At 46.4% G+C, this 461373-nt stretch carries 459 protein-coding genes, 4 tRNA genes, 5 pseudogenes, 1 riboswitch and 2 other annotated features (2 of these 471 only partly in view); of the genes and pseudogenes, 399 read left to right on the top strand and 69 right to left on the bottom strand.

Annotated features, from left to right (window positions below):
- From sigG to ileS, 9 genes are all read left to right on the top strand, one after another.
- Positions 1–236: the final stretch of an RNA polymerase sporulation sigma factor SigG gene (gene sigG / locus ABRS97_RS02770; protein WP_367811360.1), read on the top strand. It extends 547 nt beyond the left edge of the window; 236 of the gene's 783 nt are visible here — the last part of the coding sequence; the start codon falls outside the window, past its left edge; its stop codon occupies positions 234–236.
- A gap of 141 nt (positions 237–377) precedes the next feature.
- Complete coding sequence (locus ABRS97_RS02765; protein WP_367811359.1) at positions 378–677, top strand: YlmC/YmxH family sporulation protein; 300 nt, start codon at positions 378–380, stop codon at positions 675–677.
- A gap of 118 nt (positions 678–795) precedes the next feature.
- Positions 796–1641 (top strand): peptidoglycan editing factor PgeF, encoded by an 846-nt coding sequence (gene pgeF / locus ABRS97_RS02760; protein WP_367811358.1) that lies wholly within the window; start codon positions 796–798, stop codon positions 1639–1641.
- A 45-nt stretch (positions 1642–1686) separates the two neighbouring features.
- On the top strand, positions 1687–2373 hold the full coding sequence (locus ABRS97_RS02755; RefSeq protein ID WP_367811357.1) for a YggS family pyridoxal phosphate-dependent enzyme: 687 nt from the start codon (positions 1687–1689) through the stop codon (positions 2371–2373).
- A gap of 42 nt (positions 2374–2415) precedes the next feature.
- On the top strand, positions 2416–2838 hold the full coding sequence (locus ABRS97_RS02750) for a cell division protein SepF (RefSeq protein WP_367811356.1): 423 nt from the start codon (positions 2416–2418) through the stop codon (positions 2836–2838).
- Between the two features lie 65 nt (positions 2839–2903).
- Positions 2904–3143, top strand: coding sequence for a YggT family protein (locus tag ABRS97_RS02745; protein ID WP_483312407.1), 240 nt, complete (start codon positions 2904–2906; stop codon positions 3141–3143).
- Positions 3144–3145: 2 nt separating this feature from the next.
- Entirely contained in the window at positions 3146–3928 is a 783-nt protein-coding gene (locus tag ABRS97_RS02740; RefSeq protein ID WP_367811354.1) for a YlmH family RNA-binding protein, read from the top strand.
- A 184-nt stretch (positions 3929–4112) separates the two neighbouring features.
- Positions 4113–4589: a DivIVA domain-containing protein gene (locus tag ABRS97_RS02735; RefSeq protein WP_367811353.1), complete on the top strand. Its 477-nt coding sequence runs from the start codon at positions 4113–4115 to the stop codon at positions 4587–4589.
- A 73-nt stretch (positions 4590–4662) separates the two neighbouring features.
- Positions 4663–4907 (top strand) — a binding site (T-box leader).
- Between the two features lie 51 nt (positions 4908–4958).
- Positions 4959–7727: an isoleucine--tRNA ligase gene (gene ileS / locus ABRS97_RS02730; RefSeq protein ID WP_367811352.1), complete on the top strand. Its 2769-nt coding sequence runs from the start codon at positions 4959–4961 to the stop codon at positions 7725–7727.
- Between the two features lie 81 nt (positions 7728–7808).
- Here the strand turns inward: ileS and ABRS97_RS02725 are convergent, their stop codons facing one another.
- Positions 7809–8540 carry a TraR/DksA C4-type zinc finger protein gene (locus tag ABRS97_RS02725; RefSeq protein WP_367811351.1) on the bottom strand — a complete coding sequence of 244 codons (732 nt, stop codon included), beginning with the start codon at positions 8538–8540 and terminating at the stop codon, positions 7809–7811.
- Between the two features lie 112 nt (positions 8541–8652).
- Here ABRS97_RS02725 and lspA point away from each other — a divergent pair, with 112 nt between their 5' ends.
- From lspA to ABRS97_RS02710, 3 genes are all read left to right on the top strand, one after another.
- On the top strand, positions 8653–9171 hold the full coding sequence (lspA, locus tag ABRS97_RS02720; protein ID WP_367811350.1) for a signal peptidase II: 519 nt from the start codon (positions 8653–8655) through the stop codon (positions 9169–9171).
- Entirely contained in the window at positions 9146–10096 is a 951-nt protein-coding gene (locus ABRS97_RS02715) for an RluA family pseudouridine synthase (RefSeq protein WP_367811349.1), read from the top strand. The genes lspA and ABRS97_RS02715 overlap by 26 nt, the downstream gene beginning before the upstream one ends.
- Positions 10097–10229: 133 nt before the next feature.
- Positions 10230–11465 (top strand): LL-diaminopimelate aminotransferase, encoded by a 1236-nt coding sequence (locus ABRS97_RS02710; RefSeq protein WP_367811348.1) that lies wholly within the window; start codon positions 10230–10232, stop codon positions 11463–11465.
- Between the two features lie 84 nt (positions 11466–11549).
- Here ABRS97_RS02710 and ABRS97_RS02705 read toward each other — a convergent pair whose 3' ends face one another.
- Together ABRS97_RS02705 and ABRS97_RS02700 are read right to left on the bottom strand one after the other, a co-directional pair.
- Entirely contained in the window at positions 11550–13442 is a 1893-nt protein-coding gene (locus ABRS97_RS02705; protein WP_367811347.1) for an ABC transporter ATP-binding protein, read from the bottom strand.
- Positions 13439–15163, bottom strand: a complete 1725-nt coding sequence (locus ABRS97_RS02700) for an ABC transporter ATP-binding protein (protein ID WP_367811346.1) — start codon at positions 15161–15163, stop codon at positions 13439–13441. Before ABRS97_RS02700 ends, ABRS97_RS02705 begins: the two co-directional genes overlap by 4 nt.
- A 195-nt stretch (positions 15164–15358) precedes the next feature.
- On the opposite strand from ABRS97_RS02700, the gene ABRS97_RS02695 reads away from it, so the two are divergent.
- The 9 genes from ABRS97_RS02695 (at position 15359) to ABRS97_RS02655 (ending at position 25579) form a co-directional block, all read left to right on the top strand.
- Positions 15359–15862 carry a MarR family winged helix-turn-helix transcriptional regulator gene (locus ABRS97_RS02695; RefSeq protein WP_367811345.1) on the top strand — a complete coding sequence of 168 codons (504 nt, stop codon included), beginning with the start codon at positions 15359–15361 and terminating at the stop codon, positions 15860–15862.
- 350 nt (positions 15863–16212) lie between these two features.
- Entirely contained in the window at positions 16213–16770 is a 558-nt protein-coding gene (gene pyrR / locus ABRS97_RS02690; protein ID WP_367811344.1) for a bifunctional pyr operon transcriptional regulator/uracil phosphoribosyltransferase PyrR, read from the top strand.
- A 5-nt stretch (positions 16771–16775) separates the two neighbouring features.
- Positions 16776–17675 (top strand): aspartate carbamoyltransferase catalytic subunit, encoded by a 900-nt coding sequence (locus tag ABRS97_RS02685; protein WP_367811343.1) that lies wholly within the window; start codon positions 16776–16778, stop codon positions 17673–17675.
- Positions 17676–17695: 20 nt separating this feature from the next.
- A complete protein-coding gene (locus ABRS97_RS02680; RefSeq protein WP_367811342.1) occupies positions 17696–18979 on the top strand; it encodes a dihydroorotase in 1284 nt (427 codons plus the stop codon).
- A 139-nt stretch (positions 18980–19118) separates the two neighbouring features.
- Positions 19119–20291: a glutamine-hydrolyzing carbamoyl-phosphate synthase small subunit gene (gene carA / locus ABRS97_RS02675; RefSeq protein WP_367811341.1), complete on the top strand. Its 1173-nt coding sequence runs from the start codon at positions 19119–19121 to the stop codon at positions 20289–20291.
- Positions 20278–23487 carry a carbamoyl-phosphate synthase large subunit gene (carB, locus tag ABRS97_RS02670; protein WP_367811340.1) on the top strand — a complete coding sequence of 1070 codons (3210 nt, stop codon included), beginning with the start codon at positions 20278–20280 and terminating at the stop codon, positions 23485–23487. The genes carA and carB overlap by 14 nt, the downstream gene beginning before the upstream one ends.
- Before the next feature lie 15 nt (positions 23488–23502).
- Positions 23503–24231, top strand: a complete 729-nt coding sequence (gene pyrF / locus ABRS97_RS02665; protein WP_367811339.1) for an orotidine-5'-phosphate decarboxylase — start codon at positions 23503–23505, stop codon at positions 24229–24231.
- 309 nt (positions 24232–24540) lie between these two features.
- The gene (pyrE, locus tag ABRS97_RS02660; protein ID WP_367811338.1) at positions 24541–25182 is read left to right on the top strand and encodes an orotate phosphoribosyltransferase; all 642 of its coding nucleotides are present in this window, start codon (positions 24541–24543) and stop codon (positions 25180–25182) included.
- Positions 25183–25262: 80 nt separating this feature from the next.
- A riboswitch (cyclic di-GMP riboswitch) is annotated at positions 25263–25349 on the top strand.
- Between the two features lie 20 nt (positions 25350–25369).
- Positions 25370–25579 (top strand): YjfB family protein, encoded by a 210-nt coding sequence (locus ABRS97_RS02655; protein WP_367811337.1) that lies wholly within the window; start codon positions 25370–25372, stop codon positions 25577–25579.
- A 746-nt stretch (positions 25580–26325) separates the two neighbouring features.
- On the opposite strand, the gene ABRS97_RS02650 is transcribed toward ABRS97_RS02655, so the two are convergent.
- Positions 26326–27213: a LysR family transcriptional regulator gene (locus ABRS97_RS02650; RefSeq protein ID WP_367811336.1), complete on the bottom strand. Its 888-nt coding sequence runs from the start codon at positions 27211–27213 to the stop codon at positions 26326–26328.
- A gap of 115 nt (positions 27214–27328) precedes the next feature.
- On the opposite strand from ABRS97_RS02650, the gene dapA (ABRS97_RS02645) reads away from it, so the two are divergent.
- Positions 27329–28207, top strand: a complete 879-nt coding sequence (dapA, locus tag ABRS97_RS02645) for a 4-hydroxy-tetrahydrodipicolinate synthase (RefSeq protein WP_367811335.1) — start codon at positions 27329–27331, stop codon at positions 28205–28207.
- Positions 28208–28266: 59 nt separating this feature from the next.
- Entirely contained in the window at positions 28267–28656 is a 390-nt protein-coding gene (locus tag ABRS97_RS02640) for a RidA family protein (protein WP_367811408.1), read from the top strand.
- Positions 28657–28771: 115 nt separating this feature from the next.
- Here the strand turns inward: ABRS97_RS02640 and ABRS97_RS02635 are convergent, their stop codons facing one another.
- Together ABRS97_RS02635 and ABRS97_RS02630 are read right to left on the bottom strand one after the other, a co-directional pair.
- Entirely contained in the window at positions 28772–29278 is a 507-nt protein-coding gene (locus ABRS97_RS02635) for a GNAT family N-acetyltransferase (protein WP_367811334.1), read from the bottom strand.
- The gene (locus ABRS97_RS02630) at positions 29275–30663 is read right to left on the bottom strand and encodes a dipeptidase (protein ID WP_367811333.1); all 1389 of its coding nucleotides are present in this window, start codon (positions 30661–30663) and stop codon (positions 29275–29277) included. The genes ABRS97_RS02635 and ABRS97_RS02630 overlap by 4 nt, the downstream gene beginning before the upstream one ends.
- A gap of 376 nt (positions 30664–31039) precedes the next feature.
- On the opposite strand from ABRS97_RS02630, the gene ABRS97_RS02625 reads away from it, so the two are divergent.
- The 6 genes from ABRS97_RS02625 to ABRS97_RS02600 all read left to right on the top strand — a co-directional run bounded on the left by ABRS97_RS02625 (position 31040) and on the right by ABRS97_RS02600 (position 40540).
- The gene (locus ABRS97_RS02625) at positions 31040–31816 is read left to right on the top strand and encodes an ABC transporter ATP-binding protein (protein ID WP_483312401.1); all 777 of its coding nucleotides are present in this window, start codon (positions 31040–31042) and stop codon (positions 31814–31816) included.
- Positions 31779–32882 (top strand): efflux RND transporter periplasmic adaptor subunit, encoded by a 1104-nt coding sequence (locus ABRS97_RS02620; protein WP_367811332.1) that lies wholly within the window; start codon positions 31779–31781, stop codon positions 32880–32882. Before ABRS97_RS02625 ends, ABRS97_RS02620 begins: the two co-directional genes overlap by 38 nt.
- Positions 32883–32887: 5 nt before the next feature.
- Positions 32888–35812, top strand: coding sequence for an ABC transporter permease (locus tag ABRS97_RS02615; protein ID WP_367811406.1), 2925 nt, complete (start codon positions 32888–32890; stop codon positions 35810–35812).
- A gap of 3 nt (positions 35813–35815) precedes the next feature.
- Positions 35816–36748, top strand: coding sequence for an ABC transporter ATP-binding protein (locus tag ABRS97_RS02610; protein ID WP_367811331.1), 933 nt, complete (start codon positions 35816–35818; stop codon positions 36746–36748).
- The gene (locus ABRS97_RS02605) at positions 36745–38223 is read left to right on the top strand and encodes an ABC transporter substrate-binding protein (RefSeq protein WP_367811330.1); all 1479 of its coding nucleotides are present in this window, start codon (positions 36745–36747) and stop codon (positions 38221–38223) included. Before ABRS97_RS02610 ends, ABRS97_RS02605 begins: the two co-directional genes overlap by 4 nt.
- Before the next feature lie 151 nt (positions 38224–38374).
- Positions 38375–40540, top strand: coding sequence for a hypothetical protein (locus ABRS97_RS02600; protein ID WP_367811329.1), 2166 nt, complete (start codon positions 38375–38377; stop codon positions 40538–40540).
- A 99-nt stretch (positions 40541–40639) separates the two neighbouring features.
- On the opposite strand, the gene ABRS97_RS02595 is transcribed toward ABRS97_RS02600, so the two are convergent.
- Genes ABRS97_RS02595 through ABRS97_RS02585 form a run of 3 tightly spaced genes read right to left on the bottom strand, consistent with a single transcriptional unit; the run spans position 40640 to position 43628 of the window.
- Positions 40640–41842, bottom strand: a complete 1203-nt coding sequence (locus tag ABRS97_RS02595; protein ID WP_367811328.1) for a macrolide family glycosyltransferase — start codon at positions 41840–41842, stop codon at positions 40640–40642.
- A gap of 26 nt (positions 41843–41868) precedes the next feature.
- A complete protein-coding gene (locus ABRS97_RS02590) occupies positions 41869–43116 on the bottom strand; it encodes an MFS transporter (RefSeq protein WP_367811327.1) in 1248 nt (415 codons plus the stop codon).
- Entirely contained in the window at positions 43113–43628 is a 516-nt protein-coding gene (locus tag ABRS97_RS02585) for a hypothetical protein (RefSeq protein WP_367811326.1), read from the bottom strand. The genes ABRS97_RS02590 and ABRS97_RS02585 overlap by 4 nt, the downstream gene beginning before the upstream one ends.
- A 239-nt stretch (positions 43629–43867) precedes the next feature.
- Here ABRS97_RS02585 and ABRS97_RS02580 point away from each other — a divergent pair, with 239 nt between their 5' ends.
- From ABRS97_RS02580 to ABRS97_RS02500, 17 genes are all read left to right on the top strand, one after another.
- Positions 43868–44554 (top strand): thioesterase II family protein, encoded by a 687-nt coding sequence (locus tag ABRS97_RS02580; RefSeq protein ID WP_367811325.1) that lies wholly within the window; start codon positions 43868–43870, stop codon positions 44552–44554.
- Between the two features lie 167 nt (positions 44555–44721).
- Positions 44722–53607 carry an amino acid adenylation domain-containing protein gene (locus ABRS97_RS02575; RefSeq protein ID WP_367811324.1) on the top strand — a complete coding sequence of 2962 codons (8886 nt, stop codon included), beginning with the start codon at positions 44722–44724 and terminating at the stop codon, positions 53605–53607.
- 16 nt (positions 53608–53623) lie between these two features.
- Positions 53624–64414 carry a non-ribosomal peptide synthetase gene (locus ABRS97_RS02570; protein ID WP_367811323.1) on the top strand — a complete coding sequence of 3597 codons (10791 nt, stop codon included), beginning with the start codon at positions 53624–53626 and terminating at the stop codon, positions 64412–64414.
- 58 nt (positions 64415–64472) lie between these two features.
- Positions 64473–67538: a non-ribosomal peptide synthetase gene (locus ABRS97_RS02565; RefSeq protein WP_367811322.1), complete on the top strand. Its 3066-nt coding sequence runs from the start codon at positions 64473–64475 to the stop codon at positions 67536–67538.
- Positions 67531–68814, top strand: a complete 1284-nt coding sequence (gene fabD / locus ABRS97_RS02560; protein WP_367811321.1) for an ACP S-malonyltransferase — start codon at positions 67531–67533, stop codon at positions 68812–68814. The genes ABRS97_RS02565 and fabD (ABRS97_RS02560) overlap by 8 nt, the downstream gene beginning before the upstream one ends.
- 21 nt (positions 68815–68835) lie before the next feature.
- The gene (locus ABRS97_RS02555) at positions 68836–73548 is read left to right on the top strand and encodes an SDR family NAD(P)-dependent oxidoreductase (protein ID WP_367811320.1); all 4713 of its coding nucleotides are present in this window, start codon (positions 68836–68838) and stop codon (positions 73546–73548) included.
- A gap of 56 nt (positions 73549–73604) precedes the next feature.
- Positions 73605–78356 (top strand): SDR family oxidoreductase, encoded by a 4752-nt coding sequence (locus ABRS97_RS02550; RefSeq protein WP_367811319.1) that lies wholly within the window; start codon positions 73605–73607, stop codon positions 78354–78356.
- A gap of 122 nt (positions 78357–78478) precedes the next feature.
- Positions 78479–79075, top strand: a complete 597-nt coding sequence (locus ABRS97_RS02545; protein ID WP_367811318.1) for a hypothetical protein — start codon at positions 78479–78481, stop codon at positions 79073–79075.
- A 40-nt stretch (positions 79076–79115) separates the two neighbouring features.
- Entirely contained in the window at positions 79116–79787 is a 672-nt protein-coding gene (locus ABRS97_RS02540; RefSeq protein ID WP_367811317.1) for a response regulator, read from the top strand.
- Positions 79788–80027: 240 nt separating this feature from the next.
- Positions 80028–80198, top strand: a complete 171-nt coding sequence (locus ABRS97_RS02535; RefSeq protein ID WP_367811316.1) for an FDLD family class I lanthipeptide — start codon at positions 80028–80030, stop codon at positions 80196–80198.
- A 104-nt stretch (positions 80199–80302) separates the two neighbouring features.
- The gene (locus ABRS97_RS02530; RefSeq protein WP_367811315.1) at positions 80303–80443 is read left to right on the top strand and encodes an FDLD family class I lanthipeptide; all 141 of its coding nucleotides are present in this window, start codon (positions 80303–80305) and stop codon (positions 80441–80443) included.
- 92 nt (positions 80444–80535) lie between these two features.
- Positions 80536–83739, top strand: coding sequence for a lantibiotic dehydratase (locus tag ABRS97_RS02525; RefSeq protein ID WP_367811314.1), 3204 nt, complete (start codon positions 80536–80538; stop codon positions 83737–83739).
- Complete coding sequence (locus tag ABRS97_RS02520; RefSeq protein WP_367811313.1) at positions 83736–85625, top strand: ABC transporter ATP-binding protein; 1890 nt, start codon at positions 83736–83738, stop codon at positions 85623–85625. The genes ABRS97_RS02525 and ABRS97_RS02520 overlap by 4 nt, the downstream gene beginning before the upstream one ends.
- On the top strand, positions 85626–87005 hold the full coding sequence (locus ABRS97_RS02515) for a lanthionine synthetase C family protein (RefSeq protein WP_367811312.1): 1380 nt from the start codon (positions 85626–85628) through the stop codon (positions 87003–87005).
- Positions 87006–87440: 435 nt separating this feature from the next.
- Positions 87441–90551, top strand: coding sequence for an efflux RND transporter permease subunit (locus ABRS97_RS02510; protein ID WP_367811405.1), 3111 nt, complete (start codon positions 87441–87443; stop codon positions 90549–90551).
- A gap of 59 nt (positions 90552–90610) precedes the next feature.
- Positions 90611–91867 (top strand): efflux RND transporter periplasmic adaptor subunit, encoded by a 1257-nt coding sequence (locus ABRS97_RS02505; RefSeq protein ID WP_367811311.1) that lies wholly within the window; start codon positions 90611–90613, stop codon positions 91865–91867.
- A gap of 29 nt (positions 91868–91896) precedes the next feature.
- Entirely contained in the window at positions 91897–93627 is a 1731-nt protein-coding gene (locus ABRS97_RS02500) for a hypothetical protein (protein ID WP_367811310.1), read from the top strand.
- 49 nt (positions 93628–93676) lie between these two features.
- Here the strand turns inward: ABRS97_RS02500 and ABRS97_RS02495 are convergent, their stop codons facing one another.
- A complete protein-coding gene (locus tag ABRS97_RS02495) occupies positions 93677–94189 on the bottom strand; it encodes a 2'-5' RNA ligase family protein (RefSeq protein ID WP_367811309.1) in 513 nt (170 codons plus the stop codon).
- 185 nt (positions 94190–94374) lie between these two features.
- Here ABRS97_RS02495 and ABRS97_RS02490 point away from each other — a divergent pair, with 185 nt between their 5' ends.
- The 4 genes from ABRS97_RS02490 (at position 94375) to ABRS97_RS02475 (ending at position 95781) form a co-directional block, all read left to right on the top strand.
- Positions 94375–94539 (top strand): hypothetical protein, encoded by a 165-nt coding sequence (locus ABRS97_RS02490; protein ID WP_367811308.1) that lies wholly within the window; start codon positions 94375–94377, stop codon positions 94537–94539.
- Between the two features lie 90 nt (positions 94540–94629).
- Positions 94630–94706: transfer RNA gene (locus ABRS97_RS02485), tRNA-Met, on the top strand.
- A gap of 14 nt (positions 94707–94720) precedes the next feature.
- Positions 94721–94794, top strand: a tRNA-Ile gene (locus tag ABRS97_RS02480).
- A gap of 246 nt (positions 94795–95040) precedes the next feature.
- On the top strand, positions 95041–95781 hold the full coding sequence (locus ABRS97_RS02475) for a DUF1906 domain-containing protein (RefSeq protein WP_367811307.1): 741 nt from the start codon (positions 95041–95043) through the stop codon (positions 95779–95781).
- Positions 95782–95838: 57 nt separating this feature from the next.
- Here the strand turns inward: ABRS97_RS02475 and ABRS97_RS02470 are convergent, their stop codons facing one another.
- Together ABRS97_RS02470 and ABRS97_RS02465 are read right to left on the bottom strand one after the other, a co-directional pair.
- Positions 95839–96978 carry a hypothetical protein gene (locus ABRS97_RS02470; protein ID WP_367811306.1) on the bottom strand — a complete coding sequence of 380 codons (1140 nt, stop codon included), beginning with the start codon at positions 96976–96978 and terminating at the stop codon, positions 95839–95841.
- Positions 96979–97117: 139 nt separating this feature from the next.
- Entirely contained in the window at positions 97118–98029 is a 912-nt protein-coding gene (locus ABRS97_RS02465; protein ID WP_367811305.1) for an S-layer homology domain-containing protein, read from the bottom strand.
- 138 nt (positions 98030–98167) lie between these two features.
- Here ABRS97_RS02465 and ABRS97_RS02460 point away from each other — a divergent pair, with 138 nt between their 5' ends.
- The 15 genes from ABRS97_RS02460 (at position 98168) to ABRS97_RS02390 (ending at position 106331) form a co-directional block, all read left to right on the top strand.
- The gene (locus tag ABRS97_RS02460) at positions 98168–99004 is read left to right on the top strand and encodes an alpha/beta hydrolase family protein (protein ID WP_367811304.1); all 837 of its coding nucleotides are present in this window, start codon (positions 98168–98170) and stop codon (positions 99002–99004) included.
- 134 nt (positions 99005–99138) lie between these two features.
- Positions 99139–99501, top strand: coding sequence for a DUF1304 domain-containing protein (locus ABRS97_RS02455; RefSeq protein WP_367811303.1), 363 nt, complete (start codon positions 99139–99141; stop codon positions 99499–99501).
- Between the two features lie 245 nt (positions 99502–99746).
- Positions 99747–99819, top strand: a tRNA-Val gene (locus tag ABRS97_RS02450).
- A gap of 140 nt (positions 99820–99959) precedes the next feature.
- Positions 99960–101012: a tyrosine-type recombinase/integrase gene (locus ABRS97_RS02445; protein ID WP_367811302.1), complete on the top strand. Its 1053-nt coding sequence runs from the start codon at positions 99960–99962 to the stop codon at positions 101010–101012.
- A 129-nt stretch (positions 101013–101141) separates the two neighbouring features.
- Positions 101142–101990, top strand: a complete 849-nt coding sequence (locus ABRS97_RS02440) for a DUF3102 domain-containing protein (RefSeq protein ID WP_367811301.1) — start codon at positions 101142–101144, stop codon at positions 101988–101990.
- 23 nt (positions 101991–102013) lie between these two features.
- On the top strand, positions 102014–102604 hold the full coding sequence (locus tag ABRS97_RS02435) for a hypothetical protein (protein ID WP_367811300.1): 591 nt from the start codon (positions 102014–102016) through the stop codon (positions 102602–102604).
- 690 nt (positions 102605–103294) lie between these two features.
- The gene (locus ABRS97_RS02430; protein WP_367811299.1) at positions 103295–103483 is read left to right on the top strand and encodes a hypothetical protein; all 189 of its coding nucleotides are present in this window, start codon (positions 103295–103297) and stop codon (positions 103481–103483) included.
- A complete protein-coding gene (locus ABRS97_RS02425) occupies positions 103484–103822 on the top strand; it encodes a hypothetical protein (RefSeq protein ID WP_367811298.1) in 339 nt (112 codons plus the stop codon).
- On the top strand, positions 103809–104138 hold the full coding sequence (locus ABRS97_RS02420) for a hypothetical protein (protein ID WP_367811297.1): 330 nt from the start codon (positions 103809–103811) through the stop codon (positions 104136–104138). The genes ABRS97_RS02425 and ABRS97_RS02420 overlap by 14 nt, the downstream gene beginning before the upstream one ends.
- Complete coding sequence (locus ABRS97_RS02415) at positions 104135–104323, top strand: hypothetical protein (protein WP_367811296.1); 189 nt, start codon at positions 104135–104137, stop codon at positions 104321–104323. The genes ABRS97_RS02420 and ABRS97_RS02415 overlap by 4 nt, the downstream gene beginning before the upstream one ends.
- A complete protein-coding gene (locus ABRS97_RS02410; RefSeq protein WP_367811295.1) occupies positions 104323–104508 on the top strand; it encodes a hypothetical protein in 186 nt (61 codons plus the stop codon). Before ABRS97_RS02415 ends, ABRS97_RS02410 begins: the two co-directional genes overlap by 1 nt.
- Complete coding sequence (locus ABRS97_RS02405; RefSeq protein ID WP_367811294.1) at positions 104505–104909, top strand: hypothetical protein; 405 nt, start codon at positions 104505–104507, stop codon at positions 104907–104909. The genes ABRS97_RS02410 and ABRS97_RS02405 overlap by 4 nt, the downstream gene beginning before the upstream one ends.
- Complete coding sequence (locus ABRS97_RS02400) at positions 104906–105226, top strand: DUF4326 domain-containing protein (RefSeq protein WP_367811293.1); 321 nt, start codon at positions 104906–104908, stop codon at positions 105224–105226. The genes ABRS97_RS02405 and ABRS97_RS02400 overlap by 4 nt, the downstream gene beginning before the upstream one ends.
- 173 nt (positions 105227–105399) lie before the next feature.
- A complete protein-coding gene (locus tag ABRS97_RS02395; protein ID WP_367811292.1) occupies positions 105400–105924 on the top strand; it encodes a hypothetical protein in 525 nt (174 codons plus the stop codon).
- Between the two features lie 5 nt (positions 105925–105929).
- Positions 105930–106331, top strand: a complete 402-nt coding sequence (locus ABRS97_RS02390) for a hypothetical protein (RefSeq protein WP_367811291.1) — start codon at positions 105930–105932, stop codon at positions 106329–106331.
- A gap of 23 nt (positions 106332–106354) precedes the next feature.
- Here ABRS97_RS02390 and ABRS97_RS02385 read toward each other — a convergent pair whose 3' ends face one another.
- Positions 106355–106828: a helix-turn-helix domain-containing protein gene (locus ABRS97_RS02385; protein WP_367811290.1), complete on the bottom strand. Its 474-nt coding sequence runs from the start codon at positions 106826–106828 to the stop codon at positions 106355–106357.
- 14 nt (positions 106829–106842) lie between these two features.
- Complete coding sequence (locus ABRS97_RS02380; RefSeq protein WP_367811289.1) at positions 106843–107127, bottom strand: hypothetical protein; 285 nt, start codon at positions 107125–107127, stop codon at positions 106843–106845.
- Between the two features lie 126 nt (positions 107128–107253).
- On the opposite strand from ABRS97_RS02380, the gene ABRS97_RS02375 reads away from it, so the two are divergent.
- Together ABRS97_RS02375 and ABRS97_RS02370 are read left to right on the top strand one after the other, a co-directional pair.
- Entirely contained in the window at positions 107254–108159 is a 906-nt protein-coding gene (locus tag ABRS97_RS02375; RefSeq protein WP_367811288.1) for a hypothetical protein, read from the top strand.
- Between the two features lie 28 nt (positions 108160–108187).
- Entirely contained in the window at positions 108188–108556 is a 369-nt protein-coding gene (locus tag ABRS97_RS02370) for a hypothetical protein (RefSeq protein ID WP_367811287.1), read from the top strand.
- Positions 108557–108762: 206 nt separating this feature from the next.
- On the opposite strand, the gene ABRS97_RS02365 is transcribed toward ABRS97_RS02370, so the two are convergent.
- Positions 108763–109035 carry a hypothetical protein gene (locus ABRS97_RS02365; RefSeq protein WP_367811286.1) on the bottom strand — a complete coding sequence of 91 codons (273 nt, stop codon included), beginning with the start codon at positions 109033–109035 and terminating at the stop codon, positions 108763–108765.
- Positions 109036–109068: 33 nt separating this feature from the next.
- On the opposite strand from ABRS97_RS02365, the gene ABRS97_RS02360 reads away from it, so the two are divergent.
- From ABRS97_RS02360 to ABRS97_RS02325, 8 genes are all read left to right on the top strand, one after another.
- Complete coding sequence (locus tag ABRS97_RS02360; RefSeq protein ID WP_367811285.1) at positions 109069–109440, top strand: P-loop NTPase family protein; 372 nt, start codon at positions 109069–109071, stop codon at positions 109438–109440.
- Positions 109441–109767: 327 nt separating this feature from the next.
- Positions 109768–111120, top strand: coding sequence for an AAA family ATPase (locus ABRS97_RS02355; protein ID WP_367811284.1), 1353 nt, complete (start codon positions 109768–109770; stop codon positions 111118–111120).
- 83 nt (positions 111121–111203) lie between these two features.
- Positions 111204–111518 (top strand): hypothetical protein, encoded by a 315-nt coding sequence (locus ABRS97_RS02350; RefSeq protein WP_367811283.1) that lies wholly within the window; start codon positions 111204–111206, stop codon positions 111516–111518.
- 18 nt (positions 111519–111536) lie between these two features.
- Positions 111537–112535, top strand: coding sequence for a toprim domain-containing protein (locus tag ABRS97_RS02345; RefSeq protein ID WP_367811282.1), 999 nt, complete (start codon positions 111537–111539; stop codon positions 112533–112535).
- Positions 112536–112553: 18 nt separating this feature from the next.
- A complete protein-coding gene (locus ABRS97_RS02340) occupies positions 112554–113222 on the top strand; it encodes a hypothetical protein (protein WP_367811281.1) in 669 nt (222 codons plus the stop codon).
- Positions 113219–113755 (top strand): accessory gene regulator B family protein, encoded by a 537-nt coding sequence (locus ABRS97_RS02335; protein WP_367811280.1) that lies wholly within the window; start codon positions 113219–113221, stop codon positions 113753–113755. The genes ABRS97_RS02340 and ABRS97_RS02335 overlap by 4 nt, the downstream gene beginning before the upstream one ends.
- Positions 113752–113877: a hypothetical protein gene (locus tag ABRS97_RS02330; RefSeq protein WP_367811279.1), complete on the top strand. Its 126-nt coding sequence runs from the start codon at positions 113752–113754 to the stop codon at positions 113875–113877. Before ABRS97_RS02335 ends, ABRS97_RS02330 begins: the two co-directional genes overlap by 4 nt.
- Positions 113878–113892: 15 nt before the next feature.
- Positions 113893–114285, top strand: coding sequence for a LytTR family transcriptional regulator DNA-binding domain-containing protein (locus ABRS97_RS02325; RefSeq protein WP_367811278.1), 393 nt, complete (start codon positions 113893–113895; stop codon positions 114283–114285).
- A 212-nt stretch (positions 114286–114497) separates the two neighbouring features.
- On the opposite strand, the gene ABRS97_RS02320 is transcribed toward ABRS97_RS02325, so the two are convergent.
- Entirely contained in the window at positions 114498–114734 is a 237-nt protein-coding gene (locus ABRS97_RS02320; protein WP_367811277.1) for a hypothetical protein, read from the bottom strand.
- A gap of 161 nt (positions 114735–114895) precedes the next feature.
- Here ABRS97_RS02320 and ABRS97_RS02315 point away from each other — a divergent pair, with 161 nt between their 5' ends.
- The 27 genes from ABRS97_RS02315 to ABRS97_RS02185 all read left to right on the top strand — a co-directional run bounded on the left by ABRS97_RS02315 (position 114896) and on the right by ABRS97_RS02185 (position 134640).
- Positions 114896–115543 (top strand): hypothetical protein, encoded by a 648-nt coding sequence (locus ABRS97_RS02315; protein ID WP_367811276.1) that lies wholly within the window; start codon positions 114896–114898, stop codon positions 115541–115543.
- A 247-nt stretch (positions 115544–115790) separates the two neighbouring features.
- Positions 115791–115946 (top strand): hypothetical protein, encoded by a 156-nt coding sequence (locus ABRS97_RS02310; protein ID WP_367811275.1) that lies wholly within the window; start codon positions 115791–115793, stop codon positions 115944–115946.
- The gene (locus tag ABRS97_RS02305; protein WP_367811274.1) at positions 115943–116467 is read left to right on the top strand and encodes a hypothetical protein; all 525 of its coding nucleotides are present in this window, start codon (positions 115943–115945) and stop codon (positions 116465–116467) included. The genes ABRS97_RS02310 and ABRS97_RS02305 overlap by 4 nt, the downstream gene beginning before the upstream one ends.
- A 218-nt stretch (positions 116468–116685) precedes the next feature.
- A complete protein-coding gene (locus ABRS97_RS02300) occupies positions 116686–117483 on the top strand; it encodes a hypothetical protein (protein WP_367811273.1) in 798 nt (265 codons plus the stop codon).
- 50 nt (positions 117484–117533) lie between these two features.
- Positions 117534–117713: a hypothetical protein gene (locus tag ABRS97_RS02295; protein WP_367811272.1), complete on the top strand. Its 180-nt coding sequence runs from the start codon at positions 117534–117536 to the stop codon at positions 117711–117713.
- Between the two features lie 262 nt (positions 117714–117975).
- Positions 117976–118278: a hypothetical protein gene (locus ABRS97_RS02290; RefSeq protein WP_367811271.1), complete on the top strand. Its 303-nt coding sequence runs from the start codon at positions 117976–117978 to the stop codon at positions 118276–118278.
- A complete protein-coding gene (locus ABRS97_RS02285; protein ID WP_367811270.1) occupies positions 118263–118487 on the top strand; it encodes a hypothetical protein in 225 nt (74 codons plus the stop codon). Before ABRS97_RS02290 ends, ABRS97_RS02285 begins: the two co-directional genes overlap by 16 nt.
- Before the next feature lie 51 nt (positions 118488–118538).
- On the top strand, positions 118539–120794 hold the full coding sequence (locus ABRS97_RS02280; RefSeq protein ID WP_367811269.1) for a hypothetical protein: 2256 nt from the start codon (positions 118539–118541) through the stop codon (positions 120792–120794).
- On the top strand, positions 120794–122590 hold the full coding sequence (locus ABRS97_RS02275; RefSeq protein ID WP_367811268.1) for a DNA polymerase: 1797 nt from the start codon (positions 120794–120796) through the stop codon (positions 122588–122590). Before ABRS97_RS02280 ends, ABRS97_RS02275 begins: the two co-directional genes overlap by 1 nt.
- Positions 122591–122753: 163 nt before the next feature.
- Positions 122754–123122: an HNH endonuclease gene (locus tag ABRS97_RS02270; protein WP_367811404.1), complete on the top strand. Its 369-nt coding sequence runs from the start codon at positions 122754–122756 to the stop codon at positions 123120–123122.
- Entirely contained in the window at positions 123119–124204 is a 1086-nt protein-coding gene (locus tag ABRS97_RS02265) for a DNA polymerase (RefSeq protein WP_367811267.1), read from the top strand. Before ABRS97_RS02270 ends, ABRS97_RS02265 begins: the two co-directional genes overlap by 4 nt.
- 50 nt (positions 124205–124254) lie before the next feature.
- Positions 124255–124566, top strand: coding sequence for a hypothetical protein (locus tag ABRS97_RS02260; RefSeq protein ID WP_367811266.1), 312 nt, complete (start codon positions 124255–124257; stop codon positions 124564–124566).
- Positions 124563–124859, top strand: coding sequence for a hypothetical protein (locus ABRS97_RS02255; protein WP_367811265.1), 297 nt, complete (start codon positions 124563–124565; stop codon positions 124857–124859). The genes ABRS97_RS02260 and ABRS97_RS02255 overlap by 4 nt, the downstream gene beginning before the upstream one ends.
- Positions 124841–125914, top strand: coding sequence for a hypothetical protein (locus tag ABRS97_RS02250; RefSeq protein WP_367811264.1), 1074 nt, complete (start codon positions 124841–124843; stop codon positions 125912–125914). The genes ABRS97_RS02255 and ABRS97_RS02250 overlap by 19 nt, the downstream gene beginning before the upstream one ends.
- Positions 125911–126168 (top strand): hypothetical protein, encoded by a 258-nt coding sequence (locus tag ABRS97_RS02245; protein WP_367811263.1) that lies wholly within the window; start codon positions 125911–125913, stop codon positions 126166–126168. Before ABRS97_RS02250 ends, ABRS97_RS02245 begins: the two co-directional genes overlap by 4 nt.
- Positions 126155–126685: a crossover junction endodeoxyribonuclease RuvC gene (locus ABRS97_RS02240; protein ID WP_367811403.1), complete on the top strand. Its 531-nt coding sequence runs from the start codon at positions 126155–126157 to the stop codon at positions 126683–126685. The genes ABRS97_RS02245 and ABRS97_RS02240 overlap by 14 nt, the downstream gene beginning before the upstream one ends.
- A complete protein-coding gene (locus ABRS97_RS02235; protein ID WP_367811262.1) occupies positions 126682–127008 on the top strand; it encodes a hypothetical protein in 327 nt (108 codons plus the stop codon). Before ABRS97_RS02240 ends, ABRS97_RS02235 begins: the two co-directional genes overlap by 4 nt.
- On the top strand, positions 127005–127160 hold the full coding sequence (locus ABRS97_RS02230) for a hypothetical protein (protein ID WP_367811261.1): 156 nt from the start codon (positions 127005–127007) through the stop codon (positions 127158–127160). Before ABRS97_RS02235 ends, ABRS97_RS02230 begins: the two co-directional genes overlap by 4 nt.
- Positions 127154–127516: a class Ib ribonucleoside-diphosphate reductase assembly flavoprotein NrdI gene (gene nrdI, locus ABRS97_RS02225; RefSeq protein WP_367811260.1), complete on the top strand. Its 363-nt coding sequence runs from the start codon at positions 127154–127156 to the stop codon at positions 127514–127516. The genes ABRS97_RS02230 and nrdI overlap by 7 nt, the downstream gene beginning before the upstream one ends.
- Positions 127517–127527: 11 nt before the next feature.
- Positions 127528–129579 carry a class 1b ribonucleoside-diphosphate reductase subunit alpha gene (gene nrdE, locus ABRS97_RS02220; protein ID WP_367811258.1) on the top strand — a complete coding sequence of 684 codons (2052 nt, stop codon included), beginning with the start codon at positions 127528–127530 and terminating at the stop codon, positions 129577–129579.
- A 19-nt stretch (positions 129580–129598) separates the two neighbouring features.
- Positions 129599–130570 (top strand): class 1b ribonucleoside-diphosphate reductase subunit beta, encoded by a 972-nt coding sequence (nrdF, locus tag ABRS97_RS02215; RefSeq protein WP_367811257.1) that lies wholly within the window; start codon positions 129599–129601, stop codon positions 130568–130570.
- A gap of 224 nt (positions 130571–130794) precedes the next feature.
- Positions 130795–131319 (top strand): dUTP diphosphatase, encoded by a 525-nt coding sequence (locus ABRS97_RS02210; protein ID WP_367811256.1) that lies wholly within the window; start codon positions 130795–130797, stop codon positions 131317–131319.
- Between the two features lie 211 nt (positions 131320–131530).
- Positions 131531–132253, top strand: coding sequence for an FAD-dependent thymidylate synthase (gene thyX, locus ABRS97_RS02205; protein WP_367811255.1), 723 nt, complete (start codon positions 131531–131533; stop codon positions 132251–132253).
- Positions 132229–132669 (top strand): 3D domain-containing protein, encoded by a 441-nt coding sequence (locus ABRS97_RS02200; protein ID WP_367811254.1) that lies wholly within the window; start codon positions 132229–132231, stop codon positions 132667–132669. Before thyX ends, ABRS97_RS02200 begins: the two co-directional genes overlap by 25 nt.
- Entirely contained in the window at positions 132670–133887 is a 1218-nt protein-coding gene (locus ABRS97_RS02195; protein WP_367811253.1) for a hypothetical protein, read from the top strand. It begins immediately after the preceding gene.
- On the top strand, positions 133887–134474 hold the full coding sequence (locus tag ABRS97_RS02190) for a nucleoside/nucleotide kinase family protein (RefSeq protein ID WP_367811252.1): 588 nt from the start codon (positions 133887–133889) through the stop codon (positions 134472–134474). Before ABRS97_RS02195 ends, ABRS97_RS02190 begins: the two co-directional genes overlap by 1 nt.
- Entirely contained in the window at positions 134467–134640 is a 174-nt protein-coding gene (locus tag ABRS97_RS02185; RefSeq protein ID WP_367811251.1) for a hypothetical protein, read from the top strand. Before ABRS97_RS02190 ends, ABRS97_RS02185 begins: the two co-directional genes overlap by 8 nt.
- Before the next feature lie 11 nt (positions 134641–134651).
- On the opposite strand, the gene ABRS97_RS02180 is transcribed toward ABRS97_RS02185, so the two are convergent.
- The gene (locus ABRS97_RS02180; protein ID WP_367811250.1) at positions 134652–135041 is read right to left on the bottom strand and encodes a hypothetical protein; all 390 of its coding nucleotides are present in this window, start codon (positions 135039–135041) and stop codon (positions 134652–134654) included.
- 84 nt (positions 135042–135125) lie between these two features.
- On the opposite strand from ABRS97_RS02180, the gene ABRS97_RS02175 reads away from it, so the two are divergent.
- From ABRS97_RS02175 to ABRS97_RS02155, 5 genes and pseudogenes are all read left to right on the top strand, one after another.
- Entirely contained in the window at positions 135126–135317 is a 192-nt protein-coding gene (locus ABRS97_RS02175) for a DNA cytosine methyltransferase (protein ID WP_367811249.1), read from the top strand.
- Positions 135314–136150: pseudogene (locus ABRS97_RS02170) on the top strand (LAGLIDADG family homing endonuclease); the annotation flags it as partial. The gene ABRS97_RS02175 and the pseudogene ABRS97_RS02170, both read left to right, overlap by 4 nt.
- A gap of 249 nt (positions 136151–136399) precedes the next feature.
- A pseudogene (gene dcm / locus ABRS97_RS02165) lies at positions 136400–137689 on the top strand (DNA (cytosine-5-)-methyltransferase); the annotation flags it as partial.
- Positions 137689–138099, top strand: coding sequence for a sigma factor-like helix-turn-helix DNA-binding protein (locus ABRS97_RS02160; protein WP_367811248.1), 411 nt, complete (start codon positions 137689–137691; stop codon positions 138097–138099). The pseudogene dcm and the gene ABRS97_RS02160, both read left to right, overlap by 1 nt.
- Positions 138092–138646 (top strand): hypothetical protein, encoded by a 555-nt coding sequence (locus tag ABRS97_RS02155; RefSeq protein ID WP_367811247.1) that lies wholly within the window; start codon positions 138092–138094, stop codon positions 138644–138646. Before ABRS97_RS02160 ends, ABRS97_RS02155 begins: the two co-directional genes overlap by 8 nt.
- Here ABRS97_RS02155 and ABRS97_RS02150 read toward each other — a convergent pair.
- Positions 138629–138835: a helix-turn-helix domain-containing protein gene (locus ABRS97_RS02150; protein WP_367811246.1), complete on the bottom strand. Its 207-nt coding sequence runs from the start codon at positions 138833–138835 to the stop codon at positions 138629–138631. The two genes, ABRS97_RS02155 and ABRS97_RS02150, sit on opposite strands and share 18 nt — an antisense overlap.
- Before the next feature lie 112 nt (positions 138836–138947).
- Here ABRS97_RS02150 and ABRS97_RS02145 point away from each other — a divergent pair, with 112 nt between their 5' ends.
- The 4 genes from ABRS97_RS02145 (at position 138948) to ABRS97_RS02130 (ending at position 140089) form a co-directional block, all read left to right on the top strand.
- Positions 138948–139073: a hypothetical protein gene (locus tag ABRS97_RS02145; protein ID WP_367811245.1), complete on the top strand. Its 126-nt coding sequence runs from the start codon at positions 138948–138950 to the stop codon at positions 139071–139073.
- 203 nt (positions 139074–139276) lie between these two features.
- Positions 139277–139477: a hypothetical protein gene (locus ABRS97_RS02140; RefSeq protein ID WP_367811244.1), complete on the top strand. Its 201-nt coding sequence runs from the start codon at positions 139277–139279 to the stop codon at positions 139475–139477.
- 29 nt (positions 139478–139506) lie between these two features.
- The gene (locus ABRS97_RS02135) at positions 139507–139638 is read left to right on the top strand and encodes a hypothetical protein (protein ID WP_367811243.1); all 132 of its coding nucleotides are present in this window, start codon (positions 139507–139509) and stop codon (positions 139636–139638) included.
- 313 nt (positions 139639–139951) lie between these two features.
- Entirely contained in the window at positions 139952–140089 is a 138-nt protein-coding gene (locus tag ABRS97_RS02130; protein ID WP_367811242.1) for a hypothetical protein, read from the top strand.
- 13 nt (positions 140090–140102) lie between these two features.
- Here the strand turns inward: ABRS97_RS02130 and ABRS97_RS02125 are convergent, their stop codons facing one another.
- Entirely contained in the window at positions 140103–140297 is a 195-nt protein-coding gene (locus ABRS97_RS02125; RefSeq protein ID WP_367811241.1) for a hypothetical protein, read from the bottom strand.
- A gap of 179 nt (positions 140298–140476) precedes the next feature.
- Between ABRS97_RS02125 and ABRS97_RS02120 the strand changes: the two genes are divergently transcribed.
- The 33 genes from ABRS97_RS02120 (at position 140477) to ABRS97_RS01960 (ending at position 164803) form a co-directional block, all read left to right on the top strand.
- Positions 140477–141313, top strand: a complete 837-nt coding sequence (locus ABRS97_RS02120) for a hypothetical protein (RefSeq protein ID WP_367811240.1) — start codon at positions 140477–140479, stop codon at positions 141311–141313.
- A 312-nt stretch (positions 141314–141625) separates the two neighbouring features.
- Positions 141626–142012, top strand: a complete 387-nt coding sequence (locus tag ABRS97_RS02115; RefSeq protein WP_483312400.1) for a phBC6A51 family helix-turn-helix protein — start codon at positions 141626–141628, stop codon at positions 142010–142012.
- Positions 142013–142682: 670 nt separating this feature from the next.
- Positions 142683–144341: a phage terminase large subunit gene (gene terL / locus ABRS97_RS02110; protein WP_367811239.1), complete on the top strand. Its 1659-nt coding sequence runs from the start codon at positions 142683–142685 to the stop codon at positions 144339–144341.
- Between the two features lie 15 nt (positions 144342–144356).
- Positions 144357–144641, top strand: coding sequence for a hypothetical protein (locus tag ABRS97_RS02105; RefSeq protein ID WP_367811238.1), 285 nt, complete (start codon positions 144357–144359; stop codon positions 144639–144641).
- A 3-nt stretch (positions 144642–144644) separates the two neighbouring features.
- Complete coding sequence (locus tag ABRS97_RS02100; RefSeq protein WP_367811237.1) at positions 144645–146009, top strand: polysaccharide deacetylase family protein; 1365 nt, start codon at positions 144645–144647, stop codon at positions 146007–146009.
- Between the two features lie 21 nt (positions 146010–146030).
- Positions 146031–147596, top strand: a complete 1566-nt coding sequence (locus ABRS97_RS02095; protein ID WP_367811236.1) for a phage portal protein — start codon at positions 146031–146033, stop codon at positions 147594–147596.
- Positions 147596–148444, top strand: coding sequence for a phage minor capsid protein (locus ABRS97_RS02090; protein WP_367811235.1), 849 nt, complete (start codon positions 147596–147598; stop codon positions 148442–148444). The genes ABRS97_RS02095 and ABRS97_RS02090 overlap by 1 nt, the downstream gene beginning before the upstream one ends.
- The gene (locus ABRS97_RS02085; protein ID WP_367811234.1) at positions 148444–148689 is read left to right on the top strand and encodes a hypothetical protein; all 246 of its coding nucleotides are present in this window, start codon (positions 148444–148446) and stop codon (positions 148687–148689) included. Before ABRS97_RS02090 ends, ABRS97_RS02085 begins: the two co-directional genes overlap by 1 nt.
- Complete coding sequence (locus ABRS97_RS02080) at positions 148689–149165, top strand: hypothetical protein (protein ID WP_367811233.1); 477 nt, start codon at positions 148689–148691, stop codon at positions 149163–149165. Before ABRS97_RS02085 ends, ABRS97_RS02080 begins: the two co-directional genes overlap by 1 nt.
- A 15-nt stretch (positions 149166–149180) precedes the next feature.
- Complete coding sequence (locus tag ABRS97_RS02075; RefSeq protein ID WP_367811232.1) at positions 149181–149786, top strand: SGNH/GDSL hydrolase family protein; 606 nt, start codon at positions 149181–149183, stop codon at positions 149784–149786.
- 84 nt (positions 149787–149870) lie between these two features.
- Positions 149871–150584, top strand: a complete 714-nt coding sequence (locus tag ABRS97_RS02070; RefSeq protein WP_367811231.1) for a phage scaffolding protein — start codon at positions 149871–149873, stop codon at positions 150582–150584.
- Positions 150585–150670: 86 nt separating this feature from the next.
- Positions 150671–151768, top strand: coding sequence for an SU10 major capsid protein (locus tag ABRS97_RS02065; RefSeq protein ID WP_367811230.1), 1098 nt, complete (start codon positions 150671–150673; stop codon positions 151766–151768).
- A gap of 66 nt (positions 151769–151834) precedes the next feature.
- The gene (locus ABRS97_RS02060; protein WP_367811229.1) at positions 151835–152047 is read left to right on the top strand and encodes a hypothetical protein; all 213 of its coding nucleotides are present in this window, start codon (positions 151835–151837) and stop codon (positions 152045–152047) included.
- Between the two features lie 15 nt (positions 152048–152062).
- Positions 152063–152464, top strand: a complete 402-nt coding sequence (locus tag ABRS97_RS02055) for a hypothetical protein (protein ID WP_367811228.1) — start codon at positions 152063–152065, stop codon at positions 152462–152464.
- Positions 152464–152781: a hypothetical protein gene (locus ABRS97_RS02050; protein WP_367811227.1), complete on the top strand. Its 318-nt coding sequence runs from the start codon at positions 152464–152466 to the stop codon at positions 152779–152781. Before ABRS97_RS02055 ends, ABRS97_RS02050 begins: the two co-directional genes overlap by 1 nt.
- Positions 152781–153218: an HK97 gp10 family phage protein gene (locus ABRS97_RS02045; RefSeq protein ID WP_367811226.1), complete on the top strand. Its 438-nt coding sequence runs from the start codon at positions 152781–152783 to the stop codon at positions 153216–153218. Before ABRS97_RS02050 ends, ABRS97_RS02045 begins: the two co-directional genes overlap by 1 nt.
- Position 153219: 1 nt before the next feature.
- On the top strand, positions 153220–153660 hold the full coding sequence (locus ABRS97_RS02040) for a hypothetical protein (protein WP_367811225.1): 441 nt from the start codon (positions 153220–153222) through the stop codon (positions 153658–153660).
- 12 nt (positions 153661–153672) lie between these two features.
- Complete coding sequence (locus ABRS97_RS02035; RefSeq protein WP_367811224.1) at positions 153673–154728, top strand: phage tail sheath subtilisin-like domain-containing protein; 1056 nt, start codon at positions 153673–153675, stop codon at positions 154726–154728.
- A gap of 16 nt (positions 154729–154744) precedes the next feature.
- Positions 154745–155179, top strand: coding sequence for a phage tail tube protein (locus ABRS97_RS02030; RefSeq protein WP_367811223.1), 435 nt, complete (start codon positions 154745–154747; stop codon positions 155177–155179).
- Positions 155180–155236: 57 nt separating this feature from the next.
- Complete coding sequence (locus ABRS97_RS02025) at positions 155237–155629, top strand: phage tail assembly chaperone (protein WP_367811222.1); 393 nt, start codon at positions 155237–155239, stop codon at positions 155627–155629.
- Positions 155630–155924: 295 nt separating this feature from the next.
- Positions 155925–157592, top strand: coding sequence for a tape measure protein (locus ABRS97_RS02020; RefSeq protein WP_367811221.1), 1668 nt, complete (start codon positions 155925–155927; stop codon positions 157590–157592).
- Positions 157585–158283, top strand: a complete 699-nt coding sequence (locus ABRS97_RS02015; protein WP_367811220.1) for a LysM peptidoglycan-binding domain-containing protein — start codon at positions 157585–157587, stop codon at positions 158281–158283. The genes ABRS97_RS02020 and ABRS97_RS02015 overlap by 8 nt, the downstream gene beginning before the upstream one ends.
- Before the next feature lies 1 nt (position 158284).
- Positions 158285–159364 (top strand): XkdQ/YqbQ family protein, encoded by a 1080-nt coding sequence (locus ABRS97_RS02010; RefSeq protein ID WP_367811219.1) that lies wholly within the window; start codon positions 158285–158287, stop codon positions 159362–159364.
- Positions 159365–159368: 4 nt separating this feature from the next.
- A complete protein-coding gene (locus ABRS97_RS02005; protein WP_367811218.1) occupies positions 159369–159692 on the top strand; it encodes a DUF2577 family protein in 324 nt (107 codons plus the stop codon).
- A gap of 44 nt (positions 159693–159736) precedes the next feature.
- Positions 159737–160102 (top strand): DUF2634 domain-containing protein, encoded by a 366-nt coding sequence (locus ABRS97_RS02000; protein ID WP_367811217.1) that lies wholly within the window; start codon positions 159737–159739, stop codon positions 160100–160102.
- A gap of 1 nt (position 160103) precedes the next feature.
- The gene (locus tag ABRS97_RS01995; protein WP_367811216.1) at positions 160104–161156 is read left to right on the top strand and encodes a baseplate J/gp47 family protein; all 1053 of its coding nucleotides are present in this window, start codon (positions 160104–160106) and stop codon (positions 161154–161156) included.
- Complete coding sequence (locus ABRS97_RS01990) at positions 161153–161710, top strand: putative phage tail protein (RefSeq protein WP_367811215.1); 558 nt, start codon at positions 161153–161155, stop codon at positions 161708–161710. The genes ABRS97_RS01995 and ABRS97_RS01990 overlap by 4 nt, the downstream gene beginning before the upstream one ends.
- 9 nt (positions 161711–161719) lie before the next feature.
- Positions 161720–162367, top strand: coding sequence for a hypothetical protein (locus ABRS97_RS01985; RefSeq protein WP_367811214.1), 648 nt, complete (start codon positions 161720–161722; stop codon positions 162365–162367).
- Between the two features lie 4 nt (positions 162368–162371).
- On the top strand, positions 162372–163127 hold the full coding sequence (locus ABRS97_RS01980) for a hypothetical protein (RefSeq protein ID WP_367811213.1): 756 nt from the start codon (positions 162372–162374) through the stop codon (positions 163125–163127).
- A gap of 32 nt (positions 163128–163159) precedes the next feature.
- Positions 163160–163366, top strand: a complete 207-nt coding sequence (locus ABRS97_RS01975; protein WP_367811212.1) for a BhlA/UviB family holin-like peptide — start codon at positions 163160–163162, stop codon at positions 163364–163366.
- 1 nt (position 163367) lies between these two features.
- The gene (locus tag ABRS97_RS01970) at positions 163368–163616 is read left to right on the top strand and encodes a hypothetical protein (protein ID WP_367811211.1); all 249 of its coding nucleotides are present in this window, start codon (positions 163368–163370) and stop codon (positions 163614–163616) included.
- Entirely contained in the window at positions 163616–164257 is a 642-nt protein-coding gene (locus ABRS97_RS01965; protein ID WP_367811210.1) for a glycoside hydrolase family 73 protein, read from the top strand. The genes ABRS97_RS01970 and ABRS97_RS01965 overlap by 1 nt, the downstream gene beginning before the upstream one ends.
- A 135-nt stretch (positions 164258–164392) precedes the next feature.
- On the top strand, positions 164393–164803 hold the full coding sequence (locus ABRS97_RS01960; protein ID WP_367811209.1) for a hypothetical protein: 411 nt from the start codon (positions 164393–164395) through the stop codon (positions 164801–164803).
- Positions 164804–164822: 19 nt separating this feature from the next.
- On the opposite strand, the gene ABRS97_RS01955 is transcribed toward ABRS97_RS01960, so the two are convergent.
- Entirely contained in the window at positions 164823–165221 is a 399-nt protein-coding gene (locus ABRS97_RS01955; protein WP_367811208.1) for a YhjD family protein, read from the bottom strand.
- Positions 165222–166129: 908 nt separating this feature from the next.
- Here ABRS97_RS01955 and ABRS97_RS01950 point away from each other — a divergent pair.
- Complete coding sequence (locus tag ABRS97_RS01950; protein ID WP_367811207.1) at positions 166130–166378, top strand: hypothetical protein; 249 nt, start codon at positions 166130–166132, stop codon at positions 166376–166378.
- 52 nt (positions 166379–166430) lie between these two features.
- Here the strand turns inward: ABRS97_RS01950 and ABRS97_RS01945 are convergent, their stop codons facing one another.
- The gene (locus ABRS97_RS01945) at positions 166431–166874 is read right to left on the bottom strand and encodes an OsmC family protein (protein WP_367811400.1); all 444 of its coding nucleotides are present in this window, start codon (positions 166872–166874) and stop codon (positions 166431–166433) included.
- A gap of 426 nt (positions 166875–167300) precedes the next feature.
- Between ABRS97_RS01945 and ABRS97_RS01940 the strand changes: the two genes are divergently transcribed.
- Positions 167301–167504, top strand: coding sequence for a hypothetical protein (locus ABRS97_RS01940; protein WP_367811206.1), 204 nt, complete (start codon positions 167301–167303; stop codon positions 167502–167504).
- A 605-nt stretch (positions 167505–168109) separates the two neighbouring features.
- Here the strand turns inward: ABRS97_RS01940 and ABRS97_RS01935 are convergent.
- Positions 168110–168196 carry a putative holin-like toxin gene (locus tag ABRS97_RS01935; RefSeq protein WP_367811399.1) on the bottom strand — a complete coding sequence of 29 codons (87 nt, stop codon included), beginning with the start codon at positions 168194–168196 and terminating at the stop codon, positions 168110–168112.
- Positions 168197–168459: 263 nt separating this feature from the next.
- Between ABRS97_RS01935 and ABRS97_RS01930 the strand changes: the two genes are divergently transcribed.
- Both ABRS97_RS01930 and ABRS97_RS01925 read left to right on the top strand, forming a co-directional pair.
- The gene (locus tag ABRS97_RS01930; protein WP_367811205.1) at positions 168460–170463 is read left to right on the top strand and encodes a hypothetical protein; all 2004 of its coding nucleotides are present in this window, start codon (positions 168460–168462) and stop codon (positions 170461–170463) included.
- Between the two features lie 317 nt (positions 170464–170780).
- On the top strand, positions 170781–170984 hold the full coding sequence (locus ABRS97_RS01925; protein ID WP_367811204.1) for a hypothetical protein: 204 nt from the start codon (positions 170781–170783) through the stop codon (positions 170982–170984).
- A gap of 44 nt (positions 170985–171028) precedes the next feature.
- Here ABRS97_RS01925 and ABRS97_RS01920 read toward each other — a convergent pair whose 3' ends face one another.
- From ABRS97_RS01920 to ABRS97_RS01910, 3 genes are all read right to left on the bottom strand, one after another.
- Positions 171029–171319, bottom strand: a complete 291-nt coding sequence (locus tag ABRS97_RS01920; protein WP_367811203.1) for a hypothetical protein — start codon at positions 171317–171319, stop codon at positions 171029–171031.
- Between the two features lie 201 nt (positions 171320–171520).
- Complete coding sequence (locus tag ABRS97_RS01915; RefSeq protein ID WP_163941969.1) at positions 171521–171727, bottom strand: alpha/beta-type small acid-soluble spore protein; 207 nt, start codon at positions 171725–171727, stop codon at positions 171521–171523.
- Positions 171728–171900: 173 nt separating this feature from the next.
- The gene (locus ABRS97_RS01910; RefSeq protein ID WP_367811202.1) at positions 171901–172050 is read right to left on the bottom strand and encodes a hypothetical protein; all 150 of its coding nucleotides are present in this window, start codon (positions 172048–172050) and stop codon (positions 171901–171903) included.
- 358 nt (positions 172051–172408) lie between these two features.
- On the opposite strand from ABRS97_RS01910, the gene ABRS97_RS01905 reads away from it, so the two are divergent.
- The 8 genes from ABRS97_RS01905 to ABRS97_RS01870 all read left to right on the top strand — a co-directional run bounded on the left by ABRS97_RS01905 (position 172409) and on the right by ABRS97_RS01870 (position 177473).
- Positions 172409–172735 (top strand): hypothetical protein, encoded by a 327-nt coding sequence (locus tag ABRS97_RS01905; protein WP_367811201.1) that lies wholly within the window; start codon positions 172409–172411, stop codon positions 172733–172735.
- Positions 172736–172907: 172 nt separating this feature from the next.
- The gene (locus ABRS97_RS01900) at positions 172908–173456 is read left to right on the top strand and encodes a superoxide dismutase family protein (RefSeq protein ID WP_367811200.1); all 549 of its coding nucleotides are present in this window, start codon (positions 172908–172910) and stop codon (positions 173454–173456) included.
- A gap of 22 nt (positions 173457–173478) precedes the next feature.
- The gene (locus tag ABRS97_RS01895; protein WP_367811199.1) at positions 173479–174030 is read left to right on the top strand and encodes a hypothetical protein; all 552 of its coding nucleotides are present in this window, start codon (positions 173479–173481) and stop codon (positions 174028–174030) included.
- A gap of 212 nt (positions 174031–174242) precedes the next feature.
- The gene (locus tag ABRS97_RS01890; protein ID WP_367859101.1) at positions 174243–174422 is read left to right on the top strand and encodes a hypothetical protein; all 180 of its coding nucleotides are present in this window, start codon (positions 174243–174245) and stop codon (positions 174420–174422) included.
- Between the two features lie 395 nt (positions 174423–174817).
- Positions 174818–175516 carry a glycosyltransferase family 2 protein gene (locus tag ABRS97_RS01885; RefSeq protein ID WP_483312406.1) on the top strand — a complete coding sequence of 233 codons (699 nt, stop codon included), beginning with the start codon at positions 174818–174820 and terminating at the stop codon, positions 175514–175516.
- Between the two features lie 5 nt (positions 175517–175521).
- Complete coding sequence (locus ABRS97_RS01880) at positions 175522–175866, top strand: DUF2304 domain-containing protein (RefSeq protein ID WP_367811197.1); 345 nt, start codon at positions 175522–175524, stop codon at positions 175864–175866.
- Entirely contained in the window at positions 175863–176222 is a 360-nt protein-coding gene (locus ABRS97_RS01875) for an EamA family transporter (protein ID WP_367811196.1), read from the top strand. The genes ABRS97_RS01880 and ABRS97_RS01875 overlap by 4 nt, the downstream gene beginning before the upstream one ends.
- Positions 176223–176261: 39 nt before the next feature.
- The gene (locus ABRS97_RS01870) at positions 176262–177473 is read left to right on the top strand and encodes an ArnT family glycosyltransferase (protein ID WP_367811195.1); all 1212 of its coding nucleotides are present in this window, start codon (positions 176262–176264) and stop codon (positions 177471–177473) included.
- On the opposite strand, the gene ABRS97_RS01865 is transcribed toward ABRS97_RS01870, so the two are convergent.
- The gene (locus ABRS97_RS01865; RefSeq protein ID WP_367811194.1) at positions 177442–177873 is read right to left on the bottom strand and encodes a CBS domain-containing protein; all 432 of its coding nucleotides are present in this window, start codon (positions 177871–177873) and stop codon (positions 177442–177444) included. The two genes, ABRS97_RS01870 and ABRS97_RS01865, sit on opposite strands and share 32 nt — an antisense overlap.
- A gap of 112 nt (positions 177874–177985) precedes the next feature.
- Here ABRS97_RS01865 and ABRS97_RS01860 point away from each other — a divergent pair, with 112 nt between their 5' ends.
- Both ABRS97_RS01860 and ABRS97_RS01855 read left to right on the top strand, forming a co-directional pair.
- The gene (locus tag ABRS97_RS01860; RefSeq protein WP_367811193.1) at positions 177986–178447 is read left to right on the top strand and encodes a divergent PAP2 family protein; all 462 of its coding nucleotides are present in this window, start codon (positions 177986–177988) and stop codon (positions 178445–178447) included.
- A 77-nt stretch (positions 178448–178524) separates the two neighbouring features.
- Positions 178525–178962, top strand: coding sequence for a GNAT family N-acetyltransferase (locus ABRS97_RS01855; protein WP_367811192.1), 438 nt, complete (start codon positions 178525–178527; stop codon positions 178960–178962).
- Positions 178963–178974: 12 nt separating this feature from the next.
- Here ABRS97_RS01855 and ABRS97_RS01850 read toward each other — a convergent pair whose 3' ends face one another.
- From ABRS97_RS01850 to ABRS97_RS01840, 3 genes are all read right to left on the bottom strand, one after another.
- Positions 178975–180576 carry an ATP-binding protein gene (locus tag ABRS97_RS01850; protein ID WP_367811191.1) on the bottom strand — a complete coding sequence of 534 codons (1602 nt, stop codon included), beginning with the start codon at positions 180574–180576 and terminating at the stop codon, positions 178975–178977.
- 170 nt (positions 180577–180746) lie between these two features.
- Positions 180747–181022: a DUF3892 domain-containing protein gene (locus ABRS97_RS01845; protein ID WP_367811190.1), complete on the bottom strand. Its 276-nt coding sequence runs from the start codon at positions 181020–181022 to the stop codon at positions 180747–180749.
- Between the two features lie 44 nt (positions 181023–181066).
- Positions 181067–181816 carry an MBL fold metallo-hydrolase gene (locus ABRS97_RS01840; protein ID WP_367811189.1) on the bottom strand — a complete coding sequence of 250 codons (750 nt, stop codon included), beginning with the start codon at positions 181814–181816 and terminating at the stop codon, positions 181067–181069.
- Positions 181817–182002: 186 nt separating this feature from the next.
- Here ABRS97_RS01840 and ABRS97_RS01835 point away from each other — a divergent pair, with 186 nt between their 5' ends.
- From ABRS97_RS01835 to ABRS97_RS01820, 4 genes are all read left to right on the top strand, one after another.
- The gene (locus tag ABRS97_RS01835) at positions 182003–182494 is read left to right on the top strand and encodes a CcdC family protein (RefSeq protein WP_367811188.1); all 492 of its coding nucleotides are present in this window, start codon (positions 182003–182005) and stop codon (positions 182492–182494) included.
- Positions 182495–182525: 31 nt separating this feature from the next.
- Positions 182526–183407 carry an alpha/beta hydrolase gene (locus ABRS97_RS01830; RefSeq protein ID WP_367811187.1) on the top strand — a complete coding sequence of 294 codons (882 nt, stop codon included), beginning with the start codon at positions 182526–182528 and terminating at the stop codon, positions 183405–183407.
- Positions 183408–183487: 80 nt separating this feature from the next.
- Positions 183488–184105 carry a stalk domain-containing protein gene (locus ABRS97_RS01825; protein WP_367811186.1) on the top strand — a complete coding sequence of 206 codons (618 nt, stop codon included), beginning with the start codon at positions 183488–183490 and terminating at the stop codon, positions 184103–184105.
- A gap of 92 nt (positions 184106–184197) precedes the next feature.
- Positions 184198–184512: a DUF1292 domain-containing protein gene (locus ABRS97_RS01820; RefSeq protein WP_367811185.1), complete on the top strand. Its 315-nt coding sequence runs from the start codon at positions 184198–184200 to the stop codon at positions 184510–184512.
- A gap of 65 nt (positions 184513–184577) precedes the next feature.
- Here the strand turns inward: ABRS97_RS01820 and ABRS97_RS01815 are convergent, their stop codons facing one another.
- Both ABRS97_RS01815 and ABRS97_RS01810 read right to left on the bottom strand, forming a co-directional pair.
- Positions 184578–184997 carry a DUF1885 family protein gene (locus ABRS97_RS01815; protein ID WP_367811398.1) on the bottom strand — a complete coding sequence of 140 codons (420 nt, stop codon included), beginning with the start codon at positions 184995–184997 and terminating at the stop codon, positions 184578–184580.
- A gap of 130 nt (positions 184998–185127) precedes the next feature.
- Positions 185128–186597 carry an aminotransferase class I/II-fold pyridoxal phosphate-dependent enzyme gene (locus ABRS97_RS01810; protein WP_367811184.1) on the bottom strand — a complete coding sequence of 490 codons (1470 nt, stop codon included), beginning with the start codon at positions 186595–186597 and terminating at the stop codon, positions 185128–185130.
- Positions 186598–186768: 171 nt separating this feature from the next.
- On the opposite strand from ABRS97_RS01810, the gene ABRS97_RS01805 reads away from it, so the two are divergent.
- Together ABRS97_RS01805 and ABRS97_RS01800 are read left to right on the top strand one after the other, a co-directional pair.
- Positions 186769–188031 (top strand): MFS transporter, encoded by a 1263-nt coding sequence (locus ABRS97_RS01805; RefSeq protein WP_367811183.1) that lies wholly within the window; start codon positions 186769–186771, stop codon positions 188029–188031.
- 34 nt (positions 188032–188065) lie between these two features.
- A complete protein-coding gene (locus tag ABRS97_RS01800; RefSeq protein ID WP_367811182.1) occupies positions 188066–189235 on the top strand; it encodes an MFS transporter in 1170 nt (389 codons plus the stop codon).
- Between the two features lie 80 nt (positions 189236–189315).
- Here the strand turns inward: ABRS97_RS01800 and ABRS97_RS01795 are convergent, their stop codons facing one another.
- Positions 189316–190008 (bottom strand): hypothetical protein, encoded by a 693-nt coding sequence (locus ABRS97_RS01795; protein WP_367811181.1) that lies wholly within the window; start codon positions 190006–190008, stop codon positions 189316–189318.
- Between the two features lie 116 nt (positions 190009–190124).
- The gene (locus ABRS97_RS01790) at positions 190125–190757 is read right to left on the bottom strand and encodes a DUF1054 domain-containing protein (RefSeq protein ID WP_367811180.1); all 633 of its coding nucleotides are present in this window, start codon (positions 190755–190757) and stop codon (positions 190125–190127) included.
- Between the two features lie 198 nt (positions 190758–190955).
- On the opposite strand from ABRS97_RS01790, the gene ABRS97_RS01785 reads away from it, so the two are divergent.
- Positions 190956–191804, top strand: a complete 849-nt coding sequence (locus tag ABRS97_RS01785) for a stalk domain-containing protein (protein WP_367811179.1) — start codon at positions 190956–190958, stop codon at positions 191802–191804.
- 2 nt (positions 191805–191806) lie between these two features.
- Here the strand turns inward: ABRS97_RS01785 and ABRS97_RS01780 are convergent, their stop codons facing one another.
- Together ABRS97_RS01780 and ABRS97_RS01775 are read right to left on the bottom strand one after the other, a co-directional pair.
- Positions 191807–192469, bottom strand: a complete 663-nt coding sequence (locus tag ABRS97_RS01780) for a response regulator transcription factor (RefSeq protein ID WP_367811178.1) — start codon at positions 192467–192469, stop codon at positions 191807–191809.
- Between the two features lie 17 nt (positions 192470–192486).
- Positions 192487–193635 (bottom strand): sensor histidine kinase, encoded by a 1149-nt coding sequence (locus ABRS97_RS01775; protein WP_367811177.1) that lies wholly within the window; start codon positions 193633–193635, stop codon positions 192487–192489.
- Between the two features lie 200 nt (positions 193636–193835).
- On the opposite strand from ABRS97_RS01775, the gene ABRS97_RS01770 reads away from it, so the two are divergent.
- Genes ABRS97_RS01770 through ABRS97_RS01760 form a run of 3 tightly spaced genes read left to right on the top strand, consistent with a single transcriptional unit; the run spans position 193836 to position 197115 of the window.
- A complete protein-coding gene (locus ABRS97_RS01770; RefSeq protein ID WP_367811176.1) occupies positions 193836–194771 on the top strand; it encodes an ABC transporter ATP-binding protein in 936 nt (311 codons plus the stop codon).
- 9 nt (positions 194772–194780) lie between these two features.
- Positions 194781–195971: an ABC transporter permease gene (locus ABRS97_RS01765; protein WP_367811175.1), complete on the top strand. Its 1191-nt coding sequence runs from the start codon at positions 194781–194783 to the stop codon at positions 195969–195971.
- On the top strand, positions 195964–197115 hold the full coding sequence (locus ABRS97_RS01760; protein WP_367811174.1) for an ABC transporter permease: 1152 nt from the start codon (positions 195964–195966) through the stop codon (positions 197113–197115). The genes ABRS97_RS01765 and ABRS97_RS01760 overlap by 8 nt, the downstream gene beginning before the upstream one ends.
- A gap of 57 nt (positions 197116–197172) precedes the next feature.
- Here ABRS97_RS01760 and ABRS97_RS01755 read toward each other — a convergent pair whose 3' ends face one another.
- The gene (locus tag ABRS97_RS01755; protein ID WP_367811173.1) at positions 197173–197280 is read right to left on the bottom strand and encodes a YjcZ family sporulation protein; all 108 of its coding nucleotides are present in this window, start codon (positions 197278–197280) and stop codon (positions 197173–197175) included.
- Positions 197281–197485: 205 nt separating this feature from the next.
- Between ABRS97_RS01755 and ABRS97_RS01750 the strand changes: the two genes are divergently transcribed.
- From ABRS97_RS01750 to gndA, 10 genes are all read left to right on the top strand, one after another.
- Positions 197486–197722 (top strand): DUF6953 family protein, encoded by a 237-nt coding sequence (locus tag ABRS97_RS01750; RefSeq protein WP_367811172.1) that lies wholly within the window; start codon positions 197486–197488, stop codon positions 197720–197722.
- Between the two features lie 443 nt (positions 197723–198165).
- Complete coding sequence (locus ABRS97_RS01745) at positions 198166–198762, top strand: hypothetical protein (protein ID WP_367811171.1); 597 nt, start codon at positions 198166–198168, stop codon at positions 198760–198762.
- A 345-nt stretch (positions 198763–199107) separates the two neighbouring features.
- A complete protein-coding gene (locus tag ABRS97_RS01740; protein ID WP_367811170.1) occupies positions 199108–200130 on the top strand; it encodes a LacI family DNA-binding transcriptional regulator in 1023 nt (340 codons plus the stop codon).
- 2 nt (positions 200131–200132) lie between these two features.
- Entirely contained in the window at positions 200133–201113 is a 981-nt protein-coding gene (locus tag ABRS97_RS01735) for an N-acetylglucosamine kinase (protein ID WP_367811169.1), read from the top strand.
- A 23-nt stretch (positions 201114–201136) separates the two neighbouring features.
- Positions 201137–202441 carry a 6-phospho-beta-glucosidase gene (locus ABRS97_RS01730; protein WP_367811168.1) on the top strand — a complete coding sequence of 435 codons (1305 nt, stop codon included), beginning with the start codon at positions 201137–201139 and terminating at the stop codon, positions 202439–202441.
- A 745-nt stretch (positions 202442–203186) separates the two neighbouring features.
- The gene (locus ABRS97_RS01725; protein ID WP_367811167.1) at positions 203187–204194 is read left to right on the top strand and encodes a LacI family DNA-binding transcriptional regulator; all 1008 of its coding nucleotides are present in this window, start codon (positions 203187–203189) and stop codon (positions 204192–204194) included.
- Between the two features lie 16 nt (positions 204195–204210).
- Positions 204211–205482, top strand: coding sequence for a nickel pincer cofactor-dependent isomerase, group 22 (locus ABRS97_RS01720; RefSeq protein WP_367811166.1), 1272 nt, complete (start codon positions 204211–204213; stop codon positions 205480–205482).
- Positions 205479–207050, top strand: a complete 1572-nt coding sequence (gene gntK / locus ABRS97_RS01715; RefSeq protein WP_367811165.1) for a gluconokinase — start codon at positions 205479–205481, stop codon at positions 207048–207050. The genes ABRS97_RS01720 and gntK overlap by 4 nt, the downstream gene beginning before the upstream one ends.
- Before the next feature lie 31 nt (positions 207051–207081).
- Positions 207082–207849: an SDR family oxidoreductase gene (locus ABRS97_RS01710; RefSeq protein ID WP_367811164.1), complete on the top strand. Its 768-nt coding sequence runs from the start codon at positions 207082–207084 to the stop codon at positions 207847–207849.
- A 42-nt stretch (positions 207850–207891) separates the two neighbouring features.
- Positions 207892–209304 (top strand): NADP-dependent phosphogluconate dehydrogenase, encoded by a 1413-nt coding sequence (gene gndA, locus ABRS97_RS01705; RefSeq protein ID WP_367811163.1) that lies wholly within the window; start codon positions 207892–207894, stop codon positions 209302–209304.
- Between the two features lie 35 nt (positions 209305–209339).
- Here gndA and ABRS97_RS01700 read toward each other — a convergent pair whose 3' ends face one another.
- On the bottom strand, positions 209340–209666 hold the full coding sequence (locus ABRS97_RS01700; RefSeq protein WP_483312508.1) for a hypothetical protein: 327 nt from the start codon (positions 209664–209666) through the stop codon (positions 209340–209342).
- Positions 209667–209812: 146 nt separating this feature from the next.
- On the opposite strand from ABRS97_RS01700, the gene ABRS97_RS01695 reads away from it, so the two are divergent.
- The gene (locus ABRS97_RS01695; RefSeq protein ID WP_367811161.1) at positions 209813–210334 is read left to right on the top strand and encodes a shikimate kinase; all 522 of its coding nucleotides are present in this window, start codon (positions 209813–209815) and stop codon (positions 210332–210334) included.
- Positions 210335–210338: 4 nt separating this feature from the next.
- Here the strand turns inward: ABRS97_RS01695 and ABRS97_RS01690 are convergent, their stop codons facing one another.
- Positions 210339–210629, bottom strand: a complete 291-nt coding sequence (locus ABRS97_RS01690; RefSeq protein ID WP_367811160.1) for a rhodanese-like domain-containing protein — start codon at positions 210627–210629, stop codon at positions 210339–210341.
- Between the two features lie 505 nt (positions 210630–211134).
- Here ABRS97_RS01690 and aroA point away from each other — a divergent pair.
- Genes aroA through ABRS97_RS01675 form a run of 3 tightly spaced genes read left to right on the top strand, consistent with a single transcriptional unit; the run spans position 211135 to position 213712 of the window.
- A complete protein-coding gene (aroA, locus tag ABRS97_RS01685; protein ID WP_367811159.1) occupies positions 211135–212430 on the top strand; it encodes a 3-phosphoshikimate 1-carboxyvinyltransferase in 1296 nt (431 codons plus the stop codon).
- 32 nt (positions 212431–212462) lie between these two features.
- Positions 212463–213275, top strand: coding sequence for a C39 family peptidase (locus ABRS97_RS01680; RefSeq protein ID WP_367811158.1), 813 nt, complete (start codon positions 212463–212465; stop codon positions 213273–213275).
- A gap of 11 nt (positions 213276–213286) precedes the next feature.
- Complete coding sequence (locus ABRS97_RS01675) at positions 213287–213712, top strand: CoA-binding protein (RefSeq protein ID WP_367811157.1); 426 nt, start codon at positions 213287–213289, stop codon at positions 213710–213712.
- A gap of 70 nt (positions 213713–213782) precedes the next feature.
- Here ABRS97_RS01675 and ABRS97_RS01670 read toward each other — a convergent pair whose 3' ends face one another.
- Complete coding sequence (locus ABRS97_RS01670; protein WP_367811156.1) at positions 213783–214352, bottom strand: NAD(P)/FAD-dependent oxidoreductase; 570 nt, start codon at positions 214350–214352, stop codon at positions 213783–213785.
- 282 nt (positions 214353–214634) lie between these two features.
- Between ABRS97_RS01670 and ABRS97_RS01665 the strand changes: the two genes are divergently transcribed.
- The 7 genes from ABRS97_RS01665 to ABRS97_RS01635 all read left to right on the top strand — a co-directional run bounded on the left by ABRS97_RS01665 (position 214635) and on the right by ABRS97_RS01635 (position 222113).
- The gene (locus ABRS97_RS01665; RefSeq protein WP_367811155.1) at positions 214635–215204 is read left to right on the top strand and encodes a hypothetical protein; all 570 of its coding nucleotides are present in this window, start codon (positions 214635–214637) and stop codon (positions 215202–215204) included.
- 153 nt (positions 215205–215357) lie between these two features.
- Positions 215358–217247, top strand: a complete 1890-nt coding sequence (locus tag ABRS97_RS01660; RefSeq protein WP_367811154.1) for a glucose PTS transporter subunit IIA — start codon at positions 215358–215360, stop codon at positions 217245–217247.
- Complete coding sequence (gene ptsP / locus ABRS97_RS01655) at positions 217244–219049, top strand: phosphoenolpyruvate--protein phosphotransferase (protein ID WP_367811153.1); 1806 nt, start codon at positions 217244–217246, stop codon at positions 219047–219049. Before ABRS97_RS01660 ends, ptsP begins: the two co-directional genes overlap by 4 nt.
- Positions 219033–219575: a type 1 glutamine amidotransferase domain-containing protein gene (locus ABRS97_RS01650; protein WP_367811152.1), complete on the top strand. Its 543-nt coding sequence runs from the start codon at positions 219033–219035 to the stop codon at positions 219573–219575. The genes ptsP and ABRS97_RS01650 overlap by 17 nt, the downstream gene beginning before the upstream one ends.
- Before the next feature lie 124 nt (positions 219576–219699).
- Positions 219700–220107 (top strand): hypothetical protein, encoded by a 408-nt coding sequence (locus ABRS97_RS01645; RefSeq protein ID WP_367811151.1) that lies wholly within the window; start codon positions 219700–219702, stop codon positions 220105–220107.
- A gap of 191 nt (positions 220108–220298) precedes the next feature.
- A complete protein-coding gene (gene ccpA, locus ABRS97_RS01640) occupies positions 220299–221303 on the top strand; it encodes a catabolite control protein A (protein WP_367811150.1) in 1005 nt (334 codons plus the stop codon).
- Between the two features lie 108 nt (positions 221304–221411).
- The gene (locus tag ABRS97_RS01635; protein WP_367811397.1) at positions 221412–222113 is read left to right on the top strand and encodes a 5'-methylthioadenosine/adenosylhomocysteine nucleosidase; all 702 of its coding nucleotides are present in this window, start codon (positions 221412–221414) and stop codon (positions 222111–222113) included.
- Between the two features lie 130 nt (positions 222114–222243).
- Here the strand turns inward: ABRS97_RS01635 and ABRS97_RS01630 are convergent, their stop codons facing one another.
- On the bottom strand, positions 222244–223431 hold the full coding sequence (locus ABRS97_RS01630; protein WP_367811149.1) for an acetoin utilization protein AcuC: 1188 nt from the start codon (positions 223429–223431) through the stop codon (positions 222244–222246).
- Positions 223432–223491: 60 nt separating this feature from the next.
- Positions 223492–224130 (bottom strand): GNAT family N-acetyltransferase, encoded by a 639-nt coding sequence (locus ABRS97_RS01625; RefSeq protein ID WP_367811148.1) that lies wholly within the window; start codon positions 224128–224130, stop codon positions 223492–223494.
- Between the two features lie 253 nt (positions 224131–224383).
- Between ABRS97_RS01625 and acsA the strand changes: the two genes are divergently transcribed.
- Positions 224384–226108, top strand: coding sequence for an acetate--CoA ligase (acsA, locus tag ABRS97_RS01620; protein ID WP_367811147.1), 1725 nt, complete (start codon positions 224384–224386; stop codon positions 226106–226108).
- A gap of 100 nt (positions 226109–226208) precedes the next feature.
- Here the strand turns inward: acsA and ABRS97_RS01615 are convergent, their stop codons facing one another.
- Positions 226209–229373: a transglycosylase domain-containing protein gene (locus tag ABRS97_RS01615; protein WP_367811146.1), complete on the bottom strand. Its 3165-nt coding sequence runs from the start codon at positions 229371–229373 to the stop codon at positions 226209–226211.
- Between the two features lie 124 nt (positions 229374–229497).
- Positions 229498–229776 (top strand) — a binding site (T-box leader).
- Positions 229777–229826: 50 nt separating this feature from the next.
- On the opposite strand from ABRS97_RS01615, the gene tyrS reads away from it, so the two are divergent.
- Positions 229827–231089 (top strand): tyrosine--tRNA ligase, encoded by a 1263-nt coding sequence (tyrS, locus tag ABRS97_RS01610; protein ID WP_367811145.1) that lies wholly within the window; start codon positions 229827–229829, stop codon positions 231087–231089.
- Positions 231090–231142: 53 nt separating this feature from the next.
- On the opposite strand, the gene rpsD is transcribed toward tyrS, so the two are convergent.
- The gene (gene rpsD / locus ABRS97_RS01605; RefSeq protein WP_367811144.1) at positions 231143–231742 is read right to left on the bottom strand and encodes a 30S ribosomal protein S4; all 600 of its coding nucleotides are present in this window, start codon (positions 231740–231742) and stop codon (positions 231143–231145) included.
- 356 nt (positions 231743–232098) lie between these two features.
- Between rpsD and ABRS97_RS01600 the strand changes: the two genes are divergently transcribed.
- From ABRS97_RS01600 to ABRS97_RS01585, 4 genes are all read left to right on the top strand, one after another.
- A complete protein-coding gene (locus tag ABRS97_RS01600) occupies positions 232099–234087 on the top strand; it encodes a sensor domain-containing diguanylate cyclase (RefSeq protein ID WP_367811143.1) in 1989 nt (662 codons plus the stop codon).
- A gap of 207 nt (positions 234088–234294) precedes the next feature.
- The gene (locus ABRS97_RS01595; RefSeq protein WP_483312405.1) at positions 234295–234960 is read left to right on the top strand and encodes a TVP38/TMEM64 family protein; all 666 of its coding nucleotides are present in this window, start codon (positions 234295–234297) and stop codon (positions 234958–234960) included.
- 111 nt (positions 234961–235071) lie between these two features.
- Entirely contained in the window at positions 235072–235320 is a 249-nt protein-coding gene (locus ABRS97_RS01590) for an HPr family phosphocarrier protein (RefSeq protein WP_367811141.1), read from the top strand.
- A gap of 122 nt (positions 235321–235442) precedes the next feature.
- Positions 235443–235730: an Fpa/YlaN family protein gene (locus ABRS97_RS01585; protein WP_367811140.1), complete on the top strand. Its 288-nt coding sequence runs from the start codon at positions 235443–235445 to the stop codon at positions 235728–235730.
- Positions 235731–235750: 20 nt separating this feature from the next.
- Here the strand turns inward: ABRS97_RS01585 and ABRS97_RS01580 are convergent, their stop codons facing one another.
- Together ABRS97_RS01580 and ABRS97_RS01575 are read right to left on the bottom strand one after the other, a co-directional pair.
- A complete protein-coding gene (locus tag ABRS97_RS01580) occupies positions 235751–236461 on the bottom strand; it encodes a DUF2642 domain-containing protein (RefSeq protein WP_367811139.1) in 711 nt (236 codons plus the stop codon).
- A 391-nt stretch (positions 236462–236852) separates the two neighbouring features.
- Positions 236853–237545 carry a DUF6897 domain-containing protein gene (locus ABRS97_RS01575; protein WP_367811138.1) on the bottom strand — a complete coding sequence of 231 codons (693 nt, stop codon included), beginning with the start codon at positions 237543–237545 and terminating at the stop codon, positions 236853–236855.
- A gap of 327 nt (positions 237546–237872) precedes the next feature.
- On the opposite strand from ABRS97_RS01575, the gene ABRS97_RS01570 reads away from it, so the two are divergent.
- Both ABRS97_RS01570 and ABRS97_RS01565 read left to right on the top strand, forming a co-directional pair.
- Positions 237873–238256: a hypothetical protein gene (locus tag ABRS97_RS01570; RefSeq protein WP_367811137.1), complete on the top strand. Its 384-nt coding sequence runs from the start codon at positions 237873–237875 to the stop codon at positions 238254–238256.
- Positions 238257–238380: 124 nt separating this feature from the next.
- A complete protein-coding gene (locus tag ABRS97_RS01565; RefSeq protein WP_367811136.1) occupies positions 238381–239433 on the top strand; it encodes a CotH kinase family protein in 1053 nt (350 codons plus the stop codon).
- A gap of 38 nt (positions 239434–239471) precedes the next feature.
- On the opposite strand, the gene cax is transcribed toward ABRS97_RS01565, so the two are convergent.
- Entirely contained in the window at positions 239472–240518 is a 1047-nt protein-coding gene (gene cax / locus ABRS97_RS01560; RefSeq protein WP_367811135.1) for a calcium/proton exchanger, read from the bottom strand.
- 166 nt (positions 240519–240684) lie between these two features.
- Here cax and ABRS97_RS01555 point away from each other — a divergent pair, with 166 nt between their 5' ends.
- Positions 240685–241062, top strand: a complete 378-nt coding sequence (locus ABRS97_RS01555; protein ID WP_367811134.1) for an Asp23/Gls24 family envelope stress response protein — start codon at positions 240685–240687, stop codon at positions 241060–241062.
- 28 nt (positions 241063–241090) lie between these two features.
- Here ABRS97_RS01555 and ftsW read toward each other — a convergent pair whose 3' ends face one another.
- Both ftsW and ABRS97_RS01545 read right to left on the bottom strand, forming a co-directional pair.
- Positions 241091–242260, bottom strand: a complete 1170-nt coding sequence (ftsW, locus tag ABRS97_RS01550; RefSeq protein ID WP_367811133.1) for a putative lipid II flippase FtsW — start codon at positions 242258–242260, stop codon at positions 241091–241093.
- A gap of 13 nt (positions 242261–242273) precedes the next feature.
- On the bottom strand, positions 242274–242621 hold the full coding sequence (locus tag ABRS97_RS01545) for a YugN family protein (protein WP_367811132.1): 348 nt from the start codon (positions 242619–242621) through the stop codon (positions 242274–242276).
- Between the two features lie 203 nt (positions 242622–242824).
- Here ABRS97_RS01545 and ABRS97_RS01540 point away from each other — a divergent pair, with 203 nt between their 5' ends.
- From ABRS97_RS01540 to ABRS97_RS01525, 4 genes are all read left to right on the top strand, one after another.
- Positions 242825–243994, top strand: a complete 1170-nt coding sequence (locus ABRS97_RS01540) for a M20 family metallopeptidase (protein ID WP_367811131.1) — start codon at positions 242825–242827, stop codon at positions 243992–243994.
- Positions 243995–244092: 98 nt separating this feature from the next.
- Positions 244093–244536 (top strand): CBS domain-containing protein, encoded by a 444-nt coding sequence (locus ABRS97_RS01535; protein ID WP_367811130.1) that lies wholly within the window; start codon positions 244093–244095, stop codon positions 244534–244536.
- A gap of 177 nt (positions 244537–244713) precedes the next feature.
- Positions 244714–245862, top strand: a complete 1149-nt coding sequence (locus ABRS97_RS01530) for a Gfo/Idh/MocA family protein (protein ID WP_367811129.1) — start codon at positions 244714–244716, stop codon at positions 245860–245862.
- A gap of 55 nt (positions 245863–245917) precedes the next feature.
- Positions 245918–246991: a Gfo/Idh/MocA family protein gene (locus ABRS97_RS01525; protein WP_367811128.1), complete on the top strand. Its 1074-nt coding sequence runs from the start codon at positions 245918–245920 to the stop codon at positions 246989–246991.
- A 123-nt stretch (positions 246992–247114) separates the two neighbouring features.
- On the opposite strand, the gene ABRS97_RS01520 is transcribed toward ABRS97_RS01525, so the two are convergent.
- On the bottom strand, positions 247115–247624 hold the full coding sequence (locus tag ABRS97_RS01520) for a thermonuclease family protein (RefSeq protein WP_367811127.1): 510 nt from the start codon (positions 247622–247624) through the stop codon (positions 247115–247117).
- 127 nt (positions 247625–247751) lie between these two features.
- On the opposite strand from ABRS97_RS01520, the gene ABRS97_RS01515 reads away from it, so the two are divergent.
- The 3 genes from ABRS97_RS01515 to ABRS97_RS01505 are packed head-to-tail and all read left to right on the top strand — an operon-like array spanning position 247752 to position 251999.
- Positions 247752–249464: a DNA repair helicase XPB gene (locus tag ABRS97_RS01515; RefSeq protein ID WP_367811126.1), complete on the top strand. Its 1713-nt coding sequence runs from the start codon at positions 247752–247754 to the stop codon at positions 249462–249464.
- Positions 249461–251488, top strand: coding sequence for a helicase-associated domain-containing protein (locus ABRS97_RS01510; RefSeq protein ID WP_367811125.1), 2028 nt, complete (start codon positions 249461–249463; stop codon positions 251486–251488). Before ABRS97_RS01515 ends, ABRS97_RS01510 begins: the two co-directional genes overlap by 4 nt.
- A 58-nt stretch (positions 251489–251546) precedes the next feature.
- A complete protein-coding gene (locus ABRS97_RS01505) occupies positions 251547–251999 on the top strand; it encodes a YlbF/YmcA family competence regulator (protein WP_367811124.1) in 453 nt (150 codons plus the stop codon).
- Between the two features lie 39 nt (positions 252000–252038).
- Here ABRS97_RS01505 and ABRS97_RS01500 read toward each other — a convergent pair whose 3' ends face one another.
- A complete protein-coding gene (locus ABRS97_RS01500; protein ID WP_367811123.1) occupies positions 252039–253043 on the bottom strand; it encodes an asparaginase in 1005 nt (334 codons plus the stop codon).
- Positions 253044–253092: 49 nt separating this feature from the next.
- On the opposite strand from ABRS97_RS01500, the gene ABRS97_RS01495 reads away from it, so the two are divergent.
- The 5 genes from ABRS97_RS01495 to galU all read left to right on the top strand — a co-directional run bounded on the left by ABRS97_RS01495 (position 253093) and on the right by galU (position 256859).
- Complete coding sequence (locus tag ABRS97_RS01495) at positions 253093–253356, top strand: YlbG family protein (protein ID WP_367811122.1); 264 nt, start codon at positions 253093–253095, stop codon at positions 253354–253356.
- A 210-nt stretch (positions 253357–253566) separates the two neighbouring features.
- Positions 253567–254004, top strand: a complete 438-nt coding sequence (locus ABRS97_RS01490) for a hypothetical protein (RefSeq protein WP_367811121.1) — start codon at positions 253567–253569, stop codon at positions 254002–254004.
- Positions 254005–254136: 132 nt separating this feature from the next.
- Positions 254137–255048: a selenium metabolism-associated LysR family transcriptional regulator gene (locus tag ABRS97_RS01485; RefSeq protein ID WP_367811120.1), complete on the top strand. Its 912-nt coding sequence runs from the start codon at positions 254137–254139 to the stop codon at positions 255046–255048.
- Positions 255049–255123: 75 nt separating this feature from the next.
- Positions 255124–255981 carry a PHP domain-containing protein gene (locus tag ABRS97_RS01480; protein ID WP_367811119.1) on the top strand — a complete coding sequence of 286 codons (858 nt, stop codon included), beginning with the start codon at positions 255124–255126 and terminating at the stop codon, positions 255979–255981.
- Entirely contained in the window at positions 255978–256859 is an 882-nt protein-coding gene (gene galU, locus ABRS97_RS01475; RefSeq protein WP_367811118.1) for a UTP--glucose-1-phosphate uridylyltransferase GalU, read from the top strand. The genes ABRS97_RS01480 and galU overlap by 4 nt, the downstream gene beginning before the upstream one ends.
- A gap of 77 nt (positions 256860–256936) precedes the next feature.
- Here galU and ABRS97_RS01470 read toward each other — a convergent pair whose 3' ends face one another.
- The gene (locus tag ABRS97_RS01470; RefSeq protein WP_367811117.1) at positions 256937–258688 is read right to left on the bottom strand and encodes an Rqc2 family fibronectin-binding protein; all 1752 of its coding nucleotides are present in this window, start codon (positions 258686–258688) and stop codon (positions 256937–256939) included.
- A 183-nt stretch (positions 258689–258871) separates the two neighbouring features.
- On the opposite strand from ABRS97_RS01470, the gene ABRS97_RS01465 reads away from it, so the two are divergent.
- The gene (locus tag ABRS97_RS01465; protein WP_367811116.1) at positions 258872–261670 is read left to right on the top strand and encodes a calcium-translocating P-type ATPase, SERCA-type; all 2799 of its coding nucleotides are present in this window, start codon (positions 258872–258874) and stop codon (positions 261668–261670) included.
- Positions 261671–261794: 124 nt separating this feature from the next.
- On the opposite strand, the gene ABRS97_RS01460 is transcribed toward ABRS97_RS01465, so the two are convergent.
- Positions 261795–261965, bottom strand: a complete 171-nt coding sequence (locus tag ABRS97_RS01460) for a hypothetical protein (RefSeq protein ID WP_367811115.1) — start codon at positions 261963–261965, stop codon at positions 261795–261797.
- A gap of 231 nt (positions 261966–262196) precedes the next feature.
- On the opposite strand from ABRS97_RS01460, the gene dapF reads away from it, so the two are divergent.
- The 18 genes from dapF to spoVM all read left to right on the top strand — a co-directional run bounded on the left by dapF (position 262197) and on the right by spoVM (position 280499).
- Entirely contained in the window at positions 262197–263039 is an 843-nt protein-coding gene (dapF, locus tag ABRS97_RS01455) for a diaminopimelate epimerase (protein WP_367811114.1), read from the top strand.
- A gap of 80 nt (positions 263040–263119) precedes the next feature.
- Positions 263120–264997 carry a bifunctional homocysteine S-methyltransferase/methylenetetrahydrofolate reductase gene (locus ABRS97_RS01450; protein ID WP_367811113.1) on the top strand — a complete coding sequence of 626 codons (1878 nt, stop codon included), beginning with the start codon at positions 263120–263122 and terminating at the stop codon, positions 264995–264997.
- 30 nt (positions 264998–265027) lie between these two features.
- Positions 265028–265912 (top strand): YicC/YloC family endoribonuclease, encoded by an 885-nt coding sequence (locus ABRS97_RS01445; RefSeq protein ID WP_367811112.1) that lies wholly within the window; start codon positions 265028–265030, stop codon positions 265910–265912.
- Between the two features lie 35 nt (positions 265913–265947).
- Positions 265948–266208 carry an extracellular matrix/biofilm regulator RemA gene (gene remA / locus ABRS97_RS01440; protein ID WP_009672664.1) on the top strand — a complete coding sequence of 87 codons (261 nt, stop codon included), beginning with the start codon at positions 265948–265950 and terminating at the stop codon, positions 266206–266208.
- Positions 266198–266836, top strand: coding sequence for a guanylate kinase (gmk, locus tag ABRS97_RS01435; protein WP_367811111.1), 639 nt, complete (start codon positions 266198–266200; stop codon positions 266834–266836). The genes remA and gmk overlap by 11 nt, the downstream gene beginning before the upstream one ends.
- The gene (gene rpoZ, locus ABRS97_RS01430; RefSeq protein WP_367811110.1) at positions 266837–267052 is read left to right on the top strand and encodes a DNA-directed RNA polymerase subunit omega; all 216 of its coding nucleotides are present in this window, start codon (positions 266837–266839) and stop codon (positions 267050–267052) included.
- A gap of 160 nt (positions 267053–267212) precedes the next feature.
- Positions 267213–268436: a bifunctional phosphopantothenoylcysteine decarboxylase/phosphopantothenate--cysteine ligase CoaBC gene (gene coaBC / locus ABRS97_RS01425; RefSeq protein WP_367811109.1), complete on the top strand. Its 1224-nt coding sequence runs from the start codon at positions 267213–267215 to the stop codon at positions 268434–268436.
- 251 nt (positions 268437–268687) lie between these two features.
- Positions 268688–271201, top strand: a complete 2514-nt coding sequence (gene priA / locus ABRS97_RS01420; RefSeq protein ID WP_367811108.1) for a primosomal protein N' — start codon at positions 268688–268690, stop codon at positions 271199–271201.
- Positions 271202–271242: 41 nt separating this feature from the next.
- Complete coding sequence (def, locus tag ABRS97_RS01415) at positions 271243–271725, top strand: peptide deformylase (protein WP_367811107.1); 483 nt, start codon at positions 271243–271245, stop codon at positions 271723–271725.
- Positions 271722–272690 (top strand): methionyl-tRNA formyltransferase, encoded by a 969-nt coding sequence (gene fmt / locus ABRS97_RS01410; protein ID WP_367811106.1) that lies wholly within the window; start codon positions 271722–271724, stop codon positions 272688–272690. Before def ends, fmt begins: the two co-directional genes overlap by 4 nt.
- A gap of 32 nt (positions 272691–272722) precedes the next feature.
- Positions 272723–274183: a 16S rRNA (cytosine(967)-C(5))-methyltransferase RsmB gene (gene rsmB, locus ABRS97_RS01405; RefSeq protein WP_367811105.1), complete on the top strand. Its 1461-nt coding sequence runs from the start codon at positions 272723–272725 to the stop codon at positions 274181–274183.
- 224 nt (positions 274184–274407) lie between these two features.
- Positions 274408–275475: a dual-specificity RNA methyltransferase RlmN gene (gene rlmN, locus ABRS97_RS01400; protein WP_367811104.1), complete on the top strand. Its 1068-nt coding sequence runs from the start codon at positions 274408–274410 to the stop codon at positions 275473–275475.
- Between the two features lie 15 nt (positions 275476–275490).
- A complete protein-coding gene (locus ABRS97_RS01395; RefSeq protein WP_367811103.1) occupies positions 275491–276246 on the top strand; it encodes a Stp1/IreP family PP2C-type Ser/Thr phosphatase in 756 nt (251 codons plus the stop codon).
- A gap of 6 nt (positions 276247–276252) precedes the next feature.
- On the top strand, positions 276253–278364 hold the full coding sequence (gene pknB, locus ABRS97_RS01390) for a Stk1 family PASTA domain-containing Ser/Thr kinase (RefSeq protein WP_367811102.1): 2112 nt from the start codon (positions 276253–276255) through the stop codon (positions 278362–278364).
- Positions 278364–279290, top strand: a complete 927-nt coding sequence (gene rsgA / locus ABRS97_RS01385; protein WP_367811101.1) for a ribosome small subunit-dependent GTPase A — start codon at positions 278364–278366, stop codon at positions 279288–279290. Before pknB ends, rsgA begins: the two co-directional genes overlap by 1 nt.
- 5 nt (positions 279291–279295) lie before the next feature.
- Complete coding sequence (gene rpe / locus ABRS97_RS01380; protein WP_367811100.1) at positions 279296–279946, top strand: ribulose-phosphate 3-epimerase; 651 nt, start codon at positions 279296–279298, stop codon at positions 279944–279946.
- A 19-nt stretch (positions 279947–279965) separates the two neighbouring features.
- Entirely contained in the window at positions 279966–280208 is a 243-nt protein-coding gene (locus ABRS97_RS01375; RefSeq protein ID WP_367811099.1) for a hypothetical protein, read from the top strand.
- A 210-nt stretch (positions 280209–280418) separates the two neighbouring features.
- Positions 280419–280499: a stage V sporulation protein SpoVM gene (gene spoVM, locus ABRS97_RS01370; protein ID WP_036634233.1), complete on the top strand. Its 81-nt coding sequence runs from the start codon at positions 280419–280421 to the stop codon at positions 280497–280499.
- A 78-nt stretch (positions 280500–280577) separates the two neighbouring features.
- On the opposite strand, the gene rpmB is transcribed toward spoVM, so the two are convergent.
- Positions 280578–280766, bottom strand: coding sequence for a 50S ribosomal protein L28 (gene rpmB / locus ABRS97_RS01365; protein ID WP_235121848.1), 189 nt, complete (start codon positions 280764–280766; stop codon positions 280578–280580).
- Between the two features lie 306 nt (positions 280767–281072).
- Here rpmB and ABRS97_RS01360 point away from each other — a divergent pair, with 306 nt between their 5' ends.
- The 8 genes from ABRS97_RS01360 to ABRS97_RS01325 all read left to right on the top strand — a co-directional run bounded on the left by ABRS97_RS01360 (position 281073) and on the right by ABRS97_RS01325 (position 289118).
- On the top strand, positions 281073–281432 hold the full coding sequence (locus ABRS97_RS01360) for an Asp23/Gls24 family envelope stress response protein (protein ID WP_367811098.1): 360 nt from the start codon (positions 281073–281075) through the stop codon (positions 281430–281432).
- 30 nt (positions 281433–281462) lie between these two features.
- Positions 281463–283205 (top strand): DAK2 domain-containing protein, encoded by a 1743-nt coding sequence (locus ABRS97_RS01355; protein WP_367811097.1) that lies wholly within the window; start codon positions 281463–281465, stop codon positions 283203–283205.
- Positions 283206–283227: 22 nt separating this feature from the next.
- Positions 283228–284085 (top strand): DegV family protein, encoded by an 858-nt coding sequence (locus ABRS97_RS01350; protein ID WP_367811096.1) that lies wholly within the window; start codon positions 283228–283230, stop codon positions 284083–284085.
- A 4-nt stretch (positions 284086–284089) separates the two neighbouring features.
- Positions 284090–286135, top strand: a complete 2046-nt coding sequence (gene recG, locus ABRS97_RS01345) for an ATP-dependent DNA helicase RecG (protein ID WP_367811095.1) — start codon at positions 284090–284092, stop codon at positions 286133–286135.
- An 857-nt stretch (positions 286136–286992) separates the two neighbouring features.
- On the top strand, positions 286993–287805 hold the full coding sequence (locus ABRS97_RS01340) for a ligand-binding sensor domain-containing protein (RefSeq protein WP_367811094.1): 813 nt from the start codon (positions 286993–286995) through the stop codon (positions 287803–287805).
- A gap of 108 nt (positions 287806–287913) precedes the next feature.
- Positions 287914–288180, top strand: a complete 267-nt coding sequence (locus ABRS97_RS01335) for a DUF1294 domain-containing protein (protein ID WP_367811093.1) — start codon at positions 287914–287916, stop codon at positions 288178–288180.
- Positions 288181–288307: 127 nt separating this feature from the next.
- A complete protein-coding gene (locus tag ABRS97_RS01330; protein ID WP_367811092.1) occupies positions 288308–288595 on the top strand; it encodes a stage VI sporulation protein F in 288 nt (95 codons plus the stop codon).
- A 148-nt stretch (positions 288596–288743) separates the two neighbouring features.
- Positions 288744–289118 carry a YhjD family protein gene (locus ABRS97_RS01325; RefSeq protein WP_367811091.1) on the top strand — a complete coding sequence of 125 codons (375 nt, stop codon included), beginning with the start codon at positions 288744–288746 and terminating at the stop codon, positions 289116–289118.
- 142 nt (positions 289119–289260) lie between these two features.
- On the opposite strand, the gene ABRS97_RS01320 is transcribed toward ABRS97_RS01325, so the two are convergent.
- The 3 genes from ABRS97_RS01320 to ABRS97_RS01310 are packed head-to-tail and all read right to left on the bottom strand — an operon-like array spanning position 289261 to position 291168.
- Entirely contained in the window at positions 289261–289731 is a 471-nt protein-coding gene (locus tag ABRS97_RS01320) for a YhjD family protein (RefSeq protein WP_367811090.1), read from the bottom strand.
- A complete protein-coding gene (locus ABRS97_RS01315) occupies positions 289728–290984 on the bottom strand; it encodes a DNA polymerase IV (RefSeq protein WP_367811089.1) in 1257 nt (418 codons plus the stop codon). Before ABRS97_RS01315 ends, ABRS97_RS01320 begins: the two co-directional genes overlap by 4 nt.
- Positions 290977–291168, bottom strand: a complete 192-nt coding sequence (locus tag ABRS97_RS01310) for a WYL domain-containing protein (RefSeq protein WP_367811088.1) — start codon at positions 291166–291168, stop codon at positions 290977–290979. The genes ABRS97_RS01315 and ABRS97_RS01310 overlap by 8 nt, the downstream gene beginning before the upstream one ends.
- A 209-nt stretch (positions 291169–291377) precedes the next feature.
- Between ABRS97_RS01310 and ABRS97_RS01305 the strand changes: the two are divergent.
- The 10 genes and pseudogenes from ABRS97_RS01305 to ABRS97_RS01260 form a co-directional block, all read left to right on the top strand.
- Positions 291378–291473: pseudogene (locus ABRS97_RS01305) on the top strand (transcriptional regulator); the annotation flags it as partial.
- Positions 291470–291891 (top strand): annotated as a pseudogene (locus tag ABRS97_RS01300) (SRPBCC family protein). The pseudogenes ABRS97_RS01305 and ABRS97_RS01300, both read left to right, overlap by 4 nt.
- A gap of 235 nt (positions 291892–292126) precedes the next feature.
- On the top strand, positions 292127–294382 hold the full coding sequence (locus ABRS97_RS01295) for an ATP-binding cassette domain-containing protein (RefSeq protein ID WP_367811087.1): 2256 nt from the start codon (positions 292127–292129) through the stop codon (positions 294380–294382).
- A gap of 203 nt (positions 294383–294585) precedes the next feature.
- Complete coding sequence (locus ABRS97_RS01290) at positions 294586–295266, top strand: SOS response-associated peptidase (RefSeq protein ID WP_367811086.1); 681 nt, start codon at positions 294586–294588, stop codon at positions 295264–295266.
- Positions 295267–295304: 38 nt separating this feature from the next.
- Positions 295305–296450, top strand: coding sequence for a metallophosphoesterase (locus tag ABRS97_RS01285; protein WP_367811085.1), 1146 nt, complete (start codon positions 295305–295307; stop codon positions 296448–296450).
- A gap of 20 nt (positions 296451–296470) precedes the next feature.
- A complete protein-coding gene (locus tag ABRS97_RS01280; protein WP_367811084.1) occupies positions 296471–297019 on the top strand; it encodes a hypothetical protein in 549 nt (182 codons plus the stop codon).
- Positions 297020–297217: 198 nt separating this feature from the next.
- Positions 297218–298225, top strand: coding sequence for a CobW family GTP-binding protein (locus tag ABRS97_RS01275; protein WP_367811083.1), 1008 nt, complete (start codon positions 297218–297220; stop codon positions 298223–298225).
- Positions 298226–298366: 141 nt separating this feature from the next.
- Positions 298367–299074 (top strand): metal ABC transporter ATP-binding protein, encoded by a 708-nt coding sequence (locus tag ABRS97_RS01270; RefSeq protein WP_367811082.1) that lies wholly within the window; start codon positions 298367–298369, stop codon positions 299072–299074.
- Entirely contained in the window at positions 299020–299919 is a 900-nt protein-coding gene (locus tag ABRS97_RS01265; RefSeq protein ID WP_367811081.1) for a metal ABC transporter permease, read from the top strand. Before ABRS97_RS01270 ends, ABRS97_RS01265 begins: the two co-directional genes overlap by 55 nt.
- The gene (locus ABRS97_RS01260) at positions 299916–300893 is read left to right on the top strand and encodes a metal ABC transporter substrate-binding protein (RefSeq protein ID WP_367811080.1); all 978 of its coding nucleotides are present in this window, start codon (positions 299916–299918) and stop codon (positions 300891–300893) included. The genes ABRS97_RS01265 and ABRS97_RS01260 overlap by 4 nt, the downstream gene beginning before the upstream one ends.
- Before the next feature lie 67 nt (positions 300894–300960).
- Here the strand turns inward: ABRS97_RS01260 and ABRS97_RS01255 are convergent, their stop codons facing one another.
- Positions 300961–302019: a TIGR03943 family putative permease subunit gene (locus ABRS97_RS01255; RefSeq protein ID WP_367811079.1), complete on the bottom strand. Its 1059-nt coding sequence runs from the start codon at positions 302017–302019 to the stop codon at positions 300961–300963.
- Positions 302016–303017, bottom strand: a complete 1002-nt coding sequence (locus ABRS97_RS01250) for a permease (RefSeq protein ID WP_367811078.1) — start codon at positions 303015–303017, stop codon at positions 302016–302018. Before ABRS97_RS01250 ends, ABRS97_RS01255 begins: the two co-directional genes overlap by 4 nt.
- Before the next feature lie 921 nt (positions 303018–303938).
- Between ABRS97_RS01250 and ABRS97_RS01245 the strand changes: the two genes are divergently transcribed.
- The 6 genes from ABRS97_RS01245 to ABRS97_RS01220 all read left to right on the top strand — a co-directional run bounded on the left by ABRS97_RS01245 (position 303939) and on the right by ABRS97_RS01220 (position 307760).
- On the top strand, positions 303939–304361 hold the full coding sequence (locus ABRS97_RS01245; RefSeq protein ID WP_367811396.1) for a Fur family transcriptional regulator: 423 nt from the start codon (positions 303939–303941) through the stop codon (positions 304359–304361).
- Positions 304362–304455: 94 nt separating this feature from the next.
- Entirely contained in the window at positions 304456–304641 is a 186-nt protein-coding gene (locus tag ABRS97_RS01240) for a hypothetical protein (RefSeq protein ID WP_367811077.1), read from the top strand.
- A gap of 311 nt (positions 304642–304952) precedes the next feature.
- Positions 304953–305024: transfer RNA gene (locus tag ABRS97_RS01235), tRNA-Lys, on the top strand.
- Positions 305025–305247: 223 nt separating this feature from the next.
- Positions 305248–306468, top strand: coding sequence for a GTP-binding protein (locus ABRS97_RS01230; protein ID WP_367811076.1), 1221 nt, complete (start codon positions 305248–305250; stop codon positions 306466–306468).
- 18 nt (positions 306469–306486) lie between these two features.
- Positions 306487–306636 (top strand): 50S ribosomal protein L33, encoded by a 150-nt coding sequence (rpmG, locus tag ABRS97_RS01225; RefSeq protein WP_367811075.1) that lies wholly within the window; start codon positions 306487–306489, stop codon positions 306634–306636.
- Between the two features lie 116 nt (positions 306637–306752).
- Positions 306753–307760, top strand: coding sequence for an HD-GYP domain-containing protein (locus tag ABRS97_RS01220; RefSeq protein WP_367811074.1), 1008 nt, complete (start codon positions 306753–306755; stop codon positions 307758–307760).
- Positions 307761–307823: 63 nt separating this feature from the next.
- Here the strand turns inward: ABRS97_RS01220 and ABRS97_RS01215 are convergent, their stop codons facing one another.
- Positions 307824–308834: a CobW family GTP-binding protein gene (locus ABRS97_RS01215; protein ID WP_367811073.1), complete on the bottom strand. Its 1011-nt coding sequence runs from the start codon at positions 308832–308834 to the stop codon at positions 307824–307826.
- 405 nt (positions 308835–309239) lie between these two features.
- On the opposite strand from ABRS97_RS01215, the gene abc-f reads away from it, so the two are divergent.
- Complete coding sequence (gene abc-f / locus ABRS97_RS01210) at positions 309240–311090, top strand: ribosomal protection-like ABC-F family protein (protein ID WP_367811072.1); 1851 nt, start codon at positions 309240–309242, stop codon at positions 311088–311090.
- A 65-nt stretch (positions 311091–311155) separates the two neighbouring features.
- Here the strand turns inward: abc-f and ABRS97_RS01205 are convergent, their stop codons facing one another.
- Positions 311156–312202 carry a polysaccharide deacetylase family protein gene (locus ABRS97_RS01205; RefSeq protein WP_367811071.1) on the bottom strand — a complete coding sequence of 349 codons (1047 nt, stop codon included), beginning with the start codon at positions 312200–312202 and terminating at the stop codon, positions 311156–311158.
- Positions 312203–312366: 164 nt separating this feature from the next.
- Here ABRS97_RS01205 and ABRS97_RS01200 point away from each other — a divergent pair, with 164 nt between their 5' ends.
- A complete protein-coding gene (locus ABRS97_RS01200; protein WP_367811070.1) occupies positions 312367–314445 on the top strand; it encodes a YCF48-related protein in 2079 nt (692 codons plus the stop codon).
- Here the strand turns inward: ABRS97_RS01200 and ABRS97_RS01195 are convergent.
- Positions 314435–314932, bottom strand: coding sequence for a GNAT family N-acetyltransferase (locus ABRS97_RS01195; RefSeq protein WP_367811069.1), 498 nt, complete (start codon positions 314930–314932; stop codon positions 314435–314437). The two genes, ABRS97_RS01200 and ABRS97_RS01195, sit on opposite strands and share 11 nt — an antisense overlap.
- A gap of 161 nt (positions 314933–315093) precedes the next feature.
- Between ABRS97_RS01195 and ABRS97_RS01190 the strand changes: the two genes are divergently transcribed.
- Complete coding sequence (locus ABRS97_RS01190; RefSeq protein WP_367811068.1) at positions 315094–315378, top strand: hypothetical protein; 285 nt, start codon at positions 315094–315096, stop codon at positions 315376–315378.
- Between the two features lie 340 nt (positions 315379–315718).
- Here the strand turns inward: ABRS97_RS01190 and ABRS97_RS01185 are convergent, their stop codons facing one another.
- The 3 genes from ABRS97_RS01185 to ABRS97_RS01175 all read right to left on the bottom strand — a co-directional run bounded on the left by ABRS97_RS01185 (position 315719) and on the right by ABRS97_RS01175 (position 318126).
- Complete coding sequence (locus ABRS97_RS01185; protein ID WP_367811067.1) at positions 315719–316228, bottom strand: stalk domain-containing protein; 510 nt, start codon at positions 316226–316228, stop codon at positions 315719–315721.
- A gap of 306 nt (positions 316229–316534) precedes the next feature.
- Positions 316535–317257, bottom strand: coding sequence for an RDD family protein (locus ABRS97_RS01180; RefSeq protein WP_367811066.1), 723 nt, complete (start codon positions 317255–317257; stop codon positions 316535–316537).
- Positions 317258–317580: 323 nt separating this feature from the next.
- The gene (locus ABRS97_RS01175; RefSeq protein ID WP_367811065.1) at positions 317581–318126 is read right to left on the bottom strand and encodes a hypothetical protein; all 546 of its coding nucleotides are present in this window, start codon (positions 318124–318126) and stop codon (positions 317581–317583) included.
- 220 nt (positions 318127–318346) lie between these two features.
- Here ABRS97_RS01175 and ABRS97_RS01170 point away from each other — a divergent pair.
- Positions 318347–318484 (top strand): annotated as a pseudogene (locus tag ABRS97_RS01170) (PLP-dependent transferase); the annotation flags it as partial.
- A gap of 180 nt (positions 318485–318664) precedes the next feature.
- Here the strand turns inward: ABRS97_RS01170 and ABRS97_RS01165 are convergent.
- Positions 318665–319219 carry a hypothetical protein gene (locus ABRS97_RS01165; RefSeq protein ID WP_367811064.1) on the bottom strand — a complete coding sequence of 185 codons (555 nt, stop codon included), beginning with the start codon at positions 319217–319219 and terminating at the stop codon, positions 318665–318667.
- 377 nt (positions 319220–319596) lie between these two features.
- Between ABRS97_RS01165 and ABRS97_RS01160 the strand changes: the two genes are divergently transcribed.
- From ABRS97_RS01160 to coaD, 9 genes are all read left to right on the top strand, one after another.
- Entirely contained in the window at positions 319597–319773 is a 177-nt protein-coding gene (locus tag ABRS97_RS01160; RefSeq protein ID WP_483312399.1) for a stalk domain-containing protein, read from the top strand.
- Complete coding sequence (locus ABRS97_RS01155; RefSeq protein ID WP_367811063.1) at positions 319742–320161, top strand: YfbM family protein; 420 nt, start codon at positions 319742–319744, stop codon at positions 320159–320161. Before ABRS97_RS01160 ends, ABRS97_RS01155 begins: the two co-directional genes overlap by 32 nt.
- 36 nt (positions 320162–320197) lie before the next feature.
- On the top strand, positions 320198–321412 hold the full coding sequence (locus ABRS97_RS01150; protein ID WP_367811062.1) for a hypothetical protein: 1215 nt from the start codon (positions 320198–320200) through the stop codon (positions 321410–321412).
- Positions 321413–321705: 293 nt separating this feature from the next.
- Positions 321706–322149, top strand: a complete 444-nt coding sequence (locus tag ABRS97_RS01145) for a hypothetical protein (protein WP_367811061.1) — start codon at positions 321706–321708, stop codon at positions 322147–322149.
- Between the two features lie 198 nt (positions 322150–322347).
- Positions 322348–322650 carry a ParB N-terminal domain-containing protein gene (locus ABRS97_RS01140; RefSeq protein ID WP_367811060.1) on the top strand — a complete coding sequence of 101 codons (303 nt, stop codon included), beginning with the start codon at positions 322348–322350 and terminating at the stop codon, positions 322648–322650.
- A 105-nt stretch (positions 322651–322755) separates the two neighbouring features.
- The gene (locus ABRS97_RS01135; RefSeq protein ID WP_367811059.1) at positions 322756–323550 is read left to right on the top strand and encodes a stalk domain-containing protein; all 795 of its coding nucleotides are present in this window, start codon (positions 322756–322758) and stop codon (positions 323548–323550) included.
- Between the two features lie 174 nt (positions 323551–323724).
- The gene (locus tag ABRS97_RS01130; protein WP_367811058.1) at positions 323725–323991 is read left to right on the top strand and encodes a hypothetical protein; all 267 of its coding nucleotides are present in this window, start codon (positions 323725–323727) and stop codon (positions 323989–323991) included.
- A 698-nt stretch (positions 323992–324689) separates the two neighbouring features.
- Positions 324690–325253 (top strand): 16S rRNA (guanine(966)-N(2))-methyltransferase RsmD, encoded by a 564-nt coding sequence (gene rsmD / locus ABRS97_RS01125; protein ID WP_367811057.1) that lies wholly within the window; start codon positions 324690–324692, stop codon positions 325251–325253.
- 42 nt (positions 325254–325295) lie between these two features.
- Positions 325296–325802: a pantetheine-phosphate adenylyltransferase gene (gene coaD / locus ABRS97_RS01120; RefSeq protein ID WP_367811056.1), complete on the top strand. Its 507-nt coding sequence runs from the start codon at positions 325296–325298 to the stop codon at positions 325800–325802.
- 22 nt (positions 325803–325824) lie between these two features.
- Here the strand turns inward: coaD and ABRS97_RS01115 are convergent, their stop codons facing one another.
- Complete coding sequence (locus tag ABRS97_RS01115; RefSeq protein WP_367811055.1) at positions 325825–327108, bottom strand: nucleoside recognition domain-containing protein; 1284 nt, start codon at positions 327106–327108, stop codon at positions 325825–325827.
- Between the two features lie 108 nt (positions 327109–327216).
- On the opposite strand from ABRS97_RS01115, the gene ABRS97_RS01110 reads away from it, so the two are divergent.
- The 26 genes from ABRS97_RS01110 (at position 327217) to ABRS97_RS00985 (ending at position 350291) form a co-directional block, all read left to right on the top strand.
- Positions 327217–328335 carry a SepM family pheromone-processing serine protease gene (locus ABRS97_RS01110; protein WP_367811054.1) on the top strand — a complete coding sequence of 373 codons (1119 nt, stop codon included), beginning with the start codon at positions 327217–327219 and terminating at the stop codon, positions 328333–328335.
- Between the two features lie 86 nt (positions 328336–328421).
- Positions 328422–328928, top strand: a complete 507-nt coding sequence (locus tag ABRS97_RS01105) for a YceD family protein (RefSeq protein WP_367811053.1) — start codon at positions 328422–328424, stop codon at positions 328926–328928.
- 38 nt (positions 328929–328966) lie between these two features.
- Positions 328967–329140: a 50S ribosomal protein L32 gene (rpmF, locus tag ABRS97_RS01100; protein WP_188174201.1), complete on the top strand. Its 174-nt coding sequence runs from the start codon at positions 328967–328969 to the stop codon at positions 329138–329140.
- A 119-nt stretch (positions 329141–329259) separates the two neighbouring features.
- Positions 329260–329874, top strand: coding sequence for a transcription factor FapR (fapR, locus tag ABRS97_RS01095; protein ID WP_367811052.1), 615 nt, complete (start codon positions 329260–329262; stop codon positions 329872–329874).
- On the top strand, positions 329858–330847 hold the full coding sequence (plsX, locus tag ABRS97_RS01090) for a phosphate acyltransferase PlsX (RefSeq protein ID WP_367811051.1): 990 nt from the start codon (positions 329858–329860) through the stop codon (positions 330845–330847). Before fapR ends, plsX begins: the two co-directional genes overlap by 17 nt.
- A 9-nt stretch (positions 330848–330856) precedes the next feature.
- Positions 330857–331843, top strand: coding sequence for a beta-ketoacyl-ACP synthase III (locus ABRS97_RS01085; protein WP_367811050.1), 987 nt, complete (start codon positions 330857–330859; stop codon positions 331841–331843).
- Between the two features lie 120 nt (positions 331844–331963).
- Positions 331964–332917 carry an ACP S-malonyltransferase gene (fabD, locus tag ABRS97_RS01080; RefSeq protein ID WP_367811394.1) on the top strand — a complete coding sequence of 318 codons (954 nt, stop codon included), beginning with the start codon at positions 331964–331966 and terminating at the stop codon, positions 332915–332917.
- Entirely contained in the window at positions 332904–333644 is a 741-nt protein-coding gene (gene fabG, locus ABRS97_RS01075; protein ID WP_367811049.1) for a 3-oxoacyl-[acyl-carrier-protein] reductase, read from the top strand. Before fabD (ABRS97_RS01080) ends, fabG begins: the two co-directional genes overlap by 14 nt.
- A gap of 84 nt (positions 333645–333728) precedes the next feature.
- A complete protein-coding gene (acpP, locus tag ABRS97_RS01070; protein ID WP_028558238.1) occupies positions 333729–333962 on the top strand; it encodes an acyl carrier protein in 234 nt (77 codons plus the stop codon).
- Positions 333963–334051: 89 nt separating this feature from the next.
- On the top strand, positions 334052–335287 hold the full coding sequence (gene fabF, locus ABRS97_RS01065) for a beta-ketoacyl-ACP synthase II (RefSeq protein ID WP_367811048.1): 1236 nt from the start codon (positions 334052–334054) through the stop codon (positions 335285–335287).
- Positions 335288–335348: 61 nt separating this feature from the next.
- A complete protein-coding gene (gene rnc / locus ABRS97_RS01060; protein ID WP_367811047.1) occupies positions 335349–336050 on the top strand; it encodes a ribonuclease III in 702 nt (233 codons plus the stop codon).
- A 146-nt stretch (positions 336051–336196) separates the two neighbouring features.
- A complete protein-coding gene (gene smc / locus ABRS97_RS01055; RefSeq protein WP_367811046.1) occupies positions 336197–339769 on the top strand; it encodes a chromosome segregation protein SMC in 3573 nt (1190 codons plus the stop codon).
- 59 nt (positions 339770–339828) lie between these two features.
- The gene (gene ftsY / locus ABRS97_RS01050; protein WP_367811045.1) at positions 339829–340824 is read left to right on the top strand and encodes a signal recognition particle-docking protein FtsY; all 996 of its coding nucleotides are present in this window, start codon (positions 339829–339831) and stop codon (positions 340822–340824) included.
- A 164-nt stretch (positions 340825–340988) separates the two neighbouring features.
- Complete coding sequence (locus ABRS97_RS01045; RefSeq protein ID WP_483312398.1) at positions 340989–341351, top strand: putative DNA-binding protein; 363 nt, start codon at positions 340989–340991, stop codon at positions 341349–341351.
- Between the two features lie 49 nt (positions 341352–341400).
- Positions 341401–342759, top strand: a complete 1359-nt coding sequence (ffh, locus tag ABRS97_RS01040) for a signal recognition particle protein (RefSeq protein ID WP_367811044.1) — start codon at positions 341401–341403, stop codon at positions 342757–342759.
- Positions 342760–342794: 35 nt separating this feature from the next.
- Entirely contained in the window at positions 342795–343067 is a 273-nt protein-coding gene (gene rpsP / locus ABRS97_RS01035) for a 30S ribosomal protein S16 (protein ID WP_163942410.1), read from the top strand.
- A gap of 26 nt (positions 343068–343093) precedes the next feature.
- A complete protein-coding gene (locus tag ABRS97_RS01030; RefSeq protein ID WP_270878580.1) occupies positions 343094–343324 on the top strand; it encodes a KH domain-containing protein in 231 nt (76 codons plus the stop codon).
- Positions 343325–343549: 225 nt separating this feature from the next.
- On the top strand, positions 343550–344065 hold the full coding sequence (rimM, locus tag ABRS97_RS01025; protein WP_367811043.1) for a ribosome maturation factor RimM: 516 nt from the start codon (positions 343550–343552) through the stop codon (positions 344063–344065).
- Positions 344062–344823, top strand: coding sequence for a tRNA (guanosine(37)-N1)-methyltransferase TrmD (gene trmD / locus ABRS97_RS01020; protein ID WP_367811042.1), 762 nt, complete (start codon positions 344062–344064; stop codon positions 344821–344823). The genes rimM and trmD overlap by 4 nt, the downstream gene beginning before the upstream one ends.
- Before the next feature lie 164 nt (positions 344824–344987).
- Complete coding sequence (rplS, locus tag ABRS97_RS01015; protein ID WP_367811041.1) at positions 344988–345329, top strand: 50S ribosomal protein L19; 342 nt, start codon at positions 344988–344990, stop codon at positions 345327–345329.
- A gap of 100 nt (positions 345330–345429) precedes the next feature.
- Positions 345430–346044, top strand: coding sequence for a signal peptidase I (lepB, locus tag ABRS97_RS01010; protein ID WP_367811040.1), 615 nt, complete (start codon positions 345430–345432; stop codon positions 346042–346044).
- Positions 346045–346053: 9 nt separating this feature from the next.
- Complete coding sequence (gene ylqF, locus ABRS97_RS01005) at positions 346054–346923, top strand: ribosome biogenesis GTPase YlqF (RefSeq protein ID WP_367811039.1); 870 nt, start codon at positions 346054–346056, stop codon at positions 346921–346923.
- Between the two features lie 144 nt (positions 346924–347067).
- Positions 347068–347709: a ribonuclease HII gene (locus ABRS97_RS01000; RefSeq protein WP_367811038.1), complete on the top strand. Its 642-nt coding sequence runs from the start codon at positions 347068–347070 to the stop codon at positions 347707–347709.
- Between the two features lie 70 nt (positions 347710–347779).
- The gene (locus tag ABRS97_RS00995) at positions 347780–349603 is read left to right on the top strand and encodes a hypothetical protein (protein ID WP_367811037.1); all 1824 of its coding nucleotides are present in this window, start codon (positions 347780–347782) and stop codon (positions 349601–349603) included.
- The gene (locus ABRS97_RS00990) at positions 349600–349917 is read left to right on the top strand and encodes an EscU/YscU/HrcU family type III secretion system export apparatus switch protein (RefSeq protein ID WP_367811036.1); all 318 of its coding nucleotides are present in this window, start codon (positions 349600–349602) and stop codon (positions 349915–349917) included. The genes ABRS97_RS00995 and ABRS97_RS00990 overlap by 4 nt, the downstream gene beginning before the upstream one ends.
- Entirely contained in the window at positions 349914–350291 is a 378-nt protein-coding gene (locus ABRS97_RS00985; protein WP_367811035.1) for a YraN family protein, read from the top strand. Before ABRS97_RS00990 ends, ABRS97_RS00985 begins: the two co-directional genes overlap by 4 nt.
- Before the next feature lie 59 nt (positions 350292–350350).
- On the opposite strand, the gene ABRS97_RS00980 is transcribed toward ABRS97_RS00985, so the two are convergent.
- On the bottom strand, positions 350351–351916 hold the full coding sequence (locus ABRS97_RS00980; protein WP_367811034.1) for a YifB family Mg chelatase-like AAA ATPase: 1566 nt from the start codon (positions 351914–351916) through the stop codon (positions 350351–350353).
- Between the two features lie 197 nt (positions 351917–352113).
- On the opposite strand from ABRS97_RS00980, the gene ABRS97_RS00975 reads away from it, so the two are divergent.
- The 104 genes from ABRS97_RS00975 (at position 352114) to ABRS97_RS00460 (ending at position 457350) form a co-directional block, all read left to right on the top strand.
- Positions 352114–352371, top strand: coding sequence for a hypothetical protein (locus ABRS97_RS00975; RefSeq protein WP_367811033.1), 258 nt, complete (start codon positions 352114–352116; stop codon positions 352369–352371).
- 278 nt (positions 352372–352649) lie between these two features.
- Positions 352650–353810, top strand: a complete 1161-nt coding sequence (sucC, locus tag ABRS97_RS00970; protein ID WP_367811032.1) for an ADP-forming succinate--CoA ligase subunit beta — start codon at positions 352650–352652, stop codon at positions 353808–353810.
- Positions 353811–353859: 49 nt separating this feature from the next.
- Positions 353860–354792: a succinate--CoA ligase subunit alpha gene (gene sucD, locus ABRS97_RS00965; RefSeq protein WP_367811031.1), complete on the top strand. Its 933-nt coding sequence runs from the start codon at positions 353860–353862 to the stop codon at positions 354790–354792.
- Positions 354793–354916: 124 nt separating this feature from the next.
- Positions 354917–356008 carry a DNA-processing protein DprA gene (gene dprA / locus ABRS97_RS00960; protein ID WP_367811030.1) on the top strand — a complete coding sequence of 364 codons (1092 nt, stop codon included), beginning with the start codon at positions 354917–354919 and terminating at the stop codon, positions 356006–356008.
- Between the two features lie 70 nt (positions 356009–356078).
- Positions 356079–358181 carry a type I DNA topoisomerase gene (gene topA, locus ABRS97_RS00955; RefSeq protein WP_367811029.1) on the top strand — a complete coding sequence of 701 codons (2103 nt, stop codon included), beginning with the start codon at positions 356079–356081 and terminating at the stop codon, positions 358179–358181.
- Positions 358182–358194: 13 nt separating this feature from the next.
- Positions 358195–359523: an FADH(2)-oxidizing methylenetetrahydrofolate--tRNA-(uracil(54)-C(5))-methyltransferase TrmFO gene (gene trmFO / locus ABRS97_RS00950; RefSeq protein ID WP_367811028.1), complete on the top strand. Its 1329-nt coding sequence runs from the start codon at positions 358195–358197 to the stop codon at positions 359521–359523.
- A gap of 206 nt (positions 359524–359729) precedes the next feature.
- Positions 359730–360284: an ATP-dependent protease subunit HslV gene (hslV, locus tag ABRS97_RS00945; protein WP_367811027.1), complete on the top strand. Its 555-nt coding sequence runs from the start codon at positions 359730–359732 to the stop codon at positions 360282–360284.
- Between the two features lie 127 nt (positions 360285–360411).
- The gene (hslU, locus tag ABRS97_RS00940; RefSeq protein ID WP_367811026.1) at positions 360412–361809 is read left to right on the top strand and encodes an ATP-dependent protease ATPase subunit HslU; all 1398 of its coding nucleotides are present in this window, start codon (positions 360412–360414) and stop codon (positions 361807–361809) included.
- Positions 361810–361843: 34 nt separating this feature from the next.
- Positions 361844–362629 carry a GTP-sensing pleiotropic transcriptional regulator CodY gene (gene codY / locus ABRS97_RS00935; protein ID WP_367811025.1) on the top strand — a complete coding sequence of 262 codons (786 nt, stop codon included), beginning with the start codon at positions 361844–361846 and terminating at the stop codon, positions 362627–362629.
- A gap of 238 nt (positions 362630–362867) precedes the next feature.
- A complete protein-coding gene (gene flgB, locus ABRS97_RS00930; RefSeq protein ID WP_367811024.1) occupies positions 362868–363275 on the top strand; it encodes a flagellar basal body rod protein FlgB in 408 nt (135 codons plus the stop codon).
- A 6-nt stretch (positions 363276–363281) separates the two neighbouring features.
- A complete protein-coding gene (gene flgC / locus ABRS97_RS00925; RefSeq protein ID WP_367811023.1) occupies positions 363282–363731 on the top strand; it encodes a flagellar basal body rod protein FlgC in 450 nt (149 codons plus the stop codon).
- Between the two features lie 19 nt (positions 363732–363750).
- Positions 363751–364059 carry a flagellar hook-basal body complex protein FliE gene (gene fliE / locus ABRS97_RS00920; RefSeq protein WP_367811022.1) on the top strand — a complete coding sequence of 103 codons (309 nt, stop codon included), beginning with the start codon at positions 363751–363753 and terminating at the stop codon, positions 364057–364059.
- A 40-nt stretch (positions 364060–364099) separates the two neighbouring features.
- Positions 364100–365683, top strand: a complete 1584-nt coding sequence (gene fliF, locus ABRS97_RS00915; protein ID WP_367811021.1) for a flagellar basal-body MS-ring/collar protein FliF — start codon at positions 364100–364102, stop codon at positions 365681–365683.
- Between the two features lie 12 nt (positions 365684–365695).
- Positions 365696–366712 carry a flagellar motor switch protein FliG gene (gene fliG / locus ABRS97_RS00910; protein WP_367811020.1) on the top strand — a complete coding sequence of 339 codons (1017 nt, stop codon included), beginning with the start codon at positions 365696–365698 and terminating at the stop codon, positions 366710–366712.
- Complete coding sequence (locus ABRS97_RS00905; protein WP_483312397.1) at positions 366696–367547, top strand: FliH/SctL family protein; 852 nt, start codon at positions 366696–366698, stop codon at positions 367545–367547. The genes fliG and ABRS97_RS00905 overlap by 17 nt, the downstream gene beginning before the upstream one ends.
- A complete protein-coding gene (gene fliI / locus ABRS97_RS00900) occupies positions 367544–368869 on the top strand; it encodes a flagellar protein export ATPase FliI (protein WP_367811018.1) in 1326 nt (441 codons plus the stop codon). The genes ABRS97_RS00905 and fliI overlap by 4 nt, the downstream gene beginning before the upstream one ends.
- A 9-nt stretch (positions 368870–368878) precedes the next feature.
- Entirely contained in the window at positions 368879–369322 is a 444-nt protein-coding gene (gene fliJ / locus ABRS97_RS00895; RefSeq protein WP_367811017.1) for a flagellar export protein FliJ, read from the top strand.
- A gap of 22 nt (positions 369323–369344) precedes the next feature.
- Positions 369345–370262, top strand: a complete 918-nt coding sequence (locus tag ABRS97_RS00890; protein ID WP_367811016.1) for a MotE family protein — start codon at positions 369345–369347, stop codon at positions 370260–370262.
- 21 nt (positions 370263–370283) lie between these two features.
- On the top strand, positions 370284–371750 hold the full coding sequence (locus ABRS97_RS00885; RefSeq protein ID WP_367811015.1) for a flagellar hook-length control protein FliK: 1467 nt from the start codon (positions 370284–370286) through the stop codon (positions 371748–371750).
- Between the two features lie 35 nt (positions 371751–371785).
- Positions 371786–372229 carry a flagellar hook capping FlgD N-terminal domain-containing protein gene (locus tag ABRS97_RS00880; protein ID WP_367811014.1) on the top strand — a complete coding sequence of 148 codons (444 nt, stop codon included), beginning with the start codon at positions 371786–371788 and terminating at the stop codon, positions 372227–372229.
- Positions 372226–372612 carry a TIGR02530 family flagellar biosynthesis protein gene (locus tag ABRS97_RS00875; protein ID WP_367811013.1) on the top strand — a complete coding sequence of 129 codons (387 nt, stop codon included), beginning with the start codon at positions 372226–372228 and terminating at the stop codon, positions 372610–372612. Before ABRS97_RS00880 ends, ABRS97_RS00875 begins: the two co-directional genes overlap by 4 nt.
- Before the next feature lie 88 nt (positions 372613–372700).
- Positions 372701–373519: a flagellar basal body rod protein FlgG gene (gene flgG / locus ABRS97_RS00870; protein ID WP_367811012.1), complete on the top strand. Its 819-nt coding sequence runs from the start codon at positions 372701–372703 to the stop codon at positions 373517–373519.
- Positions 373520–373580: 61 nt separating this feature from the next.
- The gene (locus ABRS97_RS00865) at positions 373581–373802 is read left to right on the top strand and encodes a flagellar FlbD family protein (RefSeq protein ID WP_367811011.1); all 222 of its coding nucleotides are present in this window, start codon (positions 373581–373583) and stop codon (positions 373800–373802) included.
- Positions 373803–374285 (top strand): flagellar basal body-associated FliL family protein, encoded by a 483-nt coding sequence (locus tag ABRS97_RS00860; RefSeq protein ID WP_367811010.1) that lies wholly within the window; start codon positions 373803–373805, stop codon positions 374283–374285.
- A 35-nt stretch (positions 374286–374320) separates the two neighbouring features.
- Positions 374321–375319, top strand: coding sequence for a flagellar motor switch protein FliM (fliM, locus tag ABRS97_RS00855; RefSeq protein ID WP_367811009.1), 999 nt, complete (start codon positions 374321–374323; stop codon positions 375317–375319).
- On the top strand, positions 375309–376547 hold the full coding sequence (gene fliY, locus ABRS97_RS00850) for a flagellar motor switch phosphatase FliY (RefSeq protein WP_367811008.1): 1239 nt from the start codon (positions 375309–375311) through the stop codon (positions 376545–376547). The genes fliM and fliY overlap by 11 nt, the downstream gene beginning before the upstream one ends.
- Positions 376548–376572: 25 nt before the next feature.
- On the top strand, positions 376573–376935 hold the full coding sequence (locus tag ABRS97_RS00845; RefSeq protein ID WP_367811007.1) for a response regulator: 363 nt from the start codon (positions 376573–376575) through the stop codon (positions 376933–376935).
- Positions 376936–376982: 47 nt separating this feature from the next.
- Positions 376983–377609, top strand: a complete 627-nt coding sequence (locus ABRS97_RS00840; protein WP_367811006.1) for a flagellar biosynthetic protein FliO — start codon at positions 376983–376985, stop codon at positions 377607–377609.
- Positions 377606–378379 (top strand): flagellar type III secretion system pore protein FliP, encoded by a 774-nt coding sequence (gene fliP / locus ABRS97_RS00835; protein ID WP_367811005.1) that lies wholly within the window; start codon positions 377606–377608, stop codon positions 378377–378379. Before ABRS97_RS00840 ends, fliP begins: the two co-directional genes overlap by 4 nt.
- 24 nt (positions 378380–378403) lie before the next feature.
- Positions 378404–378673: a flagellar biosynthesis protein FliQ gene (fliQ, locus tag ABRS97_RS00830; RefSeq protein ID WP_367811004.1), complete on the top strand. Its 270-nt coding sequence runs from the start codon at positions 378404–378406 to the stop codon at positions 378671–378673.
- A 12-nt stretch (positions 378674–378685) separates the two neighbouring features.
- The gene (gene fliR / locus ABRS97_RS00825) at positions 378686–379483 is read left to right on the top strand and encodes a flagellar biosynthetic protein FliR (RefSeq protein WP_367811003.1); all 798 of its coding nucleotides are present in this window, start codon (positions 378686–378688) and stop codon (positions 379481–379483) included.
- Between the two features lie 16 nt (positions 379484–379499).
- The gene (gene flhB / locus ABRS97_RS00820; protein WP_367811002.1) at positions 379500–380594 is read left to right on the top strand and encodes a flagellar biosynthesis protein FlhB; all 1095 of its coding nucleotides are present in this window, start codon (positions 379500–379502) and stop codon (positions 380592–380594) included.
- A gap of 64 nt (positions 380595–380658) precedes the next feature.
- Positions 380659–382692 (top strand): flagellar biosynthesis protein FlhA, encoded by a 2034-nt coding sequence (flhA, locus tag ABRS97_RS00815; protein WP_367811001.1) that lies wholly within the window; start codon positions 380659–380661, stop codon positions 382690–382692.
- Positions 382689–383999, top strand: coding sequence for a flagellar biosynthesis GTPase FlhF (flhF, locus tag ABRS97_RS00810; RefSeq protein ID WP_367811000.1), 1311 nt, complete (start codon positions 382689–382691; stop codon positions 383997–383999). Before flhA ends, flhF begins: the two co-directional genes overlap by 4 nt.
- Positions 383996–384865, top strand: coding sequence for a MinD/ParA family protein (locus ABRS97_RS00805; RefSeq protein ID WP_367810999.1), 870 nt, complete (start codon positions 383996–383998; stop codon positions 384863–384865). The genes flhF and ABRS97_RS00805 overlap by 4 nt, the downstream gene beginning before the upstream one ends.
- Before the next feature lie 49 nt (positions 384866–384914).
- A complete protein-coding gene (locus ABRS97_RS00800) occupies positions 384915–386015 on the top strand; it encodes a protein-glutamate methylesterase/protein-glutamine glutaminase (RefSeq protein ID WP_367810998.1) in 1101 nt (366 codons plus the stop codon).
- 51 nt (positions 386016–386066) lie between these two features.
- Positions 386067–388139 (top strand): chemotaxis protein CheW, encoded by a 2073-nt coding sequence (locus tag ABRS97_RS00795; protein WP_367810997.1) that lies wholly within the window; start codon positions 386067–386069, stop codon positions 388137–388139.
- 89 nt (positions 388140–388228) lie between these two features.
- Positions 388229–388690, top strand: a complete 462-nt coding sequence (locus tag ABRS97_RS00790) for a chemotaxis protein CheW (protein WP_367810996.1) — start codon at positions 388229–388231, stop codon at positions 388688–388690.
- A 36-nt stretch (positions 388691–388726) separates the two neighbouring features.
- Positions 388727–389314, top strand: coding sequence for a chemotaxis protein CheC (locus ABRS97_RS00785; protein WP_483312404.1), 588 nt, complete (start codon positions 388727–388729; stop codon positions 389312–389314).
- The gene (locus ABRS97_RS00780; protein WP_367810994.1) at positions 389311–389805 is read left to right on the top strand and encodes a chemotaxis protein CheD; all 495 of its coding nucleotides are present in this window, start codon (positions 389311–389313) and stop codon (positions 389803–389805) included. Before ABRS97_RS00785 ends, ABRS97_RS00780 begins: the two co-directional genes overlap by 4 nt.
- Complete coding sequence (locus ABRS97_RS00775; RefSeq protein ID WP_367810993.1) at positions 389806–390240, top strand: hypothetical protein; 435 nt, start codon at positions 389806–389808, stop codon at positions 390238–390240.
- A gap of 19 nt (positions 390241–390259) precedes the next feature.
- Positions 390260–391048, top strand: a complete 789-nt coding sequence (locus tag ABRS97_RS00770; RefSeq protein WP_367810992.1) for a FliA/WhiG family RNA polymerase sigma factor — start codon at positions 390260–390262, stop codon at positions 391046–391048.
- A 36-nt stretch (positions 391049–391084) separates the two neighbouring features.
- Positions 391085–392494: a flagellar assembly protein A gene (locus ABRS97_RS00765; RefSeq protein WP_367810991.1), complete on the top strand. Its 1410-nt coding sequence runs from the start codon at positions 391085–391087 to the stop codon at positions 392492–392494.
- 19 nt (positions 392495–392513) lie between these two features.
- Entirely contained in the window at positions 392514–392837 is a 324-nt protein-coding gene (locus ABRS97_RS00760; RefSeq protein ID WP_367810990.1) for a hypothetical protein, read from the top strand.
- Positions 392838–392869: 32 nt separating this feature from the next.
- The gene (locus ABRS97_RS00755) at positions 392870–393478 is read left to right on the top strand and encodes a hypothetical protein (RefSeq protein ID WP_367810989.1); all 609 of its coding nucleotides are present in this window, start codon (positions 392870–392872) and stop codon (positions 393476–393478) included.
- Positions 393471–393983, top strand: coding sequence for a hypothetical protein (locus ABRS97_RS00750; RefSeq protein WP_367810988.1), 513 nt, complete (start codon positions 393471–393473; stop codon positions 393981–393983). Before ABRS97_RS00755 ends, ABRS97_RS00750 begins: the two co-directional genes overlap by 8 nt.
- Positions 393984–394243: 260 nt before the next feature.
- The gene (gene rpsB, locus ABRS97_RS00745; RefSeq protein WP_367810987.1) at positions 394244–394942 is read left to right on the top strand and encodes a 30S ribosomal protein S2; all 699 of its coding nucleotides are present in this window, start codon (positions 394244–394246) and stop codon (positions 394940–394942) included.
- 106 nt (positions 394943–395048) lie between these two features.
- The gene (gene tsf, locus ABRS97_RS00740) at positions 395049–395699 is read left to right on the top strand and encodes a translation elongation factor Ts (protein ID WP_367810986.1); all 651 of its coding nucleotides are present in this window, start codon (positions 395049–395051) and stop codon (positions 395697–395699) included.
- Between the two features lie 90 nt (positions 395700–395789).
- The gene (gene pyrH, locus ABRS97_RS00735) at positions 395790–396515 is read left to right on the top strand and encodes a UMP kinase (protein WP_367810985.1); all 726 of its coding nucleotides are present in this window, start codon (positions 395790–395792) and stop codon (positions 396513–396515) included.
- A gap of 2 nt (positions 396516–396517) precedes the next feature.
- Positions 396518–397072, top strand: coding sequence for a ribosome recycling factor (frr, locus tag ABRS97_RS00730; protein ID WP_367810984.1), 555 nt, complete (start codon positions 396518–396520; stop codon positions 397070–397072).
- Positions 397073–397137: 65 nt separating this feature from the next.
- Positions 397138–397905 (top strand): undecaprenyl pyrophosphate synthase, encoded by a 768-nt coding sequence (locus ABRS97_RS00725; protein ID WP_367810983.1) that lies wholly within the window; start codon positions 397138–397140, stop codon positions 397903–397905.
- 85 nt (positions 397906–397990) lie between these two features.
- A complete protein-coding gene (locus tag ABRS97_RS00720; protein WP_367810982.1) occupies positions 397991–398785 on the top strand; it encodes a phosphatidate cytidylyltransferase in 795 nt (264 codons plus the stop codon).
- A 21-nt stretch (positions 398786–398806) separates the two neighbouring features.
- Entirely contained in the window at positions 398807–399955 is a 1149-nt protein-coding gene (locus tag ABRS97_RS00715) for a 1-deoxy-D-xylulose-5-phosphate reductoisomerase (protein ID WP_367810981.1), read from the top strand.
- Positions 399956–400271: 316 nt separating this feature from the next.
- Positions 400272–401531 (top strand): RIP metalloprotease RseP, encoded by a 1260-nt coding sequence (gene rseP, locus ABRS97_RS00710; RefSeq protein WP_367810980.1) that lies wholly within the window; start codon positions 400272–400274, stop codon positions 401529–401531.
- A gap of 48 nt (positions 401532–401579) precedes the next feature.
- Entirely contained in the window at positions 401580–403028 is a 1449-nt protein-coding gene (proS, locus tag ABRS97_RS00705; RefSeq protein ID WP_367810979.1) for a proline--tRNA ligase, read from the top strand.
- A gap of 68 nt (positions 403029–403096) precedes the next feature.
- Positions 403097–407407, top strand: a complete 4311-nt coding sequence (locus ABRS97_RS00700; RefSeq protein ID WP_367810978.1) for a PolC-type DNA polymerase III — start codon at positions 403097–403099, stop codon at positions 407405–407407.
- Between the two features lie 266 nt (positions 407408–407673).
- Positions 407674–408138, top strand: coding sequence for a ribosome maturation factor RimP (gene rimP / locus ABRS97_RS00695; RefSeq protein WP_367810977.1), 465 nt, complete (start codon positions 407674–407676; stop codon positions 408136–408138).
- A gap of 36 nt (positions 408139–408174) precedes the next feature.
- The gene (gene nusA / locus ABRS97_RS00690) at positions 408175–409272 is read left to right on the top strand and encodes a transcription termination factor NusA (protein ID WP_367810976.1); all 1098 of its coding nucleotides are present in this window, start codon (positions 408175–408177) and stop codon (positions 409270–409272) included.
- Between the two features lie 33 nt (positions 409273–409305).
- Entirely contained in the window at positions 409306–409620 is a 315-nt protein-coding gene (rnpM, locus tag ABRS97_RS00685; RefSeq protein ID WP_367810975.1) for an RNase P modulator RnpM, read from the top strand.
- The gene (locus tag ABRS97_RS00680) at positions 409613–409936 is read left to right on the top strand and encodes a YlxQ family RNA-binding protein (RefSeq protein ID WP_367810974.1); all 324 of its coding nucleotides are present in this window, start codon (positions 409613–409615) and stop codon (positions 409934–409936) included. Before rnpM ends, ABRS97_RS00680 begins: the two co-directional genes overlap by 8 nt.
- Positions 409929–412871, top strand: coding sequence for a translation initiation factor IF-2 (gene infB, locus ABRS97_RS00675; RefSeq protein ID WP_367810973.1), 2943 nt, complete (start codon positions 409929–409931; stop codon positions 412869–412871). Before ABRS97_RS00680 ends, infB begins: the two co-directional genes overlap by 8 nt.
- 6 nt (positions 412872–412877) lie before the next feature.
- A complete protein-coding gene (gene rbfA / locus ABRS97_RS00670; protein WP_367810972.1) occupies positions 412878–413237 on the top strand; it encodes a 30S ribosome-binding factor RbfA in 360 nt (119 codons plus the stop codon).
- Positions 413234–414235, top strand: coding sequence for a DHH family phosphoesterase (locus tag ABRS97_RS00665; RefSeq protein ID WP_367810971.1), 1002 nt, complete (start codon positions 413234–413236; stop codon positions 414233–414235). The genes rbfA and ABRS97_RS00665 overlap by 4 nt, the downstream gene beginning before the upstream one ends.
- Entirely contained in the window at positions 414232–415146 is a 915-nt protein-coding gene (truB, locus tag ABRS97_RS00660; protein ID WP_367810970.1) for a tRNA pseudouridine(55) synthase TruB, read from the top strand. The genes ABRS97_RS00665 and truB overlap by 4 nt, the downstream gene beginning before the upstream one ends.
- Positions 415147–415219: 73 nt before the next feature.
- Positions 415220–416155, top strand: a complete 936-nt coding sequence (locus ABRS97_RS00655) for a bifunctional riboflavin kinase/FAD synthetase (protein WP_367810969.1) — start codon at positions 415220–415222, stop codon at positions 416153–416155.
- A 170-nt stretch (positions 416156–416325) separates the two neighbouring features.
- Positions 416326–416595 carry a 30S ribosomal protein S15 gene (gene rpsO / locus ABRS97_RS00650; RefSeq protein WP_367810968.1) on the top strand — a complete coding sequence of 90 codons (270 nt, stop codon included), beginning with the start codon at positions 416326–416328 and terminating at the stop codon, positions 416593–416595.
- A gap of 203 nt (positions 416596–416798) precedes the next feature.
- Entirely contained in the window at positions 416799–418901 is a 2103-nt protein-coding gene (gene pnp / locus ABRS97_RS00645; RefSeq protein WP_367810967.1) for a polyribonucleotide nucleotidyltransferase, read from the top strand.
- 171 nt (positions 418902–419072) lie between these two features.
- Positions 419073–420119 carry a polysaccharide deacetylase family protein gene (locus ABRS97_RS00640; RefSeq protein WP_367810966.1) on the top strand — a complete coding sequence of 349 codons (1047 nt, stop codon included), beginning with the start codon at positions 419073–419075 and terminating at the stop codon, positions 420117–420119.
- An 86-nt stretch (positions 420120–420205) separates the two neighbouring features.
- Complete coding sequence (locus ABRS97_RS00635; RefSeq protein WP_367810965.1) at positions 420206–421462, top strand: M16 family metallopeptidase; 1257 nt, start codon at positions 420206–420208, stop codon at positions 421460–421462.
- A complete protein-coding gene (gene dut / locus ABRS97_RS00630; RefSeq protein WP_367810964.1) occupies positions 421449–421904 on the top strand; it encodes a dUTP diphosphatase in 456 nt (151 codons plus the stop codon). The genes ABRS97_RS00635 and dut overlap by 14 nt, the downstream gene beginning before the upstream one ends.
- A gap of 152 nt (positions 421905–422056) precedes the next feature.
- Positions 422057–422956, top strand: a complete 900-nt coding sequence (gene dpsA / locus ABRS97_RS00625; RefSeq protein ID WP_367810963.1) for a dipicolinate synthase subunit DpsA — start codon at positions 422057–422059, stop codon at positions 422954–422956.
- Complete coding sequence (locus ABRS97_RS00620; RefSeq protein ID WP_367810962.1) at positions 422953–423546, top strand: dipicolinate synthase subunit B; 594 nt, start codon at positions 422953–422955, stop codon at positions 423544–423546. Before dpsA ends, ABRS97_RS00620 begins: the two co-directional genes overlap by 4 nt.
- A gap of 36 nt (positions 423547–423582) precedes the next feature.
- Entirely contained in the window at positions 423583–424620 is a 1038-nt protein-coding gene (locus ABRS97_RS00615; RefSeq protein WP_367810961.1) for an aspartate-semialdehyde dehydrogenase, read from the top strand.
- Positions 424621–424668: 48 nt separating this feature from the next.
- Positions 424669–425886, top strand: coding sequence for an aspartate kinase (dapG, locus tag ABRS97_RS00610; RefSeq protein ID WP_367810960.1), 1218 nt, complete (start codon positions 424669–424671; stop codon positions 425884–425886).
- A 26-nt stretch (positions 425887–425912) separates the two neighbouring features.
- The gene (dapA, locus tag ABRS97_RS00605; RefSeq protein ID WP_367810959.1) at positions 425913–426776 is read left to right on the top strand and encodes a 4-hydroxy-tetrahydrodipicolinate synthase; all 864 of its coding nucleotides are present in this window, start codon (positions 425913–425915) and stop codon (positions 426774–426776) included.
- A gap of 217 nt (positions 426777–426993) precedes the next feature.
- The gene (locus ABRS97_RS00600) at positions 426994–428670 is read left to right on the top strand and encodes a ribonuclease J (protein WP_367810958.1); all 1677 of its coding nucleotides are present in this window, start codon (positions 426994–426996) and stop codon (positions 428668–428670) included.
- 191 nt (positions 428671–428861) lie between these two features.
- Entirely contained in the window at positions 428862–429593 is a 732-nt protein-coding gene (locus tag ABRS97_RS00595; protein WP_367810957.1) for a ClpP family protease, read from the top strand.
- Positions 429590–429826, top strand: a complete 237-nt coding sequence (locus ABRS97_RS00590; RefSeq protein ID WP_367810956.1) for a YlzJ-like family protein — start codon at positions 429590–429592, stop codon at positions 429824–429826. The genes ABRS97_RS00595 and ABRS97_RS00590 overlap by 4 nt, the downstream gene beginning before the upstream one ends.
- Positions 429827–429890: 64 nt before the next feature.
- Positions 429891–432440: an FtsK/SpoIIIE family DNA translocase gene (locus ABRS97_RS00585; protein ID WP_367810955.1), complete on the top strand. Its 2550-nt coding sequence runs from the start codon at positions 429891–429893 to the stop codon at positions 432438–432440.
- A gap of 124 nt (positions 432441–432564) precedes the next feature.
- A complete protein-coding gene (gene sleB, locus ABRS97_RS00580; protein ID WP_367810954.1) occupies positions 432565–433356 on the top strand; it encodes a spore cortex-lytic enzyme in 792 nt (263 codons plus the stop codon).
- 103 nt (positions 433357–433459) lie between these two features.
- A complete protein-coding gene (gene yfmF / locus ABRS97_RS00575; protein WP_367810953.1) occupies positions 433460–434740 on the top strand; it encodes an EF-P 5-aminopentanol modification-associated protein YfmF in 1281 nt (426 codons plus the stop codon).
- Between the two features lie 3 nt (positions 434741–434743).
- A complete protein-coding gene (yfmH, locus tag ABRS97_RS00570; protein WP_367810952.1) occupies positions 434744–436030 on the top strand; it encodes an EF-P 5-aminopentanol modification-associated protein YfmH in 1287 nt (428 codons plus the stop codon).
- Positions 436030–436785 carry an elongation factor P 5-aminopentanone reductase gene (ymfI, locus tag ABRS97_RS00565; RefSeq protein WP_367810951.1) on the top strand — a complete coding sequence of 252 codons (756 nt, stop codon included), beginning with the start codon at positions 436030–436032 and terminating at the stop codon, positions 436783–436785. The genes yfmH and ymfI overlap by 1 nt, the downstream gene beginning before the upstream one ends.
- 119 nt (positions 436786–436904) lie before the next feature.
- Positions 436905–437156, top strand: a complete 252-nt coding sequence (locus ABRS97_RS00560; protein WP_367810950.1) for a DUF3243 domain-containing protein — start codon at positions 436905–436907, stop codon at positions 437154–437156.
- A 206-nt stretch (positions 437157–437362) separates the two neighbouring features.
- A complete protein-coding gene (locus ABRS97_RS00555; protein WP_367810949.1) occupies positions 437363–438214 on the top strand; it encodes a hypothetical protein in 852 nt (283 codons plus the stop codon).
- Positions 438215–438340: 126 nt separating this feature from the next.
- Positions 438341–439084, top strand: coding sequence for a DUF3388 domain-containing protein (locus ABRS97_RS00550; RefSeq protein ID WP_483312403.1), 744 nt, complete (start codon positions 438341–438343; stop codon positions 439082–439084).
- Positions 439085–439132: 48 nt separating this feature from the next.
- Positions 439133–440017, top strand: coding sequence for a helix-turn-helix domain-containing protein (locus tag ABRS97_RS00545; RefSeq protein WP_367810947.1), 885 nt, complete (start codon positions 439133–439135; stop codon positions 440015–440017).
- Positions 440018–440156: 139 nt separating this feature from the next.
- Positions 440157–440648, top strand: a complete 492-nt coding sequence (locus ABRS97_RS00540) for a YajQ family cyclic di-GMP-binding protein (protein ID WP_367810946.1) — start codon at positions 440157–440159, stop codon at positions 440646–440648.
- A 122-nt stretch (positions 440649–440770) separates the two neighbouring features.
- On the top strand, positions 440771–442099 hold the full coding sequence (gene rimO / locus ABRS97_RS00535; RefSeq protein WP_367810945.1) for a 30S ribosomal protein S12 methylthiotransferase RimO: 1329 nt from the start codon (positions 440771–440773) through the stop codon (positions 442097–442099).
- A complete protein-coding gene (gene pgsA / locus ABRS97_RS00530) occupies positions 442096–442683 on the top strand; it encodes a CDP-diacylglycerol--glycerol-3-phosphate 3-phosphatidyltransferase (protein WP_367810944.1) in 588 nt (195 codons plus the stop codon). Before rimO ends, pgsA begins: the two co-directional genes overlap by 4 nt.
- A 63-nt stretch (positions 442684–442746) precedes the next feature.
- On the top strand, positions 442747–443997 hold the full coding sequence (locus ABRS97_RS00525; RefSeq protein WP_367810943.1) for a competence/damage-inducible protein A: 1251 nt from the start codon (positions 442747–442749) through the stop codon (positions 443995–443997).
- Positions 443998–444170: 173 nt separating this feature from the next.
- Positions 444171–445220: a recombinase RecA gene (gene recA, locus ABRS97_RS00520; RefSeq protein WP_367810942.1), complete on the top strand. Its 1050-nt coding sequence runs from the start codon at positions 444171–444173 to the stop codon at positions 445218–445220.
- Between the two features lie 70 nt (positions 445221–445290).
- Positions 445291–445980: a RecX family transcriptional regulator gene (locus ABRS97_RS00515; RefSeq protein WP_367810941.1), complete on the top strand. Its 690-nt coding sequence runs from the start codon at positions 445291–445293 to the stop codon at positions 445978–445980.
- A 364-nt stretch (positions 445981–446344) separates the two neighbouring features.
- On the top strand, positions 446345–447883 hold the full coding sequence (gene rny / locus ABRS97_RS00510; protein WP_367810940.1) for a ribonuclease Y: 1539 nt from the start codon (positions 446345–446347) through the stop codon (positions 447881–447883).
- A 77-nt stretch (positions 447884–447960) separates the two neighbouring features.
- The gene (locus ABRS97_RS00505; RefSeq protein WP_367810939.1) at positions 447961–448755 is read left to right on the top strand and encodes a TIGR00282 family metallophosphoesterase; all 795 of its coding nucleotides are present in this window, start codon (positions 447961–447963) and stop codon (positions 448753–448755) included.
- Between the two features lie 117 nt (positions 448756–448872).
- Positions 448873–449133, top strand: a complete 261-nt coding sequence (locus ABRS97_RS00500; RefSeq protein ID WP_005550495.1) for a stage V sporulation protein S — start codon at positions 448873–448875, stop codon at positions 449131–449133.
- A gap of 114 nt (positions 449134–449247) precedes the next feature.
- Positions 449248–450186, top strand: a complete 939-nt coding sequence (locus tag ABRS97_RS00495; RefSeq protein WP_367810938.1) for a dipeptidase — start codon at positions 449248–449250, stop codon at positions 450184–450186.
- Positions 450187–450387: 201 nt separating this feature from the next.
- Positions 450388–452136, top strand: coding sequence for a 2-oxoacid:acceptor oxidoreductase subunit alpha (locus ABRS97_RS00490; protein ID WP_367810937.1), 1749 nt, complete (start codon positions 450388–450390; stop codon positions 452134–452136).
- Positions 452124–452990: a 2-oxoacid:ferredoxin oxidoreductase subunit beta gene (locus tag ABRS97_RS00485; RefSeq protein WP_367810936.1), complete on the top strand. Its 867-nt coding sequence runs from the start codon at positions 452124–452126 to the stop codon at positions 452988–452990. The genes ABRS97_RS00490 and ABRS97_RS00485 overlap by 13 nt, the downstream gene beginning before the upstream one ends.
- A gap of 58 nt (positions 452991–453048) precedes the next feature.
- Entirely contained in the window at positions 453049–453618 is a 570-nt protein-coding gene (gene pduL, locus ABRS97_RS00480) for a phosphate propanoyltransferase (protein WP_367810935.1), read from the top strand.
- Between the two features lie 130 nt (positions 453619–453748).
- A complete protein-coding gene (locus ABRS97_RS00475; RefSeq protein ID WP_367810934.1) occupies positions 453749–454222 on the top strand; it encodes a MarR family winged helix-turn-helix transcriptional regulator in 474 nt (157 codons plus the stop codon).
- Between the two features lie 164 nt (positions 454223–454386).
- Positions 454387–455973 (top strand): tRNA (N6-isopentenyl adenosine(37)-C2)-methylthiotransferase MiaB, encoded by a 1587-nt coding sequence (gene miaB / locus ABRS97_RS00470; protein ID WP_367810933.1) that lies wholly within the window; start codon positions 454387–454389, stop codon positions 455971–455973.
- Between the two features lie 74 nt (positions 455974–456047).
- Positions 456048–456461, top strand: coding sequence for a YlbF/YmcA family competence regulator (locus ABRS97_RS00465; protein WP_367811392.1), 414 nt, complete (start codon positions 456048–456050; stop codon positions 456459–456461).
- 154 nt (positions 456462–456615) lie between these two features.
- Positions 456616–457350, top strand: coding sequence for a phosphonate ABC transporter ATP-binding protein (locus ABRS97_RS00460; protein ID WP_367810932.1), 735 nt, complete (start codon positions 456616–456618; stop codon positions 457348–457350).
- A gap of 82 nt (positions 457351–457432) precedes the next feature.
- On the opposite strand, the gene ABRS97_RS00455 is transcribed toward ABRS97_RS00460, so the two are convergent.
- Positions 457433–457831 (bottom strand): hypothetical protein, encoded by a 399-nt coding sequence (locus ABRS97_RS00455; protein WP_367810931.1) that lies wholly within the window; start codon positions 457829–457831, stop codon positions 457433–457435.
- A gap of 91 nt (positions 457832–457922) precedes the next feature.
- Positions 457923–459170, bottom strand: coding sequence for an ATP-binding protein (locus tag ABRS97_RS00450; protein ID WP_367810930.1), 1248 nt, complete (start codon positions 459168–459170; stop codon positions 457923–457925).
- 210 nt (positions 459171–459380) lie between these two features.
- Between ABRS97_RS00450 and ABRS97_RS00445 the strand changes: the two genes are divergently transcribed.
- The 3 genes from ABRS97_RS00445 to ABRS97_RS00435 all read left to right on the top strand — a co-directional run.
- On the top strand, positions 459381–459554 hold the full coding sequence (locus ABRS97_RS00445) for a hypothetical protein (RefSeq protein ID WP_367810929.1): 174 nt from the start codon (positions 459381–459383) through the stop codon (positions 459552–459554).
- A 113-nt stretch (positions 459555–459667) separates the two neighbouring features.
- A complete protein-coding gene (locus ABRS97_RS00440) occupies positions 459668–460678 on the top strand; it encodes a 2-oxoacid:acceptor oxidoreductase family protein (protein ID WP_367810928.1) in 1011 nt (336 codons plus the stop codon).
- Between the two features lie 38 nt (positions 460679–460716).
- On the top strand, positions 460717–461373 hold the beginning of the coding sequence (locus ABRS97_RS00435) for a thiamine pyrophosphate-dependent enzyme (protein WP_367810927.1). Its footprint extends 1647 nt past the window's final position; the window shows 657 of its 2304 coding nt (coding positions 1–657); its start codon is at positions 460717–460719; its stop codon lies off the right edge, out of view.

Genomic DNA, 461373 nt, shown 5'->3' with positions numbered 1-461373 from the left:
ATGTCATGGACCAGATCAGTGATGAGCGCAACAAGGACATGTCGTGGATCGAGGGGATTGCTCTCCGTGAAGCGATGCGTAAATTGAATGCGAGAGAGAAAATGATTCTTTCGATGCGGTTCTTTGAAGGCAAGACGCAGATGGAAGTCGCCGATGAGATTGGCATCTCTCAAGCACAGGTGTCAAGGCTGGAGAAGTCAGCTATCTCTCAAATGCAGAAGCACGTTAAAACGTAAGCCACACATAGGAAGACCTGATCGGCTGGTGGACAAGCCGTGAAGGTCTTTTTTTAGTGTTTCAGGACATTTTGCCCACGTCCTACATATACTAGTACAAAGCAAGCTAAAATCCTTTGAAGATTCGTGGTGAGCAACTTCATGAAAATATCGGATTTCCAGACGAAGGATGTCATTAATATTGTGGATGGCAAGAAACTTGGACAGATCAGCGATCTGGAGCTTGACTTGCGTCAAGGACGTATCGAATCGATCGTTGTTCCCAATCAAAGCCGTTTCTTTGGTCTGTTTGGTACAGGGACGGATGTTATTATTCCATGGAAACATATTGTGAAAATTGGTGCGGATGTCGTTCTCGTCAAACTTGATGATGCAAGGCCCTATCGTCAAAATGAGGATAATGAGCAGGTTTACGAAATAAACCGTCAATTTCGAAACTGACAAAAGGCACACGAGCGAGAGCCAGCCGGTAGGGAAGGCGGGTTAAGCAAGTATCGTGTGTCTTTTTGTTTTGTGCTAAAGTAAGAGAAGAGAACGATGCTTAGGGGAGAGACATGAATTGGAACCATTTGTAAAACAAGAGAAAGATGGACAGCCCACCCTATTTACAATACAAAGTTGGATGGATCAGTATCCGGAAGTGACGGCAGGGTTTACTTCACGTCATGGGGGTGTTAGTAAGGCTCCGTATTCATCGCTGAATTGCGGTCTTCATGTAAACGATATTGCGGAGGATGTCATTCGGAATCGTCAGTTGTTAGCGGAGGCGCTTGGTCAGCCGTTTGAATCCTTCACATACGCGGAACAAGTGCACAGCAATGAAGTTATTGCAGTTTCCAGGCAAGAACGAGGAATGGGGAGAAGCACAAGAAATAGTGCTATTCAAGCGAAAGACGCCTTCATGACGAATGAGCCAGGCATCTTTCTTTGCGCGCAGTTTGCAGATTGTGTGCCGCTGTTTTTCTATGACCCCGTTCGCCAGGTCGTTGCTTTGGCGCATGCGGGGTGGAAAGGGACTGTGTTAAACATTTCCATGGCTACAATATCCGCAATGACACATACTTTTGGTAGCCAGCCTGAGCATATTCGCGCTGCTATCGGACCCTCTATTGGCGCTTGTTGTTATGAAGTGGATGAAACGGTAGCTGGACGCGTGCGGGAAGTGATTCCGAATGCAGAAGCGATGTCCGCAAAACGCTGGAATGTGCTTCAGGAAAAAGGAAACGGAAAGTTTATGCTGAATTTACAAGAATTAAACCGAATTTTGATGGAACAAGCAGGAATTTTGTCGTCCCATATCGAAGTAACTCAGTTATGTACAAGTTGCAAGTCGGACGTATTCTTCTCTCATCGGAAAGAGGGCGGAATGACAGGACGGATGATTGCTTGGATCGCACTGTCCTAAGGGAGTGACCGACAGCAAGGTGTTGAATCGAGGTGGCCAAATAAAGTGAGTTTACGTGAACGCATACATGAGGTTCAGGCGCGAGTTGTAGAGGCGTGCAAGCGAGCTGGACGAGTTGTAGAAGAAGTGAAAGTGATTGCTGTTACGAAATATGTTTCTTTGGAGACAACCCAATCTGTATTGGACGAAGGCCTTTTCCACATCGGAGAGAACCGGTGGCAGGATGTGAAGCCCAAATGGGAAGCGCTGCATGAGCGCGGCACTTGGCATTTTATCGGACATCTGCAAACGAATAAAGTGAAAGATGTTATCGGGAAATTCGCTTACATCCACTCTCTGGACCGAATGTCGCTGGCCAAAGAATTGGACAAGCAGGCCGCTGTTCTAGGCATTACAGTGCAATGCTTCTTGCAAGTAAATGTATCTGGAGAAGAGTCCAAATACGGCATGGCGCCGGACAACCTCTTCGAGTTCGCAGAAGAAATAAGCAAAATGAAGCATATACATATCGCCGGCTTAATGACCATGGCTCCTTACGAATTGGAGGCGGATGCGACCAGACCCGTTTTTCGAAGGCTAAGAGAGCTTAGGGACCAATTGAATGAGCGGAAGATCTTGCCTTTCGAAATAAAAGAGCTTTCGATGGGGATGTCAGGGGATTTCGAGGTAGCGATTGAAGAGGGCGCAACATGGGTCAGGCTCGGTACCGTTTTGGTAGGAAAAGAACTTTAAAGGTTGCGGAATCGTGCATGATCAGATAAGGAGGGAAAGACATTGGGCGTAATGAATAAATTTATGAATTTTCTTGGCTTACAGGAAGAGGAGGAAATTGTAGAGCGGGAACGAATTGTAGAAGCAACGGAAGAACCTGAAACCAATCCGTATGAAACTCGTAGTAAAAATAAAGCGAACGTCGTCAGCATTCATTCGCAGAAAAATGCGCGCGTTGTGCTGAGTGAACCTCGTACCTACGAAGAAACGCAGGACATTGCCGACCATCTTCGATCGCGAAGAGCGGTTGTGGTTAATTTGCAACGAGTACGTGGGGATCAAGCCGTCCGTATAGTGGATTTCTTAAGCGGAACGGTATATGCTTTAAATGGGTCTATCTCCAAGCTTGGGCCGAATATCTTCTTGTGTACGCCAGACTCTGTCGATATTCATGGTCACATCTCCGAAATGATGGGTGAGGAATAGACGCATATCCTGACATAGAGGTGTATGCATACGTGGGTTACGTTTACAATTATCTTGGCATTTTGATGGAAATTTATTATTTCATGATTATTGGGTATTTGATTCTCTCTTGGTTTCCTAATGCGCGCGACAGTTTTGTCGGCGGGCTATTGGGGAAATTGGTTGAACCGTATCTGCGTCCGTTCCGCAAAATTATTCCGAGCATCGGGTTTATCGATCTCTCGCCGATAGTTGCGCTAATCGCTCTGCGATTTGTCGTGCTGGGAATCGGAGCGGTGATCGATTTCTTCGTAAGGATGTTTTAACATTGTCAAAAGAGCTGTATGGTCATTTTCATCCGGATGAACATCATTTTGTCGACAAGGCTTTGGAGTGGGTGGAGCGTGCGGCAGTGCAGCACGCAGTGAAACGGACGGACTTTCTGGACCCGCGACAAGCGTTTATTTTGACAACACTAGTGAATCGCCATCCGGATGTGCATTGTCGCTTAGAAGGCGGTCACCCTGGCGCAGAACGCAAAAGAGCGGTCATCGCGCCGGATTATCGGTCGCTTGAGGATGAAGATTTGGGAATTGCCGTTTTATCGGTATCGTCGGGAGACGGTAAATTTCTAACATTAGAACATGGAGATTACATGGGCGCCATTCTTGGACTCGGCATGAAGCGAGACAAGGTTGGCGATATTCATGTTATAGAGGGTGGCTGCCACTGTCTTGTCACTGAAGAAGCTGCGAGTTACTTGCACATGAATCTGTCGCAGGTTCACAAGGTGCATGTCCAGACAGAGCTGCTGCCAGTTCATGAGCTGGAGGTTGCCAAAGTGCAACTGGACGAGCTTACACTGTCCGTCGCTTCCATGCGAATGGATGGGATTGTAAGCGATGTCTATCGATTAAGCCGGGCCAAGATTCTCATTCCCATTCAAGCAGGTCGCTGCCGGGTCAATTGGAAGCTGGAGGAAGATCCCAGTAAGCCGCTCAAAGAAGGCGATCTGGTATCGCTGCAAGGATTCGGCCGATTCAAAGTGCTTGAAGTGGAAGGAATTTCAAAAAAAGGCCGGATTCGTGTGAGGATTGGCAAATATACATAATTGCATAGAAATTACCCTCGAACGTTGCAGGAATTTATTGGTTTCTGTCGAAATGATCAAGTAACGAAATCTGTTTTCCTTTGGAGAACACAGCAATTGCGGGTGGGACGGTTGTGCTAGAACTGGAACATAAGCAAACACTGATGAAGCAAGTTTTCTATGAAAACTCTGAGGAGGGGCACCAATGGCATTAACACCGCTTGACATACATAACAAGGAATTTTCTCGCTCTTTCCGCGGTTATGATGAAGATCAAGTGAACGAATTTCTGGATCAAGTCATTAAGGATTATGAGGCACTTATCCGTGAGAATAAAGACTTGCAGAATCAAGCTGCTTCGCTGAAAGAGCGCTTGGACCATTTCTCGAATATCGAGGAGACACTCAGCAAAACAATTATCGTTGCTCAAGAAGCAGCTGATGAAGTGAAGCACAACGCGAAAAAGGAAGCACAGCTGATTCTGAAGGAAGCGGAGAAAAATGCGGATCGTATTATCAATGAATCTTTGGCAAGATCCCGCAAAGTCGCTTTGGAGATCGAAGAGCTGAAGAAACAGGCTTCCATTTATCGCACGCGTTTCCGGACGCTGCTCGAAGCTCAATTGGAGCTTTTGAACACCGAAGGCTGGCAAAGCATGCAGATGGATAATCAAGAAGAATAGGGTGACGATGTCCGGGCTTTTGATATATTGACTATGCCTAATGAATTCGTTATACTCCTGTTAAATGTATTGCAGCAAAGCGATGACTGGAACGAGTAGGGCGTAAATGCAGTGTCAGCGAGTTAGGAGTGTGGTGTGAGCCTAATCTCTGCAGCGTGCCGAATATCCCCCAGGAGCGTCTCTTGAATCAAGTAGAGAGAATCGGGTCATGCCGTTATCCATGATCGAGTGAAAAAGCTCTGAACTTGCACGTTGGCGTGCGATTTTTTATGCTTTTTAACGAGGGTGGTACCGCGAGATGAGCTTCTCGTCCCTTTTGGGATGAGAGGCTTTTTTTATTAGCTGAATGGCAGGAATGGAGTGGTGAATATGGATTATGGAAAAACATTAAATTTATTGCAAACGGAGTTCCCGATGAGAGGCAATTTGCCGCAAGCGGAACCGAAAATTCAAGAACAATGGCAGGCAGATGATATTTATGCCAAGGTGCAGGCGAGCCGCAAAGGTCGGGAGAAGTTTATTCTTCATGACGGGCCTCCATATGCCAATGGTGATATTCATATCGGTCATGCGCTCAATAAGGTTTTGAAAGATATCATCGTTCGATTCAAAACGCTGCAAGGCTATGATGCGCCATATGTGCCGGGCTGGGATACCCATGGCCTTCCGATTGAGCAAGTGATTACAAACAGCGGGAAAGTGGATCGCAAGAAAATGAGTGTGCCTGAATTCCGTGAATACTGCAAAGAGTATGCTTTGCAATCGGTGGAAAAGCAGAAGGCTCAATTCCAAAGACTAGGCATTCGTGGCGACTGGAAAAATCCTTATATTACGCTTCAGCCTGAATATGAAGCTTGGCAAATTCGCGTTTTTGGGCAAATGGTGCAAAAGGGGTATATTTACAAGGGATTAAAGCCTGTCTATTGGTCTCCTTCTTCAGAAAGCGCACTAGCTGAGGCGGAAATTGAGTATAAAGAGAAGACGTCGTTCTCGATTTACGTAGCATTTCCAGTCAAAGATGGTAAAGGAAAGCTGCCGCAGGACGCTTCGATTGTGATTTGGACAACGACGCCGTGGACGCTGCCTGCAAACCTTGGCATTTCCGTACATCCTGAATTTGACTATGCGGTTGTGCAAGTTTCCGGCAAGAAATATGTGCTGGCCCAAGGATTATTGGAGGCCGCTGCCAAAGAAATCGGCTGGACAGATTATGAAGTGCTATCAACCGTAAAAGGCAGCGAGCTTGAATTCGTAACCTGCCAGCATCCATTCTATGATCGGGAATCGCTAGTCATGGTTGGCGAGCACGTCACGCTGGAAGCCGGTACAGGCTGCGTACATACGGCGCCTGGGCACGGTGAAGACGACTTCGCAATCGGTCAGCGTTATCAGATCGGCGTGCTTTGTCCAGTGGACGATCAAGGGCATTTTACTGTAGAAGCGCCTGGTTTCGAAGGGTTGTTTTACGAAAAAGGCGGGAAGCTCGTCATCGAGAAACTGCAGGAATCCGGGCTTTTGCTGAAAGTGGGCGAAATTCAGCATCAGTACGCGCACGATTGGCGGACGAAGAAGCCTGTTATTTATCGCGCAACAGAGCAATGGTTTGCATCGATCGATAAATTCAGAAACGAGATGCTGGAAGAAATTAAGAAAGTGAACTGGACGCCAACATGGGGCGAGGTTCGCTTGCATAACATGATCGCGGAACGTGGTGACTGGTGCATTTCCAGACAGCGTGCTTGGGGCGTGCCGATTCCGATCTTTTACTGCCGCAGCTGTAACGAGCCTCTGGTAAACGAGCAAACGATCGAGCATGTAGCTGAGCTTTTTGCCAAAGAAGGTTCGAACGCTTGGTTTATCAAAGACGAGAAAGAGCTGCTGCCGCACGGTACCACTTGTTCCAAATGCGGACATGGCGAATTCCGTAAGGAAACCGACATTATGGACGTTTGGTTCGATTCAGGTTCCAGCCATGTAGCTGTTCTTGAAGCTCGTCCAGAGCTTCAGTGGCCAGCTGATTTATATTTGGAAGGTTCCGACCAATATCGCGGTTGGTTTAATTCTTCCCTAATTACGGGGGTTGCGGTCAGAGAGCAGTCGCCATATAAAGGGATTCTCAGCCATGGCTTTACGCTTGATGGCGAGGGCCGTAAAATGTCCAAGTCGATCGGGAATACGATTGATCCGACACAAGTAGCCGGAAAGCTTGGAGCTGATATTCTTCGTCTATGGGTATCTTCTGTCGATTATCAATCGGATCACCGCATCTCGGATAATATTTTGAACCAAACGACCGAAGTGTATCGTAAAATTCGAAACACACTGCGTTTCTTGCTTGGGAATTTAAGCCATTTTAATCCGGCAACGGATCGAGTAGCGGCCGATAACCTGTCTGAACTTGATCGATACGCATGGATTCGTCTTAATCGAATGATCGAGAAAGTCGTGAAAGCTTACGAAAACTATGAATTTCACGTGGTGTATCAAACGATTCATCATTTCTGTGCGGTGGAAATGAGTTCGTTCTACCTCGATGTGATTAAGGATCGTTTGTATGCAGGGGCCCCTCATGATGCGGCGCGCAAAGCATCACAAACTGTGTTGTATGAGGTGCTTACAGCAATAACGAAGCTGATCTCTCCGATTTTGCCGCATACGGCGGACGAAGTCTGGAAATACATCCCGGGTGTTGAGTTAAGCACCGTACAGGTTGCTGAGCTGCCTGAAGTTCAAACGAGCTTGTATAACGAAGATTTGGAAAATAAATGGAATAACTTCCTTGGGTTAAGAGATGAAGTGCTGAAAGCGTTGGAAGAAGCCCGTAAAGACAAGGTCATCGGCAATTCCTTGGGTGCTGCTGTGCACCTTTATCCTAGCGAACAGGTTTATAGCTTGTTAAATCAATTTGAGCAATTGGATCAATTGTTCATCGTGTCCGCTGTTCACGTGCATCAACCTGGAACAACTGCACCGGAAGGCGCCTATCAGGCGAAAGAAACAGCGATTGCAATTGCTGTAGCCGAGGGCGAGAAGTGCGAACGCTGCTGGATAGTCACACCGGAAGTTGGACAAAGTAAAGAGCATCCAACACTATGTGTGCGATGCAATGAGGTTGTCTCCGCTCATTATCACGAGTAGATGATGTAACCATGAAACAAACGAGCTTTCGTTTATTACGAAGCTCGTTTGTCCTGTTTGTTCCGGGAGCACATGGGGGAGTTAGTCTTCCTTGTCAGGGTTTTCAAACTCTAGCAAAGGATCTCCTTCGCCGCTTTCTAAGTAATCCCTGTAGGATTTACTCCGGACGATTGTAACGTGTTCGCCATAGAGGTCAGTTGCAATGAAACTTTCGAAGGATTCGACATAACCTTCTTGCTCGTCGGCTTCAATGTACATTTCATTGTAGTTTTCGACATTCGGGTTTTCGGCAAAAGCAGGTGAATTGGACGTTCCCCAGCTCTCTACAATTTGCCATGCATCTTCACCGTCGAATTCGGTTTCGTCATCTCGCTCATCCATGCTGGTTCTGCCGAAAGGCGGGAATAGGACTTGTTCTTCGACAGGTCTTCGCTCCGAAGTCTCCGGATCAGGGACATGTTCGAAGCAGTAAAGTGTCGTTGGGATGGCTTGCAGCCGCTCGAAAGGGATAGGCGCTTTGCAGAAAATGCAAATACCGTAATCGCCTTGATTCAAATGAGCCAAAGCCTCATTAACCTGATTCAAATGAAATTCGGCATGTTCATTCAGCGAGATATCTTTTTCTCGTTCATAGATTTCAGTTGCAATATCGCCGGGGTGATTATCGTACATCGATAGCTCACCGGTGCTGTCTATAAAAGAATGGGACAAACCGTAATTGTCATTCGTCCCGAAATGCCGTTCGAGATCAAGCTTTTCCTCCAATAGCTGTAGATTGATTTCTTTTAATTGCTGTTCAGTCAAATGGTTCATTGTCAGCACAGCTCCCTTCTTGCAGAATGATCCATACCGTTATAGTGCCGAATGGAAGCTTTTTTTAATGAGGTAATTCCTTGAATATAAGGTTCAGTTTAGGAGGAAGCATATGAAATATTATTTTTACGCGCTAATCGTATTTATTTTGGATCAAGCCGCCAAATGGATGATTGTGAAACGAATTCCACTCGGTGAGGAGCGCCCCGTTATCGGGGAATTCTTCATGATTACTTCGCATCGCAATCGTGGTGCAGCTTTCGGCATCTTACAGGATCAACGATGGTTTTTTATTGTGATTACAACGATCGTAGTTATCGGAATTGTGTGGTACATCCGCCGGACGATCCGTGAAGGGAAAGGATTGCTGTCTTTTGCGCTTAGTTTGCTCTTAGGAGGGGCACTTGGCAATTTCCTGGATCGCGCTTTATTTGGAGAAGTGGTTGATTTCTTGCAAGTTACCTTTGATTTTAATTTGTTCGGAAAAACCATTTATTATGGTTACCCTATTTTTAATTTTGCTGATTCCGCTATTGTTATCGGGGTAATTCTCATTTTCTTGGACTCACTGCTCGTTTGGAGAAAAGAGAAAAAAGGAGCTGCACATGAACATAAACCAGACCTCTCCTGAGTCTGCTTCGAATGAAGCTGTGGAATGGACGGTTGAACAACAGTTTGCGGGTGAACGTATCGATAAATTTATTACCGATGCTTTGGAAGAAGATATTTCTCGAACGCAAGTGCAGCAATGGGTCAAAGATGGGCATGTTAAGGTGAACGGAAACGGAATCAAGTCCAATTACAAGCTCTCGGAAAATGACGTGATCACCCTGAGCATTCCTGAGCCTACGGGAGTGGAACTCCTTGCGGAGGATATCCCTTTGAATGTAGTGTTCGAAGATTCGGATGTTATCGTCATTAACAAGATGAGAGGTCTTGTTGTTCATCCTGCTCCTGGCCATTACTCGGGAACATTAGTGAACGCTTTGATGTTTCATTGTCATGATTTGTCTGGCATTAATGGCGAGCTTCGTCCCGGTATCGTCCACCGGATCGATAAGGATACGTCTGGTTTGATCATGGCTGCCAAGAATGATAAAGCACACACGAGTTTAGCCGAACAATTGAAGGCTCATTCGGTTAACCGGAAATATATCGCACTTGTTCATGGCAACATTCAGCATGACCAAGGTACGATAGATGCCCCTATCGGGCGCGACTCACATGACCGCAAGATGTATACAGTGACAGAGAAAAATAGCAAGCATGCTGTGACGCATTTTATTGTTTTAGAGCGTTTCGGCGATTTTACGCTTGTCGAGCTTAAGCTGGAGACAGGCAGAACGCACCAGATTCGCGTGCATATGAAGTTCATTGGTCACCCGCTGGTCGGCGATCCTATGTACGGTAAAAGCAAAGGCAATCTGATGAATGGGCAAGCGCTGCATGCAGCGGTTCTTGGATTTATTCATCCCCGTTCCGGAGAGCATTTGCAATTCGAAGCGCCGCTTCCGGATGATATGAATCATCTGTTAAATACGATCCGGATACGTTGAAAAGTGCAAAAGAAAGGACGAATAGTCCATTCAGCATTTTGATAAAAAGAGATATGTTTGGTAGTGGACACCATGAATTTCCATAGATTGTGTCGAAATCGGCAAAAAAATTATACGTAAACAGGTGAAAATAATGGCGAAAATTAATCAGAATTATTTGCAGCTGCAAGGCAGCTATTTGTTCTCCGAAGTGGCAAGAAGAAGAAATAAATTTATCGCTGAGAATCCGAATGCAGCCATTATCTCCTTAGGCATTGGCGATGTTACCCGCGCATTGCCAGGCTCGGTTATTTCATCCCTTCATTCAGCAGTTGATGAAATGGCAAGTGAATCTACGTTCCGCGGCTATGGTCCAGAACAAGGATATGATTTCTTAATCAATGAAATTATTAAGAATGACTATGAGTCCCGCGGCATTACGCTGGGCACGAATGAAGTATTCGTGAGCGACGGCTCCAAATGTGACGTTGGGAACATTCAGGAGATTTTTAGCCAAGATAGCATCATTGCTGTACAAGATCCTGTATACCCTGTATATGTAGATACGAACGTAATGGCAGGCCGCTCCGGCAAGTTCAATCCGGAAAAAGGTCAATACGAGAACATCGTCTACCTGCCATGCAACGCGGAAAATAACTTCAAGCCTGAGCTTCCTAAGCAAAAGGTAGATATTATTTATCTTTGCTACCCGAATAACCCAACAGGAATGACACTTACGAAGGACGAACTTAAAGTATGGGTTGATTATGCGCGTGAAAACAACTGTATCCTGTTGTTCGATTCCGCTTATGAAGCTTATATTCAAGAGAAGGACGTACCTCGCTCCATCTATGAAATTGAAGGCGCGAAAGAAGTTGCGATTGAGTTCCGCAGCTTGTCCAAAACAGCTGGCTTCACAGGAACGCGTTGTGCCTATACAGTTGTTCCTCGTGAGCTGATTGCTCGTGACGAAGACGGGAACGAGGTTGTTGTCAATGACCTGTGGAACCGCAGACAAACAACCAAATTCAATGGTGTATCCTATATTACACAAAGAGGCGCGGCGGCAATCTTCTCCGAAGAGGGCAAAGCGCAAATCGCCAAATTGGTTGACTACTACATGACGAATGCGAAAATCATTCGCGAGGGCATTTCCTCCCTCGGCATTCAAGTATACGGCGGCGTAAATGCTCCGTACATTTGGTTGAAAACTCCACAAGGTCTGAGCTCATGGGATTTCTTCGATAAATTGCTCGCTGAAGCGAATATCGTAGGAACACCTGGCGTGGGTTTCGGTCAAAACGGTCAAGGCTATTTCCGCCTTACTGCTTTCGGCAGCCGCGAGAATACGGAGAAAGCCGTTGAAAGATTCAAAGGCTTGAGCCTCTAAAACGAAGAAAAAAGGGACTGCGAGGAGTCGATATGACTCCTTAGGCAGTCCCTTTTTGTTCGTATAAACAGTCTTGCCTTCTAACTATCCGGCATCTCGCGTTACCGTCTCATTCACGAACTGGCTATTATACAGATCAGCATAGAACTTGCCCTGTTCAAGAAGCTGTTCATGTGTGCCTTGCTCGATGACCGTGCCATGGTTCATCACGAGAATCAAATCCGCATCGCGTATCGTTGACAGGCGATGCGCAATGACAAAGCTGGTACGCCCCTTCATCAGGTTGCTCATAGCACGCTGTATCGATACCTCGGTTCGCGTATCTACGCTGCTCGTCGCCTCATCGAGAATCAAGATGGCTGGATCGGCGAGAATCGCGCGAGCAATGGTCAGGAGCTGCTTTTGCCCGTGTGAGATGTTCGACGCCTCTTCGTTAAGTACGGTATCATAGCCATGAGGAAGTGTTCTGATAAAATGATCGGCATACGCGGCACGTGCAGCCTGAACGATATCCGACTCAGTGGCGCCCTCCCGGCCGTATGCGATGTTATCGCGAATCGTCCCGTTGAAGAGCCATGTGTCTTGCAGCACCATGCCAAACAATCCCCGAAGATCCGCGCGAGTCATATCGCGTGAATCAATATCGTCAATGATGATGGCTCCACTTCTTAGCTCGTAGAAGCGCATGAGCAGATTGACGATCGTTGTTTTACCTGCGCCTGTTGGTCCGACAATAGCTACCGTCTGTCCTGATTGCACTTCTATATTCATATCGTTGATTAACGGAGTATCCTCCTTGTAAGAGAATGCAACATGATTAAATTTCACATGTCCATTAACTTTTGCAGGTGCTAACCCGTCTGCCCGTTCTTGAATTTCCTCCGGCTCATCCAGGAGTTCGAAGATGCGTTCAGCAGCAGCGATTGTTGACTGAATGACGTTCGCAATATTTGCTACCTGAGTGATGGGCATTCCGAATTGCCCGGAATATTGGATGAACGCTAGGATATCGCCAATTTTAATAGAGCCATTCGTAACCATGATGCCGCCGATAATGCTGACGAGAACATATCCGATATTTCCGATAAACGACATGAGAGGAAAGATCAATCCAGAAATGAATTGTGCTTTCCAACCGGAATGATAAAGACGATCATTAATTTCATTGAATCGATCAACTGCTTTTCTTTCGCGGCCAAAAGCCTTGACAATCGTGTGTCCTGTATACATTTCTTCCACATGCCCATTCAGTTCTCCAAGCATTTTTTGCTGCCCTTTAAAATACTTCTGAGAGCGGGATGCAATCATTTTGGTTCCTAAAATGCTGAGTGGTAAAGTAACAATGGTTGCTAAAGTAAGTAGCGGGCTTATCGTTAACATCATGATGATGATTCCCAGCAGGGTGACCAGCGAAGTAATCAATTGCGTTAAGCTTTGCTGCATGGTGGAACTGAGGGTGTCCACATCATTCGTCGCCCGACTCATTGTATCGCCATGACTGCGCGAATCGAAGAAAGAAAGAGGGACACGTGAAAGCTTCTCGCTGATTTTTTCCCGCAGATTGAAGACTACTTTTTGGGTGACGCCCACCATAATCCACTGCTGGATATAAGTAAGTACGGCGCTGAGGATGTACAGGGCAGCAAGAGTGAGGGCTATTTGTAAAATAGCATTGAAGTCAATTTTTGCGCCAGCAACACCTTTTAATTTGGCCATCGAGCCTTCGAATAGTTTGGTTGTTGCGTTACCCATCAGTTTCGGGGCAACAATGCTGAAAACGGTGCTGAGTACTGAAGCAATTAAGACAAGCGTTATGGAAATGCGGAAGGGGAGCAGGTAACTGAATAAACGCCTTAAAGTACCCTTGAAGTCTTTTGCTTTCTGAACGGGCATCCCCATAGCGCCCATGCCGCCTCGGCCAAAATGAGCGGGACCCATACCGGCGGGTGGCTGTCCACTCTTAGGTTTCTCACTCATGCAATTTCCTCCTCTGATAGTTGAGAAGCAACAATTTCTTGATATACGTTACATGTTTTCATTAGTTCAGCATGAGTACCTGTCCCCGAGACGCTGCCATCTTCCAAGACGATAATCCGATCCGCGTCCATAATGGTGCTAACACGCTGGGCTACAATAATCATCGTTGCCTCTTTCGTTTCTGCTTTTAATGCTGCACGCAGTTTGGCGTCAGTTTTGAAATCCAGCGCAGAGAAGCTATCATCGAACACATAGATGCCAGGCTTGCGAGCTAAAGCGCGAGCAATGGCTAAGCGCTGTTTCTGGCCGCCGGATAAATTCGTTCCACCTTGCGCTAGCACGGACTGAAAGCCATCCTTCATTTCCGAGATGAAATCGGAAGCTTGAGCAGTCCGCGCTGCGTGCTCAATATCTGATTCCGTTGCATCCTCACGTCCGAAACGGATATTGTCGGCGACGGTTCCAGAGAAGAGGAGTGCTTTTTGCGGGACATAGCCGATTTGTTCTCTTAAGCTTTCTAACTCAAGGTCGGGTATGTTTTGCCCACCGATCTCAATACGACCGCTATGCACATCATAGAAGCGCAACAGCAAATTAATAAGTGTCGTTTTGCCCGAACCTGTTCCGCCGATAATAGCCGTCACTTCTCCCGGCTCTGCCCGGAATGATATATTGCGAAGAGCGGGCTGCTCAGCGCCCGGATAGCTGAAAGAAACATGTTGGAATTCGACGGCAGCCTGGTTGGCGCGAAGAGGTTTAGCCGAAACTGAGCTGTGGATGACGGATTTGGTATCTAACACTTCATTAATGCGCACAGCTGAAGCGGAAGCGCGCGGGATCATAACGAAAATCATCGTCATCAAAAACATTGAAAACATGATCTGCATGGCGTATTGGATAAAAGCCATCAAATCACCGATTTGCATTTGGTTATAATCGATGCGTTTGCCGCCGTACCAAAGGATGACAACAATTCCGAGGTTGAACACCAGCATCATAAGGGGCATCATCGTAGACATGAGGATGTTTACCTTCACGGCGGTTTGTGTGTAATCAACATTGGCTTTTTCAAATTTACGCTTTTCATGCTCAGATCGATTGAATGCCCGGATGACCCGGATGCCCGTTAAATTTTCTCTTAGAACAAGGTTGATCTGATCGATTTTTACTTGAAGAGCTTTAAATAGTGGGATCCCTTTGCGCATGATGCCTATGATAGCAAGGGTGAGGACAGGAATAATAGCAATCAGAACGAGTGCAAGCTTGGTGTCTTTGTACACAGCCATGATGACCCCACCGATGAGCATAGTCGGAGCTCCAATAAACATCCGCATCATCACAACGACTTGCTGAACTTGGGCAATGTCATTGGTCGTTCTCGTAATGAGGGAAGAGGTGCCCAGTTTATCGAACTCGCCAAGAGAGAAGCTCTCTACATGATTGAAAACGGTACGTCGAAGATCTCTGCCAAAACCTGTAGCGGATCGTGCCAGCAAGTAGCTGGCAATTACAACGCAAACCGTAGCGCCCAGGGCAACGAACAGCATGTAAGCGCCATATTTGATAATGTAAGGAATATCTCCATTCACAACTCCCACATCAACAATGTCTGCGAGCAGGGTAGGGAGATACAGTTGAGCAAGTGATTGCAGGAGCATGAATACGACTACAGCAACGACTTGAACGCTGTACGGTTTTAAAAGCCGGAACAGTTTGAACATAATTTCCTCCTTCGAATGTTCGAATCGATTGTGTGAACATGCTTAGTAATAGTTATTGACTCTAGCCAGTTTACTGCTTTGCAAAAAATGAAAAATTAGGGTAAAATAATTACAAAGGAACCATAAAGTAAGTAACCTTAGTTATTTCCTTTAGTTTACTCAATCACTTTTCAATCGTCAAGGAGGAAATGAATCATGGAACCGCAAACGACTCCTGGTGAGGCAGTTCCTAGTGCTGCTGAGGTTGTTCAAGCCATAATCCGTACTGCACATTATATGCGACAGGGGTTCGAAATGGGTGCTTCGGAGCTAGGCATACCCTCTTATTTGACCGGGCCGAGGCTGCGTATGCTTGGTGCTGTGTCTGAATTTGGACCCATTCGAATGAATGATTTGGCAGTGAAAATGGGTATCAAAGCGATTACTGTCACCCAGTTTGTAGATGCGCTTGAGAAAGAAAATATGCTTGTGCGTCTTCAGGATCCGACGGATCGGCGCGCGACGCTTATCCAGCTGACAGATTCGGCGCGTCCCTTACTTAAAAAAGCGGGAGAGGCATCCAGACAAGTTACAGAGAAAATGATGGAGCCCTTGTCAATAGAGAAGCGCACCCAGTTGCTTGATATTCTTTCCCTGATAGGCGATTACAAGCAAGTGTGCCAATTTGGTGATAGACATATCAGATCAACGGATGAATGAATACAAATGTATGAATAGATATTGACTTATCATGTCGAAAGTGGGATAATTCTTTTAATTAAATATGTGCCTTTAAAAACAGTCCAGAGAGGCTGGCAAGGTAGTCGATGAGAGAAGACGGAATATACCGAATCGTGAATTTGGTGTATGAACGAGTCTAGGAATGTGCGCATTCTTATACCCCGGTCTGTATCTTTATGCGCTCGTAACTCCTTGCCAATAAGATGGCAAGGAGTTTTTTGGTTTCGCACAGAGAACAAGCAATGCTTACGACGATAGTTTTGCTAAAGCAAAACTAAGCCAATGCTTACGACGCAAGTTTTCCTACGGAAAACTTTTAGGAGGCGAAAATGATGACCGAGACTGCGGAACACAGCATTATGGATGAAATGGGCATTCGCAGAGCATTGACGCGGATTGCGCACGAGATACTGGAAAAGAATAAAGGGGTAGAGAATTGCACCTTAATCGGGATACGCACCCGAGGCATCTACTTAGCGACACGCGTGGCCGAGCGGATTCTCGAGATTGAAGGGATTCCGATCCCAGTGGGGGAAATCGACATTACCTCTTATCGTGACGACCGGGTTAAAGTGAAATCGGTAGACAATGCGCAAGAAGGCGGCAAGCTGCAAATTCAAGATCGCAAAATCATCCTCTTTGACGATGTGCTTTATACAGGGCGGACGGTGAGAGCAGCTATGGATGCATTGATTGACCTCGGCAGGCCGCAAATGATTCAGCTTGCCGTGCTTATAGATAGGGGGCATCGCGAACTGCCGATTCGCCCCGACTACGTAGGAAAGAACGTACCTACCTCCAAAAGCGAGAGTATTGAAGTTCAGCTAACTGAGATCGACAGCAAGGATGGCGTCATTATACTTCAACAAAGGGGGAAACAGGAGTGAGCATAATGAGTGTACATACAACTAAACATTTTCTTGGTTTGAAAGGACTTAGCGCGGGAGAAATTACTAGCATCCTGGATCGTGCAGCATACTGGGAACAATATCCGACGAAAGTAACGAATCAATTGCACGGAAAATTCGTGTCTAATCTTTTTTTTGAAAATAGTACAAGAACCCGGTTTTCGTTTGAACTGGCGCAAAAGCGGCTAGGTGCGGACGTGCTCAACTTCTCTGCGGCGGAGTCTTCCGTACAAAAAGGAGAGTCGATCTATGACACCGTAAAAACGTTGGAGTCCATGGGTATCGATGCGGGGGTTATACGCTTGAAACCAGTTGGCGTTCTCGCTGAACTGGCTGAGAAAATCAAAGTCCCGCTTATCAATGCGGGGGACGGCAACAACGAGCATCCGACGCAAGCGCTGCTTGATTTCTATACGATGCGCAAGCAGTTTGGCACAATCAAAGGATTGACGGTTTCCATTGTCGGAGACATTCTGCACAGCCGCGTCGCTCGCTCCAACTTGTGGGGACTTATCGCTCTGGGTGCGAAAGTGCAGTTCTGCGCGCCGGATAATATGCAGGCTCCTGACCTGGCTGAATTCGCGCCGTATGTCTCTTTCGAAGAAGCGCTGAAAGCGGATGTCGTTATGATGCTGCGGGTACAGCTCGAACGTCATGACAAAGGGATCATCCGCTCGGCAGAGGAATACCGCGCGCAGTATGGGCTAACCGTGGAGCGGGCAAGCCGTATGGCACCGCACGCGATCATCATGCACCCGGCTCCGGTAAACCGCAACGTAGAGCTGGATGACGAACTGGTCGAACACGAGAAATCAAAAATATTTACGCAAATCGCTCACGGTGTGCCGATTCGCATGGCAGTCATCGAGAGAGCTTTATCATAGAACAGGGGGCTATACCGACAATGGGCATTTGGATTTTGAACGGACTGACTGTGGATGCGAACAACGAGCAAACGAAGCAACATATTTTGGTTGAAAACAACATCATTTCACAAGTCATTGATGCAAGCGGCGGTTCAACGCCTAGCACGGAAGGACATGAAGTGATTGACGCAGCAGGCAAGCTGGTTGCACCGGGCTTCATCGATATGCACGTTCACCTGCGCGAGCCGGGCTTTGAGCATAAAGAAAACATCGCGACTGGCACGCGTTCTGCAGCGAGAGGAGGCTTCACGACAATCGCTTGCATGCCAAATACGAGACCGGTTATCGATACTGTTGAAACGGTTAGTTACATATTGGACAAAGCGGCTACAGAAGGCTCCGTACGCGTACTGCCGTACGGCTGCATCACGAAAAACGAGCTCGGCCGCGAGTTGACGGATTTTGCTGCGCTGAAGGAAGCGGGCGTCATCGGTTACACCGATGATGGCGTGGGTGTCCAAAGCGCGCAAATGATGAAAGATGCGATGGCGTTAGCCGCATCGCTCGGTATGCCGATCATCGCGCACTGCGAGGATAACACCTTGGTTGAAGGCGCGCCGGTCAGCGAAGGCGCCTTCGCTAAGAAGCACGGACTCAAGGGGATTCCGAATGAGTCCGAAGCGATTCATGTAGGCCGCGATGTGCTGCTGGCCGAAGCGACAGGCGTTCACTACCACGTGTGCCACGTCAGCACCGAGCAATCGGTCCGTTTGATCCGGCACGCGAAGCAGTTCGGAATCAAGGTAACCGCTGAGGTGTGTCCGCATCACCTTGTGCTCTCGGATGAGGATATTCCAGGGCTGGACGCTAACTGGAAAATGAACCCGCCACTGCGCACGCCACGCGACGTGCAAGCGGTCATTGAGGGGCTTGAGGATGGCACGATTGACATCATCGTGACCGATCATGCCCCGCACAGCGAGGAAGAGAAAGAAAAAGGCATGCAACTTGCGCCCTTCGGTATTCTCGGCTTCGAGACTGCGTTTCCGCTGCTATACTCCAAGTTTGTTGTGACAGGCAAGTGGACATTGGGCTTCCTGATCGATCGCATGACGGCAAAACCTGCTGATGTGTTCGGCCTTCCGTACGGTACATTAAAGGTAGGCAGCGTGGCTGACATTACGATTGTTGATCTCGATACCGAACGTGAAGTCTTGAAAGAAGAGATTGTATCCCGCAGCAAAAACACACCGTTTATCGGTTGGAAGCTGCAAGGGTGGCCCGTTGTTACAATCGCGTCGGGCAAGGTAGTTTGGTCATAAGACCGCTATAACCCCTATACGGCGAACGGAAAGTCGTGTATATTTATACAAAAAGATAATTTTTTATGCATTACAATAGTCACGACATCTGCGGTTCAAGGAACGAACCGTTTGACAATAGCGAAGGAGTTGAAAGAACATGCAGGCAAGATTGTTGCTGGAAGACGGCACTCTTTTTACAGGAAAATCGTTCGGTAGTGAGGGTGACTCCGTCGGCGAGGTTGTATTCAATACAGGTATTACAGGTTATCAGGAGGTGCTTTCCGACCCTTCTTATTGCGGTCAAATCGTAACGATGACTTACCCCCTTATCGGGAACTATGGTGTTATTCGCGACGATTTCGAATCTGTGCGTCCATTCATTCACGGGTTCGTGGTACGGGAGCATGAAGAAATTCCAAGTAACTGGAGAGCGCAATATACGCTCGGAAGCCTGCTGAAAGAATACGGCATCATCGGTATCAGCGGCATCGACACACGCATGCTGACTCGTAAAATCCGCCATCACGGTGTGATGAAGGGCTTATTGACGACTTCGAATCAATCGATTGCTGAACTGAGCGAGATGCTCGGCGTTTCTAAACTTATGACGGATCAAGTGGCGCGCGTTTCGACGAAAAGCGTATATGGAGCCCCTGGACATAAAGAGCGTGTAGTTCTCGTTGATTTCGGGGCAAAAAGCGGAATTATCCGCGATTTGAGCAAGCGCGACTGTGATGTCGTGGTCGTGCCGCAAGATGCGACTGCCGAACAAATTCGCCGCCTTGCGCCAGATGGCGTTCTGCTGTCTAACGGCCCTGGGGACCCGAAAGACGTGCCTCATGCTGTGCAAATGGTGAAAGATCTACTCGGCGAATTCCCGATCTTCGGTATTTGCCTTGGGCACCAGTTGTTTGCCCTGGCTTGCGGAGCTGACACGGATAAGTTGAAATTCGGTCACCGCGGCGGCAACCATCCGGTCAAAGATTTGATCTCCGGACGCTGCTACATCACTTCCCAGAACCATGGCTATACCGTGAAAGAAGAGTCTGTGGCGGGAACAGAACTGGAAGTTACGCATATTAACAATAACGATCGTTCAATCGAAGGCTTGAGACATAAAAAATACCCTGTTTTCTCGGTTCAATATCATCCGGAAGCAGCGCCGGGTCCTTTTGACTCCAGCTACTTGTTTGATGATTTCATCGACATGATCCGTCAGCATAAGCTGAACAACCCAGAGCAGCCGCGCCAAGCGCAAATGCTTGCTCAATGGAAAGCATCCGTGGTGTCGACAACGGTGAAGGAGGAACTTCAGTATGCCAAAAAATAATACACTCAAAAAGATTCTCGTGATTGGCTCCGGTCCCATCGTGATCGGTCAAGCGGCGGAATTCGACTATGCAGGTACGCAAGCATGCCAAGCGCTTAAAGAAGAAGGCATGGAAGTTATTTTGATCAACAGCAACCCGGCTACCATCATGACAGACACGAACATGGCCGACAAAGTGTATATCGAACCCATCACATTGGAATTCGTCACACAAATCATTCGCCAAGAGCGTCCAGACGGCTTGCTTCCTACACTAGGCGGTCAAACAGGTTTGAACATGGCCGTTGAACTGGCGCGTGCCGGTGTGCTTGAAAGCGAGAACGTAAAGCTTCTGGGAACCCAGCTATCTGCGATTGAAAAAGCGGAAGACCGCGATTTGTTCAGAGATTTGATGAGAGAACTGGAACAACCGGTTCCAGACAGCGTGATCGTAACGACTGTTGCGCAAGCTGTGGATTTTGCTAATGAGATTGGCTTCCCGATCATCATTCGTCCTGCCTATACCTTAGGCGGTACAGGCGGTGGTATCTGTAACACGATGGATGAACTGACGGATATCGTGGCCTCCGGACTTCGTTACAGCCCGATTGGCCAATGTCTCGTAGAGAGAAGTATCGCAGGCATGAAGGAAGTCGAGTACGAGGTTATGCGTGACGCGAACGACAACTGTATCGTCGTGTGTAACATGGAAAACTTCGATCCAGTTGGCGTACATACCGGCGACAGTATCGTTGTGGCGCCAAGCCAAACATTGTCTGACCGCGAGTACCAAATGCTGCGTTCCGCTTCACTGAAAATTATTCGTGCGCTCAACATCGAAGGCGGCTGTAATGTTCAGTACGCGCTCGATCCGCACAGCTTCCAGTACTACGTGATTGAAGTAAATCCGCGTGTAAGCCGCTCTTCGGCGCTGGCTTCCAAGGCTACGGGCTATCCAATCGCCAAAATGGCAGCGAAAATCGCGATTGGTTACACGTTGGATGAGCTGGTTAACCCTGTAACTGGTCAGACATACGCATGTTTTGAGCCGGCACTGGATTATATCGTTTCCAAAATTCCACGCTGGCCATTCGATAAATTTACAGCAGCTAACCGCAAATTAGGCACGCAAATGAAAGCGACTGGCGAAGTTATGGCGATTGGCCGTACGTTCGAGGAGTCGATTCATAAAGCGATCCGCTCGCTCGAAATCGGTGTGCACCGTCTCTTCTTGAAAGAAACGGATTTGCTGGATCAAGAAACGTTAGAACTGCGTTTGCAGAAACCGGACGATGAGCGTCTGTTCTTGCTGGCTGAAGCTTATCGCAGAGGCTATACAGTTGAACAACTGCAGCATATTACGAAGATTGACTGGTGGTTCTTGAACAAGCTGGACAGATTGATTAAATTCGAGAAAGAGATTGCTGCCGGGGATTTGACACCGGAGTTGCTGTATGAAACGAAGCGTAAAGGCTTTACAGATCGCGCAATCGCAGAAATTCGCACGCTGGCAGGTTCACCTTCCTACACGAAAGAAACAGAAGTGCGCAGTTACCGTTTGCAGCAAGACATCAAGCCGGTTTATAAAATGGTTGATACTTGCGCAGCCGAGTTCGAAGCTTCGACGCCTTACTATTACTCGACGTATGAGCAAGAAGATGAAGTGACAGAAACGACGAAGGAGAAAGTGGTCGTTCTGGGCTCGGGTCCGATTCGTATCGGTCAAGGCATTGAGTTTGACTACTCCACTGTACACGCTGTTTGGGCGATCCAGGCTGCCGGTTATGAAGCAGTTATTATCAACAACAACCCGGAGACGGTTTCCACAGACTTTAATACATCTGATCGCCTGTACTTCGAGCCTTTGTTCTTCGAAGATGTGATGAATGTCATCGAACGCGAAAAGCCGATCGGCGTTATCGTTCAATTTGGCGGACAAACGGCGATTAACCTGGCTGCACCGCTTTCCAAAGCAGGCGTGCGCATCCTCGGCTCTGATCTGGAAAGCATCGACACAGCGGAAGATCGCAAAAAATTCGAAGCTTTGCTCAGCAAGCTCTCCATTGCACAGCCGCCTGGCGGCACTGTCACATCGGTCGATCAAGCGGTAGGCACAGCAGCACAGTTTGGCTACCCGGTTATCGTTCGTCCTTCGTACGTCCTTGGCGGCCGCGCGATGGAGATCGTTTACTCCGATCAAGAACTGCTGAACTATATGGAATATGCGGTCAAAATTAACCCTGAGCATCCGGTTCTGATTGACCGTTACATGCTGGGGAAAGAGGTAGAAGTGGACGCGATCTGCGATAAGGAAACGGTTCTGATTCCAGGCATCATGGAACACGTTGAGCGCGCAGGGGTTCACTCCGGTGACTCGATCGCTGTCTATCCGCCGCAAACGATCTCTGACAAAATAAAGCAACAAATCATCGAGATTACAACGAAAATCGGCCTGGAGCTCAAGGTAGTCGGACTTGTGAACATCCAGTTCGTTATTCACAACGATGAAGTCTATGTGATTGAAGTTAACCCGCGTTCCTCCAGAACGGTGCCATTCTTAAGTAAAGTAACGAACATCCCAATGGCAAACGTAGCAACACGCGTGATCATGGGACAAAAGCTGGTAGATATGGGCTACCAAAATGGTCTATGGCCGGAAGATAAATATGTTTCCGTCAAAGTGCCTGTGTTCTCCTTCGCTAAGCTTCGCCGTGTTGACACGACGCTGGGACCTGAAATGAAGTCAACGGGTGAGGTTATGGGCCGCGACACCAATTTTGCCAAGGCACTCTACAAAGGCTTAATCGGGGCCGGAATGAAAATTCCTCCAGCTGGTTCTGTTGTCGTTACGGTATCGGATAAGGATAAGGAAGAAGCGATTGAAATCATGAAGGGCTTCTACCGTCTTGGCTACAAAATTATCGCTACAGGCGGTACGGCAGTAGCGCTTCAAGAAGCTGGTCTGCCTGTGAATACAGTGAACAAGCTGAGTGAAGGGTCCCCGAACATCCTGGATCTGATCCGCAGCGGAGAGGCGCAATTCGTTGTCAATACACTGACTAAAGGCAAAACACCAGAGCGTGACGGCTTCCGTATTCGTCGTGAAGCGGTTGAGAATGGCGTTGTTTGTATGACATCACTGGACACTGTGAGAGCGCTGGTCAATATGCTTGAAGCGATCAACTTCTCTTCACGCGCAATGCCGATTCATGCCTAAAGGATGGTGACGAACATGAGTGTTCTAACCCGTACGGATGTTACAGGACGCATTATGGTCGCTTTGGATTATGCAAGCGCAGAAGGAGCTGAGGGGCTGCTCAAGCAGCTCGAAGGCATCCCTTGTTATATGAAAGTGGGCATGCAGTTGTTCTACGCTGCAGGCCCTGGTTTTGTAGCCAGTCTGAAAGACCGCGGCTACAAAGTGTTCTTGGATGTCAAAATGCATGACATCCCGAACACGGTCAAAGGAGGCTCCGAGAGTGTTACACGTCTAGGAGTCGATCTGTTCAACATCCATGCAGCCGGTGGCAAGCTGATGATGGAAGCAGCCTTGGAGGGCGTCGACAAGGCGCTCGCCCCAGGAGCAAGACGCCCGATCGTGATCGGCGTCACGCAGTTGACCAGCACCAGCCAGCAGGTGCTGAATGACGAGATCGGCCTGACCGGTTCGGTCGAACAGGCCGTCATTCAGTACGCCCGCTTGGCGCATGCCGCAGGGCTGCAGGGCGTTGTGGCGTCACCGCTTGAGGTGACGAAGATTAAGGCGGCGTGCGGTGACGGATTTGTCACCGTGACGCCGGGCATTCGCCCTGCGGGAGCTGAGATCGGCGACCAGTCGCGCGTCATGACACCGCCAGAGGCGTTTGCGCAGGGCACGGACTATGTGGTGATCGGACGCCCGATTACAGGGTCAGCCGATCCGCGATCTGCTATTGAAGCGATTATTGATTCAATCGTGTAGGTCAAGCCAGATTTTTGAACCTTTCTTGGACTAGGTTGTTATGACTGATTAGAAGGGAATCTCTATCTAATCTGGCCTTTCCATTCGTATCCGTTACATTTCATGGAAATACTCCTGCTAATAGGTTCTTTATCGTGGATTTCAAAGACTAAGGTCACGATTAGCAGGAGAAATTCCGGTTATATTCGCTGACTTCCTGGAAAACCTACCTTTAACGCTAGGCTTTCCAGGTTTTATTGTACATAGAACCTTTTATTTGCAGTCCATCATACTGGAATTTTCTAATTGAGGAAGGAATGGTAAATAATCATGAGCCAACTTGAAACAATAGCAGGGCACATTGCTTCGTCATTACTGGATATTGAGGCGGTTTCGCTGCGCCCGCATCAGCCGTTTACTTGGACTTCAGGCCTCAAATCGCCGATTTATTGTGATAACCGCCTAACGCTGTCTTATCCGGCTATTCGCGAAGCGATCGCGGACGGATTTGCCGCTTTAATCAAGGAGAAATTCCCGGAAGTTGAGGTTGTTGCCGGAACGGCTACGGCGGGCATCCCGCATGCAGCTTGGGTTGCGCAAAAGTTGGGACTTCCGATGATTTACATTCGCGATAAAGCCAAAGGGCACGGGAAAGAGAATTTGATCGAAGGCTCTATCAAGCCGGGGCAGAAGGTTATCGTTATCGAGGATCTAATCTCAACGGGCGGAAGCTCGTTAAAAGCAGCAATCGCTGTGAAAGAAGCTGGAGCTGTGGCGCTGGGCGTTCTTGCGATTTTTTCTTACCAGCTCGATAAAGCAACGGATGCTTTTCAAGCGGCGGGCATGCCGCTCCATACGCTTTCCAACTTCTCGAATCTGCTCGAAGTGGCACTAGAGAAAGGCAAGATTAAAGAAGAGGACATAGCGCTTCTTCAATCTTGGAGAGCGAATCCGGCTGCATTTGGCGTTTAGGATTTGCTGTATTCGCCGCGAAGATTGACGAAATAGGCTTATCGACCTATACTGAGAAAGTGCGTAGGCACTGCCTAACATCTGCGAAAAGGCAAATGACGCGAAAGCGGCAGACGCAAAGCTATAGGGGCTAATCGGCTTCGGTCGAATGCTTGCCAGCTATCGAACGGTGAAAGGAGGAGATCTCGTGAATGTGAATAGTGTACTTTCTGCCATAAACGGTGGCGGATCCTTGCAGCAAGCAGTCGGACTGCAGCTGTTAAGCAACTCAAAAGACATTCAAAAGGAAGCCGCAGCGACATTGTTGCAAGATTTCGTCAATACGCAGCAACAAGTTCAAGCGGCCGCAGCATCGGCTACGCCGCATTTAGGTAAACATATAGACATCCGCGCATAGCGGATACAAAGAAAGAAGCTCGACCTTTACGAAAAGGAGAGCTTCTTTTTTTACGTCAGGATGTATAAATCTTTTACGGAACTAAGCTTTAGGGATACTCATCCTAACAGATAAGCGTATGTTGTCAGGTATGTGTTTGTGGCGAGCTCGGCGGAGCGGAGAGATTCCGCACACATCGTGCGGTACGCGCATTTGACAGGATGGACGTAGAAGATCCGGAAGTGCCACAGCGGTTTGGCGTATTGAATTACCGGCTCGATCTGCGTGAGATCGTCTTTTCGCACGGGCGAGCGGAACGTAGGTGCGTTATGCGGCGGTATTTTCGGTCGTAGGGACATTTCGCGGAACTACCGTACCTTATGAGCAAGAAATGCTGGGTTGTAGGCACCATTTCGCTCATTTAACGCACCCTAGTTCCGCTTCAGGGGGAGAAAAGGGACGTTGCCTTGGAATAAGGCTTCGTAGTTCCGTCGATGTTGCTGTGCATGAGGTATTGGCGGTTCGGTAGTATCTCCTCGGTTTTTTTGCGAAGCTTGCGGAGAAACGCGCACCCGGGATTCGCGCGTGTTGGGAAGGCGAAATGTACTCGGAATCTTACAGTGGTGTTCATGGGTATGAATACCGGAGGAAGACAGGTTAGTTAAATGAGAAGTGATAGGCAGCACAAAGTAGCACAGAAAAGGGAATCAGTATGGGGTGGAAATGCGATAGCGGTTGGAACTCCATACCCAATTCCCTCCCCATACTCAAACGTATGGGTTTTTCTTATCAAATAACATATCTACGAAAGCTTGTAAGGGCTGAGACATCCATTTTTTGGGGTGGAGCAGGAGTTGCAAATCAAACCGGAGTTCGGGATGTGAAAAGGGAATAACCGCAAGCTTATTCATGGCTAGTTCGTTCTCGACGGCAATTCGAGGAAGGAGAGCGATGCCAAGACCAGTCTTGACACAGTGTTTAATGGTTTCCAGATTACCGAGTTCGAAGCCGATGTGGAAGGGAATGCCATGATCTTTTAACAATTTCTCGAGCATACCCCGGTAGATGCAGCTTTCTTCGGTTACGATGAATTCGGTGTTCTGTAAATCATTGATCAGTACGCGGTCGGCTTCAAGAAGGGGATGCTGATTGGGCGCAACTAGCACCAGGGGCTCTTCCCTGACACGGATACAGTTTAAGTGATTGTCCGCCGGATAACGATCGAGCATGAGTCCAATATCATAGTCGCCTTCTTTGATTTTAGTAATTAAGGACGATTCGTCGTCAGGAAGCAGTTGAATGTTTAAATCAGGGAATTGCTGCTTAAGCTGCTGCAAATAGGGAGGGAGGTAATAAGCCGCTAATGAATCAATGGTACCGATCGTTAAGGTTCCGCTTACTTGATTAGCGATCATCTCTTTGGACTGGTCGTAAAGTTCCAGTATTTGCAAGACGAGTTTGTGCAGGCTTTCTCCTGGCGGCGTAAGTCGCAATTGGCGGCCATAGCGTTCGAAAAGAGGGACTCCGTACTCTCGTTCTAATTTCTGAATTTGCATCGTTACACTTGACTGCGCATAGCCTAATTCTTCGGCTGCGCGGGTGAAGCTTTTTCTCCGGGCAACTTCCCGAAAGGTTCGGAAGTACGTTAGATCCATTTCACTACCTCTTATTATCAAAATTATTGATGAGCTCCATCATTTATTATAGCTAACTGTGATGCAATGATCCATGCTAAAGTGATTGTAAGGACAAATTTGGAGGGAGTTGGTTATGATGTTGACTGAAAAAGAGCTGCAAGGGGTTTATGTACCCATCATTACGCCATTTGATGAAGAATCTGAGGTGGATGTGGCCTCTTTCTATAACCATGCGTACAATTTGATTCAAGACGAAGTGGACGGACTTGTCATTAACGGAACGACTGGAGAATCACCGACGATTTCTACGGAGGAGCTGGATATCCTGTTCGCAGCCGCGCAGGCCGCCAGGCAAGCTGCTCATGTAGAAGTGCCGCTGATCGTCGGCACAGGCACGAATGATACGCGTTCAACGGTTAAAAAAACCGAGCTTGCCGGCAAACTGGGCGCGGAAGCTGTTCTCGTTGTTGTGCCCTACTATAATAAGCCGAGCCAACAAGGGATTATTGAACATTTTCGCAGTGCGGCGAGTGTTGGCGTGCCGGTCATCCTCTATGAAGTTCCCCACCGCACGGGCGTGACGCTGGAGTTTGATACAGTTCGGACGATCCTTGACATCGATGGTGTTATTGGGATGAAGGACAGTACCCCTAGTACACAGCTGGTATCGGAGCTTACGCGTGTAGGTTCAAAGCCTGTGCTCTGCGGGGAAGACTCGTTGCTGTACGCGGCGTTGTGCGCAGGGGCGAAGGGTGTTATGAGTGCTTCGGCGAACGTGGAAACAGAACGGTTTGTAGCGTTTTATCGCAGTTTTATAGAAGGGCAACGCCTGAAGAGTAAAGAGCAATTCGATGAATTAGTACCGCTCATCCGGCTCATATTCCAGGAGCCTAATCCAGCTGCACTGAAATGGCTGCTAGAGAAGCAGGGAATCATTGCCGCGGGCACACTTCGGTTGCCCTTGTTGTCTGCTTCAGAAAGCTTGCAAGAAAAACTTGCCGCGTATCTATAAGAGATATATCACTAGCATGAGAATGGTCATCGAGTAGAGTGCTGAGGAGGGAATCAATGATGGAAAGAGAAAAAGTATTTACAGGTTCTCCATGGGAGCCGCTAGTTGGCTACTGCCGAGCTATTCGGATTGGGAACCGGATCGAAGTCGCCGGGACAACGGCGATGAAGGACGGAGCGGTCGTTGGCGTAGATAATCCCTATGAGCAAGCACGTTACATTTTGCAAACGATTGAGAAAGCTCTTCAAGAACTTGGCGCTCAAATGTCGGACGTCGTACGAACGAGAATGTTTGTAACCGATATTTCGAAATGGCTGGAGATCGGCAAAGCTCATGGTGAATTTTTTCGTGATGTGCAGCCAGTGGCTACGATGGTTGAGGTGAAGGCGCTTATTGATCCTCAACTAATGGTTGAAATCGAAGTGGAAGCTGTTATAGATGAGAAATGAGCAGTTTGCTCGTTCCCTAAGTATGAAAAGTGAAATGGTGTCACTAACATAAAAATGAAGCGTGTTTGCGTCATCGTTCATTGACACAAGCAGGCTTCATTTTTAGTAGTTCCTGTTACCCGACGCGCTTTCCAATAATAATGAGGTCGCGCTCTATGCCGTCCAGCTCGGCAATACCGGGCAGGTGCGCCCAATTCTCAAAGCCGAAGCTGCGAAATAGTTTCAGGCTAGGTTCGTTATGCCCGAAAATAAAGCCGAGCAGTGTCCGGAGTCCAAGCCGCGGACAAGCATCGATAGCGTGCTGAAGCAAGTATCGCCCGATACCTTGACCGCGAAAAGCTTCGTCGATGTAGATACTAACTTCGGCCGTTGCGTTGTAGGCTGGGCGTCCGTAAAAAGATTGGAAGCTGAGCCAGCCGCTTATCTGCGCATTGCTTTCCAAGATCCATAAAGGCCGGAAATCAGCAGAGTGCTCATGAAACCACCCTTCACGGCTGGCTACAGTAACCGGTTCGGTATCTGCGGTAACCATGCGTCCAGCGACAGTTGAATTATAAATGCGCACGATCTGAGCTAAATCCTCCAGATTCGCATCGCGAATCGTTAATTTAGTTGTATTCATTCCGTGATGTCCCCCGTAACATCTCTTAATTTCAACCAAAATCGGCTGATTGTTTCTAATCCCTTGTCCCAGTTCTCCAAGTGGAAATGCTCGTTGGGCGCATGCAGGTTTTCACCGGGCAGCCCGAATCCCAGCAGTACAACGGGGGCATCAAGGATTCGCCCAAGCACTTCGATAATCGGGATGGATCCGCCGCTGCGCGTATAGACCGGCCATTGACCGTAAGTATCTTCATAGGCTTGGGCAGCAGCTACCATGACGGGTTCATCGATGGGAGTAATGAACGGATTCCCGCGCAATTGACGATCTAGGCTGATTTTGACGCCAGAAGGCGTATTTGCGTGAATATGAGCTTCAATAGCATCCATGACTTTGTCTGGCACTTGTGCGGCAACGAGCCGGCAAGCAATTTTGGCAATGGCGCGATTCGGGATGATCGGTTTGATGCCTTCGCCTTGAAAACCGCCGCTAATCGTAGTAATTTCAAGTGTCGGCCTAGAGGTCGTCTGTTCGTAGAACGAGAATCCTTTTTCCCCGTATAAAGCGTCTAGCTGGAGATCCCTGAGAACCTTGTTCTCATCGGGCTCTACTAGCTTGAACGCTTCGCGTTCTTTCTCCGAGAGCTCGATGACGTTATCGTAAAAGCCTTCTACGGCAACATGTCCATTGTCATCATGGAACGTACTGAGCAATTTCGATAAAGCATGAAGCGGATTTTGCACGGCGCCGCCAAACAGGCCGGAGTGAAGATCGCTGTTAGCGCCCTCAACGATAATTTCGAAGCCGGCAAGACCCCGAAGCCCATACATAAGAGCTGGTTTGCCAGGTCCTTGCATTTGCGTATCGGAGAGTGCAATGAAGTCCGCTTGCAGTTTGTCCTTGAATGTATCTACGAAAGGCGGCAAATGTTTGCTGGCAATCTCTTCTTCGCCCTCGATGCAAAATTTCACGTTGATCGGCAAGCTTCCTTTCGTCCGCAGGAAACCCTCTACGGCTTTTACATAAAGCAGAAGCTGGCCTTTATCATCGGTGCTGCCACGGCCAAACAATTTGCCCTCGCGGATAACCGGTTCAAATGGGGGCGTTGTCCAGAGTTCGAGCGGCTCAGCAGGCTGTACATCATAATGCCCGTAAATGAGAACTGTCGGTTGACCTGGCGCATGCAGCCAATCGGCGTAAACTACAGGATGTCCACCCGTCGGCATGATCTCGATGTTCTCAAGACCAGCCTGCTTCAACGAAGCTGCCGCCCATTCTGCGCAGCGAATCATGTCCGGTTGGTGTTCGGCAACAGCGCTAATACTTGGAATGCGCAAAAATTGCATCAATTCCTCTATGTGATGGTCCCGTTGTTGTTCGTAATACGACTTTAAAGTTTCGATCATGTGCCTATCTCCTTCTTGAAAGCAAAAAATGATGGTGCCTTTGTTAAAGTTCCCTAAAAATGAGAAAAATCCTGCCACTGGTTAATTAAACCTTGCCAATTGTGTCCGAATTTTGCATAACGCGGTTATGGAGGCATAGCCATGAAGAAAACCGTCCGATTGTCGGGCGGTTTTTTGTCGATTTATGGAAATAGTAGGTGAAAGGGATTGATAGATTATCCATTTAATAGTATAAATTAGTATATGCAGCCAATTCTATCAAGCTTTCATGTTATGGTTAGCTTATTTTCAGCAAATTTTCAGTTTCGTGGAACCTTTTCGAATGCTGCTCCGTCTATTTTAGCATACAGTTTGGAAATGAAAGGGAGGTTTATACGTGGCCAGCTGGTTTCGTAAAAAAAGTATGAGTACTTTGGAAGCTACTGTAAAGGAAGACGATCTACATCAAGATCCTCCTCCCTCTCAGCTCATCCTATCCACAGATCCCTTGTTGACGGTCCGCGGTGTGCAGCGCTCCTTCCATGTTGGCAATCAAAAGCTCGATGTGTTGAAGGGTATCGAAATGGAACTGCTTCCCACGCAGCTTGTGATGCTGAAGGGCCGTTCAGGTTCAGGCAAAACGACACTGCTCAACTTGATTGGCGGATTGGATCAGCCGAATGAAGGCGAAATCGTGTTTCAAGGTTACCCCTTCCACCGCTGCAGCGATAATGAGCGAACGCATATTCGGCGGAAGGAGATTGGATTTATTTTTCAATCTTTTGCTTTAATGCCGCTTTTGTCCGCATGGGAAAATGTGGAGCTGGCTTTACGTATGGCGGGTACGCCTCGCTCTCAATGGAAGCCGCGCGTAACGCATTGCCTGGAGCTTGTCGGTCTCGGAAAAAGGATGCATCATCGTCCCTTCGAGCTATCCGGCGGTGAGCAGCAGCGTGTTGCGATCGCTAAGGCGATCGCTCATAGGCCTTCGCTTATTTTGGCGGATGAGCCGACTGCGGAATTGGATTCGCAGATGGGCGCACAGATTATGTCTGTGTTCCGAAATATTATCGAGACAGAACAAGTAACGATTTGTATGACGACCCATGACCCTACGATTTTGGAGGTTGCTGATCATGTTTACGAAATGGTGGACGGAAGATTCGTCTCGTAGTAGAACGATGAAGCCTTTAGCTGCACTTATTGTATGTTCTACGCTGATTTTCTCCTCTGGGTGCTCTTTGCTGCCCAAGGAACAGGAGGAAGAGGCGCTTCCGACGATTAACCCGCCGAAACTTTCCAAAAAGCCTGAATATGTGGTGAAAACCGACACGTTGGAAACGAAAGTGCGGGGTACTGGACGTTTGATGGCTTTACAGGAGGAAAAGCTGTTTTTCTCCGAAGACATGACGGGTAAACGGATCAGTGCGCTGCTCGTAAAAAATGGCGATGCGGTGGAAGCTGGACAGCCGATTGCAGAGCTTGATGTTTCCGATATGGATAGCGATCTCAAACGTAAACGATTGCAAACCCGCAAGGATGAGCTGACGATGATCGAGACGCTGCGTAAAGCGGATGAAATGACGCCGGATCAAATTGAACAAGCGAAAATTGATTTCGAATTGAAGCGGGAAGAGTTAAGTAAACTGGAGACGGGTGTTAGTAAAGCAAAGCTATTGGCTCCCTTCAGCGGAACGATTGTAAGTATGACCGCCAAGAAAGGCGATACGGTGAAGTCGAATGAGTCCGTGGGGACTCTGGCTGATTTAAATCAATTGACCGTTGCTGCCAGTATTACCGCTGATGACGCGAAAAAAGTGGCTGTTGGCATGGAGGTCGTCGTGGATATTAACTCTGCCGGCCAACACAAAGGCAAAGTAAAGCTGTTGCCTAATCCGCAAGCGAACACGAATAATGGGAATGGGGGCTTTAATCAGGGGGACGGCCAAGGAGGGCAGCAAGATTCCATTGACAACTATCTTGTTGTTCAATTAGACGAATTTCCGCAAAGCTTGAATCGGGGAACACCGCTCAGCATCACGATCATTACGCAAAGAAAAGAAAACGCGACGATCATTCCGCTTGCTGCTCTTCGTTCCTATTCCGGACGCAATTATGTGCAAGTCATTGATAATCAAGGCAACAAGAAGGAAGTGGACGTGGAAATCGGCCAGCAGACTTCGACGGATGTCGAGATTGTCAAAGGGTTGACGGCGGGACAGAAAGTAGTGGGTCGATAATGTCCATGCCGATGCTGCGGTTTTTATTTCGGAAAATGTGGAATACCCGCTGGCTGACGCTCAGCACGCTGCTGGGGCTAGTGATGGCCGTCGCCTTCACAACCAGCATACCGATGTACGCAGACGGATCGCTCAAGCGGGTCGTAGCCAAATCGCTTGAAGAGAAAAGCAGCGGATTGCCAGCAGGTTCCCTGCTTATCCGGTATCAAGCTGTTGGTTCGGATCGCGCAGGGTTAGATGAACTGAACGACGTCAATGTGTATATCCAGGATCAGATTCCGAAGGATATCGGGTTCCCGCAAGATGCTTACGCTAAAACATATACGATTAAAGGGTCTCAGTTAACTCCGGTTGATTCGTCAAAAGTGGATCCAAGCAAACGGCGGCAGATGACCCTCTCTTCCTTAAGCGGACTTTCGGATCATGTGGAATGGTCCATGGGGCAGATGGCCTCAGACAAGACTGAGGGCGGCGTCATAGAAGCTGCTGTGCTGGAAGAAGCGATGTATCGGAACGATTTGCATGTGGGAGATGTATTCAGTTATTCAACTTCCGGAGCAAGCGGGAGTCAACTGCTGAAAGTAAAGATTGTCGGTTCTTTCAAGCCAAAGAATGAAAATGATCCCTACTGGTTTCAAGGGTTAGAGGGCTTGGTCAATTCGCTCATTGTCAGTGATGAGCTGTTTACCAGAACGTTGTTGACGGAGAAAAAACTTCCGCTCCAGCTTGCGAATTGGTATTACGCTTTCGATTTGCGGGAAATCCAGACGAGCCAGCTCTCGGGGCTGGGGAATCGGCTTGAACGATTGGATATCAATTTGTTCCAAAAGCTGAAAAATACAAAGGTAGACGTGTCCTTTCAGCCAATTTTAAACGATTTCAAAGCGCAAAGCATCCAAATGCAGATTCTGCTGTTTACTTTGGCGGCGCCAATGATTGCGATGGTTTTCTATTATATCGTCATGAATGCCAGACAATCACTTGATCGTCAGCGAAGTGTGATCGCCGTCCTGCGAAGCCGTGGCGGTAGTACGAAACAGATTGTAGGCATTTACTTCCTTGAAGGCGTAGTTTTAGGCATGATTGCTTTAATTATCGGTCCATTCATCGGGTGGTTCATGGCCAAAAGCATCGGTTCTTCGAGCGGGTTCCTGACGTTCGTAGATCGGAAAGCCATACCTGTCGGCTTCACGTCAGAAGCGATGCTGTATGGCGGACTTGCAATTGTCATCGCGATTCTGGCGAGTGTGATTCCAGCAGTCGTCTTCGCGAGATCATCGATCGTGAACTACAAGCAGCAGCTTGCGCGATCAGATCGTGCGCCGATGTGGCAGCGTTGGTTTCTGGATATTGTGCTGCTGGGTGTAGTTGGTTACGGCTACTATTTATTTGATCAACGCCAGCTGCTCTCCGTGCAGACCGGAATGACAACGGACCAGCTTCAGGTGCATCCGCTGCTGTTCTTTGTTCCGGCGCTTTCGATATTTGCGCTGGGCCTTTTCTTCCTGCGGATCTTCCCGTGGCTGCTGCGTCTGTTTGGCTGGCTCGGGCGCAGATTCCTGCCCGTCCCGCTCTATCTGACGCTTGCGCAGCTGTCCCGATCCGCCAAGGCATATTATCCGCTCATGCTGCTGCTCGTTCTCACGCTGGGCCTCGGTGTTTATAATTCCTCGGCAGCCCGTACGATCGATCTGAATTCGACGGAGCGGACGCTGTATCAATACGGCACCGACGTCGTGCTGCAGACGGTATGGGAAGGCTTCTCCGATGATCTGCCGAAAGATCCAAACGCTGGCGGCAAAGGTGCAGGGCAGGGAGGTCAAGGCGGTGGAACCGGCGGCGGTTCCGGATCAGGAGGAAACAGCGGTTCTGGTGCTGGAGGCGGGCAAGGCGGCGGCGGTGCTAAGCCTGGTGAAGAGACGCCGACCAAGATTCGCTACGTGGAGCCTCCCTTCCAGATGTTCCGCGATTTAGAAGGCGTTGAGGCAGCAGCGCGTGTGCTGCAAACTAAAGGAAACGTCGTTGTTTCGGGCAAATCTACCGGCCAAGGCATGGTGATGGGCATCGACAATGTCGACTTTGCCAAAGTGGCCTGGTTTCGGCCGGATCTGTTTCCGGCGCATCCGAATCAGTTTTTGAACTTGCTGGGCACCTATGAGCAGGCCGTCATCATTCCTTCAAATTACGCAAGCAAGTATGCGCTGAAAGAAGGCGATCTTCTTTCCATTACGATTCAGCAACAGCCTGTGGAATTCGTCATTGTTGGCATTTTGCCTTATTGGCCGAGCCAATATCCGGACCAGACGCCATTTTTCATAACGAATTTAGAATATTTATTCGATCAGGCGCCCATTGCCCCATATGAAGTTTGGCTGAAAATGAAGCCAGAGGCCAAGGTCACGCCAATTGTTAACGCGCTGCAAGCCAAAGGTATTGAAATCGCTTCTGTCAAAGATGTTCGCAATGAATTGATTACACAGAAGAAACATCCAGCTCGTGGTGGCGTGTTCGGAATTCTAAGCTTAGGGTTTCTCGTTTCGGTTATTGTGTCATTGATAGGTTACATGTTGTATTGGTTTTTTAATTTATCCAGCAGAGTCGTACAGTTCGGCGTTCTTCGTGCGATGGGCCTATCCCGCAAACAGCTGACTGGCATGCTGCTTCTCGAGCAGGGCTTTACCGCGGGGCTCTCGATTGCTTTAGGTATCGGGATCGGTAAACTGACGAGCTATTTCTTTCTTCCGTTTTTGCAAACTTCAGAAAATGTGAAGACGCAAGTACCGCCATTCCGTGTCGTTTTCGACTCCAAAGACACGTATCAGCTCTACTTCGTCGTCGCTTTCATGATGCTGACCGGCGCTACGCTTTTGTTCCTTCACATCCGCCGATTGCGCGTTCATCAAGCTGTGAAGCTAGGAGAGGAGAAATAGCCCATGATCACATGCGATGGCTTAGTGAAAATCTACAAAACCGACGATATCGAAGTCGTAGCTCTGCAAGGGCTTAATATTCACATCGATTCTGGCGAGTTAATGGCGATCATCGGAAACAGCGGCAGCGGGAAGTCCACTCTGCTTAATATTTTAGGCGGACTGGATCGTCCATCAGCGGGTCAAGTCAGGGTCGGCGATTGGGATTTGCTCAAAATTACCGATAAGCAGCTCGTAGAATACAAGCGTAATACGGTAGGCTTTATATGGCAAAATAACGCGCGCAACCTGGTCTCTTACTTGACCGCGCTTGAAAATGTGGAAATGCCAATGATGCTAAGCGGCAAGTACGATCGTCCATACGCGAAACAGCTGCTCGAATGGGTCGGGCTCGGCCACCGGATGAACAACAAGCTCCAAGAACTTTCTGGCGGTGAGCAGCAGCGGGTGGCGATTGCCATATCGCTCTCAAACCGACCGCGCCTGCTGCTAGCCGATGAGCCGACGGGTTCGGTCGATACGAAGACGGCGGATCTCATTCTTTCTATTTTCCAACGGTTGAATAAGGAACTTGGCGTCACCATTGTCATTGTCACGCATGATTTGTCGATTGCCGGCAAAGTAGGACGCGTTGTGGCCATCCGCGACGGTATGACCAGTTCCGAGTTTATTGCCCGCAATCCATTAATCGCTTCTTGGGATGGAATGGGCTCTGCACATACGGGCTTAACCACTCATGCGCATGAGGAATTTGTGGTGCTAGATCGCGTCGGTCGGCTTCAGGTGCCTAAAGAGTATTTGGCCGCTTTGCAAATTAATGGAAAAGCAAGTATGGAGTTTGATGGCGAGAAGATTATGATTAAAGCGCCTAAAACATTAGATAAAAACGAAGACAGTGGACTACAATCTCAAATTGTTGGAGGAAAAGCCAAATGAAATCATTGAATCGTAAAATTCTTACAGTTTCTCTTACCTTGGCCATGGTCGCACCACTCGCTGTTGCATGCAGCAAAGGGGAGAAGGCCGACGATAAAAAAGAGCGCGTGCTCAAAATCGCAACGACGATGGGTTTTGGCGACAATGACGAATATTTCCGTCAACAATTTACGGAAATATTTGAATTCGCCAACCCGAACATCAAGATAGAAATCATTCCGACCATGGATGATAAATATCGGTATGGCGGTACTCAGCCAGGCGAGAAGATGCCGGACCCGCTTGAAAAATTGAAGGAAGTTATGCAGGGTGACAACCCGCCGGATTTGGTTATGCTCGGATTTGAGCAGCTGCCTGAAATGATTGAAGCCAATCTGCTTACGCAGCTTGACCCGTTAATTACGAAGGATAAATTCGATACGGCTGGTATGGTTCCTGCTGTCATTGATGGCATTAAAAATGCCGGGGGCGGTAAACTGTATGCCCTGGCTCCAACATTCAGCTCGTCCGCGCTGATCTACAATAAGAAAATTTTTGCCGATGCCGGAGCCGATCTTCCTAAGGACGGTATGTCATGGGATGAAGTATTTGATCTGGCCAAACGTGTTACGAAAGGGGAAGGCGAGAATAAAGTAAGCGGCTTTTCCTTCTCCACACAGGCGCAAGGCGATCTCTTTTATGGGATGCAAACTTATACGGCTCCGCTACAATTGAAAATGTTCGATGACGCCGGCGAGAAAATGACGGTCGATACAGACCAATGGGAGAAAATATGGACGAAAATGGCTGAGCTGCAGAAGCAGAATGTATTCCCAGACCTATTTGATCCTCAGAAGCCGATGAATCGCCAATTCGATCAACAGAATCCGTTTGCTTACGATGATTTTATGTCAAGTCGTTTGGGGATGAGCATCATTAATTACGGTCAAATTCAGCAGTTAACCAATGCCAATAAAAATGCGGCCAGTTTTAAAGGCTACACACCTGTTGAATGGGATGTTGTGTCAATGCCCTCTCATCCTGAAGCAAAGGGCGTCGGTGGCTCTATTTTTATGAACGGGATTATGGGGATCAACGTGAAGGCGCAGAATTTGCCTGATGCTTGGAAATTTATCCAATTTATTAATGGCGATGACTGGGCAAAATTGAAGTCCCATAGTTCTTATAATCTGGTTTCGCGTTCCAAGTATTTGAAGCCGAAGGACGGTCAAGAGTTCCATATGGAAGCCTTCTATAACGTGACGCCGGCACCGATGGAAAACAATAACAAGATTTACCGGGAAAAGCCGCAGATTTACCAGGTTCAAGACATTGGACGCCAACAATTCGATCTTGTCATGAAGGGCAAGAAGACAGCAAGAGAAGCGCTTAAGGAATGGCAAACGCAAGGAGATGCCATGCTGAAGCAAATGAAGGAAAATCCGAACCAGCCGATTCAACAGGCTGTGCCGTTGATGAGCGGAGTGGCTGGATAAGTAAAGTCAGGAAATGGTTTCACGCGTGGCTGGGTTTTGCTTAGGCAGGACTCAGCTGTCGCTTATGTAGAAAGTTTTGCTAAAGCAAAACTCAGTATCGCTTACGAAGAAAGTTTTCTTACGAAAACTCTAAGGAGGGTCATCAAGCGAAATGAACATCAAGTTCCGAAAAACACGGTTAGCTGCAATTGCTTTATCTGCAACGCTTGCGCTTGGTGCGGTGTCGTCGCCAGTATGGGCGGATGGCAGTTCAACGGCAGTCGCTGCCTCGGTGGGTAAAGTTGACATTACTGGAAGCAGCTATTTTGAACTGAAACAGATTCATGTACTGCCTGATCAAAGCGGAAAGCTCGCGACGTTTACCGTCACAATCCATAATGAAGGCAGCAATGAGCTCCAATTTATTGACTATTGGGTGAGATTGAAAAGTAAGTCAGGCAATCAATTTTCAGCGCGTCTGCTCCCTGCGGATAAGGATAAAAACCGGGTTGCTCCGGATTCGACCACAGATTTGACTTTTTATGCAACCGTCAACAGCACGACGAACCTGCAAGATCTCGTTGTCCAATTCATTAAATGGGACTTTAGCCAGCCTAATTTTGAACGCGTGTTGGGCGAAGTAGCTGTTCCGGATTCCTACACGGATGTAACGCCTGCTGACAGCGCAGCGCTGCTTTCTATAGGCGGGACTGACGTGAAAGCCAATATTAAGAAATTTGTGAGCAATAAGAATGAGAAATATCATGTGCCAACGGTTTATTTGACACTGGAAAACGTAGGGAGTCAAGCGGTAACGATTCCTTCCTATCTGTTCTCTATCCGTACGACGGAAGGATTGCTTTATCCGCTTGAAGTTAAAGGGATCAAAGATTTGAAGATTAATCCTATGGAGAGTAAAGAAATTCAGCTTTCCGGTTCCATCCCGGTCGCCGTAGAAGCCGATAGCTGGCAGTTGACAGTGGCGGAAACGATCGCAGATCTTAAGCGGAACGTTTCTGTTGCCGCCTTTCAATTACCAGCCGTAAGCCAGGGAGATGGCGGCTCGGTAGGGAAGGAATACTCGTTCACGAGCAAATCTGGCGTGTACACGACGCAATTGAATGGTCTGCACCGGCTTCCTTGGGAAGATCAGGATATCTTATCGGCCGATTTAACGCTGAGCAACAAAGGCGACGAGTCGCTTCCGATCCCGAAGTTATCAGGCTACTTCCTTCTTGATGATGCGGTGAAAATCGATGCCAAGCTGGTTCAGACGTCTAAAGTTATTGGGCTTGGCGCTGGTTCCAGCGTTAATCTCCAGCTTGCAGGTAAAGTGCCCTATACGTATGAGTTCTCTCAAATTAAGCTTGTGCTGCAAGAGAAGGATGAAGAAACAACATCAACATCAACGTCTACAGGAACCGAATCAAGCAGTGCCACAGCAGCAGATGTACTTGAATTTTCTACGCAAGCCGAGCTTCAAGCCATTCCGTACATTGGCATGGGTCAAGCCTACACATCGAATGATGTAGGGCGCAAAGCGAAATTCGTCGTACGCAACGTTTCCACTTACGAGGATAAAACAAACATCATGTATTCAGCGATGGTTGAAGCAACGAACTTGGAGAAAAGGTTCACGAACGTGAGCAAATTAGTTGCCAATTTCCGCTCGTCGGATGGAACGGTTTTCCCTGCGACGGTTGCCGAAGTGAAAAATAAAATTAGTCCTTCAGGCAAAGGGCTGTTGAATATTTGGGCTTCCGTGCCGAAAGGATATTCAACGGCGAACTTGAGTCTATTGCTAGGCGAAGCGGTGACCGAAGGCAAGCTCTCCGAAGGCGACAAAGCGGTAGCAGACTCCTATGTAAACCCGGTTTCCTTTTGGCTGCCGGAAGAGAAGAAAGACGTGAAGCCAAAGCTGACGAATATCGAGTTGTTTCCGTATACGATCAGTATGAATAAGATCGTGACCTCGGTCGAAAACAGCACGTTCACTTTGAAATTCAATTATGAACTAACGAAGGAAAAGCTCACGGAAATCAACACCGAAGGGCATAACCTGCTGCTTGTGTTTGAGGATGGGGGCGGTATTAAGCGGTTTGAGAAGAAATTTGATTTTAAAGATTTTGACGCGATCAACGGAGAATCCACAGCGGATGAAGATACGAAGATACGTCTCGGGAAGCGAGAGAATTTCAAAATATCGCTGACCGATGAGGGTCTCATTTTCAAAACGCAATTCCTCAAACAATACACGCTGAGCATTTATGATGAGTTTCAAGGTCAACGAAAGCTGCTTGCGTCTCAGAAGATAGACTGGTTTGTTACAACGGACTGATTGATAATCTTTTATTTAATACTAATAAGCGGAGGCCTGGGGCCTTCGCTTATTAGGCTTGAAGGATAACTGTGTGAGGCAGAAGATGACAGTAATCACTTACTTATGAGAAACGAGAGATTGCGTATATGTCATAATTTCATCGACAGCTTTTAGGTACCCTCCGGTTTGAGTCATGGAATCTCCAAGGTTTCTACTATTCGTGGAATAAGACTGATCATTTAGCAATTTCTCTACAGCACTTCGTAACAAGTCAGATGTTATAGTGTCTTTCTCAAAACAGATGCCAGCACCGAATTCTACAACTCTTTTAGAAACAATAGGTTGGTCAGCGCCCTGGGGAATCATGAGTAAAGGCACACCGTTGACTAAGGCCTCTTGCACGCTATTCATACCTCCATGAGTGATGAATACGTTTGTATATTTTAATATTTCAAGCTGAGCTACTTTTTTTTCTAAACTAACATTTGGAGGGATCTCACTGAATTCTTCTAAATCGATTTGCGAACCTACAGAAATAATGATCCGCGCATTTATGTCTTTTAAGGCATGAATACATAATTTGTAAAATTCAGGCAAATTGTTGTAGATAGTTCCCATTGAGATATAGATTACTTTGCTATTGCGTACCGATTCTAAGTCGAATTCGTTTTTATCGCTTCTATGGAAGAGAGAAGGGCCAATGAATTTATAAGAATTGTCAAAGTGATCCCCGTAGGGCTGGAATTGTTTGCTTGTATACACGATCGTCAGGGCCGCGGGATTAAAAAAGATTTCGTAATTAGACTGAATCCGGATTCCGTATCTCCGTTCAATTTCTTTCATTAATTGAAGACATCTTGCGTAGATTAGGGTTCCCGCCTTTTCATCGGCATTATGCAGAAATCCCTTTTCTAAATGAAGATATTGCGTCTTGGTTAAGGCAAATGTGGTGCATGAATTAATTGAAGGCAATCTCATCGCTTTAGCGAGTAGTCGTCCACACCCGAACATAGAATCATGAATGATATAATCGAATTGGATTCCCTGCAGCTTGTCCAATACCAGGGGGAGTAAAAGCCTTCCTGAATTGAGAATAAGCTCCACTCTCTCGTAGAAATGAGTTGCCTGTTGGTTTAGAAAACTTTCTAGAAAATTGTGGTAGGTGTACACCCTGGCTCCGGTTTGTTCCACTTTCTCTTTATAATTATCCGAAGTAAAATAAATGACTTCTTCGCCGCGATTGATGAGTTCACGAACAATACCAAGGGTTGGATTAATGTGTCCCTCCGCTGGTGCGCTGATAAATAGAGCTCTTCCCATTATGCTGCTTCCTCCAAGTGTTATTTTTAAGGAGTGGATGAGGTGGGTTGGTTAATTCCATGATTACTCGGTTTTCGTAGTAAGGGTACAACTACGGTAGCGCCAATTATGCAAAAAAGAGCAGACAACGAAAAGATGATGACTAAAGAAAATACATGCATGAACCATCCGGATACACTCATTGTAATCATCATAGAGCCCATATACATCGAAGTAAGTAGCCCATTAACCCTGCCGATGTAGGTTTCTTCGGTATTTTGAAGAGTCATCGTATTTATTGATATTTGGATACAGGGGAGGACTAGCCCGCAGATGACTTGAAAAAGTAAAGTTAACCATAACTGTGTGGAGATGCCAAAGCCAAGTAAGGCAACCGAGATACAAATCATGCCGACAAGCAGCTGCTGTTGAGGGGAAACCTTTCTGGACAACCCCATTGCAAGTACCGTACCAATGATCATAGCTACACCATCAGCAGTCATTAGCCATTTCAAATACTCTTTAGGCAGCTGAAGACGGTCGGTTACGAGAAATATAAGTAAAGGTTGGATGAGACCCAGAGCGAGGCCAGTCACCATAAAGCATCCGCCAATCGTTCTTAGTGTTTTATTAGAAATTACATATTGTATACCTTGTTTCATATCTTTCCATACAGTGGTTAAAGCTTTCTCTTCAACAAATTCTCGTTTTACTGGCAACAAAGTGAGTATTCCCGCTGACAGCAAAAATGTAAAGCAAATGATGCCAACTGCTACATAAATGCCAAATTGTTGGTAGATGAATGTGCCTAATATAGGACCAAATACGACAAACATGGCATTAATGGATTGATACAGGGACATTCCCGATTGGAGCAATTGCTCCGAAACATGTGTTTTAAACAGCTTCATTCCAGCGGGTGCCGAAAATTGGGATAATATAGATGACATAAGGGTCACAATGAATATGGTTTTCCATGAACCGAATAACATAGATATCAGCACTGCAAATATAGATAGTGCACTTAGAAAATCTGACCCTATCAGCGTACGTTTAGGTTCCCAACGATCAGAAAAAGTTCCTGCTAAGATGGAAAACGCAAAGATAGGGGCAAACTCAGCCACTGAGATTAGGGATACGGCTATGGGGTTTCCATTGGTTTTCTCCATGACGAACAGCAGCACGGCAAAGTTTCTTATCCAAATGCCAAGTTGAATAAGTACATTAGAGGCAATGATGATTTGAACGAATCTGTTACTCAATAAAGAACGTATTGGATTGGTTGAATCAGTCATAATTCCCAACTTCCCGATGCGCTTAACATTTGAATTCCTGCTTTTGGAATCATATGAATAGAAGAAATAGCTGGGATGACGTGATCGCCTTTATACATGAATGGCTTGGAGGTAGCGACGATAGGGAATTTCATATGATTCTTTAAAAAATGAAAGAAAGAGGGTTCAGTTAACCCAATATATTTTTCCACATGATTGGTTTGTGAATAACGAATTAGAAGATCCATGAGTTTCATTAAATTTTCTTGAGAGCGATAATTTTTAAGTATAGACACTTTATCCAGTTCAACGGTATTCTGCGGCAACAGGAAGGGGAAATAATTTAAAATTTCAGAAGTCATGGTAACAGGTTTAAATTCTATTGTTCCTATAGGAATGTCAGCGTCATAAATGATAAAACAGTCTGATTCCAAAGATCCATATTCAACTTCGTATCCCTTTTCTCTCCAAGTTTCCTCTACAATTTGATTAAAGAGTTGCAATTCCACTTCTGTTTGAACTTGTTTCGACAAAGTTATCACTCCCCAATTTTTGTAAGACAAAACATACACTTAATGATATTATGATACTATTCGTATCAAAATATTGTTGATATTAGATGATTTTTATTGTAATATCCGTTATTGAAAGGAAAATATGGGTCGATTGTGTCCTCAGAAACCATAATATCCAAAAATAGTCGTGATTACAATGCATCTATGAAATAAAAATACAATAAAGTTTGGAATGATACATTTTGGAGAGAACTAGATTGTTTTGTATTCCATACGCGGGCGGGTCATCGGAGATCTATAGCCGTTGGAAGTCATACTTACCTGAGCATATCGAGATTCATCCTATTGAATTATCAGGAAGAGGTGCAAAAATACGCTTCCCGTTAATTGATAACATGAGTGACTGCGTCGAAAATCTGTTCTCTTATATGAAAGATTATCTGGACAAGCCATACGCTATTTTCGGTCATAGCATGGGCAGTCTGATCGCGTTCGAGCTATGTAGATATATTCAGAATTCCGGTTATCCCAGCCCCGTACATATTTTTTTTTCTGGCCGCAAAGCGCCTTCGAATGATAAAGTTTCAAAACCCATCAGTTCGCTTCCCGAACAAGAATTTATTGAGGAAGTGTGTAAATATAGCGGGAAGACAAGGAGAGCTTTGGAAAACCCTGTGTTAGCAAGCCTGTTTATTCCGGTGTTAAGAGCCGATTTCAAGCTCTGCGAAACGTACCGTTTTAAGAAAGAAAATTCGAATCTGTATTGCCCAATAAGCATTTTGTATGGCGAGGAAGATGATAGCACAGATTCGGAGGCGCTGAAGCCGTGGCAGCATTTTTCGGATTCAGGTTGCGAATATGTGCCGTTTCCCGGGGGGCACTTTTTTATAAACGATTATACAGATGAGGTTGTAAACTATGTGCTCCGAACGATGAATAGATAACCTATTGCGAAAATTTACGATAAGGGGAATGGCTTTTTTTTGGCCACAGCTCATGAGAACATCTATAAAAAAATTAAAATGCCATGAGGATGTAAGATCAATTGTAAGGGTTTGCAAAACATTAATTCTTTGATAATAGGATTCCATTTACGAGGAGGAATTATATAGTGTCAGTAGAGACTATCGGCCAACCGAAGCTTTACAAAATGTTCGAAGATAAGGTGGATCAGCAACCGGATGCAATAGCTATTTGTTGTAATGGCGTGAAGATCACTTATCGTCAGCTAAATGACCAGGCAAATCAAATCGCAATGTATTTGCTTAGCCAGTCTCTTGTACCTGACTACGCCGTTGGGATTCTAGCAGAAGAAAGCATCATGAAGGCTGCTGCCATTTTGGGCGTTTTAAAATCAGGCCATTCTTACATGCTCATTGATCCATCTATCCATGAAGCAGATCTAGAAAATCTGATTTTTGATGAAAACATAGAACATATGCTTACTAGTCACAAATATGTGAATACGCTCAACCGTCTGCAATGGGCATGCCCTACTCTTAGTGCTTACCTATGCATAGACACTGATCTTATTCATGATGAAGAAGCATCCTATCAGGACTTGGAAGTTAATGCGGTATGGGAGTATCTTGCTGAACAAGCCAGTGATGAAAATGCTGGATGGACGAACAGTTATACCGGAGAAACTCTAAGCAAACAAGAGATAAATGAATTTGCAGATAATATCTATCAAAAAATAAAGCCTTACTTAAACGATCAGGCCAAAGTTCTGGAAATCGGGTGTGCAACAGGGCTTACCATGTTTCATGTTGCGGAATCAGTAGGATTATATCATGGTACCGATGTGTCAGCTGCTATGATAGAGAAAAACAGAAAAAAACTGGCCGAAACAAGCATTGGTAATGTTAATTTGAGCCATATTCCAGCTCACCGAATCGACTCGTTAGATGATAAAAATTATGATCTTGTGATTCTAAACAGCGTAGTACAATATTTTCCAAGCCATAATTACTTAAGACAAGTTTTAGCAAAAGCTATTGAAATCATGAATGGCACTGGAATTATTTTCATAGGCGATATTTTAAACCAAGACCTTAAACAAGATATGTTGTCGTCCCTTAATGAATATAAACAAATAAACGTTCAACATAGAACGAAAACAGACTGGTCTAACGAATTATTTCTCTCTGAGCGGTATTGGAGTGATCTGGCTGCTGATTTCAACTGCATTCAGAGCATTCAAGTTTCCAAGAAAATTCATACAATTGAAAATGAATTAACCACGTATCGTTATGATACTATTCTAGAAATTAATAAACACGTCTCGAATGGGAGAACGGAAAAACATAAGTCCAAACGCCAGCACGTTAAATCCTTCCTTCTAGAGGAGAGAGATTTCTACCCTTCACCTTTCCCGTATCGCCAACAGGGTTGGGTGCTTAGGAAAGACGTTTCAGGCAAACCAGTTAAGATTTCTATTTCTGCCGAAGAGACGATGCATGATGTCAAGTCGATGAAAGAACAAGTTCCTTTTCTTAGCAGGGATGAACTTCAGGTTCAAGTAAGGGAATTCGATCATATATATTCACTTTTTCCACTTTTGTTAGGCAAAACTATATATGTAGCAGACAATGACCTCTGCCATAATGAATCATCGTTCAAGCCTGATATCGTATTGAATGTATATATGGATCATTGCAATTCTCATTTATTTACTCATCTTCATGACGACATGGACGCAATGCTGCGGGTTACTCTGATCAAACAACGAGCAGAACCAGCATCCTTGTTGTTAGAAACCTATTATTTGTTATCCGGCAAGCGATCCAAGCACCATCTGGCAGAAGCATACACGCGACTGCTCCAAGGAATGGATCGGCCCTCTATACAAATCTCATATCAAGTCCCTCTTAACCAATATGATTTACTTTTGGATCCGGAAGTTGTAGAAAAAGGAACCCGGCACTTTGTAGATGAATGGTCTGGAGAAATCCCTTTATTGGAGCTTCTTGCCGATTATGCCAGACCCCCGATCCATACGTTTGCGAGAGGCAGGCAATCATTTATTCTGGATAGCAGCCTATCGCAACAGGTAAAAGAGGTTGCACGGAGCTTGGGCGCAGAGCCGAAAACACTAGTAATGTCATTTTTTCACCTATTACTGTCCAAATATGCTGATCAGGAAGAGGTAATTGTCGGTACCATTCAAAATCTGAATGAGCCCAATATTAGTCGCATTGCCGGCCCATTTGATCATACGATCGCTATCAGAAGCCATCCCGTGGGCGATATAACGTTTTATGATTTCATGAGGGAAGTGGAGGCTGCATCTCATCGGGTTCTCGAATTTGATCGATATCCAGTGAACGAGTGGTTGGGTAATTCCAATCAAAATTTAAGTAGGCACCCGTTATTTAGCGCAGTATTCATGTATACGGATATAGAAAACGAAAATTTTGCTCCGGTATTTAGCGTTCGAATGTCTGATTTGTTACTTGAAGTCAGAGAGACCAAGGATAACTTTTTATGCAGCGTTGATTATTATAAACAAATATTTGATCCTGCAACTATCGATAGATTAGCGGGACACTATATTCAAATTGCACGGGATGCTATGAATAATCCGTTTATGCCTTTGGCACAGATCTCTCTATTAACCTCGTCTGAGCATAAGCAGATAATGGCTGAATTTAATGATACGAGCAGTCCGTATAACTTGGCCAAGACGATTGTAGAATTGTTCGAGGAGCAGGCAGCCAAGACTCCCAATGCGATTGCCGTCTTATTTGAAAATGAGCAGTGCACATATCGACAGCTTAATGAAAAAGCCAATCGAATAGCTCATTATTTAGCGATGAAAGATGTCCAGCGGGAACAAATTGTAGGGATTGCTGCCAACCGCTCGATGGAAATGATCATTGGGATATGGGGTGTGTGGAAAGCAGGTGGTGTTTTCCTGCCTATTGATCCTCAATATCCAAACGATCGCATTAGGTTCATGTTGGATGATAGCCAAGTTTCGTTGCTGCTTACACATAAAAGCTTAGAGAAGCAATTTACTTTTACTGGTGAGCTGCTTTGTTTCGAAGACATAGAGGTCTCCGGGGAAAATGTTGCTAATCCATCGATGAGAGCTCAACCCTATGATGCGGCATATGTGATCTATACCTCAGGTACAACAGGTAAGCCTAAGGGGGTGGTCATTGAACATAGAAGCATCTCGAACACGCTCCAGTGGAGGAAAGAAGTGTACGAAATGAAGTCCGGCGATAAGATTCTTCCGCTTAACCCGTTTGTTTTTGATGCCTTTATCGCTGGGATGGCAACTCCTCTATTGTCTGGAGCTACCTTATGTATGTTGTCGGATATATACTCCACTGATCCTGGAGCAGTTGCCCAGCAAGTGTTGGTCCATCAAATCGCGTATTTGGTTACGACACCAAGCATGTATAGTGCAATATTGGAGTGTTTGCCGCCCGGTTATACTCATCAATTACGGGTCGTAACTGTAGGTGGTGAGAAAATTAATCAGTCTATGGTGAGGAAAAGTCAAGAGAAGTTTCCAATTGCCCAAATTATGAATGAGTACGGCCCGACTGAAAATAGCATCATTACTTCGGCGTTACGTATTACCGATGCAGAGCAGAAATTAACAATCGGCAAACCAATCGCAAATACGGACATTTTGATTTTTGACAGGCATGGACAATTGCTGCCTATTGGAGTTCCAGGCGAGCTGTGTGTCGCTGGAGCAGGCATAGCAAGGGGATATTTGCATGATCCAGAGGGGAAAGAAGAGAAATTTGTCCGAAATCCGATCAAACCAGAAGAAAGAATGTACCGAACCGGTGACATGGCAAGATGGTTGCCCGATGGCAGTGTTGAATATCTAGGTCGAATTGACGATCAAGTAAAGGTTAGAGGCTTTCGTATAGAACCCGGTGAAATCGAATCTTGTCTGCTTGAGCAGAATGGTGTAAAGGAAGCCGTTGTCATCGTTAGAAAGAACGCGCTGGAAGAACCCTTTTTGTGCGCTTATGTGGTGCTTGAGAAGGATGTGGAAATTTCAGGGATAAAATCTTATTTGTCGATGAAATTGCCAGTGTACATGATCCCATCGCATATTGTCATTCTGAACCAAATGCCGCTAACCTCAAACGGGAAAATTGACAAAAGAGCACTTCCAGATCCTGAAATCATGTTCGAGGCCTCACCTGAGGAGGACAAGCCAAGCAGTGAAGTCGAAGTTCGGTTAATGTTGATTTGGCAAGAATTGTTGAGTGTGAACTTGATGAGTCCCAAGATGAATTTTTTCGACTTGGGTGGACATTCTCTTAAAGCAAGTCTTTTATTGTACAAAATTCAAAAAGAATTTTCTGTTGATATCAATATTAAGGATATTTTCGAATGCCCAACGGTTTCTGAACAGGCTGATTTGATTAAGCGCGCTGTGCAAAAAAGGTTTATTTCTCTGGGGCCCATTGAGGAACGTGAGCTCTACCCGGAATCGTCCGGTTCTGATACTTATGTGATGCCAATTATACCGCGTGCAGCTTCAGCAAACTTCTTTCCTGTATCCAACGAGCAGAAAAGGATGTTTGCGCTCAGTATGCGGGATCCGGAAGGAATACAATACAACACGCCAGCAGCTTTGAGATTATACGGTAATCTAAACCTTGACAAATTTAAAGAGGCCGTTTTCCTTTTTATTGAGCGGCATGAATCTCTCCGCAGCAGCTTTTCTATTGTAGAAGATGAAGTTGTTCAAACCATTCATCAAGACATTTATACGGAATGGGAATTCGAAGAACTGGGAGACTCCGATCTCGATCGAGCCATTGAAGAATTTATTCGGCCTTTTCATCTACAGGAAGGTCCGCTGATGAGGGTGAAACTTCTCCGCCTGAACGAGGCCAACTGGGTTTTTCTCATAGATGTGCATCATATTGTATTCGATGCTCTATCATTTGGAATATTTCTCAAAGAAATAGGTGACTTGTATGAAGGTCGGCCTGTAAACAATCTCCCCCTGCAATACAAGGATTATGCGCTATGGCAGAAGAACCAAGCAGCAACGGGAGCTTATGAACAAGATGAGAAGTTTTGGATGGAATTATATGCCGAAGGTGTTCCTGTTTTGAATCTCCCTACCGATTACCTACGCCCTTCGATGATCGATTTTAAAGGGAGTCAAATACGCATACAATTCGATAGCAAACGGCGCAGCGAGCTCGAACAAGCGGCCAAAGCTTGTGGCTGTACGTTGTATATGTACTTAATGGCCGGATTTCAAGTCTTGTTATCGAAATATTCAGGTCAGGATCATGTAGTTCTGGGTGCGGTTGCCTCGGGACGCATTCATCCTGATATTCAACAACTAATCGGAATGTTCGTTAATACAATTGCCGTGTATGGAAAACCAGAAGGTGCGAAAACGGTCAATCATTTTTTGTCCGATATCAAGCGTGAAATCGTTTCCATCTTGGAACATCAAGCATTGCCATTCGATGAAGTAATGAATAAATTGGACATCCGCCGTGATAACGGTCGGAATCCCTTCTTCGATGTTTTGTTTTCGATGGAAGACTGGAGGGATATTTCATGTCAGATCGGCGACATTCAAGTTGAGCCTTACGCGATAAATGCTAAATCAGTCAAATTCGATCTGGCGTTACTGATAGAGGATCATGGCGATCAGTTGGTTTGTCGATGGGAATACAGAGAGAGCCTCTTTGAAGCAGATACAATAAATCGGATGGGTAACCATTATTTGCGTATCCTCGAAACGATGGTTCAGCAACCGGACGTATTCATCAGGAATATAGACATGCTTCATAAGGAAGAGAAAGACCTTATTCTCCATACATTCAATCGATCTGATCGTACGATGATCTCCGATGGAACGGTTATAGACGCATTCGAATGGCAAGTACGGCAAAATCCCGAGAAAACAGCCGTTGTATTCGGAGCAGAACGGATTTCATACGCTGAATTAAATGATCGGTCCAATCAATTGGCATCTTTCTTCATCCATTCGGGTGTAAAAAGAGAAGAAATCATAGCAATAATGGTGAACCATTCGGTAGAGATGATTGTTGCCATGTTAGGCGTGTTGAAAAGCGGGGCATCTTACTTGCCGATAGATCCCCATTATCCTAAAGAGCGGATTCAACATATTTTGACGGATAGCCGAGCAAAGGTTATGTTGACGGAGCCAGAGGCGATGGGATCCATTCAATTTAGTGGTAGTGTTCTTCATATTCATGAGCTCCTGCAAACAGGGGAGCATGTGCCACCGGTCCAAAGGAAAGCTGCAGAATCTGAAGATTTGGCTTATGTCATTTATACTTCCGGTTCCTCGGGCAAGCCAAAGGGGGTAATGATTGAGCACAAATCCTTAATGAACCTGTGTATTTGGCATAAGAATCAATATGAGTTAACGCCATTCGATCAGACAACAAAATTGGCAAGTTTTGGGTTTGACGCGTCAGTCTGGGAGGTATTTCCGACACTTATCAGTGGTGCTTGTCTACATATTATCGACGAGTTCACGCGGAAAGATATGAATTTGTTAAATCAATATTTTAATAACCAGGGTATTACAGTTTCTTTTTTACCGACTCAACTTTGCGAACAATTCATTCAGTTGAACAATGAATCTTTACGTCTGCTGCTGACTGGAGGTGACAAGCTTAAGTCTTATCAACTCCAGAAATATGCGATCGCCAATAATTATGGTCCAACTGAAAATACTGTCGTTACGACAAGTTGCTTCTTGCATGCATCGTCAGAGCATCTGCCGATTGGAAGTCCGATTCTAAATACGAAGGTCTACATCCTAAATTCAAACGATCAGCTTCAGCCTGTTGGCTTGGAGGGCGAGTTGTGCATAGCAGGTGTCGGATTGGCTAGAGGTTATCTCCATAACGAAACGATGACAAATGAGAAATTTATAGACGGGCTCGTTCATCCTGGAGAAAGAATTTATCGTACTGGCGATCTAGTCAAGTGGCTCCCTGATGGAAACATTCGTTTTATTGGACGCAAAGACCGTCAGGTCAAAATTAGGGGAAATCGAGTAGAGATTGGGGAAATCGAGTATCATCTTCTCCAACACGAATCCATTAAGGAAGCTGTCGTAGCTGCGATTGAAGACAGTGGAGGAAGCGTGTACTTATGCGCATATGTTGTCTTTTTCAACGGTTTGGGATCCATTGACGAGGTTAGAATATATCTGGCCAACTGTTTGCCAGACTATATGGTGCCTTCACAGATGATCGAAATGGATGCACTTCCGCTTACTGAAAATGGAAAAGTAAATATGGTGGCATTATCGACCTCAAGATCCAACGAACGCAGCTCAATTTCCAGAGTAATTGTCAAACCAAGAAATGAAGTTGAAGAGACGCTGCTGGATGTATGGCGAGGAACACTTTTCCTAAATGACATTTGTATACATGACCGTTTCTATCATATCGGCGGAGATTCGATCAAAGCTATCCAACTGTCTTCTCGTTTGCAACATATGGGACTCCGGGCAAGTGTGAAGGATATTCTTGAACATCCGACTATAGCTGAACTTGGTAAGGTCATAAAAAAAATCAATATTCGCCCAGAGCAAATGGATGCTTCGGGTCAGGTGAGATTAACTCCAATTCAACGATGGTTGTTTGAATTTCCGGATGAAATACGGAATTATTTCAACCAATCTACTCTTTTACACAGCAAGAAGGGTTTCAATCCAGATTTGGTTACACGTATATTTTCTGAATTATGCAGACATCATGAAAATTTAAGGACTGTATTTAGTCGAGCGGATGATCAAGACGCATACACAGCAAACATTCTGAGTGCAGATGCCCAAACATTTGATTTCCATATATTCACCATCGATGATCCGACCTTACTTACAAATTTCATCCAATTGAAAGGCGGAGTTCTTCAAAGCAGCATGAATCCGATGGATGGTCCCTTAATCCAATTAGGATTGTTTCAGTCATCTTACGGCGATTATCTCCTTATTGTTATTCATCATCTTATTATAGACGGTGTTTCATGGCGGATATTGCTTCAAGATTTTGTGGCAGGCTACGAACAGTTGCTTGCAAATAACAGCGCTCACCTTTCTTTTGAAAAGACAGCTTCCTTTCAAAGATGGGCAGAGAAGCTTGAAGCCTACTCGAACAGTAAGGAAGTAAGGAATGAGTTTGAATACTGGAACAAAATTGAAAACGGGAGCTTTATGGCGCTGCCGAAGAATGATGAATCATCCGTGCAAGCGACTCGCCAATGCTATCGAAAGATGAATATTTCTTATAGCAAAGAAGTCACTTCTTCCCTGTTAAGAGAAACCAATCGTGCTTACAACACGGAAATCAATGAAATATTGCTTTCAGCGTTGGCAACCTCCATTCGGGAATGGGCGAGTATCGAAGATATTCGAATTGATCTGGAGAGTCATGGAAGGGAATCTGTTGTTGATGCTGATGTGTCAAGAACGATAGGCTGGTTCACCAGCGTTTATCCAATACTGTTAAGTATTCCAGCAATAAACGATATCGGACAATCGATTAAGTTGGTTAAAGAAAGTGTTCGATCCATTCCCCACAAGGGAATTGGTTTCGGGTTGCTTTCACAATCAGGCAATCCTGATCTTCATATTGGACGCAATCGGATAAATAAACCTGAGATTTGTTTTAACTATCTTGGCCAGTTTGACGGACTTGGAAGCGAGTTGTTTGATATTAGTGATTTGCAGAGAGGAGAAGAAATTCACCCCGATTTCCCGATGGGATATTCCTTTGTAATCGAAGGAATGGTTATACGAGGGAGACTAGAGATTGATATTTACTATAATTCCCTTCAATACAGCGAAAATACGGTGAGGGATTTAGCAGAGCTGTTCCGAAACAAGCTTATGGAGATTATCCAACATTGCATTGAACGAGAAACATCCGAATTAACCCCTAGCGACTGCTCTTCGGATGGGATTGATTTTGATACGCTTGAAGCTGTTTTCGGCGAAATTGGTTCATAGGAAGGACGAATTCGTTATGTATACCAAAGCGGATATTAAAGATGTCTATTTGCTCAGCTCCATGCAGGAAAGCATGTTGTTTCATTATAAAATGAGGGAAAACGATCCCACGTACTTTGAACAGTTTCATTTCTCGCTGGAAGGTGATAGCAACGTCGATCTCTTCCAACGAACCATACAAATTCTTGTGGACAGACACGAGATTCTGCGAACGGTTTTTGTGCACCGAAATGTAAAAAGACCTGTGCAAGTGGTACTTAGACATCGTAAACAAGAAATCAGTTACGAAGATTTGAGCGGCCTGGATGCCTCTGCCCAAAGTGCTAGTATCGATCGTTTAAAGCAAAGCGACAGAGAAAAGGGGTTCGATCTAACAACAGATACTCCTTTGAGATTCTATATGCTCAAGCTGGATGAGAATCGCCATGAGGTCATCTGGAGCTTCCACCATATCATCCTGGATGGCTGGAGCATTGGTCTTCTGTTCAAACAATTTCGTAGAATATACGGTCGTTTAAAAAGGAATAAGGACATACGGCCCGCTTTTTCATTACAGTTTAATGGGTATATCAAATGGCTCGAGAAGCAGGAGAAAGATGCAGCCATTAATTATTGGCTGGAGTATCTGGAGGGGTATGACTCGAAATCGGGGATACCGCTTTCCTATGTATCGAATACGATAGACGCCACATTCACTTTGGGAACAGTAGATGTCGTCATTGAAAAGACAATTACCAGGCAGCTCAAGCAGTTGTCAAAGCAAAATCAAGTTTCAATGAATACAATTTTCAATGTACTGTGGGGAATAATTCTTCAAAAATATAATAACACCAATGATGTTGTATTCGCCTCTGTGGTATCAGGCCGACCAGCAGAATTGGAAGGGATTGAGCATATTGTAGGCATGTTTATCAACTCCATTCCAGTTCGGATAAAAAGTGAGGAAAAAGACACCTTCTCAGAACTGCTGTGCAGAGTTCGGGCACAGATCACCAGAACCTCTGACTATGATTTTGCGCCATTATCAGAAATTCAGTCACAAACCATGCAAAAAAAGGATTTGATTGACCATGTAGTCGTTTTTGAGAATTACCCATTGGATGCATTGACGCAATCAGTGGATCCGGTTACTGGGCTTTCAGTTCGGGACCTGCAAGTTTTTGAGCAAATTAACTACAACTTGAATATCGTCGTGATTCCGGCAGAGGAGCTGAACATTCGCATTGCGTACAACAGTGAGGTCTACAGCGAGGCCTTAATGGAGCGTATAAGCAATCAGATTACTCGATTGGCGAATCTGGTTGCCAGTGGGACAGACTTCGCACTGGCAGACTTTTCATTGCTAAGTCAGGAGGATGCGGATGCGTATAGCGCTGTTTATAACAATACCGGCACCGAACTTCCATCCTATTCCACGATTCAAGCGCAGTTCGAGGAACAAGCCAGGAGAACGCCTGATCTACCGGCAATTGTTACGGACAAGGGACAATGGACATATGAAGAGTTGAATAACAAGGCCAATCTCCTTGCTTGTTATCTGCGTTCGAAACATGTACGTACAGGGGATATTATTGCTTTAATTGCCGAGCCATCACTTGAAATGATGGTAGGTTTGCTAGGGATAATCAAAGCAGGTGCGGCTTATTTGCCCATTGACCCGGAATTTGCCCCTAACAGGATCGAGCATATGCTTCAAGATAGTCACGCCAAACTGATTCTTTGCCAAACGGTGACTAAAGAAGAATTTTCATTTTATCAAGAGACCGTGCTGCTAGACGAATTTGCAATGGATGATCAACCATGTCCCAATCCTGTCCATGTCAATCATACATTTGACCCCTTGTATGTGATCTACACATCTGGTACTACGGGAAAACCGAAAGGTGTAGTTGTTACTCATCAAAATTTGCTGAACTACTCACAATGGTTTCAAGGGGAAACGCAATTAAATAGCAGCGATGCAACTGCATTGACTTCTTCTTTTGCTTTTGATCTTGGTTATACAGCACTTTTTCCTTCCATCACATCAGGAGCATGTTTACATTTGATTGCAAAGGAAGTTTATTGGGCTCCCATACAGTTGCTGCACTATATTCGGCACCATGGGCTTACTTACTTCAAAATGACGCCAACTTTGTATACAACGCTGATTAATTACCCCGAACAATCACAGATATGGTTTGAAAAGGTTCGTTTCATCGTTCTAGGCGGGGAACCTATAAACGTTAATGATGTGGAAAAAACGATGCATCAATATCCACATATCCGAATTATGAATCATTATGGGCCGACTGAAACAACGGTTGGCTGTGTTGCAGGATGGCTAACTCAGAGCAGCCTTCAAGCGTTCATGAAGCGTCCGACTATTGGAACTCCCATTAACAACATGAGCGTTTACATTTTGGATCGAAATGGTAATCCTCTCCCGGTTGACGTAACAGGGGAATTAGCAATTGCAGGTAGGGGTGTATCCAAACATTATCTTGGTAATGAAGCGTTAACGCAAAAGAAGTATGTCACCCGTTTAATCGGAACGAGGAAAGAACTCGTTTACTTGACAGGTGATTTGGGGAAAAGGCTGCCGAACGGAACTATCGAATTACTGGGGCGGGCCGATAACCAAATAAAAATTCGTGGATATCGTGTGGAACCAGGTGAGGTGAAGCACTCCATTCTTATGCAGGAGCATGTGATTGATACCTATGTATTGCCTAAGAAAAACCAACTTGGGGAGTATGAATTACACGCATATGTGGTTAGCCTTACCCCTCAGACTTCGATGGAGTGGAGAAGCCGTTTGCTTAAATGGCTTCCTGAGTATATGATCCCAACGTCTTTTACTTACATTGATCGTCTGCCTGTAACAAAGAACGGCAAGATTGATGTGAGCATGCTGCCCGACCCAGTGAAAACCAGCGTAAGCCTGCATTATCAAGCGCCAACGACGAAAACCGAACATGGATTATCGAACATATGGAAGGAATTGCTTGATAAAGATGAGGTCGGCATCCACGACAATTTCTTTGATTTAGGGGGACATTCCCTTAAAGCCATGATGCTGGTTTCAAGGATTATGTTTGAATTCAAAGCAGAAGTAACGTTGAAACAAATGTTCGAAGGGCCAACCATACGTGAGTTGTCCCACATCATTGAACATGTCCGTAAACCCGAGTGGCAGGAAGTTAGGCCTCTTCCGGTTCAACTTCATTACCAGACATCGTCATCTCAAAAACGCATATATGCGCTAACCGAGTTAGGGGTAAACAGCACCAGTTACAATATGCCTACACTCTTGAGAGTAGAGGGGAAGCTGAATAAAACAAGGCTGGTTCATGCTTTTCGCGATCTAATTGCTAGGCATGAAGCGTTGCGAACCTCCTTTCACCTGACTGATGGGGAGATCGTTCAGCGTATCCATGACGAAATTCAATTTTTCGTCAATGAAACGGAAGTGAACGAGGAAGATTTGCAAGAAACCATAGATGGGTTCATCTATCCTTTTCAAGTAGATTGTGCGCCTCTGTTCAGAGTAAATCTCATTCATGTGAATAATGGGAGTACATTCCTGTTAATGGATACCCATCATCTGATTTCGGACGGCGTCTCCTTCGGTCATATTCTGAAGGATCTTGCCGCATTGTATGGAGCAGTTCGCTTACAGGACATCACGCTGCATTATAAAGAGTTTGCAACTTGGCAGCAGCACTGGCTTCAAACGGAAGCGTGCCGAAGGCAAGAAATATATTGGTTGAAACAATTCGATGGTGAGATTCCTTACTTAAACCTGTTGACGGACTTTGAACGTCCAAGACTGCAGAGCTTTAAGGGAGACAGTGTTGATTTTCAACTGGACGCTTCCTTGACTCAACATTTATGTGAGACTGGTCGCGAAACAGGAACTACGTTGTTTATGATTCTCATGGCAGCCTATCAAATATTTTTATCGAAGTATACTTCACAAGAGGATATTATCGTCGGCACTGTTTCTGCGGGGCGGTTAAATCCGAATTTCCATCATACTGTCGGGATGTTTGCTAACACGCTTCCAATCAGAACGTTTCCGGAAGGCCACAAGTCTGTTCGGCAATACTTGCAAGAGATGAAAATGACCTCATTGGATGCCTTCGATCATCAGGATTATCCATTTGATTTGTTAATAGAACGTTTGGGCGTTCAGAGAGATGTTAGTCACAATCCTTTATTTGATACCGTATTTGTTATGGAAAACCTAGATACATCCAGCGGTTCTTATGCAGAGATTCGTTTTCATCCAGAAACATTCGATTACAATATTGCTAAATTTGACATGACCCTGTTTGCTGAGGAGCATGAAGGAACCATTCGATTCAGATGGGAATATTGTACAGATTTGTTTCAAAAGACTGCGATCGAACGAATGGTAACGCACTTCAATCACGTATTGAAACAATTGAAAGCGGGCTTAGATGAACCTATTTCTTCTTTGGATATCGTGACAGATGAAGAAAAAAGTATGATTTTGAACAGCTTTAACCCTCTGCCGACGCCGTACCCAAGAGATCGGACGATCACCGCCTTGTTTGAGGAACAGGTCATGTTTCATCCCAATAAAACGGCCTTGATCGAAGGCAGCCATCGAGTGACCTACAGGGAGCTGAATCAACTAGCCAACCGCTGTGCTTATCAATTACTGAAGGAAAATGTAAGTAAAGGAATGCCCGTTGCCGTCTTAACTTCACCAAGTATTGGTGCGATTGCCGCTATGCTAGGTGTTCTAAAAGCGGGTGGAACGTATGTTCCAATAGATGTTTCTTCTGCACAAGAACGTACCCGTCTGATTCTTAAGGACTCGGGAGCCACGATCATTATGGCTGAGAAACATATATGTGAATCGATCTCTTCCGAAATAAACGAATTCGAACCAGCGAAACTGTTGATCGTAAGCAGCGATCTTGATGAGGATGTAAAGGGATACGATGACAACCTCAATCCGTGCGAGGTGACCGATTCCCAAGCGATTGCCTACCTGATGTATACGTCAGGATCAACTGGCAAACCGAAAGGCAATTTAACGTCTCATAAAAGTATCGTTCGAGTAGTAAGGGAAACGAACTATATCCGGATATCGGAAATGGATGTGTTAGTCAGTTTTTCGAACTTTGCCTTTGACGGTTCCACTTTTGATATTTATGGAGCACTTCTGAATGGAGCCGCCTTGGTTCTGATCGACAAAGCTGCCATGAGTGACATGGATGTAATGTCGGAAACGATAGAACGAGAAAAGGTTACACTATTCTTCTTGACGACAGCCTTGTTTAATACGTTCGTTGACCTTCGCGTGGAATGCTTGAAAAACATTAGGCATGTCTTATTTGGCGGGGAGCGGGTATCCGTTAAGCATGTTAAGAGAGCATTCGATTATTTAGGGCCTGGCAGATTAATTCATGTATACGGCCCGACAGAGTCGACTGTATTTGCCACCTACTACCCATTGGATCGGATTTCGGAGCGTCTCATACCGATTGGCAGTCCCATATCGAATACACAAGTGTACATTTTAAGCGAGAGCGGTCGGGTTCAGCCCGTTGGCGTAAAGGGTGAGATTTGCATCGCTGGTGATGGTTTAGCCAAAGGCTATCTGCATCGAACGGAATTAAACGATTTGAAGTTCGTGGAGAACCCTTATGCGCCAGGTACCAAAATGTATAGAACAGGGGACTTGGGAAGATGGCTGCCAAATGGCAATATCGATTATTTAGGTAGAGCAGATTCGCAAGTGAAGATCCGCGGCTTTCGAATAGAAATGGGTGAAATAGAGGCCAAATTGTTAGAAATTCCAGGCATTAAGGAAGCAATCGTGACGATGAAGGAAACGGAAATGGGAATTACGCATCTGATAGCTTACTTCGTCTCGGATATCGGCGTTTCGCGGTCATCAATCAGGGTCGCACTAGCCCGTTCTTTGCCGGATTTCATGATCCCAACGCTCTTCGTACCACTGGAATCGCTTCCTCTTACTCAAAATGGAAAGATTAATCAAAAGGTTTTACCGGAACCGGATTGGAATTTGCTTGCTAATGCCGAGTATACAGCCCCTGAAACCGAAGTGGAACATCATTTGTTAACGATGTGGTCCGAACTGTTAGGTGTGGAAAAGATCGGGACGACTGACAACTTCTTTCACGTGGGGGGGCAATCGCTTAAAGCTATGGCTTTTCTCGCGGGAGTTCGTTCAGCTTATGGCGTTCATGTACCTTTAAAGGAAATGTTTTTATCTCCGACAGTCAAAGAGTTGGCGGTTTACATTTCGAAAGCTATTCGTTCAGATGTATACAGAATTGAGAAAGCAGAAAACAGGGAGTACTATCCAGTCTCATCAGCTCAAAAACGCATATTTGCTGCAGCAAGCTTGGATTCGGCACAAACACACTACAATATCCCCTACTTTATCCGGATGACAGGTTCCCTAGCTGTAGAAAAACTGGAGCTAGCCTTGCAACAGTTGCTTGAACGCCATGAAGCTCTAAGAACTATTTTCGATTATGTGGAGGGTGATGTCGTCCAAAGAATTGTCCCTTGTTCTGTTTTTCAATTGGAAATGAAAGAGATAGATGCCACCAGGATTGATGAAGCCATCCACTCATTTGTAAAGCCTTTCGATTTATTTAAGGGACCCTTATACCGGTTTCAATTAGTAAAAGTTGCTGCTCAGGAATATATTTTCTTGTCGGATATACACCACATTATTTCGGATGGCCATTCGATCGGTGTCATTCATCGAGACTTGACTGAGCTGTATCAAGGAAACACCTTAAACGGAGTGCAGCTCCAACATAAAGATTATGCAACCTGGGAGAACACCTCTCATGTAAGGGAACAATTGAAGTTCCAGGAATCCTATTGGTTAGATGAGTACAAGCTGGGATATTCAATGCTAAATCTGCCAACCGACTACCCTCGACCTAGAAGGCAAACTTTTGAAGGTAAGATGATTGGTTTCTCATTGGGCACCTTTTTATCGCAACGGATTAAGGAAACGTCACGAAATTGGGATGTTACTGTTTATACGTTCTTGTTAAGTGCATTTCAAATTTTGATGGCCAAATACAGCAACCAAGACGATCTTGTAATAGGAACGGTTACGTCTGGCAGAATAACGGCTGAACTTCGTGACTTAGTCGGCATGTTTGCCAATACGTTGGCTATTAAAGGGGAGCCCAAAGGGTTCCAATCATCCGAACAATATGTAAGAAATATGCAAAATAAAGTTCTAGAGGCATTTGAAAACCAAAACTATCCATTGGAGCAGTTGATACAGGCTGTTTGTTCCAATCGTGACGCCTCTCGTCACCCGTTATACGACGTCATGTTCTTAATGGAAAACGAACAGACTAACGAGCTTTCATTGGATGGAGTCAAATGTGAGATGTTAGAGGTGGGAAGCGCCTCGGCCAAAGCGGATATTACGCTCATCGCTCTGGATACAATGGATGGAATTAAAGTGCAGTGGAGCTATTATTCCCGATTGTATAAGGATGAGACCATTCAAAGAATGCATAATCACTTACTCCAAATTGTAACTAACATGGTCGAACGAAGCGATGAAAGCCTGGGACAAATGGAGTGGGCAACTTCTGAGGAGCGAAGGATGTTTCTTCATGACATTCATGAGGTATGCGCCACAAGTAAACAAAATCAAACAATAGTTGAATTATTTGACCTTCAGGCTGAAAAAACGCCGGACTTACCTGCCTTGATCATTGGCGACAAAAGTATGACGTATCGTCAACTTCAAGAGCGCTCCGTTTATATCGCGCAGCTTCTGCAAGATAAACAAATCAACGTGGGTGACCGGATAGCGTTGTATATGCAGCGTTCATTGGATATGGTGGCGGCCCTATTAGGATGTTGGCGGATCGGATCGTCTTATGTACCGATTGACCCTGCTTATCCCAAGGAACGGATACACTTCATGGTGAAGGACAGTGCGGCCAAGCTATTCGTGACAAATGTACCCAGCGCTGAACAGATGTTGGATCTTGAACAAGGGATCGTCGTGCAACTCGATGGCCACGAGAGAACTCCACATGCAGGAATTATTCAAGAAGGTTTCGATGTGAAGAAAGTTTGGAACAAATCTACAGTTGACCAACTTGCTTACATTATCTATACCTCTGGTACAACGGGCAACCCGAAGGGAGTGGCTGTTGAGCAGGGCAGTATAGCCAATACGATTCAATGGCGCAAGAAGGAGTATGGATTGGGAGATCAAGATACGGTCCTTCAACTTTTCTCATATGCGTTTGATGGTTTTCTGACGAGTCTATTCACACCTCTGATCTCGGGAAGCCGAACTGTACTTTTACCCGAGTCAAGTGCGAAGGATCCAATCACTATGCTAGCTCTGATCCGCGAGCACCGCGTGACCCATTTTATCAGTGTGCCGAGTTTGTACCACGCACTGCTGGAATGCGCGGATCCTTCTGATCTCAGCACAGTAACGAAAGTGACATTAGCGGGAGAGAAAGTGTCAAGCCACGTTGTCAAGTTAAGTAAAGAGCGTGTCCCTTCATTGGAGTTAATTAACGAATACGGACCTACAGAAAATAGTGTGGCAACTACGATTTACCGTAATGTTGAACCAACAGGAATTATACCGATCGGCAAGCCAATTGCGGGCTCACAAGTTACCATTTTATCCAAGGAACATAAGTTGGTTCCCATTGGTGTCGAGGGCGAGCTGTGCATTTCGGGTCCTGGGCTTGCCAGAGAATACTTGAATCGTCCAGATTTATCCTCGGAAAAATTTATTGAGCATCCGTATCGCAAAGGTTTACGCATGTACAAATCAGGAGATTCCGCAAGATGGTTGCCGGATGGCAATATTGAATATTTGGGTCGAATAGACCGTCAGATCAAAGTTCGGGGCTATCGCATTGAACCAGCAGAAATTGAGCAATTGTTGCTTCTCCTTGACGATGTTACCGATGCTGTCCTCACAGACAGATCCGACGATTCGAGCGGCAGTTATTTATGCGCTTATTTTGTAGCTTCGAGACCGATCGGGATTCAAGAAGTACGACAATGGTTTTTGGATAAAGTACCGGATTATTTGATTCCAACACGGGTCATGCAGTTGACGCACATTCCGGTAACAGCAAATGGAAAAGTCGACTACAAGGCACTGCCTCAGCCTTTGATGTCTGGAGCAAAAGAAGGCCAGTCAGCGATACCGGTTACAGCCACCGAAGCAAAGCTAGCCGATGTTTGCAAAGAAATCTTTGGTATATCCACCATAGATGCAGAAGAGTCGTTTTTACGTTTGGGAGTGGATTCGTTACAAGTGATTCGGTTGGTTGCGGAGCTTCATAAACGCTACGAGTGGGGAATTTCCTTCTCAGATGTATTTGCCGCTCAAACCATTCGAGAATTGGCTGCCTTGGTCGATCAAAGAGGATCATCAAATTCGACGCTCATTGCCAAAGCGGATGAACGATCAGCCTATCCCGCTTCCTCTGAGCAGACTCGACTGTATGTCATGCAAAAAATGAATGGCAATAGCACTCTGTACAATGTACCTATTATTTTGGACATCCGTGGAGTACTCGACATTATGCGTGCAGAACAAGCTTGTAAACGACTCATAGATAGGCACGAGCCTCTTCGGACTTCGTTTAAGCTCGAGCAGTCTGCTTTAGTGCAAATCATACACGACCAACCTCGTTTTCAACTGGAGGTAACTGATATTCTGAAAGATCACTTGGATGAAGCGCTTGCGGCATCGATTCGCCCCTTTCAATTAGATGGTGCACCTTTATTCAGAGCGGCTGTCTATCGATTGGAAGACGATCATCATATTCTGTTTATGGATATGCACCACATCGTTGTCGATGGTATCTCCACAGGCATTCTGCTTAAAGATTGGTGGGCATTCTATGAAGGGGAACTCCTTTCGAATCTGCCTATCCAGTATAAAGACTTTTCCATTTGGCAGCAGGAAGGAAGCGGGAAAGCGAGGATGCTCGAGCAGGAAACATACTGGTTGGAATTATTTGAAAACCCTTTGCCTCCTCTGGTATTGCCCGGTCGTAAAGAAACAAACCGTTTAATGGGGCAAAAAGGCGATAGCGTCATTGTCGAGACCGACTCCCTCTTGTTCGCTAAATTAAAAGAACGATTGCAAGAACAAGGCACGACCCCGTTTATGTTCTTTCTGGCTTGTCATCAAGTTTGGTTGCATAAATGGTCGGGTAATGAGGATTTGGCGGTAGGATGTGCGGTTTCCGGAAGAAATATGGCTGAACTTGATCGCATGGTAGGCATGTTTATAAAAACATTGGCACTACGTACTACACTCGCTCCTAGTCTTCCGTTTACCCACCTGTGGAAGGATGTTAAAAATCAAGTGTTGCTTGCGATCGAACACCAAGAGTATCCCTTCGAGATGCTTGTCGACAAGCTGAAGATACCGAGAATTCAAGGGAAAATCCCGTTGTTTGACGTCTTATTCGAATGGCAGCCAACGGATGAATTGGTTATGACGCCCACTACATCTGATCTGGAACTAAGCAGGATAGAATTAAATGTGCAAATGGCCAAATTTGACCTGTCTTTACTTGCTTCTGAAAACAACGGCAAATTCAGATTCTGTTTTAATTACAATTCTTACTTATTCCAAAAGGAGAGAATAGAGTACCTGGCAGAACAATTTGTGAGTTTAGTTCGGCACGTGGCCGAAGCGCCAGATACGATCATTAACGAGCTTCTTCCGGAATGGGATCATTCCAAATTGTTGACGAAAGAAAAAACCTTTATTTTCCAAATGTAAGTAAATCATAGCATGGTTGCATGTTCAAAATGCCGAAAATAAGGGGAAGTGATGGGCGATGGCAGTTGATCATCTCACAACGAAGACGGCTCAGTTAGAGGCTGAGGCTTATTGGAAGACTCAGCTTTTTAGGGGGGAACTAACCGGATTTCCAGCAAATAAGGCTAGTAAGGAATCTAGGGGACCTGTAGCAAAAGTAAGGTTCTTACTTCCTCAGGAACTCTCAGAACGAATCCAGGAGGTAACGCAGGGATCTTCTTACAGCATTTTGATCATGCTCCTATCCGGGATAGCAGCTGTGCTGCATCGTTATACAGGAACTTCTGAAATACTGATTGGAACACCGGTACTGAACGTCGATTGGAGGGAGGGAGTAGCGCCCCTTCTTCCCATAGGTTGTCGTTTATCCGATAAGGAGCCATTTAGTTCCTTGTTAGAAGCGACCCATACAAGTTTGGAACAAGGCAGCCGATATCTGCTGTCTCGTGAGCAGCACGAACAATTCATGAACCAGTTGTTTGGAAGAGAGGCTTGTCTGCGAACAGTTGTAAGTATGGAAGGTATTCAGGGTGCTGAAGAAGCTGCGGTCGGAGACATGGATATCTTATTTCAATGTTTCACATCGGGACATAGGATAGAACTGAATGCACATTATGATAGCGCAAAATATTCGGAAGAAAATGTGGAACGCATACTCCACCATCTGTCACAATTTTTGAATGGTGCGTTATCCGCAGCACAATTGCCATGCGCCTCGATATCCTTAATAACCGACGAGGAAAAACATACCTTATTACATGAGTTCAACAAGACGTCCACCGATTATCCAAGAGAGCTGACATTCGTTGATCGCTTTAAACAAACCGTAGGCCAAATGGGTAACAGACGAGCGATCCTTTGGGGCGATGATGAGCTGACATACGATGAATTGGAACGCAAATCCAATCGCATAGCCCAATATTTAATAGATAGAGGGGTCACTAGAGAAACTATCGTTGGCATCGTTGTGAAACCGTCCTTCGAGATGATCATCGGGTTAGTAGGGATACTAAAAAGCGGTGGAGCTTTCGTACCAATTGACCCGGATTACCCTAAGGATCGGATTGCATACATCCTGAATAACAGTAACGCACGGATTCTACTTACAGAAGAAGGACTTGCCGATTCGTTATCCTTTCCTCATTCGGTCAACATCAGTTCATTACTTCAAGAAGAGTACCATGGCGAATTGCCACTTGAAGCAAGGAGTCGTCCGCAAGATACAGCTTATGTAGTTTATACCTCGGGTACCACGGGGGAACCCAAGGGGGTGATGATTTCACATCAAGCCCTGCATAACTTATGTGCGTGGCACATTCGCCATTTTCAGGTGACTCCCGATGATCGGGGGACCAAGTATGCCGGGTTTGGTTTTGATGCGTCGGTTTGGGAGATATTCCCATACCTCTTGACAGGGGCTTCGCTGTGTATCATTCCAGAGGAAATACGGCTCAATTTGATGAAATTACATCAATTTTATAAGGAAAAACAAATTACGATCAGTTTTTTGCCAACACCACTATTTGAAAAATTTGTGGAGTTGCCCCAACTGCCGCTACGCAAGCTTTTAACGGGTGGCGATACTTTACGCATATCTCCCTCAACCTTATACGAGACAGTCAACAATTATGGACCAAGTGAGAATACGGTCGTTTCAACGACCTTTACTTTGGAAGGTACACGTGATCCTGTGCCGATTGGCAGACCTATTGACAACACACGCATATTTATCCTCGATGCCAGCGATGGTTTGCAGCCTATAGGAGTTCCAGGGGAATTATGTATTTCTGGGGAAGGTCTCTCGAAGGGTTATATAAACAACGAGGAACTGAGCCAGTTAAAATTCGTACCAAATCCTTATCTTCCTGGTTCAAACATGTATCGGACTGGTGATCGAGCTCGTTGGCATTCAGACGGGACGATTGAATTCATGGGCAGGTTGGACGATCAGCTGAAAATTCGCGGTGTTCGCATTGAACCGAAGGAAATTGAGAAGCAATTCCTAAGCCATCCGCAAATTTCGGATTGCTGTATTTTGGGCATAGCTGCTTCGAGTGAGGGGATGCGATTGGTGGCATTTTATGAATGTAAAGATGCGCTCAATCCGAATGAATTAAAGGTATTTCTATCGACACGGCTTCCGGAAGTGATGGTGCCATCGATTTTTATCCGATTGGATCGAATTCCGATGACCCCTAATGGCAAAGTGGATAAAAAAACGCTGATGCAGCTTCACAGCGAGCAGGAGGATGAACGAAAGGCGGCCGTTTCACAAGCTGGGATGCCGGGCTTAACGGATACCGAGTCATTTTTGCTAGCTATTTGGAAGGCAATTCTGGGTACAAGTCATTTGACCATTCATGATAATTTTTTTGAAGCGGGCGGAAATTCTCTGCTTTTGGTCGACATGCATACCCAACTGGAATCCCGATTCCCTGATCGAGTGGATGTAGCGGATTTGTTCTCATACCCTTCGATTTATCAATTGGCTTTATACATTGAAAAGAAAAATGAAGGTCATGCACATTCTGAATATTTGGAATGGAGAATTGCTAAGGAACTCAAACTTAGCCTGCAAGAGGCAGCAGAAAACGCAAAGGGCAGTTTGCCCGCTTTAGCGCTCGCTATTTATTTGTACATTCTGTTCGAATGTTTGGATCAAAGGGATATGAAAGTAAATGTTTCAGCATTTTCTCGTGAATTTAGCTTTCTTTTCGACTTTAATGGCATAGATGATTTCGGCATTTTAATTCGAAAAGCAAATGAGGAATGGATGCTAGCTGAGGAGCGGAATGGAAAGAGGTTTACACAACCAACCGGTAATCTAGCACAAGGGACTGCAAGTGAAGATGGGTCGGTATTTCATGTAAGCTTCGACTACTGTAAACAGGAAGAGGGAATTCCAGTTTGGAATGGAAACGGCAATGTATATCTGGGAATTACCGAACATAACGATGCATTCGAATGTCGGTTGGAATGCCGAAGACAACTGGGCAAAGGTAGAGTCAAGGAACTGCAGGAAAGATACATTCAGCTTCTGGAATTGCTAATCGAATTGAATAGGAAGGGGAATGAAAATGAGTAAATTTGCTATGTTATTTTCGGGTCAGGGTTCGCAGTATGTTGGGATGGGGAAAGCGCTATATCAGCGCTATGAAGTCGCCAAGCAAATTTTCAATGAGGCGAGTGAGACCCTTTCGATGGATTTGGCTTCCCTTTGTTTTAACGGGGGGATTGAGGAATTAACGAAAACCGAAAACACGCAACCTGCCATACTGACGGTCAGTGTTGCCGCTTATCAAGCTTACATGGAAGAGGTAGGTATTGCCCCTGACTTTATGGCTGGCCATAGTTTGGGCGAAATTAGCGCGTTAACTTGCGCTGGAGCGTTGAAATTTGCGGATGCTGTTCGTATCGCCAGAGCCCGGGGAACGTTCATGACACTGACAACGAAGGATTCTCAAGGGGGAATGGCTGCCGTTACTGGGCTGGAGTTGGAGGCGATTCAAAGCCTATGCGATCAAATATCAAGCGATGCTCAATTCGTCGTAGTTTCGAATCTAAATGCTTTGTCTCAATATGTGATTTCTGGACATAAATCTAAGGTTGCATCCGCCTGTGAGGAGTTGAAGCAGATGGGCGCTCAAGTGACCCCCTTACAAGTCAGTGCGGCATTCCACAGCCCATTGATGCAGCCTGCGGCAGACCTGTTCCGCGATGAATTGGGGTATTACCATCTTGAGGAAGGCCAAGCGGCAATTCGTGTATTATCCAATGTAACCGGCTTGCCTTACGAAAGCAAAGAGGAAATTGTAGATTTACTGACAACTCAAATTGTTGCTCCTGTTCGATGGTCTGCGTGTATGGCTTATTTGGAAAGTCATGACGTTGCGTACGCTCTTGAAATTGGACCTGGGCATACGTTGCGGAATCTTGTTTCCAAAAATACAGTCGGCATGAAGTCGCACTCTTTTGATCGAGACGATATCGTTGCGATAAAGAAATCTGCCGCTGCCTTCAGGAAAGTGGCAAAAGCCGTTCCACCATTTCTTTCGAGATGCCTGGGAATTGCCGTTAGCACCCGGAATTCAAACTGGGATCAAGAAGAGTATCAAAGGGGAGTTATAGTTCCCTATAAACAAATACAACAATTAAAAGAACATTTGGAAACGAACGGGGTCGATCCTAGTAAAGAGCAGATGATCGAGGGTATGACGCTCTTGAAAACTATTTTTGAAACTAAGAAGCTTCCGAAATTGGAACAAATCGAACGGTTTCATCAACTTCTGTCCGAAACGGGAACAATGTCGTTGCTACAGGAAGTTGTTGACTCTTTGGAAGAGAGGATTTTGATTCATTGAAACTAAATTGGAGGGATTCTTTTGAGCGGCTTTCAATTGAAATTTAGCGACGTTCGACAATCCTTTAATAAAGCTCCTCACCTTAAAGGAGATCATGATGAGAAAACTCATGTGAAAACGCCCCTAGCTATCATTGGTTTATCGTGCCGATTCGGTGATTCAAACGATAAAGATGAATTTTGGGACATGCTGAAGGAAGGCAAAGATCAAATACGGCCTTTTCCGGACAGCAGAAAGCAAGCGATAAAGGACTATTTATACAGCCAAATGCCAGTAGAGATGGTGAATAGTCTTCAGTTTCATCAGAAGTCTTATTTGTCTGATATTGATCAATTCGATCCCCATCTATTTGCTCTTTCTCCCACAGAAGCCAGCCTAATGGATCCCAATCAACGAATTTTTGTGGAAACTGCGTGGCAGGCCATTGAGGACGCGGGATATGGCGGCAAAAAAATGTTGGGCACACGAACAGGCGTTTATGTGGGTTATTGCAATCTGGCGCTGGATACCTATTTAAAATTCATTGAAGCGATAGATCCCTCTCTTTTTACAATTTCAGTTCCTGGAAATATTAAGTCGATTATAGCCAGCCGAATCAGTTATCTGTTGGACTTGAAGGGACCAGCCCTAGTGCTGGACACAGCTTGCTCTTCCTCGTTGACTGCCGTTCATATTGCTTGCCAATCTCTGTGGAATGGCGAGTGTGAAATGGCTCTGGCCGGAGGTGTGAAGATCAATTTGCTTCCAGGCTTTCAGAATGAAGATGAGGATATTGGCATAAGTTCCTCTGACGGCAGAACACGCAGTTTTGATGATAGTTCCGACGGAACCGGAGGAGGAGAAGGTGCGGCTGCTATTTTACTTAAACCCTACGATCAAGCGATTCGAGATGGAGATAGTATCTATGCGGTAATCAAGGGGACGGCTACGAATCAAGACGGACGATCGATTGGCATCACGGCTCCGAATGCAGCGGCCCAAGAAGATGTATTGGTGCAAGCCTGGGAAAACGCAGGCATCGATCCGGAAACCTTGTCCTACATCGAAGCCCATGGGACGGGTACAAGACTTGGAGATCCCGTAGAAATCGGAGGATTGGAAAAGGCATTCCGGCGATATACGGACAAACGCCAATTTTGTGCGCTTGGTTCTGTAAAGTCTAACATCGGACATTTGGATGGCGCAGCTGGGATGGCTGGTCTGATCAAGGTAATTTTGGCTTTAAAGCAACGTCAAATACCGCCCAGCATCCATTTTCAGACGCCCAACAGAAAAATCAATTTTATAGACTCGCCAATTTATCTCAATGACAAGTTAAAGGACTGGACGACTGAGGGATATCCATTACGATGCGGAGTTAGTTCTTTTGGGCTTAGTGGCACCAATGCTCATCTGGTGCTTGAGGAAGCTCCTCCTATAGAGGGCACAACATCATCGAAGGAGCTGGGGAGACCTCTGAATATGTTGACGCTCTCAGCAAAAAGCAAGGATGGCTTGCTTCGGCTTGTGCAATCTTATGTAGATTTCTTATCAACTAAAAGAAACGCGCCACTTGACAGCATCTGTTATACCGCTAATACAGGTAGAGGCCATTATAATTATCGGCTTGCCATCATTGCAGAAGATGTGGATCAGTTCGTGATGCGATTAAAGGAAATCCTTGTAAATGGAACGGACAGTGCGGATGAGACTTGGATCCATTATGGGGAAAGCAAATTAGTGCTTGATATCAAGACGGCAAAAGGAGAAGGGGAACTGACCGAGGAGCAGAAGCGCCGGCTCAGCTCGGAATCCGTTCCAATCCTTAGGCGGCTTGTGGCTGTCAGAGAGGTATACGATTTAACAAAACTTGCTGATCTTTATACGCGAGGAGCAGAAATTGATTGGGAAGGGATGTATGAAGGAACAACCATCCCCAAATCTCATGTGCCCGGATACCCGTTTTCTCGAATTCCATGTTGGTTGGAATCCAAACAGCGGAATAAGCAAGCAAGGGAACAATTTCTTGCGGAATCTGTCATGCACCCCCTTCTTCACCGGTGCTTGGCCAAATCCATGGATATGGACGTATATAGTACACAGGTTAGTACGGATACACATTGGGAACTGCGGGAACATGTACTTGGCGGGTTGGCCGTGCTGCCGGGAACCTGCTATGTGGAAATGGCACTGGAAGCAGGACGGCTTCATTTTGGCACGGAGCATCTGGAGCTTCTAGATCTTCTATTTCTTTCACCCTTGGTATTAAGCTTTGGGGAAGTCGCCGAAGTCCATGTGGTTATCAAAAAAACGGGCAGTTATGTGGAATTTTCCGTTGCGAGTTTGATCAAACAAAACGGTAACTGGACGAAACACGCAGAAGGGAAACTACAGTCTGCTGCGTCACTCGGACCTGATATAAAAATGTTGGAAGTGGATGAAATCAAGCTCCGATGTATCGAAAAGTTGGAAATCGATAATCGGTTATTAGAAAATGCGAATGTGAAAACAGGCTCCAGGTGGAAAAATATTCATGTTATTCATGTGGGCAATGAAGAAGTATTAGCGGAGCTAGCATTCCCAAATGAACTTTTACATGAATTGGAAGCATACCGGGTCTTTCCCTCCTTATTGGACGGAGCCGTTAATGCAGCTAACGTAAGTATGGCAGACGGATTATTCTTGCCGCTCCATTATGAAAAAGCTCGATTTTATAAAAAGCTTCCCCATCGTTTTTACAGTTATTTAAGAAAACGGGAGAAATTCGTACAGAATCGGGAATTAGCTTCGTTCGATATCGTCCTAACCGATGACGATGGAAGCATTATTGCTGAAATTGAAGGGTATACGATTAAAAGGATGGAAGACTTTGAGAATAAACTTCGCTCTATAGCAAGCCGTAATCAGCTTTTCCATCAAAGTGTTTGGATACCGCAGCACCTTACAACGCAGCAAAAAAGAGCTAATCATCAAAGCGTGCTTCTACTTGGCAGCAATGACAGGAGAAGTAAGCAAATCAAGGAGTCATTGGCCACCGCAGGGGTGGACGTACTCGAAATTACCGAAGACTGTAAGATTGACTATGCAGAAATGGCGGAACAAGTGCGGTCCAGACAAATCACGCAAGTGATTCATGCGCAGTGTCTAATGAGTCAGGAAGATTACAGCTCTATTGTTGCATTTGACCAAGCTCTCCATAGGGGATTCTATAGTCTGTTCTTGTTGACAAAGGAATTGGTGAATAAGCAATTGCACCGGGACTTGGACATCATCTTGATCGGTCAGAACGGGGTTTCGGCTGCTGAACAATTGGAGGATATGGAGCCCGTTCATGCGTGTTTATATGGTTTGGGTAAAGTAATCCGGTACGAATATGCCAATTTCCATGTTAGATGTGTGGACGTTGATTCCGATACGTTGGTGGAAACTATCCTGCAGGAAATATCGAACGCGGATGCTGGATATATGGTCAGCTACCGTTCTGGAAATCGCTACATGGAGGAATTTAGAGAAGCGCCGCTTGAATTATTTGAAGAGGATCCTCTGACTATTTATGAACGGGGGGTATATGTGGTAACCGGCGGGTCCAGTGGAATTGGGTTAGAGATTAGCAAGTATATCGCTTCCCGGCAACATGTGAGATTGGCATGGTTCGGACGTACACCGATCCCGCCTAGAGAAGAATGGGAAATTCTTTTACATGACGGAGTTTATGATCGAGCAAGCCGTATTGTTACCAATATCCTTGAACTGGAGAAAAGCGGTTCCGTGATTGATTATTACTGCACGGATGTTTCGGATGAGCGTTCTCTGGCCGATGCATTTCAAACCATTCGGGCTCGTGGCGAATCGATACGGGGAGTCATCCATAGTGCGGGGAACAGCGGTGATGGCTTTATCGTACGAAAGGATGAAAGAACGGTTGAAAACGTACTGAAGCCCAAAGTGCAAGGGACTTGGTTGCTGCATAAAATGACGGTACAAGATAATCTGGATTTCTTTGTTATGTGCTCATCATTGACCTCTGTTTTTGGAGCTCCCGGACAGTCGGATTATACAGCGGCCAATGCTTATCAGGATGCATTCGCAGCTTACCGAAGTCAATTAGGTCAACGGACACTAACTGTAAATTGGTCAGGTTGGAATGAGGTAGGCATGGCTGTAGATCATAATGTCCATACAAATAGAAGTATGTTTATTCCCTTAAGTAACGCACAGGGGATTGAGGCATTGGACAAAGTGCTGAATAAAAGGTTGTCCAGAATGATGATTGGCGCCATCGATCATGAAGTGTTCGCTTCCTCCGTATCCTACCTCCCAGTTTCAGTATCTCCTGCCATCGAGGCGCATTTGCATTCCGTTACTTCCGGGTATCGTGAGGCTGCGTCTGCCGGTTCGAGTGAGGCAATGAATGTCCTGGGCAAAGCTTTGTCTCAATTGACAACAACGGAAATCTTGGTTGCCGGATTATGGGGCGAAGTGCTCGGATTAAGGGAACTGGATATCTATGATAAATTTTTCGAGATTGGCGGAGATTCTTTGCTGGCTTCACGACTATTGAAGGAGTTGGACAAGAAGTATCCGAATGTGATGGACATCACGGATGTGTTTATTTATTCTACAGTGACTGAAATGGCGTCCTTCATCGATTCCAAATTAACGACGTTTCAATCTGAATCCAAGACGGGAAGTGACATTGAGGACGATATCGATGCTTTATTGAAAAAAGTCGCCTCTGGTGAAATCACTTTATAACATTGATTTTTAAAGGCCTTCATCAGTAACCATTCGAGAATTCAGGAGCTGAAACTATGGAAAAGATCAAACAGTTTATATTGAACCAATTTGCAGCACAACAATTGACACATGAGAGTGCCAAAGCGCTTTTGTTAGAATTGCACGAAAAAGAGAAGCATGTAGCGGATAGCGATATTGCTGTTATCGGGATGTCCTGCAAATATGCGGATACGGACTCCCCGCAAGGATTTTGGGACAATCTGGAACAAGGGAAAGTTTGTTTTGTGGATTATCCCAAAGAACGGTTCAAGTTTTTCGAACCGCTGACCAAAAATCCCCATTACGCGGAGTTTTTGGGCCACTCCGTCGATGAAAATGACGGTGGAGATGATGAATCCTCCATTCAAGCGGGGTATTTGAAGGACATTGAAATGTTCGATGCCAATTTCTTTGGTATCACACCACGTGAGGCTTCTTCCATAGATCCTGCGCACCGTTTAATTCTCGAGCTTTCGTGGAGTGCTATCGAGGATGCAGGCTATAGTGAAGAGATGATCCGCAATACGAACACGGGGGTGTATATCGGTCGTGATTGCACATCGGGCGGTACATTTTACCGGTATATCACAGAGTCGACCGATTTAACATTAACAGGTACTTGGCATGGATTAATGGCCAGTAGGCTTAACTATCTATTCAATTTGCGCGGTCCAAGTATGGTTGTGGATACGGCTTGCTCTTCGGGGCTCGTAGCCGTGCATGAGGCAGTCCAAGCATTAAGAGCCAAAGAGTGTGATATGGCGATTGCAGGAGGCATTTCATTGGGTTCTTCTGCTCAAGGCAAGAGCCAAGATGATGATGATAGTGTACTTAACTCTGTATCCTCTTCTGATAACCTGGTACGAACCTTTGATAAGAAATCCACAGGAACCGTTTTCGGTGAAGGTGTAGCCGTATTATTTTTAAAGCCCTTAAGCAAAGCATTGGAGGATCGTGATCATATTTATGCGGTAATCAAAGGAAGTGCAACCAATAATGACGGTGCATCTAATGGCATTACCTCGCCAAATCCCATCGCCCAAGAAGAAGTTATTGCAAAGGCCTGGGAACAATCAGGGATTTCACCAGAAACAATTGGTTACATTGAAGCACACGGGACAGGAACTTTACTAGGAGATCCACTAGAAATAAAAGGGCTAACCAATGCATTTCGCCGGTATACGAATAAAAGACAGTTCTGTGGCATCGGCTCAGCCAAAACTAATATGGGGCATCTGGTTGGAGCTTCTGGCGTGGTTGGCATTATGAAAACGGTTCTTTCCTTACAGAACAAAAAAATTCCCGCCAGCTTGCATTTCGAAGAGCCTAATCACCACATCAATTTCGTTGAATCACCGTTATACATTACCGATCAGTTGAAAGATTGGCAAACGGAGGATGGAGTGCCTAGACGTGCTGGGGTTAGTGCATTCGGGTTTAGTGGGACAAACTGCCATATCCTTTTGGAGGAAGCTCCTGCCATACCTGTCACTGAACCTACAGATCAGCCTCAAATCTTTACTTTGTCTGGAAAGAGCTTCAGTGTACTATCCGAGCTTATTCATAAATATTATGTGTATACGCAGAATGCAAAGCTGGAGGATTTTGAACATATCGCTTATACAATGAATACAGGCAGAGGGCACTATGAATACAGATTAGCTATAATCGCAAGTTCATTAGAAGAATTAAGGAGCCAATTGGCTAAAATTCACAACAAACCTTTTGAAGAAATATCAGGTGACGGCATATATATCGGGAAACATAAGGTCGTCTCCGACAAAAAAAAGAGTAAAGAACGTGACGAAATATCTGATATGGAGAAACGTGAGCTTTCCAATGAGGCTAAAGAGGCCATTCTGCAATTCGTTTCCGGGAACAATGGTGTCTCTAAGGCACTTGACAAGGTAGGTCTTCTCTACTCAAAGGGGGGTTCAGTCGTCTGGAAAGATCTGTACGTGAGTAAACAGTTGAAACGCGTAAGCCTTCCTGTTTATCCATTCGAGAGAATCCCGCATTGGGCTGAGATCAAAACGGGGAAAGTGAAGGCAGCGACGCCTAGTTCGTTGAAAATGGCACATCCAATGGTTGATCAATGTGTGGTTAAATCAATGTATCAAGATATCTATTCCGTTAAGCTTAATAATCGCAAACAATGGATCCTAACGGATCATGTCCTGTTCGGCGTGTCCATTGTTCCTGGAACGGCCCATATTGAATTTGCCAGAGAATTGGCTTCCTATTACTATCCGGGGGAATCTATCGAGTTTAACGATATTCGATTCCTTTCTCCAATCGTAGTAAAGGACGGAGAAGAGAAGGAAATTCAATTTATTATTCAAAAAGAGTCCGGACATCTAATATTCTCCACAATCAGTCAGGCTGTAGATGAGGATGGAGGTCTGAAGGACGAATGGAATCTGCACGCACAAATAAAAGTGAGTCCATTGCAGACTAAAAACTTGAACTTCTATCCGATCTGGGAAAAGAGAAATAATCCGGGAATGCGAGAAATTCATGTTGATGTCGATGCTTTGACGAATAAGAATGGACGAGTTACTTTTGGCGCGAGATGGCTGAATGTGGATTATGTGGCACGCGATGATAAAGAGGTTTTCGCGGAATTGCGTCTCCCCGCTTCTTGTCAAGGAGACTTGGATAGTTACAAGCTGCATCCGGGGATGTTAGACAACGCGGTAAATGCAGCAACGCAAAGCTTTGGGGAAGGCATGTATTTGCCGCTATCATACAAATCGTTCAAGTTATATGCTTCAATGCCAGAACATTTCTACACATGGATTAGGAAGAAAGAGAAGGATACGAAGAATAACGAGACCTTGGTGTTCGATATTTTATTGATTGATGAACATGGACGGACGTTTGTTGAAATCGAAGATTACATCATAAAAAGAGTTCAAGCCCAGGCGCTTAAAGAACTAAATCAATATCATTTTTATGAAACAAAATGGGTGCCTCAGAAGCTTCCATTTACGGAAACAATACAGAATCGGGAAGGTGCCGCGGTCATTTTCAAAGATGTTCATAGTGTTGCGGAACGTATCATTTCTGAGTGTAAGGGCTTAGAAAATAGGATAGAGGTTTCCTTGGGTACCGAATTCTGTAAAGTGGATGAGAGGAGCTATCGAACGGATACTTCCGAGCACGGTTTATTCCGCTTAATTGAAGCTATTGGTGTCGATGATATCGGAAAAATCCTATATCTATTCCCCATTACCGGAAATCGGTTATTAGATACAGATCCATTTAAAGAGCAGTTGGATAATGGACTGAATGGGATGTTTAATCTTTGTCGTGCGCTTGCCAAATCGAAACACAAAAACCGGATCGACATGCTTGTAGTTACGGATCATGCACACGCAATTACTAACGATGAGGATCAGATTCATGCCCATCATGCAGCTCTTCTTGGTTTGATCAAAGTAATTGCACAAGAGTTCCCTACTATTAATTGCAGATGCCTAGACTTGGATGAACAAACATCACTTCAAGCCGTTGATTTGGAACTGAGTTCATCTTCACCGGCATTCAGAACCGCTTACCGTAAAAATGAACGGTATATCGAACAATTTCAACGTGTCAATATGAATGTACAGAATCCGCAAGGTGGCGTCTTAAAAGAAGCGGGTGTGTACGTGCTCACGGGTGGGACTGGTGGAATCGGCTTAACCATGGCTGAACATTTGGTATCCCATTCCCCTATGAAAATATGCTTGTTAAATCGAACTGCTTTGCCGGACAAAGAGCGATGGGAACAAATTATGAGTCAGAATGAAAACCCGGGTTTGGTCAGCAAATTGAAACAAATAAAAACAATGGAGGCTGCGGGTTCCGAAATCATCAGTTACGCCTGTGACCTTGCCGACGAAGTCTCGTTAGCGCAAACCCTGCATAACATTCGAAGTCGGTTTGGTAAAATTGACGGATTGCTTCATTGTGCCGGAGTCGCAGGTGATGGACTCCTGATTCTGAAAGACCAGAAGGTATTTGACGATGTTATTCGCCCTAAAGTCATTGGAACTTGGTTGCTTGATCGGTTGACCAGAGAAGATCAGCTCGACTTTTTCGTATGCTTCTCTTCAATCTCCACGCTGTTCGGAGCCCGGGGACAAGGTGATTACACAGCGGCAAATTCGTATTTGGACACGTTTTCTCAGTATCGGAATGCGCTGGGACTTCGCACACATACGATCAATTGGCCTGCGTGGTCGGAAGTAGGCATGGCTGTCGATTACCAAGTGTCGGATGATGTAACCTTATTCAAATCGGTAACTAATGCATTGGCGCTGCATTTTTTTGATGAAATAATGAGATTGAATTTGAATAATGTAATTCCCGGCCAACTAAACTTAATGTTGATGTCCAGCATTGAAGATCAAGTTACACTCAAGATCTCCGATCCTATCAAGAACGAGCTTGCGGCATATCGCGGACAAACGGAACATCAAATCTCAACAAGAGGCGCCAAGCGCATCATTCAAGAAGTCACTCTGCTTGGCAAGGGAGAAGATGAGTACAGTGAAACGGAACGTAAAATAGGGTTTATTTATGGAGTGGGCTTAGGCTTGGAAGTTGTTGACATTTATGATAACTTTAATGCATTAGGCGGTGATTCCATACTTGCTACGGAATTAGTAACGGTAATTGGTAAGGAATTCCCTGGAATCGTTGATATTTCCGATATGTTCGCGTATGCCAGCATTGCTGAAATGTCAGATTATATCGACGCCAAAATTGAAGGAAAGTTAGTTGCAGAATCCTCTCTCTAACCAACAAAGGGATGCTCGTTTTGAGCATCCCGATCTCTTGCTTTTACGTAACAAAGAGGGACGGATTCGCTATGCGTTAGGGGGGGAATCTGATCGATTTTTTTATTGAAAACAGGTGGGTATTGTTATTAACCGCTGAGGCTGCATTTTGGATTCTTGCTATTTCCTTTCTGCTCCTTAGATATTGGTATAACAACACAAGGATCAGCCAGTTATTAATTACGCTGTTGCTAGCCAATGAAGGATGGATTATCTTTTTAGGCGTGATGGATTTTAAGCTTACAAGGATCCTATCTCCTTATCAACTTATCATCGCAGTGATTTTTCTCTATGCATTATTTTTCGGCCGTTCGGATTTACGGAAATTGGATCAGTATATGATGAAGAAAGTAAGGGCTTGGAAGGGGGAACCGCTTCCGGAAGCGGCGGGAAGCACAAACACCCCGCGAGTTTGGAATACGAGGGCTGGCATCGTAGGCTTTTTTAAACATTTGATCTTATATCTCGCGCTTCACGCAGCGGCAATGATCTATATAGGAGTTCTCAACAAACACATATTCAGTGAAGGATTGACCTTGGTTGAGCAATTCGTGCGGATCGAACAACTATTCTCATCCAATCGAATCATGAATACAGCAAGCGGGATTTGGACGACAGTGTTGATGGTAGAAATTATTTATGTGCTATTTTGTACGTTCACCCACAAAAATAAGGTATAGATAGGAGCAGCAAAGATACTTTGATTTCTCATGGAGAGAGGTGTCGGATATAACTAACAAGATTAAAGTTTTTTTAATCGAGGACGATCCGGACTGGATTAAAGGTATTCGGTGGCTGATCGATGAGGCGGAAGATATTGTCATTATTGGAACTGTTAACCATAAGTGCGATGCGCTCCCGGTACTTAAACACTTAGAAGTTGATATCGTATTGCTGGATGTAGTCCTGCGAAATAAGTCATGTGGCATAAGCTTAATTCAAAACATTCATGAAGTCCAACCCAATGCAAAAATTATTATGATAGGTGCAATGAATGACGGAAAGGTTGTTTGGGATTGTTTTTTGCAAGGCGCCATTAATTATATTGTGAAATCATCCGAGAGTAAGGAGATTCTCAAAGCCATAAGAGAGGCATATTTGAATAAGTCCTCTATTCATCCCTCGTCAGCCGCGGTAATTAGAAGCGAGTTTTGTAGCATGCGTAGAAATATGTTCAGCAAAATGTTAACAAATCAAGAAAAGCGAATCCTTGCACTTGTATTTCAAGGAAAGAAAACGACAGATATCCAGGAGTATCTTGGCATAGAGATTCATACGATTGAGAATTACATTGTTGGCATTAATAAAAAACTGCAGACGAAGAATCGGAAGGAAGCAGCTAGAGCTGCAAAGAAATTGGGAGTTTTAGAGGAATTCCTCCAAGTTTTATAGGAAGTAGAGTGAAAACCCCTGTGTGAAGATCAGGGGTTTTTTCTTTATACTCATCTCACACAGAGGTGTTTTTTTTAGAAACTACCAACAGAAAGACAGGCTTACCATTTCTATGTTTTTGAAATATATTTTACTTAAGATACAGATACTGTAGATCTGTATGCAACTGCTCTATTTGTCTGCCGGCCGGCGTTCAAATATATAGGTTACAAATAATAGATCCCTTAGGAGGAATATTAAATGGCAAATCAATTTGATCTGGATGTTCAGGTTAAAAAGACGAGTGGAGCATCACAAGCGGATTTTTGGACAAATTCTTGTTTCTGCTCTATTAGCTGTAATGCGACTTGCGGATGCCAACTTACAATTGGCTGTGTAACCAATAAAGCTACTTGGTGTGGGTGTGCTTAATTGAGTCATCTGATCAATCAATAGATGCTCGATTAAAGATGCAATCGTTTTATATGCATATCCTTATTTTGATAATATCGCTATTTAAATAGGAGGAAAATATAATGGTCAATGAATTTGATTTGGACGTTCAAGTTAACAAAACGAGTGGTATCGTATTAGCAAGTTTCCCAACAACAGGCTGTACCAATACATGCGTTTTTTGCAATCCCAGCAATCACCCATGGACATGGTTTAATTGTTAATCCTGCAACGATAGCATTGTTCTGAACAAACATGAAGGTGCTAGCCAGTCGAAAGATTGGCTAGCACTCATTCACATTGTAGGAGGAAATGAATGAGCCCAGTAATTGATGCGCCAGAAAAAATAGGGATAGAACCCAACGTTCTTTTTCGGACGCTGGATTTTTTTATGCTCAGAGCTCCTTTGCTTTCTTTAAACGACTACACCAAATACTTCCCGGCACAATGGACCGGACAAGAATCTCTTAGGAAAGAGACTTTGAACAATCTGATAGACCTCTCGCATGATCCGGTAATCCGGGAAGCTATTGCGGTGTCCAGTCCATCTTTGCTGGAATCTCTGCCAAATCTGGCTAACGATCAAAATCCTCGGAAGCAAAGCCAGGCAGTTAAAGGATTTATGCGGTATCTCTTACGAATGATGACACGTTCAACGCCGTTTGGATTATTTTCAGGTGTAGCTTTTGGGCGTTTCGATGAGCATAACAATCTTTTGGTTAAAGAAGCCGGATCTTTTCAGAAGCGTTCCAGGCCGGATATGGAATGGTTGCTTAAGATTATCGAGATGGCGGAAAGTAGAGAAGATGTAGTTTTCCAATTGCTCGTGCAGCGCAACCCGCTTAGTTATCGCCAGGGGGATCGTGCTAAGATTCCATATGCGGCCAGATATGGGAAACTGGGGGTAGGAGAAAACGATAGTGTTTCTGTTCGCGCCTCGGAAGTTTACGATCGGGTCATGGAGGAAAGCGCTGTTCCTATTCGCGTTTCGGATCTGATTGATCGAATTAAACTTCGATACGAAGGAGCAGAATTAGATACGATTCGTGCCTACGTGTGGCAGCTGTTCCAGCAGGAATTTCTGATTTCCGAGCTGCGTCCATCTACGACCTCAACAGATCCATTTTCTCATGTTTTGTCGGTTCTGGATGCAGTTGAGGGTCTGGATGAACTTCAAGCATCGTTGAAACGAATTGATAAGGAGATTCGCTTCTACGACTCGCTTCCTCTTGGTGTTGGAGAAGCTCATTTAACGCAACTACAGAACTCGATGAAGGAATTGGCGGACGTCAAATCTCCTTTGCAAATTGATTTATCTTTAAACACGGATTCAATCACATTGCCAAGTCGTGTCCGTCAAGACGTCGAACGGGCGGCTGATCTAATTTGGAGATTGTCCGCAGGCAAGCATAGTCATAGGCACTTAGAAGAATATATGAATGAATTTATGGAAAAATACGGTCAATATAGAGAAATTCCATTGTTAGAACTGTTGGATGAGGAGCTAGGAATGGGGGCGCCGGCCTCTTATCTAAATCCGCCTAGTTCCAGAGAGATTAAAAGACCTCTTCCTCCATTTAGCACAAAACGTGAATCTCTATTGCTCCAATGGCTAGTATCTGCCTTGCATAAGGGTGACACGGAAATTGCATTAACGAATGAAAGGATACAACAGCTTGCAGATGTTGAAAGCGGTACATCGAACGATTCCCTCGCTATGCCTTCTATGGAATTGTATTTCTCACTAGTAACAGACGCATCCGAGACCGTAGATGAAGGCGGCTATACGCTCATTTTGGGACCCAATCCAGGATCGGATGGGGCAGGGAAAACGTTCGGGCGTTTTATTGACTTGATGGACGAATCGTCGAAGATGATGTTCCCCGTGATCCAGTCGGAAGAACAACGCCAGGAACCGGATAAAATATTTGCAGAAATTTCTTATTTGCCCAGCGCGGGAAGAGCGACGAACGTAATATTAACCGAAAATTATCGTGAATATGAAATAGGTGTTGGCACGAATGTCAAATTATCGAAAGAGCGTACGATCAATGTATCTGATCTAGTCGTAGGTGTAGCCAATAACCACTTTTATATAAAGTCCAGTAAGCATGACGCCGAGATTATTCCAACGGCCGGACATATGCTCAATATTCAACGGACACCCAATGTATATCGTTTTTTAAGAGAAATCAGCCAACATCGTTATCATCAATGGGGGTTATTGGATTGGGGGCCGATGGCACAGTCGCCCTTCATACCGAGAATTCGCTATGAGAACATCGTGCTGACGCCGGCAACTTGGAAAGTGAAAGACGAATCTCCGGATTCGGACAATGAGCAAATAAAAGAGCAGTATGTGCAGCAATTTCGTAAAGAGTGGGACGTTCCACGATATGTATACCTGATCCAATTTGATAATCGGATCCTGCTCGACTTGGACAATCCTTTTCATATCGAAGTGTTGTGCAAAGATTTAAGAACATTTGGCGAAATCACACTAATTGAGCATTTTGGGGGCTTTGAGCAATCGCCCGTTCATCGTAGAGATGGACAACTGTTAGCTGAGTTCGTGTTTCCCTTGGTAAAAAGGTCCGTCAGAGAAGAAGATAAGGCTGTCCAACTACAACGAAATAAATCTGCCGATCTTCCGGCTATTCGTGCGACAGAGCGCATACATTTGCCAGGCAGCACATGGTTATATGGCAAACTCTACGGTTTGGATAGCAGACAAGATGAATTCATCGGCCGCAGTTGGATCGATTTTTGTCAAAGTTGCCGGCAATTGGAGCTTGTTGATAAGGTGTATTTTATTCGTTATGCCGATCCCAACAAACATTTGCGCATAAGGTTCCACATGGATTCAGAGGAGGCTCAAGCCACTTTTTTACCTAGGTTTCATGAGTGGTTAAACACATTGTACAAGGACGGATTCGTTTCTAAAGTTGTGCTGGATACCTATGAACCAGAGATTGAACGTTATGGCGGTCCTTCACTGATGATATTAGCTGAGCAGATGTTCACTTATGATAGCGATGTAACCGCCCACTTGATTCGTATCGTTCGGTTTACTCAACTATCGCTCAGTCTGGAAACTATAGCGGTCATGAGTGTGTTGGCACTGATGCGTCAGTTTGGATTAAATGAGGCAGAGATCAATGCCCTATTGAATAAAAATTTTGGGGCAAAAGATTATTTGGATGAATTCCGCGAACAGAGGCGGATGTTTTTAATATTGCTTGATCCAGAGCAACTGCAACTGGAATCCTCCTCGCCAGAAGCTTTAACGATTTATCAGATTTTGCAGCATCGTGAAAATGCCGTTAGGCAGTATGCATCGGAAGTAACTCGTCTAGAGGCAGAAGGACACTTAACGAATACAAAAGAAGACATTTTGTTCAGCACCATACATATGCATCTAAACCGCCTGCTAGGCATTAATCAGGAGAAAGAACGTAAAGTGATGATTCTCGCTCGACACTCGTTCGATAGCTGGATTCAATACCGGAGGAAACGATGATGACCGGGCAGCACGACGCGAATGCCCCTGGTTTGTCATCCATCAAGATGTCCTTCAAGCATGGCTTTCAATTCTTGAGCTTGCTCTTCCGCATGAATAAAAAGTACTTAAGTATAATTGCTATACTTTATGCCATTCAAGGATTTATGCCAATAGCGGTGCTGTTGGCAACGAAAAATTTGCTGAATAGCATTGCTATCTCTTGGGAAAAAGGTTTCCAATGGGCCATTATCCAACTAGCCATTTTTATTTTCGTTTATGTTGTGAAAAATATAATAACTTCAATCCAGACTTATGTAGAGAGTTTATTTCAGAACCTGTTGACTAATGAAATTAATGGAATGATTTGCGAAAAGTCCACTCAACTTGGCCTGGCCGATTTTGAAAATTCGCAAATTCAAGACCAGCTTAATCGTGCACAGCAGGAGGCTAATTACCGGCCTTATCAAATGTTTTCTCAGATGATGTCGATTTGTTCGGGAGTCATTACGATGGTCGCATCGGCCGTCATGCTCATATTCTGGGAGTGGTGGGTAGTATTCGCACTGCTATTCGTTTCATGTGCTTCTTTTTACTTTGTATTGAAATTAAATCGCGAACAGTTTCAAATGTACCTGGAGAGAACGCCGCAATATAGAGAGTCTTGGTACATTACTTATATTTTGTCCAACAATCAGGCTTTCAAAGAAGTGAAGATGTTTCAATTAGGCTCCTATTTGCTTCACCGGTACCGTTCTATCATTCAAGTTTTTTTTGAAAAAGACAAGCAATTAATGAAGAAAAGATTACGTGTCACTTTCATTTTCGACATGCTGGAATTGGCCGTGTTATTCGGAATTATCAGTCTGGCTCTTAGGGATGCTTATTTGCAAGTGCTGCTGATCGGCAGTCTATTCGCCTATATTCAAGCCATTACATTAGTGCAAAGCCAATCGCAGAGTGTTGTACAGTTAATTTTGCAGTTTTCTCAGAACAACCTGTATATCGAACAGTTACTGCTGTTTTTGCGAATTCGTTCTTCGGATCCTTCATTTCGCCAAATGGAGTCTCACACGAGACCTGTTTCATCAGCAAACTGCGATTTTCGAATCGAGCAGATTTCGTTTGAAAATGTTTCATTCAGCTATCCGGACAAAGACAAGAGAGTTATCGATCAAATTTCCTTGACGCTTCAACGGGGTAAAACGACTGCTATTGTAGGCAGAAATGGTTCTGGTAAATCGACGCTGATCAAATTACTCATGCAGCTATATGGCGATTATGAAGGGACCATCAAGATTAACGAACGCAACATCCAAAGCTTTAATTTAAATGAAGTGCAGCAAAAAATCGGAATCGTCTTCCAGGATTTTGTTCAATATGAGATGCCTGTTCGGCAAAATATAGGTTTCGGGTCTATAGATGATTTAAATAACGATAAGAAAATTTACGAGGCCAGTTCCTATGCCGGCATACAAGATCTTATTCAATCACTGCCGCAAAGTTTGGATACGCAATTAGGCAAATGGATGGAGGGCGGCTATCAGTTGTCGGGCGGGCAATGGCAGCGAATAGCGATTGCGCGTGCGTTCATGCGAAATGCGGATGTATATCTGTTCGATGAGCCGAGTTCATTTCTAGATCCGATGGCGGAGCGGGATTTGTTTGCGTTGTTCCGTCAACTGATGAAAGACAGAATTGGTGTTTTCATTACGCATCGTTATGCCTCAGCCCGGTTCGCAGACCAAATTATTGTGATGGAAGAAGGCCGCATGATTGAAGCAGGGACACATCGTGAATTGATGGTCCGGAATGGTGTTTATGCCGAGATGTACAATTTGCAAGCGAATTCGTTTCTTGACGAGGAAGAGTCTGAACCTATGGTGCATAAAGGAGTCGGTACTTAAATGAATACAGAATATTGTATAGACAGGCATTGGAAATCGGTATCACCGCAAGCACGCACGAAAATAATTCCGGTGATTATGAATATTGCCGAGAGGTATAAAGATCCTGAGCATGTTCGTACACTTATGCTGCAAGAACATCAAGAAGAATTGGATGGGAAACACATCAGCTCATGGGAAGATTTAAATCTTGCGATGGGTTTTTCCGGTATTTGCTTGCTGCTCGGTCAGATGGACCGACTTTACCCCGAAGGCGGTTGGGATTACGTCGGGCATCGTTATTTGCAGCTTATTCAGAAAACATTAGAAGAAAAAGGCGTCTACTCCATGTCTGTTTGGAGCGGTCTTTCCGGTATATTAGTAGCTATTCGCTCCCTCTCCAGAAACGGTACACGCTATCAAACCATGACGGATACGCTAACCAACTTAATGGCGGACTCGCTACAGGTCACTTTCGATCAAATGCGAGGCCGATGGCTGGATGATTTGCAAATGAGCCAATATGATGTAATGGAAGGGCTGGCCGGTATTGGCCGCGCCGTATTGCTGTTTCCTGACAATGCGAGGATGAAGTCGGTTTGGCAAGAAATTGCCGAGTTTTTTCATCAAATGTCCGGGACGATAGATTTGAATGGCCAAAAGGTTCCAGCGTGGTATGTGTCTTCGAAAAACCAATTTCTTTCGCACGAAAAAGTCATATATCCTAACGGGAATTTTAATGTAGGCATGTCCCACGGGATTACCGGGCCTCTGTCATTTTTGAGTCTGTCGAAGCTTCATGGTATGGAATATCCATCTATGGAAGAAGATATTCGGCGATTGGCGGATTGGGTCTGTGAATGGAAATCAACAGATTCATACGGGTTGATTTGGCCGAAACGGCTTCCTTATGAAGTTTGGGCTTCGGGTAGTCTTGATGCTAATTCAGTAGGCGAAAATCAGGAATCGTGGTGTTATGGAACCCCGGGTGTTGCACGGTCATTATGGTTAGCCGGTAAAGCGGTACAAAATGATACCTATGCGCAAGTTGCCGTTGACGGATACTTGGGTATTTCCAATCGGCCGAGAGAAAAATGGGGCCTGTATTCAGGGACGTTTTGCCATGGGTTGAGCGGATTGCTTCATACCGTACAAAGGATGTACTCGGATACTGGCGTCGATGAATTTGGAAATTTGAGAGATCGTCTTGTTGATGAAGTGTTGAAACTGTATGAACCAGATTCGATGTTTGGATATTATGACTATGATCAGTCCAAAGGATATCTTCGTAAAACGAATCAAGCCGGCTTATTAAATGGCGCAGCCGGGACTGCATTGGTTCTGGCATCATTATTGGGAAATGAAGAACCTGATTGGGATGCCGTTTTTCTTATTCGATAACAAACCAAAGGTATTTACAAACACGTTGGCCTATTTGCTTTGGTTAAATCCGTAACAGACCGGGATGCTTCCGGATACTGGTGCGGATTTCATTTTTTTATATGACAATTGCCATTCGTATTAAAACTGCCAGTTGATTTTGCGTGAAGTCACATGAAGTCACAGCCATAAGAGAAAAGGCATGACTGAATATATGACTAGAAATATGACTTAATTCACCTGTTTTTGAAGAATTGCGCATATATAATGAAGCCAGGATGATATTGGAAATTCCAAAGTAAGGAGTGTGGATGGGAAAGAGAGTCAAGAGAGAACTAGAAAAAACATAAAAATTTCGTTTTTAGTTTATGTTTTGTTAAGAAATAACGTTTATGATGAATAAGTACGAATCAGGGATTTACTGGAAACGAAGCTGGTGATAGGGGAGAAGTGATGATGAAACAATTTACGAATTTTTCGATGAAAAACATAGCTGCAGTATTCATTATTATGCTGTTGCTAGTCGTTGGTGGTACTTTCTCAGCGACATCACTCAAGGTAGAAAGTATGCCGGATATTACATTTCCGGTCGTTGCGATCAGCACTACGTACATTGCACCTCCGAAGGATGTGCTTGATGACGTAACGAAGCCATTGGAGAAAGCTGTAGCTGGTCTGGATGGATTGAAGACGCTGAAATCTGACTCGCAGGACAATCACTCTCAGGTTATTCTAGTATTAAACCAAGACAAGAAGCCTGAAGATGTAAAAAAAGACGTGGAGAGTCTGATCTCCAACGTTAAGCTTCCAGAAGGTGTAGAGAAGCCAAAAGTATTAACAGATGGATTTGCTTCCTCTCCGGTCTATTTTCTGGCCGTATATGGCGATGAAGGCATGAATCAAGTAGAGCTTGATAAATCTTACAAGGACACGATTCTGCCTGGTTTCAACAGTTTGAAAGGTATTGACCATGTAGATTCAGTAGGTAATCAGGAAGCAACGCTGACAATTAAGTTGGATGCGCCGGCACTTAGCAACTACAATTTATCGCCAGGGGAAGTAACGGATCTCATTAAATCCTCCCTCGTATCAAGCCCTGCCGGCAATGTGGATTTTAACGGAAACACACAAATGGTTCGGATAAAAGGTGAGTTCAACACTATTTACAACTTGGAAAATTTGACGATTACAACGAAAACAGGCGTTACACTTCAGCTAAAACAAATTGCTAAAGTAGAGGCAATCAGCGAGTCAAAGTTTATAGCTAGACTTGATGGCAAGCCGGCAATCGGTGTTCTTCTATATAAAACGAAAGCGGCTAATGCTGTAGAATTTGCTGATGCAGCCGATAAGCTTATGAATGACTGGGGAAAAACGCTAAGAGGCGTGAAATTCCAGATTGTTTACAACAGCGCAGTTGATATTAAACAATCCATTCACGGTATGGTGCAAGAAGGTGGGTTGGGTGCTGTTCTTGCTTCCTTAATGATACTGATCTTCTTAAGAAATATACGGATGACGTTAATCGTACTCGTGTCTATTCCTTTATCCATTCTAGTAACGCTATTGGTTATGGGGCCGCTGGGCATCTCTCTTAACATCATGACACTCGGAGGGATGGCCATTGCAGTCGGTCGGGTTGTGGACGATAGTATCGTTGTTATTGAGAATATTTACAGTCAACTGCAAAAAGCCCAAGAACGGAATGAATCCGTTATTAAATTAGCTACCGAGCAAGTATCCAGTGCAATTACGTCTTCAACCATTACAACTGTAGGCGTATTCGGACCAATTGGATTTGTCAGCGGGATTATTGGCGAAGTATTCCGTCCGTTCGCCATCACACTTGTCGTGGCGTTAATGTCTTCCTTAATAGTAGCCTTAACTGTAATACCAATGCTTGCCAAGCTCCTGGTTCTTAGCGGCAAGAAGGCCACACAACATGATGAGAATCATGTAGGTCCTATGGGGATGCGGTATAAGAAAGCACTTGTGTGGTCACTTAATAATCGAATCAAAACATTATTGATAGCAGGTGGCGTGCTCCTGCTTTCCATCGGTGTAACAATTCCTAATCTTGCCGTATCTTTAATGCCTGATAGTGAAACGGTTCTGCAAGGGAGTATTGGCATTAAAATGCCAAGGGAAACGTCCATGGATATGATGAGTGAAAAAGTAAAGGAAATTGAAGGGATTCTAAAATCCTATAAAGACAAAACGGGCCAACCTTCGTTCAAATACGTTGAATCACTGGTTGGATATAATCAAAGTGAGGATAGATATGCCTATAGAGCGTCATTGTTCTTTGAGTTAAGTAAGGCGACGAATTCGAAAGAAGCGATCAAAACATACAAAGCAGACATGTTGCAGCAGCTTCCAAAAGGTTCGGATGTAGAAATCGAATTGTTTACCGGCGGTCCTCCAGATTCCGGCGGCTCGGATTTCTCTTATTCACTGAAAGGAGACGACCAACTCTTTCTCCAGCAGGCAGCTTTAATGATTAAAGAAAAGTTAAAAGAATTTCCCGAACTGAGCGATGTTAAAGACAGCTTGAGCGATTCCAAGACTGAAGTCGAAATCATTGTCGATCAGAACAAAGCAAGGTTGTACGGGTTGTCGGCAGGCCAAATTCTGCAAACCGTCAATAGCTGGATTGCAGAAGAAAAGCTGGGCGATTTGAAATTTGATAACGTAACCTATGTCACGAAAGTGATGCTGAATCCAGTTTACAAAAATTCTGTGGATAAAATGGGTCAATTCTTGGTAAAGACACCTTCGGGGCAGACGGTTCAATTAAACGAAGTAGCCAAAGTGAATCAAATCGAAGCACCAAACACCATTTCACGTGAAGACCAATCACAAGTGCTAAACGTTAGCGCGAAAATCGATAGTCCGGATAAGGGCGGCGTCAGTGCAAAAGTGTCTGCCGAACTAGCCAAACTGGAGCTCCCATCAGGGATTACACGTGAAGTAAAAGGTGTGTCCGACGATATTAAAAAGAGCTTTAATGAAATGTTCTTAGCCATCATTGCTTCGGTATTCATTGTGTACATGGTCATGGTTATTGCTTTCGGAAATGCCAAAGCGCCATTAGCGATTCTGTTCTCCCTGCCTCTGGCCGCGATAGGAGGGCTCTTGGGATTAATATTGACTGGTGAATCTGTGAATATCACTTCTCTGATCGGTTTCCTCATGTTGATTGGTATTGTCGTAACGAATGCTATCGTACTTGTAGACCGCGTACAGCAGCTTAGAGAGCATAATTACTCGATTCGCGATGCGCTTGTGGAAGCAGGAATGACAAGGATCAGACCTATTATCATGACTGCAGGAGCTACGATTATTGCACTATTGCCCTTAGGTCTTGGATTATCGAAAGGTACGGTCATCTCCAAAGGCTTGGCTGTTGTCGTTATTGGCGGTCTTACGACTTCAACGCTGTTAACGCTCGTTATTGTCCCAATCATGTATGAAATCTTATTCAAGAAAAGCGAAGCCCGTTTATCCAAGTTAAAAGGAAAATCGGACGTCAGTCCATCGGAGCCAACAGCAACAGCTACTCACTGAGGGTGAAATCCAGTACCAAGAAAACTCTAAGCTGAACAGGGGAAAAGGAGAAATCGAACATGAAACGTCAGTTGCTTACGGTTAAACAAAGTGTCAAATTATTCGGTATCGTCGCGTTGAGCGCGGCGATCGCCGCTGGTTGTTCCGCAGCTCCCGCTGCAAGTCCTACGGGCACGCCATCAGCTGCACAGCAGCAAGAAAAAACGGTAAAATCAGCTCCAATCAAGAAATTGAAAATTGGTGAGCCGATTGAGCAAGTCGGAGATGTTGTGTCTTCCGTACAGCTAGATGTTGTAACCAAAAGCAGCGGAGAAGTCATCGAAATCGTGAAAAAACGCGGCGAGAAGGTAGAGAAGGGCGATGTTCTCTTCCGTTTGGATCCAACGGATACGTTGATCCAGAAAGATTTGAATGCAGTAAGTTTAAAAGGGGCGCAAGAGGGTCTCTCGTCTGCTAAACAAAATGTGGCAAATGGGATCGCGGATGCTAAAGACGGCGTGTCTAAATTGGAGACGGCAGTAAGTGATCTAGAGAAGATATATAATAAAGCTCGCAATGATTACGATCAAGGCCTTGTTACCAAAAGTCAGCTCGAACAAGCCGAAACAAATTTGAACAATACAAAGAAGGATTTGGATAGCGCACGCAGAAAACTTAAAGCAATGCAAGATACCAACTCCCTTTCTCAAGCAGAGACAGCTTATGAATCCGCACAAGTCAGCAGCCGCAGTATTGAAAGAACACTTAGCAATCTTGAAGTGAAAGCTCCGGCATCAGGCATTTTAACGGATCTGACGATCGAAGCGGGACAGACGGTTGCCCCAGGCGTTAGAGTCGGTGAGGTCCAGCAAACCAATCTAATAAAAATTAAATCCCAGCTCACGGAAACAGCAGCTAATCTTGTCAGAGGCAAAACTGAACTCATTTTCTATATTCCTGGAGTAACGGAAAAAGCCTCGGCAAAAATCGCGTATCTTTCCGATGTCATCAATGGAAAAACCAATGCCTATGATTTGGAATTATCGGTTGATAATCCGGATGGCAAACTCAAACCGGGTTCTAAAGCTCAAATCCAATTAACGAAAGAAGATGAGCAAGTTGTTCCTGTTGTTCCTTCGTTAAGCATCGTCCGTGAGGGTGGCGATTCCTACGTGTATATTCTGAATGGCGATACGGCACAGAAACGCAAGGTAGAATTAGGCCGCCTCAATGAAACGAGTCAGGAAATTATTTCCGGGGTTAAAGAAGGCGAAATCCTTGTTATTTCCGGTCAACATCAACTCAAAGATCAAGATAAGGTGAAGATAGCTAACTAAAGCGCAGTAAATCTTAGGAGGAGAACCACGTGAACAAGACTATGAAAAAGACGTTAACGACGATCGCACTAACCGCTGCGCTTTTTACGACAGCATCTTTGCCGGCTTGGGCCGCTGAAGTACCCAGCACGGTGAGTACCGCAGCTGCGGTTGCCAGCTACAATTTGAAGGATGCGATTGATGTAGAGATCAAAAGCATTCTGAATGAACATGACTCGGATAAAACAAAGCTCGGCGCCGTCATCCGAATCAAAAATACGAGCGGTAAAGTAACGAGGGTGCCCGATTATGAACTGCGTGTTCGCATGGCAGACGGTGTAGAGTACACCCTGGAGCCAAGCAGCAAAAATCCAAAGTCGATTCAACCCAAAAGCCAACAAGAGCTGAGCTACCTGTCCACCGTTGATCGTAGCGATGATGCAGCTCTCTCAGAAATTAGTTTTGTTGATGTGGATTTGGAAGTATATCCGAAAAAAGAAACAACATTGCTGACCGTTGCAGCGGATTCTAGCATGGTTTGGAATGGAAGCAACAGCACAATTACGAATCAGTCGTCCATATTGAAGTGGGGTGAGCCTTTCGCGCTGCCATCTCTGCATTCCCCGATTCAGTTTGTTCCCGTAGATATTCATAAGGAAATCACAGCAAAAGGGGTATCGACGGTCGTACAGATTCAAGCGCTAAATCCAACTACAGAACGCCAAACTGTTCCTAGCTTCGGTATCGACGGAAAAACTGAGAGTTCCGTATATTCCGGCAACCGCGCAGAAGCATCTGTCACACTGGATCCAGGCGAGAAAAAATTTGTGCACGTTGTAATTCCTTCTGATCTGGACACTGAATTCTCAAGTCTGAATGTCGTTACACCGGAAAAATTCGCTACAGCGAATGGGGAAGATGCGTATCGGGTTGGCCGGGTCAACATCCTGCTCCCTACTGGCGCAGTGACGCTGGGCGTGATTCCTGCTCCAGACTATAAGCTTGGAACACCAGTGAAACTGGATTCTACGAATAAATACGTGCCGACAAACGTGGATATTTCGCTGGAGGAACTGCACATTACGTCGAACGAAGATGACGGCTTCAACACGGCAGTAGCTAAGTTCAAAATGACGAACAACAGCGACAGGCCGATTCCTATACCTGCTATTCAAACTGAGCTTATTAGTAAGGATGGATACGCTTATGCGGGAAGCAGACAGGCGAAAACCGCGATCAGCGTCGTTCCTAAAGCTTCCTATGTAGTTAGCTATGCTTATGCGTTGCCTTCCTCGGAAACAGGAGAGGGCTTGAAAATGAATCTATACAGCAATCAGGCTAGTGGAGACACTGCTTATAAATCTCTGCTGGCAACAGCGAAAGTGCCTGTTCAGAAAAATGAGCCTACCAGCGATGCTCTCAAGCTCTACCCGTACGACATCAAGATCAAAGATTGGTCGATTTCAGCTCTCATCCAAGCCAATATGTCATATAACTACAAGCTCAAGCTGAATCTTGACATTGCTCCTGATAAACAAGTAACGGCAGACGCCTTTAACAACAAGATGCTTATCGAGCTGTTCGATAAACAAAATAATCCGGTTGGGAACACGAAGGTATCGTTGTCAGGCGAAGGTCGGATATACAGCGGAACCAATACGATCGATTTGAATGCAAACTCCTCACAACTGGATTACCCGCTCACCATAAAAATATATGAAACATTCCCAGGGGAAAACGGAGAAACGGTTAAACGTCTGTTGACTACTTTGAAGCAATAATAGGTAAGCCGCATGAAACGCTCGTGAAGAGCCATCATGCGGCTTTTTTTCACCCTCTAAGCAGGAACGTTTGATAGGCGGTCCATGCGCCATTTTCCGTCTGATATAAGAGGTGAAGCCGGTCTACTAGGGAACGGAAATTGACAGTGGTTAATTTAAGTGGGGACAAAATGTCATGGAGCTCGTCATCGCCTAATTTTTGGCCGATTGTCAAATGCGGATAGTAGGAATAGGGTTTCGCAGCTTCCGCTAATTCTTCAGAGCAAATAGCCTTCTGCAACTTCAGCATGGCATCCGTATCTGCAAGAGCTAAATAAATAACATTGGTTACAGGGAAAAATGAAGAAAAACGATTAAACACGATCTCGAAAGGCGCATAAAATCTCGTAATTTCCTCCAACCGTTCTACAGCGGATGCGAGCCGTCGGTTATCCCATTGATCATTTTCTCTGATTGTAAGGTGTGGTTGAATGAAATGATAGTGAGGGTCATAACGTTTTCTATACGTATTCGCAGCATCTTGAACTTCTTTGGATGGAAATATGGCGATTCCGCAGTTCATCGAATTCCTCCTATTATTTTCGTAACATTGCCAACTCAATAGGGAATTGCAGCACTTGGTTATCCTTAGTATGCCGCTTTCCTGCTTTTTCTAAAACGGCGGCATTCGATTATCATTACCCTCATAAGCGTGGTCATTTTTGGGTATGATAGTAATAACGATGACAAAAAAACGGAGTGAGTGACATGCATTGGATTTATTGGGCTAAACTTTACGATTCCAAATTTCAAGCTGGCTGTTTAGCGAAACGGATGGAAGAAGATTGGTGGATTTACGGATATGAATGCCCGCAAGAAGTGGAAGTATATAAGTCCAAAAAAGGCCGGTTCGGTGTGCGTTTTAACACCTGATTTTACCTGAACTGCCATAAAATTAACGCTTGACTTTACAATCGTTATTAGTGTATATTTAATTTTGTCGCTGTAATCGGCAACCAATGACGCGGGGTGGAGCAGCTCGGTAGCTCGTCGGGCTCATAACCCGAAGGCCGCAGGTTCAAATCCTGCCCCCGCAACCAAATGATTTGTATTTGGGCCTATAGCTCAGTTGGTTAGAGCGGTCGGCTCATAACCGATTGGTCGGGGGTTCGAGTCCCTCTGGGCCCATACACTGAAAACCCTGATAAATAAGGGTTTTTTTTTCTAGGGAGTAAACAAGCCTCTTGGTTTCATCTGAAAATGATGAGATCAAGGGGCTTATTTACCTTGTAGGCCCACACCACTCTGTTTAGTATTTCCTATCTTTGGTACGGTATTCCTGCACGTTTTGAAGTAATTGAGCTCAATGACGGTAACGTTGGCCAGTTTGTACGCATAACTTATATGAGACAAGTAAAGGTGGGGTGATGCTAGATGGTGGTCAACGGATTCGACTGCTCGACGCCTTTAACTGCCAATACGGCTGCTGCTTTCAGTAAGGATGGTTACAGCTTTGTTGGGAGGTATTTGGTTCCTAGCGGGGCCAAGGCATTAACAAAACAGGAGGCTGAACTTATTTCCGACGCAGGTCTGCAGATATTATCGGTCTACGAAACAACGGCTAATCGCGCACTTGGAGGAAGAAGTGCAGGACTGGCCGATGGAGCTGCAGCGTTGCAGGTTGCTGCTGCTGTGGGGCAACCGCCAGGCAGTTGTATTTATTTCGCAGTCGACTTTGATGCAACGAGTGCCCAGTTGCCTACGGTTATTGCCTACATCCAAGCAGCGAGTGAAGCTACACCTGGCTATACGACAGGAGTTTATGGCTCCTATCAGGTCATGGAAGCTGTACACGCGGCAGCCGCTTGTTCACGTTTTTGGCAGACATATGCTTGGAGTCGCGGGGATAAGTCAACATTTCTGCATGTGTATCAATTCCAAAATGATGAAACGATTCACGGCATAGGCGTTGATTATAACGAAGCCTATGGTAATGAGGGCTTTTGGAACACGTTTGACGTGCCCGTGTCTCCTCCGCTTAGTCCTGAGGATGCCAACAAAATCATCCCCTTTCTTGCTGCTGCGCATGAAGCTACCATTTCAGCTGCTGCCCGGGAAGAGTTTCACCGGTTGGCCAATGAGCTGCGCAAAGCTTCCGGTCAGCCGGAGGAGTGAAGCCAATGAAAGCCCGTAATCTCACCCGTGTTTGCGAGGGAGGGATTACGGGCTTTTTCACTGAATGACGGCGCTGCGAATGTACCAGCGCGAAGTTACCGAGCCTCTTTCAAGATGAAAGAGGACTCGCCTTGTTTTTGCCGCGTTCGAGCCCTCCGGCGTAGCCGTGACGTCGACCGCGGTGTCAAGTTCCAGGAGCTGGGACGTGTCCCGCTCCTGGAACTTCGACAGTCTGCGCATCGTTCGCATATGCACAGCCTGTTCTTGCCCTGTGGTGACCTGCAGCAGCTGCAGGTCACCTTGGTTCGCGGCGCTGATCCAGACGTCGATGAGCGCCCAAGGCGTAAGCTTGCTGATATACGCTGTCAGCAAGCCTGCGGCACGGTGCACCATAACTTGGTGCGCTGGATCGAAGGAGCGGGAGCCGTGCGTCACGCTCCCGAGGAAATGGATGCAGAAATGACCGTTGAAGTCATTTCCGGGAATGCCGTCCCCGCCATGCGGCATGCCATGCATGGAGCCGGCTAACGTGCGGCCGTCCAGCCTCACGAGGACTGCTTTGCGGTCCCAGCTCCATGCGCCGCCGTATATCTTTTTGAGCGTCGCGGAATCTTGCTTGGTTAGCGGCTGCACATCCGCATGACTGGAGCCCGCCCGGCGCTGTCCTTCAAAGCTAAGACCACTCTCCACGTCGATGATCGTGAACTTGCTGTATTTGGGCAATACTTCGCTTGCTTGCTCCCAAGGAAGGATTTCGCCGTAATGCTGTGCACGTAGCGCTTGAACTTGTCCGGCGAGCAGTTCCTGAACACGGGAAGATAAATTCAGCTTCAACTTTCTAGTGAGGTCCACTACTTCACCTTCCGGGGTGACTCCGTAGCTCAAATTACGCCCGGCCTTTTCATATGAAAGCGTCACGTCGGGAGGCAGCGCTCCGTCGTAGGGATCTCCTGGAACTGCATCTTCTAGTTCCTTAAGCATTTTTTTGTCAGTTAGAGAAGCCTCCGTTTCATAGGAAGCGCCAGGAGACACTCTAACAATGAGTTGAAATGAAGGCGTTGCTGCCATCTTTTGCCCATTCTCAGCGGAGCTTTGTGCAACGGTATGGATTGGGAACATCGGTATTGCCAAACTTAATGATAGAACGCCTGCACAGACCAGCTTTCGGAGCAAACTGATTGCTAGAACTCGATGCATAAGGGGGCTTCCTCCCTGGTTTTTGTTAAATTGGTGAATAATCCAATTGCGCCTAGCCGCTATAGTCAAGTTTTTACTATTCAGCGGGAATTTATGATAGCAAAAAAGCAGACCCACAATGGTCTGCTCTCGGAAAAATTTATTCTTCTTTCAATGTGACTTTGTAAATCGACGCTACATAGGTTTCCGCTTTAGGTTCTGTTATTATGGCAGCATAAGCCATATCAGGGAGCGGATCCGACAGTTTGTAGCGGACAACAGCCTGCCCTTGTTCGGGGAAGTCGATACCGGTGATGGTGATTTGGTATCCAGGGTTTGGTTTACTTCCTCTAGAGAGAGTGATTGTATTCACATCTGCATTCACTGGTGTAACAGTCATCGTGACTTCGGAGTGCGGAGAGTCTTGAGCGGGTTGATCTTGTTGATGTGATTTCACGAAAGCAATCGCGTTAAAAATCATTTCCGCAGCTTCGGAACGTGTGACTTCGTCTTTAGGGCGGAACTTTCCGTCTACAAGAGAAACCACCTTGTATTTAATCAAATCCTGTACAGCCGATATCGTTCCTTCGGAGAATTCCGGCGCATCCTTGACAACCAGCCACATTTTATTCGTTATATAGCTGCCGGTGCCCTGAATGGCTTGGTACAAGCTGGTGGCGAATTGCTCGCGCGTCATGGCTGTTTGAGGCTGGAGATCTCTTTTCAGCTTTATGCCATTGTGAGAAGCGATAATTAAAGATGACGCGTACCATGCATCATTGGGTACATAATCGAAATAATCGCTGGCTTTCGGCTCCTTGATGAAACGAATACGATCCAAATTTAAATGCAATCCTTTGACAATCAAATGCGTTCCCTGAGCGAATGTGACGGTTCCTTTCGGATCAAAAGTGTCCTCATTAACTCCATTGATAATACCATCTCGCTGTAATGCCTCGATTTTGGCTTGAGCAGGGTCGCCTTGAATGTCCGTGAAAGCGAGTGCGCTTTGAGAGAACGTCAGGACGAACACAAGCAATAAGCCTAGCGCTAAACGCCATTTTTTTATCATTATTAATCACCTCTATCCTTTTGAACGAACAAAATCAGGAAATGTTGCACATGCTCTTAAAAATAGAGTGTGCTAAAATAACAGAAGAATACAAGAACGCGGAAACGCTGCACACGTAAGGGAGGGGAAGGGAATCATATGGAGCATAGCGTGCATAGAGCGTTTGAAATCAAAATAGAACATGAACGAGTCGTTAGAGGCGATTTCTACGCTTCGGCAACACAGCCTTCGAAAGGGACATTGCTTCTTTGCCACGGGTATAAAGGCTTTAAGGATTGGGGCATGTTCCCACACGTAGCAAGTGCGCTGAACGAGGATGTAGATGTCGTTTCGATTAATTTATCCCATAATGGGGTGGGAGAAGATCTTCTAAACTTTACGGAACTGGATAAATTTGCGCGAGCTACTTATTCGAAGGACGTGGAAGATGTAGAAGCTGTTGTGAACTTTATTCATTCTCATCTATCTGCCGGAGAACCAAGGAAACCCATCTTTCTTTTAGGTCATAGCCGAGGGGCAGGAGTTTTCTTGATTTATGCACTGGATCATCCGGAACAGGTTTCTGGTGTGATCAGTTGGAATGGAATATCTGACGTTGATTTGCTGACCGAAGAAAATAAAGCGGAAATGCGAGAAAGGGGCAGAAGCTACACGCTAAACGGTCGTACTAAGCAGCAAATGCCGCTTGATCTGGTTATTTTGGAGGACATGGAACAGAATGCGGACCGGTATGATTTAATAGGCCGAGTTAAGGAAGCAGTGTTTCCTATTACGCTTATTCAAGGCACCGAAGACAGTACTAGATGGATTGCGGGTTCAGCTTCATTGGTAGAGAGCAACCCGGAGATTCAGTGGTTTCGAATTGCGGAGGGGAATCATACATTTGGGACAGTCCATCCGTATCAAGGGGCAACCAAAGCTTTGCAAGAAGCTATAGCTGTGACCAAAAAGACAATCAGCAGTTGGCTCCAATAATTGGGCGTAAACGGGCGGATACAACGAATTGCACGCGCTGGCATTGCACAATTAATAAATGCGTATAGCAAGAGAAAACTTGAAGTGGATATAGAATGAACGTTCACATCCGTTAACAAAGGAGCAGGGAGAGAATGCATATGATTAGTAAAGTTTTAATTGCTATTGTAGCTCTAGAACATTTATATATCTTATATTTGGAAATGTTTTTATGGGCGAAACCTAAAGGATTAAAAGCCTTTGGAACAAAAAAAGAATTTGCTGAAGCTACAAAAGCACTAGCTGCAAACCAAGGCTTATATAATGGATTTCTAGCCGCTGGATTGATTTGGAGTCTGTTTTATTTTGACGCGGTGGTTTCTCGACATCTTCAAATATTTTTTCTAGCCTGTGTCCTTATCGCAGCAATCTTTGGAGGATTGACTGCTAAAAAATCAATTATTGTAGTTCAAGGACTTCCTGCGTTAATAGCTTTATTGTTTGTTATGTTTTCGTAAGTATTGAATATGCTACACCTGCCGATAACCGCTGAATAGAGGAGTACAATGTGTTTACATATTTTTTTCAACTGTTATGTGGAGTTGAAGAATACTGAAGTGGCGGGCTCGGCAGGTTGTGTAGTATTCAGCGCTAAAGTTTTTTTCAGTGCCAAGGTGACTGAACGGAAAATAGTGAGATAATTCAAAAGAAGATATTGACATTGTGTTTCATCCTTGGTATATTTTAAATTGTCTTCAAAAACGACTTGTTAGCTCAGCTGGGAGAGCACTATCTTGACAGGGTAGGGGTCAGTGGTTCGAGCCCACTACAGGTCATCCCGCTATAAACCGCGCTATTACAACGTTTGACTTTACGATGGACACACGCAGGGTACCGCTCGTATTTTAAAACAGGGTAGCGCTCGTCACAAGAACGTCTCTTATTCGGTAATTATCCGATAGGAGGCGTTTTTGTTTTGTCTACGAATCCCGATCCGCGAGCCAAGCGTAAAGTAAAGAACACGAGGACTGCGCTACTAGCCGCGCATGATCTAGACGCACTATTTGAACGTTTTTATAGCGCTAAGAGTTCGGAAAATCTATCCGCTAAGACGCTCCAAAGTTACCGTGATCTCTACACGTACTTTTGCCGTTTCCTTGAAATTCGTAAAATTTATCGAGATGTTCGCAATATCACTCCCGATGTGCTGCGCGATTATATGTCGTTTATGTTGCGGGAAAAGGTTCGCTATGAGGAATGCGGGATATTTGCGCCAACCAGCGCGAAGACTACAGGACTTTCCGCTACGACGGTAAATATCCGCATGAAACCTATTAGAACGATGTTCCGTTTTCTAAAAAGTGAAGAGTTAATCGAGTATGATCCGACGGAAAATGTTAAACGTGCCGCGGAAGAGGATAAGCAAATCGATATTCTTAATGTAGAGCAGATTCGTATATTGCTTCAAGCGCCGAATCAGCGAACATTTGCAGGATTTCGCGATTATGTGCTTATGAACGTTCTTCTGGACACCTTCGGCAGGATATCGGAAACACTATCGATTAAGAAGTCTCAAATCGATTTTAACCTCGGCATGATTTATTTCCCTGCGCTTGACACGAAAGGTAAACGAGATAATAACGTTCCGGTTACTGCGAATACATTGCGTCTAATAAAAGAATTATTGAAGGAAAACGAAGACTTGGACTCGGAGTACCTCTTCCTCGCGAACTATGGCGAGCCTCTAACGGACAATAATTTCCGTCATCGTCTAAATCAGCACGCGAAGAAATCGAAATTAAATATTCGCATCCATCCGCACTTGTTTCGGCATACCGCGGCCACGCTTTTTTTAGAGAATGGCGGAGACATCCGTCATCTTGTGAAGATATTGAACCATAAAGACTTACGGATTGTAACGCGCTATACGCATTTGTCCAAAACGTCAATTAAACGTCAACATGAGCAGTATTCGCCGATGAACGATATTATAGGGAAGTTGAGCCGCGGACGGAAAATAAAGCGGTAAGATAACGCCGCTCTAACGCTAGTCAGCGATGGGGTGGCGTTTTTTTTTTTTTTGCTCGGAAGTGTGCGAAACTCCTTCGGCTGTACATTAGTTAAGTATAGGACGAGAGGGTGGGGAGGTAACGACAGTGTGTCTACTATAGCAAAGGCGGAAATGTTGTCATCAAGTATATTGGTTATTACTGCGGAGATTAACTCGTACAAGCAAGTTGCAGGTCATGCGCTATTTGAGATAGGGCGGCGTCTGAAATATGTTCATGATCTAAAATTAGCAGATAAATACGGTGGGTGGGTTGCCTGGCTGCGTGAAGTTGATATTGATCGGACCACAGCGTTTAGGCTAATTGAGGGATTTACTCAATTCGGAGAGGTTGCGACATCGCAACAGCTACCTGTCGGCAAAATATTCGAAATGCTCTCACTCCCTGCCGATATCGACCGGGCCGAATTCATCTCAACGCCGCACACGATTCCTTCAACGGGCGGGACCAAAACGGTCGATGAAATGACCGTGCGCGAACTGCGCGAAGTTAAGAAAGCGCTAAAAACCGCGGAAATGGAACGCGATCAAGCGAAAAAACGCGCAGCATCTGCGCAAGCGACCGCGGAAACCCTAACGAATACGATCGAATCGATGCGCGAATCCCCACCTAAAGTCGTCGCTGACCCTGTAATTAGTGAACGCTTAAAACGATATGAAGCCAAGTACGGGGATATTGAAAACGAGGTCACTCAGAGAATCTCAAACCATATCGAAGTAGACGGAGCATCGGAGCATTTTTCAGACGATGTACAGACTCTGCTACTTAATTATGCACACTTAAGTACTTACCGCTCTGCTTACTTAAATATTTCTGACAAAGCGTATACTGAGTATATTTCGACAGTGGAGGCGTTAAAGGAGTTCATTAACGGCATGGAACGCGCACTTAGTTGTTCAAAGCAAGGTAACAACGAAATAATCGACATTATAATATAAAACAAAAAACGGAGGTTTGTGAAATGTTAGAGGCAAATATGGAGATTGGAAAGCTAGTTATAACGGAAGGCGGGAAAATCACTATTGAAATGCTGCCGAACATTGAGGTATTTAGATGGTTATTCACAACACTAGTAGCTCCCTCTGACCTGAAAAATGGCACTAAAGCTCCTGCTTTGCCTACATCATCTGAGCTGCGCAGTAGTAAAAGGGGGAGGCCGACCAAAACTGCAATGTTGGAAACAGGCGGCAGCAGCATAGACAAAAAGAGGGTTAAGAAATCACAAACTAGATTACCGATATTTCGACCAGGCCCAGCGCAACAGCGCAAGATCGAGAGCATTCTGTACGATATTAAAGAATCAGTTGATCACTATTGGAGACTAGACACAACTTCAAGAAAACCAGAATCACTCAGTAATACTTATAAACAATTAATCGAAGCGTATTACCACACAACGCCCTATCGCGCGAGTAGGAAAGCGACTTTAGGAAAAATAGATGCTAAACAGACTATTGTTAATATGATGATTCGCGACGGCGTAGGGGAAAATTTTCTATCGTTCGTACGATCGCAGGTACGCATTCTCAGCGCGGAGGTGATTCGTGTATGAAAGTAATCGACTTCACCGCGTGCCAGCCACGCATATTCCTCGAATTGGCGGAAATGTCACGCGGTAACGAACGTGTCCGCCGCGTCTGGTTACGCCGCTACCTGAGTTTCACGGTATGAAACGATATGGACGTTTGTAGTTTTTTCGTGAAATTACGTCCGCCAATCGCCAAAAATACCGCTCTTGCAGATCCCCGTGAAATTTACGTGAAATTAGCGCGTTAAACCTTTCGGACGATAAAACGTCCCAACTCGATGCCAAAGTGACTAATTTCCCGGCTAAAATCGCTCAGATTCGGGCGGACGACGGAGGGCAACGGGTGCGGGGCGCGAAAATGGGCGGCCGACCCGTCCGGCGCTATCTTTTCTCTTTGTTTTAGACCCTTTCGCGGAAAAGTATATGTTTAACCTGTTCGGAACGAATGTGACGATACGATATGAACGTAGTGAATATCGTTATATCTTTAAGATCTTTTATTAATATCTTTAAAGATCTTTATATAACGCTCTTATAACGTTATTACTACGGAATTACTAACGTTATACTCTACGCGGGCTTCACGTTAGACTCCCGCCAGGCTCCCGCATGGACGAACGTGATCGGTGGCGCGATATGGACAAATGTAGTTTTTTCGTAGAGTGTGCGAAATTAGATGTGCCGTACATAAACGGTAAAAGGAGGACGTTAACTATGGCGAGGATATCGCAACGAAAGATCCGCCAGTTTTATGGCGCGATCGAGGCGCATGATACGATTATCGCGTGCAAATTGGCGGCCGGTAAAATAACGCCAGCCAAAGCGGGATTTCTTTACGAAAAATTGGGCGAGTGGGAAATCGAATTCGCTATCAAATTTAACCGAACGGAGGTGAACGCTTAAATGAAAACGTGGGAAATGATCCGCAGTATCCGCGAAGGGGAGACGTACGAAACGGTTACTGATGCGTGTTATTTCGTTACGAAAAGAGACGGTCACTTATGTTTCCGGGACGATTTAGTCGCGCAAATGACAGCGCAGCTTCTCAGTAAGGAGTGGCGCAAACGTCAGCCACCCGTTGACTTTATGGAGGCGTTCGCCGCGTACGAAGAGGGCGCGCGGATTACCTCGCAAGTGACGGGCGAATCGTTTAAGCTCCGAGATGAGGGCGATTTATTCGAGGATTGTGAGATCCGCGGAAAATGGACGATCGTAAAGGAGGCGCAATATGACGAAAACTAACGTAATTAACCTAACGCCGGACTATCGCCTAACCACGGACGGCGACCGCAACTTTATCTTAGAGCGCCACCACACGGTCGACCCGGCGAAGGCTCCCGGTTACAAAGCGCAAGAGGGCGCAGCTCCGCCACCTGTCCGCGATGAATGGCGACCGGACGCCTATTACGGATTTACCGCGGTCGGATTAGCGGCGGCAATATCGACGGTTTCCGTGCGGTCGGCGTGGGGAAATACAGAGACAATCGCAGACTATATCGAAGCAATCGCGGAGGAACGGCGGCGGTTGACGGAACTGACAAGCGGGGTGATCGCGTGAACTGGGACTTATTTTTCGCGACACTAACGTGGGCGCTTACGGGGGTAAGCGGACTAATCGCCGCGGTCTCGTTGTTCACGTGGCTGGACGACAATATCGGAATCGCCGGTAAATTATTCGTTATTTTCGCGGTCATAACGATCATCGGCGTGGCAACTATTGGTGGAATGGGGTGGACGGCGTAATGACGTTCTTTGACGCAGTTAACCGCGCAAAAGACGGCGCGACAACGACGATCGTATCGTACGCAGGTAACCGTTATACGTCCGCAGACCCCGCGCCAATCCAGTGCGGGCGGAACTGGGCGATAATCGCGTCGACTAGTGGGATGACGGAGAAGGAACGGAAGGGAGCGTGGGCTGCGGAATGAGTAACGGGGACTTGACGCTAGAAGAATTATACACGGAAGCAACCGCAATGTGCCGCAAGCACTGGGACGTCGATTTCACCGGAACGATCGAATTGGTCAATCGTAAATGGACGCGATATAACGGCATGTTCTGCGTCCGCACGTCGGAAGAACGCTTCTTCATTCGTTTGAGTTGCAAAACTAACGCCGAACGGACGCGCTCCGAAGTCCTGGGTACGCTGCTTCACGAGCTCGTTCACTGGCGGTTGTACACGACAGGACAGCCGTTTCGCGACGTGGCGGAGCCGTTTATCGCGGAATGCTTGCGAGTAGGTGCGCCAATATCCGGCGCAAGCGCAGCCCAGCGGGCTTACCGTAACTATCTCGCAAGACGAAAATTTCACGAGGAGGCATCCGCATGAGCGCAAAAACAACTGTCATTAACAAGCACCACAAACAACCTTATGACGTTTACATCGGGCGCGGAAGTAAGTGGGGGAATCCGTTTTCACATATGGAAGGTACGAAAGCGCTGTTTAAAGTAGCTACACGCGAGGAGGCTATCACAAGCTACCGCGAATGGATTCTAAGGCAGCCACAATTGTTGCGCGATCTACACGGACTAAAGGGGAAAGTTCTTTGTTGTTATTGTAAACCGAGATCATGTCACGGCGATATTCTAGCGGAAATGGCCGATAAAGTTGACGAGGAGGAGGTGAAATGTACAACCGTAGATTGAACGCAACCGTTGACGAACAAGTCGCAACGTTCGTAATTGGCTGGCGCAGAATTCCGTGGCCTGGCGTCAATAATACAGTTGGCTTTAACGTGACTTAAAAGTCAATACATCTGTTTACTTCTGCTATGAAGAAAAGTAACTATTGCAAATATATTGCGAGGAGGCGTATAATTTTGGATGAAAGACGTGATCTCACCGTTGATTTAGCGCTATGTGATGCGGCGTTTACGGATTGCGGTAACTGTAACATAGTAGGAGTAGAGGGTGATGACTATTTTCAATACGCCGTGGATGTGGCTACTGACTACGGAATGGAACCCGTTGCATATACACGAATTGAAATATACGCCCGTTTCATCGCCGAGGCACGCACCGGATGGCCGCACGCGGTCAGGCGGGCAGTGGCGGCGGAAGCAGAAGTCAAGCGCCTAAACGGGCTTATTCGCGAATACGTGGGAGCGGACTATAAGTACTTCTTCGTACATGAAGACCACGAGACGTATCTTAAGTATCGCGCCGCAGAAAATGCGCTAGTTGACCACGCAGAGGACTTGCGCGACAGTGAAGGGTTACGTTTTTGCGATGAGTGCGGTGAAGAGTACGTGAAGGAATCGTCAGTGTACCAAGACTGCTGCAAATCATGCGCGGATAAACAAGACATGATTGATAACGGATGGGAAGATAGCGAGGAGGACTGATTGGGATGGCACGAAGCAAATTGACCGCGGAGCAGCGCAAAGATTGGCGCAATATTACGCCTGAGAAATGGAACGCGCGGACGGTGCAAACGATGTGCATCGATCTCAATCGCGAACTCTACGGAATCGAGCAATACGTGCCGTATCGTAACTGGGCCGCGGAGCAGGCGATTATTAAACGTAATTTGACGCAATATGGCGCAGATGTCCTCCGCGAAGTCTTTGACGAGGCGTTCCGCGAGTACCGGCCAACGCGCGAGTATCCGCAGTTAACGGCAGGCTTCGTATTGTCGTACGTGGCGAGCCGAATATTACCACGGGTTTTAGCTGATAAGGAAGCGAGGGAAAGGCGGGCAGCGGCAGAAGAGGGCGCTCCGAGTGCGGGCGAAGTGACTGCGTGGTTATGACGTAGTGAACGTTAAAAAGACTCTCATTCGTGAGAGTCGGGTTGTTTAGGATTCGGCTGATTGCGGTCTATTACCCACGTTTTACCTATCTTGGTCGCCTTTACTTTACCTTCTGCGCACATGTTCTTGACTGTCCCGGGATTAGAGTATCCCCATAGCTCGGCCGCATCTTCTACGCCCATAATATTATGTAAAGTGTGCTGCTGAGAATGGAAGCTATGAAGGTAAACTTCATTAAGTGGCTCATTGTTGAATTCGGAAAAATCAATATTTGAAATGATCTCGTCGAACATGTTAAAAAGGTGCCACTCGTGTTCGCCAAACTTATGCGTATATTGGATCAATTCATTATGTATTTTTCCGAATACCTCCATCGGCTTACGATGATAGCGTTCCATGTATTTAACGGTGACTTCTTGTTTATCTTTTTCAAAAACCCGTTCGCATAGGACATTCGCTATTGCAAGAAGACGTCCGAATTTTTCATCTCGTGTCAAATTAAACAGCTCCTTTACAGTTCGAAAAAGTCATCTGACTGTTGGTGGACTTCCTCTTTCTCAGGCTGCCATTTAAAGTCAAGCGAAACAATTGTATCAAGAGTCTTTTCTTCTCCAGGGCACATCACGTAAATACTACTAAATGGAGTAGAAGAAGCTTGGGGCAATAAGTCAAATGCTTCGTTAGCCTCTTCTAATGTTTGATGAGAACTAAGTACAGTCCTTAAACTGCCTACAATTAGAAACTTAGTGGAAGTATTTTTAAAACTCAACCGATAGTCAACGTATTCCTTTTTCATTGTAACTCCTCCTATTTATGCGTTATCGCATCTCTTGTTAATAATATAGCATATGCGTTATCGCATGTAAAGGGAAATTTAAAATTAGAAGACGTACCACGCAAATTACTATAAGGAGGCGCTAATATGACGGATAAAATTATCGTAATGGAGAAAGACGGATTCAGCTACGTTAAGCTCAGCGAATACAGTTCGCACGTTTTCGGCAACACTCATGTAATCAACGGAGTCGACGCGATTCCAGCACCCGGAGACAATCGGTACGCGATCGTTGAGGGCACGGTTAACACAATCGAACGTAAGCGTAAGACAAGTCGACGCGTTATCGGCTATGAACTGTATGAGCGCTATAAGGAGATTACGCAATTACCGCATGAGGTACCGGTGGATTCTTTTACGTATGATGACGACGGCGATCTTTGCGGCGAAACCGCGGAATTCTACCGCGCCAAGTATGACGATCCGAAGCCGTATCTCGAACCGGTTGAATTCGAGGTCATCGACCGTAACTGTGCGCCCGTTCAAATTCCGTCATACGTGACGATCGAGTTTCCGAATAATATCGCCAAGTTTCCGGAGACGCAGCATAAGTATCCGTGCAGGATTAGCGCAGAGACCGTATTCAACCTCGTTTATGACCGCGTGAAGGAACGCGTTGATGGATCGGACGATAAATATTACATCGATAACTTGCGTAATATCCAAATGCTTCGCGTAGATGAGCGAATTGCGATTCCGTACCATGAAACAAGATCGCGTTCCTACTATCCCTCCGTACGCTCACGTAAACCTAAAACAGTAACGGAGCAAGTCCGCTGGAAGATGGCGCGCGTGTTCGAGTTGAAGGGTCCGAAATACGGCAGTGGAGCGGATAACGTACTCTTGGCGCAGACGGTTCGCGGGAATAATTACGCGGAGTTGCAGACGAATCTCGAAGCGTATATCCGGACGTTTTTAACACAATTAGATGAAGGGAAACGCCAAGTATGCGCACATTGCCGCGGAGAGGGTATCGTCGAGGTGACCAAGTGATTACAAAAACAAACGGAGGTGCGGCGTTATGTTATTAATATTATTAGGATCGGTTATCGCCGTGATTGCAGGGGTCGCCTTGGCGAACTCTTTGCCATGGGAGCACGTAGCATACGGAGATTTTATGACTCTCGTCGGAGGCGTCCTTACGCTAGCTATCCTGATCGTATGGCCTGTACATTATTACAGCTACTTAGACGCCGAAGCACGGTATTACGCGACAAATCTAACGATTATGGAATCACGTAAAACTGATAAATCAGAAGTTGAACGCGCCGCACTGACAACCGAAATTATCACGGCCAATCGTGAATTAGCTTCGGCTAAATACTGGAATCAGACGATATTCGGCGACATAATACCGGACAGTTTCGCGAGTCTCGAATATTTAAAATAATGTAAACCTACTAGGATTACCGTAGAAGTAGAAAATATACCTATCGATGATTATCTTTTTGCGAAATGGTACATAATTACATGAGGCGGTGATAAACGTTGTCCCAAAGTCACGCTAGCAAATGCATCTTACGCGAACCATGCACGTACGCCAATACGGACGCATGTAACGCGCTGTGCGGATCATTCGTCGCCATGCACGGGTTTTCAGGCGCGGGCGGACGGATCGCAGCCGCTAACTTGCCCGCGGAATACCGTCTGCTCACGCTTAAGACCGCTCCAAGTCGTGATTCCCTCGTTCGTATAGGCAGCGATTCGATGGCGCTCGGGAGTTTTATCGGTACTTACGCGGAGACATTTACGCGACAGTTTGATGACGGCGGTCCGCGGATTAAATCGTTGTACCTCTATTCCGCGGAGCCTGGCACCGGCAAGACGACGACGGCGGCCGCCCTCCTTAACGAGTACCTCAGCGTCCATTACATCGGATCGATACGGAGGGGCGCGTCCCCGTTGGTTAGACCGGCGTACTTCCTCGACGTGAACGAGTGGCAGACGGATTTCAATACGTTCAATCGGCCGCGTGTACCCGAGGAAACCGCAGCGCCCGCCGCCGCTCGCTACTACAAAGCGCAGGGGATCGCGCAGTCCGTACCATTTCTCGTTATGGATGACGTAGGTGTACGCGATGCTAGCGAAGCTTTCCGCGCCGATCTGCACGCAATCATTAACGCAAGGACAACGGCGGGGCTTCCGACTATTTACACGTCAAATTTACCAATGGCGGAATTGATGCGATTATATGACGCGCGCCTTGCCGATCGCGTACGGGATATGTGTGTCGAGATATCGTTTCAGGGCGCAAGTAATCGTGGAATGCGCTAAATGTGTCTTAATGTGTCGAAAACGCTAAAGTTTTGAATAAGTCGTTGAGACTAAAGGGCTAGTGCCCTACAATAGTGAAAACGTACGAAAACGGAAGATATAACGAGTTTAAGTTTCTTGGACAGCGTTCACAGCGATCTCAAAATATGGTAAATCACGTTATTAACAAGTAACGGAAAAGACTAGAGAGTACTAAAAAGAAATAAAATAACTATATCGGAAGACCTATGCGGATTCCTGTGCGACATGCTAACCGCCGAAAATGCGCTAATATGACGTTTTACCGGCGAATATAACCTGTCCTATAATCGGAGGTGTTGAGACGCGATGGCAAATTATGGTGAGCAGACGCTATCAAAAATATGCGATGAGAACGACGTTGGCGCACTGACGCGGTATTCAATCGCAGAAACCGATTTCGCCACGGAATGCGAACAGATTGCGTATCGCTATATCCGTTCGTACGCGGATGCGAACAAAGGGAACGCGCCCTCATACGCGACACTTGTCGGCGAAATCGACGGTTTTACGTACATTCCCGCCGTTACGGACTCGTACGACTTCCTCGCGAAACGCTTGAAAGACGCGGCCGGACGCCGCCAATTCGCGGAATGGTTTGAGTCCGGAGATATCACGCAGAAGTTTTCGACAAGTTCCGCGGAGGACTTCGGAAATTACTTGCGTGAGGTGTCGGATCGTATTACAATGGGAACACAAGTTCGCGTTATGGCTGGAAAAACGATGGAAACTCTCCGCCACGATTTCCGCGCGGAGTACGAGAAACGGAAGGCGGGCACGTCATTTAAACTGTGGCGGACGCCATTCGACTCGCTGAACGCGGAGATTGGCGGCCTCTATTCCGGTGATATTTACGGTGTCATGGCGGAATCCGGCCGCGGCAAATCGTATCTTATCGCGTGCCTAGTCGACGAGCTACTCCGTCAGGGTGCGAAGGTGCTCGTAAAATCTTACGAGTTAAAGGCGTATTTATGGCTTGCGCGGCTTATATCGATACTGACGGCGCGCGAGGGTGCGGTCGATCACGCTGATTTCGCACAAAAAGTCGGACTCCCGAACAAAGCGATCCTGTCCGGAAAGCTCGACGGCGACATCGAAACGTATTTCCTTGACGTCGTCGATCGGTTAAATGCGTACTATCCAGGCACGTTATATCTTCAAGCGAAGGGCGACCGTGACTTAACGCGAACACTGGCGGACTTAGACCGCGAGCTACAGCAAAATCCGGACATCGACGTATGCGTAGTAGACCCATTTTACGGACTTGCCGATATCTACGGGTCAAATGCGAACAAGACGGCGGGTGGTGCGGCCGAGCAAGCTGCGCGTAAATTCGAACAGATAATCGGCGCAAATGATGTCGTCGGCATATTCGCGATACAGGCGTCATCTACGGAGAAATCGGACGCGGACGATGAGGGGCGGCGCGAACTTAAGCTACCGCGGCGCGACCAAGTTAAAACGACGAAGGCCGTTCTCGAAATCGCGACAAATCTGTTCGCGTTCGATGCTGTCGACGGTAACGGAAGGCTTGGCGTAGAAAAGGGGCGTAATGGCGGCGAGGGGTTCGCGATCGATTTGCTCGCGCTCATGGATTACGGGGTATTGCGGGAGCTTCCGAAGGGTGACGCGGCGGCTGCGCAGTTTGCGGCGAGTTTCTAGATTAAGAGAATCCAGGTATTTACATGCATCAAATTTGGTGTTATTATTCATGCATGGGAAAACTTCAAAGAGAGGTGCAATTAATGAGTGAATTTTTAAACACAAAAATTGACGAGATGATAAAGAAATCTAAAAATGAATCAGAAACAGACGATGTGCGTTTCTCACTGACGTTTAGTAAGTTTAACAACCGAAGAATTGAATTTATTAGGCGAAAACTAAAGCTTTCTAAACAAGAGTTACTGTCAAGCATCATACTAGCGGCCATATCAGATATTGAAATTAAATTAGGCTTACTAAAGTCCGACGAACATACGAGTGAGTACGTACTTACGCGGGATTACGAAAAAATAATTAATTCAAGTAGGACTATTTCTAGCTACTTTAAGGGTGACTAAATTCGGAGGTGACCGCACTTGTCCGCCACACTTACGATAAACGGTCGCCGAGTCACCGTTGATGTCACACGCGAGCTGCGCGAATTCGAATGGTACCGCGCGGTATGGCAGGCGGATAAGTTGATCGCCGTAAGTCCGTTCCGATACGATAAAAGCCCGTCGTTTTACGTTTACCTAACGGACACTACCACCGCTCGCGCCGGAAATTGGGGCGACCTAGGCGCGGAAGATCCGGAATGGCAACGTGGTGGACTCGTCAAGCTCCTCGCCTTTTTACGAAATGAAACCGAGTGGGAGACGCGTGAATACCTTTTAGTGGAATACGGTGGCGAACCCGCCGACCCCAGCGCGGAAGATTACGTCCTTGAAGTACCGGAGCTGACGATAGAGGAGCGCCGCCGCCCGCTAGATAAGCGGATTTTATCGGAATTAGCATATAGGCATCCGTACCTAGAAGGCCGCGGAATTCCGGAAGAAATACAGCGATTATACGGCGTGGGGTACGATAGGCGCAGGAAAGCCGTTACATTTCCGTGGTTTTCAGCGGCTGGCGACCTCGCTAACGTAAAATATAGGCGCGTAGACACGAAGGTCTTTTGGTACGCACCGAATGCGCGTCCTATCCGCGAATTAGTGTACGGAATAGATATCGCTTACAAACGGAATATAAAGCGCGCGGTTATTGTAGAGGCGGAAGTTGACGCGATGACAATTGCGGCGGCGGGCGTATTCGGAATCGCAACGGGCGGCAGCGCCTTTAACGATACGAAACGCGATATCATTCTGCGGTCGCCGATCGAACAGCTTATCGTAATGGCGGATCATGACGCGGCCGGTCAGAATCTTAAGCGCCAGATTATCGCGGCCTTCCGCGGCAAGATCGACGTTAGGGTGGCGGGCTATCCGAAGCGGTGGAAAGATCCGAACGAGCTGGCGGTGAGCTGCGGGTTGGGTGCGGTGAGGGCACGCGTGGAGGACGCGCGGTCAGTCCGAAGTAAAATTCCGAAATTATTATAGAAGAAGACGGTGCAGCCGATGGCGGATTCTTTATTGAACGTATTTTTCGGCACCTTAGACTCACTAGCAACGTTAGCCCTTATTTATAAAATATTCCGATGGCCGTTTTGGCGCGACTTCAACAAACTGCTCGTCATCGCGGTAACAATATCGATCATTTCATTCATTAATAGGACGGTACTTAACATTACGGAGTGCGACATGGCGATTCAAATTATTCTCTACGTACTCGCGTTAAGATTTGTTATCCGAGCAAGCGCGTTTTATGCATTCCCGCTAACATCGATCGGGTATATCACGTTTCTACTGATTCAATTTATTGTTTATCCGATATTGCTATGGACCGGTCTAGTGACCGTATCCGACGCGGGTGCTGTATTTGGGATCGGGACGTACATAATTCAGGCAGGAACGGAGATTGCGTGCTTCGCGGTAGCTTACTTACTTTATCTTTTCGGACTAGGCTATACCTACGTGGATTTACCGCCCCATGATCCGTATATCATTGAGCGGAAAACTAAACTCGACACATTCGCGAATGTATTAGGAACAATTGCTATTTCGACGTTCATGTATTGGATACTTACGTTTCAGTCAATTACGCACATTTTAATTATTATCCCTCTACTTCTAGTATCGCTCGCTGTTCTACTTTATTTATCTCTGCGAAAGGATATCGGCCGATGAACGTTACCACACATATGTCACGCTTGCTCGCTGATTTTACGTTAAAGCATGACCCGGACGAGAGGCGCGGTCACGAAAACCTCGTCTACCAATACGCGGTGACAATAAATTTCGTATCCATCGTAGTGCTGACGCTCATTTTCGGGTGGCTTACCGGTAGGTTATCCGATACGTTGATCGCAGGCGCGGCGTTTACAGTGTTACGCGTGTCCAGCGGAGGCTTCCATTTTAAATCGCTCGACCTCTGCGCGATCGTTACCGCAGTCATTTACGCGGCGATTCCGTTCATTCCGATTAGCCTGTCGTATGTACCGATTTTGAACGTAGCGAGCGTTGTCCTTGTTGCGTTTCTCGCGCCAACCAACCTACGCAATACAGCGTGGACGGACAGCGCGCGGGCGAAGCTAACGTTTAAAATCGTGGCTATAGCGATCGTTTCCGTAAACTTTGCGATTGAGTCACCGATTATTGCGGGTGCGTTCCTGGCGCAGGCATTAACGTTGATTCCACGAAGGGAGGTGAAACCACTATGAAAATGAAAAATATCGCGAAATTTATGTCCGTAGCTTCTTACGGAGTAGCGTTTTTATTCTTTGTGATCGCTAAAGGCGGCATAGGCGAGATCGAAGCGCCAAAAAACTTCTTGAAGAAATAGAAAGGAACCCATCCTATGATACACAAACTTAGATTGTCGTGTAGCTCATTAGTAGATGGCAAAATACTTAAGGCACATATAAAAATTCCACTTGACGAAATCATTTTAATCGATTCCATCGAGTTATCGAAGAACGACCGGCGGCTTAGAGTTCGGGCTTTAGACGGTGACTACGCGTTTAATTTAAACGGGGCACTCAGTGCTGTCGAGGATATGCTTAGTGATTTCGGCTTCTGGCGCGCGGATAACTCGAATCTAATCAACATGGCAAACGTCGATAAGGTAGTTGATTCGATGTTTAAACCGGAAGTGGTTTTCGCTAATTCTGACATACGGGGAGAAATTGCCGCGATCAAAGTTAAGGCTTTAAGGAGGCTGTTCCCCGAGGTTTCTATAGTGAAAGGGTGAACAACACAAACCTAAAGCCTTGTCAATAGAAGTGTTTACCCCCAAACACTTGCGTTTCAACAAGATGGAAAACATGGTAAACTTTAGTATATAGGAAATGCCGCAACATAAACGGGGAGGCATCGTCAACGGCAGCGCAGCAGCACGTTTTCCACGATCGTGGAATCGGCGTCGTGAGAAACGGTATAATAACCGAAACTCTCACACGCTGCCTACTCCTCGACTTCAACGATTTCCCATAAGTACAGCTCCTCCGTCTTCACTCCGAGAACATGCGCTATCAATAACGCGTTTCTGAGTGGTATGCTCGGACGGACCTCCGTACAATATGACGAAACGGTGGACGTACTTAATGACGTGCGGTTGACGATATCCATCTGTATCCAGCCGCGCGCCGTAAGTAAGTCCGGAATTAGACAGCGTCCCATAACGATTTCGACTCGTTTCAAGGACGTAGCCTCCGCCTATTGGCATTTTGTTACAACGTAATAATAGCAGAGATGCGCGCAGGAAAAAAGTTCTAAAAAAGTTTTCGCGAATGTGTGCGAAAGTAAATCGAGCGTACATGAACGTAATGTAAGACGAAAATTCACGATGAGGTGAGCGATGAGTGACGAAGCTACAACTGAATAACTTAATTATCGCGTACAAAACGACGAGATGCCAGGGCACGTTCCGCGCCATTTTCGACGAGTTCGAACCGCAGTGGAAACGTAGTGTTAGATTCGACGCCAAACGAACTTGCACAGACGAGGCCGAAATGATCGCACTATATCACGACTCGTTATGGAAGGCGATCGAAAAATGGGACTCCGCGCGGGGGGATTTCGCTAATTATCTTTCGCGCTGGATTAACCGGGCGCGATCAAATTTACAGCGAACGAACCTACGCCGACTAAGTAAATGTATTAACCGGACAGTCCGGAAGGAAGATGACGACGAGGACGCGCCAACGTCCGTAACCATCGACCTCATGACTGACGGAATTTCCGCCGAAGATCTCGCAATAGAACGAATGCACAAAAAGAAAGAAGCCGACCAGATTTCTCTAATCGACTTCCTCTCGGATCGCGCTAACGATCCAGTAACGACGCTAATCGTTACAGAAACACGGACTGATAAAGGTAAGTCGTCCATCACGGTGCTCGCTAAAGCGCTAGGACATCACCACGAAACTGTTAGACGTAAGTTGACTGCATTATCACGCCATTACGACGCCAATCGTTTTGGGGATGTACGCGATTACTTAGCCGTCTAACGAGGAAACCGGAGTCCGGCGAATAGGCATTACGTCGGAATACCGCTTTCTCCTTACATTATAGCATATAGCGTCAAGTTGTCATTACCAAAAGTATGGGCGAAAACAACGCGCGCCATACGTACTTGAAAAATTTAACAATTCTCACGTTCACATTTCGTATTTTATCGAAAAAATTCGACTGTGTCAACGCTTATTTAGCTATGCGTCACGAAATATTACGCAAAATAACGGAGGTTTTAACGATATGTACGATATTATACGTAAACAAAACGCAATGGTTTCATCTTCCGCGGTATTTCGCCACAATCCAACGCTTCATTATAACGGAGCCGCCAAGTTATATGAAGACCCCGCCGACTACTTGCCGCGGAAATCGCTAAAAGGCGTGGTGATCGCATGATGAAATGGGACGCAACGGAACACGCTCGCAGACGCGTCGTTGAGCGTTTCGGCGTAAAGGAGGAATCTTCCGCTATTCTCTGGATTAATCAGCGCATGGAGGGTGCCGCGTATGTTACAAATGCGCCGGACTCCTCCGGTAATATGCGCCGCGTCTTTCTCGGAAGGGGCGTCGTATTTCACGCAAGCCTAACGGACGATGTTATTTACACTGTCATTCCCGCACAAAAGAGAGCGGAATGGACGGAAACTTTACGCAAAGTAGCCGAAAGGGAATTGCGGAAATTTAACGCAAAAGCCGTGGCGGAGGAACGTTCGTTAATCGAGCAAAGGAATGCGCTAGAACTCGAAATAATCGACGTAAAATGCGCGTTGCTGTCCGCTCGATCGGCGGTAAAGAGGGATGCGCTACAAGTGCGCTTCAATGACATGAGCGCCAGTCTGAAGGAGATTGACCGCTTGCTGGCGGAGAGCCGACGCAGCGTCGTAAGGATGGCGGAAAGTTTTTCGGTGGCCCTTTAAAGTGTGCGAAACAAGAACGGTCGTACATTAACATAATGTGACCGGTTGAGGCCGATGTTCCTGCGTCGGCCACACGATATCTAACGCAGACGGTGGTAGCCGGTGATCCATCCGACGGTAAGCCGTTAGGTATCGTGTGTCGGACGCGGGAAAGTCATCCGAAATCCGGCGTAGCGTCAACGTAATATGACGTAAATTAACGAGGGGAACGTGATCGAATGAGTTTGTTCACAAAACGCGGTGCCGACGCGGTTAATTCCGCAGTTACTAACGACGGAGGCGCGAAGGACAGTCCGATTGTATCGCTCAAATCCGGCACATCGTACAAGGTCGGCGTAAAATCTGTTGCGGATGTGGCGGAGTATTACGGGTATTCGATCTTCAAGAAGGTCAATACGTTCGTGCCGAAGAACCCCGCCAGCCGTAACGCTAAAGGCTTCGTAACCGGTAACGCGACCGTATGGGATCGCGCAGCCGAGTCGCTTTATACCGAAGCTGACGCGGCAAAAGATGCGGGCGCATCAGAAGCGGACGTTAAGAAGCTGACGGACGAAGCTTACTTATATCGCGGAAAACCTCGGTTCCTGCGCGCCTTCTACGATTTGGATTCCGGTAAGGATATCGTAGTCGATCTGTCGCCCAAGCAGGAGAAGACGATTAAGGCGGTCATCCAGAAATATGCGAACAAGCTCGGCAAGATTGCGTTCGAACTGTCGAAAACGGGCGAATCCACAAGCGCCGTCGTCGCGCTAAGTCCGATTATCGATATGGACGAAGACTTGACGGATAAGCAGCGCGAGAATTACGCGAAACTTGGCGCGTCCCCGTTCGATATGGAATCGTTGGAAACGTGCCTGTACGTTGCGGACGAAGCGGAGCAAATCAAGAACTTAGTAATCGCGGGCTTCGATATCGGCCGCCTCGGCCTGACTTACGGCGGCGACAGCGCGCCCAAAGCGGACGCCGATGTTAAGCCGATCGATTCGGACGCGCCACCATCAACGCTGAACTTTTAGCGCGTCGGTCGCGCTGAGATAACGGAAATTATCGTAAAGGAGCGGATTGTATGCGTGACATTATAGGCGCAATTCTCATGTTTATTATCGTAGGCGCGGTAGTCATCGGATTTATATCCGTCCTCGCGCTTGGAATCGCGGTGCTGACCGGGCTTCCGTTCTGGTTCGGATTCTTCATCGGATCATTTCTCATATTCGCTTACACTACGACGTTAGGCGACGGTATATAAGCGGTGCGGAAGGAGGAGGAGGACGCAGAGTGAACGCAATATTAGAACGTCCGCTAGTTGGCGGAAGTGGTAGAAAGCCGCCGGTTCGCGTATTGGTCGCGGCGGCAGGCAGTTACGGAAGGGGACGGTAGACATCGCTCATATTAGTGAAATCGTAGGCAAGTACTCCGAGTTAGCCGCGCGCCTTGCGCTACTCGGAAACGGATGGACTCCGCATAAGTCCGAGACTGACGAGTCGTACGATATTCTCGCGGAAGATCCGTTGACAGGCGAGTATAAACGGATTCAAGTGAAAACGATCCGACTCCGCGGTGATCGCGCTAACGAAATGGTCGTATACGCTAAGAAAGGAAGCGGCGATATTTACCGCAAGGCCGACGCTGACTATTTCGCTGGCGTCCTGGTGAACGAAGGTGAAACGCCGCGCGTATGGCTGTTCGAGAATCGGGAGATCGGCGAGTACTGGTGCGGTCTCGAACGAGCCGCCGACCGTTGGGTTGAGCTTCCAATAACGCTGAATCGCGGAATATACGAAGAGGCTGGCGCAGCATGTACCGCGCATTAGATCGCTTCCAACCGCCTGGCGAACCGCTGACGGTAGCTCATTGCGAATGGTGCGGACGCGAGATTTACGCCGGCGACGAAGTTAAACGGATCGACGACAACGGCGGCTTTGTACACGGCGATGACGATATGGAATGCGCGAAGGAACTCGCCTATGAACGGGTGTATGACGCGGAAGGTACGATCACGGCGAAGTTAGACGTAGAGTAGCGTAGGCGAAAAATATAACGCGGCAGAGTCCGCTTAAGGAGAAACGATATAATGGCGAAATTAAACGGTGTAACAATTGTGTCCGAACGAATCTCTTACAACGGCGCAGAATACGTAAAATCCGATGAGTCTGCGGTAAAAGGCGACATCCTCCGTTGGGATAACGACGAATACAGTTCGCTAGTAGAGGGCGCGTTTTACGAAGTTGACCGCATTGACACTTGCGATGATGCGCAGATTATCGACGAAGACGGCGACGAATTTGATACTTCCGGCGACGATTTCACCGTATTCAAGCGCGTAGAGTCCGCTGAGGCTCCGTCCAATATCGTCACGTACGAGGGCGCGCAGTATCGGAGATTGACGCGGAAAGCGGTCGAGGGCGACTTGATTATCGCAATTAAACCGGACCATGAGTGCGACGATTACGGAGTCGGCTTTATCGCGAGATTATTTATGGACGGAGAACTGCGCTTCAATGACGCGGTTGGGGATTCGCGCGATTTCTTCAAATATCACGAAGATAATTTCGTCGTACTCGAACCGATCGCTCCCGCACAGCCGGCAGCTTCGCCAACGACTACCCTTCCGGACACTTACGTCATTCACGACGGCAAAGTTTACCGTAAGGAGGCGCGCATGGCTAACGTAGGCGAGCTCGCTTATCGTACGCTGGACTTACGTGGGCGGAAGGCGGGATCAGTAACACGGGCTAAGCGTATGGGATCTTTTGCCCCGATTGCAGAAGATGGGACTTCGTTATTCGACGATATCCACGTCGTACTCATTCCGACCGATTCCGTTACATTCGAGGTTAATGGCGTAGCGGCGGAGTATACGTTGGAGAAACGCGGCGCGAATTACGAGGAAACGATCCTTTGCGTAGAATCCTCGGACGACGGTCGTTACGAATTCGGCGATATCGGTAAGGTAACGGATGACTGTCCGGGGCTCCCGAATGTGACGTGGCGCAATGGTAAGGAGACCGCTATCAGCTCGTCTAGATTCGTTGTACTCGTTCCGAAAGCAGCCGCCCAGCCTGCGCCAAAGCCAGCGGCCGTCGGCGATAGAATCCGCATCGTAAACGCACGTGGGACGAGTGGAAAATACGATAATGGCGACGAGTTTATCGTAAAGTCCGTATACGAGGGGGGCACGGTATTCGTCGCGGAACACAGCCGTCCTATCGCGCAAGATGAGTACGAGATTATTTCGCAACAACCGCAGTCGACCGTAAGGGAGGTCAAACGTAAAGCCAACGTAGGCGAGCGCATTCGCATTGTGGCTGCGGAAGCTACTAGTGGACTGTACGTGAACGGCGACGAGTTCGAAGCTACGCGAATTACTGGGGCGGGCGGAGCGTGTTTCACGACGGAAGAAGGAGAAGCGTACGCATGCCTACGTGAGTACGTCGTTCTAGTGCCGAAGGCATATGAGCCGCAGCCTGGCGATAAGGTGCGCGGAAAATCATCCGGTAGCGTCTATACGCTGACTGAGCGTAAGCCCGAGTTTGACGAACGCGGTTGGGGTAAAGCGTGGGGCACTGGCAGCGGCAGAGGCGGCTATATTGGCGAGGACCAATTCGAACTCATCGAACGCGCTGCTGACGTTAAGGAACCGGAGCCGGATCGCTTGAAAATCGGTGACTATGCGAAGGTTATCGCTAATAAGGCGTGCCACACATACGATATCGGGTCGATCGTTAAACTCGTAAAAGTTGGCGGATACCGAAGCGACGGATTTATCGCGGAAAAACTGGACGGCACGTTGGGTAACGTCCTCCGAGAAGGAGACGGCGAAATTGTCCGAGCCACTGACGCAGAGGTTGCGGAGGCGCAGCGTAAAGTGACGTCATATAACGTCAGCGTAGGGGATTACGTAAGGGTCGTCAAACCTGGCGGCGGTCACGACTATACCGTTGGCGATATCGTAAAGGTGACGAGTATAGTTGAGGTTAGCGAAGAGGGTACACTATTCCACGCTGAATCCATTACAACCGGCATCCGCGGCAACTGCTTATCGACCAAGCAGACGGAGCTGCTGACGCAAGCCGAAGCGGAAGAGAAGGCGCAACAGGCCGCTGAAACTGCGAAATGGGCCGCGATCGGACGTAAGGTCGGCGAGTATAAACGTGGTGATATCGTTAGCGCGGATTATGACGGTAGATCTTTACGTCGACTGACCGGAAAAGTCGAAGATATCGGTGATACGCTTATTGGTCTGCGATTATTTGACGAAAGTTACCGTGCTGTTCGTCAGAAAGGTGCGGAACTCGTAGCGCCAGTAGAATCGCTGTTCAACCGCTGATGAATACGCCGAAGCTGACGTTAGCAGTCAAGCCGCCAACCGACGCAAAGGAGCGCGTTGCCAGCGCCGCTAAACGGAAGGCAGCCGCGGTACCAGAAACGTCCGCCGAGGCGTTCGACCGAATAGGCGCGATGTCGCTGACGGATAAGGAACGCGCACAGTTTAGCGCGGCAAAACAAGCGTACAATTCCGGATCACTAGGCACGATCCGGAGTGACGGCGCTAAATGGACGAAAGGTGACGTTCTCTCAGCGGGTTCCCTCCTCTTGCGCCAACAGGCGGAGGGGCTCCGCGAGGAACGAATCCGCGAAGTATTGGCGAGTAAGCCAACGAATTACCACATTTTAACGGACGACAGCGAGCTGCCCGCATTCATCGAACGTTTACGCGAAGAATGCCGCCGCCAAATGGCGGAATGGTGCGATCGCTTCCGGATACTGAACGTGGACACGATGACAGCGGGCGACTTCGAGGGAACCGGTGTTGATACGTATATCGACTTATCGATCGGATTCAGCGCATGGCTTCCGTTATTAAGCGAAGGTTACTACTTACCATACGGACACGTTAGTGGATTCGACGTTCAGAACGCGTTTAAATCTGGCGATCCGCAATTGACACGTTCAAAAGTAATCGCGGCAATTTCCCCGTATCTTACGCGTCCGAATCACGGCAAAACGTTCCATATGGGGAGCGCGAGGTACGATTTACACGTTGCGATTAAGGACGGTTACGATATCGGCGGCTGCGTTTGGGATACACTCGATGCCATGCGCCATCTTAACGAACACGAACCGCAATATGGTTTGAAACCGCTCGTTGCGAAATACGGATCGCTATTCGGCATTCCGGGACCTATTTACACTTTTGAAGACCTTTTCGGTAACGGATCGCCAGCTCCGTTTAATACCGAGCTAGTCGGTATCTACGCGATCAAGGACGTTTTGTACGGATGGAAACTGTTCGAGTGGCAGTTTGAAGCGATGAAGAACGCCGCGTCCGCGAATGGGACCGGTCGCTTGCTCGAATGTTACGCGCAAATTGACTCGAAGCTACCGGAAACTGACGTCTTTATGGCGCGGTGCGGATTCGAAATCGATATCGACGGACTCAAAGCGTTAGAGGACGAGTTCAAGCCGCTATTAGATAGGGCGCGCCAGGACGTTATCGACTCTTACGGAATCGACGCGTCATTCGTTCGCAAAATGGACCGCGTTTTGAACGCGAAGAAGGTCGACGAGTGGATCGCGAAGCAACAACGCGCCATCGATCGGCGAGCGGAATCTATCACGAAGCAACGCGCAATCATTACGGAATGTGAATCGTCGGGCAAAACGAAGCTTAAGCGCTATACGGACGCTATTGCGAAACTCGCGGAATTAGAGGCGGAGACGTTACCGGATGCTGACGAAGAACATGCGCCAATATTCGTGGAAGACGGAGCCTTCTCGATCACGAACGGAAACCATCTCGCGTATCTGATTTACGATCATATCGGAATTGAGGACGCAACGCCGCGGATTAAGCGCGGAAAAGTACGGTCGACGGCGGCCGACGTGATGGACGTTTACTACGAGGAAGAACCGGCGCTTGAACCGTTAGCGACCGTTGCGGCTTATGAGAAGCTGCTAAATACGTACGTGACGAAGATTCCGCAGGCTCTCGAAGGTGACGGTCGTTTGCACAGCGACTTTAAGAGCGGAGGAACGTCTACAGGCAGGTACAGTAGCTCAGGCTACAGCGGTCGTCCTATAAATATCCTAGACGAGTTTAAAGGCGGTGATTTGCCTGTTTAGGAATGAGTATCGATTCGAAGGTGAATTTACGGTGATTCTTATCAAAAGACGAAACGGAGATGTCTACGAAGTAAGACTAGACACGGGTGTCTTTAATAAGAAGATTCGTAGTTTAGACGCGATATTATACTTAGTGCCCTCCCATCAAACGCAATTCTACGCGATGTTGCTGATTCGCTTAGGACTTGGAAAGTTCGAGAGAGTCCTAATACATCGATATATAACTGACACTCCTAGAGAAGATCTAGTAGACCATATTAACAGAAACACTCTGGATAACAGACTCAGCAACTTAAGACTTCTTAGTCACGCGGAAAATATGCAAAACAGAAATTTACAGAAGAACAACAGCACTGGCGTAAGGGGAGTAACTATTAGACCTAACGGTAAGTATTTCGCTAGGGTTCGACTAAAAAGAAAGGTAGTATTCTACGAGCAATTCGACACGATCGAAGAAGCGACGATTGCCGTCGGTACTGCAAGAAGAAAATTCCTTCCTTTCTCAAACGAATGCGAGGCGAATTTACAGTGAGCATTAACGTAAACGACGCCAATTACCACGCAATCATTCGTAAACTAATCGCCGACGAACGCAAGGTGCCGAAGGGGACGAATCTCCAGAACATGCCGTCGAAAGGCGCCGGTACTCGCGTCCGTAACTGCTTCGTTCCCCGAGCTGGCTTTACGTTCGTCGGCGCGGATCTCGGCCAGATCGAGCCGCGCGTAATGAGCGCGATCATGTGGGACCACTACGGCGACAATTCGCTGCGGCAGATTTTCCTCGACGGTGTCGACTTGTACACGACAATGGCGATGATGACGTTCGGCCTGGCGGAGGAGCATTGCGTCGACAAGGCGTATGACCCGACCGGTACGTTTAAGCCGCGGTCCATGATGAAGACGGGCGTCCTCGCGGTTTCCTACGATCAGTCGCCGCGTTCCTTCGCGAAGAAAATGAACGTGACCGACGAGGTGGCTGCGTTCTTCTTCGAGAATTTCGACCGCACGTTCCCGTCGTTCAAAACGATGGTCGCCGACATTCGCGAGGGCATGCGTAGCAACGGTTACGTCGAGACTCTATACGGACGAAAGCGGCGGTTTCCGGATTATGCTTCAGTAGCCGCGGCCGCGTCCAAGAACGAGCAGCGCCTCATCCGGCTTTATACAGAGCGCAAGCAACTTCGCGCCAAACAGACGCCGACTCAACGTGATATGCAACGGTTGGTCGCGGTTCAGGACGAGATTGATATCCTCGCGGAAAAGCGCGGCCTCATCGGGTATTGGGAGCGCGCCGCATTTAACGCGGTGATCCAGGGAACTGGCGCCGACATTCTGAAGATGATCGGCAACCGCAACGCCAGCGAATGTAAGGCGCGCGGCTGGGAATTTAATGCTAGTATTCACGACGAAATTAAAAACTCGGTTCCGAACGAGCAGCTAACGGAAGAAACGATTGCGCTAATTAACGATATCATGACGCAGACGGCGACGCTTTCTGTTCCGTTGGTGACCGACATTGTGATCGAACCGCGCTGGATGTGCGAGTTTAAGCCGTCCGAATGGGACTTCGCTGCTTGTCGTCCGAAAGCTGAGTTTGCGAATAAATACGCGTAACCTGTGCGAAATAGCTGGCGCGGTACATTATCATAGCGGAGGTGACGACGATGGAGTCAGCCACACAACGATGTCCGAAATGCCGCCGCACATTCCGCGTACTTGCGGATGAGGTCGGCGACCACGATTGCCCATACGGATGCAACGTATTCGTTTGGGACAAGGCGGAAGTCGAGCGCAGTCTCCGCGGTTGGTTATGGCGGCGCGTAGCTACAGCGACATGTACGCAATCAATCGGATTCTACGTCCGGAGATTTGAGTCGATGTGGACGGACGAGTTCGGAACGGATACACCAATTCCGCAGGATTTGAAGGATGACGTAAATTCACGTATTAAAACGTTAAAGGAGGCGCGAATATGAACGTTAAACTCACGAGTAAACAACTCATCGAACTCTGGCGCGAGGATGAGCTCGTTGTAAACGGCGTCAGGTTTACGGTCGCCGAAACAGACGACTGGGACGGCGCTGGGGAAAAGTACCAGACACTCGGCGTAATTTTTACAGATGGCGAGTGCTTCTATCGCAGCTACATCTCGCGTTCAGGCTCGTACTTTACTGATTGGAATTACGACGATTGGGGCGACGCCGATATTACGGAAGTTAGCAAAGTTACGCGAACAATTGTACGCGAAGTTTGGGAGGCGGTCCATTGAGCGTCTTTACACGTACCGGTTCCGCAGCAGTAGCGGACGACCCGCAAGATATCGCCAATCGCATCGCCTCCGATTTTGAGTCGTTCCTAGACGCGTGGCATTCCGCGGACGAGGTGTACGATAACGAACTCGACGCGCAGATTCACGATTGGTACACGAAGGCCCTGCGCGGCAAGCCCGTATTCCCACCGCGGGACATTCCGTATTTCTCACCGTCTTCTGCGAACAGCGATCCTCGCGAGCTCTACGAGAAAATCCGCGGCGCCAAACGCGATAAGGTCGGTCGCCCACCGCACCAGGGACGCTGGACCCGTATCGGGACTGCAATCGGAGATGTAATTCAGCGCGACATTCTCTACGCGGAGAAGCACGGTGGAGAGGGCAGACGCTTTTCATTCGAACGTAATCCGGACGGGACTCCCGTTTTCGAGGACTTCGCGAAGAAAGCGGCGCGATTTAAGGTTCGCGGCAAGGAGTTCGCGCTGTTCGGCACATGTGACGGCATCATGCGTTATGTTTCTGAAGATGGCGAAATAATCCGCATCGGCCTCGAAGTCAAATCGAAGCAAACAACGTACGCTCAAACGTCGGACTACTCGACGCGTAACGGCCCAAAGGAAGATCACGTTAAGCAGACCGTTTGCTACTCGCTTATGTACGGTACGGCCGCCGAGCCAATCGATTACTACATTATTCTCTATGTCAACGCGTCCAAAAAATCCTGGATCATGACAACGGAAGAATATGCGAAATCCCGCGATATTAAAGCGTTCGGAGTCGCGATTACAGAAGAGATGCGGGTGTCTGTGCTTGAATCGCTGGCCGACGTTTTGGTCGCGGTCGATAACGGCGAGCCACCCGCGCTAGATCTCGACAAGTGGACATTTAACAACTATAAACAAGCGTCGGCTCTATCGTTATCGGATGCGGAAATGGCGGCCCTTGAGCGTCAAGTGGCCGGATTACAAGCGTCACAGCTTCCGGATTGGAAGAAGCGCGGCTATGCTGAATCTCTTGCGGATATTAAACGGATTCGAACGGAGGCGGCTGCATGATTTACGTTATCGATTCAATCCGCCACCGTGACGGCACGCCACATGAACGCGAAGCACGCCGCAAAGGGCACCGCGTAGAAATCGTTAATTGCCGCGTCGGGCAATCGATGGTTTACGGATATGTCGATGAAGGAACGGCCGTTCATACATCGCTTGTCCAGGACGTTATTACCGGCGAAGGTGAGCTCGTTGTATGGACGGACAACTCGGAGTATACGTTTAAAGCGGAGGTGATCGCGCCTGCCACCGAATAAAACGGAAATTTCGCGTTATATTGGCCTCGACTTATCGATCACCTCACCAGGATTCGCGATCATTGACGTGAAATCACGCAAACCAACGCTAGTTGCCCATACACATTATAAAACGGAATCGAGCGACACTCAGACGCTGCGCTACGAGTTAATCGAATCGTTTGCGCTCGTCTGGCTGCGCGATCGCTTACGAAAAGGTCCGCCCGTCGCCGCCGTCGTCCGCGAGATATGGCCGCCAGCACGTAATTACGAGCAGAACGATAAGATCCACGGAGCATGGTCGGCCGTCGATCGCGCATTAAGCCGCGTCGGTCTTTCGGTAGTAGCGAACATTTCGCCAACATCCGTAAAGAAGACGGTCGCGGGTAGCGGTAAGGCGGAGAAGGCGGAACTTGCTTTGATCGTTCGGAGAATCTGCGGACTTCCGGAGGATTACGCATTTGCTACTGATGACGAGTCGGATGCGGCCGCCGTTGTTCTCGCTCATCTTATAACGGAAGGACTGATTGACGTATGAGGATACCGGGTAAAGTGAAGGTCGGTGCGATGACGTACGACGTGAAGATCGTTGACCGCCCGATTACCGTTAAGGGTCGCGAATGCGTCGGCTCAATAGCGTACGATAAGCAACTAATTGAAATTCGTGACGAATCCGTCCTCTCGAAACAGAGCGCCGTCCAGACGTTTTGGCACGAAGTTTTTCACGCGTTTACGAATGAGCGCGGCCTTGAATGGGGCGATAACGACGAGCTTTATACGGATGAGCTCGCGAAAGCTATGCACGCGTTTTGCGTTGATAACGGGCTCGACTTCGTTCGCAAGGCGGAGGAACCGTTTTGAGTGCGTATGTTCAGCGGTTGCGCGAATGGACAGTGGTTCGGATCGCGGAAATAGACGCGGCCCTCCTCCGTAACGCTGCGGAAAAAGAGCGCCTGATAGCGCTTCGGGATAAGCTTGTGCGCGATTTAACGCAAGCAGGCCACGAATGCTAATCGTTTACTATTCGCTAACCGGTAACGTCCGGCGCTTCGTAGAGCGGACAGGCTTGCGCTCTCATACCGCAGACAAGCCGCCAGGCGAGCCGTTTGTTATCGTGACGCCAACAGTCGGCTTCGGCGCAGTACCGGCGTCAGTTGAGCGTTACTTGGCTAAGTATGGCGGCCTTCTACGTGGAGTCGCTGCGTCCGGAAATCGTAACTGGGGCGCCAACTACGGAGCCGCTGCTGACATGATCGCGCAAGAATACAGGGTGCCGATTATTCACAAGTTTGAACTCGCGGGCACCGCCGAAGACATACGCAAATTTAACGAGGGAGTTGACGCTTTATCTCACGCCACATTGAGCTAAATAACGAAATCATGCAACGCGGAGAGGACGGTTTCTACCGCTTAGAAAAGGACGGAGAAGCTGCCGCCGAGTTTATGCGCGAGGTTGCCGGGCGGTCGATGACGTTCGGCTCCGTGATTGAGCGCCTTCGTTATCTCGTCGAAAACGATTATTACTACGATGTTTTCACGCAATACGACGATACCCAACTCGCGGACATTCACGCAATCACGGCTGCCTACGACTTCCGTTTCGCTTCGTACATGGCTGCGTCCAAGTTTTATAAGGACTACGCACTCCAGACGAACAACAAGACGCTGTACCTCGAAGACTACGCGCAGCACGTCTCCATCGTCGCGCTGTATCTCGGCCAGGGCGATTACCCGCGGGCCGTCCGCTTGGCGCGTTCCATGATGGAGCAACGTTACCAGCCTGCCACGCCGACGTTCCTTAACGCAGGCCGTGCGCGTCGTGGCGAAATGGTATCGTGCTTCCTGCTTGAGGCGGACGACTCGCTAAACTCTATTAACTATACGGAGAGCACCGCGAAGCAACTGTCCAAGATCGGCGGCGGCGTAGCGATTAACCTATCGAAAATCCGCGGTCGTGGCGAGGCAATTAAGGGTATCGACGGTATCGCAAAGGGCGTCGTGCCGGTCGCGAAGCAACTCGAACTCGGATTCGCCTACGCGGACCAGCTCGGCCAACGACCGGGAGCCGGTGCTGTCTATTACAACGTGTTCGGCTGGGACGTGCTTGAATTTTTGGATACGAAGAAGATCAACGCGGAGGAGGATATCCGCCTTAACCGTATCTCCATCGGACTAATCGCGCCGTCGAAGTTCTTCGAATTAGCAAGCGCCGGTCTTCCGTTTTATATGTTTGCTCCTCACACGGTTCACCGTACATATGGTGTCCATTTAGATGATATGAATATGGCGGAAATGTATGATCTTCTCGTAGCGAATCCGCATGTAAAGAAGCGGTCAATGGACGCGCGCGATATGCTTACGTTGATTGCGTCGACACAGTTACAGAGCGGCTATCCGTATCTCTTCTTTAAAGACAACGCAAATCGAGTCCATCCGCTGAAGGCGCTCGGCAGCGTAAAGATGACGAATCTTTGCACAGAGATATTCCAATTGCAGGAAACGTCAACAATTGGAGACTACGGAGACGGCGATGTTATTCAGCGCGATATCTCTTGCAATCTCGGCTCGCTCAATATCGCGAACGTTATGGTAACCGGTAAGCTGCGCGAATCTGTCCAAGACGGCATCGAAGCGCTGACGGTCGTATCCGATATTTCTCGCATTCCTAACGCGCCGGGCGTCCGTAAGGCAAACGATGAACTCCACTCTGTCGGACTCGGCGTCATGAACCTTCACGGATTCCTCGCAAAGAATAAGATCGCATACGAATCGGAAGAGGCGCGCGATTTCTGCCGGACGTTCTTTGCGGCGATGAATTTTTATTCAATTGAAGCGTCGATGAATATGGCCGCTAACCGTGGGGAGACATTTAAGGGGTTCGGTGAGACGGCATACGCGGATGGCAGCTATTTCGCACCTTATTTAACGGAGGATTTCGCGCCAAGAACGGAACGCGTTCGTGAGTTATTTGTGGGAGTGGCGTTGCCTAGTCCGCGCGATTGGCAGGAGTTGATGCGTAATGTCGCCGACCACGGCCTCTACCACGCGTACCGGCTCGCGATCGCGCCGACGCAAAGTATCGCGTATATCCAGAACGCGACATCGTCAGTCATGCCGATTACTCAGGTAATTGAGCGCCGTCTCTACGGTAATGGCGAGACGTTTTATCCGGCGCCGTATTTGACGAGCGATAATCAGTGGTTCTATAAGTCGGCATATAACGTCGACCAATACAAGCTGATCGATCTTATCGCGGAAATTCAGCCGCATATCGACCAGGGAATCAGCACGATTCTATATGTAGATAGTGACGTCAGCACGCGCGAACTCGGCCGCTTGTATGCTTATGCGCACCATCGCGGACTTAAATCGCTGTATTATACGCGGACTAATCGCATCGATCCGAGCGAGTGCACGTCCTGCGCCATATAAACGAAGAGGGGGCGCTGACTTGCGCGTTGTTAACTGGAATAAAACCAACGATTACGTAAACGTATTTTGGGCGCAGAATATTGCGCAAATGTGGACGGAGACCGAGTTCCCCGTCGTAAAGGACTCGCGATCCTGGGACTCGCTGACCGAAGCGGAACGCACCGTCTATAAGCGTGTGCTGGCGGGATTGACTGGCCTAGATACGCATCAAGCGACCGAAGGAATGCCGCTTATCGCGCTACATATCGGTGACGACCGTAAACGGGCGGTTCTTTCGTTTATGAGCGCGATGGAGCACATTCACGCGAAGAGTTATTCCTATATTTTTACGAACCTACTCCCGTCATCCGAAACGGATTACCTGCTCGAAAAGTGGGCGCCATCCCAGCCGCAGCTCATCAAAAAGGCCACGATCATCTCGCGTTACTACCGCAAATTGATCGCGGAAAAGCCGTCGGCATATGACGTTTATATGGCGTGTGTGGCGTCCGTGCTGCTCGAAAGTTATCTGTTTTACAGCGGGTTCTATTATCCGTTGTACCTCGCAGGCCAAGGTAAAATGGCAGCGTCCGGCGAGATTATACGCAAAATCCTCATCGACGAGTCCATCCATGGCGTCTTCGTCGGGTACATAGCGCAGGAACTTCGTGCCCAACTGACTCCAGATGATCTGGAATGGGCGGCATACGAAACGACGGAATTGTTGCACGTCCTCCACGCCAACGAAACGGAATATACTCGCGAGATTTACGGTGGCCTTGGGGGCGAAATTGTTGACGATGTGCTGCGTTATGTTGAGTACAACGCGAATAAGGCGCTGGCGAATCTCGGGCTCGATCCCGCGTTTGAACCACAACAGTTTAGCGCAATCGTTGAAAACGGCCTCGATACCGGCACGAAGCATCACGATTTCTTTTCGACGAAGGGCGACGGCTATGTGATGGCGCTCAACGTTGAGCCGATGACGGATGCGGACTTTATTTTCGCATAAAGTGTGCGAATCTCCCGAATAACAACATTAACGTTATATAACCGAAAAGGAGGCGTTAAAATGTTTTTACTAAACGTACTGGCGGCGCTATATTGGGGAACACTTTTCGTTCTCTACATTTTTACGGGATACACTCCGGACAACTTTACAGTCGGGGCTGCGCTATTTTTAGCGGTTACTGTGTTTATGACTAACGCGATAGAACTACGATAAGGAGGCTCTGAATGAACGTTAATATCTGCAAGACTCACCCCGACGCAGTCATCCCGCAATATGCAACGGCGGGGGCGGCTGGCTTTGATCTAGTCGCGGTCGAGGACATAGTAATTTTGCCAGGCGAGACGGCGAAAGTGCCGCTCGGCCTCGCGTTTGAGATTCCGGAAGGGTACGTAATGTACGTGTGTATGCGATCGGGAATCGCGTTGAAGACGAAGCTGCGCCAGCCGAACGGAATAGGCGTTATAGACAGTGATTTTAGGGGCGAGGTTGCGATGATGTTCGATAACGTGAGCGAAGATTACGGCGAGTGGATTTACGGCCTGCAAACGTTAACTGATCCGCTTCGGTGGGATATAGGCGCCACATATCCGGCTGGTACGTATCTCATCCGAAAAGGTGATAGAGTCGCGCAGGGCGTTATCGCTCCCGTCAATCAAGCGCAATTTAACGTAGTCGATACGTTGAGTGTGACGGAACGCGGTACTGGCGGCTTCGGTAGTACGGGGACACGGGCGGAGGTGTATGCGTGAAGGGAAATTCAGTTAACTGTAAAAATTGCGGAAAATTCGTTAAAACTTTAGGGGTTTCTCCTATATCAGTTACCTACACTACTATATCATGTGGGGTCATAACAGAGTTATTGTGTGATGTCTGCGGTAATGACGCTCAGGTTATTAGATCGTTTGAAATCGTTGACTCAATCGGTAGAGCGTTAATTCAATTAGAGAAGGGGGCCGCTGAGTGAACGCTAAACTAATCGCGCATACCGCGCTATCCGACACGTCCCAAGCCGAGCTCCTTCGCGCTGGAGCCGGTGCCTATGACGGACTTGACCGCGCCGCCGTTGCTCTTACCGCAATCCGGACCTGCTACTCGCCGAGCCCACCGTCCGACATCATCGCACTAGAGGGCGCAAAATACTTCTGCCAATCCGCGTCAGACGGCGAAGCTGGCACGGAGGCCGACCGGTTATTCCGCCACATTGTCCGCAGCGGTCACGCGTCAACACTTGAGCACATTATGTACACATTCGCAGTCGAAGGCGTATCGCGGTCCCTTCTCGCGCAGCTTACGCGTCACAGGCAGTTTTCCTTCAGCGTTCAGTCGCAGCGTTACGTTAAATTCGGCAGCGGAGATAAGGCGGCCGGCTTCAATTACGTAACGCCGCAGAGTATAGCGGCAAATCCTGACGCTGACGAAATGTACGGATGGCTAATGGAGGCGTTACAGTCCGCTTACGATAACCTTCGTGCCGCTGGTGTCCCCGCCGAAGATGCCCGTTACGTCCTACCGAATGCCGCCGCCACCAATCTCGTCATGACCGCGAATCTCCGCGCCATCCTCGAATTCTACGGAAAACGCAACGAGCGGACGCACGCACAGTGGGAGATCGCCGCCCTCGCCGAAGCCATCCGCGCTGAAATTGAAAAGGTTGACGCATGGGTAGCGCCATACTTCAGTTAATCCTTGCAGTCACGCTCGCAGCATCTTACGCAGGACCGCCGGCTCCGTTATTCGTTCGCGAGTACAAGGCCGCCGCCGTTCAACGTAATTTAACGCAAGAATACGAAATCACCGCGTATACTTCCGATTACCGCTCGACGGGAAAGCGGCCGGGCGACCGTGATTACGGTGTTACAGCCAGCGGTAAGAAAGCGATAGAAGGCATAACTGCGGCGTGCCCGCGAGAGCTACCGTTCGGGACTCGCGTAGAAATTCCGGCGCTGGAGTGGACGTACACATGCGATGATCGTGGTGGTGCAATTAAGGGCGGTCGACTAGACGTTTACATGACGTCGGAGAAGCGCGCTAAACAATTCGGTAGGCAAACGCTGAAGGTTAAAATATCCCCGCCAACGAGCGGAAGAGGAGCGGATTAGATGAGCGCAAAAACAACGGTAATTGATGGTAAGAAATTTCGCGAAGTAAGCCGGAAGGCTAACGTTGGGGATCTCGTTAAGATTACTTGCGTAAGTCCCAATTACGGTTTCTTCTCACAAGGCAATATCGGCAAAGTGGTAGGGGTTGGTGCTGTTGACGACCGAGTTGATTTTTCCGGCTTCAATAATGTTGGCTTCGATAAAGCATGTGGCGGCCAATGGTACGTAGGTCCAAACAGTGGCAGTAGTGAGTATGTAATACTCGAGCCAGCAGTCCCTATTGACGGTCGTACCGCGGAAGTTACGGAAGCTGGCCGTCGCTATAGCGGCTATGATGCTTTCGCGAAAAAGTACGGGTATCCTGACGCGGTGGGGCGGGATGCTTACAAGCCGCAGAACGGCGATATGGTTACGCTCCTCGTCAGCGGCCCACACGGTACCCTCGCCGGCGTCACCATATGGGTTGTTCAAAACGCGGAAGGTAAGCGCGCCCTTATCGGTGAGCGCGGGCTCAAGATCACGGAAAAGGCAGCTGAACCGTCCGCCGACCTGCGCGCCCAAATCGATGGTTTGACGCAGACCGTCGCCAGGCTTACGTTGAAAGTGACGGAGCTTGAGCGTAAATCTTCCGTAGAGGTTCTCGCGCAAAAGTTGGATGACGCAATCAGAGTGTCGTTTAAGCCGGAGAAGATAACGCGCGATGAGATCGTCGAGATGGCGAAGAAGGACGTAGCGGAGTTGACTGCGGATATTTACGACGGACGTGGGTACGAAAAATACGCGTTACTAAAAGGTGTGGGGCATGTAAAAACGGATTTCGTCGTTAACAAAGAAAAACGTACAGTTGTCGCGTTGATCCGCCTACGATATTGCGCCGATAATCCGAAATTAGTCGGCAAAGCCCGTTGTGCGCCGGACGATTGCTTCAACGTTCACATCGGTAAGGCGATTGCGCTTCGCCGTGCGTTAGGTCTGACGGTGCCGTCCGAATACTTGGCGGCGCCTCAGCCGGAGGGCGTGCGCGTTGGGGACGTAGTAAAAGCGAAGGATTCCGGGTTCTTACCTAACTCAAGCGGTCCTGTTATGAAAGTTACAGAGGATACTCATGGAGGTATTTACTATAGAAACCCCGCTGCACTGCGACCGGACGGACTCATATACGATTATGTAAAGGATGTAATTGTTTCCGATGATTCACGCGAGGAGGTGGCCGCCTAGTGCCAGTAAACATCGCGTTAACTGGACACCTTCGCAGCGGTAAGGACACGGTAGGCGCTTACCTCACGGAGCGCTACGGTTATACACGCTTCGCATTCGGTGACGAGCTCAAGCGTTACGCAAACGATATATTTGACGTCAATGGCAGCGCAAAACCGCGCGAGCTCTACCAGTGGTTCGGTCAAACGATGCGTGAGCGTGATCCTGACGTATGGGTGCGTAAATGTTTCGATAAAATTTCGGAGTATCGTGTGCTAAAGGAACGAGCGGATGCCTATCGTTTAATCTCTTTGGGACGGTTTTCGGTCTCGTTTCGCGTAGTCATCTCCGACCTTCGCCAGCAAAACGAATACGCCCGCTGCCGATATGAAGGCTTCGTCATAATCCGAGTAGCGGCACCCGAAGGCGTCCGCATCAACCGCGCGATCCAATCAGTCGATACGTTTAAACTCGTCGACTTACATCATGAGACGGAATCACACGTCAACACATTCGCGGTAGACTACGAAATCGTTAATGACGGCAGCGTGGAGGACCTTTACGCGAAGGTCGACGCAATTATGGCGGAGGTGGGTGCCCGTGCGTAACGGACTAGATTCGTACGAAGCATACCGCGCCGGCTACCATGCAGGCTACTTTCGCGGCAGAATCGCGCAGCTTAACGGTGAGGGCTACGACGAGCGAACGCCGATGGAGCACGAAGGAGGCGCAGAGAAAACGTACGGCGACCCGTGGGAAGACGAAAAACGGTAGAACTTCGCTCGCTATTCCGTTCCTCTTCCGTCTGGCGCCGTATAGTCTTCGCGTTTAAAGACGAGCCATCCGTCAACCTTGCCGTCGTAATAGTATTTGACCGCATCAAACGGTAGCCGGTGCTTCTTCATAAATGCGCTGATATTCGCATAGTGGCGGCCCTTATCGAAGCTGACCGGATTAGCATCGGACGGTTTCACAACGTCGGGCTTGCCGAGTGCGATCCGTTTGTTCGCCGCGTCAAAGCCGACGTAAAGCTTAATGGCCGCGTCCTTACACGAAAGGAGCTCGACTAAGCCCGCCGACATACGGACGCGGCCGAATTTATCCGACGTGAGGAACGCAGCGCCTCCGTGTGCGCCAGCGTTCGCCCATACGTCGATTACGATTTTATTAGACATGCGGAGTTCCTCCCGAAATTGTACGATTCTATACCGTTATTATATGCGCAGATGGACGCAAAATCAACGTAAAGGAGCGATTAAATGGCGTTTAAGTACATCGAATTGTTCGCGGGTATAGGCGGCTTCCGCTCTGCGCTTGATCCGTTAGGTGGCGAGTGCGTATTCGCGAGCGAGATTGATCCGTTCGCGACGCGAGCGAGATTGATCCGTTCGCGACGCGAGCGTATAAGGCGCTGTATGACGGCGCGCCGGAATTGCACGGAGATATTATGAAAATTGACGCGCACGATATTCCGGATCACGACGTATTAGTCGGCGGCTTCCCGTGTTTTCCGGCAGGACAGAAGATCGTCACGGTAGACGGATTTAAAAATATCGAGGATATACGCAAAGGTGGCGTGGTACTTACTCACACTGGCGCTTATCGTGAAGTCGTTACGCCAATGAGTAAGCTGTACGAAGGCGATTTATACGAAATCACCGCTAAATATTACCGAATACCGGTAAAAGTAACGTCTGAGCATCCGTTCTGGACAAAGCGAGGGTGGGTCAACGCGAAAGACTTAACTACAGACGATTACGTTGGATTTCCGTTGAATAAAGCGAGCAAGATACCGAATCAGTTTACGTACACTAAGGCTATTAATCAGACAACGTTAACTGACGTCGAATCTGCGTTACCATTTACTAACGCGGACTTCTGGAGGTTCGTCGGTTATTGGTTAGCCGAAGGTTGGACGCAGGATAGTCGCAATCGTCCGCAAGGAGTTCGCAATGCCTACAGAATCGTAATGGCGGCAAACGAGAGAAAGTTGACGTTCATCGCGCCTATCCTTGATGGGCTTAGCGTAAATTACTCCGTTGCGGAGGAGCGTACGTGTAAGAAGATTCACATAGTCAGCGCGGAGTTGTGGATGTTTATCAAGAACTTTACTAGCGGGAAAACCGCGTCAGATAAACATCTCCCGGAGTTTATCCATAACTTGCCGATCGAGTTAGCGTCGGCCTTACTCGAAGGGTACTTTAACGGTGACGGCTGCGTAACTGGAAACTACCGTCAATTCGGGTCAACATCACTCTCATTACTGGAATCATTACAGCGCCTCCTATTAAAAGTAGAAAAACGCTTGTACTCGCTAACCCTCGGAAATAAGGCGGGAACAGCGATCATTGAAGGACGCGTAGTTAGTACGAAGAATTGCTACTACCTTCGAACAGCTCAGTCGCAAGGCGGTTGCGTAGAATTTACAGACGACTACGTATTCTTCAAGATTGATGTGATAACTAAGGAGTCTGTAAAATACGTTCCGGTCTATAACTTCGAGGTCGCCGTAGATAATTCGTACTGCCTGCCGCTAATTGCCGTCCATAACTGCCAGGCGTTCAGTGTCGCCGGTCAGCGCAAAGGCTTCGAGGACGCGCGCGGTACGTTATTCTTCGAGATTGCGCGTATTGCAAGCGCTAAGAGACCGTGTTTGATGCTGCTTGAAAACGTTAAGGGGCTGCTCTCGCACGATAGCGGTCAGACATTCGAAACGATGTGCGCAATTCTTAGCGATATCGGCTACGCGATCGATTTCCGCGTAGTTAACTCGAAATACTTCGGCGTACCGCAGAATCGAGAACGTATATTTATCGTTGCGAGTCGTGACGCCTACGAACGTGAATGGATCATCGAAGGAAACGGTGTGGTCGCGAAGACTAAACGGAGGGTGCAGACGCTCGGTATTCGTACATTTAACTTCGATTGGCCGACGAATGCTGCGGTGACAACGAGACTGCGCGATATTCTCGAAAGTAACGTAGAAGAGCGTTATTATCTGTCGGAGGAAAAGACGGCGAAGTTGATAGCGCAGCTCGGCGAACGCGCGGACTCCGACGAATGCGAGATGATCGGTCATGTCGACGGGATCAACGGTCACGACATTTGTAGGCGCGTGTATTCGCCGACAGGCGTAGCGCCGACAGGGTCTAGCGGTAATACAACTCCTAAGATAGCAGTCGAGAACGTAGGAAACGTTAATCCGTCCGGTATCGGAATGAATTGTAGTGTATACGCGGATAGCGGATTAAGCCCTACGCTAACAACGAATAAAGGAGAAGGTCCGAAAGTTCTTACGCCATTCACCGTTGTGCAGAAAACACACGGCGCGTCTATTACAGTTAAATTCGACGAAACAAGAACGCTACAGGCGGCGCGTCTCGATAAAGTTCCACAAGTTGTGACGGAAGAGGTTCGTGCCGTACTCACGCCGGATCGTCCCGAGAAACGCCAGAACGGACGCCGCTTTAAAGAGGACGGAGAGGAAGCGTTCACTTTAACTGCGCAGGATAAGCACGGAATCGCCATCGGTAAATACCCACGTTACCGCATCCGCAAGCTTACGCCGCTCGAATGCTGGCGTCTACAAGGTTTCACCGACGAGCAGCACACGCTAGCGCGGGACGCAGGCATTTCGGACTCGCAACGCTATAAACAAGCCGGAAACGCCGTAACGACTAACGTAATCAACGCAATAGGGAGACGGCTCGTGCCGCTCCTGGGAGAGCCGAAGCGTTTGATTCCGTTGTTGGGCGTAAGTGAGTCGCAATCAAATAAAACGGAGGTGTCGGCGTTATCTGCCGACCGAAGGGAGCACGCCTAATGTCAACGGGATCAATCGATATTGAAGCGAAATCACGCAAATACGCGCAGACCTACGCGTTAAATACGTCGGACGGCGTTAAGGCGCTGCTACGCGACCGCCATAAGATCGCGGAAAGACAATTTAAGGGCGACTACTCGGCGGTTGACATTACGATCGATCTCCATAGCGCTATCGAATCCGCCGGGTTGACCGATCGCCAAGCGGAGTCTATCGCGTGGGTATATGGGCGCGACCTGACGCAGACGGAAGCAGCGCGGATTATGGGGATCGCGCAGAAGAACGTTAACGAGTATCTTGGCGTTGCGTGCGAACGGATTGCGGCGGTATTTCAGCGGTGGGATTACGGAGAGGTCACGGTTGAAGTAGACGCAACAGAGACGGATGAGGGGGAAATAACGAATGAATAAGACAGAATTTGCGGTCGCAGTTGACGCGTTAATCGCACGAGCCATCACCGACCGTACCGAGAGAATCGCGGCAATTAAGGAACTTACGGAGTCATGCTATGGGCCACACGACCCCGCGCAATTGGAACGTTTGACCGATTATATTCTACGCGAGGAACTGACGGACCCCGACAATCACAAAACGCTGCACAACGAGTACCCGATTATGAGCGAAATCCAACTTAGCCGCCGCCGTTTCGGAAGACGCGGAGAAGAATCGTCGAATATGTCCGGCGAGACATCGCTCTCTAAGGCGGATAACGTCGCTACCGACGGTCTTGATTATCGATATCCTAACCGCCGTAAACGTACCATTGGCGAGTTAATATACGTGGATGAATTAGCGATAAAACGCAATCGATCGCGAAACGCGCAGTATCGAAAGGATACGTCTCCGAGCGTTATTATAGCGTACAATCTGCGCGATACAGGCGGCGAATTAGCTGCGGAATTTACAGCGAGCGCAGGGTTAGCGCAAAGGTGGCGCGACTCACTCAGCGCTGTCTAAGAGTGTAAATAGTTCCTCTATCTTAACGCTGAGCGCGCGTGATATTGCGAAGAGATGGGCGGATTCATGGCGTGTGTTCTTATCGAAACGAGATATAGAGCCTTGCGGAACTCCGGACATGGCGGATAGTTGCGTCTGAGTGATTCCGCGCTCCTCCAGTATTTCGCCTAATCGTGGGATAACGTTCATTCGCGTTTGCACCTCCTTGATCATTATACGATAACGAATATTTCTTCGTCAAACGCATTGACATACGTTATGCGATATCGTATAATGAATATATAAGGGAGGAGGTGATACGATGGACAAGTGGATAATGCTCATAACGGCATTAACGAATCTAACGGTGGCGGCGATTAACTTATACCTAATCGTTAGAAAAGAAAAAGATGCTAACCGCGGCAACGGCGAGCATCCGGAGAACTAAATCAAGCGTAAAAGTGTTGGGGCGCAAGCCCCTCGCTAATACGATTATAATATACGTAAAAATATATCGCAATATGAACGAAGGAGGTCGTATGCTATGCTAAACGTAATCACGGTCACAATTACAATCGCAGCACTAGCGGTTACTATCGTGTCAATCGTAGTATCGCGTAGAGGCGGGCGTTAATAGGGGTGCGCGAATAAATGAGCTTCGACATTGAAATCGCTACAACGATACAAAAGTACTTGTACGAGGTTAAGGGCGAACAACTTGGCATTGAGGAAATATTGACTCGTCCGCGATGGAAGCGTGTTTGGATTTGGTGGCAGGCACTAGAGCATTTCGAGGGCAAGCCCAAGCCCGCTTTGACCGTCGAAGAAGTTAAGGTGATATACGGAGACTAGTAATTCGTTGATGAATAGGAGGTCTACAAGTGGACAATGTGATTTCCTGCGAAGTGTGCGGTTCTGTTTATAGTTTCGGCGAAGACGCTGGATGTGATGATTGTTGTTACGATGATGTACCAGATCATAGTTCGGAACAATTTAGCGATGAATCAAAATGAATAGGGTGAGAACATGACATTTTGGAAAGGTAAAGCGCCTTACGAGTGGTATCACTATCACGATTTTAGCGTTAACTACAAACGGATTAGCGTTTTGATGCACAAGAGATATTTAGATACAAAATGAATAGAGGTGTCCGTGGTGCAAATAGTAGAGATCGATCCGAAAAAACGTGAATGTTTATGTGATTTTTGTTCCAGAACTGAGTATATAAAAATTTATGAATTGCAAGGTAAAGTCAAAACTATGCAATTCTGCGCGGAATGTTTTAAAGAGTTTAAGGTATCAAAATGAATAGGAGCGTGCATTGGAATGAAATGTGAAATGTGTGAAAAAGAAAATAAAACGGTTGGCACTCGTACGTTTGATAGAGACAACATCATCTGGCAAGAAGATTTGTGTGACGGCTGTTTTCATGAAGTGAAACACGATCACGAAGTATCTGAGTGAATATTAAGCTACATCACCAATCGCGCGCCATTATGCTAAACTCGTATTCTTTACGCGAAAACCACGTGTCATGTATCCTTACGTAATTATCGCAGTATCCGCGTATAATGCCCGCATACTCAAGGTTTCCACCCGTGCTCACTATGACGGTTGTTTGCGTTAGAGAAGCCGCGAATAGATCGGTGTTAGTCGTTAACGTTTTGTTCATTCTTTTTACCTCCGGAAGTTATCATATTTGACCGGTGCTTCCGGATTTATCCTTATTTTACCATATAATGTGCGCCTTCGGGCGTCTTTTTTACGCTCTAACCCTGTATTACGTTATGGACGCCATTCTCTGGCGTCTTTTTTGCGTTCCAAAAATCACGTAGAGGAGATCGATATTATATGACGCTAGAACGCGGCATCAATCCGGAAACAGGCGAGGTCGGCACGTTCGTCCCAAACGGGAAGGGTTACGTTATCCGTTCACGCGAGCAAATCGAAGCAAGTCAGCGTTATTTCGAAGCACAACGCGCGGTATTTAGTGGACGCGCATATGATTTCACGTTCTCGGTAATGGACGCCTTACACGAGGTAACAAGCGTTTTAACGAAGGCGCAATGCGGTTATCTACTCTTGCTACAGTGCTACGTTAGCTACGGTACGGGACGCCTAATTAACGCGGATAGGTCGCCCATGACAACGGACGACATGCGTAAGGCACTCCGTATGGACGACCGCCGGAAGAAGTCGTCTTTCTACGATTTCCTCTGTAAATGCGTAAGTGGCGGAATCCTTATCGCGAATTCAGACGGCAGCCACTCGGTAAATGACCGCTATCATTTCCGCGGATCAACGCCGACCGGCCTTTCCGTAATTAAGTCTTATACGGCGAAGATTAAGCGTATTTATGGCGGGGTGAAGCCGGAAGACTTGGGCTTGATATATCGGATGCTTCCGCTAGTACATTACGCGTCTAATACGTTATGCACGAATCCTGGCGAGAAGATTCCGGAAAAGGTGGCGGCCCTTAATCGCGCTGAACTGGCGGCTGTGATCGGAATTAGCGTCGGTGAGATTTCGCGTAGACTGCCGAAGATGACGGTTGACGGCGAGTACGTTATTGCGAAAGTGGCGATTGGCGGCGTCGAGTCATACATGTTCAATCCGTGGATTTTTTACCGTAAGATGAGCGTTCCTGACGAGACCTTGCGCACTATATTCCGCGTCAAAGCGAGTTAGTGTGTGCGCTGATTCGGACACATTGGCGTTTTGTGTGCGCTGGTTCGGACACCTAAAAACGCTGACTCGCCTAGTGCCACGTGGGATCTCGGCGTTTTAGGTGCAAAATTATATCTTAGTCTTCCAAAGATAGCGCGCAGAATTTATTACGCGAGTAACCGTATATTATCGTGAGTTTACGGACTATATACATTGAGGAAGCAGAAAGCGCGGATAAATAAATAGTCGCTAGGAACGTAGTGACGAAGCGGACGGGGCGCTTTAGTGTTTTGCCCCGTCATTCTTTTTTTATAACGGAGGTGAACGTTAATAATGTCGAAAACGTTAAGCACGGAACAATATATCGCGATATCGTGGCTCGCCCAACCGAAAAAAGGCGGCAAGACTTACGAAGAAATCGCGGAAATATGCGCCATCCATCCGAATACACTCGCTAACTGGCGTAAGGAGCCGACATTTGAGCGCGAATTAAAAACGCAGATGGTACGCAATAGTCAGGATAAGTTACCGGAGTTAATCGAATCACTCGCGGATATTGCTATACGCGACGGAAACGCGGCGATGGCGAAGTTAGCGTTACAGATCAACGGGTTACTCACGGATAAGATCGAAGTTGAAACGAGGGCGGCGGACGTTACCGATACGGAAGCGTTAAGAGCGAAGTTAGAAGCGTTTAAACAACGCAATGTGGCGGAGTAACAACGTTATACTTTTCCGCGGCATATAGTAGTAGGGACGTGTTGAGTGCGTTTGTGAGTACGTGTGGTTAACGTTAGATTACGGGGTAGACGCTCCTGACGCGCACCCTCTCCGGAATTTTCAGCGTTCCTTCCGTACTGTACCGCGATAAAGTGTATAACGTAATTATTACGAATGTATACGCGCTGCATACTCGGTCGCGGACGAATGAAAACCGTACTTATTACGATTAACAAGAACCGCGTAATGGTGCGCTTTCTCAGCGTTTGCATAAACGATGTATAAACGAAGGTTAATCACGTTAACTATCCGCGGAAGAGGAATCGCATAACGATGCGGCTTGTCGGCGTTGTAACTAACGCGGACATATGTACAAAACTACGTTATTTTATACATATGTACCCGTATAGAGCGTGCATAAACGAAATGTGACATCGTGCATAAAACGTCGTTGAGTAACGCTTTACCGCGGTGAAGTGCGATACCCCCAAGGGGGACGTTTTCCGACCCGGTTTCAGGTGAGCGGAATACTCACGTATTAAAAATAACGTTTGACTTTACGGAAGGGAGGCGGCAACCTATCGCATGGGTAAACAACCGCTGGATTAATCGGACTGAGCGCGAAGCTTTAATCTACGATCTCGCAGCGATAATAAGCGAATTTGCCGCCTTGCCTGACGCGGAATATAAACGGTTACCTGACGAGATAAAAGCGGAATTAGACGCTAAAATTGCGGAACATACACGCTTATCTCGTATTAACCGCGCCGAATCTGATCTCTTATACTTCGCGTACGAATATTTCGGCGAGCTATATAACGCCGACAATAGCGGTAACTGGATACCGGTCGATATTGCGGAAGCGCCCGGCTTTCACGCGGAAATATGCGATATTATGAACGTTGTCTCGACGCGCGAAGTCAACGCGAAGATTGCTGTCGCTGCACCACGCTCTCATGCGAAGTCATCGTTCTTGTCGAAGGCATTTCCGATACACGAACTCGTTTTCCGCAAACGGAAATACATCATCATCATATCGGAGACTCCGCAAGTATCGACGGGCAACATGGAGTGGCTATCGCTACAGCTTAAGTCTAACGATAAGCTTCGTGCCGACTTCGGACCGCTACTTTCCGTTAAACAACAAGAAAACCCGAAGGATAACTCATCCGAATTTATCGCGTGGGAACCGCGCCAAGACGGAAGCCAGCGTTTATTATGTCGCGTAGAAGCTGCCTCGACCGGTCAGGCGCTCCGCGGACGTAACTGGAACGGGACGCGGCCTGATCTCATTATCTGTGATGATCTCGAAGGTAAAAAGAATACGAATACGGACTTATTGCGGTCAGAGATGCGCGACTGGTTTACGCAGGTCGTGGTACCGCTCGGCGATCCGGCCGGCAAGAAGACCGCGTTTGTATACATGGGAACGATGGTCCACCACAACAGTCTTTTGCGCTACGTAATGGAGAAGCGGTCGGACTTTAAGACGAAGCTGTTTCGCGCGATTATCGATTGGCCGGAGCGGATGGACTTGTGGGAAGCGTGCCGACTCGTTTATGTCGATCGTGATAATCCGAATAGGGCCGCTGATGCCGAAGCGCTTTACGAAATGAATCGCGCCGAAATGGAACGGGGCGCGACCGTGCTGTGGTCGGATGTACAGCCGCTATGGAAGTTATTCCGCTGGAAATGGGATAACGGAAGTAAAGCGTTTAATACGGAGTATATGAACAATCCGGTTGACGAAGAGAACATGGTTTTTAATCCGGAGAAGTTTACGTACTATGACGGACTGCGTGACGAATTCCCCACGTCCGAATTCGATGTTTTTATGGGCGTAGACTTCGCGATGGGGAAAACGCGTGGTGACTATAGCGCTATTGTTACGGTGGCAAAAAGCCGTATCAGTGGCGCTATTTTCGTTATCGATGCGTGGGGCGAACGTGTTCATCCGGACGTATTCCTACGCGTGATCGTCGATAAGGTCATCCGGTACCAACCGTCAGGGATCGCGGCCGAGGCGCAGGCGGCGCAAGAATTCTTCGTTCACAAGTTGAAGGAAGCGCTGCGAGTTGCGGGCTATCCTGCGCACAGTCGCGTTAAAGAAATCTACCAACGGGCGCGTAAAGAGCTACGGATTGAAGCGATGGCTCCCGACATTGAGAGCGGGACTATCCGCTTTAGCCGGAAGCATGTGCTATTGCTGGAGCAGTTCGAATTGTACGGAACAAATTCGCATGACGACGTAATTGACGCGTTAGAAATGGCGGTAAGCGCGTCGAAAAGCGGGCGCAAGAAAATCACCGAGAAACCATCTTGGTTATAGACAGGGGCGAGCGTAGTGGTAAGAAAACTCGACAGCAATTTAAATCCGTACGATGAAGTCGTACTATCGGGTGGAAACGCGAAAGAGCCGTTCAACGGATCGACTACCACAACTAAGACATTCACAAAGGCAATGAACGGACTCGTTATTTCGAATGACGGCGCGTCCGATTTAACCTTTACTATCGGTGCGGATACCTATACGGTTAGGGCCGGTGAGGTATTCGACGATAGGTTCGATCCATTTACGCAGGTTACAGTGACAACAAGCGTTGCCTTTCGCGCGTACGGGAGGGGCTAGCGTATGGGCGGTTGGAAAAAACCCATCGGTAGCGGCGCGCCGAGCAACACGTTACCGATGCCTAAGATTTTTCAAACACAGGCGGAGCTATCGAAAGGCGGGGCAATCGGAACGAACGGAAAAGGAGCCGTTGCATTTTTATTCGACGATAGCACCGATAAATTCAATACGAACATGTTAGCCGAATTGAAGTCGCGAAACTTTCCGTCTGGAATGAGCATGATTACAAACATCGCTAACGCAAATAACAACGGCGTAACATGGACGATATTGCAGCAGTTAAACCAAAGATACGGCGTTGAGCTGTGGGCTCACGGTTACAATCATATTACTCCTAGTACGTCCGCGGATTTACAACAAGAGATCGTAACGAGTAAACAAACAATCGAAGCAAACGGTATCAAATGCCAAGGATGGACGCAGGTAGGAGCGACACCGACGGGGCTATACAATAACATCGACAAAAACAATGATCCCGCAAATTGGAATAGCGAAGCCGGAAGGCTAATCGCGGAAAACTACGCCCACGCTGTCGCCTATATGAACGGCGCGATACGAAAACTTCCCGTTAAGGGTTTCGGATTCGAAAGGCAGACGGTTACTCCTTTTGCTACCGGCACAAGCGCTCAGCAGCTCGCAAAAATGAAGGCCCTGGTCGATTTAGCCGTTAAGTATCGTTATGGTATATGCTTTCTCATTCACCCGCAAATGGTCGACTATGCTAACGCGAGTTCGCCGAATTGGATTAATCTAAGCGATTTGCAATCGTTGTATGACTACGTTAAAACTTCCGTAGATGCCAGCGCTTTAGAAGTACTAACGCCATCGGGATTAAATTACGCCGACCCAACGACGAGCCAGCGCCTTGATCTTCTTTATAACAACGACCCTAAGTTCACCGGGTTAACGACGGGCGCTCCCGGTTTCTGGAGTAAATTCATAGGGGCGTCAACTTGGACGGGAAAAAGCTTTCCGCAAACAGGCGGATACAGCGGTGGCGCGTATTTCTCGATCGACAACCAACTGTCGTCTTCTGACGGGATGCTTGCGGGCCAAATTGATAACATCGGCTCGTTAGGCTACGCAGGGGAAACTTTTCGCTTTGAAGGTTATGTACGGTCTAACGGAGCAGGGACGCAGAAAATAAGAATCCTACTCCAAACGGACGGGGCGCTAAATATTCTCGACGTACAGGGCGGTAACTATATCGATATCTCAGCGCCTACCGGTACTTGGGCTAAAGTAACGCTGCCCTTCACGATCCCACCCGGAAAGACCTTCCTCAAGGTCGGAATAGGACGTAGCGGATCGGCAGCGGGCGCGGGATATGGCGTAGATTGGTCGGATCTATCAATCGTAAAAATCTAACGAAGGGAGGCGGTGTATAACGTGGCATTATTCGTAACGGGCGCGCAGTACCCGCCTTATAACGATATTGAACGTTTAGCGAAGTACGAACGTGGCCGAGCGTTTTTTGACGGCAAGCAAGCGGAAATGTTCGATCGCGCCTCAGAACTGCTAAAGGGAACGCCATTTTCCGCGCAGATTCAGAAATTATTTATCGCGGTCAACATAATGGACGCGCTCATCACGAAACCGGCCGATTTAATGGTCGGCGAACCCCCTACGTACGAAAGCGGTAATCCGGACGATACAGAAGAACAGCGTGCGCTTAACCGCATCGTCGAAGAGAACGATATTACGCAGTTGATTCACGAAATCGTCATCGGTAGCGGAATTCGCGGTGACGCGTGGATCAAGACGTATTACGGCGATCGGCAGGACGTAGGCGAAACGGTCGCGCTCGGTTTAGTCGCGCCTAAAACCGCGCCGGAGCCGATAGTCGAAGCGGTCGACGCGTCAACGGTATTTCCGGAACTGACGCGCGGTTCCCGTAAACGGTTTAAGGCGATCAACATCGCGTGGGTTGAATGGGTTACGACGACAAGCATACCGGGCATCGCACCGTTCAGTCTCCGTAAAGACGATCGCGTCGAAGAGATTCCGTTCCTTTGCGTTGAGCGCCATGTACCGGGCTTTATCGTATACGAACGCTATCGTTTGTACGAGGCTGGCGTTGATTCGCGATTTGGCGTACCGGTCTCGACGTACTCGATCGGTGATAAAGTCGCCACTGGGCGCGATGATGACGTTGTTGAAACGGGTACGGCGCGATTGCTCATTCACCACGTGCCATATAAAACGGTGGACTCCGAATGGGCCGGCATCGGCGGCATCGAAAAGCTAGAGTCCGTATTGCTCGCGATTAGCGACCGTCTTGTACAGATCGATTATATTCTCTGGAAACATAGCGATCCGACTGCGTACGGTCCGGAATTAGATCGCGAAGCAGACGGAAGTATACGCACCGGCGGGAAGTATATACCGGTCAGCAAGGAGGACGCGACTCCCGGTTACATGGAATGGAACGGTCAACTAGAGGCTGCGTTTAAAGAACTCGACATCCTGCTTGGCCTCGTTTATCAAATATCGGAAACGCCGCAGTGGCTATTCGGTACAACACTCGCGGAAGATAAAGGCGGCAGCGGTACGTCGCATACGGATGGGGCTGCCATCAAAGCACGCTTTATGCCGATCCTCTCGAAAGTAAAACGTATACGAGTCCACGTTGATCGAGCGATTAGAGACGCGCTTTGGACTGCGATGGAACTCGAAAACTACGCGAACGAGGGCGTCGATGGGTTTACGCCGTACGAGCCGGTTTATCCGAAGATTAACTGGAAAGACGGTATACCTCGCGATGAGAAGGCCGAAGCCGAAGTCTACCAGATTCGAACCGGCAATAAGCCGACGATTGACGTTAAGTCCGCAATTAAACGGATGGACGGCGTTGACGATGATAAGGCTGCGGAAATCGAGTCGCGGATATCGGACGACGAGAAGGCGGCCGGATTCGTTGACGGAACGGTATTCAATAGCGGAGGCGGTGCGTAGTGCCAAACGTACCCGATCCTAATTATGATTACGCGATAGAGCGCCTAGTTGACGCATATAAAGCGGCTGTCGGCGACATTCTCGTCGAGCTGCGGGGATTGGACGTTACGGACAGTTCGCGCGCGAACTCGGCGGCGGCCTTGGCGGAAGTCGCACGCATATTGACGCAGTTAAACGATGAATCCGCGAGATGGTGCGAGGAGTTTATCCCGCAGGCCGCCCGCGATGGCGTTATCCGCGCGATCGTTTCGTTAGGCGGCGGTATTACGGTTGCCGAGGCGGAAACAATCGCGAAGTTTAACCGGATGAACGCGAATATGGCCGCGGCGGCGGTGGCGGATACACAGGCGGATCTTCTCGCGGTTACACAGAACGTCGATCGAAAAGTACGCGCCGCAGTCCGTAATGTAGTCGGTCAATCCATGCGCGCTAATATGGCGGCGGGGATAAACGGGCGGCGTACGATAGCACGCGACGTACTCGACGGGATGAGACGCACGCTAGGCGATGTGGTAAGTAGTGGAATTATAGACGCAAGAGGCAGACGATGGAGACCCGAAGTATATGCGGATATGATTACACGGACAAAATTGATGCTAACGCACATGGAAGCGACAGCTAACGAAGCTATCGCCCGTGGTGCGCTATTTGGCGTTATATCACGCCATAATGCAACGGATGCTTGCGCGAAGTACGAAGGGAAGATCGTGAAATTGACACCGGAAGCTGACGGCGATTATCCGTACGTTGGTGATTTGCGAGCGTCAGGCGCGATCTTTCATCCGAATTGCAAGCACGTAGTCAGTCCGATAAGAGATCCGAGAAAATACGAAGGGGGAACGATTTAATGGGAGTGGCAAGAAAACCGTTTAGTGGGAGCGCAGGCAAAACAGTACGGCTAGGGTCGCAATACGAGTCGTTGTTTATTGTTAATAACGGAGGTTCAGCGCTTACTTTTACCACGGGGGACGCGTTTACATTTACGTTAGACCCTGGCGAAACCTTCGACGAGGTTATTGACCCATTCGACACGCTTACGATTACGGCGACAAGTTCTTATAAGGGTTTTGTTAGGGAAGAGGTGTATCAATAATGAGTAATATGGGCGTCGGAAACGTTAAGGTGCAGGGAAGTAATATACGCGAAAATCCTTACGGATCCTTACATGGTCAAGAAGTTGTATCGATACAAGAAAGCTTTCAGGCTAGATTAGCACGAGAAGCTAGACCCCGCTGTACCGTATTGGAAGGGTATGATTTCTCCGCGAATCTAAACCAACAATACTATTTCCTCACGCACCCATCTCCTATTGATGAGATTGCGTATGTTCAGGCGACAGTATCGGCGAATGTAGATTGTGAGTTAATCATCTTAGTCGATCACGGACTCAAATCGGTAAACAAATTCTATAAAGTTGCATTTTGCAAAGCTGGAACACCGTTGGAAATACAACTTGACGGGTCGATATTTATGTACGAGGGCGGGACCGTAAAGTTAGGAATTAATTCAGCTACGGCAGGTAAGGCTTGGGGTTCGGTTGTATCCTATGACCTTGCTTTGCCGAATTAATGGAGGTGACTAGACTTGCATAAAGGTGGATTATATTTAGCTTTGGGCGATTCGATCACAGTCTCACAAGTAACCCCCGGCGATGGACTATATGCGCATAAAATATTCCGGCAAATAGGCGTAGACTACGGAGATATTCGCCATGTTAACAAAGGACTCGGCGGTGCTTCAACCTCCGACTTGGTCAGCAATATTAGATGGCTTACGGGCGGAATGCGCCCTGATTTGGTCACCATTGGCGTTGGTATGAATGATTGTAATTCGACCGCTGCCAATAAGACTACAGTTGCCAACTATACGACTAACGTAGGCATTATCATCGACGCAATCAGATACAGAAATCCAAAATGTCACATTATCTGCTGCACGCCTAGCGGTACGTCTGATGGTAACCGTACACCGACGATTCAACAGTACCGCGATGCTATGGTATCAGTAGCGCAGACGAAAGGTGTTGACTACGTTCGCTTTGAGTCTGTATTGCCCGACGCGCAAGCAGCCACGTATACTGGCGACGGCGTTCACCCCAACACGGCGGGGCACTTGCAACTGTACAACTTGCTATATCCCGTTGTGCAAACAGGGCAATGGCTGAATCGATTAACCAAAGCGGACTACTAATTTCCGCTGTCCAAACGTTCACGACGTTAAACTGTAACGGTTCTATTAATCGATAGACGACGGTCTTTAAACGGAGGTAACGCAATGAAACGATTTATTGACGCAATTAACGATAGATTAACGCCAATGTACAATGCCGACGGAGGCGGAGGCGGTAATGATGATGGTAACGGCGAGGGTGACGACGCCGGCAAGCGCATGGTCACGATGACGCAGGCCGACCTTGACGCGCTAATCGCCCGCGAGAAAGCACGCGCCAAGAAGCCATTCGCGGATTACGACGATATCAAGGCGGAGCGTGAACGCTTGAAACAAGCGGAAGCAGAACGCTCCAAGGCGGAATTGTCCGAAAAAGAACGCCTGGAAGCGGAGAAAAAAGAAGCGGTAGACAAGGCGCAGGCCGCCGAAGAAGCGCGAGAAAAGGCGCTGACTACCGCTAATCAACGCCTCATTAAGTCGGAATTCCGCGCGCTTGCTCGCGAATCCGGTATCCGTCCCGATGCGCTAGACGACGCATTCAAACTCGCTGACACTTCCGCGGTAAGTGTTGATGACGACGGTAATGTGGTCGGCGTTAAAGACGTGATCGAGGCGCTTGTAAAGGATAAACCGTATCTGGCGGAAGTGAAGAAAGAGCCAACACCGAAAAAAATCGGTGAGGGTACGAATCATGCCGATGACAAAACGCAGAAGACGGCGGAGCAACTTTTAGCGGACGCCGCCGATAAAGCGCGCAAGTCCGGAAGGATCGAAGACCAAGTCACATACGCGGCTCTCAAACGCGAGCTAAGTCAATAGCGCAATACCCGCTTATGGCGGCCTCAAAACGGGGTCGTCTTTTTATTTCCGACAAAATTACGTAAATATCAGGAGGAATTTAACCCATGGCTAAAGCCCCAATTTATGACGCATCTCTTATCGGCAAGAAACAGTCCGTTGTTGACGAAATCCTGTTGCTCAATCCGCATCAAACTCCGCTTCTCAACCTTATTGGCTTTGCGGAGCCAGTTACGCAAACAACGCACCAATGGTTTGAAGACGAAATCTACGCGGATGAGTCGAAGGTTAACGGTTCCGTCCTTGTCGGCGGAACAGCCATCGTTGTTGTCGACGTTGAGCCTTTCCGCGTTGGTCACGTTGTTAAAGTAGCTGACGAATTGATCTACGTATCCGCCATTAATACGGGAACTAAGACGCTGACTGTTACGCGCGGGTACGCTAGTACGACGGCGGCGGCAATCGCTGACCAAGCGAAAATTGAAGTTCAATTCGTAGAAGGTGCGGAGGGTGCGGATGCTCGTACGGCACGGTACAAAGCGCGCACGTCGAAGTCCAACTACACGCAAATCTTCGATGATTCCGTACAAATCTCCGGGTCTGCCGAGGCGATCACGCAGTACGGTATCAGTGATCTTTACGAATACGAGAAACAAAAGAAACAAATCGAACTCGCGCTTTCTTTGGAAAAAGCCGTTATCAACGGGGTTGCTTACCAAAACGGCCAAGTTCGCCAAATGAGCGGTATCCGTTCTTTCATCCAAACGAACGTGGCCGATGCGCAAGGGGCGGCGATTGATGGGACAAAACTTAATGACAGCTTGCAGTCCATTTACGAAAAAGGCGGATTTGCTTCCGGAGGTAACTTTAAGATCATGGTTCCGGCGAAGCAAAAGCGCGCCATTTCCGCACTCGACGCGAACAAAATCCTGATCTCGCAATCCGAGAACAGCCGCGGTCAAGTTGTTGACCATTTCGTAAGCGACTTCGGTCAATTCGAAATCATCTTGAACAACAACCTTGACGCTAAGGAGGCGTTGATTGTTGACGTTAACCGCGTCGCTATCCGTCCGCTCGCTAGTCGCGATTTCTTCCACATGTATATGGGGCAACAAGGCGATTACAAGACTGGTATGCTTGTCGGTGAGTACACGCTGGAGCTTAACCAAGAAAAAGCGCACGCTCGCATTAAAGGATTAGCGTAATTTAACGTAATTAAACGGAGTCCGTAGCGTCAATGTTGCGGACTCCTTACTTTTCGGAGGTAAACGATGGCAAAATACACGTCACGTTACGCAGAGCTTTCGTTCTACGTTGGCGGCGAGTTACGGAAATTTCACGCGGGCGAATATCGTACAGATAACGCGGACGAGATCGCGGTTCTTGACGCACTCTCAGACGCGGAACAGGTAGCGGAAGAAGTATCGGAGGAACCGAAGGCAGCGCCAAAAGCGCCAGCACGCGCTAAACCCTCCGCAAAATAGAGGAGGTTGCGCTAAATGGCGGTAAATATCACGGGAGCGGACGCGTATATCGCGGGCTATTGTATCGACGTTGAGGACTGGTCGGACAGCGACGGAGCGAGAAAACAACGATTGTTAAACGTCGCATCACGTACGCTAACGACAAAGTACCCAACGTATACGATTCCGGATAACGCGGTTTATGAGACGGCAAATACGTTCGCGATTGCTTTTAACGATACGAATAAGCTCGGTCAGCAAGGAGTCACATCCGTTAGCATAAGTGGTACGGCGGCCTTCACGTTTAAAGACGCGGGGGTCACGTTTGCAGGCGCTGACTTGGCGAAGTTTATTCCGCAGACGGCGCTCGATTTAATCAGCGCGGCTAATGGCGGCATTAAACTTTCGCGCCGTAACGTCGGATGGACGGTGATTTAATGGCGCTTATTCCGTTAAAACAGTCGGTCATTATTACGAAAGCGGGTTCTTCTGATGGGTGGGGCGGCGTAGTTGATGGCGGGCCGGTAACGCTTAAGGCGCGCGTAGTTGAGGAAACGAAAGTAATTACGGCATCGAACGGACAGGAGGCGGTAACAAGCCTGCGCGTAACACTCGATAAATTAGCGAATGTCTCATACGACGACACGATAACGTACACGAACGAAAACGGTGTAACGGTCACGAGAAAACCGCTAGGTATCGAGGTGAAACGCGGAATCGGCGGTAAACCGCTTTTAACGGAGGTGTTCGTATAATGGCGCGTTCATTCGAAATCGACATTTCCGCGTTCCTTCACGCGCTCGATGACGCAGGCGACGCGATTGCAAACGGAGCCAAACGCGGCATGCACGATGCCCTCGACGAATGGAAGCGCGACGCGACCGATCTCGCTCCGTTAGACAAAGGGACGTTGCGGCGCGGAATCACAACGGGGGTTAGCGGAGACGGTCTCGACATTACCGGCGAAATTAGCGCGGTCGCGGTTGAAACCGATAAGCGAGGACGACGGTTTAACTACGCGTACTATTTACACGAAGTTTACCCGCGGAAACACGGTCGCAGCTTTAAGCATCCGTCAACATCCGGTACGATTCCGGAATTTATCGATACGCCCGCGATATATAAAAGCGACAAATGGCTGCGCGATATCGAGAACGAAATCAAAGACGAACTAAAGCGGAAGGGGTGGTGACGTGTCGCTGATAAACGATATCCAATCCGTTGAGCTGTTCGTTAAATCCGTTCATCCGACGGCAATAATCGAGAAGCAGACCGCGCCACTTAAGCCGACCGCAAATACGTTCGTCATTCGATTTCTTAGCGATAGTACCGAAAGCGAAACGCGGTTCCATACGCGGACTGATCGCGAATATCAGTTCTTGTGCTATGGGCAATCCGCGCAGGAAGTGCTCGCGAAAATGGATATGTTAAGGAAGGCGCTTTACCAAACGTTATTGATACCGATCAAGGACTCGCTGCGATACATTCGCGTCGAGTCTTTTTCGTTATCACAGCCGCTTAAGACGGATAACGAGTTATTTGCGATGGTTGGCGTTCTATCAACGCAAATACGCGAGGCAAGAACGCAAGAGCAATACGACAAGATGACGCAGATTCATTTGCGGATTCTATGAGGAGGTTAACGAATGGCAGGCGGATCTTGGGACCCTACGGCTTTACCGACTAGACCCGGTCTATATATCAACTTTAAAACCGCAGCCGCCGCGCAGATTAAGGGCGGAACGCTCGGCACGGTCGCTATTCCGTTAAAGGCGTTCAATGGTGGCACCGCAGCGGCGAAGACTTTCTACACGGTCGCTAACGAAACGGAGGCGGCGGCACTTTTCGGCACGGGGAATATTCAATCGATCAAGTTTGCGCTGAGCGGCGGCGCGAAGGAAGTACTCGTTTATACGCTTCCGACATCCGCGACGGCTTCGGACTACACGGACATGCGCACAGCGTATGATACGCGCCCATTCAACGTGTTCGTTTTCGACGGCGAAGTGGCGAGCACGGAACAAGACGCGGCGCTTACGTGGGCGAAGGCTAACAAGGCGGATGGCAAGCACTTCGTTAGCGTGTTCGGTTGCGTAACGACAGCGGACGACGCTACGCCAGCAACAGGTAACGCGCGATCGGTGCGCTTACTTGACGACTACGCGGTTAATCTCGTAAGTGGCGTTACAATTGCGGGCACGTCTTATAGCTCCGGTAGATATGCGCCGTGGCTTGCGGGTCTTATCGCAGGAACGCCGATTAACAAGTCGATTACTTACGCGGTTGCTACTTCGGTCGCTGACGTAACTAAACGCTTGACTAACGCGGAGACAAAGACGGCGCTAGCGGCCGGTTCCCTCGTGCTGACGAACGACGGCGCGAAAGTAAAAGTCGAACAAGGACTGACGACGAATGTCACGAAGATTCGCGCAATCCGCGCAAGACAGGCGGTGTCGAACGACGTTACGAAAACGGCATCCGACGCCTATATCGGCAAGATCGATAATAACGCGGACGGTCAAGCTGCGTTGATTAGCGCGGTCAAACTGTACCTCGAAACGTTGGAGACGGCGAACGTGCTGACGTCACCGGTTGTCGTTCTCGATCCGCAATATAGCTCCGTAGGCGATAGCGTTTATCTGGCGATCTCATACGTCGAAGTCGACAGTATGGAGCGCATCTTCTTGACCATTAACGTATAGAAAGCGGTGAAAATAGATGGCATTGGATTCTACGCGCACAATTAAGGGCGAGTTCGGCACCGTTTGGAAAGACGGCCAATGGCTGACGAATTTCTACCAGGCGGAAGCGACCGCCGACATCTCGTACGAAAAGATTAAACGGTCCGGTACGCGAGCAGTCGGCAACAAAGCGGGCACAATCGAATATTCCGGCTCGATCACCGGCTATAAGATTACGTCGGAACTCGCGCGAAGTGTTGCGCAGATTACGGACGACACAAAGGGCGCGTTTGTTTGCGAGCTGATCCTTAAGCTTGCGGACCCCGAAGCGTATGGGCACGAACGTGTACGCTTGAAGGGCGTACAGTTTACGAAGATTGACATTATGAAATTCGAGCACGGTTCGGTTGTCGAACAGGAGTGGCCGTATGTATTCGACGGTTTCGAGTGGCTCGACGCAATCACCGCTTAATCACGGGGCGACTTCGGTCGTCCTTTTTAATTTCGAAAATAAATCGGAGGTTTTACTATGTCCGCTAAAAATACAGACGATATTCTACGCGCATTACTCGACACCGAATTGAAACCGGAGAAAGACGTCCATATGCGTAGGTTCGGCGTTAGTTTCCGCATCCAGGCACTTGACGGTAAGTTAATCGCGCAAGTACGCGACCAAGCGTCATACCCAGTAAAGGGCGGCGGCACAACGGTCGATAACGTGTTGTTTAAGGTGCTCGTTATCCAGAAGGGCTGCGTTAGTCCGGATTGGACGGATACGGCGCTCGCCAAGTTCGGAGCCACGGCGGCTGACGTTATCCAAGCGCGATTGTTGCCGGGCGAGATCGATAAGCTCGCGGATGAGATTACGGCGCTGTCCGGTTACGGTGACGACGCGGAGCAGATCGAAGAAATAAAAAACTAATACGCGGAGATGGCGAGGCGCAGCTCATCTCCGATATTTTTTTACGGACAGGACGCATGCCGCACGAAGTTTACAACGCGCCGAAGGGATCGCGGAACTTCATGTATGCGGCCGTCCTTTTAGCACGTGAAGAAGGGAGGTAACGCATATCGCATACGATTTGGTCGCGAAGCTCAAACTCGTTGATAACTTTTCGAGTCCGGTAAAAAGGGCGGCGCGCTCCGTTACGGAACTCGATACGAGCGTTAAGAAGGCGGCGGCCTCAACGGATAATGTATCGCGCGCGGCTCGCGGAATGGGGAGCGCGTTTAGGTCGGCGAGCAACAGCGCAAGTTCGTCGTTGGGGAAAATTACGACCGGTATATTGGCGGCAGTTGGCGCGTATAAAGCGCTTGGTCTCGCCAAAAGCGGATTAGATAGAGCGATGACGTTGTCGTCCGAGGCGGAACAAGCGAACATTGCGTTCGAAACGATGCTCGGAAGCGCGGATAAAGCGAAGAATTTTCTCGGAGACTTGGCGGATTTCGCGAATAAAACTCCGTTCGAACTGCCACAAGTTCGTGCCGCGTCTAAGAAACTCCTCGCGTTTGGATTTGACGCGAGGAATATCATTCCGATGTTGACTGGCGTTGGTAACGCTGCGTCTGGCTTGGGACTTGGCGGTGAGGGGATCGATCGGATTACGCTTGCGCTCGGTCAGATGAAAGCGAAGGCGAAGGTTAGCGGCGATGAGATGATGCAACTCACGGAAGCCGGTATCCCTGCGTGGGACATTCTCGCTAAGCGAATGGGCGTATCAACTGCGCAAGTTATGAAGTTGTCTGAAAAAGGCGTCATTCCGGCGGATAAGGCAATTAACGCGCTAATCGACGGCATGAACGAACGTTTCCCGAAGATGATGGAGAAGCAGAGTAAATCGATGCAAGGCATGTGGTCAACGATGAAAGATACGTTCGACAATAAGATCCTCGTCAAATTCGGTGATGGCATCGGCGATGCGTTACGTCCGCGTTTCGAGCAACTTACGAAATGGATCGATAACAATAAAACGACGATCGACCGGTGGGGCGCGAACATTCAACGCGTTGTAGGCTCCGTATCTGACGCGATTATCCGTAAGTTCGAGATGGCAGCTAGCTTTATTCGAAACCGATTTATTAATAATCCGGAATTCAACAAGTTAACGACGTTAAAAGCGCAAGTTGATTACGTTTTTAGCTCGTTGAAATCTGCGTTCGATGATTGGTACTCTTCCGGCGGGAGCACGGAAATCTCTAACGCTACTAGTTCGCTAATCGGGTACCTAAGTGACGCGCTATCGGCATCAGGGGATAAAATACGAAGTATTGGCGCTGACCTTGGCAAGTCACTAGCGAGTGGGATGCTTGACGGACTCGAACAATTTTCGAAGGAAAATCCAAAGATGGCGGCGCTATTAACGTTTATCTCAACACCGGGGCCATTAGCCGTAAAAGCTGCGGCTGCTATCGGAGTAGGGAGCGGAATGGCGGGGCCGATCGTGGATTCCGCAAAAAACGTATATAACGGCGTGTCCTCTGACGTCAGCGCTTTTAAGGACGGATTTATTCCGGGGATGAAGAATTTCATGGACGGAATAAAATTCTTCGATACGCCAGATATTCGAGACGCAAACGGTAACCGACTGGGTGGTAAAGCCCTGTACGATTACAAACGACAACAGATGTATGACGACAAGGTAAACGGTAGTAATGCGGGCGGACTCTCTCGCGTTCCGTTCAACGGGTACAATTCGCGTCTCCATAAGGACGAGGCGGTATTAACGAAGTCCGAAGCGGACTCATGGCGTTCCGGTAGCGGACGGGGCAACGTAACAGTAACAGGGAATACGTTCGTCGTACGCCAAGAATCTGACATTGACGCGATCGCCAAAGCTATTGCGCGCGAAATGAACGTATATGGGACGGTGATGGTTAATGGCTAATACGCTACAGTATTGGTTAACGTTCAACAGCGGTGCCGAGCGTTTGCGGCTGCCCGTTAACCCTGAAACAATCAGCGTTAGCTCAACGCATGGGTACGAAGATATCGAGGTCACGCAATTAGGCGAATTTACCGTAATAGGTAACGCTAAGCTGCGTGATTTTTCGTTTTCATCGTTCTTTCCACGCGACTACAACCCATCCTATTGCGAATATGAATCGATTCCTAATCCGAGAGACGCTGTTCGCCTTATCGAGAGCTGGAAGGCTAGCGGCCGTCCTGCGCGTTTGACGATTACAGGCAATCCGCTAAAAAGCGCCGACATCACAGAAGAGTCAGGCTACGTTAATACGCCGATTACGATTCGTTCGTTTACGTACGAGGAACGGGCGGGTTCGCCCGGCGACATTTACTTCGACTTATCACTTAAAGAATACCGTTTCGTTGAGTTCAAGCGCGTAACCTCGTCTTCAACCGATTCCAGTACGGTCGCCCTAACGGAGCAGTCTTCGCGTCCGGACACGCGTGAAACGCCCTCTACCGTTAAAGTGAGGAATGGTGATACGTTGTGGAAGATCGCGCAGAGAATGCTAGGAGACGGAGATAGATGGCGCGAGATTTACGCGAAGAACTCGGCGGCTATTGGACCGAATCCGAATTTAATCTACGCTGACCAAACGTTGGTGATATAACATGGCGGTCATTAACGTTTTATATGACGGCTCCGTTTATATCGACTCTATTGTGACGTCTGTACAATGGTCAGGCGACATCACGTTTCCTGCGCGAAAACTTGAAGTTAACGTAAGCAACACGATTGATAGCGTAAAGCAGGCGTTGACGTTAGAAGTCGGCAAGGAACTGCGGTTATTTTACGATGATACGGAATTGTTTCGCGGTGTTATCTTCCGTACGCAGATCGATTCGGCAGGCAAGATGACGCTCTTAGCGTATGACGAGAACGTATATCTCGATAAAAACGTGGATACGAAAAAATTCGTAAATATGACTGCCAGTGCTGTAATACGCGAGATTTGCGCTGACTTCGAAATACCTACGGGCACGGTTGCTGACACGGATTACGTTATTCCAAGCCTTCATTTACGTAATAAGAAGTTGTACGAAATGATGCTGACCGCGCTTACTGTTACGCGAAAGCAGACGGGCAGGCGGTTTTTCTTGTACGCGAAAAACGGCCAACTTAACCTTACGGAACGGCGCGATATGGTTACGACGTGGGTACTCGAGAACGGCACGAATATAACTGGCGCTAATTATATGCAGTCTATTGAAGACTTGCGTAATCAGGTGAAGGTTACGGGCGGAGACGAAGAAAAGGCTCCGCTAGTCGCCGTGGTTAAGAACCAAGCGCTAATCGACCGTTTCGGATTAATGCAGCACGTAGAGACAGCGGATTCCGACGCCAAACAATCGGAGATAGAGCAAATGGCGCGCGAACTACTCGATCAGCTCGGTAAGATATCGGACGAAGCCGGTATTGAAGCGCTCGGCAACGTTGAGGTAACAACGGGCGGTGCCGTCTATGTCCGCGAAGCAATGACCGGCATAATCGGCGCTTATTACGTTTCGACCGATACGCATACGTTCGAGGATGGTTCGCACCGCATGAGCGTCACGCTTTCCGCAACCGATGATTTGCCGACGATGGAGTACGAGGAATCCGACGCGGAGAAGAAAGCCGTGAAAACACCTATTGATAGTGCGGATTACGCGAAATTTACGCAAGCCTTAGCAGGCATAGAGGGGATGTGACGAAGTGGAAGGTTCAGGCATCGGACAATTAGCGCAGGTTATTAAGCGGTTAGGCTATAACGATTTCGACCGGTTCGAGTTCGCAACCGTCACGTCGCCGCCGCCTGCTATACGTATCAAAATCGATAACATGAAGATCGAACTTGACGCGAGCGACGTCGTTATGGCGGAATGCCTAACCGCGCACAATCGTACGGTTTCAATCAACGGAGCATCTGACGTTACGCTCGCGTTCAAAGACGAACTTAAAACGGGGGATCGCGTAATTGTCGTATCGGTCAATGACGGGCAATCGTATGCGATCCTCGACAGGGCGGTGACGTATTAGTGGCGCTGAGTCCGTTAAAAAGTCCGGAATCACGGGCGGTAAAGGTGACAAAAACGGTACTCCCATCAAAAACGTACGCGTTCGACATCGATTCGGGGGAAGTCGGCGGTTTTATTGATGGCGCGGAAGCTATCCGTCAATTTATCCGTAAGACGGTCGCGACCGCGCGCTTCCGTTTCCTTATTTACAATAGCGAATACGGTAGCGAGATCGAAGATTTAATCGGACAGGACATTCCGCTCGATCTATTGCAGGCGGAGATTCCGCGCGTACTGAAAGAGGCGTTAATCTACGATGACCGGATCACGGACGTGAGCAATTTCGTTCTATCACGCGAGGACGATAAATTAACGGTCACGTTCGATGTTACGACGCGAGAGGGCGTTATTACGGAAGGGGTGACGCTGTAAAATGTACGAAACACAGACGAAGGCGACGGTATTACAGCGGATGCTAGACGCGACCGCCTCCGATATTGATAAGCGGCAAGGCGCGCTAACTTTCGACATGTTATCGCCTGCTTCGATTGAATTGGCGCTAGCATACGTCGAACTCGACAACGTGCTCAAATTCGGATTCGCGGACACAACGTACGGAAATTACCTCGATATGAGGTGTGGAGAACTCGGAGTCTACCGTAAACAAGCGGTTAAGGCTACGGGTTCTCTTTCATTTACGGGACCTAACGGGACGGTCATTCCGAAGGGAACGCAGGTTTCGACGGGCGGTAACAGCCCGATTTACTTCGTTACATTTGCGGACGCGACGATATCCGGCGGTTTAATTACGGTAACCGCAGAGGCATCCGTAGGCGGCGCGTCCGGTAACGTCGCAGCCGCTAAAATTACGCTAGTTACCGGCAATCTTAACGGAATTATTTCCGTCACAAACGCGCTCGCTTTCGCAGGCGGAACGGATACCGAGAGTGACGCGGACTTACTCAAACGTTACATTGAGCGCGTTCAGAAACCGGCGACGTCCGGTAACGCGAATCAATATCTCGCTTGGGCAAAGGAAATGCCCGGCGTTGGCGACGCGAAGGTATACCCGATTTGGGCCGGTAACGGGACGGTGAAAGTCGTGCTGCTCGATACGGACAAAACCGCGCCTGACCCTTCCGTCGTTACCGATGTCGCTGCGCACATTAACGCAGTCCGACCGATCGGCGCAACGGTCACGGTCGTAGGCGCGACGGAAGTAGCGATTAACGTCTCCGCTGTGCTGACGTTAAAGGCGGGCGCAACACTGGCACAAGCGCAGATACAGATACTCGACGGACTAACCGCGTACCTTAAGTCGCTCGCGTTCGTTGATCCGGTCGTTCGTTACACGAAAGTTGCCAACGTTATCGGCGATTGCGCCGCCGTTGCTGACTACGCAAGTCTGACGATAAATAGCGGCACGGCAAACGTAACTATTTCGGACGGTAACGTAGCAATTCTCGGGAGCGTGATTGTATCATGATCCTCGATGTGACACAGGATATGCGCGATTATCTACCGCGTTATTACGGCGACTCGGCTGTCGTTATGAATATAGTCGACCGTGAGGCTGCGGAAATAATCGCGCTAAATGACGCGATCCAAGACGTACTCGCGCAGTATTTTATCGATACAGCGACGTGGGGACTCGCGAATTGGGAGCGCGTTTGCGGACTCATTACGGACGAGGCGAAGCCGATCGATCAGCGGCGATCCGTTCTTAAATCGAAGCTACGCGGAGTAGGTACGGTAACGGCCGAACTCGTAAAAACGGTCGCGGAAAGTTACAACAACGGCGAGGTTTCGGTCACAGAGGACGCCGCCAATTACCTGGTTAAGATTACGTTCATTAGTAACCGTGGAGTCCCCGCAAACCTAACGGACATCCAATCGGCTTTACGCGATATCATACCGGCTCATTTAGCGATTACGTTTGAGTTTACGTATATGACATGGAGCGCACTTGACGCGAAGACTTTTACGTGGGACTCGCTAACTACGCACAACTATACGTGGAGTCAGTTCGAAACTTTATAAAAACGGGAGGTGTGCGCTATATCTACGACAACACCGAAACTAGGGCTGCCGCGCCCGACGGCGACGGATAACGTAACCCTAACGAATCAGCAAGCGCTAATCGACGCAATCGATAACGGTGCGGCTCCGACAGCAAGCCCGGCGTTTACCGGTACGCCAACGGCTCCGACCGCGACTGCCGGGACGAATACGGATCAACTCGCGACTACGAAATTTGTTCAAACCGCCATTGGCGCAATTCCGGTCGTAACCGCCGCTACAACTTCCGCGCGAGGTGCCGTTAAAGTCACGACGCCGCCTGCCTCCGGTGATCCGATCGCTCCGAGTAGAGTCGGGAGCGCGAGTGATACGCAGATAACAACGACGGGATCTACGACGATTGCGACGTTTACACCGACGGTCAACAAAAGTAATTATATGGCGATGGTTTATTACCGTGTGGTCACCGGAACGACAAACGTAACCGTCCAAGTTACGTATGCAGATGGTACAGGTGCGCAGACAACAACGCTAATTAACGCGCAATCTAGCGCGGTCGGAAGCTACAGTCTTATTCCGTTATTTTTAAACGCGACAACAGCGGCGGCAATTAACGTAATCGTTCAGGCGTCCGTCGCGAATCAAGTATACGCGTCAGCATCAATCGTGGGGGTGTAAGAGGATGGCACAATTAATAGTCGCGGGAAATGCGACCGCTGCACAAGTGTTGACGGGATCTACGTTTTCAGCGGGGCCTCTTTCGGGCACGCCCGGAACAATGCCGAACCAAGGCGCGGTTACGATCACGCCGAGCGCATCAAACCAAGCGATTCCTGCCGGATATCATAACGGAAGCGGATCGGTGCCAGCCGTTGTCGTACCGGCGGCTAACGTTCTGGTTGGGACAACAATCGCGGGTACGGCGGGGACGATGCCGAATAGAGGCGCGCCAACTTTTACGCCCACTACTTACGATCAAGGTATTTCGGCAGGCTATTTTAGCGGGGGGATAGTGAAGGGAGATGCGAATTTAATACCTTCAAAAATCCCTTCCGGCGTAACAATTTTCGGTGTTAACGGAACGGCTTCTGATGGATTGATCAAGAGCGTAATGGCTACTGATGCGCGAGCCTCAACCGGTATCCTATCAGCAGGAAGTTCATTTTATCAAAGATTTTATTTTCCGGCAGGGTTAAACGTTGTGATGCTCAGTATCTCCACCGACTATCACGACCCTGCGGTGAGTTACTCATTTTGGACTAACTGGAGTAGCCAACTAGGCATCGCGGCTACTCAAGCAGGTTCGGGATCAAACTTAATCTATCTTGTGAATGCTGTAAATACTGCCGAGGGATGGTGGGAGCTAAGAATACGCAACGACGCTGGGCAAAACAGTAGTACCACCGATTGGTATAGAACTAAAGTGTATTACGTATAAATCCCATCCTGAATTTTCACGGAGGTGTAGCGGTGGAATCCGATATCCTTAAATACTTTTTAACGCAGGGACCGTTCGCGGTCCTTTTCGTTTGGCTGCTTATCTACGTCATGCGCGCGAATAGTCAACGGGAAGGACGCCTGCAGGCGCTCCTCGATAAGTTTTCGGAGAAATACGACGTAATCATCGCGGAGATTCGCGATATGAAAGATCATTTACCACGAAAGGGTGACCGTTAATATGGACGATTTACTAACGCAAGCTGCTCTCATTGCAGCAATCGTGGGAGTCACGAAATCAATCGCAGTAGGCACGCGCGCCGAATCGATCGTTAACCGAGTCGCACCGCTAAGCGCGCTAATCGTGGCGGCTGCCTTCGTGTTGGTGCCGACCGATATCCAAACGAAGATTACTACGATCACGACGCTCGGGCTGACGGCGGCGGGCGCGTATACTCTCGTTAAGAATAAGACCGGAGGTAATCCGTAATGACACGCGCAGAGTTTATCGCACAAATTGCGCCGTATGCGGAAAAGGACATGGCGAAAACGGGGGTCCTAGCATCAATTACGATCGCGCAAGCTTGCCTCGAAAGTGCTAACGGCTCGAGCGCGCCCGGCAACAACCTCTTCGGCATTAAGGGCAGCGGAACAACGCAGGCGACGCAAGAATTCATTAACGGCGAGTGGGTCACGATTCAAGCCGGTTTCCGCGCGTACGAAGACTGGGGCGGAAGTATTACGGATCACTCCGCGTTCTTAACGGAGAATGGTCGCTATACTCGCTCGGGATTCTTCGATCGCTGTGGCGAACGGGATTATGCCGGAGCCGCGCGCGCCCTACAATCGGCGGGATACGCGACTGATCCGAACTACGCGGCCAAGTTGATCGCGATTATTGAAGGCAGCGGATTAAACAAATATGACGAGGAGGATGACGAAAATATGCCGATGAAGCTTGAACAATGGCAGTGGGACATGGTATACGAAGTTTTTGGTAAAGCGTATAACGAGGATAAGATCGCGTGGGGATGGATGCAGAAAATCGTAGACAAAACGATGACTGCTACGGAACTAGCATTCGTGAATACCGTACTCGATGGAAGGATTGACCGTAAGCTGGATGTTTAACAGGAGCGTCATCTTATCGCTTTATAGCGGTGGGGTGGCGCTCCTTTTTTGCGTTTCACGGAACTTTACGCTAGGCAAGCGCGTACAAATCGGTATACAATAACGGTAATATGTGGTAAAGGCGGATGAAGTGCGATGAGTATTAAGAGCGCAATGCTTGCGTTAATTGCGGCGGTGACTATATTATCAGGATGCGGCCAGCCTGCGTCATCCTCTAGCGAAACGGGTTTTGCTGCATTTAAGAAGGATTTTGACAAGCGTACGAGCGCGCAACAAACCGAGTACTTTAAGACGCTAAAAGGTACGGAGGTTACATGGTCAGGCGAAGTTTATGACGCTTTTGTCAATGAATCGGAAAAGAACGCTAAACACGTCGTTGTTCGCGTAGGAAACGCTGACTTTGCTTCGTTCACTCTCGATGCCGCGGACAAGACGGATATAACGAAGCTAAATCGGGGCGATAAGATTACGATAAAAGGCGCACTATCCGAACAGGGAGGCTCCGTAAAATCGTGGATTCTTAAGAGCTCAACTATAGTCAAGTAACGAAAAAGAAGCGCTAGTATTAACGGACTTTACCGTTTTCTAGCGCTTCTGTAAATCTCCGTACGTATTTCCCCAGTTTAACGCTCAACTCCGCCTTAGCTACCGACCGCATTATAGCGTACTGTTCTTCATATCCGCGGCATACATAGCGGTAATATATAGCGTCGTTCTGGCGCTGCACCTTCGTATCTTCCCATACTTTAATCTTTAGTTCCCGCAGTGACTTCCGCACCTCGGTGAGATCCGCGCTAATATCGCTCATTAACCGCTTGGCCGCCAAAGTGAACAAGTCCTTAAGCGGAACGTCGAGATTGCGAGCGTTATTCTCAACAATCGTAATCAAAAACGGAAGTAATATAGATTCACGGATGAGTATACGCTCTACATCGGTCGGTAATTCGCGGCGTTCACGTTCCATTACGGACACCTCCGGCAAAATCATGCAAACATATATTCGTAATTATACTGCGAAACAGGACGGAGGGCAAGCGATGATGTTGCGACGTCGCAACATTTTAAGAGTTAAAAATTCGCTATATAATAGTAATGAAATTTTCCGCAGGGTACAGCTCATAAATATTGCAAGGTACGGCTCCTAGCGCTATAATTACGCTAACTGAATAAGAGAACGTGATTGACGAAAGCTGTCCCTAACGCTCAACAAACGAAGGTTTTATTGGCGTTTGGACTTCCGTTTGGACGATCGAGGAGCCGAACGAGTTCCTTGCGTAAGTTGACAGGGTAGGGGTCAGTGGTTCGAGCCCACTACAGGTCATTTTAATCTCACGAAAAAAGCCTTGATATATAAGGCTTTTTTTTATCTTGATGCATTTATTTTATTTTCAACTTTTTTCTACGAACTTCAGACTATATACAGTCGAAGTAGAGAATTATTCGCAGGTTGCTGATGAAGTAATGTCCGGAAATGCGTGGTTTGGTAAAAAAGGATATCTTCTCAATAAGGATCGTGCATTACTTGTTGAAAATATTGAGGGAGAATTACAACCAATTCCCAAAAAGCCGGCAAGAGTTATAAGCAAACCCGAATACTTATCATTGAAAGATTGAGCACCCCACTGCGGGTGCTTTTTTTATTTGCCCACCAAAAGGAAATAGTAACCCTGTATCTAATCATTGTGCAGGGTCATTTTTCTTCTTCTGCATTGTCTCTAAAAAAGCCAAGTTAAACTCCAGTTGCTCCTCTGAAAACAAATTCTTATCAAAACTCGAAATCGTGCCATTTGGTACATAGTTTGGTTCAGGATTATCTGTTCTGCAAAGCAAATAATCAGAAGATACTCCGAATAGATCACATCACCAGAAGACTTGCCTACCAGTGTTGTTGTCGCAACAAGCAGGCTGGTTGAATGCTGGAAGGTCACATCACCAATTGGTGGATTGGTCAGGCTGGAAAACGCTCGCTCCATTAGCGGCCAAAAAGTTGCTTTCGGATGGTTCGATGTTGGCCGTTATGCGTGGGAACTGGTCGATATTCAGCAATTGCCCGTACCAAGCCCAGCCAAGGGGCAGCAAGGATTCTGGAATTGGGATGCACCTATTTTTGCTGAAAATTAAAAAAATAAAAAAACACCCAGACAGGGTGCTTTGTAGAAAATGTAATATGAAATTAATTTTCAATAACAATACCGCTTAATTTGAGATTGACCAAATTTGCAATCGTATCACCTACAGGACAAGTCTCTTCTAAAAATGTAACGAATTCCTCAACTCGTTCTTTAGGTGCATCTGTTTTGATATAAAACGTGTAACGAATGTCAGAGTAACCTGCACGGACATCTGATTTCTTAAAGAATCCATCCAAATCCAAATCGCCTTCAACTTCTACTCGAAAGTCTTCAAGATTAATATCAAACTTTTTAGCGTATACTCTGGCTACAATTGATTGACACGCTCCTAATGAACCAAGTAGTGCTTCAACTGGATTCATTCCAGTGTCAGTTCCACCCAGACTTTTAGGTTCATCAATTGTAAACTCGAAATTTCTTGAACTAACTTTGACAACTACACCTTCTTGCAAGTGCGCTGATGCCTTAAATGTTGTAGTAGCTATTCTACTCACTCCCTTAAATTAAATAGATTCAAAATAATAATATCATATAATTCCGATAAAGTTAATGAGATTTATAAAATTCCATTGTTAGATTTGTAAAGAATATTCGTGAATACAGAAATACATGAGGAGATTTGAAAATGCTTTCTTTCCACAATACACCATCTATGACGATATCTGTACCTAGATTTGCCCGAAAATTTCGATGTGTCAAATAAAATATCCAGATAGTCCCAATTAAAAAAACATATGCAAACGGAACATTTGTTATATATTCTCAGGGCGATTTCGAAGCATAAAAAAGCCAACATTTTCATAGTAAGCTTTTTGTAATGAAGAGGTAAATCTTGTATTGCTTAGTACCCATACGAACAGTAAAATTAGGATATATGCAAAATTCGACATGAGAGGGTTGGCAGATGATAAATGATGGAGTCGGTTAATCTTTGTATTGGAAGTACTTACGCTGTTGAACCAGATAACCCAAGAAAGACAAAAAATCGCGGCAGAAGATGTACGATTCTTTCTTTCGAATTACAGGATAATCAATTAGATGTTAAAGTTTTATTTCATGACACGAATAGAGAAGCCTCTTTAAAAATTGCTGATTTAAAGCCAATCACGGAATGAAACAAACATTCTAACATCAAGATAACTAAACGAAAAGGTGGCGTTCGAGCAATGTTTAAATGTCCAAAGTGTTCAAATCATACAGAACTTCAGAAGCAATATTGTTCTCACTGTGGAGAGAGCATAACATATACAGTTGCAGAAAAGTTTGATATTCTTGCCGAATCAGTTGAAAATGCGCTGAAAAAAGAGTTGGAAATTCGAAAAAGAAAAAACATTAATTGAATACAATAATTTCCAAATTTTGATAAAAGGGCTGTAGTCTAATGGGGATCTGGGCTGACTAGACACCTTTACTATAGCAGTGCTATTATATGGAAAGAAATGATAGAAATGTGACCAAAATCTTGTTAAGCAAAAGAAAAAGGTAACCTCGGAGTTCTCTACACAATCTATTAACTCTGCAACTTTGAAAGTAAGTTTGTATGAGAATGTAATCGCAGATGATTGGATATATTATGTATTATTTATGAGGTTCCGCAGTCGTTGAATGTTAAAATAAAAAAAGTCAGATCAAATTAAACTTGACCTGACTTGTATGGCGGCTTGTAATTGGCGGTTAGTCTATTAGTATGGTTTCAAACCAAAACTAGTGCCAATGTAGATCATTTCCTCTTATCAATGTAGGTTAACAATGTGAGTATAAACAACCCAAATGCAAACATGATTGAAAGAGTTTGAAATGTTTCCATGTTTACAGCCTCCACCTTTCAAGTGAGGTGTCCGCCATTATACAAGTCGTCTAAAGAAAATTATATTATATTTGTAACAATTTGGAAGTGTAATTAGAACTATATGAGAAGTAATTTAAAATTACACTTTTCGCTAAAATGGACATTTCAATTGAAAAATAGGATAGAAGTTTTGTTGAGAGAGGTCGATTCACGGGATATAAGGTCTAAAATGACTAAAGTTATGTTCGGGTTTGATACGAAGTGTATCCGGAGGTGTTTTTATGAAGGACAAGAAGAATATGCGTGTATCAAGAAGGAATTTTATAACTGGGTTAGGCGCAGCAGGTATTGCTTTATTATCTGGGAAAAGTTTCCTTGAATTACATACAGCATCAGGTCAAACCGTAAGTGGGAGCACATACGGAGTTACGACACCATTGGCAACTTCATTGGCAACTTCATTAACGACTTCATCGCTTTCTGGCTTCGCTATTAATGTTAAAGATTATAAACTTGAAACTGATAAAGACGACTCCGCTTCTTTTGTTCGTGCTATTTCAGCGATTAATCAATATGGAACTATTTTTATCCCAGCTGGATTATATCAAGTTTCAAATAAAATTATTGCTGGTGGCAAAAAATATATAAAATTTGTTTCAGAAGGTGCAGTAATAACAGGTGGCGGACAGTTCTCATTTGAATCATCGGTTTCAGATAGCACTCCGCTAGATGAGCTTTTGAGCGGAGATTTTATGATTAAGCCAAGCTCATCTTCAACTTTTGTAGCTGGTGACTATGTAGTAATTTCGGGCAAAGTGAACCACGAATCTTATACGCCTGATCCTGTTAGAAATAATGTTAATATTAGTTTTATTGCAAAAATTACAGAAGTAAATAGCAATGGATATTTGCTTGATCGGAAAATCCAATACCACTTAACGGGTGTATCTGCAAGTAAAGTGGACACACCTTTAATTTTAGACATTGAAAGCGGTATTAAATTTGATTCGGTGAGTATCTCAGTAAAATATTGTGTTGGCGGTAGTGTAAATACGTATTTAACAGGCTTGCAACCAAATAATCCAGGAGTAACATATTCTCAAAGTTGTGATTTTAACCTTAGTGCGACATTTGTAAACCTGCACTCTATGCACTCTCTTGTTTTAAATTCTTGTAATAATATGAACATAGAGGTAAATTCGTCACATGGCAGCAACACGAATACGAGTGGCATGACTTATGTTATACGTGGGAATTCCCTGCAAAATGTCAACCTTAAAGCCATCTGTAATAGTTCCTGGACGGGCGATATATCAATTGCTGGTAGCAGGCATTTGAACATAGATATTAGTTCGATTGGTAGTTGCAGATATTTTAGAGAATTAAGTGTATTGCCTTCAGGGCAAAGGATAGAATCATGTCAATTTTCAGAGTGTGATGATATTACGATCGACGCAAATATGACGGATGTAGACGCTCAAGCTATTGAATTTTTATCTGTGATTCGTGGAATCATTAGAGGCAAAATTAGCACATTACCCAATAGCACAGAAGGGGCTATTGTGATTAAAGGTAAATCCAAAGAAATAAACATTATTAATCCAATCATAAGATGTTGGAACCCATATGCCATTAAATTTGAATATCGGGACATGATGGAGGGTATTCACACCATCATAGATCCTGATATAATTAACTTTTCTGCTGATACCAGTGGCATTTATGTCAGGGATGCAGTAAGCGAGATCAATACGAACTTAAGAATTATTGGTGGATATATTAAAGCATTTCAACCTATTGTAGTTACTGACGGACATAATAATCTCATGATAAAAAACACTTTAATCGAATCAACAGGAGGCTACGGAATTCAATTAAGTGGAAATAATCATACAATTGATGGTGTCGCGATTTATGGAGCTACGAACGGAAGAGCTATTACGGTTAATGGATCTAATACGGTTGTCACCAATCTGCGTGCAAATAGTAATATCTATATAAGATATGCAGTTAGAGCAAATTTTAATATTAACAATTATAGAAATAACAATGTACCGTTTATTTATTTTGATCAAGGCAAGTGGCATATTGCTGCGAATCAAAGCAAATATGCTGCTTGGACGAAACCAACCGAATACACGTGGGAAAAAGGCGAGATTATTTATAATATGAATGTAACCGAACTTGGTCTAGATGGAAGTAAGTATGTAGTAACTGGTTGGATGTGTACCGATGGAGGTACGCCAGGCAAATGGGTCGAATTAAGATGCTATACTGGAAAGTAACAGGCCCCATGCATTCACCTAGGACCTCCGCCAGAAAAATATTTTTTCGAAAAAGCTGAGGCTTTTTCGTTTCTTTTTGGATCTCGGAATATAGGGGATTTCCTCTTTCGAACGTAGGTAATCATGGATATTGTCAGATAACAGCATGGAAAGTTCTTCTTCGGAAATACCTTGAGCAGCCATGGCACATATCAACCTTTCTGGACAATCATTACAATAATGTACCACATTCAGGGGCAAGCAGGATAGTTAGACTTTCATCTTTGCACGATTTATGGTAACTTGATGTCATTAGAGCATTGGGAGGATCAGGGGAAATGGCTAAACAACAGCATAGATGGAATTTGCGTTTGAAGAGCAGCAATGTTTATTTAGGAACGGTATATTTGGGTGATCCGTTGCCTGAAGTAGAAGATGTCATCATGATTGGCGATAAAAAGTATACCATTCTTGAACTGGGCAGTCCAAGGGATGCAAGCGATGTATTCGTTGAGGAGTTAAAAGAAGCCAAGAAAAAATAAAGAAATGAAAAAGAGACTGCGCGGGTAGCGGTCTCTTTTGTGTTTTATGCAATATTGTATAGCGATGCAAGGCAATCGACGAACATTTTGTTGTATTCTTCACGTGTGAAGTCTTTACTACAGGAAATATCTCTACCGAGAAAACCGAACCAGCTAATTTCTGTTGCATCTTTTTTGTACACAAATTTTTCGTGCTGAAGGAGAAAGGTATCGTTCTCAAAATGCGGCACATTGTCAAATTGCAGTGCATCCTCCCCTTTTTGTTCACTGACAAGTGTGGCCAAAAGAATGAGCATACGATAGGGGTCGCGGAAAATTTCGTATTGCTGGGTCATAGGGAATATCTCCTTTATGGAAAAAGATTTACGTTTATCATACTAAAAGCTTTTTTGAATTAAAATAGCTATAGGGAAACTCAGGAGAAATTTGAAGAAAGTAAGGATGATTTCTAAGAAAAAGAAAAAAAGACTGGCATTCACTCTAAGGAGGATGGAGTGAGACAGTCTTTTTTCGTTGCTTGCTCCTACATCAAAGGATTAGCGTTTGAAACTGGACAGCTGTTGTTCTGCAATTTGCACCAATCTTTTGGTGATGTTGCCGCCAATGGCTCCAGCATCTCGCGTTGCCAAATTACCGTTGTAGCCATTTGGGGAGAGAGGAACACCAATTTCCTGAGCGACTTCGTACTTCAGTTGATCCAATGCTGCCTTTGCTTGTTGTACGACTAAAGTGTTGTTAGCCATTCAAAATCATCTCCTTTTTTTTGGTACACTAGTATTATTTGAATGTTCAGATTTTTTATTCGGAAATTTAATAAAAAATTTACTTGTGAAGCATAGCGCTGTTTTTTCAATGGATTTGCTGAAATATCAATAAACCCCCTTCCGGTTAGAAAGGGGGATTTGTATATTAAGAATTATTCCTCTTCGGATTCCGAAATTTCTTCAGCCGCTGCAACTTCTTGTACAGCTTCTTCTTCAGTCACTTCTTCGCTCACCGCTTCTTCGGTGGACTCTTCGACGATTTCTTCTCCAGTCAAGGATACGACTTCTTCTTCTTGGCTCATTTTGTCACCTCCTTCGATACGTATAGTATCATTGTAGCGCTTTCAGGAATGTTGGACAAGTAGGTAAAACACGGATTTGATAGATTTAATACAAACTTAATATGTTTGTCATTCTTTAAGTGAGATTGCAGAATTGTCTGGTCGAATGATGCTGGAATAGGTTGTTTTGTTGTGTTTGATGGACTTGTTTGGGTTTTTCATGCAGAAGATAAAAAGGATACAATTTGTGTTTTGTTATCTTTATAACAAGCGCAGTCAAGCCTTAAAGGGCAGCCAAGCATGTTTCGTTCTCAATTGAATATATATGTGGCGAAGCAGCAAGTGTTTATCAATGTGGTAATGTCTGGGAGGAATCCAAATGAATCGGTCGGATGTTATTTTGGAATTGCAACTTGTACCTGAATTGTTGAAGCAAGCAGAGGCCATCTATGTGGATGCGGTTAATGAGCTTGCTTGGGCAAAGCATCAATTGCTTTCCAAAGAATGCGAGGTCATTGGAGACGGTTTAGTGACAGGGAAAAATGATATGTATCGGCAAGCAGAAATGTGGCCATACACGAAAGATTTGCAGCAGCAGGTTCTTCGTATGGAGGCATCGGTGGAGCATTCCAAAGTAGAGTTTCACTTTTATAAACGCAAGCTCGAAAATTTGCAGACGATCGCGAAGCTGATGACGATTTTGTAGATGTCCCCAATAACGAAGCAAGCCGTCTGCAATCCTCCAATTGCAGGCTTTTTTTATCGGGCGAAGAAGCATATAGAAAATTTGTTCCAATGTTACGTTTATAGGGGAAAACAGTTGCGCATCCTAAGGGTAGATTTTGTAAATGCCAAGCAGCGAGGAGGAGACTTTCATATTGAAATCAATAAAGATTGTTGTGTCGTCGAGCATCATTCTGATTGCATTAAACGGCTGTCAAACTGTCAAAAGCATGGCGACACTTGAAGCAGCCCCACCGACACTGATCGAGGTGCCATTGATTGGCACGACAGGGCAACCGATTGGGAGCGCCAGACTGACGGCCGTTCCGGATGGAGTTCGGATTGAAGCTCAGGTTAGCGGCTTGAAACCGGGGCTACACGGATTTCATATCCATGAAAAGGCTATTTGTGAAGCGCCTGGTTTTGATTCGGCAGGAGCTCATTTTAACCCCTTTCAGAAACAGCACGGGTTTAATAATCCGAAAGGGTATCATATAGGAGACTTGCCTAATATGCTGGTCGATGAGCAGGGGAACGGCAGATTTGATGCCATTACCAAATCGGTTGTAATCCAAGCGGACAAGCCCAATTCACTACTGAAGCCTGGTGGAACTAGTGTAGTTATTCATGAACAAGAGGATGATCTAAAAACAGATCCATCAGGAAACTCAGGCAAAAGAATCGCTTGCGGAGCCGTGAAATAATCGAAGGGGCGGACGTAACATCATGATTAAAACACAAGACCTTAAGCTTCAAATCGACGAGTTGACCAAACAAAATGACATGGTGCTTATCGAGCTTGAGCACGTGAAGAAAATGCTGATGAACAGTGATAGCTCTCAAGGTTCGCAAGGCGGCGGACAAAACCAGAGTCAAGATCAATATGCCAACAATAACGGGCAACAAGCTTCCTACTCCAATCAATCAGGACAAGAACAGAGTCAAGGTCAAGGTCAAGGTCAGGGACGGGGACAAGGACAAGCTCAAGGCCAAGATCAAAGCCAATCACAGAGTCAAGGTCAAAGCCAGAATCAGAACTTCAATCAGGGCAGCTCTGGCGGTCAACAAGTTTCGGATCTGGCGAACGAACTTTTGAAAATAAAGGATCTTGTTGAGAAGCTGGAGCAGAAAACGTCCCAGTATGTCTCTAGCCAGTCAAACGGGTCCTTAACGGATAAAGATGCAGTTAATTTAGTATTAACTTTGATGAACGGCATGGTGGATTGGGCAAGTGAATTCGTTTCGTCAAAAGCATCTTCCAATGGACAATTACAGTAAGGAAGATATCGTCTGAAGACAAAAAAGCGGACAACAGCAACCCTGTTGTCTTTTTTGTCGAAAATTGAACGGTTTTATATGAAAAAAAGCGATTTGGTTTATTGATTTTTAATGAGATTCGACAAATGCACTTATTTACAGAAGCAGAATAGATCGATAAAGTATAAGATAGTAACACTAAATAAACAATCTATTAATCGAGGTGTGGAGCCATGAGAGAAATCGATATTAACCATGTAATGAACCAGCTTGGTATTTCGTCAGTTGATTTTATGAATTGGCAAGCCGAGCAAGAGAAACTCAGGGAAGAGGAAAGCTCTTGCATACTAGACACCCCGGTCGACATGTTAACAGATTTGTTGTCGGATTCTTCCATTGAATTTTGCCTTTAATTAATACCCCCGCAAGTTTACTAGATTTGATCAAGTACCCTACAGCTCCATATTTATCTGGATAGGGTCAGCCTTATTCTCCTCTTATTTACTACAAGTCAGTTATCCCAATCAGAGCCAAAATGGATTTAGTTTTACGAGTTATCAATTTAAAATTTTGTTGAATAAGGGCTACTTTGGCATGGCCGAAGTCAAGCTCTTTTCAACATGTGTTTGGACAATATCATGCTATTATGTGTGTCTCTTCGAACATACCGCTTTGGTTATCCCGCCTTAGCTATCTCCAAAAGCCATAGTCTTCCTATCCACGCAGGTGCATGGTTGGTTTATTTCCAGCACGAAGAGGGAATGCTTGGAAAAGTAAAGAGGCTATCTGGAGGAGGAAAGCAAGCATGATGAAGACGCTCGTCATTATTCCGGCGTATAACGAGGAGAACAGTATTGGCGTTGTAATAAAATCGGTCAAACATGCTTTGCCGAAAGCGGATATTGTTGTTATTAATGATGGCTCAAGTGATCGAACCTCGGTAATTGCCCGTGCCACTGCGAATGCGGCAGTAATCGATCTGCCGGTTAATTTAGGTATAGGCGGAGCGATGCAAACAGGCTACCTGTTCGCTTATCGCAACGGATATGAGATAGCCGTGCAGATTGATGCAGATGGTCAGCATGAGCCGTCTGAACTGCATCGCATTATGGAGCCGTTATTGAATGGTGAAGCGGATTGCTGTATCGGTTCTAGATTTTTGCAAAAAACGGACTATCGATCCGCATGGTGCCGGCGATTAGGCATTTGGTTTTTTACCTGGATGATTCAATGGATGATCGGGAAGACGTTCACCGATCCGACTTCGGGCTTCAGGGCGGTGAATCGTCCGATTATTCAGCTCTTTGCCACCTATTATCCGGAGGACTATCCAGAGGTCGAAGCGATCGTGCTGCTAGAGCGGAAAAATTTTCGCATTCGAGAAGCTTCAGTTGTTATGCATTCCCGGCAATCCGGGCGTTCATCGATAACACCAATGAAATCTTTGTATTACATGTTTAAAGTATCATTAGCGGTTTTTATGACTCGAATTCGCAGTGTGAGTTGAATGTGATGAATATATATTTATTTGCGATTGCCTTTTGTCTAACATTCCTGTTTATTACGATTGAGCTGATTCGCAGGCAGAAACTACAGGAACAATATGCGATTCTTTGGTTGACGCTTGGGTTGCTAATGGGGATTTTCGGACTGTTTCCGAGTATCCTTCATCAACTTTCACATATGATGCGCATCTATTATGCACCATCTTTGCTGTTTCTTGTGGGGCTGCTGTTTTCACTTGTGTTCATTTTACATTTGACGATCGTTATCTCGAAGCTGCACCGTAAGCTGACACGGCTTGTTCAAGAGGTTGCATTGCTTCAGGAGCAGACTCGAAAAGAGGGAGCCGAATGATTCAGATTCAGCTGTTACCTGTTCTTCTTGTATTGTTAAATGTCGTGCTGCTTGTTAGCGGGCAAATCTTATGGAAATTTGCGTTAAACCGCACACCGCTTACGGGTTTGGACAATTTGAGAATTGTCCTGTTGCAGCCCTATTTACTGCTGGGATGCTTTCTTTATGTGCTTGCCACGCTGCTTTGGTTTTATGCGCTTAGCCGATTCGATCTCAGTCGCATATATCCTCTGCAATCGGTTGCTTATGTCATTGGTGCGCTGTGCGGTCTGCTCGTGTTTAAAGAAACGTTTACAACTTCACAGTGGATGGGATTGCTGCTGCTTGTTGGCGGCATATTTATGTTAGCGAGGTAAAAAAATACGTTAGAGCATGAAGGATAAGGAGAACTAATTATGCAAAAGGGAGCCTTTTTTGCGCTGCTGCTTCTTTTGGCAGCTGCCTTATATTTGCGGCTGCATTATGTGCTGGAAGCACTGTATCCGCCTTTGGAATGGGATCAGTTGGAGTATACGAAGACAGCGATTCAATTGATCGAGAGAGGCATATACGCGTATAGGGATACGCAATCGAACTCCCTCGTCACACCGGGTTGGCCGCTAATCCTTGCTGCTGTGTTTAGTATAACCGGATATGAGCCTATTGAGTCGGCTTTGATGGTCGTTCGTGTGTTGAACTGTTTCATTGCATTGGGAGCGATTGTCTTCATTTATTTGATAGGCAGTCGGTTGTTACATCCGATTACTGGTTTGCTTGCCGGGGGGTTCGCTGCGGTTTATCCATCTTATGTTTGGTCGACTTCGCTGATATTGACGGAAGTGCCTTTCTTGACGGCGTTTACCGGTATGCTGTATTTGCAGGTGAAAATCATTCAGGAAAATAAGCGGAGGGATCATCTATGGATGGGACTGCTGCTTGGCATTTGTGTGCTAATACGGCCGAATTCACTGCCAATGGCTGTTGTGCCCTATATATTTCTCTGGATGGAACATAAACGCATCGACTGGAAGCATGCTGTTTGGGCTGCTGCTGCTTTTTCGTTGATCCTGTTGCCTTGGTGGATTCGAAATGTAATAACGTTTCATGAATTTATTTTTATCGCTAAAGGAGAAGCAGGAAATCCGTTCCTCGGAGGAACGGATCCTTACTTCCGCGGCACAATCGATTGGAATCGGATTGACCCAGATCATCAATTTGCGGCAGGCGTGAAACGAATCAGAGAGGGTATATCGAGTGATCCGCTTTTATGGATAAAATGGATGACTGTTGGCAAGCTGTTTATCTTTTTTAAGACGATGTGGGTCGGACCGTATCCGTTCTCCATTCCTGCTTGGTATGCAGATGTATTGGCCAAATTGCATACGTATGTTATTTCGCTCGGTGTGCTTAGCTTTATCGTATTTAGCTTTCGAAACCGCTCGGTCCGCTATTTGACATGCGGCTTTCTCGTCTTTTTAAGCGTCCATATGGTCTTCATCCCCGTAGACCGTTACCTCTACGGGATGCTCCCTTTTCTGATGCTGGGAACGGCTTATTTACTTACACAAGTGCTGTTTATGATCCGAAGTGTATGGACTACATCTCTGCTGCAGCGGAAGGGGATTTGAAGACAATTTGCTTCGCGCAGTAATCGATAATATCGCTTCTACGCACAATTCCGATAAAATTGTCAGAATCATCGACGACGGGAACGAAGTTTTGAACTTTAGCTAGTTCGATCAGGTCCACCATCTCCGCATGAATATGAACAGGTTTGTTTGTCATACGCAAGGGCACTTCTTCAAGCAGATGGCGGTGAGCATTCTCGAAACCAATATCGTCGGAATTTTTGAGAAACCAAAGCAGATCGCCTTCAGTTACAGTTCCTACATAATGTCCCTCTTCGGTAAGGATCGGTACCGCGGTGTAACGGTGATATTCCATTCTTTCCAGCGTTTGCCGCAGTGTGGCTTGCTTGGTTGTCGTAATGACTTCTGATTTAGGTAAAAGGAAAAAAGCAATATTCATGGTTTGACACTCCTTAGGGTTTTTCGTTAGAAAAACCTATTCACCTCCATTGTAGCAAATAAAACGAATAGAATCTAAATCTGCGTTGAATTCTATGAGAGAGGTGAACATTATGAATCGAGCACTGACGACGGCTTTAATCGGAATGGGCACTGCCCAAGCTGTTAAGATTCCTATTCATTATGCCAAAACGAAAGAGTGGGACTGGTCGCAATTGATCCAGACCGGCGGTATGCCAAGCTCCCATTCCGCTGGTGTCTCAGCGCTGACGGCTTACATCGCACTGAAAAGAGGGTTTTCAGCCATCGATTTTGCCGTAAGCTCTGTATTTGGCGCTGTGGTCATGTATGATGCGATGGGTATTCGGCGCGCGGCGGGCGAAATTGCCGTTGATGTGAATGACCTGGATGAACGGGTGGAAAGTCTCGTAAAGCTGCAGCCGGGACCTTATCATGCGCGCAAGCGCAAAGCGCTAAAAGAACGGCTTGGACATCTGCCGGTCGAAGTGTTGGGCGGTGCGCTGCTCGGAATTGCCGTAGGATCGCTTAGTTATTTAGTAGAAAAAAGAAGGTAGCTGGCACGGCGTGTTAGTGGACATCTTTTTGAGAATGGGATAAGATCAAGGGACGTTCTCGAAAGGAAGATTGTTGAATGGAAACCATAAACGTCACGACATCCGAGCAGTTGCAAGCTTGTTTTCAAGTGCGAATGAAGGTATTTGTGGAAGAACAGCAAGTTCCCGTGGATTTAGAAATGGATGAGAAGGATGAATCCCCAGAGACTTGTCATCATTTTCTTTTGGTAGATGATGGACAACCTATAGCTGCTGCCCGTTGGTATTTCTATAAACCAGACACGGCTAAGTTCCAGCGTGTTGCCGTCTTGAAGGAATACCGAGGCAAGGGTCTAGGTAAACAAATTATACAAGAGATGGAGAAACACGCACGAGAGATGGGCTGTCAATCGGTTATTTTAGATGCGCAATGCCAGGCGGAAGGCTTCTATCGTCAAATCGGATATCAGGTTATTTCCGAAGAGCCCTTTTTCGATGCTAATATTTTACATGTAAGAATGCAAAAGCCGCTTTAGCTAGAAAGCGGCTTAATGGGTGAAATGATTTTCCTCGTCAGCTAGCGGAAATGTGATAATGAATCGAGCACCTTGAAGAGGTGGGCTTTCTACCTCCAGTGTGCCTTGGTGGTCTTGAACGATTTTATGGCAAATGGATAAGCCAAGACCCGTTCCAGATTCTTTAGTTGTATAAAAAGGATGAAAAATATTCTCCAGCAATTCACTTGGGATTCCTGGACCGGTATCTTCAATAACCAAAGTCGCGTCATGATGACTGCGGCTTAATTTAATTGTAATAATACCGCCTTTATCCATGGCCTCACAAGCATTTTTCACTAAATTCAGCAGCATTTGAATCATTTTATCTTGATCCATTAATATGGAGACACATTGGAAAGATTCGATATAATGGATTTCATGGCCTAACCGGGTCGCCTCGGATTCCATGAGCGATATAACCTTCAATACACACTCGTGAAGCGAGTGAATGTGGAAGTGAGTGGAATGCGGTTTGGAAAATTGTAAAAACTCGGCGGTGAGATCACTCATACGATCGATTTCATCCATAATCATGGAGTACCAATTTTCAATGTTGTATCCGTTTGCCTTCGATATTTGCATAAAGCCTCGAATGGTTGTCAATGGATTCCTTATTTCATGCGCCATCCCGGAAGCAAGTTCACCTATTACCCTCAGCTTTTCGGACCGAAGCATTTGCTCCTCGCGCTTCAACCATGCTTCTCGCTTCTTCATATACAGCTGGTGTTCAGCTAGCTGGATAAGATCCTCTTTCGTTAACCCATCGAAGGGAAAGGCAGCGATGCCGTATGTAATTTGAATGCCAGTGAGTTTAGGTAGCTCGGAATCAAGCTGTATCGTATAGGTGTTACACGAATCATTGCCTTTATTTAATGGCATGACGACTGCAAACTCGTCTCCTCCATATCTGGATATGAAGATCGCATCTGAAAATAAAATTTTAAGCAGGTCAGCGATTTGTTTGCGCAGTAAATTGCCTGACTGGATACCCCTGGATGGTTGCATCGTCTTTAAGTCGTTGCAATCAATGAGAATAAGCACCAGGTGCCGGTTCTCTTCAATTAATTGTCTTAATCGTTGATGGTATTCATCGTAGTTGAACAGCCCAGTTAATGGATCCTGCATGGACAACAGCGTGCGTTCATTTCTTAGCATTTGAGTTTGCTTACTCGTAGCATGGCTTGTGCGTGTAAGATGAACAGCTGCTACAAAATGAAGCGTGTTTGTCATCGCATAAAGCCAGAGTAAATGAATAGAGCTGTGATCCCATACGAAATAAGCAGTCGCCATATAAACAAGCGCGTAAGACGTGGCCAAAAGCCAAGTTTTTTTTTCGTTTTCTTTTTCATAAATGTCTCTCGAGAGTGTTAATAAGTACAAAGGCAAACAGAGATTAAGCTGACTAACCCAGTGGAAGCAGCAGAGCAGAAAGAGGCGGATCCAAGATGAGGTTCCAAAGCGGTTGGTACGGAGGCTAAGCATAAGCAGCGCACAGCTCAGAACGAGTACTATCAGGTTGATGTCCGGTTGCGAAAGATAAGCATAGATAGTAAAAACAATGGCGTAAGCATAAAGGATCCAATTAACAATCACTGCATCATCTCCTGAGTGTAACGTTGACAGCATTTTACACCCAAAGTGTAGGTTCTCTATAAGCTAGTCAAATCCCTGCAACAAAACGTAAAATAATAGGAAATAATCGCGAATTTTCTCGAAAAAAAGAACCTGATGGAAATTCGCTCCACAGGTTTCTGGCAGTTCTGTTAAAACGTTGGTAATTGATCCAAGTTATTGGTAGGATCACCGTCCGCATCGGAACGCAAATGTTCGTCTCCGTCACGTCCTTTGAACACGTTGACATGCTCAATCTCACCAGCTTTGGCCATTTGCTGAGCTTGTTTGTAGTCCACGACTGTTCCTGAGGACAATTGCAATTGAACAATGTCGCCGTCGCCATTCTTTCTTACAGCAACTACTTGCTCTGCAACTTTTCGCGGCGGGTTCTCATTACCAGTTGACGTCTGGTCAAAAGGGTTCAAAACCATCACCTCCCAAAGCTTAGTATGGAGGCAACGGCGAAAGTTTATTCAGGCAACTTCAAGAGCTGATGCTGCTCAATAAAGGTCATGCGGCCAGTCTGTCCAATGTAACTTGGCATCTTATCATCGTAATGCATTAAGTAGATGCGTTCTTGCACATGTTCCGGAAGCGTTAGCAGTTCCTCTAAAGTGGCATGAATAACTCCCTGACCGCTTAATTGGCAGTCATGCAGGATGGTATGACAATTGCGTTTTCCTATGACTTCATGCACGAGCAGATCTTGGCTGAATCTAGTGTCAGCACTATAGAATGTATGATGGTTGATAAAGAGAGAATAGCTAATTTTGTAAGGGATATGCATAGTTCGCATGAATTCAATGGTAAGGCCTGGGAGAATTTCGGTTGGCTGGTTTTCTTCGAGGAGAATCACATCAAAATAGTCCTCTAAGGTGCAAAAGCCGTCATGCTGGTTATACATGCCGCCCTTTAAGGTGTTTTCCCAAAGCAGTGTTGCCAGAGGTTGAGTGAGAAAAAGCTTTGTTTTTTTGTTCTGTTGATACAACAGGCGAAATGCAATTTCTTCTAATCCGCCGACATGATCGGCATGTATATGTGAAATGACAATTCCGTCAATATGGTCAGGAGAGATCCCCAGTTCATGCAAAGATTGTGGTACATTTGAGCCGCAATCAATGAGTAATTTGGCCTCATCTTTCATAACCAGAGCACTCGTATTGTAGTATGTTTTAGCAAACGCGCTGCCGGTTCCAATCATTTGTATGTGCAAACTCATTCAGCCGCCCCCATTTTTCGACAAAAAGCATCTTTTTCTACTGTAGCATGGGAGCTTGGCGAATTTCAACCATTATGTGAATTCACTTTTGCAGGGAGCAGTGGCAGTGATATAATGAAGGGAACGCATTGTGCTTGATTACAACGCAAGTTTTACTTTCGCAAATACGGTTAGGAGGGACTTCAGTTGTCATTTTCGCTTGCTGCCCATATGCACGCTGTATCCCTGATCGGGTCGTTAGGTGCTGCCCTTATGGTGATGTTAGTCCGGTTGCGCGCATCCTCAAAACCCGTGAATACAATGAAAATTTTGATGCCGCCCTTGGGGATGACGACGGGATTTCTAATGTTCGTCGCACCTATGATGCGAATCCCAGTTATGTGGGGAGTCGTCGCGTTTTTGGCGGGTGCGGCACTTTTTGCTTATCCCTTGATCCGCACTTCCACGTTTTATGTGCAGGATGGATTGGTGTACATGAAGCGATCCAAAGCTTTTTTAATCATATTGCTCGTTCTATTGATCATCCGATTCGCCCTGCATGAGTATGTGGAAGCCCTGATATCCATTTATCAAACCGGTGCGCTATTTTTTATACTAGCCTACGGAATGCTGCTTCCATGGCGAATTTCTATGTACACCCGGTACCGAAAGATCCGTTTAGCGAACCAAAGCCAGTGACCGCTTTAAATAATGGGGTGTTGTTAGATTCATGTTATGGGGCATATTCGGCTTACTTATTGTAATTTGTTTTGGTTTGATTGGGATTTCTGCTTTTGTCGGTTGGCGCCTTACGCATCCGGGTCGTCGGCCAATTGATGAGATTCCGGCTAATTATGGACTGCAGGCTGAAGCCATTAAGTTTCCGAGCAGAACTGGCGATGTGGTGCTTCAAGGGTGGTTTCTGCCTTCTCAGCAATCCTTTGCTCAAATGACTATAATTGTGTCTCACGGCTATGCGGGCACACGACTGGAAAAGGGGCTCCCCGCCCTTGCTTTAGTGAAATCGCTTGTAGAGGCAGGCAATCACGTCGTCATGTTTGATTTCCGCAACTCAGGTGAGTCCGAAGGCCACATGACGACAGTCGGCTATTTGGAGAAGCAAGATGTGCTCGGAGCTATCGATTGGGTTCATGAGCATGTTTCCGGTAAAATCGGGCTTATCGGCTTCTCCATGGGGGGAAGTACCTCGATTTTGGCGGCAGCCGAGGAACAATCGGTTGTCGGCGTTGTCGCTGACAGTCCGTTTAGCCAACTAAGCCCTTATTTGCGCGATAATTTACCGGTTTGGTCGAAGCTGCCCCGGTTTCCTTTCACTCCGCTAATCTTAGCGGTCTTACCTAGAATGATTGGCATTCATCCTAACCATGTTGATGCGCTCGCCGCTGTCGACCGCGTTTATCCCAGGCCTATTTTATTTATCCACAGCAGAGACGATCAAGCAATCCCATGTGCCAACAGCGAAATAATGTGGAGCAGGCATTCCGATGTTTTTGAGCTTTGGATCACCCAGAAGGCTGCACATGTGGGTTCCTATAGACTGCATCCAGAGGACTATACAAACCGCGTTCTTTCTTTTTTTTCGAAATTATAAAAACATCGCAACTCTTCTTATCCTTCGGAGTATAAAGATGCAGACACAAAGATTACTAACAAGTGCTGGAGGTTAAGAGGATGAAAGTTCAGCGTATATTTGCGTTGATGCTGGTGTTTTTTGTTCTAAGTACGGCTGCTGTCGTGGCCTCATCGTTGTGGGGGGATTATAAAGGGTTTAGTATCGCGCGATTGGTTGTGAATGAGCAAACATCCGAATTTGGCGACTCTGAAGTACCACCGCTCATCGTTGACGGCAAAACGGTATTGCCGCTTCGCGCAGTGAGCGACGCGCTTCAGGCATTAGTGAAATGGGATAACACGAACAAAACGGTATCTCTGTATAAGCCTAATGTGCACATGTTTTTCACAACTGAAGTACGCAAAGATTCCGCTATTGTTCCTTTTGGCGTAGTCGAACAGGGGAAACAAGCGGATTTCATCGTTTTCGCTCAAGTAGATAATTTGAAGACGAGCATTAACTCTGTACAGGTTTCTGTTTATTCGCCTAGCGGGAAAAGTGTTGTGACGCCTGTTGTGAAGTCCATTAACGAGTCCAAATCGTCATTCTGGCTTAAGGTTCCGCTCTATGGTGTTTCTTTTGACGAATCTGGGACATATGTCGTTAAATTCGCAATGAAACAGGAAGGTACTTCGGAGTATTCCATCGTTTCCGAGAAGCAAATTCAAACGGAGTAAGGACTAGCTGAGCAAGAAGTGGTTTGACCTCTTATTATGAAAATGTTAGGATAATTGGGTAACCAATTATTAAATGAAATGAGGTTCTGCCTGTGAGCGAGGATAAACACGATCATGTACACGGCCCGGACTGTGACCACGATCACGAGCATGGGGAAGATATTTTTATCGTAACGGACGAGAATGGCGAAGAACACGAGATGGTCATGGTGTATACGTTCCAATCTCAAGAACAAGCTTATGCTGTTTTGCTTGATCGTAACGATCCTGAGGCAGATGGCGTCATTTTCCGTGTTGAAGAAGAGGACGAAGATGCCTATCTCGTCAACATCGAAGATGAAGCAGAGTGGGAGCGCGTAGTGACCATTTATAATGAAATCGTAGCTCAAGAGAACGACGAAGATTAGGAGCTATACATAAGAACCCCCTTTCAGATGGAAATCTGGAAGGGGGTTTCTGTTGGAATCACTTCTTATTTTCTTGGGTTAAAATACATGATTCTTCCATTGAAGAGATGAAGTTCAGCTTTCAATTGTTTACCAAGATATTTACAGAACTCATTGCCTTTGCTCTTGTCCCCATGGGTAGCGTCATCCGGCAAAACAAATTGGACGTAATGGCGGTCTTCCTCTTGGCTACGCTCACTGCCAATACCGACGACAATATATTTATAGAGCGGATTTGTGCCTTTGAGATAGAACCATTTGCCTTCGCCTTCCGGCTTCGATTGGATCGTATAGGGGAAACCAGCTTCATCGTACTCCCAACCAAGCTGCTTGGCTGTGAGTGACAATTGTTCTCTGTAATGCAGGAGTTTCTCCTGCAGTTCCTCCAAGGATAGAGCGGGTACAGCTGAACCTGTTACGAATTTAATATAGGCGCTTTGAGCCATGTCCATGATCACCTCGTTCGCTATACATTTCCAACATCATAGCATCATGTAAACGGTTTTACAATATTTTCCCCAAGAGTTTTTGTTCGTAAGCTGGCATCGTGAGCATTTGCTATGAGCGGGAGCGAGGCTAGAAGATCGCTTGTGTTTCAACGATTACTTTCACATTCTGGACGCTGCGGTCCTCAGGTCCTTTGACGGGAAGGCCGACTTCCACATGCTCAACGATGTAATCAATGAGCTCTTGCGTAATGACTTCGCCTGGAAGCAGGATAGGGATCCCTGGCGGGTATACATATATGAATTCAGCAATAATCCGGTCAGCGGCGTCCTTGAATGGAAGTGTTTCAGTTTCGCCATAGAACGCATCCCTTGGAGTCAGTGTAAGCTGTGGAATGGCTGGCACCTTAATAACGACTTCTTTCACATCGATAACATCATCATTGACGTGGGACAGCTTGCACAGCGCTTCTAACAAAATATCTACGTTTTCTTGCGTATCACCCGGTGTAATCAAACAGAGGATATTGTACATATCGCTCATTTCAACTTCAATGTTGTAATGGTCCCGGAGCCAATTCTCCGCTTCAAAGCCCGTAATGCCAAGCTTGCGAACATGAACGCATATTTTAGTAGGATCGTAGCTGTAAGTAGCTTCATCCCCCAGAATCTCTTCGCCGAAGCAATATAGGTTGGTAATGTCGTTGATCTGTTTTCTGACGTTTTGAGCCAGTTGGATTGTGCGTTCCGCCATTTCACGGCCGTTCAGGGCCAAATGTCTGCGGGCTGTATCTAAAGAGCCTAACAAGATATAGGAAGTAGAGGTTGTTGTGAGCATAGAAATGATTGTCTGAATACGCTTCGGATTCACGCGGTTTCCTTTCACGTTCAGCACTGAACTTTGCGTCATGGAGCCGCCGAGCTTATGTACGCTTGTTGCGGCCATATCGGCTCCGGCTTCCATCGCAGACATAGGCAGTTTATCATGGAAATGAATCAGTACGCCGTGCGCTTCGTCTACGAGGACTGGCATGTTGTAGCTATGGACAAGATCTACAATTTCTTTGAGATTCGTACAGACGCCGTAGTAGGTCGGATTGATGACGAGCACAGCTTTGGCATCGGGATGTTTTTCTAGCGCTCTGCGAACAGAACGGGTCGGAATGCCGTGGTCAATTCCTAGGTTTTTATCACGTGCTGGCTGGATGAAGACGGGCTTCGCCCCTACGAAAATAATGGCGGCCAGAACGGATTTGTGCACATTGCGCGGGACGATGATTTTATCGCCTTCGGAGCAGACCGTCATGATCATCGTCATAATGGCCCCGCTTGTCCCTTGTACGGAAAAGAATGTATGATCCGCGCCGTATGCGTCCGCAGCAAGCTTCTGAGCGTCCTCGATCACGCCCATTGGTTGATGTAGGTCATCCAGCGGTGCTATATTGATGAGGTCGATGGACAGGGCATTATCTCCAATAAAGGAACGAAATTCCGGGTCCATGCCGACTCCTTTTTTGTGGCCAGGAATATGGAACTGAATCGGATTTTTCTCGGCATGCGCGAGCAGTGCGGAGAACAGGGGGGTACGCTTATGATCCACCTGATTATCGCTTCCCTTCTATTGTGGATTGCTTGTCGATCTATGCAACAAACAAAGAAAGTATAACAAAATAGAAATTACTTGCAAGCTAAATTTTTGAAAATAGTTTGCGCCGATTGCGGTAAAACTAACAGTATGTTACTAAAATAATGGAAAAGGAGGAGCGAAACCATGAATTGGCTGCAAAAATGGCAAGAAAAACGATTGTTTTCTCCGTTTGTTCTAGAATTGTTGATGATCATGTTCCTTGTCGAATTTGTGAAGGGAGCCTTGCTGATCAACATTTTGCCCGTTTATATGAAAACATCGCTCGGCGCCTCTGCGTTTATCATCGGTTGGACGCTTGCCGCTCAATACATAGGAGATAATGTGCTGCGTACACCGGTAGGTTGGATCATTGATAAATTCGGTTACAGGACGACGATGCTGACTGGCGTATTGCTCACCTTCGTCTCTGTTGTTCTGATTGCCACAACTACTCAATATGTATGGATGATAGTCGGCTGTGCGCTGCTTGGCTTCGGAACGGCTCCGTTATGGCCCTGCGTGATCACAGGAACGACGGAAGTGGCTGGTGATAAGGCGAAAGGGACGATTATGAGCGTTGTTTACGTGGCATGGTTATCAGGAACAGGGTTAGGGCCGGTAGTCATAAATTTTTTCCTAAAAGATCACAATTACACCCCATCGTTTCGATTATTAATCGGTTGTATGACGTTAGTCGTGTTGGTTGCGCTGTTATTACCGAGAAAACTAAAAATACCGGGGGATCAGAGAGAGAGGAGAGCGGAAGAAAACTCGAAGCAACTGGCGGAAGGTTCTGTTCCCTTCCGGCAAAGAGCCGCCGCCTATTTACGTGAAGTGCGACGCTCTATGACCGTTAGCCCGCTGCTATTTCCCGCTATGTTCGCGCAGACGTTTGCGCTTGGCATTTTGAGTCCGATCCTGACATTATATGCGAAAGAAGTATTGAAACTGTCTTCGTTCCAGTACAGCATGTTTCTGATCGCAGGAGGAGCCGTAACGGTTGTTTTCTTAATACCGATGGGAAAAATGGTAGACCGGATTGGCATTCGCCCTTTCCTGGTTGTGGGCTTTACGATCAGTGCTGTGACGCTGCTGTTGTTTACGTTCACGCAGACGAAGGCGCTGCTTTATGTGTTGGTCGCTGCGCTTGGCGCCGGCTATGCATTCATTATCCCATCCTGGAATGCGCTTATTGCATCGGCTATTCCTCCTGAGAAGAGAGGGGCTGTCTGGGGGTTCTTTTTAACCATTGAAGGGCTAGGTATGATCGTCGGGCCAATCGTTTCAGGAAAGCTGTGGGATGTGTTTGGTTACCATGCGCCTTTTATCATGAGCGGCTCCGTGTTGTTTGCGCTGCTTGTTCTTCAAATGTTCATTTCCATCCCCAAAAAAGGTGTGGTACGATAGTGGAAAATGTTTCATTGGAGGATAGACAAGCTGCATGAACAAACAGATTGGAATCATTATGCTGTTGTTGATGACCATATTTATTGGCTTTGGCATCATCATTCCGGTGCTGCCTGAGGTCGTCAAGGGGGCTGGAGCTGAATATCACAATGCGCTTTTGCTCTCTGTATACTCTGCTGCTTCATTCTTAATGTCGCCTATCTGGGGGGCAGTTTCGGACCGTATTGGACGCAGGCCCATTATTTTGATCGGGTTGATAGGATTCTGTATTAGTTTCTTGATTTTCGGGTTTGCGAACGATCATCTGTGGGTGATGTACGTATCCCGCATTTTCGGAGGGTTGTTTTCTGGAGCCGCTACGGCTTGCGCTGTGGCTTATGTGGCCGATATTACGACGGCGGAGAACCGAACGAAAGGAATGGGCATGGTCGGCATGTCTATCGGGTTAGGCTTTATTTTCGGCCCTGCGCTAGGCGGTATCTTGAGCCGCTGGGGCACGTATTTGCCATTCTTTGTTGCATCGGGACTTGCGCTTGCCTCTTTCATTTTCGCTTTTGCGATATTGAAAGAATCGCTGCCAGTGGATAAGCGTGCCTCTGTGAAAGAGCAAAAACCGTCCCGTTGGACAGCGTTTTCAGGCGCTTCAAAGTATTTGTACGTCTTATCTTTCTTCGTCTCCTTTACGCTAGCCGGTTTGGAAGCGACGCTGCAATATTTCCAAATGGCGAAGATACAGGCTACGCCATTCGATATCGGCATGATGTTTCTCGCGAGCGGCATCGTCGGCGCGCTCATTCAAGGCGGCGTTGTCAGACGCCTTGTCAAAAATGGCGCCGAGCAGCGCGTAATCGCGATTGGGCTGGTTTTATCGGCAGCAGGCTTCTTCTTGCTGCTGTACTCGTCGAGCGTGCTCACCGCTGCGATCTATTTGTCGGTCTTCGGCGCGGGCAACGCGCTCATCCGCCCTTGTGTCACGTCGCTGATTACGCAGCGGACGAAGGTAGGACAGGGCGTGGCGACAGGCCTCAACTCCTCCATGGACAGCTTGGGACGGATTGCCGGCCCGCTGCTCGGAGGAGCCGTGTATGCGATTGCGCATTCGCTGCCGTTCCTGATCGGCGGCGTGCTTTGCTTAGCAGCGACACTGCTGCTGCTGCGTTTCGTGCGTTTGGACCGCCAGTCGACAGTCCGGCAAGCCGCCTAGCACGTGAAAAAGCTGTACATCCGCTCTCCATTATGGAAGAGGAGGATGTACAGCTTTTTTTATTTACCTGGTATTCGGCGTCATTCTGCGCTTTTCTTGCGGTCCACCATTTTTTCAATAGAGGGGGTCAACTGATCCTTAATGGACGCGACCAGTTTGTCTTTGGAAATTCCTTTGGACTTGGCGATTTCAGTTAACGACTTGCCTGCCTTGAGCTGAGCACGGAGCTCATCTTCGCTCATTCCAAGCGTTTTGGCTAACTTCTCGGAGTCTGGTCTCAAGCCAATCTTGTGCCATTTTCCAGCGCCATCCCGCTTTTTGAACAAGTTTTTTTCGTTCAAGATGAATTTCAGATGCTCGTCAAGCCGCTGCTTCATATGCTCGCCTTGATCAGCCGTTAGCTTGCCGTCTTTGACAGCGGACTCAATCTTGCCCGTTCGCAGCTGTTGAAGCTTAGCGGTTAGATCCTGTTCGCTGACGCCTTTTTCGGCTGCGACCTCCACGATGCTTTTGCCGCCTTTCAACGACTTCACCAACGCTTCTTTGTCGATGCCCAACAAGGCAGCGGATTCCTCGACAATCGGCCATTTCTGGCCATGACGTCCATTCTTCTGTTCACCAAGTTTGCTTCCATCGTTCATGCCGTTCTGAATCTTCGCAAGACCAGCTTGAGCTTGGGCGCTTGCTTCTAAGGCGAAGAGAGAACTGCCGTTCAGCACAAGGGTAAGTGCGATAGAGCTAATGACCAGTTTTTTCATAATTGTTTGATTCATGGGAACACCTCCCTTCCGTTTGTGCATCGGAATTACAGAGCTTAGTCTGTGCAGGAGGGGTTCATTTTACTTTAAAGGAACATTAAACGAACATAAATTTTCAATGTAAAAGGCATTTATTCGGCGCCAACGGCCATGCGATAAAGCGGCATTAGCGACTCAAAGGTTTGTTTGACAAGCTGTTCGAACGCTGGACCCTGCGTAAGCAAAGGGTCGCCGGAGGATAGATTTCGACCTATGAGCAATTCGACTTTCTTTACATCGCGGAAGCGGGTTAGCGCTGTCTGCCACCCATCGCGATCCAGCTGGGATATGGCAACAGTATCCTTTTTCATATGATCGAAGGAAAGGACGAAGTCAGCAGGGAGCTCCTTCTCAAAGCGTGAAATTTCTTTCATATACCGCGTCGCGATGTTAGCTTTATTGGGGAGCTCGTAAATAAGCGCCAGCCATATAAAGACATGGTCGTCGAAAAGGCCGACTTGGAAATGAGGGACTTGCTTATAACCGCGCTTGTTTGGACAAATCGCCATCCAAGTATCTACAGGCGGATTCACCGTACGTCTGGCGTGTTTAGCGATATGGAGGAACATTTCATTGCCGGAGAGTAGGGAAAGATCTTCGCAGAGCGAATCTCCCAGCGCTTTGAACTTAGGCTGTATGCGCTCGCGAATTGCTTCCATTCGACCGTCTAAACCTTCTATAGCAAATGTTTCGAAATCATGCTTAGTAAAACCTGTAAAATGCATATCGTGTCGTTCCTTTCTTGACGCTTGTTTGTAATTATTCTAAATCAATTCGACGATTCTCGCAATGCATCGGAACTTCCTAAGCTCGAGAAATAGGCCATTCGATTCAATTTATTGAAAAAAGCAGGAAAATTATCGCATTTTGACGAAAGTATTGCAAAAAGATCCAATCATGGAAGGCAGGAGTGACTAGTACATATGAGCATGCCAAAATGGTCTAAAATTACGATTCTCGGCACATTAATGGGAACTTGCTTCACGGCAGGTGTATATGCACAGGACTTGATTCAACGCGTTGATGCCTATTTGCGTCCTGACTTTAATGTTGTTGTCAACGGTCAACAGGTGAAATTGGCAAACCCGCCTTTAATTTATAATAATACAAGCTATTTACCGGTCAAGGAGCTTGGCACTTATTTAGGTGCGGTTGTCAACTGGAAAGAGAGCAACAAAACGATTTATTTGAATAGTCGCATCCACACGGAGCAGCCTTCCGAGGGGACGGATACGAACTATACGGAGATTGTTTTACAATACCCCTATGCCCAGTACATGGATTATCTAGGAGCTACGTATCCGGTTCTTACCAATATGACCGATGAAACAACGTATTACAGGCTGAAAGATGTTGAGAGAATGGGGATTGACACGCAAGGCTTGCGAAAAGCAAAGGATAAATATACAGGGGAATTCTACGTCGGAGAATCGGAATTAAAAACCAAATGGAAAGAAGCGCCGCAGCCGTCATACAAAGTGAATGAGCCGTTCGTCATCACGGGTGAAACGGATGATTCCAAACGGCTGGCGCTCAAAAAGTATATGGAAGATAACCGCTATTTTATGCTGGGTGATAAACCGTATGTGACCAACCCTATTATTGTCGATGCATTGCCTGAGGAGAACACGTACAATTATCTGTTAACAGAGAATAATCACTTCTATCGGACAACATTGAAGCTTACCAAAATGCTGGATTACACTAACTCTTCGATGTATGTTGTCGGCAGTTCGTCCAAAGAAGATATCGAGGTCTCGATCGTCAAGTAAATTCAGGCGCCCGTACTCGATTGATTTTTCAAGTAAAAGATGGCAATTTGCGTACGATCTCGCAAGTTCAATTTACTGAGGATTTCTGTAATATAATTTTTAACTGTACCTTCGCTCAGGAATAATTCCTGGGCGATTTCTTTATTGGAGAGGCCTTCGGAAATTTTCAAAACGACATTTTGCTCTGCGGGGGTTAGTCCGAGAGTACTCAATGGTTTTGCTGGTTCTGAAGGCTTAGCAGGTCCCTGGCTTATGAAGGCAGTTAATTTCTTGGCAATATCGGGATGAATGAGAAGATTGCCTTGTTGAACCGTTTTAATGCCCTGAATGATCCGATCAGGCGCTATGTTTTTGAGTAAGTAACCGCTGGCGCCATTGCGTAACGCTTGGACAATGAACTCGTCATCATCGAAGGTAGTTAGAATGAGTACGGCGACTTCGGGAAAAACCGTCTTAATCCGTAGTGTGCCTTGAACGCCATCGCAGATTGGCATTCGGATGTCCATGAGGACGACGTCTACTTTCGTACCGCTTTGGATGACTTCAAACGCTTCCTCGCCGTGCATGCATGTTCCTACGACGGTAATTTCTTCGTCAAGGCCGATAATTAATTTCAAGCTTTCACGGATAAACGGATCATCATCTGTAATGAGCACATGAATCATAGTTATATGTTTCCCCTCTACGTAGATTGATTTTGACGATAAGTTGGCAATACGGTTGTGATCATGAATTGCTCATGGGCTGACATATACAGCTTACCGTCAATGAGCTTGGCGCGTTCTTCCATTCCACTGATGCCCATGCCCTTGGCGATATCATGTTCCGGCCGTTTGCCGTTGTTGGATATACACATTGTAATTTGTTTAGGTTCGTAGCTTAATTGAATATGTACTTGCGTTGCCGCGCCATGGCGAATTGCATTTGTGACAGCTTCTTGCGCGTTGCGGTACAGAATAAATTCCAGACTAGGGTATAGCGCGTAAGGCATGCCCTGAATCTCCAATTGGACTGCGATTCCGCTTCCCTTCGTGAGGCCTTCAATTAATTTGTTGAGAGAGTAATTTTGCAGCTCTGCCTCATCAGGTTTTAAGCGACGCACAGTGGAGCGCAACAACTCCATGCTTTCACTCAACTGGTCGCGTATGGAGGCGAGCATGTCCATGCCTTGCTGCTGCTGATGTGGGGCCGGCAGGACGCGGATGGCGGCTTCCATCATCATTTTGAGCCTGATGAGCTTATGTCCAAGATCGTCATGGATGTCTCGGGAAATCCGATTTCGCTCATCAGCTTGCGCAATATGCTCGACTTTGCGGGCGTAATCCATTAACTGCATGCGCGCCTCTTCTAACTCATAGTGCTGGCGCCTGAGCTGATCGTAGAGCTGCTCGACTTCCTCCTTGTTTTGTCCAACGAAGATGAGCTTCAATAGGAGTGCGGTAAACGCGATGAATATGAGATTCGCTATTACATATTGACTTGCCGGTTGATCTTGCAGTGAAACATTCAGCAAAACCGCTTGCAGCATAAGGCAAAAATAGCGAAATCGACTTTCGGTTAATTGGACATACGAAACAAGCGTGGAGTAGAACATGACATAAAGAAGCCCTTTATAGTGATAGCTCATCCACGCGATAAAAATAATTTCGACTACAAGTACATAATAGGAATTCGGAGCCGAGAAGACGGTCCTGCGCAGTTCCGCCATCCAAATGAGCAGAAGAATGAGGAATACGAATATTCCATAAGAAGCATAAGTTTCTAAAAACATTGAAGAAATGGCAGGTATGAGAATTAATGCATAGCGTGCAAATGCAAGTAGTGGTGTCAAACGATTTCCTTCCTTTTCCAACATATGTATGCAAATTATAGCACAATTTCTCCTAGGAATGATCGATAGAATTATAGATTTATAGATTTATAAGGCATGACTTTTGTCATATTATTCAATGACTTTATCTACCTGCGACCTCGCTACAGGAACGGTACAATAGCAGTAACATACGCAAACGGAGTAAAGGAGCGGATTTTGTGAGTATTGTTCGTATTAAAGATGTGGTAAAAAAATATAGTCACCATATATCTGTCGATCATTTGAATTTGACGATTGAAGAAGGGGAAGTGTTTGGACTTCTAGGTCCAAATGGAGCGGGTAAAAGCACAACTATTAAAATGCTGAGCGGATTGCTCAAAATCGATCAAGGGCAGATGACCGTGGACGGGTTATCCGTTGCCAATCAAACGCTTGAAGTGCAACGCAGAATTGGGCTTGTGCCTCAGGATTTGGCGATTTACGAAGGACTGACAGCCAAAGAAAACGTGACATTCTTCGCAAGGCTGTATGGTTTGCGAGGCAAGCTCCTGAAAGAAAGAGTCGCTGAAGCGCTTGACTTTGTAGGCTTATCTGATCGCAGTGGGGATAAGCCGCGCTCATTTTCCGGCGGGATGAAACGAAGGTTAAACATTGCCTGCGCCATCATGCATCATCCGAAGCTGATTATTATGGATGAGCCGACGGTAGGGATTGATCCGCAATCCCGCAATCATATTCTGGAATCGGTTCGAGCGCTGAACCGCATGGGTTCTACTATCATTTACACAAGCCATTATATGGAAGAGGTTTCAGCGATTTCTACGCGAGTAGGCATTCTGGATCATGGGCGTCTCATCGCTTGCGGAACTCAAGAGGAGCTTCGCAGTAAAGTTGGTCAGGATCATAAATTGTTAATCCAAGTATCCCATATTGTCGATGCGGCGATTCAAGAGCTTAATGAGCATCCGCGAGTTAAGAAAGTTACCGTTCAAGAAGGTACGATCGAACTGCTACTAGGCTCCTCGCAAGCTTTTTTGCAAGACATTTTGTTCATTTTGTCCAAACATGAAGTGAAGATTGCAGCGCTATCGCAAGTCGAACCTGATCTTGAGACGCTGTTCCTATCCTTGACAGGCAGAACTTTAAGGGATTAGGTGGCTGATATGATGAATATATGGATCATTGCCTGGTATGAAATACTTCGCTTGCAGCGAATGCGTTTTGTGCTTATCATGCAATTTCTTTTGCCTCTTGTTCTTATCTTTATTTTAGGATCTGCGCTTTCCAATCAATTTAAACCCGAAGACCAGACGCTGGTCCCTGTAAAATTAGATGTTGTTCAAAAGGATACAGGACCTATTAGCGGCTGGTTCGAGAGCTTTGTTTCTGCGCCTGAAATGAAGCAAGTTCTTTTAAAGAATCCCGTTTCAACAAGAGAAGAAGCTGTACAGAGAGTGAAAGATGGCGACTCCGACTTTGCTCTGATTATTCCTAGTGACTTCAGTATGCAAGTATTGCAAGGCAAAGAAGCGCAGTGGGAAATGATTCTTGGTAAAAACTACGCCCAAAACCTTACTGGTCAAATGGCGCTCCGTTCATTCCTGGACAGGACCAATCAAATTCAAGCGACATTGCTTACAGCGGGACCGACAGCTCCGGAGGTTATGCAGCAACTGGAATCTGCCGACTTTTATAAAACGAAGGGGACAGCGGCATCGCATGTTCGTGCCGGAAATCTGACGCTCGCATACGCAAGCTACACCGCTACGCAGTATTATGCGGCTTCGATGTTGATCATGTTTTTATTGTACTCGGGCATGTCGACGGCCATAGGGCTGCAAAACGAACGAGATAGGCATACCCTGGCCCGTTTAAATGCGCTGCCTATATCCAATTTGCATATTTTGCTTGGTAAAGTACTGGGGAATGCCCTCATTTCGCTGATGCAGGCTATTGTAATTATCGCCGCAACAATGCTGTTTTATGGGGTGGATTGGGGACATTCTTTTGTTATGCTTTTTCTTGTCTGCGCTATCGCCATTATTGTCTCCATGAGCTTAGCCATTATCGTTATGAATCTTGCAGGATCGACCAAAGCAATTAGTACGATATTTCAAGTGATCATTTTAGTCATGACTTTTCTAAGTGGAGGTTTTACCCCATTGCCGGACGGCTTCCTGCAGCGCTTAGGCGAATTTACTGTTAATTATTGGGGGATGCAGAGTTTGTTTCGGATCATGCTAAGCAGCGACAGTGCGGTTATTGCTCATCATGTTCTTATATTAGCGGCAGTTGGAGCCGGTCTTGTGGTCGTTTCCTTAATTGCTTACCGAAAGGCGGGATACCATGAATAGCTTCTATATAGCGCTTAATATGCTGCGCAGAACGCTGCTACAGAAAAAGGGCATCTTGATGTATCTCATCATACCCGCAACAGTGGTCTCGCTCATTATTGGCATCCTTGGGCAGCAGAACAGAGTCGTTGAAGTCCAATACATCAATGCGGATCGTGGGACATGGGGGAATCACTTAGTTCATGAATTATCCAGTATGCCGGATTATCACTTGACTGAAGGCTCTTCGCAAGATTTGCTGAAAGAAAGGGTTATCAAGCAACAAACAGCTGTCGCTTTTATCATTCCTGAGGATTTCAGTCAGACCCTGATGGAGGGCGCATTCGTTCAAGTCGATATGTATAACCTTTATTTGAATGAGGCTACCATTACGCTGAAATTGAATCTGGACAGCACGATATCCAGACTTCAAGGGGCGATTGATCTTCAAAAGAAATTGGGGCTCCAAGCTGCAGCTCTTCAACAGGCTGTGGATCAGATTATTGCTCAAACGGAGAAACATCAAGTCAAGGCGGCAATTACGGACTTCGGTTTATATATCGATCCGAGAATGAATTCAATCATTGGTTTTATGCTGATGTTCATGATGGGTCTAATTAATAATACGGTTGCGGTGATTATGGACGATCGTGCCCATAGAACGTTAGCTCGAACCTATACCGCGCCTGTCCGATCGATTGAAATTGTTTGGGGCTATTTTCTAGGCAGCTTCCTTGTCGGCACTATGCAAGTTCTGGTTATCCTTGTAGTTACCAGATATGTTGCCAATTATAACTATGGGTTACCATTTGTACCGCATTTTATTATGCTGGAGTTCTTCTTGCTTGCCAGCATGGGGATTGCCAGCGCGATAGCTGGGCTAGTCAAAAACGCTAACAACTTAAATATCATCAACAACTTGGTCGTTACCCCGACTTGCATGCTTGGCGGCTGCTTCTGGCCCATAAGCTTCATGCCGGAGTGGATGCAGAAAGTAGCTAATTTCGTCCCGCAGACGTGGGTCATTGATGCCATTGAACGGATGGCCTCGGGGCAGTCGCTCTCCGAGATGTGGATGCATATGGGCGTTATGCTGCTGTTTGCTCTGATACTTCTTGGAGTTGGCTCGGTAATTCTTCAGCCAGGCGAGGCGGAGGCTGTTTAGACAAAAATAAAGGGGCTGCCTGTTGTTCAAGGGAGCCCCTTTGTATTTTATCAATATTTAGATAACGAAAGCACTGGATATAATGACTAACAAAATGAAAAGAACCAAGATTGCTGCCGAAGACGTATATCCTCCGCCGGTGCCACATCCTACTCCATAGCCCATTTCAATCACCCTTTCATATTTATTCAATTTATGCTTGAGTTACGTGATAGCATATGGCTGCCTATCCAAGAAGGAATGGGCTAAACGGCAAGGCAGTATTGATTGTGCTCCTGTACTGAGTTCCGGAAATAGTTATTTCTCGCCGTATGCTTGACTATGGTACAATATAACGGCAGTTACGCGATTGAAAGGAAGAGTAGACAGAATGACTTTTACGGCAAATGAAGTGGCAGAGTGGATGTTCCAAGAGTTGAAGTCAGCTGGCATTTTATATCAAGAGGCAGCTGTGGCTTATATCGTTCGCCATTATGGCGAAGCCTTTATTTATGTGAATGAAAATGGGAATCAGGCGATCGACAAAGAAGTGAAAAAAGCGTTCAAGAAACTGCATGGGGGAAGAGCGGCTTGGGAACGAGACGGCTTTTTCTGGGGCTGGCATTAAAGATGAGGGGTTAAATTGTCAATTTGAATGAGGATAAGCACTTGTAAATTTAATGTTAGATTCAGGTTGATTTAATAAATCGATGAGCAATAGGGAGTACACTGAGGGAGAATTCACAGCAGTAACTATACGGTTTAGGAGTGATGATTGTGAAACATCTTCGAGCGGTGGCACTAGGCTTTATGTATGCGTTTGTTTCTATTGGCGCACTCCCTTTTTTGCTCATTAAGAGCTTGCTTGAACTATAAGGAACAGCGGAAGTTATTCCTGTTTAAAGCCGGTGCCGCGGAGATACAGGCATCGGTTTTTTTTGTGCGCGGAAGCTTAAAAAAATGTCAATAATCCAAGTTGCTAAAACATAGAATTAATAATAAGATAAGAGTAAGAAGATAAGTTGTCTGAATATTTAATAAAATGAAGCAATTGATTTGGAGGGGATTGCCGTGAGTAAGAGTCATGAAGTGGAGTATTGCAACCTAGAGTTACGATTTGATCGCCGGCTAATCCGGAATTTTATTAAAACCCTTATTCAGGAAGGCTATTCTTTGTATTGGAACGAAAGCGAGCAGCAATTCATTATTTCGATTCGTACAGGTCGCAAGCTGATTAAGCTGAAATTCGAACGCATCGGAGAAAAGTATAAAATCGTTGGCAATTACTCCTTTAAAGATGAGAAGCTTGCAGAAATGATGGAGAAGTTGATTGGCGACACACGTGGCCATGCGGTTGTAAAAAGGTTTAAGGATCGGCAGATTCTCATTGAGAATATTATGTTCGGGGAAATCATACGCATGGTGGAGATAAGCGGCATCGAGCATAAAGTGCTGTATCAGAAGGAGCCGGCTGTGACAGTAGAAGAGGTCATGCAAGCGCTGCGATCCAAACGCACCGATGAGCGGATTCCCATTTTACGCATGGAGCTGGATTACGAGCTCGCCACCCTGCAAGACGCGATTGCTAACGGGGATCAGAAAGCGGTCATGGAAAGCAAGCTGAAGCTAGTCGAAATGAGGCAAGAAATGCTCTTATTGGAGATGTGAAAATGAATAGTGGAAGCAAATAAAAAGAGAGCCTGTATCTAGATACGGTCTCTCTTTTGTATTTGTGATAATTTGATCTTGTGAATCAATAAAACTTCATTTATACTTAATTCATAAAGTTAAAGCGATTTAATTTTTGGAGGGAATGAATATTCGAGAGTATTCGATACAATAGAGGTATTAAATTTAATATTTGTGATAGGATTTTAATATTTTTTAGGTTAAAAGTTAAAGCGATTAAACTTTAGGGGTTTGATGTGTATTTGATCAGTTAAGTATGATAACTTGGAAGTATGCTGTACATCGATGGATTGCCGCAAGATTAGCAATAGGAGTTGTTCCCGAATGAAAGTGAGTATCTTTGATGTTGCCAAGAAAAGCGGATTGTCGGTAGTGACTGTTTCGCGAGTCATTAATCAAGCAGGTACTGTGCGTGAAAAAAATCGGCAAAAAGTGCTTCAGGCTATGAAAGAATTGGACTACCGCCCGAATGCTGCCGCGCGAAGTTTGGCACGAGGGAAGACAGGGATTATCGGACTTGCTATTACGACGTTGAACGATTCGTTCTTGGATGCTGTTGTCAAAGAAATTAACGATCGTCTAGCGGAGAAGGGCTATTTTTTGGCGCTTTCTATCTCTACAGAAGTATTCTCTTCGTTTAATAATTCCATGTTTCAAGAGGATCGTGTGGATGGGGTAATTTTGTTGTCGCCGATCAACGAGGATGAATATGTCCTGGAACTGAAAAAAAAGAAAATTCCATTCGTCATGCTGGACAATCAACATATTCAACCTTCGATATCCTCTGTTATCGTTGATAATTATAAAGGCGGATATGAGGCGACGAAACATTTAATCGATCTTGGACATACGGAAATAGCCCATATTCGAGGCCCTGAGCCTTTTTTAAGCAGCAGTGAGCGGCAGCGCGGATTTATGAGTGCGATGGTCGATGCAGGTCTGGATCCAACTTGGATCGAGCAAGGCAATTTTAGCATGACTTCGGGTTATCAGGCGATGAACGGCTGGATACAGTCAGGAAAACTCCCAAGCGCAGTGTTTGCTGCGGATGATTTAACTGCTTTCGGCGTGATGGACGCTCTGAAAAATCATGGCTACAAAATACCGCAGGATGTATCTGTTATTGGCTTTGATGATCAGATTTTCGCGGCGGAATTCCATCCTATGTTAACGACCGTCCGGCAGCCCGCCGATAAGATGGGCAAGCATGGCGTTGATCTGCTGCTGAAATGGATTGACGGAACGGCCAGAAGGAACACGACGGTGCAACTAGAGCCGGAATTAATTATTCGAGAGTCAACAAGCAGAAAAAAAGGACTAGAGAAGTCGGACATACAGGAGCTGTGAGCGTGAAGTATTATTTGGGCGTTGACGCAGGTGGAAGCAAAACCTACACATTGGTAACCGATGAGCACGGCGCTATTATTGGTAAAGGGCAGAGCGGTAATGGCAATCATCAATTAGGCGCAGAGCGAGCTCGCGCAAATATAACAAGCTCTGTCGAGATGGCGCTAGGGCAAGCGAAACTGACGCGTGAGGATATTGAATTTGCGTTTTTTGGATTGGCTGGAGCAGATCGACCGATTGACTATTCCATCCTTCGTCCATTAATCGGTGGACTAGGATTTCCGCGCTATGAAATCGATTGCGATACGATGATCGCGCTTAGGGCTGGAACGGCGAAACCTTATGGGGTTGTTCTCATATGCGGCAGCGGAACAAACAGTGCCGGCAAGAACCAACGGGGCGACTTTTTCCAATGCGGCGGCTTCAATTATCAATTTGGCGATTTTGGCGGGGGAGGCACCTTGGCCATTGAGGCCTTCCGTTCGGTAATCCGTGCTTGGGACGGCAGGGAACGTCCGACGCTGCTGACAGGGCTTTTGTTAGAATCCCTAGGCTTTAATTCGGTGAAAGATATGTTCGATGACTATATGGATCAGAATAAGCCGGTTCCGCTCCATACGGCCAAATTGCTATTCCAAGCCGCTCATCAAGGGGATGAGGTGGCTTTGCGGATTCTTCGTGTGCAGGGGGAAGAATTGGGCAAATCCGCGACGGCGGTCATCAAGCGATTGAAGATGGAGCAGGCAAGCTTTGACGTTGTTTTGGCGGGCAGCATAGTGACAAGGGGTGAAGGAACTTACATTCATGATTATATCGGTCAAGCGGTTCGTGCAATCGCCCCGAATGCGACACTGGTTAAGCTCCAAGCAGAACCTGTGGTGGGCGCCGTTTGGCTGGCGATGGAAGCTGCAGGAGGCAATCTTGCACCCGAAGCCTACGAGAAACTCAAAACCGTATCCGATTATCAATCCATACAACTATAAGACGAGACTAGGATGTGTGTACAATGAGAAATGCATTGAAAATTGCAATCATTGGTGGAGGGTCTTCCTATACGCCGGAAATCGTGGAAGGTTTTATTCTGAAATATGCCCAACTGCCGATCAGGGAAATTTGGTTTGTCGATGTGGAGGCAGGTAAGCATAAGCTTGAAATCGTCGGCAATCTGGCCAGAAGGATGATCGAGAAATCCGGTTTACCGATCGAGGTGCATTTGACGCTTGATCGCAGAAAAGCAATCGAGAACGCGGACTTCATTAGTACTCAAATGCGCGTAGGCCTATTGGAAGCCCGTAAATGGGACGAACATATTCCGAATTTGCATGGTGTCATTGGACAAGAAACCACGGGGCCTGGCGGGATGATGAAAGCTCTCCGTACGATTCCTGTGCTGCTGGAAATTTGTAAAGATATTGAAGAATTGGCCCCTAACGCGTGGCTGCTAAACTTCACGAATCCTGCGGGGATAGTGACGGAAGCCATTCACAAGTATTCAAAAGTGAAAAGCATCGGTTTGTGCAATGCGCCTATCGGCTTGCAAAAATGGTTAATGAAAAAATACGATGCTGTACCTGAACAAATTTATACCGAATTCGTCGGTTTGAATCATCTTCACTGGGTTACGCGCGCTGAAATTAGGGGAGAAGACAAACTAAGCGAGCTTCTGGACCGCAGAGAAGAATACAGCGGTAAAAACGTGCCCGCCACCGAGTGGGATGCCGATTTCCTCCGTTCGCTTCAATCGCTGCCGTCGTACTATTTGAAATATTTCTATATGACGGACGTCATGCTGCGGGAACAGCTGGAATCTCTCAAAGAAAACGGAACACGCGCCGAAGTCGTCAAACGTGTAGAGGATGAACTTTTCGAGCTGTACAAGGATCCGAATTTGCAAGAGAAACCGAAGCAGTTGGAGAAACGCGGGGGCGCTTACTATTCCGAGGCAGCGGTGAATTTGATGGATTCACTCTACAATGACAAGCGTGATATACAGACCTTGAACGTAATGAACAACAACATCATCGATTTCTTGCCAAGCGATGCTTGTATCGAGGTGAACTGTGTAGTCACGGCGAACGGCCCAATCCCAATGGGCTTGACCAAGGTGCCAGAACAGGTGAAAGGTCTGATGCATGCGGTCAAAACGTACGAGCGCTTAACGATCGCTGCCGCCGTTCAAGGCAGTCGGGACCTCGTTCTGCAAGCACTTGTTCATCATCCGCTGGTACCTTCTGTTGGGGTAGCCAAGACGTTGATAGAGGAAATGCTGGAGAAGAACAAACCGTATTTACCTAATTTTTTTAAATCATAAACGCTAGTTGGAGCTCCCTGCACAGGGAGTTTTTTTAATAGAGCGGAGAGGTTCCGCACGCATCGAGTGGTACGAGTATTTGACAGGATGGATGTAGAAGATCCAGAAGTGCCACAGCGGTTGGAATTGCAATACCGCCTCGATCTGCGATAAGTCGTCTATTTGCACGGCTGAGCGGAACGTAGGTTCGTTAAGAGGCGGTATTTTCGGTTGTAGGGACATTTCGCGGAACTACCGTGCGTTATGTGCAGGAAACGCTGGGTTTTGGGCACGGTTTCCCACATTTAACGCACCCTAGTTCCGCTTCAAGAGGAGGAAATCGACGTTACCGTGGAATAAGGCATCGTAGATCCGCCGCTATCGCCGTGCATGGCGAATTGGCCCTCGGGTGCGCGTTGTGCGCCGCCGCATGGCGGCTGTCACACGTTTTCTTGCGAAAGCTTGCGGAGGCGAGATGTACCCGGAATCTTACTCTTACAGGGGCGTTCATTGTTAGGAATGCCGGATGGAAGATAGGATAGGGAAAAGAGAAGAAGGCAGCACAAAGTCGAACGAAGAGGGAATGGGTGGGAGGGAACACAAGCTTTACCAGCGGTTGGACCCATACCCAATTCCCTCCCCATGGCTGGACGTATGGGTTTGGAAAAGGACCTGAGGCACAGGCACAGCCTCAGGTTTTTCTTGTTTTAAAAAGACTATTGTTAACGTGTGCATAACATGATATTCTTTTCGTAGAGGTGAATGTATGAGCGTTACCATTAAAGATATAGCCCGAATCGCGGGCGTATCCCATACGACAGTCTCACGAGCGCTTAACGACAGTCCGCTCATTAATGAGGAGACAAAGGAGCGAATTCGCGCCATCGCCGAGCAGATGGACTATACGCCGAATTTTAACGCGAAAAGCTTGGTACTGGATCGATCGTATAATTTAGGACTCTTTTTTACAACGCTGAATAAAGGAACCTCGGCAGGATTTTTCTACGAGGCGATACGCGGCGTCAACGGTGTCATTCAAGACCGCTATCAGCTTATCGTCAAGGGAATTGACGACTACAGAAGCTTTCACTCCATTACGCGTAAAAGCTTTGATGGCATTATCGTTGTCAGTCAAAGCGATGATGATCAGCCGTTCATTGAGCATGCCGCAGGCAAAGGGATTCCGCTCGTCGTGTTGAATCGGCCTGTAGAGACCACGGGAGTACTGAATGTGCTTTCTGACGAGGAGCAGGGCGCTTTCCTGGCAGGCTCTTATTTAATCGAGCAGGGACACCGGAAAATCGCTCTAATTGAAGGTCGTGCTGATTTTAAATCCGCCCAGAATCGTAAGGAAGGATTCGAACGGGCGATGACGCATAGCGGCGTAAGCGTACGGGAAGATTACAGATTTCCTGGTCTGTATGACTTAGAGAGCGGCCACAAGGCTATGAAGCAATTTCTTGCCCTTCCTGATCGCCCGACCGCAGTGTTTTGCTGCAATGATGAGATGGCGTTAGGCGCCATGAAAGCGATTTCCGAAGCAGGGATGCAAGTTCCGCGCGATGTGTCGATTATTGGTTTCGATGACACTTTATTTGCCGCCTACGTGACTCCTGCATTAACGACGGTTCGCAGACCGATTGAACAAATCAGCACAGAAGGCGCTATTCGTCTTCTTGGCAATATAGAAAATAAGCTTCACGAAACGGAGCAATTGCTTGTAAAAACAGAGCTGATCGTCCGGGAATCCGTTCGTTCCCTGTCATCAAGTTGAGAGAGGAAGAAAGCCGATGAGCATTCTAAGAGTGTTATTAAACGATATCCCCATTCCCCGAGTGGTTAAGATTCGTCAGAAGTTTGACCGCTCCATTTTGGAAACTCCGCTGCTGGAACTGGAAAATAAGCTGGCCGAAAGCGGAGTTATGGAGAGCATTCTCCCGGGGCAGCAGGTTGCTGTTGCTGTAGGAAGTCGTGGTATTGCAAACATCGCAGGCTTCACCAAAACGACCCTGGACGCGATAAAGGCCAAAGGTGCGTTTCCCTTCATCGTACCTTGCATGGGCAGTCATGGGGGAGCAACTGCAGAGGGTCAAACCGAAGTTCTTCAGCATTTCGGCATAACGGAAGCGAGCATGGGAGCGCCAATTCGTTCTTCGATGGAAGTTGTGCAGATCGATCAACTGCCGAATGGATTGCCGGTGTATGTGGATCGCATCGCTTCTGAAGCGGACGCCATCGTGGTTATTAACCGCGTGAAGCCGCACACAGCATTTCGCGGCCGCATCGAGAGCGGCATTATGAAAATGATTGCGATCGGGCTTGGCAAGCAAAAAGGGGCAGAAGCCTGCCATCAGCTTGGTTTTAAATATATGGCCGAAAATGTGCCGGCGATGGCGAATCTGATGATAGAGAAGCTGCCTATCGTATTCGGGATCGCGCTTGTAGAAAACGCATATGATGAGACTTGCAGGGTAGAAGTGCTGCCAGCAGCGGAGATCGAAGCCCGCGAGGAAGAACTGCTCGTAGAAGCGAAAGCGCGGCTGCCGAAAATATTGTTCGACGAGATTGATGTGCTTGTGATCAATTATATCGGGAAAAATATAAGCGGCGATGGGATGGACCCGAATGTAACGGGACGTTATCCGACCCCCTACGCGCATGGCGGCCCTGATGTGGCCAAAATGGTTGTGCTTGATCTTACACCTGAAACAAAAGGCAACGCAAATGGTGTAGGGACGGCTGATTTTACCACCCGGCGTTTAGTCGATAAAACCAATTTGGAGTTTACGTACGCCAACGGCTTGACTTCGACGGTATGTGCGCCTACGAAAATCGCGACGACGTTGGAGAATGATTTCTATGCGATAAAAGCAGCCGTGAAAACCTGTAATATTTTGGATTATACAACCTGCAAACTTGTGCGCATACAGGATACACTTCATCTGGGCGAGATCGAAATTTCCGTCAATTTGCTTGACGCAGCTCGTCAGCATCCCGATATTGAAATTCTTACAGAGCCTTATGAGCTTTCATTTGATACAGAAGGGAATATTCGGAAATGACAGACCTGTCTTCAGCGGCTAAGCCTTATGTAATAGCTGCGGATATTGGCACGACAAGCACCAAAACATTGATAATCGATCGCGAGGGGCGCGTGAAAGCATCGCATTCCATTGAATATCCGCTGTTTACGCCGGCCACCGATCGGGCGGAACAAGATCCTGAACAGATTTTCAACGCTGTCGTGGAAGGCATCGGGGCTGTTGTTCGCAAAATCGGCATTTCCGCAGAGGAAGTGCTCTGCGTTTCCTTCAGCTCCGCCATGCATAGTCTAATAGCTGTCGATCAAGACATGAAACCGCTTACGGCATGTGTGACCTGGGCGGATAACCGCAGCGCGCGTTATGCGGAGGAGCTGAAACGCAGCGGCCTGGGGCAACAAATTTATTCCCGCACGGGCACGCCGATTCATCCGATGTCGCCGTTGCTTAAGTTGATGTGGTTCCGCGACAACGAGCCTGAGCTTGTTAAGCGCACGAATAAATTTATTGGCATCAAGGAATTCGTATTTGTTAAGCTGTTTGGGCGTTATGTTATTGACCATTCGCTTGCAAGCGCCACCGGATTATTCAACCTTGAGAATCTGGATTGGGATGAGGAAGCGCTCCGTTTGGCCGGCGTTCAGCGCGATCAGCTTTCGGAGCTTGTGCCGACTACGTTCCGCATCGAAGGATTAGGTTCAGATTATGCCGATGCCATGGGCCTTGCCGTAAACACGCCATTTGTAGTAGGCGCTTCCGACGGTGTTCTCGCCAACCTTGGCGTCGGCGCATTCGAACCTGGCGTCGTAGCTGTCACAATCGGAACAAGCGGAGCGGTTCGCGCTGTTGTAACGAAGCCGCAGACGGATCCGGAAGGCAAGCTGTTCTGTTATGCGCTGGCAGAGAATTTCTGGGTCGTTGGCGGCCCTATCAACAACGGAGGTATTGTATTCCGCTGGGTTAGAGACCAGGTAGCTACGCTTGAAACGGAAGAAGCGCGCCGTCAAGGGATCGATCCGTATGATTATTTAACGGAGCTGGCCTCCCAGGTCCAAGCTGGCTCAGATGGCTTGCTCTTCCTGCCGCTGCTTTCCGGGGAGCGTGCTCCGTATTGGAACGCGAACGCAAGAGGCTTGTATTTCGGCCTTTCGCTGAGCCATCAGAAGAAACACATGATTCGTGCGGCATTAGAGGGCGTTATGTTCTCAATACATGCCGTCGCCACATCTTTAGAGCGGGTGATGGGGCCTGCAACTGAAATACGTGCGTCCGGCGGCTTTGCCCGATCTGCATTTTGGCGTCAGATGATGGCCGACATGATCGGCACGACCGTGACCGTGCCTGACTCCATCGAAAGCTCAGGTATCGGGGCTGCTTTGCTCGGATTATTGGCTATGGGTGAGATTGAAGATTTGTCGCATGCACACAATTGGATTCATGCAGGAATGGCTCATAAGGTAAATGAAAGCGATTATCGTATCTATCAACAATTGACATCTATTTATACAAGCGTATATCATCAATTAAAAGATCAATTCGATGCGATTACCGCTTTTCAACAACAGCACCTTGTGAGTCCTCAATCATAAAGCTTACGCTTAAGAAGAGAGGATGACGAAGATGAACTTATTTGATCTTACTGGCAAAACAGCAGTTATTATTGGCGGAAACAGCACGCTTGGAGGTTCCATGGCCGTCGCGCTTGGTGGGCACGGGGCGAAAGTAGCCATTGTAGGCCGCAATCAGGAGAAGAGCGAGCAGGTCTGTCAGGCGATTGTGTCCGTCGGCGGAGAAGCGAATTGCTTCCAAGCGGATGCGACCAAACGCGAGGATTTGGAGCAAGTATTGAAAGAAGTTATTGCTTGGTCCGGGCAGGCGGATATCTTAATGAATTGTCCAGGTAAAAATAGTGCGACACCTTTCTTTGACATTTCCATGGAAGAATGGGATTCTATTATGGAGGTTAATTTAAAAAGCGTCGTGTTAGCTTGCCAAGTGTTTGGGAAATATATGGTTGATCGTGGTGAAGGCGGAAGTATTATCAATATTTCGTCCGTTTCATCGGATCCGCCGCTTTCTCGCGTATTCACTTACTCCGCCTCCAAAGCTGCCGTCAATAATATCACACAAAATCTGGCCCGTGAATTTGCTCCTAGCCGTGTACGCGTTAACGCGATCATTCCTGGTTTTTTCCCGGCGGAGCAGAATCGTAAGATCTTATCGCCAGATCGGATCGAGTCCATCATGCGTCATACGCCGATGAATCGGTTCGGTGAAGCGGCTGAGCTGCAAGGCGCAGCGGTGTATCTGGCCTCTGAGAAGGCGTCAAGCTTTGTGACGGGTACTGTTTTAAGAGTGGATGGCGGTTTTGGCGCGATGACGATTTAATACCTATTATCGGACTATTTATCGGAAGGGTGTATGAGAAACATGTCGAAACAACAAATTGGTGTGGTTGGTCTTGCGGTTATGGGGAAAAACCTGGCTCTGAACATCGAAAGCAGAGGATTCAGCGTATCGGTTTTCAACCGTTCTTCCGAAAAAACAAAAGAGCTTCTTCAAGAAGCTCCAGGTAAAAATTTAGTAGGTACATACAGCGTAGAGGAGTTCGTACAGTCCTTGGAAGTTCCCCGTAAAATTTTGATCATGGTCAAAGCGGGCGGACCTACGGATGATACGATCAATCAATTGCTTCCTCATCTGGACAAAGGCGACATTCTTATTGACGGAGGCAATGCGTTCTTCCCGGATACACAGCGCCGTAACAAAGAATTGGAAGCTCATGGCATCCGTTTTGTCGGAACAGGCGTGTCCGGCGGTGAAGAAGGCGCCCTTAAAGGCCCTTCAATCATGCCAGGCGGCCAAGAATCTGCTTACAAACTGGTAGAGCCTATTCTTACAGCTATTTCTGCTAAAGTTGGCGGGGACCCTTGCTGTACGTATATCGGACCGGATGGTGCGGGACACTATGTGAAAATGGTGCACAATGGTATTGAGTACGGCGATATGCAGTTGATTTGCGAAGCGTACCAATTGCTCAAAGACGTGCTGAACGTAAGCACGGAAGAGCTTCATGAAATATTTACGGAATGGAATAACGGTGAGCTCGACAGCTATCTGATCGAAATCACCAGAGATATTTTCACGAAGTATGATGCAGAGACAGGTAAACCGATGGTTGACGTCATTCTGGATTCCGCTGGCCAAAAGGGAACAGGAAAATGGACCAGCCAAAGTGCTTTGGATCTTGGCGTGCCGCTTTCCATCATTACGGAATCCGTATTCTCCCGTTTCATCTCCGCGATGAAAGAAGAACGCGTTGCGGCTAGCAAAGTGCTCAAAGGACCTGCTGCTCCAGCCTTTACCGGCGATCGCAAAGCGTTTATTGAGGCTGTTCGCCAAGCGCTTTATGCAAGTAAAATTTGTTCTTATGCTCAAGGTTTCGCTCAGATGAGAGCTGCTTCTGAAGAATATAACTGGGATCTGAAATATGGCAGCATCGCGATGATTTTCCGCGGAGGCTGTATCATCCGCGCTCGCTTCCTGCAAAATATTAAAGATGCCTATGACCGTGATCCGCAGTTGAAAAACTTGCTTCTGGATTCTTATTTCAACGGTGTTGTCGACAATTATCAACAATCTTGGAGACAAGTAATCGCTGAAGCGGTAACTCGCGGAATCGCCGTTCCTTCTTTCGCATCGGCACTGGCTTATTACGATAGCTACCGTACAGAAAGATTGCCAGCGAACTTGCTGCAAGCACAGCGCGATTATTTCGGCGCTCACACTTTCCAACGTGTGGACAAAGAAGGAACTTTCCACTTCAACTGGATGGAAAACTAAGCCGTATATAAGAAGATATAAGCAGGGTTTGCAGGCTACTTAGTATCCTCCTGTAAGCCGTACGCTGCTTCGCGAAGCCACATTTTTAATCGATCGGCTTCTTGATCGAAGCCATTTCTTTTATGAATGAGCATCATCGCAACTTCAGCAAAATAACGAAAATTTCTCATTAAACGTGGTTGAGCAAGGCCCTGCATTTGCGGGTCTTCTTCAGCCACTTTTTTCTTGATGAATTCCAGAATCCAGACAACATCGTCTTTGCACAGCGGATAGCTTGGATGTAAAATTTGCTCCAGTTTGCCCTTTGTATGGTTGGGATAGGCGACAGTTTGGTTCAAAGCTCCATCTCTCCTTGTCGGCATATGGTCTTTTTTCATTCCATTTCATGTGCTGGAATTTATTCACAATACTATATGTTTTTTTTAAGGTTTGTATTCATGACTTGCCTTTCATGTGGTATGATGTTGGGAAAGTTTGTATGAATAGCTTATGGGAAAAGGGGATTAACGTGACAAGAAGAAATATCGTTCTTGTAGGTTTCATGGGGACAGGGAAATCGACTGTAGGTTCGAAGCTGGCTGAGCGCTTGGGTTGGACATTTCAAGACTCGGATGCGGTCGTTGAAAAGCAACAGATGATGTCGATCCCTGACTTGTTCCGCACTCAGGGTGAAGAACATTTCCGCGCTTTGGAGAGCAGGGCGCTGCAAGATATACTTAAGAATGAGCACCAGGTTCTTGCTACCGGCGGAGGTGCTGTTCTTGCCGAGAGCAATCAAACTTGCATGCTGCAAAATGGATATGTTGTCGCCTTATACGCGACTCCTGAGACGATTATTCAGCGCGTTAGCAGTGACAGCAATCGCCCTCTTTTGCAGGGGAATCTAACAGATCGCGTCTACACGTTATTAGAGCAGAGGAAGCATGCTTATGACTTTGTGCATACGACGATTGACACTACAGAGCTTACGTCGGATGAAATTGTGGAAGAGATTTTAAAAAGATTTGGCGAGGAAGAAGGACAAGCTTAGAAGTTTAGTCCTCCCATTCCAACATACCGCCAGACATATTTTTAAGACCTTTATACCCAAGTGATTCTAAGTAGCCCAGCGCTCGACCGCTCCGGTTGCCGCTTCGGCAAACGAGAATGACTTCATCTGTTTGGGGAATTTCGGTATGACGCTCAGGGAGCTGCCCCAAAGGGATGTGTTTGGCGCCGGAAATGATGCCTTCAGCTACTTCTTCATCTTCGCGTACATCGACGATCGTTAGCTGTTCTCCGCGACTCAATCTTTCTTTAACTTCGGATGGAGCAATGGTATCCAATTGATAAGCCTCCTAGCTTCATTGTGACTGGGAAGAAGTCCCATCATAAGTAATGATAGAAAGAATCAGAGAAGATGTCAAACCGATGGTTAATTTCAAGGGCGGCTCAACTTGTTAATTGGATGCGGATCGCTGTGGAGAAGTGCTCCTCTAGAGAGAAGTCCATAGGCGCCACTGGTTGAGTTCAACTTGCTTTTCACTTGGTCGGAAGGTTCCCAAGTTCTATTCCATATGGTACACTGACAGTGGATCTTTTGGGTTGTTTTTGATAAGTTTGCTGGGTGCGCCGCCTTGCTTTTGGCCGCTGAAAGCTGCTTATAGGCGGGACTTTTGCCACATGCTGCACGTTAAATTGGTAAGCCTCGAATTGCTGCGTGGTTGGGTTGTACAAGCCTGAACGTGTGCACCTTTTTGAGTATGCGACGTTAGACTAGCGTTCATCGAATATTACATAAAACTTGCGAAGCCAGTTTTCTGGCGAAAAACTTTTAGGGGGACCCTTTACATGAAAGCTATTGTGAAACCAACCGCCGAGCTTCAAGGCGAAATCAATGCATTATCGTCTAAAAATTATACGACTCGTTACCTGCTGATCGGCGCTTTGGCGGATGGTACGAGTACGATCTATTATCCGGCTCATAGCGAGGATAGCGATGCAATGAGACGCTGTGTGCGCGATTTAGGGGCAGTTATTGAAGAGGACGATGAGAAAATTGTGATCACAGGCTTTGGGAAACATCCTAAGCACGTATCCGAACTGAATGTTGGCAATGCAGGCGCGGTTCTTCGCTTTTTAATGTCGACAGCGGCATTTTGTCCGAATTTGACATTCGTCAATACGTATCCTGAATCGTTAGGCAAGCGTCCGCATGATGATTTAATTGAAACTTTGCAGCAAATGGGCGTTGAGGTCGAACATTCGAATGGACGTCTGCCGATAACAATAAAAGGGGGGCAGCCCCGCGGCGGTAAACTTACGGTTTCGGGGAATGTGAGCTCCCAATTCCTAAGTTCGCTTTTGTTTATGACACCGTTGCTTGAAGAAGACAGCGAAATTGAAGTATTGCATGATTTGAAATCAAAAATTATTGTGGGTCAAACGCTTGAAGTGCTTGAACAAGCAGGAATTATCGTTCATGCCAGTGAAGATCTAATGCACTACCGTATACCTGGAGGCCAATCTTACCAAGCTAAGGAATATGTGATCCAGGGTGACTATCCGGGCTCTGCCGCTATCCTGGCAGCGGCAGCTGTGACGAATTCAGATGTGCGCGTACTGCGTCTTGAGGAGAATAGCAAGCAGGGGGAAAAGGCTTGTGTTGATGTTCTGCGAGCTATGGGCGTTAATTTGACGCATGACAACGGGGTTGTTCAAGTGCGCGGCAACCAGAAGCTGATTGCCGGAGAGTTTGATGGCGATCATTTCACCGATGCTGTTCTGGCAATGGTGGCTGCTGCGGTATTCGCAGAAGGAACATCGCGTTTCTATAATGTTGAAAATTTGCGTTATAAAGAGTGCGACCGCATCACCGATTACTTGAATGAATTGCGTAAAGCCGGTGCCGATGTAGAAGAGCGTCAGAGCGAAATTATCATTCATGGTAAACCTGAGGGTGTGGAGGGAGGCGTTGAAATAAACGCGCATTTCGACCATCGCGTTATCATGGCCTTAACGGTTGTTGGCTTACGTTCCAAAAAAGGTCTGACCATTAAGGATGCTCATCACGTGGCTAAATCCTACCCGCAATATTTTGATCATTTGCGTTCAATCGGTGCTCAGGTTGAACTTGTGAGCGAATAAGGATTGTCAAATCAACGAACGGGTGAATCAGCATGAGGATTATTTGGCAAGGATTAAAGGTGACGTTAGGATTTTTCCTCGTAGCAGGCTTAGTATTTGCTAGCAGCGTTTTTGCAGTACTGTTGTATGCTAAAGCGACTGGTAAGGAGCCTGCATTATTCGCTGCGGGTACTGCGGTGCATATTGTTGCGCCCCCACCCGTTAAAACAATCGAGGTAACTCCGCCCCTCGTCCAAGAAAAGCTAAAGTCAGCTATGATTGATGCGCCTGTCGTTAAACAATTGCCTGAATTGCCGGCAGGTTGTGAAGTAACAAGCTTGGCCATGCTGCTTCAGTTCAGCGGTGTAAATATAGGAAAAATGGAGCTTGCGGCCGAAATGCCGAAGGACAATACGCCAGCAACCCTTCAAGCGGATGGCACAATCAGCTATTGGGGGAATCCGAATACAGGCTTTGTCGGTGACGTAACCCGCAAGCAGCGAGGATTTGGCATCTATCATGCGGGCCTGTTCCCGCTCTTGAAAACCTACATGCCATCCGCTATTGATGTAACGGACGAGCCGTTTGAGCTGTATGAACAGCAGGTAGCCAGTGGTATCCCAGTCGTGGTTTGGACAACAATTGACTATAATCTTCCTTACAAATGGGTAACTTGGGATACGCCGACTGGCCCGCTTAAAACGTCATATGCAGAGCATGCTGTTTTATTAGTAGGATATGATGAAGAGAACGTCTACTTGAATGATCCGCTAAAGGGCAGTAAGCAGGTACAGGTGAACAAAGCACAGTTTATTGAAAGCTGGTCAGCCATGGGCAAACAAGGGTTGACGTATTTGAAAAAATAGGAGGATTGACAATGGCCTTGGAAAATCCATCACGTGAGCAAATCAAAGTGCTGCTGGCCAATGCCGGCAATATTGCTGTTGTAGGTTTGTCCGATAATCCGGACCGTACTTCGCATATGGTTGCGGCTGCCATGCAAAGCAGGGGCTACCGCATTATACCGGTAAATCCGAATGCAACGGAGATATTAGGCGAGAAAAGCTACGCTTCTCTTTCGGATATACCGGAACCAGTCGATATCGTCAATGTGTTCCGTCGTGCGGATCAAGTGGTGCCAATTGCTGAAGAAGCCGTTAAAATTAAAGCTAAAGTGTTCTGGCTTCAATTGGACATCATCAACGAGGAAGCAGGCCAGATTGCCAAGGATGCAGGGCTTGAAGTCATCATGGATCGCTGCATTAAAGTCGAGGATGCCATTCTGAATCCAAGAAATAACTAAGCATTTCCATACCGAAAGGACCCCTTCTTGGAATACCAGGAAGGGGTCCTTTTTTTTACTTCGAAAGAGATTAAGCCTTTAAAACATCATGATCGACATAACGCTCGCCGTTAATCTCGCTGATTACATGAATTGCAACTTTCGCACCGTCTCCAGCAGTGATAATCGTATGCATGCTAACGCCCGCTGTTGTGCCTGCTGCCCAAACGCCACTTAAGCTGGATCGCCCTTGTGCATCCGCGTCAACGATTGCCTTAATGCGAGGCTCGGTACCTGGTTTTGTTCGAATGCCTGCAGCTTCAGCAAGCTCGACAGATAGCCCTGTTGCGAGAATAACATGAGAGCCTTCATAGGATTCGTTTTCTGTCGTTACACGGAATAATATGTCACCGGATTTCTCTAAATGTGTGGCTTTGCCTTGAATGAATTCGGCGCCGAATTTAGCCGCTTGCTTTTTTCCGATTTCCACGAGGTCGGGTCCTGTAATGGCTTCTACTCCGTAGTGATTTTCAATCCAAGCTCTTTTTGTAACGCTTTGATCATTGTCAATGACGAGTGTTTTCTTGCCTGCTTTTGCTGTAAATAAAGCTGCGCTTGAACCCGTAGGCCCTGCTCCAATAATGATAACATCGTAAGACATTTAATCACTCCTCGAAAGTAGAAAATATGAAGGTACATAAAGATTATGGCATACTTATCTTTATATAGTCAATTTATGTGTATATAAAGTATAGTAATGCTTTCGTCGTTTCACATCTGGTTGTAGCTTCCCCCTAATCTACGATAAGGTTGCAGAAATCAGGTGACATTTCGGACTTCCGAGCCAAGAGCTTCCATAAATAAAAAGAATATAGACGGAGAGAATAAAGAGGGCTCTAAAAAGAGGCTAAAACAACAATGAGATTCAGAGGAGGAAATGCAAATGTATACAAATAACTTCAACAACTTCGGATCTTCATCTTTTGGCAGTCAGAATTCCCAAGGAGCACAAGGAAACCAGGGATATCAGGGAATTCAAAGCATCACCTCCCAGTATCAGGGCGGGCAGAAACAATATCAGCCAGTAGGCTATGTGCAATCGTATTATGGACAGAATACAGCCCAGACGAACCAAAGCCAAAACCAAAGTTATGGGCAAACGGTAGCTCCAGACGCTTTTCACACAGCCAATTACCGCGGAAACCAAGCCGGGCACGATTTCTATCGTTCTGAATCGATTGCGCCTACGCAGCAGCAAACCAGTTTCCAAAGCGGATATTCCACATATTCAAACAATAACAACACGAACAATAATAATTATTTCAAAAACCAATTTGGGGCTGCTCAATCCCAACAACCCATTTTTTCTAGCAATCAGCAGCAATATGGTGCAACCCAATTTGGCGGAAGTGTGCAAACGAATCAATCCTACACCCAACAAACGGTATCTCCGAATGCCTACCACACGGCGAATTATCGGGGGAATCAATACAATCAAAATACAGGGATTTAACAATAAATCAAGCTAATCGTTCGAAGAGCAGGTCGACATGCGGCCTGCTTATTTTGTTTTTGACAAAAGGGCTGACAAGCTATACGATTTGAATAGAAAAACTTACGATCATGGAGTGAGTTTTCTACGAAACTCTAGGGAGGTAGCTTTTGTTTGAACTGGATGGGAAATTTACAACAGCTCGGCCGCTCTTTAATGCTGCCTACCATTGCGCTTCCTATTGCTGCTGTGTTGCTTCGTCTAGGGGATTTACCATGGGATGCGATTCATGCTTCCAGCTTCGGGGATATGCTGCTGCTAGCAGGAAATACCGTTTTTGACTACATACCGATCATTTTTGCTGTTGGTGTTGCGTTAGGATTAACGGAGAGTGCTGGGATTGCCGGGTTATCCGCCATGCTTGGCTATTTTATGTTTACAAGACTGATTGAAAGCCAACTGGGAACCGATTTTCAGCTCGGAGTATCAGGTGGGATTTTGATTGGTCTTCTGGCTGCTATTATTTATCATCGCTTTAAAGAAGTAAAGCTCCCGGAATATATTCAATTTTTCGGAGGGCCTCGAATCGTTCCTCTTGTGATGGGGCTAGCAACGCTTATCGTTTCTTACATTATGATTGTTTTGGGTCCATATCTCGAAATGGGTATGGCCAAATTATCCAATTGGCTGCTTGGATTGGGCGGCTTTGGCGCTTTCCTCTATGGAATTGCTCACCGTTTGCTCGTTCCCTCGGGTTTACACCATATTCTGAACAATTTCTTCTGGTTTCAAGTGGGTGCGTACAAATCAGCAGATGGCAATATGGTGTATGGGGATCTTCCGAGGTTTTTTGCCGGTGATCCGACGGCCGGGACATATATGGCCGGATTGTACCCCATCATGATGTTTGCTCTTCCGGCGATCGCCTTTGCAATTATTGGAGAAGCGCGGGAGGATTTGAAACCGAAGATCAAAGCAACCTTCCTTACTGCAGCCTTAGCATCATTCCTGACCGGGGTGACTGAGCCGATTGAATTTGCATTTCTATTCGTGGCTCCTTATCTTTTCGTGGTGCACGCGATCCTATCCGGAGCCGCGATGTGGATTGCCTACTACTTGAATATTCAACACGGTTTCTCTTATTCGGCAGGGGCTATTGATTATGTGATTAACCTGCATTTATCGCATCACGGGTTATTGTTAATACCCATTGGACTGGTATATGGGCTCTTGTATTACTTCTTATTCAGATGGGCTATTCGGAGATTCCAGATTCCAACACCCGGCAGGGAGGAAGGGTCCTCTTTGGAGGAGTGGGCAGGCGACATTCCTTCTCGATCTCCGCTCATTCTGCAAGCGCTTGGCGGGAAAGACAATATTAAGAAGATTGAAGCCTGCATAACTAGACTGCGACTTACCCTTGTCAACGATCGTCTGATGGACATCACGGCCTTACGGCATCTGGGAGCGGCAGGCGTCATACGTCTTGGGGGAGGTAATGTTCAGGTCGTGTTCGGAACATTCTCAGAGCTGATTCGCGAAGAAATCATGAAAGTGTTGCGCAAAGATATTCATGTGGTGCTGTTTAACGCACCGATGCAAGGGCGAATGATTCCGATTGAGGAAGTGCCGGATCGCATATTTGCCTCCCGATTGGTCGGTAACGGCGTTGCTTTTTTTCCGGAAAAAGGGGAATTGGTTTCGCCTGTGGCAGGCACAATTATGCACATTTACCCGACGATGCATGCGCTTGGGATTTTAACGGAAGAAGGGCTGGAAGTGCTGCTGCATATTGGCATAGACACGGCGAGCTTGCCGGGGAAATGCTTTACAGCTGTGGTTAAAGAGGGCGATCAGGTTGAGCCGGGCCAATTGCTGGTGAAATTCAACTTGAATAAAGTCAAAAAATTTGCTTCATCAATGGCGACACCAATGATCATTACAAATCCGGATCTTGTTAAATCGTGGAGCTACGCTCCGTTTAAATCTGTCAAGAAAGGGCAAGGTTCTGTGATGTCCGTCGTCTTAAAACCTACTAAACCGTCAGGAGGGACTAACGGATGATCAGAGGGATAGGAGCGTCTTCGGGAATTGCGATGGGCAAAGCGTTCGTCATTCCAACCTGGGAGTGGGATTTTCCGGAGAAAATGATTGATGTAACGGATCTGGCATATGAATTTGAGCGTTTGTATGATGGAATTCGTTCATCCAAAGATGAGCTTGAGCTTATTAAGCAAGAAATTAAAGAAGTGGTGGGGCAAGACCAGTCGTATATTTTCGATGCCCATTTGGCCATTTTGGAAGACCCCATTTTTATGAACGAAATTCAAGGGATCATCGAGCTTCAATATAAGGCTGCAGAAGTCGCGGTGAAAGAAGTCATCGATAAGTTTGTCGGGATGTTTAATCTGATCGATGACGAATACATGAAGGAGCGCGCTCTCGATATTAAAGATGTCGGCAACAGGCTTCTCAAGCATTTGCTTGGCGATACGAGCTCGAATGTTCCACCGGTCGATCATCCCTATATCCTGGTGGCGAAGGAGTTGACGCCATCGCAATTAGCTCATCTAGACCCGGGTAAGGTGCTAGGTTTGCTTACCATCCTCGGGGGCACGCATTCGCACGTATCGATCATGGCAAGAGCGATGTCGGTTCCTTATGTGTTGGGTTTGGAAGGCAAACTGCTTAGACCGATCCAAAATGGCGATTTCCTGATTATTGACGGTCAAGAAGGCACGCTCTACATAAATCCAGATCAAACAACAATCGAACGATACAAAGCGAGGAAGCAGAATTGGCTCGAATTTAAAGAGAGCTTGCAGGAGATCGCGGATGTAGCGCCGATGACACTGGATAAGCAGCTGGTGACCCTGTACGCCAACATGAACTCAGTGATGGAGATTGAACAAGTACTGCGCAACGGCGCTTCCGGGGTAGGGTTGTTTCGAACTGAGTATTTGTACATGGATCGGGATTCGCTTCCAAGCGAGGAAGAGCAGTTTGAGGTATACCGGCACGCGGTAAGACAACTGCAAGGGAAACCGATTATTATCCGAACACTCGATATTGGCGGAGACAAAAAGCTTGATTATTTGCCGCTGGCTAAAGAAGATAATCCGTTTCTTGGTTATCGGGCTATCCGCATTTCGTTGGATCGCAAAGACTTGTTCATGACGCAACTCAAGGCAATTTTAAGAGCAAGCAGCTATGGGCCGGTGAAGATTATGTACCCAATGGTAACTTCGCTAGACGAAGTACGGCAAGCCAAGGCCATGCTGGAAGAAGCAAAGCTTGAGCTAAGCGAACATGGGGTTCCATTCAATGCTCAGATTGAAGTAGGCTTAACGATTGAGGTGCCGGCCGCAGCGCTCATTGCCGACATGCTGGCAAGCGAAGTTAATTTTATAAGCATAGGTACGAACGATCTCGTCCAGTATGTGCTGGCTGTGGATCGCATGAATGAGAATATCGCGCATTTATATGATCCATATCATCCCGCGGTTATCCGATTATTGAAACATGTGATTGATTCAGCCAAAAGGGTTGGCATACCCGTAGGCGTGTGCGGTGAGATGGCAGGCGATATTAGAGCGCTCCCGATTTGGCTAGGATTAGGCATTGAGGAGCTTAGTATCTCCGTTCAGACGCTGCTGCAAGTGAAACACAGCCTAATTGCGAGCGATGTTTCCAAATGCAAAGAGCTGGTGGATCAGATTCTGACTTGCAAAACAAGTCAACAGATCACTGAATTACTCGCGCAAAAGGAAGCAGAAGAAAGAGGAAAGGCCGTAGTAATTGCTTCAGATGCGAGTTACACGGGAGAAACATTATTAGGAGGGAACACGAATGGGATTAACAGGTAGCAAAGTGTTAGCGTTCGTTGACGAGGAGTTTGAAGATCTGGAAATGTGGTATCCAGTCCTGCGGTTAAGAGAGTCAGGGGCTGTCGTTGATATTATCGGGCCTAAGGCGAAAGCTGTTTATCATGGCAAATACGGCGTTCCGATTACGACGGATTATGCGTTTGGCGAAGTGCAATCGTCTGATTACATTGGACTTTACGTACCTGGGGGCTGGGCGCCCGACAAGCTCCGCCGGTATCCGGATGTACTTCGTTTAACGCAGGAATTTCATGCTGCTGCGAAACCGATCGCACAAATCTGTCATGCCGGATGGGTGCTGATTTCTGCGAAAATCGTAAATGGCTACACCATGACTTCTACGCCAGGCATTCGCGATGATATTGAAAATGCGGGAGCTACGTGGGTTGATGAAGAAGTTGTCGTAGATCGTAATATCATTTCAGGACGTCGTCCGCCGGATCTACCGGCATTCTCAAAACGATTTGTGGATGAACTTATCAAGTTTAAAGAACATCAGGAAAACTGACACTTCTCTTCCATTGGTGGCAAAAACTACTACTTAGATTTCGGGAGGAAATTGGCCGATATCGTAGAATACGTTAGTACAAGCAAAGTATGTACTCGCCGCCTGTCATGAAGGAGTGTTTTGGATGCAAAAGTATTGCAAGTGCGGACGCGCGATGAACCTTCGTCTGCGTACGGTTATCTATCAAAACAAAGTCGATATTGAAAATGTGCCTATTTATTCTTGCGAAGCGTGCGGCAGAAGCGAGGTAGTACCTCATGTCAAACCGGAGCTCACTGGCTTGATCGGCAAGTTAGGAAGCAAACCTGAGAAACAGCAGTTTTTTTTCCATGAGCTTTCAGAAGTCGCTTATTTGCTGCTGAAAGTGACGGAGAAAGAACATATGAATGATTCCATGGAAAAGATCGTGGAAGAGCGCATAAATGAACTTCTTGACATCCTTCTTCTCGCGCAATCGCTGGGCGACGAACCTTGGACGAATGAAATTCGCAAACGGTTGTCGCAAATTACACAAAGTACAATTTCGACATAATCCGCAAGTGGCCAATCTCAATCGAGATTGGCTTTTGTGGTTATAGAAGCTAGATTTGAAAATTCCCATGAAAATCTGTAAAATTATTTTCAAAGCATTTTCATTTTTCATTGCAAGATGAATTAATTTGTCGTATCATAACGGTAATATGATAGGATCGCAGAATACTTTTGAATATGGAGAGAGTAACCGTGACCGTAACCATTTATGATGTAGCTAGAGAAGCAGGAGTTTCGATGGCGACCGTTTCGAGGGTTGTTAACAACAATCCGAATGTGAAGCCACAGACACGAAAAAAGGTTTTTGAAGCGATTGAACGGCTCGGTTATCGCCCAAATGCGGTGGCAAGAGGTCTCGCAAGCAAGAAAACAACGACAGTCGGCGTTGTGATTCCCGATATCTCGAATTCCATTTTTGCAGAAGTGGCGCGCGGAATTGAAGATATTGCGAATATGTACCATTATAATATTATTTTGTGTAACGCGGATAAGAAGAAAGAGAAAGAAATCCGTGTGATTAATACGCTGCTCGAAAAGCAAGTGGATGGACTTCTGTTCATGGGCGGCGTGGTGACGGAGGATCATATTCAAGCCTTCCGCACATCATCCGTTCCTGTCGTGCTATGTGGAACGAAAGATGAGAACCAAACGATGCCTTCCGTTGATATTGATCATGAGAAGGCGGCATTTGATGCTGTGAATGTGCTGATTGCAGGCGGTCATCGTGATATTGCAATGATTTCTGGAACGCTGCAAGATCCGGCGAATGGGTTCGCACGGTACCAAGGCTACAAAAGAGCTTTGGAGACTGCCGGTATTCCAGTTCGCGATGAATATGTGCGTATCGGTAACTACCGATATGAATCCAGTGTGGATGCTGTGAACTACTTCTTGGAGCAGTCGCCTCGACCAAGCGCGATCTTCTCGGCTACGGATGAAATGGCGATCGGCGCTATTCATACGATCCAAGATAACGGTCTCAAGGTCCCGCAGGATATTGCAGTCATTAGTGTTGATAATATCCGGATGGCTTCGATGGTGAGACCAACTTTGACAACGGTCGCTCAGCCTATGTACGATATTGGTGCCGTATCCATGCGTCTGTTGACGAAGTTGATGAACAAAGAGTCTACAGATAATATGCAAGTTGTATTGCCGCATGAAATCATTTACCGTCATTCAGTGGCTCAAGCGTAAGGAGCCATTGCATTGCGGATTCAAAAGATAACCTCTAAACGTGGTCGTTCATTCGTGAATGTTTGCGATAGAGGTTTTCTCATGTACAGAAGGGAAAGTGATATAGGGATGACATGGAATAAAATAGCGCTCATCGGGGCGATGAACGAGGAAATCGAGTTTTTACTTTCACATATGCAAGATATAAAAGAGTCGACGAAAGCGGGAATCTTGTTTCGGGAAGGCAGCTACTTCAATAAACAAGTCGTCGTTTGCCGTACGGGTGTCGGGAAAGTCAATGCTGCGGTAACGACGCAAATTTTGATTGATCAGTTTGGGGTAGAAGCCATTATTTTCACAGGCGTGGCAGGTGCGCTTGATCCTCAATTGAATATTGGCGACATCGTTGTGTCCAGTGAATGCTTGCAGCATGACATGGATGTGACGGCGCTTGGCTTTCCGCGCGGTGTTATTCCATATGAAGCCAAATCGGTATTTGAAGCAGACAGCAAGCTGGTTGAGCTTGCGTCAGCATCTGGGGAAAGACTTTTTGCCGGCAAGGTTAAACGGGGGAGAGTATTATCCGGCGACCAGTTTGTAGCCAGCCGGGATATCGTTGCTAAGCTGCACGAGGAGCTTAATGGTGTTTGTGTGGAGATGGAGGGAGCTTCAGTCGCTCAAGTGTGCTCCATGAACGATACTCCTTATGTGGTTATCCGGTCCATGTCGGATAAGGCTGATGGATCCGCTCACGTGAATTTTGCTGAATTTACGGTGCAAGCTTCGGAGAATTCCTATAAAATGGTTGAGGATATTGTCAAGCACCTTTAATGGTTGCTGACCAAAAGTGAAAAGCTCAGGACGCGCCCTCCCGGCGTGATCCTGAGCTTTTTTCCTACATCTAATATACTTCAGACTCCCGAGGTGGTTCATCTTCAAAAGCAAATCGGGAGAGGCTTCCTTATTTTAAGTACATCATAGCAAGTTCTTTTGTTTGCCGATTCTTCTCTTCGATTACTTGGCGCCTTGGAATGGGCGTCCAGGCATCTACAGGATCCAGCCACGTATTGGGCAGCTGGATCGGGCTCTTGCTCTGCCATGCGTCCAGCCACACCTGGGGCAGTTGCAGCTGGGGTTTCGCATCCAGCTGGTGAAGAACTTCCTGCTCGCTCATAACGAGCCAGAGCAGGCTCCAAGCCCGCGGCACGACACGCCAGATGTCGTACCCGCCGCCCCCGAGCGCGATCCAGCGCCCTTCGCACCATTGGTGCGATAGAGAGTGGATGAGCTCGGGCATGGCTTTGTACACGCGCATGGAGCAGTGCACATGCGCAAGCGGATCGAAAGCATGGGCATCGCACCCGTGCTGCGAAATAATGACATCCGGCTGGAAGCGGGCTACAGTTTCGGTGAGCACCTCACCGAAGCACTCCAGCCATGACTCATCCTCGGTGTAGGGCTCCACCGGCATGTTAATCGTCGTACCGAACGCATCGCCTTCGCCGCGTTCGTTCACAGCGCCTGTGCCGGGGAACAAATATTTCCCCGTCTCATGAATAGACAGCGTGCATACCTGGGGATCAGCGTAGAAGTTCCACTGTACGCCATCCCCATGATGCACGTCCGTATCAACGTACAGCACCTTCGCGCCGTACGTCTCTTTGACATGCGCAATCGCCGCAGAAGCGTCGTTGTAAACGCAAAAGCCCGCACCCTTGCTGTGCAGCGCATGGTGCAAGCCGCCGCCCAGATGGAGGGCGTGCGGGGCGGCGCCAGACATCACCAGCTCCGCTGCGGTGATGGAGCCTCCAACGACGTTCGCCGTGATGTCGTGCATCCCGGCGAAGTACGGCGTGTCGTCGGTGTCGAGTCCGAAGCGTGCCGCTTCCTGGACCCACCGTTCCTCCGGCACGGCGCTGCTAAGCGCTTTCACCGCTTCAATGTAAGCGGGTGCATGAACCCTCAGCAGCTCCTCATCTGTTGCTGGCCGCGGCAACCTCAGCGCACTGTCCGGGAGCGCTCCGGCTTTGCGCAACAGGTCGACTGTCAGGAGAAGCCTGTCCTGATTAAACGGGTGCTCCTCGTTAAATTTATATTGAATTTCTTGATCGTCATAGATGAAGACGGGATTGAACGCTTGCTTATTCATGTCGAATTATTCCCCCAGAATCGCTTGCATGGCCTGTTAGGAAGCATTATGGCACATGGATTAATACATGAATCGCTGCTGAAAACGAATGCGGTCAAACTGCTCAGCAGAAGATAGAGGCACATTCTTGCCGATACGAACCATCAGGCAGTTGGCCGGGTGTGAACAAATCTCGGGGTCATCGGTAGCGAACCACACCATATCGACGGATTTCATCAGCTTTTCCATCATTTGGCGATATTCCCACACCGTCAGCCCGCTCTTTTCCAAATCCCAATGCCAATAATATTCCGTTGTGAAACAGATAACATTTTCAAGCTGGTCATCCTTGAAGGCAAGCTGGATCATTTTTTTTCCTAATCCCAAAGACCGGTATTCGTCCGCAACTTCAATGGCCCCGAGCTCGATCAGATCTGGCATATGCCCTTGCGACCAACGTTCAATTTCATCCGGATAATGAAAAGTGACATACCCGACGATCGTCGATCCGTCTCTTGCTAATAGAATACGTCCTTCAGGCAATTGTGTGATCTCAATAAGAGCTTCTAACTGCTCTTTTGGCCTTCGGAAAGCATCCAATTTTACATGCATGGATAATTCCTGCAGACTTTCTGGCGAGACAGGCCCTTCTATGATAATTTCAGGTTGATCCGGAGCAGCGCGAAAGCTGTGCGAGTGATATTTTTTAATATGCTGCATAACCTAAGCTCTCCTTTTGAAAAACAGCATGAGTAAAGTTTCCTTTTCCATTCGGTCATCATATATATTACCATAAAAGAAAGGATAAGGTTTCGGATTATCGAAAACAACTTTGATGGCTGTAAACCCGTATTGGGCATAGGCGAAAAATTATCGTTGTGATATAATAGAATATATCAAAAAGCGATCACATTTTGCGTGAAAAGATCAATAAAATGAAAGCGGTTAAAACTGTGAGGAGGGCTTTACGAACATGGATCAAATGAAAGTGGAACTTATTGAAGCGGTATCCCCTAACCCGAATATGAACAGCTATGAGCAAACTCGTGCGAATTTTAATTGGAATGAAGTTGAGACGAGCTTTTCCTGGTCCCAAACCGGCAAAGTAAATTTGGCATATGAGGCGATTGATCGGCATGCGGATACCGCTAAAGGTGACAAGGTTGCGCTTTATTACAGCGACAATCAACGCGAGGAAGCTATCACATTTGCGCAAATGAAAGCGAAATCAAATCAGTTTGGCAACGTGTTGCGTGACCTGGGTGTCGGTAAAGGAGAGCGTGTGTTTATTTTCATGCCTCGGACACCTGAACTGTATTATGCTTTACTCGGTACGATTAAGGTAGGCGCTGTTGTAGGCCCTCTTTTTGAAGCATTCATGGAAACGGCGGTAAGAGACCGCTTGGAAGACAGCGCTGCGGTTGCGATTGTGACGACGCCAAGCCTATTGTCCCGCGTTCCAGTTTCTGAACTGCCTCATCTGAAACATGTCATTCTGGTTGGCCAGGATATTGAGCCCGCTGAGGGACAAGTTGACTATTTCGCCAAAATGGAGGGAGCTTCGACCGACCTGGAAATCGAATGGGTGGATCGTGAAGACGGTCTCATCATTCATTACACGTCAGGATCCACAGGCAAGCCCAAAGGTGTCTTCCATGTTCACAATGCGATGATTCAGCATTATTTTACAGGTAAAATCGTTTTGGATTTGCAAGAAGATGATATCTATTGGTGTACAGCGGATCCAGGTTGGGTAACGGGTACTTCTTACGGTATTTTCGCACCTTGGCTGAACGGCGCAACGAATGTTATTCGCGGGGGCCGCTTTAGCCCGCAGGATTGGTACAATACGATACAGAAATATGGTGTAACGGTCTGGTACAGTGCTCCTACGGCATTTCGCATGCTGATGGGTGCTGGCGATGAGGTGGTCAAGCAATTTGATCTGTCTTCGCTTCGCCACGTATTGAGTGTGGGAGAGCCTCTGAACCCGGAAGTGGTGCGTTGGGGACTTAAAGTATACAATCAACGTATTCATGATACGTGGTGGATGACGGAAACAGGAGGGCAATTGATCTGTAATTATCCTTCCATGGCAATCAAGCCAGGATCAATGGGACGGCCTATTCCTGGCGTTGACGCCGCCATCATCGACGATTCCGGCAATGTATTGCTTCCTTATCGCATGGGCAACCTGGCTATCAAGACGCCTTGGCCGTCCATGATGCGCAAAATTTGGAATAATCCTTCCAAATACGAAGAATATTTCCGGTTAGATGGCTGGTATGTTTCAGGGGATTCAGCTTACCAAGATGAGGATGGTTACTTCTGGTTCCAAGGGCGCGTCGACGATGTCATTAACACGTCTGGCGAACGCGTTGGACCTTTCGAGGTCGAGAGCAAGCTGGTAGAGCATCCAGCGGTAGCTGAAGCCGGGGTTATCGGCAAGCCTGATCCTATGCGTGGTGAGATCATTAAAGCATTCATCGCTCTTCGTGAAGGCTATTCACCTTCGGATGAACTCAAAGCGGATATTTCCAAATTCGTCAAAGAAGGGCTGTCTGCCCATGCAGCGCCTCGGGAAATCGAGTTCAAAGATAAACTGCCTAAAACGCGAAGCGGAAAAATTATGCGCCGCGTACTGAAGGCGTGGGAGCTTAATTTGCCAACAGGCGATTTATCGACAATCGAAGATTAATTGTATTCAAAGCATCCCTTTCTGACCGCAAACGGTGGTTAGAAAGGGATTTTTGTTATGTGCATGCAAAAAAGACCCGAATTCCCGGGTCTTTTGCGTCTTATTTGTTATAGGCGATTGAATTGGATGCTTTAGATTCGCCGGCTTCATTTATTGCCGTTATTTTATAATAGCCGTTATAGGCAGCAGCATAATAATGAAATTCGGTTGCATCCTTCACAGAACCTAACTTCGTATAGGGGCCTTTTTCTTTATCGCTGTAGTAGACATAATACTGTTTGACCTTTTCTTTGGGGGAGTTTGCTTTCCAGGTAAGATTAAGGCCAGCACCGTCTTCTTTGGCTTTAACACCGGTTGGTGCGGAAGGCAGATCTTTGATGCTATTATGTGCTTCTCCGCCAGGATTGGTGGCGTTTGTGCTGTTGCCAGAGCCTGTAGAACCGTCGGTGCTGCCACCGTTGTTAATAACAGTTCCAGAGTTCGTATTTCCTGGTATCTGACTGCCGTCGCCCGGTGGAACAAATAAAGTATCTATTGAGCTTCCATCTGTATATACAGAGCGGCTTGGTGCAGACTCTTTCCCGGCGACATCCACAGCTGTTACATAGTAGCCCATTAAACTGGAAGCAGGCACTTGATCTACGAACTTCGTTTCAGCCCCAGCCAGAACCACTCTGCCGCCCAATAATTGAAATTTACCATGGTTGTCAGAACGATAGAAGCGATACCCAACCAGATCGGGGTTAGGGCTTGCCTGGAAGGTCACGACTGCCGTATCGCCAGATTTCGTTGCGACAACAGTTGTAGGAGTTTCCGGCGCTTTGCCGTCGTCGACGCGAGGATCCGTTTCTGATGGAGCATCGTCGTCATAATCCGATGGCTTGTAATTGTCGATCGGTTTCCTGCTTTTCTCTGGAAGCTTGCTCATTGCGTCCTGCACTTCTTTTAACAACTGGCTAATTGATTTTTGTCTTTTAATTACCGTTTTCTCTTGTACGAAATCAGCTGGCGTACTGTCTTGTGCCAAATAATTGAGACCGTTATACGAGCTGATTTTGGCGTTCACCATGACATTGTCTTCTTCGCTTGGCACATACTTTTTATTGAAAATATCAGTGGTCACAAGGTTGGATTTGCTCGTTAACTCATTCGGCAGCTTGCCAGAAATGCTGGAAACTGTGGCGGATACAATGCCATCGGGTTTTTCGAACGTTTTGGTAGGGAACAGATTTGGCTTTTGCTCGATCGTACTGTTCATAATCAGTGCCCAAATATCTTTGGCATGATACGTTTGCAGCGTTTTGGATGACAACTTGTTAACCGGTTGATCGTAGCCAATCCACACACCAACAGTGATATCGGGCGTAAAGCCCATGAACCAGGCGTCCGCATCGTCTTGCGTTGAACCGGTTTTTCCTGAAATTTCTATTTTCCCGTAGGACTTATACTTCTTCATTAGATCTGTTGCCGTACCTTGGCTAATGACCGTTTTCATCATATCCGTAATGAGATATGCAGATTGCTCTGAGTATACTTGCGTTGGTTTTTGCTCATGTTCATAAATAATGTTACCGTTCGAATCTTTAATGGTGCGGATCATGAACGTTTCATTGAATACGCCTTTGTTCGGGATAGAAGCGTAAGCGCCAGTCAAATCCTTCACGGATGTGCCTCGGCTTAGACCGCCAATAACACCGGTTTGCGCATAATAATCTTCTTTCTGTATCGAAGTGATGCCTAATTTTTTGGCAAAGTCCCAAGCCTCATCGATGCCGACTTTATTCAGAAACAGGTCTATGGCAGGAATGTTGTAAGACTGGTTTAAAGCCCTTCGTGCTGTCATTAAACCGTGAAACTTATGATCCCAGTTTTCTGGAATATGGAAACCCTTGGTGCCATCTTTTAAGATAATCGGCACATCATCCAGTACGCTTGCCGGCTGGATTGCTCCTTTTTCCAAAGCCGGAATGTAGGCGGCAATCGGTTTCATGGTAGAACCGGGCTGTCTATAAGCTTGTGTCGCGTGATTAAGCTGTTCGTCAAAGAAATTGCGGCCTTCAATCATGCCCTTTATCTCGCCATTCTTACTGTCAATCATGATGGCGCCGACTTGCTCAATGCCTTTTTTCTCATCGGTCGGAGCGAAGTTTTTTGCATTGCCGGCAATATCATGCATCGAGTCATAAATGGTTTTGTCAATCGTTGTATAAATTTGATACCCGCCACGCAGCAGTTGGGTTTGTACACCTTTCAACGCTTCATTATAGGCCGCTTGATTTTTCTTGGGATCGAGATCCGGCTTCTGGATTTTGAGCAGGATTTCTGCGGCTTCTCTTTCCGTTTCGATCATGAGATAAGGATACGTTGTGTAGGCCTTCTGAGAAGCAGTCGGCATGGATGCATGAAGATCAAATTTCAGTGCATCTTGATATTGTTCATTTGTAATTTTCTTTTCCTCTAACATCCGTTTCAGAACAAGCTGTTGGCGAGTGACGGCGCGTTTGAAGCCATCCTCATCAAATTCTGGCTTGCTCGTGAATGCGGAGTACTGTGACGGCAGTTGGGGCAAGCCGGCCAGGTAAGCTGCTTGCGCCAAGTTTAACTTGGCTAGGTCATCGATATTAAACAAGCCTTTGGCTGCAGCTTTGATCCCATACAGATTGTAGCCGGTAGCGCCATTCCCATAAGGGATTTTGTTTAAATACGCAAGGAGGATTTCATCCTTCGACATCAGTCGTTCCATGCGCAGAGCAAGCAGCAACTCCCGTGCTTTCCGTCCGTCGTCGCGATCCAGCGTTAGAAATACTCGTCTGGCTAACTGTTGTGTAATGGTACTTCCGCCTGTTTGCACATCTTCGTTCAAAAGTTTCTGGGTGACAGCGCGGTACAAGCCGCGGAAATCAATCCCTTTGTGGCTGTAGAAATCCTTGTCTTCAATGGATAACACAGCGTCCAGCACGACTTGCGGGATATCTGCCAGGGCAACAAGCCGCCTGTCCTCTTCTGTACGTAATTGGCCGATGATGGTATCGTCATTGAAGTAGGCAAAGCCAGTGACTGCATTTTCTTGAATTTGCTGGCGAATCGATTCTTGTGTGCGCACAGGGTCTTTTTTGACAAGTGCGCTAACGTATCCGAATGCCGCGGAGCCGCCTATCAGGCCGGCTAAGAAGGCGGCAATGATGCACCATTTCAAAGTGATCCAGGTTACTTTAAATGTTGTCCGCACCCAAGGACGATTCCATTTGGCAAAAATATTACGCATAAGTTCCAATTTCCTCCTAACATGAACGGGTATATTATACCATAATTGCTTCTTTAGCGGTAATGATGAAGAAAAGCTGCGACCGCGCCGTTTGACAACGATACAATCCTGTGATATAAATTGTACAAATGCGTGGATGGATCAGCAGTAGGTAGCTTGCGGATGCTTTCAGAGAGCCGGTGGAGGGTGCGAACCGGTACCTGCGGGTTAGTGAATTACGGTCTTGAGCAGCAATTGGGAACCTGCAGCATTGCGCTGCGGCAGTAGCATTTGCCGGGTAAGCCCCGTTAACGGTTGTCGAGTGAAAATAGTTAGCCGGGGTATATAACGGTTTTGTTATATAAGTACGCAGCTGCTGTTTTAATTAGGGTGGTACCGCGAGTCAAGTCTTCTCGTCCCTTTGTGGATGTGAAGGCTTTTTTGTATTTTTTTAGAAAAGGGAGATGGATGTTAATGAGTATTTTGCAGGATCTAGAGTTTCGCGGCTTGCTTCATCAAATTACGGATCGGGAGGGTCTGGACAAAAAGCTCAATGAGGAGAGAGTTACCCTCTACTGCGGTTTCGACCCAACGGCGGATAGCTTGCATATAGGCAGCTTGCTCCCGATATTGACATTGCGGAGATTCCAGCTTGCCGGCCATATTCCTTTGGCACTCGTAGGCGGCGGTACTGGCTTAATTGGCGATCCCAGCGGCAAAGCAAATGAACGCACGTTGAATGGGCCTGAGGTCGTTGTCGCGTGGTCTCAGAGTATTAAAAATCAGCTATCGCGTTTTCTGGATTTTTCAGAGCAGTTGGACAATCCAGCTCAATTAGTGAATAACTATGACTGGCTGGGTTCCCTGAATGTGATTGAATTCTTGAGAGATGTAGGTAAAAACTTTACGGTCAATTACATGCTAGCAAAAGATTCAGTGGACTCTCGGATCACGAAGGGGATTTCGTTCACGGAATTCAGTTACATGATCCTGCAATCGTATGATTTCCTAAAGTTAAACGAAACTAAAAACTGTTCCTTGCAAATTGGCGGAAGTGATCAGTGGGGAAATATTACTGCGGGGCTGGAGTTAATCGGAAAAACAACGGACAAGCGCGCTTATGGTGTGACGCTTCCGCTCGTAACCAAAAGTGACGGACAGAAGTTCGGTAAAACCGAAGGCGGAGCGATCTGGCTGGATGCAGCGAAAACATCACCATACCAATTCTATCAATTCTGGGTGAATACGGATGATAACGATGTGGTTCGTTTCCTCAAATACTTTACGTTCATCAGTCATGACGAAATTGCGCGTTTGGAAGAAGAAGTGAAGGGGCAACCGGAGAAAAGGGAAGCGCAAAAAGTGCTTGCCCGCGAAGTCACAAAACTTGTGCACGGCGAAGAGGCCTTGCAAAGTTCGCTCAATATTACTGCGGCCTTGTTTAGCGGTAATCTGCAAGAGCTTTCTCGTACAGAGATTGAAGAGGCATTCAAGGATGTTCCGTCGACGACTTTGGAGCAGGAAGATATTCCGCTTGTTGATTTGCTGATTTCGGTAGGTGCAGCGCCTTCCAAGCGTCAAGCGCGTCAAGATATTGAGAGCGGTGCTGTTACGGTTAACGGTGTGCGAATCACACAGGTTGAAGCAATAGCAAACGAGCTAGGCAAACTCGGGGGATCGTACTTGATCGTTCGCCGAGGCAAAAAGAACTACTATCTCGTTCAATTTGCGAACTAACAATATGAGCTAAAGAAACCCCCTCAGGGTAATCCCTGAGGGGGTTATTGTGATTAACGGCTGTAGAACTCGACGATTTGTTTCTCGTCAATTTCTTGTGGCAATTCAGAACGTTCTGGCAAACGGATGTACTTGCCTTCTACGCCAGCCTCGTTGAATTCGAGGTAAGTAGGAAGGTAGTTACGGTTAGCAAGAGCTTCTTTAACAGTTGAAAGACCTTTGCTTCTTTCGCGAAGCGCGATCACGTCGCCAGTAGATACAGTGTAAGATGCGATATCTACTTTTTTGCCGTTCACAGTTACGTGACCGTGAGCAACCAATTGACGAGCGCCTGCACGTGAGTTGGAAAGACCTAGACGGTAAACCAGGTTGTCCAGACGGCTTTCCAGCAAGATCATGAAGTTTTCACCGGAGATACCTTTAAGCTTGGAAGCTTTGTCGAACAAGTTGCGGAACTGTTTTTCGCTCAAACCGTACATATGACGAAGCTTTTGTTTTTCTTGCAATTGAACGCCATAACCGCTCATTTTTTTGCGTTGTCCTGGACCGTGCTGGCCTGGTGGGAAAGGACGTTTCAAATCTTTACCATTACCGCTCAAGGAAATACCAAGACGACGGCTTAATTTAAATTTAGGACCTGTATAACGTGACATGTAGGAAAAACTCCTTCTTTTTACATAGTAGTTAGTGAACTGCATCTAAGATGTCGGGGTGAAGCGTTGTGCCTGGTTTTGCTTACGAATCTTTTCTGTTGAGATTCCCTGGCAAGAGTAGTTCAGCCGCTGTCTTGGCAGGAGCAAAAGCAGTGAGGGTGACACAAATGGCATTCACCGAAATCATGTTAGTACTCGACTTCTAATTTTATTAAAAAGAGTCGGGCATGTCAAGTCTCATTCCATAGATGGGATACGAAAAAGTAGTGCAATAAGCTCAGAAAAATAGTATGATAATGGTTGTGTATATGATGAAAGAAAACTAGTTTGCAGTCTGTCGGTAAAAGGAGAAGGCCATGAGCGAATCACTTCGTAGCAGTAAACAACATAGTTATACTAAGCACTTCGAAGATTTCCTTCGTCAAGGACTTGTTCTTTCAAACAGTTTTCCTGTTGTTGGTCAGGATATCCGACAGGCGCTGCAAGATGCTTTAGTTTTTTGGAAGAATGACGTTGGTTTAGTTATGATTCCCCAGCAAACGGCGCTGTTATGCGTTAATTTGGATCTTGAAGTCGTTTTTAATTACTCGAATGCAATCTCTCTTGCCACTCATCTGTTGACGAGAGGCACCTCATGGAGCCACATGGTTAGAGGGGATAATCCTTTTGCACGCTGTGCCGAGTCTGCAACGCTCCAGCACATGTCGTGTGAAGAAATGGGAGCAACTGAATTGCAATCGGCATCAAGCGCAGCAATTCCAGTGAGAGATGCACAAAATAATCTCATTGGATATTTGGGACTATTGACCCAATCTAATGTAGAGCCTGATGAGATTACAAATTTATTTTATACATTAGCAGTTTCCATTAACAGCTACATGCAGGTGTTAATGGAACGTAATAAATACGAACAGTTAATGGAACAAAATAAGCAAAGTGAACGGGATTTCAAGAAACAGAATGTGTTGTTCGAGGCATCGAAAAAGCTGCATGCCAAAATCGATGTGGATTCGGTTTTGACTGAGGTTATTGAGAGCATCTACAATGTGTATCCGGATATTCAAGTTGATTTGTTGTTGTCTCAGGATAATACCAGTACGAATTTGCCTGTAAAACCGCTGAATTTTCAAAGTTTAGATGACGACATTTGTACCCGCGCTTTTATGGAAGGACATCTTATTTTCCAACCCGATAAAGTATCTGCAACGTCTAGCGCAGCCAATATTGCTGTTCCGCTGTCAGGGAAGCAAGGGGTTTATGGGGTGTTGCACCTGCAGTTCGAGTCACACTTCGTGGATGATTCCGATTTGCAATTTATTTCGCTGTTAGCGGATACGGCAGGCTCTGCTTTCGAAAACGCAAAGCTTTACGAGCAGTCTAATTTACTTATTAATGAGCTTCGATTGATTAATGAAATTACAAAGCAATTGAATCAAAGTTTAAGACTTAACGAAATTTTTAATTTTGCGTCCAGTGAGTTATTGACGATATTTGGCGCAGATTACTGCTGTATTCTGCAAACGGATCCGATTAGCGAGCATTTGATTGTACAAGCCAGCAATTTACCCATGATGTTTCAAGAGAGTTTTACGCTTGATCAAGGCTTTTCAGGACTTATTTATACAACGAAAGAACCGGTTATCATTTCTGATTATTGGGCCAATTCCAAAGTCGATTCCAAATTGATGCAAGTTACGAATTGCCGATCGCTGATTGGTTCGCCCATTCTTGTGAATGGAGAGGTGGTCGGGGTCATTCTCGTTGTGCACAATAAGCCAAATTTTTTCTCCTATGATAATTACAAGCTGCTTCAGGTGTTGTCAGGGCATATCGGGCTCGCCATGACCAATGCTTCACTCCACGCAGAAGTAAGAAGAATGGTCATTACAGATAACTTGACTGGGCTCTATGTTCGGCATTATTTAGACGAGCAGGCTAATATGATGCAGAAGAAAGATTTCTGCGGTTCGCTTATTGTTGTTGATATAGACAATTTCAAACGGGTCAATGACACATACGGTCATCAAGTAGGAGATAAAATATTAATCCAAGTCAGTCAGATCATTAAATCAAGCATTCGCGACAGTGATATCGCGGCGAGATGGGGCGGAGAAGAGCTTGCGGTCTATTTGCCACAAGTAGCTAAGGATCAGACGCTTCGTATCGCGGAGCGAATCCGAGTGCGTGTTCAGGAAGAGACGAGTCCTCAGGTGACGGTTTCCTGCGGGGTATCGGATTGGAACTGGGAAGAAGACAAGATTAGTGTGGAGTCACTCTTCTATCGGGCAGATATGGCGCTATATCAAGCCAAAAATAACGGCCGTAACCGCATTCAAGCCGGTTAATTCAGAAGCACTTGTCGTAGGACAGTGCTTTTTGTTTTGTAGTGCTTCCCGTTGCACTCATAATTTGACAGCGGAAGGGAATCCTGTAGCAATGAAAGACTGGGCAAGAATACGCTTCCCAGATCCCTCTTCCTGAAGCTTGGTTAACATGGTACAATAGTTGGGTCAAAGGGAAGGGATGGTCGAAAGTTGTCAGTATTTAGAAGAATGCGTTTTTTGAAAATCGGAATTGCACTCATTTTACTTGTGAGTTTGCTTTATTTTTTGTTCTTCCATCCAGTGGGCATTAAGCTTACGCATAGCAATATGAGGCAGCTGTCTGAACACCTAAGAGATCTTGGTTGGATAGGAAAAGGCATCGGCATGGCATTGATTTTTTTTCAAACATTTTTTCCGTTTATTCCGTTTGTGCTTATCGCAGGAACGAATGTCGCGATTTTCGGTATTAAATGGGGCTTTGTTGTCAACTATGTGATGTCTTGTCTGGGGGCAATTGCTTCTTTTTATTTTGCGCGTTATTATGGACATGCTTGGGTGGAGAAAAAGTTGCAAAAGTTTCCGCTTGTTACGCAGTTTAGTGAGCGTATGGAGAAGCAAGGCTTTTTTTATGTATTTATCGGTAGGCTCATTCCAATTCTGCCATCCTCTGCGATAAATTTTGCAGCTGGTCTTACGCGTATGCGCTTTTCTCAGTTTCTATGGGGAACTATAATCGGCAAACTTCCCATTGTTTTTCTGGAATCGATGATTGCCCATGACTTGTTTCATTTTCAGAAATACAAAGGCAGGCTATTGTTGCTTTTGGCTGTTTTCGTTGTTTTAATACTAATTGGTAACGGTGTGAAGAAAGTGCTTACATCGAGTCGGAAGTAGGACTTCTTCACAAAAAATAGAGGAAATTTTTAGTTGCGCTTTCCTACCTATCCAAGTTATCATATAGGAAGCAAGGCAACCGATATATGTGAATAAATGGAGGAATGTAACATGCCAAGTGCTAATAATGCTGCAATCGTTGAAATTTCCCAAACTGCTAACAAATTCAGATCGTCTATCGTACTTCAGTATGATAATAAGTATATCGATGTGAAAAGTATTCTTGGGTTATTCACTACTCTGCTCAGCTCCAGCAACTATGATTTGCATGTTCATGGTCCTGATGCGGAAGAAGCGAAAAAAGCTATGGCTGAAGTATTTACTAAACACAGCCTAGGCGTTAATGTTGTTGAAGATTAAGTCACACGAAAAGAAGGTATTCTCAGAATCTCTGAGGGTACCTTCTCTTGTATATTGGAGCATTTTCGCTTAATATAGATCATATAAGGACGGATGACTTAGCGTATGGGGGGAAAGTTGGAATGTCTTCATCTGATCTATTGCTTAATTTGAATCAAAAAGCGCTCAATCTTCTTCAAGAAGATGCAGATAAAATCGAAAAGCTGATCGAAGTACAAATGGAGAATTTGACAACTCGTCAATGCCCGCTGTATGAGGAAGTTTTAGATACGCAAATGTACGGACTTTCCAGAGAAATTGATTTTGCTATTCGTGCTGGACTGATTGCTGAACTAGCGGGCAAACAAATTCTCAACAAGCTGGAACGTAATCTTGCGCAGCTGTATGAAGCGCTTAATGCCAAAAAATAAAAATGACGCCCACAGGGGCGTCATTTTTTGTCTGTGCGTCCTAGATGAGCATCTTCTTTGCGAGAGGATGGCAGATGAATGGTTTTTACATGTTCTGAATGCAAAATGGCTCTTCCATAAGCGGTATCAAGCTCTAGAACCGGATAGTTGAATGACTGTAAAAGCCCAATTTTACTCGGATTCTCGCCTAGATCCATAACAACAAACATACCTTCGAGCTTTTTCAACTGTTGTTCGAATGTGCGCGAGAGCGTAACATGGGAGGGTTGAACCAAGAAATATTCTGGTTTCAATGAATAGGGTGTTGTATCAGGCGGATAGGGAATTACATATTTGACATGCTGCATCGAAATGAAGATGGTGTGAAAGACAGGCGAATGAAAAGCAAAATAATCATTCATAATGTGGGTTAAATAGCCATGAATGGTTTGATTGCCGGTAATATAAATTTCAATAAACATGCCTTTGGCGTTCATTAGCATTTTCCGATAGGAGATAGAGGCGGACTGCATCTCCAAGGGAGATTCGGTCGATGTGATCGCAGAAAGTGTCGATGACGTATCTAGTCTCAAATATTGTAAATGGATGGACGGAATATAGTAGAAATGCATCTCATTATGGATGACTAGAAGATCACTGCCCACGTCAATTAAAACCCCTTTTAAGGGTGTATTTATCCCCGAAATAGCTAACTCAACGTGCTTTCCAATAAAAATACTTAAATTATCCATACTTATACCTCCTTTCAACGAAAGAGCATATTCCAGAAGTAAAGTGAGTTTAGAGTGAGAAGCCAATGAAACAAGAAGAAAAGAGACTTAATTGAATGTATGTTCGCGACAATTTGAATTTCACCTATTAGATGCCAAGAAGAGGAACAATCCCCGCGGAAATCAGAATGGTAGCACCGATTGCCGGAGGGATTGCTTCATACCTTTAAGTCTGTGCAATAGCCAGACATTTGTTGTGTTCATCTAATACGGGGAATAGGTTGTGCAGGGGATTCAGTGCCTTTTTATTTCGGGGTAAGTGGGGCTGAAGTGTAAAAGAAAGGGGGACGTCATGTTAACAGGGATAGTATGTGTATGCTCCCCTCAGTTGGGCATGCTTCTCTAGTAAAGATTAGATTTTGCGAGCTTTTTTCCACAACGCTTTTATGGCTGATTTTCTAGCGGCTGATGTTTTGGCCGAAGAGCTCTTATTGCTGGAACTTTTATTCGAAGAGCCGTTAGATGAGCTTTTGTTGGAGCTATTTTTATTCGAAGAGCTCTTGTTGGAAGAGTTGCTATTTGATGAGGATTTGTTGCTGTTATTTTTATTGTTGTTGTTGCTGTTATTGTTATTACTGTTATTATTGCTGTTGTTGTTATTGTTATTGTTATTATTGTTTTTGTCTTGTTTGTTGATGACATTGATACTTTTGATGTGGAAGACAGGAACTTGAATGACTTCATCTTTGACTACAAGCAGTAAATAGTCGGATGAAATATCTGCGATAAAGCCTTCGTATTTTTCGGGGCCGCCGCGGTTGATTTGAACAAAGTTGTGTCTCAACTGATGCAATAGTGAATTGAAGTTATATGCGGATACATGACTAGCAGTAGTTTGGTAGGTGCTGTTAGTGCTGCTAGCACTGTTTTTTGTGTCACTTATGCTTTTGATATGCTGGAGTTGAATATAAGCAACGCCATCTTGCGTTTGAAGGACCAAGAAATCCTGTGAAATGTTAACCAGCAAGCCTGTGGTAGCATCAGGGCCACCTCGATTGATTTTTACTTCTTTACCATATAATTGACTTAAATAGTTGATACTCATTTTGTCATTTCCCCTTCCAGGAATGTGGTTTTTAATAGACTTCTCGAATCGTATTGACGGTAGCTTTTCTATATAACTAATGAAGCAGCTACATAGTCTGTCACCTCCTAGCAAAATATCATTGATGTTCGTTTGTAATATAAGTATATGTATCAGGTAAAGTGATGGTACTAGATAGCAATCTATTTTATTGAACTTCCACACTTAAATTCTTTGCATGCAAGAATAGATAGATATAATATTTTACGCTCTACCAACCAATGTCTATATCCAACGAAAGGCTCGACTCATAGAATATCCTAATAAACAATTAGGAGGTTTTTCTAAATGATGGCTTTCGTATCAAAGAAAGAAAATAAATCAGAAGTTAATGAAACCAATGAGAAAAATGCAAAGGCAAACAAATCGCAAGGCGGCAAATCGGGAGGCGACAAATCGCAAGGCGGCAAATCGGGAGGCGACAAATCGCAAGGCGGCAAATCGGGAGGCAACAAATCGCAAGGCGGCAAATCGGGAGGCAACAAATCGCAAGGCGGCAAATCGGGAGGCAACAAATCGCAAGGCGGTAAATCGGGAGGCAACAAATCGCAAGGCGGTAAATCGGGAGGCGACAAATCGCAAGGCGGCAAATCGGGAGGCAGCAGAGCACAGGGTGACAGAGCGAAAGGCGGCAAATCAGGAGGCAGCAGAGCACAAGGCGACAGAACGTAAGCAAATTGATTAAAAATGGTACAAGTGCCGTGACTGCGGCTAGTCCGGATGAATAGAGTAAATTAGCATAAAAAGCCTATCCATAACGGATAGGCTTTTCATTATGTAGAAAAGGCGGTGTCACATGTTACCGACCAGGCATTTAGTCATTCACGATCAACAGCTGGCTTTGTTGAACAAAGATGTGTGGAGCGATCAATTCGTGAACGCTTTTCTAATAAGCAATGGCATAAGCGAGTCCATTAAAGTTCGTTATCGAGGTGGACATACGCGCGAATATCACAAAAAATCATACGAAATGATAAGAGGGGGAAGAACCTATCATTTAAATGCTGAGTATGATGACCCCTCTATGATTCGAAATGCGCTATCTTTTCGATTCTTTCGAAGTATCGGCGTGCCAAGTCCGCATACGCAGCACTGTCAATTAAAACTAAATGGCGAAAATAAAGGCGTATACCTGGAAATAGAAGCCGTAGATTGGAATTTTTTTAAACGCAGGCAGATTCATGCGCACTCACTTTTCTACGCAGTCAACGACAGTGCTGATTTTTGGCTGATTAACCCGAACACCAAGAGGAAAAAGAAAACTTTGTTAGAGGGCTATAAACTAATCATTGGAAAAAGCCAGCATAAAACTGAACTTCAAGGGTTTATTTCCCAAATTAATGCGCGGTCAAACAAATCACTTTTTCATTATTTGAACGCTCATCTGGATGTGGACAATTATTTGAAGTGGTTGGCGGGTGCCGTATGTACGGGGAATTTTGATGGTTTTGATCAGAACTATGCGATCTATCTTCATAAGCCGAGCAAGTTGTATCGTATTATTCCATGGGATTACGAGGGGACTTGGGGACGGAACTGCTATGGGAAGGTATGCGGCAGTGATTTGGTGAGAATCACCGGCTATAATCGTTTAACCCGAAAGCTGTTGGAATTTCCGAGTATTAGGCAGCGGTATAAACAAATACTTGTTTCGATTTTAAGCACTTCCTTTACAAGGAAAAACTTGGCGCCCGTCATTAACGAGCTACATGAAAGTGTAGCTCCGTATATGGCCTATGACTTTGAACGAAAATGGCCGTACTCGGAATTTACTGACGAACCGCAATTGATCCTTAATTATATCAGAGAGAGACGGAAAATTATTTTACGTGATCTAAAGAAACTGTAAAAAAACCAAATGCCGGAAGCATTTGGTTGGGATAGAGGCTATACGAGGAAGAATACAACTCCCAGGATGATGTATACAACGAGCAGCAGGAGTCCTTCATACCAGTTCGTGGAACCATCCTGCGAAATCGATTTGGTGATGAACACGGCAACTGCGATAGCTGCAAGTTCGTAAGTAGAGAATACGATGTTCATCGGTGTGCCGCCCATGAAAAAGCTGACAAGCACAAGGACAGGAGCAACAAACAAAGCAATTTGCAACGAGCTTCCGATTGCGATCTCGACGGCTGCTCCCATTTTATTTTTCATGGCCATCATGACAGCAGCACTATGTTCAGCCGCATTGCCGATAATGGCGATTAGGAAGGCTCCGACGAAGAGCTCGGACAGTCCGAATTGGTGCGTTACTTCCTCTAATGTTCCGACCAGCCACTCACTTGTAAAGGCAACCATGACGGTGGCAACAATAAGGAAGATGATGGAGGTCGACTTGGACCATGCCGCTTCACCATGCTCTACAGCTTCATCAGAAAGTACATTCTTGTGAGTGACCATGGAGAACAGGAGCCACAGCAGGTAAGCGACTACAAGTAGAACCGCAACGATCATGCTCATCGACGATGTTTCTTTGGTCGTAAGACTGCCGGCAAATACGGCTGGGATGAACAAAGCGATGACCCCAAGAAGCATTAAGGATGAATTGTGGGAGGCGAGCTTGACATTGAAGAATTGTTCTTTGAATTTCAAGCCGCCTGCGAACACGCTTAGACCGAGGACGAGCAATAAATTTCCGATAATCGATCCAGTCAAGCTGGCTTTTACAACATCAAACATCCCGTCTTTGACCAGGAATATGGCAATAATCAATTCAGCTGCATTCCCGAACGTCGCATTGAGGAATCCGCCTACCCGTTCCCCGGCATAGTGAGCTACGCTTTCTGTTGCTTTACCGAGAAAACCAGCCACGAAAATGACCGCTATGGCGGAAATAACGAATTGGAGGGTATGGTTCCAGTTCGCATAATGAGCGACTGCACTGAGCGCGAATGTTACAATTAAACCTACATAAAACAATTTCCCTTTCAAATCTAACCCTCCGACTGTGTAAAATGTAAAGTGGCATTTTTTTACTTCTTTAAATATACAGATTTTGTCGCGTAATGTAAATTCGTTTTCTATGAAACTGCAGTTCTTGCTTTCATCATATGAACTTATTACAATGGATCTATAACATGTTTAGGGAGTGATCCGTATGTCCGAAGACAATCAAACCGGTTTAATTCGTATTTCTGATGACGTAGTATCGACTATCGCAGGACTTGCAGCCCTGGAAACACCAGGAATTGCAGGTATGTCGGGAGGCATTTCGGAGGGCCTGGCTAAACGGCTAAGCGGCAAAAACGTACAAAGAGGCGTCTCTGTAGAGGTTGGTCAAGTAGAAGCAGCCATCGATCTTCGAGTTATTGTCAATTACGGTTCCCGTATTCAGGATGTATGCCGGGATCTTCAGGAGAACGTTCGGGAAACGGTGGAGAATATGACGGGATTAACCGTTGTTGAAGTGAATGTGAAAGTAGAAGGCGTTGCTTTTAAAGAAGAAGATGTGGATGACCCGCACCGCGTAAAATAAGAGAAAGACCCTATCGAATTGAAATCGACTAGGGTCTTTTTTTCGTTGAGGCTTCTGATTTTCCTGTTTGCTCACGGGAGATGCTTAGCAAGACCCCCATGGAGATCAGACAGACCATCATTGACGATCCCCCTGAGGAAATGAAAGGGAGCGTTACTCCCGTCAATGGAATGGAGCTCGTTACTCCTCCGATGTTAATGAGCGCTTGGAAAGCAAACATGCCCATGATTCCCACGCCCGCTACCATGCCGAACATATCCGGACTGCGAACAGCGACGAGAATACCGCGCCAGATGAAGAGGAGGAAGATCAGAATGAATAGAGCGCTTCCGATGAAGCCAAACTCTTCTCCGATAATGGCGAAAATAAAATCGTTATGCGCTTCTGGCAAATAGTGCAGCTTCTGAATCCCTTGGCCGAAGCCAGCGCCGCTAAGCCCGCCATGGCCGAACGCATATAAGGATTGAACGACCTGATAGCCTGTATCTGAATGGTCGGAAAAAGGATCCATGAATGAGGTTAGCCGATTCATCCGGTAGCCGGGCCTATTCGCACTATCGCCCACTGCCGTGCTTGCTTTCCATACATAGATGGCAACGACCATGGTCCCGATTGCAGCGAGACCTGTCCCTAGTGTGAAGATATGCTTTAAGTTGGACCCGCCCACAATGATGACGATTGCCGAGCAAGCGAGCAGAATAAAGCAAGAACCAAGATCTGGCTGGAGCATAATCAGAAAGCTGACAAATCCGACAATGAGCAGAGCTGGAAGCAGCCCGTTCTTGAAATCCCGGAATTTCTCTTCTTTATTGCTGATGAGAGAGGCCAAATAAAGAATGACAATCAATTTGGCGAACTCTGTTGGCTGGATGCCGAATTTGCCGAAGCTGAACCAACTGGCTGCTCCATTTGCCTTTTCTGTAAAAATAACGAGCACGAGCATTACGACAATGACAAAAAAAGCGGGAATGACCAGCTTTTTAAGTTTAGTATAGTGGATATTCATACAGAGCAACATGCCAATCGAGCCTAAGCCTACGGCAATCAGCTGCTTTTTCGTAAAATACCAAGGGTCAGCCCATTTGTAGGCGCTGGTCATAGAGCTTGCGCTGAACACCATAGCCAGTCCAAAGCAGACAAGTACGAGGGTTAAAAAGAGCAGCAGAAAATCCGGCGTTCCTCTGCGAGGGGGATTCATGCCGTCTCCCCGCTTAATCCGCTAGCAAGTGTTGCAACTGAGCTAATTTTTGTTTGGAGAGTGTCATGATGGAAGCTGGGATTTCCGAATTGTAGTCCAAACCATGCGGGAACGTTTCTCTTCCTATGTATGCATCTTCCAGAAACAGGATGGCATATGGAGATTCGAGCTTGCCGGACTCAACGCGAGCGTTAACGCGCAAGAAGTAAACGGCTTTGCCGGCTGTATCTTCCATTTTGAAATCATATGTTGCACGGGTGTATTCCCATTGCCAGCGTACGAATCCGAGCTTTGTCGTAACTTCGTCCAGATGAGCAAGATCGCTTTTCAGGCCTTTTAAGCCAGTTGTTTCAATAATCACTATTTAACGCCTCCATATTGTACGTATGCATTCTTTATTCATGATAGTATGTTTCTAAAGGTTCTGCAAGTCGATAGCTGACTGTAATTTCTAATATTTGATGGCACTTTACTGATGAAACGCACGACAGAATTTGATAGAATAGGTTCTAACACAAGCAGTAAAGAGAAAAGTGAGAACATGGATAGCGGAGGATTTTCCTTATGAGCATATTGGAGAACGAATTGCGGCAATGTTATGAAGAAATGGTTGGGTGGAGACGGCACTTACACCAAAACCCCGAGCTTTCATTTCAAGAATATCGTACGGCTGAGTTTGTAGCTGCCCATTTGAGAAGCTGGGGCATCGAAGTGCGGACGCAAGTTGGAGGCAATGGCGTTGTCGGCTTGCTCCGCGGTGCCGATAATGGACCTACGGTTGCCCTTCGCGCTGACATGGATGCACTTCCGATTCAAGATGAAAAAAAATGCGAATATTCGTCACTTGTCCAAGGTGTCATGCATGCCTGCGGGCACGATGCACACACATCGACGCTGCTAGGCGTCGCTAAAGTGGCTTCTCAACATCGCGACCAGTTGAAAGGGAACCTGTTGTTCCTTTTTCAACATGCGGAAGAGACAACGCCCGGAGGCGCTAATGCAATGATCCAAGATGGGGCGCTTGACGGTGTAGATGCTGTTTTCGGTGTACATTTGTGGACGCCTTTCCCTGTCGGCCATGTTTATGCCAAAGCAGGTCCAATGATGGCAGCTCCCGATGAGTTCATTATCCGCATTCAAGGAAAAGGCGGTCATGGCGGATTGCCGCATCAGGCGATAGATAGTATTCATGTAGCTTCTCAATTGGTCGTGAATCTCCAGTCGATTGTGAGTCGCAGTGTGGATCCGATCGAGCCTTGCGTAGTAAGTATCGGGTCTTTTCATGCAGGTTCCAGCTTCAATGTGATTGCTGAGACGAGCACACTGACAGGGACGGTAAGAACGTTTAACCCGGAATTGCAAAAAGATGTGAAGGCTCGTATGGAGAGAATGGTCGATTCGACCTGCAACATGTTCCAAGCTACCTACGGTTTTGACTACAAAATGGGGTATCCGCCCGTCGTGAACGATGCCAATGAAGCAGAACGGTTCTTCAAAGTAGGAACTTCATTGTTCGGCGAAGCGTTTGTTCACGAATCTCCTCTTATTATGGCCGGCGAAGACTTCTCCTATTATTTGCACCATCGTCCAGGCTGTTATATGTTCGTAGGCGCTGGAAACGTAGAAGCCGGTATTATTCACCCGCATCATCATCCTAAATTCGATATCGATGAGCGTTCTATGCTGAACGCGGCTCGTCTGCTTTTAGGTATGGCTTTGGATTATATGGCATGAATGTTTTCTCCTTTTTCGACAGAGGCTATCGTTGAAGCTGCTTGCTAAAGCTTTTGAAGCCGGTTTTTCTACCCGAAAACCTAAGGAGGAAATTGAATATGGCAGGAAAAACAGTCAAAGAAATTATGGCGAAAGATTGCGTTACGGTTACCTTGCAGGACAATGTTTACGAAATTGCATTGAAAATGAAGAAGCACGATATAGGTTTCGTGCCTGTCGTTGAAGGGAAGAAATTAATTGGTGTCGTCACCGACCGTGACTTGGTCGTCCGCGGCTATGCCGAGAAAAGATCCGGATCAACCGCGGTGGATGAAGTCATTACGAAAGACATCGCTACGATAGAAGCCAATACTTCCGTTGATGAGGCGGCCAAGATAATGGCCAAAGAGCAAGTGCGGCGTTTGCCAGTCGTAGAAAATGGCGAGCTCATAGGTGTAGTGGCCATTGGCGATCTCGCTGTGAGAGGCAATTTCGAAAATGAGGCCGGTGAGGCTTTGAGCCGAATTTCTTCGGATCATAAGACGCCTGTTGGAAGTAAATAATCGCACGGATACCATCTGTTACCTCTTCGAGGGAATAGGTGGGTTTTTTTTTGAATGCTAGCAACTGTCAAAGTTCGCAATAAGGTGGTCAATCTGCGACAAGATGATACGGCTTAAATATGCTAAAGTGATAGCGTAATCATCAATTCGATGCCACAAGAAAAAGGTGAATTTGATATGGAAAAAGTACGGATCGGTATCATTGGTCTTGGCAATATGGGAACTGGACATGCTAAATATTTGGTGAATCAGGAAGTAAAGGGAGCTGCTTTGACGGCCGTCTGCGAAATGAGGCCCGACCGTTTAAAGTGGGCTAAGGAAAATTTGGGCGAAAGCGTTCTATTATTTGATAATCTTGACGATTTCTTTGCTTCGGCTGCCATCGACGGAGTTCTGATTGCAACGCCGCATTACGATCATCCGGAGGTAGCGATTAAGGCGTTCCGCAGCGGTCTTCATGTCCTATGCGAGAAACCGGCAGGCGTTTACACCAAGCAAGTTCGTGAAATGAATGATGCCGCGAAAATATCCGGTGAAATTTTCAGCATGATGTACAATCAGAGGACGAATCCGCTTTATAAAAAACTAAAGGATCTTGTAGCTTCCGGCGAACTCGGCGAAATCCGCAGAACGAATTGGATTATTACGAATTGGTATCGCTCGCAAAGCTACTATAATTCAGGCGGCTGGCGTGCAACATGGGCAGGTGAAGGCGGAGGCGTCCTCATTAATCAAGATCCGCATCAGTTGGATTTATGGCAGTGGACGATTGATATGATGCCGAAACGAGTGCGTGCTTTCTGCTACTTCGGCAAACATCGCGATATTGAAGTGGAAGATGATGTAACTGCTTTCGTAGAGTATGAAAACGGAGCCACAGGCCTGTTCGTGACCACAACGGGTGAAGCGCCTGGGACGAATCGTTTTGAGCTTTCCGGAGATCGCGGCAAAATTGTCATCGAGGACGGGAAGCTGACATTCTGGCGCCTGCGTGTATCTGAAAGAGAGTTCAATGAAACATTCACTGGCGGTTTCGGACAGCCGGAATGCTGGAAATGCGAAATTCCAATTGAAGGTCAAGAGACTGGACATAAAGGCATAACTCAAAACTGGGTTGATGCTATTCTCCACGGAACCCCACTCGTTGCTCCAGGTGAAGAAGGCATTAAAGGGCTGATGCTTTCCAATGCAATGCTGCTCTCGACATGGACGGATAACTGGGTGGATCTGCCGATTGATGAAGAATTATTCGAGCAACACCTGCAGGAGCAGATCAATCAGTCGAAGGCCAAGAAAGAATCCGTTTATCAAACCCTCGACGTATAGTAGCGAGCGAGCAGCAGATCAACGAATAAACTTAAATGGTTGGGAGTGTTAACGAATGCAGAAGAGCGATGGCATGAATTACGCGCCAATAGGAAAGCCGAATGCGGTTGTGAATAAAGGAGAGTTCATATTCTCGGCTATCGGCTTGGATCACGGCCACATCTACGGCATGTGCAATGGTCTGCTGGAGGCAGGCGCAGAACTGAAGTGGGTGTACGATCCAGACCCCGCTAAGGTGGAAGCGTTCTGCAAGACGTATCCGCAAGTTCAAGCGGCGTCGTCGGAGCAGCAAATTTTGCAGGATGCGGAGGTCCGACTTGTTGCAGGGGCGGCAGTTCCCTCAGAGCGCGGGGCATTAGGCATGCGTGTCATGGATCATGGTAAGGATTATTTCACGGATAAAACGCCTTTTACGTCGATTGATCAGCTCGCTGCCGCAAAGAAGAAGGTTACTGAAACTGGCAAGAAATACGCTGTGTATTTCAGTGAACGGCTGCATGTGGAGAGCGCCGTTTTTGCAGGGCAGCTTATTCATGAAGGAGCAATCGGCCGTGTTGTACAAGTGATGGGACTTGGGCCGCATCGTCTGAATGCGCCGTCTCGGCCAGACTGGTTTTTCAAGAAAGACAATTACGGCGGGATTCTATGCGATATCGGGAGTCATCAGATCGAACAATTTCTCTATTACGCAGGGTGTAAGGATGCGAAAATTGCAAGCAGTAAAGTGGCGAATTACAACAGCAAGGAGTATCCGGAGCTTGAGGATTACGGCGATGCCACGCTGATTGGCGACAATGGAGCAACGAACTATTTCCGCGTGGATTGGTTGACGCCGAAGGGTCTCGGTACATGGGGAGATGGACGTACCCTTATCTTGGGGACGGAAGGCTATATAGAGCTGCGGAAATATATTGATATCGCACGGGATGCAGCAGGGGATCACCTCTATTTGGTTAACCAGCAAGGCGAAAAGCACTACAGCCTGCGTGGGCAAGTAGGCTTTCCATTCTTCGGCCAATTGATTCTAGATTGTTTGCATCGTACAGAAAATGCAATGACGCAGGAGCATGCGTTCAAGGCGGCAGAGCTTTGTTTGCTGGCCCAACAGCAAGCCGTACGGGTAGAATAGTCTGTTCAGGGCAACTAAAGGCAAGGCAGCTCCTTAAACCTCGGGTAGTGTAGCGGCGATTCCGCTCTCTGCCCTTTTTTGCATTCATATAAGAGCAATAATGACTGCCTCCGCGGTAAGCTGCTACTTCTTCGTATCGAAGGCATGTTCGTAATCCTTCCACAAACCTTTCTTTTTATTGCGAGCTTCTTCTTGGTCTTTCTTAAAGGCGTCAACGTATTTGACGTTCGGCGGAAAAGTAGCCATTCGGGCATAACCCTCTTGTATAAGCGTGCGGTTTAATAGCTCATCCCCGATCCACACATAGGCAAGGATGCGGTCATATCGATCTTTTTTCTCCACATCGTATTCGAGTTCGACCGTTTGTTTCTCCAATCGTTTTTTCGTATAGGCGCTTGCCTCTTTGCCATAAAACATGACAGGCGTATTCGGCTTCTTCGTTTCTGGCGTATCCACACCGATTAACCGCACTTTTTCTTTCTTTCCTTTCAATGTTGCCTCAAACGTGTCACCGTCTACGATGCGCTCTACTGTAACGCGTTCCCGGCCGGTTGAAGATGTCGGTTTGCTGGCGCATCCTGCTGTAATTGAGAACATCATGAACAGACTGAGAACAATGATCCATGTACGCATGCTGCTTCTCCCTTTTAAGTTTGACTTGTGCATCACGATTGACGTTAGCACGGGAGCGATGTTTAAATCAAGAGCTTTCCTTTCATACTAGGAAAAAGCAACAACGTATGAAGCGAGGTAGACACAAATGAATGGGAATCCTGCTCAGCCTATGATTGTGCAAAGCGATTTGTCTGTGCTGCTAGAGACACATCATCCTGAATTCGAAACCGTACGAAGCACACTTTCCCGGTTTGCTGATTTGATCAAAAGCCCTGAACATCTTCATACATATCGCATAACGCCATTATCACTGTGGAATGCTGCTGCCGCAGGGATGCCGATCGGAGAAATGACTCTCTTTTTGCAACACTATGCCAAATTTGGCGTGCCTTCTGCGGTATTAAGCAGCATCCGGAAATATTTAAAGCGCTATGGCCTGCTGCGTATGGAAAACGTCGGACATGAGCTGTACCTTGTCAGTGACGATACGGTTGTACTAAAAGAAATCTCTCTGCTGGATGAGATGCAAAGTTATTTGCAAGATACCCGGGGCGAACGGGCTATTGCTGTTTCGCCCGCTAATCGAGGGCTTTTGAAACAGGAGCTTACGAAACTGGGGTATCCAGTTGAGGATTTGGCCGACTATCGCAGCGGGGAATATGTGGATATTTCGCTTAACGATCATAGCAGTCAGGTCGAAACTCCGTTTCAGCTGCGCGATTATCAGAAGCAGGCTGTTGATGCTTTTGGGCGTATTGGAGATGGCAGAAGTTTGGGCAGCGGCGTATTGGTGCTGCCTTGCGGGGCGGGGAAGACGGTCATTGGTATTGCCGCAATGGCCCAATGCAACTGCGCAACACTCATTCTTACGTCCAATGTGACATCGGTGCGTCAGTGGAAGCGAGAAATTTTGGAGAAAACAGGGCTGACAGAGGAACAGGTTGGCGAGTATAACGGAACTTGTAAAGATGTGAGGCCGATTACAATAGCGACGTATCAGATATTAACGCATCGTGGGAGGAAGGATGAGGAGTTTTTCCATATGCGTTTATTTAATGAAAGAGAATGGGGATTGATCATTTACGACGAGGTCCATCTGTTGCCAGCACCCGTATTTCGTGCTACGGCGGATATTCAAGCAACCCGCAGGCTTGGCTTAACGGCTACCTTAATACGCGAAGACGGCCGGGAAGAAGACGTATTCTCTCTCGTAGGTCCCAAGAGGTATGAGATGGCATGGAAGGAGCTCGAGTCCAAGGGATGGCTTGCGAAGGTAACTTGCCGGGAAATTCGAGTCCCGCTATCCGAGCCAGATCGCGATCGGTACGGGATGTCTGGCAGCAGGCAGCAGTTTCGAATTGCCGGAGAAAATGCCGCCAAGCAGGAAGCGATTGATCATTTGCTCCGCTTGCATGCGTCCGAGCAAATATTAGTCATTGGTCAATATATTGATCAACTCGAACAAATTGCAGCACACACGGGCGCTCCTTTAATCAGTGGCAGGATGGCGCATGATGAGCGTGAGAAACTGTATCAGTGTTTTAAGGAAGGAAGTCTGTCGCTCTTGATCGTTTCGAAAGTTGCTAATTTTGCTGTGGATTTGCCTGATGCTGCAGTTGCCATCCAGGTTTCTGGCAGCTATGGATCCAGACAAGAGGAAGCGCAGCGACTGGGGCGAATTCTTCGTCCCAAACGAAGCGGTGCCAACTCAGCTGTGTTCTACACACTCATTAGCGAGGATACGAAGGAACAGGATTTCGCAATCAAGCGACAGCTGTTCCTCGTTGAGCAAGGTTATCAATATTGCATAAGCCCTTGGGGCTCTGAACAGCTGCAGGAGGAAGGAGAACAAAGATGAGGTACGAGCACATTGTCAAGAAAATGTCTGAGCCTTTACGGGAGCTGATTTACGAACAGGTATGGTGCAGACCGTGGATTGAGCAAGGGAAGGAGCTATGGACGCTTCTGACAGATGAACCCCATCTTAGAACATTGTTGCAGAGACATATGTCAAAGGCTGAAACACAAACGCTTCACCTCATCGTATCCGCTTTTGGATCAGAGCCATTTACCCAAGAGAAGTTAGATCAGCAGGCGGGGCACCTGTTGTCAGGCGCGGAAGTGAAAATGGCACTTACAGGTCTGAGAAGGTCTGGGGTCATCGCAGCGTTTCGCAAGGCGTGGGGAGAACAGCTATTTGCGCTGCCTGAGGATGGATTTAGGGTATGGGCTCCTCTCCTGAACCCAGAAATCAGGCTTCAGACCCTCGCGGAAGAAAGTGGATTGATCCTGCAGGAGACAGCCTCTGCCAACCCAAGAGGGATAGCTCAGCAATTGTTTCATTTTCTTGTGGCTAGTTATCAGCAGACACCGCTGACCTTGACAGCCAAAGGAACCCTGCATAAAAAACAGCTGCAAAAGCTGTCAGACCACCTCGTCATACCTCCGCAGACGATGATTGCCGCGGGGCTTTCTTATGCCTTTCGAGATGTGTATAACGAAGGAACAGCCATTTTGCTTGAAATGGCCATCCGTCTCCAAATTTTCATGCATGAAGGTACTCATTACCAGATTAACAGGCCTATGCTCTTTCAGTGGCTGCACACCCCCTATGAAGAGCAGCAAGCTCATCTATACGGGATATGGCGACAATTGGTGATGCCTGCACCAGTTTGGTTGCAGCATGGAATTTTGCTAATGGACCAGACCGCAAGCCATCTCTGGTATCGGCTGGAGGATGTTGTTTCAGGAATTGCTAGCTGCATCCTTGCTGCAAGCCCCAAGATGAATCAGGAAGCCATTTATAAAGGGCTTATGGAGCAATGGATAGAGCCTCTATGCCTTTTCGGTTGGCTGGAGCTTGCAAAGGATGAACAAGGCCTTATGTGGTTCCGATGGCAGATTGCAAAAGGTCCTGCAAATGAATCAACGAGAGAAAATTGCGAGGACTGCCTGGAGACTTCTTCCCTTGTCCAACCAAATCTATATGTACAACCCGATTTCGAGCTGCTGCTGCCTCCCGACGTCCCGCATCATCTTGAATGGGAAATTGCGGCTTTCGCCGAACTTCAAACCTCCGATCTCGTCCGGACGTATCGGATGACGAAAGATAGCTTTCACCGCGCGATAGAAAGCGGAATGAAGAGCGAATACATTCTTCACATTCTACAAACACATGCTTGCTACGGCGTGCCCGAACATCTCTCGATGACCTTGCAGCAATGGGGGAGGCAAGCCGGCAAACTATATGTGGAAGAGGTAACCCTGCTCCGGTGCGAGTCCTCCGATATAGCTGATGCGCTTATCAGGAATGAAAAGAGCAGTCCTTTTTTGCAAAATAGGTTGGGCGCATTGGATTTCATTATCCAACCTGAGCATCTTCCTACAGTTAAAAAGGTTTTAGATCAGATTGGGTATCATCCGCGGCGAGCTGCAGGACAGGATGCCAGGACTAAAACTGCTTTCTTAAATAAGGACGATCTATCAGAACCGGACACAATTAAAGCCAAGCCGCAGGGTTTGTTTTATTCCCGTGATTCACTTCAGTTGTATGACATAGAGCGGGAATTGCCCAACTGTGATGATTTGTATCCGAATATGGGGGATATTCCTCCCTTATGGTTAAAGGAGTTCAGGGACTATCACGGGTCTACGCGCAAAGAAATGATTCGGAAAGCGATTGAGTGGAATAGCCGCTTGCAGCTTCGTCAACAAGGGAGGGATCGCTCCGTCATTCCCAAAGCCATTCACGAAGAACGTTCTGGCTGGACGTTAAGGGGAGTGGAAGGCTGCCAAGAGATCACGCTTCATAGTGACGATTGGGAGGAGATGAAACTTATCTTGCCGGGAATTAATGATGAAGAAAAGAGAGAAACTCTTTAAGAACTATGGTATGATAGAGAATGTTATACACTCAGAAGGGAAGGATGTTGACAGCAGTATGAGCACGATGGAAATGGAAATGGAAACACTGGATATGTCGGCTATTCTCATGCAGGCCTATGACATGGGTGATATGATTAATTCTTCTGCGGAAGTTGCAGATTACTTATATTGGAAGACGGCTGTTGAAAGCAGCGCGGAGGTTCGCGATCTGAAAGCTGTTTTTGCGAGAAAAAAAGATGCATTCGAAGAGTGCGAACGTTTCGGGCATTATCATCCGAGCTACCATGAAGCGCTTGCGGCAGTGAACGAAGTACAGGAGAAATTGCACGCGGTTGAAGCTGTTCGCCGCTTCAAGGAAGCGGAGGATCGCTTGGACGATTTGCTGTTTACGGTATCATCAACCATCGCGCATGCGGTGTCCGAAACAATTAAAGTGCCTAGCAACAACCCGCTCCCAACGGGAAAAGGCTGCAGCTCCGGTGGAAGCTGCAGCGGTAACTGCGGATAAGCTTATAATCTACTGACAGTGGTTTCTGTAGCGACTATCTTAGAGCAGGAAATCGGGTCGGATGCTTCCGACCTCGGTTCCTTGCCAGTTATGCAGGGTAGGCGTATGATAGACAGCAAGCTCGCTAACCTCGGATTCCTGAAGATGGCCAAGCTGTTTAAGCGCTTCGACCACAGCCGGATACATAGCGCGTTGATTGCCATCCTCGACCTTGAGGACGAAGCCAATGGCTTGCTCGGGAATGGATAGCGCGAAGATGCCTTCCGCTCCCATCTTTCCGATCATTCGTCCGCCCGTCACCTCGATTAATCGCGTGTCGAAGCGATCGCTTCCTGCGAGGTATTGAGGATATTTGCGCACAGCGCTGACAATTTTTTGGCAAGCGTTTGCACGTGGCGCTGGCAATCCATTCGGCGAACCGAGCCTCGCAAACGCTAAAGCCAGCCGATCGAGGGGCATGCCGAATACGGGAACGCCGCAGCCATCGATGCCGAGCTGCATTTTTTCTTTTGGCACACCGGACATCCCGCATACGGCTTCCAGCATCAATTGCTGTACCGGATGCTCGATGTGCATATACGTTTCTGGAGCTGCTCCGAGATGTGCGGTCAGTGCCAGCATACCGGAGTGCTTGCCTGAGCAGTTATTGTGCAAGGTTGTCGGGGCTTCGCCCCGCTCCCGCATCGCCTGCGCTGTCGGCGGATGGTAAGGATCGTGAGCGCCGCACTGGAGGTGCTCCGGCGTGAAACCCAGCTTGCCCAGTATGCCCTGGGCCGCGTCCACGTGCTCGGCTTCCCCGTTGTGGGAAGCGCAGATTAGGGCAATTTCTGCCTCGCCAAGGCCGAAATGACCGGCCGCGCCGGATTCGATGACCGGCAGCGCTTGGATGAGCTTCGCCGTGGAACGGGCGAAAGTAAGCAGGTGCGGGTCGCCGGCTTTGTGCAGCAGCGTCCCTTCGGTATTGACCACCGCGAGATGCACGCGGTGTATGCTTTCAGTTATGTTGCCGCGGTAAACGCGAACGATGGTGTCAGATGGCTTCATGTGTTAGGTTCACTCCACAGTAGGATTTATTTGGAAAGAGGTTGAAATCATGATGATTGAGCGAAGCGGATTAATTGTATGGGTGAACGATACGAAAGCGGCCAGAAACCTGGAACGATTCGGCTCACTCCATTATATTTCCAAAAAAATGAATTACGCCGTACTTTATATACATGCCAGCCGCTTGGACGAGACCATGCGAAACCTTCAGAAGCTCCCGTACGTAAAGAAAGTAGAACGGTCGTATCGCAACGAAATTAAAACCGAATACAGTAGTGATATGCCGGACAAAACTAGATTTTACACCCTTTGAGGCTGCAGTGCAAAACGAAAGCTTCGAAAGAAGCTTTTTTATTTTTTAGAATTTTTAGAAAATAAGCATTTTTTCATGATTTTACAAATAAACATTAATAAATTTATAATTTCTCACATGGAAAATTAAATGACGATCTAGTAAAATAAAACTTACAATGCACAGGGAATAGGTATTCGGTCCCATTTTAGTAGGAGAGGGGTTGTGATCATGAAAGACAAAGCAATGGGAAGATGGAGTACTTATGAACCATTTTTCGTTCAACTAGGTGATAAGAAAGTGGCAGATATCGTGATCACGAATCATGCCAAACTGAGATGGAGCGATCGCGTATCCGCACAAAATGGCTCGTTGGAAGAGATTTGCGCTTTTCTGTGGGAAAAGCTGAAGAATAATCATATTATACCCTATTACCGCAATGAAGAAGACGTGTATTTAATTGATGAAGATCTTGTTGTTGTTGCCGAGTTCTCGCATCTGGAGAATGAAACGGATCTTGTGGGTAACCCGCTGCATAAAATGATTATTGTTACTTTCTTGGGAAGAATGTCCGAGACCATTGAGCTTCGCGATTTGAAATCGTATTACTCCTGGCTCCGGCATTCTCGCCGCATGACCCTCATCAAGAATAGCCGAAAGCGGAGATAATGATCATCAGGCAGTTTGCACTAGTTTATGAGTATGCCCTATTCAACGGGTGTGCTCTTTTTTCATTTAGGGCATTCAATGGACTCGGTACGAGGATTTTCATATAATGGAATCAAAGAGAGGCGGAAGACGATGGCACTTAACTTTCATCAATTACATATTTTCTTTACTGTTGCAGAGAAGGGCAGCTTTTCTCTTGCAGCCGGAGCGCTTCATATGACGCAGCCCGCAGTGACGATGCAGGTTCAGTCTTTGGAGGATTATTTTGGCGTTAAGCTGTTCCACCGCAGCACCAAAAAAATCGAGCTGTCTGAAGCAGGGCGTGCGCTTCTGCCTTTTGCGAAGCGAAGCATTGAACTCATTCGCGAAACGGATGTCGCGATGTCGATATTTACCAAGATGATTGAAGGGCGGCTGCAGTTGGGAGCAAGTCTGACAATGGGCGAATATATTTTGCCGCGTTTGCTGGGTCCATTTAGCAAAAACTATCCCAACATTTCTGTTTCCATGAAAGTGATGAATACGACACAAATTTTGGATGAGGTTCTTGGCCATCAGTTGAACTTTGGATTGGTGGAAGCGCCGATTCATCATCCGGACGTGCATACGGAAGCCATCCTCAGCGATGAGTTGAAACTGATCGTTCCCGCGGATCATCCGCTTGCAGATATGGATGTGGTTACGTTCGAAGAGGCAATGAAGTATCCCTTTGTTTTGCGTGAACAAGGCTCTGGGACAAGAAGGGTCATGGAAGAGGAGTTCGCTCGCCGAAACATGGACTATCATTCCATGAAGATCACTATGGAACTGGGCAGTACGGGCGCGATTAAATCAGCTGTCGAGGCTGGTTTAGGCATTTCAATTTTGTCGCAGTCGTCCGTCAAGCATGAGGTGACGCTCGGCTTATTCAAAGTGAAGCAAATTGAACAAATATCCTTTGAACGCAGCTTCTATGCAATCTACTTGAATTCGACGCTGCTGCCGATCTCGGCGGTTAGCTTTATGACCTTCCTGCGGCAGGAAGATTTGAGCCGTTGGTTGTAAGGTTTTACGTAAAACAGTTCTTCGTTTTATGATCTGTTGATACATTCTATTTATGATAAAGAGAGGGGAATCATCATGACTTCTAGAACGGAAGCGGATCTGCATACGCATACGACAGCTTCGGATGGGACGCAGAAGCCCGCGGCGAATGTGCAAATGGCTTTCGATGCAGGCTTAGGGGCCATTGCGATAACCGATCACGATACCGTGTCAGGGGTTGCCGAGGCATTGAAAGCGGGCGAACAGCTGGGGATTGAGGTTGTTCCCGGCGTTGAGATTAGTACGGTGGCCCGCAATCAGGATATTCACGTGCTGGGTTATTACATACAAACGAGCGATCCGCAATTTCTTCAAAGGCTGGAGTCACTCAGAGAAACGAGAGACCGCCGCAACGAAATGATCATTGCGCGTTTGCAAGAGCTTGGTCTACGTATTACGCTGGACGAAGTGATGTTGGAAGTAGAGAGCATCAAGACGAAGGGCGATACCGTGGGGAGACCACACATTGCTGCGGTGCTTCTGAAGAAGGGGTACGTGGCCTCCATCAGTGAGGCGTTCGACCGCTATTTAGGCAAAGGCGCTGCCGCTTTCGCCAATCCGCCTCGCATTGAGCCAGCCACGGCGATTCAGTGGATTCATGAAGCGGGTGGAGCTGCGGTTCTTGCGCATCCCGGCATTTATCACGATGATGAGCTCGTGGAAGCGATCATCGCACAAGGTCTGGATGGGATCGAAGCGTACCATTCCGATCATTCGCCTGAAGATGAGGCGAGATATTTGCAGCTTGCGGAGCGCTATGGTCTTCTCGTCACAGCCGGTTCCGACTTTCATGGTGAACGCGGGGGCGTAGTTTTCCATGCGCCTATCGGATCACGAAGAATCGGCCTCGACGTCTTGAAAAGCCTGAAGCAGAAAAAGGAGTCTCATTCATGAAAAAAATACGGAAAGCGATTATACCCGCAGCAGGACTTGGAACCAGATTTTTGCCGGCAACCAAAGCTCAGCCCAAAGAAATGCTGCCAATTGTTGATAAACCGGCTATTCAATATATCGTAGAAGAAGCGATCGCGTCCGGAATTGAAGATATTATTATTGTAACGGGGCGCAACAAGCGCGCTATTGAAGATCATTTTGATAAATCGGTAGAATTGGAAATGGCCTTGGAGGAAAAAGGAAACACGAAGCTGTTGGAGATCGTGCAATCCGTCTCCAATCTGGCAGATGTTCACTATATTCGCCAAAAGCAGCCGCTCGGTCTCGGTCACGCCATTTTGTGCGCACGCAAATTTATCGGGGATGAGCCGTTTGCGGTTCTGCTTGGCGATGATATTCTGCAATCTTCTCCACCGGGACTGAAACAGATGATTGATATTTACGAAAAGACGCAAACTTCTGTTATCGCGGTACAAGAGGTTCCTTGGGAAGATGTCAGCAAATACGGGATCGTTTCCCCGGAGAGAAGCCTAGACGGGTACAATCTCATTGGTGATTTGGTGGAGAAGCCTGATCGCGATCAAGCGCCGTCTAATCTGGCGGTCATCGGCCGGTATATCATCGTGCCGGAAATTTTCCAAATTCTCGAAGGGCAAGAGCCTGGCAGAGGCGGCGAAATCCAGCTCACGGATGCGCTGCGCGTACTGAATCTGCAGCAGCAGATGGTCGCTTATTTAATGCAGGCGAAGCGATTCGATGTTGGTGATAAGCTGGGTTACATCGAAGCCACGATTCAAATGGCGTTAGAACGTCCGGATTTACAGGACCAAGTGAAGGCATATCTCGCATCACTCATTCGTCAGTTGGAATTGAAATAGGGATGCACGATCGAAAGTGTTATTTAAACGATCAGCAGACAACAAAAAGAACAGCCCCCGTGGACTGTTCTTTTTGCTTATTTGACAGTAACTTTCATTTGCCTGATTTTGTTTTCATCCGGCGTGACGAAGAGGGTTTTCTGATTCACATAAATCACGAATCCCGGTTTAGATCCATTCGGTTTGTGCACATGTTTGATGAATGTATAATCGACAGGCACTTGGCTGGAATGCTTCGCCTGACTGAAATAAGCGGCTAGCTGAGCTGCTTCCAACAGGGTTTCTTCGGAGACGCTGTCACTGCGAATCACGACGTGAGAGCCGGGAATATCTTTCGTATGGAGCCAGGTATCCATGGAGCTTGCCAGCCGGTTTGTTAAGTATTCGTTTTGCGTATTATTTTTGCCCACATAGATGGGCGCGCCATCGCTCGATACGTAGCAGGCCAAAGCGGGTTTATCTTGCTTTTTCTTTTTACGCTGCTTCTTGTTGCGGTCGCGGATATAACCTTGCTCCATCAATTCGTCGCGAATTTCCTCGATATCTTGCAGGGACGCTACGCTCAGCTGCTGCAAGATCGCGCCTAAATAGGCAATTTCCTGATGCGTTTGCTCGATTTGCTCTTCGACGATTGCCGTGCTGTTTTTCATTTTTGTATATTTTTTAAAATAACGCTGCGCATTCTCCGAAGGTGTCAGTTGCGGATCGAGAGTGATTCGAACTGTGGACTGCTCCTCGTCATAGTAATTGACGGTTTCGAGCTCTTTGTCGCCTCTTTTTATCGTATGAAGGGAGGCAGTCAGCAGCTCACCGAGAATCCGGTGCTTGTCGGCATCTTTGGATTCCGCTACAGTTTCCTGTAGCTTTTCGAGTTTTTTTACATTTTTATTTTTTTCATTTTGTAAAAACCGGATGAGATCGTTGGCGCGCTGCTTAACGGTATCTCTTTCTGCCTTGTCCCCATAATAATGCTCCAGGCATGCGCTGGCTGTAGGATAAGAGGTGGTTGATCCGTCTATATGCGTTAACGGCGTCATGGCAAAGAATAACTTGCCGCTCTCCGTCTGCTCCACAATGACCGGGTTATAGCGATGCTGACGCGTTGCGCCCATGACACCCTCAAAAGCTTGCCATAATGCAGTCAGAAAATCCTCGGCAACTTGCTGCCTAGCTATCTCGCGGCCTCGATACACCATTTCTTTGGCGATGAGAGGACTTAACCCGCTAAAGGCTGCGACTATTCGCTGTTCAGGCTCGCCCGCGGAATAAGCTTCTTCAAAGGCGCTGACGAAGGCGGAGGCATCGACGTTCAGCGGATTGTATTTATTTTGCTCAGGAGGCGAGATGTAAGGACTCCCCGGCATGACAATGCGGTAGGAGCTGATGGACGGTGTCACATGATGAATGCCATCAATAATCGTTTCCCCTACTGGATCTATCAAAATAATATTGCTGTGGCGTCCCATGATTTCGACGACGATCACCTTCGTGCTCATGTCGCCTAATTCATCGCGATGCCGCACCTGCATCCGAAGGATGCGCTCCATCCCGACTTGCTCAACGGCTTCGATAATGCCGCCCTCAAAGTGTTTGCGAAGCAGCATGCAGAACATGGGAGCCTCGACAGGATTCATAAACTGCTGATCCGTCGCATGTATCCTTGGATACGTTGGATTTGCCGAAAGCAGAAGCTTCATATTTTGGCCCTGCGCCCTAATTTGTAAAACGACGTCATTTTGGGTAGGCTGGTGAATCTTGTTGATTCGGCCTCCTACACACGCTTGCAGTTCATGAACAACCGCGTGCAGGACGAGTCCGTCTAAAGCCATGATGCATACAACTCCATTCTAGGTTCGAAACCGTGCTTGCTTCTATCATGCCATACTTTTCATAAAAACTTAAGCGCATTTCGGTCGGAAAGATGTTTAAAGGGATATTTTCCTGCTTGTCTGAATACAAATACGTATAAGTGAGAGCAAAGATCAAGTGGGTATTGGGAGGGAGAAGGGCGAATGAGTCAGAACACGTGGTACCAGATGACGCCGGAGGAGATTCTGCAGTCTCAGCAGGTGAGTTTGCAGCAAGGATTGCCCTGGGAAGAAGCATTGAAACGGCAGGAGGTTGTCGGCAGGAACGAGCTTTCAGAAGGGCAGCGCATTTCTCCGATTACACTGCTCTTGAATCAATTTAAAGACTTTATGGTGCTGGTTCTGTTGGGGGCGACTCTGATTTCGGGCTTGCTGGGGGAATACTTGGATGCGATTACGATTGTCATTATCATTCTGATGAACGGAGTTCTGGGGTTTGTGCAGGAATTCCGCGCAGAGCGTTCTTTACGCGCACTTAAAGAGCTGTCAGCCCCGAATGCGAGAGTGTGGAGGGAGAATGCAGTTCATCAAATACCTGCTCGCGATCTTGTTCCAGGCGATATTATTCTGCTTGAGAGTGGAGATCGGGTCCCGGCTGACGTTAGGTTCCTGGAAACGAATGGTATTTACGTCGAAGAGTCGGCCCTTACGGGGGAGTCGGTGCCTGTTAGCAAATGGACTGCCGCTTTGCCTAATGTCGAAGTGCCGCTGGGGGATCAGCGCAATTTGGGCTTTATGGGCACGATGGTGGCAAGAGGGACAGCTAAAGCAGTCGTTGTACGCACAGGGATGGATACCGAGATGGGGAAAATCGCGGATTTGATTCAAAACACGGAGTCGATGGAAACCCCGCTTCAGCATCGTTTGGAGCAGCTTGGCAAAATATTGATTATCGTCGCTATCGCACTTACGATTCTGGTTGTTGTAGCTGGTATTATGCATGGACAACCACCTTATGCCATGTTCCTGGCCGGTGTAAGCTTAGCAGTCGCCGCGATTCCTGAAGGGCTGCCGGCAATCGTCACCATCGCACTCGCGCTTGGCGTACAGCGGATGATTAAGCGCAAAGCGATTGTCCGCAAGCTGCCTTCTGTGGAAACGCTTGGTTGCGCTTCGGTCATTTGTTCGGATAAAACAGGCACGCTGACCCAGAACAAAATGACCGTCACCCATCTGTGGGTTGGCGGCGATGTGATGGAAGTTACGGGAGACGGCTATGCGCCTGTTGGAGACATCCGAGTGGGCGGACAAAACGCAGATGTCGTAAAAAATGTCATGCTGAGCAAGCTGCTGCAAGTGTCTGTGCTCTGCAATAATGCAACATTGTATGAGGAAAAGCAGGAACAGAAGCGGAAAAAAGGCAAGGAGGGCAAAGAAGGGAAAGATGACACCGTTTCTGTGTGGAACATCAAAGGGGATCCAACAGAAGGAGCTTTGGTCGTACTTAGCGCGAAAAGCGGTGTCACACAGCAATCGCTCAGTCAACGATTTAATCGGCTGGCAGAATTCCCCTTCGATTCGGAACGCAAACGTATGTCGGTGCTCGTTTCCTATGAGGGAGGCCGAATGGCTTGCACCAAAGGCGCTCCGGATGTTCTCCTCCAGCATTGCAGCTACATTCTTTGGGATGGCAAAGTAATTCCGTTCACGCCGACCTTAAAGCAAAAAGTGCTATCGGCCAACGAAGGCATGGCCAAATCCGCGCTGCGCGTGCTTGGGATTGCTTATAAAGAGCTTAAGAGCAGCGATCGTTATGAGGAATACGAGGATGTTGAAAACAGCCTTGTCTTCGTAGGATTAACCGGCATGATTGATCCGCCTCGCAAGGAAGTGCGCGATGCGATTTCCAAATGCCGCAAGGCAGGCATTAAGACGGTAATGATCACAGGCGATCATCAGACAACGGCTGAGGCGATCGCGAAGCAGCTTGGCATGCTGCCGGCAAGCGGAAGCTCCATGAGCGGGCAACAGATCGGACAATTGTCTGACGACGAGCTTCATGCGAAAGTTGACGATACCTACGTCTATGCGCGTGTTTCACCTGAGCATAAGTTGCGTATTGTGAAGGCGCTGCAGCGGAAAGGCCATGTGGTTGCCATGACAGGCGACGGCGTGAACGACGCGCCAGCCATTAAAGCGGCGGATATCGGCATCGCCATGGGAATCACCGGCACCGATGTGTCCAAGGAAGCATCGTCCCTGATCCTTAGCGACGATAATTTCTCCACAATCGTTGCGGCGATTGAAGAAGGGCGAGGCATTTATGAAAATATCCGCAAATTCATTCGTTATTTGCTGGCATCCAATGTCGGTGAAATCATGACCATGTTTATCGCGATGATGGCGGGTCTTCCACTCCCTTTGGTGCCGATTCAAATCTTATGGGTGAACCTTGTCACGGACGGCCTGCCCGCCATGGCGCTTGGCGTGGATCAAGCGGAAAAAGATTTGATGCAGCAGAAACCGCGTACGGCCAAGGAGAATATTTTTGCAAGGCGATTAGGCTGGAAAATCATCTCTCGCGGCATACTGATCGGTGTCTGTACATTAGGCGCCTTCTGGCTCATTCTGCGAGGGAACCCGGACGATGCAGGGACGCTGCTTAGAGCGCAAAGCGTTGCTTTTGCTACACTTGTCATGGCGCAGTTGATTCACGTCTTCGATTGCCGCAGCTCGCGTTCAATTTTTCACCGTAATCCGCTGCAAAATAAATATTTAGTGCTGGCTGTCCTTTCTTCACTCGTACTTATGCTGGCCGTTATGTATGTGGATCAGCTGAAGCCGATCTTCAAGACTGTCCCGCTGGGCTGGAAAGATTGGATTCTCGTGCTGGTCGCAGCAGGCATTCCGACCTTCTTGATGGGCCTTGGCAGTGTCTTGTCGCCTAAGAAAAACAAACGATCAGGCTCAATTTCTTATAATTCGAAGCCAAGCTTCCGATAAGCGCCAGGATGGAATGGGAATAGAGCGGAAAGTCGCCTGCGGGCGGCTTTTTTGCGTACAGGCACGAATCCGAATGGACGCTCTTTTCGCAAACGCTATACAAGAAAAACCCCCATTGCGGGGGTTAGTCATTATCATGGCGATCTTCACCAAATAAAACGCCTTGTATTTCGTTGTTAACTTCCACGGTAAGTCTTGTTTTGAAATAATCAACCACGGCTTCGACGGCCTTCTCAGCTTGGAATTCTGAAATTCCAGCTTCACTTGCCACATGATCTCTCACGATGTGCTTCATCCAGCACCTCCTCTTGGGATGGGATTCCAACGAAAACTATTATCTGCAAAAGGTCGGAAAGTATTCAATTGCGTTTGCAGAAAGGGGTCGGCATTTGGTCTGAGGCGAAGGATAAGCGGAAATACGGGCATTCATCCGCTTAGCGTTAACCATTTAGTATGAAGCACTATGCATTTTGGCGCTTTTACGCTATGATATTGGCAAAAACATATAGTAGGAGTGCTGTATACAATGAATTTTACAAAAATGCATGGTCTAGGCAATGATTTTATCGTAGTCGCTGGTGAAAAAGAACTTCCTGCAGGTGTAGATCAGCTTGCGATCCAACTTTGCAACCGTTTCTTCGGCATTGGCGCCGACGGGTTAGTATATATTCTTCCTTCAGATAACGCCGATTTCAAAATGCGCATTATCAACTCGGATGGTTCCGAAGCGGAGCAGTGCGGCAATGCGATTCGTTGCGTATCCAAATATGTGTATGATCATGGAATGATTAACAAAGAAGAGATCACAATTGAAACGTTAGGTGCTGGCGTTCAAAAAGTGCAGCTCAATGTGCAGGGTGGCAAGGTAGTCACCGTACGTGTCGATATGGGCCAGCCGATCCTCAGCGGTCTGCAAGTGCCAACAACTGTCGACGAAGCGCAAGTGATTAACTATCCGATTGAAGTCGATGGAAAAGAATTCCGGTTCACGGCGGTTTCGATGGGTAATCCTCACTGTGTGATTTACGTAGACGATGCGGTGAACTTTGATTTGGCCACATGGGGACCTAAGCTGGAAGTTCATCCAATGTTCCCACGCAAAATCAATGTGGAATTCGTAACGGTGAAAAATCGTGAATACACAGACATGCGCGTGTGGGAAAGAGGAGCGGGACCGACACTTGCTTGTGGAACAGGCGCTTGCGCTACGCTCGTTTCTTCTGTGCTGAATGGCCTGACAGATCGCCAGGCAACAGTGTCGCTCAAGGGTGGAGATCTTTTCATCGAGTGGGACGAGGCGGACAATCACGTGTACATGACAGGACCTGCGGAAGAAGTGTTCAAAGGGACAGTTTCTGTATCAAAATAATTGATAAAACGTTTTGCTTAATATTGGGCTGGTTTTGTGATACAGTATAACTACATTTTTTAGTAAATGGGGAGTTTATCATGAAATCAGATCTTCGTACAGCGCTGCAGCAGGAAATTTTGACCGGTGACGGCGCGATGGGGACTTACTTATATCAGATGGGATTTCCTGTCGGCATTTCATATGAAGAATTGAATTTGCTGCAACCGGAAAAGGTTGCTGACGTGCACCGCCGCTATTTTGAGGCAGGTGCTCGTCTTATTGAGACGAATACCTTTTCGGCGAATCGCGAGAAACTCTCCAAGTATGGATTGGAAAGCGATGTGGAGGCGATCAACCGCGCAGGCGTTGAGTTGGCACGGAAAGCCGTTGGCAGCGAAGCCTATGTCGTTGGTGCGATAGGCTCGATTCGTGCGGGAAAACGCAAAAATGTGCGAACTGCAGATGTGGAGCAATCGCTGCAGGAGCAGATTGGGGTGCTACTGGATTCGCCGGTAGATGGACTGCTTTTGGAGACCTTTTATGATCTGGAAGAACTGCAGCTTGCGCTCCGCATCATTCGCAGCATGAGCGCACTGCCGGTCATTTGCCAGTTTGCCAACGAAGGTACGGGCAGCACGCAGGACGGCGTTCCGCTGCAGGAAGCATTCGAACGGCTGCGCGACGCTGGCGCCGACGTGATTGGCTTCAACTGCCGCGTCGGTCCGAACGGGATTCTCCGTTCGATGGAGAAGCTGGCGCCGCTCCCTGGCGTACCGTTTTCCGCGTTCCCGAACGCCGGGCTGCCCGACTACGTCGACGGGCATTATACCTATGCGGCGACGCCGGAGTATTTCGCCGAGAGCGCGCTTCGCTTCGCTGACCTCGGCGCGCGCATCATCGGCGGCTGCTGCGGCACGACGCCGGAACACATCGCCGCTGTCGCGAAAGCGCTCAGCGGCTACGTCCCGGCGGCGCCTGGCGCCGCCACCGCGCACACTGAAGTTGTGCGCGTGAACGAACCGGCGCCGGCGATGCCTGCGCCGCCCGCAGTGAAACCCACGCTGCTGGATATCGTGCAGCAGCGCAAAACCGTCATTGTCGAGCTGGATCCCCCGCGGGATCTCGACATCGACAAATTCATGCAGGGGTCGAAAGCCCTGCAGGACGCGCATGTCGACGCCATTACGATGGCCGACAATTCGCTGGCGGTGACGCGCATGAGCAATCTTGCCCTCGGCCATCTCGTGCAGGATCGGCTGGGCGCGCGTCCGCTGATTCATATCGCGTGCCGCGACCGCAACATGATCGGGACGCAGTCCCATCTCATGGGGCTCCACGCGCTGGGCATCGACCATGTGCTGGCCGTGACCGGCGATCCCGCCAAGTTCGGCGATCTGCCGGGGTCCAGCTCCGTGTACGATCTCACTTCGTTTGAGATTATCCGGATGATCAAGCAGCTTAATGAAGGCATTGCCTTCTCGGGCAAGCCATTGAAGCAGAAAGCAAATTTCATCGTCGGCGCTGCTTTTAATCCGAATGTCAAACATCTGGATAAAGCCGTTCAGCGGCTAGAGCGGAAAATCGAAGCTGGCGCGGATTACATTATGACGCAACCTGTCTACGATGCGAAGCTCATTGAGCATATCTATCAATCTACCAAGCACTTAAACGTTCCTATTTTCATAGGGATTGCGCCTTTGGCCAGCGGAGGAAATGCCGAGTACCTTCATAATGAGGTTCCGGGCATTCAGCTGTCGGATGAAGTCAGAGGACGCATGAACGGTCTCAAAGGCGAAGAAGGCCGCGCTATGGGCGTGGAAATCGCCAAAGAACTGCTGGATGCTGCGATGCCGCTCTTTAATGGGATCTATTTAATGACTCCTTTCCTGCTCTATGAGATGTGCGTAGACTTGACAAAGTATGTATGGGAAAAGTCGAATCGCCATGATTTCCACTTGTACCCACTTTCAAAATGAATTAAAATAGGGTAATGGATGTGATCAGGGATGATTTGCAGTATGACCGGATTCGGACAAGCGAATCGTTCTTTTGCGGGTTACAAGGTGTTTATCGATGTGAAATCGGTCAATCATAGATATTGTGAGGTTGCTTTGCGTTTGCCAAAGGAATGGGCGGTTTTTGAAGATTCTTTGAAAAAAACCGTGCTGCGGTCTGTGAAGAGGGGACGCGTGGATGTCTTTGTCACAACGGAACGCGAGGCTGCCAGTTCAAAAAGCGTGACGGTAGATTTCGCTTTAGCTGATGCGTATTTGCAAGCCGCTGAGCAGTTGAAGATGCGCTATGGCTTTTCTGGCAACGTGGAGCTCAAAGATTTGCTCAGGCTTTCCGATCTCGTTCAGATGAAGGAAAATCGTACAGAACCTGACGAACAATTCGAAAAGGAACTTTGCGCCTGCCTGCAGGATGCGGTTGCCCAGTTATCTGAGATGCGGCTGCGTGAAGGCGCATTTCTGGCAGATGACCTTCATGAGCGTTTGGCTGAACTGAAGCGAGTTCATGTGGAATTGCAAGATTTAGCGCCGCAGGTCGTTCAGGATCATGCTGCTAAGCTAAGCAGCAGAATTCAGTCGCTCCTTCAGGAGCAGACATCCATCGATGAACAGCGTCTGGCTATGGAAGTCGCGATATTCGCGGATCGTTCGAATGTGGATGAGGAGCTGACTCGGCTGCAAAGTCATTTTCAGCAATTCGACGGGTTGCTTACCGAGCAGGAGCCTGTAGGACGCAAGCTCGACTTTCTCATTCAAGAAATGAATCGTGAAGTGAATACGATCGGCTCCAAAGCGAATCATTCCGAGCTGACGGCGAGGGTGATTCATATGAAAGCAGAGCTTGAGAAGATGAGAGAACAAATACAGAATATCGAGTGAAGCGGCATGAGGCTTTGCGAGGAGGAAAAGTTTGAATGGCTATCAAATTAATTAATATCGGGTTCGGGAACATCGTATCGGCGAACCGCATTATCTCGATCGTTAGCCCGGAATCGGCTCCGATCAAGAGGATCATTCAAGAAGCGCGTGATCGTCACATGCTGATTGACGCTACATATGGTAGAAGAACCCGTGCCGTTATTATTACCGACAGCGATCATGTGATTTTGTCGGCGGTACAACCAGAAACGGTAGCACATCGACTTTCCAACAAGGACGATGATCATGACGAGTAATACGAACACTCTTGAGCGTGAGAGAGGCATTTTGATTGTTTTGTCGGGTCCTTCCGGTGTTGGCAAAGGAACCGTTTGCGCAGCGCTGCGCAAATGTTCACCGGACATTGTTTACTCTGTTTCGGCTACGACCCGCTCTCCTCGACAAGGGGAAGTGGATGGCGTGAATTATTTTTTCAAGACTCGGGAACAATTTCAGCAGCTTATCGATACCGATGAGGTGCTGGAGTGGGCGGAGTATGTGGGTAACTTTTACGGAACGCCACGTCGTTTTGTAGAGGATACACTGCGTGGCGGCCAAGACGTTATTTTGGAGATTGAAGTCCAGGGTGCGCTTCAGGTGAAACAGAAGTTTCCGGAAGGTGTGTTTATCTTCTTGTTGCCGCCTTCGTTGGATGAGCTTCAAAACCGAATCGTAACACGAGGTACGGAAACAGATGAAGTCATTCGCAGCCGCATGTCGGTCGCTTTGGATGAAATTCGTTTGATGGAGCACTATGACTACGCCATCGTCAATGACCGTGTCGAACATGCTTGTTCCAAAATTCAAGCGATTCTGGATGCTGAGCATTGCAAAAAAGATCGGATGTATCCCAAAATCATACAATGGATAGATGAGGTGAAGTAAATGTTATATCCTTCAATTGACAAGCTTCTTGATATCGTGGACAGCAAGTATTCCCTTGTTGTCGCTGCTTCCAAAAGAGCAAGATCGCTGCGTGACGGTGCCAAATCCGATTTGAGAGGTCAAAAATCCCATAAGCAAGTAGGGGTTGCTCTTGAAGAATTGTACGGCAATTACATTGGTTATGAGAAAATTGAGACAAAAGAGATCGTGAAATAACTGCTTTATCCAACAACCCTAGTGGTTGTTATTTTTTTCCAATCGGTAGGTTGCGATGAAAGCTCAGCTTATGCTTACGAAGAAAGCTTTCCTTTAGGAAAGCTCAGTTTATGCTTACGAAGATAGCTTTCCTAAAGGAAAGCTCTTAGGGGGATGCTCCATGGGGAATCTGCACGGCAAAACGATCGTGCTTGGCGTGTGCGGTGGCATTGCCGCTTATAAGGCAGCCGCGCTCACGAGTAAACTGACGCAAGCTGGGGCCAAGGTGCGAGTCATTATGACGAAATCTGCAGTCCAATTCGTAGCCCCACTGACGTTCCAGACGTTATCGCGTCATCATGTATTTGTGGATACGTTTGATGAAAAAGATCCTTCTGTCGTTTCGCATATTAACTTGGCGGACAGCGCTGATTTAGTTTTGATTGCGCCTGCGACGGCTAATATGATCGGCAAGCTGGCGCTGGGACTTGGCGATGATATGCTGAGCACGACGCTGCTGGCGACGATGGCCCCAATTTGGGTTGCGCCTGCCATGAATGTGCATATGTATGGCAACCCGGCGGTGCAGATGAACATGCAGACACTGCGCAGCCGTGGCGTGCGCTTTATCGAGCCTGGCGAGGGGCAGTTAGCTTGCGGTTATGTAGGGAAAGGGCGACTCGCTGAGCCTGAGGAAATTTTGGCGGCGATTGAGCAGCACTTTAGCGGCGAGCTCCCGTTGAAAGGGCGTCATGTACTTGTGACGGCAGGAGGCACAGTGGAGCGCATCGATCCCGTCCGATACATTACGAATGATTCGTCAGGCAAAATGGGCTACGCGATTGCGGAAGAAGCGGTGCGGCTAGGTGCGGCACAAGTTACACTTGTGTCCGGACCTACTGCGCTGCCTGCACCCGCAGGCGTTGATCTCGTTCCCGTGAGGTCGGCATTAGATATGAGGGAGGCTGTTTTATCCCGTTTGGATGCCAGTCATCTTATTATTAAAGCGGCTGCCGTTGCCGATTACCGCCCTGCGGTCGTTGCGGAGCAAAAGATGAAAAAGAAAGCGGACTCGCTGACCTTGGAGCTGGTCAAAAATCCTGATATTTTGCAGGAAATCGGCACGCTTAAAACAGAGCAGTTCGTAGTTGGCTTTGCGGCCGAGACGGAACGTTTGGACGAGCATGCACTCGACAAGCTGCAGCGCAAAAATTGCGATCTCATCGTTGGAAATGATGTATCTCAAGAAGGAGCGGGTTTTAGCGGGGATACGAACGTTGTGCGTATTTTTGATCGTAACGGGCTTGTGGAAGCCCTGCCTGTACAGAGCAAGCGAGAGGTTGCACGGAGGCTGCTTGTATTGGCGGCAGAACGCATGCGGCCCGCAAAGGATGTCGGCCTCTAAGGTTACGCTTACGAAGATAGTTTTCTAACGAAAACTTTAAGCTTATGCTTACGAAGATAGTTTTCTAACGAAAACTTTAAGCTTATGCTTACGAAGATAGTTTTCTAACGAAAACTTTAAGCTTATGCTTACGAAGATAGTTTTCTAACGAAAACTTTAAGCTTATGCTTACGAAGATAGTTTTCTAACGAAAACTTTAAGCTTATGCTTACGAAGATAGTTTTCTAACGAAAACTTTAAGGAGAATGTGAATGTACGCAAAAGTCATTGTCGATGTCCCGGCGAAGCAAACGAATCGGGCGTTCGACTATGAAGTTCCCGCAGCCTTGCGCAAATGGGTCGAAGTTGGCAGCCGTGTCGGTGTGCCATTCGGTCCCCGGGTGCTGCAAGGTTTTGTTGTTGAGCTGCATAAGGAAACGCAGGTGGATGTGAAGCGCGTCAAGCCGATACAGAGCATCATGGATCTGGTTCCGCCTCTGACAGCTGAGCTCGTAGGACTGGCTCATTGGGTAAGCCGCACGTACTTGTGCCACGAAGTCACTGCGCTGCAAGCCATGCTTCCAGCGGCTCTCAAGGCGAAGTACGAGCGTGCGATTCAGCTAGGCGATGAGTCCGGCGAGCAGTCGCTGCTCGATTTGCCGGATTTGCGAGAGGTTGTTGCTTTCGTGCGGACAAAAGGGACTGTACCGCTCGAGACGCTGATGGAGCGTTTCGAGCACGACGGTGCGCTCATCAAACAACTGCTGGCCAGCGGTATTCTTTCTGAAGTGCAGATGGTCAAAGACCGGATGACGACGAAGAAAGCGCTGACGGTTTTCCCGCCGGATGACGGCAGCGGACTGGAAGAAGCTCTGGTAGAACTGCCCGCCAGAGCTAATAAGCAGCAGGACGTGCTGCGTTATCTTATGGAGCATCCGTATCCCATCCGGCTCACAGAGCTGATGGAAGCCGTGCAGGTGGGCGCCGGCACGGTCAAAAGTTTGGCTGACCGCGGATGGATCGACCTGCGCGAAGTTGAAGTGATGCGCGACCCTTATGCGGGGCGCGCGTTCGCAAGGACAAAGCCGCTTCCTCTGACGGAGGAGCAGAGCAGCGTCTTTTCGGAAATTCGCAGCGCTGTCGCTGAGCAGCGTCACGAGGTTTTTTTACTGCATGGAGTGACGGGCAGCGGGAAAACGGAAGTGTACCTGCAATCGATTCAGCAATGTTTGGACCAAGGGAAAGAAGCGATCGTGCTTGTTCCCGAAATTTCATTAACGCCGCAAATGGTAGAACGTTTCAAGGGAAGATTCGGCGATTTAGTCGCTGTGCTGCATAGCCGGCTTTCGAATGGGGAGCGCTATGATGAGTGGCGCAAAATCACCCGTAAGCAGGTGAAGGTGGTCATCGGAGCACGTTCGGCAATTTTTGCTCCTTTTACGCAAATTGGTCTTATTATTATTGATGAAGAGCACGAATCCTCCTATAAGCAGGAAGAAAGCCCGAAGTATCACACGCGGGATGTTGCGGTTCAAAGAGCGAAGCAGCATCATGCTGCGGTTGTGCTTGGTTCTGCGACTCCTTCTTTGGAAAGCATGCAGAAAACGATGAAACGCAAAGAGGCGCAAAAGCCGCCTTATCGGCTGTTGACAATGCGTGAAAGGGTTGCCGGCAGACCGCTTCCGGTTGTTGAAATCGTGGATATGCGGGAAGAACTGAAGAATGGAAATCGATCCATGTTCAGCAAAGTCCTGTATAAAGCGATTGAAGAACGGTTACACAAGAAAGAACAGACGGTTCTGCTGCTGAATCGACGCGGTTACGCTACGTTCGTGATGTGCCGTACCTGCGGGTTCGTCTCGACATGTCCGCACTGCGATATTTCGCTTACCTACCACCAGAGTTCCCGCATGCTGCGTTGTCATTATTGCGGTTACGCCGAGCGCGAGGTCTCGGAATGTCCGAACTGTTCCTCTGAGCATATCCGTCATTTCGGGACGGGGACGCAGCGCGTCGAAGAAGAGCTTGGCAAGTTATTTCCCGGCATTCGGGTGATTCGGATGGATGTGGATACGACAACTGAGAAAGGCTCCCATGAAAAGTGGCTGACGATGTTCCGCGATAAGCAGGCTGATGTGCTGCTAGGCACCCAAATGGTGGCGAAAGGGTTGGATTTTCCGGATGTAACGCTCGTTGGCGTAATAGCGGCTGACACGGTGCTGAATTTGCCTGATTTCCGTTCGGCGGAAAGGACCTTTCAGCTGTTGACGCAGGTCGCCGGACGAGCTGGCCGCCATGAGAAGTTAGGAGAGGTGTTCGTGCAGACGTACACGCCCGAGCATTACAGCGTGCAATGCGCCAGCCAGCATGATTATATCTCTTTTGCCAGACATGAGCTGGATATACGGGCGAATCTGGGTTATCCGCCTTATCAGCGGCTGATTCTTATTACCTTTTCTCATGAACAGGTCCCCTTATTAGTACGGTCTGCGGAGGCTTTTGTGACGAGGCTCAAGGAGATGGTGCAGGAGCAAACGGAGAAGCAGCTTGATTTGTTTACGAACACGCTGGCTTCCCCGGAATCGTTCTTCATGGACGTATTAGGGCCCGTAGCATCACCGATTTCCCGAATCAAGGATAGATATCGATTCCAATGCGTGGTAAAATATCGGGGGGATGATCTGGCTTCAGAGCTTGTTGGCCGAACCGTCCAATGGTTTGAGGAGCGCTCGGCGAAGGAAAAACTGCTCATTAGCGTCGATGTTGATCCGCAATATTTGATGTAACGCATAAATAATAGAGAAGACTTCAAAGGTAGGTGCACGTTATGGCTATTCGTATTATTGTTAAAGATCCGGATCCTGTACTGCGGGAAAAGGCAATCACGGTAACTAAATTTAATTCCAATCTTCATAAGCTGCTCGATGATATGGCAGATACGATGTACGATGCGGAAGGCGTAGGTTTGGCTGCCCCGCAAATCGGTATTTTGAAACGCGTTATTGTGATGGATTGCGGTGATGAACACGGCGGTTTGATCGAGATGGTCAATCCGGAAGTGATCGCTTCCAGTGGTGAGCAAACAGGGCCGGAAGGATGCTTGAGCATTCCAGGGCTGCGCGGCGATGTGAGCAGACCGCTTCAGGCTACGGCGAAAGGCCAAGATCGTCATGGCAATCCGATTGAAATTAGCGGCACAGAGCTGCTGGCGCGTTGTATTTTCCACGAAATCGATCACTTGAACGGCGTTTTGTTTACAGACCTGGCGATCAAAACCTACACAAGCGATGAAGAGGAAGATTCCGAGTGAATATCATTTTCATGGGCACACCTGATTTTGCGGTACCCTCTTTGCAGTTGCTGCTTGATGAAGGGTATAACGTAATAGCCGTGGTGACACAGCCGGATCGGCCGAAAGGGCGCAAGCGCGTCTTGACGCCCCCGCCTGTGAAGGTCGAAGCGGAGAAACACGGTATACCGGTGCTTCAGCCGGAGAAGCTGCGCCATGCCGATTCGGTTGAGGTGCTGCGACAATTGAAGCCGGACTTGATCGTGACGGCTGCTTATGGTCAAATTCTGCCTAAATCGGTTTTGGAATTGCCGCAGTATGGATGCATTAACATTCATGCGTCGCTGCTGCCGAAATACCGTGGCGGAGCCCCTATTCATCATGCGATACTTCGTGGTGAACAGGTGACAGGCGTCACGATTATGTACATGGCCGAAGGTTTGGACACTGGCGATATGATCTCTAAAGTAGAAGTGACGATCGGGGATAGCGATACGACCGGAACGATGTTTGAAAAGCTGAGCGTTGCCGGAGCGGACCTGTTGAAGCGAACGCTGCCGGATTTGCTGGCTGGAAGCATCCAGGCTGTCGCTCAGAATGAAGCCGACGCGGTGTATTCGCCGAACATTCGCAGGGATGACGAACTGATCGATTGGTCGCGTTCCGCTGTGGAACTTTGGAATCAAGTTCGCGGCTTGAATCCGTTTCCGGGCGCGTACACGCTCTGGAATGGAGACGTCATGAAAGTATGGGCTTGCGCGAATCCGAAGGGAGATCAGCCGAAAAGCCGCAGCGTTGTACAAACAAATGGGGATGCGCCTGCTCCTGGAACTGTTTTGAACAGCAACGAGTTTGGCCTTGAGGTCATGACAGGGGACGGCACATTGTGGCTTACCGAAATTCAACCTTCAGGGAAAAAAGCGCTGCCTGTTTCCGAGTTCATCCGAGGGGTTAAAATACCCGATAATACGGTATTTGGCCATTAACGGTTATTAACTAAATAAAAGAGGTATCGGATTTGTCTACGCAAAAACCAAACCGTCCGCACCGCGGATCAGCAAACAAACCGCAAACGCCTTCTCAGTCGTCTGCTCCAAAGTCTTCTTCAAGCGCTGCGAAGAGCAGCGCTGTTAAGCGTTCTGCTCGCGATGCTGCGCTCGACGTGTTGATACGGGTGGAAGAGGATCAGTCGTACAGCAATTTGCTGCTGCATCAGACGCTGCAAAAGCACGCGCTTGATCGTGCAGATGCGGGACTTGCGACAGAGCTTGTTTATGGCACGATCGGACGTAAAAATACAATCGATTTTTTTCTGGAGCGCTTTGTAAGCAAAGGGCTTGGGAAGCTGGAGCCGTGGGTAAGATGTTTACTGCGGCTTAGTTTTTATCAGCTGCATTATTTGGATCGCATCCCCGACCATGCGGTCGTGAGCGAAGCGGTCAATATCGCGAAGCGCCGAGGGCACCAGGGCATCTCGGGAATGGTCAACGGCGTGCTGCGCGCAATTATTCGCAGCAAGGACGAGCTCATGCTGCCGGCTGCGCTCGGCGACGTGAAGCGCATCGCGCTGGGCCATTCCCATCCGGAATGGCTTGTGCGCCGGTGGATCCGTCAGCTCGGCCCTGAGCTGACGGAACAGATCTGTGCGGCGAACAACGAGCCGCCGCACGTGAGCATTCGCGCGAATGCGAGGCGCCACAGCCGCCTGCAACTGCTGGAGCAGCTGCGGGCGAGCGGTCTTAGCGCGGAAGCGTCAGAGCTGGCCCCGGCCGGCATCCTTGTGCAAGGGGCCGGGAACATGGCGTTAGCCCCCGGCTTCCAGCAGGGGGACTTCTCGATTCAAGACGAGAGCTCGATGCTCGTCGCCGAAGCTCTTGATCCGCGTCCAGGCATGAAGGTGCTGGACTGTTGCGCCGCCCCGGGCGGTAAGACCGCCCATATCGCCGAGAAGATGGATGATAGGGGCGAGATCTGGGCTTGTGATCTGCATGAGCACAAGCAGAAGCTGATCGCCGATCAGGCGGAGCGTCTGGGACTCTCGTCCATTCAGACGCTTGTTATGGATGCGGCAGAGCTGACAGAGCATTTTGCGGCGGAATCCTTTGACCGCATTCTGCTTGACGCCCCCTGCTCGGGGCTGGGCGTGATCCGGCGCAAGCCGGATCTGAAGTGGGCCAAGCAGGAGGCTGAAATTGCTGAGATTAGCGAGCTGCAGTACGCTATCCTCAGCCAAGTTCACCGCCTGCTTAAGCCGGGCGGCGTGCTGGTGTACAGCACGTGCACGATTGAGCACGCCGAGAACGAGGGCATGATCGAGCGCTTCCTCGCGGAACACAGCGAGTTTGCGCTGGGTGCGCTGCCGGAAGCGGCATTTGTCGGCATTGATCCGCAGGCTGCTGCTGCCGGCATGGTGCAAATTTTGCCGCAGCAGTTCCATTCGGATGGATTTTTCATCGCGCGGTTGTGCAAGCGCTCGTAGTGAGCCGCCGAGAGTTTAAGCGCGTTTTTCCTCGTTAACGTGCGGAAACGGCTTAAGTGGCCGCGTTAACGTGTTTCAATCCGTTTCATGCGAAGAGGCTGCCTGACTATGCCTCTGCCAAAAAGTTGCCCGCAGCACGGGGACGTGTGTTCGTCTCCTCTTTGTGATAAAATAGATAGGATTAGCAATATAAATATACGAAATAACAACAGGTTGTGATGAATATGTCGATGAAGCCATACGTGAAAGAAAAACCATTTGTTTACGATTTAAACTGGGATGAGTGGCAAAACTGGGTGAAAGAAAACGGCGAGTCCTCGTTCCGCGCCGGCCAGATCTTTGATTGGCTCTATATCAAGCGGGTGTTTAGCTTTGATGAGATGTCGAACTTGCCGAAGACGCTGCGCGATAAGCTCAAGGCGCAATTTGAGTTTGTTACCCTGACGGAAATCGCTAAATACGAGTCGCAGGATGGCACCGTTAAATTTCTGTTCGAGCTGGAAGATAAGAATGCGATCGAAACCGTTGTCATGAAGCACAACTACGGCAACAGTATTTGCGTAACGACACAGGTAGGGTGCCGCGTCGGTTGTACGTTCTGCGCGTCCACGCTCGGCGGGCTGAAGCGCGACCTAAGACCAGGCGAGATTGTCGCCCAGGTGGTTAAAGCGCAAAAGCTGCTCGATGAAAAGCAGGAACGCGTTTCCTCGATTGTCATCATGGGGATCGGCGAGCCATTCGAGAACTATGAAGCGACAATGAATTTTCTGCGCATCATGATTCATCCGAAGGGCCTTAACATCGGCCAGCGTCATATTACGGTATCGACGAGCGGGATTGTGCCGAACATTTACAAGTTTGCCGATGAGAATTTGCAAGTAAATCTGGCGATTTCGATTCATGCGCCGAACGATGAGCTTCGTTCCAAACTGATGCCGGTTAACCGGAGATTTCCTTTTGTGGATTTAGTTGAAGCTTGCAAATACTACATAGCCAAAACAGGAAGACGGATTACATTTGAATATGCGCTCATGGGGGAAGTCAATGACCAACCTGAACATGCGGAAGAGCTTGCGCGCGTGCTGAAGGATATGCCGCTTAGCCACGTGAATTTGATCCCTGTCAACTTTGTGGCTGAACGGGACTTTAAGCGCACACCGAGAGATGATATTTTTACATTCCAACGCATTCTCGAGAAGGGCAAAATTAATGCGACCATACGCCGTGAACAAGGCAGCGATATTGCTGCCGCCTGCGGACAACTTCGGGCTAAGCATATGGAGAGCAAGTAATGAGGTGAAATCGGGATGAAGATGGTGAGCCGTACCGATATCGGCAAGGTCCGCTTAGTTAATGAGGACCGTGCCGCCATTCATCATGGGCTGAATGGTCTCTCTCTAGCGATCGTTGCCGATGGCATGGGAGGGCATCAAGCGGGAGATATCGCTAGTACAATGGCGGTTGAAATCATTGAGGCACAACTGCAAACGATCCATTGGGGAATGCCCGTGGATGCATGCAAACAAGCGTTGAAGCAAGCTATTGAGAAGGCGAATGAGAGCATCTATGAGTTTGCCTCGCAAGGGGAAAACTATCATGGGATGGGAACGACTGTTGTGGCGATCATCGCTTCGAGGGAGTTGCTTATTATCGGGCACATCGGCGACAGCCGTGCGTACAAAATTGCCGGCGAGTCCATTACACAGCTCACGGAAGATCATTCCCTCGTCTATGAGCTTGTCAAGAACGGGCAGATTACGCCTGAGGAAGCGGACCATCATCCAAGACGCAACTGGATTACTCGGGCGCTTGGCACGGAGCCTGGTGTTGAAGTGGATTTGTACGAGTATGCCTGGCGTCCGGGCGAGACGATCCTGATTTGCTCGGATGGACTCAGCGGATTAGTGGATTCCAGCGAGATTTGGCAAATTGTTAAATCGCATGAGAACTTGGAAGAAGCGGCAGAACAATTAATTAATCGCGCGCTTGATGCCGGTGGAGACGATAACGTAACGGTTGTTTTGCTTGCTCACGATAATGATGAGGGCGAAGAAAAGGGGTGATGAGAGTTGATCGGTAGAAAGCTTGGAGGCCGCTATGAAATTTTGGAACGGATCGGCGGAGGCGGCATGGCTTTGGTTTACAAAGGGCATGATTTGCTTTTAAATCGTAAAGTCGCCGTGAAAGTGCTGCGTCAGCAGTATGTTCACGACGAAGAGTTTATACGTCGTTTCCGCAGAGAAGCTCAAGCAGCCGCTTCACTATCTCATCCGAATGTCGTCAGCATTTATGACGTCGGGCAGGAAGGCGAAGTCCATTATATCGTTATGGAATATATTGAGGGTACGACCTTGAATGATCTCATCAAGGAGAAGGCTCCCTTGCAAGTTGAAGATGCAGTCCATTTTGCCAGTCAAATTGCGGATGCATTGGATCACGCGCATCATAATGAAATTATTCACCGCGACATTAAACCGCACAATATTTTGATCGGCAAAAATGGGCGCGTCAAGGTGACAGATTTCGGTATCGCCAGAGCGGCGACTTCATCTACGATTACGCAAACGGGCTCTGTTGTCGGTTCTGTGCACTACTTCTCGCCAGAACATGCGAAAGGGACGAATACGGGGGAGAAGTCCGACCTGTACTCGCTCGGAATCGTCATGTATCAAATGCTTACTGCCAGACTTCCTTTTCTTGGGGAAAGTCCGATTAGCGTGGCGCTTAAACATTTGCAGGAGGATGTGGAGGATCCGCGCAAGGTGAATCCGCTGATTCCGCAAAGCGTAGAAAACATTATTTTGAAGGCGATGCGCAAAAAGCCAGAGGAACGCTATCAGTCGGCGAAGCAGATGATGGCCGATCTGGACACTTGTCTCAGCCCTGACCGCAGAAATGAAGCGAAAGTCGCTTTTTGGGATGCGGACGGTATGGATGAAGAGCGCACCTTGGTCATGCCGGCGATTCGCCCGAATCAGCTCGGGGAGTTCAAGGACGAGGAGTTCGAGAAGCCTTCCTGGCGGGAGGAATCTCCTCCTGCGAAGGGTAAGGGATGGGTTAAGCCGATCGTGTGGATCGTCATTCTCCTCATCATACTTGGCGGCATGTGGTATGCAGTCGGTTATGTCAAAGGCATGTTCGCGATCGAAACCGTCGAGGTGCCGAATGTCGAAAATAAACCATTGACGCAGGCCCAAGCCGAATTGACTGCTGTCAAATTGAGCAGTATTGTTCAGTATGAAAAAGGCAGCAAGCTGCCGAAGGATACCGTCATCCGGCAAGACCCCAGCGGGGTGCGGATGAATGTCGGCACGAAAGTCACGCTCTATGTCAGCGAGGGCGCTCCGAAGATTAGAATGGAGAATTTCGTGGGACAGCCGCTCAAGGATGTCAAACTGAAGCTTCAGGCGCTCGGCATAAAGGAAGAGCAAATCATGATCGCGCAGGGAACGACGGAAGATACGCCGGATATGATTCAAAAGCAGGTTCCGCTCGTTGGCGAAGAATTTGAGTTGGAAAAGGCTGCGATCACGTTTACCGTCAGCAAAGCGAAGGAAACGTTCAAAATGCCTGATCTGGTCGGCATGACCGAAAAGGAAGCCAAAGACCAAATCGCCAAGCTGAATTTGAAGCTGCCTGCGAATGGGATCACGCGTGAAAAAACGTATAAGCAGCCTAAAGGGAAGGTCATTGATCAATTTCCTTTCAAGAAAAATCAGGACGTAGCGGCAGGCACTGAAATTACGTTAGCGATCAGCGACGGTTTGCCGGAGGACGCGGGGCAATTGAATGTGAGCATCCCTGTTAAACCGACGACGGAAGGCAAGGATTCCGAGTTCAAAATCGTTGTCAGCGACGCTCAATACGAGAATTTCGAATATAAAACGGAAAAAGTGACAAAACCGCAAAACTTGGATGTGAAAGTTATCGTTTCTCCCGATAAAAAAGCGGTTATTTTGATTAAAGAAGGCGACAACCTGGTGAATTCCATTACCCGCACCTACCAAGATTATCTGGATCAAAAAAATGGAAAGAATGTATCGCCTAGCCCATCCGCTTCACCGAGCGCATCGCCTAAGCAGCAAAACACTGGCGGGGCGATTCCAGTTGGCGGCAATGGAAACGGTCAAGCGCAAACCGGCGGAACCAACTCCAAACCGAATGCTGGAGGAGGCAATTAATGCCACAAGGATGTATTGTTAAGGCATTAAGCGGGTATTACTACGTGCTGCCTGAAGGGGCGGATCTTCGTACGGCCGTCACGATTACTTGCCGTGCAAGAGGGGTTTTCAAGAAAAAGAACGTGTCCCCGCTTGTCGGGGATCAAGTGATGTATGAGTTGACGGAGAACGGGGAAGGAACGGTTACTGAGATCTTCCCCCGCACTTCGGAGCTCATTCGGCCTCCGATCGCGAATGTAAACCTTGTTGTGCTTGTATTCGCGGTGACGGAGCCCGTCTTGAATTTGCAATTGCTGGACAAATTTCTTACGCATATTGAGAATACAGGCATTGATGTTTTGCTGTGCTTCACCAAAAGTGATTTGCTCACGGAAGGCGATTCCGCTAGACCCAAAGAGATGACCCTATCCGAACTGGAACGCATTAGCAGGCTTTATGCGGGAATCGGCTACGATATTCTGACCACGAGCTCTAAGCTGCATGAAGGCGTAGAAGCGATTCAGCAGCGCTTGAAGGGAACGGTCAGCGTGTTTGCCGGCCAGTCTGGCGTGGGAAAATCTTCCTTGCTGAATGAAATGATCAGCGGGCTTGATCTGGAAACGAACGCGATCAGCGAGCGGCTGGGCAGAGGCAAGCATACGACGCGCCATGTTGAGCTGCTTCCGCTGGAGGAAGGCGGTTTCGTGGCGGATACGCCTGGTTTCAGCCAGCTTGATTTTATGGAGATTGAAGTTGAGGGACTGGGAAGCTGCTTTAAGGAATTTGCCGCGGTAGCTGAAGGATGCAAGTTCAGAGGCTGCCTTCACCAGCATGAGCCGAACTGCAAAGTGCGCGAAGGTGTAGCCGAAGGAACGATCGCGGCATCACGCTATGAGCACTACTTACTATTTCTTATAGAAATGAAAGATCGGAAGAGGAGGTATTAACGAAGATGGTATACGTGGCGCCTTCTATTTTATCAGCTAACTTCTCCAAGCTTGGGGAAGAGATTAAGGAAGCGGAGCAGGGTGGAGCGGATTGGATTCATGTGGATGTGATGGACGGCCATTTTGTGCCTAACATTACAATTGGCCCGTTAGTGGTGGATGCGATTCGCCCCATCACAAAGCTGCCGCTTGACGTTCATTTGATGATTGAACAGCCGGATCGTTATATTCCTGACTTCGTCAAAGCGGGGGCAGATTTGATTTCCGTTCATGTGGAGGCTTGTACGCATCTTCATCGAACGCTCCATCTCATCAAACAAAGCGGCGTGAAAGCCGGTGTCGTACTCAATCCTGCAACGCCGATCTCGCTCATTGAGCATGTGCTGGACGAACAGCTGGATTTGGTGCTGATTATGACGGTGAATCCAGGATTCGGAGGGCAGGCCTTTATTCCCGGCATGCTGGACAAAATTCGCGCGCTGCGTCAGCAAGCGAATGCCAAAGGGCTTCATGGGCTTCATATCGAAGTCGACGGCGGTATTAATGAGGTGACTGCACGCCAGGTGGCGGAAGCCGGAGCGGATGTGCTGGTTGCCGGCAATGCTGTATTCGGCCAGCCGAATCGCGCCGAGGCGATAAGCCGGATTCGCGGATAGATAGAAGGGGCGTGAGACGATGAGGATTGTCTGGCTATTCATCTACAGCATCATTTGTGGAGTTCTGCTAACGCTGTATACGAACATACATGACATGTCGAAATTCTTGTTCTCCCTAGGGGCCCTCTATGCGGGTATCCGATTTTTTCGCCGATATGAGCAAACGTCGCTGCGCGTGTGGTTTATCGTGTTGTCTGTCCTTCTATACTTTATTTTCAGCTTAGGTTTTGCGCTTTACACGCAGATGGGCATATCCTCATAGAACCCGCATACATATAGTTACGAGAGTGAGATTCGCTCTTGTAGCTTTTTTTGCTTTCTGGAAGCAATTTTTAAGGGAGCAGTAAATAGAAGGCACTTTTTTACGGTCCGGGCATATACTGATGTAACGATGCTGGGAGCAGTTATGCAACCTGAGAAGCCTGAGCTTACGAAGTAAGTTTTCTGGCAAAACTCTGAGGAGGGGTAGAGTATGAAGTTCTACACAATCAAACTACCAAGATTTTTGGGTGGATTCGTGAAGGCCGTTCTTAATACGTTTAGTAAAAACTAAGCAAACACATAGCGCTTGCATGATCCAGAAAAGCAAAAAAAAGCACCGGTAAGGTGCTTTTTGTCTATCTTGCCGCTATTAAACGCGAGTCACTTTACCGGACTTCAACGCACGAGTACTAACGTAAACACGTTTCGGTTTACCATCAACGAGGATGCGAACCTTTTGAACGTTAACTCCCCAAGTACGCTTGTTTTTATTGTTAGCGTGGGACACGTGATTTCCAGTGCCTGGACTTTTACCTGTAATAAAGCATTTGCGGGACATGTTTGACACCTCCTTCGGCAGTATACAAAGCAGCCTGGGTGGCAAGCCTAAGCTTGACATGACAGCTTTCCTCAAATTTAGACTTGGTTTCATACATTTACATTATATAACCAGCCAAAACACACTTAGATATAATATCATAGCGCGATGAGCCTAGTCAACGAATTACCTGCATTTTTGCCGTTTATTTATTTAGTATGTTATAGTACAATGAAGATTAGTCTATAATCTTTTACATAAGGCCATACAAAAGGAACGTTTACGTAGCCAGCTTTCCGTTGGAAAGCTCTGAGGAGTTGTTGAAAAATGTCAATTGAGCTTACTACCGAATATGGAAAAGTGTTCATCACGAATGAAGTGATTGCAACGCTGGCAGGATCGGCTGCCTTGGATTGTTATGGGCTTGTTGGCATGGCGACCAGAAAGCAGTTGAAAGACGGCATTGCCGAGCTGCTGGGCCGGGATAATTTGACCCGCGGTGTCGAAGTGCGTCGGGATAATGGACGAATCGAAATTGATCTCTATATTATTGTCAGCTATGGAACGAAAATATCCGTGGTCGCTGGCAACGTCCAAACGAAGGTTAAATATATTTTGAATGATGTTGTAGGACTTCAGGTGGACGATGTGAACATTTTTGTTCAAGGCGTTCGCGTAGCTAAGTAAAAGCCCGGTAACCCAGGAAGGAGAATCGCTTTGAGTAAGCGCTTTATTTCAATAAATGGAAATGACTTCACTGCCATGGTCTTGGCGGGTGCGGATAACCTGCGCAGAAATGTCGATAAGGTTAATGGACTGAATGTGTTCCCCGTACCTGACGGAGATACAGGCACCAACATGAATTTAACAATCACCTCCGGCGTGGAGGAACTGAAAAAGAAGCCATCCTCTCATATTGGGAAAGCAGCTGACGCATTGTCCAAAGGTTTACTGATGGGCGCAAGAGGGAACTCAGGCGTTATTTTATCACAGCTGTTCCGCGGTTTCGCGAAGCATGTTCACGACCTGGAATCGGTGAATGTGCAGCAGTTCGCGTCAGCGCTGCAGCAAGGTGTGGAAACAGCTTACAAAGCTGTTGTTAAACCCGTAGAAGGAACGATTCTTACCGTCTCGAAGGAAGCGGCTAAGCATGCTATGCAGTACAGACGCGGCGGAGACTTGCTCGATTTCATGCAAGAGGTTCTGAGTAAAGCGAAGGAAGCACTTGCCAGAACGCCTGAGCAGCTTCCTGTGCTCAAACAGGTTGGCGTAGTGGATGCAGGGGGACAAGGTCTCGTATGCGTCTATGAAGGCTTTGTAACTGCTCTGAATGGCGGTCTAGTTGATGCTTCTGAGGATTATGCCACCATGGATACAACGTTGGATTCGGTTTCTATTGTGCCTGCGATCAATGTGACGAAGGAAGCGCATGCGCATTTGCCGGCGCAAGCCCACTTGGCAACCGAGGATATTGAGTTCGGATATTGCACGGAATTTATGTTGACGATTCAGTCTGGTAAAGTCAAGGGGTTGACCTTTAACGAAGAAAAGTTTCGCGACCAGTTAAGCAAGCTCGGTGATTCCTTGCTTGTTGTCGCTGACGATGAGCTTGTGAAAGTGCACATTCACGCTGAATACCCAGGTGAAGTGATGAACCAGGCCATGAATTACGGCGCTTTGAGCCGGATCAAAATTGAAAATATGCGCGATCAGCATTCACATATTTTGGAAGATGTCGCGGATGCTTACGCAGTTCCTGAGCTGGAAGGCGCCGAGACAGCGAACTCAGCTTTAGCAGGCAAGCCTTATGGCTTTGTAGCGGTCGCTCTTGGCGAAGGCATCACGGATATTTTAACCAGCGTTGGCGTCGATGTGGTGTTGTCGGGGGGCCAGACGATGAACCCTAGCACAGAGGACATTGTCAATGCGGTGGAGCGTATCGATGCGGAAACGATTTTCGTGCTGCCGAACAACTCCAACATTATTTTGGCGGCGCAGCAGGCGGCACAGCTTGTGGAAGGAAAGACGATCGTCGTCATTCCGTCCAAATCGATTCCGCAAGGGCTGGCGGCGATTCTTGCTTTCCAAGAGAAATCCGATGCGCAGGCTAACGAGAAAGCGATGAACGAATCGCTGAAACGAGTCAAATCAGGGCAGGTCACCTATGCGGTGCGCGACACGAACATGGACGGCATTGACATTAAGATGGGTCATTTTATTGGCATTCAGGACGGCCGCATTGTCAGTTCTCAGCCTAGCTTGAAAGACGCTTGCAAGAAGCTGCTGCAGGAAATGATTGAGGAAGGCAATGAAATTGTCACTATCCTTACCGGCGAAGATGCGAAAGAGGAAGAGACGGAGGAATTGGAAGCTTTCATTCACGAGATGTATCCCGACATGGAAGTGGAGCTTCACCCGGGCGGACAGCCTCTGTATACGTACTTATTCTCCGTTGAGTAAAATTAGAAATGGGTGAGCCCCGTTGAAAAATATTCGAATCGTAACAGACAGCACGGCTGACATTCCACTCGCGATTAGACAAGAACTGAATATAGAGATGGTGCCGCTCAAAATTCATTTTGGTCAAGATGAGTACTTGGACACGGTAACTTTGCAGTCGGACCAATTTTACGAGATTTTGAAGACGTCTTCGCATTTTCCAAAAACGTCGCAGCCTTCGCCGGCTGAGTTTTTGGAGTTATATCAGAAGTTGCTGGAAGAGCCGGATACCGAAGTCATCTCGATTCATCTGTCCTCCGCGCTCAGCGGTACGTATCAGTCGGCTTTGCTGGCCTCGACGATGCTGGAGGCGAATGACGGGAAGGTGCATGTCGTAGATTCCCGCTCTGCTTCCTATGGGATCGGGGCGCTTGTGGTCGCAGCCGCGGAGGCGGCGAGAGCCGGGCAAAGCGTGGAACAGATTTTGCAGCTTGTGCAAAAAGTAAGAGAGAACTATTATATTTACTTCTTAGTTGACACGCTTGAATTTTTGCAAAAAGGCGGAAGAATCGGCAAAGCTTCCGCTCTTTTCGGCGCTCTGCTGAACATCAAGCCGATTCTTTCGATTGATGCGGAGGGCGAGGTTGCGGCTACGGATAAAGTACGCGGTCATAAAAAAGCAATTGCGCGTATTTTGGAGCTGCTGGGGGCGGATTTATCCGGCCGCGGCATCCATACGCTGCATATTGCGCACGCCAATAATTTGGAAGGCGCGGAACAGCTGCGCGTGAGTATCATGCAGCACTTTGCCGTGCAGCATGTGGACTATATTACGCTTGGGCCTGTGATTGGCGCACATGCCGGTCCAGGAACGATTGCAGCTTTCGTGGGTACGGTGTAGCACGATGGATTTGAATCAATGTGAAGTACGCGAAGTCCATGGCGTTGGCGCTCAAAAAGCAGTTGAGCTCAATGCCATGGGCATTTTTACGGTTATGGATTTGCTCGAATATGTGCCTTTTCGTTACGAGGATTACACTGTTCGCGACTTAGCCAGTGTGAAGGATGGCGACCGGGTTACAGTGCAGGGCGTTATCATCGGAGAGCCGGTGCTCCAGCGATACAGTGGCAAATCCCGATTATCCTGCAAGGTGATGGTCGATGAGTTTCTGTTGACGGCTGTGTGGTTCAATCGCCACTTCCTGAAGGACCGCTTGCGGCCCCAGCAGGAGATTGTGCTTACGGGCAAGTGGGATGGCAAACGCAGGCAGATGAGCGTGTCCGACTCGGAGTTTCCCGGACAGGGTACTTCCAAAACCGGCACCGTGCAGCCGGTATATTCAGTCGCGGGCGCGATGACGCAGAAATGGATGCGCAAGGTCATTCAGCAGGCGCTGACGCAGTACAGCGGCCTTATCCGTGAAGTGCTGCCGGCGACGATTACGAGTCGGTACGGGTTTATGCCGCGCAGCAAAGCTCTGGCGGTCATCCATACGCCAAGCGGCGTAGAGGAAGGCAAACAGGCGCGCAGGCGCATGGTGTATGAGGAGCTGTTTCTCTTCCAGCTCAAGCTGCAGGCTTACCGCGCGGTGACCCGCAGCCGCGCGGACGGGGTGAAACAGCAGGTGGATCTGCCTGCTGTCCGCGCTTTCGTGCGCGCGCTGCCCTTCCAGCTGACGGAGTCGCAGAAGAAGGTGGTGGGCGAGCTCCTGCACGATATGCAGGAGCCGTACAGCATGAACCGGCTGCTGCAGGGTGACGTCGGTGCGGGGAAAACAATCGTCGCGGCGATCGGGTTGTTCGCGACGGTGAAAGCCGGCTACCAAGGCGCGCTGATGGTGCCGACGGAAATTCTCGCCGAGCAGCACAAGCGCTCGCTCGATAAGCTTTTTGTGTCCTACGGTCTGCAGGTCGCGCTGCTGACAGGCAGCTCTACAGACCGTCAGCGGCGGGATCTGCTGGCCTCCTTGCAGATGGGTATGATCGACGTGCTTGTCGGCACGCATGCCCTGATCCAGGAGGACGTATACTTCCGTCAGCTCGGTCTAGTTGTGACGGACGAGCAGCATCGCTTTGGGGTAAATCAGCGCAGCATTTTGCGGCGCAAGGGGATGAATCCGGACGTGCTGACGATGACGGCAACGCCGATCCCTCGGACGTTGGCGATTACGGCGTTCGGCGACATGGACGTGTCGACGCTGCGTGAGCTGCCGAAGGGCCGCAAGCCGATCAAGACCTACTCAGTCCAGCATGCCATGCTGGACCGTGTGCTCGGCTTCATCCAGCGCGAGGTAGCGGCTGGACGGCAGGCGTACGTCATTTGTCCGCTCATCGAGGAGTCGGACAAGCTCGACGTGCAGAACGCGATTGACGTCCACATTCAGCTGCAGCAGCATTTTCCGCAGATGCGGATCGGTCTGCTGCATGGACGCATGACCGCGCTGGAGAAGGAGACGATCATGCGCGCCTTCAAAGAAGGCGACGTGGATACGCTCGTCTCGACGACGGTCATTGAGGTCGGCGTGGACGTGCCGAACGCTACGCTGATGGTCATCTACGACGCCGACCGTTTTGGCTTGTCGCAGCTGCACCAGCTGCGCGGGCGGGTCGGACGCGGCGAGCACCAGTCCTTCTGCGTGCTCATCGCGGACCCGAAGACGGAGGTCGGTAAGGAGCGCATGAAGGCGATGACCGATACGACCGACGGCTTCGAAATCGCGCGGCGCGACCTGGAGCTGCGCGGACCGGGGGATTTCTTCGGCACGAAGCAGAGCGGGCTGCCGGAGTTCCGCATTGCCGATATGATGGTCGACTTCGAGACCATGGAGCAGGCGCGCGACGATGCCGCCGAGCTCGTCGGGGACTCGAGCTTCTGGACCGGAGCGTCGTACATGCCGCTGAGAGCTTATTTGCAGCGCGCTCAGGTGTTTGACAGCGAAGTGCTGGACTAGAGGAGTCTAACAAAACGAACGGCAAGTAACTTTCAGATACGCAGAATGCGGTAACTTGGTAACTCATTACGGAGAGCAGTCATTACATCTTTTAGCGGGAATTCTTCTTGTACATGTGCACGAATAAGGTGTGGGTGCTGTATTTACAGTTGTAGGTGCAGTTAGTTCAGTTTAAATGGGGTAGGGCATTGTTTCAGATCCGGCCACATCTTGAATTTCTGCTTAGTATGAGGGTTAGAGGTTATTTCGGAGGAACCAGGGTGCGTTATTTGCTCCTTAAACGTCCTCATGAATAGTTTCGCGGAACTACAGTACGCTATGCATCAGAAATTAGGAGTTTCACGCTAGCGATTACTTGTTTAATGCATCATAGTTCCTCTCCATGGTAAAAAAACAGGAAATTTAAAGAAATAGCGCACCGTAGTTCCGTCGTTACAGCTGGGATAACCCGTGATGGAAAAAGTGGAAGGCAGCGCAGCACAAAGTAGAACGGAAGAGGGGATGAGGCTGGGGTGGAGAAGCGTTTAGCGCCCATATTTGAAATCTTGTCGGAACCCCATTCTCAATCCACTCCCCATGCGCCAACATACGGTTTATGCCAAGGACGCCGCTAGGCGTTTTTCTTATGGGATCATCTGCTTGTCATTTCCCAAAGCCAAGAACATGATCGGTTGCCCGCCGCAAGGTATTGGACATAAGGCCTTCATAGGGCCTGTAATGCCCGGTTCCTATTCCTGATTTGCCCGATTCTCCTTCGCAATAGTTTGACAATGATAATCATTATCATTTAAAATGGAGCTGTGATAGTCCATATTTTTGCTGATGACAGGATCCTCGGCTTAGAAGGAGCTGATCTTTTGCTGCAACGTTCCCCCAAAGATGATAAGGGCGACTTTTTGTTCCACTTTTCATCCATCAAAATTTTAAACGATGAAACGCTGGTAGCCGCCCCTATGGGAACCGGCGTGTTTTTTAAGCATAAAGAAGGTGATTGGGAGGGGCTGCGCCACGGTTTACCGGACGGTGTGCATGTGAATCGGCTTATCGTTCAGGATACGCAGCTCTTTGCCTGCACGAACAAGGGATTGTTCAAGTTCGATCTTGGCAGCGAGCAGTGGCGTGATACGGATCTGGCAATCGGTTGCTATCAGTACAAGGAGCAAGGCGGCTTATCGTGGGCTGCGACTTCGTACGGCTTATGGAGCCGGGCATCCGGCGATTGGCAGAAAGTGGCTTACTCGCATGCCAAAGTGTATGATTTTCTCTTGTATCCCCAGTATCTTATTCTCGCGTTCGAATCCGGTCTTGCGATCTATGATCGGCTCATGAGCGAGTGGATAAATTACCCGCTGGAGCAAGCGGTGACGGGGCTGGCTGTGTATCAAGGGCACATTCTCGGCGTGACCGAGGACGGCGCTTTGCTGCATGGAGATAAGAAGGGGGGCTTTGAGCAAATTCGCTTCCCGCAGCTGTTTCTTTTTTCCATTGTGACCAAGGATTCGGAGGTATTCGTTTGCTCAGACCGCGGCTTGTTCCGCATCAGCTATATCCAGAATCGGGTCACGCTGCTTTCCGTGCGGCTTGGGTGCCCGGTTACGGACATCGATTGCAACGCTGAAAGCTTATATATGGCTACGTTGTTTCAAGGGATCCAGATGATGGAGAGATGACTGGGGCAATTTTGAAGCTGGCGATGAAATAACATTTGACCGCATGCGCATTCGATTTTAAGATGATAGTACGCTTACTATTTTTTTGGAAATGAAGGTGTACGGAACTTGACTTATTTCCTCTGTTATCTAGTGCTGATTAATCTCGTTACGTTCATAGAAATGGGACACGATAAGGGACAAGCCAAGAAGGGCGGTCGCCGGGTGCCGGAAAAAAGGCTGTTCACGCTCGCTGCTCTCGGTGGGGGGATTGGCGGTTGGCTCGGTATGCGGGCATGGCGCCACAAGACGAAGCACACTTCTTTTGTCGTTGGCATGCCGCTCTTGATTGTGCTTAACGCCATTTGTGTCATTGTGGCCGCTATATATTGGTAAGGGATATGAAACGGTTGTCGGCAGCGGCAGCTGTTTTTTGTGTTTGCACGTAAGTGTATCAGGGGCGAGTCAAGTTTGCGGATGGTTGCTCATAAGATAGAGCATGACGGTAATCGGAGGTACGTGCATGAGCTATCAACAATATGGGATCGACCCAGCACTTGTGGAACGCGTAAAGTTCAAGCTGAAAAATCCGGAGATCAAGGAGCGCATCAAAATGCTGCTGCAGGGCGTCACGAAGGCGGACCTGCAGAACCGCGCAAAGGTAAACCGCTTGCTGGGGGCTGCGGCGGGCATTTTTGGCGAGAAGCTTGTCGGGAATCAGGCCAGTCAAATTGTGGACTTCATTATCGCGCAAAAAATCGATCCTGCGAGCACGCTTCATCTCATTAAGTTATGGGCTATGTTTCGGTGAAATAAATCATGTCGTGCGCATAACAGGGCATCTCTGCTGAGGGGTGGCCTATTTTTTATTGTTCCCCAAAAATTTACTTGCATAGAGAATATATGTTCGGTATATAATAAGAAATAGGAATATACGTTCGCATTATGGTGGTGAATTTATGAGTGCTAATCCAAGAATCGAAACTGAAGAAGATATTCAAATCATCAAGGAGTACACATTGCTGCCCATTTTGTTGGATATGTTGGCAAGGGATAGGGAGGAGCTCAAGATTTATAAGGATAAGATTGTGTACAATCATCTTATTTTTTACCTTCGGGAGGTCGAAAACTCGATTTACCCGGAATTGCAAAGCCTGAAAAGCAAGATGAAGAAACGGGATATGAAAGTGTTGAGCACGGAGACGGATGCGCTCGGCATTCATGTGGAGTACAGAGTGCGCGGCTATATTCATCGCTTTACGATGCTACGAAGCTTGATTAAAGCAGAGCTTATGACCACACTCATGAATCGGAGAGGGGGGTGCACGAGCTAATTTTCGAGCTGCTTGTTGGATTAGTGAATAACGAGAGCTCGAAATTCAATATTATGAGGCTGCCGCGGGAACGAGCGGCAGCCTCACTCAGTTAATGGGCCAGATACAGATAAATCAAAAACGTTTAGTTAGATTTATAGGGTTATTTCTCATCTGTTATTCGGCCGATAATTTCTTTTATATATTTTTTCAACTGGACACTAATTTCCGAACGCATAACATCACGAGTCATCCCAAAACGATCCTCATAACCTCGACAAAGAAAACGGTGATACACGACCAAATCCGCGTGTTCGTCGCCGATGATCCTTATGTTACGCTTGGTCAATTCACGCCGTATAGCATGAATGTCTTTGCTTATTTTGTTCATGACCACTTGACCAGGTGCTAGATAAAGCTGCTTTAGAAGGTTAGAACTGCGTTCGATGTCATCTACGTTCTTTTGTACCATCGTAAGCATGTAAGGTAGTAAGATGTAGTCGCGGATCATATTGAGCTCCTCTGGTGTGGGCCGAGACGTCTTTTTTGGATCATTTCGACTTTCATATTGCTCTTGATGTTCGGTGAGCAGCATCTTGGATTTCCACCGCTCATTACCGTCTAGTTTGCTCATTTGTAATGACCTCCGATCTGTTCCGCTCGTTCTCGTGCTACTCCGGCCGTTAATAAAGAGGATGCCCGCATAATAGCGGCGCTGCCAAATCGATCCTTAATTTCATCAGTCGCTCTTTCCAGGCCGTAAGCTTTCTCCCGGTCCTCGAATAGAGTAAGCTGATAGACGCTATCGTCCACCAACTGCGTGAGCGAAATATGCAGATTACTTACGGGCATACCACTCCAAAATTTATGAAATATTCCGAGCGCTGCTGCGGCTACTTCGTGAGAAAGCGACGTAGGTTGCTGCAGCGTTACCTGCCGGCTAAACCCTGTAGACCGCTCCCCGTCAGTTTCCGCCGCCCCCACTGTCACCACCTGGCCCATGTATCCGTGTTTCCTGCTGCGGCGACAGACCTCCACGACCAATTCTAAAAGAACAACCTCAATATCTTCAAGCTTACGATAAAGGCTGCTTCGTAGCGCCTTTCCATGGCTAATTGATTTCAATTTGTTACGAATGCTCGGTATGACCGGGCTAGGATCGATGCCACGCGCTATCTGCCAATAATACTCCGCTTGAATATCGCTTTGCTTCCCCATCTCAAAGCGCATGCGCCGTTTGAATTCGGCTAATTCCAAACGTGCTATGTCACCAATCGTATTTAATCCCATTCTTATAAAATGGCGAGTCATGCGCGAAGCGACCATAAACATCTGGTGTACGGGTAGCGGCCACAAAGCAGATTCAATATTGTCAAAGTCGAGTTTGAAAATACCTTCAGGCCCTTTTTTTGCGAAATTGTCCGTGGCCATCTTGGCTAATATTTTTGTTGGTCCGATTCCACAGCGAGTCCAGACCCCTGTTGACAACAGCACGCGAGATTGTATTTGCCGTGCAATTTCTTCCGGAGAACCGAAACATGCAGTGGAGCCGGTAACATCGAGAAATTGTTCGTCAATGCTATACGGTTCAACCTGATCAGTGAACGACTCAAAGATCTCAGTAATGAATAGGGATATGGTAATATAGGTTTGCATTCGCGGCCGAATGATGTTCAAATCCGGGCATTTAGCAAGCGCCTCACCTACCCTTTCAGCTGTCGTCACTCCATGAGACTTGGCAACTGGGCAAGCCGCAAGAATGATGCCTGACCGGCGCGCAGGATCGCCTACGGCTACTGGTTTATCTTTTAGCTCAGGATGAGCAGCCTTTTCGATTGATGCGTAGAATGATTGGCCGTCAACCAAAAAAATCGTCCGTTTAGGCATAGCGCTTCACTGCCTGTTTGGCCATGATTCGATTAATCCGGAACACACGAGGCGCTTTTACAGTGAAGAAATATGCTTTTACCCTATTGCCATTGACGGAACCAACACGAATATGGCGTTTAGTAAATATGTCTTTACTGTTCAGGTAAATAATTCCAATGATACGTCCAATGTGTCTGTGCATAGTTTCACCCTCCAAGTACGAACGTATATTCTTATTATATACCGAACATTCGTTCTTTATGCAAGGGGTAAATTCGGAAAATCAACTGCCAGCCGATGTCAACCGCCGGTTTCGCCCTGTCAGGGTTGTCGCAGCACTTAAGGATAACATCGCCCACGACAAGGAAAACTCTTAGATCCCGGCTCTCCTAGTTGCCAACTCCAGCGTCACTCAGAGAAATTCAAGATTGGGTGGCTTTCTACAGCAAGTTCTGGAGTACGAATATGTTGCGCTTGAACCAGCTATTAGAGGAGGAAGACGAATGAGTTTAACATTAACCTTGGATTTTCAGTACAAGACATCGATCGAGAAGCTTTGGTCCGCCGTAACCGATTCAAGCAAGCTTGCCAAGTGGGTGGCCAACATCCACACCGGTCAGGCGATGGAAAATAATTTTAAGCCCGTTGTGGGACACCGTTTTCAATTTAGCACGCAGCCGACCGAATGGTGGGATGGAATTATTGATGGCGAAGTACTTGTCGTGGACGCACCAATCGGGTGTCCTATACTTGGGCCAGCGGAGGGGAGAAGCACACAGTCACCTGGACGCTGCAGGATTTAGGGAACGGAGAGGTTAACCTTCATCTCGAACAAATCGGAATCTCAAATGAACAAGCGCTCGCAGGCGCTAAGTATGGCTGGGGTAAATGGTGCGGCGAGCTTGAAAAGGTGTTGGAACAATAACCGCATTCGGTACTAAAACATCTCCTTCCCCAATGCTAAATTAATGGGCACGATAGTTGAACACTGCTTGATCCGGATAGATAATGTGAAAAGGCGTTCTTTACAAAATCTGGAGTTCAGTTCCCTTTGGTTAGAACAATAACAGGTGCAAGTTCGGGCTGCCCGACTTTCTATCGCACGATGAATGGTATAATGTGAATAAGTAGAAATTAACACTATCGGAAGGGTGTTAAGCATGAGCGAATCTAATCAAGAGTATATCGTCATCTCGGGTGCGAGGGAAAACAATCTCAAGAACGTATCCTTGCGCATTCCCAAGAGGAAGATCACGATCTTCACCGGGGTATCCGGATCCGGCAAGTCATCGATCGTTTTCGATACCATCGCCGCCGAATCCCAGCGTCTGCTGAACGAAAACTTTAGCATGTTCGTCCGCAACTTTCTGCCGCGTTTTCCGCAACCGGATGCAGACGCGATAGAGAACCTGAGCATGGCTGTTATTGTGGATCAGAAGCGGCTGGGCGGAGGTTCCCATTCCACGATGGGCACGATTACCGATATCTCTCCCATTCTTCGCCTTCTCTTCTCCCGAGTGGGTCAACCCTATGTTGGACAAGCGAACATGTTCTCGTTTAACGATCCGCAAGGCATGTGCCTCGAGTGCAGCGGGATCGGCCGCAGGCTGGGCATCGACATGAGCAAGGCGCTGGATATGTCCAAATCGTTGAATGAAGGGGCCGTTTTGCTGCCGGATTATAAGGTGGACAGCATGGATTGGTCAATTATCGTACAAACGGGATCTTTCGATAGCGACAAGAAGCTGAGCGATTATACGAATGAGGAATTAGAACAGCTGCTGTATAGCAAAGCACGGAAAGTGGAGATGCAGTTCGGCGGTAAGGCAATAAATATTACCGTGGAAGGCATCATCGAGAAGTTCACTAACAAGTATATCAAGCGGGATTTGAAAACGATGTCTGACCGCACGCAACGAGCTGTTGCGCCGTACATCACCGAGGGCACCTGCTCCAGCTGTCACGGCGCGAGACTCAGTCAGGCCGCGCTCAATTGCAGAATCAATGGACACAACATTGCGGAGATGTCCTCGATGGAGGTCGGACATCTCATCCGCGTCATTCGGGAGATTGACGACGCAATCGCCGCGCCGGTCGTGAGGTCGCTGACGGAGCGGCTGCAACATCTGGTGGATATCGGGCTTGACTATTTGACGCTGGACCGCGAGACGGATACATTGTCCGGCGGCGAGTCGCAGCGCGTCAAGATGGTGAAGCACCTGAGCGGCAGTCTCGTGGATGTCACTTACATCTTCGATGAGCCCAGCGTTGGCCTGCACCCCCGTGATGTCCACCGGTTAAATGGATTGCTTCAGAAGCTGCGCGACAAGGGTAATACTGTGATTGTCGTCGAGCATGATCCCGATGTGATCAAGGTGGCGGATCATATTGTCGACGTCGGGCCTTACGCCGGCAGCCGCGGCGGTACCATCATGTATGAAGGAAGCTTCCAAGACCTGCTGGAGGCAGGTACGCTGACAGGCACCTATATGAAGCGGCCGCTCCATCTGAAGCACGATTGCAGGCAGCCGTCCAGCAAGCTGTCCATCAAGGATGCCCTGCTTCACAATCTGCGGAACGTGAGTGTAGATATTCCAACCGGAGTGCTGACAGTAGTTACGGGTGTCGCCGGCTCGGGCAAGAGTACGCTGATTAACGAAGTATTCCTCAGCCAGCATCCGGATGCGATCGTCATCGACCAATCGGCGGTAGGAGTGTCAACACGTTCGAATCCCGCGACCTACACGGGCATTATGGATGATGTGCGCAAAGCGTTTGCTTCCGCGAACAAGGTGAGCCAAGGCTTATTCAGCTTTAATTCCAAGGGGGCTTGCGAGAACTGCCAAGGGCTGGGTGTTGTGTATACAGATCTTGCATTCCTCGACAGCGTGAAGCTGCCATGCGAAGTATGCGGAGGTAGACGGTTCAAGGAAGAGGTGCTCGCGTACAAGCTGAACGGAAAGTCTATTGCAGAAGTGCTGGAGATGACTGTGGAGCAGGCATTGGATTTTTTTCAGCTAAAAGAGGTTGTGCGCAAGCTGCAGGCGATGAGTGATGTGGGGCTGAACTATATTACACTTGGCCAACCGCTCAGCACGCTCTCGGGCGGGGAATGCCAGCGCATCAAGCTGGCAAGCGAGCTGTATAAGAAGGGCAGCATCTACGTGATGGACGAGCCGACGACTGGCCTGCATATGTCAGATATCGGTCACCTTCTGGGAATCATGAACCGCCTTGTGGATGCCGGCAATACGGTGATCGTCATCGAGCACAACCTCGATGTCATCAGCCAAGCGGATTGGATCATCGATATGGGGCCTGACGGAGGCAGCAAGGGCGGTCAGGTGGTGTTCGAGGGCCTACCTTCGCAGATCATCCATGCAGAGCAGTCGATCACGGGAAGATACTTGATGTAAGGCATCAAATCCACTTCAGCCATGTAGGGGTGTCGTGGCTGGCAAAATGACCGAAAATGATTCCGCATTGGATAAGAACCTGAACGAAGATTCCCGTTCAGGTTCTTATTGTGTCATAACAGGTCTTTCTTCCGAATTGACGCGGGTTGTTGTTTTTCTCATAATGGAGGAAGCAGAAAAAAAGCTGGGGAAGGAGGATCACCATGTGCGGACGCTATACGATTACTGTGACGCTGGAGGAACTGATGCTTCATTATGATGTGTATTACAAATATTCTTCCACGTACAGCCCTAGGTACAATGTAGCACCGGGCCAGCTTGTGATGGCGATTGTCCATGATGGGGAAAAGAACAGGCTTGGCGAGCTGCGCTGGGGGCTCATTCCGGAGTGGGCGAACGATGAAAAGATCGGCTACCAAATGCTCAATGCCAGAGCTGAAACGCTGGCAGACAAACCCGCGTTCCGCGTTCCGTTTCAGCGCAAGCGCTGCCTCATTCCCGCCGACTCCTTCTACGAATGGAAGGGCAAGGGCAAGCAAAAGCAGCCGATGCGGATTATGATGAAGAACAAAAGCATGTTCAGCATTGCCGGTCTGTACGACACGTGGATGTCGCCGGAGGGACGTCGCATCTCGACCTGCACGGTCGTGACAACGGCGGCGAACGAGCTGGTGGCGGACATTCATGAGCGGATGCCGGTCATTGTGCCGCGCGAAGCGGAGGCCATTTGGCTGGATCGCAGCATGACGAGCGCGGAAGCGCTAACCCCGCTGCTGAGGCCGTATCCGGCGGATGACATGCTCGCGTACCCGGTTGCAAGCCGGGTCGGCAATGTGCGCAATGATGACGAATCCTGCATAGAGGAGCTGCGGCTGCTGCTATAGAGGCGAAGACGAAGAGAAGGAACGGGAGAGTAGCGCACATGAAAACACGCACGGCGATAAGCATCGCACTTATATTTGCCATTATATTTGGCGTGAATGGATATATCGGCTGGCATGGTCAACTGTTCCTGTCAAGCTTGCTGGGTACTTGGTTTCACCCCGCTTTATATTGGGTATGCTTCTGGATTATTGCGCTAGCGTACCTGTTGTCGTGGGCGAGCTCGCGGCTGCTGCATGCCCAGGTGACACGCATATTGAAGGTCATCGGTTCGTATTGGTTCGCCTTCATGCAATATGGCGTCTTGCTCCTGCTCTTGACGGATCTGGCTGCCGGGGCGCTCCATCTGCTATCTTTGCCGTCCCGCACCTTCATTCCGATTCTGGGCTGGCTGGATATCCTGATTTTCGGCATTATTGTAGCGCGGGGCTCTTACAACGCGAATAGCCCTGTCATACGCAGGTATGAAATCACGATTCCGAAAAAAGCCGGAGACTGGAAGCAACTCCGTATTGCAGTCGCCTCCGATATCCATCTGGGCTCCGTTGTTGGGAACCGACATTTGCGGAAGCTGGTGGATCAGGTCAATGGCCTGCGGCCTGATCTGATTCTGCTGCCTGGGGATGTCATTGACGATGATATCCGCCCTTTTATCCGTTATAATATGGGGAAAACGATGCAGCAGTTGCAAGCTCCGCTTGGCATTTATGCGGTTCTCGGCAATCATGAATACATTGGCGGGCATATTCCTGCCTTTGTGGAACAAATGAGCCGGACTGGCATCCGTGTCCTCATGGACGAGACGGTGCATATCGCTGAACGCTTGTATATCGTCGGCCGTAAAGACAAAGCTGCAGAAAGAACGGCAGAAGGGCGCAAGCCGCTGATTGCTTTACTGGAGGGCGTCGATGCCGGACAGCCCATTATCGTGCTGGATCATCAGCCGTACCACTTGGGCGCAGCGGCTGACGCAGGCGCGGATGTGATGCTGTCCGGCCACACGCACAGAGGCCAGATGGCCCCCAACCATCTGATTACAAGAAGGCTGTTTGAATTGGATTGGGGTTATTTGCGCAAAGGGAACCTGCACGCGATTGTATCCTCGGGCTTCGGAACATGGGGCCCGCCGATTCGCCTGGGCAGCCGCTCGGAGATTATTGAAGTAACGATTCATTTTACACCCTAAGAGAGATGAGGATAACCAGCATGCAGGAAACAGATAAAAAACCGATTAAACCTGTAGAAGTGGCTGCAGCCATGATGCAGTTTACGATGAGAAGCATAGAAAACAACTGGGAAACCATGAAACCGGCGGTCTCCGCTTATTTAACAGAGCCTGAACTGTCGGAAGCCAAAGAGGACGAGCTGCTGAGGGAGATGTATATCGCTGCTTTAGCGCTCGAAATTTATTGTATTCCTCACGCTTTTGATGCCGAAACCGCGCGGCTTGTCAGCTTAGGCATGGGGCAAGTGATGGCCTCGGAAAACTTGGCGGCGCATCAATTATCGGTGCCGATCAGCGAGATCTATTTGTCTCGGTTCGAAGAGATAGAAGCAGCTGTGCCTTCGGATCTCGCGTTAGCGCTTGTAGAAGAAGCGTCCCACATGTTGTATGACCGGTTGGAGCTTCCGCTGAAGCCGGCAGATCCGACAAACACTTTCCTGTGGGCGAAGTTATTTCCTTTTCTCGCGCAGCTCGTGGGAAAATGGCCGATTTTGCTTGCGAAATTTGCGATTGAGCTGGATGAGAAGTAATGGATATACGCTACAGCTCGTCCAAACAAATGAGCAAGGAAGCGCTGCAAGTTGTTCTTATCGGTTGATTGGGCTTGTTCGTCCTTAAGGGGACCACGCCGCTGTATCTCAGATTGGGTGTAAATGACGAATAATAGAGATGAGTTACAATCATGCTACGGAGTTTTCATTTTGTATGCTAGACGGAGGTAGGGTGTTATGTCGCAAAAAAGAGTTACGGTCTATGTGTTGTCCGGTTTCCTGGGAAGCGGAAAAACGACGCTGTTGACCAAGGCAATCGATTATTTTACGGAAGCGGGACGCAAACCCGCAGTGATTATGAATGAGATTGGCGAAGTCAATCTCGATGGGCAAATGATTGCCAGCGAGGTGCCGATGTCCGAGCTGCTGGGCGGTTGCATTTGCTGCTCAAGCCGGGGCGATCTTGCCTCGGCGCTCAAGGATCTGGTGACGGAAGAGCAGCCGGATCTGATCTTTATTGAATCCACGGGCATCGCGAATCCGATGGAAATTATTGATGAAGTCACGGACGCGTCGCTCGTGCTGCCGGTTGAACTGAAGGCGGTCATCACCGTGGTGGATGGCCCGCAGCTGTTGGAGCTGAGCCGGACGAGCCGCGGCAAGACGTACCGGCTGATGCAGGAGCAGATCCGCTGCGCGAACCTGCTCCTGCTGAACAAAACAGACCTGCTGCCGGCTTCGTCGCAGCAGGAGGTAGACGCACTTGTGCGCGAATGGAATCCGCACACGTCCGTGCACTACACCGTGTTCAGCCACTTGGATATGCGGGAGATCGAAGCGCTCGAGGACGAGCGCGGGCAAGTGAGCCGTATGCATGCAGATGACCACCATCACGAGCACGACGAGCACGAGCATACCCATGCGGATGCCAGTCACCACCATCATTCGCATGATCATGTGATGGCGTATACGCATTTTTTCGAACGAGCGGTGGATAGCAACGCATTCGAGACGTTTGTCAGCAAGCTGCCGCAAGAGGTGTATCGCGCGAAGGGGATTCTCAGCTTCTCCGACACGGCAAGCCGTTTTTTGTTCCAGTACGCGTACCGGGAGATGGATTTCGTCAAAATTACCCCCAAAGGCGAAGTGCCGGATGTGGCGGTATTTATCGGTGAAAACTTCTCCAAGGAAGAAGTGCGGAGCGCACTGCGCAAGCTTGAATTTGAAAATCCAGTTCATCCATAAAGGTTGTCAAAGCGAATCCGAGCGCTGGCTCGGGTTTTTTATTTTGTCATAAACGTAAAAATTACTATTTACAAAACAGGGATCATCCTTTATGCTTAGAGGCGTTAAATAGTAATTATTACTAAAAAGAGGTGGCTTTTTATGCAACTGGCGGCAATGCGTCATGTGCTGTTCGGATACACGGACATCCCCTGTTTGGAGGATGTGAATCTGACTGTTCAGGCTGGAGAATTCGCGGCCGTTACAGGACCGAACGGAGCTGCGAAGACGACGCTGCTGAAGCTTCTGTTAGGGTTGCTGAAGCCGTGGGCAGGCAGCGTGGAGCTTCGTAAGCGCGGCGAAGGCGGGGAGAAGCTAACGACGGCTTATGTGCCTCAGCAGATGGCGGCTTTTAACGGCGGCTTTCCGAGCAACGTGCTGGAATTCGTACGTTCCGGGCGTTTCGTCCAGCATTCCTGGCTGGGCAGGATGAAGTCGCATGATCACCAAGTGACGGAGATCGCTCTGCGGCAGGTCGGCATGTGGGAGCTGCGGCACCGCAAAATCGGCGAGCTGTCAGGCGGCCAAAAGCAGCGCATATGCATCGCGCGCGCCCTTGCGCAGCAGCCGGATCTGCTCGTTTTGGATGAACCGACGACGGGGATGGATACGGATAGCAGAGCAGGGTTTTATACACTCATGCATCAACAGGTGAAGGAGCATGGCCGAACCGTGCTGATGGTTACGCATGGGCTTGAAGAGGTGGCTCCTTACCTTGACCGGGTCATTCGATTGGAACGAAAGGAGAGAAGCGGATGGAAATGCTGCACTACGACTTCATGCAGCGGGCATTTTACGCCGGCGGATTGATCGCGTTGATCGCATCTGCACTAGGTGTATACCTGATGCTTAGAAGGCAGGCTCTAATGGCCGATACGTTGTCTCATGTTTCACTCGCAGGCGTTGCGCTGGGAGCGACTGTCCATATCAATCCTTCCTGGACCGGTTTCGCAGCAGCGGTGGTTGGCGCCATATGCGTGGAAATGGTTCGACGCTATTATCGAGCTTACAGTGAAATGTCGATCGCAATTATTATGATCGGAGGGTTGTCCGTAGCCGTCGTGCTGATGAGCCTCAACCAAAGCATTAACAAAGGATTCTCCGCGTATTTGTTCGGCTCGGTTGTTGCGGTGAACAGCTTGCAGCTGTGGATGATGCTGGGGGTCGCTCTCCTGAGCGGTTTGTATTTCTTTGTCATGAGACGCCCGCTGTATCAGATGGCTTTTGACGAAGAAACGGCTCGGACCAGCGGTCTTCCCGTGCGCTGGATATCCTTGTCTTTCAGCGTGATTACGGGTATGGTGGTTGCGGTAGCGATACCGGTTGTCGGCGTACTGCTCATTTCTTCGCTGATTATTTTGCCCGCTGCCTTGGCTATTCGCTTGGCTGTCAGCTTTACGGCGGCGATTTTCCTCGCGATGGGCATTGGACTGACGGGTGTATATACAGGATTGACCGCCTCCTATGCGCTAAGCACGCCTCCCGGAGGCACCATTGCTTTGATGCTCTTAAGCTTTTGGGTACTAGGGATTGGATGCAAACGGCTCTGGGTGAAGCTGGGTAAAACGAATAATCGCAAGCAGTCCCAGTTCCAGCCGCAGCAAGAAAAAAGGTTTCAAACGGAATTGAACGTTCAAATGGAGGGAAACCCATGAAATCCAGATCATCTTTTTTACCTCAAACAACCGCTATTCTAGCAGTAGCTGCTATGATGCTGGGCGGCTGTTCAGCCTCAGAACCTGCGGCTCAGAAAGCAACAGCGCCAGCGGCGGAAAATAGCAAGATCAAAATCGTAACGACCTTTTATCCCATGTACGAATTCACGCGTCAGGTGGCGGGCGAACACGCCGATGTTACTGCCCTAGTTCCAGCTGGTGCAGAGCCGCACGATTGGGAACCTACAGCGCAGGATATGAAACAAATGGAAGAGGCGAACGTATTCGTGTACAACGGTGCGGGCGTAGAGCATTGGGTCGATAAGGCGCTGCAAAGCGTGAAGAAGGACCATCTTACAGTGGTCGAAGCCAGCAAAGGGATTGACCTGATGGAAGGTGCAGAAGAAGAGGACCACGACCATGAGACCGAAGCGCATTCGTCTGAAAAGGCATGGGACCCGCATGTCTGGCTTGATCCCGTGCTCGCTCAAAAGGAAGTAGCCTCCATTGAGTTGGCATTGGAACAAGCCGATCCTGTACATAAAGAGGACTACAAGAAAAACGCAGACGCTTACATAGTCAAGCTGAAAGAACTGGATCAGTCCTTTCGAGCCGCTCTCAGTACGGTTAAACGTAAGGAATTCGTGACGCAGCATGCTGCATTCGGCTATCTAGCCAAGCAATATGGGCTTACCCAGGTGCCTATCGCGGGACTTTCGCCAGAGGAGGAGCCGCAGCCAGCGAAAATGGCGGATATCATCCGATTCGCCAAGGAGCATGAGGTGAAAACGATATTTTTTGAAACGCTGGCTGATCCTAAGGTCGCCGCCGTCGTTGCGAAAGAAGTCGGCGCAAAGTCAGCCGTCCTGAACCCGATTGAAGGCTTGACGGATGAAGACAAGTCCCAAAACCTCGATTATATCGGACTCATGCAAAATAATGTAAAAGCACTGCAAACGGCGCTGAACGAATAGCCGGGTTGCTCGCAGGTAAAGCAAAAACCGTCAAGGAACGCTGTACTGTTCCCTGGCGGTTTTTTCACTAATCCAATTCTTTGAGCGGCTCGAAATTCGGGTAAATATAGGGGGAAGCCGGCGCTTCGATTTTTTCGATTTTATTTGCTTGAATCGTAAAAATATCATTGCCGTTATAGCTGCCGTTTTGGATCGTCCCCGTGACCTTCACCCACATGTCCTTCGTGTAGTTCTGAGCCGTGGGGAAGGTAATCATGACCCCGTAAGGCATCGCATCCGCCGAGCAGCAGCTTACGGCGAAGCGCCCGACAACGAATTGGTCGTTCTTCATGTTGTCTTCGCGGTAAACAAACCCGCTAAGCTCAATCTTTTTGCCGATAAAATTGGTTTTGAACAGGTCGATTGACGATAAGATCTCCATATATATGACCGGTTTGACGACAATCGTCTCCTTTTTATAAAGCTGCATGCCAATTTTGGAAAAGTCCTCATCCCACTCATTATCGGCGTGGAACAATTTCTGGAGCTCAGCATCGCTGATATCTGCTCCTGTAGGCGCAGGCGCAAGAGTCGGTGTAGGCGTAGCGGCAGGAGAAGGGGGAGTTCCGGGGCTTTCTGCGCCAGGACTGGTCTTGTCAGCGCCATCCGTACTCGAACTTCCGGCAGAGCTGGACATAGCGTCAGGGGCCGTTTCCTGCGGCTCACTTTTGCCAGTCGCTGATTCTGAGTTCAGCTTGGCGATTGACGCTTTTGCGGCAGAGAGATTCATGCCCTTTGCAGCGGCTGTCGCGCTATTCAGCGCAGTGTTCGGCAGCAGAAAGCCAAACAGCAGAGGCAGCACAAGCAGTCCGTAAGCAACTGTGTTGCGCAAGAAGGAACGGGAGGCCGGATGCTCGCAGTCGCAGGCAGCTCTTTGGCCCCAGTAAGACCGCAGCGCGGAGTAGCCTTGGAAGCAGGCGACGACATATAAGACAACGGCCGAATATTTGACATAGATCATCATGCGTGGAGCAATGTAGTATTGCAGCGCATCCGACTTGACCAGATACACGATATAGGTCGAGAAACCTAGCAAAATCAAGGTGCGAAAGAAGTAATGAAAACTCATCAGCCGCTTGTCACTCATAACCATACCTCCAACAGCAGGGATCCTGCCAGTACTGTTATCGCGATCAGCAGCGACAGGACGAGCACGAATTTCGATTTGAATACCGAGAGAAGCATCAATGTGCTTTTGAAATCAAGCATGGGACCGAGCACGAGGAACGTAAGCAGCGATCCGGGTGTGAATGATGTCTGGAAAGACGAAGCGACGAAAGCGTCCGATGTGGAACATAGCGACAACACATAGGCAAAGCCCATCATGAACAAATGAGAGCTCAGAGGACCTTGTCCAATGGCCAGCAGGCTTTCGCGCTGCAAGAAGGTTTGGATGAGCGCGGTGAGCAGAGAGCCGAAGACGAGGTATTTGCCCATCTCAAAAAACTCATCAGAGGCATGCAGGAAAAAAGAGGTGATCTTGCTTCCTTGATGCCAGTGGCCCTCCAGCTCAGCTTGACCGGATAACTGGGCGCGGGAAATGCGCAGCGGATTGCTTTTGATGAATCGATACAGGAGCAGGCCGATTGCAGCTGCGACAGCAAAGGCAAGTCCCATGCGGGAATAAGCCATTGCCGGATGATTGCGGAACGCCATGAAGGTGGCTGCGAATACAATCGGATTAATAATCGGCCCCGTAAGGATGAAGACGACGGCGATGTAAACCGGCATCCCTTTCAGAATGAGCCGTCTCACCACAGGAATCATACCGCATTCGCACATGGGAAAAATAAGGCCTAGCAGGCAGGCAAACAGGATGCCCACGAGTGGATTTCTTGGAATCCAGCGAGCAATGGTTTGCTCGGAGATGAAGGTTTGCAGCAAGGAAGAGAGCAGCACGCCTAACAAAATAAACGGAATAGCCTCCAGCAAAATGCTGATAAACATAGTCTTGAAGCTTAGAATCTGCTCGGATGTCAGAAGAGAGATTTGGGGAAGCTCTCTGTTCATGAGGATGAGAACAAGCAAGAGGAAACAACTGGCAGCCAGGGCTTGCAGGCTCACGCGAAATAAGGTAGTTGGCATCGAAAAGCTCCTTAATGATAATTATTACTATTATAGCCTATGAGCGCGAAAAGGGATATAGGACAATTTTTTAACAGATGTTAAATCCTTTACAGAACTAAAACGTAAGGGATGCCCATTCTAACAGATAGGCATATGTCGTCAGGCATGTGTGTGACGAGCTCGCAGAGCGGAGAGACTCCGCACGCATCGTGTGGTCGAGCATTTGATATGATGGAGGTAGCAGATCCGAAGATCCGGAAAGTGCCACAGCGGTTTGGATCACCCCATACCGCCTCGACTGCGATAGATCGTCATTTTGCGCGGGTGAGCGGAACGTAGGTGCGTTATGTGGCGGTATTTTTGGTTGCAGGGACGTTTCGCGGAACTACGGTACCTTATGAGCAGGAAATGCTGGGTTCTAGGCACGTTTTCGTTCATTTAACGCACCCTAGTTCCGCTTCAGGGGGAGAAAAGGGACGTTACCGTAGAATAAGGCATCGTAGTTCCGTCGATATCGCTGTACATGGGGAATAGGCGGTCCGGCAGCACCTTCTCCGTTTTCATGCGAAGCTTGCGAAGGCAAAATGTCCTCGGAATCTTACCCTTACAGGGGTGTTCGTGGATAGGAATACCAGATGGAAGACAGGTTAGTTAAAAGAGAAGAAGAAGACAGCACAAAGTCGAGCAGAAAAAAGGCCAACCAGCTATTTCTGGCTAACCTGATAATACGAAGGGAAGGGTGTGGTGGAAAAGCGATAGCGGTTGGAACCCCCATACCCAATTCTCTCCCCATGCCTGGATGCATGGGTTTAGACAATTCTTATGTCCGGAGGAAGTGCGCACTTGACGCAAGTGGATAGTTTACGGCACTATTAGGAGAGAACATTCCATGACAGAGGGGTAATGTAAGTGGGCACTCATACGCATACGATTGACGAGATGCTGAAGATGATGGCTGGGCAAGGGTGGAGAATTACGGAGCAGCGCAGGAGCCTGGCGGCTTTATTTGCTGAATCGGATAGCTATTTGTCGCCGAAAGACGTTTATGAATATATGAAGCAGAAATATCCGGGGGTCAGCTTCGATACCGTGTACCGCAACCTCCGGTTGCTAAGTGAAATGGGGGTATTGGAGCAATTCCATTTGGCCGATGGCTTGAAATTTAAGGCAAGCTGCCAATCGCACCACCATCACCATATGATTTGCGTCAGCTGCGAAAAGACGGTAACCTTCGAATTTTGTCCGATGAAGCATGTGAATGATTTGCCGGAAAGCTTTGATATCCAAAGCCACCGGTTTGAAATATTCGGATACTGCTCGGACTGCAAGTCAGGTTCACCCAATTCCCCGTCTGTACATTAGGCGCCGCACTGTAGAACGATAAGTTCCGCGCGCGATTTTTTATTTCCTTCATTCTTTGGTATGATGGATGTGGTACAAGAGAGGGGGGAATCAAGTGGTTAAACTGGGTTTGGATCAAACAGAGCTTGAGGCATTGCTAACGGATATCACGGATGAACAGGTGCGAGCAGCAGTAGCTAAAGCCATCTCTGCCAATAACGAGGCTATTGCAAAACAAGTATTTGCATTAGTATCTAGCGATCTCATGAACGCTTTTAAGGCAATGGGCACGAAATCATAGCATGAACAAAAGCGCCCGAAAGGGTGCTTTTTCTCTTTTCTGGCCAGTATCAGCGTGCTTTTCTTTTTTTGCGGTGATAAATGAGCCAGCCCATGGCGATGATGGCGAGAATGAGCGGGACGCTCAGAACAACGATATAACCAAGGTGAAATAAACTCAGGAAAATCTCCTCCTAGTAGGACAATTATGCTTATTAGGATGAATCAGGAACGATAAATTATGTATCGCCGCAAAAATTATCTCCGAATGGGGGGTGCGAAAGGCAAGTTTGACGATAACAAGCATGTCATGTTAGAATAATAAAACCATGCAGGTCCGTAGCTCAATGGCAGAGCAACCGGCTCTTAACCGGTAGGTTGTGGGTTCGACCCCCACCGGGCCTATACAACAAACAGAAGCTCATGATAGCCTCAACTGGCTAACGTGAGCTTTTTGCTTTTCATAATAGTCTGCGCATGTAAAAGGAGTTGACAGAAAGATCCAGAATTCGTATTATTAAATAGTAATTATTACGATTAAATAAATGCGAGCTCAGCAAACCTGGAAATTCAGGTTTTTACTTTCGGATAAAATCGTAATTTTTACATATAAGAAAGGAGTTGCGAGATGGTAACAAAGAGAACAGAGGCAAGCAAGCTGCCCGTTACGGTGCTTAGCGGATATTTAGGAGCTGGCAAAACAACGATTTTGAACCATGTCTTGAACAATAGAAGCGGTTTACGGGTTGCTGTTATCGTCAACGATCTAAGCGAAGTGAATATCGATGCGGCATTGGTGAGAGACGGTGGCGGGTTGTCCAGAACGGAAGAGAAGCTGGTTGAAATGTCCAACGGCTGCATCTGCTGTACGCTGCGCGAGGATTTGTTGCGCGAGGTTGAACGCTTGGCGCTGGAAGGAAGCTTTGACTACATATTGATTGAATCAACAGGCGTTGGGGAGCCGCTTCCGGTTGCGCAAACATTCACTTATATCGACGAAGAGCAGGGCATTGATCTGTCTCAATTTTGCCGGCTTGACTGCATGGTAACGGTCGTTGATGCGTATCGCTTTTGGCATGATTATGCGTCAGGGGAGACGTTGCTGGAGCGCAGTGAAGCAGTAAGCGAAGACGACACCCGCGATGTGGTGGATTTATTGATGAGCCAGATTGAGTTTTGCGATGTGCTGATCCTGAACAAATGCGATCTTGTCACAGAAGAGGACGCTAACGAATTGGAGCAGGTGCTTCGGAAGCTGCAGCCTCGCGCGCGGGTTATCCGGAGTGAGGGCGGGATTGTAGAGCCACGGGACATATTGAACACGGGGTTGTTTAATTTTGAAGAGGCGAGTAATTCCCCGGGTTGGATGCAGGAGCTTCAGGCTGAGCGCCACACACCTGAAACAGAGGAGTACGGGATCAGTTCGTTCGTCTATGAACGGAGGAAACCGTTTCATCCGGAACGCCTGACGGAATGGATGAAGTCATGGCCCGAGGAAGTTGTCCGCGCGAAAGGAATCGTTTGGCTCGCTACGCGCCCGGATATGGCGCAAAATATGAGTCAGGCCGGACCCTCGATTCAATTCGGACCAGCGGGATATTGGGTAGCGGCATTATCGGAAGCGGAGCAGCAGGAGATTCGTCTGGAAGATCCGCAAGTAGGGGAGGGCTGGGACCCGACCTTCGGCGATCGCACGAATAAGCTCGTCTTCATCGGCATCGATATGCCCAAATTAACGATCATGGCTGAGCTAGACGCCTGTCTCTTGACGCCAGCCGAAATGGAGCAGGATTGGAACGCCTTCGCAGATCTACTGCCGAATATCACTGCGACGGAACTGCATGGATGAAGAGGAGGGGAACCCTGAATGAGAGTAACTGTGACGTTAGCTTGCACAGAGTGCGGAGACCGGAATTATACAACGACGAAAAATAAGCGGACGCAGCCGGGGCGCCTGGAGCTGCGCAAGTATTGCCCGCGTTTGAACAAACATACGCTGCATCGTGAGACGAGGTAGCAAATCGCAAAAATTTATCAAATCTTTGTCGAAATTTAATATAAATTGAATGTAAATATTGTAAAACCTAGTTTACAATTTGGATAATCATTCGTTACATAGGAGATTATCGCCAAATGAAGAGCATTCTTGGGAGAAGAGTAAGGCAGGACGTTGTAAATGCAGTTGGACTCGTTCTGGTCCCCGCGCGGTCCATCATTGGCAGCGAAGAACTTGAGCTTTTGCAGATGCATCGCGTTGATCTGTTTTCAATCATTTTCGATGCGGATGCGGAGCTAGCTTCGGTTTCTAGCGAAACCCGCATGGCGCAAGTCGTGCAGCATGCCAAAGAGTTATTTCAATCGATTCAAGTCACCCGCAAAATTCCTCTGCTCGAAATTCGCGAAGAAGTGATCCCCGCTGTACAACAAATGACTGAGAATCCGAACGTCTTTCAGCTTTTTGAAGCTGTAAGGGCGAAGGACGATTACACGCATGAGCATAATATTGGTGTCGGCGTACTTTCGACCTTAATTGGTAAATGGATGAATTTGAGCGCTAAGGAACTAACCACACTTAGCCTCGCGGCCACTTTGCATGATGTGGGGAAAGTCAAGATTCCACTTGAAATTCTCAACAAACCTGGGAAGCTGACCAAAGAAGAATACGAAGAAATGAAGCGGCATAGCCTTTATGGCTACCAAATGCTCAAGGATACTGTAGGCGTAGGATCGAGAGTTGCCGCAGTAGCGCTTCAGCACCATGAGAGGGAGGATGGCAGAGGCTATCCGTACGGTTTGAAAAGCGACAAAATCGACCTCTACAGTAAGATTGTAGCGGTAGCGGATATTTTCCATGCAATGTCTTCCAAACGTCCGTATCATGAACCGATGCCGTTCTACGAAATTATCGGGCAAATGCGAAATGGCACCTTCGGCGAATTAGAGCCGGAAATTGTTTCCCTCTTTTTGAACAATATTACGCGCCATTTAATCGGCAATCAGGTTGTTCTTTCTGATGGCCGGCAAGGCGAAGTCGTGTACATTAATCCTCACGATTTGGGGAATCCATTGATAAAAGTAAATGATGAATTTCTCGATTTGAGCAAATCGCGTCATATCCAGATTCAGACGATTATTGCATGATGAAGGCAGCCTCTTGCGTTCTTTTGAACACAAGCAGGCTGCCTTTATTTTCACAGGGATGTGTCAGCGGGGGGCGGCGGTCAGCCACTTATTCCAGTCGTGCTGCAATGCAGCTGCATCCAAATCCATGCCGATAAGTACGATGTAGGGTTCACCCTCATAGCGCGCCTGCTCCCAGTTGAACCGTTTGCCAGCGTAGTGCAGGATGAACGTCTGACCGCCGGAACCCAAAGAAAAATAGCCTTTGGCGCGTAACAACTGCGAGCCAAGCTTGGCTAGATAACGTTCTACCATCCGTTGCGTGATAGATGGCGGGAAATTTGCGGAAAGGGTTGCCGTTTGAATGCGGGAATAGGATAACTGGGGGTGGGCTGAATCCGTGTTGGATCGTACACTTTTGACGATCTGCAGCTTACGGTTAAATGAGGGCTGAGCAAGCGTAGGCTGCTCAAGCTGTCTGAGCGATCCGAAGATGAGATTTAAATCGAAGAAGCTGTGTGCTGTTGACAGCAGTAGAGAACGCTCGTTCCATTTACGAATGGTCTTTGCGATTGCTTGACGTTGTTGATCGCTGACGAGATCGACTTTGTTGAGCAACAGCAGATCGGCTACTTCCATTTGCCTGCGAAGCGTATGTACAAGCTCGCGATCGGAAGCAAAGATACTGTTGTATGCAAGCACATGCTCGGCATCCAGGACGGTTATGACGGTGTGCAGCTTCACAAAAGGCAGAAGTGCGGGCTCTGTTAACGCATCGACGATTTCTTCCGGATTAGCTACACCGGTCAATTCGATGATGATGACGTCCGGCTTTCGAGTGAGCAGAAGCTTGATTGCGTCTGTGATGTCGCTTTTTTTGCTGCAGCAGATGCAGCCGTCGAGAAGCTTCTCTACCTTTACCTCGGGGGAAGCAGACTGTAAGAGATGGCCGTCTACGTCTTGTTGGCCGAGCTCGTTCATCAGCACAGCAGGCTTAACTCCAAATGAATCTGCTTCTCGCAGCATGCGGAGAAGCAGTGTTGTCTTGCCGCTGCCAAGGAATCCGCTAAGCACAATAACGGGAATTTTGAACACAGGATGGCTCCTCTCTACTTTCATAAATAGTAATTATTACGAATTAATTGTAGCGCAAATAACCTCCTGCTTGCAAGAGTTACTGATAAAATGCATATAATGTTTCTTTCCCTTGCGGGAGGCTCTATCTATGATAAAATAGAACCATCTTGAAGAAATTGGGGGTACCTTTAGAGCGATGTACAATGTAGCCTAACTCATTACTGCCGTAACGAATGAATCGTGATAAGCAGACTCTGCGCGTAAACAGGTAGAGCGAGTAGGATACGTATGTCTAAAGGGGCTCACTCCTTCATTTTTCAGGAGCTGCTGTTTTTGCATATGCGATTATTCAGATCGTTCTTCCTGACCGTAGGCCTAGCTTGCGGTTTTTTTGTATGTTGAATTAGGGAGGGGCGCAGCCATATGGCATTACTGATCAAAGCGTTGAATGTGATGAAAGAATTTGCGGGCAAACCGTTGTTCGCGCATGTAAAATTGGAGGTCCACACAGGAGAGCGGATTGCGATTTATGGCCGCAACGGCATAGGCAAGACGACGCTGCTTCGCTTACTGGCCGGTACAATGCAGCCTGATCAAGGCACAATAGAACGCAGGTTGCCGCTAGAGGCCTGGGGCTGGATGGGGCAGTTGAGCGAAGCGGACGAAACGGTGTCGACGTATGCTTACGCCGAGTCTGGGAGCCCGGAGCACTGCGCAGCCAAGCAGGCATTGAAGGATCTGGAGGCGCGAATGCAGGATGCCGCGCAACCAGATATAGAAAGTGTGCTCGCCGACTATCAGGAGGCGGCGGAGCGGTACATGGGGCTTGACGGTTATCACTGGGAAGCCCAAGTGGAGCGCAAGCTGCTTCAGCTCGGGCTTGGCCGCGAGCTGTGGGAACTGCCGCTCGGCGAGCTGAGCGGCGGGCAGAAGACGCGCGCCCAACTGGCGCGTCTGATGGTGCGCGAGCCGCAGCTGCTGCTGCTCGACGAGCCGACCAACCACCTCGACGCGGAGTCGCTGGATGGGCTCGAAGCGTGGCTTCGCGCCTATCCGGGCACCGTCGTCTTCGTCTCACACGATCGCCATTTCATGGATCGTGTGGCGACCTGCCTGGTGGAGCTGTCGCCCGCAGGCAGCCGTAAATACAAAGGCGGGTACTCCGACTATACCCGCCAGAAAGAACTAGAGCTGCGTACGCAGGAGCAGCTCTACCGGAAACAACAGCTGCTGAAGGAGCAGCTGTTGGAAAGCATACGCACGTACCGGCAGTGGTTCCATCAGGGCGAGAAGATCGCCCGGACGGCCGAGGTGCCGATACAGCGAGGCTATTTCCAGGCGCGAGCCGGCACGCATGTTTCGCGGATGAACGCGAAGATGAAGGAGCTGGAGCGCTTGGAAGCAGATCGCGCGGAGAAGCCGCGGGAAGCGGCGCACCTCAAGGTCAAGCTCGGCGCGAGCGAGTTTGCTTCGCAGACGCTCGTTAGGATGGAGCGGGCCGGCTTCGGTTACAGCGGCCGCGAGCTGTTCGCTGAGCTGAGCCTCAGCGTCGAGCGAGGCGACCGTTTGGCTGTGCTCGGCCCTAACGGCTCCGGCAAAACGACGCTGCTGAAGCTGCTCGCCGGCCAACTGCAGCCCGCTGCCGGCGCGGTGCGGCAGCACCCTCAGGCGTCGATCGGCTATTTCTCGCAGGCGCTCGACCAGCTCGACGACGAAGCCACACTGCTGGACAGCTTGCTGACGCTGCCCTCCATGACACAGACCCAGGCGCGAACGATTCTAGGCTGCTTCCTCTTCTCCGGCGAGGATGTGCATAAGCGCATCGCCGATCTAAGCATGGGCGAACGCTGCAGAGTCGCGTTCTTGAAGCTCTATTTCAGCGGGGCAAATCTGCTCGTGCTCGATGAACCTACGAATTATTTGGATATCGACACGCGGGAACGAATCGAACAGGCACTGTTGCACTACCCGGGGGCGATGGTTATCGTCTCCCACGACCGTTATTTTGTCCGGAAGCTGGCGACGAGGCTTTTGTGGCTTGGGATAGGCAACAGGCCCATCCCGTTCGCAGGCACGTATGAAGAATACGCGGAAGCGAGCAAGACGCAGGAGAGTTCGCCGGAGCTTCTGGAGAGGGCTAATGAAAAGCGCCAGCTGGAATTGACGCTGGCACAGTTGATGAGTGAAGGCGCATGGAGCACTGAGATCGCTCATAAGCAGCTTCAGCAGATTCGGGATATCAAGTCGAGGCTTGCCGAGCTGGAACAAGAGTAAGTCCGCGCATCTGCTGGCTGAAGGTGAAATAAGCCGGGGCGCACCCTTATGGGCGCGCTTCCGGCTTATTTGCTCTTAGCGACGTGAAGCAGATCAGGCACAGTCACGAAGGAGTAGCCTGCTGCTTTAAGTTTGCTGATCAGAGGCCCAAGCGCTTGCACCGTCCCGGATAAGTCCTGGCTATCCGCCCCGCCGGAATGCTGCAGGATAATAGAGCCAGGCTTCATTTGCTGCATAATATTGTGCAGTACCTGATCGGACTTGAGCGATTTCCAATCCAGAGAATCTACATTCCAGTTGACAATTAAATAATGGTGGTCGGCCATCCATCTGACTTGTTCCTCATTGATCGCGCCGTAAGGAGGCCGAATCAGCTTGGGCGCGTAGCCGATCAGTCCTTGAAGCACGCTTTCCGTGCTTTCAATTTGACTTTGAAAGCTGTCCGCTGTGAGCTTAGGCAGGTTAGCGTGGCTGTAAGAGTGATTGCCAATGATGTGCCCTTCTTTGACGATCCGCCTGACGATGTCCGGATATGCGCTGGATTGAGAGCCAAGCAAGAAAAAGGTCGCTTTGACCTGATTAGCTTTCAATACGTCCAGAACTTTAGGCGTGAATCGGGTATCAGGCCCGTCATCAAAGGTTAAGGCTACTTTCTTTTCCTGTGAAGAGCCGCGCAGCTTGAATGTTTCCGGGTATTTGACAACTAACTGGGAGAGGGTAAGCCTCTTCTGCGCTCCCCGTACTTGATGCTGGTTCTGCTGTACGGGAACGGATGGTTTTTTAGCGGGCTCGGGCGAAGGTACGGTTGATTTGAGTCTTGTTTTTCCTGCAGGGCTTGGCGCTGGTTTGACCGGATCTGGCGTCGGCGAAGCTTGAAGAGCAGGCGGTGCGGCAGGTGTGGACAAGGGTGGTGCGGAAATTGGCGACAGAGGAGTAGCGCTTGTGGACCCGGATTCCTCTTTCGGGTTATTTTCAAGAAGATTGGTTGTCTCATGGGTCCGTTCATCCGGCTCTTGGGCATATCGCTGATCCTGATAAGGCTTCATTTTGGAAACGCCACAGCCTGAAATTAGCAGGCAGACGATGACGATAAACCACATCCGCTTGGTCATGGCAATCCTCCTGACAATTATGAATATGCTCTAGGTTTTGTTAAGAGGAGGCATCCTATCCAGTGGGAAAATACGGATTCATGAACTATTTTAAAGAAAGGACCGTCATTACATATACGAAACAAGCGCAGCGCTGTAAACCATAGAGCGGGAGGAGAGAGGCCATGTCAGGCACAAAGAAATATATCTATTGTCTGATCTTTCTGCTTTGCTCAGGCTGCTTTCAAGAAGAAGCAGCGAGTCCTTCTCCGACAGAAACGGTCTCCTCCAAGCAAACCCCGGTTTCAGGCTTCACGGTTGCGGCAAGAAGCGACGTTGTGGTGGATGAACAAACAGCTTCCTACAGCCTATCTAAATTGGATTTTATCGACGATCAGAACGGGATGATGGTGAAGGAGACGGAAGGGCAGGAGCCCACTCTGCTTCAGACCGCAGATGGCGGTGTTTCTTGGCACGAAGCATCTATCCCCGCTTTTACGGTAAGTGCCATAGAGATGGTTCAATCGAACTCGGTATGGGCCGCGGTAAAGACCGGATGCAAAGAGCAAGACGGCACAATGAGCTGCCAAGAAGAACAATTGCTGCACACCTCAGATCAAGGACAATCATGGGAACTGAAATGGAGTCGAAAGAAGCCAAATAGCGCTCGGGCGCTTGCTCAGCTTACGTTTATCAATTCGCACGAAGGTTTCATGCAAATGGATGGTGAGGTAATCCATACACAAGACGGCGGAGCGCAATGGGAACTCATAGACTTCGGTCTGAAAAACTTTCGCGCAGAACACTACAGTTTTATTGATAGCCGTCAGGGCTGGGTCATCGGAACGCTGCAGTCCGCGCTGCCTAAAGAGCAAGGCGCCGTTGCTACGCCTGAATCTGCCTCCTCGCAATTGATTATTTTGAGAACAGCAGATGGAGGGGCTCACTGGAGCAAACAGAGTTTCTTAACAGCCGCTACGAACCAGTTTCATAGCGTTGGCCTGAAATTTATCGATGCGAACCATGGTTGGTTGCTTACCAGTAATTTGGATACGATGAGAGGCGGCTTGTTTACGACTGCAGACGGGGGAGCGCATTGGACTCAAATCAATGACATCCAAAGCGCTCGTCCAGCCCCCGCGGATATGCAATTCGTGGGCCAAGTGGGTTGGATCCCGCTTGACCGCGGGGCAGGTCCCGTGGATGGCGGCTTGATGATGACGAAGGATGGCGGCACGCATTTTCAAACAATTGGCGCTGATAAGGGATGGAGCATCCATGCAGTGGATTTGATTTCTGCGCGCGAAGGATGGGCAGTAGGCATCTCGCCGAATCGTTCTGACTATTTGATTCATACGAAGGATGCGGGGACAACATGGTCCCAAGCCTACCCGCCGTTAAGTCCATCAAAGGCAGTCGCTTTCATAGATAATCTTCATGGATACGGGCTCACATCAGGACTGGAGAATGATCTCTTCATAGAAACAAAGGACAGCGGGCTAACATGGCACCCTCAAAGCAGTATCCCAAGCTCCTATCAGAACTGCATGCTCACCTTTCTCGATGCGCAGACGGGCTGGCTGCTCACTAGCGATTCGGCAGATAGTCATTCCAATCTCAGGCTCACCTCAGACGGCGGCCGAACTTGGGAAGTCATCGCGCGGGATTTGTTAGGACTGGATCGATTGGGGGACGAGCCGTATTTCCAATTCTTTGACCGTCAAAACGGGCTTATCGCCGCAACCGGCGTCAAGGAAATGGTGCTGCTGCGCACGCAGGATGGGGGGCTGACGTGGTCAGCTTCGAGCCGTATCCCTCTGCCCAAAGCAAATGGCGGAACGGTTACGTTTATTTCACCCACCCAGGGTTGGTTGATTGGGCAAGGGAAGAAAGGCGATGAAGAAACTTACGTATTTCGCATGCAAGATGGAGAAACTTGGCAGGAAACAGGTAAGCTGCCGGGCCGATTAGCACCACAAGCCCTCTCATTTACGAATGCCCGGGATGGCTGGATGCTCTTGCACAATTATGTGGACGGGAAAGAGGTTCAATGGCTGCTGATGCGGACTGGAGATGGGGGGGATTCATGGACCCAGCAAGCATTTCCCGAGACGTTTCATCCGCTGGATTTGAACATACAGATGAATGTGATTTCGTCTTCCACCGGATGGCTGCTGGGCATGAACGCACTATGGAGCACTGTAGATGGCGGATCTACTTGGAAACTTATGGACAATTTTTTGGCTCGTACCACTAAGAAATGATTTTCTGAAAAGTAACGATATCAAGAAACTGTCCCCACTTGAAACCGACTTCACGGAAGTGAGCACACTGCGAATAGCCAATTTTCGTAAAAGTTTGGATACTCCGGCTGTTATCCGCACAAATCGTGGAAATAAGCGCGTGGAAGCCGTTTTGCTTCCCAAAATGCTCAATATATTGAAGAGCGGCTGTCCCTATACCTTTGCCTACACACAGAGGATCCAAATAAATCGTTACCTCGCCAGTAGTGTCGTAGGCTTGTTTCTTCTTGTGCGGCATCAGCTGCACATAGCCTTGCAGGCTGCCATCCAGCGTGATAACGAAAGTTTGGAAACGCGGATTGATATGAACCACGCTCTCCGTAAATTCTGGCAGCGTTACAGGTTCCGTATGGAAAGAAACGGTTGTATGCATTACGAAATGATTGTAAATATTCATGAGTGACGGGATGTCGGCTTCCTCCAGCTCTCTGAAAACTATGTTCGGCATGAAATCTGCTCCTCGCTTATGTGTAGTCATACTTTTGAGAAAAATATTCCACAGAAAAAGCCAATTTCCTTTTTCTTATTAGACATATAGCCATAATGCCTATAAGTTCGTTATAATGTGGAAATAAACGATGGATACACTTTAAGAATCGGGGGAGTCGCATGTCAGGCAATGCAGGTTACATACTAGTTATACTTATCGGGGTTATCGTACTGGCAGGACTTACGATCATGAACCTTCGCAAAATTAGCCGAAGTACAGCCGATCTGACAATGCTCAAAAAAAGAACGCTGCTCTGGAGCGAGATCTCATTAGCGCTGTTTGTTGTTCAACTGTTCTTCCGGGATCGCCAAGGCGGATTCCTATTGTTCTTCGGGATCCTTACCGTGTTCACTGGAGCTCATTATTTAGGCGTACTGTATTATTCGAGAAAAAAAGGCAAGTAAACAAGAGGCTCGCTCGACGTAGAATTTCTGCGAAAGGGCAGCCTCTATTTTAATTTTTGAACACTTGAATAAATGAAATGAAATCGGACATACTATTTTTGACGGTGAAACAAGAGAGGTGTGGTTCCGTTGAGCATTCAACGCGATAATACCAGGGAAGTTGTTGTTGAATCTAAATAGAAGCGAGGAGATGTGCCGCAGATTCGTTAATGTAGTACTTGTACTGCAATAATGTGATGAGGTAGAGACCGAGCCATGTAAGGGTTCAGAGCATAAGTACCGACAATCCAATCACCGTCGAAAAGGACTCCGAGAGGAGTCCTTTTTCATGTGTACGATCCTATTTTTGCTTTTCAAGGTCGGCAATGTCTTTCTCGTATTGCGTAATGTCAGCTTTAAGTTTATTAATCGTTTTCTTATAATCATCATTATTAGGTGATGGGAAATTTTTTATTTTGTCTTCAAATGCAGTGATATTTAAATTCGCATTATCGATAAGCGCTTGAAGCTGATCGATTTTGCCTTGAATTGTAGGCTCAGGCGTAGGTGTTGGCGTTAGCGCCGGTTGCGAAGGCTTGGCAACCGTTCCGCCAGGTGCATTTTTCGTAAGAACAACCTTTTGATCCTCCGTAAAAGTAACCTTGTATCCGACAGCCTCGCCGAAATCCCTAACGGGCAGGTAGGTTTTATTGTCAACGATAATGGCGTCTCCAAGAGATTTGCTTTCTAATACTACAGGGAATACGCCCTGTACGATTTGATTAATCAGTTTATTGGCTTCCTGCGCATAGGCGCCAGCCGCAGTTGCTAATACAAATCCGGCTATGCCGCCGATTACATATTTTTTCATATTGTTTTCCCTCATTATTCCTTTTTTCTTGAGTATAACACAGCGTGGATGGTTTTAAATAATTTGTCGAAGGGCCTCATTATTAAGATGTGGTAAAAGGGTTTATCTCCCAGATGTAATTTTGTGTAAAAATTCAATGGAATCAAAATGTCTTATGAGACACTTCATTAATTTCTATGCGAATTGTTGCAACCCAATTTTCGTTAAATGTATTGTGGTCCCTTGGAAGCCTTTTAACATTCTGTTTAAATGCTGAAAGCCTGAAGTATATTCCCTAAAGAGTCTGGTAAACAAATCTGTTCTCCTTTAATCGTTTTGAGTTGATATAAAGTGAATAAATCCAACTAGAACCAAAAAGATAATGAGTCCAATAATAACCCACAGAACAGTCTTACCAAGACTTTTAAATATCGATTTATTTGTGGCTATAGTAGCTTGGTGTGATAAATCAATTTGGTTCTCAGACATTTCTTTCATTTGTTTATATAAATCAAGGGAAATCACATAACTTCCGGCAGCGTAGTCGTGAACTGCCCGTTTTTTGCTATTGAATGCAACAGTAAGGCACTCGACAAAAGTAATAAATCCAATAAAGTTCCCGATTGAAGAGATGTTACTTTTGTGAGTACTTAAGAAATGACTAATGTCAGAAGAACTGACTTGTAGATCAATTCCTTCTTTTAGTTTCATTACCATAATGATTGAATAAAGAAAGAAGAGTATATATCTAATCGTTGCTGTTCCAATATGAAGATAATTTCCTTCTTTGTTTACGACTCTAGCTTTGCTGATTAATTTTCCCGGGGTTCCACCAAACTTGACTACCATACACACATAAAAAGAACAAAACAGCAACCAATAAACGATGAAAGGGAATACTGAACCGATTTTGATTGATGTACTCAAAGAAAACCTATATAACAAAACGGCTGGAACACAAATGATTATTAGATCCACAATGTGCATCCAAACTCGTTTCCAAAATCCAATGTATTGTATCTCGGCACTAATTTGATTATCAGCTTCCATGTAGTTGAGCCTCCATTTGTTCAAATATCGAAGAAATTTTAACCTCACGGGATATAATTATTGGGTTTCACCACAAAGTAAATGACGTATATGAGCAACGGAATGTGGAAGAGAATACAAATGTAAAATGCTCTCCTACGCTTTATAAACAAGAGTAGCTGTATTAACAAAATAACAATTGCCAAAAGGAGGCTTAATAAAATGCTGATTTGAAACATTTGTATGCCAGTTTTGCCGATGCATATTTAATTGAAGACTTAGAAATTTTAAAAGCGATATCCATTATATAATTTAAGTTTTCATTATGTGTTAAAAAGTTAGAACTAATGAACAACCTCGAACTCGGTCTCAGCACTCCCGCCGTCTGAAGAAACAGTGATCGGCCAGCTTCCCAAAGTCGTTCTCCCACCAACATGCCAAGACCAACTTACATTACCTTTATCATCAGCTTTTTTGGATTTAAGACCTTCGGCCTTACTAGCACCACTTTTGTAGTGAACCTCAATCGATGCCGTTGCTCCTGGTTTAACTTTCGCTTTTAAGGTCGCTGTTGAATTTCGTGCAGCAGGTGAAGTGACGCTGATGATTTTTACAGAAGCTTTCTCAATGATTGGTGTGGTCGTAGGCGCTGGGTTTGCTTCTTGTGGTGCCATTGTTTGAGTTGGAACCGATATAGTCACAGGAGAAGGTGAAATTGCAACAGTTGGCACTGGTGCTGCTGTAGTAGATAAAGCTGCGATAGGAGTAGCTGCGGGTTGATTTGAAGCATTGGGAGAAGTAGTCGTTGGAGAATTAGACATTGTTGATGACGCACAGCCGGTTAACAAGATAAATGAAACTATCAAAGAAGCTAACAGTTTATTAGACATAGGTACCACTCCTAATTATAATAGTTGGGAATATTTTACCAAAAACAGAATCCCAAAGATACAAATAATGTATATTCAGGGCGGATTTACTATGGTGAAATGAATATTATTTATTTTTGAGGAAAAAAATGGTTATATCGAATTTGGAAAAGTATTATATTGATGTCTACAGCCTTCTCAGCTTTGTTTTGAAGTTCACGTATATGAGGGGACGGGGAGGATGTCGGATGAAAGAAAGCCGAGTCTGGAAACGTTGGCTGTTCATGGAGGTCAGCAAATTGATCCGAAAACGGGATCAAGAGCAGTACCTATTTACCAAACCACTTCATATGGATTTAAGGATATAGAGCACACAGCAACTTCAGATTGGCTGGAGGTAAACCGTTCAACTGGAGAAGTATCTAGTATGCTTTTTGATAAATAATATTTAATCGCAGAAGTGCTCTATTTTAAGGTAAGATAGCCTATTCCTTGTGGGATAGGCTGTTTCTTGTATATGAAATGAGTTTTGTATTATTTTAAATCTAAATTTATAAAATTATCTCTGTAAAAGGGAGCTACTTAAGAAGATCACAACACAAATACCAAAGACAATAGATAGTGATTTCCATTTTTTAGTTTCTAATGTTCGAAAATAGGTTGACGCAGTTTCACGGCACAAATAAAACAAAAGAAAGCAATTCCATAAAGCCCGAATTCCATATTTTATGTAGTTCATTGTTATTTGGTTTGTTGGCATACTATACTGACCATAAATACTAGAAATGGAAATAAGTACGTTAATATTACGAGTAACAGCATATGCAAAATAGAATAAAGCTAGCCACCAACCCCACTTCTTACCCAGCCACATCCCTACTGCAGCAGCAATACCAATTAGACCTAAGAAGCCGATTGCTGCTTGAAAAAAATAACTTGAAACTCCTATCAGTGTCGATGCTTCATTGAGCTTGCTAAAGGCTAGTAACTGAGTGCCAAGCAGTATAACTCCTCCAATAGCCAGCAAAACTGCAAGAAGACTTACACCTGCAGGACGATCATATGATGCCTCCATAATTTCTTGATCTACAGATCTAGGTGTAAAATTCGACAATTTATTGTTCCCCCTAAAATTTATATTTTACATTGTATCATCTAACCTTTATTGTAACAATGTGGAAATTTAGTTATGATGAATAAGAAATTGTTGAACGATTTTAGAAAAAATCTATTCCTTGTGGGATAGGTTTTTTATTTGGATTTAGTTGGAAGAATTAAAGGGATTTTGAAAGTGGAGTTGAATAAATATTCTATCTTACAAGAAAAGGAAGATTATATTGAAATTTAAAAAAGCAGCGATTGTTTCATCAATTAGTCTAGCGTTTATCCTCGGGGGGTTCACTTGGTGTAAAAGCAGATTCGATTTCAGAGTCTATTTCAGCATATCTTGATCACGGTATCAAAATACAATTAAACGGTGCAGATTTTGAAATGAAGGATTCTAATGGCAATAAGATGGAGGCAATAAATTATAATGGAAGTACATATCTCCCCCTACGTTCAGTAGCAGAAGCATCCGGAATGAATGTAAAGTGGGACGAGGATACAAGAACAGCTTTGTTGAAGCGCATTGAGTATGACGGGAAAACTAAATCGGATTTCTATTGAAACACTTAAACGTATAATTGAGGGTATAGACAAAGCCTGGCATGCAATACATTTTATTTTAAATGAAAGTGCTTGGGAGGGGGAATTACCCTTATTTAATGTCATTTTAGGTGGAACAGAGATTGGGGAGGACATGGGATTTGGACCAGTTAGATATGTAACAAATGAAGAAGTGAAAGATATAGCTTTAAAATTGTCCAATTTAAATGAGAATGATCTAAGGAATAGATTCAATCCAAAGGTGATGAATGAATTACAAATATACCCTGCGATAGATTGGGTTGAACGAGGCGATCAGGAGTTTGTTTTTTCATATTACGAAGAAGTAAAGAACTATTATATAGATGCTTCGTTGAAAAATTGTGCAATGCTGTTATACATAATATAAACCGATAGATGATTTTTGTTTTCTGGAGGAATTGATTTGAGTAAAATTCTAATAATCTTTATTGGTTTATTTATAATGGTTGCATGTAATAAACAGCCCCCAACAAGCAGTAATGTTGAGAATTCTACTATAAAAGCGAGTCCAAAAGTTTCGATTGAATCAAAGGAAACAATTAAACCATCGCCTCCTGCAGTTCATACTGAAACACCTATACCTACCCCCGCAGTTATTGCCATTCCTACAGCTACTATAAAACCAACGGGAGTTATAAAGTCAAACAACAACAATTCAGAAGCAGGTAAAGTCATTACTGGAACTTTCATTTATCCGTGGTCCAACCCTTTGAATTCAGGAACTGCTGAAGTGACTAAGTTAGGCGAAAACAAATATCACCTAAATGTTTCAGTTGTTCATGGTTTTGGTCATAATATCGGGGATATCGATTTCGACTTCACACATGATGGGAAAAACTTTGTTATTTTAAATGACCAGTTTAAGAAAGTTACCCTGGCTTTTGCGGATAACTCACTTACTATTGATTATACTGGCGAGGAATTTGGCGGGTTCAATGCAGAACCTAAAGGGACATTTTACTTGAAAAACGCTGGTATTAATGATGTTCCTTTTTTGACCAAACTATACGATAAGTTGAACCTCTCAGATCAGTATCGCAACGGATTTACAGATGTTTTGACCTATAATTTAAACGAGATACAGCAAGTGTTACTGGTTCGGTCTACAAGTAGCATAAATCGTAATCAAGTTGTTTCTGAATCTCTGGTCATTTATAATACTTTAAACCAAAGCTTAGATATCCTTGGTGATGTAACAAGTAATAATGCACAGGAGCTTAGTAAAAAGCTTGAAAGCCTTAATGCTGATCAAGAATTAATTTATCAACTTTTACACAAAGATTATGCAGATCGATTCATTGAGTTAAAAATGCGAAAATTTGACGAAGGCGATCCAAGGGCTAGAGATTTAGAAAAGTTTAGGCTTACGGATGCCGAAGTATTTTACATTATTACTGGTATTGAGGGGGCTTCATCGATTTCCAATAATACTCGTAATTCTGATAATATTGGATCAATCTTTAAAACAGAAGTTGATCACTCCGACGATACAACCGTTACTATCCACATTTATGAAATGGTTCGTAATGGTAACGATGATGAGCACACAGTAACTGCGGACTGGTTGGAGGTTGACCGTTCAAGCGGTGAAGTAGCGAGTACATTGTTTGAAAAGTGATATTGAATACTTGAATTTGGGTCGCTGAAAAGCGGCTCTTTTCTATAAATGAATGGCCTATTCCATTCATTTTATCCAATTGCTACATTAGTCCAACCACATTTAGATTTATGGAATAAAATGCTACCTCGCGAATAAATTTCATTGTTGCATAAATAAAATGTCGAGGTGTGGAATGAGTATAGCGAATGAGGCTAATAAAATGAAGAATAAAAAGAAAAGGGGGGAGTTTGTTAATTATCTGAAATTGAATTACAACGGTTTGTATCAAGTAGATAAAATGATCAAGGATTTTGAAACAAAAAAAGCCAGTAAATAAAGTGGCTATCAAAATTAAACCATTTGCTGATCCTAAAGGATTTTATTTATTTGCATCGAATACAATAAATGTAAATAATTCGACAATGAGGGGGGATGGTTGTATAGATCCTTTTGGGATATTCTTTTTACTCATAATAATTGGTGTTATTTTCTCTCTGCTTAAGAAAGGTATGGGAGGAAGTTATCACAGTTCTAATTCGCATTTTAACCATCAAGAGAATCATTTTAAGAACCATCATAATAACCATCACCAGCATCATATGGATATTCATAATTCACAAAGTAATAATGATTCAACCAGTGGCAGTGGAGATTTCGGTAATAATAGTGGTGGATTCGATAATAGTTTTGGTGGAAGTTTTGACAGCGGTGGCGGCGGTTGCTGTGACAGTGGAAATAGCAGTAACAATAATTAGCGAATCTTAGAGGTACTTTTTGTCATGCAGATGCCACCAATAAGTGAATGGATCACTTATAAAGGCTGTGATTGAATGAAATTCTGTAGCAAACTGAATTGTTTAAGGACTAGAACTCAATCGAATAAATAATAAAAAGCACCCTTGATGGTGCTTTTTATTTCGTCAAAATCCGACTTAACATAAGGGGGAAATGATTTGAGAATTGAAACCATTGCAATTGAAAACCTAAGGCCTAACAGCTGGAATCCAAACGAGATGGATGATCATATCTATCGATCGTTGACGGAAAGCATTCGAAAGTATGGTGTAGTGTACTACAGCCTAGTCCGAAGCGATATGACTATCGTGAAAGGTAAGAAGCGTTGGAGGGCAGTTAAAAAGGCTGGTCTTACTGATTTAGTCTGTGTAATTGTGGAGTTTAGTGATGAGGAGTCGAAGCTCTTAACCATTAGCCTAAGCCATTTGCGAGGCCGGACTAATGAATTGAGATTGATATAGAATTACAGAAAGATGAGTTTTAAAATATAATTTTCCTAAAAAGGTATTCTGAACTAGTTGCAGAATTTCTCTTAAGAAATTTATTTCCAAAAAAGGAGATATGAAATGAAACAGTTCTTTAAAAGCAAAAAAGCAATGTTTCTAGGAGCTTTACTGATTTTTACGATGGGGAATGTATCTGGGGTTTCAGCGAGTAGCTCCTTGAAGGAAATAACGGCCTTTTTGGATGATAGTATTCATATTTTTGTCAATGGGCTTCCATTTACTGCAAAAGATTCAGATGGCAAAGTACTTACCCCAATTAATTATGAGGGAAACACGTATCTACCGATGAGAAGTGTTGCAGAGGCGACTGGATTGAGTGTTAAATGGGAAGATGCTACAAGAACCGCAAAATTAGGTCCTTCAGAAAAAGATAACGAAGAGGATTTGGTTTTAATCGCTAAGGATAATAGCTTTCAAGTTACGCTTCCTTCAACATGGACTAGAAATGATAATCTTATATCGAAGCTTAATCCTTTTTATAAAGTGGGTGCAATTAATTATTCGAAAAAACCTAATCAATTTATGTCTGTAAATAGCGAACCCAGAAGTGGGTATTCAGATGAGTTTCACGTAAAAGACTATGCTAAACTAATAATTGAACAAATGAACGACCTTGGTGTTGTGAAAAACGTTAAAGTTATTTCTGAAAAAGAACTGACCATTAGCGGTCTACCGGCTAAACAAGTTGAAGTTTCTGGAATGGTAAATAAAAGTATCAGTTCATCGTATTTATGTACTTTTATAGAATCGAAGACTACTTTTTATCAATTGACCTTTTGGTCAGCAACAAAAAGTATTGATGATCCAGAAACCTTAACAAAAATAGCAATCACTTTTAAAGAACTATCTAATTAATTCTATTTGCACTGAGGGCAGCCTCAGTGCTTTTTTATTGTATATGGAAATTATGCGGGGTGCCGATCTGTGGATAAGTGATGTAGAATGGAAAAGGGAGGGATAGGACAATGGGTGAGCCGAAATCATATAAAAAGAAAGGGACGGTCAAGAAAATCTTGAAAGATCACTTTCATGGGTATTGGTAAAATGCATGGAGAATCCTATCCTGAATCTGTTCGTGAAAGCATTGAAGAAACGGTACAGAAAGCAATGAAGTGCGGCAGTAGAGATCTTGGTTTTGCGTTGTATGAGTGTAAGGGCTGTAAAGAGGGGAACCAGAACCAGTGTATGTATGTTTCACCTGCAAGAGAAGACGAAAGAGAAAGAGAACAGGAGAAAAAATGGGGGATGCAAGCTTATGAAAGACGAAAAAAACAAAGAGTAAAAGCTGCTGGATGAGCCAGCCAGAAGGATGAAAGGCACGATAGAAGATTGGCTCGGAATGAATAATCCAGATGTTTTTATTGACTACGTTTGTTTAGAATGTGGGTGCATAGACCCGGTTTCCCGATTTCATAGTGGATGAATGTGCATGGGAGATGAAGATGGAGAAGAACCGACTTTCTTTTGCCCTGCGTGTAATGGGACGATGGTAAGAAAGGAAAAGCCGAGGGTTGATTAAACAGTCGGCTAGAACGTGTTCTTATTCACCCGAAGGGTGATTTTGTTCTATTCTCAAGCGCTTGGGAATATCTCATTCATTATCTGATATTTTCGTATATATTACTTTTTAGGCGTGTTATTTTACTGATTTGGTGACCAACTTTAACTGTATTATAACTGTTTCGATTAAATTAACTATCTGTTATATATACACATAAACCCTTATATATCAACGTCTGTTAAAACTGTTACACAAATAATAACGACGGCCCTTTTACAGGCCGTCTCATGGGAGAGGAGAAACCGGACGAAGAGCTTATGGGGAAACGTAAGTCTTCTCCGCGGTTGTCTACGACATTCTCTGATGTCGATAGTTCAAGGATGACCGTTTTACAGGAAAATTATACATGGCAAGGATAAAATTTTTGTGTACAATTAGAGCTTGTGGTACGATAACAACGTAAATGAGCTAGCTAGAAGGGGATTACGGAAGCATGAGAGTCATTTCAGGCAGCGCCAAAGGCAGGTCGTTGAAAGCTGTGCCCGGCATGAGCACACGACCGACAACGGATAAAGTGAAGGAAGCGATTTTCAGCATGATCGGCCCTTATTTTGAGGGCGGCCAAGTGCTTGATTTATTCGCCGGAACCGGCGGGCTCGGTATCGAAGCGCTAAGCCGCGGCATGGAGAAAGCGGTATTCATTGACATTGAGAAAAAGAGTATCGAGACCATCCAGCTTAACTTGCAGGCGGCTGGTCTGAAGGAGCAAGCGGAGGTATACCGGACAGATGCGGTACGCGCGCTTAAAGCGCTGGCGAAAAGGGAGCAGCAGTTCCAGCTCGTTTTTTTGGATCCTCCTTACAAAATGAAGGTTATCGCTGAACTCATCCTTGCCATGGAGGAACAAGGGCTGCTGGATGAGCAAGCGACCATCGTTGTTGAACATGATTCGCAGGATGTGCTTCTTGAAGCCATCGGAGGGTTTGAGCAGCAACGAAGAGCTGGTTATGGCGACACAGCAGTCACTATATACAAGCGATCTTCGGAATCCATGTAAGCGAAATTTTGCATATCTAAAGAAAACGAGGAGATGAACAACATGATGAGGCAAGAACATGGCATTACGGTAGCCGTTTATCCTGGCAGTTTCGACCCTGTGACATACGGTCATCTTGATATTATACATAGAGCGGCAAAGGTGTTCGACAAATTGATTGTAGCCGTACTTAACAACACGTCCAAGAACCCGTTATTCACGCTGGAAGAGCGAATGGATCTTATTAGGAAAGTGACGCAGGATCTGCCTAATGTAGAGGTGGACGGTTTTCGCGATTTGATGGTTAATTATATGAAAGCTCGTAATGTACACTTGATTGTACGCGGACTTCGTGCGGTATCGGATTTTGAGTATGAACTGCAGATGGCATCGACGAATCATAAACTGAATGAAGATGTGGAAACGTTCTTCATGACCTCGAAGCCCAAGTATTCCTACTTAAGCTCCAGCATTGTGAAAGAAATCGCTCGCTTCCATGGCCCGGTCGGAGATCTCGTTCCTTCGGAAGTCGAGGAAGCTTTGAAGAAGAAATATCCCGTTATCCAATAACGGGTAACTCGAATGCAAGAATTCAGGGAGTCTTTTTATTTCTATAGGCACGGATGGACAAAGAAGCCACGATCATAACGATGAGCACAAGCACAAACTGAGGCAGCATTGAGCTATTGAGGCTCCATGCCGATTCGCCGTTCAATGGAAACAGAGACAAGGAGTTTCCGATTGTCGCGGAATCCAGCCAAAGGAAGCTTGGTTCTGAGTCCTTCAACAGCCACAGGAGTGGTTTCCACAATAGCGCGGTGAGCAGAAATGCAAGCCCGGCATGCAGGGCGCGAGCTAGTAAAAACGATACATAGCGCGCGTCTGTTTTTTGATGGAACCCTGCCACTTGTGCATGAGAGGATAAGCCTCCCCACCCAAGGAATGCGCCAATCAGCGCCATTTGCAGTAGCAGGGGGATATCTTGATCTTGACTGAACGCGTAGGAACCTAGGTGAATCTCAAGCAAGCCTTTCACAATATGAGGCGAAGAATCTCCTGCCAGGTTCATAAACCCAAGCAGGTTATGGGCGATATGACGAAATCCTTCCGTCAACTGAACAATGTTAATGACATTGATAAGTACGGAGAAAATCATCATGTAGCCGCCGATGAGCATTAATGCTTGGACAGATGAGATTACCGAATCTCCGAGCAGCTTGCCAAAAGCCCGTCCATCGTGCAAATAGGACGCTTTCATGGTTTGCAGCGTACGCTTCCAGATTGAGGCCGGAGCATGTATGTTCACTGCTCTTGAAACAGTCGGTTGATCAAACGGTTCTAGCGGGATTGGCCTGTCTTTCTTATTTCTCATTAGAAATCCGGTCAGAAGCGCCGATGTGTAGTGGATGATAGCAAGCAACACGCCAAGATTTGCATTGTGCAGGAACCCAACGCCAACGACCGTAATTATGAAAATAGGACTGCAAAGATGCGATAAAGCGGTAATCCGCTCTGTTTCTATTCGGTTAATCAAGCCCTTTTCTCGTAAGTTGGCTGTTATTTTGGCTCCAGTAGGAAATCCTACGATAAGACCGGAAGCAAGCGCCCAGCCGCCTACCCCGGGGAGACGGAAAATCGTGCGCATGAGCGGCTCCAGCAAGGTGCCGGCACCTTGAATAACGCCGAATCCAATGAACAGTTCGGTTATGATGAAAAAAGGCATCAGTGCGGGGAACACCAGTTTCCACCAAATCGAAAGCCCCTCGAGTGAGGACTGAAAAGCTTGTTCGGGGTATAAAATAATACACACAACAACAAGGGCAGCCAAAGACCCTAGCAGCAGCGTTGTGAGTTTACTACTGGATATTTGCTGCACGGCATTCACCTCATCCTATTGATGGTACATGTGTACGCATGCAGGAGCGGGTTTAGACCAAGCCGCGGGACTATGCCGCTAGCAATTAACATCAGGAGGGGAACCTGTATGGATGACAAAGATGAAAATAGGATCCAAACGTGGTCAAACGATACGTATCGATATCCGAAAAGAACGGCAACCCGACGGTACTTAATCTCTTTTCTTGTCGGGATTGTTATTATTTATTTGATGTTTTTTGTGCAGCTGCCTTATTTTATTTTCATGCCGGGAACCGCTGAGGAAATAAAACCGATGGTTACCATTCCCAAAGGCGCAGACACGGAAAAAGGCGCACTTATGCTGACAACCGTCAGGGTGGCTGATGCTAATTTGGTCAATTACTTGATCGGCATTGTTCACCCGTATGAGGAAATCCAACCGAAAACGAGTGTATTCCGTAAAGGAGAGAGCGAGCAGGAGTATTCGCAGCGGCAAGAATATGTCATGCTGACTTCTCAGGCGAGCGCCATTCAAGCGGCGTATACGAAAGCCAAAATACCTTTTCACATCAGTCACGAAGGTGTCATGGTGCTCAAAACGCTGCCCGGAATGGCAGGGGAGAAGGCGCTTAAGCCTGGCGATGTGCTGTTGAAAGCCGGAGATACAGACATTAAAGTGGCGCAAGACTTGCTAGATTCGCTCAAAGGCAAAAAAGCTGGAGAGAACGTAGAAATTACGTTCGTGAGAGATAAAGCGGAACAAAAGGCCACCTTGACGCTCGCAGTGCTGCCTGCTCAAGAAGGCAGTACACAGCGAGTGGGTATCGGCGTTGTGCCAGCAGATATGCAGTCGGTTAAAGCGGATCAAGCGGATCAGCAAGTTACCATTAAAGCGGGTGAAATTGGCGGCCCTTCGGCAGGCTTGATGTTCTCACTCGAAATTTATAATCAGTTGACGCCAACGGATATTACAAAGGGTCATCGCATCGCGGGGACTGGAACGATCGATTCGAATGGCACCGTCGGGCCAATTGGCGGCATTCAGCACAAGATCATTGCCGCAGATAAACAAGGGGCCGAGTATTTCTTCGCGCCAAAAGATGTGACCCTGGAGGATGGAACGAAAATTCAGAATTATTCGGATGCTGTTGCGCGAGCAAACCAGATCAAGACGAAGATGAAAATTGTCGAGATTGGTACCATGGAAGATGCGGTCAAGTTTCTTGAGGCGCTTCCGCAAAAGTAGGGTAATATAGTAAAAATAATATAAATTAAATTGACAAAAGGCATTTATACTGGATATAATAATCTTTGTTTGTTTGAGGTGATAACATGCAAATTCGTTTTAAAGAGCTCGCTCTACAAGGACAACCGGTGCACATGACAGCGGATATGAATTTGACTGAAGCTTTTCAGGGGCGTCAAGATATCCTTGCTTACAGTCCCGTACATGTCGATCTTCATGCTCAGCATGAAGGCGGAGCGGCAAAAGTTAACGGTACGTTAACGCTAGACTTGGAGTTAAGTTGTTCACGATGCTTAACGCACAGCAAGCAAACAATCGAGCTTCCTTTTCAGGAAGTCTTCATGCAGAAGCTGGAAGAAGATGCCGAGGTCGACGAGGATATTCATCTGGTGACGGAAGATAGAATCGATTTGGAGCCTTACGTTTTAGAAAATGTAGTGGTCGGTTTACCGTACATACCACTTTGTGATGAAGCGTGCAAAGGTCTCTGCCCCGTGTGCGGAGAGAATCGCAATCTGACGGATTGCGGCTGTAAGCCGGAGAGGATTGATCCAAGGCTTGCAGGTCTCGCGGACTTTTTTAACAAAGAATAAGGCAACGCCCGAAATTCGTTTAAGGAGGTGTTTTGAATATGGCAGTACCTCAAAGAAGAACGTCCAAAACTCGTCGCGACAAGCGCCGTACTCACTTTAAATTGGAAGTTCCAGGCATGGTGAAATGCGAACAATGTGGAGAGCTGAAGTTGGCACATCACGTGTGCAAAACTTGCGGATCTTACAAAGGTAGAGAGATCGTAAAAGCATAAGATTGAACATAGTACTTCATCCTAGTGTGAGGTGCTATTTTTTTTGCTTTCTTTTTAGGTGTAAAAATAATATACTACAGTTTAGTATCTGGTAATAAGATGAGATATAACGAGATAAGGTGGTGCTCGCCATCGAACGCCTTCCTAAACGACATAGACAGCAGCAACTGCTCCAAGTGATTGAAGCCAACCCGTTTATGACGGATGAAGAGCTGATGCGAACGTTTCAGGTCAGTATACAGACCGTGAGACTGGATCGGTTGGAACTCGGCATTCCCGAGCTGCGGGAGCGGATGAAGCATATGGCGGTCAAGACGTACGACCAGGTGCGTTCGCTGTCGATTGACGAAGTCATTGGAGAAGTCATCGATTTACAGCTGGATCAAAGCGGTATCTCGATTTTGGAAATTAATGAAGATCAGGTTTTCTCAAGAACCAAAATTGCTAGAGGACATCACATATTCTCGCAAGCCAACTCCTTGGCTGTTGCCGTCATCGACGATCCGATTGCCCTGACCGCTTCAGCGGATATCCGCTTTATTCGTTCTGTGAAGCTCGGAGAGAAGTGTATTGCCAAAGCTTACGTGCGTTCTATATCCAAGGGGAAAGCGCGTGTAGAGGTGTTTTCGTACGTGGGCGACGAGGTCGTGTTTCGGGGCAACTTTGTGATCTTTCACTCGAAGAAAGAGCAACATCTAGAAAAGGAGGACAAGCTGCATGCGGATCGCGATTGATGCAATGGGCGGCGATCATGCCCCAAAAGTTGTCGTGGAAGGTGCAATCGCTGCGGCTAAAGAATGGTCCGACGTAGACATTATTCTCGTCGGCAATTCGGCTGCCATCGAAGCGCATTTGTCAGAGAGACCAGCCAATCTCACCATCCGTCATACGGAAGAGGTGATTGAGGCCGATGACGAGCCCGTGAAAGCGGTGCGTCGCAAAAAAGACGCTTCTATGGTAGTAGCAGGCAGACTGGTGCGAGAGAATGAAGCGGAAGCGATGATATCCGCAGGGAACACCGGCGCATTAATGACAACGGGTTTGCTTATCGTCGGCAGAATTCCCGGGATAGATCGTCCGGCGCTTGCCCCTATGATTCCGACAACCAATGGCAATGGCGTGCTAGCACTTGATTTGGGCGCCAACATGGATGCGACAGCGGAGCATTTGACCCAGTATGCGATCATGGGAAGTATTTACCGCAACAAAGTGCATGGCATTGCCGAGCCTCGCGTAGGGCTGTTGAATGTGGGGACGGAAGCCATGAAAGGGAATGAATTGACGAAGGCGGCATATCCTTTGTTGGAACAAGCTCCTGTCCGTTTTATCGGCAATGTGGAGTCTCGGGACGTGCTTCGTGCGGAATGCGACATTATTGTTTGCGATGGATTTGCAGGCAACATTATGTTGAAAACGCTGGAAGGCGCTGCATCCGTATTTTTCTCCGTATTGAAGACGGAATTTACAAAAACGTGGTATTCCAAACTAGCTGCGGCTATACTAAAACCGGGCATTATGAAATTTCGTAAACAATTTGACTACAAAGAGCACGGCGCGGGTCCACTCTTAGGCATTCAAGGGCTAGTCATGAAATGCCATGGTTCCTCGGACGCCAATGCGATTAAAAATGCAGTTCGCCAAGCGAGAATCGCCTTAAAGAACGACTTGGTCGGCGCGATATCTGCGGAAATCAACCACGGGAAGTGAGAGAACAGCATGAACCTTATACCAGTTGGGGTGCTTGGATCAGGGAAATATGTGCCTGATCGCATTTTGACGAATCAAGAGTTGGAAACGATGGTTGAAACCAATGATGAGTGGATTGTGACCAGAACGGGAATTCGCGAGAGAAGAATCGCGGCTGAAGGGCAAGCAACATCCGATCTCTGCTATGAAGCGTCCCTCATTGCACTTGCAAATGCCGGAATTACACCGGATCAAATCGATTTGATCATCGTCGCAACGATCACGCCGGATATGTCGTTCCCATCGACGGCCTGTGTGCTTCAAGAAAAGCTGGGCGCGAAGAAAGCGGCAGCTTTTGACCTGTCGGCGGCATGTTCCGGTTTCGTTTATGGATTGGCGAATGCATCGAACTTTATTGCGACCGGTACATATAAATATGCGCTAGTCATCGGCGCGGATTGCTTATCGAAGATTACGGATTACACGGACCGTAACACCTGTATTCTTTTTGGCGACGGGGCAGGGGCTGTCGTGATCGGTGAAGTGCCGGAAGGCAGAGGCTTCCAATCCTTCGAATTGGGCGCAGACGGCACAGGAGGTCCTCTTCTGAAAATTGAAGGCGGCGGTTCGCGCAATCCCGCGTCACAGGCTTCCCTTGACCAGAGAATGCATTATATTTATATGGCTGGAGCTGAGGTGTTTAAATTCGCCGTGCGCATTATGGGGAATGCGGCAGACGAAGCGCTTCGCAAAGCAGGATGGGAAAAAGGAGACATTGATTTGCTCGTTCCGCATCAAGCGAATATGAGAATCATTCAAGCTTCTCTGAACCGTCTGGAAATGACTGAGGATAAATGCATGGTCAATTTGGACAGGTACGGCAACATGTCCGCTGCATCCATTCCAGTAGCGCTGGCTGAGGCAGTAGAACAGGGGCGCTTGAATGAAGGCGACCGCTTAGTGCTTGTCGGCTTTGGCGGCGGTCTGACTTGGGGCGCGTCCGCGCTTGTGTGGTAATTGCAAACTTTAAGTGTGTGTTCAAAAAGTTCGCTTTCAGCACCGAGAAGGTAGGACAAAGTGGACGTTCTGAACAACCTCTTTAATGTGAATATATGGCGGAAGGGAACCTTTTCTTTTATGGGTAAAATTGCTTTTGTTTTTCCGGGGCAGGGCTCACAAACTGTGGGAATGGGACAAGATTTGTACCAGAATCACCCCGCTGCCAAATCTTATTTTGACCGCGCTGATGAGGCGCTGGGGTTCTCACTTTCGGATCTGATTTTCCAGGGGCCTGAGGACACTTTGAAAATCACGTACCACACGCAGCCTGCGCTGCTGACAACAAGCATGGCTTGTCTGGAAGTGTTCAAGGCTGCGGGCGTCACACCAGACTATGTCGCCGGACATAGTCTGGGCGAATACAGCGCGCTCGTCGCCGCAGGCGTGCTCGCGTTCGAAGACGCGGTCCGCACGGTGCGTGCTCGCGGCGAGTTCATGGAGCAGGCCGTCCCTGGCGGCCTGGGCGCCATGGCGGCCGTGCTCGGAGCCGAGCGCGAAGCGCTGGCGGAGCTCTGCAAGGCCATCACCAGCGGCGGCTCCGTTGTGGAGCTCGCCAATGTGAACTGCCCGGGACAGATTGTCGTCTCGGGCAGTAAGGAAGGTGTTGCAGCGGTCGTGGAACGCTGCAAAGAAGCAGGCGCGAAGCGTGCCATTCCGCTCGAAGTGAGCGGGCCCTTTCACTCCTCGCTCATGAAGCCGGCCTCGCAGCGCCTCGCAGAGGTGCTCGCTTCCGTCGAAATGAGCGAAGCGGCTGTGCCTGTCGTGGCCAACGTAACGGCACGTCCAGTGACGCAGCCCGGCGAAATTCGCGGGCTGCTGGTCGAGCAGGTGTACTCCCCGGTTCTCTGGGAGGACACAGTGTCTTATTTAACCGGCCAAGGCGTCGATACGTTCATTGAGCTTGGCTCAGGAACCGTTCTTGCCGGGCTCATCAAGAAAGTGGACAAAAGCGTAAAAATCGTGTCCATCGGGAGTTTGGAAGTTTTGAATAAGTACTTGCAGGAGGTCGTTCACGAACATGCTAACGGGTAAAGTAGCACTGGTAACCGGCGCATCTCGAGGCATTGGCCGCGCGATCGCTCTGCATTTAGCTGAATCGGGCGCTGATGTGGCTGTCAACTATGCCGGCAGCGAGCAAGCAGCGCAAGAAGTTGTCGCGCTGATCGAAGCCATGGGGCGCAAAGCCGTCAAGCTTCGCGCGGATGTAAGCAGTTTCCAAGAAGCTGAAGATCTTGTGAAGCAAACGCTTGATACTTTTGGTAAAATTGATATTCTTGTGAATAATGCAGGGATAACAAGAGACAATTTAATCATGCGAATGAAGGAAGAAGAATTCGATCAAGTCATTGCGACGAATCTGAAGGGCGTATTCAACTGTGTCAAAGCTGTTACACGCCCGATGATGAAGCAGCGCTCCGGTCGAATCATTAATATATCTTCCGTAGTTGGCGTGCTCGGGAATCCGGGGCAAGCTAACTATGTAGCTGCAAAAGCAGGCGTTATTGGTTTGACCAAAGCGACTGCGCGTGAGCTTTCATCTCGGGGGATTACCGTTAATGCGGTAGCTCCAGGCTTCATTGAAACGGATATGACCGACAAGTTGACACCTGAAGTGCGTGAACACATGTTGAAGGAAATACCGCTTGAGCGCCTTGGACAACCAGAGGAAATCGCCAAGGTCGTACGCTTCCTGGCGTCTGACGATGCAGCTTACATGACAGGCCAAACGCTTCATGTGGATGGCGGCATGTACATGTAAGTTATCCCAGAAAGAGAATCTCCAAATTGCCTACTGGCAATCTGTCAGAGATTCTCGTATAATACCAAAGAGGAGGTGAACCGGATGTCCGACGTATTGGATCGTGTTAAACGAATTGTAGTCGATCGTCTAGGGGTTGATGAAGCTGAAGTCACCCTCGAAGCATCTTTCAAAGAAGATCTAGGTGCTGATTCTCTCGATGTAGTTGAATTAGTAATGGAATTAGAAGATGAGTTCGATTTAGAAATTTCCGATGAAGATGCCGAGAAGATTACTACTGTAGGAGAAGTTACGAATTACATAAAATCTCATACGTAATAGTCAACCAAGTCCCGTTTTGTTTCAAGACGGGACTTCTCTCCATTTTCACTAAAAAAACGATGCTTACCTACATAGAGGTGGAACACATGAACAGAGTTGTAATTACAGGTATGGGCGTAGTTACTGCCCTTGGTCAAGATTTGGAAACGTTCTGGGGTAACCTGACAGCAGGTAAATCCGGAGTCGGCATGATCGAGAACTTTGATGTAAGCGAATACCCGACACGGATCGCTGCTGAAATGAAAGATTTTAATATTGAGCAATACGTGGATCGTAAAGAATCTCGCCGGATGGATCGTTTTGTGCAGTTCGCTGTTGCTGGCGCACTTAATGCCCTCAAGGATGCGAATCTCGACGTGAAGGAAGGCACTGACCCTGAACGCGTGGGCGTATCGGTTGGTTCGGGAATCGGGGGATTAAACACGTGGGAGGAGCAGCACCGCACACTTTTGGAAAAAGGTCCAAAGCGCGTGTCGCCGTTCTTCATCCCAATGATGATCGCGAACATGGCTTCTGGTCATATCTCCATGGTCACAGGCGCAAAAGGGCCGAATAGTACGGCTGTTACCGCTTGTGCGACAGGAACGCATTCCATCGGGGATTCCTTCAAAATGATTCAAAGAGGCGATGCCGACGTCATGATTTGTGGCGGTGCGGAAGCAACAATTACGCCAATTGGAGTCGCTGGCTTTTGTGCGCTTCGCGCGATGTCCACACGCAACGACGAACCGCAAAAAGCAAGTCGTCCGTTTGATACCGATCGCGATGGTTTCGTCATGGGCGAGGGCGCCGGAGTTCTTATTCTGGAATCTCTTGAACATGCTCAGAATCGTGGAGCGCGTATTTATGCGGAAGTGATTGGTTATGGAATGAGCGGAGATGCTTATCACATGACGGATCCAGATCCGGACGGTGCAGCGCGGTGTATGTCCAAAGCAATTAAAGATGCGGGCATTGCACCAGAAGCAATTTCCTATATTAATGCGCACGGTACATCTACACCTGTTGGAGACCGCTCTGAAACGACGGCGATTAAGAAAGCTTTTGGCGAACATGCCTACAAAGTTGCTGTGAGTTCCACGAAATCTATGACAGGGCATCTATTGGGTGCTGCTGGAGGCGTGGAGGCTGTTATTTGTGGTTTGACGATCGCAAACAGTCTGATTGCTCCAACAATCAATCTAGATAATCAAGATCCTGAGTGCGATTTGGATTATGTGCCGAATACAGCGCGTGAAGCGAATGTCGACATCGCGATGTCGAACTCCTTCGGGTTTGGCGGACATAATGCAACGATCATTTTGAAGAAATTCCAAGCATAATATGCCTTCCTACGAAGAAAGATAACGTAATATCATTCTCTCTGGGTGGTGAGTCAAGGCAATGAATCGTGATATTAAGGTGCTGCAGCAACGAATCGGCATCCCTTTTCGCAAAGTGGAGCTGTTAAGACAAGCTTTTACACATTCCTCTTATGTCAATGAGCATCGTATCGCTGGACATAAAGATAATGAGCGTTTGGAGTTTCTGGGAGACGCCGTTCTGGAATTGACGGTTTCCGAGTTTTTATATGATACATATCCAGGCCGTACAGAAGGTGAGTTGACCAAGCTCAGAGCATCTATTGTGTGTGAGCCTTCACTGGTTACGTTTGCTGAGGATTTGGATTTTGGCGCTTTTGTGCTTTTGGGCAAAGGCGAGGAATTGACGGGAGGACGTTCGCGTCCTGCCCTTCTAGCCGATGTATTCGAGTCGTTCATTGGCGCGCTTTACTTGGATCAAGGGCTCGCCAGCGTGAAATCGTTTCTCGAACGTCATGTATTCGCGAAAATCTCCAGCGAAGGCAAGGTGCTGGTGATTGACTACAAGACACAATTGCAGGAGCATACGCAGCATCATAATATGGGCTCGCTCGAATATCGGATCGTCAATGAGCGGGGGCCTGCTCATGAACGTGAGTTCGTAGCTGAGGTGTACATGGATGCTTCGCTTCTCGGAACAGGCGTCGGCCGATCCAAGAAGGAAGCCGAACAGCAGGCTGCGGCACAAGCATTGTCCAAGCTGAATGTAACAGCTGAAAGGTAAGGAATTTCCATGAAAAAGGCGGCTGAGGCTGCCTTTTTTATTTGTTGGGTAATCATATGTCGAATTTCGTCGAAATCGCGCATTTTCGCTTATTTTTATCTCTTATTTTCATATGGGATATGTTACAATATTTTTGAGGTGAGACCATGTTTTTGAAACGGATTGAATTATCCGGATTTAAGTCTTTCGCAGACCGGACGGAGCTGGAATTTGTACGCGGCATTACCGCAGTTGTAGGTCCGAACGGAAGCGGTAAAAGTAACATATCCGACGGTATCCGCTGGGTGCTCGGGGAGCAAAGTGCGAAGTCACTCCGCGGCGGTAAAATGGAAGATGTTATTTTTGCAGGCAGTGATGCGCGTCGAGCGGTCAACTATGGAGAAGTATCTCTGACGCTTGATAACAGTTCGCAGGCGCTTCCTCTTGATTTCAATGAGGTGACGGTTACGCGGAGAGTGCATCGCAGCGGGGAAAGCGAATATTTAATTAATAAGCAGCCCTGCCGCCTGAAAGATATTACCGAGTTGTTCATGGATACGGGGATAGGTAAAGAAGCGTATTCGATTATTGGACAAGGTCGGATTGAGGAAATATTAAGTACGAAATCGGAAGATCGCCGGGGTATTTTTGAGGAAGCCTCGGGGATTGTTAAATATAAATCGCGTAAACGCGAGGCGGAGAAAAAACTGAGCGATACGGAACAAAATTTGCTGCGTATCCATGATTTGGTTTCTGAGCTCGAGGATCAAATCGAACCGCTTCGCGATCAGTCGGAAAAAGCAATCCGGTTCAAAGAACTGCGGGAAAAGCTGAAGAGCAGCGAGATCTCCATGTATGTGCATCAGATCGATCAGATCTATGTATCTTGGAATGAAGCGACACAAAAGCTGGAAAAACTGCAAAAAGAGCAAACAGAGCTTGCTACGGTCGTAAATCAGCATGATGCCCATTTGGAAAAGCACCGCTGGGAAACGCGCAATCTCGAGGAAGAGCTCGAAAAGCTGCAGATGAGCCTGCTTCAATTGAGTGAAGAGTTCGAGAAAAATGAAGGGTACGGTGAAGTACTCAAAGAGCGTAAGAAGAACTATGTGGCCAATCGGCAGCAGTTAGCAACCACAATTGCCCTGCAGGAGCAGCGAAGAACAGATAAAGAGGCTGAGCTGGCCGAGCAGCGGGAGAAGATTATTGGCATTGGGGCACAGTTATTTGAGTTTCAGGCCAAGCTCCATGCAGAAGAACAGCGGTTGCTTGGGGTCAATGGCGGGATCAGCTCAGCACCTGAGGATCAGCTCAAAGGCGAGCTTCTGGAGACACTCAACCGGATGGCGCATGCACGCAATGAAATTCGCTACGCAGAGCAGCAGACGGAAAGTCTGGGACGCAGACTGGAAAGATTGGACGAGGAAAGTCAGAAGTGGGCGGAACAGCGTGAACATATCGCGCTTCGTAAGCAAGAACTAACCGCGAAGCTGGAACAGACGGTTGCTGAGATTGAGGAGGACCGTCAGCGCTATGTACAGTTGACTCAAAGTCTTAAATCAAGACAAGGTTTGTTGGATGAAGCACAGGGCATGGTTCGTAAATGGGAGCAAAAGTTGGATGCGCTGACCTCTCGCCGCGATACGATGAAAGAAATGGCGAACGACTACGACGGTTTTATGCAGGGTGTAAAAGAAGTGCTTAAGGCGAAAAGCCGCAAAGATCTGCGAGGCATTCGCGGAGCGGTCGCTGAGCTTGTTAAAGTGCCGGCTGAGGTTGAAATCGCAATTGAAACTGCACTCGGCGGCGCGCTGCAAAATATCGTCGTTGAGACAGAGGCGGACGGACGCGAGGCGATCGCTTTCCTGAAGCGCCGTCAAATGGGGCGGGCCACGTTCCTGCCGATGAATGTCATTCGCGGTCGATCCATTTCGGATCAAGAGATTCATTCTTTAAAATCCGCCAAAGGCTTTGTGGGCATTGCTGTTGATCTCATTGAGTTCGACGCTACCTATAAGAATATTTTTTCCAGTTTGCTGGGTAATGTGGTCGTTGCTCAAAGCTTGGAAGAAGCGAATCATATCGCTGCGAAAGCGCAGTACCGTTATCGCGTCGTTACATTGGAAGGCGATGTTGTCAACCCTGGGGGTTCCATGACGGGCGGCAGCTTGCAGAAGAAGACGACCAGCTTACTGGGACGTCAGCGGCAAATTGAAGAGCTGGATCAAGAAATTAAGACCTCTCAGGAGCAGCTAAGCGGCTTGCGGGATAAAACGGGCTCGATGAAACGTGAAATCACCGACGATATGATGAACATCGAGCAGCTTCGCCAGCTTGGTGAGCAGAAACGGATCGCCGAACAGCAAATACGCGCGGAACTAAATCCGCTTGAAGCGGAAAACCGCACGGTAGAAGAGCAGCTCATGCTGGATAGTCAAGATCGGAATTCGCTCATAGCGGAGCAAGCGGATTACGGGCTCAAGAAAGTGGAGTCTGAACAGATGCTAGCGGAGCTCCAGCAGGAGGAGGCTTCCCTGCAGCAAGCGATTCGTGAAGCTGAGCTCTCGCGTAAAGCGAGTGAATCGGAGAAAGAAGAGCTGCAAAGTCAGCTTACCGACCTGAAGGTGAGTGTAGCGTCAATTTCGCAGGAGAAACAGTCGCTTCAAGATCAGCAGCGCCGCCTGCAGCAGGACCTTGCGGATACGGATCGCGAGATGGAGACCAACGCACAGCTGCTTCATCAATTGGAGCAGGATATGGAAGCGCTGGAACAGGAGACCGTGCTGCAAGTTGAGCAGCTAAATGATCTCAAACTAAAGAAGCAGCAATGTTCGGAGCAAATTGATTTCAGGCGTGCTGAACGTGCTGATTGGCTTCATAAGCTGGAGCAGGAAGAGAATGAGACGCGTGCTCAGCGCATTCAGCTCAAGCAGGTTGAGGAGAGTCTGCATCAAACAGAGGTTCGCGTGAACCGGCTTGATGTGGAGCTTGAAAACTTGCTCAAAAAATTGGGCGAAGAATATGAGCTTAGCTATGAGCTTGCAAAAGTGCGCTATCCGGTTCCGGAGGACATCACAGGCACGCAAAATCTGGTCCGCGAGCTAAAACGTGAAATCGCTTCGCTTGGCGATGTGAACCTAGGGGCGATCGAGGAATATGCCCGTGTTTCCGAACGTTTTGAGTTCCTTAGTGCACAGAAGAACGACCTGATCGATGCCAAAACAACCTTGTATGAGGTTATTCGAGAAATGGATCAGGAGATGTCCAAGCGGTTCAAGACGACTTTTGACGCGATTCGCTCGCATTTTGTCATCGTATTTGCTAAACTGTTTGGCGGCGGCCGTGCGGACTTGATTTTGTCCGAACCGGAAAACTTGCTCGATACGGGGATTGAGATTGTTGCTCAACCGCCTGGGAAAAAGCTGCAAAATCTTCAGCTGCTTTCCGGAGGAGAGCGCGCTCTAACCGCTATTGCCCTGTTGTTTTCGATTATTCGGGTGAAGCCGGTGCCGTTCTGCGTACTGGACGAAGTTGAAGCTGCCCTTGACGAGGCGAACGTGTCTCGCTTCGCGGAGTATTTGCGGGAGTTTTCCGAGATGACGCAGTTCATCGTCGTAACGCACCGCAAAGGTACGATGGAAGAAGCCGATGTGCTCTATGGGGTTACGATGCAAGAAGGTGGCGTATCCAAGCTAGTTTCCGTCCGTTTAGAAGATGAGGAAGCCGTTGTATCTGCATAAATGAGAGATAAAAATTGCTAGCCATGCATGTTGTTGCTATAGCAATCCTAGGAGGAACCATGAGCTTTTTTAAACGCTTGAGAGAAAGCATTTCCAGTAAGGCCGAAGCTGTAACGAACAAGTTTAAAGAAGGATTAACGAAAACGCGCGATGCTTTCGTGGATCGGGTGGATGATTTGTTCAGCCGACGCAAGAAAATTGACGAGGATTTCTATGAAGAGCTGGAAGAGATTTTGATCGGAGCGGACGTTGGCGTCAATACCGTGCTGAAGTTAATAGACGAGCTGCGCGCTGAAGTCAAGAAGCGGAAGATCGAGGATCCTGGCGAACTACAGCCGATTCTCTCGGAGAAGCTGATTGAACTGCTTAAAGGCGATGCAGGCACAGGACTAAATCTGAATCCGAACGGACTGTCGGTTATTTTGTTCGTAGGCGTGAACGGGGTCGGTAAAACGACGACAATCGGTAAGATGGCGCACATGTTCAAGTCGCAAGGGAAAAAGGTGCTTATGGCGGCGGGCGATACATTTCGTGCCGGTGCGATCGAGCAGCTAGAAACTTGGGGGCAACGGGTGGGCGTGGATGTGATCAAACAGCAGTCCGGCGCTGATCCTGCCGCGGTCATGTATGATGCGGTGCAGGCTGCGAAGTCTCGCGGCGTTGATATCTTGCTTTGCGATACGGCGGGCCGGTTGCAAAACAAGGTGAATCTGATGGAGGAGCTCAACAAAATCTATCGCGTTATTCAGCGAGAGGTACCTGACGCTCCGCACGAAGTAATTCTGGTTCTGGATGCGACAACCGGACAAAATGCGCTTAGTCAAGCAAAGCTTTTTGGTGATAAGACCGGGTTGACAGGTCTTGTTCTATCAAAGCTTGACGGAACGGCTAAAGGCGGAATCGTTGTCGCCATTCGACAAGAGCTCTCGCTTCCGGTGAAATTCGTTGGCCTAGGCGAGAAAATGGATGATTTACAGCCATTTGATTCGGAGCAGTTTGTTCATGCACTTTTCGGTAAGTGGATCCATGAGCAAAAAGAAGAGACAGAGGCATAAATTCATTAACCGAATAGGGTATAAATCCTTGCTATTTGCTCGTTGAATGGCAAGGATTTTTTCTTTTCTACTGACAAGGTCAAAAGCTTGACATTAGTTCGGGAATTCAGTATGATAGGTTCTGTTGTGCTGCTGTCAAGGGTTCAACCTTTACGGAGGTGGAAATGGTGTCTATCGATCAAATGCTGGAGAAAACGAATCGGATTAACCTGCTGTTTGATTTTTATGAGCCATTATTGACGGAGAAGCAGCGAACCTTTTTGCAATTGTATTTCCATGATGATTATTCCCTCGGAGAGATTGCCGAGAATTTCTCAATCAGCCGCCAAGCGGTTTATGAACATATTAAAAGAGCCGAACAAACGCTTCAAGATTATGAAGATAAGTTGAAGCTGTTACATAAGCACGAGCAACGAACCAAACTCCGCGAAGAGCTGTTTCAACTGCTGAATGCATGCGACTCATGCGACTCGGAGCTAAAGAGGAAAACGAGCGAGCTTTTTGATACAATGATAGGGATCGATTGACATGCTTACGAAGCAAGTTTTCAACGAAAACTTTTAGGAGGTGAAGCGCATGGCATTTGAAGGATTGGCAAACCGACTGCAGAACGTGTTCGGCAAGCTGAGAAGCAAAGGTAAGCTATCGGAAGAAGATGTAGGCGAAGCGCTTCGCGAGGTACGGTTGGCGCTGTTGGAAGCCGACGTTAACTTCAAAGTGGTCAAAGACTTCATCGCGAAGGTGAAGGAACAAGCCGTTGGACAAGAAGTCATGAAATCTTTTACGCCAGGCATGGTCGTTATCGATATTGTGAACAAAGAGCTTACAGCGCTCATGGGCGGCACACAGAGCAAGCTGGCTCGTTCGAATCGTCCGCCAACTGTCATTATGATGGCTGGTTTGCAAGGGGCTGGTAAGACAACAACCTCTGGAAAGCTGGCTAAGCTGCTGCAAAAGCAAAACCATCGCCCTCTGCTTGTAGCCTGTGACATTTATCGTCCTGCCGCGATTAAGCAGCTCGAGGTGCTTGGGGAGCAACTGAAAGTTCCCGTTTTCTCGATGGGGGATCAAGTTAACCCTGTTGATATTGCCAAGGCTGGTTTGCAGCACGCCAAAGATAACGGCAATGATTATGTCATTATCGATACGGCTGGACGTTTGCACATTGATGAGACCTTGATGGACGAGTTGAAAAACGTCCGAACAGCTGTGGAGCCGGATGAGATTTTACTTGTCGTAGACGCAATGACGGGTCAAGATGCTGTCAATGTAGCTGAGAGCTTCCATCAACAGCTTGAACTGACGGGCGTCGTCTTGACGAAGCTGGACGGAGATACTCGCGGTGGCGCGGCGTTATCCGTCAAAGCAGTGACTGGCTGCCCGATTAAGTTCGCGGCAAGCGGTGAAAAATTGGATGCACTTGAGCCGTTTTTCCCGGATCGGATGGCTTCGCGAATTCTCGGCATGGGTGATGTGCTCACGCTGATTGAAAAGGCGCAGGCCGGAATCGATATGGATAAGGCGAAAGAGATGGAGCGCAAAATGCGCAACGCCGAATTCACTTTTGAGGACTTTCTGGATCAGATGGAGCAAGTGAAGAAACTTGGACCGCTGGATCAGATTCTGGATATGCTTCCTGGTGCTAACAAGATCAAGGGCATGAAAGATATTAAGGTTGATGATAAACAAATGGCTCGCGTAGAGGCTATTGTGAAATCCATGACCAAGGAAGAAAAGCTGAAGCCTGAGCTTCTGAATGCCAATCGCCGTAAGCGGATCGCACTCGGTAGCGGAAACTCCGTGCAGGAAGTCAATCGCTTTATCAAGCAGTTTGACGATATGCGCAAGATGATGAAGCAATTCTCAGGCATGATGGGCCCTAAAGGCGCCAAAGGACTCAAAAAGTTAGGCAAAGGGTTTAAATTTCCTTTCTAAATACAATTTTATCCTATGTTGGAGGTGATTTTTCAATGGCAGTACGTATTCGTCTTAAACGTATGGGCGCTCACAAAGCTCCTTTTTACCGTGTGGTGGTATCGGATTCCCGTTCCCCGCGTGATGGTCGTTTTATCGAAGAAATCGGTACTTACAATCCAGTAGCTCAACCAGCAGCTGTAACTCTTGATGAAGAGAAAGCTCTGAAATGGCTTCAAACTGGTGCGCAACCGTCCGATACAGTTCGCAGTCTGTTCAGCAAAGCAGGTCTGATGACTAAATTTCACGAGCTGAAACTACAGAAGTAATCTGTTAACTTTCGGAGGGTGTGCTCATGAAGGATCTTATCACGGTTATTGCTAAGGCTCTTGTTGATCATCCTGAAGAAGTGCGTGTCACGGTTCAGGAGAAAGATGACAAAATTGAGTACAGGCTGTCCGTTCACCCCGACGATGTCGGTAAAGTAATTGGCAAGCAGGGAAAGATTGCGAAGTCGCTCCGTACGGTGGTCACGTCAGCAGCAGTGAAGGAAACCAAACGTGTAGCTGTTGAGATTGTCTCATAAGGGAGAGGGTTAGGAGAATGTTCCTAACCTTTTTCTTGTAGAGGTTGTTTAAAAAGCCGCTTGGTTCACATCATTCGGGAAAGTCGGGTACTCATGTAGCCATTCACTACGCTCCGTTCCTCCTTCTCCGGATATTATCCATCCTGCACGGTTCTGAAAGAGAGCTTTTTAAACACGTATTTGAATTAAAGCTGTATGAATGAGTTGGAGGTCGGCATACGACGTATGAGTGAGAAGCTTTTTACAATTGGAAGAATCGTTAACACCCATGGTATTCGCGGTGAGTTGAAGATTGTCTCGGAAACGGATTTCCCAGAACGGTTTGATAAAGGCAGTGAATTGGTTATTGTAGATTCTCAAAACAAGCAAACGCCGGTGACGATAACATCGTCCCGCTTACATAAAAACATGTACATCGTGCAATTCGCACAATTCGCTAATATTAATGATGTCGAGAAATATAAAGGTTCACTGCTCAAAGTGGAAGGGAAATATCAAGAAGCTTTGGCAGAGGGCGAATACTACTATCACGAAATCATTGGCTGCAAAGTGGTTACAGATGAAGGACAAGAACTGGGTATTGTTTCAGAAGTGCTGACCCCAGGGGCAAATGATGTTTGGGTAGTCTCCTTACCGAAAGGCAAGCAACTGCTGCTGCCTGTTATTGATGACGTTGTTTTGGATGTCGATGTAGCTGGCAAAACGATCCGAATCCACTTGATGGAAGGGCTGCTGGAATGAGAATCGATGTATTGACTCTTTTTCCTGAAATGTTCGAGGGTGTATTTTCATCCAGTATTTTAGGAAAAGCTAAAGACAAGGGTATCGTTTCTCTAAATACGGTTAATTTTCGTGAGTATTCGAATAATAAGCATCATACAGTGGATGATTATCCTTACGGCGGCGGGGGCGGTATGGTACTCAAGCCTGAGCCGATTTTTGCGGCTGTGGAGGACTTGCCGGTTCACCATGCAATATCTGATGCGACAGCGCCCGTGAAGCCTAGAGTGATTCTGATGTGCCCGCAAGGTGCGACATTTAACCAAAGCAAAGCGGAAGAGCTTTCAAACGAACAGCATCTTGTGTTTATTTGTGGTCACTACGAAGGATACGACGAACGCATAAGACAGTATCTAGTGACGGATGAGCTGTCGGTAGGAGATTACGTGTTAACCGGTGGGGAACTGCCCGCTATGGTCGTTATAGACAGTGTGGTAAGGCTGCTGCCCGGTGTGCTTGGCAACGAGATGTCAGCTGTGACCGATTCCTTTAGTACAGGTTTATTGGAATATCCTCACTATACGAGACCAGTTAAATTTCGGGAGTGGGAAGTGCCTGAGATATTAATGTCGGGCCATCATGAAAATGTAAAACGCTGGCGCATGCAGCAATCGCTTTATCGGACCTTAGAGCGTCGCCCGGATTTGCTCGAAGGCCGCGAATTGACGAAGCTGGAGAAAGTTTGGCTCGAAGAATGGAAAAAGCAGCAGATGAAGTAGCCCCCACCCAATAACTTCTCTATTGAATTTCTATTCTCTCTGTGGTAATATAGTTTCTGTTGTGAATTTTTATGTTCGAGTCTGGTGGTCCTCTACGCATAGCAACTAAGACTGACATCGTAGATAAGCGGAATGAACACCTGTGTGGAAGGAGGAAGTCAACTATGAATCTTATTCAAGAGATTACGAAGGAACAACTGCGCACGGATATCCCTAGTTTCCGTCCAGGCGACACACTGAAAGTACACGTAAAAGTTATCGAGGGTTCCCGTGAGCGTATTCAGCTGTTCGAAGGTGTTGTGATTAAACGCCGCGGCGGTGGAATTAGCGAAACGTTTACCGTTCGTAAAATTTCTTACGGTGTAGGTGTGGAGAGAACATTCCCTTTCCATTCTCCGAAGATTGACAAGATTGAAGTGGCTCGTCGCGGTAAAGTGCGTCGTGCGAAACTTTACTATCTGCGTGGTCTTCGTGGTAAAGCAGCAAGAATTAAAGAGATTCGATAAGAAACCGGGGGGCTTGTTTAGGCAAGTCTCCTTTTCGTTTCTATAAGACTTATGAGATGAGCTATACATATAACCAAAACTGGAAAAGAGGCAAACAGTGATGGAACAGAAGGATCAAAATCAGCCTTACATAGAACCGGTAACATCGGCGGGACCTCCTGCCAAAACGGCAAAAAGCGAAACGTGGGAATGGATCAAAGCACTGGTCATAGCAGGTGTTTTGGTGATCATCATTCGTTGGTTCCTCTTTTCTCCGTTCATCGTGGATGGCGATTCCATGAAACCTAACTTTGCAACAGGTGAACGGCTTATCGTGAACAAAATTATTTACGATATTCGTGCGCCTAAGCGCGGAGAAGTGATTGTTTTCCACGCGCCTGAAGGTAAAGACTATATCAAGCGCATCATCGGGCTTCCCGGTGAAACGGTAAAAGTTGAAGGGGACAAAGTGTTCATTAATGGCCAAGAAATTGAGCAGGCCTTCATCAAAGAAGCGATGGAGCAGGCAGCCAAAGAAGGACACGCATATAATACATTAATGAATTTCCCTGAAACGAAAGTTCCAGATAATGAAGTTTTTGCAATGGGGGACAACCGTCCCAACAGTAAGGATAGTCGAGATAAACGAGTAGGCTTCGTTCCTTACAATAAAATCGTGGGCCGTGCAGAAGTGATTTTCTGGCCGCTAGGCAAAATCAGTTTTATACATTTTTGAGGTGAAAATATGACCATTCAATGGTTTCCCGGCCACATGACCAGGGCTCGAAGACAGATTGAGGATAAGCTAAAGCTGATTGACGTCGTTATCGAGCTCTTGGATGCCCGCATTCCGCTCTCCAGCCGGAACCCGATGGTAGATGAGATTTTGAAAGGCAAGCCAAGAATGGTGCTTCTGAATAAGCATGACTTAGCTGATCCACAAATAACCGCTGAGTGGGTTCGTTACTTTGCGGATCAAGGTCTTCCAGCATTACCGATTGACGCTGCTTCTGGCACGCAGGTGAAGGAAATATTGCCAAGAGCGAAGGAGCTATGGGCGCATAAAATAGCGAGCCAGCTTCGCAAAGGCATCAACCCCCGCGCGGTTAGAGCATTGATTGTCGGCATTCCGAATGTTGGGAAATCGACGCTCATTAATCAATTGGCTGGCAAAAAGATAGCAGCAACTGGAGATAAACCAGGCGTAACAAAGGGACAGCAATGGATTAAGGTTGGCAGTGAAATGGATTTGCTGGATACGCCAGGTATTCTATGGCCGAAGTTCGAGGACCAGATGGTTGGTATGCGTCTGGCCGCAACGGGAGCAATTAAAGAAGAACTTCTACATATGGATGAAATTGCTTTCTACGTTATTAAGTATATGGTTCGAGAGTACGGGACTGCGCTGCAGGAGCGCTTCGGAATCGAGGAGCTTCCAAAAGACTTGGATGATCCGAACGAAGTAGTGAAAGTGATGGAAGCCGTTGGCCGCAAGCGCGGAGCGATCGTAAGCGGAGGAAAGGTCGATCTGGACAAAGCTTCGCTCATCATTATCAGGGATTTACGCGCAGGCAAGCTAGGTCGTATCTCTTTGGAAAGACCCTCAGATCAATAAGGAATTCGGGCACCGATAAAGGTTGCGTTCTTGAATACAGCTAGCGAAGCTGATTCGGACGTGGCCTTTTTTTTCTTATATTTTGGTATGGCTTGTCTGTATAGAATTCCTTTATAATGGGGAGATGGGAAGGGGAGAAAACCATTGCTGGAAGTAGAGAAGAAGATCTGGGGGCAGGGTTTTACCCGCATCGCCGGTATTGACGAAGTAGGCAGAGGCTGTTTGTTCGGAGATGTCGTAGCCGCTGCCGTTATCTTGCCTATGGGTTATGTACTCGAAGGTGTTAACGATTCGAAGAAGCTTTCTGAAAAAAAGCGGGATTTCTTTTACGATCAAATCATGCGTGAGGCTATAGCCGTCGGAATTGGTATTGTTGATGTAACAACCATTGAGGAGATCAATATTAAACAAGCGGCGAGGCTTGCCATGAAGCAAGCTGTAGGTCAGTTGAGCGTGATTCCGGACTATTTGTTAGTGGATGCTGAACAAGTGGATTTAGACATAAGGCAAGAGGCGATCATTCATGGGGATGCGCTTAGCCAATCGATTGCGGCTGCTTCAATTATTGCTAAAGTAACCCGGGACCGCATGTGTGTGGACTGGGATGAAGAGTATCCTGAATTTGGGATTTCTGTACATAAAGGTTATGCGACAAAGCATCATAGAGAAATGCTGTTGCGATATGGTCCGACACCGCTGCATCGTAAATTGTTTATTCGCAAAGTCATGGCTCATCAAGATGTTGCCCCGGTACAGGGCGAGCAAATGGAGCTGGAGTTGTTCTAATTAAGTAAAGAAAAGGCAGCCAGATGTCGATACTATATATCATGGGTATGGAAGTTTTGAGGTGATAGGGATGAATATTGGCGGATTGATTCGGAGCTTAGTCGGAGAGTTGACTGCGGCAGAGAGCAAAGTATTGGAATTAAAGGTTGGTCAGATCGTCAAGGGTGTAGTCTTGCAATTGCTTGAAAGTCAAGATGCGCTCATTAATATAGGCGGGGTGCAGGTACGTGCGAAATTGGAAACTCCTCTTAAGCAAGGGGATGTCACCATGTTGCAAGTGCAGCCTGAGTCAAGCAGTGGTCAAATTATGTTAAAACCACTTATGTCCTCGGATGTTCAAATCCCTGAAGACTCGTTGAATGAACTGCTCAAGGCTTTTTCTTTGAAAGATACAGCTTCGAATCGTCAACTGATTCAGAGCATGCAGCAGTCAGGTGTGCCGATTTCCAAAGAAAACGTGGAGGCATTTGCTGCCCTGCAGCGCAGCGTGCCCGAGGGTGTATCTAAGGAGAATTGGAACCAAGCGGCTATTCTTGCCTTTAAAAAGGGACTCCCTTTGACCCAAGAGACGGTAGCGGCAGTTAGGCAAGCGACTTCGGGTCCTGCTGTCGGGCAGACGCTGGAGTTGCTGGAGCAGCAGGCTTCAGCACTGCTTGAGGAGCAGCCTGCTCATCCGGCGGCGGATACTGTTAAGCAGGTGGTATCGCTGCTGAAGGAGCTGCGGGCTTCCGCCGCAGCTGCTGGGTTTTCACAGCCGCCCGCGGAGCCTGAGGCGGCTCTGTCAGCGCCTGCGCCTGCTGCTGCGCAGGCAGGCTCCGTTAAGGCGGCTCCTGCAGGGGCGCCGCCGACTGTCACTGCCGGCAGCGCAGAAGCGCCAGCTGCCGCTGTGACAGCGCCTGCTGCTGCGCAAGCAGGCGAAGTGAAAGCTGCGGCTACGCAGCCGCAGCAGCAGCCCGTAGCCGCCCGCCTCGCGGGGGCGGCGGGGCCGCTTCAGGCTCAGTCGCGCAGCGCTGAGCCTGTGGCTGAAGGCGAACCGCCCGTGGCGGGTTCGTCCGTAAGTGAAATGCCGCCGGCGAAGCCGAAGGCGGCGGAGGCATCCAAGCAGGCGCCAAGCGAAGCGCCTGCGGGAACGAAGGCTGATCCAGAACCAAACTGGATCAGCAAGATGCTCAAAGCCGTGGGCGTTGAGCACGAGTCCCATCTGGCGAAGCTGGATGAGCGAGTAGCTGCGGCGCTACGCCCGCGAAATGATGACGTCGGCGAGTTCCTGCAGCCGTCGACCGCCTCTGGGGATGCACAGGATGATGCAGTCAAACCTGTGGCTGATTCACTAAAGAGTCTGCTGATGCAGCTCTCAGCTTCAGATGATGTGCCAGCGCCGCTCAAAGAAGCGGCGCAGCAGACGATCCAGCAAATTACAGGACAGCAGTTGATGCTGACAGGCGATAAAAATTCAATGTTTGCCCATGTCACCTTGTTTATCCCATTCATGGATGGAACCGGACAGCAGTCGGCTTCTGTACACATCCAGTCACGTAAAGGAAATCGGGGAGAAGTGGATGCAAACAACTGTCGACTCCTGTTCGATTTGCAAATGAAAGCCATGGGCAATACGTTACTTGACGTTCATGTTGTTAACAAAATTGTTAGTCTAAACATTCATAATGATCATCCCGCGGTTGTGGCGTTGATGGAGAACTCGAAGGAAGAGATAACAGCAGCGATGCAAAAAGCGGGCTATCAATTTTTTTCCTTAAAATGCTCGTCCTATCCGACACTTCCTAAAGCAGCTGCCGGCGATGGCGGCAAACAGGATCAGAGCGATTCGACCAGATTGGATCTACGATCTCTGTATGAGCCTAAGACGTACAAAGGGGTGGATTTCCGCGCATGAGCAATCAACGGGATCCGCGTGCCAGCCAGAAGCCAACGCCGCTGAAAAAAGCGGTTGCTTTGCGGTATTCGCCGGAAGCGCAAAAAGCGCCGACAATTGTTGCCAAGGGCAAAGGCCATATGGCTGATTCGATTTTACAAAAGGCGAAGGAAAATGGCGTCCCCATTCAAGAGGATTCCTCTCTGGTTGAGGTGCTTTCCAAGCTTGAGCTCGATCAAGAGATTCCGCCGGAATTGTATCAATTGGTGGCTGAGGTGCTCAGTTTTATTTATCGGTCGGATAACAAACTGAGGCAAGCAGGAAGCTCAACATGACGAACCTGCGCAAGGATGATCGCAAGCAATTGGGTACACGTGGCGAGGATATCGCGGAGGTTTATCTTAAGGAACGCGGATACGCAGTTATAGAGCGGAACTGGCGATGCCGAACAGGCGAGCTCGATATTATTGCTGAGATCGATGGAACCTTGGTTTTTGTCGAAGTCAGGACGAGAAGACCGTCGGGAAGCTTCGGAATGGCCAAGGAATCTATCGACTACCGCAAGCAGCTGAAGGTTAGAGAAACAGCTCAATTTTATATGCACCGATACAAAAAGCATGAACAACGCGTGCGAATTGATGTGATAGCCGTAGAGCTATCCGCGGATGGGTCAGTCCCATGCATCGAACATATGCAAGGAGCCTTTTGATTCTTATCGATGGAACACCACGATATCGGGTCAAAAGGCTCTTTTCATATGATAAATAATTAAGAAATGTCCTGCAGGCTTTGCTTTTTATCCAAATTGCGGTATTGGATGGCCTCGGCCACGTGCTGCGGAAGAATAATGTCGCTCTGCTCCAGATCAGCGATCGTGAGCGCTAATCTCAGAATGCGGTCGTGTGCTCTTGCGCTTAGCCCCAAGGCTTCAAACGAAGCGCTTAGTAATTGATCCCCTTCGGGTGTTAAACGACAAATCTGACGCAGCAACTTGCCGCTTAATTCGTTGTTATGCTGGATCCCTTTACCCGCATAACGCAACTGTTGCCTCTTCTGCGCTAACAGCACGCATTGAAGCATAGTGTTAGAGGATAAATGGTTAGTGTGATCCTTTAATTGCGTGTAGCTTGGTTTGGGGACTTCGACATGGAGATCAATCCGATCGAGCAAAGGCCCCGATATTTTAGAACGATAATGGATGATTTTCAAGGGGCTGCAGGTACATCTGTTTGTTTCCGTCTCAGCCCCCCAAAATCCGCACGGACAAGGGTTCATTGCAGCAGCAAGGAGAAAATGTGAAGGGAAAGTATAAACAGCTCTAGCCCTCCCGATCGTGACATAGCGGTCTTCTAAAGGTTGTCTAAGGACCTCTAATGCATTTCTGGTGAACTCCGGCAATTCATCAAGGAAAAGTATGCCTCTGTGGGCGAGACTAACCTCGCCGGGTTTCGGAATTGTGCCGCCGCCGACAAGTCCTGCGGGAGAAATGGTATGGTGGGGAGCGCGGAACGGTCTCTTTCGCATAAGAGAGGTTCGGTCAAGGAGCTTGCCGGAGACGCTGTAAATTTTGGTCACCTCCAGAGCTTCTCTGTCGGACATCGTCGGCAAGATAGAAGGCATTCGCTTGACCAGCATGGTTTTGCCAGTGCCAGGAGGACCAATAAGCAAAATATTGTGCATGCCGGCGGCTGCAATCATCATGGCGCGTTTGACTTGGTGTTGACCGCTCACATCGGCATAGTCTTCGCTATCGGTGTACGTCTCTGTAAAGGGTACTGACTCCTCATGCTGCACATCGTTAACGCCATTGAAAATAAATTCACTGGAATGCTCATTCCAATGTTTGAAATCACTTAAGTTTCTTATCGCATAAATGTCCATACCTTCAATTAATGCTGCTTCTGCGGCATTTGTTGCGGGTAAGTATACGCGTTTAATGCCGATTCTTCTGGCAGCATGAACCATAGATAAAACCCCGGGTACAGGTCTTAGCGAGCCGTCCAAAGCTAGTTCGCCAAGCAGGACCGTATGCTGAATGGTGTCAATGGGCACTTGAGCTGTCGTGATGAGAATGCCTAGTGCAATCGCGAGATCGAATGAAGCGCCTTCTTTGCGGAGATCGGCGGGAGCCAGATTGACCGTTATACGGTCCATTGGAAAGGTGTAGCCCCCATTTTTGATCGCTGAACGGACTCTTTCAACGGACTCGCGGACAGCTGAATCTGGTAAACCAACCAAATTGATTTGAGGCAGCCCGCTCGAGATATCGACCTCCACTTCAATTGTTTGTCCTTCGATGCCTTGCAAACAGGCGCTTGTCACTTTGCCATACATAAAAAAACACCTTCCAATTCCATTGAGATTTGCAACTGAAACGCTGCTGCTTCGATGGGATAAAAGGTGCTTCCTTATTGATCCGTATTCTTTACATTTCATTGTACATGAATAAGGTGAAGTTACGCAATTCCCGAGTGTGCATATCTGTTTTAAAATCATCAAACATGCACATACTGGAAGATGAGGTGATAGTGATGGAGGAAAAACCGTATTTTTGTCCCAATTGCCGCTCCAATCGCATTAAGTTCAGTGTCATAACAAGTTATGCGCAATCGTTTCTGAAGGACGCTCATTCCGGCAGCATTACGGAGTTCAAAGAACCCGATGCTATTGCTGAATCGGAGCCAACGATTCAATGTTTAGTGTGCAGCTTCACAGGTAATGAATTACGATTTATCAAACAGGCAGAGCGTGAGCCAAGAACCGATACAACGACAACTTCATTTTATTAAAATAATGATGCGAGCGCATTTTTCGATAAGTGAAAAGTGCGTTTTTTTATGTGAAGTGATAGCAAAAGTTTTTCAGTGTGAAAGGAAACTTCTAACGCATTAACGAAAAAAATAAGGAAACTGTCGAAAATTAGTGATACAATGGTTAGGGCTTGTGAAGAAGTGTGATACTAATTCCGGCAGCAAAATTTACCTCGTGCATGACGTAAAATGGGAATCGCACTTTTCCCCTGTATAGCACGTATAGAAAGTTCATACTGATAGGAGGATTTTAGGAAATGAATATCCATGAGTATCAAGGGAAAGAAGTCCTGAGACAGTACGGAGTCAGCGTTCCTAATGGCAAAGTTGCTTTTACTGTTGATGAAGCAGTTCAAGCGGCTCAAGAACTCGGAACATCTGTTGTCGTTGTAAAGGCGCAAATTCATGCCGGCGGTCGCGGTAAAGCAGGCGGCGTTAAGGTAGCCAAAAACCTCGATGAAGTTCGTACATATGCTAGCGAAATTCTTGGAAAAGTTCTTGTTACACACCAAACAGGTCCTGAAGGTAAAGAAGTTAAACGCCTTCTTATCGAAGAAGGTTGTGATATCAAGAAAGAATATTACGTAGGTGTGGTTGTTGACCGCGCTACAGGCAGCGTTGTCATGATGGCTTCTGAAGAAGGCGGTACGGAGATTGAAGAAGTAGCTGAACATTCTCCGGAGAAAATTTTCAAAGAGGTTGTGGATCCGGCGATCGGTCTTCAAGCGTTCCAAGCGCGTAGACTGGCCTACTCCATCAACATTCCTAACGAGCTTGTCAATAAAGCAGCTAAATTTATGCTCGCTCTTTATAAAGCATTCGTTGAAAAAGACTGCTCTATCGCAGAAATCAATCCTTTGGTTGTAACTGGCGCTGGGGAAGTTATGGCCCTTGATGCCAAATTGAATTTTGATTCCAATGCTCTTTTCCGTCACAAAGATATCGTAGAGCTTCGTGACCTTGAAGAAGAAGATGCAAAAGAAATCCAAGCTTCCAAATACGATCTGAGCTACATTGCGCTTGATGGCAATATCGGTTGTATGGTTAATGGCGCGGGACTTGCAATGGCCACTATGGACATTATCAAGCACTACGGCGGAGACCCTGCTAACTTCCTCGACGTAGGGGGCGGTGCTACGAAAGAGAAAGTTACTGAAGCTTTCAAAATCATCCTTTCCGATGAGCAAGTGAAAGGTATATTCGTTAACATTTTCGGCGGCATCATGCGTTGTGACGTTATCGCTGACGGCGTAGTTGCAGCAGCTAGAGAGCTTGGCCTTTCCCGTCCACTCGTAGTACGTTTGGAAGGAACTAACGTTGAGCTTGGTAAAAAGATTCTTAACGAATCCGGTCTGAATATCGTTGCTGCTGATTCCATGGCAGACGGCGCACAAAAAATCGTTGCACTTGTGAAATAAATCAAACCCGCGTGGTTTCAAATAATATAGGGGATGTGAACCATAGATCATGAGTATTTTGGTCAATAAACATACAAAAGTCATTACTCAAGGGATTACCGGCGCTACGGGATTGTTTCATACCAAAGGCGGTCTTGATTACGGCACACAAATGGTGGGTGGCGTAACCCCAGGTAAAGGCGGAACAAAAGTAGACATCACACTAGAAAACGGTGAAGTTGTTCAACTTCCAGTTTTCAACACAGTGATCGACGCGAAGAACGCAACAGGCGCAACTGCATCTGTTATTTACGTGCCTCCTGCATTTGCAGCAGAATCGATCATTGAAGCGGTTGACGCTGATCTTGATCTGGTTATCTGTATTACAGAGGGGATTCCTGTTCTTGACATGGTAAACGTTAAACGTTACATGGAAGGCAAAAGAACCGTTCTAATTGGGCCTAACTGCCCAGGCGTTATCACACCAGGCGAATGCAAAATCGGTATTATGCCAGGATATATCCACACGCCAGGTCACGTAGGGGTTGTTTCCCGTTCCGGGACACTGACTTATGAAGCGGTTCACCAATTGACGACTCGCGGGATCGGACAATCTTCTGCGGTAGGTATCGGTGGAGACCCTGTTAAAGGCTCTGAGTTTATCGATATCCTCAAACGTTTCAATGAAGATCCGGATACTTATGCAGTTATCATGATCGGTGAAATTGGAGGAACAGCTGAAGAAGAAGCGGCTGAGTGGGTTGCAGCGAATATGAAGAAACCAGTTGTTGGTTTCATCGGCGGTAAAACTGCGCCTCCTGGAAAACGTATGGGCCATGCTGGCGCTATTATTTCCGGTGGTAAAGGTACAGCTGCGGAGAAAGTTGCAACAATGGAAAGATGCGGAATTCGAGTGGCAGCAACGCCATCCGAGATGGGTTCCACGCTTGTTAGCGTACTTGAAGAAAAAGGTATGCTTGATAAAGTCATCACAAAAAAATAGTCGTTTTTTAACGAAGGTAAGCAACCTTCCAGCTCCCTCTTCTAAGGGATTTGGAAGGTTTTTTTGTTTTCTTGGGTATTACATGCACGAAAATTTGTCAGAATGGTAGGGAGTGTATATACTTATGGATAATCGTCTGATTATATTTGGTCTCCACGAAATAGAAGGTGTAGGTTGGAAAACAATGCTTCACCTCCTCAACTGCTTCCCTGATCCACAAAAGCTGTTTGAGTTTTCTGCTGCCGAAATTGCAGCAAGAGGCATTCGAAACTCAATTGCGGAACGGATTGCGAGTCAGCTTACTCCTTCTTTTATCGAACAGCGATTGCAGCTTTATATGAAGCAATCCGTTCAGATCCTCACATTAGTAGACGAAAATTATCCCCCTATTCTTAAAGAAATCGCGCAGCCTCCCTGGGTTTTATATGTTAAAGGGGATGTTTTTTGTCTGAATCAACGGCTTTTGGGCATGGTAGGAACAAGAACTCCAACATTATATGGTAAGAGGATTGCTGAAGAGCTTGCAGCCTCTTTATCGCACGCAGGCTTTGGTATCGTAAGCGGTTTAGCACGAGGAATCGACAGTAGGGCACATATCGGTGCTTTGCAAGGAAAAGCCAAGACTGTTGCGGTCCTGGGATGCGCCATTAATCAAATCTATCCCAGGGAAAATGTAGAACTTTATCGAAACATTGAGCAGGAGGGCGTAATCATTTCCGAATATCCCATTGGGACGGGAATGCGACCTGGAATGTTTCCGCAACGTAACCGCATCATTGCCGGTTTGAGTCTAGGTGTTACCGTTGTTGAAGCTGCTGAGGATAGTGGATCGATGATTACCGTCGATTTTGCATTAGATGAATCAAGAGATGTTTTTGCTGTTCCTGGCCCAATCCATTCTCGCCAAAGCCGTGGCGTCCATAAACTTCTTAAGGAAGGCGCCAAGTTGGTTACTGGTGTTGACGACATTATAGAAGATTATCAATATTTGATGAGTTCTCCTGAAAGAAGCGCGCTGCAGAAGCCTTTACCTACGGTTCAATTGAATAGCGAAGAACATGAAATTGTTCAAATGATGTCAGATGAACCAACGAGTATTGACACTTTATTAGAGACTACGCAATTTACGTTTGGACATTTGCATGCAGTTCTGTTATCTTTACTAATGAAAAAGGCGATTAAACAGCTTCCAGGATCTACATACATATTAGCATAGGCTATTCAAGGAGCTTTTCAATTCTCGCCAATAGACTTACCTTGAAATAAGAGGGGAGGAAGGACGATCCATGGCAGATTCTTTAGTCATTGTTGAATCACCTGCAAAAGCCAAAACCATCGGTAAATATCTAGGCAGCAAATATATCGTAAAAGCCTCGATGGGTCATATACGCGACCTTCCGAAAAGCCAAATTGGCGTAGAAGTAGATCGTAACTTTGAGCCTAAATACATAACGATACGCGGTAAAGGCTCTATCCTTAAAGAGTTGAAGGATGCGAGTAAAAAAGTTAAAAAAATATATCTGGCGGCTGACCCGGATCGTGAAGGGGAAGCGATTGCTTGGCATTTAGCGCATTATTTGGATGTGGGAGCCGATGAAGCTTGCCGTGTCGTATTTAATGAAATTACTAAGGATGCGGTTAAAGACGCTTTCAAAACGCCGCGACGCATTAATCAAGATCTTGTGAATGCGCAGCAAGCCAGGCGGATTCTAGATCGGCTCGTTGGTTACAAAATCAGTCCATTGCTTTGGAAAAAAGTGAAAAAAGGCCTTTCCGCGGGACGCGTACAGTCCGTTGCTGTTAAGCTCATTCATGATCGCGAAAATGAAATTAAGGCTTTTGAACCGGAAGAGTACTGGTCCATTACCGTTGTTCTCGATGCGGGGAAAACTATGTTTGAGGCCAAATATCATAGCATTAACGGTGAGAAACGGGAGCTGCATTCTGAAGACGATGTCAATCAAATTCTCGCAGCTATGGGCAGTGGCGCTTTTACCGTAAAGGAAGTGAAGGAAAAAGAGCGCGGACGTAATCCTTCACCGCCGTTTATTACAAGCTCCCTACAGCAGGAAGCTGCAAGGAAACTCAATTTCCGAGCCTCGAAGACAATGTCAGTAGCCCAACAGCTTTATGAGGGGATTGACCTTGGCAAGGAAGGGACAGTAGGATTAATCACTTATATGCGTACCGATTCCACGCGTATTTCTCCTGTTGCCCAAGAAGAAGCGAAAGAGTTTATTGCAAATAAATATGGCGCAGCTTTCTATCCGGAAACGCCACGCCAGTACGTGAAAAAGAACGCCAATGCGCAAGATGCGCATGAGGGGATTCGGCCAACTTCCGTTTTACGGGAACCCGAGCATTTGAAAGAATTTCTAAGTAAAGATCAATATCGTCTGTACAAGCTTGTTTGGGAACGTTTCGTTGCAAGTCAAATGGCATCTGCCGTACTCGATACGATGACAGTTGATTTGGCTGCTGGGGATACCGTTTTCCGTGCTGCCGGTTCCAAAATTAAATTCGCTGGCTTCATGAAAGTTTATGTGGAGAGCAACGATGACGGTACGACAGAAGAAGATAAATGGCTGCCTGCGCTCAATCAAGGCGATTCCTTGAAGAAACAGAGCGTAGATCCAAAGCAGCACTTCACTCAGCCGCCTCCAAGGTATACGGAAGCCCGTTTAGTTAGAGCGCTGGAGGAAATGGGCATCGGGCGTCCAAGTACGTACGCACCGACTCTGGAGACGATTCAGAAGCGTGGTTATGTAGCGATAGATGAGAAGAAATTCGTGCCGACCGAACTTGGAGAGCTGGTCATTCAATTGATGGAGGAATTTTTCCCGGAAATTCTGGATGTCGAGTTCACGGCTCATATGGAAGAAGAGCTGGATTTTGTCGAAGAAGGCAAAGAAGATTGGGTTAGAGTTCTCGATTCTTTCTATACTTCGTTTGAGAAGCGACTAGAATTCGCTGAGGAAGAAATGAAAGAAATTGAGATTCAGGACGAAGTGTCTGATGAGATTTGTGAGAAGTGCGGCAAGCATCTCGTTTATAAAATGGGACGGTTTGGGAAATTCCTCGCTTGCTCCGGTTTTCCGGATTGCCGAAATACGAAACCAATTGTTAAAGATATCGGGGTTACATGTCCAACATGTCAACAGGGCAAAATCGTTGAGCGTAGAAGTAAAAAAGGCCGTGTATTTTTCGGTTGCGACCGCTATCCTGAATGCGACTTTGTCTCATGGGATAAACCAGTGAGCAAACCATGTCCTTCTTGCGGTTCAATGTTGATTGAAAAACGCAGCAAGAACGGCATCAATATTCAATGTATCCAGTGCGATTACAAAGAAGAAGTCAGTGAAGATAATTCCGAAGAAACAAAAGATTAGAGGTGTACCGATTTTGCCAGAATATCCACGAGTAACTGTCATCGGCGCAGGATTGGCTGGGAGTGAAGCCGCTTGGCAAATTGCCCAGCAAGGCGTGCCAGTTACATTATACGAAATGCGTCCCGTTCGAAAAACTCCCGCACATATAACAGATCAATTTGCCGAACTTGTTTGCAGCAATTCGCTGCGAGCCAATGGACTGACTAATGCAGTTGGTGTACTGAAAGAGGAGATGAGACGATTAAACTCGCTCATCTTATCCTGCGCAGACGAGCATGCTGTTCCGGCAGGCGGTGCGCTCGCTGTTGATCGCGACGGTTTTTCGCAAGGTGTTACTTCAACCTTGCGTAACCATCCGCTTATCGAAGTACGCAATGAAGAAATGCAAACGTTGCCTGAAGGCATAGTTGTAGTTGCCTCGGGCCCGCTGACTTCACCGTCTTTATCTGCTGAGCTAAAGACGTTGATGGGAGAAGAATATTTATATTTCTACGATGCAGCGGCTCCAATTGTGGAGAAGGATTCTATAGATATGGAAAAAGTATACCTCGCTTCTCGTTATGACAAGGGTGAGGCGGCCTATCTGAATTGTCCGATGACGGAAGAGGAATTCAATGTTTTCTACGAAGCGTTGATTACTGCTGAAGTTGCTGAGCTTAAAGAATTTGAGAAAGAGATTTATTTTGAAGGCTGCATGCCTCTCGAAGTTATGGCAAAACGCGGCAAGCAAACGGTGCTTTTCGGACCCATGAAACCGGTTGGGCTCATCAACCCGCACACGGGGAAAATGCCTCATGCAGTTGTGCAGCTTCGTCAAGACAACGCAGCAGGAACGCTTTACAACTTGGTCGGCTTCCAAACCCATTTGAAATGGGGCGAACAAAAGAGAGTGCTGTCATTAATTCCGGGGCTGGAACATGCAGAATTCGTCCGTTACGGTGTTATGCATCGTAATACGTTTATCAATTCTCCAAGCTTGCTTGAACCGACATATCAGTTTAAACGCAGAGACAATCTATTTTTTGCTGGTCAAATGACCGGTGTTGAAGGCTATGTGGAGTCAGCTGCGTCGGGTCTTATTGCTGGGATCAATGCAGGAAGATTAGCAAAAGGCGAGCCTTGTCTTGTATTCCCGCATGAAACTACATTAGGCAGCATGGCTAATTATATTACGACAGCTGATTTTAAGCATTTTCAACCAATGAATGCGAATTTTGGCTTGCTGCCGCCACTTCCGGAGCGGATTCGGAACAAAAAGGAAAAATATGAAATTTTGGCAAATCGTGCACTCGAGAGTATTCAGAATTTTGCACAAAATGAGCAGGGCTTAACTTGTAAGTAAAGCTGTCCCTATGTTACTATAATAATGTTTTGTGGAAGTGCGATGGATGCAGTAGAATGCTCATTATTTAAATTTCTCAAGTAACGTACCTCTAGATGCGGTCGCTCTTTTTCGAAAGACCTCGCTAGAGGTTTATGTCATTTATAAGCCCGAATCATCTGTATACTGTAGAACCATGACTAAGATTCCATGAAGAGGTGAAATCGATGGATCCGAAGAACGCATCCTTTCATGCGACAACGATTTTTGCGATTCGTCATCAAGGTAAGGGAGCTATTGCTGGAGATGGACAAGTGACATTTGGCAACAGCATGATTATGAAGGGGAGCGCCAAAAAAGTAAGGCGTTTATATAGAGGGAAAGTTGTAGCTGGATTTGCAGGGTCTGTAGCGGACGCGATAACGCTATTTGAGAAGTTCGAAGGCAAGTTAGAGGAGCATCACGGAAATTTACAGCGTGCCGCGGTAGAATTGACCAAGGATTGGCGCCAAGATCGTGTTCTACGTAGGCTAGAAGCGATGATGATTGTCATGGATGCATCAGGTCTTCTGTTGCTCTCTGGGAATGGAGAGATAATTGAGCCTGACGACGGGATTTTGGCTATTGGTTCTGGTGGGAGCTTTGCGTTAGCGGCAGGGAGAGCGTTGCATCGTCATGCTTCTGGCTTAAGCGCTAAAGAAATTGCTCATGCTGCGCTTACAACTGCAGCTGAAATTTGTGTGTTCACGAACCATAATATTATCGTAGAAGAAATTGAGTAGAGCTTTTGATGTTCACTAATTGAATGAGTTTCGTTCCGTGCTTACGATGCCAGTTTTCCTACGGAAAACTCAGCTTATGCTTACGAAGTAAGTTTTCCTATGGAAAATTCTTAGGAGGGTACCTTAAGTGAAAAATAGCTCCCTAACACCCAAAGAAATTGTGCAAGAATTGGATCGTTACATCGTTGGGCAGAAAAAAGCCAAAAAATCGGTCGCAATAGCACTGCGTAATCGATATCGCAGAAGCTTATTAGATGAATCGCTGCGCGATGAAATTGTTCCTAAAAACATTTTAATGATTGGTCCTACAGGCGTCGGTAAAACGGAAATTGCACGTAGATTAGCTAAACTTGTGGGAGCACCATTCATTAAAGTGGAAGCAACGAAATTTACAGAAGTTGGCTATGTAGGCCGGGATGTTGAGTCCATGGTGAGAGATTTGGTTGAAACGGCTATTCGTATGGTGAAGGCTGAACGAACAGAGAAAGTGAAAGACCGTGCTGAGAAGCTGGCGAATGAACGTCTTGTTCATTTACTTGCACCAAGTCCAGCGAGAGCCAAAACTCAACGGAACCCGCTTGAAATGTTATTTGGCGGTCAGAACCAACCTGAGCAAGATGAGCCTGCTCCAGATCCTTCTTTGTCCTCAAAACGAAGTCAGATTGCAGAGCAGCTTGCGGCTGGTAAGCTTGAGAATGATGTAGTCGAGGTTGAAGTTGAAGATTCTTCTCCCTCGATGATGGATATGCTTGCTGGTCAAGGCAACGAACAAATGGGAATGAATATGCAGGAAATGTTCGGCAACCTCATGCCTAAAAAAATGAAGAAACGAAAGCTCACCGTCAAAGAAGCCCGTAAAGTGTTGATCCAGGAAGAGGCGCAGCGATTAATTGACATGGACGAAGTGATTCAAGAATCCATTAATCGTGCGGAGCAATCGGGCATTATTTTTATCGATGAAATTGATAAAATTGCAAGCAGCAACCGTGGCGGCAGCGGACCAGATGTGTCTCGCGAAGGGGTACAACGTGATATTTTGCCCATTGTCGAGGGCTCGACGGTTGTGACCAAATACGGTTCTGTTAAAACGGACTATGTGCTTTTCATTGGTGCAGGCGCTTTTCATATTTCGAAGCCGTCTGACTTAATTCCAGAACTGCAAGGACGTTTTCCAATTCGTGTAGAGTTAAGCGATTTAACGTTAGAAGACTTCGTCTCTATTTTGACAGAGCCTAAGAACGCATTAACAAAGCAATATACAGCGCTTCTTCAAACAGAAGGCATCCATGTAGAATTTGCCGATGAAGCTGTGCGTGAAGTTGCGCGAATAGCTGTTGAAGTAAATCAGAATACTGAAAATATTGGTGCTCGTCGGTTGCATACAATTTTGGAAAAACTACTTGAAGATCTGTCATTTGAAGCTCCTGAACTTACACTTGAGCGCTTTGTAATTAATCCGGAGTATGTTCGTGAGAAGTTGAGTGATATCGTACAAAATCGTGATTTGAGTCAATACATTTTATAAGAATGATGCAAGGTTAGTAGTAGGAGGCAGTTACATGAGTTTATTAAACAAGACAAGAAGGCTGAATCGTTTGCTGCAAAAAGAGGCAGGCAATGCGGTTAGCTTTAAGGATATGGCTGAGGTTTTGCGCGATATTGTTATAGCCAACATTTATGTAGTGAGCCGCAAAGGCAAAATCCTTGGATCTGCTGTAACCAATGATCCGATTTCACCGGAAATGAATCAAACGATTCTTGTTGATCGACGATTTTCTTCAGAATCGAATAATCTGTTAATGAAAATTGAAGAAACTTCATCTAATGCTGAGCCGGATAGCCCTTATTATTACTACACGGACCAAATGAAGGATGTGTTTCCTTATGCATATACGACTATTGTACCAATTATTGGTGGCGGAGATCGATTGGGAACATTAGTACTGAGCAGAAACGATGCTGCATTTGTTGATGATGACTTAATCTTGGCAGAATATGGGTCTACAGTAGTAGCCATGGAGATACTAAGAGAACGTGCTGAAGAAATTGAAGAGGAAGCTAGAAGCAAAGCAGTCGTTCAAGTTGCTATTGGATCTTTATCGTTTAGCGAAATGGAAGCAGTAGAGCATATCTTTGAGGAATTAGATGGCAAAGAGGGTCTTTTAGTGGCTAGTAAAATCGCTGACCGTGTGGGAATAACGCGCTCTGTTATCGTAAACGCACTGCGTAAACTCGAAAGCGCAGGCGTGATCGAGACGCGATCTCTTGGCATGAAAGGCACTTATATCCGTATCCTTAATGAACAACTCATGCAGAGCATTGAACAACTAAAAACAAAGCTTTAATTTTATAAAAAAGCATATTTAAAAAAGTCCTGTCTTGTAAAAAAGATAGGGCTTTTTTCTTATTGTAAGTTGGCTTAATATCTTAGATGATAGGAATTGAGTAAAGGGTTCTACATATTTCAACAACAAGGTAATTTTCCAAATTATTTTTTTAAAAATAATGTCGAAAGAAGAAGGAATCAAATGCGATGATGTTGAAGTAAGTAATAACCATTCTAGAGAAAGTGGGTATCTCAATATGTCTTTTTTAGACAAACCCAGTTGGAATTTAATGGAGCGCACGCTCGATGCGTCGTCTCTTAGACAAAAAGTAGTTTCGAATAATATAGCTAATAACGATACGCCTTATTACAAACGTTCAGATGTTATGTTCGAGGAACTATTACAAGGCCAGATGAGTTCCTCAACACCCTCTATAGAAGGTTATCGGACAGATAGCAGGCATTTTGTTATAGGAAAATCTACAAATTTTGCAACACCTGAAATAAAAACCGATGAAACGACAGCAATCAACAATAACATGAATAATGTCGACATGGATTATGAGATGTCCTTGCTAGCGAAAAACCAACTCAAATACAACACGATGATTCAACAAATGAATAGTGAGTTCAAAAAAATGCGTACCGTATTGGGAGGAAAGTAATCGACGATGAGACTAACAAATGGTTTTGACATTAGTTCATCCGCTTTAACTGCGCAACGTTTGAGGATGGATGTGATTTCTTCAAATATTGCGAACGCCGACACTACGCGGGCTAAGATGGTAAATGGAAAATGGGTTCCGTACCAGAGGAAACTAGTATCTTTTGAAACAAAATCCCAGCCGAGTTTCGCTCAATCTTTGCAGACGGCAATGGCTGATGGAACAGGGGAAGGGGTAAGGGTCAACAAGATATTTGATGACAGTGCGCCGCTAAAGCAAGTATACAACCCGTCGCATCCTGACGCGGATTCCAATGGTTTCGTTTACATGCCAAATGTTGACGTTTTAAAAGAGATGGTTGACATGATTTCCGCAACAAGATCTTACGAAGCTAACGTTACAGCACTAAATGCTAGCAAATCAATGATTACAAAAGCTTTGGAAATTGGTAGATAAATACTAAGGAGGGCTCATTATGATTGACAAAATTAGTTACAGTCCAATAAATATTATGAGCTCCATTCAGCCTAAAGATAATTCGGGCGAAGGCGCAGCAGATTTAGGGAAAAAATTTGGTTCCTTTCTGAATGACGCGATGAATAACCTAAACGCACAGCAGCAACAAGTTGACCAGTTGAATGAAGGGTTTATCAAAGGGGAGCTTTCAGATGTTCATCAGCTGACCATTGCTTCGGAGAAAGCTTCACTAGGGCTCGAACTGACCGTTCAGGTTAGGAATAAGGTTCTTGAAGCTTATCAAGAAATGATGAGAATGCAGCTGTGAGTGAAACTGCTGCTCAACTTTGGGTCAATGAGGTGACACAGTGAATGAGAACATTCTCCAGTATTGGGAGAAAGTAAAGCAATATTGGAATCGATATAGCAAAGCGACGAAGATTACTTTTATAGCAACTGTTTGTTTATTGGTTCTTACGGCGGCAATCATAAGTTACAATTTATCAAAAACTGAATATTCACTAGCCTTTACGGATTTGCAGCCAAGTGATGCTGCTTCCATAAAAAGTTATTTGGATACAGCTAAGATACCCTATCATCTTAGTGCTGATGGTAAAAGCATCGAGGTTCCAACAAGTCAAGTGGCGAATGTGAAGCTTGCTGTTGAGTCGCAAGGGCTGAACAAGAATGGATCTTTAGGATTTGGTGCTTTTAGCAACAGTAGTTCCTTCGGTATTACAGATAATGAATTTAAAGTGAAGTATTTAAATGCCGTTCAAGGAGAACTTCAACAATTAATTAATTCTAATCAAGCGATTAGCAGTTCGAAAGTGTTGATCTCTTTGCCGGAAGAAGGGCCGTTCTTGCAGCAACAACAAGAAAAAGCGACTGCATCTGTTGTGTTGCAGCTTAAGCCTGGATATGCGATGGATCAAGGTAAAATTGATACCGTTTATAATTTAGTTTCACACAGTGTTAAAAACCTTCCGATTGAAAACATTACCATATCGGATCAATACGGAGAAAGCTTGGTTTCATCCAAAGCAGGCGGTCAAACCTCAGCTAGTCTCGTAACAAGTCAAGCCGACATTAATAATCAGTTCCGAAATGATTTGCAAAAAAATATCAACAGCATGCTTGGCACGATGCTTGGTAGAGACAAAGTAATTGTTAGCGTATTTTCTACAATGAACTTTGACCAAAAGAAAAGTAAAGAGCAATTAGTATCCGCTCCTAACCAAGTTGATCAAAAAGGTCTGGAGATCTCTTTACAAGAAGCGACGGAGTCGTATCAGAACGACGGTGCGGCATCAGGAGGCGTTCCTGGTACTGGATCAACGGATGTGCCTGGATATCCGGGATCATCAAGTTCAGGGAAATCCAATTCAGAAAAGAATTCGAAAACGGTTAATTATGAAGTCAATCGGATTACTAATGACATAGTCTCGACGCCATATGTTGTTAAAGACCTAAGTATTAACGTAGGGATCGAGCCTCCGGTTAAAGATGATCCGACGTCATTGACGGCTGAAACTAAAACGGCTGTTCAAGCAGCATTAGTCAATATTGTTAGAACGGCATTAGCTGATAATAAAGTCACTTATACTGACGCTGAACTGCAGCAAAAAGTTACAGTTTTCGCTCATTCTTTTGTAAGACCGGCTGATGCGGCGGCGGCAGCGCAAAAAACTACCTATTTAATATATGGTGGCTTAGCGCTAGCGGCTCTTGTTATAGGGGCGATTGGTGGCTACATTCTAAGAAAGCGTAAAAAAGCTTCTCAGCAGTTGGAAGAAGAGTTGAACTTACAAACCACGAAAGTGGAACTACCGACTATCGATATCGAAAATGTTACTAATGACAATCAAGTGCGTAAGCAGTTGGAAACGCTGGCGAAAAAACGTCCTGAAGATTTCGTTAATTTGCTTCGCACTTGGTTAGTAGATGAATAGAGGTGCACTTGTATGGCTAGGACTGCTCTGCAAGGGTTAACCGGACGACAAAAGGCAGCCATTCTTTTGATCAGTTTAGGCCCTGAGGTGTCTGCTCAAATTTTTAAACACTTGCGAGAAGAAGAGATTGAGCAGTTAACGCTTGAAATTGCTAATGTGAGAAAAGTAGATTCTGCGGAAAAAGAATCGATTCTTTCTGAATTTCATCAAATCTGTTTGGCTCAAGAGTTTATCTCGCAAGGCGGTATTGCTTACGCCAAAGATATTTTGGAAAAAGCACTGGGTTCTCAAAAAGCTGTGGATATTATTAATCGATTAACAGCTACATTGCAGGTTAGACCGTTTGATTTTGCCAGGAAGGCAGATCCGGCGCAAATTCTAAACTTTATTCAAAATGAAAACTCTCAGACAATTGCATTAGTGCTTTCTTATCTGCAAGCGGATCAAGCATCGATTATCTTGTCGTCTCTTCCGCAAGAAAAGCAAGCAGATGTTGCTAAACGAATTGCCTTAATGGACAGTACCTCTCCAGAAGTCATTAGTCAGGTGGAACGTGTTCTGGAGCAAAAGCTATCTGCAACTGTTACCCAGGATTACACGAATGCGGGCGGTATTGCGTCGATCGTGCAAATCCTCAATGGGGTTGACCGTGGTACAGAACGCACCATTTTGGATTCTCTTGAAATCCAGGATCCTGAGCTTGCTGAAGAAATCAAGAAACGGATGTTTGTATTCGAAGATATTGTCAACATCGACAATCGTTCTATTCAACGAATTATTCGCGACATCGAAAATGCCGATTTGCAGCTTGCACTTAAAGTGGCCAGTGAAGAAGTCCGAGATGCTTTGTTTAAGAACATGTCGAAACGGATGGCTGATACCTTCAAAGAAGAGATGGAATTCATGGGACCCGTTCGGTTGCGTGATGTTGAAGAAGCGCAAACACGTATCGTTGCAACAATTCGTCGCTTAGAAGAATCAGGCGAAATTATCATCGCACGCGGTGGAGGAGATGATATTATTGTCTAATGTCATTAAATCTTTTGCTTATGTTTCATTAGATGATAAAAAACTTGTTGAGGCCCTGTCTCCACAACAGTTGTATCTTGCTGGGCTGCTTAAGGACGAAGCGGATTCCCGAAACCAGTTGACGCTTGAACAGCAACAAGAACTTGCAGAAGCAACTAGTCTGAAAGATCAAATCCTTCAAGATGCAGAATCGTTTGCAAATGAACAAATTAACCTTGCTATGGAAGAATGCGCTGCGCTTCGTGAACAAGTAGATTCAGAGATCAACTCCTGGTGGCAGCAACGCCGGGCAGAAGATGAGGCGCATGTAGCTCAAGCACAGCAAGCAGGTTACGAAGAAGGATACCAACAAGGTGTGCAGCAGGCTGAAGAAGCTCTGAGGCAAGAATATACGGATATGTTGTCGGAAGCTCGTTCCATCTTGGAGCAAGCCTACACACTTAAGCAACAAATCATTCAAGAGTCGGAACCGTTTCTAATTGAAATGAGCACTTCGATTGCTGAAAAGATAATCGGTCGACAATTAAGTTTGAATCCAGAATGGGTTTTGGATTTAGTCCAGAAAGTGTTGTCTCGCCGACGTGAAAAAGGAATTATCACATTGTGTGTGACACCTTCTCAGTTTTCTTATATACAGGATGCCCGTGAGGAATTGTTAACATCCATTGATTCGCAAGCCGAGCTTGAGATTATACCTGATTCTTCGGTTCAAGATCATGGCTGTGTAATACGTTCATCTTATGGCAGTATTGACGCGAGAATAGATACTCAATTGAAAGAAATCAAATCTGCTCTTCAACAAATGGCTATCCGAAGTGAGGGAGCTGAATCATGAGTATCACGATTCCGAGCGCAGATAAATACAAAGAGTTGTTGAATTCGATTGATCCTATTCGAGTGAATGGGAAGGTAACTCAAGTTATTGGTCTTACAGTAGAATCTGAAGGGCCGGATGTTAGCATAGGCGATCTTTGCTACATTTACCCGCAGAAGTCAAGCAAACCGCTGAAAGCGGAAGTCGTAGGTTTCAGGAGCAATAAAGTTGTGCTTATGCCTCTTGGTGATTTGGATGCAATTGGGCCAGGTTGCGATGTCGTAGGAACCGGAAAACCTTTAACTGTGCAGGTTGGCCATGAATTGTTAGGTAAAGTTCTGGATGGTTTAGGTCAACCACTGGATGGTTCATATCTACCGTCGAGGATGGCTCACTATTCAACAAATAATAAACCAAGCAATCCGTTGGCTCGTCCACGAGTTTTGGATCCGATTTCTGTTGGTGTTCGTTGTATTGATGGTTTACTTACAATCGGTAAAGGTCAACGTGTCGGTATATTCGCAGGATCAGGCGTAGGCAAAAGTACGCTGATGGGGATGATTGCTCGTAACACCTCTGCTGATGTTAATGTCATCGCGCTTATTGGAGAGCGGGGCAGAGAGGTGCTTGATTTCATCGAAAGAGATCTAGGGCCGGAAGGTCTTGCGAGATCCGTAGTTATAGTTGCAACTTCCGACCAGCCAGCGTTAATACGAATCAAAGGGGCTATGATTGCAACCAGTATTGCTGAGTATTTTCGAGATCGTGGCTTGAATGTCATGATGATGATGGACTCGGTCACCCGCTTTGCGATGGCTCAGAGGGAAGTGGGGCTAGCAGTTGGAGAGCCGCCTGCAACACGGGGGTATACGCCTTCAGTTTTTGCTATGCTGCCTCGTTTGTTAGAACGATCTGGTACCGGTCCTAAAGGTTCGATAACAGCATTTTATACCGTCTTGGTAGACGGTGATGACATGAATGAACCTATCGCTGACGCAGTTCGCGGTATTCTTGATGGCCACATTGTACTAAATCGAAACATCGCGAATAAAGGTCATTACCCTGCAATCGATGTGTTGTCCAGTGTGAGTCGAGTCATGAAAGAAATTGTCCCTTTTGAACATATGGAAGCTGCCGATCAATTAAAGCGACTTCTCTCGATATATAAAGATTCGGAGGACCTCATTAATATCGGGGCGTACCAGAAAGGTTCCAATCCTAATATCGATACAGCAATGGAAAATATTGAAGCCATCTGGGATTATACGAAACAAAGAACAAGTGAAAAATTAAATTTTGATGAAGCTCAAGAACGCTTGATTCATGAATTTTACAAGGGATGAGGGGCCTGAATGAAGTTCCGGTATTCTTTCCAGCAGATTGTGGATCTGAAAAATAATGAAAGAACGCAGGCAGAATGGATACTGTCCGAGGCCATCGGGCACTTGCGGAAGGAAGAAACGAATCTTCATGGATTGTTTGAAGAAAAAGAAAACCTTCATACTCAAATGTCTGATGCTTCGGGGAATTCTGTAACTATTTCAGAGATGCTGCTCTTGCAAAATTATATGAACCACTTAGATCAGCAAATTGTGCGTAAGCATCACGATGTACAAAAGGCACAGCATGTTGTTGATAAGAAACAGGAACATCTTTCTGAGAGAATGATTGACGAAAAAGTTTGGACGAAAGCAAGAGAAAGGGCTTACCACCAGTTTCAAACTTTTGTCGCGAAGAAAGAACAGGATGCTCTTGATGAAATGGCGACAAATCGTTTCAAGCGATTATCGTATTGAAGCATGAAGGAGGGAAGAGGAGATGGCTGATACAAGCATGGAGGGCAATTCCTACAGTGCATTAGAACGATTCCTTATATGGTTTGTCATTCCGTTTGTGTTTACCGCGGTTCTGCTCTTCGTATTGCTGTCTATTTTCGATTACGATATCAAAAGCAGCATTCAGAAGGCATTGCACAATACACCGGTGATTGGAAGCATCGTGCCAGCGCCCAAAGAGAAGTCGGTTGTAACGGGATCAGGGAAAGCCCAGACAGCCGAGGAAAGCGCAAAAAGCAAAGATGAAGAAATATCCAAACTTAATACAAAAGTAGCCGACTTAGAAGCAGCCTTGAAGAAATCGGATAGTACGACTGAACAAAAAGATCAATCGTTAAAAGATAGCGAAGCGAAAATTGCGGATCTTGAAGAGAAGCTGAAGAGCAAAACGCAAACTGAAGAAGAGTATAACAATCAAATTACTCAACTTGCCAATTTGTACGGGAAAATGACGCCGAGCAAAGCAGCTCCAATTATGGAGAACTTAACACCCAAAGAAATGGTACTTGTTTTCTCTATGATGAAAGCTGAAAATCGCGCACCTATTCTTGAAAAAATGGATGCTAAGAAAGCCGCTGAAGCTACGATCGGACTTAAGGATGTTATCCCGGTGCGAGACAAGCAAATTGCAGCGTTACAAGAGAGATTGGCATTAAATGGAGTTAAAGATACAACTAAGGGTTCAACTTCCGTAAGTAAAGCGGATTTAGGACAAACCTTTGCTAATATGACGCCAAAAAGTGCGGCTAATGTCATTTTGGAGATGAATAAATCGAATCCGGACAAAGTACTTGCTATTTTGAGTGGAATGGACAACGCGTCGCGTTCCAAGGTGATGTCCTCGCTCTCAGATGCGAATAAGGAAACCGCTGCTGCGATTACAGCTAAGCTTGCACAGTAAAATGTGAAGGGAGGTGAAAAAATGGATGTACAAATGCCTGTAGTACCAGCTTCAACACCATCCGCAACAAGTAGCGGCGCATCTCAAACAGTAAGTAAATCGACAACAAATGGTGCTGCACCCGCAGATTCCTCATTCAATCAAGTATTAGGCGGCCAGCTTGGGCAAAGTCCACTTTCTGAATCGGCGGATGAATCCGGTGAAGTCACGTCATTGGCCCAACTTCTTCAAATGCTTCAAAGCCTGACCTTACCCATGCAAAATGTGGTGCAGAATGCTGATGTGAATGCGGATACATCATCTGAGGAGCAAGCTCTTCCGGAGTCACTGCTTCAAGCGATGAATAGTAACGCAGATTTAGCAGGCCAGCTTATGAAAGATCCAGCGATGAAAATGTGGTTTGAACAAGCGCAGCAACTATTAAGTACTTTCAGTACCGGTCAGTCGAATGTTGCGTTTACTTTACCTACGGATGCTAGTTCGCAAACCACGAATATAGTGAATTTGCAAGCGCAGAATATTTTGTTAACTCTAACATCTTTGACTAAACAGCAGCCCGACAATCCAATTCTACAATACTTAAATCAAAATTTGCAGCAGGTTGTAGAACCAATGCTTCCACAATTGGTGGCTAGTTTAAACACAGCGAATACCTTGTCAGAACAAGAGGTTCCAGGCTTACAAGCGATAGAAGGCACAGATGAAAGTGTTAAGGATGTAGTTCATAAAACGAATCTTGCTGCACAGCACAAACGCGTAAGTAAAGCCGTGATAGAACCACTTATTGACCCTAACACAGTAACCATCGTTCAACCAGCAAAGAGCAAACTTGAACTGTTGGCTATCCGTAATGTAATGAATGCACCTGTCGTTCAACCGACTGCCGGTTCAGAAGTTACTTTAGAACCTATTGATGAGCTTCCAACGAACTCTACTGAAACAACGAGTTTTGCCGTGCCTTTAAGTGATTTGCAGAAAGCACAATTAGCGTCTCCACCTGTGGAAAAAGCTCCCGTTCAAACGATTAACGCTGCTAATTTCTCAGAGGAAATGACGGAGCATGTGCTGAAAAACATGAAAATCACGCTTGGAGAAGGCATCTCTGAGGCAAAATTGTCCTTGTTCCCTAAAAATTTAGGACATGTTGATGTGAAAATTACGATGCATCAAGGACAATTAATTGCAGAGTTTACTGCAGATTCATTGGCAGGCCGACAAATGCTGGAAAGCCAGCTTCCGCAATTAAAACAAGCCCTTCAAACCCAAGGCTTGCAGGTTGAAAAGCTTGAAGTTACACAAAATGCGAGTATGCAATCTAGCATGTTTCAGGATCAACGCCAGCAACAATTTACAAATCAATCACAGCGTCAAAGTAAAAATCGTTCTGGAGATTATGGAACAGATGATCTCGACTTCGATCAAAAAGTTGAAAATGTTGTACAGACACGAACAACTGTTTATGGTAATTCCTTCGACGTCATAGCTTAAAAATTTCGTGAATTCTTGGATTTGGGGGTGAGAACATGGCTACTAGTCCAATCGTTGGCAATGTAACAGATATCATTAATTCTAATAGTAATACAAAAACGAAGAGTAAGGATCCTAACACACTGGGGAAAGATGATTTTCTGAAAATCCTAATAACCCAGCTGCAAAATCAAGATCCGACTCAGCCGTTGCAGGACAAGGAGTTCATTGCACAGATGGCACAATTTACATCTGTTGAGCAATTGACGAACATGGCAAGTGAAATGAAGTTAATGCGTCAATCTCTTGGATTTGTTTCTGGATTGATTGGTAAATCCATTACGTACACAACGACAGACTCTTCTGGAGCAACGCTTGAAAAGACCGGCATTGTTGATTCCATTACATTTAAGGATGGTAATCAATACGCTTCTGTGAAGGGAGAGGAAATTTCTTTAGACAAACTCAGTAAAATTGAGAATGCTGGGGAAACAGAATGACGGAGCGTATATCGATTGGACAGCTTTACCCGAATTCGGTGACTCCGGCGTCTGCGAGACGAACACCTGCACAATTGCCAGTACCATTATCTGGGAAACCAACTTTTCAGAAAATTCTTCAGGAGCAATATGTTCGTTTCAGTCATCATGCAGAGGTTAGACTTAAAGAGAGAGGTATTCAATTGCAGCCTGAACAGTTGGATAAGCTTAGTACAGCCATAGATAAGGTTGCTGCAAAAGGCGCTAAAGATGCGCTTATGCTTTTGAATGGCAATGCTCTTATTGTGAATATTCCTAACCGCACTGTTGTGACGGCGCTAGATGGCAACTCGATGAATGAACATGTCTTCACACAAATTGACAGTGCAATATTCATAGCATAAACAAGAGGCTGGACCGAAAAGGAAGCCCAGAGCTGTGGAACGATAGAAGCAGCTCAACTTACATTAAAGCTATTAGGAGGCATCTTACATGTTAAGATCTTTGTACTCAGGCGTTTCCGGTATGCGCGGTTTTCAAACTAAATTAGATGTAATCGGTAATAATATTGCTAACGTAAACACAGTTGGTTTCAAGGGAAGCCGTGTCATGTTTAAAGACATTTTGAGTCAAACTGTTGCTGGCGTTAGTTCCCCTGGCGCAGAGCGTGGTGGTGTGAATCCCCAACAGGTTGGTTTAGGTGTTAGCGCAGCATCGATTGATACGGTACATACACAAGGAAGTGCAATGACTACGAATGTCGTTACTGATTTACGTGTTAATGGCGATGGATTCTTTGCCGTAGACACAACGACGCCAACGGGTCCATTCCTGACAAGATCCGGTAACTTTACTTTGGATTCAAACCGTGATCTCGTTAACGCTGAAGGCCTGCATGTACTCGATGCGAGTGGCGCGCCAGTGAATATCGCATCTAACATCGTTTCGTTCTCAATCGGTCAAGATGGTGTTATCAATGGTATTGACGATACGGGAGCACAAGTCGTGGGTCAGCAATTGGGTCTGATTACAGTTGATAATCCAGGTGGTCTAGAGAAGATCGGTGGTAACCTTTACCGTACGACGGCAAATGCTCCGATGTCTATCGGAAGTGGAGCTGCTATTACAACTCCTGGCAACGCTGCGGCAGGAGCAGGCACATTGATCTCAGGCCAGCTTGAAATGTCCAACGTTGACCTCACTGGCGAGTTTACAGAGATGATCGTTGCTCAACGCGGTTTCCAAGCGAACTCGCGCATTATTACAACATCGGATGAAGTGCTTCAAGAAGTTGTAAATCTTAAACATTAATAAATAGGTAATTCAGACCGGGGAAGCAACAACTTCCCCGGCAACCAAGCCGGAGGAAAACATGATTTCTCTTACACGTCTTAACGGTAAACCGATTTATCTGAATGCGATCTTAATTGAAATGATTGAAGAGACTCCGGACACGATGATTACGTTAACAACGGGGAAGAAAATCACGGTTCTCGAAAAGGCAGAGGTTGTGGTAAGCTTAGTGCGAACCTACATGCAGGATATTGGCTCAGTTCGAGCTACAATAAAGTCCAGAGAGACGGAGGGCTCGTAGGTGTTCAAGAACAAAATTTTTATACTTATCGTTTCCATTTTGATAGCGATCACGCTGATTTTGACTGCTGCTTTTGTACTGTGGAACTTCATGGAGAAGAATCAATCGAAAGATGCTGCTGGCCAAGCAAAAGAAGCTGTGGAATCAGTGAAGCCGTCAAAAGCGCCATCCGCTGAAGTTGTGAAAGAGAACACAGCTATTATTAAAGACATTTTGACAAACTTATCCGGCAGTCAAAATTTCATCAAAATCAGCTTTGCTTTTGAACTTGAAAACAGTAAAGGCAAAAAGGAATTTGACAGTTTGCTGGATTCCGCAGTAAAAGGAACTATTGTTCAAACGCTTGGTGATATGACAAAGGAACAAATCGAAGGAAGCAAAGGTTCTGACAGCTTGACGTCGACATTAATGAACAAATTAAATCCTTTACTTCATGAAGGTAAAATCAAGCAGATTTGGATAACCGATAAAGTGCTTCAATAGCTCGCTCATGATCTTGCTTTAAGGAGGTGACCCGAATGGTTGATGTGTTGTCGCAAAATGAGATCGATGCCTTGCTTGCTGCCCTATCATCTGGAGAAATGGATGCGGATGAGCTCAAAAAAGAAGAGACGCAGAAGAAGGTAAGGGCTTATGACTTTAAGCGTGCCGTACGCTTCTCCAAAGATCATATTCGGAGTTTGACTCGGATCCACGAGAACTTCGCACGATATTTAACCACATATTTTTCTGCGCAACTTCGTACGTTCGTTCAAATTAATGTGGTTCAAGTCGAACAATTGCCCTATGACGAATTTATTCGCTCGATCCCGAAAATGACCATTTTGAACATCTTTGAAGCAGAGCCTTTAGAGGGTCGAATGGTGCTTGAGGTTCATCCCAACGTAGCATTTGCCATGTTGGATCGCTTACTTGGTGGTGCGGGAACCACACCCACCAAAATTAATGCTTTAACGGAAATTGAAACGATAGTGATGGAACGTATCTTTAGCAGAGCATTTGACAGTCTGCAGGAAGCTTGGAAAACGGTAATTGATATTCAACCTCGGCTAGAGGCTTTAGAAACGAATCCGCAGTTTATGCAGATCGTTTCGCCAAATGAAACCATTGCACTTATATCGTTGAGCACTAAGATCGGTGACACGACAGGGATGATTAATTTATGTATTCCTCATGTTGTCATCGAACCAATCATGCCTCGTTTATCTGTTCATCACTGGTTTGTATCACAGAAGAAAGCGAGAGCACCAGAGGAAGTGGATGCGCTTCAATCACGGCTGGAAAAGGCGAAGTTACCTCTGATTGCTGAACTTGGCACATCAGAGATCACAATACGTGAATTCTTAAGCTTATCCATTGGTGATGTTCTTCCGCTGCCTAAACCCGTCGAAGATTCGCTTCAAGTCAAAGTGGGCGAGAAGCTGAAATATCTTGGAAACCCTGGTACTGTAAAAGGAAAATTGGCTGTACAAATAACAGATATCGTACAAGAAGGAGAAGAAGATAATGACGAATAATAGAGATTATTTGTCTCAGGAAGAGATTGATGCCTTGTTAAAACAGTCATCAGATGATAGCTCAGACGCTTCTTTTCATGGGCATCCTAAAGTGGAGGACTATTTGTCTTCCTTGGAACAAGATGCACTTGGTGAGATAGGGAACATCACGTTCGGTAGTGCTGCCACAGCTCTTTCGACACTGCTAGGTAAGAAAGTCGATATTACTACACCACTGGTTTCCATCATTGCAAAAGAAGAATTAGAGGAAGAATTTCCAAAACCGCATGTTGCTGTTCATGTCAATTATGTAGATGGTTTTGATGGGATTAACTTGCTCGTGATCAAAACACGTGATGCTCAAGTCATTGCAGATTTGATGATGGGCGGGGACGGTACTGGCGGAGATGAAAATCTAAGCGAAATTCATATTAGCGCCGTACAAGAAGCTATGAATCAGATGATGGGTTCCTCTGCAACATCGATGTCTACTATTTTTAATCGATTTGTCAATATCTCTCCTCCAGGAATCGACATATTAAATTTGTCGAAAGGAGAAGGAAAATTGCCTGACGAGGACGTATTTATTAAAATATCGTTCCGACTCACAATTGGCGATCTTATTGATTCCAACATCATGCAGCTCTTGCCGGTTCCTTTTGCCAAAGAAATGGTTTCAATTCTAATGGGTGGGGATTCAGAAGTTCAAGCGGAAGTTGCACCTGCTGCGCAAGCGCCAATGGCTCCTTCTGCACAAGAAGTTCATACACCGCCACCAACTGCAGCACAACCGATACAACAACAGCCTGTTTACGAACAGCCGATGTATCAGCAACCGCCAATGGGACAACCGATGTATCCGCCAATGTATCTACCACAGCAGCCAATGTATCAGCAACCTCCATACGCTGGTGTGCCAAATCGTAATGTGAATGTTCAGCCGGTTCAATTTGGTAATTTGCAATCGGGATCAATTGGTAATGCAGATGATACGAACCTTAATTTACTACTGGATATCCCGCTTAAGGTAACAGTAGAATTAGGGAGAACGCATAAGGTGATTAAAGATATTTTGGAGCTGTCTCAAGGTTCGATCATCGAACTGGATAAGCTTGCAGGTGAGCCTGTCGATATCTTGGTAAACAATAAGTTAATTGCCAAAGGCGAAGTTGTCGTCATCGATGAAAACTTCGGGGTTCGTGTGACTGATATTGTGAATCAGTGGGAACGAATTCAAAAGTTACAATAACTAATTCTAGGGGGACTGTTTACTAATGGCTAACCGTATTCTTATCGTGGATGATGCTGCTTTTATGAGAATGATGATTCGAGATATTTTATCAAAAAATGGGTATGAAGTTTGTGGCGAAGCAAATGATGGTGCGCAAGCGATTGAGAAATTCAAAGAGCTTAAACCAGATCTCATTACAATGGATATCACAATGCCAGAGATGGACGGTATTCAGGCATTGAAAGAAATTAAAAAGCTAGAGCCAAATGCTAAAGTGATCATGTGTTCGGCAATGGGACAACAAGCGATGGTTATTGATGCCATTCAAGCCGGAGCTAAAGATTTCATTGTGAAACCTTTCCAGGCGGACCGTGTCATCGAAGCGATTAAAAAGACTCTAGGTTAACCGTTCTTGTTCGGTAGAGTCTTACATAAGCCGAAAGGGATGTGACTATGAGAAGACTCTTAACCCAACCATTGCTAACCACTGTTTTTGCTCTAGTCATCTTCCTTTTTACTCATGCGATCTGTTTCGCTGAATCTGCACCTGATCAAGGCCTACCAAATAATGAATTTCCAATGACAACCTCACTGGACTCATTCGGAATGATCCTAAAAGTTATTTTCTTTCTTATCTTAATTATTCTCTTATTTTTTGTTCTTATTAAGTATATAGCTAAGAAAAATAAAGGTAGTTTCTTTGGAAATCCGGTACGTTCTTTAGGTGGCGTACCACTTGGTCAAAACAAATCGATTCAAGTTGTCGAAATAGGTCATTCGCTCTTCGTGGTAGGCGTCGGTGATAATATTCAATTACTGGATAAGATCAGTGACGCCGATGAAGTAGCATATATTTCTGAACTTCTCACTTCCACACAGGAAAATGGAACAGGCATGGTTTCTCTCAGCAAATGGATCAGCAAATTACCGATTCGAAAGAAAGAAATCGAAGAAGAAGAAATCACTTCATCCTTTCAGCAAGTATTCCATGATAAGCTGCAAAGAGTGACAAATCGCAACAAAAATGTTGAAGATTGGCTTTCGGAACAAAAACAAACAGATCGGTTGAATGATGAATGAAAAGAAATAAATTTGTGATTGCTGCTATATTGATGCTTTTGTCGGTTTTTGTTTTGTCTATTACTGCTTCTGCCGCGGAACCTGATCCGAGTAATCCGATTCCAGGATTGAATGTTAACATTGGTTCTACTGGAACGGCTGGGTCATCGAACACCGTCACGTTATTGTTGCTGTTAACAGTTCTAAGTTTAGCGCCCTCGTTTCTTATATTGATGACGAGCTTTACTCGAATTGTCATTGTGCTCGGTTTCGTACGTACTTCACTTGGAACCCAGCAAATGCCGCCTAATCAGGTTCTAATCGGACTCGCTCTGTTTTTAACCTTTTTTATCATGTCTCCAACTTTGGGACAGGTTAATGAGACAGCGTTACAGCCTTATTTAAAAGGTGAAATCAATCAGACACAAGCATTTCAAAAGGCAGCTGGTCCAATGAAGGAATTCATGTTCAAACACACTCGCCAGAAGGATCTAAAGCTTTTTTTGGACTATACGAAAGCGAAAGCTCCAACAGGTGTTGAAGATATTCCAATTACAGCATTGGTTCCTGCTTATGCGATTAGTGAATTGAAGTCCGCTTTTCAAATGGGTTTCATGATTTTCATTCCGTTTTTGGTCATCGACATGGTTGTTTCCAGCACCCTTATGGCGATGGGGATGATGATGCTGCCGCCTGTTATGATCTCACTCCCGTTTAAGATTCTTCTGTTCATCTTAGTTGACGGTTGGTATCTGGTTGTGAAATCACTACTTCTCAGCTACAGCACATGATCATAATTACGGAGGTCTTCATTAATGGGTTCTGAATTTGTAATTCGAATAGCAGGGGAAGCGGTTTATACGGTACTCAAAGCGAGTGCACCGATGCTGATTATTGGTTTGGTTGTTGGATTAATCATTAGTATTTTTCAAGCAACTACGCAAATTCAAGAGCAAACGCTTGCTTTTGTTCCTAAAATTGTGGCTGTATTGCTTTCTATATTAATTTTTGGTTCTTGGATCATGAATACATTGGTTGATTTTACTTTTAATTTGCTGAACAACCTCTACAAATTCGTTGGTTAGGTTGTGAGGGAAATGGAACTATTTTTTCAAGTTCTACCTAATTTTCTGCTTATTTTTTGTCGAATTACATCGTTCTTTGTCGTCGTTCCTGTGCTATCATCCAAGAATGTCCCGACAATCTTCAAAATTGGACTTTCCATCTTTATTTCTTTAATTGTTTTTACTGGGATGGGGATTGGAAAACCTGTTCCACTTGATGGACAGTATGTTTTGCTTATTTTGCGTGAAATGTTAGTTGGAGTTTTGTTAGGCTTTCTAGCCTATATTTTTTTCACAGTCGTGCAAACTGCCGGTAGCCTCATGGATATGCAGATTGGTTTCAGTATGGCAAGCGTTATTGATCCATTGACAGGCGTATCTTCCCCAATGTTGGGGAATTTGAAGTATATGATTGCGATCCTGCTCTTTCTATCATTTGACGGCCATCACTTCTTAATTAGCGCTATCATTGAGAGCTATCGATGGATTCCGCTAGACAATCAGCTTTTTGATCGCATTTATAATGGGCAAATATCTGATTTTCTTTTTCGTTCATTTGCCAAAATGTTTTACTTATCATTTCAATTAGCAGCTCCTATCGTTGCAGCACTTTTTTTAACTGACCTAGGATTAGGGCTTTTAACGCGGGTGGCTCCACAATTCAACATTTTCGTGGTAGGTGCGCCTTTGAAATTAGTTTTAGGCTTGATTTTGCTGACATTCTTATTCCCAGAATTGATTTCGCAATTCCAAAGTTTATTTGCAACCATGTTTGACTCGATGGAAAAGCTGTTACAGCTCATTAGCGGCTCACAGCAAACCTCACCATAATTGCAGGAGGATAGCCGTGTCCCAACAATTTCGCTTGCAGCTAGACTTGCAATGGTTTTCTGGGGAAAAGTCGGAACCAGCCACACCGAAGAAAAGACAAGATGCTCGAAAGAAAGGGCAAGTTGCCAAAAGTATGGACCTGCCCGCCGCGTTTATTCTATTGTTTTCTTTTTTTTCCTTCATTATGTTTGGCAGTTATATGAAAGAAAGAATCATCAATATGTTTCGAAATATTTTAGAAAATCAACTTACTATGGATATCACCATGGGTAATGTACATGTTTTGTTTAGGGATCTTTTAACCCAAGGTTTTTATATCACGGCACCTATTTTTATTATCGTGGTTATCATCGCGATTGCTGGTAATTATCTTCAAATTGGTTTTATGTTTATCGGTGAACCGCTGATGATGAAATTTAGCAAAATAAATCCGATTGCTGGCTTTAAACGGATTTTTTCAATGCGTACGATCATGGACTTTCTGAAATCGACATTGAAATTAAGCATCATTGGTTATGCGGTCTATTCAACGCTGACTGCGGAGAAGGCTAAAATTTTCGGATTGGGTCATGCGCCGCTGGAGAGTACGTTTTCATTTATCGCATCAGTGACTCTAAAGTTAGGGATTAAGATTGGCGTTATTTTAATTGTCTTGGCTGTCTTTGATTTTATTTATCAAAAGTATGAGCATGAGAAAAGTTTGAGGATGTCTAAACAAGACATCAAAGATGAATATAAAAAGAGTGAAGGAGATCCGCACATTAAAGGTAAAATTCGCGCTAAGCAGCGTCAAATGGCGATGCAGCGAATGATGCAAGAAGTGCCGAAAGCGGATGTTATTATTACGAACCCAACTCACTTTGCCATTGCTCTAAAATATGACGCCAGTAATATGCAAGCACCAGTTGTGCTTGCTAAGGGTACGGACTATATGGCGTTAAAAATTAGAGAAATTGCGAAACAAAATAGTGTTATGACGATGGAAAACAAGCCGCTAGCCCGAGCGATCTATGCACAAGTGGAGATTGGAGAATCAATTCCCGCTGAGTTGTTCCAGGCTGTCGCAGAAGTGTTGGCGTACGTATATAAAGTGAAGGGCCGTACGAATTAATTTTATGAATGTTTAAGCTAGTCGTTTTTCCGCAGAAGAACGTGATGGGGGGAGGTACAATCTGATGAAAATGAAAGATTTAGTAGTCCTTATAGGTATTATCGGTATTGTCTTAATGATGGTTGTACCGGTGCCAATCCCTTTATTAGATTTTTTACTGATTATCAATATTTCTGTAGCATTAATGATTATCCTGGTAGGAATGAATACGAAGGAAGCACTTAACTTTTCAATTTTTCCTTCATTATTATTGATAACTACACTGTTCCGTTTAGCTTTGAACGTTTCAACAACACGGAACATTTTGTCGCATGCAGAAGCAGGTAACGTGGTCAGAACTTTTGGTTCGTTCGTAGCCGAGGGCAACATTGTTGTGGGATTCGTTGTATTCCTCATTCTCGTCTTGGTTCAGTTCATTGTTATTACCAAAGGTTCTGAGCGTGTTGCCGAAGTAGCAGCAAGATTTACGCTCGATGCGATGCCAGGTAAGCAAATGAGTATTGATGCTGATTTAAATGCTGGATTAATCAACGAAACGCAAGCCAGAGAGCGGAGACAAAAAATTGAGCGCGAAGCTGATTTCTATGGAGCTATGGATGGTGCCAGTAAATTCGTTAAAGGGGATGCTATTGCGGGAATTATTATTCTCGTAATCAACCTTTTGGGCGGTTTTATTATCGGGATGACGATGAAAGGTATGTCGTTTAGTGAAGCGCTTGAAACGTTCTCCATTCTGACAATTGGGGATGGTCTGGTTAGCCAGATTCCAGCACTTCTGATCTCTACAGCTGCTGGTATCATTGTCACGAGAGCTTCATCCGAAGGGAATTTGGGTCATGATATTACCTCTCAAATTACCGCACAACCCAAGCTTCTTTACATCGTAGCAGGAACACTTGTCTTGCTTGGTATTTTCACACCGATTCATTGGTATACCACTTTCCCGGTTGCCGCGTTGTTATCTTTTGCAGCATTTAAAATGCAGAAGAACTTGGATAGACAAGCGATGAAGGAAGAACAAATGGTTGAGGAACAGCAGATTGAAGAGGTTCGCAGCCCAGAAAGTGTTATTTCCTTGCTGCAAGTTGATCCAATTGAATTTGAATTTGGGTATGGGTTAATTCCACTTGCGGACATGCAACAAGGCGGGGATTTACTTGATCGAATTATCCTTATTCGAAGACAATGTGCACTTGAACTTGGAGTTGTAGTACCGGTTATTCGAATACGTGACAATATTCAACTTCGTCCAAACGAGTATATCATCAAAATTAAAGGCAATACTGTTGCCCGTGGCGAACTACTTCTTAATCATTATTTAGCAATGAGTCCTGGTATTGATGACGACTCGATTTCTGGTATTGAGACGACGGAGCCGGCATTTGGATTGCCAGCAATTTGGATTGATGAAGTCACCAAAGAGCGGGCAGAGCTTTCCGGGTATACAGTTGTTGATCCGCCTTCCGTAGTAGCTACACACTTAACTGAAGTTATTAAAAAGCATACGCACGAACTGTTGGGCCGTCAAGAAACGAAAGCGCTCATCGACAACGTTCGCGAAACATATCCAGCTCTTGTCGACGATTTGATTCCTTCTGTGCTTTCCATTGGAGATGTTCAAAAGGTTTTGGCGAAGCTTCTTCGTGAAAAAATTTCGGTTCGTGATTTGGTAACCATTCTCGAAACACTGGCGGATTATGGATCTTATACGAAAGATCCTGAAATACTGACAGAATACGTAAGACAAGCTTTGTCCAGACAGATTACACAGCAATTTACCTCACTTGGGGATTCTTTGAAAGTTATTACAGTGGGACCTTCGGTTGAAAAGAAAATTGCTGATTCTGTGCAACAATCTGATCAAGGCAGTTATCTTGCCTTAGATCCATCATCTTCGCAAATCATTCATCACAGAGTGAGTGAACAAGTATCAAGGTTGATTCAATCGGGGCAACAACCTGTAATTTTAACATCACCAACGATTCGTATGTATTTAAGGCAGCTTTTGGAACGAACGCTTCAAGATATTCCGGTATTGTCCTACAGCGAATTGGAGCCAAGCGTTGAAATTCAGAGCATGGGGGTAGTCAATTTATGAGAGTAAAAAGATATGTCGTTGATTCCATGCCTGATGCACTGCAGAAAATTCGCGTTGATTTAGGGAAGGATGCGGTCATTCTTAATACCAAAGAAATTCGTACGGGAGGATTTCTCGGTATGTTTGGGAAGAAGAAGGTCGAAGTCATAGCAGCTATTGATGCTGCTTCGAATTCTGGGAGCTCTGGAGCTCCCAGAGCATCCTCGCAACCGCAACCGCAGCAGCGTGTTCAACCAGTTATGAATTTGACTTTGCCAGTTAAGGAGCAACCGCATCGTTCTGATTTTCCGGATGTGCCTGATGTTATTGAGGCACCTCCTGTTAAGAAAGAACTTTTGACGGTTCATTCTGCTGTTGAGGCTGCACCAGCTTATAAACCTCAACAAGCGTATACACCACAATCTGTTCATATGCCGAGTAAGTCGAATGCGAATGAAGAGTTATTGTTGGATGAGATCAAGCAAATGAAAGAAATGATGCGAAAGTTGACGAATCCTTCCGACGTTGAAGATTTGCCTGAGCCTCTTCAGAAATTGAAACAAAGATTGCTTGATCATGAAATGGATTCTTCACTCGTACAAAGAATGATGGACGAAATTGTAGACGAATTCCAAGAAAATGACGAGCCAGTGACAGATGAGTCAGCACTCATTTCAATTCGTAATAAGCTTAGTCAAGTGTTAAAATTCGGTGATTCTAAACGCATACTTCCGACTACGAGAATCGTTCATTTCGTAGGTCCAACAGGTGTGGGGAAGACAACGACGATTGCGAAACTGGCAGCGGAGCAAGTACTGAAATATCAACGCAAAGTGGGTCTTATCACTTCTGATACGTATCGGATTGCTGCAATCGAACAATTGAAAACATACGCTACCATACTAAATGTTCCATTGGAGGTAGTGTTTTCGCCTCAAGATCTAGCGAAAGCCTTTCATAATCTGGAAGACTGCGATGTCATTTTCATGGACACAGCTGGGAGGAATTTTCGGAACGAAATGTATGTGTCAGAGCTAAACGCACTGCTTAAGACGCAAGGAAATAGTGAAACGATCCTAGTACTAAGCTTGACTACGAAGTATCGAGATATGCAAGCGATAACGAATAATTTCAATAAATTTAAATTGGACAAAGTTTTATTCACTAAACTAGACGAAACAGACTCGTACGGGGCAATTGTCAATTTAGTGCACGAGTTTTCATTGCAACTCTCATATGTAACGAATGGTCAAAATGTTCCTGATGATATTTCTGAAATGGATGAAACTCAAATCATTGATCTGTTATTGGAGGAACCACGATCATGACTGATCAAGCACAAGGGTTGCGGAACCTGGTACAAATACAAAATGACAAAAGCCCGAAGACGACCAGGATTATTACCGTGACTAGCGGAAAGGGAGGCGTAGGGAAGTCAAACTTTACGCTGAACTTCGCTTTAATGCTGCAGTCTCGAGGCTTTAAGGTTCTTGTTTTTGATGCAGATATTGGTCTTGCGAATATCGATGTACTCATGGGTGTATCGTCTCCATATAGCTTGTACCATCTCTTAAAAAAAGAAAAGACGATCTGGGAGATTATTCAGAAAGGTCACAATGGACTTGAATTTATCGCTGGCGGATCAGGGTTTAACGACTTACTTCGTTTGACGGAGGAAGAGTTGGCATATTTTGCTGAACAAGTATCGCTCTTAAGTGGTCATGTGGACTTTATTATCTTTGATACGGGAGCAGGATTATCCAAAGAAACGTTAAAATTCATACTCGCTGCTGAAGAGACCATTGTTGTGACGACACCTGAACCTACATCAATCACTGATGCATATGCCATTATTAAAATGGTTAATTCGATGGGGCACAATGTTTCATTTAAATTGGTCATTAATCGCGTCACTGATTATAAAGAAGGTAAACAAACGGCTGATAAAATTAGCCTAGTTGCCAGAAAGTTTTTGGACTTGGAAATCCCGACTCTTGGTTTTATTGACGATGATAATTCGGTTTCGAAGTCGGTTAAAAAGCAGGTTCCATTTACACTTGCTTTTCCGAACTCGCCTGCAACAAAGAGCTTAGAAGCTCTTGTTCTGAGTTACATTTCCGGTTATCAACGGAGTGAGACACCTTCATCTGGTGTAAAAGGATTTCTTAGTAAAATGATGAAGCTCTTGAAATAAGATTCTACCCGAGTCCGTTTCAATCAGCTCATAAAGGGAGGGAAGCAGCATGGCACCTTATAACATTCTTGTCGTAGATGACTCCGTCTTTATGCGCAAAATTATTAGTGATTTAATTTCTGAACATCCACAATTCGCAATTGTGGGCACAGCAAAGAATGGAAAAGAAGCCATAGAGCAGGTTAAGTTGCTACGGCCGGATGCAGTCACAATGGACATTGAAATGCCTGAAATGAATGGTTTAGATGCTTTACAACGAATTATGGCTGAGCTGCCTACACCCATTATTATGCTTAGTTCTTTAACGCAAGAGGGAGCGTCAGAAACAATTAGAGCGCTAGAACTTGGAGCAGTAGATTTTATTAGAAAACCTTCAGGGTCAATTTCCCTGGACTTATATAAAGTGAAGCAGTTGCTTCACGAAAAACTTCAAATGGCTGTGAAAACAAAGCTGAAATCTTTTCAGCAAGCGATGCCAACGAAAGTGATACAGCCGACTCTCGCAAGTAATCATGCGCAAATGATAAAGCCACCGAATTCCCTGCCGATACCTATCGGGGGCGGAACGAGCTTTGATCACATCGTGGCGATTGGAACTTCGACTGGCGGGCCTCGCGCCCTGCATCAGGTTGTTTCGCAAATCCCAGCTGGGTTCCCGGCACCCATATTAATCGTTCAGCATATGCCTCCTAATTTTACAAAGTCACTAGCTCAACGTCTAAATGACATTTCTCAGATTCAAGTGGTTGAGGCCCAAGACGGCGATGTCCTGCATGCAGCTACAGCTTATGTAGCTCCTGGAGGCTGGCATATGACTGCTTACAAAGATTCATTTAAAACGTACAAAATCCGATTGACGAAAGAAGAGCCTCGTTCTGGGCATCGTCCCTCGGTGGATGTTATGTTTGAATCTTTACTAAGCATGAATGAGTTGAAAAGGCATATTGTGTTAATGACCGGAATGGGGAGTGATGGTGCTAAAGGCATGCTCTCATTAATGAATTCCGGAGTCACTACGACAATAGCCGAGTCCGAAGAGACTTGTGTAGTCTATGGAATGCCGAGAGCTGCTGTCGAGTTAAAAGCTGCCATGCATATTCTTCCTCAACAGGAGATTGCGGCAAAACTGACTCAGGCCGTTCTTATTTAAAATAAACGTAACAAACAGGTTACATAATGATCCTATTGGAGGTGTGTGGTTTTGGAACTTAGTCAATATCTATCTATGTTTATCGATGAATCGAAAGAACATTTGCAAGCCATGAATGAGAACCTACTCAGTCTGGAGAGCAGCCCTCAGGACATTAGTATTGTGCATAATATTTTCCGCTCTGCCCATACGTTGAAAGGTATGTCCGCGACAATGGGCTTCGAGGATATTGCTTCCTTGACGCATGAAATGGAAAATGTTTTGGATTTGGTGCGAAACAACAAACTGGCCATGAATCCTTTTATTTTTGATTGTATTTTTAAAAGTTTAGATTCCTTAGAGTCCATGGTTGAAGATATTATCCAAGGTGGAACGGGAAAAGCTGATGTTACTCAAATCGTTGTAGCCCTGCGCTCAATCGTTACAGGCGATTATAATCGTCCACAGGCTACAGCGACCTCCGAGGTGAAAGAGCCTGCAAAAGGAATTGAAGTAGATGAATTTCAATTTTCTATTTTGCAACAGTCCATTGAATCTGGTTTCCTGGTGTTTTATGTAGAAGTTAGCGTGAATGAAAATTGCGTACTGAAGGCCGCGCGCGCTTATATGGTTTTCGATGCTTTAGAAAGAATGGGGGAAATCGTTAAAGCGACCCCATCCGTTCAAGAAATTGAGCAAGAGAAGTTTGATCGTTCATTCTCGCTATATTTTATATCAAAAGTCGATCAAGCCACATTGGAAAAAGAGATTTTGAATGTCTCTGAAATTGAATCCGCGGTCATTATTACTGTTGATTCTGAATCGTTAGTGGAGTTATCCCGTCCGAAAACGGAAGTGGAAGCGGCTACGAAAGAAATCGCGGCGGCGGTCGCAGCAGCAACAGCAACAGCTGCTCCTGAAGTTGGGGTATCTTCTAAAACTGAGCCAATATCAGCCCCTAAGCCTCCGGCTAGTGGCGGTGGGGCGCCAGTGGCCAATCGTACGATTCGCGTAGATATCGAACGGTTGGATGCACTTATGAACTTGTTTAGCGAACTTTTGATCGATCGCGTTCGCCTGGAACAATTGGCAAGTGAAGTTAAGCGCAACGATTTAACAGAAACCGTGGAACATATGTCAAGAGTAAGCAGCGATTTGCAAAATATTGTGCTGAAACTGCGCATGGTGCCGGTTGATTCGGTCTTTAACCGTTTTCCACGTATGATAAGAGATTTAGCCAAATCGTTAGATAAGAAAGTAGATTTGGTCATTACCGGTGCTGAAACGGAGCTTGATCGGACGGTTATCGATGAAATCGGTGATCCGCTAGTTCACTTGCTGCGTAATGCGGTGGATCATGGCGTTGAATCTATCAGCGATCGTTTAGCAGCTGGCAAAAGTGAGCATGGAACGATTCAGCTACGGGCATTCCATAGCGGCAACCATGTTTTTATCGAAATCGAAGAAGATGGAAGAGGGATTTACCGGGAAAAGGTATTGAAGACGGCTCTGAAAAATGGCCTTGTTACTCAAGAGCAAGCAGCTAAGTTGAGTGATATAGAAGTTTACAATCTTCTATTCGAATCCGGTTTTAGTACAGCCGATAAAATTTCTGATATATCTGGCCGCGGCGTTGGGTTGGACGTTGTAAAAACAAAAATCCAACTGCTGGGCGGTCACGTGCAAGTTGACTCCAAGCCTGGTTATGGCAGTAAATTCTCGGTTCAACTTCCACTTACTTTATCGATTATTTCGGCAATGCTTGTTCGTCTTGGCAGTGAAAAATATGCCATTCCGTTGTCTTCAATTGTTGAAACCTCGGCGATCCAGAAGTCACAAATACGCAATATTCATGGAAACAAAATGGTGGATTACCGTAATTCTGTTATTCCTTTGGTTTCTCTTAGCACACTATTCAATGTGCCTGACTTTAACGAGGATTTAGAAGACGAAACTGAAATTGTTGTCGTACGCAAAGGGGACAAGCAAGTAGCTCTGATGGTAGATGAGTTTATTGGTCAGCAAGAGATCGTTCTAAAGACATTAGGGAAGTATTTATCCAGCCTATTTGCAATATCTGGCGCAACGATATTAGGCGATGGACAAGTGGCTTTAATTATTGATCCGAATGCGTTAATCAAATAGGTGAATCTTGCGAAGTTAAGTTTGTGGCATAACATCAATTACGCTTATGTAGTAAATTTCGAAAAGATGAACTTTTGGGAGGGTTTCATATGGGAGAAGAAAAAAAGGTAATCGTATTTGCACTTGGTACAGAAGAGTACGGTGTAGAAGTCGAGAAAGTTAGAACGATTGAAAGAATGCAGCCAATGACCCGTGTTCCTAAAGCACCTGTTTTTATAAAAGGTGTCATTAACTTAAGAGGGGTTGTCATTCCGATTATTGAGCTTCGTTCCAGATTTGGATTGGAAGAACAAGCGTATACGGATGCAACTCGGATTATTATCGTATCTGCTGGGGAATTTGAAGTTGGTTTGATTGTAGACTCAGCGAATGATGTAATTGATCTTGATACAGATAACATTGATAACCCGCCGGAGATCGTTGGCGGTATCAAAGCTAAATATTTGGATGGCATAGCACGCGTAGGAGAACAGCGGTTACTTGTTTTACTTAACTTGGAGCAAGTGCTTGATCGAAACGAGATTCAGCAGCTTGAAAGAAGTGAGGAATAAAATGTGGATGTTTTCAAGCATTTAGCTGATTTTCAAATGGACGTACTGAAAGAAGTGGGGAACATTGGTGCGGGGCATGCTGCTACTGCTCTTTCCACACTTCTGGACAAGCCTATTGACATGCTTGTGCCTAAAGTGCGGATGCTGCCGTTTGAGGAGATCTGCGAGAGTGTAGGCGGAGCCGAGACGGTAGTTCTGGCCATTTTTCTCCGCGTAGATGGGGATGCTCCTGGGAATATGTTCTTTATCCTCAATCTCGATGCCGCCAAAAACATGTTAAGAGATCTCATTGGACTCAAAATTCAAGATTCGGAAGAATATTCCGAGCTTGAATTGTCGGCACTAAATGAAATCGGTAATATTCTAGCAGGTTCCTACCTGTCTTCTCTGGCCGATTTCACACACTTAAACTTACAGCCTACCGTTCCTTCGTTAGCGATAGATATGGCAGGGGCCATTTTAAGTTATGGTCTTCTGCAGTTTGGAGAAATGGGGGACCATGCACTCTTGATTGATACCAAATTTTTGGAAGGTGAGAATGAGGTACAAGGGCACTTTTTCCTTATCCCTGATCCTGAATCGTTTGGGAAAATTTTCGAGGCATTGGGAGTAGAGTCTCCATGATCCAAGACAATATGATCAAAGTAGGTATGGCTGACCTGAACGTAGCTCACCAAAGTGGTGTGCTGAAAACGACAGGGCTTGGGTCATGTGTAGGTGTCACTTTATTCGATAATCGCGTAAAGGTTGCAGGTATGGCTCATGTCATGCTGCCATCTTCAGAAATCGCCCGTGAGGGTTCCATCAACATAGCTAAATACGCGGATACCGCGATTCCTGAGTTGATTTCGCTTATGGAGAAACTTGGAGCTAGTGTTGGGAGAATGGAAGCTAAATTAGCTGGCGGCGCTCAGATGTTTGCTTTTGCTGGGAATAATGATACGATGAGAATTGGACCGAGAAATGTAGAATCTTGTAAAGAAATGTTGAAAAAGTTCGAAATTCCTATTAAAGCTGAGGATACAGGTGCAAATTACGGTCGAACAATTGAATTTAATAGTGATTCCGGTATCTTACTAATTCGAAGCGTCCAACAAGGAGTAAAGGAAATCTAAATGATGATAGGTACAATTCGTATTAATGTGATTGTAGCTGCATTGGCGGGGATACTCACATTTGCTTTATCGATTGGTAACAATCTACTTCTAACAACTTGTTTGAGAAGCTTCTATAGCTTTTTGATTTTGTTTGTCCTGACTTTTGGCTTCAGATGGGTAATGGGCCTGTTGACAGGGGCCGAACTTTTAGCTAAAAACCAGTCAACGGATACAGCAGTTAATGAAGCTGTCGGACAAACATTGGATTTGACAACACCTGATGATGAGGACGCGGTAACTCGAGAAATGCTTAAGTCAAATCAAAGACTTAATCCTTCTATAGATGCAACCGAACATCAGTTTTCACCACTGAATCCGCCTAAGCTAGTCACCAAGAATAATTTGGACCCTGAGCAACTGGCTGGTGCCTTGAGGCGTATGTCAGAAGATTAAGGATGGTGAAACGTAAGTCATGATCGAACAAAAGCAACCCCAATTGGCGAATATTGAGCTCTGGAAACAGTGGAAAGAGCAAGGATGGCTTCCTGCCAAGCAAGCACTCATTGAGAATTATCTTTCTTTGGTTGATTATGTATCAGGACGTCTAGCCATTGGACTTCCCAAAAGCGTTTCGAAGGAAGATCTTTCGAGCTTTGGAGTTATGGGCCTTATTGATGCTGTAGAAAAATTTGACTATGCTCGTGGATTGCAATTCGAGACCTATGCATCGTGGAGAATTCGGGGAGCAATCATCGATGGGCTTCGACAAGGCGATTGGGTGCCGAGGTCTGTAAGAGAAAAGGCAAAAAAAGTTGAAGAAGCGTATCAGAAGCTAGAGCAGAAGTATCTGCGATCAGTTACTGATGCGGAAATGAGCGAATATCTACAAATCAGCGAGCATGATTTTGGGCAGATGCTGCAGGATATCTCTATTACAACGGTGTGCTCGATTGATGATCCCATTCGGGAGGAAGATTCAGAAACACGTCTTTCTTTGCTTGTTGATGAGAAAGCCAAAAATCCTGAATATAAAGTAAATGAATTTTTTCTGAAAGAATCGCTAGCTCGAGCCATTGAGAGACTGACGGAGAAGGAACGTACTGTCGTATCGCTGTTTTATTTTGAAGAGTTATCTTTGAGTGAAATTGCGGAAGTCATGAGCTTGTCTCCTTCACGCATCTCTCAGTTGCATTCCAAAGCAATCCTACGATTAAAGGGTGTTCTTGGACGATTTAAGACTCAGCTTTTTCAAGATACTTAGTCACTCTATATGAAGGACACGAAAGGTGGTATGTCCATGATTGAGAGGAACATGCCTTTAGACTATTACATCACGATTTCCATCTCAGATGACAAACTATCGGCGTACTTATTAATCAATAATGCGGAAGATGGCTTTCGCGTTACAGTCGAAGAGTTAGAGAAAGTACTTAGTACGAATCGAATCGTTCATGGCATTAATGATTCTCAGCTAGCGCTTATTGCAAAGGATCCGAAGCCTTTTTTTCTACAAAAGATCGTGATTGCTACAGGTACGAAGCCAGTCGAAGGGCAGAACGGTTATGTTAAATTTGTTTATGATTTTGATCATGATGAGAAAAAACCGCTCGAGCTAGAAGATGGCAAAGTGAATTATAAAGAAGTTATCTCCATTAATAACGTTAAGCGCGGGCAACTGATTGGGCAGCGTTTCTTAGCGACAGAAGGTTCTCCTGGCAGAGCTGTAACCGGCGAAACGCTAAATACGAAAGCTGGTAAAGACGCTCGTTTCAAATTAGGCAAAAATGTGATTATTGATGCCGAACAAACGGGGCTCTATTCTGCAATTGACGGAATGGTCGTTAAGACAGATCGAGATAAAATTAACGTATTTCCAGTCTTCGAAGTTAATGGGAATGTGGACTATAACATAGGTAATATTGATTTTATTGGAACAGTCGTGATTCGCGGGAATGTGCTTCCGGGTTTTAAAATACGTGCTGCTGGTGATATCAGAGTAACAGGTGGCGTAGAAGCAGCGGAGCTTGAAGCGGAAGGTTCTATTGAGATTAATGCAGGTATTGTTGGGCAGAATAAAGCACATTTGAAAGCCGGTAAAAACGTAAAGTGCGCATTTATTCAGGATGCCGTTGTTGAAGCAGGCGATGAGCTTACTGTATCCCAAAGCATTATGCATTCAACTATACGTGTTGGGAAAGCCGTAAATTGCAACGGTTCCAAAGGTTTAATTGTAGGCGGTACGATTCAAGCTGGCGAACGAGTGACAGCTAGAACGATCGGAAATTCGATGTCAACAACGACTAATATTGAAGTTGGCGTTCTGCCCGAGCTGCGAAATGAAATGATTCTGCTTCGCGGTCAACTCAAAGTTCATATGGAAAATATGGATAAGACCGATAAAGCGCTTACTTTATTGGATCAATTAGCTGCAACCGGGCAGCTTAGTCCAGATAAACTAGCTATGCGAATAAAGTTGAATCATACGAAAAAGCAAGCACTTGAGGAACAACTTGCTCTAAAAGAACGTATTCTTGAAATCGAAAAGTCTCTTGAAGATTCGGATAAAGCTAAGGTGGAGGTTCTTTCCATCATCTATGGAGGTACCAAAATCGTTATTGGCCGTTATACGAAATTTGTTAAAGATCCAACTAATCGAGTGTCATTCCGTTTGAGCGATGGAGATATTTCAATGAGTGCTTATGTGTAATTGAGGGAGATGGTTAGTGATGAGTATGAAATCGATTGATTTACAATTTGCTGTTCATAAGAATGACGAGGCGGGTACCCGGCAAAATCAGCTTATGCAAAAACCGCGGCAGGATGAAACGATTTTAGAAAATCAAGCCATGCAAACAACTGAAAAAGATCGTTCGCGCAGTGGTAAGCTGGAAGAAAGTGCCCGTACAAACGTCAATGACCATGGACATAGCAAGCAAAACCAATCTAGAGAAAAGAGCGAGAGAGAACATAAAGCTGACTCTCAGACAGTATCAAGCTCTCACCATCCGGAGCATCCATATAAAGGGCATCATATTGATTTGACGCTATAATTTATTCATAGAAAAAGGTGAACCTCTTGGACATGAAGCCTTGGATGTATGTCGTGCTTCTGGGTCTCGTGATTATTGTTTATGCGCGATTTATCCCCAAAAAAGAGGCAACTGCTAAGCCAAACGTCGTACAGGAAATTGAAGAGACAATTGAAAGTTTTGCAGCAGAAATGGATGAACAGAACCAAGCTCTGCTTGATTTATTCTCACGAACCAGACAAGATTATGAGGTTGAGTTAGCTAAGCTCTCGGGTAGACTTGAATCTTTGGAGAAGCAAAAGCAAGAGTTGTCTCAAGAACTAACGAAGGTGCATGTTAATCAACAGCAAACCATGAGGATTATTGATCCTGTTGCTCAGGATCTTGAGAATTCATCCAAGTCGGGCCTTCCGTTTGCTGAATCGCAGTTATTAACTCCAATAGAAACTTCTTTACTATTACAAGACGAGGCGAAGATTGAAGAAGTCGAAGAGGTGCCCTCTTTTCCAGGCTTAAGCATGAAAGCGAGATATGCTGAGCTCTTCAGCCTTCATAATCAAGGTAAAGGTGTGGAAGCAATCGCTAAGAAACTTGGTTTAAATAAAGGCGAGGTGAATTTGATCCTTCAGCTTTCCAAACAGGAGGAGAAAACTCGTGTTTAAGAACCGTTCATTTGTATACGGCATCGGCACTGGCATTATTGTCGGAGCTATCCTTCTTCAGGTTATGTCTGTACGTCCTAGTGCGCAACCGCCGAGTGGGATATCTTTGGATGAAATGGATCCACTTCAATTGAAGGAACAGGCTTCTAAATATTATCAAGTCTTCGATAAAGAGAGTAAAGTGTATACACAAGCTGAATACGACGCTGGGATAAAATCGAAGGTTAAAGAAGAAACAGATAAACTGGCGGCTTCCAAACCTCAGGAAACGCAGACCAAGAATTCCACTGGGGCACAACGTACCGTCATTTACATTCAGCCCAATTTGGATGCAACCGCGGTTACTGAGCTGCTCGTGAAGTCAGGCATTATTACAGACCGTAAAGCGTTTACTACTGAACTTGATAAACAAGGCGGAACTTTTAAGCTTCAAGTCGGTTTTCACGTGTTCGAAGGCGTTCTTGATATGCAGAAAGTCGTAGCTAATTTGCTAGCCGTACAATAAACAGACCAACAAAACGATCTTTTGTGAGGTCTGTTTTGTTCGTTCAGCCCTAATATTTAAGTACATAAGGAAGCAAAAACCAGGGCAAAATGTCATCGAGACAAAAGGTTGCATCGCTAATTCAGTTATGGTATATTTATTCACGGTGTTAAAAACTCACGCCCGTCAATTTGCATAATGGTGCTTACTTTGGTAAGTTTTATGCAAAGATGCGATAGGCGGCGGATACCAAATAAACCATGTTAAGGGAGGGATTGGAGATGGCAGTTATCTCCATGAAACAGCTTTTAGAAGCTGGCGTACATTTCGGTCACCAAACTCGTCGTTGGAACCCGAAAATGGACAAGTACATTTTTACTGAAAGAAATGGTATTTACATCATTGATTTGCAAAAAACGGTTAAAAAAGTTGAAGAAGCTTACAACTTTGTTAAATCCGTATCCGAAGAGAATGGAACAATTCTTTTCGTTGGTACTAAAAAACAAGCGCAAGATTCAGTAGCTGAAGAAGCTGAACGTTGTGGCATGTATTACATCAACCAACGTTGGTTGGGTGGTACATTGACTAACTTCCAAACGATTCAAAAACGTATCGATCGTTTGAAAACGTTGGAAAGATGGGAAGAAGACGGTACATTCGAAGTTCTTCCTAAAAAAGAAGTTATCATTCTCCGTAAAGAGAAAGATCGTCTTGAGAAGTTCCTAGGCGGAATCAAAAACATGAAAGGCCTGCCTAGTGCTTTGTTCGTAATCGACCCTCGTAAAGAGCGTATTGCTGTTGCGGAAGCACGCAAATTGGGTATCCCAATCGTTGGTATCGTAGATACTAACTGTGATCCGGACGAAATCGACTACGTGATTCCAGGTAACGATGATGCGATTCGTGCAGTGAAATTGTTGACTGCCAAAATTGCTGATGCGGTTATCGAAGCTCACCAAGGCGAACAAACAACAGCTTAATCTATAGGCATGAGAAGAAGGGTGGTTGGAAGGTGTAACAGCCTGTCACCACCCTTTTTTTAAAGAGTGGAGTTCACTACATATAACAATCGGGAGGTTCTTTTCAATGGCAGTTACAGCAGCACAAGTAAAAGAATTACGTGAGAAAACAGGCGCAGGGATGTTGGATTGTAAAAAAGCGCTTGAAGAAGCAAACGGCGATTTGACGAAAGCAGCTGAGCTTCTTCGCGAAAAAGGTCTTTCCGCTGCAGCGAACAAAGCTGGACGCATCGCGACAGAAGGAGCAGTAGAGTCCTACATTCACGCTGGCGGTAAAGTAGGCGTTCTAGTAGAAATCAACTGTGAAACTGACTTTGTTGGTAAAACAGATCAATTCAAAGCATTCTGCCGAGACATCGCCATGCACATCGCGGCTGCAAGCCCAACTTATGTGCGTCGTGAAGAAGTGCCTACAGAAGCTTTGGATAAAGAAAAAGAGATTCTTCGTAACCAAGCTTTGAACGAAGGTAAGCCTGAGAAAATCGTTGATAAAATGGTTGAAGGCCGTATCGGTAAATACTACGAAGAGTTCTGCTTGATGGAGCAGTCATTCGTTAAAGATCCAGACAAAACAATCGAACAATTGTTGAATGAGAAGATTGCAACAATCGGTGAGAATATCTCCATCCGTCGCTTCGTGCGTTTCGCGCTTGGTGAAGGGCTTGAGAAAAAACAAGAAAACTTTGCGGAAGAAGTTATGTCCCAAGTTAAACTATAATAGCTACGGTAAAGATGGAACACTTGGTGTTCCTTCTTTTTTAGCTACTGAGCAACACCTGTTCACCTATTGAAACGGAGGGTATACGAGTTGGAGCAACCTTTTTATAAAAGAGTGATACTCAAGCTAAGTGGAGAAGCTTTGGCTGGACAGCAGGGCTACGGCATCGATTCTGAAGTCATTACCTCAATCGCACAACAAGTGAAAGAAGTTGTGCAATTAAATGTGGAAGTAGCCATCGTCGTAGGCGGAGGCAACATCTGGAGAGGGATTGCTGGAAGCGAGAAAGGTATGGACCGAGCAACAGCGGACTATATGGGCATGTTGGCTACAGTGATGAACTCCCTGGCGCTGCAGGACGCACTCGAAACGATTGAAGTACCGACAAGGGTTCAATCTTCAATCACCATGCAGCAGGTTGCAGAGCCGTACATTCGTAGAAAAGCAATTCGTCATTTGGAGAAGGGAAGAGTCGTTATTTTCGCGGCTGGAACCGGAAATCCGTACTTCTCGACAGACACGACAGCGGCTTTAAGAGCGGCTGAAATTGAAGCGGAAGTTATTCTGATGGCTAAAAATAAAGTGGATGGCGTGTACTCTGCCGACCCTTTTAAAGATCCGTCAGCGAAGAAATATGATACTTTGACGTATATGGAAGTAATTAGCAACAATCTCGGTGTCATGGACTCCACCGCTTCTTCCCTGTGTATGGACAATAACATCCCATTAGTGGTGTTCTCCATTACCGAGAAAGGGAATATCAAACGCGTTGTCCTTGGCGAGAAAATTGGGACTACAGTTAAAGGGAGTGTCTAACCATGCCGCAAGCCATTAAAAAAAATGCCGAAGACCGTATGGATAAAGCGATAGGCGCTTTGAAAAGAGACTTGACTTCACTGCGTGCCGGTCGAGCTACGCCTTCACTTTTAGATCGGATTCAAGTCGAGTACTACGGAGCGATGACGCCGGTTAATCAACTTGCAAATCTGACTACACCGGATTCACGAACATTATTGATTCAACCTTGGGACAAAAGTTCGATGACTTCAATCGAGAAGGCGATCATGAAATCCGATTTGGGATTAACCCCTTCTAACGATGGTACTGTCATTCGAATTGTTATTCCGGCTTTAACCGAAGAACGCCGTGCGGATCTTGTGAAGATGACCAAAAAATTCGGTGAAGAAGCGAAAATTGCTATTCGTAACATTCGTCGTGACGCTAACGATGACATTAAAAAGCTTGAAAAAGCAGGTATTTCCGAAGATGAATCCCGTAAGCATCAGGAAGATATTCAGAAATTTACGGATAAATTCGTAGCGGAAGTTGAGAAAGTGCTAGCTGCAAAAGAAAAAGAAATTATGGAAGTATAAGATAGATATGCCCCCCGGGTATTTACTGGGGGTTTTTCATCTTTCCCTAGATGGGAGGAACAAGAATGCTTAAACCGTTAAAAAAATGGCTGGGGAATACTGCAAAGGAAACCGATCATCTTGACATTGACTTGGACAATGTGCCTGAACATGTAGCAATCATAATGGATGGCAATGGTCGATGGGCAAAACAACGTGGTTTGCCCCGAGTTGCTGGGCATCATTCCGGAATGAAAAATGTTAAGAAGATTACAATGGCAGCAAATGATATCGGTGTCAAAGTATTAACGATGTATGCTTTTTCTACTGAGAATTGGAAGAGACCCAAAGAAGAAGTGGAATTCTTAATGAAGCTTCCTCAGGAGTTTTTTCCTTTGGAGATCGAAGAGCTTATTCAAAATAATATCCGTATTCGTATGACCGGCTGGAAAGACGGTTTGCCTGACTATACGTTGAAAGCGATAGAAGGTGCTATTGAACGTACGAAAGATAACACGGGACTTATATTGAATTTTGCTTTAAATTATGGTGGTCGTAAAGAGATGATCGCTGGTATACACGATATGATTCGTGACGTCCAGAAGGGGAAACTTCAAATCGATGACGTTGATGAGGCTTGTTTCTCATCTTATATGTTGACGTCCGACTTGCCAGACCCGGATTTGTTAATTCGAACGAGCGGCGAGCTGCGCTTAAGTAATTTCCTTTTATGGCAGTTGGCTTATTCCGAGCTCTGGTTCACAGAGGCCTACTGGCCTGAATTTACAGAGGCATTGTTCATGCAAGCCATTGCCGAATATCAGCGGCGTGCGAGAAGATACGGTGGTATTTAGATTAACTGCTACGTACTCTTCTTTAAGTTTGTATATTTATCAAAGGGCGCCGATATGCCGGTTTTTCATCTAGGGGGAGTCTAACTTGAAGCAGAGGATCGTCACAGGGATTATAGCAGGCATTGTTTTTATTACGTTGCTTGTATTGGGCAGTTATTGGTACGCAGGGTTGATTGTACTTGTCTCGATTATTGGTTATCGGGAATATATTCAAATGAATGGGTTTACACCCTTAAAATTATCCTCAATTACGGGTCTAGTTGCACTTCTGCTCCTTGTTATTCCGTGGGAGATGGTGGGCCTGACTCTTCCTGTTAATTCCACGGCCGTGATATGGCTTGCGATGTTCGTTCTCCTTTTTATCACCGTAGCTTCCAAAAATAAGATTACCATAGATCAGGTTTCAATTATTTTACTTGGCGCTATTTATATCGGGCTCGGATTTAATTATATGATCACTGCGCGTTTGGCGGATCATGGATTGTTTTGGTCAATCGTCGTATTTGTTTGTATTTGGGCGACAGATTCAGGTGCATATTTTGTCGGTTCAAAGATCGGCAAGCATCCGTTATGGCCGCAAATCAGTCCAAAGAAATCGATTGAAGGGGCCGTTGGCGGCATTGTAATTTCTATGCTGGTTGCACTAGGATTTGCTTGGTATGCGCCTGATCTGCTATCTGTAGGTAAAGCTCTGCTGCTAGGCTTTGTGATAGCGATTGTCGGTCAAATCGGGGATCTGATTCAATCTGCTTATAAACGGGTAAAAGGAATTAAAGATACAGGGAATTTACTTCCTGGTCATGGTGGCGTGCTGGATCGGATGGATAGTTGGTTAATTGTATTCCCATTTATTTTTTGGCTGGGCATTATTCCCCATTAATCGCAGATGTAGAGGTGGCTTATGGCAAAACGTATAGCGATCTTGGGTTCTACAGGCTCAATAGGTACGCAAACATTGGATATTGTTGCGCATGCTCCTGAACGTTTTCAAGTTGAAGCAATATCCGGCGGGTTTAATAGCAAGCTGGTTATTGAACAAGCGAAAAAGTTTCGTCCGAAACTAGTCTCGGTGGCGACGCGGGCGTTAGCCGAGGAAGTGGCGCTACACGTCCCATCTGAAACAAGAGTTTTATTCGGTGAAGAGGGCTTGATGGAAGTTGCTGCCTCAACGGATGCAGAAGTTTTGGTAACTGCACTTGTTGGCAGTCAAGGATTGAAACCGACACTGGCGGCGATTGAAGCCGGTAAACACATTGGACTAGCGAATAAAGAAACTTTGGTCAGTGCGGGGCATATCGTGACTGAAGCTGTGAAACGTAAGGGTGTTGCAATGCTGCCTATTGACAGTGAACACTCAGCTATTTTTCAATGTTTGAACGGTGAACAGCGCGCAGGGGTAGCCAAGATAACAATTACAGCTTCAGGCGGCTCTTTTCGTGATCGGACACGGAATGAATTGGAAGGCGTGACAGTCGAGCAAGCCTTGCAGCATCCCAACTGGTCGATGGGCGCTAAGATTACCATTGACTCTGCGACCATGGTTAACAAAGGGTTAGAGGTCATTGAAGCTCGTTGGCTGTTCGATCTCACCTATGATCAAATTGATGTGCTGATTCATCCTGAAAGCGTTATTCATTCCTACGTGGAATTCGTCGATAACAGCGTGATTGCTCAGCTAGGAAATCCGGATATGCGAGTTCCGATTCAATATGCTTTAACCTATCCTCAGCGATATGAAACGCCGACAAAGCGTCTGAATTTGGCTGAGTTTGGTAAACTGCATTTCCGTGAGATGGACTATGAACGGTATCCTTGTTTGCGAATGGCTTTTGAATGTGGCAGGCAGAGCGGCACTTCGCCAACTGTATTCAATGCTGCAAACGAAGTGGCTGTGGCGCGCTTCTTGAATCGTGAAATTACATTTCTGCAGATCGAACAAGTGATAGAAAGTGTGCTGCAACAGCATGAATCCTATGCACAGCCGTCGCTTGAACGTATTCAGGAACAAGATGAATGGGCGAGAGCTTATGCAGCATCCCTTCAATTCTAACCCTCTACCAATTAAGTAAGCGGAATAAGGTTCGTGAGTAGTTTTCTTACGAATGAAAGAGAGCTCAAGTCAGCATGGATGGCTCAGCTCTTTTTTCAATCAATCAAATGTCTGGGTGACTGGAAACAGAGTCTAAATAAAACTCCTTTATCGTATATTGAGCTAATAGGGGATAGCTTGTATTCACTTGATCAATAATGGTAATCTAAGAACATGCTGTCCATGATAGACGGAAAGCACTGGGTCGATCTTAAGATAACTCAGCTGCTCTTACGATATAAGTTTTCTAAGTGAAACTTTAAGGAGGAAATACGACTTGTCAGCCATAGAAGTTGGATTGAAAGTGATATTGCTGTTTTTTGTTCTAGTCACGATTCATGAATGGGGTCACTTTTACTTTGCCAAGCGAGCAGGCATTCTCGTGAGGGAGTTCGCGATCGGTTTTGGACCCAAGATTTTTTCATATAAGAAAGGCGAGACCCGGTACACGCTGCGCATACTGCCGATCGGCGGGTTCGTGCGGATGGCTGGTGAAGATCCGGAAATTGTGCAAGTTAACCCCGGTCAGACCATTGCCCTTCAACTCAACAAATCCAATCAAGTGACAGCTCTTTACTTAGATCAACTGGACCGGCGATCTAATGTCATCATAGGCACAGTTGAGCAGATTGATTTGGAAAGAAGCCTGCAAGTGAAGATTGATGTTGATGGAGAACGTGTAACTTATCCTGTTGAACCGCAAGCCATGATGGTAGCGAAAGGAACAGAAACGCAAATTGCACCTTATGACCGCCAGTTTGGGAGCAAGACAGTAGGGCAAAGGGCGCTTGCCATCGTGATGGGGCCTGTTATGAATTTCTTGCTTGCGATTGTTTTGTTTCTTATTGTAGTTATTATGTCAGGCGTGTTTACGAATGTGAAATTGGATTCTGTGATTGCTGGCAAGGCCGGGGAGAAAGCCGGACTGCATAAAGGCGATATTATTATGTCTATTGATAACCAGCCAATTGGCGATGACCGCGAGAAGTTAGTTACAGCTATTCAACAATCGGCGGGCAAACAAATGACGTGGATAGTGGATCGAGCGGGTAACCCAATTACCATACAAGTAACACCTGAATTGGAAGCTGGTACAGGAAAACTTGGCGTTGTTATTTCTGGGGACCGCAGAAGCGCTACCTTCAGTGAAGTCATGAAAGGGACGTATGAGCAAGTAGTGGGAACGACCATTGGTATCGTTACTGGCTTGCAAAAACTCGTTATGCTTCAGTTTAAGCTGGATGATCTGGGAGGCCCTGTACGCACTGCTCAAGTGTCGGCCGAGTTCGCGAAGCTTGGTATGACTTATCTGATCTCATGGGCAGCTACGCTTAGTTTGTACTTGGGAATTTTCAATCTATTGCCTATACCTGCTTTGGATGGCAGCCGCTTATTATTTATGGGGTTAGAAGCGCTGCGCGGTAAGCCGATTGACCCGAATCGAGAGAGTATGGTGCATTTTATCGGCTTCGCTTTGCTCATGCTGCTTATGGTTGCGGTAACGTATAATGATATTTTAAGATTAATAAAAGGTTAGATGTTTACGATGCAAGTTTTGCTCCAGCAAAACTCTTAGGAGGAATTTATGTCAAACGAGAAGCAATTTGTCAAAGAAATTACACCTCAGGGAGAGGATTTCTCCCGTTGGTACATAGATGTTATTAAGAAAGCGGACTTGATGAGCTATTCGCCTGTTCGCGGCTGTATTGTTTTCAAGCCCGATGGTTACGAAATTTGGGAGAACATTCAGCGAGAGCTTGACAGCCGTTTCAAGGAAACAGGCCATCGCAACGCATATTTCCCTTTGTTTATTCCTGAGAGCTTTTTCCAAAAGGAAAAAGAGCACGTAGAAGGCTTCAACCCTGAGTTGCCTTGGGTAACAGAAGCAGGCGGTGAAAAGCTGGAGGAGCGCTTAGCTATTCGTCCGACATCGGAGACGATGATAGGTCATATGTATGCGGAATGGATTAACTCTTATCGAGATCTTCCACTACTCATCAATCAGTGGGCCAATGTTGTACGTTGGGAGAAGCGCACATTGCCGTTTCTTCGCACAACGGAGTTTCTGTGGCAAGAAGGCCATACCGCACATGAAGACGAGCAAGATGCACGCCGTGAAACCATGCAAATGCTCGAAGTGTACCGTGATTTTGCTGAAAATTTCTTAGCGATTCCTGTTATTATCGGGCAGAAAACTCCATCAGAGAAATTTGCCGGCGCTTTGGATACGTTCTCGATTGAAGCCATGATGAAGGATGGAAAAGCGGTTCAAGCGGGAACATCCCACTACTTGGGTACGAACTTCGCCGTCGCTTTTGATATTAAGTTTTTAGACCGTGAGAATCAGCATCAATTCGCACACACGACCTCCTGGGGAGTGAGTACGCGCCTGATCGGTGCGCTGATTATGGTGCATGGTGATGATCGTGGACTCGCGCTTCCGCCTAAAGTGGCGCCAACACAAGTCGTCATGATTCCAATTGGACCACCTAAAACAAGAGAGCAAGTCATTGGTCGGGTCGATGAGCTGTATGCGCAGCTGAAGAAAGCCGGTGTTCGCGTGAAGGTCGACGATCGCGCAGATCAAAGCCCAGGCTGGAAATTTAATGAATACGAAATGCGCGGCGTACCGATTCGCGTCGAACTAGGGCCGCGTGATATGGAGAATGGACAAGTCGTTCTAGTGTCCCGCGTAACGGGCGAGAAGAAAATTGTTGCGCAGGCGAATTTCGTTGAGGAAATTGAAAATTTGCTTGCTGAGATTCATCAGCAGATGTATGATAAAGCGAAGCAGTTCCGTGACGAGCATTATATAACTGTCGATACGATCGATGAGTTTAAAACATTCCTGGAAAGCAAACGTGGTTTTGCTTTGGCAGGCTGGTGCGGTTCCGATGCATGCGAAGCACAAGTGAAGGAAGAGACAGGCGCAACTAGTCGGAACATTCCGTTCAATCCATCAGAAACGAAGCCGACTTGCCTTGTATGCGGCGAAACTTCGAAGCATACGGTATTATTTGGCAGAAGCTATTAATTATAAACAAAGGGCAAACGGAATGCACCATCTCCTTTGCCCTTCGTATTTTTACGGGGAGGACGTTCATGAGTAATTTGGCTGACAAACGGAATCGCTTTGAGCTTTTGATGCAGCAAGCCGAGATTCCGGCCGATGTTGTGCGGTCATTTTTTGCGGAAGGGTACATCGATCAAGTAGAAATTAGCCGTAAAAATCGCGACTGGACCTTTTATTTAGTGAAAAATGAATTGGTGCCTCAGAACATATACCGTTCTTTTTGTAAAATGATTCAAGAAAAATTTGCTCAAATTGCAAAAATTCGCTTTATTTGGCGATTCGAGGAAGCGGAGACGTCGGCTCTTGTACATGAATACTGGAGCCTTTTTATAGATTGGCTGCAACGTGAAGTGGTGTCGATCAATGGTTGGATGAGTAAAGCGAAATTTGAGATAGAAGGCAATTCGCTAACGCTTATCATGCTCGATCAAATTGGGCTTGAGCTTGCGAAGAAAAAGAATATTGATATGTTCATTCGCAATTTTTTTCATAATTTTTTTCAAACAGAGCTTACGGTTAAATATGCAATTAGCGATACGAGTGAGATTGAAGCCGAGTATGAAAAATTCGCACAACAAAGAACACAAGCTGAAAGAAGCGTCACACAAGAGATCATGATGTCAATCGAACAGGAAGAAGAAGCATCTGAACTTCCGGATACCGATCTTAAACTAGTTATTGGCTATGACATCAAAGAAATACCAACTCCACTTAAAGACATTCAAGAAGAAGAAAAGAAAGTAACCGTACAGGGAACTGTGTTTGGACTGGATGTCAAAGAATTGAGAAACGGCAGTACGTTGTTTACATTCAACTTAACAGATTTCTCCGACTCTATGGCGATGAAAGTATTTGCTAAGACCAAAGACGATGTGAAAATTCTGAGCCTGCTCGCTAACGGCACATGGATTAAAGCTCGGGGTAAGGTCGAGTATGACCGCTTTATGCCAATTCCAGAACTCGTTATGATTCCTAATGATCTCAATGAAGTGATGGCTCCTAGAGATCGCATGGACGATGCTGAGGAGAAGCGGGTAGAGTTTCATTTGCACACATCCATGAGTACGATGGATGCACTTACGCCTGTCGATCAATATGTAAAAATGGCAGCTAAATGGGGACATAAAGCGATAGCCATTACGGACCACAGTAATATTCAATGTTATCCTGATGCAGGAAAAGCTGCGAAAAAGCATGGGATCAAAGTTATTTATGGCTTGGAAGCAAATGTTGTAAACGATTCGGTTCCCATTGTTATAAACCCTACTGATGTGGACTTGAAACAGGGCACATATGTCATTTTCGACGTCGAGACGACGGGCTTGTCTGTTACCAAAAACCGGATTATCGAGCTTGCAGGCGTTAAGATGCAAGACGGTAAAGAAATTGACCGATTCGCTACTTTCATTAACCCGCATGAGAAGATTCCTTATAACATTCAACAATTGACGAATATCAATGATGATATGGTCAAGGATGCGCCGGATATTGAAGAGGAGCTTCCCAAGTTTGTGGAATTTGTGGGGGATGCGGTATTAGTAGCGCACAACGCTCGCTTTGATATGGGGTTTCTGCAAACGAATTTAAAACGGATGGGTTTGCCCGAGGTTACGAATTCTGCGCTCGATACTTTGGAATTGGCGCGTTTCTTGTTCCCTTCGATGAAAAATCATCGTTTGAATACATTGTCTGATAAATTCAAAGTAAGTCTAGATAACCATCACCGGGCAATTGATGATTCCATTGCACTTGGATTCGTGCTCTACCATTTAATAAATGAGGCATGCGATCGGCAAATTACAAATCTGAATAAGCTGAACGACTATGTAGGCACAGATTTGTCTAACCAACGTCCGTTTCATTGCTGTATTTATGCTTTGAACGCCGTAGGGAAGAAAAATTTATTCAGGCTCATTTCCTTATCACATACAGAATATTTGCAGCGTACAGCTAGTATTCCAAAGAGCGTATTAGTCGAACTGAGAGATGGACTTCTCATCACATCAGGCTGCGAAAAAGGCGAGTTTTTTGAAGCGGTTCTTAATAAGTCCGCTGAGGAAGCCGAGCAAGTGGCTGAGTTCTACGATATTCTCGAAATTCAACCTGTCAGCTATAATATGCATTTGGTTGACAAAGGTCTCGTTGGCAGCGTAGAAGATTTAGAGAATGCGGTTCGTCGAGTTTGCGAAATCGGATATAAGTCCGGCAAACCAGTCATTGCAACAGGTAATGTACATTATCTCCATCCCAGAGAGAAGGTATGCCGAGATATAACCATTAATGGCATAACGGGCTTTAGTCCGCTCAAAGGCATGAAGAAACCGGATGCTCACTTCCGCACAACGAAGGAAATGCTCGAAGAGTTCAAGTTTTTAGGCGAAGAGAAGGCATACGAGGTTGTGATTCGCAGCACGAATGATCTTGCCGATCGTTTTGAGTCCTTAGAACTTTTCCCTGATAAGCTGTTCACTCCTATCATTGAAGGTGCTGACGAAGAAATTCGGAACACTTGTTATGATACGGCCAAAAGGATTTATGGAGAGGAGCTGCCGGAAGTCATCACGGCTCGTCTGGAGAAAGAGCTTGTGCCGATTATTAAATACGGTTTCTCTGCAAACTATTTGATTTCGGAACGGCTTGTGAAAAAGTCAAACGAGGATGGTTATCTGGTTGGTTCCCGGGGATCTGTAGGATCTTCTGTCGTAGCCATGATGTTAGGAATATCCGAGGTTAATCCGCTGCCCCCTCATTATATTTGCAACTCCTGCCGTCATAGTGAATGGTTTCTTGACGGAAGCGTGCCGAGCGGATTCGATCTTCCCAATAAAATTTGCCCGAGCTGCGGAGAAAATTTAAAAGGGGATGGCCACGACATCCCCTTCGAAACGTTTCTAGGCTTCAAGGGGGACAAGGTTCCCGACATTGACTTGAACTTCTCAGGTGTTTATCAACCTGTTGCCCATAACTACACCAAAACCATCTTCGGTGAGAAAAACGTGTTTCGAGCAGGTACGATCGGAACAGTAGCTGAGAAAACTGCCTTCGGTTTTGTTAAAAAGTATGAGGAAGAACAGGGTCAGAAATGGCGTGGCGCCGAGCTGAGTCGTCTGGCCTCTGGCTGTACAGGCGTGAAGCGGAGCACGGGGCAGCATCCAGGCGGTATCGTAGTCGTACCTGATTATATTGAAGTGGATGACATTACGCCTGTGCAATATCCGGCTGACGACAAAAATTCAGAGTGGAAGACCACGCATTTCGATTATCACGCCTTTGACGCGAACTTACTCAAGCTCGATATTCTGGGGCACGACGATCCGACCATGATGCGGATGCTGCAAGATTTGACGGGAATCGATCCGACAACAATCCCGATGAACGATGCAAAGGCGATGAGTATTTTCAGCTCGACGAATGCACTTGGGGTGAGCCCGGAGCAGATTCGTTCTTCAGTAGCAACGTATGGCGTCCCCGAGATGGGGACCAAGTTCGTTCGACAAATGCTGCAGGAGACGCAGCCCAGCTCATTTGCCGATTTGCTGCAAATTTCGGGTCTCTCTCACGGAACAGGCGTCTGGCTTGGCAATGCGCAGGAGCTGATTAAGAAAGGCATCTGCAACATTAAGACAGTTATCGGTTGTCGGGATGACATTATGCTTTATTTGATCTACAAAGCGGGAATGGATGCCGGTCTGGCCTTTAAAATTACAGAAAGCGTGCGTAAAGGCAAGGGATTGACCGATGAGTGGAAAGAGGAAATGAAGCGCTGCAACGTGCCGGCGTGGTACATCGAATCGTGTGAACGAATCGAGTATATGTTCCCTAAAGCGCATGCCGCGGCTTATGTAATCTCAGCTGTCCGCACAGCCTATTTCAAGGTGTATCATCCTATTGCCTATTACGCTACGTATTTCAGCGTTCGTGCGGCTGATTTTGATCTAGAGCTCCTCTGCCAAGGGTATGACGCGATTTTGAAACGATTGATCGAGATTGAAGAGAAGGGCTTCCAAGCGCTGCCAAAGGAAAAGGCGATGGTATCCATTCTAGAAATGTCGCTGGAAATGACGTCGCGCGGCTTCAGCTTCAAGCCGATTGATATATATAGATCGGATGCGAGTCGATTTATTATCGACGGCACCTCATTGATCCCGCCATTTGCCGCGCTTCAAGGGATCGGGGAAAATGCAGCAAAAAACATTGCCGCTGCTAAAGAAGAAGGTGACTTCTTGTCTGTCGAAGATTTCCAGAATCGCTCGAAAGCGTCGAAAACGATCATAGAACTTCTAGCTTCCATGGGCTGCTTCCGCGGAATGCCGGAATCGAATCAATTGTCATTATTTTAAGCTTCCGAAGCAGATTCACACTGAATGCTCTAATGTGAGTGCTTACGAAGCCAGTTTTCCTTCGGAAAACTTTAGGCTGTCAAGTAAAATTGATTAACAAGTTTGCTATTGTAAAGGCTAGAATGGTTATGGTATAATTTTTCTTGGCAATAATGAGGATATCATCTTGTGATTAAAGAGTGGGGAAACCCACTCTTTACATTTTGATATAGGACTTTTCGGGATACATGAAACGGAATGTTCATTTTAGGAGGGCAAACCAATCCGTGGTTACACAAGCGCAAATCAAATCAGTCATTGAGGACATGCTGAAAGATTTCATTGAACAAAATGGATTTGAACTCGTGGATGTTGAATATGTCAAAGAGGGCAGCAACTGGTTCCTTCGTGTCTATGCAGACAAAGAGGGCGGCATTGATATAGATGATTGCGGTCGCATTAGCGAATATTTGAGCGCACAGCTTGATGAGAAGGACCCTATCGCCGATGCCTATTTCTTGGAGGTTTCTTCGCCGGGTGCAGAACGTCCATTGAAAAAACTGCAAGATTATCACAAAGCTGTGAACAGCCATGTTTTTGTTACAACCTACGAGCCGATCGATGGCGCCAAGGAATTTGAAGGACTCTTGTTGTCTTTTGATGGCGAACAACTCGTTGTAGAGGCTGGCAAAAAGAAGATCACCATACCATTCGCTAAAGTCGCAAGCGCTCGTCTTGCTATCGTATTTTAGCTTACGCTACTTATTGAAAGGGGGAACTCGGTTCAAATGAACATGGATTTTATCGAAGCGCTGTCGGAAATTGAACGAGAGAAAGGTATCTCCAAAGAGCTGCTGATCGATGCGATTGAAGCGGCGATGATTTCTAGTTATAAACGCAATTTCAATACAGCCCAAAATGTAAGAGTGGATATTAACCGCCAAACGGGTCTTATCCGCGTATACGCACGCAAAACCGTCACGGAGGAAGTGTTGGATCCGAGAATGGAAATCTCGCTCCACGCTGCGCGTGAAATTAACTCCAACTACCAGATGGACGATATCGTTGAGATCGAGGTGACTCCTCGCGATTTCGGCCGGATTGCCGCTCAGACGGCGAAGCAAGTCGTCACACAGCGCATTCGCGAGGCGGAGAGAGGCTTGATCTATAACGCTTTTATCGACAAAGAGGAGGATATCGTAACAGGTATTCTTCAAAGACAAGATCAACGCAACATTTATGTCGATCTCGGGAAAGTCGAAGCAGTGCTTCCGCTTACTGAGCTTATGCCGACAGATAAATTCAAGCAAGGCGACCGGATCAAAGCGTATATCACGAAAGTGGAAAATACGACTAAAGGACCGCAAATCATTCTTTCCAGAACACACCCTGGATTGTTGAAACGATTGTTTGAACTTGAAGTTCCGGAAATTTTCGACGGTGTCGTGGAAATTCGCTCGGTCGCTCGCGAAGCGGGCTTCCGCTCAAAAATTGCCGTGCACTCGAGAAACGAAGAAGTCGATCCGGTCGGTTCTTGCGTGGGCCCGAAAGGGTTGCGCGTGCAAACGATTGTTGGCGAGCTTCGCGGCGAGAAGATTGATATCGTACGTTGGATGGAAAGCGTTGAAGAATACGTAGCCAATGCGCTCAGTCCTTCCAAAGTGCTTGAAGTGCAAGTTCATGAAAATGAGAAAATGGCTCGTGTTATCGTGCCGGATTACCAACTTTCACTTGCGATTGGGATTAAAGGTCAAAATGCACGCCTGGCTGCGAAACTGACTGGGTGGAAGATTGATATTAAAAGCGAAACTCAAGCAGAGCAAGAATATGGCAGAACAAAAACGTATGCCGAGGAAATGCATCAAGATTCCATCTCTATAGATTAATTTGTATTTGCCTGGAGCAAGGGGTGACCTTTAATGAAGCAGAGAAAAATCCCTCTGAGAAAATGCGTGGCCTGCCAGGAGATGATGCCGAAGAGGGACTTGATCCGCGTCGTCAAAACGCCTGAGGACGAAATTCTCATCGATTTGAAAGGGAAGAAGTCCGGGCGCGGCGCCTACCTGTGCGGCAAAGTTTCTTGTTTTAAGTTAGCTAAGAAAAGCAAGGCGCTGGATAGGGCGCTTAAGCAGCCTGTAAGCGCCGATATTTATGATCAATTGGAGCAGGATTTCATTCGTGTTGAAGACGAGTTTCTCTCCTCTAAAGAGGAGGAACCCGAAGAAGATGAATAAATTTCTTTCTCAATTGGGATTGGCAATGCGAGCAGGTAAGTTAGTTACGGGCGATGAAGGCGTGTTTAAGGCGATTCGTTCAGGAGAAGCAAAACTTGTCATTATGGCGGAAGACGCTTCGGCTAATACACGAAAAAAGTTTCAAGATAAATGTCAATTTTATGGGATTCCACTCATGGAAATTGGCACGAAATATGAACTGGGCGGCAGCATTGGTAAAGAAATGCGTGTGATCATTGGTGTATTGGACGGAGGCTTCGCGCAGATGCTGCAGAAGTGTCATGTAAATCCTGCGGAGGTGAAACATATTGACTAATAAACAAGATAATAAAGATAAGACCCGCGTGTATGAATATGCAAAATCGCTCAATATGAGCAGCAAAGAAATTATTACCATTCTGAAACGACTTAATATTCCTGTTAACAATCATATGAGCGTTATGGAAAACGAAGCGGTAAGCAGTGTGGAAAAGTTTTTTCGCGATATAAAAGCAAATGCGGCTGCCAAACGAGCAGCTACGGACGGAGGAAATGTGAGTTCATCTACGACGAATCAGAAACCTGCATCACAGGCACCTGCACAGGAGAATAAAGGTACTGCAACTTCGGCTTCGAAGCCAGTTGCCCCAGAACAATCCAATAACGGAAATGGTGCGCCACAACAACCAGAACAACAACAAAATGCGCAAAGTCAATCCTCAAGTCGTTCAGACAATCAGTATGTGGCAAGTCGCCCTGCGCAACCTCAGCGAGATCAACGCCCTAGTGGCCAAGGATCCAGTCAAGGCCAGGGACAACGCTCGGGTTATCAAGGTTCAAGTCAAGGCCAAGGTCAACGTTCGGGCTATCAAGGCCAACGTCCAGCAGGCCAAGGTTCAAGTCAAGGTCAGGGTGGCCAAGGTCAAGGCCAACGTACGGGCTATCAAGGGCAGCGTCCAAGCGGCCAGGGCTCCGGTCAAGGCAGCCAAGGTCAACGCCCCGGTTATCAAGGGCAGCGTCCAAGCGGTCAAGGTTCCAGCCAAGGGCCGGGCCAACGTACGGGCGACAGACCTCCTTTCCGTTCGAATGATCAACGTCCAGGCAATTCAGGCGGCGGTAACTATGGTAACCGTCCAAGCGGCCAAGGTTCCAGTCAAGGAGCAGGTGGCGGTCAAAGCACTGGCGGCAATCGTCCGCAAGGCACAGGCCCGAATCGAAGCACAGGACCAAACCGTTCTTCGCGTCCATTTGACAACCGCAATAATCAAAGTGGCAGACCGGTTATACAAGAAGCGAAACCACAATTTCACGTAGGCGCTACTGCGGCTGAGTTGGATGAAGCAGCGGCTAAGGCAGGCGTGAAAACAACGAAAAAAACAAAGCCGACCCCAAATCGTTTTGATGATAACAAATCAGGCGGAAAACGTGGCCCTGGCGGTCAAAGCAGAAATAATCAACGCGGCGGCAACAACAGAGGCAGATATCAACAGGAAACCGTCAAGAAAGAGAAAGTTGACAATACGCCTAAGAAGATCATCGTGCGCGGTACTATGACCGTCGGTGAGACAGCAAAATTGCTCCATAAAGATGCTTCTGAAGTGATTAAGAAACTGTTGTTCCTTGGGACAATGGCTACAATTAACCAAGAGCTCGATCTGGATGCGATTCAACTGATTGCTACTGAATTCGGCGTTGAAGTCGAGGTCAAGATTAAGGTCGAAGAAGACAACTTTGAGACATTTGAAGAAGTCGATGATGAAGCGGATCTTTTGGAACGTCCTCCGGTCGTTACGATCATGGGTCACGTAGACCATGGTAAAACGACGCTATTGGATGCCATTCGCAAAACTTCCGTAACCGAAGGCGAAGCAGGCGGAATTACGCAGCATATTGGTGCGTATCAAGTCGAAGTTAACCATAAGAAAATTACATTTCTGGATACACCAGGTCACGAAGCGTTCACGACGATGCGTGCCCGCGGTGCCCAAGTAACGGATATTACCATTATCGTTGTTGCCGCAGATGACGGTGTTATGCCACAAACTGTGGAAGCCATTAATCATGCGAAAGCAGCTGGCGTACCGATCATTGTTGCTGTTAACAAGATTGATAAAGAAGGCGCGAATCCAGATCAAATCAAGCAAGCTCTCACTGCTTTTGAGTTGGTTCCTGAAGAGTGGGGCGGCGATACGATTTTCTGTGAAATCTCGGCGAAACAGCGTATCGGACTTGAAAATCTCCTGGAAATGATCTTGCTCGTCGCTGAGGTACAAGAATACAAAGCGAACCCGAATAAACGTGCAAGAGGTACGGTTATCGAGGCTGAATTGGATAAAGGAAGAGGCCCTGTAGCCAGAATCCTGATTCAACACGGAACATTGAAAGTAGGCGACAGCTTTGTTGCAGGCGTTCACTTTGGTCGTGTAAGAGCGATGGTGAATGACAAAGGTAAACGTTTGAAGGAAGCAGGGCCATCAACGCCGGTTGAAATTACAGGTCTTACGGAAGTTCCTCAAGCTGGGGATCCATTCCTCGTTTATGAAGATGAACGTAAAGCAAGAGACATCGCTGACCGCCGCGCAATTGCGCTGCGTCAATCTGAGATGACGGCTAACTCGCGCGTCACCCTGGATGACCTCTTTAAACATATTAAAGATGGCGAAATTAAAGATCTGAATGTAATCATCAAAGGTGATGTTCAAGGTTCTGTAGAAGCGCTGAAAAGTTCACTCGAGAAAATTGAGGTGGAAGGCGTTCGTGTCAAAATCTTGCACAATGGTGTTGGCGCGATTACCGAATCCGATATCATCCTTGCATCCGCATCGAATGCAATTATTATCGGCTTCAACGTACGTCCTGAGCCAGCAGCGAAAGCAACGGCTGATCAAGAAAAAGTCGACATTCGTCTGCACAACATCATTTACAATGTCATTGAAGAAATCGAGCAAGCGATGAAAGGCATGCTGGATCCGATCTTCAAAGAAGTTGTGTTGGGTCAAGCTGAAGTTCGTAACGTTTTCAAAATTACTGGCTCCGGTACAATTGCTGGTTGTATGGTAATTTCGGGTAAAATTGCCCGCAATGCACAAACACGTTTGATCCGCAGCGGCATTGTCGTTCATGAAGGGAAGATTGATTCCCTGAAGAGATTTAAAGACGATCAAAAAGAAGTGGCTCAAGGCTACGAATGTGGTATATCTCTGGAGCGTTATCATGATATTAAAGAAGGGGACATTATTGAAGCCTTCATCATGGAGTCCGTTGAGAGGTGATAACAAATGGCTAGAGTTCGCGTAGGGCGAGTTGGCGAGCAGATTAAGAAGGAACTGAGCCAGATCGTACAATCCGAATTGAAAGATCCGCGCATTGGTTTCTTAACGGTTACTGGCGTCGAGGTTACAAACGATTTATCCCTTGCACGTGTGTTTTTAAGTGTAATGGGAACCGATGAACAGAAGGCAGCGACACTTAAGGCTCTGTCTGCTGGAACGGGGTATATCCGTTCAGAACTAGGCAAGCGAATTCGATTGCGTAAAATCCCAGACCTGCAGTTCAAATTTGATGCTTCTATTGATTATGGAAGCCGCATTGATAATTTACTGCATCAGCTGAATCAGGAAGGAAATCCAAACGTATGAACAGCGGAATGAACCATGCCCCCGAATATATCCAGCAGTTGGAAACGGCTGCGAAGTTTATCGAGCAGCATGATGATTTCCTGGTGGTGTCTCATATCCAGCCGGATGGAGATGCCGCCAGTTCTACCTTTGCGATGGGGTGGATCCTTAATCAGCTTGGGAAGTCTTTCACCATGATCAACGAAGGGGCAATGCCCCTTAAATTTTCTTATCTATGGGAAAGTGATCGGGCAATCGATTTCAGCTGTGAGCATCCACAAAGGCAGTACCAAACGATTATTAGTGTAGATTGTGCTGATTTTTCCAGAATTGGTAAGATCAGCACTCTTTTTGATGGACAAGTGGATTTACTCAATATTGATCATCATCCTACGAATGATAAATTTGGTACGCATCATGTGATTAAACACGATGCCGCCGCAACGGTACAAATTTTATATGATTTGGCCATACATATGAACGTAGCGCCAAATTTGGAATTTGGTGAATGCATTTACACGGGCCTGTTAACAGATACAGGTGGCTTTCGTTACTCGAATACTACACCAGAAGTTATGCAAATCGGAGCTACCTTGCTCGCTTTAGGCGTTCAAGGTTCAGTAATTGCGGAGCAAGTGCTGGAGCGAGTTACCTATGCTCAAATGGTACTCCTTCAGAAATCATTGTCAACACTTTCGTTCGCCTATGATCGCAAACTGGCTTGGCTTGCAGTTACGTTAGCTGATTTAGAGGCCACGGGAGCTACAAGTGAGGACCTGGATGGTTTGGTTAACTATCCGCGCAACGTGGAAGGTGTTGAGGTAGGGATGCTTTTCAAAGAGAAAGCTCCTGGCATCATCAAAGTAAGCCTTCGATCTGCAGGACAAGTTGACGTTGCTCGGATCGCTCAATCCCTTGGGGGAGGCGGACATGTCCGCGCATCAGGCTGCACAATCCATGGAACGATTAGTGAAGCGGTTGACAGAATGGTTCAGGAAGTAGGGAACGAACTGATATGACGCTAGAAGGCATTTTGCCTGTTTGGAAACCCGAAGGTTTTACTTCTCATGATGTTGTTGCAAAAGCAAGACGGATTCTAGGTGTTAAAAGAATTGGCCATACCGGAACGTTAGACCCGCAAGTCACAGGGGTTCTGCCTCTTTGTGTGGGACGAGCAACAAGAATGGTTGAATACATTCAAGAGCTTCCCAAGCAATATGAAGCCGTTTTACGAATCGGGCTTTCGACGGATACGGAAGACATGACCGGTAATGTCCTGGAAGAAGTTCAGCAGGTTGATCTCGTAGAGGGGCAAATCAGAGAAACACTGGCATCCTTTCTTGGTGAAATTGATCAAGTGCCGCCGATGTTTTCTGCTGTCAAAGTAGACGGTAAACGCCTATACGAACTCGCGCGTGAGGGTAAAGAGATCGAACGTAAATCACGAAAAGTGACGATTCATGAGCTGGAAATTCTAGAGATCAGTCTGCTAAACCCTCATCCTGAAATCCATTTTCGAGTAACATGTTCAAAAGGGACCTACATCCGTACTTTATGCGTTGATATTGGCAAAGCACTCGGTTATCCGGCTGTTATGAAGAGTTTAATTCGAACCTCGACGGGCAGTATTCGAAGAGAGCAGTGCTTGACTTTCGAGCAGATTGAGCAGTTGAAGTCGGAAGGCTCGCTGCAAGCGCATATGATTCCTATGGATCAAGCGATTGCTCACATTCCCAAGATTCAGCTTACTTCAGAAGAATCAAAGCACGCCTTACAAGGTAAAAAAATTCTCTTGTCCGCCGATCGCTTGGTTCATGGTATTGAGGCTCAAACAACATTCCGTGCATATTCACAGGATGAACGCTTCTTAGGTCTTTTTGAATGGAATCGCGCAAGTGAAATGCTGATTCCAGCGAAAGTTTTCCTTTAAAGAGAGCAGTAAGATGGGTAAGAGGAAACAAGTTTGACGGGCAGGTTGAAATGGGTAGGTGAATTGAACTTATATGCAAATAATCCCGCTTTCATATCCAATCGATTTGGAGTCAACCCCCATTCATGTCGGTAAGCAGGTTGTGGCGATCGGGGATTTCGATGGTGTTCATATGGGACATCGTGAAGTTATTGGTCGCGCGATACATACTGCAGGGCATCTAGGTCTGCCTGCTGCCGTAATGACGTTTCATCCACATCCTAGAGCAGTTATGGGCCAAATGAAGTATACAGAGCTTCTTACACCTATGAGCAAAAAAATGGAACTGTTCGCATCTCTTGGTGTGAACCATGTTTATATTGTCACGTTTGACGCCTCTTTGATGCGGTTAACTCCGGAGCAGTTTGTTGATCAAGTTTTGTACTTGCTCGGAGTGGACAGTGTTATATGCGGTTTTGACTTTACATTTGGCTTTCAGGGCAAAGGGACGCCGGACTCACTCTGTGAATTGAGTCATGGCAAATTTTCTGTAGAAGTGGTGAGACCTTTTCATATGGATGGTGAAAAAGTAAGCAGTACTTTAATTCGCGAATCCCTGCAACAAGGGGATATCGATACCGTAACACGATTATTAGGTCGTCCCTATAGCTTGAGCGGTACTGTCATCGATGGAGAGAAGCGGGGACGAACCATAGGTTTTCCGACAGCCAACCTACAATTGGACGAGCCTTTTGTCATACCTGTGAATGGTGTGTATGCGATTAAAGCATCGTTGCGAGGGGAAACCTATAAAGGAGTCATGAACATTGGCGTGAAGCCGACATTTACAACCGGCGAGCTGAAGCCGACGTTGGAGGCTCATTTGTTTGATTTCTCAGAACAGATTTATGGGGAGCATCTTACCGTAGAATTCATCGCTTATTTACGATCGGAACGGAAATTTGCTTCCATCGACGAGCTGATTTCGCAGATTAAGAAGGACTCGGAAGAGGCCAAGGCTAAACTATAAGCAGTTCTACTGAAACAAGCATTTACTTCTGCCTAATGATTATGCTATACTGAATAACGTTGCCAAAAGGAATACATTTCTTTAGGGAGCAAACCTTAGCTTGGAACCCCGCTATCACCGGCGTGATCTCGGCTACAGGGGATATCATGAGATACAGGAGGTGAACAAGGATGGCATTAACTCAAGAGCGTAAAACACAATTGATTGCAACTCACAAGGTACACGATACCGACACGGGTTCTCCAGAAGTACAAGTAGCTATCCTTACGGAAAACATTGTCAACCTGACAAATCATTTGCGGACTCACAAGAAAGATCATCATTCCCGCCGTGGTTTGCTTAAAATGGTTGGACAACGCCGTAAGCTGCTAGCATACCTGAAGAACAAAGAAGTGAGCCGTTACAGTGCTTTGATTGAAAAGCTTGGCTTGCGTCGATAATACCGACCATGAGAAGCAACCTGTTGCTCCTTCATCGGGCTTGATAAGAGCTGGGTGGAGAGCAGCGACAAGGTTGCTTTTTCTTGTATTTTAAAAGTTCAAAAGAAGGAAATACTAGGTATTACGCAGAAATAGAGGAAGACTCTGACTCTAGGCATCAAATGGATACATAACTTATAAAGCAAGTTTCTTAGGAGGGTATTATGGAGAAAAGGGTACAAATGGACCTTGGCGGCAGACCGTTCATTCTTGAAACGGGCAGACTTGCGAAACAGGCCAATGCAGCTGTTACCGTGCGTTATGGCGACACAGTTGTGCTTTCAACAGTTACGGCTTCAACCGGACCGAAAGATTTGGATTTTTTTCCGTTAACTGTGAACTATGAAGAAAGATTATATTCGGTAGGGAAAATTCCAGGCGGTTTCATCAAACGCGAGGGACGTCCAAGCGAAAAAGCGATTTTAGCGAGCCGCTTGACTGACCGTCCGATTCGCCCGTTATTTCCGGAAGGCTTCCGCAATGATGTGCAAATCGTTTCCATCGTTATGAGCGTTGACCAAGAATGTTCGCCTGAAATTGCAGCCATGATCGGTACATCCGCGGCGCTGGCAATCTCCGACGTTCCTTTCAACGGTCCTGTTGGCGGCGTTATTGTTGGTCGTGTCGATGGTCAGTTCGTGATCAATCCAACGACGGAGCAAGCGGAGAAAAGTGATATTCATCTTACCGTTGCTGGGACGAAAGATGCCATTATGATGGTTGAAGCTGGCGCCAATGAAGTTCCAGAGGAAGTAATGCTCGAAGCCATCATGTTCGGCCATGACGAAATTCGCAAAATCGTTGCAGTCATTGAAGATTTGGTTGAGCAGGCAGGCAAACCGAAAATGGAAGTCAAACTTCACGCAGTTGATGCAGAAGTAAATAAAGCGGTTCGCGAGTTTGCTCAAGAACGTTTAGTTGCAGCTGTCAAAATTGCTGAGAAACATGCGCGTCAAGAAGCGATAGATGAAGTGAATGCTGAAGCGGTAGCCCATTTCGGCGAAGTTTATGCAGAGACACCAGAACTTATCGGTGATGTAAAAGAGACGCTGTACGACATCGTAAAAGAAGAAGTACGCCGTTTAATTACACATGATAAAGTTAGACCTGATGGTCGTAAATTAGAAGAAATCCGCCCGATCGAATGCGATATCACGTTACTGCCTCGCACACACGGTTCCGGGCTGTTTACACGTGGACAAACGCAAGCCTTGAGTATCTGTACGTTAGGCGCCCTAGGCGATGTGCAAATTCTTGATGGTCTAGATCTGACAGAAACAAAGCGTTTTATGCACCATTATAATTTCCCGCCGTTTTCCGTTGGTGAAGCAAGACCGCTTCGTCCACCAGGCCGCCGCGAAATTGGACATGGCGCGTTAGGTGAAAGAGCGCTTGAACCTATTATTCCTAATGAAGTGGAATTCCCGTATACGATTCGTCTGGTTTCAGAAGTGCTTGAATCCAATGGCTCGACTTCACAAGCGAGTATTTGCGCAAGTACACTTGCATTGATGGACGCTGGCGTACCGATCAAAGCTCCAGTAGCAGGTATCGCAATGGGACTGATCAAAGACGGCGATCATTTCTCCATTTTGTCCGATATTCAAGGCATGGAAGATCATCTCGGCGATATGGATTTTAAAGTGGCAGGTACGGCAAAAGGTGTGACTGCCTTGCAAATGGACATCAAAATCGACGGTATCGACCGCAGCATCTTGCAGCAATCTTTGGAGCAGGCGAAAGAAGGTCGTTTGCACATATTGAACAAAATGCTTGCTCGTATTGACGAACCGAAGAAAACTCTTTCTCAATATGCGCCTAAAATTCTTACGATGCAGATCAATCCGGACAAAATCCGTGATGTTATTGGTGCTGGCGGTAAAATCATCAATAAAATCATTGAAGAAACCGGCGTGAAAATCGATATCGAACAGGATGGCCGCGTATTTATCGCCTCTTCGAACCAGGAAATGAACGAGAAAGCACGCTCCATTATCGAAGGCATCGTTCGCGAGGTTATCGTGGGTGAAACCTATCTGGGAACTGTGAAACGCGTTGAGAAATTCGGTGCTTTCGTAGAAATTCTTCCTGGTAAAGAAGGATTGGTGCACATTTCACAGCTTTCCACTGAGCGCGTAGCGAAAGTAGAAGATGTAGTTAATGTGGGTGACCAAATTACAGTTAAAGTAACTGAAATCGATCAGCAAGGAAGAGTGAATCTTTCACGCAAAGCGACATTAACTTCGCAAGTCCCGGCTCAAACCTAAGGCCGCGTGACTTGCGCAGTCACAATTAGATAATTCCGGATAAAGAGTCAGATCAATCTGTCTCTTTTTTGCATTTCAACTCCAAGCAAACGAAATGGAGATGTTACGTTCTAAACTTGTCCTCCCCAACATATGATCTTGAAGAAGGAAAGCTTTTGGGGGGATTTGCGTATGCATTACAAAAAATGGTTGCTACTAGGAAGTTTTTTTGTTATCGTGCTGCTTATTCTCCAGGCTATCCCTGGTATCGGCTCCTATTTGACTGCTGTTAAAGTCGGTTCTAGATTATTTACTGAAGAACGCGGTTGGGTCAATCAGGCCGCCGTGCCAGTCATGGCATCTACGCAAACGAATTCGAGCAACAAGCTGAGTCGAAGCACTTTGCTGGATATCATTAAAGCAGAAGCTTCGAAACGTTATGTCGCACCAATAAATGCGAAAATAGATCCCGTATGGAAAGCTATTCCTGGGTATAACGGTTTAGAAGTAGATATCGACGAAACACTTAAGCTTGCCGAACATCATTTAACACCGGGAAAAATTCAATATGTAATGAGAGAGACGAAGCCTAGCATTCAGTTGGATGATTTGGGGCCGAATCCGATTTATAAAGGAAATCCGAAGAAACCCATGGCCTCCATCATGATTAATGTCGCCTGGGGGAATGAATATTTACCGAAAATACTTGATACACTTCGTAAAGAAAATGTGCACTCAACCTTCTTTTTTGATGGATCGTGGTTGAAAAAAAATGTGGAGATGGCTAAAAAGATTCAAAGTGAAGGCCACGAACTGTCCAATCACGCATATTCGCACAAGGATATGCGGAACATTAGCCATAGCAAGGCTGTTGAGGAAATTTCGAAAACCGAAGAGTTGCTTAAACAGCAATTGGGTGTAAAGAATACGTTGTTTGCGCCGCCATCGGGCTATTTTAAGGAAGAGACGGTCCAAGTGGCCTCAGAGCTCAAACTCAAAACTGTACTCTGGACTTTCGATACGATTGATTGGCAAAATCCAGGCGCCGATCGAATTATGGAACGTCTTTCCAAGAGCATAGAACCAGGCACGCTCATCTTGATGCACCCAACGGTTTCTTCCAGCGAAGCATTACATGGCATGATACGAATGATTAAAAATAAAGGGCTCACCTTAGGAACGGTAAGTGAATTGCTTTCGTCAGATCGAATACCCGATTCTGGCGCGATTGCACCTTAAGTTGAGTCAGGGGAACATTTTTGTTAGACTAAGTAAGTATAAATGGGGAATATGACTTTAGTTGCAACAATCGAGGAGGAACCCTGGTGATTAAATACCGCTTACATAATGGCTTAAGAGTCGTCATGGAACAGATTCCAACCTTTCGCTCCGTATCGTTCGGAATCTGGGTGAAGACGGGCTCGCGCAACGAGAAGCCGGAAATTAACGGAATCTCGCATTTTATTGAACATATGCTTTTCAAAGGTACTGAGCGTCATTCGGCCAAAGATATTGCCGAAATCTTTGATGGTATCGGCGGGAATGTAAATGCATTTACATCCAAAGAGTACACCTGCTATTACGCAAAAGTACTTGATGAGCATCTGCCATTAGCGATGGATGTCCTTTCGGATATGTTTTTCAACTCAACCTTTGACGAAGGGGAGATGGAAAAGGAAAAAAATGTTATCTATGAAGAAATATCTATGTACGAGGATACGCCGGATGATCTAGTACACGATTTAGTTGCTAAAGCAGCTTATGGGAAGCATGCCCTTGGTTACACGATTTTGGGGACTCAGGACAATTTGTCCGCTATGAAACCGGATGATTTGCGTAGTTATATGAAGCAATTCTATAATACGGAGAATATCGTGTTGAGCATAGCCGGAAATATCGATGACGGTGTCAAAGAATTGATCGAGAACCATTTTGGCAGTTTCGTTCAATCGGGTGTGGAAACAGACTACGACGCTCCTGATTTCTTGGGAGATTTGATTTTCCATGCAAAGAAAACGGAGCAAAACCACATCTGCCTCTCATTGCCGGGGTTATCGCTTCAGGAAGATAATCTGTACCCGATGGTGCTGCTGAACAACGCAATTGGAGGCGGTATGAGTTCCAGACTCTTTCAAGAGATTCGTGAGAAAAGAGGGCTTGCATACTCTGTATACTCTTACCATTCCTCGCATATTGATAGTGGGATGTTCACGATTTATACAGGTACGGCACCGAAGCAAACCGATGAAGTGCTGAAAGTGACCCTAGAGCTCTTGCATGATATTGCTGTGAAAGGGATGACGGTTTCCGAACTGCAAAAAGGCAAAGAGCAGCTAAAGGGCAGCCTGATTCTTAGTTTGGAAAGCACGAGCAGCCGGATGAACCGCTTCGGAAAAAATGAATTAATGACGGGTAAACATTACAGCCTTGATGAAATGATCGAACGCATCGATAGTGTGCAGATGGAACATGTGCAAGAGCTTACGAAACGATTGTTCTCTGCGCCATTCGCGTTGTCGATGGTTGGAAATTCTGATGAGGTTATCCAAGGATTTAGGAGGGATCAACTTGTCTCTCCTTAATTATGAAGTGCAAATTAAACGCGTTCCTGGTCAGGAAGATATTCTCTTGCCACAGAAAATGTCATCTGCGGCAAGCGGGTTCGATCTGCATGCTGCCGTCAGCGAACCAGTCGTACTAAATCCGGGAGAGCGTAAGCTTATCCCGACTGGCTTTGCACTAAGTATGCCACCAGAGCTTGAAGCACAGATCCGACCTCGCAGCGGTTTAGCCTTCAAGCATGGCATTACAACACTGAATTCCCCAGGCACCATTGATGCGGATTACCGCGGCGAAGTGAAAGTACTGCTGATCAACCACGGACAAGAGCCGTTCACGATTCAGCGCAATGAGCGTATCGCGCAGATGGTATTCCAGCTTGTCCCCCAGATCCAACTCACAGAGGTTTCCGAGCTTACGGAGACGGAGCGGGGCTCCGGCGGATTCGGTCATACGGGACGATAAGTCTACATCGCTACATATGTACAGAGCTCTTTCCAATATGGAAGGAGCTCTTATTTGTTTTACGCAGGAACTCCCGTGAGAAAGTCACCCATCTTTAGGCGAAAGCATACTATAACTTATCGAAACGGACCGAGAAAGGGGTGTAAGCGAGAATGCTTACTGGGATTTCGGTTGCTTTCATGGGTGGAGACGCCCGGCAGCTAGAAGTAATTCAGAAATTTACAGAGCTTGATGCAACAGTAACATTAATCGGCTTCGATAACTTGGGACGGCAGTTTAGCGGTGTAACCAATGCGAAGCTTCAATCAGCGCTCCTTCAGACGATTGATGCGCTGATATTGCCTGCGGTAGGAACGGATGATTCGGGACAAGTGGATTCCATTTTTTCTAGTGAAGAGATGATTTTGACAGACGAGATCATCGCTTCCTTACCTAAACACGCTAAAGTTTACACTGGAATGGCCAAGAGTTATCTGAAAAATCTGTGTACCGCGCATGGGATTGTGGTGGTCGAGTTATTTGATCGCGACGATGTAGCGATTTACAATTCGATTCCTACAGCTGAAGGAGCTCTTATGATGGCCATCCAGAACACCGATATTACGATTCACGGGTCGGTTTGCATGGTACTTGGCTTCGGACGTACGGGCTTTACGATGGCAAAAACGTTACAAGGACTCGGAGCGACGGTCAAGGTTGGCGTGAGAAAACCTGAGCATTATGCAAGGGCGTGGGAGATGGGTTTTCAGCCTTTCTATACGAAAGATCTGTACCCGGAAGTGGGGAATATTGACTTGCTTTTTAACACAATTCCGACTATGATAGTCACAGCGCAAGTTATTACCAATATCCCACATCGCGCGCTCATCATCGATTTGGCTTCCAAACCCGGCGGAACGGATTTCCGATTTGCCGAAAAAAGAGGCATTAAAGCGATGCTCGCGCCCGGGTTACCTGGCATCGTCGCACCGAAAACAGCTGGTCGAATTATGGCGAAAACGCTAAGTCAGCTGATTGAGGAAGACTTTAAAGACAGGAGCGATGTGGAATGAATTGGCAAGGGAAAACGGTCGGTTATGCATTAACTGGTTCTCATTGTACGCTGGAAGAAGTCATGCCGCAGATTAAGAGATTTGTAGATGCGGGTGCTCGAGTCATTCCAATCGTATCGAACTCGGTCTTAACAACAGATACGCGTTTCGGCAAATCTGCGGGTTGGCAGCAGCAATTGAAGGATATTACAGACAATGACATTATTTCGACAATCGTAGATGCAGAACCGCTTGGTCCGTCTAAACTCCTTGACGTGATGGTTATTGCACCTTGCACAGGGAATACGACTAGTAAGTTAGCGAATGCCATGACAGAGAGCCCAGTTCTTATGGCTGCTAAAGCGCATATGAGAAATCAGCGTCCGCTTGTTTTGGCAATTTCTACGAATGACGGACTTGGTCTGAATGCGATGAATATCGCCAAATTACTTATCACCAAAAACATATACTTTGTGCCATACGGTCAGGATGCACCTGGCGCAAAGCCCAATTCATTGGTAGCAAGAATGGATTTAATCATGGAAGCTTGCGAAGCCGCGCTTGAAGGAAAGCAGCTTCAGCCAATGATTATTGAAAGATTTCAATACTAATTCATATAGGCAAATTCACAGGGGAGAGGACAGGACATGTCGAACCAGAAACTATTTAACGTTGCAGTTGTCGGCGCTACAGGTGCCGTAGGGGAACAAATTATTCGTCTACTAGATGAACGGAATTTCCCCATTAAGGAATTGAAACTGCTCTCTTCGGCTCGTTCCGCAGGCGTTAAGCTTGCTTTCAAAGGTCAAGAAATAACCGTGCAAGAGGCAACACCAGAGAGCTTTCAAGGCGTAGACATTGCTCTTTTCAGCGCAGGTGGCGACGTATCAAAAACATTGGCTCCGCATGCAGTGAAAGCAGGTACAATTTGTATCGACAATACAAGTGCTTATCGTATGGATCCGGACACTCCGCTCGTTGTACCGGAAGTTAACGTTGATAAAATTAATGAACACAAAGGGATTATTGCTAATCCTAACTGTTCAACGATTCAAATGGTTGCTGCTTTAAAGCCATTGTATGACCATTACGGCATTTCCCGGATTATCGTTTCGACCTACCAAGCGGTTTCAGGGGCAGGCGCGAAAGCCATCAATGAAATGTTAAGACAATCCAAAGAAGTTCTTGAAGGAAGAGAAGCTAATCCGGACATTTTGCCGGTTGGATCCCTGCCTGTCAAGCACCAAATCGCTTTCAATGCCATTCCACAAATCGACAAATTTCTGGATAATGGCTTCACGAATGAAGAAATGAAAATGATTCTTGAAACAAAAAAAATTATGGATGACGAGTCTATTGAAGTCACGGCAACATGCGTTCGTATTCCAGTCGTTTATGGACACTCCGAATCTGTCTATGTTGAATTGAAAAAAGATTTTGATATCGCAGAAGTGAAGGGATTACTTGCTAACGCACCAGGGATCGTTCTTCTCGATAATCCTGATGAGCAGCAGTATCCATTAGCAACTGACGCTGCCGGAAAACTAGAGACTTTCGTAGGTCGTGTACGTCGCGATCTTAGCAATCCAAGAGCATTGAACATGTGGATTGTTTCTGACAATCTGCTTAAAGGCGCCGCTTGGAATGCTGTGCAAATTGCTGAATATATTGCTATTGAGCAGTAATCAGCAACCGTTGCCTACTGCAGCGGGATATGAATATGGGGGAGCCACATGCGAATCCTTGTACAGAAATTTGGAGGTACTTCGCTTTCCACCGTTCAAGCCAGAGCATATGTTATTGGACACATTCAAGATGCACTAGCGCAAGATTATAAACTAGTCGTAGTCGTTTCCGCGATGGGAAGAAAAGGGGAACCCTATGCTACTGACACGCTCCTGGACCTCGTTCGTCAGAACGGGGAGGGGCTGCCGGCTAGGGAGCTCGATATGCTTTTAGGCTGTGGCGAAACTATTTCCGCTGTTCATTTGTGTAGTTTACTGCAAGCCACAGGCATTCGTTCTACGGTTCTAACAGGTGGGCAAGCCGGGATACAAACCAATGACGTGTATGGTAACGCGCAAATCGCCTCTATTCAACCTAACCGGATTATAGATCTATTAGAGCAGGATCAGGTCGTAATTGTTACTGGTTTTCAAGGTAAAACAAATCAAGGCGAGTTGACGACCCTGGGGCGTGGAGGCAGTGATACATCTGCAACTGCGCTTGGTGCGTCGCTCAAAGCTGAAATCGTTGACATTTTTACAGATGTCAATGGTATCTTAACGGCAGATCCTCGTATTGTTGAGGATGCGAAGCCTCTCAAGAGGGTCAGTTTTGCAGAGATTTGCAACATGGCGCATAATGGAGCGAAAGTCATTCACCCACGCGCGGTAGAAGTCGCGATGCAAGCGAATATTCCGATTCGCGTTCGTTCGACATTTTCCAAAGAAGAGGGAACGCTTGTTATAGCTGGAGATACCATTCACCATGAAACCAGCCAAGTTGCGGATCGCTTTGTTACAGGCATCGCGCAGTTTACTAATATTACGCAAATTCAGGTTGCTGCAGTTGAGGGCCATTTTGATCTTCAACTTCGTGTGTTCAAAACTATGGCACAGCATCAGATTAGCGTCGATTTTATAAACGTGAATCCATCAGGGGTTGTGTATACCGTATTTGATCACGAAGCGGATCGGGCTATTCATCTGCTTCGAAGCCAAGGTTATGAGCCAAAAGCACTGCGCGGCTGTTCAAAAGTCTCTATTATCGGAGGCGGTATGAATGGTGTGCCGGGCATCATGGCCCACATTGTTGAGGCGTTGACTGAGGAGGATATCCGAATTCTTCAATCCGCGGATTCCAATACGACAATATGGGTGCTCGTTCATGGCGAGGATATGATCAAAGCCGTGCGGGCGCTTCATCATAAGTTTTATTTATCGAAGTAAAATGTAAGATACAGGAGGCGCATACGGTGGATTTCGGAAGAGTAGTCACAGCGATGGTAACTCCATTTGACGAGCAATTACAAGTCAATTGGGACCAAGTTGAACCACTGATTAATTATTTGATCGAGGAGCAGCAATCCGATAGCCTCGTTATTTGTGGTACGACAGCAGAGTCGCCAACGCTAACGGAGGAAGAGAAACTGCAACTTATTGCAGCATCCGTCCGTTATGCTAAGGGACGCTGTAAAATTATCGCGGGAACTGGCAGTAATGATACAATGCATACCATTCATTTTTCCCAAAAGGTTGAAAAGCTTGGAGTCGACGCTTTACTCGTCGTCGCTCCTTACTATAATCGTCCTTCACAAGAAGGACTTTACCAACATTTCAAAGCGGTTGCGCAATCCGTGGACGTTCCTATTGTACTGTATAATGTCCAAGGCCGCACAGGTGTTAATCTGGAAGCAGATACGACGATTCGTCTTTCGAAGATTCCGAACATCGTGGCTACCAAAGATTGTGCGAATACGGACCAATTGACACGTATTCTTAATGGAGTCGATGCTGATTTCTCTGTTTATAGTGGAGAGGACAGTAACACATTGCCAGCAATTGCTATCGGTTGCCGAGGAATTATTAGCGTTGCGAGTCATGTGATTGGAAAAGAAATGCAATCTATGATAAAGTATTACCTAGAAGGCAATATACAGCAATCGGCGGAACTCCATCGTAAGCTCCATCCTGTATTTACTGGTATCTTTTGCGCTCCGAGCCCAGCTCCAATTAAGTATGCTCTGGCGCTCAAAGGTATCCAAACTGGTGGAGTCAGGCTTCCGTTAGTCAACGTATCCGAACAAGAAGGACAATTCATTCAATCTCTTTTTGTATGATAAAGCCTAATGAATCGGTGCTCCCAGCATCGGTTTTCTTTTTTTGGGGACACTAGCAGCTACGGGGTGTGTTTTTGCAATTATAAGGTTCATTGACAAATACACACGAGAGTAACAACTTGTAATTGCTGTTTTTCTTCATGTATAATGGTTGCAAGTGACTGGTTCGGTTTAATCATTTAAAATTCGTCGTCCAATCTTAGAAGGAGGTATATTCTTGTCCAAAAAAAATATAGATAAACTTTTGATCTTCGCTCTTGGCGGCGTGGGCGAAATCGGAAAAAATATGTACTGTGTTCAGTATGCGAACGATATTGTTGTGATTGATAGCGGTTTAAAATTTCCAGAGGAAGACATGCTGGGGATCGATATTGTCATTCCAGATATCGGTTATTTAACAGAAAATCGGGATAAAGTCCGCGGTATTATTATTACTCACGGCCATGAAGACCACATTGGTGGCTTACCTTATGTTTTGAAGCACCTCAATGTTCCATTGTATGGTACGAAGCTAACAATGGGACTTATTGAAGCAAAATTGAAGGAAGCAAATTTGCTAGGTACGACAAACCGCATTCTGATCAACTCGGAATCGGTCCTTAATCTTGGAGTAATTACCGCATCATTTTTCAAAACGAACCATAGTATTCCAGATTCCGTTGGTGTTGCATTAGATACGCCAGAAGGCGTCGTTGTTCATACAGGTGATTTTAAATTCGATCAAACGCCTGTTAATGACCAATATGCGGATTTACACCGTATGGCTGAAATTGGAAAGAAAGGCGTAGTTGCCTTACTGTCCGATAGCACGAATGCGGAACGCCCTGGATACACAGGTTCTGAGAAAAGTGTTGGCGTTGAAATCGAAGAGGTGTTTCGTAAAGCGAAGCAAAGAGTCGTTATTGCGACTTTTGCATCCAACATTCATCGCGTTCAACAAGTATTCGATGCAGCTGCTGCAACGAATCGTAAAGTAACGGTGATTGGTCGAAGCATGGTAAATGTCGTATCGATCGCAAGTGAATTAGGCTACTTGCACATCCCGGATGGTATGCTTATTGAACCTGAAGAGGTGAACAAGCTTGCTGCAGACCGTGTAGTCATTCTTTCCACAGGCAGTCAAGGCGAGCCTATGTCGGCACTTACGAGGATGGCGCGTTCTACGCATCGTAAAGTGGATATTTTGCCAGGCGATACGGTTATTATTGCAGCAACACCTATCCCGGGTAATGAGCGTTATGTAGGACGTACAGTGGATGAGCTATTCCGAATTGGCGCTAATGTGATTTACGGTCCTGGTTCAGTAACCGGTGTACACGTATCTGGCCACGGCAGCCAAGAAGAATTGAAATTAATGCTCAATCTAATGAAGCCGAAATACTTTATTCCCATTCACGGTGAATACCGCATGCTTCGCCAACATGGCATACTTGCCGAGTCGGTCGGCATTTCTAAAGAAGATATATTTATCTGCGATATTGGCGATACGGTGGAAATTCAAAATAGTGTTGCTCGCAAAGGTTCCAAAGTACAAAGCGGCAACATTCTGATTGATGGGCTAGGTGTAGGCGATGTAGGTAATATCGTACTGCGTGACCGTAAGTTGCTATCTCAAGATGGAATCTTAGTGGTTGTAGTTACGCTTAGCAAGCAAGATGGCAAAATTTTATCCGGACCGGATATTATATCCAGAGGATTCGTATATGTGCGTGAATCCGAAGGCCTCTTGGAAGAAGCTAATCGTATCGTAACCAATACGTTAACGAAATTAATGAATGAAAATGTAAATGAGTGGGCATCTTTAAAAACAAATGTAAAAGATGCTCTGGGACGATTTTTATATGAACAAACCAGAAGAAGACCAATGATCCTTCCTATTATTATGGAAGTCTAGTCTCGAACAAGTCACTTGAACCTATGCAAATAACAGAAGCTCTCCCAATAGCGGGAGAGCTTTTTCATTTTACCACCAAGGTGTCAGAGGTATGAAAATGCTTCAGTTTATTCATACTATTGGAGATTATGAAACGTTATGCACAGGAATGAAGACAGTATGCTGTAGCAAAACCCGAAGGAGGAATTAGAATGGCAGCACCAAGCGAACCGAAACAGCAGGATCCAGGGACGGAGGAAGCCAAGAAAAACGCTACCCTAGAAGCTATTCAACAACTAGGTCAAACAAATACCCCGGCGGGTGAATCCAATATTTTTTGCCTTACGATTATCGGTCAGGTGGAAGGGCATATTGTTTTGCCGCCTCAGAATAAGACAACCAAATATGAACATATTATCCCGCAACTTGTTGCAGCCGAACAAAACCCCAAAATTGAAGGTGTCATGATCATCTTAAATACAGTTGGAGGCGATGTGGAAGCCGGTCTAGCAATTGCTGAAATGATTTCAACATTGTCTAAACCTACCGTTACCATTGTACTAGGCGGTGGGCACAGTATTGGCGTACCCATAGCGGTTTCCGCTAACCACTCTATTATTGCCGAAACGGCGACGATGACGATACATCCGATCCGGTTGAATGGATTAGTAATTGGTGTTCCACAAACGTTCGAATATTTGGATAAAATGCAGGAACGGGTCGTCCGCTTTGTGACGAAGCACTCTAATGTGACCGAAGAAAAATTTAAAGAGCTGATGTTTAAAACAGGAGAATTAACGAGGGATATTGGCACGACTGTTATTGGTGCGGATGCTGTTAAATATGGGCTCATTGATCAGGTGGGAGGGATTGGAGAAGCTTTAAGAGAGCTGAACCAACGTATCGAAGCGAAAAAGACGGAAAGTGGAGGCATCGTCCAATGATCCACTACTCGGTTATTCCAATGGAAGATATTTTCCAAGGTATGGATACTTATGTTCCGAATTACTTGGAGATTTCACATCAAGGCGTCATGATGCAAATTGAACCGATTAGCGGTTATCAAGCCCGAATTGTCCGCCTTTTTAGCTGTAATCCACAGGATTACCTGAAAGAACAATATGCACCTGGGACTGTAATCGCCTATAGCCCTGACTTTACTCATACTCCTGTGTAAACTGATCTGCCAGTATCATCCCCCTGACCCAATATGGTATAATGTGGACTCGGGGGTGACAAGCGTGGCAAAACGCAAAAAGAAAGGAAAAGCTTTAAAAACTAGCTTGTTATTCGAGTTGTACGGGATTCTTATTCTGATTTTTTCGGTCATTGCGCTTGCGCAGCAAGGGCATGTCGGCAATTCGCTTAAGTATCTCTTTCGTTTCTTTGTAGGAACGTGGGATTGGTTAATACCGCTAATTTTCATATATGTTGCTTTGTATGCCATGATTAAAAGAGCCTGGCCTCCGATGCGAACTGCGAAGAAGGCAGGCTTTCTACTCTTTATTCTAGGTTTGCTTATTAAGAATCATATTGACTTGTTCGCTCAACTATACCCAGATGGCGGATTTACTTCAGGGAAAGTTATTTCATCGACGTGGGACGCGATGTTAACAGGTTTGCATCCTACGGAAATCGGTCAATCCGCACTTCAGCACGAAACAGGTGGCGGTATGATCGGTGCAATATTGTACAGCATATTGTACTTTTTGTTTGATTATTTAGGAGCAAGGTTGATTCAATATGCACTGTTTGTAATCGGTTTTATTTTGGCAACGGGAATTTCATATGTGGATATCGGCAATATGGTGCGAGGCCGCTTCAAAAATGTTGGAGACAACTTTAAAGACAGGATGAAAGAATGGCTGCAGGATCGCGAATCTCGACAACCGCAAACGGCTGCTGTTAACGGCGCTGCTACACGGTCAAAGAAATCATCTTATGTGCCTTTGGATGATGAGTTCGATGAAGAGGTTTTCCAGCCGGTCAAGCGATCAAAGAAAGCTCCGGTGTTTATGGAGCTGCTTCGCCCAATAAAGGAAGGCAGGAAAAAGCGGGAAACTCCAGCAATGGAAGATGTGGATGACATTGCAATGAATGAAGATGGCCATACAGAGAAAGTGGTTTATCAGGCGGAATCAAATGAAAGCCCTCTCTTAACGGAAGTGGAACGAGATCAACCAGTAACTCCAATCATCCGTGACTTTCAGGAGCAGGTCTATCAAGAAGCTCAGCAAGTGGCAAAGCCAGCTATGGATTCTCCTCCAGCTTCGATGAAGCCAAAAGTAGCAGCGGCAGCAGCATTGGATGCGGATCAAGAGCCAGTTGTCGTAGAGTTCCAGCAAGACCAGCCACAGGTTAATACGAGGCCATATGAGCTGCCTGCTCTTGATCTGCTGGCTAAGCCAGCTGCTGGTAAAGGCAGTGAGATGTCTGACTACAAAGCGAATGCAAGGAAGCTAGAAGCGACTTTGGAGAGCTTTGGGGTTAGAGCTAAGGTTTTGGAAGTTGTACGAGGCCCTGCGGTGACCCGTTACGAAATCCAGCCTGACGTTGGCGTGAAAGTCAGCCGGATCGTCAGCTTGACTGATGATATTGCTTTGGCTCTGGCCGCCAAGGATATTCGGATGGAAGCGCCAATTCCCGGCAAATCGGCGATCGGCATCGAAGTGCCGAATTTGGAAGTATCGGTTGTAACGATGCGTGAAGTGATGGAGACGAATGCTTTTCAGGAGTCGAGCTCACGTCTGTCTGTCGTACTGGGGAGAGATATTTCTGGTCAGCCTATTGTAGGCAATTTGGCAAGAATGCCTCATTTACTCGTAGCAGGAGCAACGGGATCGGGGAAGTCGGTATGTATCAATGGCATTATCACAAGCATCTTGTATAAAGCAAAGCCAAATGAAGTGAAGTTTCTAATGATTGACCCGAAAATGGTCGAGCTCAACGTTTATAACGGGATACCGCATCTGCTTGCGCCTGTTGTTACCGACCCACGCCGAGCTTCTCTTGCCCTTAAGAAAGTCGTCGTTGAAATGGAGAAACGCTATGAGCTCTTCTCCAAGAGCGGGACCCGGAACATCGAGGGCTACAATGCAATGTTGACCGAAAGCGGGACGGCAGCACCTCTTCCTTATTATGTCGTTATAGTGGACGAGTTAGCTGATTTAATGATGGTTGCCGCCAACGATGTGGAAGATTCCATTTGCCGTTTGGCTCAAATGGCTCGGGCTGCCGGCATTCATTTGATCATTGCAACACAGCGACCATCTGTCGACGTAATCACTGGCGTAATTAAAGCCAATATTCCATCCCGAATTGCATTCGGAGTTTCGTCTCAAGTTGATTCACGGACGATCTTGGATATGGTTGGCGCGGAGAAGTTGTTAGGACGCGGAGATATGCTCTACCTGCCTGTAGGCGCATCTAAACCTGTACGTGTGCAGGGAGCCTTTTTATCCGACCAAGAGGTCGAACATGTAGTAGGATTTGTACGAACGCAAGAGCAGGCCAATTATCAGGAAGAAATGGTGCCACAGATCGAAGAAATGCCAGAGCAGCAAAATGAATTCGAAGATGAACTTTACGATCAAGCTGTGCAAATTGTTTTAGAAGCGAAACAAGCATCTGTCTCACTTCTTCAGCGGCGCATGAGGGTCGGTTATACGCGAGCGGCACGGCTCATCGATTCCATGGAGGCAAAGGGTGTTGTCGGGCCGTATGAAGGTAGTAAACCGCGTGAAGTGCTCATGTCGATAGAACAGTATCAGCACAACCGGATCAGCTCTTAATAAGATTTACTTCGTGCAAGCACTCTCCCAGCGAGAGTGTTTTTTGCTGTGTATAATCGCCGCCCCCCTTTCTCATAATAAGCAAGAAAAGGCTGCAATTTGAAAAGAAAGGTTGAGAAGGGGAATGAACAAAAGGTTAATCGTACTTACATTTTGTATCGTTTTCGTATTGTTCGCCGCATTTCAGTTGAAAAGCAAAACGAGTCCGGAAACGGAAGAGACGTTTAGTAAGAATGAGATTAGATATGGAGCTAGCGGAACTGATGTTAACGAGTTACAAGGTCGATTAAAGTTTATCGGCTTCTATGGTGGAAGTATAGACGGCGATTTCGGGTATAAGACATTACTAGCAGTAAAACGATTTCAAGGTGAGTTCGGCATGAATGTAGATGGTGTTGTCGGTGCCAAAACGAAGCTTAGGCTGTGGGAAGCAACAAAATCATGGAAACCGACAGCCCCAGCGAGTGGAAACTCAGGAGGATCCGGATCTGGGGGAGGTTCTACAACGGCTGGGAATAGTCAAGCGCCATCCAATTTAACACCGTCAAACAATTTGGGGTTGTCCGAGCAAGATATCAACCTTATGGCGAATGCCGTAAATGGCGAGTCACGCGGGGAGCCTTACATCGGGCAAGTAGCTGTTGCTGCGGTTATTTTAAACCGAGTTAAATCAGCCAGTTTTCCGAATACAGTGTCAGGTGTTATTTTTCAGCCTGGCGCCTTTACTGCAGTGGCTGACGGTCAAATTTGGTTAACTCCAAATGAATCCACGAAGAAAGCAGTCAGAGATGCGCTGGGTGGATGGGACCCAACAGGTGGCTGCATTTATTATTTCAACCCAGCTACAGCAACATCGAAATGGATTTGGAGCAGACCTCAGGTAAAAAGTATTGGCAAACATATTTTCTGTAAATAAGGGGATGAGGGACAAGGAGAAGGAACCAGATCTGGTTGCTTCTCTTGTTCGTATAGGAATATAATGGATACATATCTTGGATTCAGGAAGGGAGACACAGCCTTTGAAGCATACACAATTTCAGCGGAGCACGTGGAACCATATTCGTTTGCACGTGCTGCCGACGGATCAATTTAAAACATTTGCCATATCTGTTTACATAGGCCGTCCATTAGCGGAAGATACCGTCACGAATACAGCGTTAACGCCTTTTGTGCTTAGAAGAGGGACAACAACGTATCCGGAGACGCAACAATTCAGGGAATATTTGGATGACTTGTATGGTGCCGGATTTGGCTTTGATATTTATAAACGTGGCGATTATCAGATTGTCCAGTTTCGAATGGATATTATTAATGACCGATTCGTTTCTTCGAGCGAATCATTGTTGAAGAAGGGACTAGAGTTTGTAGGTGAAACGATAACGTGCCCCGCACAGGAGAATGGCCATTTCCGGAGCAAATATGTCGATGCTGAGAAGCAAACACTTCAAAAACGAATTGAAGCTGTTATTAACGATAAAGTACGTTACGCAGCTGAGCGTTGCATTGAAGAAATGTGCAGTGACGAGCCTTACAAACTTCACTCTTTAGGAAATATCGAAGCGTTGAGCGGTATTACCGCGCAAAGTTTATACGAACAATATACAGAGTGGCTGCAAAATGCGCCAATAGACATTTATGTTGTTGGCAATACCACGCTTCAAGAAGTGGAGTCTATCGTTAAACAATCGTTTTCTATAGATAAAAAGAAGGATGTTTCCTATAATACCTCGGTACCGCGGAAACTTACTCGTGATGTAAAAACGGTTGTTGAACGCCTCGATGTGAATCAAGGCAAGCTCAATATGGGGCTTCGCGCGAATATAGCATATGGCGACGATCAATATCCGGTGGCTTTGATGTACAACGGGATTTTAGGCGGATACCCGCACTCAAAGTTGTTTGTTAATGTTCGTGAGAAAGCCAGCCTGGCTTACTATGCTTCTTCGCGGTTCGATGGACACAAAGGAATCTTAACACTGCAGTCAGGGATCGAGATAGAGAATTATGAAAAGGCGGTTGACATTATTCGTCAACAGCTCAAGGCAATGGAGCAAGGGGAAATCAATGAAACCGAAATGAGTCAAACCCGAGCGATGATTTCAAATCAATTGCGCGAATTGCAGGATTCAGCTTTTGAACTCATTTCATTTGATTTTAATGCGATTTTGTCTGGAAAAGAGCGCTCGGTTGCTGGTTTAATCGAAGGGGTTGAGCAGGTGGACGTAGCTACGATTGCTGAAGCAGCGAAGCGGGTTCAATTGGATACGATTTATTTTTTGCGGGATCAGAAAGGGGAATAAACGATGCAGACGATACCTTATCCACATCTCAATGAAACGATTTATCACGAGCAGCTCGAGAATGGACTGCATGTGTTTGTTCTCCCTAAAGAAGGGTTTCAGAAAACTTATGCTACGTTTACCACTCGGTTTGGTTCCGTCGACAATCACTTCCAAGTGGAGGGCAAGGAAGCTGTTCATGTACCCGATGGCATCGCTCACTTCCTTGAACATAAAATGTTCGAAGAGCCGGAGGGGGACATCTTTGCCAGCTTCGCTTCCCATGGCGCATCGGCAAATGCCTTTACAAGCTTCGATCGTACAGCCTATTTATTTTCCTCAACCAATGACATTTTAACAAATTTAAGGACATTAATTAATTTTGTGCAAAATCCTTATTTTACAGATGAAAATGTGGAAAAGGAAAAAGGGATCATTGGGCAAGAAATTAAGATGTACCAGGATCACCCGGATTGGAGAAGCTATTACGGACTTATCGAATCGTTGTATGCGAAGCACCCTATCCATATAGACATCGCAGGAACTGTTGAATCCATTGCTGAGATTACGAAGGAAACGCTTTATAACTGCTACCACACCTTTTACCATCCAAGCAATATGAGCTTGTTCGTTGTAGGCGGGGTGAACCCGCAAGAGATCATCGCCTTTGTTCAAGAAAACCAAGCTGCAAAAACATTTCGTCCGCAAGGCAGCATAAAGCGATTTTTCGAAGATGAGCCTCTGACCGTAAATGAAGCTCGTAGGGTAACAATATTACCTGTCTCTCTACCTAAATGTTTGTTCGGGCTAAAAGAAGCGGCGCCTTCAATTAGCGGGAGAGAATTGCTTGTCAAAGAGTTGACAACGAAGCTAATGTTGGATATTTTGTTCAGCTCGAGTTCGGATATTTACCAAGCCTTGTACGATGAGGGACTCATTTCAGATAGTTTTGGCCATGAGTACAACATAAGTGAGGACTATGCATTTTCGATTCTGGGCGGAGATACGAAGGATCCTGATCAACTCATTGCACGGATTCGTGATGAAGTAGAAAAACTTAGATCATCAGGGCTTGATGCTGTGACCTTTGAGCGAAGCCGCAAGAAAAAAATCGGAAATTTTCTTCGTATGCTAAACTCGCCTGAATCCATTGCCAACGAGTTTACCAAATATCGATTCAAAGGGATTGATTTGTTCGATATACTTCCTGTATATGAAAGTATTACATTAGAGGATGTTAATAACCGATTCCGTGATCATTTCGATTGGAGCAAACTGGCCGTGTCCATTGTGCAGAGTCGAGAGCAATAATGAGTCCCTCCAAACCATTTACAGAACAAACTGTGCTCATTACCGGAGCGAGTAGAGGTATCGGCGCGGCAATCGCAGAACGATTCGCTCAGGTTGGAATGAATGTTGTGATTCACTATCGTGAGTCGCACGAAGCAGCTAACGAAGTTGCTCGATCGTGCATGAAGCATGGGGCTAAAGTGCTGACGGTTTCAGCTGATGTCAGGTCACGAGAACAAATTAATAAAATGAAAGAAAAGCTCGAACAGCGTGATATGATACCTGACATTATCGTTAACAATGCAGGGATCGCTCATTATAGTATGCTTTCTGATGTGAGTGAAGAGGATTGGGATCTTATTATGGATGTCAATCTGAAAGGCGCATTCCTCTGTACCCAAACATTCATGGAAACAATGATTAGACGCAAGTATGGCCGTATTATTAATGTATCTTCCATCTGGGGCATATCCGGTGCTTCGTGCGAAGTTGTTTATTCTACCGCTAAAGGCGGTATGAATGCTTTTACCAAAGCATTAGCCAAAGAGCTGGCTCCATCGGGAGTAACCGTTAATGCGGTTGCTCCGGGGGCGGTTCATACGGAAATGATGGCTGGCTTTCAAGCAGAGGAAAAAGCTGCAATAGAAAGCGAAATCCCTATTGGGCGCTTTGCTTTACCTGACGAAATTGCTTCACTCGTTTATTTTCTGGCATTACCCGAATCCGGTTATATTACAGGTCAAATTATTAGCCCTAATGGTGGCTGGTTGACTTAATGTCCTTATTAGCGTTTATACCAATTTCAATTAAGAAGCCACACGCATAAATCCTTATTGAGATGCGAATATTACGTATGTAATGACCATCTTTCACAAACCAAAGGAGGCTTCTTACAATGGCTACTGTACTTCAAGTATTTGATAAGTGGAAAGAGTTTCTTGCAGATCGCGTAGGTCAAGCACAACATGCGGGGATGAGTGAAGAAACCATAAGCAAGCTTGCTTTTCAAATCGGTGAGTTTCTTGCTAATAAAGTAGACCCGGAAAATTCCCAAGAGCGAGTGCTTAAGGAGTTGTGGGATGCTGGGAATGAAGAAGACAAACGTACACTAGCCCGCCTCATGGTAAAACTAGTAGACAAAGCCTAATAACCGTTTTACAATTCAATAAGGCACTTTGCAAAAGCCTCCTTCCATCGGAGGCTTTTGCATGCTTTTCCGCAAAAGAAAGCAAATGTTCTCGAAGTTGAGAACTTCTTTCTTTTTGGCGATAAAACCGACCTCAAACGCGGCTACTCAACTTTGTATGACTTCGACAGAGGTTTTCTCATGGAGAAGAAAGGAACCGGAACTGGATGTGGATTCGACGTTATGTACTTTGTTTAATACTCTTATCTTTATTCGTCACAGGCTGCGGAAATCGGGGGATTCCAGTTATAAAGCAAGAACTGCTGGACAAAAAGATCTCCGTGCTAATGCTTTCAAGCGTTAGTTTGTCTGATTCAGCCAAACAGTCGATAGGAACAGCTTTGCAGCAGTGGAGAGATTCTAACCTGATTGCTTATGATTGGGTGAAAGATCTGACTACGGTGGATGGAGATGTTGTCATAAAGCTAAAAGAAAGAACTTATGATTACATATACGTTATAGGGAATGAACTTCTACCTTCCGCGAATGAAGTGATTCAACAGCAAGGTTCATCTTCAAAATGGACATTGATGCAGAGTCAACTTGATGTAAACGGAATCGCAAGCGCTAACGGAAGCCAGACATCCTTATACCAGATTGACCCACAAGCAGTGGAACGCCTAAAAAATCAGCGGATCTCAGAGTTGCTGGCGCAGCGCGTCTCGATCGAGTGGGTAACTACAGCTGATCATCCAATCCCTTCAGCTTGGGCCCCTTCTGAGGAAGCGGATCATATTGTTTTGCTTGATAATAATGAGCAGTGGTTTGGTCAGCTTTCGTTTCAGACGAAACAGCATCTTTCAAGTTGGATTATTTTCTATGTGCCTACAGATACCGCACACGTACAGAAAGCTAAGACAATTGGCGTATCTGTTATGGACACGTCTAATTCTTTATCTGCTGAATTAGATTGGGGAGTTATTCTTAGTAACCGCCTACAGGCAATGATTCAGCATAGCTGGCAATCTGGCGGATCTGTTTATAATGGACAAGAGCTAAAAGAACTAAAAACAAAATAATACTTGCATCTTTAGGATGATTGTGAGAAGGGTTTTGCCGAATATTGTAGAATCATTTAAAGGGTGACTTTTAAAAGTCGCTGAACTCATGAAGAGGTGGAACAATTGGACGTTAAAGAATGGTACATGGAGTATAAAATTCATAAGAACCGACCTGGTTTGTTGGGTGATATCGCTTCCTTAATGGGGATGCTCGATATTAATATTGTAACGATTAATGGGGTTGAGGATCGAACCCGAGGCATGCTTTTGCAAACCAATGATGAAGAAAAAATTGACTTAATGGGTAAAATGTTAAGAAAAGTAGATAATATTACAATTACGGCTCTTCGCCCTCCCAAATTGGTTGATATTTTAGCCGTTCGTCACGGCAGATACATCGAACGGGATTCCGACGATCGTAAAACATTTCGTTTTACTCGCGATGAATTAGGGCTGCTTGTTGATTTCTTAGGCGAGATTTTCAAACGTGAAGGCAATCAAGTCGTTGGGCTTCGCGGAATGCCCCGTGTCGGCAAGACGGAATCAATTATTGCCGGAAGCGTGTGCGCGAACAAACGCTGGACATTTGTTTCTTCCACATTGCTAAGGCAAACTGTTCGGAGCCAGCTTTCTGAGGATGAGATGACGCTGAACAATGTTTACATCATTGACGGTATTGTTTCCACCATTCGATCGAATGAGAAGCACTATAGCCTCTTGCAAGAAATTATGTCGATGCCATCTACTAAAGTGATTGAACACCCGGATATATTTATCCGTGAATCGGAATATACCTATAATCACTTTGATTATATTATTGAGCTGCGCAACAGTCCGGATGAAGAGATTAACTACGATTCCTTTACGTATACGTCCGAACCTTTTTAATTCATGCAACGTCCATACTAATATCGACTGTTTAGGGGAGGTGATCTTGTGTCTGATCTAGGAAATATTTTGCGTAAGACGCGTTTGGAAAGAAAAATATCATTGGATGACCTGCAAGAAGTGACCAAAATTCGTAAGCGCTACTTGGAGGCCATTGAAGAAGGCAATTACAAAGTGCTTCCGGGCAGCTTTTATGTTAGAGCTTTCATCAAAAGCTATGCAGAGGCTGTAGGATTGGACCCGATGGAAGTACTAAACATGTACCAGACGACGAATCCCACCCCTGTTGCAGAACAGCCGGTTGTTGAGACGATTCGCAATAAAAGAAAAAGTGTCCGGAATACAGAAAAAATGAGTCGTTGGGCATCGAGTGTGATGTTTGTGTGCTTCATTCTGCTTATATTTGGCATTGTTTATTACTATACCTACAAAAATGCCAAAGGAACGCCTGCTGAAATAAATCCTGCACAAACGCAATCTCCAAGGATTACGGATTCGACGAACCCATCAGGCAGCTCCAAACTTAATACGAGCACGAACGTTACTGGGGAGAACAAAGTAGTGCCTCTGTCAACGCCGACGCCAACACCTTCTCCAACACCTGCTGCAATACAAGTGAAGTTTATAAGCAATGAGAAGGGTGTCGATAATTATACGATAATTGGCACACCTAAGCTTGATATCCAGATGAAAATTACAGGCTCACAATGCTGGATTCAAGTCAATGCGTTAACGGATACGAATGCGAAGGGCGACATGCTAAGACAGAAGCTGTACAAAAACGGAGATTCGGATTCTTTTCAGTTGACGGGTTCGGCATATCTGAATGTTGGCGCAGCGAGCGCTTTAGAACTAACGGTGAATGGTACGGTTATTCCTGTTGGAGATACTCCTAATCCGAAGAGAGTTCAACTCAACCTGCAGAAAAGCTAGCAATTTGGCGCTTTCTGCGCTTTCCCGGGTAATGATTCATCCATGGACATCCTAGGCCGAGCGGCTGTGGGATGTTTCTTTTTGTAAGGCTTCTTGTTATAATTCATTATGTAATTTCATGGAAAGGATGTTTGCGTAGATGAGTTCAGAAAGTTCATTCGATATTGTGTCCAAGTTGGACATGCAGGAGCTTAACAATGCTATTCAACAGGCGGAGAAGGAGATTTTGACCCGCTTTGATTTTAAAGGAAGCAAAAGCAGCATTAAATTGGAAAAAGACCAATTAGTCGTCATTTCCGATGATGAGTTTAAACTGCAGAATGTACTGGATATTTTGCATGCTAAAATGACAAAACGCGGCATTTCGATTAAGAATCTCGAATACAGCAAAGTGGAGCCAGCTGCTGCTTCTACGGTTCGTCAGAAAATTTCTTTGAAACAAGGTGTCGATCAAGAAAACGCGAAAAAAATCAACATTTTAATTCGTGATTCAAAAATTAAAGTGAAGAGTCAGATTCAGGGCGATCAGATTCGGGTAACAGGAAAGAGCAAGGATGACTTGCAAGCAATTATTACATTGCTCCGCAAAGCAGATATTCCTCTCGACTTGCAATTTGTGAACCTAAAGTAATAATTACATACTGACTTAGCTCGAAGACCCTCTATATCTAGGGGGTTTTCACTTTTGACACCCTATAGGGCATGTATTATACTTGTAGGGAGCGGTTTAGGACTATTGGAGGTTGTTTCAACATGACAGAAAAGGTTAAAGTAGTTACCCTCGGATGCGAGAAAAATTTGGTCGATTCCGAGATTATGGCTGGATTAATACATGGACGCGGTTTCCAACTTGTTGATAACAAAGAAGAGGCGACCGTTATTATCGTGAACACATGCGGGTTCATTGATGCAGCTAAAGAAGAATCTGTGAACACGATCTTGGATATGGCTGAGCTGAAACAAACAGCAAATCTGAAGGCTTTAATCGTTTCAGGTTGTTTGACGCAGCGTTATAAGAAAGAATTAATGGAAGAAATGCCTGAAATTGACGGAATCGTCGGAACAGGGGATTTCGATAAAATCAATCACATTGTAGACGAAGCTCTACGTGGTAAAAGACCGGTTCTCGTAGGGAATCCGGTATTTAACTATGATGCAGATCTGCCAAGGCAGGTAACAACGCCGCGTTATACTGCCTATGTCAAAATTGCAGAAGGCTGCGATAATGCTTGTACTTTCTGCAGTATTCCCATCATGCGTGGTCAATTCCGCAGTAGAAGTATGGAATCAATCGTCTCGGAAGTAACGAACCTTGCTTCACAAGGGGTTAAAGAAATCAGTCTAATCGCACAGGATTCCACGAACTACGGAACGGATCTGTACGATGGTTTTATGCTGCCCGCTTTGCTCGATAAAGTGAGTGAAGTGCCTGGCATCGAATGGGTTCGCCTGCATTATGCCTATCCTGGCTTCTTTAGCGACGAGTTGATTGCCACTATGGCAGCGAATCCGAAGGTTTGCAAGTATATTGATATGCCTCTGCAGCACAGTGAGGATTCTATTCTTAAACGGATGCGCCGTCCTGGTCGTCAGAAGGACACACGTGAGCTTGTACGCAAAATCCGTGCGGCGATTCCAGATGTTGCGCTTCGCACGTCTCTGATCGTAGGTTTTCCGGGCGAAACCGAGCAAGACTTCGAGAACTTAAAGGAATTCGTTCGCGAGATGGAATTCGATCGTCTTGGTGTTTTCGCTTATTCCAAAGAGGACGATACGCCAGCTTCCCGTCTTCCGGATCAAATTCCAGATGAAGTGAAGGAGTACCGTGCGAATACGTTGATGGAAATTCAACGCGAAATATCGAACTTGCGTGGAGGTCGACGGATCGGCCAAGAAATTGATGTTTTGATTGAACGGTACGATGGCAGAAGCGATGTTTATGTTGGCCGTTCTCAATTCGATGCACCAGAGATTGATGGCGAAGTGTTCGTAGCGAACGCTAGCTTGAAAATTGGGGAACTTGCGAAAGTCCGCATCACACACTCATATGAGTTTGACTTATCTGGGGAGGTCATTGCATGAACCTGGCCAATCGCATCACCGTGGCGAGGATATTATTAGTACCCATTATTATGTTTTTTTTATTGATTCAGGTGAAATTTCCTCACATTCGGATTGAGGAATTCAGTATTACCTACAATCAAATTATCGCTGCATTGATTTTTATTATCGCGGCCAGCACAGACAGCCTGGATGGTTATATTGCCAGGAAACGCAAGTTGGTTACGAATCTGGGGAAGCTGCTCGATCCTTTAGCGGATAAGCTGCTGGTTACGGCAGTCCTCGTTTCTCTAGTTGAAATGGGCAAGGTAGATGCTTGGATCGTTATTGTGATCATTAGCAGAGAGTGGGCGGTCACCGGACTTCGCCAGATCGCTCTGCTCGAAGGGACTGTAATGGCAGCCAGTAAATGGGGAAAGGCGAAAACGGCCACGCAAATAACAGCCATCATCGCACTGCTTATTAATAATTTTCCTTTTACGTTTATCAATTTCCCCTTTGATGTGATTGCCAGCTGGGTAGCAGCTATTATTACGCTTTACTCAGGTATCGAGTATTTCGTGAAAAATAAGCATGTCATAGACTTTTCGGAAAAGACACAATAGGGAAACCTATTGTTTTTTTCCGTATTAGCAGGTTCGACAGAAATGCAGAGGAGGGATTTCTTTATGAAAGCTGAAATTGTTGCCGTTGGAACCGAATTGCTGCTTGGTCAAATTGTCAATACAAATGCGCAATACTTGTCACAAGAATGCGCAGCACTTGGTATCGACATTTATTATCAAACAGTTGTTGGAGACAATGTACAAAGGTTGATGGAAACGCTCAAGCTTGCGGCCGCACGAGCTGATGTCGTTATCTGCACAGGCGGATTAGGGCCGACACAGGACGATTTGACCAAAGATGTACTGGCGTCGCTTTCGGGGCGTGAACTTGTCTTGCATGAGCCATCAATGTCAGCTATTACGAGTTTGTTCAGTTCCCGAGGCATTCATATGGTGGAGAGTAATAGGCGACAAGCGCTTATGTTGGAAGGCAGCGATCCTTTACATAATGAGACTGGTCTTGCTATCGGCGTCGCTTACACATTCGAGGGCACTCATTTTATCTTGCTCCCAGGTCCGCCTAAAGAAATGAAACCAATGTTTACAAAGTATGCCTCCGAATGGCTTCGTCGGGTGATGACGGATGAAGTGCCTCTCTACTCCAAAATGCTTAAATTTGCCGGCATCGGGGAGTCTAATTTGGAACATCAATTGATTGACTTGATTGAAACTCAAACAGACCCGACGATTGCGCCCTACGCGAAAGAAGGAGAAGTAACCATACGCTTAACTACGCGAGCACATACTGCTGAAGAGGGTGAACGAAACCTTCAGTTGACAGAGCAGGAAATTAAGCGGAGAGTCGGTGATCATTTATATGCGCAGCGAGATGTTCCGATAGAGTCCGTCATTGTACAAATGCTCGGGGAGAAGAAACTAACCCTTTCTTTGGCTGAAAGTTGCACTGGCGGTTTGGTTAGTGATCTTGTTACGACGATACCTGGAAGTTCTCAATCTTTTTTAGGCGGCATAACTTGCTATTCGAATGCGATGAAGCATAAACTTTTGAACGTGCCGATGGAGGTTCTGGAAGGGGAGGGGGTGCCTGGAGCGGTTAGTAAAGAAACAGCTGTTCTTTTAGCTCAAAATCTTCTCATGACAACCGGTAGCGACGTAGGTGTTTCTGTGACGGGTGTAGCGGGTCCAAGTCCTTCTGAAGGGAAACCGGTAGGTCTCGTATACGTTGGCCTCGCACAGAGAGGTGCGGAACCTTCAGTCGTTACTTTGAATCTGTCGGGTACGCGTGAGACGATTAAGCATAGAGCGGCCAAAGCTGCACTGTATCATTTATGGAAACTATTGAAAGATATCTAACATTCATATATAATATGAATATCTGTTAGCGGAAGAACCGTAGCAAAGTCGATAACTTTGTTACGGTTTTTTGTTTGTTCGCAAAAAAAACGAATGTATGTTCGAAAAAATGCTTGGCAAACACCCCGAAACAAGTTATCATATACCTATAATGATAAAAGGAAGTGAGTGTTTTGACAGATCGTCGCGCCGCACTTGAAATGGCACTGCGTCAAATCGAAAAACAATTCGGAAAAGGCTCCATTATGAAACTTGGAGAATCGACACATATGCAAGTTGAAACGATTCCAAGTGGATCGCTCGCTCTAGATATTGCACTAGGTATTGGTGGATTTCCTCGTGGAAGAATTATTGAAGTGTACGGACCTGAGTCTTCCGGTAAAACAACTGTTGCTTTACACGCGATTGCCGAAGTACAAAGAGCAGGCGGACAAGCTGCTTTTATTGATGCCGAGCATGCATTGGATCCTTCGTACGCCAGCAAACTTGGTATCAACATAGATGAGTTGTTACTTTCTCAGCCAGATACTGGCGAGCAGGCGCTTGAAATTGCAGAAGCACTTGTGCGAAGCGGTGCGGTAGATATCATTGTCATTGACTCCGTAGCAGCACTCGTACCTAAAGCTGAGATCGAAGGGGAGATGGGAGATTCACACGTTGGTCTTCAAGCTCGCTTGATGTCGCAAGCACTCCGTAAGTTATCTGGAGCAATTAACAAATCTAAAGTCATTGCGATTTTTATTAACCAATTGCGTGAAAAAGTTGGTGTAATGTTCGGTAACCCAGAGACAACACCTGGTGGCCGTGCGCTTAAGTTTTATTCCTCCATCCGTTTGGACGTCCGTCGTGTCGAAACGATCAAACAAGGGAACGACATGGTCGGTAATCGTACGAGAATAAAAGTAGTTAAGAATAAAGTTGCTCCTCCGTTTAAACAAGCGGAAGTGGATATCATGTACGGGGAAGGGATTTCCCGTGAAGGTAGTATCATCGATATCGGAACCGAAATGGATATCGTAAACAAAAGTGGAGCTTGGTATTCGTACGAAGGTGAACGCTTAGGTCAAGGCCGCGAGAATGCGAAACAATTCCTGAAAGAGAATAAGGGGATTTCGGAAACGATCGAATTGAGAATTCGGGAGAACAGCAATTTGATTAAGGTAACTGGACCGAATGAGGACGATGAAGAAGGCGAAGTTGAAGCAGAAGCAGCTTTCGAATAAACGCATAAATTTAGTGAAAGCACCTTTAACCTCGAGTTAAGGTGCTTTCGTTTGTTAAGGGGTTGGTAATATGAGTGTTGATGAACAGCAGATATCCATCATTACAAAGGTAGAACAGCAGAAACGCAGTAAGCGGCGCTACAATATTTTTTTGAATGACGAATACGCATTTTCCGTTCATGAAGATATCCTGATTAAACATCGGCTTATGAAAGGAGAGACGGTAGATCTTGAGCAATTAACAACGATCATTCAAGATGAAGAACGAAATAACGCATATATGAAAGCGCTGAATATGATCGGCAGACGTCCACATTCAACTAATGAAGTGAGGCGAAAGTTAAAAGAACAGGGGTTTGAACTACCTATCGTTGAGTGGGTATGTGAGAGATTATCTCAGCAGAATTATATCAATGATGAAGAATTTGCGAAGATGTGGACTGAGAATCGCATTCAATCTCAGCGTAAAGGACGTAATTTGGTTCGCCAAGAACTACGGCAGAAAGGGATTCATAAAGAAGTTGTTCATAGAGCTCTTGAGACCATTAATCCCGAGGATGAAGTACAAGGGGCCCTGAAAATGGCTCAATCGAAGTGGAAGATAACCTCTGGTAAAACGATCGACCGTAAAAGAAAAACTGCAGCTTTTCTGATGCGGAGAGGCTATACTGGTTCTGTAGTGAACCAAGTGCTTGCTCAAATTAGTACGGATTCTGAAGATGAAGAAAATGAGATTTTTGATGATTTTCTTGATAATTAACATCATTAAATATATACATATTATCTTAATGGCATTAATTATCATACCATCTCAAGGACAATCGCTTGACAAGCTTCTTCGACAAAAGATAAAATAACAATGTATATTTTCATATGGATTCAAAATCATACCGAGTTGAATTGATTTTGATGAAACAGAAGTGGAAACCGCCAATTTTTACTCTGTTGATTATGGATTATCAGCACTATGGTGCCTCTAATGCACAGTGCGCATTCATTTAAGAGCCATGTTCTTATGATGATAAGGACATGTATTGACTTAACCTAATAATTAAAAATCGGATTAAAAAACCGAAGGAATCCCAAGCTAACACCTTGGAGAAACCAACGAGGAGGTGAACAAGATGACTATCATCTGGATCGCGATCATTCTCATTGTTGGAGCTGCATGCTTAGGGATTGGTTATTTTATCCGCAAATCTCTTGCAGAAGCGAAAATTTCCAGTGCAGAAACAGCCGCTGAGCAGATTCGAGAATCAGCAAAGAAGGAAGCAGAAGCACTGAAAAAAGAAACGGTTCTGGAAGCGAAGGACGAAGTGCATAAACTGAGGTCCGAAGCTGAAAAAGACATTCGTGAACGTCGAAATGAAATTCAACGACAAGAAAGACGATTGTTGCAAAAAGAGGAATCGCTGGATAAAAAATTAGAGTCTCTCGAGCGTAAAGAAGAGCAAGTTGCCAACAAAGAGAAGCGGATCGAGGATACACAATCGCAGATAGACCAGCTTTATAAAAGTCAGGTTGCGGAATTAGAACGAATTTCCGGACTTACAATGGAAGAAGCGAAGAGTATTATTCTTACCAATGTAGAACAAGAAGTTCGCCATGAAACGGCACAGCTGATTAAGGAAATTGAGCAGCAAGCGAAAGAAGAAGGCGATAAGAAAGCCCGTGAGGTCATTACACTCGCCATTCAACGATGTGCTGCGGATCACGTAGCTGAAACAACAGTTTCGGTAGTTACCTTACCAAATGAAGAAATGAAAGGCCGGATCATCGGTCGTGAAGGACGTAATATTCGTGCACTGGAAACATTGACGGGTATTGACCTAATTATTGATGATACGCCAGAAGCAGTTATTTTATCAGGATTTGATCCAATCCGACGTGAAATTGCTCGTACCTCACTGGAAAAACTCGTTGCAGATGGTCGTATTCATCCGGCGAGAATTGAAGAGATGGTTGAGAAGTCCCGTAAAGAAGTGGATGAGCGCATCCGTGAGTATGGCGAACAAGCTACGTTTGAAGTTGGCGTTCACGGATTACATCCAGATTTGATCAAAATTTTGGGTCGATTGAAATTTAGAACAAGTTACGGTCAAAATGTACTGAAGCATTCTATGGAAGTAGCTTATCTGGCAGGACTGATGGCTGGAGAGCTCGGGGTAGACGTAACTTTGGCGAAACGTGCCGGGCTGCTTCATGACATCGGTAAGGCGCTTGACCACGAGGTTGAAGGATCTCATGTGGAGATTGGCGTAGAGATTGGTAAGAAGTACAAGGAGCATCCTGTTGTAATCAATAGTATCGCCTCTCATCATGGTGATGTGGAAGCAACCTCAGTGATTGCTATGCTGGTTGGTGCTGCTGATGCTTTATCCGCAGCTAGACCAGGAGCACGCAGAGAGACATTGGAAACGTACATCAAGCGTCTGGAGAAACTCGAAGAGATCTCGGAGTCGTTTGAAGGTGTTGAGAAATCGTATGCGATTCAAGCAGGTCGTGAAGTTCGCGTCATGGTTCAACCCGAGAAAGTGGATGATACAGAAGCATTCCGCTTAGCCCGCGATATTACCAAGAAAATCGAGGGTGAACTCGACTATCCAGGACATATTAAGGTTACGGTTATCCGTGAAACGAGAGCAGTAGAATACGCTAAATAGGAAATTCAATGTGAAAAGTGGCTGATACAGCCACTTTTCCTCATTTTTAGTTGCATAGAGGAGAATAGTGAATTCGTATGAAAATTGTATTTATTGGAGATATTGTTGGTTCTGTTGGGAGAAAAGCACTTAAAAATGTAATGCCTCGGTTGAAACAGGCGCATCCTAATGCCGTGTTTATTGCCAATGGAGAGAACGCTGCCGCGGGGAAGGGGATAACATCTGCGATTGCAAAAGAAATATATGAAATGGGCATTCAAGCTCTAACAATGGGTAATCATACCTGGGATCAGAAAGAAATATTTGATTTCATTGACCGTGATGAGAAAATGGTGCGTCCGGCTAATTTTCCGCCAGGAACTCCAGGCAGAGGCCATACAGTAATTAAAGTAAAGGATCAAGAAATACTGATTATCAATTTACAAGGCCGTACATTTTTACCGCCAATTGATTGTCCATTTCGTAAAGTAGATGAAATACTTGAAGCTGACAAGAAAAAGCATAAATTTGTTTTTGTTGATTTCCATGCAGAGGCAACTTCTGAGAAAATAGCTATGGGCTGGCATTTGGATGGTAGGGTGTCTGCTGTTGTTGGTACACACACCCACGTTCAGACGAACGATAATCGCGTACTCCCGCAAGGTACGGCTTATGTAACGGATGTGGGCATGGTAGGCCCTCGTGATGGCATACTGGGAGTTGAACGTCAGGCAGTTCTTCAAAAGTTTAAAACTCAACTGCCTGTTCGCTTTGTTACTGATGAAGGCAAGTGGCATTTCCATGCTGTCGTTATTGAATTGAACGACCAGACGGGGTTGGCTAAAGGAATCAGTCTCATTCGCTATGATGAAGATCAAGTCTTTTTAGATTAACGAATAAAAAATTGAATTTTCTGAAAATTACTCCCGCGGTAGGAAGGAATGTTTTGTAAACCTCTAGAATATGATGATTACTGGAATCTATTCATCATTCCCGAGGAGGTACTTTTCATGGAAGTATTAAAAGTTTCAGCAAAGTCTAATCCAAACTCCGTAGCAGGTGCACTGGCAGGCGTGTTGCGCGAGCGTGGAGCAGCCGAGCTTCAAGCTATTGGTGCAGGTGCCCTCAACCAGGCCATCAAAGCAGTAGCCATTGCTAGAGGATTTGTTGCGCCTAGTGGGGTTGACTTAATTTGCGTACCAGCATTCACAGATATCGTGATCGACGGGGAAGATCGGACAGCAATCAAATTAATCGTTGAGCCGCGTTAGTCAAGTATTGTATATAGACATGCCACAACACCTGTTTACCATGTAGACAGGTTTTTTATTTTTCCAAGAAACCTCAAGTGCGAGGTTCTTTATGCTGCCAGGGGTGGTGTTATAGTGATTATTGATGGTCATTGCGATGCATTAACGAAACTATATATGGACCCAAAGCTTGATTTCAACTTGGAATTGCCGGAATTGGACGTCAGCTATCCACGTCTCAAGCGTTCAGGTGTAAAGGTTCAATGCTTTGCAGTATATTTGTCAGAGAACATTTATGCACCTTCGTTTGACCATATCCTTCAAATGGTAGATGTTTTTTATCAAAAAGTAATAAGCCATCCCGGTATGAGCGCTATTCGCAATGTTTCGGATTTCCTAGCGGTTGAACGAAATGAGAAGATAGGAGCCATCCTTACGCTGGAAGGGTTGGATGCACTCGCCGGCAATATGACCCATTTGCGGATTCTTTACTACCTTGGAGTTAGAAGTATCGGTCTTACTTGGAATTATGCGAATTGGGCAGCAGATGGCGTTCAGGAGCCGCGTAATGGGGGATTTACTTGGAAAGGCAAGCGGATGTTAAAAGAATTAGAAGGAATGGGTATAATAGTGGATGTATCACATTTATCTGTGAACGCTTTTTGGGAATTAATTGATCTATATAAAAAGCCTTTCATTGCATCGCATTCAAATGCAGCTAAGCAATGTCCCCATCCAAGAAATTTATCAGACGAACAAATAGCAGCTATCATAAAATGTCGTGGACAAATGGGTATTACCTTCGTTCCATACTTTGTTGATTCAGCTAATTCGACTGTTCCGATTAGCCGTTTACTAACCCATATTGATCATGTTTGTTCGTTAGGAGGGGAGAATCATATCGGATTTGGCTCAGATTTTGATGGCATTGAGCAGTGGATCGAGGGACTTGAACATGCAGGCAAATATGAAAATATTATAGAAGCTTTGTGTAAAAACTATAGCGAAGATCAAGTGGAGCGAATTCTTTACGGGAATTGGCGTAATTTCCTGCTTGCCAATTTACCCAGATAAAACCACGATCAATCTAAAATTGATATGAATTTCATCTAAAAACTCTATGTTTTAGATTCGTTCAAACCCCTTGCAATTTGTCTCATAAAGGCATAGAATTTGTGTGACAAGTGAAAGATTTTTTTTATAGCTCTTTTCTAATTAATTTGTGTATAGCTATGTTATCTTCATGCAGCTACAATCAAAAGGAGTGGACGTACGGTGATTAGTCAGTTATCTTGGAAAATCGGAGGTCAGCAGGGTGAAGGGGTCGAATCAACAGACCGTATCTTCTCAACTGCATTGAACCGTCTCGGTTACTATTTGTATGGGTACCGTCATTTCTCTTCGCGGATTAAGGGGGGACATACAAATAACAAGATTCGCATCAGCACCAAGCCGATTCGCGCAATTTCCGACGATTTGGACATTCTGGTAGCTTTCGACCAAGAAAGTATCGATTTCAACGCACATGAACTTCGTGATAACGGAGTTATCGTTGCGGATGCGAAATTCAATCCAGTATTGCCAGAAGGGATTAAAGCACGTTTATTCCCAGTACCGATTACTGCAATTGCAGAAGAATTAGGAACTTCCCTGTTTAAGAACATGGCCGCATCTGGCGCTTCTTGGGCTTTGCTCGGTTTGCCACTAGATGTGTTTAATAAAGCCGTTGAAGAAGAATTCGGCCGTAAAGGCGCTGCAGTTGTCGAGAAAAACATTGAAGCTGTTCGCAAGGGAGCAGAATCCGTTCTTGAATTGGCGGGTGGTCCAATTGCAGACTTCCAATTAGAGCCAGCAGACGGTAAACAAAAATTATTCATGATTGGTAATGATGCGATTGCGCTTGGAGCTGTAGCTGCAGGTTGCCGTTTCATGCCTGCATACCCTATTACGCCAGCATCAGAAGTTATGGAATACCTGATCAAAGCCCTTCCTAAGTTCGGTGGTACGGTTATCCAAACCGAAGATGAAATCGCAGCTTGCACGATGGCGATCGGCGCTAACTACGCTGGTGCTCGTGCATTAACTGCCTCTGCAGGGCCTGGTCTTTCCTTGATGATGGAAGCGATCGGTCTTGCCGGTATGACCGAAACGCCAGTCGTAATCGTTGACACGCAACGTGGGGGTCCAAGTACAGGTCTTCCGACGAAACAAGAGCAATCTGACCTTAATGCAATGGTATACGGCACACACGGTGAAATTCCGAAAATCGTCTTGTCTCCGAGCACAATCGAAGAGTGTTTCTACGATACGATTGAAGCCTTTAACCTTGCTGAAAAATATCAAGTTCCTGTAATCCTTATGACCGATCTTCAACTTTCTCTGGGTAAACAATCCGCTGAGATGTTGGATTACAATCGTATTGTTATCGATCGCGGACGTTTGGTTACAGAAGCTCCTGAGCTTACGGACAATCAACTGTTTAAACGTTATGAGTTTACTGAGAACGGTGTTTCGCCGCGTGTAATTCCAGGTGTTAAACATGGCTTGCATCACGTAACAGGCGTAGAGCATGACCAAACTGGACGTCCTTCTGAAAGCACGGAAAATCGTCAAAGAATGATGGATAAACGTTTGGAGAAATTAAAACACATTCAAGTAACAGATGCGATTAAAGCAGATGCGCCTCACGAAAATCCAGATCTTTTGATTATCGGTATGGGCTCAACTGGCGGTACAATCGACGAAGCAAGAAGTCGTGTTGCGAAAGACGGGATTACAACGAATCACGCAACTGTTCGTTTGATTCACCCGTTCCCTGCAGAACAATTAAGACCGCTTGTTGAAAAAGCAAAAACGGTTATCGTTGTTGAAAACAATGCAACAGGTCAACTAGCCGATCAAATCAAGCTTCACGTTGGTCATGCGGATAAAATTAAGAACGTTCTGAAATATAACGGCAATCCGTTCTTGCCAGCTGAAATCGAAGAAAAATGTAAGGAGTTGAGCTTAGCATGGCAACGTTAAAAGACTTTCGCAACAATGTAAAGCCAAACTGGTGTCCAGGTTGCGGAGATTTCTCCGTACAAGCGGCTATCCAAAGAGCAGCAGCTAACGTTGGCTTAGAGCCTGAAGGTTTAGCAGTTATTTCTGGTATTGGTTGTTCTGGACGTATTTCCGGTTATATCAATGCATATGGCTTTCACGGTATTCATGGCAGATCTTTGCCAATCGCACAAGGCGTGAAAATGGCAAACCGCGATTTGACAGTCATCGCTTCCGGCGGGGACGGAGACGGTTTCGCAATTGGTATGGGTCATACCGTTCATGCGATTCGTCGTAACATTGATGTTACGTACATTGTTATGGATAACCAAATCTACGGTTTGACAAAAGGGCAAGCTTCCCCACGTAGTGCAGAAGGCTTCAAAACAAAAAGTACGCCACAAGGCTCCATTGAGTCCGCGATTTCACCATTGGAAATTGCGATGGCTGCAGGCGCAACGTTTGTAGCTCAATCGTTCTCCAGTAACTTGAAACAGTTAACTGCTGTTATTGAAGCTGGTTTGAATCACAAAGGTTTCTCCTTGATCAACGTTTTCAGCCCATGTGTTACTTTCAACAAAGTGAACACTTATGACTGGTTCAAAGAAAACATTGTGGATCTTGATGAGATTCCTGATTACGACTCAACGAACCGTGTTATGGCTATGACGAAAATCATGGAAACAAACTCCATGCTTACAGGGATCATTTATCAAAATAAAGAGAAAAAGAGCTATGAAAATTCCGTTCCTAACTTTGCAACGGAAGGGCTCGTGAAACAAAATCTTCAGATTTCAGAAGCAGACTTCAACAAAATGCTTACTGAATTCAAATAAGAATGACTCAAGGGCATATGGAGATAATCCGTATGCCCTTTTTGGAAGGAAGGATGTTATGAAAAAAGTTCCAGTTGGCATTTCTGCTAGACATATTCACCTCTCTGAGCAGCATATTGGCATTTTATTCGGCCAAGGATATCAACTTACCAGTATGAAAGATTTGTCGCAACCTAATCAATTTGCAGCCAATGAAACGGTAGCTATTGTTGGGCCAAAGGGTAAATTCGATAAAGTACGCATATTAGGGCCTGCACGTGGGAGCACACAGATCGAAGTATCGCGAACGGATGCCTTTTCACTTGGCATTCATCCGCCAGTGCGTGAATCTGGCTACATAGAAGGTACACCCGGCCTTAAAGTCATTGGTCCGCATGGAGAAGTGGAGCTTGATCAAGGAGTTATTGTTGCAGCAAGACATGTCCACTTCCATACGACAGATGCAGCAAATTGGGGAATTAAAGACAAACAATTGCTCCGAGTAAAATTGAATGGTGAGCGACCGTTAATATTTGAAGATGTCATTGCCCGGGTTTCCGATGAATACGCGCTAGATATGCATATTGATACGGATGAAGGTAACGCGGCTGGCGTGAAGACAGGCGATTTAGCGGAAATTCTAAGCTAAAAGTCGCAGCTATACGAAGAAGGACTTTCTTGCAAAGGGAAAGTCCTTTTTTTATTTGACTTATTGAACCTAAACACCTTTTAAGCTATGCTTATTTAGATGAGAACACGGTTAGAAAGTAAGAAATGGATTGGAAGAAGGGGTGGATCCACTGTTTAATGAAAGCAATGCTGATGTCAAAAGATTGTTTGAGTCATTTGAACGGTTCCGCAAAAGTGAATGGAGAAAGAGAACCATTTCTGGCATAAAAGCTAGTGATATAAGAATTTTACTGACTATAAAAGAAATTTCCCTCTACTCTTCGGTTAACGTTTCTGAAATCAGTAAACGGCTTGGCATAACATCACCAACTGTAACGCAATCGATTAAAAGCCTAACGAAATGTGGTTGCGTAGAGCGTACGAGTGATTCAAAAGATAAAAGAGTTGCGGATATAAAATTAACGGATAAAGGTGAAGAAATCGTACAAAAAGCGGCCGCTCGTTATCAGCTTATTTTCTCGGGGCTCATAGAATCATTAGGGAAAGAAAAAACGGATGCGTTAATTTCTTTACTAAATGAAATGTACGTATATTTGGACACGTATAGTGAGAAGGAACATTGACACGTCTTGCACCTTAAACGTATAGCGGTGTATTTTTATGTGTATTCCCAAGTAGGGAGCTTTTGAACCGGATGGCTATACGAGTACTTTTTATGGTATAATTTTATATTGTGAATAAAACTTCAAAGAGCTACATTTAAGTATAGAGGGAAGTGAAATTAAACATGTCAAAGGAGAACGAGAATACACCGGAATTAGCTTCAGATAAGGTTAAAGACTATTCCAAATATTTTGATTTCTCGGACGCTAAGCTTCTAAGCGAAGAAGACGGCAAAACGACTTACCGCATCAAGGGGCGAAATATTCAAATTAATTCTGCGCCTTCGTATAGAGATGAAAAGAAACGTGGCAAAGAAGATATTCAGGTTCATTATGATTTTACCATTCCAGAGGAGATGTTAACCTTTGGGAAGGATAAATACTACTTAATTACAACCTATGGTTGTCAGATGAACGAACATGACACGGAAGTCATGAAGGGTCTGTTTGAACAAATGGGTTATACATCGACCGATGACAAGAATCTAGCGGACGTTATTCTCTTGAACACTTGTGCGATCAGAGAAAATGCAGAGGATAAAGTGTTCGGGGAGCTTGGTCATCTGAAATCGCTAAAAGCGGAGAAGCCTGATCTAATTCTTGGTGTTTGCGGCTGTATGTCTCAAGAAGAAGCGGTAGTCAACCGTATCATGCAGAAGCACGCTTTCGTTGATCTGATCTTCGGTACGCATAATATTCATCGATTGCCTTCATTGTTGAAGGATGCTTTCTTCAATAAAGAAATGGTCGTTGAAGTATGGTCCAAGGAAGGCGACATCGTTGAGAATTTACCTAAAAAGCGTGAAGGGATTCGGGCTTGGGTCAATATTATGTACGGATGCGATAAATTCTGCACCTATTGTATCGTTCCTTATACACGGGGCAAAGAGCGCAGCCGCAGACCAGAGGATGTCCTAGCAGAAGTTAGAGACTTGGCGCGTCAAGGCTTTCAGGAGATTACGCTTCTTGGACAGAATGTAAATGCTTATGGAAAAGATTTTGAGGATATTCAATATTCATTCGGAGATTTGATGGATGATATTCGCAAAATTGACGTGCCGCGTATTCGATTTACAACGTCACATCCTCGTGATTTTGATGATCGTTTAATTGAAGTATTAGGTAAACAAGGCAATCTCGTTGAACATATCCACTTACCGGTTCAAGCTGGTAGCAGTGAGGTGTTAAAACGTATGAGCCGTAAATATACCAGGGAGCACTATTTGGAGCTTGTAGATAAGATCAAATCAACGCTGCCAGATGCTGTACTGACAACTGATATTATTGTCGGTTTCCCGGGTGAAACGGATGAGCAGTTCGAAGAAACGATGACATTATATGAAAAAGTTGGCTTTGATTTCGCGTTTACGTTTATATACTCACCGCGCGAGGGTACGCCAGCAGCCGAAATGGAAGACAACGTACCGATGGAAGTTAAGAAACAGCGTTTGTACCGATTGAATGAGCTAGTGAATGCTTGTAGTAAAGCAAGTAATGAGAAGCTGCTTGGACAAGCTGTTGAGGTGTTGGTCGAAGGCGAGAGCAAGAATAATCCGGAAGTATTGGCTGGACGTACGCGTACGAATAAGCTGATTCATTTTACAGGATCCAAAGAGCTTATCGGGCAAATGGTCAACGTAAAGGTCACGCAAGCGCAAACATGGATATTGAAAGGCGATATTGTTCCAACCCCGCTGAAAGTATCTATCTAACATATAATGAATAAGACGGGAGAGTGCTAGAGGTGTCAGATCATCATAATCATAACCATCCACATGCTTTTCAAATGGAAGAGTATACGAATACAGAGCTGATCGTACGTGAGGATATATTAGCAAAAGCGAAGGAACTGGCTGAACTATTGACTACATCCAATGAGGTGCAGTTCTATCAGAAGGCGGAAAAACAAATAAGCAGCAACCCGGACATCCAAACGTTGATTAGCTCCATCAAGAAAAAACAGAAAGAAATCGTCGCTTTCGAAAAATTTCAAAATCCGAAAATGGTTGAGAAAATCGAGGGTGAAATCGATTCTTTGCAGGATGAATTAGATGGTATTCCGATTGTCAGCGAATTTAAACAAACACAGGAAGATATCAACTATTTGCTTCAACTTGTCATGTCTGTCATTCGTGACACGATTTCCGATAAAATCAATGTTGAAGCGGGTTCATCTGAGGCGCCAACCTCTTGTGACTAAGACGGATTTGTTTGTTTGATGAATGTGAAATCGCCCTCTGATTAGGCATTATGCCTGTAGAGCGGCGATTTTTGCCAAAGAAATACGCAGGTAAAGCGGAGTAGAAGCATACGAGGCCAGTTTTGCTCTAGCAAAACGTTAAGGAGACGTTGTCATGATTACGGTTAGAAATCTTAGCAAAGTATATCCTCCTGACAATAAAGTGTTATCTCAAATTAGTTTTCAGGTTGATCAAGGCGAGTTTATAGCCGTTATTGGCGGAAGTGGCAGTGGGAAGACGTCGCTTTTGCGTTGTATTAGCCATAAGGAAAAGTGGACAACAGGACAATTGATCTACCAGTCTAACGACCTGACGACTCCAGGACCATTAGAGCGTTGGAAGCTGGGAAAAGACTTTGCTTTTCTGGAAGAAAAACCTGTCTTGAACCGGAATAAAAGCGCTATCAAGAATGTGATGATGGGACGTTTTTACCAGACGCCCTTACGACTTTTAACGGGTACGACCTCGCGGGATGAGCATGTGCTTGGGATGGATTATTTAGAGAAGGTAGGCTTGCTAGATAAGGGGGAGAAAAAGGTTGGGCAGCTAAGCGGTGGAGAACAACAACGTGTTGCAATCGCTAAGGCGCTGATACATAATCCTAAGGTGCTTGTCGCCGATGAGCCTGTTTCCGGGCTGGACCCTAAGGCAACCGAATACATTATGCAGGATCTGAAAGCGCTCTGCCAAGACCGGCGAATGAGTGTGATCGCCACGCTACATCAGGTTGAATTAGCTGAGCGCTATGCGACTCGGATTTGGGGTCTTTCTGAAGGTAGAATCGTGCTTGATATTCCAGCAAGATCATTAACAATGCGGGAGAAGCAGCTTGTATTTGGCGAAGTGTGAGGGGGTCTTATTCCATAGCTTATGAACTGAAAAAGGAAAGCAGTTATGAAAAGAGTTTCTTTTCGCAGCTGCTTTCCTTTTGTTATATTGGAGTTAACCCGAAATGTTGTACACACTCGGATATTGTTCTTAGAATTTCTTTGTGAATGGGAATTATGATGTCCGTAGCACCTAACTGAAATAATCCGCTTCGGTTATGCACGGTGGCGGCTTGGACATAGATGCGATAATGCTCAGAACCAGGGGAGAGGTGAGTAGTCTCCTGATTGGATGCGCGCCAGTTTACGAATGAAATGTTTTTAAGTTTGGAACTATTATAAGGGAGTATGCTTATAATATCCTCCAATTTAAAGTAATAATTAACATGCGGCTTATGAAGGATTAGTTCTTTGCTCGTTACAGTTAGGCCATAATCTTTCTTCTTATGCGACATCTTCAGTTCGCCTTCAAAAGATTTAATTTGAATAAAGTCTGGATTCATGGGAATGCCCTCCTCTGCCATGCATGATGATCGCTTGTTCTTAACAGGATAACACAGATCATCGTTGATGTTAATGGAGAGCGATGGTTCCTTAACGTGGATGAAATTGTATGACACAATGGGTCCCTTTGTTCATCTTGCTTGTATAGGAAATTTGGCCATTCATTAGTTTAATAATACTTAGGACGACAACCATGCCAAGACCTGTCCCGTGAACCTTCGTCGTGTAGAAAGGTACGCCGATTGCTTTCAACTGAGCTTTGCTCATGCCTATTCCTGTATCGGAGAAGGAGATTTGGACAGTTTCGCCCAGCTTGCTTGTTTGTATAGAGAGAGAACCGCCGCCTGGCATAGATTCTATCGCATTTTTAACGAGGTTCATAAAGCATTGGCGTAATTTCTTGGATTCACCTCTTACATAGAGGGGATCATGGCAATTATGCGTAATCTGGATAAGAATGCTGTTCTCCATGGCGAGGGGGGAGATGAAACGAATGACGGCGTCGAGTTCCTCTTTGATATTCAACTGCACCTGCTCATTGGAACCTGGCTTAGCGTAGTTTAAATATTCCGTAATGATTGTATTTGCTTGATCAATTCCCGATAAGGCATAGCTTATGTATTGTTTGCTTTCTTCAAATGTGCAGTTTTTTTTATCTAATAATTGGAGAAAACCGCGCGCAGAGGCGAGAGGATTCCGAATTTCGTGGGAGACAGATGCAGCCAATTGACCAATCATGCGATCCTTTTCAAGGCATAAGAATTTGTCACTATGAAATTCTTGTTTCTTAACATAGGAAATAATGAATGTCATAAACCAAATTGAAAGATAGGATATAAAAATGGTGTAAATGATATATAAAGCAGTTTGTTGCCGGAAATTAGAAGCAAAAATCACATACAGGATATCGTAAACCATGAACATAACCGTGGCGTAGACCAGTTTTAATCCAAGCGCGAATTTCAATATCGATTTGGTAATGTATAGCCCACCTGCCAGAAGAACAGTGCTGCTGATCAGCGTGGGAAGCCATTCAATGCGCAAGATAGCTATACTGCAAAAGTTAAAGATGATCCATGTGAATATGGCTGGAACAGATTCTTCAAAAAGAATGGCTAAGACTAGACAAACAGGGGCTAGTTGTAGAGAGAATACGAACGGGTCGATATCTTCATATTCTAAATAAAAATAACTCACAATGATGAGGATGAATGCAAAGAGAACTTTACGTTTTTTATCCTTGTATAGAAAGAATGGGGTAAGTACGAGATAAATTAAAAGTGCGCTCATGATGTATAAAAGACCATGAAGTTCATGGGAGATAACAGAATGGAGCACGACGAACGATCCTTTCCACCGATGCAACAGTATATGTTTTTATTTTACATTATCTCACATATTTCGACCTTATCAAGTGAAAGTCATAAATCATATACTAAAGATTAAATAAAGACTTATGGTATTAACGGATGATTCCGCTGTATAATAAAAGAATTATATATGCAAGCGTTTACAATGATACCGATTGGAAAACGGGGAGCGATGAGGATGAAGGCGTGCTCACAAGTTTGCGGTGTTGTCTTTGATCCGTTGGATGAAAATTATGTAAATGTCTGTGAAGAGTGCGAGGAGACCTCGTCCAAGGAGGTCGTGTTGGAGGAAGATGGGGAGCGAAGCTACTATTTGGGAGCGTGCGGACTTATTTTCGATTATTTGCTTTGAACCCTATTGGCAAAAAATAGTTGCTTACCACAATTTTCTTGTTACAATGTAAGTAGACTTACTATTCATACTATTCAATTTTGATGCAGTTCATTTTTGAAAGGAGACGTGGAATGGTAACTTTGCCCAAATTAAACGATCTCGGCTTTTTTGAGATTAGACTGGAATCTATTGGAGGCCTAGGCGCCAATCTAGCAGGTAAAATGCTTGCTGAAGCGGGTGTAGTAGGCGTAGGCTTGAATGGTGTAAGCTTTTCCTCTTACGGATCGGAAAAAAAGGGGTCTGCAGTAAAAGCGCATATTCGATTCTGTGATATGGAAACGAATATCCGCGATACCTCTCCTGTGGAACGACCGCATGTGGTCGGTGTTTTTCATGAGTCGCTGTCCAAGACTGTAAACGTTATCAGCGGAATCTATGAAGACAGCACGGTATTGGTAAATTCGACGAAAACGCCGGATGAGCTTAAAGAGAAAATGAAGCTAAAAGGCGGAACCATCGCGGTGATTGATGCCATTGGTATTTCGCTTGAGGAGAAAAATCGCGTGAACATGGCGATGCTAGGCGCATTATTCCGGTTGTGCGATTTTCTTGATCCAGAGGTTATGCGTGGCGTCATTCGCAAATCGCTCGAGAAAAAGTATCCGCAGGCGGTGGCTCCGGCTCTTCGTACGTTCGATCGCGGATACGACGAAGTTCAGTTTCAAACGTACGCGCTCCCAGAAGGCGAAACGATGCCTGATTTTGTACGATTCGATACGCCAGTGCTTGGCTATGCCACACAGCCAATCGGCGGTGTCATCACGAATCCGGGCAACAGCATATTAAAAGATTTAAGCATTTCACGTGCGGGAATGATGCCGCATTTCCATGAAGATAAATGTATTCACTGCGCTTCTTGCGATAACGTATGCCCTGACTTTTGTTTCGTGTGGGATGAGCTCCCTGACAAGAAGGGGCGTCCACAGATGTTCCTGCAAGGAATTGACTATCAATATTGCAAAGGTTGTTTGAAATGTGTACAGGCTTGTCCAACAGAAGCGTTAAGCAATGAACGTGAAGAAGATGGATACGCAGAAGCACATCGCATGCCGCATCGATTTAATCTAGCCGTAAACTCTTAGAAAGAGGACATTTCAAGGGAGAAGGGTGGAACTAACGAATGGCTATTGATATTAAAAAGGAATTGGGACAGGCGAAAGTTGAGCAGCGAATCGTTTATGAATCAGGTAACGAGATGGCCGCTTATGCCGCCCACCAGATCAATTATCATATCATGGGGTATTTTCCGATATCTCCGTCCACGGAGGTCGCCCAATTCCTGGATCTCATGAAGACGAATGGTCAACATGATATCGTTCTTATTCCTGCAGACGGCGAGCACGGCTCTGCGGGTGTTTGTTATGGAGCTTCAACCGCTGGTGGCCGCGTATTTAATGCGACAAGCGCCAATGGTTATTTGTATATGCTGGAGCAAATGCCAGTGCAGTCGGGGACACGTTTCCCGATGGTTATGAACTTAGTGTGCCGATCAGTATCCGGTCCGCTGGACATTCACGGTGATCATTCCGACTTGTATTACGCGCTGAATACTGGATGGCCAATTCTCATGTGCCGCGATCCGCAAGCCGTGTACGATATGAATATTATGGCGCTTAAGCTTGCTGAAGACCCCGCTGTACGGTTGCCTGTGTTGGTGGCTTCGGATGGGTATTTCACTTCACATCAGAAGCGCAGAGTTCAAACTTTTGCGCATCGTGAAGATGTACAAGATTTCGTTGGGGAGAGGCCTCAGGGTTATCCAGATACACTAGACCGC

It is taken from the genome of Paenibacillus tabacirhizosphaerae, from assembly GCF_040812395.1.
Classification (GTDB): Bacteria; Bacillota; Bacilli; order Paenibacillales; family NBRC-103111; genus Paenibacillus_E.
Note: the sequence above shows the minus strand (reverse complement) of the source record. Positions and strands in the feature narration are given on the sequence as shown.

What these genes read in the sequence shown, in the direction of transcription:
- ABRS97_RS02765 (WP_367811359.1), top strand. Translation starts at nt 378, where the DNA reads ATGAAAATATCGGATTTCCAGACGAAGGATGTCATTAATATTGTGGAT.
- ABRS97_RS02745 (WP_483312407.1), top strand. Translation starts at nt 2,904, where the DNA reads ATGGAAATTTATTATTTCATGATTATTGGGTATTTGATTCTCTCTTGG.
- ABRS97_RS02735 (WP_367811353.1), top strand. Translation starts at nt 4,113, where the DNA reads ATGGCATTAACACCGCTTGACATACATAACAAGGAATTTTCTCGCTCT.
- ileS (WP_367811352.1), top strand. Translation starts at nt 4,959, where the DNA reads ATGGATTATGGAAAAACATTAAATTTATTGCAAACGGAGTTCCCGATG.
- ABRS97_RS02725 (WP_367811351.1), bottom strand. Translation starts at nt 8,540, where the DNA reads ATGAACCATTTGACTGAACAGCAATTAAAAGAAATCAATCTACAGCTA.
- lspA (WP_367811350.1), top strand. Translation starts at nt 8,653, where the DNA reads ATGAAATATTATTTTTACGCGCTAATCGTATTTATTTTGGATCAAGCC.
- ABRS97_RS02715 (WP_367811349.1), top strand. Translation starts at nt 9,146, where the DNA reads ATGAACATAAACCAGACCTCTCCTGAGTCTGCTTCGAATGAAGCTGTG.
- ABRS97_RS02710 (WP_367811348.1), top strand. Translation starts at nt 10,230, where the DNA reads ATGGCGAAAATTAATCAGAATTATTTGCAGCTGCAAGGCAGCTATTTG.
- ABRS97_RS02705 (WP_367811347.1), bottom strand. Translation starts at nt 13,442, where the DNA reads ATGAGTGAGAAACCTAAGAGTGGACAGCCACCCGCCGGTATGGGTCCC.
- ABRS97_RS02700 (WP_367811346.1), bottom strand. Translation starts at nt 15,163, where the DNA reads ATGTTCAAACTGTTCCGGCTTTTAAAACCGTACAGCGTTCAAGTCGTT.
- ABRS97_RS02695 (WP_367811345.1), top strand. Translation starts at nt 15,359, where the DNA reads ATGGAACCGCAAACGACTCCTGGTGAGGCAGTTCCTAGTGCTGCTGAG.
- pyrR (WP_367811344.1), top strand. Translation starts at nt 16,213, where the DNA reads ATGATGACCGAGACTGCGGAACACAGCATTATGGATGAAATGGGCATT.
- ABRS97_RS02685 (WP_367811343.1), top strand. Translation starts at nt 16,776, where the DNA reads ATGAGTGTACATACAACTAAACATTTTCTTGGTTTGAAAGGACTTAGC.
- ABRS97_RS02680 (WP_367811342.1), top strand. Translation starts at nt 17,696, where the DNA reads ATGGGCATTTGGATTTTGAACGGACTGACTGTGGATGCGAACAACGAG.
- carA (WP_367811341.1), top strand. Translation starts at nt 19,119, where the DNA reads ATGCAGGCAAGATTGTTGCTGGAAGACGGCACTCTTTTTACAGGAAAA.
- carB (WP_367811340.1), top strand. Translation starts at nt 20,278, where the DNA reads ATGCCAAAAAATAATACACTCAAAAAGATTCTCGTGATTGGCTCCGGT.
- pyrF (WP_367811339.1), top strand. Translation starts at nt 23,503, where the DNA reads ATGAGTGTTCTAACCCGTACGGATGTTACAGGACGCATTATGGTCGCT.
- pyrE (WP_367811338.1), top strand. Translation starts at nt 24,541, where the DNA reads ATGAGCCAACTTGAAACAATAGCAGGGCACATTGCTTCGTCATTACTG.
- ABRS97_RS02650 (WP_367811336.1), bottom strand. Translation starts at nt 27,213, where the DNA reads ATGGATCTAACGTACTTCCGAACCTTTCGGGAAGTTGCCCGGAGAAAA.
- dapA (WP_367811335.1), top strand. Translation starts at nt 27,329, where the DNA reads ATGATGTTGACTGAAAAAGAGCTGCAAGGGGTTTATGTACCCATCATT.
- ABRS97_RS02640 (WP_367811408.1), top strand. Translation starts at nt 28,267, where the DNA reads ATGGAAAGAGAAAAAGTATTTACAGGTTCTCCATGGGAGCCGCTAGTT.
- ABRS97_RS02635 (WP_367811334.1), bottom strand. Translation starts at nt 29,278, where the DNA reads ATGAATACAACTAAATTAACGATTCGCGATGCGAATCTGGAGGATTTA.
- ABRS97_RS02630 (WP_367811333.1), bottom strand. Translation starts at nt 30,663, where the DNA reads ATGATCGAAACTTTAAAGTCGTATTACGAACAACAACGGGACCATCAC.
- ABRS97_RS02620 (WP_367811332.1), top strand. Translation starts at nt 31,779, where the DNA reads ATGTTTACGAAATGGTGGACGGAAGATTCGTCTCGTAGTAGAACGATG.
- ABRS97_RS02615 (WP_367811406.1), top strand. Translation starts at nt 32,888, where the DNA reads ATGCCGATGCTGCGGTTTTTATTTCGGAAAATGTGGAATACCCGCTGG.
- ABRS97_RS02610 (WP_367811331.1), top strand. Translation starts at nt 35,816, where the DNA reads ATGATCACATGCGATGGCTTAGTGAAAATCTACAAAACCGACGATATC.
- ABRS97_RS02605 (WP_367811330.1), top strand. Translation starts at nt 36,745, where the DNA reads ATGAAATCATTGAATCGTAAAATTCTTACAGTTTCTCTTACCTTGGCC.
- ABRS97_RS02600 (WP_367811329.1), top strand. Translation starts at nt 38,375, where the DNA reads ATGAACATCAAGTTCCGAAAAACACGGTTAGCTGCAATTGCTTTATCT.
- ABRS97_RS02595 (WP_367811328.1), bottom strand. Translation starts at nt 41,842, where the DNA reads ATGGGAAGAGCTCTATTTATCAGCGCACCAGCGGAGGGACACATTAAT.
- ABRS97_RS02590 (WP_367811327.1), bottom strand. Translation starts at nt 43,116, where the DNA reads ATGACTGATTCAACCAATCCAATACGTTCTTTATTGAGTAACAGATTC.
- ABRS97_RS02570 (WP_367811323.1), top strand. Translation starts at nt 53,624, where the DNA reads ATGTATACCAAAGCGGATATTAAAGATGTCTATTTGCTCAGCTCCATG.
- ABRS97_RS02565 (WP_367811322.1), top strand. Translation starts at nt 64,473, where the DNA reads ATGGCAGTTGATCATCTCACAACGAAGACGGCTCAGTTAGAGGCTGAG.
- fabD (WP_367811321.1), top strand. Translation starts at nt 67,531, where the DNA reads ATGAGTAAATTTGCTATGTTATTTTCGGGTCAGGGTTCGCAGTATGTT.
- ABRS97_RS02550 (WP_367811319.1), top strand. Translation starts at nt 73,605, where the DNA reads ATGGAAAAGATCAAACAGTTTATATTGAACCAATTTGCAGCACAACAA.
- ABRS97_RS02535 (WP_367811316.1), top strand. Translation starts at nt 80,028, where the DNA reads ATGGCAAATCAATTTGATCTGGATGTTCAGGTTAAAAAGACGAGTGGA.
- ABRS97_RS02530 (WP_367811315.1), top strand. Translation starts at nt 80,303, where the DNA reads ATGGTCAATGAATTTGATTTGGACGTTCAAGTTAACAAAACGAGTGGT.
- ABRS97_RS02525 (WP_367811314.1), top strand. Translation starts at nt 80,536, where the DNA reads ATGAGCCCAGTAATTGATGCGCCAGAAAAAATAGGGATAGAACCCAAC.
- ABRS97_RS02520 (WP_367811313.1), top strand. Translation starts at nt 83,736, where the DNA reads ATGATGACCGGGCAGCACGACGCGAATGCCCCTGGTTTGTCATCCATC.
- ABRS97_RS02515 (WP_367811312.1), top strand. Translation starts at nt 85,626, where the DNA reads ATGAATACAGAATATTGTATAGACAGGCATTGGAAATCGGTATCACCG.
- ABRS97_RS02510 (WP_367811405.1), top strand. Translation starts at nt 87,441, where the DNA reads ATGAAACAATTTACGAATTTTTCGATGAAAAACATAGCTGCAGTATTC.
- ABRS97_RS02505 (WP_367811311.1), top strand. Translation starts at nt 90,611, where the DNA reads ATGAAACGTCAGTTGCTTACGGTTAAACAAAGTGTCAAATTATTCGGT.
- ABRS97_RS02495 (WP_367811309.1), bottom strand. Translation starts at nt 94,189, where the DNA reads ATGAACTGCGGAATCGCCATATTTCCATCCAAAGAAGTTCAAGATGCT.
- ABRS97_RS02490 (WP_367811308.1), top strand. Translation starts at nt 94,375, where the DNA reads ATGCATTGGATTTATTGGGCTAAACTTTACGATTCCAAATTTCAAGCT.
- ABRS97_RS02475 (WP_367811307.1), top strand. Translation starts at nt 95,041, where the DNA reads ATGGTGGTCAACGGATTCGACTGCTCGACGCCTTTAACTGCCAATACG.
- ABRS97_RS02470 (WP_367811306.1), bottom strand. Translation starts at nt 96,978, where the DNA reads ATGCATCGAGTTCTAGCAATCAGTTTGCTCCGAAAGCTGGTCTGTGCA.
- ABRS97_RS02465 (WP_367811305.1), bottom strand. Translation starts at nt 98,029, where the DNA reads ATGATAAAAAAATGGCGTTTAGCGCTAGGCTTATTGCTTGTGTTCGTC.
- ABRS97_RS02460 (WP_367811304.1), top strand. Translation starts at nt 98,168, where the DNA reads ATGGAGCATAGCGTGCATAGAGCGTTTGAAATCAAAATAGAACATGAA.
- ABRS97_RS02455 (WP_367811303.1), top strand. Translation starts at nt 99,139, where the DNA reads ATGCATATGATTAGTAAAGTTTTAATTGCTATTGTAGCTCTAGAACAT.
- ABRS97_RS02435 (WP_367811300.1), top strand. Translation starts at nt 102,014, where the DNA reads ATGTTAGAGGCAAATATGGAGATTGGAAAGCTAGTTATAACGGAAGGC.
- ABRS97_RS02430 (WP_367811299.1), top strand. Translation starts at nt 103,295, where the DNA reads ATGGCGAGGATATCGCAACGAAAGATCCGCCAGTTTTATGGCGCGATC.
- ABRS97_RS02425 (WP_367811298.1), top strand. Translation starts at nt 103,484, where the DNA reads ATGAAAACGTGGGAAATGATCCGCAGTATCCGCGAAGGGGAGACGTAC.
- ABRS97_RS02420 (WP_367811297.1), top strand. Translation starts at nt 103,809, where the DNA reads ATGACGAAAACTAACGTAATTAACCTAACGCCGGACTATCGCCTAACC.
- ABRS97_RS02410 (WP_367811295.1), top strand. Translation starts at nt 104,323, where the DNA reads ATGACGTTCTTTGACGCAGTTAACCGCGCAAAAGACGGCGCGACAACG.
- ABRS97_RS02405 (WP_367811294.1), top strand. Translation starts at nt 104,505, where the DNA reads ATGAGTAACGGGGACTTGACGCTAGAAGAATTATACACGGAAGCAACC.
- ABRS97_RS02400 (WP_367811293.1), top strand. Translation starts at nt 104,906, where the DNA reads ATGAGCGCAAAAACAACTGTCATTAACAAGCACCACAAACAACCTTAT.
- ABRS97_RS02390 (WP_367811291.1), top strand. Translation starts at nt 105,930, where the DNA reads ATGGCACGAAGCAAATTGACCGCGGAGCAGCGCAAAGATTGGCGCAAT.
- ABRS97_RS02380 (WP_367811289.1), bottom strand. Translation starts at nt 107,127, where the DNA reads ATGAAAAAGGAATACGTTGACTATCGGTTGAGTTTTAAAAATACTTCC.
- ABRS97_RS02375 (WP_367811288.1), top strand. Translation starts at nt 107,254, where the DNA reads ATGACGGATAAAATTATCGTAATGGAGAAAGACGGATTCAGCTACGTT.
- ABRS97_RS02370 (WP_367811287.1), top strand. Translation starts at nt 108,188, where the DNA reads ATGTTATTAATATTATTAGGATCGGTTATCGCCGTGATTGCAGGGGTC.
- ABRS97_RS02365 (WP_367811286.1), bottom strand. Translation starts at nt 109,035, where the DNA reads ATGGACGCTGAGGTACTCGTTAAGGAGGGCGGCCGCCGTCGTCGTCTT.
- ABRS97_RS02355 (WP_367811284.1), top strand. Translation starts at nt 109,768, where the DNA reads ATGGCAAATTATGGTGAGCAGACGCTATCAAAAATATGCGATGAGAAC.
- ABRS97_RS02350 (WP_367811283.1), top strand. Translation starts at nt 111,204, where the DNA reads ATGAGTGAATTTTTAAACACAAAAATTGACGAGATGATAAAGAAATCT.
- ABRS97_RS02340 (WP_367811281.1), top strand. Translation starts at nt 112,554, where the DNA reads ATGGCGGATTCTTTATTGAACGTATTTTTCGGCACCTTAGACTCACTA.
- ABRS97_RS02335 (WP_367811280.1), top strand. Translation starts at nt 113,219, where the DNA reads ATGAACGTTACCACACATATGTCACGCTTGCTCGCTGATTTTACGTTA.
- ABRS97_RS02330 (WP_367811279.1), top strand. Translation starts at nt 113,752, where the DNA reads ATGAAAATGAAAAATATCGCGAAATTTATGTCCGTAGCTTCTTACGGA.
- ABRS97_RS02325 (WP_367811278.1), top strand. Translation starts at nt 113,893, where the DNA reads ATGATACACAAACTTAGATTGTCGTGTAGCTCATTAGTAGATGGCAAA.
- ABRS97_RS02310 (WP_367811275.1), top strand. Translation starts at nt 115,791, where the DNA reads ATGTACGATATTATACGTAAACAAAACGCAATGGTTTCATCTTCCGCG.
- ABRS97_RS02305 (WP_367811274.1), top strand. Translation starts at nt 115,943, where the DNA reads ATGATGAAATGGGACGCAACGGAACACGCTCGCAGACGCGTCGTTGAG.
- ABRS97_RS02300 (WP_367811273.1), top strand. Translation starts at nt 116,686, where the DNA reads ATGAGTTTGTTCACAAAACGCGGTGCCGACGCGGTTAATTCCGCAGTT.
- ABRS97_RS02295 (WP_367811272.1), top strand. Translation starts at nt 117,534, where the DNA reads ATGCGTGACATTATAGGCGCAATTCTCATGTTTATTATCGTAGGCGCG.
- ABRS97_RS02285 (WP_367811270.1), top strand. Translation starts at nt 118,263, where the DNA reads ATGTACCGCGCATTAGATCGCTTCCAACCGCCTGGCGAACCGCTGACG.
- ABRS97_RS02280 (WP_367811269.1), top strand. Translation starts at nt 118,539, where the DNA reads ATGGCGAAATTAAACGGTGTAACAATTGTGTCCGAACGAATCTCTTAC.
- ABRS97_RS02275 (WP_367811268.1), top strand. Translation starts at nt 120,794, where the DNA reads ATGAATACGCCGAAGCTGACGTTAGCAGTCAAGCCGCCAACCGACGCA.
- ABRS97_RS02270 (WP_367811404.1), top strand. Translation starts at nt 122,754, where the DNA reads ATGTTGCTGATTCGCTTAGGACTTGGAAAGTTCGAGAGAGTCCTAATA.
- ABRS97_RS02260 (WP_367811266.1), top strand. Translation starts at nt 124,255, where the DNA reads ATGGAGTCAGCCACACAACGATGTCCGAAATGCCGCCGCACATTCCGC.
- ABRS97_RS02255 (WP_367811265.1), top strand. Translation starts at nt 124,563, where the DNA reads ATGAACGTTAAACTCACGAGTAAACAACTCATCGAACTCTGGCGCGAG.
- ABRS97_RS02245 (WP_367811263.1), top strand. Translation starts at nt 125,911, where the DNA reads ATGATTTACGTTATCGATTCAATCCGCCACCGTGACGGCACGCCACAT.
- ABRS97_RS02235 (WP_367811262.1), top strand. Translation starts at nt 126,682, where the DNA reads ATGAGGATACCGGGTAAAGTGAAGGTCGGTGCGATGACGTACGACGTG.
- nrdI (WP_367811260.1), top strand. Translation starts at nt 127,154, where the DNA reads ATGCTAATCGTTTACTATTCGCTAACCGGTAACGTCCGGCGCTTCGTA.
- nrdE (WP_367811258.1), top strand. Translation starts at nt 127,528, where the DNA reads ATGCAACGCGGAGAGGACGGTTTCTACCGCTTAGAAAAGGACGGAGAA.
- ABRS97_RS02210 (WP_367811256.1), top strand. Translation starts at nt 130,795, where the DNA reads ATGAACGTTAATATCTGCAAGACTCACCCCGACGCAGTCATCCCGCAA.
- ABRS97_RS02200 (WP_367811254.1), top strand. Translation starts at nt 132,229, where the DNA reads ATGGGTAGCGCCATACTTCAGTTAATCCTTGCAGTCACGCTCGCAGCA.
- ABRS97_RS02195 (WP_367811253.1), top strand. Translation starts at nt 132,670, where the DNA reads ATGAGCGCAAAAACAACGGTAATTGATGGTAAGAAATTTCGCGAAGTA.
- ABRS97_RS02180 (WP_367811250.1), bottom strand. Translation starts at nt 135,041, where the DNA reads ATGTCTAATAAAATCGTAATCGACGTATGGGCGAACGCTGGCGCACAC.
- ABRS97_RS02175 (WP_367811249.1), top strand. Translation starts at nt 135,126, where the DNA reads ATGGCGTTTAAGTACATCGAATTGTTCGCGGGTATAGGCGGCTTCCGC.
- ABRS97_RS02160 (WP_367811248.1), top strand. Translation starts at nt 137,689, where the DNA reads ATGTCAACGGGATCAATCGATATTGAAGCGAAATCACGCAAATACGCG.
- ABRS97_RS02155 (WP_367811247.1), top strand. Translation starts at nt 138,092, where the DNA reads ATGAATAAGACAGAATTTGCGGTCGCAGTTGACGCGTTAATCGCACGA.
- ABRS97_RS02150 (WP_367811246.1), bottom strand. Translation starts at nt 138,835, where the DNA reads ATGAACGTTATCCCACGATTAGGCGAAATACTGGAGGAGCGCGGAATC.
- ABRS97_RS02145 (WP_367811245.1), top strand. Translation starts at nt 138,948, where the DNA reads ATGGACAAGTGGATAATGCTCATAACGGCATTAACGAATCTAACGGTG.
- ABRS97_RS02140 (WP_367811244.1), top strand. Translation starts at nt 139,277, where the DNA reads ATGAGCTTCGACATTGAAATCGCTACAACGATACAAAAGTACTTGTAC.
- ABRS97_RS02130 (WP_367811242.1), top strand. Translation starts at nt 139,952, where the DNA reads ATGAAATGTGAAATGTGTGAAAAAGAAAATAAAACGGTTGGCACTCGT.
- ABRS97_RS02125 (WP_367811241.1), bottom strand. Translation starts at nt 140,297, where the DNA reads ATGAACAAAACGTTAACGACTAACACCGATCTATTCGCGGCTTCTCTA.
- ABRS97_RS02120 (WP_367811240.1), top strand. Translation starts at nt 140,477, where the DNA reads ATGACGCTAGAACGCGGCATCAATCCGGAAACAGGCGAGGTCGGCACG.
- ABRS97_RS02115 (WP_483312400.1), top strand. Translation starts at nt 141,626, where the DNA reads ATGTCGAAAACGTTAAGCACGGAACAATATATCGCGATATCGTGGCTC.
- ABRS97_RS02100 (WP_367811237.1), top strand. Translation starts at nt 144,645, where the DNA reads ATGGGCGGTTGGAAAAAACCCATCGGTAGCGGCGCGCCGAGCAACACG.
- ABRS97_RS02085 (WP_367811234.1), top strand. Translation starts at nt 148,444, where the DNA reads ATGGGAGTGGCAAGAAAACCGTTTAGTGGGAGCGCAGGCAAAACAGTA.
- ABRS97_RS02080 (WP_367811233.1), top strand. Translation starts at nt 148,689, where the DNA reads ATGAGTAATATGGGCGTCGGAAACGTTAAGGTGCAGGGAAGTAATATA.
- ABRS97_RS02070 (WP_367811231.1), top strand. Translation starts at nt 149,871, where the DNA reads ATGAAACGATTTATTGACGCAATTAACGATAGATTAACGCCAATGTAC.
- ABRS97_RS02065 (WP_367811230.1), top strand. Translation starts at nt 150,671, where the DNA reads ATGGCTAAAGCCCCAATTTATGACGCATCTCTTATCGGCAAGAAACAG.
- ABRS97_RS02060 (WP_367811229.1), top strand. Translation starts at nt 151,835, where the DNA reads ATGGCAAAATACACGTCACGTTACGCAGAGCTTTCGTTCTACGTTGGC.
- ABRS97_RS02055 (WP_367811228.1), top strand. Translation starts at nt 152,063, where the DNA reads ATGGCGGTAAATATCACGGGAGCGGACGCGTATATCGCGGGCTATTGT.
- ABRS97_RS02050 (WP_367811227.1), top strand. Translation starts at nt 152,464, where the DNA reads ATGGCGCTTATTCCGTTAAAACAGTCGGTCATTATTACGAAAGCGGGT.
- ABRS97_RS02045 (WP_367811226.1), top strand. Translation starts at nt 152,781, where the DNA reads ATGGCGCGTTCATTCGAAATCGACATTTCCGCGTTCCTTCACGCGCTC.
- ABRS97_RS02035 (WP_367811224.1), top strand. Translation starts at nt 153,673, where the DNA reads ATGGCAGGCGGATCTTGGGACCCTACGGCTTTACCGACTAGACCCGGT.
- ABRS97_RS02030 (WP_367811223.1), top strand. Translation starts at nt 154,745, where the DNA reads ATGGCATTGGATTCTACGCGCACAATTAAGGGCGAGTTCGGCACCGTT.
- ABRS97_RS02025 (WP_367811222.1), top strand. Translation starts at nt 155,237, where the DNA reads ATGTCCGCTAAAAATACAGACGATATTCTACGCGCATTACTCGACACC.
- ABRS97_RS02020 (WP_367811221.1), top strand. Translation starts at nt 155,925, where the DNA reads ATGGGGAGCGCGTTTAGGTCGGCGAGCAACAGCGCAAGTTCGTCGTTG.
- ABRS97_RS02015 (WP_367811220.1), top strand. Translation starts at nt 157,585, where the DNA reads ATGGCTAATACGCTACAGTATTGGTTAACGTTCAACAGCGGTGCCGAG.
- ABRS97_RS02010 (WP_367811219.1), top strand. Translation starts at nt 158,285, where the DNA reads ATGGCGGTCATTAACGTTTTATATGACGGCTCCGTTTATATCGACTCT.
- ABRS97_RS01995 (WP_367811216.1), top strand. Translation starts at nt 160,104, where the DNA reads ATGTACGAAACACAGACGAAGGCGACGGTATTACAGCGGATGCTAGAC.
- ABRS97_RS01990 (WP_367811215.1), top strand. Translation starts at nt 161,153, where the DNA reads ATGATCCTCGATGTGACACAGGATATGCGCGATTATCTACCGCGTTAT.
- ABRS97_RS01980 (WP_367811213.1), top strand. Translation starts at nt 162,372, where the DNA reads ATGGCACAATTAATAGTCGCGGGAAATGCGACCGCTGCACAAGTGTTG.
- ABRS97_RS01970 (WP_367811211.1), top strand. Translation starts at nt 163,368, where the DNA reads ATGGACGATTTACTAACGCAAGCTGCTCTCATTGCAGCAATCGTGGGA.
- ABRS97_RS01965 (WP_367811210.1), top strand. Translation starts at nt 163,616, where the DNA reads ATGACACGCGCAGAGTTTATCGCACAAATTGCGCCGTATGCGGAAAAG.
- ABRS97_RS01960 (WP_367811209.1), top strand. Translation starts at nt 164,393, where the DNA reads ATGAGTATTAAGAGCGCAATGCTTGCGTTAATTGCGGCGGTGACTATA.
- ABRS97_RS01955 (WP_367811208.1), bottom strand. Translation starts at nt 165,221, where the DNA reads ATGGAACGTGAACGCCGCGAATTACCGACCGATGTAGAGCGTATACTC.
- ABRS97_RS01940 (WP_367811206.1), top strand. Translation starts at nt 167,301, where the DNA reads ATGATGGAGTCGGTTAATCTTTGTATTGGAAGTACTTACGCTGTTGAA.
- ABRS97_RS01935 (WP_367811399.1), bottom strand. Translation starts at nt 168,196, where the DNA reads ATGGAAACATTTCAAACTCTTTCAATCATGTTTGCATTTGGGTTGTTT.
- ABRS97_RS01930 (WP_367811205.1), top strand. Translation starts at nt 168,460, where the DNA reads ATGAAGGACAAGAAGAATATGCGTGTATCAAGAAGGAATTTTATAACT.
- ABRS97_RS01925 (WP_367811204.1), top strand. Translation starts at nt 170,781, where the DNA reads ATGGCTAAACAACAGCATAGATGGAATTTGCGTTTGAAGAGCAGCAAT.
- ABRS97_RS01920 (WP_367811203.1), bottom strand. Translation starts at nt 171,319, where the DNA reads ATGACCCAGCAATACGAAATTTTCCGCGACCCCTATCGTATGCTCATT.
- ABRS97_RS01915 (WP_163941969.1), bottom strand. Translation starts at nt 171,727, where the DNA reads ATGGCTAACAACACTTTAGTCGTACAACAAGCAAAGGCAGCATTGGAT.
- ABRS97_RS01910 (WP_367811202.1), bottom strand. Translation starts at nt 172,050, where the DNA reads ATGAGCCAAGAAGAAGAAGTCGTATCCTTGACTGGAGAAGAAATCGTC.
- ABRS97_RS01905 (WP_367811201.1), top strand. Translation starts at nt 172,409, where the DNA reads ATGAATCGGTCGGATGTTATTTTGGAATTGCAACTTGTACCTGAATTG.
- ABRS97_RS01895 (WP_367811199.1), top strand. Translation starts at nt 173,479, where the DNA reads ATGATTAAAACACAAGACCTTAAGCTTCAAATCGACGAGTTGACCAAA.
- ABRS97_RS01890 (WP_367859101.1), top strand. Translation starts at nt 174,243, where the DNA reads ATGAGAGAAATCGATATTAACCATGTAATGAACCAGCTTGGTATTTCG.
- ABRS97_RS01885 (WP_483312406.1), top strand. Translation starts at nt 174,818, where the DNA reads ATGAAGACGCTCGTCATTATTCCGGCGTATAACGAGGAGAACAGTATT.
- ABRS97_RS01880 (WP_367811197.1), top strand. Translation starts at nt 175,522, where the DNA reads ATGAATATATATTTATTTGCGATTGCCTTTTGTCTAACATTCCTGTTT.
- ABRS97_RS01875 (WP_367811196.1), top strand. Translation starts at nt 175,863, where the DNA reads ATGATTCAGATTCAGCTGTTACCTGTTCTTCTTGTATTGTTAAATGTC.
- ABRS97_RS01870 (WP_367811195.1), top strand. Translation starts at nt 176,262, where the DNA reads ATGCAAAAGGGAGCCTTTTTTGCGCTGCTGCTTCTTTTGGCAGCTGCC.
- ABRS97_RS01865 (WP_367811194.1), bottom strand. Translation starts at nt 177,873, where the DNA reads ATGAATATTGCTTTTTTCCTTTTACCTAAATCAGAAGTCATTACGACA.
- ABRS97_RS01860 (WP_367811193.1), top strand. Translation starts at nt 177,986, where the DNA reads ATGAATCGAGCACTGACGACGGCTTTAATCGGAATGGGCACTGCCCAA.
- ABRS97_RS01855 (WP_367811192.1), top strand. Translation starts at nt 178,525, where the DNA reads ATGGAAACCATAAACGTCACGACATCCGAGCAGTTGCAAGCTTGTTTT.
- ABRS97_RS01840 (WP_367811189.1), bottom strand. Translation starts at nt 181,816, where the DNA reads ATGAGTTTGCACATACAAATGATTGGAACCGGCAGCGCGTTTGCTAAA.
- ABRS97_RS01830 (WP_367811187.1), top strand. Translation starts at nt 182,526, where the DNA reads ATGTTATGGGGCATATTCGGCTTACTTATTGTAATTTGTTTTGGTTTG.
- ABRS97_RS01825 (WP_367811186.1), top strand. Translation starts at nt 183,488, where the DNA reads ATGAAAGTTCAGCGTATATTTGCGTTGATGCTGGTGTTTTTTGTTCTA.
- ABRS97_RS01815 (WP_367811398.1), bottom strand. Translation starts at nt 184,997, where the DNA reads ATGGCTCAAAGCGCCTATATTAAATTCGTAACAGGTTCAGCTGTACCC.
- ABRS97_RS01805 (WP_367811183.1), top strand. Translation starts at nt 186,769, where the DNA reads ATGAATTGGCTGCAAAAATGGCAAGAAAAACGATTGTTTTCTCCGTTT.
- ABRS97_RS01800 (WP_367811182.1), top strand. Translation starts at nt 188,066, where the DNA reads ATGAACAAACAGATTGGAATCATTATGCTGTTGTTGATGACCATATTT.
- ABRS97_RS01795 (WP_367811181.1), bottom strand. Translation starts at nt 190,008, where the DNA reads ATGAATCAAACAATTATGAAAAAACTGGTCATTAGCTCTATCGCACTT.
- ABRS97_RS01790 (WP_367811180.1), bottom strand. Translation starts at nt 190,757, where the DNA reads ATGCATTTTACAGGTTTTACTAAGCATGATTTCGAAACATTTGCTATA.
- ABRS97_RS01785 (WP_367811179.1), top strand. Translation starts at nt 190,956, where the DNA reads ATGAGCATGCCAAAATGGTCTAAAATTACGATTCTCGGCACATTAATG.
- ABRS97_RS01780 (WP_367811178.1), bottom strand. Translation starts at nt 192,469, where the DNA reads ATGATTCATGTGCTCATTACAGATGATGATCCGTTTATCCGTGAAAGC.
- ABRS97_RS01765 (WP_367811175.1), top strand. Translation starts at nt 194,781, where the DNA reads ATGATGAATATATGGATCATTGCCTGGTATGAAATACTTCGCTTGCAG.
- ABRS97_RS01760 (WP_367811174.1), top strand. Translation starts at nt 195,964, where the DNA reads ATGAATAGCTTCTATATAGCGCTTAATATGCTGCGCAGAACGCTGCTA.
- ABRS97_RS01755 (WP_367811173.1), bottom strand. Translation starts at nt 197,280, where the DNA reads ATGGGCTATGGAGTAGGATGTGGCACCGGCGGAGGATATACGTCTTCG.
- ABRS97_RS01750 (WP_367811172.1), top strand. Translation starts at nt 197,486, where the DNA reads ATGACTTTTACGGCAAATGAAGTGGCAGAGTGGATGTTCCAAGAGTTG.
- ABRS97_RS01740 (WP_367811170.1), top strand. Translation starts at nt 199,108, where the DNA reads ATGAAAGTGAGTATCTTTGATGTTGCCAAGAAAAGCGGATTGTCGGTA.
- ABRS97_RS01730 (WP_367811168.1), top strand. Translation starts at nt 201,137, where the DNA reads ATGAGAAATGCATTGAAAATTGCAATCATTGGTGGAGGGTCTTCCTAT.
- ABRS97_RS01725 (WP_367811167.1), top strand. Translation starts at nt 203,187, where the DNA reads ATGAGCGTTACCATTAAAGATATAGCCCGAATCGCGGGCGTATCCCAT.
- ABRS97_RS01720 (WP_367811166.1), top strand. Translation starts at nt 204,211, where the DNA reads ATGAGCATTCTAAGAGTGTTATTAAACGATATCCCCATTCCCCGAGTG.
- gntK (WP_367811165.1), top strand. Translation starts at nt 205,479, where the DNA reads ATGACAGACCTGTCTTCAGCGGCTAAGCCTTATGTAATAGCTGCGGAT.
- ABRS97_RS01710 (WP_367811164.1), top strand. Translation starts at nt 207,082, where the DNA reads ATGAACTTATTTGATCTTACTGGCAAAACAGCAGTTATTATTGGCGGA.
- gndA (WP_367811163.1), top strand. Translation starts at nt 207,892, where the DNA reads ATGTCGAAACAACAAATTGGTGTGGTTGGTCTTGCGGTTATGGGGAAA.
- ABRS97_RS01700 (WP_483312508.1), bottom strand. Translation starts at nt 209,666, where the DNA reads ATGCCGACAAGGAGAGATGGAGCTTTGAACCAAACTGTCGCCTATCCC.
- aroA (WP_367811159.1), top strand. Translation starts at nt 211,135, where the DNA reads ATGAAAGCTATTGTGAAACCAACCGCCGAGCTTCAAGGCGAAATCAAT.
- ABRS97_RS01680 (WP_367811158.1), top strand. Translation starts at nt 212,463, where the DNA reads ATGAGGATTATTTGGCAAGGATTAAAGGTGACGTTAGGATTTTTCCTC.
- ABRS97_RS01675 (WP_367811157.1), top strand. Translation starts at nt 213,287, where the DNA reads ATGGCCTTGGAAAATCCATCACGTGAGCAAATCAAAGTGCTGCTGGCC.
- ABRS97_RS01670 (WP_367811156.1), bottom strand. Translation starts at nt 214,352, where the DNA reads ATGTCTTACGATGTTATCATTATTGGAGCAGGGCCTACGGGTTCAAGC.
- ABRS97_RS01665 (WP_367811155.1), top strand. Translation starts at nt 214,635, where the DNA reads ATGTATACAAATAACTTCAACAACTTCGGATCTTCATCTTTTGGCAGT.
- ptsP (WP_367811153.1), top strand. Translation starts at nt 217,244, where the DNA reads ATGATCAGAGGGATAGGAGCGTCTTCGGGAATTGCGATGGGCAAAGCG.
- ABRS97_RS01650 (WP_367811152.1), top strand. Translation starts at nt 219,033, where the DNA reads ATGGGATTAACAGGTAGCAAAGTGTTAGCGTTCGTTGACGAGGAGTTT.
- ABRS97_RS01645 (WP_367811151.1), top strand. Translation starts at nt 219,700, where the DNA reads ATGCAAAAGTATTGCAAGTGCGGACGCGCGATGAACCTTCGTCTGCGT.
- ABRS97_RS01635 (WP_367811397.1), top strand. Translation starts at nt 221,412, where the DNA reads ATGACATGGAATAAAATAGCGCTCATCGGGGCGATGAACGAGGAAATC.
- ABRS97_RS01630 (WP_367811149.1), bottom strand. Translation starts at nt 223,431, where the DNA reads ATGAATAAGCAAGCGTTCAATCCCGTCTTCATCTATGACGATCAAGAA.
- ABRS97_RS01625 (WP_367811148.1), bottom strand. Translation starts at nt 224,130, where the DNA reads ATGCAGCATATTAAAAAATATCACTCGCACAGCTTTCGCGCTGCTCCG.
- acsA (WP_367811147.1), top strand. Translation starts at nt 224,384, where the DNA reads ATGGATCAAATGAAAGTGGAACTTATTGAAGCGGTATCCCCTAACCCG.
- ABRS97_RS01615 (WP_367811146.1), bottom strand. Translation starts at nt 229,373, where the DNA reads ATGCGTAATATTTTTGCCAAATGGAATCGTCCTTGGGTGCGGACAACA.
- tyrS (WP_367811145.1), top strand. Translation starts at nt 229,827, where the DNA reads ATGAGTATTTTGCAGGATCTAGAGTTTCGCGGCTTGCTTCATCAAATT.
- rpsD (WP_367811144.1), bottom strand. Translation starts at nt 231,742, where the DNA reads ATGTCACGTTATACAGGTCCTAAATTTAAATTAAGCCGTCGTCTTGGT.
- ABRS97_RS01600 (WP_367811143.1), top strand. Translation starts at nt 232,099, where the DNA reads ATGAGCGAATCACTTCGTAGCAGTAAACAACATAGTTATACTAAGCAC.
- ABRS97_RS01595 (WP_483312405.1), top strand. Translation starts at nt 234,295, where the DNA reads ATGCGTTTTTTGAAAATCGGAATTGCACTCATTTTACTTGTGAGTTTG.
- ABRS97_RS01590 (WP_367811141.1), top strand. Translation starts at nt 235,072, where the DNA reads ATGCCAAGTGCTAATAATGCTGCAATCGTTGAAATTTCCCAAACTGCT.
- ABRS97_RS01585 (WP_367811140.1), top strand. Translation starts at nt 235,443, where the DNA reads ATGTCTTCATCTGATCTATTGCTTAATTTGAATCAAAAAGCGCTCAAT.
- ABRS97_RS01580 (WP_367811139.1), bottom strand. Translation starts at nt 236,461, where the DNA reads ATGGATAATTTAAGTATTTTTATTGGAAAGCACGTTGAGTTAGCTATT.
- ABRS97_RS01575 (WP_367811138.1), bottom strand. Translation starts at nt 237,545, where the DNA reads ATGAGTATCAACTATTTAAGTCAATTATATGGTAAAGAAGTAAAAATC.
- ABRS97_RS01570 (WP_367811137.1), top strand. Translation starts at nt 237,873, where the DNA reads ATGATGGCTTTCGTATCAAAGAAAGAAAATAAATCAGAAGTTAATGAA.
- ABRS97_RS01565 (WP_367811136.1), top strand. Translation starts at nt 238,381, where the DNA reads ATGTTACCGACCAGGCATTTAGTCATTCACGATCAACAGCTGGCTTTG.
- ABRS97_RS01555 (WP_367811134.1), top strand. Translation starts at nt 240,685, where the DNA reads ATGTCCGAAGACAATCAAACCGGTTTAATTCGTATTTCTGATGACGTA.
- ftsW (WP_367811133.1), bottom strand. Translation starts at nt 242,260, where the DNA reads ATGAATCCCCCTCGCAGAGGAACGCCGGATTTTCTGCTGCTCTTTTTA.
- ABRS97_RS01540 (WP_367811131.1), top strand. Translation starts at nt 242,825, where the DNA reads ATGAGCATATTGGAGAACGAATTGCGGCAATGTTATGAAGAAATGGTT.
- ABRS97_RS01535 (WP_367811130.1), top strand. Translation starts at nt 244,093, where the DNA reads ATGGCAGGAAAAACAGTCAAAGAAATTATGGCGAAAGATTGCGTTACG.
- ABRS97_RS01530 (WP_367811129.1), top strand. Translation starts at nt 244,714, where the DNA reads ATGGAAAAAGTACGGATCGGTATCATTGGTCTTGGCAATATGGGAACT.
- ABRS97_RS01525 (WP_367811128.1), top strand. Translation starts at nt 245,918, where the DNA reads ATGCAGAAGAGCGATGGCATGAATTACGCGCCAATAGGAAAGCCGAAT.
- ABRS97_RS01520 (WP_367811127.1), bottom strand. Translation starts at nt 247,624, where the DNA reads ATGCGTACATGGATCATTGTTCTCAGTCTGTTCATGATGTTCTCAATT.
- ABRS97_RS01515 (WP_367811126.1), top strand. Translation starts at nt 247,752, where the DNA reads ATGAATGGGAATCCTGCTCAGCCTATGATTGTGCAAAGCGATTTGTCT.
- ABRS97_RS01510 (WP_367811125.1), top strand. Translation starts at nt 249,461, where the DNA reads ATGAGGTACGAGCACATTGTCAAGAAAATGTCTGAGCCTTTACGGGAG.
- ABRS97_RS01505 (WP_367811124.1), top strand. Translation starts at nt 251,547, where the DNA reads ATGAGCACGATGGAAATGGAAATGGAAACACTGGATATGTCGGCTATT.
- ABRS97_RS01500 (WP_367811123.1), bottom strand. Translation starts at nt 253,043, where the DNA reads ATGAAGCCATCTGACACCATCGTTCGCGTTTACCGCGGCAACATAACT.
- ABRS97_RS01495 (WP_367811122.1), top strand. Translation starts at nt 253,093, where the DNA reads ATGATGATTGAGCGAAGCGGATTAATTGTATGGGTGAACGATACGAAA.
- ABRS97_RS01490 (WP_367811121.1), top strand. Translation starts at nt 253,567, where the DNA reads ATGAAAGACAAAGCAATGGGAAGATGGAGTACTTATGAACCATTTTTC.
- ABRS97_RS01485 (WP_367811120.1), top strand. Translation starts at nt 254,137, where the DNA reads ATGGCACTTAACTTTCATCAATTACATATTTTCTTTACTGTTGCAGAG.
- ABRS97_RS01480 (WP_367811119.1), top strand. Translation starts at nt 255,124, where the DNA reads ATGACTTCTAGAACGGAAGCGGATCTGCATACGCATACGACAGCTTCG.
- galU (WP_367811118.1), top strand. Translation starts at nt 255,978, where the DNA reads ATGAAAAAAATACGGAAAGCGATTATACCCGCAGCAGGACTTGGAACC.
- ABRS97_RS01470 (WP_367811117.1), bottom strand. Translation starts at nt 258,688, where the DNA reads ATGGCTTTAGACGGACTCGTCCTGCACGCGGTTGTTCATGAACTGCAA.
- ABRS97_RS01465 (WP_367811116.1), top strand. Translation starts at nt 258,872, where the DNA reads ATGAGTCAGAACACGTGGTACCAGATGACGCCGGAGGAGATTCTGCAG.
- ABRS97_RS01460 (WP_367811115.1), bottom strand. Translation starts at nt 261,965, where the DNA reads ATGAAGCACATCGTGAGAGATCATGTGGCAAGTGAAGCTGGAATTTCA.
- dapF (WP_367811114.1), top strand. Translation starts at nt 262,197, where the DNA reads ATGAATTTTACAAAAATGCATGGTCTAGGCAATGATTTTATCGTAGTC.
- ABRS97_RS01450 (WP_367811113.1), top strand. Translation starts at nt 263,120, where the DNA reads ATGAAATCAGATCTTCGTACAGCGCTGCAGCAGGAAATTTTGACCGGT.
- ABRS97_RS01445 (WP_367811112.1), top strand. Translation starts at nt 265,028, where the DNA reads ATGATTTGCAGTATGACCGGATTCGGACAAGCGAATCGTTCTTTTGCG.
- remA (WP_009672664.1), top strand. Translation starts at nt 265,948, where the DNA reads ATGGCTATCAAATTAATTAATATCGGGTTCGGGAACATCGTATCGGCG.
- gmk (WP_367811111.1), top strand. Translation starts at nt 266,198, where the DNA reads ATGACGAGTAATACGAACACTCTTGAGCGTGAGAGAGGCATTTTGATT.
- rpoZ (WP_367811110.1), top strand. Translation starts at nt 266,837, where the DNA reads ATGTTATATCCTTCAATTGACAAGCTTCTTGATATCGTGGACAGCAAG.
- coaBC (WP_367811109.1), top strand. Translation starts at nt 267,213, where the DNA reads ATGGGGAATCTGCACGGCAAAACGATCGTGCTTGGCGTGTGCGGTGGC.
- priA (WP_367811108.1), top strand. Translation starts at nt 268,688, where the DNA reads ATGTACGCAAAAGTCATTGTCGATGTCCCGGCGAAGCAAACGAATCGG.
- def (WP_367811107.1), top strand. Translation starts at nt 271,243, where the DNA reads ATGGCTATTCGTATTATTGTTAAAGATCCGGATCCTGTACTGCGGGAA.
- rlmN (WP_367811104.1), top strand. Translation starts at nt 274,408, where the DNA reads ATGTCGATGAAGCCATACGTGAAAGAAAAACCATTTGTTTACGATTTA.
- ABRS97_RS01395 (WP_367811103.1), top strand. Translation starts at nt 275,491, where the DNA reads ATGAAGATGGTGAGCCGTACCGATATCGGCAAGGTCCGCTTAGTTAAT.
- rsgA (WP_367811101.1), top strand. Translation starts at nt 278,364, where the DNA reads ATGCCACAAGGATGTATTGTTAAGGCATTAAGCGGGTATTACTACGTG.
- rpe (WP_367811100.1), top strand. Translation starts at nt 279,296, where the DNA reads ATGGTATACGTGGCGCCTTCTATTTTATCAGCTAACTTCTCCAAGCTT.
- ABRS97_RS01375 (WP_367811099.1), top strand. Translation starts at nt 279,966, where the DNA reads ATGAGGATTGTCTGGCTATTCATCTACAGCATCATTTGTGGAGTTCTG.
- spoVM (WP_036634233.1), top strand. Translation starts at nt 280,419, where the DNA reads ATGAAGTTCTACACAATCAAACTACCAAGATTTTTGGGTGGATTCGTG.
- rpmB (WP_235121848.1), bottom strand. Translation starts at nt 280,766, where the DNA reads ATGTCCCGCAAATGCTTTATTACAGGTAAAAGTCCAGGCACTGGAAAT.
- ABRS97_RS01360 (WP_367811098.1), top strand. Translation starts at nt 281,073, where the DNA reads ATGTCAATTGAGCTTACTACCGAATATGGAAAAGTGTTCATCACGAAT.
- recG (WP_367811095.1), top strand. Translation starts at nt 284,090, where the DNA reads ATGGATTTGAATCAATGTGAAGTACGCGAAGTCCATGGCGTTGGCGCT.
- ABRS97_RS01330 (WP_367811092.1), top strand. Translation starts at nt 288,308, where the DNA reads ATGAGCTATCAACAATATGGGATCGACCCAGCACTTGTGGAACGCGTA.
- ABRS97_RS01325 (WP_367811091.1), top strand. Translation starts at nt 288,744, where the DNA reads ATGAGTGCTAATCCAAGAATCGAAACTGAAGAAGATATTCAAATCATC.
- ABRS97_RS01320 (WP_367811090.1), bottom strand. Translation starts at nt 289,731, where the DNA reads ATGAGCAAACTAGACGGTAATGAGCGGTGGAAATCCAAGATGCTGCTC.
- ABRS97_RS01315 (WP_367811089.1), bottom strand. Translation starts at nt 290,984, where the DNA reads ATGCCTAAACGGACGATTTTTTTGGTTGACGGCCAATCATTCTACGCA.
- ABRS97_RS01310 (WP_367811088.1), bottom strand. Translation starts at nt 291,168, where the DNA reads ATGCACAGACACATTGGACGTATCATTGGAATTATTTACCTGAACAGT.
- ABRS97_RS01295 (WP_367811087.1), top strand. Translation starts at nt 292,127, where the DNA reads ATGAGCGAATCTAATCAAGAGTATATCGTCATCTCGGGTGCGAGGGAA.
- ABRS97_RS01290 (WP_367811086.1), top strand. Translation starts at nt 294,586, where the DNA reads ATGTGCGGACGCTATACGATTACTGTGACGCTGGAGGAACTGATGCTT.
- ABRS97_RS01285 (WP_367811085.1), top strand. Translation starts at nt 295,305, where the DNA reads ATGAAAACACGCACGGCGATAAGCATCGCACTTATATTTGCCATTATA.
- ABRS97_RS01280 (WP_367811084.1), top strand. Translation starts at nt 296,471, where the DNA reads ATGCAGGAAACAGATAAAAAACCGATTAAACCTGTAGAAGTGGCTGCA.
- ABRS97_RS01275 (WP_367811083.1), top strand. Translation starts at nt 297,218, where the DNA reads ATGTCGCAAAAAAGAGTTACGGTCTATGTGTTGTCCGGTTTCCTGGGA.
- ABRS97_RS01270 (WP_367811082.1), top strand. Translation starts at nt 298,367, where the DNA reads ATGCAACTGGCGGCAATGCGTCATGTGCTGTTCGGATACACGGACATC.
- ABRS97_RS01265 (WP_367811081.1), top strand. Translation starts at nt 299,020, where the DNA reads ATGGAAATGCTGCACTACGACTTCATGCAGCGGGCATTTTACGCCGGC.
- ABRS97_RS01260 (WP_367811080.1), top strand. Translation starts at nt 299,916, where the DNA reads ATGAAATCCAGATCATCTTTTTTACCTCAAACAACCGCTATTCTAGCA.
- ABRS97_RS01255 (WP_367811079.1), bottom strand. Translation starts at nt 302,019, where the DNA reads ATGAGTGACAAGCGGCTGATGAGTTTTCATTACTTCTTTCGCACCTTG.
- ABRS97_RS01250 (WP_367811078.1), bottom strand. Translation starts at nt 303,017, where the DNA reads ATGCCAACTACCTTATTTCGCGTGAGCCTGCAAGCCCTGGCTGCCAGT.
- ABRS97_RS01245 (WP_367811396.1), top strand. Translation starts at nt 303,939, where the DNA reads ATGCTGAAGATGATGGCTGGGCAAGGGTGGAGAATTACGGAGCAGCGC.
- ABRS97_RS01230 (WP_367811076.1), top strand. Translation starts at nt 305,248, where the DNA reads ATGGTAACAAAGAGAACAGAGGCAAGCAAGCTGCCCGTTACGGTGCTT.
- rpmG (WP_367811075.1), top strand. Translation starts at nt 306,487, where the DNA reads ATGAGAGTAACTGTGACGTTAGCTTGCACAGAGTGCGGAGACCGGAAT.
- ABRS97_RS01220 (WP_367811074.1), top strand. Translation starts at nt 306,753, where the DNA reads ATGAAGAGCATTCTTGGGAGAAGAGTAAGGCAGGACGTTGTAAATGCA.
- abc-f (WP_367811072.1), top strand. Translation starts at nt 309,240, where the DNA reads ATGGCATTACTGATCAAAGCGTTGAATGTGATGAAAGAATTTGCGGGC.
- ABRS97_RS01205 (WP_367811071.1), bottom strand. Translation starts at nt 312,202, where the DNA reads ATGACCAAGCGGATGTGGTTTATCGTCATCGTCTGCCTGCTAATTTCA.
- ABRS97_RS01200 (WP_367811070.1), top strand. Translation starts at nt 312,367, where the DNA reads ATGTCAGGCACAAAGAAATATATCTATTGTCTGATCTTTCTGCTTTGC.
- ABRS97_RS01195 (WP_367811069.1), bottom strand. Translation starts at nt 314,932, where the DNA reads ATGCCGAACATAGTTTTCAGAGAGCTGGAGGAAGCCGACATCCCGTCA.
- ABRS97_RS01190 (WP_367811068.1), top strand. Translation starts at nt 315,094, where the DNA reads ATGTCAGGCAATGCAGGTTACATACTAGTTATACTTATCGGGGTTATC.
- ABRS97_RS01185 (WP_367811067.1), bottom strand. Translation starts at nt 316,228, where the DNA reads ATGAAAAAATATGTAATCGGCGGCATAGCCGGATTTGTATTAGCAACT.
- ABRS97_RS01180 (WP_367811066.1), bottom strand. Translation starts at nt 317,257, where the DNA reads ATGGAAGCTGATAATCAAATTAGTGCCGAGATACAATACATTGGATTT.
- ABRS97_RS01175 (WP_367811065.1), bottom strand. Translation starts at nt 318,126, where the DNA reads ATGTCTAATAAACTGTTAGCTTCTTTGATAGTTTCATTTATCTTGTTA.
- ABRS97_RS01160 (WP_483312399.1), top strand. Translation starts at nt 319,597, where the DNA reads ATGAAGGATTCTAATGGCAATAAGATGGAGGCAATAAATTATAATGGA.
- ABRS97_RS01155 (WP_367811063.1), top strand. Translation starts at nt 319,742, where the DNA reads ATGACGGGAAAACTAAATCGGATTTCTATTGAAACACTTAAACGTATA.
- ABRS97_RS01135 (WP_367811059.1), top strand. Translation starts at nt 322,756, where the DNA reads ATGAAACAGTTCTTTAAAAGCAAAAAAGCAATGTTTCTAGGAGCTTTA.
- ABRS97_RS01130 (WP_367811058.1), top strand. Translation starts at nt 323,725, where the DNA reads ATGGGTATTGGTAAAATGCATGGAGAATCCTATCCTGAATCTGTTCGT.
- rsmD (WP_367811057.1), top strand. Translation starts at nt 324,690, where the DNA reads ATGAGAGTCATTTCAGGCAGCGCCAAAGGCAGGTCGTTGAAAGCTGTG.
- coaD (WP_367811056.1), top strand. Translation starts at nt 325,296, where the DNA reads ATGATGAGGCAAGAACATGGCATTACGGTAGCCGTTTATCCTGGCAGT.
- ABRS97_RS01110 (WP_367811054.1), top strand. Translation starts at nt 327,217, where the DNA reads ATGGATGACAAAGATGAAAATAGGATCCAAACGTGGTCAAACGATACG.
- ABRS97_RS01105 (WP_367811053.1), top strand. Translation starts at nt 328,422, where the DNA reads ATGCAAATTCGTTTTAAAGAGCTCGCTCTACAAGGACAACCGGTGCAC.
- rpmF (WP_188174201.1), top strand. Translation starts at nt 328,967, where the DNA reads ATGGCAGTACCTCAAAGAAGAACGTCCAAAACTCGTCGCGACAAGCGC.
- plsX (WP_367811051.1), top strand. Translation starts at nt 329,858, where the DNA reads ATGCGGATCGCGATTGATGCAATGGGCGGCGATCATGCCCCAAAAGTT.
- ABRS97_RS01085 (WP_367811050.1), top strand. Translation starts at nt 330,857, where the DNA reads ATGAACCTTATACCAGTTGGGGTGCTTGGATCAGGGAAATATGTGCCT.
- fabD (WP_367811394.1), top strand. Translation starts at nt 331,964, where the DNA reads ATGGGTAAAATTGCTTTTGTTTTTCCGGGGCAGGGCTCACAAACTGTG.
- fabG (WP_367811049.1), top strand. Translation starts at nt 332,904, where the DNA reads ATGCTAACGGGTAAAGTAGCACTGGTAACCGGCGCATCTCGAGGCATT.
- acpP (WP_028558238.1), top strand. Translation starts at nt 333,729, where the DNA reads ATGTCCGACGTATTGGATCGTGTTAAACGAATTGTAGTCGATCGTCTA.
- fabF (WP_367811048.1), top strand. Translation starts at nt 334,052, where the DNA reads ATGAACAGAGTTGTAATTACAGGTATGGGCGTAGTTACTGCCCTTGGT.
- rnc (WP_367811047.1), top strand. Translation starts at nt 335,349, where the DNA reads ATGAATCGTGATATTAAGGTGCTGCAGCAACGAATCGGCATCCCTTTT.
- smc (WP_367811046.1), top strand. Translation starts at nt 336,197, where the DNA reads ATGTTTTTGAAACGGATTGAATTATCCGGATTTAAGTCTTTCGCAGAC.
- ftsY (WP_367811045.1), top strand. Translation starts at nt 339,829, where the DNA reads ATGAGCTTTTTTAAACGCTTGAGAGAAAGCATTTCCAGTAAGGCCGAA.
- ABRS97_RS01045 (WP_483312398.1), top strand. Translation starts at nt 340,989, where the DNA reads ATGGTGTCTATCGATCAAATGCTGGAGAAAACGAATCGGATTAACCTG.
- ffh (WP_367811044.1), top strand. Translation starts at nt 341,401, where the DNA reads ATGGCATTTGAAGGATTGGCAAACCGACTGCAGAACGTGTTCGGCAAG.
- rpsP (WP_163942410.1), top strand. Translation starts at nt 342,795, where the DNA reads ATGGCAGTACGTATTCGTCTTAAACGTATGGGCGCTCACAAAGCTCCT.
- ABRS97_RS01030 (WP_270878580.1), top strand. Translation starts at nt 343,094, where the DNA reads ATGAAGGATCTTATCACGGTTATTGCTAAGGCTCTTGTTGATCATCCT.
- rimM (WP_367811043.1), top strand. Translation starts at nt 343,550, where the DNA reads ATGAGTGAGAAGCTTTTTACAATTGGAAGAATCGTTAACACCCATGGT.
- trmD (WP_367811042.1), top strand. Translation starts at nt 344,062, where the DNA reads ATGAGAATCGATGTATTGACTCTTTTTCCTGAAATGTTCGAGGGTGTA.
- rplS (WP_367811041.1), top strand. Translation starts at nt 344,988, where the DNA reads ATGAATCTTATTCAAGAGATTACGAAGGAACAACTGCGCACGGATATC.
- lepB (WP_367811040.1), top strand. Translation starts at nt 345,430, where the DNA reads ATGGAACAGAAGGATCAAAATCAGCCTTACATAGAACCGGTAACATCG.
- ylqF (WP_367811039.1), top strand. Translation starts at nt 346,054, where the DNA reads ATGACCATTCAATGGTTTCCCGGCCACATGACCAGGGCTCGAAGACAG.
- ABRS97_RS00995 (WP_367811037.1), top strand. Translation starts at nt 347,780, where the DNA reads ATGAATATTGGCGGATTGATTCGGAGCTTAGTCGGAGAGTTGACTGCG.
- ABRS97_RS00990 (WP_367811036.1), top strand. Translation starts at nt 349,600, where the DNA reads ATGAGCAATCAACGGGATCCGCGTGCCAGCCAGAAGCCAACGCCGCTG.
- ABRS97_RS00985 (WP_367811035.1), top strand. Translation starts at nt 349,914, where the DNA reads ATGACGAACCTGCGCAAGGATGATCGCAAGCAATTGGGTACACGTGGC.
- ABRS97_RS00980 (WP_367811034.1), bottom strand. Translation starts at nt 351,916, where the DNA reads ATGTATGGCAAAGTGACAAGCGCCTGTTTGCAAGGCATCGAAGGACAA.
- ABRS97_RS00975 (WP_367811033.1), top strand. Translation starts at nt 352,114, where the DNA reads ATGGAGGAAAAACCGTATTTTTGTCCCAATTGCCGCTCCAATCGCATT.
- sucC (WP_367811032.1), top strand. Translation starts at nt 352,650, where the DNA reads ATGAATATCCATGAGTATCAAGGGAAAGAAGTCCTGAGACAGTACGGA.
- sucD (WP_367811031.1), top strand. Translation starts at nt 353,860, where the DNA reads ATGAGTATTTTGGTCAATAAACATACAAAAGTCATTACTCAAGGGATT.
- dprA (WP_367811030.1), top strand. Translation starts at nt 354,917, where the DNA reads ATGGATAATCGTCTGATTATATTTGGTCTCCACGAAATAGAAGGTGTA.
- topA (WP_367811029.1), top strand. Translation starts at nt 356,079, where the DNA reads ATGGCAGATTCTTTAGTCATTGTTGAATCACCTGCAAAAGCCAAAACC.
- hslV (WP_367811027.1), top strand. Translation starts at nt 359,730, where the DNA reads ATGGATCCGAAGAACGCATCCTTTCATGCGACAACGATTTTTGCGATT.
- codY (WP_367811025.1), top strand. Translation starts at nt 361,844, where the DNA reads ATGAGTTTATTAAACAAGACAAGAAGGCTGAATCGTTTGCTGCAAAAA.
- flgB (WP_367811024.1), top strand. Translation starts at nt 362,868, where the DNA reads ATGTCTTTTTTAGACAAACCCAGTTGGAATTTAATGGAGCGCACGCTC.
- flgC (WP_367811023.1), top strand. Translation starts at nt 363,282, where the DNA reads ATGAGACTAACAAATGGTTTTGACATTAGTTCATCCGCTTTAACTGCG.
- fliE (WP_367811022.1), top strand. Translation starts at nt 363,751, where the DNA reads ATGATTGACAAAATTAGTTACAGTCCAATAAATATTATGAGCTCCATT.
- fliG (WP_367811020.1), top strand. Translation starts at nt 365,696, where the DNA reads ATGGCTAGGACTGCTCTGCAAGGGTTAACCGGACGACAAAAGGCAGCC.
- ABRS97_RS00905 (WP_483312397.1), top strand. Translation starts at nt 366,696, where the DNA reads ATGATATTATTGTCTAATGTCATTAAATCTTTTGCTTATGTTTCATTA.
- fliI (WP_367811018.1), top strand. Translation starts at nt 367,544, where the DNA reads ATGAGTATCACGATTCCGAGCGCAGATAAATACAAAGAGTTGTTGAAT.
- fliJ (WP_367811017.1), top strand. Translation starts at nt 368,879, where the DNA reads ATGAAGTTCCGGTATTCTTTCCAGCAGATTGTGGATCTGAAAAATAAT.
- ABRS97_RS00890 (WP_367811016.1), top strand. Translation starts at nt 369,345, where the DNA reads ATGGCTGATACAAGCATGGAGGGCAATTCCTACAGTGCATTAGAACGA.
- ABRS97_RS00885 (WP_367811015.1), top strand. Translation starts at nt 370,284, where the DNA reads ATGGATGTACAAATGCCTGTAGTACCAGCTTCAACACCATCCGCAACA.
- ABRS97_RS00880 (WP_367811014.1), top strand. Translation starts at nt 371,786, where the DNA reads ATGGCTACTAGTCCAATCGTTGGCAATGTAACAGATATCATTAATTCT.
- ABRS97_RS00875 (WP_367811013.1), top strand. Translation starts at nt 372,226, where the DNA reads ATGACGGAGCGTATATCGATTGGACAGCTTTACCCGAATTCGGTGACT.
- flgG (WP_367811012.1), top strand. Translation starts at nt 372,701, where the DNA reads ATGTTAAGATCTTTGTACTCAGGCGTTTCCGGTATGCGCGGTTTTCAA.
- ABRS97_RS00865 (WP_367811011.1), top strand. Translation starts at nt 373,581, where the DNA reads ATGATTTCTCTTACACGTCTTAACGGTAAACCGATTTATCTGAATGCG.
- fliM (WP_367811009.1), top strand. Translation starts at nt 374,321, where the DNA reads ATGGTTGATGTGTTGTCGCAAAATGAGATCGATGCCTTGCTTGCTGCC.
- fliY (WP_367811008.1), top strand. Translation starts at nt 375,309, where the DNA reads ATGACGAATAATAGAGATTATTTGTCTCAGGAAGAGATTGATGCCTTG.
- ABRS97_RS00845 (WP_367811007.1), top strand. Translation starts at nt 376,573, where the DNA reads ATGGCTAACCGTATTCTTATCGTGGATGATGCTGCTTTTATGAGAATG.
- ABRS97_RS00840 (WP_367811006.1), top strand. Translation starts at nt 376,983, where the DNA reads ATGAGAAGACTCTTAACCCAACCATTGCTAACCACTGTTTTTGCTCTA.
- fliP (WP_367811005.1), top strand. Translation starts at nt 377,606, where the DNA reads ATGAAAAGAAATAAATTTGTGATTGCTGCTATATTGATGCTTTTGTCG.
- fliQ (WP_367811004.1), top strand. Translation starts at nt 378,404, where the DNA reads ATGGGTTCTGAATTTGTAATTCGAATAGCAGGGGAAGCGGTTTATACG.
- fliR (WP_367811003.1), top strand. Translation starts at nt 378,686, where the DNA reads ATGGAACTATTTTTTCAAGTTCTACCTAATTTTCTGCTTATTTTTTGT.
- flhA (WP_367811001.1), top strand. Translation starts at nt 380,659, where the DNA reads ATGAAAATGAAAGATTTAGTAGTCCTTATAGGTATTATCGGTATTGTC.
- flhF (WP_367811000.1), top strand. Translation starts at nt 382,689, where the DNA reads ATGAGAGTAAAAAGATATGTCGTTGATTCCATGCCTGATGCACTGCAG.
- ABRS97_RS00805 (WP_367810999.1), top strand. Translation starts at nt 383,996, where the DNA reads ATGACTGATCAAGCACAAGGGTTGCGGAACCTGGTACAAATACAAAAT.
- ABRS97_RS00800 (WP_367810998.1), top strand. Translation starts at nt 384,915, where the DNA reads ATGGCACCTTATAACATTCTTGTCGTAGATGACTCCGTCTTTATGCGC.
- ABRS97_RS00790 (WP_367810996.1), top strand. Translation starts at nt 388,229, where the DNA reads ATGGGAGAAGAAAAAAAGGTAATCGTATTTGCACTTGGTACAGAAGAG.
- ABRS97_RS00785 (WP_483312404.1), top strand. Translation starts at nt 388,727, where the DNA reads ATGGACGTACTGAAAGAAGTGGGGAACATTGGTGCGGGGCATGCTGCT.
- ABRS97_RS00780 (WP_367810994.1), top strand. Translation starts at nt 389,311, where the DNA reads ATGATCCAAGACAATATGATCAAAGTAGGTATGGCTGACCTGAACGTA.
- ABRS97_RS00775 (WP_367810993.1), top strand. Translation starts at nt 389,806, where the DNA reads ATGATGATAGGTACAATTCGTATTAATGTGATTGTAGCTGCATTGGCG.
- ABRS97_RS00770 (WP_367810992.1), top strand. Translation starts at nt 390,260, where the DNA reads ATGATCGAACAAAAGCAACCCCAATTGGCGAATATTGAGCTCTGGAAA.
- ABRS97_RS00765 (WP_367810991.1), top strand. Translation starts at nt 391,085, where the DNA reads ATGATTGAGAGGAACATGCCTTTAGACTATTACATCACGATTTCCATC.
- ABRS97_RS00760 (WP_367810990.1), top strand. Translation starts at nt 392,514, where the DNA reads ATGAGTATGAAATCGATTGATTTACAATTTGCTGTTCATAAGAATGAC.
- ABRS97_RS00755 (WP_367810989.1), top strand. Translation starts at nt 392,870, where the DNA reads ATGAAGCCTTGGATGTATGTCGTGCTTCTGGGTCTCGTGATTATTGTT.
- rpsB (WP_367810987.1), top strand. Translation starts at nt 394,244, where the DNA reads ATGGCAGTTATCTCCATGAAACAGCTTTTAGAAGCTGGCGTACATTTC.
- tsf (WP_367810986.1), top strand. Translation starts at nt 395,049, where the DNA reads ATGGCAGTTACAGCAGCACAAGTAAAAGAATTACGTGAGAAAACAGGC.
- frr (WP_367810984.1), top strand. Translation starts at nt 396,518, where the DNA reads ATGCCGCAAGCCATTAAAAAAAATGCCGAAGACCGTATGGATAAAGCG.
- ABRS97_RS00725 (WP_367810983.1), top strand. Translation starts at nt 397,138, where the DNA reads ATGCTTAAACCGTTAAAAAAATGGCTGGGGAATACTGCAAAGGAAACC.
- ABRS97_RS00715 (WP_367810981.1), top strand. Translation starts at nt 398,807, where the DNA reads ATGGCAAAACGTATAGCGATCTTGGGTTCTACAGGCTCAATAGGTACG.
- proS (WP_367810979.1), top strand. Translation starts at nt 401,580, where the DNA reads ATGTCAAACGAGAAGCAATTTGTCAAAGAAATTACACCTCAGGGAGAG.
- ABRS97_RS00700 (WP_367810978.1), top strand. Translation starts at nt 403,097, where the DNA reads ATGAGTAATTTGGCTGACAAACGGAATCGCTTTGAGCTTTTGATGCAG.
- nusA (WP_367810976.1), top strand. Translation starts at nt 408,175, where the DNA reads ATGAACATGGATTTTATCGAAGCGCTGTCGGAAATTGAACGAGAGAAA.
- rnpM (WP_367810975.1), top strand. Translation starts at nt 409,306, where the DNA reads ATGAAGCAGAGAAAAATCCCTCTGAGAAAATGCGTGGCCTGCCAGGAG.
- ABRS97_RS00680 (WP_367810974.1), top strand. Translation starts at nt 409,613, where the DNA reads ATGAATAAATTTCTTTCTCAATTGGGATTGGCAATGCGAGCAGGTAAG.
- rbfA (WP_367810972.1), top strand. Translation starts at nt 412,878, where the DNA reads ATGGCTAGAGTTCGCGTAGGGCGAGTTGGCGAGCAGATTAAGAAGGAA.
- ABRS97_RS00665 (WP_367810971.1), top strand. Translation starts at nt 413,234, where the DNA reads ATGAACAGCGGAATGAACCATGCCCCCGAATATATCCAGCAGTTGGAA.
- truB (WP_367810970.1), top strand. Translation starts at nt 414,232, where the DNA reads ATGACGCTAGAAGGCATTTTGCCTGTTTGGAAACCCGAAGGTTTTACT.
- ABRS97_RS00655 (WP_367810969.1), top strand. Translation starts at nt 415,220, where the DNA reads ATGCAAATAATCCCGCTTTCATATCCAATCGATTTGGAGTCAACCCCC.
- rpsO (WP_367810968.1), top strand. Translation starts at nt 416,326, where the DNA reads ATGGCATTAACTCAAGAGCGTAAAACACAATTGATTGCAACTCACAAG.
- pnp (WP_367810967.1), top strand. Translation starts at nt 416,799, where the DNA reads ATGGAGAAAAGGGTACAAATGGACCTTGGCGGCAGACCGTTCATTCTT.
- ABRS97_RS00640 (WP_367810966.1), top strand. Translation starts at nt 419,073, where the DNA reads ATGCATTACAAAAAATGGTTGCTACTAGGAAGTTTTTTTGTTATCGTG.
- dpsA (WP_367810963.1), top strand. Translation starts at nt 422,057, where the DNA reads ATGCTTACTGGGATTTCGGTTGCTTTCATGGGTGGAGACGCCCGGCAG.
- ABRS97_RS00620 (WP_367810962.1), top strand. Translation starts at nt 422,953, where the DNA reads ATGAATTGGCAAGGGAAAACGGTCGGTTATGCATTAACTGGTTCTCAT.
- ABRS97_RS00615 (WP_367810961.1), top strand. Translation starts at nt 423,583, where the DNA reads ATGTCGAACCAGAAACTATTTAACGTTGCAGTTGTCGGCGCTACAGGT.
- dapG (WP_367810960.1), top strand. Translation starts at nt 424,669, where the DNA reads ATGCGAATCCTTGTACAGAAATTTGGAGGTACTTCGCTTTCCACCGTT.
- ABRS97_RS00595 (WP_367810957.1), top strand. Translation starts at nt 428,862, where the DNA reads ATGGCAGCACCAAGCGAACCGAAACAGCAGGATCCAGGGACGGAGGAA.
- ABRS97_RS00590 (WP_367810956.1), top strand. Translation starts at nt 429,590, where the DNA reads ATGATCCACTACTCGGTTATTCCAATGGAAGATATTTTCCAAGGTATG.
- sleB (WP_367810954.1), top strand. Translation starts at nt 432,565, where the DNA reads ATGAACAAAAGGTTAATCGTACTTACATTTTGTATCGTTTTCGTATTG.
- yfmH (WP_367810952.1), top strand. Translation starts at nt 434,744, where the DNA reads ATGCAGACGATACCTTATCCACATCTCAATGAAACGATTTATCACGAG.
- ymfI (WP_367810951.1), top strand. Translation starts at nt 436,030, where the DNA reads ATGAGTCCCTCCAAACCATTTACAGAACAAACTGTGCTCATTACCGGA.
- ABRS97_RS00560 (WP_367810950.1), top strand. Translation starts at nt 436,905, where the DNA reads ATGGCTACTGTACTTCAAGTATTTGATAAGTGGAAAGAGTTTCTTGCA.
- ABRS97_RS00555 (WP_367810949.1), top strand. Translation starts at nt 437,363, where the DNA reads ATGTGGATTCGACGTTATGTACTTTGTTTAATACTCTTATCTTTATTC.
- ABRS97_RS00550 (WP_483312403.1), top strand. Translation starts at nt 438,341, where the DNA reads ATGGAGTATAAAATTCATAAGAACCGACCTGGTTTGTTGGGTGATATC.
- ABRS97_RS00540 (WP_367810946.1), top strand. Translation starts at nt 440,157, where the DNA reads ATGAGTTCAGAAAGTTCATTCGATATTGTGTCCAAGTTGGACATGCAG.
- rimO (WP_367810945.1), top strand. Translation starts at nt 440,771, where the DNA reads ATGACAGAAAAGGTTAAAGTAGTTACCCTCGGATGCGAGAAAAATTTG.
- pgsA (WP_367810944.1), top strand. Translation starts at nt 442,096, where the DNA reads ATGAACCTGGCCAATCGCATCACCGTGGCGAGGATATTATTAGTACCC.
- ABRS97_RS00525 (WP_367810943.1), top strand. Translation starts at nt 442,747, where the DNA reads ATGAAAGCTGAAATTGTTGCCGTTGGAACCGAATTGCTGCTTGGTCAA.
- ABRS97_RS00515 (WP_367810941.1), top strand. Translation starts at nt 445,291, where the DNA reads ATGAGTGTTGATGAACAGCAGATATCCATCATTACAAAGGTAGAACAG.
- rny (WP_367810940.1), top strand. Translation starts at nt 446,345, where the DNA reads ATGACTATCATCTGGATCGCGATCATTCTCATTGTTGGAGCTGCATGC.
- ABRS97_RS00505 (WP_367810939.1), top strand. Translation starts at nt 447,961, where the DNA reads ATGAAAATTGTATTTATTGGAGATATTGTTGGTTCTGTTGGGAGAAAA.
- ABRS97_RS00500 (WP_005550495.1), top strand. Translation starts at nt 448,873, where the DNA reads ATGGAAGTATTAAAAGTTTCAGCAAAGTCTAATCCAAACTCCGTAGCA.
- ABRS97_RS00485 (WP_367810936.1), top strand. Translation starts at nt 452,124, where the DNA reads ATGGCAACGTTAAAAGACTTTCGCAACAATGTAAAGCCAAACTGGTGT.
- pduL (WP_367810935.1), top strand. Translation starts at nt 453,049, where the DNA reads ATGAAAAAAGTTCCAGTTGGCATTTCTGCTAGACATATTCACCTCTCT.
- miaB (WP_367810933.1), top strand. Translation starts at nt 454,387, where the DNA reads ATGTCAAAGGAGAACGAGAATACACCGGAATTAGCTTCAGATAAGGTT.
- ABRS97_RS00465 (WP_367811392.1), top strand. Translation starts at nt 456,048, where the DNA reads ATGGAAGAGTATACGAATACAGAGCTGATCGTACGTGAGGATATATTA.
- ABRS97_RS00460 (WP_367810932.1), top strand. Translation starts at nt 456,616, where the DNA reads ATGATTACGGTTAGAAATCTTAGCAAAGTATATCCTCCTGACAATAAA.
- ABRS97_RS00455 (WP_367810931.1), bottom strand. Translation starts at nt 457,831, where the DNA reads ATGAATCCAGACTTTATTCAAATTAAATCTTTTGAAGGCGAACTGAAG.
- ABRS97_RS00445 (WP_367810929.1), top strand. Translation starts at nt 459,381, where the DNA reads ATGAAGGCGTGCTCACAAGTTTGCGGTGTTGTCTTTGATCCGTTGGAT.
- ABRS97_RS00440 (WP_367810928.1), top strand. Translation starts at nt 459,668, where the DNA reads ATGGTAACTTTGCCCAAATTAAACGATCTCGGCTTTTTTGAGATTAGA.